General features: G+C 68.6%; 388 protein-coding genes, 3 tRNA genes, 3 pseudogenes and 4 riboswitches (2 of these 398 cut by a window edge). Of the genes and pseudogenes, 216 read left to right on the forward strand and 178 right to left on the reverse strand.

Annotated features, from left to right (window positions below; all coding sequences use genetic code 11):
- The 19 genes from QE399_RS14905 to QE399_RS14995 all read left to right on the forward strand — a co-directional run.
- On the forward strand, positions 1 to 895 hold the 3' portion of the coding sequence (locus QE399_RS14905) for a sulfate ABC transporter substrate-binding protein (protein WP_309829769.1). It extends 125 nt beyond the left edge of the window; the window shows 895 of its 1,020 coding nt (coding positions 126–1,020); the start codon falls outside the window, past its left edge; the stop codon is at positions 893 to 895.
- Between the two features lie 72 nt (positions 896 to 967).
- Positions 968 to 1,567, forward strand: a complete 600-nt coding sequence (gene ssuE / locus QE399_RS14910) for an NADPH-dependent FMN reductase (RefSeq protein WP_309829771.1) — start codon at positions 968 to 970, stop codon at positions 1,565 to 1,567.
- Between the two features lie 123 nt (positions 1,568 to 1,690).
- Entirely contained in the window at positions 1,691 to 1,873 is a 183-nt protein-coding gene (locus tag QE399_RS14915) for a hypothetical protein (protein WP_309829777.1), read from the forward strand.
- Positions 1,874 to 1,935: 62 nt separating this feature from the next.
- On the forward strand, positions 1,936 to 2,943 hold the full coding sequence (locus QE399_RS14920; RefSeq protein ID WP_309829778.1) for a sulfonate ABC transporter substrate-binding protein: 1,008 nt from the start codon (positions 1,936 to 1,938) through the stop codon (positions 2,941 to 2,943).
- 11 nt (positions 2,944 to 2,954) lie between these two features.
- Positions 2,955 to 3,152, forward strand: coding sequence for a hypothetical protein (locus QE399_RS14925; protein WP_309829782.1), 198 nt, complete (start codon positions 2,955 to 2,957; stop codon positions 3,150 to 3,152).
- 28 nt (positions 3,153 to 3,180) lie between these two features.
- Positions 3,181 to 4,428 (forward strand): FMNH2-dependent alkanesulfonate monooxygenase, encoded by a 1,248-nt coding sequence (locus tag QE399_RS14930; protein ID WP_309829783.1) that lies wholly within the window; start codon positions 3,181 to 3,183, stop codon positions 4,426 to 4,428.
- Between the two features lie 40 nt (positions 4,429 to 4,468).
- Entirely contained in the window at positions 4,469 to 4,846 is a 378-nt protein-coding gene (locus QE399_RS14935; RefSeq protein ID WP_309829785.1) for a VOC family protein, read from the forward strand.
- On the forward strand, positions 4,843 to 5,715 hold the full coding sequence (gene ssuC / locus QE399_RS14940) for an aliphatic sulfonate ABC transporter permease SsuC (RefSeq protein ID WP_309829787.1): 873 nt from the start codon (positions 4,843 to 4,845) through the stop codon (positions 5,713 to 5,715). Before QE399_RS14935 ends, ssuC begins: the two co-directional genes overlap by 4 nt.
- A gap of 162 nt (positions 5,716 to 5,877) precedes the next feature.
- A complete protein-coding gene (locus tag QE399_RS14945; protein WP_309829789.1) occupies positions 5,878 to 6,834 on the forward strand; it encodes an aliphatic sulfonate ABC transporter substrate-binding protein in 957 nt (318 codons plus the stop codon).
- 4 nt (positions 6,835 to 6,838) lie between these two features.
- Positions 6,839 to 7,654 carry an ATP-binding cassette domain-containing protein gene (locus tag QE399_RS14950; protein WP_309829791.1) on the forward strand — a complete coding sequence of 272 codons (816 nt, stop codon included), beginning with the start codon at positions 6,839 to 6,841 and terminating at the stop codon, positions 7,652 to 7,654.
- Between the two features lie 82 nt (positions 7,655 to 7,736).
- Positions 7,737 to 7,952 carry a TOBE domain-containing protein gene (locus QE399_RS14955; protein ID WP_309829792.1) on the forward strand — a complete coding sequence of 72 codons (216 nt, stop codon included), beginning with the start codon at positions 7,737 to 7,739 and terminating at the stop codon, positions 7,950 to 7,952.
- A gap of 142 nt (positions 7,953 to 8,094) precedes the next feature.
- A riboswitch (cobalamin riboswitch) is annotated at positions 8,095 to 8,344 on the forward strand.
- A 78-nt stretch (positions 8,345 to 8,422) separates the two neighbouring features.
- Positions 8,423 to 10,633: a TonB-dependent receptor gene (locus QE399_RS14960; protein ID WP_309829794.1), complete on the forward strand. Its 2,211-nt coding sequence runs from the start codon at positions 8,423 to 8,425 to the stop codon at positions 10,631 to 10,633.
- Between the two features lie 5 nt (positions 10,634 to 10,638).
- Positions 10,639 to 11,481 (forward strand): ABC transporter ATP-binding protein, encoded by an 843-nt coding sequence (locus tag QE399_RS14965; RefSeq protein ID WP_309829796.1) that lies wholly within the window; start codon positions 10,639 to 10,641, stop codon positions 11,479 to 11,481.
- Positions 11,478 to 12,467: an ABC transporter substrate-binding protein gene (locus QE399_RS14970; protein WP_309829797.1), complete on the forward strand. Its 990-nt coding sequence runs from the start codon at positions 11,478 to 11,480 to the stop codon at positions 12,465 to 12,467. The genes QE399_RS14965 and QE399_RS14970 overlap by 4 nt, the downstream gene beginning before the upstream one ends.
- Entirely contained in the window at positions 12,464 to 13,474 is a 1,011-nt protein-coding gene (locus QE399_RS14975) for a FecCD family ABC transporter permease (RefSeq protein WP_309829799.1), read from the forward strand. The genes QE399_RS14970 and QE399_RS14975 overlap by 4 nt, the downstream gene beginning before the upstream one ends.
- A 176-nt stretch (positions 13,475 to 13,650) precedes the next feature.
- Complete coding sequence (locus tag QE399_RS14980) at positions 13,651 to 14,598, forward strand: CysB family HTH-type transcriptional regulator (protein WP_309829801.1); 948 nt, start codon at positions 13,651 to 13,653, stop codon at positions 14,596 to 14,598.
- Between the two features lie 65 nt (positions 14,599 to 14,663).
- On the forward strand, positions 14,664 to 15,116 hold the full coding sequence (nikR, locus tag QE399_RS14985; protein WP_309829803.1) for a nickel-responsive transcriptional regulator NikR: 453 nt from the start codon (positions 14,664 to 14,666) through the stop codon (positions 15,114 to 15,116).
- A 302-nt stretch (positions 15,117 to 15,418) separates the two neighbouring features.
- Complete coding sequence (locus tag QE399_RS14990) at positions 15,419 to 17,347, forward strand: TonB-dependent receptor (protein ID WP_309829805.1); 1,929 nt, start codon at positions 15,419 to 15,421, stop codon at positions 17,345 to 17,347.
- Between the two features lie 38 nt (positions 17,348 to 17,385).
- A complete protein-coding gene (locus QE399_RS14995) occupies positions 17,386 to 18,129 on the forward strand; it encodes a DUF4198 domain-containing protein (protein WP_309829807.1) in 744 nt (247 codons plus the stop codon).
- A 202-nt stretch (positions 18,130 to 18,331) separates the two neighbouring features.
- On the opposite strand, the gene QE399_RS15000 is transcribed toward QE399_RS14995, so the two are convergent.
- Entirely contained in the window at positions 18,332 to 19,117 is a 786-nt protein-coding gene (locus QE399_RS15000) for a GNAT family N-acetyltransferase (protein ID WP_309829809.1), read from the reverse strand.
- Positions 19,118 to 19,337: 220 nt separating this feature from the next.
- On the opposite strand from QE399_RS15000, the gene QE399_RS15005 reads away from it, so the two are divergent.
- Genes QE399_RS15005 through QE399_RS15020 form a run of 4 tightly spaced genes read left to right on the forward strand, consistent with a single transcriptional unit; the run spans position 19,338 to position 24,872 of the window.
- Positions 19,338 to 20,075 carry a DUF3348 family protein gene (locus QE399_RS15005; RefSeq protein ID WP_309829811.1) on the forward strand — a complete coding sequence of 246 codons (738 nt, stop codon included), beginning with the start codon at positions 19,338 to 19,340 and terminating at the stop codon, positions 20,073 to 20,075.
- A complete protein-coding gene (locus QE399_RS15010) occupies positions 20,072 to 23,242 on the forward strand; it encodes a DUF802 domain-containing protein (RefSeq protein ID WP_309829813.1) in 3,171 nt (1,056 codons plus the stop codon). Before QE399_RS15005 ends, QE399_RS15010 begins: the two co-directional genes overlap by 4 nt.
- The gene (locus tag QE399_RS15015; RefSeq protein ID WP_309829816.1) at positions 23,239 to 23,922 is read left to right on the forward strand and encodes an OmpA family protein; all 684 of its coding nucleotides are present in this window, start codon (positions 23,239 to 23,241) and stop codon (positions 23,920 to 23,922) included. Before QE399_RS15010 ends, QE399_RS15015 begins: the two co-directional genes overlap by 4 nt.
- A 23-nt stretch (positions 23,923 to 23,945) precedes the next feature.
- The gene (locus QE399_RS15020) at positions 23,946 to 24,872 is read left to right on the forward strand and encodes a DUF2894 domain-containing protein (protein WP_309829818.1); all 927 of its coding nucleotides are present in this window, start codon (positions 23,946 to 23,948) and stop codon (positions 24,870 to 24,872) included.
- A 72-nt stretch (positions 24,873 to 24,944) separates the two neighbouring features.
- On the opposite strand, the gene QE399_RS15025 is transcribed toward QE399_RS15020, so the two are convergent.
- From QE399_RS15025 to QE399_RS15035, 3 genes are all read right to left on the reverse strand, one after another.
- Positions 24,945 to 25,346 (reverse strand): DUF1090 family protein, encoded by a 402-nt coding sequence (locus QE399_RS15025; protein ID WP_309829819.1) that lies wholly within the window; start codon positions 25,344 to 25,346, stop codon positions 24,945 to 24,947.
- Between the two features lie 124 nt (positions 25,347 to 25,470).
- Entirely contained in the window at positions 25,471 to 27,078 is a 1,608-nt protein-coding gene (locus tag QE399_RS15030; protein WP_309829821.1) for a rhodanese homology domain-containing protein, read from the reverse strand.
- 168 nt (positions 27,079 to 27,246) lie between these two features.
- The gene (locus QE399_RS15035) at positions 27,247 to 27,975 is read right to left on the reverse strand and encodes a cysteine dioxygenase family protein (RefSeq protein ID WP_309829823.1); all 729 of its coding nucleotides are present in this window, start codon (positions 27,973 to 27,975) and stop codon (positions 27,247 to 27,249) included.
- Between the two features lie 176 nt (positions 27,976 to 28,151).
- Here QE399_RS15035 and QE399_RS15040 point away from each other — a divergent pair, with 176 nt between their 5' ends.
- Positions 28,152 to 28,358 (forward strand): hypothetical protein, encoded by a 207-nt coding sequence (locus tag QE399_RS15040; RefSeq protein WP_309829824.1) that lies wholly within the window; start codon positions 28,152 to 28,154, stop codon positions 28,356 to 28,358.
- A 125-nt stretch (positions 28,359 to 28,483) separates the two neighbouring features.
- On the opposite strand, the gene QE399_RS15045 is transcribed toward QE399_RS15040, so the two are convergent.
- Positions 28,484 to 29,470: a LysR family transcriptional regulator gene (locus tag QE399_RS15045; RefSeq protein WP_309829826.1), complete on the reverse strand. Its 987-nt coding sequence runs from the start codon at positions 29,468 to 29,470 to the stop codon at positions 28,484 to 28,486.
- A 101-nt stretch (positions 29,471 to 29,571) separates the two neighbouring features.
- On the opposite strand from QE399_RS15045, the gene QE399_RS15050 reads away from it, so the two are divergent.
- Positions 29,572 to 30,804: an MFS transporter gene (locus QE399_RS15050; protein ID WP_309829828.1), complete on the forward strand. Its 1,233-nt coding sequence runs from the start codon at positions 29,572 to 29,574 to the stop codon at positions 30,802 to 30,804.
- 135 nt (positions 30,805 to 30,939) lie between these two features.
- On the opposite strand, the gene QE399_RS15055 is transcribed toward QE399_RS15050, so the two are convergent.
- Both QE399_RS15055 and QE399_RS15060 read right to left on the reverse strand, forming a co-directional pair.
- Complete coding sequence (locus QE399_RS15055) at positions 30,940 to 31,194, reverse strand: helix-turn-helix domain-containing protein (RefSeq protein WP_309829830.1); 255 nt, start codon at positions 31,192 to 31,194, stop codon at positions 30,940 to 30,942.
- A gap of 48 nt (positions 31,195 to 31,242) precedes the next feature.
- On the reverse strand, positions 31,243 to 31,605 hold the full coding sequence (locus QE399_RS15060) for a hypothetical protein (protein ID WP_309829832.1): 363 nt from the start codon (positions 31,603 to 31,605) through the stop codon (positions 31,243 to 31,245).
- Positions 31,606 to 31,948: 343 nt separating this feature from the next.
- Here QE399_RS15060 and QE399_RS15065 point away from each other — a divergent pair, with 343 nt between their 5' ends.
- The 13 genes from QE399_RS15065 (at position 31,949) to QE399_RS15125 (ending at position 46,020) form a co-directional block, all read left to right on the forward strand.
- The gene (locus QE399_RS15065; protein ID WP_309829834.1) at positions 31,949 to 34,000 is read left to right on the forward strand and encodes a hybrid sensor histidine kinase/response regulator; all 2,052 of its coding nucleotides are present in this window, start codon (positions 31,949 to 31,951) and stop codon (positions 33,998 to 34,000) included.
- Between the two features lie 345 nt (positions 34,001 to 34,345).
- Complete coding sequence (locus QE399_RS15070) at positions 34,346 to 35,392, forward strand: methionine ABC transporter ATP-binding protein (protein ID WP_309829836.1); 1,047 nt, start codon at positions 34,346 to 34,348, stop codon at positions 35,390 to 35,392.
- Between the two features lie 4 nt (positions 35,393 to 35,396).
- Positions 35,397 to 36,062, forward strand: a complete 666-nt coding sequence (locus tag QE399_RS15075; RefSeq protein WP_309829838.1) for a methionine ABC transporter permease — start codon at positions 35,397 to 35,399, stop codon at positions 36,060 to 36,062.
- A gap of 139 nt (positions 36,063 to 36,201) precedes the next feature.
- Positions 36,202 to 37,785 (forward strand): methyl-accepting chemotaxis protein, encoded by a 1,584-nt coding sequence (locus QE399_RS15080; protein WP_309829839.1) that lies wholly within the window; start codon positions 36,202 to 36,204, stop codon positions 37,783 to 37,785.
- Positions 37,786 to 37,878: 93 nt separating this feature from the next.
- On the forward strand, positions 37,879 to 38,676 hold the full coding sequence (locus QE399_RS15085) for a MetQ/NlpA family ABC transporter substrate-binding protein (RefSeq protein WP_309829841.1): 798 nt from the start codon (positions 37,879 to 37,881) through the stop codon (positions 38,674 to 38,676).
- A gap of 302 nt (positions 38,677 to 38,978) precedes the next feature.
- Complete coding sequence (locus QE399_RS15090) at positions 38,979 to 39,458, forward strand: rhodanese-like domain-containing protein (protein WP_309829843.1); 480 nt, start codon at positions 38,979 to 38,981, stop codon at positions 39,456 to 39,458.
- Positions 39,459 to 39,626: 168 nt separating this feature from the next.
- Positions 39,627 to 40,553: a serine O-acetyltransferase EpsC gene (epsC, locus tag QE399_RS15095; protein ID WP_309829845.1), complete on the forward strand. Its 927-nt coding sequence runs from the start codon at positions 39,627 to 39,629 to the stop codon at positions 40,551 to 40,553.
- Between the two features lie 29 nt (positions 40,554 to 40,582).
- The gene (locus QE399_RS15100; protein WP_309829847.1) at positions 40,583 to 40,852 is read left to right on the forward strand and encodes a helix-turn-helix domain-containing protein; all 270 of its coding nucleotides are present in this window, start codon (positions 40,583 to 40,585) and stop codon (positions 40,850 to 40,852) included.
- A 75-nt stretch (positions 40,853 to 40,927) separates the two neighbouring features.
- Positions 40,928 to 41,860, forward strand: coding sequence for a family 2A encapsulin nanocompartment shell protein (locus QE399_RS15105; RefSeq protein ID WP_309829849.1), 933 nt, complete (start codon positions 40,928 to 40,930; stop codon positions 41,858 to 41,860).
- A gap of 16 nt (positions 41,861 to 41,876) precedes the next feature.
- Positions 41,877 to 43,910, forward strand: coding sequence for a family 2A encapsulin nanocompartment cargo protein cysteine desulfurase (locus QE399_RS15110; protein WP_309829850.1), 2,034 nt, complete (start codon positions 41,877 to 41,879; stop codon positions 43,908 to 43,910).
- Positions 43,911 to 44,136: 226 nt separating this feature from the next.
- Complete coding sequence (locus tag QE399_RS15115) at positions 44,137 to 44,493, forward strand: CidA/LrgA family protein (RefSeq protein WP_309829852.1); 357 nt, start codon at positions 44,137 to 44,139, stop codon at positions 44,491 to 44,493.
- Between the two features lie 11 nt (positions 44,494 to 44,504).
- Complete coding sequence (locus QE399_RS15120) at positions 44,505 to 45,212, forward strand: LrgB family protein (RefSeq protein WP_309829854.1); 708 nt, start codon at positions 44,505 to 44,507, stop codon at positions 45,210 to 45,212.
- A 250-nt stretch (positions 45,213 to 45,462) separates the two neighbouring features.
- The gene (locus QE399_RS15125) at positions 45,463 to 46,020 is read left to right on the forward strand and encodes an NADPH-dependent FMN reductase (RefSeq protein WP_309829856.1); all 558 of its coding nucleotides are present in this window, start codon (positions 45,463 to 45,465) and stop codon (positions 46,018 to 46,020) included.
- A 69-nt stretch (positions 46,021 to 46,089) separates the two neighbouring features.
- On the opposite strand, the pseudogene QE399_RS15130 reads toward QE399_RS15125, so the two are convergent.
- From QE399_RS15130 to lptF, 5 genes and pseudogenes are all read right to left on the reverse strand, one after another.
- Positions 46,090 to 47,272, reverse strand: a pseudogene (locus tag QE399_RS15130) (pyridoxal phosphate-dependent aminotransferase).
- A 96-nt stretch (positions 47,273 to 47,368) separates the two neighbouring features.
- Positions 47,369 to 48,310, reverse strand: a complete 942-nt coding sequence (locus QE399_RS15135) for a CysB family HTH-type transcriptional regulator (RefSeq protein WP_309829858.1) — start codon at positions 48,308 to 48,310, stop codon at positions 47,369 to 47,371.
- A 62-nt stretch (positions 48,311 to 48,372) separates the two neighbouring features.
- The gene (locus QE399_RS15140) at positions 48,373 to 48,792 is read right to left on the reverse strand and encodes a sirohydrochlorin chelatase (protein ID WP_309829861.1); all 420 of its coding nucleotides are present in this window, start codon (positions 48,790 to 48,792) and stop codon (positions 48,373 to 48,375) included.
- Entirely contained in the window at positions 48,789 to 49,892 is a 1,104-nt protein-coding gene (gene lptG / locus QE399_RS15145) for an LPS export ABC transporter permease LptG (RefSeq protein ID WP_309829862.1), read from the reverse strand. Before lptG ends, QE399_RS15140 begins: the two co-directional genes overlap by 4 nt.
- The gene (lptF, locus tag QE399_RS15150) at positions 49,889 to 50,983 is read right to left on the reverse strand and encodes an LPS export ABC transporter permease LptF (RefSeq protein WP_309829864.1); all 1,095 of its coding nucleotides are present in this window, start codon (positions 50,981 to 50,983) and stop codon (positions 49,889 to 49,891) included. Before lptF ends, lptG begins: the two co-directional genes overlap by 4 nt.
- A 23-nt stretch (positions 50,984 to 51,006) precedes the next feature.
- On the opposite strand from lptF, the gene QE399_RS15155 reads away from it, so the two are divergent.
- From QE399_RS15155 to QE399_RS15170, 4 genes are all read left to right on the forward strand, one after another.
- Positions 51,007 to 52,521 carry a leucyl aminopeptidase gene (locus tag QE399_RS15155; RefSeq protein ID WP_309829866.1) on the forward strand — a complete coding sequence of 505 codons (1,515 nt, stop codon included), beginning with the start codon at positions 51,007 to 51,009 and terminating at the stop codon, positions 52,519 to 52,521.
- 16 nt (positions 52,522 to 52,537) lie between these two features.
- Complete coding sequence (locus tag QE399_RS15160) at positions 52,538 to 52,972, forward strand: DNA polymerase III subunit chi (RefSeq protein WP_309829869.1); 435 nt, start codon at positions 52,538 to 52,540, stop codon at positions 52,970 to 52,972.
- A 254-nt stretch (positions 52,973 to 53,226) separates the two neighbouring features.
- The gene (locus QE399_RS15165) at positions 53,227 to 53,520 is read left to right on the forward strand and encodes a hypothetical protein (protein ID WP_309829872.1); all 294 of its coding nucleotides are present in this window, start codon (positions 53,227 to 53,229) and stop codon (positions 53,518 to 53,520) included.
- A 139-nt stretch (positions 53,521 to 53,659) separates the two neighbouring features.
- A complete protein-coding gene (locus QE399_RS15170) occupies positions 53,660 to 54,787 on the forward strand; it encodes a branched-chain amino acid ABC transporter substrate-binding protein (protein ID WP_309829873.1) in 1,128 nt (375 codons plus the stop codon).
- A 123-nt stretch (positions 54,788 to 54,910) separates the two neighbouring features.
- Here the strand turns inward: QE399_RS15170 and QE399_RS15175 are convergent, their stop codons facing one another.
- On the reverse strand, positions 54,911 to 55,918 hold the full coding sequence (locus QE399_RS15175; protein ID WP_309829875.1) for a D-2-hydroxyacid dehydrogenase family protein: 1,008 nt from the start codon (positions 55,916 to 55,918) through the stop codon (positions 54,911 to 54,913).
- A gap of 197 nt (positions 55,919 to 56,115) precedes the next feature.
- Entirely contained in the window at positions 56,116 to 57,603 is a 1,488-nt protein-coding gene (locus QE399_RS15180; protein ID WP_309829877.1) for a GGDEF domain-containing protein, read from the reverse strand.
- A gap of 389 nt (positions 57,604 to 57,992) precedes the next feature.
- Between QE399_RS15180 and QE399_RS15185 the strand changes: the two genes are divergently transcribed.
- The gene (locus tag QE399_RS15185; protein ID WP_309829879.1) at positions 57,993 to 59,687 is read left to right on the forward strand and encodes a long-chain fatty acid--CoA ligase; all 1,695 of its coding nucleotides are present in this window, start codon (positions 57,993 to 57,995) and stop codon (positions 59,685 to 59,687) included.
- 35 nt (positions 59,688 to 59,722) lie between these two features.
- Here the strand turns inward: QE399_RS15185 and QE399_RS15190 are convergent, their stop codons facing one another.
- Positions 59,723 to 60,112: a PilZ domain-containing protein gene (locus QE399_RS15190; RefSeq protein WP_309829881.1), complete on the reverse strand. Its 390-nt coding sequence runs from the start codon at positions 60,110 to 60,112 to the stop codon at positions 59,723 to 59,725.
- A gap of 114 nt (positions 60,113 to 60,226) precedes the next feature.
- Between QE399_RS15190 and QE399_RS15195 the strand changes: the two genes are divergently transcribed.
- Together QE399_RS15195 and QE399_RS15200 are read left to right on the forward strand one after the other, a co-directional pair.
- Complete coding sequence (locus QE399_RS15195; protein WP_309829883.1) at positions 60,227 to 60,985, forward strand: 2OG-Fe dioxygenase family protein; 759 nt, start codon at positions 60,227 to 60,229, stop codon at positions 60,983 to 60,985.
- Positions 60,986 to 61,085: 100 nt separating this feature from the next.
- Positions 61,086 to 61,523 (forward strand): universal stress protein, encoded by a 438-nt coding sequence (locus QE399_RS15200; RefSeq protein WP_309829884.1) that lies wholly within the window; start codon positions 61,086 to 61,088, stop codon positions 61,521 to 61,523.
- A gap of 82 nt (positions 61,524 to 61,605) precedes the next feature.
- Here the strand turns inward: QE399_RS15200 and QE399_RS15205 are convergent, their stop codons facing one another.
- Both QE399_RS15205 and QE399_RS15210 read right to left on the reverse strand, forming a co-directional pair.
- Positions 61,606 to 62,583 (reverse strand): tripartite tricarboxylate transporter substrate binding protein, encoded by a 978-nt coding sequence (locus QE399_RS15205; RefSeq protein WP_309829886.1) that lies wholly within the window; start codon positions 62,581 to 62,583, stop codon positions 61,606 to 61,608.
- 273 nt (positions 62,584 to 62,856) lie between these two features.
- Positions 62,857 to 63,630, reverse strand: a complete 774-nt coding sequence (locus QE399_RS15210) for an SDR family NAD(P)-dependent oxidoreductase (RefSeq protein ID WP_309829889.1) — start codon at positions 63,628 to 63,630, stop codon at positions 62,857 to 62,859.
- 92 nt (positions 63,631 to 63,722) lie between these two features.
- Here QE399_RS15210 and QE399_RS15215 point away from each other — a divergent pair, with 92 nt between their 5' ends.
- The 3 genes from QE399_RS15215 to QE399_RS15225 all read left to right on the forward strand — a co-directional run bounded on the left by QE399_RS15215 (position 63,723) and on the right by QE399_RS15225 (position 67,025).
- Entirely contained in the window at positions 63,723 to 64,820 is a 1,098-nt protein-coding gene (locus QE399_RS15215; RefSeq protein WP_309829892.1) for a LacI family DNA-binding transcriptional regulator, read from the forward strand.
- A gap of 118 nt (positions 64,821 to 64,938) precedes the next feature.
- Positions 64,939 to 65,916 carry a Bug family tripartite tricarboxylate transporter substrate binding protein gene (locus QE399_RS15220; protein WP_309829894.1) on the forward strand — a complete coding sequence of 326 codons (978 nt, stop codon included), beginning with the start codon at positions 64,939 to 64,941 and terminating at the stop codon, positions 65,914 to 65,916.
- Positions 65,917 to 65,966: 50 nt separating this feature from the next.
- Complete coding sequence (locus tag QE399_RS15225; protein WP_309829896.1) at positions 65,967 to 67,025, forward strand: alpha/beta fold hydrolase; 1,059 nt, start codon at positions 65,967 to 65,969, stop codon at positions 67,023 to 67,025.
- Here QE399_RS15225 and QE399_RS15230 read toward each other — a convergent pair whose 3' ends face one another.
- The 3 genes from QE399_RS15230 to QE399_RS15240 form a co-directional block, all read right to left on the reverse strand.
- Positions 67,026 to 67,718: an RluA family pseudouridine synthase gene (locus tag QE399_RS15230; RefSeq protein ID WP_309829898.1), complete on the reverse strand. Its 693-nt coding sequence runs from the start codon at positions 67,716 to 67,718 to the stop codon at positions 67,026 to 67,028.
- Complete coding sequence (locus QE399_RS15235) at positions 67,705 to 69,975, reverse strand: PAS domain-containing hybrid sensor histidine kinase/response regulator (RefSeq protein WP_309829900.1); 2,271 nt, start codon at positions 69,973 to 69,975, stop codon at positions 67,705 to 67,707. The genes QE399_RS15230 and QE399_RS15235 overlap by 14 nt, the downstream gene beginning before the upstream one ends.
- Positions 69,976 to 70,263: 288 nt before the next feature.
- On the reverse strand, positions 70,264 to 70,674 hold the full coding sequence (locus tag QE399_RS15240) for an FKBP-type peptidyl-prolyl cis-trans isomerase (protein WP_309829902.1): 411 nt from the start codon (positions 70,672 to 70,674) through the stop codon (positions 70,264 to 70,266).
- Between the two features lie 583 nt (positions 70,675 to 71,257).
- Here QE399_RS15240 and QE399_RS15245 point away from each other — a divergent pair.
- The gene (locus QE399_RS15245) at positions 71,258 to 72,643 is read left to right on the forward strand and encodes an alpha/beta hydrolase (protein WP_309832132.1); all 1,386 of its coding nucleotides are present in this window, start codon (positions 71,258 to 71,260) and stop codon (positions 72,641 to 72,643) included.
- 378 nt (positions 72,644 to 73,021) lie between these two features.
- Here the strand turns inward: QE399_RS15245 and QE399_RS15250 are convergent, their stop codons facing one another.
- The 5 genes from QE399_RS15250 to gcvT form a co-directional block, all read right to left on the reverse strand.
- Entirely contained in the window at positions 73,022 to 73,417 is a 396-nt protein-coding gene (locus tag QE399_RS15250) for a hypothetical protein (RefSeq protein WP_309829904.1), read from the reverse strand.
- Between the two features lie 205 nt (positions 73,418 to 73,622).
- On the reverse strand, positions 73,623 to 74,096 hold the full coding sequence (locus QE399_RS15255) for a hypothetical protein (protein WP_309829906.1): 474 nt from the start codon (positions 74,094 to 74,096) through the stop codon (positions 73,623 to 73,625).
- 437 nt (positions 74,097 to 74,533) lie between these two features.
- Positions 74,534 to 77,455, reverse strand: a complete 2,922-nt coding sequence (gene gcvP, locus QE399_RS15260) for an aminomethyl-transferring glycine dehydrogenase (protein WP_309829908.1) — start codon at positions 77,453 to 77,455, stop codon at positions 74,534 to 74,536.
- Between the two features lie 71 nt (positions 77,456 to 77,526).
- Positions 77,527 to 77,901 (reverse strand): glycine cleavage system protein GcvH, encoded by a 375-nt coding sequence (gcvH, locus tag QE399_RS15265; RefSeq protein ID WP_309829910.1) that lies wholly within the window; start codon positions 77,899 to 77,901, stop codon positions 77,527 to 77,529.
- Positions 77,902 to 78,019: 118 nt separating this feature from the next.
- The gene (gene gcvT / locus QE399_RS15270) at positions 78,020 to 79,171 is read right to left on the reverse strand and encodes a glycine cleavage system aminomethyltransferase GcvT (RefSeq protein WP_309829912.1); all 1,152 of its coding nucleotides are present in this window, start codon (positions 79,169 to 79,171) and stop codon (positions 78,020 to 78,022) included.
- Between the two features lie 55 nt (positions 79,172 to 79,226).
- Positions 79,227 to 79,364, reverse strand: a riboswitch (glycine riboswitch).
- A gap of 16 nt (positions 79,365 to 79,380) precedes the next feature.
- A riboswitch (glycine riboswitch) is annotated at positions 79,381 to 79,477 on the reverse strand.
- A 155-nt stretch (positions 79,478 to 79,632) separates the two neighbouring features.
- On the opposite strand from gcvT, the gene QE399_RS15275 reads away from it, so the two are divergent.
- The 4 genes from QE399_RS15275 (at position 79,633) to QE399_RS15290 (ending at position 82,212) form a co-directional block, all read left to right on the forward strand.
- A complete protein-coding gene (locus QE399_RS15275; RefSeq protein WP_309829914.1) occupies positions 79,633 to 80,091 on the forward strand; it encodes an Lrp/AsnC family transcriptional regulator in 459 nt (152 codons plus the stop codon).
- A gap of 113 nt (positions 80,092 to 80,204) precedes the next feature.
- On the forward strand, positions 80,205 to 80,783 hold the full coding sequence (locus QE399_RS15280; RefSeq protein ID WP_309829916.1) for a DUF3455 domain-containing protein: 579 nt from the start codon (positions 80,205 to 80,207) through the stop codon (positions 80,781 to 80,783).
- Positions 80,784 to 80,866: 83 nt separating this feature from the next.
- Positions 80,867 to 81,472 carry a sigma-70 family RNA polymerase sigma factor gene (locus QE399_RS15285; protein ID WP_309829917.1) on the forward strand — a complete coding sequence of 202 codons (606 nt, stop codon included), beginning with the start codon at positions 80,867 to 80,869 and terminating at the stop codon, positions 81,470 to 81,472.
- Complete coding sequence (locus QE399_RS15290) at positions 81,469 to 82,212, forward strand: anti-sigma factor (protein WP_309829919.1); 744 nt, start codon at positions 81,469 to 81,471, stop codon at positions 82,210 to 82,212. Before QE399_RS15285 ends, QE399_RS15290 begins: the two co-directional genes overlap by 4 nt.
- 157 nt (positions 82,213 to 82,369) lie before the next feature.
- Here the strand turns inward: QE399_RS15290 and QE399_RS15295 are convergent.
- From QE399_RS15295 to QE399_RS15315, 5 genes and pseudogenes are all read right to left on the reverse strand, one after another.
- A pseudogene (locus QE399_RS15295) lies at positions 82,370 to 83,165 on the reverse strand (ABC transporter ATP-binding protein).
- 13 nt (positions 83,166 to 83,178) lie between these two features.
- The gene (locus tag QE399_RS15300) at positions 83,179 to 84,066 is read right to left on the reverse strand and encodes an ABC transporter permease (RefSeq protein ID WP_309829921.1); all 888 of its coding nucleotides are present in this window, start codon (positions 84,064 to 84,066) and stop codon (positions 83,179 to 83,181) included.
- 87 nt (positions 84,067 to 84,153) lie between these two features.
- Positions 84,154 to 85,122 carry an ABC transporter substrate-binding protein gene (locus QE399_RS15305; protein WP_309829923.1) on the reverse strand — a complete coding sequence of 323 codons (969 nt, stop codon included), beginning with the start codon at positions 85,120 to 85,122 and terminating at the stop codon, positions 84,154 to 84,156.
- A gap of 393 nt (positions 85,123 to 85,515) precedes the next feature.
- On the reverse strand, positions 85,516 to 86,115 hold the full coding sequence (locus QE399_RS15310; protein WP_309829925.1) for a lipocalin family protein: 600 nt from the start codon (positions 86,113 to 86,115) through the stop codon (positions 85,516 to 85,518).
- Positions 86,116 to 86,292: 177 nt separating this feature from the next.
- On the reverse strand, positions 86,293 to 87,999 hold the full coding sequence (locus QE399_RS15315) for an electron transfer flavoprotein-ubiquinone oxidoreductase (RefSeq protein WP_309829929.1): 1,707 nt from the start codon (positions 87,997 to 87,999) through the stop codon (positions 86,293 to 86,295).
- 135 nt (positions 88,000 to 88,134) lie between these two features.
- On the opposite strand from QE399_RS15315, the gene QE399_RS15320 reads away from it, so the two are divergent.
- Both QE399_RS15320 and QE399_RS15325 read left to right on the forward strand, forming a co-directional pair.
- Complete coding sequence (locus QE399_RS15320) at positions 88,135 to 88,917, forward strand: SDR family oxidoreductase (protein WP_309829931.1); 783 nt, start codon at positions 88,135 to 88,137, stop codon at positions 88,915 to 88,917.
- 51 nt (positions 88,918 to 88,968) lie between these two features.
- On the forward strand, positions 88,969 to 89,886 hold the full coding sequence (locus tag QE399_RS15325; RefSeq protein WP_309829933.1) for a DMT family transporter: 918 nt from the start codon (positions 88,969 to 88,971) through the stop codon (positions 89,884 to 89,886).
- 54 nt (positions 89,887 to 89,940) lie between these two features.
- Here the strand turns inward: QE399_RS15325 and QE399_RS15330 are convergent, their stop codons facing one another.
- Together QE399_RS15330 and QE399_RS15335 are read right to left on the reverse strand one after the other, a co-directional pair.
- Positions 89,941 to 90,426, reverse strand: coding sequence for a hypothetical protein (locus tag QE399_RS15330; RefSeq protein ID WP_309829935.1), 486 nt, complete (start codon positions 90,424 to 90,426; stop codon positions 89,941 to 89,943).
- Positions 90,427 to 90,542: 116 nt separating this feature from the next.
- Positions 90,543 to 91,439: a metal-dependent hydrolase gene (locus QE399_RS15335; protein ID WP_309829937.1), complete on the reverse strand. Its 897-nt coding sequence runs from the start codon at positions 91,437 to 91,439 to the stop codon at positions 90,543 to 90,545.
- A gap of 106 nt (positions 91,440 to 91,545) precedes the next feature.
- On the opposite strand from QE399_RS15335, the gene QE399_RS15340 reads away from it, so the two are divergent.
- Entirely contained in the window at positions 91,546 to 92,217 is a 672-nt protein-coding gene (locus tag QE399_RS15340) for a TetR/AcrR family transcriptional regulator (RefSeq protein WP_309829939.1), read from the forward strand.
- Positions 92,218 to 92,392: 175 nt separating this feature from the next.
- Here QE399_RS15340 and QE399_RS15345 read toward each other — a convergent pair whose 3' ends face one another.
- Together QE399_RS15345 and QE399_RS15350 are read right to left on the reverse strand one after the other, a co-directional pair.
- Positions 92,393 to 93,745 (reverse strand): sensor histidine kinase, encoded by a 1,353-nt coding sequence (locus tag QE399_RS15345; RefSeq protein ID WP_309829941.1) that lies wholly within the window; start codon positions 93,743 to 93,745, stop codon positions 92,393 to 92,395.
- Positions 93,742 to 94,416, reverse strand: a complete 675-nt coding sequence (locus tag QE399_RS15350) for a response regulator transcription factor (protein WP_309829942.1) — start codon at positions 94,414 to 94,416, stop codon at positions 93,742 to 93,744. The genes QE399_RS15345 and QE399_RS15350 overlap by 4 nt, the downstream gene beginning before the upstream one ends.
- A gap of 189 nt (positions 94,417 to 94,605) precedes the next feature.
- Here QE399_RS15350 and QE399_RS15355 point away from each other — a divergent pair, with 189 nt between their 5' ends.
- Entirely contained in the window at positions 94,606 to 95,322 is a 717-nt protein-coding gene (locus tag QE399_RS15355; protein ID WP_309829943.1) for a phosphatase PAP2 family protein, read from the forward strand.
- Between the two features lie 46 nt (positions 95,323 to 95,368).
- Positions 95,369 to 97,180 (forward strand): phosphoethanolamine transferase, encoded by a 1,812-nt coding sequence (locus tag QE399_RS15360; RefSeq protein WP_309829945.1) that lies wholly within the window; start codon positions 95,369 to 95,371, stop codon positions 97,178 to 97,180.
- A gap of 28 nt (positions 97,181 to 97,208) precedes the next feature.
- Here the strand turns inward: QE399_RS15360 and garD are convergent, their stop codons facing one another.
- From garD to QE399_RS15380, 4 genes are all read right to left on the reverse strand, one after another.
- Positions 97,209 to 98,786: a galactarate dehydratase gene (garD, locus tag QE399_RS15365; protein WP_309829947.1), complete on the reverse strand. Its 1,578-nt coding sequence runs from the start codon at positions 98,784 to 98,786 to the stop codon at positions 97,209 to 97,211.
- Between the two features lie 22 nt (positions 98,787 to 98,808).
- Positions 98,809 to 100,182, reverse strand: coding sequence for an MFS transporter (locus QE399_RS15370; RefSeq protein WP_309829949.1), 1,374 nt, complete (start codon positions 100,180 to 100,182; stop codon positions 98,809 to 98,811).
- A 70-nt stretch (positions 100,183 to 100,252) separates the two neighbouring features.
- On the reverse strand, positions 100,253 to 101,416 hold the full coding sequence (locus QE399_RS15375) for an L-talarate/galactarate dehydratase (RefSeq protein ID WP_309829951.1): 1,164 nt from the start codon (positions 101,414 to 101,416) through the stop codon (positions 100,253 to 100,255).
- Positions 101,417 to 101,551: 135 nt separating this feature from the next.
- The gene (locus tag QE399_RS15380) at positions 101,552 to 102,511 is read right to left on the reverse strand and encodes a Bug family tripartite tricarboxylate transporter substrate binding protein (RefSeq protein ID WP_309829954.1); all 960 of its coding nucleotides are present in this window, start codon (positions 102,509 to 102,511) and stop codon (positions 101,552 to 101,554) included.
- 275 nt (positions 102,512 to 102,786) lie between these two features.
- On the opposite strand from QE399_RS15380, the gene QE399_RS15385 reads away from it, so the two are divergent.
- Positions 102,787 to 103,791: a LacI family DNA-binding transcriptional regulator gene (locus QE399_RS15385; protein ID WP_309829956.1), complete on the forward strand. Its 1,005-nt coding sequence runs from the start codon at positions 102,787 to 102,789 to the stop codon at positions 103,789 to 103,791.
- A gap of 113 nt (positions 103,792 to 103,904) precedes the next feature.
- Here the strand turns inward: QE399_RS15385 and QE399_RS15390 are convergent, their stop codons facing one another.
- The gene (locus QE399_RS15390) at positions 103,905 to 104,489 is read right to left on the reverse strand and encodes a peroxidase-related enzyme (RefSeq protein WP_309829958.1); all 585 of its coding nucleotides are present in this window, start codon (positions 104,487 to 104,489) and stop codon (positions 103,905 to 103,907) included.
- Between the two features lie 43 nt (positions 104,490 to 104,532).
- Complete coding sequence (locus tag QE399_RS15395) at positions 104,533 to 105,357, reverse strand: IclR family transcriptional regulator (protein ID WP_309829960.1); 825 nt, start codon at positions 105,355 to 105,357, stop codon at positions 104,533 to 104,535.
- A 115-nt stretch (positions 105,358 to 105,472) separates the two neighbouring features.
- Between QE399_RS15395 and QE399_RS15400 the strand changes: the two genes are divergently transcribed.
- The 12 genes from QE399_RS15400 to QE399_RS15455 all read left to right on the forward strand — a co-directional run bounded on the left by QE399_RS15400 (position 105,473) and on the right by QE399_RS15455 (position 119,140).
- Positions 105,473 to 106,495, forward strand: a complete 1,023-nt coding sequence (locus tag QE399_RS15400) for a tripartite tricarboxylate transporter substrate binding protein (RefSeq protein ID WP_309829963.1) — start codon at positions 105,473 to 105,475, stop codon at positions 106,493 to 106,495.
- 46 nt (positions 106,496 to 106,541) lie between these two features.
- Positions 106,542 to 107,465 (forward strand): amidohydrolase family protein, encoded by a 924-nt coding sequence (locus QE399_RS15405; RefSeq protein WP_309832134.1) that lies wholly within the window; start codon positions 106,542 to 106,544, stop codon positions 107,463 to 107,465.
- A gap of 33 nt (positions 107,466 to 107,498) precedes the next feature.
- Positions 107,499 to 108,530: a Bug family tripartite tricarboxylate transporter substrate binding protein gene (locus tag QE399_RS15410; RefSeq protein WP_309829965.1), complete on the forward strand. Its 1,032-nt coding sequence runs from the start codon at positions 107,499 to 107,501 to the stop codon at positions 108,528 to 108,530.
- 87 nt (positions 108,531 to 108,617) lie between these two features.
- Complete coding sequence (locus tag QE399_RS15415; protein WP_309829967.1) at positions 108,618 to 109,304, forward strand: RraA family protein; 687 nt, start codon at positions 108,618 to 108,620, stop codon at positions 109,302 to 109,304.
- A complete protein-coding gene (locus QE399_RS15420; protein WP_309829970.1) occupies positions 109,301 to 110,239 on the forward strand; it encodes an NAD(P)-dependent oxidoreductase in 939 nt (312 codons plus the stop codon). The genes QE399_RS15415 and QE399_RS15420 overlap by 4 nt, the downstream gene beginning before the upstream one ends.
- Before the next feature lie 137 nt (positions 110,240 to 110,376).
- Positions 110,377 to 111,381, forward strand: a complete 1,005-nt coding sequence (locus tag QE399_RS15425; protein ID WP_309829972.1) for a tripartite tricarboxylate transporter substrate binding protein — start codon at positions 110,377 to 110,379, stop codon at positions 111,379 to 111,381.
- A gap of 13 nt (positions 111,382 to 111,394) precedes the next feature.
- Entirely contained in the window at positions 111,395 to 112,387 is a 993-nt protein-coding gene (locus tag QE399_RS15430) for a Bug family tripartite tricarboxylate transporter substrate binding protein (protein WP_309829974.1), read from the forward strand.
- Positions 112,388 to 112,439: 52 nt separating this feature from the next.
- Positions 112,440 to 113,435 carry a Bug family tripartite tricarboxylate transporter substrate binding protein gene (locus QE399_RS15435; RefSeq protein WP_309829976.1) on the forward strand — a complete coding sequence of 332 codons (996 nt, stop codon included), beginning with the start codon at positions 112,440 to 112,442 and terminating at the stop codon, positions 113,433 to 113,435.
- An 8-nt stretch (positions 113,436 to 113,443) separates the two neighbouring features.
- Positions 113,444 to 114,355: an amidohydrolase family protein gene (locus QE399_RS15440; protein ID WP_309829978.1), complete on the forward strand. Its 912-nt coding sequence runs from the start codon at positions 113,444 to 113,446 to the stop codon at positions 114,353 to 114,355.
- Positions 114,356 to 114,380: 25 nt separating this feature from the next.
- Positions 114,381 to 115,304, forward strand: a complete 924-nt coding sequence (locus tag QE399_RS15445) for an SMP-30/gluconolactonase/LRE family protein (protein WP_309829980.1) — start codon at positions 114,381 to 114,383, stop codon at positions 115,302 to 115,304.
- A 155-nt stretch (positions 115,305 to 115,459) separates the two neighbouring features.
- A complete protein-coding gene (gene katG, locus QE399_RS15450; protein ID WP_309829982.1) occupies positions 115,460 to 117,694 on the forward strand; it encodes a catalase/peroxidase HPI in 2,235 nt (744 codons plus the stop codon).
- A gap of 165 nt (positions 117,695 to 117,859) precedes the next feature.
- Positions 117,860 to 119,140, forward strand: coding sequence for an NAD(P)/FAD-dependent oxidoreductase (locus tag QE399_RS15455; RefSeq protein ID WP_309829985.1), 1,281 nt, complete (start codon positions 117,860 to 117,862; stop codon positions 119,138 to 119,140).
- Between the two features lie 40 nt (positions 119,141 to 119,180).
- On the opposite strand, the gene QE399_RS15460 is transcribed toward QE399_RS15455, so the two are convergent.
- From QE399_RS15460 to QE399_RS15470, 3 genes are all read right to left on the reverse strand, one after another.
- Positions 119,181 to 119,567, reverse strand: a complete 387-nt coding sequence (locus tag QE399_RS15460; protein WP_309829987.1) for a nuclear transport factor 2 family protein — start codon at positions 119,565 to 119,567, stop codon at positions 119,181 to 119,183.
- 8 nt (positions 119,568 to 119,575) lie between these two features.
- Positions 119,576 to 120,265 (reverse strand): HD domain-containing protein, encoded by a 690-nt coding sequence (locus QE399_RS15465; protein ID WP_309829989.1) that lies wholly within the window; start codon positions 120,263 to 120,265, stop codon positions 119,576 to 119,578.
- Positions 120,266 to 120,417: 152 nt separating this feature from the next.
- A complete protein-coding gene (locus QE399_RS15470) occupies positions 120,418 to 120,963 on the reverse strand; it encodes a LuxR C-terminal-related transcriptional regulator (RefSeq protein ID WP_309829991.1) in 546 nt (181 codons plus the stop codon).
- A gap of 79 nt (positions 120,964 to 121,042) precedes the next feature.
- Between QE399_RS15470 and QE399_RS15475 the strand changes: the two genes are divergently transcribed.
- Together QE399_RS15475 and QE399_RS15480 are read left to right on the forward strand one after the other, a co-directional pair.
- Positions 121,043 to 121,855: a CoA transferase subunit A gene (locus tag QE399_RS15475; protein WP_309829992.1), complete on the forward strand. Its 813-nt coding sequence runs from the start codon at positions 121,043 to 121,045 to the stop codon at positions 121,853 to 121,855.
- Position 121,856: 1 nt separating this feature from the next.
- Complete coding sequence (locus QE399_RS15480) at positions 121,857 to 122,495, forward strand: 3-oxoacid CoA-transferase subunit B (RefSeq protein ID WP_309829994.1); 639 nt, start codon at positions 121,857 to 121,859, stop codon at positions 122,493 to 122,495.
- Between the two features lie 69 nt (positions 122,496 to 122,564).
- Here QE399_RS15480 and QE399_RS15485 read toward each other — a convergent pair whose 3' ends face one another.
- On the reverse strand, positions 122,565 to 124,169 hold the full coding sequence (locus QE399_RS15485; protein ID WP_309829996.1) for a glucan biosynthesis protein G: 1,605 nt from the start codon (positions 124,167 to 124,169) through the stop codon (positions 122,565 to 122,567).
- Positions 124,170 to 124,526: 357 nt separating this feature from the next.
- Here QE399_RS15485 and bglX point away from each other — a divergent pair, with 357 nt between their 5' ends.
- From bglX to QE399_RS15515, 6 genes are all read left to right on the forward strand, one after another.
- Positions 124,527 to 126,827, forward strand: coding sequence for a beta-glucosidase BglX (bglX, locus tag QE399_RS15490; RefSeq protein WP_309829998.1), 2,301 nt, complete (start codon positions 124,527 to 124,529; stop codon positions 126,825 to 126,827).
- Between the two features lie 17 nt (positions 126,828 to 126,844).
- Positions 126,845 to 128,227, forward strand: coding sequence for a CoA transferase (locus tag QE399_RS15495; protein ID WP_309830000.1), 1,383 nt, complete (start codon positions 126,845 to 126,847; stop codon positions 128,225 to 128,227).
- Positions 128,228 to 128,596: 369 nt separating this feature from the next.
- The gene (locus QE399_RS15500) at positions 128,597 to 129,922 is read left to right on the forward strand and encodes an HD-GYP domain-containing protein (RefSeq protein ID WP_309830002.1); all 1,326 of its coding nucleotides are present in this window, start codon (positions 128,597 to 128,599) and stop codon (positions 129,920 to 129,922) included.
- An 89-nt stretch (positions 129,923 to 130,011) separates the two neighbouring features.
- Positions 130,012 to 130,869 carry a translesion DNA synthesis-associated protein ImuA gene (gene imuA / locus QE399_RS15505; protein ID WP_309830004.1) on the forward strand — a complete coding sequence of 286 codons (858 nt, stop codon included), beginning with the start codon at positions 130,012 to 130,014 and terminating at the stop codon, positions 130,867 to 130,869.
- Positions 130,835 to 132,196 carry a DNA polymerase Y family protein gene (locus tag QE399_RS15510; protein ID WP_309830006.1) on the forward strand — a complete coding sequence of 454 codons (1,362 nt, stop codon included), beginning with the start codon at positions 130,835 to 130,837 and terminating at the stop codon, positions 132,194 to 132,196. The genes imuA and QE399_RS15510 overlap by 35 nt, the downstream gene beginning before the upstream one ends.
- A gap of 57 nt (positions 132,197 to 132,253) precedes the next feature.
- Entirely contained in the window at positions 132,254 to 135,586 is a 3,333-nt protein-coding gene (locus QE399_RS15515; protein WP_309830007.1) for an error-prone DNA polymerase, read from the forward strand.
- A 272-nt stretch (positions 135,587 to 135,858) separates the two neighbouring features.
- Here the strand turns inward: QE399_RS15515 and QE399_RS15520 are convergent, their stop codons facing one another.
- From QE399_RS15520 to QE399_RS15545, 6 genes are all read right to left on the reverse strand, one after another.
- Entirely contained in the window at positions 135,859 to 136,305 is a 447-nt protein-coding gene (locus QE399_RS15520; RefSeq protein ID WP_309830009.1) for a lysozyme inhibitor LprI family protein, read from the reverse strand.
- Between the two features lie 115 nt (positions 136,306 to 136,420).
- A complete protein-coding gene (locus QE399_RS15525; protein WP_309830010.1) occupies positions 136,421 to 136,633 on the reverse strand; it encodes a hypothetical protein in 213 nt (70 codons plus the stop codon).
- A gap of 313 nt (positions 136,634 to 136,946) precedes the next feature.
- A complete protein-coding gene (locus tag QE399_RS15530; protein WP_309830012.1) occupies positions 136,947 to 138,245 on the reverse strand; it encodes an SEL1-like repeat protein in 1,299 nt (432 codons plus the stop codon).
- A gap of 38 nt (positions 138,246 to 138,283) precedes the next feature.
- Positions 138,284 to 140,035 carry a DUF4384 domain-containing protein gene (locus tag QE399_RS15535; protein WP_405043756.1) on the reverse strand — a complete coding sequence of 584 codons (1,752 nt, stop codon included), beginning with the start codon at positions 140,033 to 140,035 and terminating at the stop codon, positions 138,284 to 138,286.
- Between the two features lie 73 nt (positions 140,036 to 140,108).
- Positions 140,109 to 140,549 (reverse strand): hypothetical protein, encoded by a 441-nt coding sequence (locus tag QE399_RS15540; RefSeq protein ID WP_309830014.1) that lies wholly within the window; start codon positions 140,547 to 140,549, stop codon positions 140,109 to 140,111.
- Positions 140,550 to 140,643: 94 nt separating this feature from the next.
- Positions 140,644 to 141,129: a hypothetical protein gene (locus QE399_RS15545; RefSeq protein WP_309830015.1), complete on the reverse strand. Its 486-nt coding sequence runs from the start codon at positions 141,127 to 141,129 to the stop codon at positions 140,644 to 140,646.
- A gap of 683 nt (positions 141,130 to 141,812) precedes the next feature.
- On the opposite strand from QE399_RS15545, the gene QE399_RS15550 reads away from it, so the two are divergent.
- Positions 141,813 to 142,529: a response regulator transcription factor gene (locus tag QE399_RS15550; protein WP_309832137.1), complete on the forward strand. Its 717-nt coding sequence runs from the start codon at positions 141,813 to 141,815 to the stop codon at positions 142,527 to 142,529.
- Positions 142,530 to 142,585: 56 nt separating this feature from the next.
- Complete coding sequence (locus QE399_RS15555; RefSeq protein WP_309830017.1) at positions 142,586 to 143,404, forward strand: sensor histidine kinase; 819 nt, start codon at positions 142,586 to 142,588, stop codon at positions 143,402 to 143,404.
- A gap of 32 nt (positions 143,405 to 143,436) precedes the next feature.
- Here QE399_RS15555 and QE399_RS15560 read toward each other — a convergent pair whose 3' ends face one another.
- Positions 143,437 to 145,836, reverse strand: coding sequence for an AsmA family protein (locus tag QE399_RS15560; protein WP_309830019.1), 2,400 nt, complete (start codon positions 145,834 to 145,836; stop codon positions 143,437 to 143,439).
- 230 nt (positions 145,837 to 146,066) lie between these two features.
- Between QE399_RS15560 and QE399_RS15565 the strand changes: the two genes are divergently transcribed.
- The 5 genes from QE399_RS15565 (at position 146,067) to QE399_RS15585 (ending at position 151,161) form a co-directional block, all read left to right on the forward strand.
- On the forward strand, positions 146,067 to 147,026 hold the full coding sequence (locus tag QE399_RS15565) for an RluA family pseudouridine synthase (RefSeq protein ID WP_309830021.1): 960 nt from the start codon (positions 146,067 to 146,069) through the stop codon (positions 147,024 to 147,026).
- Between the two features lie 150 nt (positions 147,027 to 147,176).
- A tRNA-Gly gene (locus QE399_RS15570) sits at positions 147,177 to 147,250 on the forward strand.
- Between the two features lie 202 nt (positions 147,251 to 147,452).
- Positions 147,453 to 148,451, forward strand: a complete 999-nt coding sequence (locus QE399_RS15575; RefSeq protein ID WP_309830023.1) for a sulfurtransferase — start codon at positions 147,453 to 147,455, stop codon at positions 148,449 to 148,451.
- A gap of 156 nt (positions 148,452 to 148,607) precedes the next feature.
- Entirely contained in the window at positions 148,608 to 149,837 is a 1,230-nt protein-coding gene (locus QE399_RS15580) for a YeeE/YedE family protein (protein WP_309830025.1), read from the forward strand.
- A gap of 190 nt (positions 149,838 to 150,027) precedes the next feature.
- Complete coding sequence (locus QE399_RS15585; protein WP_309830028.1) at positions 150,028 to 151,161, forward strand: ROK family protein; 1,134 nt, start codon at positions 150,028 to 150,030, stop codon at positions 151,159 to 151,161.
- 191 nt (positions 151,162 to 151,352) lie between these two features.
- On the opposite strand, the gene QE399_RS15590 is transcribed toward QE399_RS15585, so the two are convergent.
- Both QE399_RS15590 and QE399_RS15595 read right to left on the reverse strand, forming a co-directional pair.
- Positions 151,353 to 152,714 (reverse strand): CitMHS family transporter, encoded by a 1,362-nt coding sequence (locus QE399_RS15590; RefSeq protein ID WP_309830030.1) that lies wholly within the window; start codon positions 152,712 to 152,714, stop codon positions 151,353 to 151,355.
- Positions 152,715 to 153,158: 444 nt separating this feature from the next.
- A complete protein-coding gene (locus QE399_RS15595; RefSeq protein WP_309830032.1) occupies positions 153,159 to 153,770 on the reverse strand; it encodes a TetR/AcrR family transcriptional regulator in 612 nt (203 codons plus the stop codon).
- Between the two features lie 160 nt (positions 153,771 to 153,930).
- Between QE399_RS15595 and QE399_RS15600 the strand changes: the two genes are divergently transcribed.
- The gene (locus tag QE399_RS15600; protein WP_309830034.1) at positions 153,931 to 154,758 is read left to right on the forward strand and encodes an SDR family NAD(P)-dependent oxidoreductase; all 828 of its coding nucleotides are present in this window, start codon (positions 153,931 to 153,933) and stop codon (positions 154,756 to 154,758) included.
- 175 nt (positions 154,759 to 154,933) lie between these two features.
- On the opposite strand, the gene QE399_RS15605 is transcribed toward QE399_RS15600, so the two are convergent.
- Positions 154,934 to 155,578: a hypothetical protein gene (locus tag QE399_RS15605; RefSeq protein WP_309830036.1), complete on the reverse strand. Its 645-nt coding sequence runs from the start codon at positions 155,576 to 155,578 to the stop codon at positions 154,934 to 154,936.
- Positions 155,579 to 155,744: 166 nt separating this feature from the next.
- Between QE399_RS15605 and QE399_RS15610 the strand changes: the two genes are divergently transcribed.
- Complete coding sequence (locus QE399_RS15610) at positions 155,745 to 156,488, forward strand: hypothetical protein (protein ID WP_309830038.1); 744 nt, start codon at positions 155,745 to 155,747, stop codon at positions 156,486 to 156,488.
- A 113-nt stretch (positions 156,489 to 156,601) separates the two neighbouring features.
- Here the strand turns inward: QE399_RS15610 and QE399_RS15615 are convergent, their stop codons facing one another.
- The 5 genes from QE399_RS15615 to QE399_RS15635 all read right to left on the reverse strand — a co-directional run bounded on the left by QE399_RS15615 (position 156,602) and on the right by QE399_RS15635 (position 161,949).
- A complete protein-coding gene (locus tag QE399_RS15615; RefSeq protein WP_309830040.1) occupies positions 156,602 to 157,876 on the reverse strand; it encodes an acyl-CoA dehydrogenase family protein in 1,275 nt (424 codons plus the stop codon).
- 66 nt (positions 157,877 to 157,942) lie between these two features.
- Positions 157,943 to 159,028 (reverse strand): phosphotransferase, encoded by a 1,086-nt coding sequence (locus tag QE399_RS15620; protein WP_309830042.1) that lies wholly within the window; start codon positions 159,026 to 159,028, stop codon positions 157,943 to 157,945.
- 17 nt (positions 159,029 to 159,045) lie between these two features.
- Positions 159,046 to 159,765 (reverse strand): Crp/Fnr family transcriptional regulator, encoded by a 720-nt coding sequence (locus tag QE399_RS15625; RefSeq protein ID WP_309830043.1) that lies wholly within the window; start codon positions 159,763 to 159,765, stop codon positions 159,046 to 159,048.
- A gap of 218 nt (positions 159,766 to 159,983) precedes the next feature.
- The gene (locus QE399_RS15630; RefSeq protein WP_309830045.1) at positions 159,984 to 160,844 is read right to left on the reverse strand and encodes a universal stress protein; all 861 of its coding nucleotides are present in this window, start codon (positions 160,842 to 160,844) and stop codon (positions 159,984 to 159,986) included.
- Positions 160,845 to 161,019: 175 nt separating this feature from the next.
- A complete protein-coding gene (locus QE399_RS15635; RefSeq protein WP_309830047.1) occupies positions 161,020 to 161,949 on the reverse strand; it encodes a LysR family transcriptional regulator in 930 nt (309 codons plus the stop codon).
- A 98-nt stretch (positions 161,950 to 162,047) separates the two neighbouring features.
- Between QE399_RS15635 and QE399_RS15640 the strand changes: the two genes are divergently transcribed.
- The 5 genes from QE399_RS15640 to QE399_RS15660 all read left to right on the forward strand — a co-directional run bounded on the left by QE399_RS15640 (position 162,048) and on the right by QE399_RS15660 (position 168,990).
- Positions 162,048 to 163,412 carry an acyclic terpene utilization AtuA family protein gene (locus QE399_RS15640; RefSeq protein ID WP_309830049.1) on the forward strand — a complete coding sequence of 455 codons (1,365 nt, stop codon included), beginning with the start codon at positions 162,048 to 162,050 and terminating at the stop codon, positions 163,410 to 163,412.
- Positions 163,413 to 163,431: 19 nt separating this feature from the next.
- Positions 163,432 to 163,842, forward strand: a complete 411-nt coding sequence (locus QE399_RS15645) for an AtuA-related protein (protein ID WP_309830051.1) — start codon at positions 163,432 to 163,434, stop codon at positions 163,840 to 163,842.
- 62 nt (positions 163,843 to 163,904) lie between these two features.
- Positions 163,905 to 164,903, forward strand: coding sequence for a Bug family tripartite tricarboxylate transporter substrate binding protein (locus QE399_RS15650; RefSeq protein WP_309830052.1), 999 nt, complete (start codon positions 163,905 to 163,907; stop codon positions 164,901 to 164,903).
- Positions 164,904 to 165,070: 167 nt separating this feature from the next.
- Positions 165,071 to 167,245, forward strand: a complete 2,175-nt coding sequence (locus QE399_RS15655; RefSeq protein WP_309830056.1) for an alpha/beta hydrolase domain-containing protein — start codon at positions 165,071 to 165,073, stop codon at positions 167,243 to 167,245.
- 158 nt (positions 167,246 to 167,403) lie between these two features.
- The gene (locus QE399_RS15660; protein ID WP_309830058.1) at positions 167,404 to 168,990 is read left to right on the forward strand and encodes a sensor domain-containing diguanylate cyclase; all 1,587 of its coding nucleotides are present in this window, start codon (positions 167,404 to 167,406) and stop codon (positions 168,988 to 168,990) included.
- A gap of 316 nt (positions 168,991 to 169,306) precedes the next feature.
- On the opposite strand, the gene QE399_RS15665 is transcribed toward QE399_RS15660, so the two are convergent.
- The 4 genes from QE399_RS15665 to QE399_RS15680 form a co-directional block, all read right to left on the reverse strand.
- Complete coding sequence (locus QE399_RS15665) at positions 169,307 to 171,232, reverse strand: ATP-binding protein (protein ID WP_309830060.1); 1,926 nt, start codon at positions 171,230 to 171,232, stop codon at positions 169,307 to 169,309.
- Positions 171,229 to 173,505, reverse strand: coding sequence for a GGDEF/EAL domain-containing response regulator (locus QE399_RS15670; RefSeq protein ID WP_309830062.1), 2,277 nt, complete (start codon positions 173,503 to 173,505; stop codon positions 171,229 to 171,231). Before QE399_RS15670 ends, QE399_RS15665 begins: the two co-directional genes overlap by 4 nt.
- Before the next feature lie 421 nt (positions 173,506 to 173,926).
- Positions 173,927 to 176,224 carry a bifunctional diguanylate cyclase/phosphodiesterase gene (locus QE399_RS15675; RefSeq protein ID WP_309830064.1) on the reverse strand — a complete coding sequence of 766 codons (2,298 nt, stop codon included), beginning with the start codon at positions 176,222 to 176,224 and terminating at the stop codon, positions 173,927 to 173,929.
- A 105-nt stretch (positions 176,225 to 176,329) separates the two neighbouring features.
- Positions 176,330 to 177,400, reverse strand: a complete 1,071-nt coding sequence (locus tag QE399_RS15680; RefSeq protein WP_309830066.1) for an AI-2E family transporter — start codon at positions 177,398 to 177,400, stop codon at positions 176,330 to 176,332.
- 215 nt (positions 177,401 to 177,615) lie between these two features.
- Between QE399_RS15680 and QE399_RS15685 the strand changes: the two genes are divergently transcribed.
- The 5 genes from QE399_RS15685 to QE399_RS15705 all read left to right on the forward strand — a co-directional run bounded on the left by QE399_RS15685 (position 177,616) and on the right by QE399_RS15705 (position 185,488).
- Entirely contained in the window at positions 177,616 to 180,495 is a 2,880-nt protein-coding gene (locus QE399_RS15685; protein WP_309830067.1) for a 2-oxoglutarate dehydrogenase E1 component, read from the forward strand.
- A 54-nt stretch (positions 180,496 to 180,549) separates the two neighbouring features.
- Positions 180,550 to 181,821, forward strand: coding sequence for a 2-oxoglutarate dehydrogenase complex dihydrolipoyllysine-residue succinyltransferase (gene odhB, locus QE399_RS15690; RefSeq protein WP_309830069.1), 1,272 nt, complete (start codon positions 180,550 to 180,552; stop codon positions 181,819 to 181,821).
- Between the two features lie 280 nt (positions 181,822 to 182,101).
- Entirely contained in the window at positions 182,102 to 183,529 is a 1,428-nt protein-coding gene (lpdA, locus tag QE399_RS15695) for a dihydrolipoyl dehydrogenase (protein ID WP_309830071.1), read from the forward strand.
- A 127-nt stretch (positions 183,530 to 183,656) separates the two neighbouring features.
- Positions 183,657 to 184,754 (forward strand): cell division protein ZapE, encoded by a 1,098-nt coding sequence (zapE, locus tag QE399_RS15700; protein WP_309830073.1) that lies wholly within the window; start codon positions 183,657 to 183,659, stop codon positions 184,752 to 184,754.
- Positions 184,754 to 185,488 carry a hypothetical protein gene (locus QE399_RS15705; protein WP_309830075.1) on the forward strand — a complete coding sequence of 245 codons (735 nt, stop codon included), beginning with the start codon at positions 184,754 to 184,756 and terminating at the stop codon, positions 185,486 to 185,488. The genes zapE and QE399_RS15705 overlap by 1 nt, the downstream gene beginning before the upstream one ends.
- 138 nt (positions 185,489 to 185,626) lie before the next feature.
- Here the strand turns inward: QE399_RS15705 and QE399_RS15710 are convergent, their stop codons facing one another.
- On the reverse strand, positions 185,627 to 186,418 hold the full coding sequence (locus tag QE399_RS15710) for a PP2C family protein-serine/threonine phosphatase (protein WP_309830077.1): 792 nt from the start codon (positions 186,416 to 186,418) through the stop codon (positions 185,627 to 185,629).
- A 195-nt stretch (positions 186,419 to 186,613) separates the two neighbouring features.
- On the opposite strand from QE399_RS15710, the gene QE399_RS15715 reads away from it, so the two are divergent.
- Positions 186,614 to 188,665 carry a DNA repair helicase YoaA gene (locus tag QE399_RS15715; protein WP_309830078.1) on the forward strand — a complete coding sequence of 684 codons (2,052 nt, stop codon included), beginning with the start codon at positions 186,614 to 186,616 and terminating at the stop codon, positions 188,663 to 188,665.
- A 16-nt stretch (positions 188,666 to 188,681) separates the two neighbouring features.
- Here the strand turns inward: QE399_RS15715 and QE399_RS15720 are convergent, their stop codons facing one another.
- A complete protein-coding gene (locus QE399_RS15720) occupies positions 188,682 to 189,479 on the reverse strand; it encodes an outer membrane protein assembly factor BamD (protein ID WP_309830080.1) in 798 nt (265 codons plus the stop codon).
- 199 nt (positions 189,480 to 189,678) lie between these two features.
- Here QE399_RS15720 and dnaE point away from each other — a divergent pair, with 199 nt between their 5' ends.
- The 4 genes from dnaE to QE399_RS15740 all read left to right on the forward strand — a co-directional run bounded on the left by dnaE (position 189,679) and on the right by QE399_RS15740 (position 196,564).
- The gene (gene dnaE, locus QE399_RS15725; RefSeq protein WP_309830082.1) at positions 189,679 to 193,221 is read left to right on the forward strand and encodes a DNA polymerase III subunit alpha; all 3,543 of its coding nucleotides are present in this window, start codon (positions 189,679 to 189,681) and stop codon (positions 193,219 to 193,221) included.
- Positions 193,222 to 193,321: 100 nt separating this feature from the next.
- Positions 193,322 to 193,681 (forward strand): ATP-dependent Clp protease adapter ClpS, encoded by a 360-nt coding sequence (gene clpS / locus QE399_RS15730; RefSeq protein WP_309830084.1) that lies wholly within the window; start codon positions 193,322 to 193,324, stop codon positions 193,679 to 193,681.
- Positions 193,682 to 193,739: 58 nt separating this feature from the next.
- A complete protein-coding gene (gene clpA / locus QE399_RS15735) occupies positions 193,740 to 196,088 on the forward strand; it encodes an ATP-dependent Clp protease ATP-binding subunit ClpA (protein ID WP_309830087.1) in 2,349 nt (782 codons plus the stop codon).
- A 239-nt stretch (positions 196,089 to 196,327) separates the two neighbouring features.
- Positions 196,328 to 196,564, forward strand: coding sequence for a DUF2789 family protein (locus QE399_RS15740; RefSeq protein WP_309830089.1), 237 nt, complete (start codon positions 196,328 to 196,330; stop codon positions 196,562 to 196,564).
- 77 nt (positions 196,565 to 196,641) lie between these two features.
- On the opposite strand, the gene QE399_RS15745 is transcribed toward QE399_RS15740, so the two are convergent.
- A complete protein-coding gene (locus QE399_RS15745) occupies positions 196,642 to 198,057 on the reverse strand; it encodes a lytic murein transglycosylase (RefSeq protein WP_309830091.1) in 1,416 nt (471 codons plus the stop codon).
- A 61-nt stretch (positions 198,058 to 198,118) separates the two neighbouring features.
- Here QE399_RS15745 and sbcB point away from each other — a divergent pair, with 61 nt between their 5' ends.
- The 3 genes from sbcB (at position 198,119) to QE399_RS15760 (ending at position 202,743) form a co-directional block, all read left to right on the forward strand.
- Positions 198,119 to 199,558, forward strand: coding sequence for an exodeoxyribonuclease I (gene sbcB, locus QE399_RS15750; RefSeq protein ID WP_309830093.1), 1,440 nt, complete (start codon positions 198,119 to 198,121; stop codon positions 199,556 to 199,558).
- 13 nt (positions 199,559 to 199,571) lie between these two features.
- Entirely contained in the window at positions 199,572 to 200,489 is a 918-nt protein-coding gene (locus QE399_RS15755) for an NAD-dependent protein deacetylase (RefSeq protein ID WP_309830095.1), read from the forward strand.
- A 193-nt stretch (positions 200,490 to 200,682) separates the two neighbouring features.
- On the forward strand, positions 200,683 to 202,743 hold the full coding sequence (locus QE399_RS15760) for a sigma-54-dependent Fis family transcriptional regulator (RefSeq protein WP_309830098.1): 2,061 nt from the start codon (positions 200,683 to 200,685) through the stop codon (positions 202,741 to 202,743).
- A gap of 65 nt (positions 202,744 to 202,808) precedes the next feature.
- On the opposite strand, the gene QE399_RS15765 is transcribed toward QE399_RS15760, so the two are convergent.
- The 3 genes from QE399_RS15765 to adh all read right to left on the reverse strand — a co-directional run bounded on the left by QE399_RS15765 (position 202,809) and on the right by adh (position 205,957).
- Positions 202,809 to 203,249, reverse strand: coding sequence for a DUF779 domain-containing protein (locus QE399_RS15765; protein WP_309830100.1), 441 nt, complete (start codon positions 203,247 to 203,249; stop codon positions 202,809 to 202,811).
- 35 nt (positions 203,250 to 203,284) lie between these two features.
- Positions 203,285 to 204,316: an alcohol dehydrogenase AdhP gene (gene adhP, locus QE399_RS15770; protein WP_309830101.1), complete on the reverse strand. Its 1,032-nt coding sequence runs from the start codon at positions 204,314 to 204,316 to the stop codon at positions 203,285 to 203,287.
- Positions 204,317 to 204,436: 120 nt separating this feature from the next.
- Complete coding sequence (gene adh, locus QE399_RS15775) at positions 204,437 to 205,957, reverse strand: aldehyde dehydrogenase (protein ID WP_309830103.1); 1,521 nt, start codon at positions 205,955 to 205,957, stop codon at positions 204,437 to 204,439.
- A gap of 575 nt (positions 205,958 to 206,532) precedes the next feature.
- On the opposite strand from adh, the gene QE399_RS15780 reads away from it, so the two are divergent.
- From QE399_RS15780 to QE399_RS15790, 3 genes are all read left to right on the forward strand, one after another.
- On the forward strand, positions 206,533 to 207,252 hold the full coding sequence (locus QE399_RS15780; RefSeq protein WP_309830104.1) for a YebC/PmpR family DNA-binding transcriptional regulator: 720 nt from the start codon (positions 206,533 to 206,535) through the stop codon (positions 207,250 to 207,252).
- A 787-nt stretch (positions 207,253 to 208,039) separates the two neighbouring features.
- Complete coding sequence (locus QE399_RS15785; RefSeq protein ID WP_309830106.1) at positions 208,040 to 208,627, forward strand: TetR/AcrR family transcriptional regulator; 588 nt, start codon at positions 208,040 to 208,042, stop codon at positions 208,625 to 208,627.
- A 264-nt stretch (positions 208,628 to 208,891) separates the two neighbouring features.
- A complete protein-coding gene (locus tag QE399_RS15790; protein ID WP_309830108.1) occupies positions 208,892 to 210,655 on the forward strand; it encodes an EAL domain-containing protein in 1,764 nt (587 codons plus the stop codon).
- 40 nt (positions 210,656 to 210,695) lie between these two features.
- Here the strand turns inward: QE399_RS15790 and QE399_RS15795 are convergent, their stop codons facing one another.
- From QE399_RS15795 to QE399_RS15805, 3 genes are all read right to left on the reverse strand, one after another.
- Positions 210,696 to 211,115 carry a hypothetical protein gene (locus tag QE399_RS15795; protein WP_309830110.1) on the reverse strand — a complete coding sequence of 140 codons (420 nt, stop codon included), beginning with the start codon at positions 211,113 to 211,115 and terminating at the stop codon, positions 210,696 to 210,698.
- A gap of 258 nt (positions 211,116 to 211,373) precedes the next feature.
- On the reverse strand, positions 211,374 to 212,657 hold the full coding sequence (locus QE399_RS15800) for an amidohydrolase family protein (protein ID WP_309830112.1): 1,284 nt from the start codon (positions 212,655 to 212,657) through the stop codon (positions 211,374 to 211,376).
- 152 nt (positions 212,658 to 212,809) lie between these two features.
- On the reverse strand, positions 212,810 to 213,376 hold the full coding sequence (locus QE399_RS15805; protein WP_309830114.1) for a GNAT family N-acetyltransferase: 567 nt from the start codon (positions 213,374 to 213,376) through the stop codon (positions 212,810 to 212,812).
- On the opposite strand from QE399_RS15805, the gene QE399_RS15810 reads away from it, so the two are divergent.
- Entirely contained in the window at positions 213,360 to 213,842 is a 483-nt protein-coding gene (locus tag QE399_RS15810) for a VOC family protein (RefSeq protein WP_309830116.1), read from the forward strand. The two genes, QE399_RS15805 and QE399_RS15810, sit on opposite strands and share 17 nt — an antisense overlap.
- Before the next feature lie 20 nt (positions 213,843 to 213,862).
- Here the strand turns inward: QE399_RS15810 and QE399_RS15815 are convergent, their stop codons facing one another.
- From QE399_RS15815 to QE399_RS15865, 11 genes are all read right to left on the reverse strand, one after another.
- Positions 213,863 to 214,516 (reverse strand): GNAT family N-acetyltransferase, encoded by a 654-nt coding sequence (locus tag QE399_RS15815; protein ID WP_309830118.1) that lies wholly within the window; start codon positions 214,514 to 214,516, stop codon positions 213,863 to 213,865.
- A 57-nt stretch (positions 214,517 to 214,573) separates the two neighbouring features.
- Positions 214,574 to 215,497, reverse strand: coding sequence for an ABC transporter permease (locus QE399_RS15820; protein WP_309830120.1), 924 nt, complete (start codon positions 215,495 to 215,497; stop codon positions 214,574 to 214,576).
- 190 nt (positions 215,498 to 215,687) lie between these two features.
- Complete coding sequence (locus QE399_RS15825; protein WP_309830122.1) at positions 215,688 to 216,746, reverse strand: ABC transporter permease; 1,059 nt, start codon at positions 216,744 to 216,746, stop codon at positions 215,688 to 215,690.
- Complete coding sequence (locus tag QE399_RS15830; protein WP_309830123.1) at positions 216,743 to 218,368, reverse strand: ABC transporter ATP-binding protein; 1,626 nt, start codon at positions 218,366 to 218,368, stop codon at positions 216,743 to 216,745. Before QE399_RS15830 ends, QE399_RS15825 begins: the two co-directional genes overlap by 4 nt.
- Positions 218,365 to 219,084 carry an alpha/beta fold hydrolase gene (locus QE399_RS15835; protein WP_309830125.1) on the reverse strand — a complete coding sequence of 240 codons (720 nt, stop codon included), beginning with the start codon at positions 219,082 to 219,084 and terminating at the stop codon, positions 218,365 to 218,367. Before QE399_RS15835 ends, QE399_RS15830 begins: the two co-directional genes overlap by 4 nt.
- A gap of 1 nt (position 219,085) precedes the next feature.
- Positions 219,086 to 220,096 (reverse strand): BMP family protein, encoded by a 1,011-nt coding sequence (locus tag QE399_RS15840; protein ID WP_309830127.1) that lies wholly within the window; start codon positions 220,094 to 220,096, stop codon positions 219,086 to 219,088.
- Between the two features lie 203 nt (positions 220,097 to 220,299).
- Positions 220,300 to 220,929: a uracil phosphoribosyltransferase gene (upp, locus tag QE399_RS15845; protein ID WP_309830128.1), complete on the reverse strand. Its 630-nt coding sequence runs from the start codon at positions 220,927 to 220,929 to the stop codon at positions 220,300 to 220,302.
- Between the two features lie 86 nt (positions 220,930 to 221,015).
- Positions 221,016 to 221,990, reverse strand: coding sequence for a threo-3-hydroxy-L-aspartate ammonia-lyase (locus QE399_RS15850; RefSeq protein WP_309830129.1), 975 nt, complete (start codon positions 221,988 to 221,990; stop codon positions 221,016 to 221,018).
- Positions 221,991 to 222,193: 203 nt separating this feature from the next.
- On the reverse strand, positions 222,194 to 223,048 hold the full coding sequence (locus QE399_RS15855) for an enoyl-CoA hydratase-related protein (protein ID WP_309830131.1): 855 nt from the start codon (positions 223,046 to 223,048) through the stop codon (positions 222,194 to 222,196).
- A 73-nt stretch (positions 223,049 to 223,121) separates the two neighbouring features.
- Positions 223,122 to 223,823, reverse strand: a complete 702-nt coding sequence (locus tag QE399_RS15860; RefSeq protein ID WP_309830133.1) for a glutathione binding-like protein — start codon at positions 223,821 to 223,823, stop codon at positions 223,122 to 223,124.
- Positions 223,824 to 223,995: 172 nt separating this feature from the next.
- Positions 223,996 to 225,609, reverse strand: coding sequence for a helicase HerA-like domain-containing protein (locus tag QE399_RS15865; protein WP_309830135.1), 1,614 nt, complete (start codon positions 225,607 to 225,609; stop codon positions 223,996 to 223,998).
- Positions 225,610 to 225,697: 88 nt separating this feature from the next.
- Between QE399_RS15865 and QE399_RS15870 the strand changes: the two genes are divergently transcribed.
- The 11 genes from QE399_RS15870 to ribB all read left to right on the forward strand — a co-directional run bounded on the left by QE399_RS15870 (position 225,698) and on the right by ribB (position 236,117).
- Positions 225,698 to 226,417 (forward strand): YebC/PmpR family DNA-binding transcriptional regulator, encoded by a 720-nt coding sequence (locus QE399_RS15870; protein WP_309830137.1) that lies wholly within the window; start codon positions 225,698 to 225,700, stop codon positions 226,415 to 226,417.
- On the forward strand, positions 226,414 to 227,691 hold the full coding sequence (gene purD / locus QE399_RS15875) for a phosphoribosylamine--glycine ligase (RefSeq protein ID WP_309830139.1): 1,278 nt from the start codon (positions 226,414 to 226,416) through the stop codon (positions 227,689 to 227,691). The genes QE399_RS15870 and purD overlap by 4 nt, the downstream gene beginning before the upstream one ends.
- Before the next feature lie 145 nt (positions 227,692 to 227,836).
- A complete protein-coding gene (gene hemF / locus QE399_RS15880; protein WP_309830140.1) occupies positions 227,837 to 228,787 on the forward strand; it encodes an oxygen-dependent coproporphyrinogen oxidase in 951 nt (316 codons plus the stop codon).
- A gap of 183 nt (positions 228,788 to 228,970) precedes the next feature.
- Positions 228,971 to 229,762, forward strand: a complete 792-nt coding sequence (gene rsfS, locus QE399_RS15885; protein WP_309830142.1) for a ribosome silencing factor — start codon at positions 228,971 to 228,973, stop codon at positions 229,760 to 229,762.
- Positions 229,763 to 229,811: 49 nt separating this feature from the next.
- Positions 229,812 to 230,279: a 23S rRNA (pseudouridine(1915)-N(3))-methyltransferase RlmH gene (gene rlmH / locus QE399_RS15890; RefSeq protein ID WP_309830144.1), complete on the forward strand. Its 468-nt coding sequence runs from the start codon at positions 229,812 to 229,814 to the stop codon at positions 230,277 to 230,279.
- 157 nt (positions 230,280 to 230,436) lie between these two features.
- Positions 230,437 to 231,051 carry a Maf family protein gene (locus tag QE399_RS15895; protein WP_309830146.1) on the forward strand — a complete coding sequence of 205 codons (615 nt, stop codon included), beginning with the start codon at positions 230,437 to 230,439 and terminating at the stop codon, positions 231,049 to 231,051.
- Positions 231,052 to 231,204: 153 nt separating this feature from the next.
- On the forward strand, positions 231,205 to 232,692 hold the full coding sequence (rng, locus tag QE399_RS15900; RefSeq protein ID WP_309830148.1) for a ribonuclease G: 1,488 nt from the start codon (positions 231,205 to 231,207) through the stop codon (positions 232,690 to 232,692).
- Between the two features lie 22 nt (positions 232,693 to 232,714).
- Complete coding sequence (locus tag QE399_RS15905) at positions 232,715 to 233,338, forward strand: NUDIX domain-containing protein (protein WP_309830150.1); 624 nt, start codon at positions 232,715 to 232,717, stop codon at positions 233,336 to 233,338.
- Positions 233,339 to 233,491: 153 nt separating this feature from the next.
- Positions 233,492 to 234,241, forward strand: coding sequence for a 23S rRNA (guanosine(2251)-2'-O)-methyltransferase RlmB (gene rlmB, locus QE399_RS15910; protein ID WP_309830152.1), 750 nt, complete (start codon positions 233,492 to 233,494; stop codon positions 234,239 to 234,241).
- Positions 234,242 to 234,253: 12 nt separating this feature from the next.
- A complete protein-coding gene (locus QE399_RS15915) occupies positions 234,254 to 235,000 on the forward strand; it encodes an SIR2 family NAD-dependent protein deacylase (RefSeq protein ID WP_309830154.1) in 747 nt (248 codons plus the stop codon).
- Between the two features lie 81 nt (positions 235,001 to 235,081).
- A riboswitch (FMN riboswitch) is annotated at positions 235,082 to 235,276 on the forward strand.
- Between the two features lie 145 nt (positions 235,277 to 235,421).
- Positions 235,422 to 236,117 (forward strand): 3,4-dihydroxy-2-butanone-4-phosphate synthase, encoded by a 696-nt coding sequence (gene ribB, locus QE399_RS15920; RefSeq protein ID WP_309830156.1) that lies wholly within the window; start codon positions 235,422 to 235,424, stop codon positions 236,115 to 236,117.
- A gap of 13 nt (positions 236,118 to 236,130) precedes the next feature.
- Here the strand turns inward: ribB and QE399_RS15925 are convergent, their stop codons facing one another.
- The 3 genes from QE399_RS15925 to QE399_RS15935 all read right to left on the reverse strand — a co-directional run bounded on the left by QE399_RS15925 (position 236,131) and on the right by QE399_RS15935 (position 238,750).
- Entirely contained in the window at positions 236,131 to 237,102 is a 972-nt protein-coding gene (locus QE399_RS15925) for an aldo/keto reductase (RefSeq protein ID WP_309830158.1), read from the reverse strand.
- A gap of 166 nt (positions 237,103 to 237,268) precedes the next feature.
- Entirely contained in the window at positions 237,269 to 237,862 is a 594-nt protein-coding gene (locus QE399_RS15930) for a chromate transporter (RefSeq protein ID WP_309832139.1), read from the reverse strand.
- Positions 237,863 to 238,159: 297 nt separating this feature from the next.
- A complete protein-coding gene (locus tag QE399_RS15935) occupies positions 238,160 to 238,750 on the reverse strand; it encodes a chromate transporter (protein WP_309830160.1) in 591 nt (196 codons plus the stop codon).
- A gap of 277 nt (positions 238,751 to 239,027) precedes the next feature.
- On the opposite strand from QE399_RS15935, the gene QE399_RS15940 reads away from it, so the two are divergent.
- Together QE399_RS15940 and QE399_RS15945 are read left to right on the forward strand one after the other, a co-directional pair.
- Positions 239,028 to 239,777, forward strand: a complete 750-nt coding sequence (locus QE399_RS15940) for a hypothetical protein (RefSeq protein WP_309830162.1) — start codon at positions 239,028 to 239,030, stop codon at positions 239,775 to 239,777.
- A gap of 147 nt (positions 239,778 to 239,924) precedes the next feature.
- Positions 239,925 to 240,770, forward strand: a complete 846-nt coding sequence (locus tag QE399_RS15945) for a fumarylacetoacetate hydrolase family protein (RefSeq protein WP_309830163.1) — start codon at positions 239,925 to 239,927, stop codon at positions 240,768 to 240,770.
- 84 nt (positions 240,771 to 240,854) lie between these two features.
- On the opposite strand, the gene QE399_RS15950 is transcribed toward QE399_RS15945, so the two are convergent.
- Positions 240,855 to 241,247 (reverse strand): ribbon-helix-helix domain-containing protein, encoded by a 393-nt coding sequence (locus QE399_RS15950; protein WP_309830165.1) that lies wholly within the window; start codon positions 241,245 to 241,247, stop codon positions 240,855 to 240,857.
- 163 nt (positions 241,248 to 241,410) lie between these two features.
- Complete coding sequence (locus tag QE399_RS15955) at positions 241,411 to 241,992, reverse strand: DJ-1/PfpI family protein (protein ID WP_309830167.1); 582 nt, start codon at positions 241,990 to 241,992, stop codon at positions 241,411 to 241,413.
- A gap of 180 nt (positions 241,993 to 242,172) precedes the next feature.
- Here QE399_RS15955 and QE399_RS15960 point away from each other — a divergent pair, with 180 nt between their 5' ends.
- Positions 242,173 to 243,576: a PQQ-dependent sugar dehydrogenase gene (locus QE399_RS15960; RefSeq protein WP_309830169.1), complete on the forward strand. Its 1,404-nt coding sequence runs from the start codon at positions 242,173 to 242,175 to the stop codon at positions 243,574 to 243,576.
- A gap of 22 nt (positions 243,577 to 243,598) precedes the next feature.
- Here QE399_RS15960 and QE399_RS15965 read toward each other — a convergent pair whose 3' ends face one another.
- From QE399_RS15965 to QE399_RS15975, 3 genes are read right to left on the reverse strand one after another with little or no spacing between them, the layout of a single operon-like run.
- Positions 243,599 to 244,921, reverse strand: coding sequence for a type II toxin-antitoxin system HipA family toxin (locus QE399_RS15965; RefSeq protein ID WP_309830171.1), 1,323 nt, complete (start codon positions 244,919 to 244,921; stop codon positions 243,599 to 243,601).
- Between the two features lie 30 nt (positions 244,922 to 244,951).
- Positions 244,952 to 245,248: a helix-turn-helix transcriptional regulator gene (locus tag QE399_RS15970; protein ID WP_405044129.1), complete on the reverse strand. Its 297-nt coding sequence runs from the start codon at positions 245,246 to 245,248 to the stop codon at positions 244,952 to 244,954.
- Positions 245,249 to 245,296: 48 nt separating this feature from the next.
- A complete protein-coding gene (locus tag QE399_RS15975; RefSeq protein ID WP_309830176.1) occupies positions 245,297 to 246,247 on the reverse strand; it encodes a LysR family transcriptional regulator in 951 nt (316 codons plus the stop codon).
- A gap of 110 nt (positions 246,248 to 246,357) precedes the next feature.
- Here QE399_RS15975 and QE399_RS15980 point away from each other — a divergent pair, with 110 nt between their 5' ends.
- The 4 genes from QE399_RS15980 to QE399_RS15995 all read left to right on the forward strand — a co-directional run bounded on the left by QE399_RS15980 (position 246,358) and on the right by QE399_RS15995 (position 251,770).
- Positions 246,358 to 247,719: a D-serine ammonia-lyase gene (locus tag QE399_RS15980; protein ID WP_309830179.1), complete on the forward strand. Its 1,362-nt coding sequence runs from the start codon at positions 246,358 to 246,360 to the stop codon at positions 247,717 to 247,719.
- A 60-nt stretch (positions 247,720 to 247,779) separates the two neighbouring features.
- Positions 247,780 to 248,757 (forward strand): Bug family tripartite tricarboxylate transporter substrate binding protein, encoded by a 978-nt coding sequence (locus tag QE399_RS15985; RefSeq protein WP_309830181.1) that lies wholly within the window; start codon positions 247,780 to 247,782, stop codon positions 248,755 to 248,757.
- Between the two features lie 299 nt (positions 248,758 to 249,056).
- Positions 249,057 to 250,607 carry an amidase gene (locus tag QE399_RS15990; protein WP_309830183.1) on the forward strand — a complete coding sequence of 517 codons (1,551 nt, stop codon included), beginning with the start codon at positions 249,057 to 249,059 and terminating at the stop codon, positions 250,605 to 250,607.
- A gap of 35 nt (positions 250,608 to 250,642) precedes the next feature.
- Positions 250,643 to 251,770 carry an NAD(P)/FAD-dependent oxidoreductase gene (locus QE399_RS15995; RefSeq protein WP_309830186.1) on the forward strand — a complete coding sequence of 376 codons (1,128 nt, stop codon included), beginning with the start codon at positions 250,643 to 250,645 and terminating at the stop codon, positions 251,768 to 251,770.
- A 286-nt stretch (positions 251,771 to 252,056) separates the two neighbouring features.
- On the opposite strand, the gene QE399_RS16000 is transcribed toward QE399_RS15995, so the two are convergent.
- The 3 genes from QE399_RS16000 to QE399_RS16010 all read right to left on the reverse strand — a co-directional run bounded on the left by QE399_RS16000 (position 252,057) and on the right by QE399_RS16010 (position 254,695).
- Complete coding sequence (locus tag QE399_RS16000) at positions 252,057 to 252,260, reverse strand: YjfB family protein (protein WP_309830188.1); 204 nt, start codon at positions 252,258 to 252,260, stop codon at positions 252,057 to 252,059.
- Between the two features lie 162 nt (positions 252,261 to 252,422).
- Complete coding sequence (locus QE399_RS16005; protein ID WP_309830190.1) at positions 252,423 to 253,835, reverse strand: dihydrolipoyl dehydrogenase; 1,413 nt, start codon at positions 253,833 to 253,835, stop codon at positions 252,423 to 252,425.
- Positions 253,836 to 254,089: 254 nt separating this feature from the next.
- Complete coding sequence (locus tag QE399_RS16010; protein ID WP_309830192.1) at positions 254,090 to 254,695, reverse strand: IMPACT family protein; 606 nt, start codon at positions 254,693 to 254,695, stop codon at positions 254,090 to 254,092.
- Positions 254,696 to 254,898: 203 nt separating this feature from the next.
- Here QE399_RS16010 and azu point away from each other — a divergent pair, with 203 nt between their 5' ends.
- Complete coding sequence (gene azu, locus QE399_RS16015) at positions 254,899 to 255,354, forward strand: azurin (RefSeq protein ID WP_309830194.1); 456 nt, start codon at positions 254,899 to 254,901, stop codon at positions 255,352 to 255,354.
- Between the two features lie 216 nt (positions 255,355 to 255,570).
- Complete coding sequence (locus QE399_RS16020; RefSeq protein ID WP_309830196.1) at positions 255,571 to 255,771, forward strand: hypothetical protein; 201 nt, start codon at positions 255,571 to 255,573, stop codon at positions 255,769 to 255,771.
- 48 nt (positions 255,772 to 255,819) lie between these two features.
- Here QE399_RS16020 and QE399_RS16025 read toward each other — a convergent pair whose 3' ends face one another.
- On the reverse strand, positions 255,820 to 257,418 hold the full coding sequence (locus tag QE399_RS16025) for a methyl-accepting chemotaxis protein (RefSeq protein ID WP_309830198.1): 1,599 nt from the start codon (positions 257,416 to 257,418) through the stop codon (positions 255,820 to 255,822).
- Positions 257,419 to 257,738: 320 nt separating this feature from the next.
- Here QE399_RS16025 and QE399_RS16030 point away from each other — a divergent pair, with 320 nt between their 5' ends.
- Positions 257,739 to 260,186 (forward strand): YgiQ family radical SAM protein, encoded by a 2,448-nt coding sequence (locus QE399_RS16030; RefSeq protein WP_309830200.1) that lies wholly within the window; start codon positions 257,739 to 257,741, stop codon positions 260,184 to 260,186.
- A gap of 58 nt (positions 260,187 to 260,244) precedes the next feature.
- On the opposite strand, the gene QE399_RS16035 is transcribed toward QE399_RS16030, so the two are convergent.
- From QE399_RS16035 to QE399_RS16050, 4 genes are all read right to left on the reverse strand, one after another.
- Positions 260,245 to 260,658: a hypothetical protein gene (locus QE399_RS16035; protein ID WP_309830203.1), complete on the reverse strand. Its 414-nt coding sequence runs from the start codon at positions 260,656 to 260,658 to the stop codon at positions 260,245 to 260,247.
- 177 nt (positions 260,659 to 260,835) lie between these two features.
- Positions 260,836 to 261,531, reverse strand: a complete 696-nt coding sequence (locus QE399_RS16040; protein WP_309830205.1) for a DUF1294 domain-containing protein — start codon at positions 261,529 to 261,531, stop codon at positions 260,836 to 260,838.
- Positions 261,524 to 262,414 carry a CoA transferase gene (locus QE399_RS16045; RefSeq protein WP_309830207.1) on the reverse strand — a complete coding sequence of 297 codons (891 nt, stop codon included), beginning with the start codon at positions 262,412 to 262,414 and terminating at the stop codon, positions 261,524 to 261,526. Before QE399_RS16045 ends, QE399_RS16040 begins: the two co-directional genes overlap by 8 nt.
- Positions 262,415 to 262,559: 145 nt before the next feature.
- A complete protein-coding gene (locus QE399_RS16050; RefSeq protein WP_309830209.1) occupies positions 262,560 to 263,756 on the reverse strand; it encodes an amino acid aminotransferase in 1,197 nt (398 codons plus the stop codon).
- A 107-nt stretch (positions 263,757 to 263,863) separates the two neighbouring features.
- Between QE399_RS16050 and uvrB the strand changes: the two genes are divergently transcribed.
- From uvrB to QE399_RS16130, 16 genes are all read left to right on the forward strand, one after another.
- Positions 263,864 to 265,945 (forward strand): excinuclease ABC subunit UvrB, encoded by a 2,082-nt coding sequence (gene uvrB, locus QE399_RS16055; RefSeq protein WP_309830211.1) that lies wholly within the window; start codon positions 263,864 to 263,866, stop codon positions 265,943 to 265,945.
- Between the two features lie 238 nt (positions 265,946 to 266,183).
- Positions 266,184 to 266,720, forward strand: coding sequence for a Fe-S cluster assembly transcriptional regulator IscR (gene iscR / locus QE399_RS16060; RefSeq protein WP_309830212.1), 537 nt, complete (start codon positions 266,184 to 266,186; stop codon positions 266,718 to 266,720).
- 54 nt (positions 266,721 to 266,774) lie between these two features.
- On the forward strand, positions 266,775 to 267,995 hold the full coding sequence (locus tag QE399_RS16065) for an IscS subfamily cysteine desulfurase (RefSeq protein WP_309830214.1): 1,221 nt from the start codon (positions 266,775 to 266,777) through the stop codon (positions 267,993 to 267,995).
- A gap of 18 nt (positions 267,996 to 268,013) precedes the next feature.
- Entirely contained in the window at positions 268,014 to 268,412 is a 399-nt protein-coding gene (gene iscU, locus QE399_RS16070; protein ID WP_309830216.1) for a Fe-S cluster assembly scaffold IscU, read from the forward strand.
- A gap of 3 nt (positions 268,413 to 268,415) precedes the next feature.
- A complete protein-coding gene (gene iscA / locus QE399_RS16075) occupies positions 268,416 to 268,739 on the forward strand; it encodes an iron-sulfur cluster assembly protein IscA (RefSeq protein ID WP_309830218.1) in 324 nt (107 codons plus the stop codon).
- 69 nt (positions 268,740 to 268,808) lie between these two features.
- Entirely contained in the window at positions 268,809 to 269,327 is a 519-nt protein-coding gene (gene hscB / locus QE399_RS16080; RefSeq protein ID WP_309830220.1) for a Fe-S protein assembly co-chaperone HscB, read from the forward strand.
- 57 nt (positions 269,328 to 269,384) lie between these two features.
- Positions 269,385 to 271,268 carry a Fe-S protein assembly chaperone HscA gene (gene hscA, locus QE399_RS16085; protein ID WP_309830222.1) on the forward strand — a complete coding sequence of 628 codons (1,884 nt, stop codon included), beginning with the start codon at positions 269,385 to 269,387 and terminating at the stop codon, positions 271,266 to 271,268.
- Positions 271,269 to 271,310: 42 nt separating this feature from the next.
- The gene (gene fdx, locus QE399_RS16090) at positions 271,311 to 271,649 is read left to right on the forward strand and encodes an ISC system 2Fe-2S type ferredoxin (protein ID WP_309830224.1); all 339 of its coding nucleotides are present in this window, start codon (positions 271,311 to 271,313) and stop codon (positions 271,647 to 271,649) included.
- The gene (dnaQ, locus tag QE399_RS16095; RefSeq protein WP_309830226.1) at positions 271,649 to 272,362 is read left to right on the forward strand and encodes a DNA polymerase III subunit epsilon; all 714 of its coding nucleotides are present in this window, start codon (positions 271,649 to 271,651) and stop codon (positions 272,360 to 272,362) included. The genes fdx and dnaQ overlap by 1 nt, the downstream gene beginning before the upstream one ends.
- A gap of 41 nt (positions 272,363 to 272,403) precedes the next feature.
- Positions 272,404 to 272,478, forward strand: a tRNA-Val gene (locus QE399_RS16100).
- 41 nt (positions 272,479 to 272,519) lie between these two features.
- Positions 272,520 to 272,594 (forward strand) — tRNA-Val (locus tag QE399_RS16105).
- Between the two features lie 264 nt (positions 272,595 to 272,858).
- Positions 272,859 to 273,896 (forward strand): histone deacetylase family protein, encoded by a 1,038-nt coding sequence (locus QE399_RS16110; protein ID WP_309830227.1) that lies wholly within the window; start codon positions 272,859 to 272,861, stop codon positions 273,894 to 273,896.
- A gap of 42 nt (positions 273,897 to 273,938) precedes the next feature.
- Positions 273,939 to 275,045 (forward strand): NAD(P)/FAD-dependent oxidoreductase, encoded by a 1,107-nt coding sequence (locus QE399_RS16115; RefSeq protein ID WP_309830228.1) that lies wholly within the window; start codon positions 273,939 to 273,941, stop codon positions 275,043 to 275,045.
- 139 nt (positions 275,046 to 275,184) lie between these two features.
- Positions 275,185 to 275,493: a DUF883 family protein gene (locus QE399_RS16120; protein WP_309830230.1), complete on the forward strand. Its 309-nt coding sequence runs from the start codon at positions 275,185 to 275,187 to the stop codon at positions 275,491 to 275,493.
- 50 nt (positions 275,494 to 275,543) lie between these two features.
- Positions 275,544 to 275,939: a phage holin family protein gene (locus tag QE399_RS16125; RefSeq protein WP_309830232.1), complete on the forward strand. Its 396-nt coding sequence runs from the start codon at positions 275,544 to 275,546 to the stop codon at positions 275,937 to 275,939.
- Between the two features lie 5 nt (positions 275,940 to 275,944).
- Positions 275,945 to 276,259 (forward strand): hypothetical protein, encoded by a 315-nt coding sequence (locus QE399_RS16130; protein WP_309832141.1) that lies wholly within the window; start codon positions 275,945 to 275,947, stop codon positions 276,257 to 276,259.
- Between the two features lie 67 nt (positions 276,260 to 276,326).
- Here the strand turns inward: QE399_RS16130 and QE399_RS16135 are convergent, their stop codons facing one another.
- A complete protein-coding gene (locus QE399_RS16135; protein ID WP_309830234.1) occupies positions 276,327 to 277,397 on the reverse strand; it encodes a quinone-dependent dihydroorotate dehydrogenase in 1,071 nt (356 codons plus the stop codon).
- Positions 277,398 to 277,431: 34 nt separating this feature from the next.
- Between QE399_RS16135 and rpiA the strand changes: the two genes are divergently transcribed.
- On the forward strand, positions 277,432 to 278,127 hold the full coding sequence (gene rpiA, locus QE399_RS16140; protein WP_309830236.1) for a ribose-5-phosphate isomerase RpiA: 696 nt from the start codon (positions 277,432 to 277,434) through the stop codon (positions 278,125 to 278,127).
- A gap of 43 nt (positions 278,128 to 278,170) precedes the next feature.
- Here the strand turns inward: rpiA and QE399_RS16145 are convergent, their stop codons facing one another.
- The 5 genes from QE399_RS16145 to QE399_RS16165 form a co-directional block, all read right to left on the reverse strand.
- The gene (locus QE399_RS16145) at positions 278,171 to 278,809 is read right to left on the reverse strand and encodes a glutaredoxin family protein (protein ID WP_309830237.1); all 639 of its coding nucleotides are present in this window, start codon (positions 278,807 to 278,809) and stop codon (positions 278,171 to 278,173) included.
- Positions 278,810 to 278,859: 50 nt separating this feature from the next.
- Positions 278,860 to 280,896 carry a M3 family metallopeptidase gene (locus tag QE399_RS16150; RefSeq protein WP_309830239.1) on the reverse strand — a complete coding sequence of 679 codons (2,037 nt, stop codon included), beginning with the start codon at positions 280,894 to 280,896 and terminating at the stop codon, positions 278,860 to 278,862.
- 89 nt (positions 280,897 to 280,985) lie between these two features.
- Entirely contained in the window at positions 280,986 to 281,837 is an 852-nt protein-coding gene (gene folD, locus QE399_RS16155) for a bifunctional methylenetetrahydrofolate dehydrogenase/methenyltetrahydrofolate cyclohydrolase FolD (RefSeq protein ID WP_309830241.1), read from the reverse strand.
- Positions 281,838 to 281,918: 81 nt separating this feature from the next.
- On the reverse strand, positions 281,919 to 282,545 hold the full coding sequence (locus QE399_RS16160; RefSeq protein ID WP_309830242.1) for a response regulator transcription factor: 627 nt from the start codon (positions 282,543 to 282,545) through the stop codon (positions 281,919 to 281,921).
- Complete coding sequence (locus tag QE399_RS16165) at positions 282,542 to 285,091, reverse strand: PAS domain S-box protein (RefSeq protein WP_309830244.1); 2,550 nt, start codon at positions 285,089 to 285,091, stop codon at positions 282,542 to 282,544. The genes QE399_RS16160 and QE399_RS16165 overlap by 4 nt, the downstream gene beginning before the upstream one ends.
- 169 nt (positions 285,092 to 285,260) lie before the next feature.
- Here QE399_RS16165 and aceE point away from each other — a divergent pair, with 169 nt between their 5' ends.
- The 5 genes from aceE (at position 285,261) to QE399_RS16190 (ending at position 295,364) form a co-directional block, all read left to right on the forward strand.
- On the forward strand, positions 285,261 to 287,984 hold the full coding sequence (gene aceE / locus QE399_RS16170; RefSeq protein WP_309830245.1) for a pyruvate dehydrogenase (acetyl-transferring), homodimeric type: 2,724 nt from the start codon (positions 285,261 to 285,263) through the stop codon (positions 287,982 to 287,984).
- An 18-nt stretch (positions 287,985 to 288,002) separates the two neighbouring features.
- On the forward strand, positions 288,003 to 289,703 hold the full coding sequence (gene aceF, locus QE399_RS16175) for a dihydrolipoyllysine-residue acetyltransferase (protein WP_309830248.1): 1,701 nt from the start codon (positions 288,003 to 288,005) through the stop codon (positions 289,701 to 289,703).
- Between the two features lie 13 nt (positions 289,704 to 289,716).
- On the forward strand, positions 289,717 to 291,588 hold the full coding sequence (gene lpdA / locus QE399_RS16180) for a dihydrolipoyl dehydrogenase (protein WP_309830249.1): 1,872 nt from the start codon (positions 289,717 to 289,719) through the stop codon (positions 291,586 to 291,588).
- 295 nt (positions 291,589 to 291,883) lie between these two features.
- Positions 291,884 to 293,041: a Fic family protein gene (locus QE399_RS16185; RefSeq protein WP_309830251.1), complete on the forward strand. Its 1,158-nt coding sequence runs from the start codon at positions 291,884 to 291,886 to the stop codon at positions 293,039 to 293,041.
- Positions 293,042 to 293,225: 184 nt separating this feature from the next.
- Positions 293,226 to 295,364 carry an acyl-CoA dehydrogenase gene (locus tag QE399_RS16190; protein ID WP_309830253.1) on the forward strand — a complete coding sequence of 713 codons (2,139 nt, stop codon included), beginning with the start codon at positions 293,226 to 293,228 and terminating at the stop codon, positions 295,362 to 295,364.
- Between the two features lie 7 nt (positions 295,365 to 295,371).
- On the opposite strand, the gene QE399_RS16195 is transcribed toward QE399_RS16190, so the two are convergent.
- The 8 genes from QE399_RS16195 to QE399_RS16230 form a co-directional block, all read right to left on the reverse strand.
- On the reverse strand, positions 295,372 to 296,688 hold the full coding sequence (locus QE399_RS16195; RefSeq protein ID WP_309830255.1) for a four-carbon acid sugar kinase family protein: 1,317 nt from the start codon (positions 296,686 to 296,688) through the stop codon (positions 295,372 to 295,374).
- Positions 296,688 to 297,968, reverse strand: a complete 1,281-nt coding sequence (locus QE399_RS16200) for a ribulose-bisphosphate carboxylase large subunit family protein (protein WP_309830256.1) — start codon at positions 297,966 to 297,968, stop codon at positions 296,688 to 296,690. The genes QE399_RS16195 and QE399_RS16200 overlap by 1 nt, the downstream gene beginning before the upstream one ends.
- 84 nt (positions 297,969 to 298,052) lie before the next feature.
- A complete protein-coding gene (locus QE399_RS16205) occupies positions 298,053 to 298,595 on the reverse strand; it encodes a VOC family protein (protein ID WP_309830258.1) in 543 nt (180 codons plus the stop codon).
- A gap of 49 nt (positions 298,596 to 298,644) precedes the next feature.
- Entirely contained in the window at positions 298,645 to 299,439 is a 795-nt protein-coding gene (locus tag QE399_RS16210) for a transporter substrate-binding domain-containing protein (RefSeq protein ID WP_309830260.1), read from the reverse strand.
- Positions 299,440 to 299,489: 50 nt separating this feature from the next.
- A complete protein-coding gene (locus QE399_RS16215) occupies positions 299,490 to 300,278 on the reverse strand; it encodes an amino acid ABC transporter ATP-binding protein (RefSeq protein ID WP_309832143.1) in 789 nt (262 codons plus the stop codon).
- Positions 300,279 to 300,292: 14 nt separating this feature from the next.
- Positions 300,293 to 301,012: an amino acid ABC transporter permease gene (locus QE399_RS16220; protein ID WP_309830262.1), complete on the reverse strand. Its 720-nt coding sequence runs from the start codon at positions 301,010 to 301,012 to the stop codon at positions 300,293 to 300,295.
- Between the two features lie 43 nt (positions 301,013 to 301,055).
- The gene (locus QE399_RS16225) at positions 301,056 to 301,748 is read right to left on the reverse strand and encodes an amino acid ABC transporter permease (protein WP_309830264.1); all 693 of its coding nucleotides are present in this window, start codon (positions 301,746 to 301,748) and stop codon (positions 301,056 to 301,058) included.
- An 18-nt stretch (positions 301,749 to 301,766) separates the two neighbouring features.
- The gene (locus tag QE399_RS16230) at positions 301,767 to 302,006 is read right to left on the reverse strand and encodes a hypothetical protein (RefSeq protein ID WP_309830266.1); all 240 of its coding nucleotides are present in this window, start codon (positions 302,004 to 302,006) and stop codon (positions 301,767 to 301,769) included.
- On the opposite strand from QE399_RS16230, the gene QE399_RS16235 reads away from it, so the two are divergent.
- On the forward strand, positions 302,005 to 303,054 hold the full coding sequence (locus QE399_RS16235; protein WP_309830268.1) for a LacI family DNA-binding transcriptional regulator: 1,050 nt from the start codon (positions 302,005 to 302,007) through the stop codon (positions 303,052 to 303,054). The genes QE399_RS16230 and QE399_RS16235 overlap by 2 nt on opposite strands.
- A 257-nt stretch (positions 303,055 to 303,311) precedes the next feature.
- Positions 303,312 to 304,271, forward strand: coding sequence for a class I SAM-dependent methyltransferase (locus QE399_RS16240; RefSeq protein ID WP_309830270.1), 960 nt, complete (start codon positions 303,312 to 303,314; stop codon positions 304,269 to 304,271).
- A 942-nt stretch (positions 304,272 to 305,213) separates the two neighbouring features.
- Here the strand turns inward: QE399_RS16240 and QE399_RS16245 are convergent.
- The 4 genes from QE399_RS16245 to QE399_RS16260 form a co-directional block, all read right to left on the reverse strand.
- Positions 305,214 to 305,720, reverse strand: a complete 507-nt coding sequence (locus QE399_RS16245; RefSeq protein WP_309830272.1) for an EVE domain-containing protein — start codon at positions 305,718 to 305,720, stop codon at positions 305,214 to 305,216.
- A gap of 210 nt (positions 305,721 to 305,930) precedes the next feature.
- Positions 305,931 to 308,708 carry a DEAD/DEAH box helicase gene (locus tag QE399_RS16250; protein ID WP_309830274.1) on the reverse strand — a complete coding sequence of 926 codons (2,778 nt, stop codon included), beginning with the start codon at positions 308,706 to 308,708 and terminating at the stop codon, positions 305,931 to 305,933.
- Between the two features lie 86 nt (positions 308,709 to 308,794).
- Positions 308,795 to 309,310: a hypothetical protein gene (locus QE399_RS16255; RefSeq protein ID WP_309830277.1), complete on the reverse strand. Its 516-nt coding sequence runs from the start codon at positions 309,308 to 309,310 to the stop codon at positions 308,795 to 308,797.
- Between the two features lie 35 nt (positions 309,311 to 309,345).
- Entirely contained in the window at positions 309,346 to 309,597 is a 252-nt protein-coding gene (locus tag QE399_RS16260; RefSeq protein ID WP_309830279.1) for a GlsB/YeaQ/YmgE family stress response membrane protein, read from the reverse strand.
- Positions 309,598 to 309,880: 283 nt separating this feature from the next.
- On the opposite strand from QE399_RS16260, the gene QE399_RS16265 reads away from it, so the two are divergent.
- Entirely contained in the window at positions 309,881 to 310,258 is a 378-nt protein-coding gene (locus QE399_RS16265; protein WP_309830281.1) for a hypothetical protein, read from the forward strand.
- Positions 310,259 to 310,277: 19 nt separating this feature from the next.
- Here QE399_RS16265 and QE399_RS16270 read toward each other — a convergent pair whose 3' ends face one another.
- Positions 310,278 to 310,835 carry a C40 family peptidase gene (locus QE399_RS16270; RefSeq protein WP_309832145.1) on the reverse strand — a complete coding sequence of 186 codons (558 nt, stop codon included), beginning with the start codon at positions 310,833 to 310,835 and terminating at the stop codon, positions 310,278 to 310,280.
- 481 nt (positions 310,836 to 311,316) lie between these two features.
- On the opposite strand from QE399_RS16270, the gene QE399_RS16275 reads away from it, so the two are divergent.
- Positions 311,317 to 311,925, forward strand: a complete 609-nt coding sequence (locus QE399_RS16275; protein WP_309830283.1) for an isochorismatase family protein — start codon at positions 311,317 to 311,319, stop codon at positions 311,923 to 311,925.
- Positions 311,926 to 312,114: 189 nt separating this feature from the next.
- Entirely contained in the window at positions 312,115 to 314,025 is a 1,911-nt protein-coding gene (locus QE399_RS16280) for a propionate--CoA ligase (RefSeq protein WP_309830285.1), read from the forward strand.
- Positions 314,026 to 314,457: 432 nt separating this feature from the next.
- Here the strand turns inward: QE399_RS16280 and QE399_RS16285 are convergent, their stop codons facing one another.
- The 6 genes from QE399_RS16285 to QE399_RS16310 all read right to left on the reverse strand — a co-directional run bounded on the left by QE399_RS16285 (position 314,458) and on the right by QE399_RS16310 (position 324,674).
- Complete coding sequence (locus QE399_RS16285) at positions 314,458 to 318,291, reverse strand: sensor domain-containing protein (protein WP_309830287.1); 3,834 nt, start codon at positions 318,289 to 318,291, stop codon at positions 314,458 to 314,460.
- Positions 318,292 to 318,480: 189 nt separating this feature from the next.
- A complete protein-coding gene (locus QE399_RS16290; RefSeq protein ID WP_309830289.1) occupies positions 318,481 to 319,407 on the reverse strand; it encodes a DMT family transporter in 927 nt (308 codons plus the stop codon).
- On the reverse strand, positions 319,404 to 320,003 hold the full coding sequence (locus QE399_RS16295) for a methylated-DNA--[protein]-cysteine S-methyltransferase (protein ID WP_309830291.1): 600 nt from the start codon (positions 320,001 to 320,003) through the stop codon (positions 319,404 to 319,406). Before QE399_RS16295 ends, QE399_RS16290 begins: the two co-directional genes overlap by 4 nt.
- 62 nt (positions 320,004 to 320,065) lie before the next feature.
- Positions 320,066 to 321,610: a DNA-3-methyladenine glycosylase 2 family protein gene (locus tag QE399_RS16300; protein WP_309830293.1), complete on the reverse strand. Its 1,545-nt coding sequence runs from the start codon at positions 321,608 to 321,610 to the stop codon at positions 320,066 to 320,068.
- A 76-nt stretch (positions 321,611 to 321,686) separates the two neighbouring features.
- The gene (locus QE399_RS16305; RefSeq protein ID WP_309830295.1) at positions 321,687 to 323,825 is read right to left on the reverse strand and encodes a sensor domain-containing diguanylate cyclase; all 2,139 of its coding nucleotides are present in this window, start codon (positions 323,823 to 323,825) and stop codon (positions 321,687 to 321,689) included.
- A gap of 210 nt (positions 323,826 to 324,035) precedes the next feature.
- Positions 324,036 to 324,674, reverse strand: coding sequence for a GntR family transcriptional regulator (locus QE399_RS16310; RefSeq protein WP_309830298.1), 639 nt, complete (start codon positions 324,672 to 324,674; stop codon positions 324,036 to 324,038).
- Positions 324,675 to 324,820: 146 nt separating this feature from the next.
- Between QE399_RS16310 and scpA the strand changes: the two genes are divergently transcribed.
- The 9 genes from scpA to bioB all read left to right on the forward strand — a co-directional run bounded on the left by scpA (position 324,821) and on the right by bioB (position 335,851).
- Entirely contained in the window at positions 324,821 to 326,983 is a 2,163-nt protein-coding gene (gene scpA / locus QE399_RS16315) for a methylmalonyl-CoA mutase (protein WP_309830302.1), read from the forward strand.
- Positions 326,980 to 328,005: a methylmalonyl Co-A mutase-associated GTPase MeaB gene (gene meaB, locus QE399_RS16320; RefSeq protein WP_309830305.1), complete on the forward strand. Its 1,026-nt coding sequence runs from the start codon at positions 326,980 to 326,982 to the stop codon at positions 328,003 to 328,005. Before scpA ends, meaB begins: the two co-directional genes overlap by 4 nt.
- Positions 328,006 to 328,034: 29 nt before the next feature.
- Complete coding sequence (locus QE399_RS16325) at positions 328,035 to 329,567, forward strand: acyl-CoA carboxylase subunit beta (protein WP_309830307.1); 1,533 nt, start codon at positions 328,035 to 328,037, stop codon at positions 329,565 to 329,567.
- A gap of 32 nt (positions 329,568 to 329,599) precedes the next feature.
- On the forward strand, positions 329,600 to 330,166 hold the full coding sequence (locus QE399_RS16330; protein ID WP_309830309.1) for an NYN domain-containing protein: 567 nt from the start codon (positions 329,600 to 329,602) through the stop codon (positions 330,164 to 330,166).
- Positions 330,167 to 330,206: 40 nt separating this feature from the next.
- Positions 330,207 to 330,896, forward strand: coding sequence for a YwqG family protein (locus tag QE399_RS16335; protein WP_309830311.1), 690 nt, complete (start codon positions 330,207 to 330,209; stop codon positions 330,894 to 330,896).
- 62 nt (positions 330,897 to 330,958) lie between these two features.
- Complete coding sequence (locus tag QE399_RS16340; RefSeq protein WP_309830313.1) at positions 330,959 to 333,007, forward strand: acetyl-CoA carboxylase biotin carboxylase subunit; 2,049 nt, start codon at positions 330,959 to 330,961, stop codon at positions 333,005 to 333,007.
- Complete coding sequence (locus tag QE399_RS16345) at positions 333,004 to 333,825, forward strand: YdcF family protein (protein WP_309830315.1); 822 nt, start codon at positions 333,004 to 333,006, stop codon at positions 333,823 to 333,825. Before QE399_RS16340 ends, QE399_RS16345 begins: the two co-directional genes overlap by 4 nt.
- Positions 333,826 to 333,901: 76 nt before the next feature.
- Positions 333,902 to 334,372 carry a VOC family protein gene (locus QE399_RS16350; protein WP_309830316.1) on the forward strand — a complete coding sequence of 157 codons (471 nt, stop codon included), beginning with the start codon at positions 333,902 to 333,904 and terminating at the stop codon, positions 334,370 to 334,372.
- A gap of 426 nt (positions 334,373 to 334,798) precedes the next feature.
- Positions 334,799 to 335,851: a biotin synthase BioB gene (gene bioB, locus QE399_RS16355; RefSeq protein ID WP_309830318.1), complete on the forward strand. Its 1,053-nt coding sequence runs from the start codon at positions 334,799 to 334,801 to the stop codon at positions 335,849 to 335,851.
- Between the two features lie 91 nt (positions 335,852 to 335,942).
- Here the strand turns inward: bioB and QE399_RS16360 are convergent, their stop codons facing one another.
- Complete coding sequence (locus tag QE399_RS16360; RefSeq protein ID WP_309830320.1) at positions 335,943 to 336,968, reverse strand: Bug family tripartite tricarboxylate transporter substrate binding protein; 1,026 nt, start codon at positions 336,966 to 336,968, stop codon at positions 335,943 to 335,945.
- A 172-nt stretch (positions 336,969 to 337,140) separates the two neighbouring features.
- Positions 337,141 to 337,356, reverse strand: a complete 216-nt coding sequence (locus QE399_RS16365; protein ID WP_309830322.1) for a hypothetical protein — start codon at positions 337,354 to 337,356, stop codon at positions 337,141 to 337,143.
- 304 nt (positions 337,357 to 337,660) lie between these two features.
- Here QE399_RS16365 and QE399_RS16370 point away from each other — a divergent pair, with 304 nt between their 5' ends.
- Positions 337,661 to 337,900 carry a hypothetical protein gene (locus tag QE399_RS16370; RefSeq protein WP_309830323.1) on the forward strand — a complete coding sequence of 80 codons (240 nt, stop codon included), beginning with the start codon at positions 337,661 to 337,663 and terminating at the stop codon, positions 337,898 to 337,900.
- 48 nt (positions 337,901 to 337,948) lie between these two features.
- Here QE399_RS16370 and QE399_RS16375 read toward each other — a convergent pair whose 3' ends face one another.
- Entirely contained in the window at positions 337,949 to 338,491 is a 543-nt protein-coding gene (locus tag QE399_RS16375; RefSeq protein ID WP_309830326.1) for a type 1 glutamine amidotransferase domain-containing protein, read from the reverse strand.
- A 577-nt stretch (positions 338,492 to 339,068) separates the two neighbouring features.
- On the opposite strand from QE399_RS16375, the gene QE399_RS16380 reads away from it, so the two are divergent.
- Together QE399_RS16380 and QE399_RS16385 are read left to right on the forward strand one after the other, a co-directional pair.
- Positions 339,069 to 340,130 (forward strand): ligase-associated DNA damage response exonuclease, encoded by a 1,062-nt coding sequence (locus QE399_RS16380; protein ID WP_309830328.1) that lies wholly within the window; start codon positions 339,069 to 339,071, stop codon positions 340,128 to 340,130.
- A complete protein-coding gene (locus tag QE399_RS16385) occupies positions 340,127 to 341,827 on the forward strand; it encodes an ATP-dependent DNA ligase (protein ID WP_309830329.1) in 1,701 nt (566 codons plus the stop codon). The genes QE399_RS16380 and QE399_RS16385 overlap by 4 nt, the downstream gene beginning before the upstream one ends.
- A gap of 115 nt (positions 341,828 to 341,942) precedes the next feature.
- Here QE399_RS16385 and QE399_RS16390 read toward each other — a convergent pair whose 3' ends face one another.
- Genes QE399_RS16390 through QE399_RS16410 form a run of 5 tightly spaced genes read right to left on the reverse strand, consistent with a single transcriptional unit; the run spans position 341,943 to position 346,479 of the window.
- On the reverse strand, positions 341,943 to 342,746 hold the full coding sequence (locus QE399_RS16390; protein WP_309830330.1) for a GntR family transcriptional regulator: 804 nt from the start codon (positions 342,744 to 342,746) through the stop codon (positions 341,943 to 341,945).
- Between the two features lie 52 nt (positions 342,747 to 342,798).
- Positions 342,799 to 343,662, reverse strand: a complete 864-nt coding sequence (locus QE399_RS16395) for an isocitrate lyase/PEP mutase family protein (RefSeq protein ID WP_309830332.1) — start codon at positions 343,660 to 343,662, stop codon at positions 342,799 to 342,801.
- Complete coding sequence (locus QE399_RS16400) at positions 343,659 to 344,192, reverse strand: LeuD/DmdB family oxidoreductase small subunit (RefSeq protein ID WP_309830334.1); 534 nt, start codon at positions 344,190 to 344,192, stop codon at positions 343,659 to 343,661. Before QE399_RS16400 ends, QE399_RS16395 begins: the two co-directional genes overlap by 4 nt.
- Entirely contained in the window at positions 344,189 to 345,481 is a 1,293-nt protein-coding gene (locus tag QE399_RS16405; protein WP_309830335.1) for a 3-isopropylmalate dehydratase large subunit, read from the reverse strand. The genes QE399_RS16400 and QE399_RS16405 overlap by 4 nt, the downstream gene beginning before the upstream one ends.
- Positions 345,478 to 346,479, reverse strand: a complete 1,002-nt coding sequence (locus QE399_RS16410) for a Bug family tripartite tricarboxylate transporter substrate binding protein (protein WP_309830337.1) — start codon at positions 346,477 to 346,479, stop codon at positions 345,478 to 345,480. The genes QE399_RS16405 and QE399_RS16410 overlap by 4 nt, the downstream gene beginning before the upstream one ends.
- Before the next feature lie 160 nt (positions 346,480 to 346,639).
- Between QE399_RS16410 and QE399_RS16415 the strand changes: the two genes are divergently transcribed.
- From QE399_RS16415 to QE399_RS16445, 7 genes are all read left to right on the forward strand, one after another.
- Positions 346,640 to 349,621 carry a ligase-associated DNA damage response DEXH box helicase gene (locus QE399_RS16415; RefSeq protein WP_309830339.1) on the forward strand — a complete coding sequence of 994 codons (2,982 nt, stop codon included), beginning with the start codon at positions 346,640 to 346,642 and terminating at the stop codon, positions 349,619 to 349,621.
- 40 nt (positions 349,622 to 349,661) lie between these two features.
- Positions 349,662 to 350,351, forward strand: a complete 690-nt coding sequence (pdeM, locus tag QE399_RS16420; protein WP_309830340.1) for a ligase-associated DNA damage response endonuclease PdeM — start codon at positions 349,662 to 349,664, stop codon at positions 350,349 to 350,351.
- Positions 350,352 to 350,450: 99 nt separating this feature from the next.
- Positions 350,451 to 351,509, forward strand: a complete 1,059-nt coding sequence (gene ku / locus QE399_RS16425; RefSeq protein WP_309830342.1) for a non-homologous end joining protein Ku — start codon at positions 350,451 to 350,453, stop codon at positions 351,507 to 351,509.
- A gap of 33 nt (positions 351,510 to 351,542) precedes the next feature.
- Complete coding sequence (gene ligD / locus QE399_RS16430; RefSeq protein ID WP_309830344.1) at positions 351,543 to 354,074, forward strand: DNA ligase D; 2,532 nt, start codon at positions 351,543 to 351,545, stop codon at positions 354,072 to 354,074.
- Positions 354,075 to 354,260: 186 nt separating this feature from the next.
- A complete protein-coding gene (locus QE399_RS16435; protein WP_309830346.1) occupies positions 354,261 to 356,660 on the forward strand; it encodes a catalase in 2,400 nt (799 codons plus the stop codon).
- A gap of 274 nt (positions 356,661 to 356,934) precedes the next feature.
- Positions 356,935 to 357,588: a guanitoxin biosynthesis heme-dependent pre-guanitoxin N-hydroxylase GntA gene (gntA, locus tag QE399_RS16440; RefSeq protein ID WP_309830348.1), complete on the forward strand. Its 654-nt coding sequence runs from the start codon at positions 356,935 to 356,937 to the stop codon at positions 357,586 to 357,588.
- Positions 357,581 to 358,198, forward strand: a complete 618-nt coding sequence (locus tag QE399_RS16445) for a DUF1989 domain-containing protein (protein ID WP_309830350.1) — start codon at positions 357,581 to 357,583, stop codon at positions 358,196 to 358,198. The genes gntA and QE399_RS16445 overlap by 8 nt, the downstream gene beginning before the upstream one ends.
- Before the next feature lie 42 nt (positions 358,199 to 358,240).
- On the opposite strand, the gene QE399_RS16450 is transcribed toward QE399_RS16445, so the two are convergent.
- On the reverse strand, positions 358,241 to 358,582 hold the full coding sequence (locus QE399_RS16450) for a hypothetical protein (protein ID WP_309830352.1): 342 nt from the start codon (positions 358,580 to 358,582) through the stop codon (positions 358,241 to 358,243).
- A gap of 75 nt (positions 358,583 to 358,657) precedes the next feature.
- The gene (locus QE399_RS16455; RefSeq protein ID WP_309830354.1) at positions 358,658 to 359,107 is read right to left on the reverse strand and encodes a response regulator; all 450 of its coding nucleotides are present in this window, start codon (positions 359,105 to 359,107) and stop codon (positions 358,658 to 358,660) included.
- 202 nt (positions 359,108 to 359,309) lie between these two features.
- Between QE399_RS16455 and QE399_RS16460 the strand changes: the two genes are divergently transcribed.
- A complete protein-coding gene (locus tag QE399_RS16460; RefSeq protein WP_309830356.1) occupies positions 359,310 to 359,537 on the forward strand; it encodes a hypothetical protein in 228 nt (75 codons plus the stop codon).
- Positions 359,538 to 359,566: 29 nt separating this feature from the next.
- On the opposite strand, the gene QE399_RS16465 is transcribed toward QE399_RS16460, so the two are convergent.
- Positions 359,567 to 360,445, reverse strand: coding sequence for a glucose 1-dehydrogenase (locus QE399_RS16465; RefSeq protein WP_309830357.1), 879 nt, complete (start codon positions 360,443 to 360,445; stop codon positions 359,567 to 359,569).
- A 269-nt stretch (positions 360,446 to 360,714) separates the two neighbouring features.
- On the opposite strand from QE399_RS16465, the gene QE399_RS16470 reads away from it, so the two are divergent.
- A complete protein-coding gene (locus tag QE399_RS16470; RefSeq protein ID WP_309830359.1) occupies positions 360,715 to 361,497 on the forward strand; it encodes an OBAP family protein in 783 nt (260 codons plus the stop codon).
- Between the two features lie 270 nt (positions 361,498 to 361,767).
- On the opposite strand, the gene glgA is transcribed toward QE399_RS16470, so the two are convergent.
- The 6 genes from glgA to glgB are packed head-to-tail and all read right to left on the reverse strand — an operon-like array spanning position 361,768 to position 375,441.
- On the reverse strand, positions 361,768 to 363,228 hold the full coding sequence (glgA, locus tag QE399_RS16475; RefSeq protein ID WP_309830360.1) for a glycogen synthase GlgA: 1,461 nt from the start codon (positions 363,226 to 363,228) through the stop codon (positions 361,768 to 361,770).
- On the reverse strand, positions 363,225 to 368,186 hold the full coding sequence (treY, locus tag QE399_RS16480) for a malto-oligosyltrehalose synthase (RefSeq protein WP_309830362.1): 4,962 nt from the start codon (positions 368,184 to 368,186) through the stop codon (positions 363,225 to 363,227). The genes glgA and treY overlap by 4 nt, the downstream gene beginning before the upstream one ends.
- Before the next feature lie 19 nt (positions 368,187 to 368,205).
- Positions 368,206 to 370,035, reverse strand: a complete 1,830-nt coding sequence (treZ, locus tag QE399_RS16485) for a malto-oligosyltrehalose trehalohydrolase (RefSeq protein WP_309830363.1) — start codon at positions 370,033 to 370,035, stop codon at positions 368,206 to 368,208.
- Complete coding sequence (gene glgX / locus QE399_RS16490) at positions 370,032 to 372,221, reverse strand: glycogen debranching protein GlgX (RefSeq protein WP_309830365.1); 2,190 nt, start codon at positions 372,219 to 372,221, stop codon at positions 370,032 to 370,034. Before glgX ends, treZ begins: the two co-directional genes overlap by 4 nt.
- Entirely contained in the window at positions 372,218 to 373,534 is a 1,317-nt protein-coding gene (locus QE399_RS16495) for a glucose-1-phosphate adenylyltransferase (protein ID WP_309830367.1), read from the reverse strand. The genes glgX and QE399_RS16495 overlap by 4 nt, the downstream gene beginning before the upstream one ends.
- Before the next feature lie 20 nt (positions 373,535 to 373,554).
- On the reverse strand, positions 373,555 to 375,441 hold the full coding sequence (gene glgB / locus QE399_RS16500) for a 1,4-alpha-glucan branching protein GlgB (RefSeq protein ID WP_309830369.1): 1,887 nt from the start codon (positions 375,439 to 375,441) through the stop codon (positions 373,555 to 373,557).
- Between the two features lie 306 nt (positions 375,442 to 375,747).
- Between glgB and QE399_RS16505 the strand changes: the two genes are divergently transcribed.
- From QE399_RS16505 to QE399_RS16560, 12 genes are all read left to right on the forward strand, one after another.
- Positions 375,748 to 376,584, forward strand: a complete 837-nt coding sequence (locus tag QE399_RS16505; RefSeq protein ID WP_309830370.1) for an STAS domain-containing protein — start codon at positions 375,748 to 375,750, stop codon at positions 376,582 to 376,584.
- Positions 376,585 to 376,594: 10 nt separating this feature from the next.
- Entirely contained in the window at positions 376,595 to 376,969 is a 375-nt protein-coding gene (locus QE399_RS16510) for an STAS domain-containing protein (RefSeq protein WP_309830372.1), read from the forward strand.
- Positions 376,970 to 376,982: 13 nt separating this feature from the next.
- The gene (locus QE399_RS16515; protein ID WP_405044132.1) at positions 376,983 to 377,363 is read left to right on the forward strand and encodes an anti-sigma regulatory factor; all 381 of its coding nucleotides are present in this window, start codon (positions 376,983 to 376,985) and stop codon (positions 377,361 to 377,363) included.
- The gene (locus QE399_RS16520; protein WP_309830376.1) at positions 377,354 to 378,364 is read left to right on the forward strand and encodes an ATP-binding protein; all 1,011 of its coding nucleotides are present in this window, start codon (positions 377,354 to 377,356) and stop codon (positions 378,362 to 378,364) included. The genes QE399_RS16515 and QE399_RS16520 overlap by 10 nt, the downstream gene beginning before the upstream one ends.
- Positions 378,361 to 379,212 carry a sensor histidine kinase gene (locus QE399_RS16525; protein ID WP_309830377.1) on the forward strand — a complete coding sequence of 284 codons (852 nt, stop codon included), beginning with the start codon at positions 378,361 to 378,363 and terminating at the stop codon, positions 379,210 to 379,212. Before QE399_RS16520 ends, QE399_RS16525 begins: the two co-directional genes overlap by 4 nt.
- Before the next feature lie 33 nt (positions 379,213 to 379,245).
- Positions 379,246 to 381,198, forward strand: coding sequence for a hybrid sensor histidine kinase/response regulator (locus tag QE399_RS16530; protein ID WP_309830380.1), 1,953 nt, complete (start codon positions 379,246 to 379,248; stop codon positions 381,196 to 381,198).
- 264 nt (positions 381,199 to 381,462) lie between these two features.
- Positions 381,463 to 382,095: a response regulator transcription factor gene (locus QE399_RS16535; RefSeq protein WP_309830382.1), complete on the forward strand. Its 633-nt coding sequence runs from the start codon at positions 381,463 to 381,465 to the stop codon at positions 382,093 to 382,095.
- Positions 382,096 to 382,258: 163 nt separating this feature from the next.
- Entirely contained in the window at positions 382,259 to 382,546 is a 288-nt protein-coding gene (locus QE399_RS16540; protein WP_309830384.1) for a DUF2249 domain-containing protein, read from the forward strand.
- A 43-nt stretch (positions 382,547 to 382,589) separates the two neighbouring features.
- On the forward strand, positions 382,590 to 382,940 hold the full coding sequence (locus QE399_RS16545; protein ID WP_309830386.1) for a metal-sulfur cluster assembly factor: 351 nt from the start codon (positions 382,590 to 382,592) through the stop codon (positions 382,938 to 382,940).
- Positions 382,934 to 384,100, forward strand: coding sequence for a hypothetical protein (locus tag QE399_RS16550; protein ID WP_309830387.1), 1,167 nt, complete (start codon positions 382,934 to 382,936; stop codon positions 384,098 to 384,100). The genes QE399_RS16545 and QE399_RS16550 overlap by 7 nt, the downstream gene beginning before the upstream one ends.
- Complete coding sequence (locus tag QE399_RS16555; RefSeq protein WP_309830389.1) at positions 384,078 to 385,268, forward strand: NnrS family protein; 1,191 nt, start codon at positions 384,078 to 384,080, stop codon at positions 385,266 to 385,268. Before QE399_RS16550 ends, QE399_RS16555 begins: the two co-directional genes overlap by 23 nt.
- 193 nt (positions 385,269 to 385,461) lie before the next feature.
- Positions 385,462 to 385,824: a response regulator gene (locus QE399_RS16560; protein ID WP_309830391.1), complete on the forward strand. Its 363-nt coding sequence runs from the start codon at positions 385,462 to 385,464 to the stop codon at positions 385,822 to 385,824.
- 112 nt (positions 385,825 to 385,936) lie between these two features.
- Here the strand turns inward: QE399_RS16560 and QE399_RS16565 are convergent, their stop codons facing one another.
- The 3 genes from QE399_RS16565 to QE399_RS16575 are packed head-to-tail and all read right to left on the reverse strand — an operon-like array spanning position 385,937 to position 389,182.
- Positions 385,937 to 387,355, reverse strand: a complete 1,419-nt coding sequence (locus tag QE399_RS16565; protein ID WP_309830392.1) for an MATE family efflux transporter — start codon at positions 387,353 to 387,355, stop codon at positions 385,937 to 385,939.
- 29 nt (positions 387,356 to 387,384) lie between these two features.
- On the reverse strand, positions 387,385 to 388,683 hold the full coding sequence (locus QE399_RS16570; protein ID WP_309830394.1) for an MFS transporter: 1,299 nt from the start codon (positions 388,681 to 388,683) through the stop codon (positions 387,385 to 387,387).
- A 49-nt stretch (positions 388,684 to 388,732) separates the two neighbouring features.
- The gene (locus QE399_RS16575; protein ID WP_309830395.1) at positions 388,733 to 389,182 is read right to left on the reverse strand and encodes a MarR family winged helix-turn-helix transcriptional regulator; all 450 of its coding nucleotides are present in this window, start codon (positions 389,180 to 389,182) and stop codon (positions 388,733 to 388,735) included.
- A gap of 64 nt (positions 389,183 to 389,246) precedes the next feature.
- Between QE399_RS16575 and QE399_RS16580 the strand changes: the two genes are divergently transcribed.
- Together QE399_RS16580 and gloA are read left to right on the forward strand one after the other, a co-directional pair.
- Positions 389,247 to 389,798: a PaaI family thioesterase gene (locus QE399_RS16580; protein WP_309830397.1), complete on the forward strand. Its 552-nt coding sequence runs from the start codon at positions 389,247 to 389,249 to the stop codon at positions 389,796 to 389,798.
- Positions 389,795 to 390,211 carry a lactoylglutathione lyase gene (gene gloA / locus QE399_RS16585; protein ID WP_309830399.1) on the forward strand — a complete coding sequence of 139 codons (417 nt, stop codon included), beginning with the start codon at positions 389,795 to 389,797 and terminating at the stop codon, positions 390,209 to 390,211. Before QE399_RS16580 ends, gloA begins: the two co-directional genes overlap by 4 nt.
- Positions 390,212 to 390,284: 73 nt before the next feature.
- Here gloA and eda read toward each other — a convergent pair whose 3' ends face one another.
- The 6 genes from eda to QE399_RS16615 all read right to left on the reverse strand — a co-directional run bounded on the left by eda (position 390,285) and on the right by QE399_RS16615 (position 396,381).
- Positions 390,285 to 390,941, reverse strand: coding sequence for a bifunctional 4-hydroxy-2-oxoglutarate aldolase/2-dehydro-3-deoxy-phosphogluconate aldolase (gene eda / locus QE399_RS16590; RefSeq protein ID WP_309830400.1), 657 nt, complete (start codon positions 390,939 to 390,941; stop codon positions 390,285 to 390,287).
- Positions 390,932 to 392,752, reverse strand: a complete 1,821-nt coding sequence (edd, locus tag QE399_RS16595) for a phosphogluconate dehydratase (protein ID WP_309830402.1) — start codon at positions 392,750 to 392,752, stop codon at positions 390,932 to 390,934. The genes eda and edd overlap by 10 nt, the downstream gene beginning before the upstream one ends.
- 145 nt (positions 392,753 to 392,897) lie before the next feature.
- Positions 392,898 to 393,908: a TRAP transporter substrate-binding protein gene (locus QE399_RS16600; protein ID WP_309830404.1), complete on the reverse strand. Its 1,011-nt coding sequence runs from the start codon at positions 393,906 to 393,908 to the stop codon at positions 392,898 to 392,900.
- A gap of 67 nt (positions 393,909 to 393,975) precedes the next feature.
- Complete coding sequence (locus QE399_RS16605) at positions 393,976 to 395,256, reverse strand: TRAP transporter large permease (RefSeq protein WP_309830406.1); 1,281 nt, start codon at positions 395,254 to 395,256, stop codon at positions 393,976 to 393,978.
- A gap of 25 nt (positions 395,257 to 395,281) precedes the next feature.
- Positions 395,282 to 395,800: a TRAP transporter small permease gene (locus QE399_RS16610; RefSeq protein WP_309830409.1), complete on the reverse strand. Its 519-nt coding sequence runs from the start codon at positions 395,798 to 395,800 to the stop codon at positions 395,282 to 395,284.
- On the reverse strand, positions 395,797 to 396,381 hold the full coding sequence (locus QE399_RS16615) for a gluconokinase (protein ID WP_405043810.1): 585 nt from the start codon (positions 396,379 to 396,381) through the stop codon (positions 395,797 to 395,799). The genes QE399_RS16610 and QE399_RS16615 overlap by 4 nt, the downstream gene beginning before the upstream one ends.
- A gap of 185 nt (positions 396,382 to 396,566) precedes the next feature.
- Between QE399_RS16615 and gntR the strand changes: the two genes are divergently transcribed.
- Positions 396,567 to 397,604: an HTH-type transcriptional regulator GntR gene (gene gntR / locus QE399_RS16620; protein ID WP_309830413.1), complete on the forward strand. Its 1,038-nt coding sequence runs from the start codon at positions 396,567 to 396,569 to the stop codon at positions 397,602 to 397,604.
- Between the two features lie 141 nt (positions 397,605 to 397,745).
- Here the strand turns inward: gntR and QE399_RS16625 are convergent, their stop codons facing one another.
- Entirely contained in the window at positions 397,746 to 398,276 is a 531-nt protein-coding gene (locus QE399_RS16625) for an OmpA family protein (RefSeq protein ID WP_309830415.1), read from the reverse strand.
- A gap of 55 nt (positions 398,277 to 398,331) precedes the next feature.
- On the opposite strand from QE399_RS16625, the gene QE399_RS16630 reads away from it, so the two are divergent.
- The 3 genes from QE399_RS16630 (at position 398,332) to pdxH (ending at position 400,325) form a co-directional block, all read left to right on the forward strand.
- The gene (locus QE399_RS16630; RefSeq protein WP_309830417.1) at positions 398,332 to 398,937 is read left to right on the forward strand and encodes a gamma-glutamylcyclotransferase; all 606 of its coding nucleotides are present in this window, start codon (positions 398,332 to 398,334) and stop codon (positions 398,935 to 398,937) included.
- Between the two features lie 125 nt (positions 398,938 to 399,062).
- Positions 399,063 to 399,596 (forward strand): superoxide dismutase family protein, encoded by a 534-nt coding sequence (locus QE399_RS16635; protein ID WP_309830419.1) that lies wholly within the window; start codon positions 399,063 to 399,065, stop codon positions 399,594 to 399,596.
- Between the two features lie 39 nt (positions 399,597 to 399,635).
- Positions 399,636 to 400,325: a pyridoxamine 5'-phosphate oxidase gene (gene pdxH / locus QE399_RS16640; RefSeq protein ID WP_309830421.1), complete on the forward strand. Its 690-nt coding sequence runs from the start codon at positions 399,636 to 399,638 to the stop codon at positions 400,323 to 400,325.
- A gap of 146 nt (positions 400,326 to 400,471) precedes the next feature.
- Here the strand turns inward: pdxH and QE399_RS16645 are convergent, their stop codons facing one another.
- The 10 genes from QE399_RS16645 to msrA all read right to left on the reverse strand — a co-directional run bounded on the left by QE399_RS16645 (position 400,472) and on the right by msrA (position 409,259).
- Entirely contained in the window at positions 400,472 to 401,422 is a 951-nt protein-coding gene (locus tag QE399_RS16645; RefSeq protein ID WP_309830423.1) for an AEC family transporter, read from the reverse strand.
- Between the two features lie 245 nt (positions 401,423 to 401,667).
- Positions 401,668 to 402,180 (reverse strand): GAF domain-containing protein, encoded by a 513-nt coding sequence (locus QE399_RS16650; protein ID WP_309830425.1) that lies wholly within the window; start codon positions 402,178 to 402,180, stop codon positions 401,668 to 401,670.
- Positions 402,181 to 402,365: 185 nt separating this feature from the next.
- The gene (locus QE399_RS16655) at positions 402,366 to 404,522 is read right to left on the reverse strand and encodes a TonB-dependent receptor (protein ID WP_309830427.1); all 2,157 of its coding nucleotides are present in this window, start codon (positions 404,520 to 404,522) and stop codon (positions 402,366 to 402,368) included.
- A gap of 214 nt (positions 404,523 to 404,736) precedes the next feature.
- Positions 404,737 to 405,165 carry a hypothetical protein gene (locus QE399_RS16660; RefSeq protein ID WP_309830429.1) on the reverse strand — a complete coding sequence of 143 codons (429 nt, stop codon included), beginning with the start codon at positions 405,163 to 405,165 and terminating at the stop codon, positions 404,737 to 404,739.
- A 62-nt stretch (positions 405,166 to 405,227) separates the two neighbouring features.
- Positions 405,228 to 405,785: a DUF3299 domain-containing protein gene (locus QE399_RS16665; RefSeq protein WP_405044134.1), complete on the reverse strand. Its 558-nt coding sequence runs from the start codon at positions 405,783 to 405,785 to the stop codon at positions 405,228 to 405,230.
- A gap of 70 nt (positions 405,786 to 405,855) precedes the next feature.
- Positions 405,856 to 406,113: a hypothetical protein gene (locus QE399_RS16670; protein ID WP_309830433.1), complete on the reverse strand. Its 258-nt coding sequence runs from the start codon at positions 406,111 to 406,113 to the stop codon at positions 405,856 to 405,858.
- 60 nt (positions 406,114 to 406,173) lie between these two features.
- Positions 406,174 to 407,418: an FtsX-like permease family protein gene (locus QE399_RS16675; RefSeq protein ID WP_309830435.1), complete on the reverse strand. Its 1,245-nt coding sequence runs from the start codon at positions 407,416 to 407,418 to the stop codon at positions 406,174 to 406,176.
- Positions 407,419 to 407,420: 2 nt separating this feature from the next.
- Positions 407,421 to 408,116: an ABC transporter ATP-binding protein gene (locus tag QE399_RS16680; protein ID WP_309830437.1), complete on the reverse strand. Its 696-nt coding sequence runs from the start codon at positions 408,114 to 408,116 to the stop codon at positions 407,421 to 407,423.
- Complete coding sequence (locus tag QE399_RS16685; RefSeq protein WP_309832147.1) at positions 408,113 to 408,535, reverse strand: transcriptional repressor; 423 nt, start codon at positions 408,533 to 408,535, stop codon at positions 408,113 to 408,115. Before QE399_RS16685 ends, QE399_RS16680 begins: the two co-directional genes overlap by 4 nt.
- Before the next feature lie 181 nt (positions 408,536 to 408,716).
- Positions 408,717 to 409,259 (reverse strand): peptide-methionine (S)-S-oxide reductase MsrA, encoded by a 543-nt coding sequence (gene msrA / locus QE399_RS16690; protein ID WP_309830438.1) that lies wholly within the window; start codon positions 409,257 to 409,259, stop codon positions 408,717 to 408,719.
- Positions 409,260 to 409,365: 106 nt separating this feature from the next.
- On the opposite strand from msrA, the gene QE399_RS16695 reads away from it, so the two are divergent.
- The 4 genes from QE399_RS16695 to QE399_RS16710 all read left to right on the forward strand — a co-directional run bounded on the left by QE399_RS16695 (position 409,366) and on the right by QE399_RS16710 (position 412,619).
- Positions 409,366 to 410,034, forward strand: a complete 669-nt coding sequence (locus tag QE399_RS16695) for a TetR/AcrR family transcriptional regulator (protein ID WP_309830439.1) — start codon at positions 409,366 to 409,368, stop codon at positions 410,032 to 410,034.
- A gap of 45 nt (positions 410,035 to 410,079) precedes the next feature.
- A complete protein-coding gene (locus tag QE399_RS16700) occupies positions 410,080 to 410,790 on the forward strand; it encodes a protein-L-isoaspartate O-methyltransferase family protein (RefSeq protein WP_309830441.1) in 711 nt (236 codons plus the stop codon).
- 24 nt (positions 410,791 to 410,814) lie between these two features.
- Positions 410,815 to 411,156: a rhodanese-like domain-containing protein gene (locus QE399_RS16705; protein WP_309830443.1), complete on the forward strand. Its 342-nt coding sequence runs from the start codon at positions 410,815 to 410,817 to the stop codon at positions 411,154 to 411,156.
- 188 nt (positions 411,157 to 411,344) lie between these two features.
- Complete coding sequence (locus tag QE399_RS16710; protein ID WP_309832148.1) at positions 411,345 to 412,619, forward strand: TolC family outer membrane protein; 1,275 nt, start codon at positions 411,345 to 411,347, stop codon at positions 412,617 to 412,619.
- Positions 412,620 to 412,841: 222 nt separating this feature from the next.
- Here the strand turns inward: QE399_RS16710 and QE399_RS16715 are convergent, their stop codons facing one another.
- The 3 genes from QE399_RS16715 to QE399_RS16725 form a co-directional block, all read right to left on the reverse strand.
- The gene (locus QE399_RS16715; RefSeq protein WP_309830445.1) at positions 412,842 to 415,541 is read right to left on the reverse strand and encodes a bifunctional acetate--CoA ligase family protein/GNAT family N-acetyltransferase; all 2,700 of its coding nucleotides are present in this window, start codon (positions 415,539 to 415,541) and stop codon (positions 412,842 to 412,844) included.
- Positions 415,542 to 415,665: 124 nt separating this feature from the next.
- Entirely contained in the window at positions 415,666 to 417,030 is a 1,365-nt protein-coding gene (locus tag QE399_RS16720) for a 3-deoxy-D-manno-octulosonic acid transferase (RefSeq protein ID WP_309830447.1), read from the reverse strand.
- Positions 417,031 to 417,097: 67 nt separating this feature from the next.
- Positions 417,098 to 418,486: a phosphomannomutase/phosphoglucomutase gene (locus QE399_RS16725; RefSeq protein ID WP_309830449.1), complete on the reverse strand. Its 1,389-nt coding sequence runs from the start codon at positions 418,484 to 418,486 to the stop codon at positions 417,098 to 417,100.
- 719 nt (positions 418,487 to 419,205) lie between these two features.
- Between QE399_RS16725 and QE399_RS16730 the strand changes: the two genes are divergently transcribed.
- Positions 419,206 to 419,430 carry a hypothetical protein gene (locus tag QE399_RS16730; RefSeq protein ID WP_309830451.1) on the forward strand — a complete coding sequence of 75 codons (225 nt, stop codon included), beginning with the start codon at positions 419,206 to 419,208 and terminating at the stop codon, positions 419,428 to 419,430.
- Positions 419,431 to 419,714: 284 nt separating this feature from the next.
- The gene (gene dusA / locus QE399_RS16735) at positions 419,715 to 420,755 is read left to right on the forward strand and encodes a tRNA dihydrouridine(20/20a) synthase DusA (RefSeq protein WP_309830453.1); all 1,041 of its coding nucleotides are present in this window, start codon (positions 419,715 to 419,717) and stop codon (positions 420,753 to 420,755) included.
- Here the strand turns inward: dusA and QE399_RS16740 are convergent.
- The gene (locus QE399_RS16740) at positions 420,739 to 423,480 is read right to left on the reverse strand and encodes a bifunctional diguanylate cyclase/phosphodiesterase (RefSeq protein ID WP_309830455.1); all 2,742 of its coding nucleotides are present in this window, start codon (positions 423,478 to 423,480) and stop codon (positions 420,739 to 420,741) included. The genes dusA and QE399_RS16740 overlap by 17 nt on opposite strands.
- A gap of 172 nt (positions 423,481 to 423,652) precedes the next feature.
- On the opposite strand from QE399_RS16740, the gene QE399_RS16745 reads away from it, so the two are divergent.
- From QE399_RS16745 to rsxB, 3 genes are all read left to right on the forward strand, one after another.
- Positions 423,653 to 424,726, forward strand: a complete 1,074-nt coding sequence (locus QE399_RS16745) for a GTP pyrophosphokinase (protein ID WP_309832151.1) — start codon at positions 423,653 to 423,655, stop codon at positions 424,724 to 424,726.
- A 197-nt stretch (positions 424,727 to 424,923) separates the two neighbouring features.
- A complete protein-coding gene (locus QE399_RS16750; protein WP_309830457.1) occupies positions 424,924 to 426,315 on the forward strand; it encodes a polyhydroxyalkanoate depolymerase in 1,392 nt (463 codons plus the stop codon).
- Positions 426,316 to 426,323: 8 nt separating this feature from the next.
- Positions 426,324 to 427,022 (forward strand): electron transport complex subunit RsxB, encoded by a 699-nt coding sequence (rsxB, locus tag QE399_RS16755; RefSeq protein ID WP_309830458.1) that lies wholly within the window; start codon positions 426,324 to 426,326, stop codon positions 427,020 to 427,022.
- A 205-nt stretch (positions 427,023 to 427,227) separates the two neighbouring features.
- Here rsxB and QE399_RS16760 read toward each other — a convergent pair whose 3' ends face one another.
- Positions 427,228 to 428,730 carry a methyl-accepting chemotaxis protein gene (locus tag QE399_RS16760; protein WP_309830460.1) on the reverse strand — a complete coding sequence of 501 codons (1,503 nt, stop codon included), beginning with the start codon at positions 428,728 to 428,730 and terminating at the stop codon, positions 427,228 to 427,230.
- Between the two features lie 338 nt (positions 428,731 to 429,068).
- On the opposite strand from QE399_RS16760, the gene dapC reads away from it, so the two are divergent.
- From dapC to QE399_RS16790, 6 genes are all read left to right on the forward strand, one after another.
- Entirely contained in the window at positions 429,069 to 430,271 is a 1,203-nt protein-coding gene (gene dapC / locus QE399_RS16765; RefSeq protein ID WP_309830462.1) for a succinyldiaminopimelate transaminase, read from the forward strand.
- A gap of 7 nt (positions 430,272 to 430,278) precedes the next feature.
- Positions 430,279 to 431,112 carry a 2,3,4,5-tetrahydropyridine-2,6-dicarboxylate N-succinyltransferase gene (gene dapD, locus QE399_RS16770; RefSeq protein WP_309830464.1) on the forward strand — a complete coding sequence of 278 codons (834 nt, stop codon included), beginning with the start codon at positions 430,279 to 430,281 and terminating at the stop codon, positions 431,110 to 431,112.
- A 93-nt stretch (positions 431,113 to 431,205) separates the two neighbouring features.
- A complete protein-coding gene (locus tag QE399_RS16775; RefSeq protein ID WP_309830466.1) occupies positions 431,206 to 432,366 on the forward strand; it encodes a PilT/PilU family type 4a pilus ATPase in 1,161 nt (386 codons plus the stop codon).
- Positions 432,367 to 432,407: 41 nt separating this feature from the next.
- Positions 432,408 to 433,583 carry a succinyl-diaminopimelate desuccinylase gene (gene dapE / locus QE399_RS16780; RefSeq protein WP_309830468.1) on the forward strand — a complete coding sequence of 392 codons (1,176 nt, stop codon included), beginning with the start codon at positions 432,408 to 432,410 and terminating at the stop codon, positions 433,581 to 433,583.
- A complete protein-coding gene (gene prmB, locus QE399_RS16785) occupies positions 433,580 to 434,506 on the forward strand; it encodes a 50S ribosomal protein L3 N(5)-glutamine methyltransferase (RefSeq protein ID WP_309830470.1) in 927 nt (308 codons plus the stop codon). The genes dapE and prmB overlap by 4 nt, the downstream gene beginning before the upstream one ends.
- 198 nt (positions 434,507 to 434,704) lie before the next feature.
- The gene (locus tag QE399_RS16790; RefSeq protein ID WP_309830472.1) at positions 434,705 to 436,765 is read left to right on the forward strand and encodes an ABC-F family ATP-binding cassette domain-containing protein; all 2,061 of its coding nucleotides are present in this window, start codon (positions 434,705 to 434,707) and stop codon (positions 436,763 to 436,765) included.
- Between the two features lie 405 nt (positions 436,766 to 437,170).
- Here the strand turns inward: QE399_RS16790 and phbB are convergent, their stop codons facing one another.
- From phbB to QE399_RS16805, 3 genes are all read right to left on the reverse strand, one after another.
- On the reverse strand, positions 437,171 to 437,908 hold the full coding sequence (gene phbB, locus QE399_RS16795) for an acetoacetyl-CoA reductase (protein WP_309830474.1): 738 nt from the start codon (positions 437,906 to 437,908) through the stop codon (positions 437,171 to 437,173).
- A 208-nt stretch (positions 437,909 to 438,116) separates the two neighbouring features.
- Positions 438,117 to 439,295: an acetyl-CoA C-acetyltransferase gene (locus QE399_RS16800; protein WP_309830476.1), complete on the reverse strand. Its 1,179-nt coding sequence runs from the start codon at positions 439,293 to 439,295 to the stop codon at positions 438,117 to 438,119.
- A 146-nt stretch (positions 439,296 to 439,441) separates the two neighbouring features.
- Entirely contained in the window at positions 439,442 to 441,151 is a 1,710-nt protein-coding gene (locus QE399_RS16805) for a PHA/PHB synthase family protein (RefSeq protein WP_309830477.1), read from the reverse strand.
- Positions 441,152 to 441,292: 141 nt separating this feature from the next.
- Between QE399_RS16805 and QE399_RS16810 the strand changes: the two genes are divergently transcribed.
- Positions 441,293 to 441,616: a hypothetical protein gene (locus tag QE399_RS16810; protein ID WP_309830479.1), complete on the forward strand. Its 324-nt coding sequence runs from the start codon at positions 441,293 to 441,295 to the stop codon at positions 441,614 to 441,616.
- Here QE399_RS16810 and QE399_RS16815 read toward each other — a convergent pair.
- Entirely contained in the window at positions 441,527 to 442,402 is an 876-nt protein-coding gene (locus tag QE399_RS16815; RefSeq protein ID WP_309830481.1) for a purine nucleoside phosphorylase YfiH/LACC1 family protein, read from the reverse strand. The genes QE399_RS16810 and QE399_RS16815 overlap by 90 nt on opposite strands.
- 4 nt (positions 442,403 to 442,406) lie before the next feature.
- The gene (gene maiA, locus QE399_RS16820) at positions 442,407 to 443,075 is read right to left on the reverse strand and encodes a maleylacetoacetate isomerase (protein ID WP_309830483.1); all 669 of its coding nucleotides are present in this window, start codon (positions 443,073 to 443,075) and stop codon (positions 442,407 to 442,409) included.
- Positions 443,076 to 443,205: 130 nt separating this feature from the next.
- Between maiA and QE399_RS16825 the strand changes: the two genes are divergently transcribed.
- The 3 genes from QE399_RS16825 to QE399_RS16835 all read left to right on the forward strand — a co-directional run bounded on the left by QE399_RS16825 (position 443,206) and on the right by QE399_RS16835 (position 445,964).
- Positions 443,206 to 443,901: a fumarylacetoacetate hydrolase family protein gene (locus QE399_RS16825; protein WP_309830485.1), complete on the forward strand. Its 696-nt coding sequence runs from the start codon at positions 443,206 to 443,208 to the stop codon at positions 443,899 to 443,901.
- 118 nt (positions 443,902 to 444,019) lie between these two features.
- A complete protein-coding gene (locus tag QE399_RS16830) occupies positions 444,020 to 444,568 on the forward strand; it encodes an NUDIX hydrolase (RefSeq protein ID WP_309830487.1) in 549 nt (182 codons plus the stop codon).
- Between the two features lie 64 nt (positions 444,569 to 444,632).
- Positions 444,633 to 445,964: a leucine-rich repeat-containing protein kinase family protein gene (locus tag QE399_RS16835; protein WP_309830489.1), complete on the forward strand. Its 1,332-nt coding sequence runs from the start codon at positions 444,633 to 444,635 to the stop codon at positions 445,962 to 445,964.
- A gap of 31 nt (positions 445,965 to 445,995) precedes the next feature.
- Here the strand turns inward: QE399_RS16835 and QE399_RS16840 are convergent, their stop codons facing one another.
- From QE399_RS16840 to ligA, 7 genes and pseudogenes are all read right to left on the reverse strand, one after another.
- Positions 445,996 to 446,778 (reverse strand): transporter substrate-binding domain-containing protein, encoded by a 783-nt coding sequence (locus QE399_RS16840; RefSeq protein WP_309830491.1) that lies wholly within the window; start codon positions 446,776 to 446,778, stop codon positions 445,996 to 445,998.
- Between the two features lie 503 nt (positions 446,779 to 447,281).
- A pseudogene (locus QE399_RS16845) lies at positions 447,282 to 449,905 on the reverse strand (penicillin-binding protein 1A).
- A 230-nt stretch (positions 449,906 to 450,135) separates the two neighbouring features.
- The gene (locus QE399_RS16850) at positions 450,136 to 450,849 is read right to left on the reverse strand and encodes an SDR family NAD(P)-dependent oxidoreductase (protein WP_405043819.1); all 714 of its coding nucleotides are present in this window, start codon (positions 450,847 to 450,849) and stop codon (positions 450,136 to 450,138) included.
- A gap of 8 nt (positions 450,850 to 450,857) precedes the next feature.
- A complete protein-coding gene (locus tag QE399_RS16855) occupies positions 450,858 to 452,414 on the reverse strand; it encodes a cryptochrome/photolyase family protein (RefSeq protein ID WP_309830495.1) in 1,557 nt (518 codons plus the stop codon).
- Positions 452,411 to 453,745 carry a DASH family cryptochrome gene (locus tag QE399_RS16860; protein ID WP_309830498.1) on the reverse strand — a complete coding sequence of 445 codons (1,335 nt, stop codon included), beginning with the start codon at positions 453,743 to 453,745 and terminating at the stop codon, positions 452,411 to 452,413. The genes QE399_RS16855 and QE399_RS16860 overlap by 4 nt, the downstream gene beginning before the upstream one ends.
- 233 nt (positions 453,746 to 453,978) lie before the next feature.
- Positions 453,979 to 454,944, reverse strand: a complete 966-nt coding sequence (locus tag QE399_RS16865; protein WP_309830500.1) for a patatin-like phospholipase family protein — start codon at positions 454,942 to 454,944, stop codon at positions 453,979 to 453,981.
- On the reverse strand, positions 454,944 to 455,447 hold the 3' end of the coding sequence (gene ligA, locus QE399_RS16870) for an NAD-dependent DNA ligase LigA (protein ID WP_309830502.1). It continues 1,707 nt past the right edge of the window; only the last 504 of its 2,211 coding nucleotides appear in the window; the start codon falls outside the window, past its right edge; the stop codon is at positions 454,944 to 454,946. The genes QE399_RS16865 and ligA overlap by 1 nt, the downstream gene beginning before the upstream one ends.

Raw genomic sequence — 455,447 nt, forward strand, 5'->3', positions numbered from 1 at the left:
GCGCGAGCTGTACGTGGAATACAACCAGGCGTTCGGCAAGCACTGGAAGGCCAAGACGGGGCAGGACGTGCAGTTCAAGCAGTCGCACGGCGGCTCGGGCAAGCAGGCCCGCTCGATCATCGACGGCATCGACGCCGATGTGGCCACGCTGGCCCTGGGCGGCGACATCGATGCGCTGGCCAAGCATGGTCTGCTGGCAGCCGACTGGCAAAAGCGCCTGCCGCACAACTCGGCGCCCTACAGCTCGACCATCGTCTTCCTGGTGAAGAAGGGCAACCCCAAGGGCCTGAAGGACTGGGACGACCTGATCAAGCCCGGCGTGCAGGTGATCACCCCCAACCCCAAAACCTCGGGCGGCGCCCGCTGGAACTACCTGGCCGCCTGGGAATTCGCCAAGCGCAAGTACGGCGGTGACGCCAAGGCCAAGGAATTCGTCGGCAACCTGTACAAGAACGTGCCGGTGCTGGACACGGGCGCGCGCGGCTCCACGATCACCTTCGTGCAGCGCGGCGTGGGCGACGTGCTGCTGGCCTGGGAAAACGAAGCCTTCCTGGCGCTGAAGGAATTCGGCCCCGAGAAGTTCGAGATCGTCGTGCCGTCGCTGTCCATCCTGGCCGAGCCCAGCGTGGCGGTGGTGGACAAGGTGGTGGACAAGAAGGGCTCCCGCGCCCTGGCCGAGGAATACCTGAAGTACCTGTATTCGGACGAAGGCCAGGACATTGCCGGCAAGAACTTCTACCGCCCGACCAGTGAGAAGGCCAAGGCCAAGTACGACAAGCAGTTCCCCAAGCTCACGCTGGTGACCATCGACCAGGCCTTTGGCGGCTGGACGAAGGCCGACAAGGACCATTTCGCCGATGGTGGCAGCTTCGACCAGATCTACACCAATAAGTAATGAAAATAGGCTGTAGCGCTTATTGGATAAGCGCATGCAGCTATCATTAACGTAGCAAAAGCAAGGCCCCGCATGTCCGTCCTCCTGATCGCTGGCAGTCCCTCGGAGCGCTCCCGGTCCGCCGCGCTGCTGGACGCCGTGGCCCGGCGGCTGGCGCTGCGCGGGGCGCGCACCGAGCGGCTGGACGTGCGCAGCCTGCCGCCCCAGGCCTTGCTGTGGGCCGATGCCAGCCACCCGGACCTGGCCCGCGCGCAGCACCAGGTGGCGAGCGCCGACGTGGTGGTGGTCGCCACGCCGGTCTACAAGGCGGCCTACAGCGGGGTGCTCAAGGTGTTTCTCGACCTGCTGCCCCAGGCGGCCCTCAAGGGCAAGACGGTGCTGCCGCTGGCCACCGGCGGCAGCCCGCACCACATGCTGGCGCTCGACTATGCGCTGCGGCCCGTGCTGCAGTCGCTGGGCGCCAAGCACATTCTGCCCGGCATCTACGCCACCGATGCCCAGGTGGTGCTGACGCCGGAAGGCGCCAGCCAGGTGGGGGCGGAGGTGGCCCAGCGCATCGACGAAGCCGTACATCTTTTGGCCACCGAAACCCTGCGCGCCCCGGAGCCGGCCCCTGCGGCGGCGGGGCGGTTCTCGCCGGTGCACTTCTCGCAGGTGCGATGTAGCGTCTGATGCCGCGCGGCGCCCACCGGCGCGCGCGCTTTCCGCCTGACGTCTCCGTTCATTTTTTGATCGTCCGTGTTCGCACGGGCAGGGCGCAGCTTTGTCTGGCCCCCTCCACCGGAAGGATTCCCGATGCCGCACAGCCCCTCGACCTTCGCGCAGTTGCCCGACTCTGGCTCCGGCGAGGCCGCCGCCCCCGCGCCGGCCGGCAGCCCCTGGCTGCGTGCGCTGCGCGCCGTGGGCGTGGCGGCGCTGGTGATCGCTGCGCTGTTCGTCATCGCGGCCTTCCTTCTGCTGCCGGTCGTTCCCGCCTGAGCGGACACGCCGGTTCACCGCCCTTCCTCGCTCTTCTTGCCTTTGCGGAAAGACACCACACCATGACTTCGCCCTTCCTGCACTCCCTGGCCTCCGCCCCGCGGGGCGACGCCGTCCCCGTGTCCCGCCGCCGTGTGCTGGCCTCCGCTGCCGGCGCCGCTGCGGTGCTGGCCGCCGGCGGAGCCGCCTGGGCCCAGCCGAAGGGCGAGCGCGTGCTGCGCGTCGGCCACCAGAAGGGCTGGCTGTCGCTGCTCAAGGGACGCGGCACGCTGGAGAAGAGCCTGGCGCCGCTGGGCGTGAAGGTGACCTGGACGGAGTTCAATGCCGGCCCGGTGCAGCTGGAGGCACTGAACGTCGGCTCCATCGACTTCGGCGACGTGGGCGAGGCCCCGCCGATCTTTGCCCAGGCCGCGGGTGCGCCCCTGGTCTATGCGGGCGCCACCGTGCCGCGCCCGCAGCTGGAAGCGGTGATCGTGCCCAAGGGCTCGCCCATCCGCAGCGTGGCCGACCTGAAGGGCAAGCGCGTGGCCTACAACAAGGGCTCCAACGTGCAGTACTTCCTGGTCAAGCTGCTGGAGAAGCACGGACTCAAGTACGCGGACGTGCAGTCCGTCTTCCTGGCGCCGCCCGATGCCCGGGCGGCTTTCGAGCGCGGTGCGGTGGACGCCTGGGTGATCTGGGACCCGTTCCTCGCTGCCGCGCAGAAGACGCTGGAGGCGCGCCTGCTGGCCGACGCCACGGGCGTGGTCAACAACCGTGCGTACTACTTCAGCTCGCGCGACTTCGCCACCAAGAACCCCGACGTGCTGCGCATCGCCGTCAAGGAGATCGATGCGGTGGACCAGTGGGTGTCGAAGAACAAGGGGGAGGCCGCGGCCGAGCTGTCTGCCGTGCTGGGGCTGGACCGGTCCATCACCGAGCTGTTCGTCGGCCGCGCAGGCTATGGCACGTCGGTGGTCACGCGCGAGATCCTGGCCGAGCAGCAGGCGATCGCCGACACCTTCTTCGCGCTCAAGCTCATTCCGAAGCAGCTCAACCTGCTGCATGCGGCCCCGGTCGACCTGCTGTGAGAACGCACGCCATGACCGCGCTCCTTCCCGGCTCTCTGCACCCACGCTTCGATCGCGTGCTGGCCGTGACCGCGGCCGCCTGGGGCCTTTCGTTGCCCTCGCCGCTGCCGGCGCACCGCGTTGCGCGTGCGCTGGGGGCGCGTCCTCCCGTGGCCCGCGTGCGCACCACCGCTGCCGCCCCCTTCAGCGGCTTCGCCATTTCCTACTGACCCGACGCACAGCGTCAGGAGACCGTCTATGCAAGTGTTCTGGTTCATTCCTACCCACGGCGATAGCCGCTACCTGGGCACCGCCGAAGGTGGCCGGGCACTGTCGCACGACTATGTCAAGCAGGTCGCCGTGGCGGCCGACAGCCTGGGCTACGAGGGCGTGCTCATTCCCACGGGCCGCTCCTGCGAGGACCCGTGGGTGATCGCCTCCAGCCTCATCGGCGAAACCAAGCGCCTGAAGTTCCTGGTGGCCGTGCGCCCGGGGCTGCACCAGCCCAGCCTGGCCGCGCGCATGGCGGCCAGCTTCGACCGCCTCAGCGGCGGGCGCCTGCTCATCAACCTGGTGACCGGCGGCGACCAGACCGAGCTGGAAGGCGACGGGGTGTTCCTGGACCACGCCGCGCGCTACGAGCAATCGGCCGAGTTCATCCGCATATGGCGCGAGATCCTGGCGCGCAGCCATGACGGCGGCACCTTCGATTACGAAGGCAAGCATCTCAGCGTGAAGGGCGCCAAGCAGCTGTTTCCGCCGCTGCAGAAGCCCTATCCCCCTGTGTACTTCGGTGGCTCGTCGGCCGCCGCGCACGATCTGGCGGCCGAGCAGGTCGATGCCTATCTGACCTGGGGCGAGCCCCCCGCCGAAGTGGCCAAGAAAGTCGCCGACGTGCGCGAGAAGGCGGCCCGCCATGGCCGCACGGTGAAGTTCGGCATCCGCCTGCATGTCATCGTGCGCGAGACCGATGCGGCAGCCTGGGCCGCCGCCGAAGACTTGATCAGCCGCGTGAAGGACGAGACGGTCGTGCAGGCGCAGGCCGTCTTCGCACGCATGGACTCCGAAGGCCAGCGCCGCATGGCCGCGCTGCACGCAAGGGCGAGAAACAAGGCTCCCACGCTCGACGCTGGCGCGTCTTCGCTGCCCCCCGAGGGGGCTCAATCGCCTAGGGGCGGCCCGTCGGCGATTGGACGCTCCCGCGCCGATCTGGAAATCAGCCCCAACCTGTGGGCCGGCGTGGGCCTGGTGCGCGGCGGCGCGGGCACGGCCCTGGTGGGCGATCCGCAGACGGTGGCGGCACGCATCGAGGAGTACGCGGCCCTGGGCATCGACACCTTCGTGCTTTCGGGTTACCCGCACCTGGAAGAGGCGTACCGCTTCGCCGAGCTGGTGTTCCCCCTGCTGCCGCTGCGCGTGCAGGAACGGCTCACCGGCGGCCACGCCCTCGGGCCCTTCGGCGAGACCGTGGGCAACCAGTACGTGCCGCGCGCGGCCCAGAGCTGAACGGCGGCAACGCCTCAACGAACAAGGAAAGAACGCACCCATGGCCATCCACTCCATCAACCATGTGCAACTGGCTTTCCCGGCCGGCGCGGAAGGGCAGATCCGCACCTTCTACGCCCAGCTGCTGGGCCTGACCGAACTGCGCCATGCGGCGACGGGACCGGCGCTGCACTTCGCGGCCGGCCCGCAGCGCATCGAACTGGTGCCCACGGAGCGCTGGGCGCCCGCGCCCGCGGCCTCGCACCTGGCTTTCGAGGTGGACAACCTGCCCGAGCTGCGCGGCCGCCTGTTGCAGGCCGAACTGCCGCTGGTGGAAAACCGCGCGCTGCCCGGCTACCTGCGCTTCTACGTCAAGGATCCGGCGGGCAACCAGCTGGAGTTCCTCGAGGCCGATACCGAGCAGGAGCTGCCCGTATGACCGCCAGCACTTCCGCGGGGACCGTGCGCGAGTTGCAGGTTTCCCCCGTGCCCGAGTCGCCGGACGGCCCTGCCAGCGGCGCGCTCGGCGTTGCCGCGTGGCAGGGGCTGGCCGCCGTGGGGCGTCGCCTGCTGCCCTGGCTGGTGCCGGTGGCGCTGATCGCCCTGTGGCAGGTGGCTTCGTCGCTGGGCTGGCTGTCCACGCGCGTGCTGCCCGCGCCGCTGGACGTGGTGAAGGCCGCCTGGACGCTGACGGAATCCGGCGAGCTGTGGACCCATGTGAAGGTGAGCGCCGGCCGCGCGCTGGCGGGGCTGGCCATCGGGGGCGGGCTGGGCCTGGTGCTGGGGCTGCTGACCGGATCGCTGCGCATCGCCGAGACGCTGCTCGACTCCACCATCCAGATGGTGCGCAACATCCCGGCGCTGGCGCTGATTCCGCTGGTCATCCTGTGGTTCGGCATCGACGAGTCGGCCAAGCTGTTCCTCATCAGCGTGTCGGTGTTCTTTCCCATCTACCTGAACACCTTCCACGGCATCCGCAACGTCGACCCGCAGCTGATCGAGATGGGGCGCACCTATGGTCTGGGCCGCTGGCAGCTGTACCGGGACATCATCCTGCCCGGCGCGCTGTCGTCCATTCTGGTGGGGCTGCGTTTCTCGCTGGGCCTGATGTGGGTGATCCTGATCGTGGCCGAGACCATTTCGGCGCAATCGGGCATCGGCTACCTGACCATGAACGCGCGGGAATTTTTGCAGACCGACATCGTGCTCGTCGGGATCCTGCTGTATGCGCTGCTGGGCAAGCTGGCCGACGTGTTCGCCCGGGCGCTCGAACACTGGTGGCTGCGGTGGCATCCCGGATACCAGTGAGCTACCCCCTGAGGCGCTGCGCGCCTTCCCCCTTCTCTCGACTCGCTGCGCGAGTCGGGAAGGGGGACGACGCCGGTGGCCTGGCGAAGCCAGTTCCACGGCGTCCGCTGGCATTGGGCCGCGCCGGTTTTTGAACGCATTGACCTGAATACAGGACCTGATATGACCTTGCATTTGAATCGTCGTACCGCGCTGGCCGCCATTGGCATGGCTGCGACAGGCATCGCTGCCGCACAGCCTGCTGCTTCCACCGTTCGCATCGGCTACCAGAAGTCGTCCACGCTGATCGCGGTGCTCAAGATCCAGGGCACGCTGGAAAAGCAGCTGGCACCGCTGGGCGTCAAACCCACTTGGCATGAGTTCACCAGCGGGCTGCCGCTACTGGAGGCGCTCAACCTCGACAACCTGGACTTCAGCGCCGACGTGGCCGACACCGTGCCGGTGTTCGCGCAGGCCGCCGGCGCGCAGCTCACCTTCGTGGCGCAGGAGGCGCCGTCGCCCACGGCCCAGGCCATTCTGGTGAAGGCGGATTCGCCGCTCAGGAGCGTGTCCGATCTGAAGGGCAAGAAGGTCGGGTTTGCCAAGGCGGCCGGCGCGCATTACCTGCTCATCGCTGCGCTGGAGAAGGCCGGGCTGTCGCTGGCCGATGTGCAATCGGCCTACCTCACGCCCGCCGATGGCCGCGCGGCGTTCGAGAAGGGCGCCATCGACGCCTGGGTGGTGTGGGATCCGTTCCTCTCGGCCGCGCAGCGCCAGTCGGGTGCCCGCGTGCTGGCGGACGGCACGGGCCTGGCGTCGTACCAGCGCTATTACCTGGCCAGCAGCAAGTTCGCCAACGCGCGGGCCGACGTGCTGCGGGTGGTCTACGCCGAGCTGGAAAAGACCGGCAAGTGGGTCAAGCAGCACCCCAAGGACGCGGCAGCGCTCCTGGCTCCCGTGTGGGGCCTGGACGCTGCCACCATCGAGCAGGCCAATGGCCGCCGCAGCTATGCCGTGCGTCCGGTGCTGCAGGACAACCTGGGCGAGCAGCAGAAGATCGCCGATGCCTTCCTGGCTGAGAAGCTGCTGCCGCGCAAGGTGAACGCCGTGGATGTGCCCTTGTTCAAAACGGGGGCATGACGCCATGGGTACCACCACTGCCCCTGAAGCCGGCGGCGTGCGCCTGGAAGCGCGCGGCCTGCACAAGCGCTACGGCGCGCGCGACGTGCTGCGCAACACGCAGCTCACCGTGGAGCACGGCGAGTTCATCGCCATCGTCGGCCGCAGCGGCTGCGGCAAGAGCACCTTGCTGCGCCTGGTCGCCGGCCTGGAAGAGGCGAGCAGCGGCGCGCTCTACACCGACGGCCAGGCCGTCCACGGTTTGCACGGCGACACGCGCATCATGTTCCAGGAGGCGCGCCTGCTGCCCTGGCGCCGCGTGCTCGACAACGTGACGCTGGGCCTGCCCAAGGCGCAGCGCGAACGCGGCCGCGAGGTGCTGGCCCAGGTCGGCCTGGCCGACCGCGAGAACGAGTGGCCGGCGCGCCTGTCCGGCGGCCAGCGCCAGCGCGTGGCCCTGGCGCGCGCCCTGGTGCACCAGCCGCGCCTGCTGCTGCTGGACGAGCCCCTGGGCGCGCTCGACGCGCTCACCCGCATCGAGATGCACCGCCTGATCGAAGGCCTGTGGCAGCGCCACCGCTTCACGGCCTTGCTCGTCACCCACGACGTGCAGGAGGCGGTGGCCTTGGCCGACCGCGTGATCCTCATCGAGGACGGCCGCATCGCACTGGACGAACGCATCGCGCTGGCCCGCCCGCGCTCGCAGGGCGATGCCGCATTTGCCGCCATCGAAAAACGCATCCTCGACCGCGTGCTGCAAAAGCCCTCGGCCGATGCCGCGCCGCCACCCGGCGCCGGCTGGCCCGGCGTGCCCGCGCACGGACTGCGCTGGGCGGTCTGAGCCGTCCTTGTTTGTTGAACGACCCGCTCCATCCCTTCCCGTTTCTGCCATCCCATCCACGGACTTCCAAAGGAGTTAAACCATGTCCATCCAAGCCATCAACGTGCGCAACCAGTTCAAGGGCAAGGTGCGCGAGATCGTCCGCGGCGACGTCGTGTCCGAAGTGGACGTCGAGACGCCCTGGGGCATCGTCACGTCCGTCATCACCACCCGGTCGGTGGACGAACTGGGCCTGGACGTCGGCTCCGACGTCGTGGCGCTGGTGAAGTCCACCGAGGTGTCGATCGCCAAGCTCTGAGCGGTGGTTTCAGATCAAAAAGGCCTGTAGCGCTTTTGGATAAAGCGCATGTAGCTATAAAAAATGTAGTAATCGACCAAAGGCGGCCCGCGGGCCGCCTTTTTTTATTCCGCTAGTTATCGCAAGTGCGTTGCGTTAATGCGCATAGAATGGCAGCGTTGGTGCTCGCGGCGGCATTCGTCCCGCCGCAGTTCAACGGGAAGCAGGAAGGCCCTCGGACGCGCACGCGTTCGCAAGGCCCAGCCTGCGCTGCCCCCGCAACGGTCAGCGGACGGGTCGCCCTGGTGCGGCCCACCTCCATCCACACGCCACTGGGCGCCTGCCAAGGTGCCTGGGAAGGCTTTGGAGGGCGTTCCGTCAGCCCGGATACCGGCCAACGAGGTGGCGCCAGCGCACACAGCGCGGGCGTCGTGTGCCCATACGCCGGCGGGGAGGCCGGTGCGGGCGACTTTCGTGATTGAGTGGATCCGATGATTCCATCCTGCTTTCCGCCGCTGCGCGTGCCTGCCTGGCCCGCGCCCCTTGCGTTCGCCCTGGCCGCCGCCTTTCCTGCCGCTGCGCAAACCCTGCCCACGGTCGTCGTGACCGGGGCGGCTCCGCCGGCGCCCACCACGCCGCTCGACCAGTCGGCCGACAGCGCATCGCGCCTGGGCCTCACGGTGCGCGAGACGCCCGCGTCCATCGACGTGGTGCCGGCCGAGGTGCTGGCCGAACGCGGCCTGCGCACGGTGACCGAGGCTGCGCAGGCCGCCGTCGGCGTGACGGCGGGGGACTTTCCGGCCGAGCCCAGCGCCTTCTCGATGCGCGGCTTTGCCAACAGCCAGATCAACACGCTGTACAACGGCATCAAGATCGGCCCGCCCAACATGACCTCGCGCGTGATGGACACGGCCAATCTGGAGCGCGTGGAATTCCTCAAGGGCGCGGCCTCGCTCATGTCGGGCGAGGGCGCCACCGGCGGCGCGGTCAACTTCGTCACCAAGGCGCCGCACCGCGGGCCGGTGCGCACCGAAGTGAACACGGCCGTGGGCTCGTTCGGCGAGCGGCGCCTGTCGGTCGGCTCGGGCGGCACCACCGCCTGGCAAGATCTGGATTACCGCATCGACGCGAGCGCGTCCAACAGCGACGGCTTCGTGGACGACACCTGGCAGCGCAACCGGCACGTGTCGGGCGGGCTGGACTGGCGCGCGGCGCCGGGCGTCAAGCTCTTCATCGCGGGCGAGGCCAAGCGCGACGACGGCAGCAGCTACTGGGGCACGCCCCTGGTGTCGGCCAACGCGCCGGGCGTGCAGCCGCGGGGCGGCATCGTCTCAGGCACCTACACCTCCGGCTTCAACGGCAGCGCCCTGGGGCCGGTCGCCATCGATGGCCGCACCCTGCGCACCAACTACAACGTGCAGGACAACCGCAACGAGGCGCGCGAGACCTGGCTGCGCGCCGGCGGCGAATGGCAGGCCAGCGATGCCGTCGTGCTGCGCACCCAGTTCTGGCGCTACACGGCCGACCGGACGTGGCTCAACAACGAGATCACCGCCTTCAACGCCGGCACGGGCCTGGTGGACCGCGAGCGCTTCTACGTCGCGCAGGACCAGACCAGCTGGGGCAACAAGACCGAATGGCAATGGGACGCGCGCGTGGCAGGCCTGGACAACCGCCTGGTGGCCGCCTTCGAGTACAGCGACCTCGACCTGGACCGGCCCGGCGCGGCCAACTTCCCGGGCGACAGCGTGAGCCTGGCGGACCCGCAGCGCGGCCGCTACGGCCTGCTGACCACGCAGCTGCAGACCACGCGCATCCGCAACACCGTGCTGGCGCTGGAAGACCGCCTGCGCCTCACGCCCACGGTGGCGCTGATCGGCGGGCTGCGCCAGGAGCGCATCGCGCTGGAGCGGTCGTCCGCCAACGCGGCGGGCGTGCAGCGCACGGGCTTCCCGTACGAGAAGACCTGGAATCCCACCACCGGCCGTGTGGGCCTGACCTGGGAAGCCGCACCCGGCACCACGCTGTACGGCCAGTACGGCACGGCGGCCGATGTGGCGGCCAACAACATCTTTTTGTTGGGCGCCACGCAGCCGCTGGACCTGACGCGCACCCGCAACGCCGAGGTGGGCGTCAAGCAGGCCTTCTGGCAGCAGCGCGGCGAATGGACGCTGGCCTTCTACGACACCGAGCGGCGCAACGTCTACGCCGCGCAGGGCGGTCAGCAGCTCGCGCAGGCGGGGGCGCTGAAATCCCGCGGGGCCGAGGCATCCGTGGCCCTGCGGCCGGATGCGCAGTGGAGCCTGTGGGGCAACCTGGCGCTCAACCGCGCGAGGTATGAGGGCTACAACCTGGGCAACGGCACCTCGCTGTCCGGCAACCGTCCGCCCAACGCGCCGCGCCTGGTCGCCAATGCCGGGGTGGGCTACCGCTTCATGGCGGGCGTGCCCATGCAGGTGTCGGCCTCGGTGCGCCACGTGGGCGAGCGCTTCCACAGCGATGCCAACACCGTGCGCCTGAACGGCTACACCGTCTTCGACGCCGCGCTGGCCGTGGACGTGGCGCGCGATGTGCAGCTCACCCTGCGCGGCCGCAACCTGGGCAACCGCACCTATGCGGCCTGGGCCGATCCGTTCTACCCCGACCAGATCCTGCTGGGCGCGCCGCGCAGCTACGAACTGGCGCTGCGCTGGACACTCTGACCGACATGCCCTTGGCCACCACCACTGCCACCGCTGCTGCAGCCCTGCGGGAAGGCCGCGCGGTACCCGCGCTGGGCGCTGTGCTGCAGCTGCAGGGCGCGGCCTTCGAGGTGGCGGGCGGCCGCACGCTGCTGGCGCCCACCGACGTGAGCGTTCAGCCCGGCGAATGCGTGGCGCTGGTGGGGCCCAACGGTGCGGGCAAGAGCACGCTGCTGCGGTTGCTGGCCGCGCGGCTGGCGCCGACGCGGGGCGCTGTGCGCGTGCTGGGCCAGAACCTGGCGGACTGGCCCGCCGCCGAGCGCGCGCGCCATGTCGCGCTGCTGGGACAGGGCGATGCGGTGGAGCCCGGCCTGCGGGTGCAGGACTATGTGGCGTTCGGCCGCCTGCCGCACCAGCAGCGCGCCAGCCGGGCGCAGCACGCGCAGGCCGTGGCGCACGCATTGCACACCTGCAGCGCCACTGCGCTGGCCGCCCGCACGCTGGGCAGCCTGTCGGGCGGCGAGCGCCAGCGCGTGCACCTGGCGCGGGCCCTGGCGCAGGAGCCCGCGCTGCTGCTGCTGGACGAGCCCACCAACCACCTCGACCTGGCGGCACGCGCCGATCTGCTGGCGCTGGTGCGCGGCCTGGGAATCACCGTCATCGCGGCCCTGCACGAGCTGGGCCTGGTGCCGGGCTTCGCCACCCGCGCCTGGGTGCTGCACCAGGGGCAACTGGTGGCCGATGGCCCGCCGGCCCAGGCGCTGAGTACCGAGCGCGTGGCGGCCGTCTTCGGCATGGAGTTGGTGCATGCGCACCATCCACGGCACGGCGGCACGCTGTGGGCCTTCGAGCGGGCGGCGTCGGCATGAGGTTCCGTCTGCCTTCTTTCTACCGGCCTGCGGCCTGGCTGGTCGCAAGCCTGGTGGCGGCCGCAGCGGCCGCCAACGCCGCAACGGCCACGCCAGGCTTTCCCGTCAAGGTGAGCAATTGCGGCGAGCCGCTGCGCTTCGATGCGCCCCCGCGCCGCCTGGTGGTCCACGACCTCAACATGGCCGAGATGGTGATGGCGCTGGGCCTGCAGCCCAAGCTGGTGGGCGTCACCGGCATCACCGGCTGGTACAAGTCCAGCGCAGACTTCTGGAAGGCGCTGGGGCCTGTGCCCGAGCTGGCGCCCAAGTACCCCACACTGGAAAACCTGCTGGCGGTGCAGCCCGATCTGTTCTTCGCCGGCTGGTATTACGGCATGCAGCCGGGCGGCGGCGTCACCCCGGCCACGCTGGCGCGGCACGGCGTGGCCACACTGGTGCTGACCGAGAGCTGCGTGCACACCCGGGCCGACAAGCCCGAGGCCACGCTCGACCTGCTCTACGGCGACGTGCTGCGCCTAGGCGCCGTCTTCGGCCGGCGCGAACAGGCCGAGCAGCTGGTGGCCGGCTGGCGGGAGCGCGTGCGCGCCGCGGCGCAGCCGGCGCTGCCACGCCCACCGCGCGTGTTCGTCTACGACTCGGGCGAGGACAAGCCGTTCACGGCAGGCCGCGCCGCCATGCCGCATGCTCTCATCGCGGCCGCGGGCGGCGTGAACGCGCTGGGCGATCTGGCCATGGGCTGGGGCACCGCCTCGTGGGAGGCCGTGGCCGAGCGCGATCCGCAGTACGTCGTGCTGCTGGACTACCAGAACGGGCAGGGGCCCGAGCACCTGCGCCGCGTGCTGGAGGCGCATCCGGCGATGCGGCTCACGCAGGCCGTGCGCGAGCGTCGCTACATCGTGCTGCGCTATGCCGAGCTGACGCCCGGGCCTGCCAACATCGAAGCGATCGAGAAGATCGCCCGCGCGCTCAGGGGCACGGCGCCATGAGGGCGCGTACCGTGGCGGCCGCCCTGGGCGGCGTGGCGCTGCTGGGCCTGCTGGCCGTGGCCTCGCTCAGCGTGGGGAGCAGCTCGGTGGGCTGGCGCGACGCGCTGGCCGGGCTGGCCGGCCCCTGGGCGGGCGCGCTGGGCCTGCCTGCCCCGGGTGAGATGGCCCAGGCCATCGTGCGCGAGCTGCGCCTGCCGCGCCTGCTGCTGGCATTGCTGGTGGGCGCGGCCCTGGCGGTGGTGGGCGGGCTGCTGCAGACCAGCACGCGCAACGACCTGGCGGACCCGTTTCTCTTCGGCCTGTCGTCCGGCGCGGCTGCCGCGGCGGTGGCCGTGCTGGGCTGGGCGGGCGAGGCACTGGGTCCCTGGACGCTGCCGGCGGCCACCTTCGCCGGGGCGCTGCTGGCCGCCGGCGCGGTGTTGCTGCTGGTGCACCGCGTGGGCACGCAGGGGCCGGCGCACATGGTGCTGGGCGGCCTGGCCATTTCCTTCCTGCTGGGCGCGGTGACGCACGTGCTGGTCTTCGCCGGGGACCAGCGTGCGGCGCATGCCGTGGTGTTCTGGTCGCTGGGTGGCCTGGGGCTGGCGCGGTGGGACAACCTCTGGCTGCCGCTGGCCGGCCTGCTGGTGGCCGCCGCCTTCGTGGCCCGCCGGCACCGGGCGCTCGACACGCTGCTGGCCGGCGACGACACCGCCCACAGCCTGGGCGTGGCGCCGCAGCGCCTGCGGCGCCACGTGTTCGTGGTGGCGGCCATCGCGACCGCCTGCTGCGTGGCGCTGAGCGGCGTCATCGGCTTCGTCGGGCTCATGGTGCCGCACCTGGCGCGCCGGCTGGCCGGGCCGCTGCACGCGCGCTTCGTGCCGCTGGCGGCCCTGCTGGGGGCGGCGCTGCTGGCAGGCAGCGATGTGGTGGCCCGCACGCTGCTGGGCGCGCAGGAGCTCCCGGTGGGCATCGTCACGGCGGGGCTGGGCGCCGTGTTCGTGATGCTGCTGCTGCGTCGGCACTGAGGCGCTGCTTTTCGCCCGCCGCGGCCGTCCAAAGATCTTTTTGGATGGAAGACATGGAAATTGATTCTTTGTCGTTTTGAAGCGCGGCTTCTAGGATCGCTGCAACTTATGCAGAAACCGATGCCTCCGCTGATCCCACGCTCCCCGGTTCGCCGTTCCAGCCGCCAGGTGACGCCATGAACTTCCAGCAACTGCGCTCCGTGCGCGAGGCCGTGCGCTGCGGCTTCAACCTGACCGAAGTGGCGGCCATGCTCTACACCTCGCAGCCTGGCGTGAGCAGGCAGATCCGCGAGCTGGAAGAGGAACTGGGCGTGGAGATCTTCGTGCGCGCCGGCAAGCGCCTCACGGGGCTTACGCCGCCGGGCGAGACGCTGCTGCCCATCGTCGAGCGCCTGCTGCTGGAGGCCGACAATCTGCGGCGTGCGGGGCACGACTTCAGTGCGGCGGAGCAAGGGCGGCTGCTGGTGGCGGCCACGCACTCGCAGGCGCGCTATGCGCTGCCGCACGTGGTGCGCGACTTCCGCAGCCTGTACCCGCAGGTCGCACTGCACCTGCACCAGGGATCGCCCCGGCAGGTGGCCGAGATGCTGCTCAAGGGCGAGGCCGACATCGGCGTGGCGACCGAGGCGCTGTCCGGCTACGACGGCCTGGTGACGCTGCCGTGCTACCGCTGGTCGCACAGCATCGTGGTGCCGCCGGAGCATCCGCTGCTCGACCTGCCGGAGCCCGTCACGCTGGAGCAGCTGGCGCGCTTTCCCATCATCACGTACGAGCTGGGCTACACCGGCCGGGCGCACATCGACGAAGCCTTCGCGCGCGAAGGGCTGGCGCCCGAGGTGGTGCTCACGGCCATGGATGCCGACGTGATCAAGACCTATGTGGAACTGGGCATGGGCGTGGGCATCGTCGCGTCCATCGCCGTGGATGCGGAGCGCGACCGGCACCTGCGCATGCTGGATGCGCGGCACCTGTTCGAGGTGAACCTCACACGCCTCGCGCTACGCCGCGGCAGCTGGCTGCGCGGCTATGCCTACCGCTTCATCGAAAGCTTCGTGCCCACGCTCACGCGCGAGGTGGTCGAGAAGGCCATGGCTTCGCCGTCCACGCCGCTGGACGGCGGCTGAGCGATCGCAGCTTTCCGCGTCTTGCACCGGTGCTGGGTGCCGGTTCTGCGGCCACAATGCGCCGCATGGAACGCTTCACCATTTCGCTGGACGACGATCTGGCGCACGAGTTCGACCACCTGATCGCCGAGCGCGGCTATGGCAACCGCTCGGAGGCCGTGCGCGACGTGCTGCGCGTGCACCTGGCCCGCCTGCGCGAGGGCCGCGACGCCGAAGGCCCCTGCGTGGCCAATCTCTCGTACGTCTACAACCACCACGAGCGCGAGCTGTCCGACCGGCTGGCGCGCCTGCAGCACGACCACCACGCGCTCACGCTGGCCACCACGCACGTGCACCTGGACTACGATCAATGCATCGAGACCGTGCTGCTCAAGGGCCCGGCCAGCGAGGTGCGCCGCTTCGCCGACCGCCTCATGGCCGAGCGCGGCGTGCACCACGGGCAGCTCAATGTGGTGATGGTGAGCGCCACGGCCCATGGCGCCCCGGCCGGGCACGGCCATTCCCATACCCACGGCTGACGCTCACGCTCCGCGGTTGACGTTCGCGATTGCGGCGGCGCGCACCACAGGCGGCCGCCGCATACGCCATTGGGCGTAGGCCGCGGTGCCTGTCTTGGTATGCAGTTTGCTTTTTTTTTCATACGCAAAAAAGCCGCTGCATGTTCACTCTTTCTCTTCTATCTCCCTTCTCGGCCCGTCTTCTCCGCACCCGCCTGGGGCGCGGCCTGTCTGTGCGGCCCCTGGCGCTTGCCAGTGCGCTGTGCGTTTGTATGGGCCATGTGGGTGCGCAAGGCGCCAGTGTGGAGCTGCCGGTGCCCAGCATGGGTGCAGTCGAGGTGAAGGGCCAGACGGTGCGCGGCGCGGCCGCGTCGTATTCGACCAGCACCTTCGAACAGCAGGAGATCCAGGATCAGCACATCAGCAAGCCCGAAGAGCTGCTGCGCAAGGTCCCCGGCATGAACGTGCAGGACTACCAGCTCTCCGGCGTGGGCAATGCCATCGTCATGCGCGGCTTCGGCGGCGGCGGCCACGGCGGCGATGTGGGCGTGGTGCTGGACGGCATTCCGCTGAACGAGGCGATGTCGCACGCCGACGGCTATGTGGACTTCAACGTCATCGTGCCGCTGGAAATCGACCGCTTCACGGTGTTCAAGGGCCCGGTGTCTGCGCTCTACGGCAACTTCAACCGCGCCGGCCTGATCGCGGTGGAGACGCGCAAGCATGGCGCCTACAAGGACGTGGATGTGAGCGTGGGATCCCACCGCACGCTGGACGCGCAGGCCGCGCTGGGGTTCGAGCTGGGCGAGGGCGAATCGCTGAACTTGGCGGCCCAGCATGCGCGCACCGAAGGGTTCCGCCCGCAGTCCGATGCCCGCCGGTCCACGCTGGCCGGGCGCTGGAGCAAGCAGGTCACGCCCGGGCTGGAAGTCGCCCTGTCCGGCCGGCTGCACGAGGCGGACGGCGACTCGCCCAGCTACATCACGGCCAGCCAGTTCGCGGCCGATCCCTACGGCAAGGACCCGCGCGCCATGAACGACGGCGCCAGCAAGCACTTCGCCACGCTGCGCGCCGATGTGCAGTACGCGCTGGCGCCCGAGGTGAAATGGCTCAGCTTCGCCTACACCACGCGGCAGGACTTCACCCGCTGGTTCAGCCGGCCCGTGGGCGGCGGTGCCTGGCGCCAGCGCGAGGAAACCTACGACCGCACGGTGTACGGCGCCGGCACCAGCCTGAACGGGCGCAGCACCACGGCGCTCACGCCGCTGAACTGGGTGGCGGGCGTGGAAACCTTCCGCGAATCCACCGACTACGGGTTCTATGACGGCCTTGCCAACCGCGTGCGCACCGCGCCCGCCGGCAATGACCGTAATCCCCGGCTCAACAGCCTGTCGGCCTTCGCCGAGGTGGATGCGCCCGTGCACCCGCTGTTCCAGCCGTCGGCCGGCCTGCGCTGGGACCGCTTCACGGGCGACTGCCGCCTGAACGGCCCCGAGACCGGTACCGACCCCTGCGGCCCCCTGGCAAAGGCCCAGCACACCAGCCCCAAGCTGGGCGTGCGCTCCCAGGTGCTGCCGGGCCTGCTGCTGCGTGCAAGCTGGTCGGAGGGCTTTGCGCTGCCCAGCACCTTCGCCAAGTACGCGCTGGGCGCGGACCGGCTCGACCCCAATATCTTCCGCCAGACCGAGATCGGGGCGCAGATCCGGCCGGCGCAGGGCGTGGTGCTGGACATCGCCGCCTACCGCCTGACCTCCACGGACGAGATCCGCACCGTCGCGCCCGGCGTGTACGAAAACTACGGTTCCACCCGCCGCACCGGCGTGGAGGCAAGTGCGCTGTGGTCCGTGGCGCGCAGCGTGGACCTGTCGCTCACCTACGGCGGCGCCCATTCCCGCGTGACCGAGAACGGCAGCGCCGCGCTCGTCGGCAAGCAGGTGGCCGGCGTGCCGCGCTACACCGCCACGGTGGGCGCCGCGTGGCGGCCGGTGGCCGACTGGGAGGGCACGGTGACCTGGCGCCGCGTGGGCCGCTACGCCGTCAATGCCGACAACAGCGTGAATGACGGCGGCTACGCCACCTGGGACGTGGGCGTGAACTACACGCCGCCCGCCACACGCTATCGCGTCTACGCCACGGTCGCCAACCTCTCCGGCAAGGCATATGCCACGTCGGCCTCCGTCATCGGCGGCACGCAGCTGTTCGCGCCGGGCGCGCCGCGCACCGTCAAGCTGGGCGTGCAGGCGCAGTTCTGACGGTCCTCGTTTCTTTCACCCATCCGTCCCATTCGCACATGTCCTTTTCTCTTTTGAACCGCTGGGCGTGTACCGCCCGCAGCACCTCCCTGGCGGCGCTCGCCGTCGCTGCCGCCGCCTTGCACGCACCCGCCGCGCTGGCCCACAACGTCTGGCTGGAAGCCGATGCCGGCGGCGGCTACACCGTGCAGTTCGGTGGGCACGAAGGCCAGCTGGAAGCCTTCGATGCCGCCAAGCTGACAAGTGTGGAGGCCTTCGACCGGCGCGGCCGCCCGATCCCCGTCACGCTGACGCCGCAGAACGGCGGCGTGCGCGTGCTGCCCGCCCAGCAGGCCGCGATGCTGGCCGCGCACTTCGACAACGGCTTCTTCAGCAAGGTGGGAGAGGGCGGCGCCATGGTGAACAAGCCGATGACCGAGAACCCCGGCGCCACCTATGGCGTGCATGCGGTCAAGTACCACAAGACCATCATCCAGTGGGGCGTGATCGCCAAGAAGCCGCTGGGCCAGCCGTTCGAGATCGTGCCGCTGGTGCACGAGACGCCACACGCAGGGCAGCCGCTGCGGGTGCAGGTGCTGTTCGATGGCAAGCCCATCGAAGGCATCCGCCTGTCGCTGGGGGAAAAGGGCGCGCCCGTCACCACCGCCGCCGACGGCACCGCCACGGTCATCCCCGTTGCGGGCGCCAACCAGCTGCTGGCCATCCGCCGCATGCCGGTCACGGGCGACCCGCGCACCACCAGCTTGAGCTACGAGTACCTGCTGGCGTTTCCGGCGCACTGATGGGGCACTGTGGTCGGATGTGGATGGCGAGTCCGCCGGTGCGCAGGGCCGTTTCGCTCGGGCCGTCCGGCCGGCGCCACAGCCTTTGCGGGCGAAATGCGCTATCGATAGGTGAGCTGGATGCGCTGTTACCCATTGGGTTTCAATGGGAAATGGCTTTGAAACCGGCTTGGTTAAAGCGCATGCCGCTATGGTTTTTGAACTATGGCACCCGGTAGTGGTAGCGGTACAGCAGCTTGAAGCCCAGCCCCTCGTACAGCGCCAGTGCGGCCGGGTTCTGCGCGCGCACCTGCAGATAGGCCCAGCGGGCGCCCGCGTCGCGGCTCCAGTGCAACAGGCTGCGCACCAGCGCCGCACCGTGGCCCTGGCGGCGGTGGGCCGGGTCGATCACGATGTCGAACAGGCCGGCGGCGCCATCCTCCACCACGGCCAGCCCGAAGCCGATGGCCGCGCCGTCCCGCCGCAGCGTGGCGAAGCCGGCCGGCGCGGCGATGGCGCGCACCATCGCGTGGTGCACGGCCTGGTGCTGCGCGGGCACGCCGTTGGCGGCCGCGAAGCCGTCCAGCCAGGCGGGCGAGGGCTGTGGTGCGATGTCCACCGCTGCGGCATCTGGCGCGGGCGGGCCCGTGTCCAGCGCACAGGTCAGCACGTGCGACGGATCGAAGCACCGGTAGCCCGCGGCCTGCAGTTGCGCGTCGGCCTCGGGCGGGGCCAGCGGCGTGAGCCGGAAGACGACCGGCAGTCCGTGGCGGGCGTAGAACGCCTCTGCCGCTGCCTGTACGCCCTCGAACGGCGCCTGCAGAGCCGCCGCGTTGGCCGAGTTGGCGCGCTTGGTGAAGCCGGCGGCCCGGCGCAGCAGCCAGCCGCCATGGCGCACGTCCTCCAGCGCCGGCCAGGCGTGGAAGGCGCGGGTTTCGATGGCGAGGATGCGCGCCTTCAGCGACGGGTCGGACGGCGGCGCATCCGGCGGGAGCGGGCAGGGCTTCATGGCGATCGGCGGCAGCGGTTTTGTAAAGGCTTGTAGCCATTGGAGCATGGCCCGGGCGGTCTGCGGGCGCGCTCCGGGGCCTGCCCGGCGCGGCAAAGCAGCGGGGAGGGCGGCCGGGTGAGTGGCCGGGCGGGCGGCCATCTGTAACCGCACCCACCCGGAAGGCGCCGGCCGGCCGTGTAGACTGCGCGGTTTTTTCCGAACCGGCCACGCACGCTCCATGGCAACGCGACCTGAGCGCACTTCCCATCTGACCGGCTCCACACTCGTCCGCCTGCTGGCGGGGCTCATCGACCCGCAACAGCGGGGGCGGGATACCCGCATGTCCTTTGCCGATGCCCTGAACCAGTGGACGGGCTGGACCGAGTCCATCGCACTGTCCAAGGCGCTCGACCGCCCGCTGACCGTGGGCGCAGCCGCGCCCGGCCCGGCCGGGGCGTGCGGCCGCCATGCCGAGGAACAGGCGGAGCTGGAGCGCGTGCGCGCCCAGCAGGCCCAGGCCATCGCCCGCGAGGTGGCGGCCGCAGGCCGCGGGCCGCTGGAGTCGGGCATGGGCTTCACGCCGTTCCGGCATTGCCACCAGGCGCGGCAGCAGGCCATAGAGAGCGCCGTCGGCCCGCTGCGCGAACGCGTGCGGCTGGCGGTGGCGCAATGTCCGGGCGAGGCCGCGCGGCTGGCCGCCATCGACGCCGTGATGGCCGAGGTGCTGGCGCTGCAGGAGCGCCGCCTGCTGGCCACCGTGCCCGCGATGCTGGGGCGCCACTTCGCCCGCCTGTGCGAGGCCGGGCAGGCGCCCGACGCCGCGGGCGCGCCCGACGATGCCGATGCCGAGGCGCGCCGCGACCTCTTCCGCCACGACCTGCAGGCCGTTCTGCTGGCCGAGCTGGAACTTCGATTGCAACCGGTGCAGGGGCTGCTGTCTGCCCTGCGCCCACACCAACCCCTGGGTGGTTCATGAGCACAAAGATCTTTTCGACGGCTGCCCCCGCGGCGGCCACGGCAGCGGCGTTTGCGGCCGGGCTGGCCACGGTGGCCTGGGTGGGCGCGGGCTACCGCAGCGGCCATGCGCTGGCCCTGTCCATCACGGTGCTGATCGCCGCCTTCTATCTGCTGGGCGCGGTCGAGCTGTGGCGCTACCGCCGCGACACGCGGGCCTTGGCACAGGCGCTGCAGAGCCTGCCGCCCACCCTGGAGCGCATCGACGGCTGGCTGGCGCCGCTGCCTGACGGCCTGCGCGATGCCGTGCGCCAGCGCATCGAAGGCACGCGCGCCGGGCTGCCGGCGCCGGTGCTGGCCTCGTACCTGACCGGTCTGCTCGTGCTGCTGGGCATGGTGGGCACCTTCCTGGGCATGGTGGTTACGCTGGACGGCACGGGCGCCGCGTTGTCCGGAGCCGACGGCCTGGGCGCCATCCGCGATGCGCTGTCCGCCCCCGTGCGCGGGCTGGGCCTGGCCTTCGGCACCTCGGTGGCCGGCGTGGCTGCCTCGGCCATGCTGGGCCTGATGGCGGCGCTGTGCCGGCGCGAGCGGCTGCTGGTCGCCCAGCGGCTGGACGGCGCGTTGGCCACCGCCCTGCGCCCCTTCACCCCCGTGCACCAGCGCGAAAGCTCGCTGCGCCTGCTGGAGCAGCAGGCCGGCCTCATGCCGCAGCTGGTGGACCGCATCACCGCCAGCATGGCCGCGCTGAAACGCCAGCAGGCCGACCTGGCCGAGCGCTTGCAGGCCGACCAGGCCCGCTTCTACCGCGAGACCGAAGCCGCCTACACGGGCCTGGCCGCCGCGGTGGAACGCACGCTGACGCAGAGCGCGACGGAGAGCGCCCGCCTGGCCGGCGCTGCGCTGCAGCCCGCCGTGGAGGCCACGCTGGCCGGCCTGGGACGCGAGAGCGCGCAGCTGCAGACCGCCTTGGCCGACCAGGTACGCCGTCAGCTCGATGGCATCGCCGAACAGTTCGGTACCGCCACGGCCGCTGTCAGCGCGCAGTGGACGGGTGCCCTGGCCGAACACGAGCGCACCAGCGAGCAATCCACCCAGGCCCTGCGCCATGCGCTGGGCGAATTCACGCAGACCTTCGACGCGCGCAGCACGGCGCTGGCGGAAGGCCTGGCCGACCGCCTGGCCCGCCAGTCCGAGGCGCTTTCCGCGCGCTGGGGCGAGGCCCTGGCGCAGCAGGCCCAGGCCGGCACCGCACTGGCCGAGCGCAACGAACAGGCCCTGACCACCGCTGCCGAGCGGCTTGCGGGCCAGGCCGGTGCGCTCCAAGTCACGGTGCAGGAGGCGCACACCCGCCTGCACTCTGAACTGGCCGCGCAGGACGCCGCCCGCCAGGCGGCGTGGACGCAGTCGCTGCAGCAGGTGGCCGATACCCTGCAGCAAGGATGGCAGGACGCCCAGACGCGGTCGGCTGCGCAGTGGACGCAGGCCGGCGCGGCCCTGGACCGCACCGCCGCCGACGTGGCGGCCCGCAGCGCCGAGCAGGCCGAGCGGCTGCTGCAATCCATCGAACAGCGCGCGGCCCAGGATGAAGCCCGCCAGGCCGCCTGGACCCAGTCGCTGCAGGCCGTGGCCGCCACGCTGCGCGAGGAGTGGCAGGCGGCGCAGGCCACGTCCACGGGCCAATGGCACCAGCTGGGCGAGGTCCTGGGCGCTACGGCGCAGGACATCACGGCCCGCTCGGCCGAACAGGCCACGCGCCTGCTGGCCCAGATCGACGAGCGCGCGGTGCAGGACGAGGCGCGCCAGACCGCCTGGACGCAGTCCCTGCAGCAAGTCGCCGTGGCCCTGCGCGAGGAGTGGCAGGCGGCGCAGGCCACGTCCACCGGCCAATGGCACCAGCTGGGCGAGGTCCTGGGCGCTACGGCGCAGGACATCACGGCGCGCACGGCAGAACAGGCCACGCGCCTGCTGGCGCAGATCGACGAGCGCGCGGCGCAGGACGAGGCGCGCCAGACCGCCTGGACGCAGTCCCTGCAGCAGGTGGCCGTGGCCCTGCGCGAAGAATGGCAGGCCGCGCAAGCCACCTCCACCGGCCAGTGGCACCAGCTGGGCGAGCTGCTGGGCACCACGGCCGGCGAGATCACGACCCGCACGGCCGAGCAGGCCGCGCAGTTGCTCGACCGCATCGACCAGCGGGTTGCGCAGGACGAAGCGCGGCAGGCCGCCTGGACGGCCTCGCTGCAAGGCCTGGACCAGTCGCTGCAGCAGGGCTGGCAGACCGCGCAGGAGCAGGCTGCCGGCCATTGGCAGCAGGTGGGCGCCGCCCTGGAACGCACCACGGCCGACCTCGCTACCCGCAACGGCGAACAGGCCGCGCAGTGGCTGGCCCGGCTGGAGGAGCGCAGCACGCAGGACGCAGCCCGCCAGGCCGCGTGGACGCAGTCGCTGCAGACCCTGCAGGCCGCGCTGCGCGATGAATGGCAGCAGGCCGGTGCGCAAACCGGCGCGCAGTGGCAGGCCGCCAGCGCGGCGCTGGCAGAGGCCACCGCCGGCATCACGCAGGCGCTGGACACGCACGCCCAGCGCACGCTGGGCGAGATCGGCACGCTGGTGCAGGCGGCCTCCGAGGCGCCACGCGCCGCGGCCGAGGTCATCGGCGAGCTGCGCCAGAAGCTGGCCGACAGCATGGCGCGCGACAACGCCATGCTGGAGGAGCGCAGCCGCATCCTGGAGACGCTGTCCACCCTGCTGGACGCGGTGAACCATGCATCGGCCGAGCAGCGCGGCGCCATCGACGCCCTGGTGTCCACCACCTCCGATCTGATGGAGCGCGCTAGCGGCCGCTTTGCCGAGACGCTGCAGGCCCAGACCGAGCGCATGGACGGCGTGGCCGCCCAGCTCACCGGCGGCGCGGTCGAGGTCGCCAGCCTGGGCGAGGCCTTCGGCGCGGCGGTACAGCACTTCGGCCAATCCAACGAGCAGCTGGTGGCGCAGCTGCAGCGCATCGAGGCCGCGCTGGCCAAGTCGATGTCGCGCAGCGACGAACAGCTCGACTACTACGTGGCCCAGGCGCGCGAGGTGATCGAGCTGAGCGTGGGCGCGCAAAAGCAGGTCATGGACGGGCTGCAGAGCGTGGCCGCCGGCCAGCGCGCGGCCACGGCCTCTGCCGTACCGGCTGACGCAGCATGAGCACGACGACGGACGGCGCCGCCCTGGGGCACGACGAACTGGACGGCGGGCTGGAGGCGGGCGTGCCCGTGTGGGCGGTCTTCGGCGACCTGATGGCCAGCGTGCTGGGCGCGTTCGCGCTGCTGCTGGTGGCCGCGCTGGGCATGCAGATGGACCTGGCGGACCGGCTCAAGACCGAACAGCAGCAGCGCGCGGCGCAGGCCCAGCGCTTGCAAAGCCTGGAGCAGGCCCTGGCCGGCCCGCTCGCGGGCGGGCGTGTCACGCTGACGGACGGGCGCATCGGCATCAGCGGCAGCGTGCTGTTCGCCGTCAACTCCAACGAGCTGCAGCCCGAAGGCCGTCAGCTGCTGCGCAGCCTGGCGCAGCCCCTGGCGCGCTACCTGCAGTCGCGCGGCGAGATCCTGATGGTGAGCGGCTTCACCGACGACCAGCAAATGCGCGAGGGCAACCGCTTCGCGGACAACTGGGAGCTGTCGGCCCAGCGCTCGCTGACCGTGACCCGCGCGTTGATCGAGGAAGGCGTGGCCGCCTCCGACGTGTTCGCAGCGGCCTTCGGCTCCGGGCAGGCCGTGGCCTCCAATGCCGACGCGGCCGGCCGCGCGCGCAACCGCCGCGTGGAAATGGCGCCCATGCCGCGACCGGCCCGCACCGACGCCGCTGCGGCCGGCCCCAAGCCCTGACCCGACCGAACGAGCTGCGGCGCATGCAAGCCCCTGAAACGCCCGACACGGACGAGACGCACCCGGCGCACCCGGCGCTGGGCATTGGCGAGCCGTCCGGTTACCCCGCCACCGCGGCGGCCGAGGAGGGCGGCGTGCCGGCCCGCGTGCAGACTACGCTGGCGGGCTGGCATGTGCAGGGCGCGCAGCGGACCGACCCCGTGCGGTTCGCCCTGATCGAATCGATGGCGCGTCGCGCGCTGCGCCACCACGGGCCGGCGCGCGCGCTGCTGGATGCGCGGCTGGCCGAACTGGTGGACGGCTACGAAGCGCTGCTGCGCGCCCGGGGCATTCCGCCGCTGACGGCCCCCGCCGGTGACGGCGTCGCTCCACTGCCGGCGCCAGCGGCTGCCGAGCGTGGCCCGTTGGGTTGGCTGGTGGCGGAGATTGCCGGACAGGTACCCGCCCCGGTACCGCGCGGCAAGAGTTCTGCGGCCGAGCGGGCTGGAAACTCGGCGGCAGCGCCAGGCGCGCGCTCACGCGCGGGTGGCGGCCGGGCTTCTGCCAAGGGCACGCCGGCCCGTGCCGAGCCGGCAGCGCTGCCGGAGATCGACCTGGAGACCGTGGCGCTGCACAGTGCGGCCGCACCGGCCGCTTCGCTGGAGCTGGCATCGGTGCGGCGCTTTCGCGGCACCTGGTCGCGCCTGTCGGCGCAAGAGCGGCTGCGCCAGACCTTCGCGCAGGTGCCGCCGCAGGCCGGCCCGCTGAATGCGCTGCACCTGCTGCACCGTGCGCTGGTGCAGATGCAGGAGCTCTCGCCGGACTATCTGCAGCATTTCGTGGCGCATGTGGATGCGCTGCTGTGGCTGGAGCAGGTGCACCAGGCGGCACAGGCGCCATCGGCCGCACGCAGCAGCCGGTCCGCCCGCGCCATCGCGTCTCGGCGCAAGACACCCGGCGCCAAGCGCTGAGTCCGCCAGCGCCGCAGCGGGCCGGGGCCGACGGCGCAGATGCACGCGGCGCGGTGATGCGTGCAGGGGTTCTTACTTGCTCTTCTTGGCCGCCGCCAGGGCGTCCTGGGCCTTCTTGAGTTCCGCCTGGCGCTTGGCGATGGTGTCGGCCTTGCCGTCGCGCTGGGCATCTTCGAGTGCGAGGCGGCGACGGGTTACGTCCTTTTCGGCCTGGCTGATGCGGCGCTCGCGCTTGACCTTTTCGCCGGGCTCGGTGCAGCTCACTTCGAATTCGGCCAAGGTGCGCTCCAGCGTGCGCACCTTGTCGTCCTGCCCGGCGGCGCGGGCCTGCTCGACTTCGGCGGTCACGCCGGCACGCTTTTGCTGGCAGTCGTCCGGGTCGGCGGGCTGGGCTGCGGCGGTGCCGGCAAAGGCCAGGGTGGCGGCGGTGGCGATCAGCAGACGGGTGATCAGGGGCGTGGCGGTGTGCTTCATGGCGGTTTCCCTCGGGTTCGTTCGTTCAGTGCATCGAATGCGACCGGGCGAGCTTCCCATGGGACCGGCAGCAGGGCCGTCGGACGACGGCGCGTTCCCGCGCGGGCAGGCCGGCCAGACCGGCTCAGATCACGCGGAAGCCGTGCGTGCCATCGCGCGCCAGCTGCGCCACCAGTCCGTATTCCCAGTCCAGATAGGCCTGCATCGCCTCGCGTGGGGCGCTGGTGCCTTCGTACGGGCGGCGGTAGCGGTCGATGCGGGGCGAGGCGAGTCGCGCTTCGCCCGCGTCCACGGGCAGGCCGGCGGCGATCCATGCCTGGGTGCCGCCCTGCAGCACGGCCACTTCGCGGCCGGTGAGGCGGGCCAGTTCCGCCGCCGCGTAGCGGGCCAGAAAGCTGGTGCCACAGGTCAGCACATAGCGCCGCGCGGGCGGCAACGCGGCCACGGCCTGTGCCAGTTGCGAGCGCAGCGACCAGTAGGCGCCAGGGATGTGGCGCTGCACATAGGCCACGCTGCGGGTGAGGTCCAGCACCACGGTGTCGCCCTCCGGCGCCTCCTGCAGCCAGGCGTGCAGAGTGCTCGGCTCCACCCAGGTGATGGGGCCTTGCGGCTCGGGCGCCGGGGTGGGGGGCTGGCCCGTCTCGGTGAAGGCTGCGGCGTCCGTGCCGTCCAGCACCCACACGTCCCAGCCCATCTGTGCCAGCCACGATGCGCTCATGTTGGCGCGCACGCCATCGTCGTCCGCCAGCACGATGCGGGCGCCGCGCACGGGCGCCGCGTGGTCGGTCTCCTGCACCAGCTGGCCGCCCGGGGCGCTGGCGAAGCCGGGGAGGTGGCCGGCCGCGTATTCCTCGGGCGTGCGCACGTCGAAGCGGTAGGTCGTGCGTGTGGTTTCTTTCGCGAAACGGTGCAGGTCGGCCGGCGTGGCGCGCTGCACGCCGGCGCGGTCCGCCACGGTGCGTGCCTGGGCGGCTCCGGCGGTGCGGCGTTCTTCGGGCACGGGGCCGAAGCGGCGGCTGGCGCCATGGTCCAGCCGCTGGCCGGCCAGCAGCCAGCCGATGGTGCCGTTGCGCAGCGCGGCCACGGGGTTGGGCAGGCCGGCGTTCACCAGCGACTGCGTGCCGATGATGCTGCGCGTGCGGCCCGCGCAGTTGACGATGATCTGCGTGGCCGGGCTGGGGGCCAGCGTCTGCGCGCGCAACACCAGCTCGGCCCCCGGCACGCTCACGCCGCCGGGAATGCTCATGGTCTGGTATTCGTCGAAGCGGCGCGCGTCCAGCACCACCACGTCGGCCTGGTCGTCCAGCAGCGCCTGCACCTGTTCGGCGGTGAGCGATGGCGTGTGCCGCTCGGCCTCGACCAGTTCGCCGAACGACTTGCTGGGCACATTCACGTCGATGAACACCTCGCCTCCGGCATCCTTCCAGCCCTGCAGACCGCCTGCCAGCAGCGACACCTGGGTGTAGCCCAGGGCCTGCAGGGTGCGTGCCGCGGGTTCGGCCAGGCCTTCGCCATCGTCGTAGACGACCACGGGTGTGTCGCGGCGCGGGATGCGTGCCCAGGCCTCAATCTCTACGCGCCCGGCGGGCAGGTTGGCCGCGAAGAGCGGGTGGCCGGTGGCAAAGGGCGACTCTTCTCGCACGTCGAGCAGGGCGATCTCGCGGCGGTCGATCAGGGCCTGGCGGACCTGTGCGGTGCTAGTGAGGGGCAGGGGGGCGGTGTCGTGGGGCATGGGTGCGTGACTAGCGTGGGGTGTCAGGGGTTTAAAGCGGTGGGCGTGGCGGACTGCTCGGCCGGAAAGCGCGAGTGCGCGTGCAGGGTTTGCCTCGGCGCATCCGAAGGTGCTGCTTGCCGGCGGGCGCGGCCTTTCTCCAGGGGCGGCCAGAAGGCGCCTCGCGCCTCAGCACGGCGCGGCGTCCCGCCTCCAGATATTGGGCAGGACGGCGTTGCTGTAGCCGGAGACGAAGGGTTTGCGGGTGCCGTCCTCGCGGTACACGCTGCGGTGCACGGCGCCGATGTCGGCGCCATAGACGTGGATGCTGATCGAGGTGCGGTCGGTGAATGCGTTGCTCACCCGGTGCACGTCGCCTATGGTGGGCGAGACGGCCTCGACCTGCCCGGGCGCGAGCCGCACGGCGGCACCGTCGGGCAGCCACCGGCCATCGCCCGCCTGGGCGTAGTTCTGGGCCACCTCGGCGCCTCGCAGCATGCCGATCAGCCCCCACACCGTGTGGTCGTGGATGGGCGTGGCCTGGCCCGGTCCCCAGACGAAGCTCACCACCGAGAAACGGCCCAGCGCATCCGCATGCAGCAGATGCTGCTGGTAGTAATCGGGGTGGGGCTGGGCATAGGCGTCGGACAGCCAGTCGTCGTGCGCGACCAGGTCGCCCAGCAGGGCTCCGCCCCGGGCGCGTACCTCGGCCTCGGTCGGCCGGCCTTCGATCAGTTGCGCGAACTGCTGCACAAAGTGGCGCAGCCGGGCCGGATCGCGTGCCGGGGCCGGCGTGGCAGGGGGCAGTGCGCTTGCGCCCGGCGACTGGGCCGCGGGGGGCGCTGCGGGAAGGGGATCACGGGTCACGCCCTGCATTGCATCCGCAGAGGCGCCGGCCGTGTGAGAAGGTGTTGGCATATCGATCCCCGCTTTTCTTCGTTGTGCCTGCGCGGGTGCGCGCCGCGGCCCGGACCATTGTGCGGGTTCAGGCGGTTGAGAGGCGCGAGGGGCCGTCGCCAGGGTGTCAGCGCATGCACCAACCTGGGGCGTTTTGCCCCATTGCCGCAGCGGCACCCCGCGTCCACACTCACCGCATGACCTCACAAGAAGTGCTCAGGCGCATGACGGAGCCGTCGGCGCCCACCCCTGCGATGCGGGATCTGGTCGCCGTCTACGCCATGCTGGTTGCAGCCGCTTCCGACCGGCTGGACCCTGGCGAGATCGACTCCTTCGTGGCCCTCGGCGTCGCCATCCACCGGCGCGACGAAAAGCCCGTGACCTTCCTGTCCACGGTGCCCTGAAGCGGCTGGAAGGCTGCTGGCGCTGCAAAGCCGCTTCTCACTGGCCCGGCTGGCTGACTGCGCTCTGTTATTCATAGCTGTATGCGCTGCATGGGCGGGCGCTGCAGCCTGTTTTTATCCTTGATTCAGCGCCCGCCGGCCCCGTCTGCCAGCCGACGCTCCCCTGCGCCCGCCGCGGCCCGCATGCCGGCCAGATGGGGCATGGCGCCCCGCATGGCCTCCAGGAACACGCGCAGCCGCGCCGGATAGAAGCGCGCGGGCGGGTAGACCAGGTACACCGGCAGCGGCGCGGCCTGCCAGGTGGGCACCAGGTGCAGCAGGTCTCCGCGGCGCAGGTCCGCGTCCACGATCCAGGCCGAGGCGATGCAGGCGCCCAGGCCCGCCAGCGCCGCGCTGCGCAGCGCGTACAGGCTGTCGGTGGCCAGGCGCGGGCTGATGGGAAAGGTGCACGCGCTGCTGCCGTCGCCGTCTTGGGGGGTGAGCGTCACCTCGCGCTGGTAGAAGGTGCTGAGCGCCAGCCAGGGCAGCGGCTGCAGATCCTGCGCGTGGACGGGCAGCGCGCGGCCCTCCATCAGCGCGGGTGCGGCCAGCACGATGCGGGGTACCTCGGCCAGGCGGATGGCGACCACCGACGGATCGTCCACCGCGCCGACCTGGATGGCGCAGTCGATCCCCTCGGCGATGAAATCGGGCCGGCGGTCGTGCAGCATCCATTCCACATCCACGTCGGGGTAGCGGCGCAGGTAGTCCATGAGCGGCGCGATGAGCTGGTCCTGTCCGAAGGCGTGCGGCGCCACCACCCGCAGCGTGCCGCGCGGCGCGTGAGCCGTGCCGCGCAGGTCGTCCTCCAGCGTGTGCCAGCCATCCAGCAGCGCCTTGGCGTGGGCGAAGCAGCGCTCGCCGTCTTCCGTGAGCTTCATGACATGGGTGCTGCGCTGGAGCAGCTTGATGCCCAGGGTGCGTTCCAGCGCCTGCAGCCGGCGGCTGACCGTGGGCTGGCTCGTGCCCATCTGCTGCGCCGCGGCCGACAGGTTGCCCGCCTCGACGATGCGGATGAAGGTCTGCAGCAGCTCGATCCGGTCGGCCCCGACGGGCAAAATCGGTGTGGTCATACGTTGAGCGTATAGTAAATCTGCAGAGCAGCCCACTACCCACGCCGCCCGCTGCCGAAGACACTGCAGGCATTCTTCTTCTGCTGACCAGGTGATTTTCGATGTCTTCCATTCAAAACGTGCATGCAAGCGCCGCGGCCCCGGCGCCGGGCCAGGCCGAGGGCGGGGTGAGCGCACCGCTGCTGCTTCTGCTGGCCACCACGGCCGGCCTGAGCGTGGCGTCGCTGTACTACAGCCAGCCGATGCTGGGCGTGCTGGGCCCCTATCTGCAGGCCGACAGCCGCGTCGTCGGCCTGGTGCCCACGCTCACGCAGCTGGGCTATGCGCTCGGCATCCTGCTGCTGGCCCCTTTGGGCGACCGCTTCGACCGGCGCCGCATCATCGTGGCCAAGTCCGTCGCCCTTCTGCTGGCGCTGCTGATGAGCGGGTTGGCCCCGGGCATCGGCGCACTGCTGGTCGCCAGCCTGGCCGTGGGCCTGGCCGCCACGGTGGCACAGGACGTGGTGCCCGCCGCCGCCACGCTGGCGCCGGCCGCGCAGCGCGGGCGCATCGTGGGCACGGTGATGACCGGCCTGCTGCTGGGCATTCTGCTGTCGCGGGTGGTCAGCGGCTTCGTTGCCCAGCAATGGGGCTGGCGGGCGGTGTATGTGGCGGCCTCGGTGGCGATCGCGCTGCTGACGGTGGCCGCCTGGCGCGGGCTGCCGCGCTTCGTGCCCACCACCCGGCTGAGCTACCGCGCGCTCATCGGCTCCATGGTCGCGTTGTGGCGCCAGTATCCCGCGCTGCGCCGCGCCACCTGGGCGCAGGGTCTGCTGGCCGTGGGCTTCAGCGCCTTCTGGTCCACGCTGGCGGTGATGCTGCACAGCCAGTTCCACCTGGGCACGGCCGCTGCAGGGGCCTTCGGACTGGCGGGCGCCGCCGGCGCGCTGGCGGCGCCGCTGGCCGGCCGGCTGGCCGACCGCCGCGGCCCCGAGGTGGTGACGCGCTACGGCGCAGCGCTGGCCGCGGCCTCGTTCGCCGCCCTGGGGCTGGCCCCGGCGCTGCCCGATTCGGCGCAATTGGCCCTGATCGTGGCCAGTGCCGTGGGCTTCGACTTCGGCGTGCAGGCCACGCTGGTGGCGCACCAGACCATCGTCTACGGGCTGGAGCCCGCCGCCCGCAGCCGCCTGAACGCGCTGCTCTTCACGGGCATGTTCGTGGGCATGTCGGCCGGTGCCGCCCTGGGCAGTCTGGCGCTGGCACAGTGGGGCTGGTTCGGCGTGGCTGCGCTGGCCACCGTCGCATCGCTGGGCGCGCTGGCGGTGCGCTTGGCCGGCCGCTCAGTTAGTGGGTGAAATATGCCTCTAGCCCTTGCTGGATAAGCGCAAGCAGCTATGCATCCAGGAGCGGCCCACGGGGCCGCTTTTTGCTGGGCGAAGAGTGCGGAGGGTGGCACGCGCAGCGGGGCGATCGGTGTCGGGGTGGGGCCATCACCCCTGTGGCGCCGTGCAGTGCACCGCCACGCCGTACAGCGCCAGCAGCCCCAGCACATGGCCGACGGCCACGCCGGGTTCACCGGCTTCGATGCGGCCGATGGTCTGCACGTGCACGCCCAGCCGGACAGCCGCTGCGGCCTGGCCTTCGCCAGCGGCCGTGCGGGCCTGGCGGGCGGCGGCGCCCAGCGCCTTGATGGCCGCGAGCGCGTCGTCGGCGATGTCCACGGAAATGCGTTTGCCTTGTGCCATGGCGGCATTGTGCCCGGGCCCGCCCGCTGCCCGAGCGTGCGGCGGCGTTCAGCGCGGGTCGTAGTAGTAGCCGGGCGGCGGGCCCCAGCGCCGCCAGTGGCCGGGCGGCGGCGGGGGTGGGTAGTACGCCGGCGGGGGCGCGATGTAGCCCGGCGCCGGGTAGGCCAAGGCCGGCGGCGGCACGACCACGTAGCCGGGGTGCGGCCCGTAGTACACCGGGCGGGGGGGCGGCACATAGACCGGCGGCGGCGCCACGTAGACCGGTGCGCTCGGATAGACCAGGGGGAAGCCGAGGCCGATCGACAGGTCGACCCGGGCCGATGCGGCGGTGGACAGCGACAGGCCGGCCAGTGCGACGAGGGAGGCCGCCGTCCAGTGGGCGAGCCGGCGGCTGCGGTGAGGGTGTCTCATGGTGTCCGTTCGATGGGCGGCGGCACGGGCCGCCTGCTGCCGTAACGGCTGCCGGCACGCGGGCGCTGACGGGCGGGTGGTAACAGTTTCCATCGCGGGCCGCGGCCGGGTGCCGTGCCGGCTGATGACAGCGCCTGGGGCGGGCCGCCGGGTCTCGCTCTCCCGTTGCCGCGCTACGCAAGTCCCTGCGGCGGCCCCGGCAGCGGACCCGGCCTGCCAATCGCCGGTAGACTTGCCCGCTGAAAGGCGGTGCGGCCGTCTTTCTTCTGCCAGCCCCAGGCGCCCGCGCCCGGCTTCCATCCCCGCCAGGCCGATCCTGTCCATCGACCCTCCGATCCCGTCCATGTCCGAGCCGACGCCTCCATCGCCGCTGTTCCCCCGGGCCCCGGGCCCGATGAGCGAGCGTATCCGCCGGTTCGATTGGGCCCGCCACCCGCTGGGGCCGCTGGCGCAGTGGCCCGTGGCGCTGCGGCTGTCGGTCGAGTCGATGCTGTCCACGCACATCGGCGCCTGCCTGGTGTGGGGGCCCGGCAGGCACACGCTCTACAACGACGCGTTCGCCCCCATCCTGGGCCACAAGCCCGATGCGCTGGGGCGGTCCTTCGAAGAGATCTGGAGCGAGGCGTGGCCCACGCTCGGTCCGATCGTGGACAAGGCCTTCGCCGGCGAAGCGACCTTCATCGAAGACTTCCCGCTCGACATCAACCGCTACGGCCGACCGGAGCGGGCGTACTTCACCTTCTGCTACAGCCCGGTGCGCGACGAACAGGGTGCCGTCGTCGGCATGCTGGACACCGTGATCGAGACCACCGGAAAGATCCTGGCCGAGGATCGGGCGCGCGACGCCACCGCCTCGCTGGAGCAGCAGGTGGCCGACCGCACCGCCGACCGCAACCGGCTGTGGATGCGGTCCGACGCGCTGCTCATGGTGGCCCGCTTCGACGGCAGCATCGCCGCCGTCAACCCCGCCTGGACTGCCGTGCTCGGCTGGAGCGAGGGCGAAACCCTCGGGCGCAACGTGCTGGGCTTCGTGCACCCCGAGGACGTGCCGGCCATGTCCGACGAGCTGCGGGCGCTGGAGCAGGGCGCCGTGCGGCGCTACGGCACGCTGCGCTACCGCCGGCGCGACGGCGCGGTCCGCTGGATCACCTGGACGGCCGTGCCGGACGAGGGATTTATCCAGGCCGTCGGCCGCGACGTGACCGAGGAGCGCGTTCAGGCCGACGCGCTGCGCGAAGCCGAGGAGCAGCTGCGCCACAGCCAGAAGATGGAGGCCCTGGGCCAGCTGACCGGCGGCATCGCCCACGACCTGAACAACATGCTGCAGGGCATCGTGCTGCCGCTGCAGCTCATCCGCCAGCGCGTGGCCCAGCAGCGCTACGACGAAGTGGGCCGGTATGTGGAGGCGGGACTGGCCTCGTCGCGCCGCGCTGCCGCGCTCACGCAGCGGCTGTTGGCGTTTTCGCGGCGCCAGCCGCTCGACTCCCGCGCGCTCGACGTGCAGTCGGCCTTCGACGGGCTGGAGTCGCTCCTGCGCAGCACCTGCGGCGAGAACATCGTGCTGGAGCTGCAGCTGCCGCCGGGGCTGTGGAACATCTTCACCGACGCGCACCAGTTCGACAACGCCATCCTCAACCTGGCCGTCAACGCCCGTGACGCCATGCCCGGCGGCGGGCGCCTGCTGATCCAGGCCTGCAATCTGGTGGTGGACGGGCCCTTGTCCGTCCACGGCCTGGAGCCGGGGGAGTACGTGCGCCTGAGCGTGGCCGATACCGGCACCGGCATGCCACAGGCGGTGGCCCAGCGTGCCTTCGACCCCTTCTTCACCACCAAGCCCATCGGGCAGGGCACGGGCCTGGGGCTGTCGATGATCTACGGCTACATGCGCCAGACCGGCGGCACGGCGGTGATCGAGAGCCAGGAGGGGCAGGGCACCGCGGTGCAGCTGTACTTCCGCCGCTCGGTCGCGGCACCGGATGCGCCCGAGCCCGAGCCGCTGTCCGAGACGCCGGGCGCCAAGCGGCGCGACTCCGTCCTGCTGGTGGAGGACGACCCCACGGTGCGCACGCTGGCGGTGGAACTGCTCAAGGACATGGGCTTCCAGGTCATGCAGGCGTCCACCGGGACGGAGGCCATGGCGCTGCTGTCGGGGGCGCTGCAGTTCGATCTGCTGGTCTCCGACGTGGGGCTGCCCGGCCCCAACGGCCGCCAGGTGGCGGACTTCGCCCGCGAGCAGTTGCCGGCCATCCGCGTGATCCTGATGACCGGCTACGCCGAGCAGGCCGCCATGAACCCCGGCTTCCTGGCGCCGGGCATGGAGCTGCTGGTCAAGCCGTTCGATGCGCAGGCCCTGGTGGCCAAGGTACACGCCATCATGGGCAGTGGCGACGCCTGAGGCATCTGCTGAATTTTTGAGCCAAATCGGCCTGTAGCGCTTTATTGATAAGCGCTTGCAGCTATATTTTGCATAGCAAAGCCCGGTGGGCAGGTTCTTCTCATAACCGCCCGCTCTTATTACCCAATTTTTCGATAGTTGCTGGTGATATGCCGGGGCGCGTACATTTACGCCTTCGGTTTTTCCATACGCGCCGCTGCTGGTCCGTGCCGCGAAAGACTGCTCCCCCCTCGTTCCGGGCTGTGCCGCATGGCGGCTGGCCGGCCGCGTGCGCCCGCACCGGCGCCGGCGCGCGGCCGCGGCGAGCAGGCGCTGCGGCGGGCCCGGGCGGCGCCTGACGTCTTCATGATCGACTTACGGGGCATCTCCCTTACCTACCAAGCCGCCCACGGGCCGGTGGAAGCGCTGCGGGGCATCGACCTGCACATCACGCCGGGCGAAGTGTTCGGCATCATCGGCCGCAGCGGCGCCGGCAAGAGCTCGCTGGTGCGCGTCATCAACCTGCTGAACCGGCCCACCACGGGCCAGGTGAACGTGGCCGGGCGCGACCTGACGCAGCTGAGCGACGCGCAACTGCGCGAGGCCCGCCGCGACATCGGCATGGTGTTCCAGCACTTCAACCTGCTGTCGTCGCGCACGGTGTTCGACAATGCCGCGCTGCCGCTGGAGCTTGCGGGCATGGACAAGGCCGCCATCCGCGAGCGCGTGAACCCGCTGCTCGAGCTGGTGGGCCTGTCGGCCCTGGCCAACCGCTACCCGGCGCAGATCAGCGGCGGGCAGAAGCAGCGCGTGGGCATCGCCCGCGCGCTGGCGAGCCGGCCCAAGGTGCTGCTCTCCGACGAGGCCACCTCGGCGCTGGACCCGGAAACCACCCGCTCCATCCTCGCGCTGCTGCGCCAGGTGAACGAGGAGCTGGGCCTGACGGTGGTGCTCATCACCCACCAGATGCAGGTCATCAAGCAGGTGGCCGACCGCGTGGCCGTCATCGACGCCGGCCGCATCGTGGAGCAGGGCCCCGTGCTGGACGTGTTCACACGCCCGCAGCAGGCCATCACCAAGAGCCTGATCGACGAGATCGTGCCGCAGGAACTGCCCGCCAGCGTGCTGGACCACGTGCGCCACCTGGCCGCGCTGCTGCCGGCCGGCGAGACGGGCGAGCTGCTGCGCCTGTCGTACTCGGGTGAGCGCGCCTACCAGCCCATCCTGTCGCGCCTGATCCGCGAGCACGGGCTGGACCTGTCCATCCTGCACGGCCAGATCGACGAGATCCAGCGCCAGACCTTCGGCTCGCTGGCCGTGTACGCCAGCGGCGAGGGTCCGCGCCTGGCGACCGCCGTGGCGCAGCTGCGCGCCGAAGGCGTGGTGGTGGATGAAGTGAAGGTGGGAGGCTGAGGCGATGTTCGAGAACTTTTCTGAAATGATGCTGGAGCTGTTCGCCACCTCGCTGTGGGAGACGCTCATCATGGTGGGCATCTCCGGCCTGGTGGGCGCGCTCATCGGCATTCCGCTGGGCGTGTTCCTGCGCCTGACCGACCGCGGCGGCGTGCTGGAGAACGGCCCGGCGAACAAGATCGTGGGCTGGATCGTGAACGCCGTGCGCTCCACGCCTTTCATCATCCTGCTGGTGGCCATCATCCCGCTCACGCGCTTCATCACCGGCTCGTCCATCGGCACGGCCGCGGCCGTGGTGCCGCTGACCATTGCCGCCGCGCCCTTCGTGGCGCGCCTGGTGGAGGCCTCGCTGCGCGAGGTGGACAACGGTCTGATCGAAGCCGCCCAGGCCATGGGCGCCACCACCGGCCAGATCGTCTGGAAGGTGCTGCTGCCCGAGGCGCTGCCCGGCATCGTCGCCGGCCTGACCATCACCTTCGTCAGCCTGACGGGCTACTCCGCCATGGCCGGTGCCATCGGCGGCGGCGGCCTGGGCGACCTGGGTATCCGCTACGGCTACCAGCGCTTCCTGCCGGACATCATGCTGGCCGTGGTCATCGTGCTGATCCTCTTCGTGCAGGCGGTGCAGAGCCTGGGCGACTGGGCCGTGCGGCGATTGAGCCACCGCTGAACAGGGCGGGCGACGCGCGGCGCCCGCGGGCCTCGGACGCGAAGGAAGGCCCAATCCGCGCGATAGAAAGAAATGGGAGATCCGAGCCCATGGGCCGCGTACGATCCTGTCACATTCACTGACACAGGACGCGTCTCCCATGGGCTTTTCTCGTATGACGGTAGCGGGCCGGCTCGCCGCCGCTTTTGGCCTGGTGCTGGGCTTGCTCGTGGTGGTCACGGCCATTGCGCTCTACAAGGTGCTGGTCATCAAGCAGGCGCTGGAGGCCAACAGCGCCGAGCATGTGCCCATCCAGCGCTATGCCATCAACTTCCGTGGCTCGGCCCACGACCGGTCCATCGCCGTGCGCGATGTGGTGCTGGCCGCCACGCCGCAGGAGCGTGACCGCGAGGTGGCTGTGATCGCCTCGCTGGCCGCGTTCTACGCCCAATCCGCAGGCCCGCTGGAGAAGATTCTGGCCCTGCCCGGCACGGAGGCGGAACTGGGCCGCCTGTACGCCGACATCCGCGAGCGCGAAGCCGCAGCGGTGGCCACCGCGCAGCGCATCGTGGCGCTGGCCGGCGCGGGCGATGCCGAGGCGCGCAACCGGCTGTGGAGCGAGGCCAAGCCCCAGTACGTGCAGTGGCTGGCCGCCATCAACCGGCTGATCGATTTCGAGGAGGCGCGCATCCAGTCGGCCAACAGCGTCGCGCTGCGCGAGGCCGGCGGCTTTCTGGCCGTGATGTTGACGGCACTGGTGCTGGCGTTGGCCGCCAGCGCCGCCGTGGCTTGGGCCGTCTCGCGCAGCCTGCGGGGGCAACTGGGGGCCGAGCCCCTGGAGCTGGCGCAGACGGCCGGGCGCGTGGCTTCCGGCGATCTGAGCCCGGTGGCCGGGGCTGCCAGTGCCAGCCCGGGCAGCGTGCTGGCCTCCCTGGGGGGCATGCAGCAGAACCTGGCCGCGCTGGTGGCCCAGGTGGGGGCCGCATCGCGCTCGGTGAGCAGCGGCTCGGTGGAGATCGCCCAGGGCAACACGGGCCTGCTGCAGCGCACGGAGGAGCAGGCCCAGCACCTGCAGCACACGACGGCCTCGATGGAACGCATGACCGATTCGGTCAACGGCAACGCCGAGTCGGCGCGCCAGGCGGCCGAACTGGCGCGATCGGCCAGCGCTGCGGCCGGCAAGGGCGGCACCGTGGTGGGCGAGGTGGTGGCCACCATGGATGCGATCACCTCCAGCTCCAGCCAGATCGCCGACATCATCGGCGTGATCGATGGCATCGCGTTCCAGACCAACATCCTGGCGCTGAACGCGGCCGTGGAAGCGGCCCGCGCCGGCGAGCAGGGCAAGGGCTTCGCCGTGGTGGCCAGCGAGGTGCGCAGCCTGGCCCAGCGCAGCGCGCAGGCGGCCAAGGAGATCAAGTCGCTCATCGACCAGAGCGTGGCCCGGGTGGGCGAGGGCGCCCGCCAGGTGGCGCAGGCGGGCTCGACCATGGCCGACATCGTGCAGCAGGTGGAGCGCGTGACCCAGCTCATTGCCGAGATCCATGCCTCTACCACGCAGCAGACCCGGGGCATCGCCACCGTCGGCCAGGCGGTGACGCAACTCGACGAGTCCACGCAGCAGAACGCGGCGATGGTGGAGCAGAGCGCGGCAGCGGCGCAGGCGCTGCAGCAGCAGGCGGCGCACCTGGCGCAGGTGGTGAGCGTGTTCAAGCTGGACGCGCGGCCGGCGCTGGCGGCATAAGCCTTTCGAAGCTGAGAACATGCCTATCCGTTCTTTGACGCGGCAAACCCGGCGCGCTTACCATCGCCGCGTTATCCCATCAAAGGTTTTTTTGTGAACAAGCGTTTTCTCCTCCGGTCCGTGCTGGCCGTTTCCGCAGCCTCCCTGCTGGCGCAAGGCGCCCTGGCGCAGGACAAGCCCCTGAAGATCGGCGTGACGGCCGGCCCGCACGCCCAGATCATGGAGCAGGTGAAGAAGGTGGCCGAGAAGGACGGCCTGAAGATCCAGATCGTCGAGTTCAGCGACTACGTGCAGCCCAATGCCGCGCTGTCTTCCGGCGACCTGGATGCCAACAGCTACCAGCACAAGCCCTACCTGGATGCACAGGTGAAGGACCGCGGCTACAAGATCGTGCAGGTGGCCTACACGGTCAACTTCCCCATCGGCCTGTATTCCAAGAAGGTCAAGAAACTGGAAGACCTCAAGGAAGGCGCCCGCTTCGGCATTCCGAACGACCCGACCAACGGCGGCCGCGTGCTGCTGGTGCTGCAGGACAAGGGCCTCATCAAGCTCAAGGACGGCGCCGGCCTGAAGGCCACGCCCCTGGACGTGACCAGCAACCCCAAGAAGCTGAAGTTCGTCGAGCTGGACGCCGCCCAGCTCGCCCGCTCGCTGGACGATCTGGACGCCGCCGCCATCAACACCAACTTCGCGCTGTCGGCCGGCCTGAACCCGGCCAAGGACGCCATCGCCCAGGAAAGCGCCAAGAGCCCGTACGTCAACATCCTGGCCGTGCGTGAAGCCGACAAGGACAAGCCCTGGGTGCCCAAGCTGGTCAAGGCCTACCAGTCGGAAGAGATCCGCACCTTCATCCAGACCGAGTTCAAGGGTTCGGTGCTGGCCGGTTGGTAAGACGAGCCGCCGGGCTCTCGACGCCTTGCGCCAAGGGGTGCAGCCTGAAGGGGCTGCACCCCTTTTTTACGGGCCTGCATGCCTGCGGATTGCAGATGAAAAGCCCGGTAGCGCTTATGAATAAATCGCATTCAGCTATTTTATTGATAGCAATATGCCTCCGCGGCTCTATAGATGATTTGGTTGCAAGAAACAAGAAATTCATTCGTTGCAGCCGCAGTGACCGGGTTCTACAGTGGCCGCATGGGTGGCTGAAGCCTGCAAGCCGGATGGGCAGAGCCACCGTTCCAAGGACCTATTCCATGTCAACTGTCTTGCAAGAAATCGAGCTTCCCGAAGCCCTGCAGCGCGCGCGCGAGCAGGCCCAGGAAACGGGTCTGCCGTACGCCGGCGGTGTGGCGCCCGTGCAGGCCTGGGCGCTGGTATCGGAGGGGAGCGCGCTGCTGGTCGATGTGCGCTCTGGCGAGGAGCGCAAGTTTGTCGGCCACGTGCCGCAGAGCCTGCACGTGGCGTGGGCCACCGGCACGTCGCTCAACCGCAACCCGCGCTTCGTGCGCGAGCTGGAGGCCGCCATCGCCAAGGCCGCCGGCCGCGACGCCCCGGTGCTGCTCCTGTGCCGCAGCGGCAAGCGGTCCGCGCTGGCGGCAGAGGCCGCGGCCAAGGCGGGGCTGGAGAACGTCTTCAACGTCTTCGAAGGCTTCGAGGGTGACCTGGATGGGCTGGGCCAGCGCGGCCATGCTAACGGCTGGCGGTTCCACGGCCTGCCTTGGGTCCAGGACTGACATGCCCACGGAGGCCACGGCCCTCGGCGTCTCGCCCGCATCCCGTACGGGCGGCTCAGGGCATGGGCGGGGCGGCTGCCGCGGACGGGCGCGACGGGTGACAGGCTGACACCGCCGGTATGCCGGCCAATGAACAATAGAGAAGCAGAAGGTACAAGGGAGTGGTCCATGGCCGTCTTTGAGATCGATCAGCTGGTGCAGTCGCTGCACGCCGTGCGCCGCGAGTGGCGTGAATCGCAGAAACGCTCGCAGGAGCCGGGCGGGCGCGAGTTCCCGTCGCGCGATGCGCTGGCGCAGGTGGTGGAGCAGCTCAAGGGCGCGCTCTTTCCGATGCGGCTGGGGCCGCATGACCTGCGCCAGGAGAGCGAGGATCTGTACGTCGGCCATACGCTGGACCTGGCGCTGCACACGCTGCTCGGCCAGATCCGGCTGGAGCTGCACTACAGCGCGCGGCACCAGGGCGTAGCCGACGCGCAGGCCATCGACCGGCAGACGCAGGAGGCCGCCCAGGCCTTTGCGCATTCGCTGCCGGAGATCCGCCGGCTGCTCGACAGCGACGTGCTGGCCGCCTACCAGGGCGACCCGGCCGCGCGCAGCGTGGACGAAGTGCTGCTGTGCTACCCCGGTGTGCTGGCCATGATCCACCACCGCATCGCGCACCGGCTCTACGGCCTGGGGCTGCCGCTGCTGGCCCGCATCGTGGCCGAACTGGCCCACGGCCAGACGGGCATCGACATCCACCCGGGGGCACAGATCGGCGCGGGCTTCTTCATCGACCACGGCACGGGCGTGGTGATCGGCGAGACGGCCGTGATCGGCGAGCGGGTGCGGCTGTACCAGGCCGTCACGCTGGGCGCCAAGCGCTTCCCTACCGATGCCGAAGGCCATCTGCAGAAGGGCCTGCCGCGCCACCCGGTGGTGGAGGACGATGTGGTCATCTATGCGGGCGCCACGATCCTGGGCCGCGTCACCCTGGGCCGCGGTGCCGTGATCGGGGGCAACGTCTGGCTGACGCACGACGTGCCTGCGGGAGGGCATGTGACGCAGGCCGTCTCGCGCGAAGCGGGCGCTCCGGCGTCCGGCGCCGCGCAGTGAGGCAGGCGACATCCAAGGGGGAGAACGCCATGTCCACACTCATTCGCAATTTCGGGGTCGCCGTGCGCCAGTCGCGTGAGGCCCAGGGCTGGTCGCAGGAACGGCTGGCCGAGCACTCCGACCTCAATCGCTCCTATGTGGGCGAGATCGAGCGCGGTGCGGCCATCGCCTCGCTGCTGACCGTGGAGAAGCTCGCCGGCGCGCTGGGCGTGCGGCCGTCGGCGCTGGTGACCCGCGGCGAGGCCATCGGGCAGGCCAACCTGGTGCGCGGCCTGCAATTGACGGCTATAGCCTGTTGAAGACCCTGGTTGAAGCTTTGAAACTGCACGGGCTTTCCCGCTTGCTTTTTCTTCAATTCACACAGGGAGTTTTCCATGTCTGCAACCGTAGGCGGCACGACCGCATTGGGTGACAACGCCGCACGGCAACTAGCCAACGCCACCAAGACCGCGCCCCAGCTGGACACCATCAGCCCGCGCTGGCTCACGCACCTGCTGCAGTGGGTGCCGGTGGAGGCGGGCATCTACCGCCTCAACAAGGTGAAGAATCCCGAGGCGATTAAGGTCACCTGTACCGCCAAGGAAGAAGAGAACCAGCTGCCGCGCACCTACGTCGACTATGAGGAGCACCCGCGCGAGTACTTCCTCAACGCGGTCTCCACGGTGCTGGACGTGCACACCCGCGTCTCCGACCTGTACAGCAGCCCGCACGACCAGATCAAGGAACAGCTGCGCCTGACGATCGAGACGATCAAGGAGAACCAGGAGAGCGAGCTCATCAACAACCCGGACTACGGACTGCTGGCCCAGGTCACGGACGAGCAGCGCATCTTCCCGCTCACCGGCGCGCCCACGCCCGACGATCTGGATGAACTGCTGACCAAGGTGTGGAAGGAGCCGGCCTTCTTCCTGACCCACCCGCTGGCCATCGCCGCGTTCGGCCGCGAAGCCACGCGCCGCGGCACGCCGCCGCCCACGGTGAGCCTGTTCGGCTCGCAGTTCATCACCTGGCGCGGCATCCCGCTGATCCCGTCCGACAAGGTGCCGGTGGCCGACGGCAAGAGCAAGATCCTGCTGCTGCGCGTGGGCGACAAGCGCCAGGGCGTCGTCGGCCTGTTCCAACCGGGTCTGCCGGGCGAGCAGGGGCCGGGGCTGTCGGTGCGCTTCATGGGCATCAACAACCACGCCATCGCCTCCTACCTGATCTCGCAGTACTGCTCGCTGGCCGTGCTGACCCACGATGCGCTGGCCGTGCTGGACGATGTCGAGGTCAATAAGTACCACGACTACCCGGACACCTACAAGTGAAGCGCAAGGAGCGGCCATGACCCTCGCTTCCTTTTCACCGGGCGCCAGCGCGCCCGGGGCACCCATCGATCCCGCCGTGCTCGCGCGCATGGCCAATGCCCTGTTCCAGGCCCTGCCCGGTGACAGCGCGGGCCCCACGGCGGCGTATACGGCCGGCGGGTTCCCGTCCGCAGCGGCGGCTGCGCCGTCCGTGCCCGCGCTGGGCAGCGGCGTGGCCCCTGGCGTGCAGGCGCCCGGCAACATCGCGCCGCCGGGCTCGCCGCTGGCCAGCCCCGCCGGCTTCGGGCCCGGCGTGCCGGGCACGCCGATTCCGCAGGGGCAGATCCCGGGCGCCAACCTCCTGCCTGCATCGCCCACGCAGATGCTGTCGCTCGGCAACCGTGCGCCGGCCTTGCTGCCGCACGCGCATGCGGGCAATGGCGTTCCGGACACGGTGCTGAGCGCGCTGCCCGCCTACGAGCCCCGCATCGGCAGCGCCGTGCAGGGCGTGCCGGGGCCCGCGGGCGCCGCGCCCGCGGCGGTGCAGCCTGCCGCGGCGGCGGCATCGCCGTACTACTTCGTCGGCGAGCGCCAGGCACCTGCGGCGGCCGCACCGGTGCGGTCGGGCGATCCACTGGACGCCCTGGCGGGCCTGCCGTTCGCACAGCCGCAGGTACCTGCGGTGCCGCAAGGCACGCAGCAGGCTGCGCCGGCCGTGCGGGGCGCGCCATCGGCGGAACCGACGTACTACTTCGTCGACTCGGTGGTGCTGCCCAGCGGCTACGTCACGCCGGCCATGCCAGGGGCGCGTGACACGCCGCCGCTGGCGGGGCAGGGCCGGCACCCGCCGTTCGACGTGCAGGCCATCCGCCGCGACTTTCCCGTGCTTTCGGAGCGCGTGAACGGCCGGCAGCTGGTGTGGTTCGACAACGCGGCCACCACGCACAAGCCGAAAGCGGTGATCGACCGCATCAGCTACTTCTACGCGCACGAGAACTCGAACATCCACCGCGCCGCGCATGCGCTGGCCGCACGCGCCACCGATGCGTACGAGGGTGCCCGCCAGCGCGTGAAGACCTTCATCAACGCGCCGGACGTGAACGAGGTGATCTTCGTGCGCGGCACCACCGAAGCCATCAACCTGGTGGCCAAGAGCTGGGGCGCCCAGCATGTGGGCGAGGGCGACGAGATCATCGTCAGCCACCTGGAACACCACGCCAACATCGTGCCCTGGCAGCAGCTGGCGGCCGCCAAGGGGGCGAAGCTGCGCGTGATTCCGGTGGACGATTCGGGCCAGGTGCTGCTCGATGAGTACCAGCAGCTGCTGAACGACCGCACGAAGATCGTCGCCGTCACGCAGGTCTCCAATGCGCTCGGCACCGTGGTGCCGGTGAAGCAGATCGTGGCGCTGGCCCAGCGGGCGGGCGCCAAGGCGCTGGTGGACGGCGCGCAGTCGGTGTCGCACATGCGGGTGGACGTGCAGGACCTGGGGACGGACTTCTTCGTGTTTTCGGGCCACAAGGTCTTCGGGCCCACGGGTATCGGCGTGGTCTGGGGCAAGCGCGAGGTGCTCGAAGACATGCCGCCTTGGCAGGGCGGCGGCAACATGATTGCCGACGTCACCTTCGAGAAGACGGTGTTCCAGCCGATCCCGAACAAGTTCGAGGCCGGTACGGGCAACATCGCCGATGCGGTGGGCCTGGGTGCGGCGATCGACTACGTGAACCGCGTGGGCATCGAGAACATCGCGCGCTACGAGCACGAGCTGCTGGTGTACGGCATGCAGCAGCTGCGCACCATTCCCGGTGTGCGGCTGATCGGCACCGCAGCGGACAAGGCCAGCGTGATGTCGTTCGTGCTGGCAGGCTACTCAACGGAAGAGGTGGGCAAGGCCTTGAACGAAGAGGGCATCGCCGTGCGCACGGGCCACCATTGCGCGCAGCCCATCCTGCGCCGCTTCGGCGTGGAGACCACGGTGCGGCCGTCGCTGGCGTTCTACAACACCTTCGACGAGATCGACCGGCTGGTCGACGTGGTGCGCCGCTTGGCCGGCCAGCGCCGCACCGGGTAGGCGCAGCAAGTACCGCCAGGCCCAGAGGCCGGCACAGGGCCTGCGACCCGCGCCGGCCTCTGCCGTTGGCTGGCCTCTGGGCCGGGGCGCCATGCGGAGCGACGTCTGCAGGTACGATGCACGCCTTCTGTCTCCGTACCCCGCCCGTCGGTGCACGTCCGGCGGGGCAGCTGGTGTTTGGGGCCGCTGCTGCCCTGTCCGACTGTCCGTTCTTCCTCGTCCGTTCATGATTCCTGCATTGGCGGCCCTGCTGGGCTTTCAACTCCTGGGCGAACTGCTGGTTCGCGCCCTGGGCTTGCCTGTGCCCGGCGCGCTGCTGGGCCTGGTGTTTCTTGTGGCTTATCTGATGTGGCGGGGCGAGACGCCGCAAAGCCTGGCCGACACGTCCAACGCGCTGCTGCGCAACATGATGCTGCTGCTGGTGCCGTCGGTCGTGGGCCTGATCGACAACGTGGAGCGCGTGCGGCGCGAGTGGCTGCCCTTCGTGGTGGCCTGCGTGGTGGGCGCCGTCATCACATTGGCCGTCACCGCCGTGGTGCTGGAGTGGCTGCTCAAGCGCCAGCCGCCCGAGGAGGGCGTGTGATGGTTTCTTCCATGCCTTGGGCTACCCCGGCCTTCATGGGCTCCGCGCTGGTGTGGATCACCGTGACGGTGGTCCTCTACGCCGGCGCGCTGTGGCTGTACGGGCGCACCCGGGGCAACCCGTGCTTTGTGCCGGTGGCGACCACGGCCCTTGGCGTCATGGCCCTGCTGTGGCTCACGCGCACGCCCTACCGCATCTATGCCGATGCGGCCTTGCCGCTGTCGTTCCTGGTGGGGCCGGCTACCGTGGCGCTGGCCGTGCCGCTGTATGGACAGCGGGAGCGGCTGCGCCGCATCTGGCGGCCGCTGCTGGTCGCTCTGTTCGTGGGCTGCAGTGTGGCCCTGCTGGTGTCGCTGGGTGTGGCCTGGGCGCTGGGCGGCAGTTGGGAGACGCTGGTGTCGGTCGCTCCGAAGTCCGCCACCATGCCGATCGCCATGCCCATGGCCGAACGCCTGGGCGGCCTGCCCGCGCTGGCGGCGGTGGCGGTGGTGATCACCGGTGTGGTCGGGACGGTCGTTTCGCACCCGCTGCTGCGCTGGCTGCGCGTGCGGGATCCGGCCGCCCGCGGTTTCGCCATCGGCCTCACGGCCCACGCCATCGGCATGGCGCGCGAGCTGCAGGTGCACCCCGCCTCGGGGGGCTTTGCGGCGCTGGCCATGGGCCTCAACGGCATCCTGACGGCGGTGCTGATGCCGCTGGCGCTGATGCTGTTCCGTTAGCGGTGCGGGGCGTAGGACAAGCGCGCGATCGGGCTGCCAGGGGGAGGATCCATGGCGGCAAGGATTCAAGCGAAAAGTGCCCCAAGCGCTTATGGAATAAGCGCTGCAAGCTATATATTTGATAGTGAAGGGTGCGCGCCCTTCCCAGGCGCGGCGATGGCGGCCCGGGCGGCACTCACTATCATCGAAGATTGCCCAAGCGCCGCCTTCCGTGCGGCTTCGAGACCCGTTCTTTCACGAAAGGAATCGCATGAACAACCAGTACCAGATCGCTGTCGTGGTCGGCAGCCTGCGCCAGGACTCGCTCAACCGCAAGCTCGCCACCGCACTGGCACGCCTTGCGCCGGCCGACTTCACGTTCGTGCAGGTGCGCATCGACGACCTGCCCCTGTACAACCAGGACGACGACAGCCACCAGGCCGCTTCCGTGATGCGCCTGAAGTCCGAAGTCTCCGCATCGCAAGGCCTGCTGTTCGTCACGCCGGAATACAACCGCTCCGTGCCCGGCGTGCTGAAGAACGCGCTGGACCACGGCTCGCGTCCGTATGGCCAGAGCGTGTGGGGCAACAAGCCGGCAGGGGTGCTGGGCGTGTCCATCGGCACCATCGGCACGGCCGTGGCGCAGCAGCACCTGCGCACCATCCTGGCTTATTTGGACGTGCCCACCCTCGGCCAACCCGAAGCGTTCATCCAGGCCAAGGACAGCCTGTTCGACGACCAAGGCAACATCGGCGAGGCGAGCCGCCAGTTTTTGCAGACCTGGATGGACAAATACGTCGCCTGGATCAAGCAGCACGCCAAGGTCTGAGGCCCGACCGCGGGGCGCGAGGCCGACGGCCTTGCGCGCCCACCGGCGGAGCACTCTCCGGCCCGCCGCTCAGAGCCGGCGCAGACGCTCCAGCGCCGCGCGCAGCGTGGCGTCCTGCTTGGCGAAGCAAAAACGCACCACCCGCTGGTCGAAGCCGTCGCCATAGAAGGCCGACAGGGGAATGGCCGCTACGCCGATCTCGCGCGTGAGCCATTGGCAGAAATCGGCCTCGTTCAGGTCGCTCACCGCCGAGATGTCGACGCACTGGAAGTAGCTGCCCGTGCTGGGCAGCAGCTTCAGGCGCGAGCCTTCGAGGCCCTGGCGGAACAGGTCGCGCTTGGCCTGGTAGAAGGCGGGCAGATCGAGGTAGGGCCGCGGGTTGGCCAGGTACTGGGCCAGCCCGTGCTGTACCGGCGTGTTCACGGTGAACACGTTGAACTGGTGCACCTTGCGGAATTCCGCGGTCAGCGCCGCGGGCGCGGCCACGGTGCCCACCTTCCAGCCCGTGACATGGAAGGTCTTGCCGAAGCTGGACACGATGAAGGCGCGGGCGGCCAGGCCCGGAAAGCGCGCAGCGCTCTGGTGCTCGGCGCCATCGAACACCATGTGCTCATACACCTCGTCGCTGACCAGCAGTACATCGGTCGGGGCGAGCAGTTCTTCCAGCGCGCGCATGTCCTCGGCCGTCCAGACGGTGGCGCTGGGGTTGTGCGGCGTGTTGATGATCAGCAGCCGCGTGCGGGGCGTGAGGGCCGCTGCGATCTTGCCGAAGTCCGGACGGAACGTGCCCGGCGTGAGCGGGGACGCGCACTACGGTGCCGCCCGCCAGTTCGATGTTGGGCACGTAGCTGTCGTAGCAAGGCTCCAGCACCACCACCTCGTCGCCCGGCTGCACCGTGGCGAGGATGGCTGTCAGGATGGCCTGGGTCGCGCCAGCGGTGATGGTGATCTCGGTGTTGGCGTCGTACGCGCGGCCGTGCAGCGCCTCGATCTTGCCGGCCACGGCCTGGCGCAGGGCGGGCACGCCGGCCATGGGCGGGTACTGGTTGTGGCCCGCCTGCATGGCCTGGGTCACGGCGTCCACCAGGGCCGGGTCGCATTGGAAGTCCGGAAAGCCCTGGCCCAGGTTGACCGCGCCGTGTTCGGCCGCCAGCTGCGACATGACGGTGAAGATGGTCGTGCCCACCTGGGGCAGCTTGCTGGGGAACGCGGGCGTGCGGGCGGGCGGCAGGGAGGCGGTAGCGGAAGTCATGGCGCGGTGAAGAGGAAAGGCGGGCTCTGGCGAGTCAAGGCACGGGGTCGCATCCTGCGTGGCTGGCGGGCCTCACCGAACGCATTCCGTCCGTGCTCAGAGTTCGTAGTCGTTGACGTGGCCGGTCATGGCCCGGCCGATGAGTTCGCGGTTGAGGCGGTCGCTCAGCAGCTCGGCAAAGCGGTAGACGAAGTTGCGCAGATAGGCGCCGCGCTTGAAGGCCACGCGGGCGACGCTCTGGCCGAAGAGGTGGCCGACGGGGCGCACCGCCAGGTCACCGACCGGGTCGTCGCGCATGGCCATCTCCGCCACGATGCCCACGCCGAGGCCCAGGCGCACATAGGTCTTGATGACGTCGGAGTCGATGGCCTCCAGCACGATGCGCGGCTGCAGCTTGCGCGTGGCAAAAGCCTGGTCGATCTTGCCGCGGCCGGTGAAGGAGGGGTGGTAGGTGATGAGCGACTCGTGCGCGATGTCGTCCAGGCCGATGCGCTCCTTCTGGGCCAGCGGATGGGCGTGGGGCATCACCAGCACGTGCTGCCACTCGTAGCAGGGCAGGGTGACCAGATCGGGGTAATCGGCCAGCGATTCGGTGGCCATGCCGATCTCGGCCACCTCGTCGATGACCATGCGCGCCACCTCGTGTGGCGTGGCTTGGTGCAGGCTCACGTTCACCTTGGGGTAGGCCTCGCGCAGCTTGGCCACCGGCACCGGCAGCACGTAGCGGGCCTGGGTGTGGGTGGTGGCGATGCTGAGCGTGCCGCTGTCCTGGGCGCTGAACTGCTCGCCGATGCGCTTGAGGTTGCCCACCTCGCGCATGATGAGTTCGATGCTCTTGAGCACATGCTGTCCCGGCTCGGTGATGCGCTTGAGGCGCTTGCCGTGCCGCGCGAAGATGTCCACGCCCAGTTCGTCTTCCAGCTCGATGATGGCCTTGGATACGCCGGGCTGCGACGTGTGCAGCGCCTTTGCGGCCTCGGTCAGATTCAGATTGCGGCGCGCGGCCTCCTGGACGAAGCGGAATTGGTGCAGATTCATATCTGATGGCGGCTAAAAAGTCGCATCATTATGCTGCATTCATCTAAGCGAGAGGCAATCTTTCAGAGGTTGGAAGAAGGTTCCGCGGCGATCTGCGCCATCAGCGCGGTCATGCGCGGATCCTCTCCGATCGCCTGCTGCACATGGAACAGCACGCACCCGCCATGGACTTGTCGCAGCTCTTCAACCAGCACTGGCAGATCTTCCCGGGCATGGCGTCCCGTGCCCAGGAACATGGGCACGATGGTGATCTGGCGAACGCCTTGCAGCACCAACTGCTCCACGGCCGTGCCCAGGTCGGGTTTCGTGAGCTCCAGATACGCGCAGCACACCTGCAGCCCGGGCTGGTCGGCATGCAGGCGCGCCTGTACCGCCTCGATGGGCTGGCGCCACAGCGGGTCGCGCGAGCCGTGCGAGAACAGCACCACGCCACGGCGCTGTGGCTCGGCGGGCGTGGTGGGGGAAGCGGTTTCGGCACTCATCGCCTGAGCACCAGCCAGCCGAAAGCGCCGAGCGACAGCAGCGAATAGATCAGCCCCGGTGCCGCGGCGGTGAGCATGGGCGACCAGTTCTGCAGGTTGCCTGCGTACCCGAACACGTTGTTGAGCAGGAAGAAGCTGATGCCCGCCATCACGCCGCCGAACACATAGCCGGCAATGCCGCCCGAGCGAAAGTGCAGGTAGGCGAAGGGCAGGGACAGCACCACCATGACCAGGCAGCTGAGCGGGTAGAACACCTTGCGCCAGAACTCGATCTCGTATTTCTGCGCCGCCTGGCCATTGGATTCGAGATGGCGGATGTACTGGAACAGGCCGATGGTGGACATCTGGTCCGGCTTGAGCAGCGAGGCGGCCACCATGTCCGTGGTGATATGGGTGGACCAGCGCAGTTCGGCATCCTGCCGGCGCTCGACGCGGGACTCTCCGCCGGTGCCGCGGTGGAAGATGCTGCGTTGCACCTGCTGGAGGTCCCAGCCCGTGCCGTCGGTACCGAACTGGCCGGTTGCGGCCTGCAGGGTGGAGGACACGCGGCCCTCGGCATCGAATTCGAACACCCGCACGCCGCGCATGTTGCCCTGGGGGTCGAGCGCCCGCACGTTCACGGCCACCGAGCGCTCGCCCTGCCGTTCCTTCAGCCAGGCGCCCGTGGCGCCCGTGGTGATCTGCCCCATGCGGTTGGCCTTGACGAGTTGGGCCGCCCGGTCGCTCAGAGGCGAGAGGTAGTCGCCCACGGCGAAGGTCAGCACGACGAATCCGCAGCCCAGCACCAGCAGCGTGCGCAGGGCGCGCCACGGGCCCAGCCCGCTGGTGCGCATGATGGTGAACTCGGAGCTTTGCGCCAGCCGCGCCATCACGAAGATGGTTCCGATCAGCACCGTGATGGGCAGCAGCTCGTACAGATGGGCGGGCAGGCTGAGCGCCACGTACATCAGCGCATGGCTCATCTGGTAGCCCTCCACGCGGCCCACCCAGCGCAGCTCGTCCACCATGTCGAAGAAGAAGAACAGCGCGAGGAAGCCGAACGTGACGAAACTCACGCCCGACAGGGTTTCGCGGTAGATCAGGCGGCGGATGGTCTTCATGCCGTCTTCTTTCCGGCCCACAGCGAGCGCAGGGACCAATTGTTGTGCCGCGCGGCGAGCAGCGCCAGACCCAGCACCAGGGTGCCCCCATGCAGTGCCAGCATGAAGGCGGTGACGCCCAGGCGGCCCGCTGCGACCCAGCTCTGCCCCACCGTCATCAGGTTGTAGTACATGACGAAGGCGAAGAGTGCAAAGGCCAGGCTGCCGCTGCGGCCTGCCCGTGGGTTGACGATGGAAATCGCCAGGCCGAGCACCACGAAATTCAGCGCCGCCAGGGCCAGGCCCAGCCGCCAGCCCAGCTCGGCCCTGTAGGCGGGCTGGCTGTCCTGCAGCAGGTCGAGCGTGCCGCGGCTCTTGATGGACAGGTCTTCCTTCGATGCAGCGGAGGTCGAGCCGATCCGCGTGCCGTATTCCACGAACTCACTGACCTTCAGGCCCGGCTTGTCCAAGGTGGTCTCCAGCCGCTGGCCTTCGTTGAGCAGCACCAGGCGCTCGCCGTCGCGCACTTCCATGCGCGCGCTGCGGGCCGAGGTCACGGTTTCGCGGTTGGGCTCGCTCGAAGCGATGAAGACGTTGTTGGCCTCGCCTTCCTTGGACGCGTCGCGGTCGATGAAGAACACGCGTGTGCCGTTGGCGGACTCCTGGAATTCGCCCGGGGCGATGCGGTCGAGGTCACTGCGTTGTTCGTACTGGACCTTGAGTTCCTGGATCTGCCGGTTCGCCCACGGCCAGATCGCCAGCGCCAGCGTGGCGATGACCAGCATCACCGGCCAGGAGAAACGCAGCAGGGGCGTGAGCAGGCTGATGAGACCGCGGCCGCTGGCGAACCAGATGACCATCTCGCTGTCGCGGTACATGCGCGACAGCGTGGAGACCGTGGCCACGAAGAGGCTGAGCGTCAGGATGGTCGGCAGCTGCCCCAGCACGGTGAAGCCCATGACCAGCATGACGTCCGACGGGCTCACGCTGCCGCGGGCCGCCTGGCCCAGCGTGCGTATCAGCATCATGGTCATGACCACGGTGATCAGGACCACCAGGGTGGCGCCGAAGCTCCGGGCCAGCTCTTTGCGAATGGATGAATCGAATAACATTGGCTGGAAGGAAAACACCGATTATGAACTTCGATCTGAAGACGCTTGCGCTATCCGCTGCCACCGCCGACAGGAGCGATCTGCTGATCGTGCTCGTGCCCGAGGGCTTCCGTCCCGGCAGCGACGCGCTGTCCGCCCTGGCCGCCCACGCCCTCAAGAGCGGCGACTGGGAGACCAAGGCCGGCAAGAGTCTCGCTTTGTACCAGTTGCCGTCCGTGGCTGCCCGCCGGGTGGTGCTGGTCGGCGCGGGGAACGGCTCGGCCCGCTCCGTGCGGCAAGCGCTGCTGGGCTGTGCCGGTGCCCTCAAGGCGCCCCAGATCAAGAAGGCGGCCATCGTGTTCGCCGGTGCGGCCCAGCCCGATGCCGTGGCCGCGGCGGTGCAGGCCATTGCCGAGGCCAGCTATGTGTACACCGCCACCAAGTCCAAGCCCGAGCCGCGTGCTTTGGCTCGGGTGACCATCGGCGTGCCCGACGCGGCAGCGGCCAAGGCCGCATTCGCCCGCGGCGTGGCCTTGGTGGCGGGCGTGGAGTTCGCCCGCGAATGGGCCAACCGGCCCGCCAACCATGCCACGCCCACGCTCCTGGCGAGCGCCGCCAAGTCGCTGGGCAAGCTGCCCGGCATCCAGTGCAAGGTGCACGGGCCGGCCGACGTCGCCAAGCTGGGCATGGGGTCCTTCCTGGCCGTGGCGCGCGGCTCCGAAGAGCCTCTGCGCTTCATCGAACTGCACTACACCGGAGCGCCCAAGTCGCAGGCGCCCGTCGTCCTAGTGGGCAAGGGCATCACGTTCGACACGGGCGGCATCTCCATCAAGCCGGCGGCCGAGATGGACGAGATGAAATTCGACATGGGCGGAGCGGCCAGCGTGCTCGGCGTGTTCCGTGCGCTGGCCGAACTGCGCCCGGCCATCAATGTGGTGGGCCTGATCCCGGCCTGCGAGAACATGCCCGATGGGCGTGCGGTCAAACCGGGCGATGTGGTCACAAGCATGAGCGGCCAGACCATCGAGGTGCTGAACACCGACGCCGAAGGCCGGCTGGTGCTGTGCGATGCACTGACGTACGCCGCGCGCTTCAAGCCCCGCGCCATGGTGGACGTGGCCACGCTGACCGGCGCTTGCGTGATCGCCCTGGGCGGATTGCGCAGCGGGCTGTTTGCTTCCGACGACACGCTGGCCGACAGCCTGCTGGCGGCCGGTGATGCCGCCCTCGACCCATGCTGGCGCATGCCCCTGGACGACGAATACGCCGAAGGCCTCAAGAGCAACTTTGCCGATATGGGCAATGTCGCCGGCCGCGCGGGCGGCTCCATCACGGCCGCGAAGTTCCTGCAGCGCTTCGTGGGCGACATTCCATGGGCGCACCTGGATATCGCGGGAACGGCCTGGAAGGGCGGGGCCGCCAAGGGCGCCACGGGCCGGCCGGTCGGCCTGCTGGTGCACTACCTCCTGAACGAGGTGGGCCAGGCACCCGCCCAGAGCAAGGCCACTGGCCGTGCCGCTGCGGCGCCCTCGCGCCCCCGGCCTGCCCGCGTCGCCTGACCCCTCGAAGGCGCGCATGACCGAGGTTGCCTTCCACTTCAACGCGCCGGACAAGCTGGCCTACGCGTGCCGCTTCGCGCGCAAGGTGCTGCGCAGCGAGATGCGCCTGGTGATCGCCGGCCCCGAGGAGTCCCTCGACCGGCTGGACCGCATGCTCTGGGCCTTGGGCCCGTCCGACTTCGTGGCCCATGCGCGCAGCGGGGGCGACGAGGACATGGTGGCCGCCTCGCCCGTGTTGCTGACGGCGGACCCGCGCGAATCCTCCCACCAGGACGTGCTGCTGAATCTGGGCCACAACGTGCCGGAAGGTTTTGCCCGGTTTCAGAAGCTGGTCGAGGTGGTGAGTGCCCATGACGATGCCGACCGGCAGGCAGCCCGTGAACGCTGGCGCCATTACGCCGGTCGCGGCTATGAGATCGTGCGCCACGATCTGGTCCTGAAAGGCGGCTAATGGCCACCCTACCGCCCAAGGCACCTCCCAGATTTGTGCCGACCCTCACCGATGTGGTGCATGTGGCCCCGGGAGACCTGGCACCCATACCGCTCTCCGCGCCGCTGCTGGAGCCACAGGACAAGGGGGAAGGACCTTCCGCGCAGCGTGCCGCGGAGCCGCCTCCCCCCATCGCGGCACCCCCTTGGTCTCCACAGGCCCGGTGGCCGGAAAACACACCCCTGTCGGCCATCGTCGGGATGCCGGCGCCAGCGGTGCAAGCGGCTACCACCCCTGCGTCTGCGGCCGAAGAGCAGGGGCCCACCGTTGGCCCGGCGCTCGGGCCTGCCCTGCCGGACGGCTTCGAAGAGGACCTGGTGCACCGCGTGATGCAGCGGGTCGATGTCGTGCTGGACCAGCGTCTTCGGGAGGCCATTGCCACCGTTGTGCAGGAGCAGACCCGCTCCATCGTCCCGCGGCTGAGGGAAGAGGTGGAGTCCGTGGTGCGGCAGGCGGTCTACGAAGCCGTCGCGGACGAGCTTTCCGGCGAGCGGCCCTCGCGGATGTGACGGCGGCAGGGTTTCTCCCTGTGGTTTCCTCGGCCTGCCCATCGTGTTCCCTGATGATCTGGCCCGCAAATTGCGATATGTTCGCCTGCGTTGGGACACAACAATATTTCTCAGCGTTTACCCTTTATTGGAGATTCATATGCAATTGAAGTTGAAACTGACCGTTGCCGCTGCTATCGCTGCGGTCGCTGGCATGGCCACCGCTCAAGAAGTGGTGAAGATTGGCCACGTGGGCCCGGTTTCTGGCGCTCAGGCTCACTACGGTAAGGACAACGAGAACGGTGCCCGCATGGCCGTGGAAGAACTGAACGCGCAGGGCGTGACCATCGGCGGCAAGAAGGTCAAGTTCGAATTGCAGGCAGAGGACGATGCAGCCGATCCCAAGCAGGGCACCGCTGCCGCACAAAAGCTGTGCGATGCCAAGGTGGCAGGCGTGGTGGGCCACCTGAACTCGGGCACCACCATCCCCGCTTCCAAGGTGTACAACGACTGCGGCATCCCGCACGTCACCGGCGCTGCGACCAACCCCAACCTGACCAAGCCCGGCTACAAGACCACCTTCCGCATCATCGCCAACGACAACGCGCTGGGCGCTGGCCTGGCTGCTTACGCTGCCGATACGCTGAAGCTGAAGACCGTCGCCATCGTGGACGACCGCACGGCATACGGCCAGGGCGTTGCCACCGTGTTCAAGAAGATCGCCTCTGAAAAGGGCATCAAGGTGGTGGACGAACAGTTCACGACCGATAAGGCCACCGACTTCATGGCCATCCTCACGGCCGTCAAGTCCAAGAACCCCGATGCCGTGTTCTTCGGCGGCATGGATCCCCAGGCCGGCCCCATGCTGCGCCAGATGGAACAGCTGGGCATGGGCAACGTCAAGTACTTCGGCGGCGACGGCATCTGCACGAGCGAGATCGCCAAGCTGGCTGCAGGCGCCAAGACCCTGGCCAACGTGATCTGCGCCGAAGGTGGTGCATCGCTGGCCAAGATGCCTGGCGGCACCGCCTGGAAGGCCAAGTACGACGCCAAGTACCCCAACCAGTTCCAGGTCTACAGCCCCTACACCTACGACGCCACCATGCTGCTGGTCGACGCCATGAAGCGTGCTGGTTCCTGGGATCCCAAGGTCTACATCCCCGAACTGGCCAAGTCGAACTTCAAGGGCGTGACCGCCAACATCGCCTTCGAGTCCAACGGCGAAATGAAGAACCCTGCCATCACCCTGTACACGTACAAGGACGGCAAGAAGACCCCGCTGAACTGATCGGCGATGGCATCTGCCGGTCCTCGAGGCCGGCGTCAGCCACACACAAAAGGCCTCCCGTCGGGAGGCCTTTTTTTTCCACGCAGAGCGAGGCTGGGCGTGCCGGTGGCGGGGCGAACCGTCTCAGCGCCGAACCTGCAGCGCTCCCGGATTGACGATGTTGGTCGGCGTGCCCTTGATGTAATTGACCACGTTGTCGAAGGCTGCACCGAAGTAGAGCTCGTAGCTGTCCTGCTCCACGTAGCCGATGTGCGGGGTGCAGATGCAGTTCTCCAGGCGCAGCAGCGCGTGGCCCTGCAGGATGGGTTCGCTTTCGAACACATCGACCGCTGCCATGCCGGGACGCCCCCGGTTCAATGCTGCAATCAGCGCATCCGGCTCGATCAGTTCCGCACGTGAGGTGTTCACCAGCAGTGCGGTCGGCTTCATGGAGGACAGGTCGTCCAGCTTGATGAGGTTGCGGGTTTCTTCGTTCAGACGCAGGTGCAGCGAGATCACATCGCACTGCGAGAAGAATTCCTCGCGGGTGGTCGCCACCTGCAGACCGTCGTTCAGGGCCTGGACGCGCGACGCCTCCCGGCCCCACACGCGCACGTTCATGCCGAAGGCGCGGCCATAGCCCGCCACCAGCTGGCCGATCCGGCCATACCCCCAGATGCCCAGCGTCTTGCCGCGCAACACGGTGCCGACGCCGAAGTTGGTGGGCATGGACGCCGACCGCAGGCCGGACTGCTGCCAGGCGCCGTGCTTGAGGTTGGCGATGTACTGCGGCAAGCGCCGCATGGCGGCCATGATCAGGGCCCAGGTCAGTTCCGCAGGCGCCACCGGCGAGCCCACGCCCTCGGCAACGGCCACGCCGCGTTCGGTGCAGGCCTGCACGTCGATGTGGCTGCCGATCTTTCCGGTCTGGGCAATGAGCTTCAGGCGCGGGAGCTTTTCGATCAGCTGGCGCGAGATGGGGGTGCGTTCGCGGATGAGGACGATGATGTCTGCGTCCTTCAGGCGTACCGACAGCTGGCCGAGGCCTTTGACGGTGTTGGTGTAGACCTTGGCGGAATAGGGGTCCAGACGTGCGGCGCAGTGGAGCTTGCGCACTGCATCCTGGTAGTCGTCGAGGATAACGATGTTCATACTTCCCATCTGGTAGTGCAAGTCGGTGTCGAAGGCGGCATCGGGCGCAGCCGGGAAGGCGGGGCGCCATGCGGCGCAGGGCCTGCGCCGCGGCCCCCCGAGTGGGGACGCTGCGCCCGGTAACTGCGCATTGTCGTTGATGGTCCGTGGCGCATTCCGCAGAAACGGGCCGAAATCCCCGGTATGGGGACACACCGTTACAAAGTGCGGGGCATGGCGCCCTCTGGTGGAGCAGGGGCCGCAGGAAGTTCGGCGATGAGAAAGCCGCCTCCTTGCTTCTTCGCCGCATACATGGCGATGTCCGCATGGTGCATGACCTCCGAGCCGAGGCTGGAGTGTGCCGGGGAGAAGGCGATCCCGATGCTGGTGCCCACCTCCACCCATTCGCCATTCGGTAGCTGGAGGGGCTGGCGGACCGCCTCGACGATGGCTTCTGCCAGCGCCGTGGCTTTGTCCTTGTCGGTCGTGCGCATCAACACCGCGAACTCGTCGCCGCCCAACCGGGCCAGCGTGTCCGATGCGCGCATGAGTTTTTTCACGCGGGCGGCAAAGGTTTGCAACACCGTGTCCCCCGCCTCGTGCCCAAAGGTGTCGTTGACCTGCTTGAACTTGTTCAGGTCCAGCAACATGAGCGTGAACCCGTCGTTCAGGGCTTTCAGATTCTGCTCGGCGTTGGCGATATTGATCTCGAACAGCCGGCGGTTGGCCAGCCCCGTGAGGGCGTCCCGCTGTGCCACCTTCTCCAGCGGCGTCACGACGCGGCTGGTGATCATCTTGGCCGCGAGGATGGACACGACGGAGCTGAAGACGATGCTGGCGGCGAAAAGCAACTCCAGCTTGATGAAGGGAGAGAAGACCGGGGCGAACGGCTTCGCCACGACGGCGTGCACCCGGTAGCCCGGCAGGCCGCCCAATTCGAGCACCTTCAGGCGGTACTGCCCCTCGTCGGTGGTGACGGAGAAGCTTTCGCCCAGGGTCTTGTACTGCGCCACCTCCTGGGTCATCGCGGCGGCTGGCAAGGTGGAGGCATGCACCACCGGCGCGCTCTCTGCATCCAATCGCTCGGACACGAAGGCCATCTGCAGCTGCGTCATTTTGGTGTATTGCTGCACCGACGTGTCCGAGATGCGGTAGGCCAGATAGAGCTGCGCCACAGGCACCGGTGCGCGGATGACCACCTTGACCCAGTTGTGCAGTGCCGGCTTGTCTTCTCCGACGCTCAGGGGGCGCATGTTGCGCTCCTGCTCGGCCACGTGCGACACCAGGGAGGCCAGTTCCTGGTCCAGGTCGGGATCGGGCAGGGCCATGAGAGGCAGCGTCGTCGCACGGGCGATCAGCCGGCCTTGCAGGTCGGTGAGCACGATCAGCTCGGCACCGGTACGCCCCAGTTGGTTGTGCAAGGCCGACTCCACGGTCTCGCGGCTTTCATTGGCGATGGTGTTGACCAGGCCGTAATCCTTGGTGACCAGTTCGGAGGTCAGCCTGCGGTACTCGCGCCGGGTGGCGGCCGTGTAGGTGAAGGTCTGGGCGCCCGCCTCCAGGGCGGCGTCGACGCTGTCCAGCGCGATCTGCCGGTTGGCAAAGTGCAGAAAGATGAAGGCTGCGATCTGCACCACCACGAGGGCCGGCACCAGAAACATCAACAGCTTCTGGGTCGAGGTACTCGGTGCGGAAGGCTTCTTCATCGTGGTACGTCGTATCGGCAAGGTGCAGCCTGTCCCGCCCGCCGCCTGCCGGAGGGCTACTCCGGAGGCCGATCTTTTCCGCCGTGGCTGACAGGCTGCTGACCTCGGCGTTTTCATCGGCGCAGGCTGCCAGCGCAGCGTGACCGACGGGCTGCGCCCAGGTTCTTCCCGGTGCATCCGCATTCCGCTGGGCGGGACATGCAATACGCTGGTTGTGCCGTAAACCGGGAGCCCGCGCAAGAGGACGTTTGCGCAGGGTGTGGGCCGCCTGTGCCAAAGCCTGCGACCGCTTCCCGTCACCTGAGTGACGGTTCGCGGATGGCATCCCCGATACAAGTGGAGCGGCGGCCTGCATCCGGGCCAAGTCCCCCTCCAAGGAACCAAGATCCATGCGACCTCACTACCGATTCTGGCCCCGGCGCCTGCCGCACTCCCTGACCGTTCCCGCCACCTCGCTGTGGGACAACCTGGCCACGAGTGCGCGGCGGTATCCGGACAAGCCGGCCTTGGTGTTCTTCGGCACCCGCGTGTCGTACAGGTCCCTGGCGCAGGGCGCCGAGCGCTTGGCCGCATTCCTGCACGCCCGGGGCGTGCGCAAGGGCGACCGCGTGCTGCTGTGCATGCAGAACTGCCCGCAGCTCGTGATCGCGCACTTCGCCATCCTGCGCGCGAACGCGGTGGTCGTGCCAGTCAACCCCATGAACCGCGCAGAAGAGCTCAAGCACTACATCACCGACCCCGATGCGAAGGTGGCCCTCACGACGGCGGACCTGGCTGCAGAACTGGCACAGGCCAGCGATGCGCTCCCGCCGGGTGCAGGTCTGCGCGATCTGGTGGTAACCCAGTTCACCGACACGTTCGATCCCCACGCCGCTGGCGCCGACACGGTGCCTTCGGCTTGGCAGGACTGGCTGTGCACGGAGCGCGCCCTGCCTGCGCTGCAAGGGGGGGTGGTCCACCGCTGGACCGATGCCGTGGCCTCCGAGGAGCCCGCGCCCGCGCTGGAAGTGGCGTCCGCTGACCTGGCGGTGCTGCCTTACACCAGCGGCACCACCGGCCTGCCCAAGGGATGCATGCACCCGCACCGCAGCATCATGCACAACGCGGTGTCGGGCAGCCTCTGGGGCACGGCCACGCCCGAGAGCGTGGTGCTGGCCGTGGTGCCCATGTTCCACATCACCGGCATGGTGAGCGTGATGCACACCGCCATCTACAGCAGTGCCACGCTGGTCGTGATGCCGCGCTGGGACCGCGACCTGGCCGGGCGGCTGATCTCGCGGTACCGTGTGACGAGCTGGACCAATATTCCGACCATGATCATCGACCTGCTGGCCAGCCCGCACTTCGCGCAGTACGACCTGTCCAGCCTGACCTACATCGGTGGTGGGGGAGCGGCCATGCCCCAGGCCGTGGCGCAGCGCCTGCTGGAGCAGTATGGTCTGCGCTACGCCGAAGGCTACGGTCTGACCGAGACGGCTGCGCCGTCGCATTCCAATCCGCCGGAGCATCCCAAGCAGCAGTGCCTGGGCATTCCCTTCATGAGCACCGATGCACGGGTGGTGGACCCGGACACGCTGCAGGAAGTGCCCGTGGGCGAGCAGGGTGAGATCGTGATGCACGGCCCCGAGGTCTTCGACGGCTACTGGAAGCGGCCGGACGCCACGGCCGCCGCGTTCTTCGAGCTGGAGGGCAAGCGCTTCTTCCGGTCCGGTGACCTGGGGCGCATGGATGAGGAGGGCTACTTCTTCCTGACTGACCGCCTCAAGCGCATGATCAATGCCAGTGGCTTCAAGGTCTGGCCCGCGGAGGTGGAAGCGCTGATGTTCCGCCACCCCGCCATCCAGGAGGCCTGCGTCATCTCGGCCAAGGACAGCTACCGGGGCGAAACGGTCAAGGCCGTGGTGGTGCTGCGGCAGGAGCACCGGGGCCAGGTGACGGAGGAAGACATCATCGCCTGGTGCCGCGACAACATGGCGGTCTACAAGGTGCCGCGCATCGTGCAGCTCGCCGATGCCCTGCCCAAGAGCGGAAGCGGCAAGGTGATGTGGCGGGCCTTGCAGGAGGCCGAGCACGCGCAGCGCTGAGCGGGGTACCAGCGCGCTGCGGCGCGCCGCCCGGTTTACGGGGTGGCGCCCGCCGTGTGGCCGGCCATCAGCTCGGCCAGGTCGCGCTCCAGCAGGGCGGCGTCGCCCAGTTGCAGCTCGATGATGCGCCGCAGGTGCGTGACGCTGTCCAGGTCGATGGTGCTGCATTGCAGGCCTGCGAGGTCGCCGTCCAGATGGGCAATATGGGCGGCCATGGACAGTTGCTCCTGCGCGGGCAGCAGCGGCACCACCAGCTGGCAGGACACGCCGGGGCCGGCCAGGGCGTGTGCCTGGGGCGGCAGCCGCAGCAGCGCACCCTTGAGCGACAGGTCCAGGACCTGCGCGTCGAAGGTTTCCGGGCCGATCGTGACCTGGGCGGGGGCGTCGAAACCGACGCGGACGAAGTGGCGGCGCTCGTGGACCATGCAGATGTCTCCAGGGTGGGGCGATAGGGATGCTAGCGCATGCACTCCCCGGTGGCCGGCCGGGGCGGTGCCGTACCCGCGCGGCCGGCGCGCTGCGGGTTAAGCTCGGCAGCCATGGCGCACGTCACCTTCGCCCCTCCTTTCACCGATCCAGGGCAGATCGCATCCCATTTGCGCAGCCAGGGCTACGCCGTCGTCCGGCCTGCCGATGTGGCCGCCTGGGCCGGCTGTACCCTGGAGGCCCTGCAGGCGCTGTCGCCCGACTGGCAGGATCTGCCGCCGGATGAATTCCTGAAGGACGGCGGACGCTATCGCCGGCGGCGCCATTCCTGCTTCGTGGCCGATGGCGGCCAATTGCAGCAAGTGCCTCACCGTGCCCACTGGCAGCCCGTGGAGTACAACGCCCTGCATGGCGGCATGCAGCGCTGGTTCGCTCCCATGGACGACGCGACCGTGTCCCAACCCGTGTGGGCTCAACTGATGCTGGCGCTGTCCGGAGTGGCCCAGGCCGCGCTGGCCACGCAGCCGCAACGCTGGTTCATCGAGGCGCACCAGTTCCGCATCGACACCTCGGACGGCATCGGCCGGCCCACGCCCGAGGGCGCGCACCGCGACGGCGTGGACCTGGTGGCCGTGTTCCTGGTGGCCCGCAACGGCGTCAAGGGCGGCGAGACGCGCATCTTCGAAGCCAACGGGCCCAGCGGCCAGCGCTTCACGCTGAACGAGCCGTGGTCGCTGCTGCTGCTGGACGACGCCCGCATGATCCATGAGACCACGCCCATCCAGCCCTTGGTGGAGGGAGGATGGCGCGATACGCTGGTGGTCACCTGCCGCCGCGGAGGCTTCCAGGACGCCGTCGGCAATCCCTCATGATTTGACGGGAATCAAGGCTGCGCGGGCTTTCCGGCGCCACACTGGTTTCGTCTCGACCGGTCCTCGGACCGTCTTCCATCAACCCAAGGAGAAAACACCCATGTTCAAGCACATTCTGATTCCCGTGGATGGTTCGCCCACCTCGATGCTGGCGGTGGGCAAGGCCGCTGCCCTGGCCAAGACCTTCGGCTCCTCGGTGACCGCGCTCTACGTGGTGGACCCGTATCCCTTCACCGGCGTCGGGGCGGACTTCGCCTACGGCCAGGCGCAGTACCTGAGCGCCGCCACGGCCGAAGCCAACGCCGCGCTGGACGCCGCCAAGAAGGCCATCGAGGACGCCGGCGTGCCCGTGACCACCGTGGTGGGCGAAGGCCATGCCGTGCACGACGGCATCGTGCGTGCGGTCGAATCCACCGGCGCCGACCTGATCGTGATGGGCTCGCACGGCCGCCGCGGACTGGAAAAGCTGGTGCTGGGCAGCGTCACGCAGCGCGTGCTGGGCGTGGCCCACGTGCCGGTGCTGGTGGTGCGCGACTGACGCGGTTCTACCGCCCAAAGAAAAAAGGCTCCCTCGGGAGCCTTTTTTCTTTGGAGCGGCGCTGCACCGGCGCCGCGTGAGATCACTCGATCCGGGCGCCCGAGGCTTCGACGATGCCCTTCCACTTCGCATAGTCGTTCTTGAACATGGTGCCGAACTGGGCTGTGCCCATGGCTTCGGGCTCGGCGCCCTGGCCCAGGATGGCGGCCTGTACGTCGGGCTGGGCGAGCAGCTTGTTCACCTCGGCGTGGATCGCGTCCACCACCGGCTTGGGCGTGCCGGCCGGCGCGAACAGGCCGTACCAGGTGCTCACGTCGAAGCCCTTGTAGCCCGAGTCGGCCACGGTCGGCACATCGGGCAGGGACGAACTGCGCTTGGCCGAGGTGACGGCCAGCGGGCGCAGCTTGCCGGCCTTGATCTGGCCCATCGCGGAGGGCAGGGAGGACACCAGCAGGTCCACGTTGCCGGCCAGCGCGTCCATGAGCGCGGGGTTGGAGCCCTTGTACGGTACGTGCACCAGTTTCACGCCGGCGGCCTTCTCGAACAGGTCGCCCGCGAGGTGGATGGAGGTGCCATTGCCGGGCGAGCCGTAGGTGATGGTGCCGGGCGCGGCCTTGGCGGCGGCGACCACATCGGCCAGGCTCTTGAACTTGGAGTTGGCGCTGGTGGCGATCACCACCGGCGTGTAGGCCACGTGGGCGATGGGCGTCAGGTCCTTGGTCGGGTCCCAGGGCAGGTTCTTGTACAGCCAGGGGCCGATGACCAGGTTGTCCTTCTGACCCATCACGATGTCGTAGCCGGTGGGCGCCATCTTGGTCGCCTCGGTGATGCCCAGCGTGCCGCCGGCGCCGGGCTTGTTGTCGGCCACCACCGTCCACTTGGCGGATTCGCCCAGCTTGGTGGCCACCAGGCGGGCCAGGATGTCGGTGCCGCCGCCGGGCGGGAACGGAACGATCATGCGCACCGGCTTGTTCGGATAGGCGGGCGCTGCCGTCTGGGCATGCGCTGCGGCGCCCAGGCCCAGGGCCAGCGCGGTACAGGAAATCAGGGTGCGGATCATGGGAACGTGTCTCCGTGGTTTTCAGCGAAATGGTTCGGGAGCGAGTGTGCCGTGCCCCATGGCGCGGCGCTATTGGGGCCTGTGCCGATGGGGCGGATGCATCGGCCTGCCTGCGGGGCACCGGGCCTTCTCACTTGGCGATGGCCGGCATCGTCAGCGCTGTGCGGCGAGGGGCTGCGGCAGGGTGCTTTCCTTAGCGCTTCAAGTGTTTCAAGTAAAAATGGCCGCAAACGCTTATGGAATAAGCGCAAGCAGCTATCAAATTAGTAGTAATCAGGCTTCCCGCACATCGGCCACAGGGTTCGTGCCGAAGTCCGCGCGCTCCAGCCAGGCGAGGACGCGGGCGGCCGCGTCGGCGGGAGAAGTGAGCATGCCACCCGTCTTGAGGTTGGCGAAGTTCTGCACATCCGGGAAGCGGGCCGGGTCGGCGCCGCGCAGCTGGACCTGCATGTCGGTGTCGATCACACCGGGAGCCAGCGAGCATACCTTGGCGCCGTGCGGCTTGGCCGCTTCGTCCAGCGCCACGCAGCGGGTGAAATGGTCCATGCCGGCCTTGGCGGCGCAATAGGCAGCCTGCGAGGCCATCGCCCGGCGGCCCAGGCCGGACGAGATGTTGAGCACCTTGCGCGGCACGGCGTGCCAGCCCTCCGTGGCGCCCAGGAAGGCGCCCGTGAGCTGCATGGGGGCCTCCAGCCCCACGCGCAGCGCGCGGCCCAGGTCGGCCGGATCGCTGTCCGACAGCGGTGCGATCGGGGGGATGACGCCGGCGTTGTTGATCAGCGTGGCGCTGGCGACGCCGCCGGCGGGCAGCGCCGCCAGCCATACCCGCAGCCGTTCCGCGGCCGCCACGCCGTCGGCCAGATCCTGTTGCCACTGCTCCAGCGCGGCGCCACGCTCGGCCGCCAGGGCGTCCAGCGTGTCGGCGGTGCTGCGGGAGATGGCCAGCAGGCGATGCCCGGGCTGGAGCAGTTGCCGGGCCATGGCCAGGCCCATGCCGCGCGAGGCGCCGGTGAGGATGAAGAGGTGCTGTGGGGTGGATGCGGTCATGCGGCAATGGTAGCGGCGGGCCGGGGAGGGCCGGGGAGATCTGCGACGGGCGGCTGCCCGGAGGCGATGGCTCGGGCTTTCTAGAATCGGGCATGGCTTCTTCCGTGAACAGCGACGACGACCCGACGACCCCGCAGGGTGTGCCTCCGCCCGCACCGGTGCCGGCTGCCGCGCCGCCGCGCCGCCGCGGCAGCGGCCACGTGACGATCCGCGACGTGGCCCAACTGGCAGGCGTGGCGCCGATGACCGTCTCGCGGGCATTGAGCAACCCGCAGCAGGTCTCCGAAGCCGTGCGCGAGCGCGTGCGCGCGGCCGTCGCCAGCAGCGGCTACGTGCCCAACCTGATCGCCGGCGCACTGTCTTCTGGACACAGCCGCCTCGTCGCGGCACTGGTGCCCACCATTTCCACGCTCACGCTGCATCCCTTGTTGGAGGCGCTGGGCCGCACCCTGGAGCCCAGCGGCTGCCAGCTGCTGCTGGGCCAGACTGGCTACGACAACGCGCGGCTGGACGGCATCCTGGAGACGGTGCTGGGCCGGAGGCCTGCCGGCATCGTCATCACCGGCACGCTGGAGTCCGCCACCTGGCGCCAGCGGCTGCGGGCCAGCGGCGTGCCGGTGGTGGAAACCTGGGACCTGGTGGACGACCCCATCGACATGCTGGTGGGCTTCTCCCACGCCGACATGGCGGGTGCCGTGGTGCGGTTTCTGCACGCGGGCGGACGCCGCCGGCTGGCGTTCTTCGGCGCGGACGATGCGCGCTCCCGCGCCCGGGCCCACGCGTTCCAGGGGGCTGCGCTGGCCCTCGGCATGCCGGCGCCGCTGCTGCATGCGGCGCCCGCGCCGGCCACGCTGCGCAGCGGCCGTGACGCGCTGTCGCAACTGATGGCGGGTGCCAGCGACGGGCCGCCGGTGGACGGGGTGTTCTGCAACTCCGACCTGATGGCCATGGGCGTGCTGATCGAGGCCCAGCAGCGCGGCGTGGCCGTGCCAGGACAGCTGGCGGTGGTGGGATGCGGCGATCTGCCGTTCTCTGCCGACTTTGAACCCGCGCTGACCACGGTGCACCTGGACGGCGCGGCGATCGGCACCCGGGCGGGCGAGTTGCTGCTGGAGCGCCTGCAGGGCGGCGCGGCCCCGGCGGGCGCGACCGACCTGGGTTTCTCGATCCGGCAGCGGGCGACGGCCTGAGCTGCGGAACGGGCGCGTTCCTTTCCGCGCGTCTTCTGGAAAACCAGTACGTCGGCCCCCTTGTGTTGGCAAATGATACCGGTACCATTTGCGCACAACGACACTCCAGGAGACAGACATGGCCGTAGCCTTTTCCCGCCGCAAGGTGCTGCAGGCGCTGGGCGCCGCAGCGGTGCTTCCCGCCGCGGCGTACGCGCAGGACTGGCCCCAGCGGCCCCTAAAGATCGTGGTGCCGGTGGCCGCCGGCGGCGCGAGCGACCGTTTGGCGCGCCTGCTGGCAACCGGCCTGGCCCGGGAACTGGGCCAGCCGGTGGTGGTGGAAAACCGCGGCGGCGCGGGCGGCACGCTGGGCGCGGCAGCCGTGGCCAAGGCCCCGGCGGATGGCTACACGCTGCTCTTCACGGGGGCCTTCAATACGATCAACCCGTACCTGTACGCCAAGCTGCCGTACGACTACGTGAACGACTTCGTGCACGTGGCGCCCATGACGCAGGGCCCGAACGTGCTGGTGGTGCGCCCGGATTTTCCGGCCACTACGCTGGCGGAATTCGTCGCCCAGGCGAAGGCGCAGCCGGGCCGGGTGGACTTCGCCAGCGGCGGCAACGGCACCTCGGGCCACCTGGCGATGGAGGTCTTTCAGCGCGCGGCCGGCATCCAGCTCAACCACATCGCCTACAAGGGCGCAGCGCCCGCGCTGCAGGACGTGCTGGGCGGCACCGTGCGCGTGATGGCCCTCAACCAGGACACGGCGCTGCCGCACCTGAAGGGCGGGCGGCTGCGGGCGCTCGCCGTCAGCAGCGCGCAGCGCAACCCGGCGCTGCCCGAGGTGCCGACCTTCGCCGAGGCCGGCTACCCCGACATGGTGATCACTTCCTGGGCCGGGCTGGATGCGCCGAAGGGCACGCCCCAGGCCGTCATCGACCGCCTGGCTGCGGCCTCGGCGAAAGTGGCGCGCAGCCCCGAAGTGCGCCAGCCGCTGGCCGCCGACGGCTGGATGCCCTTCGACGACACGCCGGCCGCGTTCGATGCCTTCGTGCGCCAGGAGGCGCAGCGCTGGGGCCGCGTCATCCAGGCGGCGCAGATCCGCATCGAGTGAGCCGCGCGCTGCCGTCCTTCCTCTTCCTTCCGACTTCATTCCCCCCTTGCATGTCCGCTGCTGCTTCTTCGCCTGAACACCGTCTGCGCCTGGGCGCACTGCGCCTCACCTCGGGCGCCGAACTGGCCGACGCCGAGGTGGCCTATGCCACCTATGGCCGGCTTGCGCCCGACGGCGGCAACGCCATCCTGGTCACCCACGGCTACACCGCCAGCCACCAGATGTTGGCGCACGGCGCCGGCGTGGCCGAGGGATCGTGGGCGTCGTTGATCGGACCGGGGCGGGTGCTGGACACGCAGCGCTACTTCATCGTGTGCAGCAACATGCTGGGCTCTTGCTATGGCACCACCGGTCCGGCCAGCACCGATCCCCGCACCGGACGGCCCTACGGCGCGGCGTTTCCGGACATCACGCTGCAGGACATCGTGGCGGTGCAGCACCGGCTGCTCGCGCACCTGGGCGTGCGGCGGCTGCGGGCCATCGTCGGGCCGTCCTACGGAGGCTTCCAGGCGCTGCAGTGGGCGCTGGACCATCCGGAGATGGTGGAGTCGGTCGCTGCGGTCGTCTCGGCCCCGTACCTGCCGGCCAGCCCGCACATGCACCTGCCCACGCTGATGGCTGCGCTGGCTGCCGACCCGGGCTGGAACGGCGGCGACTACTACGCCGTACCGGGTGGGGTGCAGGCCACGCTGCGGCGGCTGCGCTGGGACACGCTGCGCGCCTATGGCATGGACGAAGTGCTGCGCGCCCAGGGCCTGGACGCCACCGTGCGCGACCGCCGCATGGCCGCGATGGCCGACGCCTGGGCGGCCGAGTTCGACGCGCATGCGCTCATCGTGCTGCTCAAGGCTGCGCTGGCCTTCGACGTGCGGTCGCAGCTGCCGCGCCTGCGTTGCCCGGTGCTGCATGTGACGGCCAGCACGGACCTGCTGTTTCCTCCCGCCGAAGTGCGGGACAGCCTGGCCGGCGTGGGCGGCGCGGGCGCGGTCCAGTATCTGGAGATGCCGACGCTGTTCGGCCACCAGGCCTCGGGCCCGGCGCATGCGCTGTGGGCCCCGGCGCTGCAGACCCTGCTGGCCGGCGGCCTCACGACCGCACCTGCGGCGTGATCAGAACGGCGCTGGTGCGCTGAACTGCAGTGCCTCGCCCGTGCGGGGATGGTCGAACGCCAGCCGCGTGGCATGCAGCAGCAGGCGCGGCGCGCGGGCCTGCACGGCCGCGTCGGCATAGAGCGCATCGCCCAGGATCGGATGGCCGAGCGCCGCCAGGTGCACGCGCAGCTGGTGCGTGCGGCCCGTGACGGGTTGCAGCTCCACGCGCGTGGTGGGGCTGCCACTGCCATCGGTTCCAACGGCCAGCACCCGCCACTCCGTCACGCTGGGCTTGCCGTGTTCGGCATCGATGATGCGCAGCGGCCGGCGCTCCCAGTCGGCGGCGATCGGCAGGTCGATCACGCCCCAGCCGCCTGTGCCCACACCGTCGGCGGGCGGCGCCAGGGTGCCCGCCACCACGGCCTGGTAGCGCTTGTGCACCTGGCGCTGGGCGAAGGCGTGGCCCAGGCTGCGCTGCACGGCCGGCGAGCGGGCCATGAGCACCAGGCCCGAGGTGGCCTGGTCCAGCCGGTGCACGATGAGGGCATCGGGCCACTGCTGCTGCGCCCGGGCGCTCAGGCAATCCTGCTTGTCGGGGCCGCGGCCGGGCACGCACAGCAGGCCCGAGGGCTTGTCGAGCACGAGCAGGTCGTCGTCGGCATAGACGCACGCCAGGCCCGGCGGCACGGCCGCGGCGTCAGGCAGTGCCATCGGCCGGTGTGGCGGGCGGGGCCGGCGCGTGGGCCAGCCGGTCCACCGTGGCGCACAGCTCCTCCACATCGTTGGGCTTGTGGATCAGCGCGCTTGCGCCCTCCGCGAGGGCGGCGCGCTCGATCTCCGTGGTCACGTAGCCGGAGGCCAGCGCCACGGGCAGGTCCGGACGGATCTGCTTGGCTTCGCGCACCAAGTCCACGCCGCAGTAGCCGGGCATGTTGTAGTCGGTGACGACCAGGTCGTAGGCCGCCGGCGCCTCGCGCAGGGCCGCGGCGGCGGCATGCGGGTCGGTGAAGGTGCTGACCCGGTAGCCGCGGCGCTTGAGCAGGCGCTGCACCAGGAAGACCAGAGCTTCGTCGTCGTCCACGTACATCACGTGGCGCTGGCGTTGCGGCTGCATGGCCGCGGTCAGCACGGCAGCCTCTGTGGCCGGGGCTTCCGCCACGGGCGAAGGCCCGGGGGCGGCCGGCTCTGGCGCAGCGGCCGGCTCCAGGGCCGGCGGATGCGCAGGCTCGGCAGGGAAGTACAGGGTGAACCGGCTGCCCTGGCCGGGCGCGCTGTCCACGTCCACCGCGCCACCGTGGGTGCGCATCACCCCGTGCACCACCGCCAGGCCCAGGCCGGTGCCCTGGCCCACGGGCTTGGTGGTGAAGAAGGGCTCGAAGATGCGCAGCTGCGTGGCCGCGTCGATGCCGGGGCCGTTGTCGGTCACGCTCAGCGCGACGTAGGTGCCGTGCGCCAGGCCCAGGCGGTCGCCCAGGCGGTGGTCCGGCACGAGGCAGGACGCGCCCACCAGCACCGTGCCGCGCGACTCGCCCAGCGCGTGCACGGCATTCGTGCACAGGTTGAGCAGCGCCTGCTCCACCTGCGTGGCATCGGCCAGCATCGCGGGCAGGTGCGGGTCCAGCTCCACCCGCAGCTCGACGGCGGGCGGCAGCGTCACGCGCACCAGCTGGGCGGTGTCGCGCACCACCTCGTCCACCGCCACGGCCGTGCGCTTGGGCGGCTCGTTGCGGCTGAAGGTGAGGATCTGGCGCACCAGGTCGCGCGCGCGGCGGCCGGCTTTTTCGATCTCCAGCAGGCTCTCCAGCACGGGCGAGCCGGGGCCGCAGTCGGCCTTGGCCAGGTCCACGTTGCCCAGGATGGCGCCCAGGATGTTGTTGAAGTCGTGCGCGATGCCGCCGGCCATGGTGCCCACGGCCTGCATCTTCTGCGACTCGCGCAGCTGCGCCTCCAGCTCATTGCGGTGCTGCTCGGCCTTCTTGCGGCCGGTGAGGTCGCGGGCGAAGACGGTGGTGGTCTCGCCCTCGGCATGGCGCTCGAACGACAGGCTCACCTCTACGGCCAGTTCACGGCCCGTGGCGGTGCGGGCGGTGATCTCGCCCAGCACGGCCTGCGTAGTCAGCTGCGCGAGCGCGAAGGCCTGCTCGGCGTCCGGCAGGAAGCGCTCCAGCGGGCTGCCGATGGCGTCTTCGCGCGTGCACAGGAAGAGGGCGGCAGCGGTGGGGTTGAATACGGTGATGCGGCGGTCCTGGTCCACGCAGATGATGGCGTCCAGGGCGGAATTGATGACGGCCTCCAGCCGCCGCTCGCTGGCGTGCAACTGGCCATTGCGCTCCTTGAGCGCATGGGCGCTCTGCTGCAGCGCACGGCGCTCGGCCAGCAGCGGACCCTGGTCGATCACGGCGCAGAGGAACTGCAGCAGGGGCGGGGCACCGTCCTGCGGCGTCTCGATGCGGGCGATGTGCAGGTCGCCGGTGATGCGCCCATAGGTGCCGATGCGAAAGACCACCTCGGTGGCCTCGGCCTGGCCCTCGGCCAGCGCGTTGGCGAAAGCGGCGCGCACGCGGGGCACGTGGTCGGCGGCCACGAAGGGCATCAGCGAGGTCAGCGCCCGGTCGGCCTCGGTCGGTTGAAAGGAGCGGTGGGCCATGGAGTTCGCCTGCACGACCATGTCGTGCTCGTCGAGCACCATCAGCGCCAGCGGCACGCTGGCGAACAGCGTCTCGAACCGTTCGGACGCGCTCTCGGCCGCGGCCTGGCTGTAGCGCAGCACCTTGTTCTGCGTCTCCAGCTCGGCCTGCGAGGCGCGCAGCTCGGCGATCAGCGCCTCGACCGCCTCGTTCTTGCGCGGGGCCTGCCGGCGCTCGACCACGGTGGGCGGCTTCTCCGACGGCGGCCCGCCCGCGCCGGTGCCGGCAGCCGCGTCATCGTTCGGGCTGCGCAGGAGGAAAGACAGGTCGGGAAGGGTCATGGTGGCGCTGCGCAGGCCAGGGTGCCCGCGACCGTCCGCCAGTGTACGCGGGCGGTCTGCGGGGCGCGCTGGCGCACGGGCTGGGGTACTTGGCCGAAGGTGCCGTGGTGCGCCCCGGCAGCGCCGGGCGCGGCGCCGTGGACGCTGATGCAGGGCACAACGATGCTATTAAAAGAGAAGCTAAATGCGCTGGTTCAATCAGCAATTCAATCCCATTTGACCTTGAATATCAGGCAAATCAAGCGCAAGCAGCTATCTTTTAAGTAGCGCATGGGTGCCGGCACGCGCTCAGCGCGAGACCGACAGCAGCTCGATCTCGAAATGCAGCGTGGCGTTGGGCGGAATCACACCGCCGGCGCCCCGGCTGCCATAGGCGATGCCGGGCGGGCAGATCAGCTTGGCCTTGCCACCGGGCTTCATGCGCTGCACGCCCTCCGTCCAGCAGCGGATCACGCCGTTGAGCGGAAACTCGGTCGGCTCGCCGCGCTTGTAGGAACTGTCGAACTCCTTGCCGTCTGGGAAAGTGCCGCGGTAGTGCACCTTGACCGTGTCGGTCGCCTTGGGGGACTCACCGGTGCCTTCCTTGAGCGACTGGTAGATCAGGCCGGAGGCCGTGGTGACGGGGGCTGCCGCAGGAGTCTGGGCGATGGCGAGCGGGGCGAGGGTGGCGAAGGCCAGGGCGGCGATGAGGGGGCGCATTGAGGAAAGCTCCAGAAATGAGGCAAGGGGCCAATGGTAGAGAAATCGACGGCCCGGCGGTGATTGCACCTGAACGCCAACGCGGGGGCGGGCGGAAAAGCCGTTCGCTGCAGCCATCGCGCGAGGCGTCCTGGGCGGTCTTGCTGCGCGTATGCCCGCGTCTTGTTCATGCTGCCTGACACCGGTGGGCTGCGTTGGCTGTCGCATGCAGCCGGTCATGCCGGCCACGGTCAGGAGTGCGACCTACCGCGACGGATTCTCTTCACTAGGAGGCAGCGTCATGCCTCTGGCGCGCTCCCGCGCTTCCGGCGCCGTCCGCGGGGCTCCGATCTACGAAGGTGGAGGCGCTGCAGAACCCGGGGCGATCCAGCAGCCCGGCACCGTGGCTGCCCAGCCGCTGCGGCCACTGCCGTCGCCGTCGCCCTGGCGACAAAGCGCTCGGGAAAGCCCGCGCAGAGGCCGTAGCGGTCGTCCCTAGACTGGCCGCTCGCAGCCGTTCTTTCAACTGATCCAAAGGCCTCCCATGCAGCCCACCCGTTCTCCCTTCTTCCCCCGTACGGCCGCCGTCTGCGCGGTGAGCGCGATGCTGCTCGGCGCTTGTGGGGGTGGTGGCGGCTCGGGCGGAACTGGGCCGGAGGAAACGCGCGCGCAGGACAGCCGCAACAGCTTTGCCGTGGCGACCGCCAGCCTGCCGTTCGCCGCCATGGACGGCGCCACGGTCGAGACCGACCGCTGGACGGGTATCAACGCCGGTGCGGGCTACCGCATCGAGGTGCCGAAGAACTGGAACGGCATGTTGGTCATGTACGCCCACGGCTATGCCGGCGAAGGCAACGCGCTGACGGTGTCCAACCCGGCCTTCCGGCGGTACTTGATCGAGAACGGCTACGCCTGGGCCGCGTCCAGCTACACCAAGAATTTCTACGACGTGCGCGTGGGCGTGGAAGACACCAACGCACTGGCCAACGCGTTCGTCGGCATCGCCGCCGCCAACGGCCGCGCGCTGCCCGAGCCCACCCGCACCTACCTGACGGGTGTGTCCATGGGCGGCCACATCACCGCCGCCGCCATCGAGGACGAGGCGCAGCGCACCGCCATCCACAAGCGCACCTACCAGGGCGCTTTGCCCATGTGCGCCGTGCTGGGAGACCTGTCGCTGTACAACTACTTCGGCGCTTACCAACTGGCCGCGCAAAAGCTCGCCGGCCTGCCCGCCGCCAGCGCACCTACGACCGACTGGGCCACGATCGCCCCGCAGGTGCGCAATGCCTTGTTCGGCAACCAGACATCGTTCTCGTCGGTCACGCCGCAAGGGCAGAAGCTCAAGGACATCGTGATGAACCTGACCGGCGGGCCGCGGCCGATCTTCGACCAGGGCTTTGCCAACGCGCCGCTGCAGAACACCGTGTGGGGCACCTTCGGGCGCGACGGCACCATCAACGGCATCCTGAACAAGCAGGGCATCGACACCACCGCCACCGTCTACCGCTTCAATGCCAGCGACGCCGAGGTGGCCAACTTCAACGCCACCATCGCCAAGTGGGTGCCCGCGCCGGATGCCAACCGCCTGCGCAGCGACGGACTGCGTTGGGTGCCGCAGGTCAACGGCCAGTTCCGCATCCCCGTGGTGACGCTGCACACGCTGGGCGACATGTACGTGCCCTTCCACATGGAACAGGTCTACCGCGACCGCGCCGAGGCCAACGGCAGCGGCCAGTGGCTGGTGCAGCGCGCCGTGCGCGCGCCGAGCCACTGTGACTTCACCGTGGCCGAGCAGTCCGAAGCGTTCAAGGCCCTGGCCGACTGGGTCGAGAAAGGCGTCAAACCGGCCGGCGACGACGTGAAGACGCCTGCCACCCTGGCCGATGCGCGTTATGGCTGTACCTACACCCGCAACGCTGGGGGGCGGGATGACAGCGCCACCACCGTGGCTACCCGCGCGGCCATGCCGGGGTGTGGTGGGAGCTGATCTTTTGTCAGCCCGCGCTTGTCGCTTCCCAGTGTGGGTTTCAGAGAGACGGAGCTGCGCTGAACCCATCCCTCGCGCGGCGTGTCATTCCGATGGGGCTGCCTGCAGCGTGGCCCATCCTCGCTGTGGAGGTGCTTAAGCGTTCAGCGGGCTCGGGGCCCTCCGCCGCAAGAGGCAGCGCGGCGCCACTACCAGCCGATCTTCTGGTTGGAGCCTCCTGTCCCACTGGAGCACGCTGACGTGCCCCTGGCGCAGGGCGTAACGTTTCGACAAATGGGCGCCGCACGCTGCAGCCTGTTCGGCAGTGGCCGCAAATTTCCTGTGTACTACCACCAGAGCCAAGCCGAGCCACGAAGCAGCGCCGGCTTGAATGATCGGTCAGGCCGCGTCCCCGAATTCGCGGACATGCGGCGCATACGCTGAAATAACGGAAACACACAGGCACTCTGAGACCACGAGCCACTCTTGCATGGCGTCGAGCGACGCGGTCACGTGCAGGAACTGCCCCGCAGCGCGTTCCCGCCAGCCGCCAGAAGTGACCTTGTAAAGAGCATGACCCGTGGTGAGAGGCGTTTGCCAATACCCCAGCATGTCCCCCTCATCCATCACCTGGAATGCCCGGGCGAAGACGAAGTGGATCTCAAGATAGCGGTCGACGCCTTCCGGGGCGGCTACAACAATACGCAAGCCGGAATTCGTGCTGTGGATTTCGGCGATGTCCGAGCCCCTATGCCACTCGAGTTCGGAGCCAACGGGTTCTAGGAGTGTCCGCATAAGGCCTCATGTTTGGCGTAAGGGGGCCGGTTGGGGGCCTGTTCGGGCGGAGGAAGGGGGGATTCTGAACGTGCCATTCCAGTCTTCGTTGTCCACCTTGACGCCTGACGAGAAAGTGAGGGGCGGCCCGAGCGCGTGGGGCGCAGAGAACCGACAAGCGTCGCTTGTGAGCTGCCCGTCTCGACTGCGGGGACAGATTGCGCGTTCACGGAAAGCGAATTTCCACTTCTGCCACTGCTTCTACGAGGGCGCTTTGCCATCCTTGAAATGCACGGGGCCAGCCTTGTGCGACTTTGAAAACCCCGCTTGCCAACAACTCCTGGGCCTCTGCGGGGGAGGCTTGCGAAGCACGGCGAAGAATGGCAAAGACCTGTGGGGCATTTGGCCCCACATCAGTAACCCAAAGTTCGGGGTCACGATAAGGCTTGGATTCATAAGGCGGAAAAACACCATATCTGCCACGCAGTTTGGACAGTGCTTCGCCGGTTGTATGAGCGGCCAGGGCTTGAGCTGCTTGCACATGCTCGTTGCAGAACCACTCCAGGCCTTGGGGATGTCCGGCCCGGCCCTTGAGCAGCGGTTCGAAGTCCGCAAACTGAACCATGCTTCCTCCCGTTCGGAAGTGGAAATACTCTGAGCCAAAGTCCTTGTTGCAGAGGAAGCAGATGGGTGCTTTCATGCCGAAGCAGTCTAGCGCTTGACGTGGGGCCGTGGGAGCCGCTGGCACAGGCGCAGGCAGCCCGAAGCGCGGCTTCTGGCTGCCGAAGCCAGCGGTCAACAAGGCTTGAAACTGACGAAACGGATGCTGGCGAAATCCAGCAGAGCGCCAAAACTCTAGAGCAGAAACCTTGAGAAGGGCGAAGCGCTGGCGTTAATGGCGGCCCGCTTAAAGCGGAGCATGAAAGGCCTAACGCCCGCGGTAAGCTCGCGAATGAATACCGTTTGTTGCATGCGCTGGCGGTGAAGTACCCGCATGCCGACCGCAGTGGGGCTGGTGCCTCCCACCCGGCCGGCCGTCATGAAACCTGGAGCTTGCGTACGCAACTCCAAAACGCACAAAGGCCTGTCGCCAGGCCTTTGTGAAGAGAGTGCCCAGCGATGAGGGCCTTGGCTCGGTCAGGCGAAGTCGCTCACGGGCAGGCAGCTGCAGAACAGGTTCCGGTCGCCATACACGTTATCCACGCGCCCCACGGGCGACCAGTACTTGGCTTGGCGCAGCGCTGCAACGGGGTAGGCGGCGGCTTCGCGGCTGTAGCCGCGCGGCCAATCCGCGGCCAGCAGGCTTTCGGCCGTGTGCGGCGCGTTCTTCAGCGGGTTGTCGTCACGCGGCCAGGCGCCGCTTTCGATCTGCCGGATCTCTTCGCGGATGGCGATCATCGCGTCGATGAAGCGGTCGATCTCGAACAGCGTCTCGCTCTCCGTGGGCTCCACCATCAGCGTGTTGGGCACCGGGAAGGACAGCGTGGGCGCGTGGAAGCCGTAGTCGATCAGGCGCTTGGCCACGTCCTCGGCCATCACGCCGCTGGTGTCCTTCAGGCCCCGCAGATCCAGGATGCACTCGTGCGCCACATGGCCGTTGGCCGATGCGTACAGGGTGGGGTAGTGGTCCTTCAGGCGCGCGCTGATGTAGTTGGCGCTGAGGATGGCGGTTTCCGTCGCGGCCTGCAAGCCATCGGGGCCCATCATGCGGATGTACATCCAGCTGATGGGCAGCACCGCGGCATTGCCCAGCGGCGCCGCGCTGACGGCGCCCACGCCACCGGCCACACTGGCCGAGGTATGGCCCGGCAGGTAGGGCACCAGGTCTTCGACCACGCAGACGGGGCCCACGCCGGGGCCGCCGCCGCCGTGGGGAATGCAGAAGGTCTTGTGCAGGTTGAGATGGCTCACGTCGCCGCCGAACTCGCCAGGGGCCGCAACGCCGACGAGCGCGTTCATGTTGGCGCCGTCCACGTACACGCGGCCGCCGTGCTGGTGCACCAGCTGGCAGAGTTCCTTGACCTGCGTCTCGAACACGCCGTGCGTGCTGGGGTAGGTGATCATCACGCAGGCCAGTTTGTCGGCGTGCTGTTCGCACTTGGCCTTGAGGTCGGCCATGTCCACGTTGCCATTGGCGTCACAGGCCGTCACTACCACCTGCATGCCCACCATCTGCGCGCTGGCGGGGTTGGTTCCGTGGGCGCTGCTGGGGATCAGGCAGATGTTGCGGTGGCCCTGGCCCTGCGCGCGGTGGTAGGCGCGGATCGCCAGCAGGCCCGCATATTCGCCCTGGCTGCCGGCGTTGGGCTGCAGGCTGATGCCGGCGTAGCCCGTGGCCTGGCACAGCCAGGCGCGCAGTTGCGCGTCCAGCTCGGCATAGCCCTGCAGCTGGTCGGCAGGAGCGAAGGGGTGCACCTGCGCGAACTCGGGCCAAGTGATCGGAATCATCTCGCTGGTCGCGTTGAGCTTCATGGTGCACGAGCCCAGCGGGATCATGCTTCGGTCCAGCGCCAGATCTTTATCGGACAGCTGGCGGATGTAGCGCAGCATGGCGGTTTCGCTGCGGTGGGTGTTGAACACCGGGTGCGTGAGGAAGGCGCTGGTGCGGCGCAAGGCGGCGGGGATCAGCGGCTCGATGCCGGCCTCGAAGTCTTCCACGCGCGGCAGCGCCTGGCCTTCGCCCGCGAAGATCGACCACAGCAGGGCGATGTCGGCGCGGGTGGTGGTCTCGTCCAGCGAGATGCACAGGTATTCGTCCCAGGCCTTGCGCAGGTTCACGCGCTGCGCGGCGGCACGGGCCAGCAGCTCGTCGGTGCGCGCACCGCTCTTGAGGCTCAGCGTGTCGAAGGCCGAGTCGTGGTGCGTGGCGGTGTAGCCCAGTTGCGCCAGGCCCTTGGACAGGATCGCGGTGTAGCTGGCCACGCGCTGCGCGATGCGCGTGAGGCCTTCGGGGCCGTGGTAGACGGCGTACATGCTGGCGATGACGGCCGGCAGCACCTGCGCCGTGCAGATGTTGGAAGTGGCCTTCTCGCGGCGGATGTGCTGTTCGCGCGTCTGCAGCGCCAGCCGGTAGGCGGGCTTGCCGTGCACGTCCACGCTCACTCCCACCAGGCGGCCGGGCAGGGAGCGCTTGAATGCATCGCGGCAGGCCATGTAGGCCGCGTGCGGGCCGCCCGCGCCCATGGGCATGCCGAAACGCTGCGTGGTGCCCACCACGATGTCGGCGCCGCCGGATTGGGCGGGGCCGCCGTCCCATTCGCCGGGCGGCTTGAGCAGGCACAGGGCCAGCACGTCCGCCGCCACGATGTAGGCGGCGCCCTTGGCATGCACCCTGACGGTGTCGCCGTCGTCCACGCCCAGGCGGCCGCTGGTGGAGGGGTACTGGTCGAGCACGGCGAAGTAGTCGTCGCCCGCCAGCAGCGTGTTCCACTGCTCGGCGCTGTCGGCCAGCACCACCTCGATGCCCAGCGGCTCGGCGCGCGTGCGGATCACCTCGATGGTTTGGGGGTGGGCGTCGCCCGCCACGATGAAGCGCTGGCCCTTGGCCTTGACCGAGCGGCGGGCCAGCGTCATGGCCTCGGCGGCGGCGGTGGCTTCGTCGAGCATGGACGCGTTGGCGATGTCCATGCCGGTCAGGTCCGTCACCATGGTCTGGAAGTTGACCAGGGCCTCCATGCGGCCCTGGCTGATCTCGGCCTGGTAGGGCGTGTAGGCCGTGTACCAAGCGGGGTTCTCCAGGATGTTGCGCAGGATCACGCCCGGCGTGTGCGTGCCGTAGTAGCCCTGACCGATGAAGCTCTTGAACACCTGGTTCTTCGCCGCAATCGCCTTCAGCTCGGCCAGCGCGCCGGCCTCGGTGCTGGCGGGCGGCAGATCCATGGGCTGGCTGCGCGCGATGGAGCGCGGCACGATGCCGTCGATCAGCGCGCGGCGCGAGGCCTCGCCGATCACCGACAGCATGTGGGCTTCGTCCGCCGCATCGATGCCGATGTGGCGGGGCTGGAACTCGGCGGCGTTCTCAAGCGCGGCGAGCGAGGGGAAGGGGGCAGAGGTGGTCATCGGCGGCGGCAGCAGGACGGGCGGCAAAAAGGAAAAGCGCCGCGGCCCGGCAAGGCCGCCGGCGCGTCGGATCAGGCGTTCTTGGTGAACTCGGCGTAGGCCGGTTCGTCCATGAGCGCGTCGAACTGCGACAGGTCGCTCACGCGGACCTTGAAGAACCAGCCGGCGCCCAGCGGATCGCTGTTGGCCAGGGAGGGATCGGCGCGCAGGGCCTCGTTGACCTCGACGATCTCGCCGGAGATGGGCATGTACACATCGGCGGCGGCCTTCACGGACTCGACCACGCCGGCCACTTCGCCCTGGGCGAACGATGCGCCCACGGCGGGCAGGTCCACGAAGACCACGTCGCCCAGCGCGTCCTGCGCATGCAGCGTGATGCCCACGGTGGCGGCCTGGTGGTCAGCGATGTCGATCCACTCGTGGTCCTTGGAAAACTTGGCGGTCATGGGGGCTCCAGAAAATGAAAGGTCAATCAGAGGAAAAAAGAGAACTGCCGTTGCCAGCTGCGACTGTAGCCGGGCGGGGACGGTCTTCCAACGGCTGAGGCGGTGCGGCGCGGCGCGATCAGCCGCGGTGGTAGCGCGGCGGGGTGAACGGCATGGGCGCCACCTCCATCGGCACGGGCTTGCCGCGCACGATGGCGTTCACACGCGTGCCAGGGGCCGCGTGGTCTGCAGACACGTAGGCCATGGCGATGGGCTGGTCTACCGTGGGGCCGAGCAGGCCGCTGGTCACCTCGCCGATGCGCTGGCCCTGCAGATCCTGCAGCTCGGTGTGCTCACGCACGGGCACGCGCTCCAGGGCCACCAGTCCCACGCGTTTGCGGGTAAGGCGGGCGGGCTGGTCGATCTGCGCCAGCACCTTGTCGGCACCCGGGAAGCCGCCGGCGCGGGCGCCGCCGGTGCGGCGCACCTTCTGGATGGCCCAGTTCAGCGCGGCCTCGGGCGGCGTCGTGGTGGTGTCGATGTCGTTGCCGTACAGGCACAGGCCGGCCTCCAGGCGCAGCGAATTGCGGGCGCCCAGGCCGACGGGCTTCACCTCGGGCTGGGCGAGCAGGGCGCGGGCCAGGGCCTCCGCCTGGGCGGCAGGCACGGAGATCTCGAAACCGTCCTCGCCGGTGTAGCCGCTGCGCGTCACGAAGCAGTCGCAGCCGGCGATGGTGAAGTCGCCACCAGTCATGAAGACCAGCTGCTGCACCCCGGGCGCCAGCCGCGCCAGCGCGGTGGCGGCCTGCGGGCCCTGCAGCGCGAGCAGGGCCTGGTCGGGCAGCGGCACGACCTGGCAGCGCTGGCCGATGCGGGCCTGGATGTGAGCGATGTCACCCGCCTTGCAGGCGCCGTTCACGATCACGAACAGCGTGGGTTCGCCATCGACCGTGCCCTGGTTGAAGAACATCAGGTCGTCGATGATGCCGCCTTCGTCGTTCAGCAGCAGGCCGTAGCGCTGCTTGCCCACGGGCAGGTCGATCACGTCCACGGGGATCAGCGTCTCGAACGCGGCGGCGGCATCCGCGCCTACCAGCTTGAGCTGGCCCATGTGCGAGACGTCGAACAGGCCGGCGGCGGTGCGTGTGTGGTGGTGCTCCGCCATCAGGCCGCTGGGGTACTGCACGGGCATGGAATAGCCGGCGAACGGCACCATGCGGGCGCCCAGCGCGATGTGCAGGGCGTTCAGGGGCGTGGTGAGCAGCGGGGCGGCGGAAGCGGACGAGGACATGGCGGAATCTCCGAGGGCAGGCATGGAAGCGGCCCATCCGGAGATGCGCCGCGGCATGTGCCCTGCTGTCCGCTTTACCTGAGAGATTCACCGCGCAGCCGGCGCCGGTGGCGCGTGTGCGGGGTTTGCTCCTTCGGTGGGTGGCGCCCGTGTCTCGTTGACGGTGCGCCGACCTCTCTCCAGCCAGGGAAACGCCCGCATCCCTGCGGGCGTTCCTGTCAGTCCTTTTGCCTGAGCGTTCGGGCGGTGGCCCTGCGCCTTCGGCGGCCCGCACAGGGTGCGCGGACTCTCTCCTGACAAGTGCGCGCAGTATACCGGCGTAGGCAGCGGCGGTTGGGCGGACGATGGCACGCCTGGGGCCAAGGACGGTGGCGGCGCGCGGCCCTGCTGCCGTTCACCGTAATCCCTCGGGTGCGGTAAATCGTTCTGCGGCTGCGCCGATGCCGTGAATAATGAACGCCATGGACCGCCTCGACCGAAAAATCCTTGCCGTGCTGCAAGGCAACTCCCGCGCCAGCCTGCAAGAGATCGGTCAGGCCGTGGGCCTGAGCCCGTCGCCCTGTTGGGGGCGCATCAAGAAGATGGAAGAGTCCGGCGTCATTCAGGGCTACACCGTGCGGCTGAACCCGCAGGCGCTGGACCTGGCGGACACCGTGCTGGTGCAGGTCACGCTCGACAGCCACTCCGACAACACGCTGGAGAAGTTCGGGGAGACGCTGGCCAGCATTCCGGAGGTGATCGAAGCGCATCTGGTCTCGGGCGACTACGACTACCTGCTGCGCGTGGTGGTCAAGGACACGCGCGATTACGAGCGGCTGCTGCGCGAGAAGCTCTACAAGATCAAGGGCATCCGCCACAGCCGTTCCAGCTTCGTGCTGCGCACGCTGAAGAAGGCCGATCTGCCGCTGTTCGTGGACTGATCGGAAAAATCTTCAGAATTTTTGCGCTGCGCTGCATCCAAAGGCGCGTCTCGTGTGTAGAGCCTGGTGCAGACCCTGTCGGGACTGTTCCATTCAACTACCAGGAGAACCTCATGCGCTCAATCCGTCTGACCCGTATCGCCACCGTCGCCGCGGGCGTGTCCGCTGCCGCCTTGCTGGCCGCCTGCGGCTCGATGTCCACGTCCGGTGCGCACAGCCCGCCTTTCTCGCAAGCCAGCCTGCCCGCGTCCATCCAGGTCCCGGCCGGCAACAAGGTGGCGTGGGAGACGGTGGGCAAGGGTGACATCACCTACGAGTGCAAGGACAAGGCTGGCATGCCCGGTCAGGTCGAATGGACCTTTGCCGGCCCCGACGCCAAGCTGATGGACCGCAGCGGCAAGCAGGTCGGCAAGTACTACGGCCCGCCCGCCACCTGGGAAGCCAACGACGGCTCCAAGCTGACCGCCACGCAACTGGCCGTCGCCCCGTCTACCGCCGGCGCACTGCCGTACCAGCTGGTGAAGGCCAACCCGGCCATGGGCAGCGGCGCGCTCACCGGCGTGACCTACATCCAGCGCGTGAACCTGAGCGGTGGCGTGGCACCCGCGAACATGGCCTGCACGGCTGCGAACAAGGGCCAGAAGACCACCGTGCCCTACCAGGCCGACTACATCTTCTACAAGGCGGCCTGATCGGCGCAAGGGCCCGCGGTGGAAGGGCAGGGTGCGCCGGATGAGGGCGCGGCGCAGGGGCATGGCGGCGCCGTGCCCGGCGCATGCACTACGATGCCGCATCCTTCCCACCGTGGGCACTTTCCTTGAACGCAGCCGACACCTTCGACTACGACGCAGCCCTGGCCGCCTGTGCCCGCGGTGACGCCCAGGCGCTGCAGCGCATCTACCGCCATGCGGGCCGGTATCTGCTGGGCGTGGCCTTGCGCATCGTGCGCGAGCGGGCCCAGGCCGAGGACGTGCTGCACGACGCCTTCATCAGCATCTGGCAGCGGGCCGGCAGCTTCGACGCCGGGCGCGGCGCGGCGCGCGGATGGATCTACAGCGTGGTACGCCACGCGGCGCTCAACGTGGCGCGCGGCAACGCGCGCGACGTGCGCATCGATGACGAGGCCCTGGAGGCCATCGACGATCAGGCGGCGCTGCACAGCTACCGCAGCCGGATCGACCCCTATGAACTGGGCGCCGACCTGGGCAAGCTCGACGCCTGCCTGGGCCGGCTGGAGCCCGCGCGGCGCGACTGCATCCTGCTGGCCTATGTGGAGGGATGCTCGCACGGCGAAATTGCGGAACGGACGCACACGCCGCTGGGCACCGTGAAGGCATGGATCCAGCGGGGCCTGCGGGCGCTGCGGGAGTGCATGGCATGACGACGTTCTCTGATTCACCAACACCCGACGACATCGACGCGCTGGCCAGCGGCTACGTGTTGGGCACGCTGCCCATCGCGCAGCGCCGCGCCGTCGAAGACCGCCTGCCCCACGACGCCGCGCTGCGCGATGCCGTCCAGGGCTGGGAAGAGCGCCTGCACCCGCTCACGGCACTCGTGCCGCCCGTCGAGCCTTCGCCTTCCCTGTGGGGCCGCATCGAGGACAGCCTGGGCTGGGGCCGTGCCCAGCAGGCCGTGGCGGCGGCTACGGCGGACAGCGGCCTCACGGCCTGGTGGAACAGCGTGCGGCTGTGGCGCGGTCTGGCCGGCGGCGGCTTTGCCGCAGCCGCCGTGCTGGCGGCGGTGCTGGTCACGCGCGTGGGCGCCCCTCCCGCCGCGCCGCAGTACATGGTGGTGCTGGTAGCCCCGGGAGACACCCAGCCCGGCTGGGTAGTACAGGCGGGCGCCTCGTCGCGCGACCTGAACCTGGTGCCCCTGCGCGAAACCGCCGTGCCGCAAGGCAAGTCGCTGCAGTTCTGGACCAAGGCGGACCAGTGGACCGGGCCGAAGTCGCTGGGCCTGGTGCAGCCGGGCGCCGCCATCACCGTACCGATCGACCGCCTGCCGCCGCTGGAGGCCAACCAGCTCTTTGAGCTGACGCTGGAGCCCGAGGCCGGTTCGCCCATCGACCGGCCGACGGGGCCGATCGTCTTCATCGGGCGTGCGGTCAAAATGCTATAGGGCGTTTGCTATTGTTTATATAGCTGATTGCGCTTGATGCATAAGCGCTAGAGGCCTTTTTGACCCCGATTCCTCAGCCAGGGCTGCGCGCCTTCGCATGGGCCACGCCTTGCCGGTGCGCGGGGCAGGCCCTCTGCCCCGCGACCGGTGGACCTCCTCAGCCCAGCAGCAGCGCGTCGTCCGCCAGCTGCTCGCCGCGCACCTTCTCGAACATCTGCAGCAGGTCGGGCACGCCCAGGCGGCTGCGCTCGTCGCCGGCCACATCCAGCACCACCTGGCCCTGGTGCAGCATGACGGTGCGCTGGCCCACGTCCAGCGCCTGGCGCATGCTGTGCGTGACCATCATGGTGGTGAGCTGGTTCTCGGCCACGATGCGGGCGGTGAGCTGCAGCACGAAGTCCGCCGTGCGCGGGTCGAGCGCGGCGGTGTGCTCGTCCAGCAGCAGGATGCGCGAGGGCTGCAGCGCTGCCATCAGCAGGCTCACGGCCTGGCGCTGGCCGCCCGAGAGCAGGCCGATGCGGTCGCTCAGCCGGTTCTCCAGGCCCAGTCCCAGCGTGGCCAGGCGCGCGCGGAAGGTCTCGCGCTGCGCGCTCTTCACGGCGCCGCGCAGGGCCGCGCAGCGTGCCCCGCTGCTGGGCCAGGGCCATGTTCTCCTCGATGGTCAGGTCCTCGCAGGTGCCGGCCATCGGGTCCTGGAACACGCGCGCCACGCGCTGGGCGCGCGCCCAGACGGGCTGGCGGGTGACGTCCTGCCCGTCGATGGCGATGCGGCCCGTGTCCACCGACAGGTCGCCCGAGATGGCGTTCAGGAAGGTGGATTTGCCGGCCCCGTTGGAGCCGATGACGGTGACGAACTGCCCGGCCGGAATGTCCAGCGACATGCCGCGCAGCGCGCGCGTCTCGATGGGCGTGCCGGGGTTGAAGGTGATGTGCAGGTCTTGTGCGCTCAGCATGGTGCGGTCCCTTTCAACGCTGCTTCGAGGCCAGCTTGCGCTTGATCTGCGGAATCACGAGCGCCACGGTCACCAGCACGGCCGTCACCAGGTTCAGATCCTGCGCCTTCAGGCCGATGAAGTCGCTGTTCAGCGCCAGCGCGATGAAGAAGCGGTACACGATGGCGCCGATGATCACGGCCAGGGTGGCCAGGATCAGCTTGCGCGAGGGCAGGATGCTCTCGCCCACGATCACGGCGGCCAGGCCGATGACGATGGTGCCGATGCCCATGGAGATGTCGGAGCCGCCCTGCGTCTGCGCGAACAGGGCGCCGGCCAGCGCGACCAGCGCGTTCGACACGGCCATGCCCAGCAGCACCATGGCGCCGGTGTTCACGCCCTGGGCGCGCGCCATGCGCGCGTTGGAGCCAGTGGCGCGGATCGCCAGGCCCCGCTCGGTGGCGAAGAACCAGTCCATGGCCAGCTTGGCGGCGATGACGATCACCAGCAGCAGGGCGGGGCGGGCGATGTAGTCCTCCAGCCCCTCGGGCTGCAGCAGCGTGAACAGGGTCGGGTCGTTGATCAGCGGCACGTTGGGGCCGCCCATGATGCGCAGGTTGATCGAATACAGCGCGATCATCATCAGGATGCTGGCCAGCAGGTCCATGATCTTGAGCTTGACGTTCAGCCAGCCGGTGACGAGGCCGGCCGCTGCGCCCGCCGCCGTGGCCGCGAGCGTGGCCACGTACGGATTGGTGCCTGTGGAAATCAGCACGGCGCACACCGCGCCGCCCAGCGGGAAGCTGCCGTCCACCGTCAGGTCGGGAAAGCGCAGCAGGCGGAACGAGATGAAGACGCCCAGCGCGACCAGGCTGAAGATCAGCCCGATCTCGACGGCGCCGAGCAGGGAGAAGAGGGACATGGCGGGTGGGGCTTCCGGAAAAACGAAACAGGAGCCGAAGCTCCTGCGGTCGGGGTGGCGTTCCCGGCACGGGGCCGGGAGCCGCACTTACTTCACGATGTGGGCAGCGGACTTCACGAACGCGTCGGAGAGCTTCACGCCCTGCTTCTCGGCCGCGGCCGGGTTCACCGTCAGCTCCAGCTTGGTGCTGATCTCGGGCTTGATGTCGCCGGGCTTCTCGCCCTTGAGCACCCGCACCACCATGCGGCCGGTCTGCTCGCCCAGGTCGCGGTAGTTGATGCCGAACGAGGCGATGGCGCCGCGCTTGACGCTGTCGGCATCGGCCGCCACCAGGGGCAGCTTGGCTTCCTGGCCGACCTTCACCAGTGCTTCGTAGGCCGACACCACGTTGTTGTCGGTGCTGGTGTAGATCACGTCGGCCTTGCCGATCAGGCTGCGCGCGGCGCTGCCCACATCGACGGAGCGGGGCGCGGCGGCCTCGACCAGCGTCATGCCCATCTTGGGCAGCAGGGCCTTGAGTTCCTTGACCACCACGGCGGAGTTGGCCTCGCCGGGGTTGTAGACCACGCCGACGCGCTTGGCGTTCGGCACGACCTGCTTGACCAGCTCCATCTGCTTGTCGAGCGCCAGCAGGTCGGACACGCCCGTCACATTGCTCTTGCTGGGTTCCCAGTCCTTGACCAGCTTGGCCGCGACCGGATCGGTCACGGCGGAGAAGACCACCGGCACCGACTTGGTGGCAGCCACCACGGCCTGGGCCGAGGGCGTGGCGATAGCAACGATGGCATCCGGCTGGTCGCCCACGAACTTGCGCGCGATCTGCGCGGCCGTGCCGGTATTGCCCTGGGCGCTCTGGTACTGCCACTTGAGCGTCTTGCCTTCTTCGTAGCCGGCGGCCTGCAGGCTGGCCTTCACGCCGTCGCGGATGGCATCGAGTGCGGGATGTTCGACGATGGCCGTCACGGCCACGGATTTCTGCTGGGCGTGCGCCACCGGTGCGACGGCGGCCACGGCCAGGGCGATGGCACCCAGGGGCGCCCACGACAACTGCTTCATGCTTTCGATCTCCAGCTTCCTGTTTGTTGTACCAGGCCGCGCGGGAAGGGTGCGGGCGGCCTTGGGGCGCAAGTCTACAGGGTGCACCAGAGAAGGGCAGCGGCGCACGGCCCATCGCGCAGGGGCCGATGCACGCTCCTGGGCGCTCCTTCACCGAGGCCGCGGGCTGGAGGAATGGGCCGCACGGATCGCGCAGGCGGCGCTGTCGCGCTGCAGATTCAGATGGCTGCGCCCAAGACTGGACCCAGGTGGAGGGCAGGGCGCTCTGTCACGCCGGTATCCGCGTCGCAGAGGCTGCCGCCTGTACACCGCGGCGGCTCCTTCTGGTGGCCGAAACGCCGGGTGGCAGAGACGGAGACAGGAGGGCGAAGCGCGCCGCACGGCGGCGTTGGGTCAAGAACGCAGGTCCGGTGCGGGCTGGCCCTGCGGCACCCACAGCACCTTGTCGGTGTCCACGCCCAGGGCGCGCGCCTTGTCGAGCAGCTGCTCACGCACCCCCTCGGGCAGGGTGGGCGTGCGTGACAGGATCCAGAGGTAGTCGAGGTCCGAGCCGATGACCAGGGACCAGCGGTAGTCCTCGTCCAGCGCGACCACGTGGTAGCCGCCGTAGAACGGTCCGAAGAACGAGACCTTCAGCGAGGCGGTGCCCGGGTCTTCGACGAAGCGGGCCCGGCCCTCGGCCTCGCGCCAGCGGCCGCGCTCCGGGTCGTAGCCGCGGTTGACGACCTTGACGCTGCCATCTTCGTTGCGGCTGTAGTGGGCGCTGGTGTTCACCAGCCCCTTTTCGAAGCGGTGGTCGATGCGCGCCACCTCGTACCAGTGGCCGGCATAGCGATCAACGTTGAACCTGCCTACCGGCTGGACGCCAGCGGGTGCGCGCACCGAGGAGCAGGCCGTCACGGTCAGCAGCGCGCCGAGGGCAGCGGCGCCGATGGCCAGGGGCCAGATCGGCCGGCGGTGGGTGCGGTAGCGGATGGGCGGTTGGCGGACCATGCGAAATCTCCTGGGTGCGCAATGCGGCGGCAGCACCGGAGTCTCGCGTGCGCACCCAGGCGGCGCCGTAGGTGTGGGTGCGCGCCGCCTGTCGGACGGGGCGCACGCCGGGGTTCCAAGAAAAAAGGGCCTGCAGTGCAGGCCCTTCAAGCGCAAATAGCTATATTATTTATAGCGTCACATGCCCGAGTAGTTGGGCCCGCCGCCGCCTTCCGGCGTGACCCAGACGATGTTCTGCGTCGGGTCCTTGATGTCGCAGGTCTTGCAGTGCACGCAGTTCTGCGCGTTGATCTGCAGACGCTGCGCATTGCCGCCCTGGGCCTCGTCGGGAACGAACTCGTACACGCCCGCGGGGCAGTAGCGCGCCTCCGGGCCCGCGTACTTCGCCAGGTTGATGTTGACCGGCACGCTCGCGTCCTTGAGCGTCAGGTGCGAGGGCTGGTCTTCGGCGTGGTTGGTGTTGCTGATGAACACGCTGGAGAGCCGGTCGAAAGTCAGCTTGCCATCGGGCTTGGGATAGGCGATGGGCTTGCACTGGGCCGCGGGCTTGAGGTAGGCGTGGTCCGGCTTGTCGCGGTGCAGTGTCCAGGGAATGTGGCCCTGGAGCACGAACTGCTCGATGCCGTTCATCACCGTGGCGGTGAACAGGCCCTTCTTGAACCAGGCCTTGAAGTTGCGCGCCTTGTTCAGCTCGGCATGCAGCCAGCTGTTCTCGAAGGCCGTCGGGTAGGCGGCCAGTTCGTCGTGCTGGCGGCCGCCCACGATGGCCTCGTAGGCCGCCTCGGCGGCCAGCATGCCGGTCTTGATGGCGGCGTGGCTGCCCTTGATGCGGCTCACGTTCAAGAAGCCTGCATCGCAGCCCACCAGTGCGCCGCCGGGGAAGACGAACTTCGGCAGCGACATCAGCCCGCCGGCCGTAATGGCGCGGGCGCCGTAGCCGATGCGCTTGGCCGGCTTGATGCCCTTGGCCTCGTCGCCTTCCAGGTAGTAGCGGATGTTGGGATGGGTCTTCCAGCGCTGGAACTCCTCGAAGGGGCTCAGGTAGGGGTTGGAATAGTCCAGGCCGGTGATGAAGCCCAGGGTGACCTTGTTGTCCTCCGCGTGGTAGAGGAAGGCCCCGCCGTAGGTGTCGGCGTTCATGGGCCAGCCGGCGGTGTGCATCACGAAGCCGGGCTGGTGCACCTTGGGATCGACTTCCCACAGCTCCTTCACACCGATGCCATAGGTCTGCGGGTCACGGCCCTCGTCGAGCTTGTAGCGGGCGATGAGCTGCTTGCCCAGGTGGCCGCGTGCGCCCTCGGCAAAGATGGTGTACTTGGCGTGCAGTTCCATCCCCAGCTGGAATTCGCCGGTGGGCTCGCCATCCTTGCCCACGCCCATGTTGCCGGTGGCCACGCCTTTGACGGAGCCGTCCTCGTTGTAGAGCACTTCGGCGGCGGGGAAGCCGGGGAAGATCTCCACGCCCAGCTCTTCGGCCTGCTGCGCCAGCCAGCGCACCACGTTGCCCAGGCTGACGATGTAGTTGCCGTGGTTCTGGAAGCACTCGGGCAGCACGAAGTTGGGGGTGCGCCAGGACGATTTCTCGCCCAGGAAGATCATGGCGTCGTCGGTCACGGGCTGGTTGAGCGGCGCGCCCTTGGCCTTCCAGTCGGGGATCAGTTCGGTCAGCGCCTTCGGGTCCATGATGGCACCCGACAGGATGTGCGCGCCGGGCTCGGAACCCTTTTCCAGCACCACGACCGACACGTCCTGGCCGTTCTCGGCCGCCATCTGCTTGAGCCGGATGGCGGTAGCCAGCCCGCCGGGGCCGCCACCGACGACAACCACGTCGTATTCCATGGCTTCGCGCGGGCCGTACTGGGCGAGGATTTGGTCTTTCGTCATGGGGTGGTCTCTCGTCATTTGATAATGGTGATTGTGGCCGGGCCGCTCACTGTGCGGCTGTCCGGCCCGCGACCGATTGTATGCATGGAATCGCAACAATCGAACGATCGTTCTATTTTGTGGAGAGACTTCGCCATGGCCTACACCATCGACTTGTCCGGCCGCGTAGCTTTGGTCACGGGCGCGTCCAGCGGCCTGGGCGCGCAGTTCGCGCGCACGCTGGCCCGCGCAGGCGCCGGCGTGGTTCTGGCGAGCCGTCGCCTGGAGCGGCTGAAGGAGCTGCGGGCCCGCATCGAAGGCGAGGGCGGCGACGCCCACGTGGTGGAGCTGGACGTCACCGACCACGACTCCATCAAGGCGGCCGTGGCCCATGCCGAGACCAAGATGGGCTCCATCGACATCCTGGTCAACAACTCCGGTGTGTCCACCACCCAGCGCATCCAGGACGTGACGCCCGAGGACTACGATTACATCTTCGACACCAACGTGCGCGGCGCCTTCTTCGTGGCGCAGGAGGTGGGCAAGCGCATGCTCGCGCGGTCCCGCGGGGCGGCGCCGGGGAGCTTCACCGGCGGGCGCATCATCAACATCGCGTCCATGGCCGGGCTGAAGGTGCTGCCGCAGATCGGGGCCTACTGCATGAGCAAGGCCGCCGTGGTGCAGATGACCCGCGCCATGGCGCTGGAATGGGGGCGCTTCGGCATCAACGTGAACGCCATCTGCCCCGGCTACATCGACACCGAGATCAACCACCACCACTGGCAGACCGAACAGGGCCGCAAGCTGGTGGACATGCTGCCGCGCAAGCGCGTGGGCCAGCCGCAGGACGTGGACGCGCTCCTCGTCATGCTGGCCAGCGACCAGAGCCATTTCGTGAACGGCGCGGTGATCGCCGCGGACGACGGCTTTGGCGTGTGAGCGGCGCCGTAGCCTCCGTGGCGCGCCCGGCGGCATGAACGGCGCGGGCGCATGCTGACCGGCATTCTGGCCGGGCTGGCGGCAGGCGCACTCTGGGGGCTGGTGTTCGTGGCGCCGCACGTGGCGCATGGCTTCGCCTCGTCCGACCTGACGGCCGGGCGCTTCATCGCCTATGGCGCCATGGCCGTGGGCATGATGGCCTGGGGCCTGCGCGGCACCCCGCGCTGGCCCACCTGGCGACAGGCGGGCGCGGCGGCGGGGTTGTCCATCCTCGGCTTCACGGGCTACTACCTGCTGCTGGTGCTGGCCATCCGGGACGCCGGCGCCGAACTGCCGGCGCTCATCATCGGCACCATTCCGCTGTGGGTCGTCCTGCTGGGCAAGCCGCAAGGCGTGCGCTGGGCGGCGCTGTTGCCCGGCCTGGTGCTGACTATGGCCGGGCTGGTGCTCATGGCGGACGTGCCGCACGGCGCCAGCGAGGCGGCCGCAGGTGCCGGCGGCGCGGCCCGTGCTGCCGTCTACTGGCGCGGGATCGGCATCGCGCTGGTGGCCTTGGTGTTCTGGACGGCGTTTGCCCTGCTCAACTCGGCCTGGCTCAAGCGCCATCCGGAGGTGCGGGCCACGGACTGGGCCAACTGGCTGGGCATCGCCACCGGTCTGGGCGGGTTGGTGCTGTGGCTGGCGGCGGGCTCGGGCGTGGCCTCGCTGGCGGCGCAGCCCGGCGTGGGCCGCTTCGTGCTCGTGTGCCTGGCGATCGGTGTGGGATCGAGCTGGGTGGCGACGATCCTGTGGAACGTGGCGAGCCAGCGCCTGTCCGCCAGCCTGTGCGGCCAGCTGATCGTGAGCGAGACGCTGTTCGCGCTGCTCTACACCTTCGCCTGGGACGGCCGCTGGCCCACGCCGGCGCAGTGGGCGGCGTGCGTGCTGTTCACTCTGGGCATCCTCGCCTCCATCAAGGCCCACCGCTGAACGACGCGCCCGCGCTGCGGCCCGGCACCCGCGGCCGGCCCACCGGCGCGGGCATCAGGAGGACTTCTTCCAGCTGCGGCCGTCCTTGGAGCGGTAGGTGCCGCCCGTGGCGCAGCAACCTCCCGCACCGAAGGCCATGCGCCCCAGCTCGACGATGAGTGTGCCCTTCTCAACGGCGATGGACTGGCGCACGCAGCTCGTCCAGAGCGGGTAGGGCTCGGGCGCCAGGATGCGCTGCCACTGCACGCCGCCGCCGGCCTGGCGCTCGAACTGGTAGAGCGTGCAGTCGTGGACCAGCAGCGCCACGCGCGACCCGCCGAGTTCTCCTTCGAAGACACGTGCCGCCGGGGCGTCCCGCAGCGCGACGGCCGCTTCGCTCTGGGCCGGATCGGGCGGAGCCGGCGCCGGGTCGTCGCAGCCCGCCAGCGCCGCGGCGCACAGCGCGGCCGTCAGTCCCCGCGCCAGGGCCGTGGTGCGCGGGTGCGCGGAGTGCCTGGCCTGGATGGAGCAGGGGGCAGAGGTGTCGCCAGGGCGTGCCATGCGGTGGGTTCCTCCCGTGCGGATGCAGGGTGGAGAGATTATGGGATCGCGCACCCGGCGCGATGCCGGCCGCCGTTCTGCGCGCGTGCCGGCCGGCCTTCGCGGCACAGCTCCCGTCAGCGCACGACCCGGAACTGCCCGGCGTTCGCCGCCAGCCAGTCGGCGGCCAGAGCGGTGGCGTCCGGCGTCTGCACGTGCCGCTCGGGATGGAAGTCGCTGCGCAGGTAGCGCAGCGCGGCCGGCACACAGCGCCACACCAGGCCGTCCGGCCCCCAGAACAGGCGCAGCCCGTTCCACCAGGTCGAGGGGCGCCACAGGGTGCCGTCACGCCACAGGTTGAGCACGGTCTGGCGCAGGGCGTCCCGGATGAACACCAGGCTGATGTAGACGAACCAGCGCTTGCGCCAGCGCTCGTCGCCGCCGATGGCGCGGTACAGGTCGAAGGCCACGCTGCGGTGCTCCGTCTCTTCGGCGGCGTGCCAGCGCCAGACCGTCTGCATCACCGGATCGGCGCCGTCCAGCCAGCGCGGGTAGCGCAGCGTGCCATCGGCCAGCAGGGCGGTGTAGTGCTCGTAGGCGGCGGTGATGGCAAGGGCGTGGCGCGGGTCCGGCGCCCTGCGCTGCAGCAGCGCGATGCGCGCGCGGGCCCAGTGCTGCCAACGGTTGTCCAGGCCCTGCTGCTCCAGGTGGGCGTTGTACTGCGCATGGATGTGGCGATGCGTGGCCTCCTGGCCGATGAAGCCGCGCAGCGCCTCGTCCAGCGCCGCGCGCAGGGGGGCGTGCTCGGGGCCCTGCGGCAGCAGCGGCACCGCCTGGCGCACCGCGTCCATGAAGAACTGCTCGCCCACGGGAAAGCTCATCGACAGCGCATTGAAGAACTGGGTGCGGAAGGCGTCGCCGCCGTGCCAGTGGCGTGCAAAGCCCTGGCGCAGGTCCACCCCGAGCTTGCGTATCGGCAGCGGGCGCGTGGCGGCCGGTGGCAGGGTCGGGCGGGATGGGGCGGATGCGGTCATGGGCGGTCTCCTGGCGGCGGCTTGCGGTGCCGCCTGTTTCTGAGCATTATTCAGATTTGGCCGCAGGGCGCTACTCGCCTCGTGCTCAGATTTTTCCGCCATGCCCATGAAGAGATCAGCCACCGCTCCAGCCCGCGCCAGCGCTCGACGCCAGCCCACGCAGGAGCGTGCGGTGCAGACCGTCGAGGCCATTTTCACGGCCACGGCTCAGATTGTGGACAAGGATGGCGAGACCGCCGTCACCACCAACCGCATTGCGCAGGTGGCGGGCTTTTCCATCGGTACGCTCTACCAGTACTTTCCGTCCAAGGAGTCCATCCTGCTGGCCATGGTGGAGCGCGAACGCGAACGCGTGCAGGGCCAGATCCAGCAGCTGCTGGACGAAGCCGTGGCCGCGCGGCGGGACGTGCGCGAGGTGCTGCGCGACATGGTGCGGCTCTTGGTGGGCGCGTTCGGCACCGGGGGCCGCTCGCGCGTGGGCAAGGCGATGGTGCGGCTGGGCTGGCGCATCGACCACCACGACCGCATCACCGCCGCGCTGCGCGAGGGGGCCGAACGCAATGCGCTGGCGCTTAGCCGGCTGGTGGACGAGGGCGACGCCACGGTGCGCGCGCCCACGCCGGCGATGATGTTCGTGGCGACGCGGGCGGTGATGGGCGCCATCCGCAGCGCCTCGCTGGAGGGCTCGCCGCTGCTGGGCACGCCGGTCTTCGAGGACGAACTGGTGCGCATGCTGTGGGGCCTGCTGCGCAGCGACAGCGCGCCCGCGGGCTTGTGAGGACGCAGGGGCTGGACTGGGACGAAGGCCGGTCCTCCTGGGGGATATAGAAGAAAATGGGCTCTAGCCCTTATTTGATAAGCGCATCCAGCTATCAATTAAGGAGTGGTTGGTTACTCAGGCTCTGGCCGCCTGCGTCTTTCCCGTAGCGCAAGGCCCCCGTCGCGCCCGCCCGTCAGGGCGCAGCCTGCAGCGTGAGGCAGGCTTCAAAGCCCTGCGCCTGCCCGGCCGGCGGCGATGCCAGCACCAGCGCCGCGCCGTGCTTTTGCGCGATGGTCGACACGATGGACAGGCCCAGCCCGTAGCCGACGCGCTGCGTGCTGTGGCGCACATGGCGCTGCTGCAGCGTCTGCAGGTCCTGCGCCGGTACGCCGGGGCCGTGGTCGCGCACGGCGATGCGGCAGCCGGGCCCCACGATGAGTTCCACCGGGCCTTCGGGCGCATAGCGCAGGGCGTTCTCGACCAGGTTGCGCACGGCGATGGCGAGGGCGTCGAAGTCGCCCAGCGCCACGGGGCTGCTGTCGCCCACGTCGTCGGGCCCGACCAGGTCGAGCCGGTCCACCGCGCGCTCTTCCTGCCAGAACTCCTGCGCCACCGTGGTGGCCAGCAGCACCAGGTCCACCCGGTCGCGCGTGAAGGGCATGCTGGACTCGGCACGCGAGAGCTGCAGGAGCTTTTCGGTGCGCTGCCCCAGCAGTTGCAGGGCCGACAGCGCCGCTTCGACCTCGCCGCGCGGCAGGCCATGGTCGAGTGCGGTCTGCAGGCGCACCCGGGCGGCGGCCAGGGGCGTGCGCAGTTCGTGCGCGGCGTTGGCCGCCAGCGCACGTTCCACGTCCAGGGCCTGCGCCAGGCGCTCGAGCAGGCGGTTGACGTGGTCGCTCACGGACTGCAGTTCGCGCGGCAGGTCGGGCATGCGGATGGGGTGCAGCAGCTGGCCGTCGCGCAGACCGATCTCCTGCGACAGGGCGTCCAGCACGCGCAGTTCGCTGCGCGCGATGCGCAGCAGCATGAAGGCGATCAGCGGCAGCAGGGCGGTGAGCGGCACGATCAGGCCGAGCAGCGTGCGGTTGACCGCGTCGCTGCGCTCTTCCAGCGGATCGGCCACCTGCAGGTACAGGCCGCGCGTGGGATGCTGCACGGTGTAGATGCGCCAGGCCTGCGTTTCGGCGAAACCGGCGGACACCGGCACGTCGAAGATGCCGGGCGGCGTGTCCGTGGCGCGGGCCAGTACCTTGCCCCGGGGCGACACGATCTGGAAGGGCACGAAGGCGTCGTCGAAGGTGCTGGGCGCGGGGATCAGCACCGGCTCGGCAGCCGCACCCTGCGCCTGCACGGCGTCCATCTGGCCGAGCGCGATGTCGAAGAGCCGGTGCGACACCTCGACCAGCTCGTTGTCGAAGTTGTAGTCGATCTCGCGCCCCATGTACCAGCCCACGGCCAGGATGCCAGCGATCCAGATCCCGCCCACCCACAGGATGAGCGTGCGGGCCAGGTGCCCGGCCAGCGTCTGGCTGCGCAGGGCGCTCATTCCTCGGCCCCGGCGCCGTCAGCCAGGCGGTAGCCCAGGCCGCGTAGCGTCTGGATGTGGTTGCGGCCCAGCTTGCGGCGCAGGCGGCTGATGAACACCTCCAGCGTGTTGCTGTCGGCTTCGTCGTCGAAGCCGTAGAGCGCGTCCTGCAGGCTTTCGCGTGTGTGGATGCGGTCGGGCCGCGTGGCCATCACGCGCAGCAGCGCCCATTCCTTCTGGGTGAGGGCGATGGGCGCGCCGCTGCGGCGCACCAGCTCGCGGGACAGGTCGATCTGCAGATCGCCCAGTTCCACCAGCGGCACATGGGTGGCGCTGCGCCGGCGCTCCACGGCGCGCAGCCGCGCCAGCAGTTCGCCGGGGTCGTAGGGCTTGACCAGGTAGTCGTCGGCGCCGGCGTCCAGGCCGCGGATGCGGTCGCTGACCTGGTCGCGCGCGGTGAGCACGATGACGATGGGACGCTCCTTGAGCTGGCGCACCTGCGGCAGCAGGGCCAGGCCGTCGCCGTCGCTCAGGTGCAGGTCGAGCAGCACGGCGGCGTACTGCGCCGCGTGCAGCGCCGCGCCCGCGCGTGCCACGCTGTCGGCCGTGTCCACCACGAAGGCCTTGGCGCGCAGATAGCTGCAGACCGCATCGGCCAATGCCACATCGTCTTCCACCAGCAGGATCCGCATGCCACTCCCTTCGTCGATGGCGCGAAGTGTAGGGCAGGCGGTGCGGTCTTCGGGCCCTGGAAAGCGCGATCCGGCCCTGGCCGGGCGTTCATGCCGTGTTCAGGCTGCACCGCTAGTCTGCCGGTCTGCGCAGTCCTGCGCACCTGCCCGCCTTCTTCCGCGGTCGGCCGACCGACCGCCTCTACTGCCATGCCTGTCCGTTCTCTCTGGCGCCTGTGCGCCGTCACCGTGTGCCTCTTTCTCGCCGCAGCCCTGTGGGATGCCACGGCGCTCGACCTGCCGCTGGCCCGCCTGTCGGGCGATGGCGCGGGCTTCGCCTGGCGCAGCCATCCCGCGGTGGTGCGCTGGCTGCACGAAGTGCCGCGCCACCTCAGCACGCTGGGTGTGCTGGCGCTGATCGCCGGCGTGTGGTGGCCGTGGGGGTTCCTGCGCTCCATGGCCCGCGCGGACCGGCTGCAACTGGTCGGCTCGATCCTGGCGGCGATGGGGGCCGTGATTGTGGCCAAGCGGCTCAGCGCGACCAGCTGCCCATGGGACCTGGCCGAATTCGGCGGCATGGCGCGCTACGTGTCCCACTGGTCCTGGGGCACCTATGACGGCGGCCCGGGCCACTGCTTTCCGGGCGGCCATGCTTCTGCGGCATTTGCCTACCTGGCGGGCTGGTGCGTGGTGCGGCGCACGCAGCCCGGGCTCTCGGGGCGCTGGCTGGCCGGCGCGCTGGCGGCCGGCCTGGTGCTGGGCGTGGCGCAGCAGGTGCGCGGCGCCCACTATATGAGCCACACCTTCTGGAGCGCCTGGATCTGCTGGACCACGGGCCTGGCTGTGGAGGCTGCCGTGACCGCGTGGCGCAGGGGCCGGGCCGGCGGCGGGGCCCTGCTGCGCGATACGAAGCTGAACGAAGCCTGAGCGAGCCGTTCAGGGAGGTTTCAGATGGCCTGCAGATCATCGTGCCATGACCTCCACGTCCCTCCCGTCCCCGGCGCAGTCCGCGCCTTCCCTTGATCTGCCCTCTGCGGGGCGCACGGCGCTGCAGCGCGTGGCCGCCTGGCGTCCGCCGGTGCTGTCCGCCCGTCAGGTGGTGCTGGCGTTGACGGCCTACCTGGTCGCCGTGGCGAACTGGCCGCTGTGGATGGCGCTGGCCCACATGGGCGAGCCGCCCAGCATGTATTTGCGCAGCGCGGCGCTGCTCGCCCTGCTGATGGCCTGCGGCACGGTGGCGCTGCTGTCGCTGACGGCCTGGACGCGGTTCATGAAGCCGCTGTGGCTGGCCGTGGTGGTGGTGGCGGCCCTGGCGCAGTACTACATGCTCACCTACCACGTGGTGATGGACCCGGGCATGGCGGCCAACGTGCTGCAGACCGATGTGCACGAGGTCTCCGACCTGCTGGGATGGCGCATGGTGTTCGGCGTGGTGGCCGTGGTGGCGCTGCCGGCCTGGTGGCTGGCGCGGATGCGCATCCCGGCCATGCCGGTGCGCCGGCAGGTCGGCCGCAACCTGCTGCTGCTGGCGGCGGCGCTGGTGGGCGCGGCCGCGCTGATCGCCGGCTTCTCGCGCGATCTGGCGCCGCTGATGCGCAACCATCCCACGCTGCGCTACATGATGAATCCACTGGCACCGCTGTATTCGGGCAGCGTGGCTGCCCTGCGGCCGCTGCGCAATGTCCAGCACGCGCTGGTGCCCATGGGGCAGGGCGCTGCCCTGGGCGCAACGCACACGGCCGGGGCCAAGCCCGTGCTGTACGTGGTGGTGGTGGGCGAGACGGCGCGCTCCGACCATTTCGCGCTCAACGGCTATGACCGCGACACAACGCCCGAACTGGCGCGCCGCGGCGTGGTGAGCTGGTCGGACGTGCATTCCTGCGGTACCAGCACGGCGGCGTCGGTGCCGTGCATGTTCTCGCCGCTGGGCAAGAAGGGCTACGAGGCGCGCAAGGGCGAGACAGAGAACCTGCTGGACGTGGTTCAGGCCGCCGGCCTGGGCGTGCTGTGGATCGACAACCAGGCAGGCTGCAAGGGCGTGTGCGAGCGCGTTCCGCACATGAACGCGGGCGACGGCCTGCCGCCGGAACAGCGCGCCGCCCTGTGCCCCGGTGGCGAATGCCGCGACGAAGCCATGCTGTATGCGCTGGAGCAGCGCCTGCAGGCGGTGCCGGCCGATCGCCGCCAGCGCGGGGTGCTGCTGGTGCTGCACCAGATGGGCAGCCACGGCCCGGCGTACTTCAAGCGCTCGTCTGCAGGCGCCAAGCGCTTCCAGCCCGAATGCCGCACCGAAGTGCTGGCCGATTGCGGCCACGGCGAGCTGATGAACGCCTACGACAACTCCATCGTGGAAACCGACGCCTTCCTGGCCCACACCATCGACTGGCTCCAAGCGCAGTCCGCGCACTACGACACCGGCATGGTCTACATGAGCGACCACGGCGAGTCGCTGGGCGAATACGGGCTGTTCCTGCATGGCATGCCGTATTCGCTGGCGCCCGATGTGCAGAAGCACGTGCCCATGGTGGGCTGGTGGAGCCTGGGCATGCTGCAGCGCGCCCAGCTCGCCACAGCCTGTCTGCGCGGCGGTTCGGACGTTGCGCTGACGCACGACAACCTGTACCACACGGTGCTCGGCATGCTGGATGTGCAGTCGCCGACCTACCAGGGCGGGCTGGATGCGTTTGCCGGCTGCAAGGCCGACCTGGCTGCATCGCGCAAGCCCGCAGCGGGCGGCAGACCGGTAGCCGCCACGGCGACGCCACGGGCCGCCCAAGCCGGATGACCCCGCCACCGGGCGGGTGAGGCCCCTCTCAGGTCACCGGCGCGGGATTGAACAGCACCAGCGCATTGGCCAGCTTCCAGTGCTCCGCCCAGGTCTTCTTGCGGCCGCTGGCGACATCGAGCATGAGCTGGAACATCTCGCGGCCCACGTCCTCGATGGTGGCCTCGCCGTCGGCGATGCGGCCGGCGTTCACGTCCATCAGGTCGTGCCAGCGGCGGGCCAGATCGGTGCGCGTGGCGACCTTGATCACCGGCACCTCGGCCAGGCCGTAGGGCGTGCCGCGGCCGGTGGTGAACACGTGCAGGTTCATGCCCGCGGCGACCTGCAGCGTGCCGCAGATGAAGTCGCTGGCCGGGGTGGCGGCGTAGGTCAGGCCCTTCTGCGTGAGCTTGTCGCCGGGCGAGAGCACGCCGGTGATGGGCGAGCTGCCGCTCTTGACGATGGAGCCCATGGCCTTCTCGACGATGTTCGACAGGCCGCCCTTCTTGTTGCCGGGCGTGGTGTTGGCGCTGCGGTCCACGCGGCCCTTGTTCAGGTAGGCGTCGTACCAGGCCATCTCGCGGATCATGGCCTCGGCCACTTCCGGGGTGGACGCGCGTGAGGTGAGCTGGTCGATGCCGTCGCGCACCTCGGTCACTTCACTGAACATCACCGTGGCGCCGGCGCGCACCAGCAGGTCGGTGCAGTAGCCCACGGCCGGGTTGGCGGTGACGCCGCTGAAGGCATCGCTGCCGCCGCACTGCACGCCCACGACCAGTTCGCTGGCGGGCACGGTCTCGCGGCGGCGCGCGTTCAGGCGTTTGAGGTGCTGCTCGGCCTGGCGCATCACCGAGTCGACCATGGACATGAAACCCACGTGGGCTTCGTCCTGCAGGCAGACCACATCGAGCGGGGCCTCCTGCAGCGTGCGCTGGTCCACCAGCGGAATGGAGCCGGGCGGCAGCAGGCGCTCGGGCTGCAGCTTCTCGCAGCCCAGGCTCACCACCATCACCTCGCCGCCGAAGTTGGGGTTCAGGCTGATGTTGCGCAGCGTGCGGATGGGGATCACCGCGTCGGGTGCGTCGATCGCCACGCCGCAGCCGTAGGTATGGGCCAGGGCCACCACGTCGTCCACGTTCGGGTACTTCGGCAGCAGTTCGGCCTTGATGCGCTGCACGGCGAATTCGGTCACGCCGGCCACGCACTGCACGGTCTCGGTGATGGCGAGGATGTTGCGCGTGCCGACCGAGCCGTCCGCATTGCGGTAGCCCTCGAAGGTGTAGCCCTCCAGCGGCGGCTGGGCTGCGGGCTTGACGGTGGCGATCGGCAGGCCCTCCAGCGAGCGGGCCTCGGGCATGTTCAGCAGTTTCTCGTGCACCCAGCTGCCGGCCGGAATGGCCTTGATGGCATAGCCGATGGGCACGTTGTAGCGCCGCACCACGCCGCCTTCGGGGATGTCCTCCAGCGCCACCTTGTGGGCTTGGGGGACATGGTCCAGCAGCGTGAGCCCGGACGGGAATGTGGTGCCGGCCGGCAGGCCGCCGTCGTTGGCCACGATGGCGACGTTGTCGGCTTCGTGCATCTTGATGTGCAGCGGGGGGCGCACGGGGGTGGTTCTGGCGTTCATGGTGGGGGCTCCAAGGGCACGCTCAGGCGTGCTTCAGTTCGATGCGCTGGATGTCCTTGACGATCACGAGATAGGCGAAGACCGTGACCAGGGCGTTCAGCCCGACGAAGACCAGTGCTCCGCCGAAGGAATGGGTGGCTGCGAGGATATAGCCGATCACGATGGGCGTGACGATGCCGGCGATGGCGCCGAAGGTGTTGAAGATGCTGCCGGCCAGGCCGATGACTTCCTTGGGAGCCACGTCGGCCATCACGGCCCAGCCGAAGGCGCCGAAGCCCTTGCCGAAGAACGCCAGCGCCATCAAGCCCACGATCATCCAGTCCGCGCTCACGTAGTTGCACAGGATCATGCTGGCCGACATCAGCATGCCGATCACGATGGGTGTCTTGCGCGCCACCGTGAGCGACACGCCCCGGCGCAGCATCCAGTCGGACACCACACCGCCCAGCACGCCGCCGAGGAAGCCGCAGATGGCCGGCAGCGACACCATAAAGCCCGCCTTGAGGATGGACATGCCGCGCTCCTGCACCAGGTACACCGGGAACCAGGTGAGGAAGAAGTAGGTCAGCACGTTGATGGAGAACTGGCCGATGTAGATGCCCACCAGCATGCGGTTGGTCAGCAGCTGCTTGACGTAGAACGCGGTCTGCCCCTTGGGCTTGTCGTGTGCCTGGGCTGCTGCGTCTTCGCCCATGTGGATGAGTCCGCCGCCGGCCGCGATGTGGTCCAGCTCCGGCCGGTTCACGCCGGGGTGGGTGGCCGGGCTGCGGATGAAGAACCACCACACGATGGCCAGCGCGATGCCCGTGGCGCCCATCGAGATGTAGACCCAATGCCAGCCCACCCACTGCGTGAGAGCCGCCATCAGCGGCGTGAAGACCACGGCCGCGAAGTACTGCGCCGAGTTGAAGATGGCTGACGCCGTGCCGCGTTCCTGCGTGGGGAACCAGCCGGCCACCACCTTGGCGTTGGCCGGGAACGCCGGCGCCTCGGCCATGCCGACCAGGAAGCGCATCACGAACAGCGTGGCCACGGCCGTGGCGGCCGAGGTGAAGATGCCGACCGTGGACTGCAGCAGCGTGAAGACGGACCAGAAGAAGATGCTGGCCGCGTACACCCGGCGTGCGCCGAAGCGGTCCAGGAGCCAGCCGCCGGGCAGTTGCGACAGCACGTAGGCCCAGCTGAAGGCCGAGAAGATGTAGCCCATCTGGATGGTGTCGAACCCGAACTCCTTCTGCATCGTCGGTCCCGTGATCGACAACGTGGCCCGGTCGGCGTAGTTGAAGGTGGTGACGAGGAAGATCATCGCCAGCACCCAGTAGCGCACGTGGGTGCGCTGCTGCGTGGCCGCTGTGGCCGGGGTGGGCAGAGAGGTGGAATCCAGTACGTGGCTCATGCTGTCTCGGGCAGGTGGGCTGCCCGCGCTCGGGGGGACAAAGGGGGCAGGCGTCTTCGCGCCCTTGGGTTCAGGCGCGCTGGCCGATCTCGGCGGTTGCGCGCGTCCAGGTGCGGGCCTGCTCGCTCAGAGACAGGCCCAGGCCGGGGCGCGTGGGAACGAGCATGCGGCCGTCCTTGAGCTCCAGGCGCTCGTTGAACAGCGGCTCCAGCCAGTCGAAATGCTCGACCCAGGGCTCGCTCGGGTAGACGGCACCCAGGTGCACATGCAACTCCATCGCGAAGTGCGGCGCCAGCATCACGTTGGCCGCCTCGGCCTGCGCCGCCACTTTCAGGAACGGCGTGATGCCGCCCAGGCGGGGGCCGTCGGGCATGATGAAGTCGACGCTGCGGTGGCGGATCAATTCGGCATGTTCTGCGGCGCTGGTCAGCATCTCGCCGGTGGCGATGGGCGTGTCGAACTGCGCGGCCAGCGCGGCATGGCCTTCGTAGTCGTAGGCGTCCAGCGGTTCCTCGATCCAGATCAGGTTGTACTGCTCGAAGATGCGGCACATGCGCTGCGCGGTGGGGCGGTCCCACTGCTGGTTGGCGTCCACCATGATGGGTGTGGCATCGCCCAGGTGCTTGCGCATGGCTTCCACGCGCTGGATGTCGAGTGCGCAGTCGGGCTGGCCCACCTTGAGCTTGCTGCCGCCGATGCCGCGGTCCAGCGACGCGCGGGCGTTGACCTTGAGCTGGTCCAGCGGCGTGTGCAGGAAGCCGCCCGAGGTGTTGTAGCAGCGGACCGAATCGCGCTGCGAGCCGAGCAGCTTGGACAGCGACAGGTTCGCGCGGCGGGCCTTCAAATCCCACAGCGCCACGTCGAAGGCGCCGATGGCCTGCACCGCCATGCCGCTGCGGCCCACCGAGGCGCCGGCCCAGCACAGCTTGGTCCACAGGCGTGCGATGTCGCTGGGGTCTTCGCCGATCAGCGCCGGCGCGATCTCCTGGGCGTGGGCGAACTGGCCGGGGCCGCCGGCGCGCTTGGAATAGCTCAGGCCCAGGCCGCGGTGGCCGTCCCGGGTCTCGATTTCCGCGAACAGCATCGCGATCTCCGTCATCGGCTTCTGCCGGCCCGTCAGCACCTTGGCGTCGCTGATCGGGTTGGCAAGCGGCAGATAGCACGAGGACAGACGGATCCAGGCAATGCGGTCCTGGCTGGCGATGGCGTCGGAGGAAATCGGTGCGGAAGTCATGGCGGAGTCAGCGGCATCGTGGCCGTCGTTGTTGGATGCAGATAGGGGGACTGGCTGGACAGGGCCGGTAGGCCTGGGAGCCCGCAAGGCCCGCCCACCGGCAGGGGCCGGCGGGCAGGGCGGCGGGTGGGGAGATCAGTCGATCGAGATCTTTCCGGTCTGGATCACGGTCTTCCAGCGGTCGTATTCCTTGCGCTGGAAGGCGGCGAATTCCTCAGGCGTGTTGGTCACCATCTCGAAGCCGATCGAGACGAACTGGTCCTTCACCTTCGGGTCGTTGAGCGCCTCGACAAATGCGGCATGGGCCTTCTGGCGCACGGCAGGCGGCAGGCCCTTGGGCGCGACGATGGCCTGCCAGGAGGCGACTTCGACGTTCTTCACGCCGGCTTCGGCGAGCGTGGGCACGTCGGGCAGCACAGGCGAGCGCTTCGGGCTGGTGATCGCCAGGGGGCGCATCTTGCCGGCCTTGATGTACTGGATGACCGAGTTGACGTTCTGGAACGACGCGTCCACCTGGTTGCCGATGAGGTCGGTATGGGCCGGTGCGCCGCCCTTGTAGGGGATGTGCACGCCCTGGGTGCCCGTCTGCTGCCAGAACAGTTCCGCCGTCAGATGGTCGCTGGAGCCGTTGCCGGCCGAGGCGAAGCTCATCTTGTTGGGGTGCGCCTTCAGGTGCGCGACGACGTCGGCCACGCTCTTGTGCGGGGAACTGGCGGGGACGACCAGCACGTTGGGCGACTGCACGGCCACGGTGATGAAGTCGAAGTCCTTCGTCGGGTCGTAGGGCAGGCTCTTGAGCAGGTGCGGCACGATGACCAGCGGGCCCAGCGAGGTCACCAGGAAGGTGTAGCCGTCGGCCGGTGCGCGCTGCACGAAGGTGGCGCCGATGGTGCCGGTGGCGCCGGGCTTGTTGTCCACCAGGAAGGATTGCTTGAACTTCTCGGTCAGGCGCGGGCCGATGGCGCGGGCGACCTGGTCGGTCGAGCCGCCGGGTGGGAACGGCACCACCAGGGTGACGGGCTTTTCGGGCCAGTTCTGGGCAGAGGCGCCCAATGCGGCCAGCGTGAGCGCTGCGGTCAGCAAAACTTTCTTCATGGTGTCTCCTCGGTCATCCCGGCAAGGGTGACATCGTTGTCATTTGCACAAAAGGTGGTGTGGCGGGGCTCTCTTTGTGGGCTGTTATGTGTGTAGGAAAACACCGCTGTGCAAATGATATCGTTGTCATTTGGCGTGAAAATCAGGGTTTCCCCGCACATGCGCCAGCCTGCTACCGGAGGGGCGGTGCCGATCTGATAACGTCCCGCCCGGGCGGTGCCGGCTGTTGGCTATCGACTCTTCGACGTATCTGACCGGGCCGCTGGGGCGCATCCATGACCGCATTTCTTCCTACCAAGCCCGCCACGCTGCATGACGTGGCCAAGGCCGCCGGCGTCTCGCTGATCACGGCCTCGCGCGCGCTGGGCAATCCGGGCATCGTGTCCGAGAAGACGCGCGTCCGCGTCGAGCAGGCGGTGGAGGCGACGGGCTACATCCCCAATCTGCTGGCGGGCGGGCTCAAGTCCAAGCGCAGCCGCATGGTGGCGGGCATCGTGCCCGCGCTGTCGGTCTCCCAGTTCCTGCCGACCGTGCAGACCTTGACCGCAGCCCTGCACGAAGAGGGCTACCAGCTGCTGCTGGGCCAGACCTTCTACGACGCCGAGCGCGAGGAAGAGGTGCTGGCGGCCATGGTCAGCCGCCAGCCCGACGGCATCGTGATGATGGGCTTGGTGCAGTCCGAGCGGGCGCGCGAGCGCCTGCGCCGCCTGCGCGTGCCCGTGGTCGAAACCTGGGACATGAGCGACCGGCCGGTGGACATGGTCATCGGCTTCTCGCACCTGAAGGTGGGCAGCGCGCTGGCGGGCTACTTCCTGGCCCAGGGCTACGAGCGCATCGGCATCGCCACCGGCAGCGACCACCGGGCCATGCAGCGCCGCGAAGGCTTCCTGGCCGCCTGGGGGCGCGACGTGCCGACGGCCGTGGTGCCGGCACCCAGCACGTTGGAGCGGGGGCGTCTGGCGCTGGGCGAACTGATGGAGCGGCAGCCCGGGCTGCAGGCCGTGATGTGCAGCTCCGACATGCTGGCCCACGGCATCCTGGTGGAGGCGCGGGCCCGCGGCCTGCGCGTGCCGCAGGACCTGGCGGTGACGGGCTTCGGCAATGCCGAGTTCGGCGCGCACATGGTGCCTTCCATCACCACGGTGCATGTGGACGGGCCCGAGATCGGCCGGCTCGCGGCGCACCTGATCATGGACCGTTGCCGGGGTGTAGCGTCGGCACAGACCCGCCACGACCTCGGGTTCCACCTCATCGAACGCGGTTCGACGGCGCAGCCGTGAAGCACGGCTCCCGGAGGGGCGCGTTGTGACCGCCCTGCGCGCTGGCGGAAATAAGGGTTAAAAGTGCCTCTAGCCCTTTCTGGGCAAGCGCAGACAGCTATGGTTTCGGGAGTTCAAGGCTGCTTCTTCTTCTCGCGCGGCACACGGCCCAGCAGGAAGAACTCGGGGTTGGGCTGCATGTCGGCAAAGCTGGCCATGCGGTTGGACAGGCCGAAGAAGGCCGTGATGGCGGCAATGTCCCAGATGTCCTCGTCGTCGAAGCCCTGGGCATGCAGGGGCGCGAAGTCGCTGTCGTCGATCTCGTGCGCCTGCTCGCACACCTTCATGGCGAAAGCGAGCATCGCGCGCTGGCGCGGCGTGATGTCGGCCTTGCGCCAGTTCACGGCCACCTGGTCGGCCACCAGCGGTTTCTTCTCGTAGATGCGCAGCAGCGCACCGTGCGCCACCACGCAGTACAGGCACTGGTTGGCGGCGCTGGTCGCGGTGATGATCATCTCGCGCTCGCCCTGGGTGAGCGAGCCTTCTTCCTTGAGCATCAGGGCGTCGTGGTACGCGAAGAAAGCCCGCCATTCGGCCGGGCGGCGGGCGAAGGCCAGGAACACGTTGGGAATGAATCCGGCCTTTTCCTGCACCTCCAGGATGCGGGCGCGGATGTCGTCGGGCAGGGCGTTCAGGTCGGGCAGTGGATAGCGGCTCAAGGGTTGTCTCCGTGGTGGTGAATGCTGCTGGCCGGCCAAGGTATCACGGGTGCCACTGCGTGGCGCGTACGCCGGACGGCGTGGGCGCGGCCGTATTGCCGGCCAGTGCATACGACAGGCGAGTGGCGGCGGCGGTCACGGTCTGGGCCAGCGCCTCCAGGCGTTCCGGCGGCAGGCGCGACGCGGGGCCGGAGATGCACACCGAGCCCATGAGCCGCCAGTGCATGCCGAACACCGGCGCGGACACGGTGGCCACGCCCTGTTCGCGCTCGCTGATCGACCAGTGAAAGCCCCGCTGGCGGATGTCCTCGTATGCCTTGCCGGGCTCGCCCGAGAACGCCAGGATCACGCGGCCGGGCGAGCCCTTGTCCAGCGGCAGCCCTTCGCCCATGCGCGCATGGTGGCGCAGGGGCTGGGGCCCTTCCACGCGCACGAGGCAGGTGCGCACGTTGCCTTCGCGCACATAGAAGGCCGCGCTCTCGCCTGTCGCCTGCGAAAGTTCGCGCAGCGCGGGCTCCATCACGTTCTGCACGTCGAACCCTGCCTGGTAGCGCGCGCCCAGCCAGCCCGCGGCGGGGCCCAGGCGCCAATCGCCATCCTCGCGCTGCACCAGATAGCCGGATTGGGCCAGCGTGCGCGCCAGCCGCAGCACGGTGGTCTTGTGCAGCCCGCAGCGGCGGCTCAGTTCGGCCAGAGCCAAGTGGGATTCGCCCAGCGCGAAAGCTTCCAGCAGCTGCAGGGCGCGCGTGACGGCGATGACGCCGCCGACTGCCGATTCGGGCGCAGCGGCGGGGCGTGGCGCAGGCTTGATGGCCGGGGACGGAGCAGGAGCGGCCGGAACGGGAACAGAACGGGAGGGGTTGCTCATCGTGCAATTCGTTGCGTTGTGCGAAACGGCATTGTATGGGCTGAAACGATTTCGTAGAGTCGCTGCCAATGCCTGGAACAAGGCTGGGCAGGTCCAACACAACGGAGACAACACCATGCAACAAGCTCTTTCGCTCACCCGCCGCGCGCTGCGCGTGCCCGTGTCCCGCGTTCTGCGCGTCGCCCTGCTGGGCCTGGCCGCAGGCGCGTTCGCCGCTGGCGCGGTGCACGCCCAGGCCGCGTACCCGAACAAGCCCATCCGACTCATCGTGCCGTTCCCGCCCGGCGGCGGCACCGACATGATCGCCCGCAATGTGGCGCAGAAGCTCACCGACCAGCACAAGTGGAACGTGGTGGTGGACAACCGCCCCGGCGCTGGCGGCAACCTGGGCGTGGACGCGGCCGCCAAGTCCGCCCCTGACGGCTACACGCTGGTGATGGGCCAGACCAGCAACCTGGCCATCAACCCGTCGCTGTACGCCAAGCTGCCGTATGACCCGCTCAAGGACCTGGTGCCGGTGGCGCTGGTGTCGTCGGCCCCCATCGTGATGGCTGCGCCCGCCAACTCGCCGTACAAGACCTTTGCCGATGTGGTGGCCGCCGCCAAGGCCAAGCCCGACGGCCTCACGCTGGGCTACTCGGGCAACGGCACCGTGGCCCACCTGGCTGGAGAATTGGCCGAGAACGCCGCGGGCATCAAGCTGCGCCACGTGCCGTACAAGGGCGCCTCGCAGGCCATGACCGACCTGGTGGGCGGGCAGATCGACCTGTACATGTCCGCCGTGCCCACGCTGCTGGGCCAGGTGCGCAACGGCAAGCTGCGCGCGATCATGATCACGTCCCTGAAGCGCTCGGCCCAACTGCCCGACACGCCTACGCTGAACGAGTCCGGCTACAAGGACTTCGAAGCGGCCTCGTGGTACGGCGTGCTCGCCCCGGCCGGTACGCCCGCACCCATCGTGCAGACGCTGAACAAGGCCATCAACCAGGCGCTGGCACAGCCGGACGTGGCCGAGAAGCTCAAGTCCGAGGGCGGCGACGTGCTGGGCGGCACGCCGGAGAAGTTCAGCGCGCTGCTCAAGGCCGAGGTGCCCCGCTGGGCCAAGATCGTCAAGGACTCCGGCGCCAGCCTGGACTGATCCCCGTCCGTCCTCCGATGCCTCTCGACGCATGACGACGCTCGCCATGGCCCGCGACGACCGGTCCGCCACGCCTGAGCACGGCTCTGTGCCTTTCTCGGCCGGCACCGCCTCGCCGCGCACCGCACTGCCGGCAGGCGCCTGCGACTGCCATGTGCATCTGTATGACAGCCGCTTCCCGGCCGAACCCGCGGCCCGCCTGCGGCCGCCTGACGCGGGCATGGATGACCTGCGCGCCCTGCAGCGGCGCATCGGCACCCAGCGCGCGGTGCTGGTCACGCCGTCCACCTACGGCACCGACAACCGCTGCATGCTGGAAGGCCTGGCGGCGCTGGGCGACAACGCGCGTGGCGTGGCGGTGATCGGCGGGCAGGAAAGCGATGCCGAGCTGCAGCGCCTGCACGAGGCGGGCGTGCGCGGTGTGCGACTCAACCTGTCGCTGGGCGTGTCCGGCACGGTGGACTCGCTGCTGCCGCTGGCCCAGCGCATCGCGCCGCTCGGCTGGCATCTGCAGCTGCTGATGGCGCCGGAACTGCTGGCGCAGCAGGCGAGCGTGCTGCGGCAGCTGCCCGTGCCGCTGGTGTTCGACCATTTCGGCCGCATCGCGCCCGCGCTGGCCGGGCGCCATGCGGCCCATACGCTGCTGCTGGAGCTGCTGAAGGACGGGCGTGCCTGGGTCAAGCTTTCCGGCGGCTACATCGTGAGCGAACGCCACGCGGTGGACGACCCGGCGCTGGATGCGCTGGCCGCCAGCTATCTGCGCGCGGCGCCGGAGCGCGTGGTCTGGGGCAGCGACTGGCCCCACGCCACGGCCAGCGCCGGCGTGCAGCCGCTGCCCGACGACGCGCTGCAGGTGGACCGCCTGGTGGACTGGGCGCAGCAGACGGACGGCGCCGCCACGCTGCACCGCGTGCTAGTCGACAACCCGGCCGCGCTCTACGGCTTCCCGCCCGTGCCGGCTGCGCCCTGACTGCCTTTCAAAACAACCACACCGAGACAAACCATGACCGACTTCCTTTCTCCGCCGATGCGCCACCCTGGCGCCGCCGGCATCGGCCGCCGCAACCTGGTCGCCTCCGCGGGCGCGCTGCTGCTGCATTCACTGGGCTTGGCGCCGGCGCTGGCGCAATCCGACTGGCCCGCCGGAAAGATCATCACCTGGGTCGTGCCGTACCCGCCGGGCGGCAGCACCGACGTGCTGGGCCGCAACGTGGCGCAGCGCGTGGGCACGGCCCTGGGCACTAACGTGATCGTGGACAACAAGGCGGGTGCCACCGGCACCATCGGCGCCGCATACGTCGCCAAGGCCGCGCCGGACGGCACCACGCTGCTCGGCACCTCCATCGGCCCTCAAGCCATCGCGCCGCACCTGATGGGCAAGCTGCCCTACGACCCCATCGCCGGCTTCGAGCCGGTGGTGACCATCGGCACCATTCCGCACATCCTGGTGGTAGGCGCCGACCAGCCCTTCAAGACCGTGGCCGATCTCGTGGCCGCCGCCAAGGCCCAGCCCGGCCAGCTGGCGTTCGCCTCCGGCGGCAACGGCACCATCCTGCAGATGCAGGGCGAACTGCTGCAGCAGCAGACGGGCGCGCGCTTCATCCACGTGCCCTACAAGGGCGATACGCCGGCCCTGCAGGACACGCTGGCGGGCCAGGTGCAATTCCTATTCGCCCCGGTGGCCGCCGCGCTGCCGCACGTGCAGGCCGGCAAGCTGCGCGCGCTGGCCGTCACTTCGGGCCAGCGGCTCAAGGCGCTGCCCGCCGTGCCCACCATGGGCGAGGTTGGCATGAAGGACTTCGTGGTCGAGCAATGGCAGGCCGTGTTCGCGCCCGCCAAGACGCCAGCTGCCGTGGTGCAGCGCCTGAACCACGAAATCAACAGCGCCTTGAAGGACCCGGCCGTCGTGTCCCTGGCCGACAAGCTCGGCGTCACGCTGGTGGGCGGCACGCCCAAACAGCTGGGCGACCTGCAGAAGGCCGACTCCGCCAAGTGGGCCAAGGTCATCAAGGACGGAAACATCAAAGCCGAATGAGGGCCGCGGGCTGCCGCTACCGAACTGCGGCGGCCGTGGGGCCAGCTATCTCCCATTTTTCTTTCATCTCACCCAACGAGCATCACCATGAGCCAACTTCCCGAAATGATCCGTGACATCGAGCGCGTGGGCGCCGACGTCGTTGCCAAGGCCGCGACCTTCCAGGCCGCCATCCTGGCCGACGTGGCCGGCCGCCGCGGCACCATGCACGCCCGCGTCGCCCCCGTGCACCAGAGCATGAAGGTGGCGGGCCCGGCCTTCACCGTCGAGGTGCGCCCCGGCGACAACCTCATGATCCACGCCGCCATCGCGCTGGCGAAACCCGGCGATGTGCTGGTGATCGACGGCAAGGGCGACCAGACCGCCGCACTGATGGGCACGCTGATGCTCAGCGCCTGCAAGAAGATCGGCCTCGCCGGCGTGATCGTGGATGGCGCCATCCGCGACAAGCTGGAGATCCTGGAACTCGACTTCCCCGTGTTCAGCGCAGGCTTCAACCCTGCGGGCCCGACCAAGTTCGTGCCCGGCCGCATCAACCACTCCATCTCGGCCGGCGGCACCGTCGTGAACCCGGGCGACCTGGTGGTGGGCGACGCCGACGGCGTGGTCGTGATCGAGCGCGCCAAGGCCCCCGCCATGATGGCCCTGGCCGACAAGAAGGTGGCCGACGAGGCCGCCCGCATCGAGGCGATCGCCCGGGGCGACACGGCGTCGAAGTGGCTGCCCGCCGCACTGCGCGCCGCCGGCATGCTGAAGGAAGGGGAATCGCTGTGAGCGCCGGCACCATCCTCATCACGGGCGCCGACCTGGCTCAGCAAGCGCTGGATCTGCTGCAGGGCTTCGACATCGTCTACGCGGGCAAGACGCCGACGGAGGACGATCTGGTCGCGTTGGCCAAGCAGCATGACCCGGTGGCCATGATCGTGCGCTACGGCAAGGTGGGCGCGTCCGTGATGGACGCGGCGCCTTCGCTGAAAGTCATCTCCAAGCACGGCAGCGGCACCGACACCATCGACAAGGTCGCGGCGAAGGCGCGCGGCATCGAGGTGGTGGCCGCCGTGGGCGCCAACGCCGCGGCGGTGGCCGAGCAAGCGCTGGCGCTGCTGCTGGCCTGCGCCAAATCGGTGGTGGCACTGGACGCGCGCATGCACGCCGGCCACTGGGATAAGGCCACGCATAAGAGCCTGGAGCTGGGCGGCCGCACCGTGGGCCTGGTGGGCTTGGGCGCCATCGGCCTGCGCTTCGCCAAGATGGCCGATGCGCTGGGCATGCGCGTGATCGGCTTCGACCCGTTCGCCAAGAACCTGCCCGACTACGTGCAGAGCGTGCCGCTCGACGCCATCTGGCGCGAGTCGGATGCGATTTCGCTGCACTGCCCGCTGACCGACGAGAACCGCGGCATGCTGAACGCCGCCACGCTGGCGCAGTGCAAGCGCGGCGTGATCGTGGTGAATACCGCGCGCGGCGGCCTGATCGACGAGGCCGCGCTGCTGGAGGCCGTGCGGTCGCGCCAGGTCATGGCGGCCGGGCTGGACAGCTTCGCCGTGGAGCCGATGACCGCCGGCCACCCGTTCCAGGGCGAGCAGCACTTCATCCTCTCGCCGCACATCGGCGGCGTGACCAGCGACGCCTACGTGAACATGGGCGTGGGCGCGGCCAAGAACCTGCTGCAGGTGCTGGGCCGCACCCCCGCCGTCGTGCCGGCGTGAGCCTGCGCGTGCGCAGGGAGTGAAGGGCAGGGCACGCCAGCGTTGCGTGCCTGCCCCTGGGGTGCCCGGCCTGGAGCCGGCCGCCTGATTGCACAAAGAAGCGGCGCGCAGCGTCGCCCGAGACCGGAGACAACACCATGAGAAAATTCGAGCCAAAACGGCCTGCAGCGCTTATCCATCAAGCGCTGGAAGCTATCACTTTTGCATGTCTGGCTGTGGCCGCGCTGCCCGTGCAGGCGCAGGGCGCCTGGCCGGACAAGCCTATTAAGCTCGTCGTGCCGTACCCGGCAGGCGGCAATGCCGACAACACAGCACGCCTGCTAGCCACGCAGCTGTCGGGCCGGCTCGGGCAGCAGGTGGTGGTGGACAACCGCCCGGGCGGCAGCGGGACGATCGGCGCAGCCGCCGTGGCCAAGGCCGCGCCGGACGGCTACACGCTGCTGCTCGACGCCACGGCCTTCACCGTCAACCCGAGCCTGTTCGCCAAGCTGCCGTACGACGCGGCGAAGGACTTCGCGCCCATCTCGCTCGTGCTGCAGGTGCCGCTGCTGATGGTGGTGCCGGCATCGTCGCCGCTGCAGTCGGTGGCCGACCTGGCCACGGCGGCGCGCGCCCAGCCGGGGCGGATCACCTATGCATCGGCCGGCAACGGCGGTGCGCAGCACCTGGCAGGCGAGCTGTACAAGCAGGGCGCCAAGGTTTCGATGACGCACATCCCCTACCGGGGCGGCGCCCCGGCGCTCACCGATCTGATCGGCGGGCAGGTGGATGTGATGTTCAGCGCCACCACGGCCAGCGGCCCCTTCGTCAAGAGCGGCAAGCTGCGCGCGTTGGCCATCACCTCGGCGCGGCGCACCGAGGGGTGGGAGCAGGTGCCCACGTTGGCCGAATCCGGCGTGCCCGGCTTCCAGGTGAACGAGTGGAACGGCCTGTTCGCGCCCGCAGGCACGCCCCAGCCCGTGCTGCAGCGGCTGGAGGCCGAGACCCGCGCCATCGTCGCCAGCCCGGAGGTGAAGAGGCGATTTGCCGAACTGGGCGTGCAGGGCGTGGGCTCCAGTGCGCAGGAGTTCGCGGCGTTCGTGCAGGCAGAAGCCGCCCAGTGGGCCCGCGTGATCCGCACCAGCGGCATCCGCATGGATTGAAGGAGACGACGAAATGATGAAGAACAAATGGCTCGTGGCGCTTATTCCCAAAGCGCTGGTAGCTACCGTATCGATAGCATCCGCCGCCTGCTTCGCGCAGGCGGGCGGCTACCCTGCTAAGCCGGTGAAGCTGGTGGTGGGCTTTGCGGCCGGCGGCCCCACCGATGTGGTCGCCCGCGCTTTCGCCGACCACGCCAGCCGCGCGCTGGGCCAGCCCTTCATCATCGACAACAAGCCCGGCGCCAACACCATCCTGGCCGCGCAGGCCGTGGCCAGCGCGCCGGCCGATGGCTACACGCTGCTGTTCGGCGCCACCAACCACACGATGATTCCGGGGCTCTACAGCGGCCGGGTGAAGTTCGACGCGGTCAAGTCGTTCAAGCCGCTGTGCACCGTGGCCACCAGCCCGACGGTGCTGGTGGTGGGGCAGGGCCTGCCGGTGAAGACGCTGGCCGACTACATGGCCCGTGCCCGGCAGGAGCCGGGGCGCGTCACCGCCGGTACGGCCGGCGTGGGCAGCTCGGGCCACTTCGCCACCGAGATGTTCGCCCGCGCCAACGGCCTGAAGCTCAACCACGTGCCCTACAAAGGCGCGGCACCCGTGGTCACCGACCTGATGGGCGGCCAGCTCGACAGCTCGTTCGCCACCCTGGGCTCCGTGCTGCCGCAGCTCCAGAGCGGCAAGCTGGCGGCGCTGGCCGTGGCCTCGCCCAAGCGCTCGTCGCTGCTGCCTCAGGTACCCACCTTCGCCGAGTCCGGCGGCGGCAACTATTCGGCCGACGCCTGGTACGGCGTGCTGGCGCCTGCCGGCCTGCCCGAACCCATCGCCCGGCAGCTGGAGACGGCGGCCCGCGATTTCGCCCAAAGCAAAGACGCCGCCGCCAAGCTGCGCGGCCTGGGACTGGACGCCGATTCCACCTGCGGCCAGACCTTCGCCGCGCAGGTGGAGCGCGAAGTCGCCACCTACACGCAGATCGCCAAGGATCTGGATCTGAAGGCCGAGTGACGGCGGCAGCACCACCCTTTGCACATTTCTTCATCAACAGGAGACTTCCACAATGTCCTTCTCCTCCGCACCGTCTTCCCGTCGCACCGTCGTCGCCGCCTTGCTTGCAACGTTTGCCGTGTCCCTGAGCGGCGTGGCCGCCGCGCAGACCGAGTGGCCGGCCCGGCCTGTAAAGATCGTTGTTCCCTATGCAGCCGGTGGTGCCGTCGACGTGGTGACGCGCAAGATCGCCCAGAAGCTGGGTGAACAAACCGGGCAGAGCTTCATTGTCGAGAACAAGCCGGGAGCCAGCAGCACCATCGGCAGCACGCAAGTGGCGCGCTCGGAAGCCGATGGCTACACGCTGCTCGCCAATGACACCAGCTATGCACTGCTGCCGCACATCTTCAAGAGGCTGCCTTTCGACTACAACGCCGATCTGGTGCCGGTGAGCGCCTTTGTCTTCGCACCCATGTCCATGGTCGTCAGCGCCAGCTCTCCCTACAAGACATTGCCCGAACTGCTGGCATTCGCCAAGGCCAACCCGGGGCGTGTGACCTACGGCAGCGGCGGCGCAGGCACGCTGCCGCACTTTGCGGCCGAGGCGCTGGGCTTGGCAACCAACGTCAAGCTGCTGCACGTGCCCTTCAAGGGTGCCGCAGAGGCTACGCAGGCCGTACTGGGCAACACCATCGACATGCAGTTCGCCTCGCCGTCCGGCGTGGTCAGCAATGTGCAGGGCGGCAAGCTGCGCATGCTGGGTATCAGCGGTGACCAGCGTATTGCTCTGCTGCCCCAGGTGCCCACGTTTGCCGAATCCGGCGTGAAGGATTTCGGCGTGATCAACTGGACGGGCCTGTGGGCGCCCAAGGGCACGCCATCGGCGGTGCTGCAGCGTCTGCAAAAAGAGATTGCCACGGCCATGGCATCGCCCGACATGAAGGCGTTTTCCGCTAGCGTTGCGGCGCAGCCGCGCCATGTGGATGCCGCCGCTTTCTCTGCGCTGCTCTCGGAGAGCTCGGCGCTCTGGGGCCAGGTGGCGGCGCGTTCGGGTTTCGACAAACAGTGAGGGCGGCAATGCCCGGCACGCAGGACATCAGCGTTCACGCACGGGTTCCCCACTCTGTGGGCACCAACCGGCCGTCGCGCGTGCTGCCGGTGCTGGCCTGCGACAGCCACATGCACATCTTCGATGCGCGTTTTGCGCCGTCGCCGCACTGGGCGCGCACGCCGCCTCATGCGCCGGTGGCGGCCTACCAGCAGCTGCAGCAGCGTCTGGGCACGGCGCGCACGGTGGTGGTCACGCCATCGACCTACGGCACCGACAACGCCTGCACGCTGGATGCGCTGGACCAGTTCGGCGACAGCGCACGCGGCGTGGCGGTGGTGGACGCTGCCGTGAGCGACGACGCGCTGGCCCAGTTGGCCGCGCGCAGGGTGCGCGGGCTGCGGGTGAACTTCGTCTCGCCGCAGTCCTGGGGCACGACCACGCCGGAGATGCTGGCCACGCTCGCAAGCAAGGTCGCGCGCCATGCCGACTGCGGCGGCTGGCATATCCAGGTGTTCGCCCAGCCGGAGCAGATCGTGGCGCTCGCGCCCCGGCTGAAGGCCCTGCCGGTGCCTTTGGTCATCGATCACATGGGGCGCATCGACCCGGCCGAGGGCCCGGGCGGCGGCGCCTACCGCGTGCTGCGGGAGCTGCTGGACGCGGGCGACACCTGGGTCAAGCTCTCGGGCGCCTACATGCGCTCCACGGCGCACGGCCCGGGCTACGCCGACACGCTGCCGCTGGGCCACGCCCTGGTGCAGGCCGCGCCCGATCGGCTGGTGTGGGGCAGCGACTGGCCGCACACCACCGAGGCGCCCGGCACGGTGAACGACGCCGACCTGGTGGATCTGCTGCAGGCCTGGGCGGGCTCCCCTGCGGTCATGGACCGCATCCTGGTGGACAACCCGGCGCGGCTGTACGGCTTTGCCCCAGCCCCTTGAAGACAGAAGAAGGAAGATCGCTGTCATGTATTTGCTGCAAGCCCCGCTGGTCCGTGAACTGGACGTCTTTTCCACCATGCCCGATGCGCTGCGCCGCCCCCAGCGCAGCGACTGGGCCGACGCTAACCGCGGCGGCACGGTCACCGACTCGTTCCTCGAAGGCCCGGTGTTCGACGGCGCCGGCAACCTCTATGTGAGCGACATCCCCTGGGGCCGCATCTTCCGCATCGACTCGCAGGGCGCCTGGAGCCTCGTGGCCGAATACGACGGCGAGCCCAACGGCATGAAGTTCCTGGACGCCGGCACGCTGCTCATCACCGACTACAAGAACGGGCTGATGCGGCTCGACGTGGCCACCGGCCAGGTCTCGCCCTACCTGCAGCGCCGCAACAGCGAACGCTTCAAGGGCGTGAACGACCTGGTCTTCGATGCCGAAGGCAATCTTTACTTCACCGACCAGGGGCAGAGCGGCCTGCACGACCCGTCCGGGCGCCTGTACCGCCTGCGCCCTAACGGCCAGCTCGACCTGCTGCTGCACAACGTGCCCAGCCCCAACGGCGTGGCGCTGTCGCCCGATGGCCGCGTGCTGTACCTGGCCGTCACGCGCGGCAACTGCGTGTGGCGCGTGCCGCTGCTGCCCGACGGCAGCGTGGCCAAGGTGAGCCAGTTCTTCACCTCGTACGGCCCCAGCGGCCCGGACGGCCTGGCGGTGGATGCGCAGGGCCGGGTGCTGGTCGCCAACCCCGGCCTGGGCGTGGTCTGGGTCCTCAACGGCCGGGCCGAGCCGGAACGGGTGCTGCGCGGCATGCCCGGCAGCTCCACGACCAATCTAGCCTTCGGCGGTGCCGACCGGCGCACGCTCCATGTGACGGACTCCACGCATGGCCGCGTGCTGCGCACGGTGCTGGAGACGCCGGGCCTGCCTCTGCACCAGGGCGCGGCCGGCTGATGGCCCGGATGCGGCGCCTCCGCAGGGGGCGCCGCCGTGCCCTGCGGGCCGCCTGCTTTTAGAAAATAACTATTCCCGGCATCTAATGAATTGGCTTTGCGGCCGGTGGCGCAATCTCTACGATGCGGGCATCCCAACAGCCAGAGGAGTGCCCCATGACGCAAGAAGCAGCTAGCAAGTGCCCGTTCCACGCCGCCGCCGCCACCGGCGGCACCATCAACAAGGACTGGTGGCCCAACCAGCTGCGCCTGGACCTGCTGAACCAGCACTCGGCCAAGTCCGATCCGCTGGGCGGCAGCTTCAACTACGCCGAGGAATTCAAGAAGCTCGACTACGAGGCGCTCAAGAAGGATCTGCGCGCGCTGATGACCGATTCGCAGGACTGGTGGCCGGCCGACTTCGGCCACTACGGCCCGCAGTTCGTGCGCATGGCCTGGCATGCCGCCGGCACCTACCGCACGGGTGACGGCCGAGGCGGCGCAGGCCGCGGACAGCAGCGCTTCGCCCCGCTCAACAGCTGGCCCGACAACGTCAACATCGACAAATCCCGCCGCCTGCTCTGGCCGATCAAGCAGAAGTACGGCCAGAAAATCTCCTGGGCCGACCTGCTGGTGCTGACCGGCAATGTGGCGCTGGAAACCATGGGCTTCCGCACCTTCGGCTTCGCCGGTGGCCGCGAGGACACCTGGGAACCTGACCAGGACGTGTACTGGGGCAGCGAAAAGACCTGGCTGGGCGGCGATGCGCGCTACGGAAAGGGCACGCCCGGCGACGGCACCCTGGTGGCCGAGCCCGCCATGCACGGGCACGAGAAGGAGCGCGTGCTCGAGAATCCGCTGGCCGCCGTGCAGATGGGCCTGATCTACGTGAACCCCGAAGGCCCCGAGGGCAACCCCGACCCGGTGGCCGCTGCGCACGACATCCGCGAAACCTTCGCCCGCATGGCCATGGACGACGAGGAAACCGTCGCGCTGATCGCCGGCGGCCACACCTTCGGCAAGACCCACGGCGCCGGTGCGGCCGACCATGTCGGCCCCGAACCCGAGGCCGCAGGCCTGGAGCACCAGGGCCTGGGCTGGGCCAGCAGCTTCGGCTCCGGCAAGGCCGGCGACGCCATCACCAGCGGCCTGGAAGTGACCTGGACGAGCACGCCCGCCCAGTGGGGCAACGAGTTCTTCGAGAACCTGTTCAAGTTCGAATGGGAGCTGACCAAGAGCCCGGCCGGCGCCCACCAGTGGCAGGCCAAGAACGCGCCGGCCACCATCCCGGATGCGCATGACGCGTCCAAGAAGCGCGTGCCGACCATGCTCACGACCGACCTGTCGCTGCGCTTCGATCCGGCCTACGAGAAGATCTCGCGCCGCTTCCTGGACAACCCGCAGGCCTTCGCCGAAGCCTTCGCCCGCGCCTGGTTCAAGCTCACCCACCGTGACATGGGCCCGCGTGCCCGCTACCTGGGCCCCGAAGTGCCGAAGGAAGAGCTGCTCTGGCAGGACCCGATCCCGGCCGTCACCCACGACCTGGTCGAGGCCGCCGACGTGGCCGCGCTGAAAGAACGCGTGCTGGCTTCCGGCCTCACGGTGCAGGAGCTGGTCGGCACGGCCTGGGCCTCGGCATCGACCTTCCGCGGCTCCGACAAGCGCGGTGGCGCCAACGGTGCGCGCATCCGGCTGGCTCCGCAGAAGGACTGGGCCGTGAACCAGCCCGAGCAGCAGGCCCGCGTGCTGCCGGTGCTGGAAGGCATCCAGCGCGACTTCAACAAGGGTGCCGACGGTGACAAGCGCATCTCGCTGGCCGACCTGATCGTGCTGGCGGGCGCCGCCGGGGTGGAGCAGGCTGCCAGGGCGGCGGGCGTGGAGGTGACCGTTCCGTTCACCCCCGGCCGCGCCGATGCCCGCCAGGACCAGACCGATGTGGAATCCTTCGCCGTGCTGGAACCGGTGGCCGATGGCTTCCGCAACTACACCAAGGCCCGTTACAGCGTGCCGGCCGAGGTGCTGCTGCTGGACAAGGCCCAGCTGCTGACCCTGACGGCGCCCGAGATGACCGTGCTGGTGGGCGGCCTGCGCGCCATCAACATCAACGTGGGCGGTAGCGCGCACGGCGTGCTCACCGCCACGCCCGGCGCCCTGACGAATGACTTCTTCGCCAACCTGCTGGACATGTCCACCGAATGGAAGGCCACGGGCGACGGGTTCGAGGGCCGCGACCGCAAGACCGGCGAGAAGAAGTGGACCGGCACGCGCGTCGATCTGGTCTTCGGCTCCAACGCCGTGCTGCGCGCGGTGGCCGAGGTGTACGCCAGCGCCGATGCCAAGGCGAAGTTCGTGCAGGACTTCGTGGCGGCGTGGACCAAGGTCATGGAGCTGGATCGCTTCGACCTGCGCTGATCGTCGACACGTTCTAAGGCCCGCAGCCCTTTGGCTGCGGGCCTTTTCTCTTTGAAAGAGGGCTTTTGTAGGAAGACGGCGTCTTCTTTGGGGCAAATTGCTGCAGGCGCACTGTCAAGGGGGTGCGCGCAATAAACTGGCCCATTGCCCTAGGAGAACCAATTCATGCATTCGGACATCGTGATCGTGGGCGGCGGCGCCGGCGGCCTGGAGCTGGCCGCCCGTCTGGGCCGCAGCCTGGGCGCCCGGCAGGGCCGCGAGCGCGTACTGCTGGTGGACCGCTCTCCCTTCCACATCTGGAAGCCCACGCTGCACGAAGTGGCCGCCGGCACGCTGGATGCCCACCAGGAAGGCCTGTCCTACCCCGTGCTGGCGCGGCGCAACCATTTCGGCTTTGCCATCGGCGACTTGATCGGGCTGGACGCCGCCCGCAAGACCATCGAGCTGGGCGAGATCCGCAATGCCGAGGGCGACCTGCTCGTGCCGCGCCGCACGGTGAGCTTCACCCGGCTGGTGCTGGCCATCGGCAGCGGCTCCAACGCGTTCGGCACGCCGGGCATCGAGCACGCCTATCTGCTGGAGAACGTGCGCGATGCGCAGCGTTTCCATGCGGACTGGCTGGGCGCCTGCGCCCGTGCTTCGTTTGCCGACAACCGCGCGCTGTCGATCGCCATCGTCGGCGCGGGTGCCACGGGCGTGGAGCTGTCGGCCGAATTGCTGGAGGCCCACGCCGAGCTGCTGGAGAGCCTGGGCAGCAGCCAGCGGTTCCGCCTGGACATCACCCTGGTCGAGGGCGGCAGCCGCATCCTGGGCGGGCTGCCCGAGAAAATTTCGGGCCAGGCCGAAGTGGCCCTGCGCCGCAAGCAGGTGAACGTGCTGACGGGCACCCGCGTGACCGAGATCCGCCCCGGCGCCCTGGTGACGGCCGGCGGGGAGATTCCGGCCGACCTGGTCGTCTGGGCGGCCGGCATCAAGGCGGCGGATGCCAATGCGGCCATGGGACTGGAGGTGAACCGCCTCAACCAGTTCATCGTGGACGACCGCCTGCGCACCTCGGCCCCGGACATCCTGGCGTTCGGCGACTGCGCCGCCTGCCCGTGGGTGGACGGCAAGACCGTGCCGGCCCGCGCGCAGGCCGCGCACCAGCAGGCCGACTACCTGGCCCGCGTGCTGGGTGCCTTGCTGCGCGAGCAGGAAGTGACGGAGCCCTTCGTCTACAAGGACTTCGGCTCGCTGGTCTCGCTGGGCGACAACAAGGGCGTGGGCAACCTCATGGGCGGCCTGGGCGGGCGCAACTTCTTCGTCGAAGGCCTGATCGCCAAGTGGATGTACATGTCCCTGCACCTGAACCACCACCGCGCCATCCTGGGCGTGGGCAAGACGGTGGTGCTGGCGCTGGCGCGGCTGCTGCAGCAGCGGGTGTCCGGCCGGCTCAAGCTGCACTGAGCGGCGCCGCTTCGACGCCGCGGCCCCGTCGTCGTCGCGCTCAGGTGGCGGCGGCGGGCAGGTAGTGCAGGTGCAGCGCGCGCCAGCCGGCGCCGGTGCGGTGCCACCGCTCGGTGAACTGCACGGCGGGCAGCGCGCCGCGCGGGGTGACGATGCGGCCGGTGCCGCGCACCTCCACCACGCCGTCGCTGACCGGGTGCAGGGCCCGCTCCAGATCTTCCGTGCGGCTTCCGGCCGGGAACCAGCGCCGCTCGCGGACGGCCGCCGCAATGCCGCCGAGCTGCTGCGCGCGGGTTTCGGTGCCCGCCTCGCTCACGACGAAGAAGGCCGGGTCCTGCAACTGCGCGAGGACGTCCGTGTCGCCGCGCACATAGGCCGCGTACCACGCGGCGCGGGTGGCTTGCAGATCATTCCAGTCCTGGGTCATGGTCGTGTCTATCCTGCCGTGATTTCGTCCAGAAAGCCGTCGTAGAAGTCGCGCAGCCGCTGTTGCCGGACGGCGGCCAGCCGGGCGCCCTCGGCGGTCTGGAAGCCCGTGGCCAGGTGGAACAGCTTGGTCTGGAAGTGGTCCAGCGTGAAGCGGCCGTCGTCCAGCGGGCGCCGCTCGGCGCGGGCGTCCACCGGGTCGTAGAGCGCACGGCCCATGCGCCCGCCCACGTAGAAGCAGCGCGCCGCGCCCACCAGGCCGATGGCGTCCAGCCGGTCCGCGTCCTGCAGGATGCGCGCCTCCAGGCTTTGCGGCGCGATGCCGGCGCTGAAGCTGTGCGCGGCGATGGCGTGGCCCACGGCCGCAGTGCGTGCTTCCGTCCAGCCCAGCGCAGCCAGCACGCCGGCGGCCTTGTCGGCCGACAGGCGCGAGGCCTGGGCGCGGTGGGGCGCGTTCTTCTCCACATGCACGCAGTCGTGCAGCAGCGTGGCGGCCAGCAGCACGTCGGTATCGCCGCCTTCCGCGGCGGCGATGCGCTGCACGTTGCGCCACACGCGCTGCAGGTGGGCCAGGTCGTGCGCGCCGTCGCCGGCGGTGGCGGCGTCCAGCGCATGGGGCAGCAGCGCGCGGGCCAGCGCGGCGTGGGGCGCGAAGGCGAGGGCGGGGTCCGTGTCGGCGGGGGCAGGGAGAGTCGTCATGGGGGCAGGCAGGGGGGCGGATCGGCCGGCCGCCATGCGCCGGGTGCTTGTCAAATTTGATAGCTGCTTGCGCTTATCCATCAACGGATTCAGATATGAATCTATCTGAATCGCTTGTCTGGCAAGCGCAAGCTGCTCACTTTTTATGCGGTTCAACCGGCCAGCAGCTTCTGCACCAGATCGCCCGCCGTGGAGGCGCCGTACTTGCGCATCAGCCGCGCGCGGTAGATCTCGACCGTGCGGTGGCTGATGTCGAGCGCGCGGCCGATCTCCTTGGAGGTCATGCCGTCCAGCAGCCGTGCGGCCACCTCGCGCTCGCGGCCGGTGAGTTCGGCCTTCACCGGGCGCTGCGAGCTCAGGTCTTCGAAGCTCCAGATGCCCGATTCATGCGGCGCCTCGCGGTTGAGCGCGCGGCCGGAGACGTGGCACCAGAAGACCTCGCCGCTGGCGCGCTTCATGATGCGGTTGTCGGCGTAGTGGCCCTTGGCGTTGAGGATGGGCTCCATGCGCTTGCCCAGGCGCTCGTACTCGTCGGCGGATGGGTAGAGGATGCGGAACGACTGGCCGATCAGCAGCTCGCGCGAGGCGCCGAACATCTCGCAGACGTGCCGGTTGCAGTCCACCATGGTGCGGTTGCGCGAGATGACCAGCCCGACGGGCGCCATGTCGAAAGCCAGGCGGTAGTCGGCAACGTCCATGGTGGTGAAAATATTTAGGGGGAACTACTTAAGATGGTACGTAGTATCGTAGCGCATCCATCTTGATGAGGAGACTCCAGTGAACAAGGTTTTCCCTTCCGCGGACGAGGCGCTCCAGGGCGTCGTGGCCGATGGCCAGCTGCTGGCCGTGGGCGGCTTCGGGCTGTGCGGCATCCCCGAGGCGCTGATCGATGCGCTGCGTGATTCCGGCGCCAAGCAGCTCACCGTCATTTCCAACAATGCGGGCGTGGACGGCTTCGGCCTGGGCAAGCTGCTGGAGACGCGCCAGATCAAGAAGATGATCTCGTCCTATGTGGGCGAGAACAAGGAGTTCGAGCGCCAGTACCTGGCCGGCGAGCTGGAGCTGGAGTTCACGCCCCAGGGCACGCTGGCCGAGAAGCTGCGCGCCGGCGGCGCGGGCATTCCGGCCTTCTTCACCAAGACCGGCGTGGGCACCATCGTCGCCGAGGGCAAGGAACTGCGCGAGTTCGACGGCGAAACCTACGTGATGGAGCGCGCGCTGGTGCCCGACGTGGCGCTGGTCAAGGCACACCGCGCCGACAAGTCCGGCAACCTGCAGTTCCGCCTCACGGCCCGCAACTTCAACCCCGCGGCCGCCACGGCCGGCAAGGTCTGCATCGTCGAGGTCGAGGAGATCGTCGAGACCGGCCAGATCGCGCCCGACGATGTGCACCTGCCCGGCATCTACGTGCACCGCATCGTGCACAACCCGAACCCCGAAAAGCGCATCGAGAAACGCACCGTGAGCGCCGCTGCGCCCGTCGATCCCGTGGCCGCCAAGGTGGAAGCCCAGGCTGTGATCGCCCAGGCCGCCGCCGGCAGCGAACTGCCCGTGCCGACCGTGCCCGCCAACAAGAAAGAAGGAGCCTGACATGCCCTGGACCCAAGACCAGATGGCCGCACGCGCGGCGCAGGAGCTGGAAGACGGCTTCTACGTGAATCTCGGCATCGGCATTCCCACGCTGGTGGCCAACCACACGGGCACCAAGGAAGTGTGGCTGCAGTCCGAGAATGGCATGCTCGGCATCGGCGCCTTCCCGACCGAGGACGCGGTGGACGCCGACCTCATCAACGCCGGCAAGCAGACCGTGACGACCATTCCCGGCTCGTCCATCTTCGGTAGCGACCAGTCGTTCGCCATGATCCGCGGCGGCAAGATCAACCTCTCCATCCTCGGCGCCATGCAGGTGAGCGCCAAGGGCGATCTCGCCAACTGGATGATCCCCGGCAAGATGGTCAAGGGCATGGGCGGAGCCATGGACTTGGTGGCCGGCGTGAAGCGCGTGATCGTGCTGATGGAGCACGTCGCCAAGAAGAAGGACGGCACCGAAGACCTGAAGATCCTGCCCGAGTGCACGCTGCCCCTGACGGGCGTGGGCGTGGTGGATCGCATCATTACCGACCTGGCCGTGCTGGACGTGACGCCCGAGGGCCTGAAGGTGGTGGAACTGGCGCCCGAAGTGAGCTTCGACGCGCTGCAGGCCAAGACCGGCGTGACGCTGATCCGCTGACCCTTCGTTCTCGCTTTGCCAAGAAAAAGGCCCGGTTCTGCCGGGCCTTTTTTTGTTGCTGTCCGCCGCTCAGGGCTTGGCGGCCGGGGCGGCCGGCGGCTGCGCCGGCGGGTTCGGTGGGATCTGGTAGCTCCAGGTCTCGCTGATGGCCTTGTCGCCCTGCATCAGCGCGGCGCGCATTTCCACCGGCTGGGCCGGGTTCTTCACCTTCACGCGCACCGTCAGACGCCAGCCCTGGATGGCCGGGTTGCGCTGGATGTTCACGCCCAGCAGTTCGGCGTTGTTGTCCACGCTGACCTGCGGGTTGATGGCCGCCCCGCTGGGCAGTTGCGCGACCGCCGGGCCCTCGAAGTCGATCATGAAGGCGCTGGCGCCGTCCAGCTTGCGGATCAGGTTGGCCTGCAGTTCCTCGCTTTCGGTGTGCAGGGTCTGCTTCACCCAGGCGTTGTCGGCGCCGTGCAGCGCGGGCTCGTCGGTCGTCCAGTGCATGCGGTAGGCAAATTCCAGCATCTCGCCCTTGCGGTTGGTGCCCTCGGGCGTCCAGAAGGCCACGATGTTGTCGTTGGTCTCGTCCGGCGTGGGGATCTCCATCAGCGTGACATGGCCCTTGCCCCAGTTGCCCTGCGGCTCGATCCAGGCGCTGGGGCGCAGGTCGTAGCGGTCCTTGAGGTCTTCGTAGCGGCCGAACTCGCGCCCGCGCTGCAGCAGGCCGAAGCCCTTGGGGTTCTCGACCGCGAAGGAGCTGATGGCCAGTTGGCGCGGGTTGTTCAGCGGGCGCCACAGCCATTCGTCCTTGCCTGTGTGGATCGCCAGGCCGTTGGAGTCGTGGATGGCCGGGCGGAAGTTGCCGTTCTTGAGGGCCGACTGCTGGTTGGGTCCGAACAGGAACATGCTCGTCAGCGGCGCGATGCCCAGGGTCTTGATGTCGCCGCGCACGAAGATGCGCGACTGCACATCGACCACCGCGTCCTTGCCGCCCGGGGTCACGATGAACTGGTAGGCGCCGGTGGCGCGCGGCGAGTCGAGCAGCGCATAGATCACGACCTGCTTGTCGTTGGCGGCGGGGCGCTGGATCCAGAACTCGCGGAAGTTGGGAAACTCCTCGCCGCCCGGTGGCGCCGTGTCGATGGCCAGCCCGCGGCTGGACAGCCCATAGACCTGGCCCTTGCCGATCACGCGGAAGTAGCTGGCGCCCAGGAAGCTCACGATCTCATCGAGCTTGTCCGGCTGGTTGATGGGATAGAGCACCCGAAAGCCGGCGTAGCCGAGCTGGCTGGTGGCGCCCTTGTCGAAGTTGAGGTTGCCGAAGTCGAAGCGCTCCGGGTCGTACTTGATCTCTTGTACTCCCTGGTCGGTGATCTCGTTGATACGCACCGGGGCATTGAAGTGCATGCCCTGGTGGTAGAAGTTCAGCCGGAAGGGCGTGGGCTGGTCGCGCCACTCGAAGCGGTCAGTCCGGGGCTGCATCTTCTGGTAATCGGCGAACTGCATGCCGCTGAACACGGGCGGCAGGTTGCTGACCGGGGCCGCATAGGGCTTGTCCACCAGGGCGCGCGCCTGCTGGGTCACGTCGTCGAGCGAGAACGCGCTGGCTCCGGCCGACCAGAGCATGGACGCGGTGCAGGCCAGGGTCAGAAAGGTGGAGCGAACGCGCGGGGCGGAGCGGACGGACATCGGCATGATGGTCGGTGGAAGAGAGGATGAGGCAAGGCAAGCAAGCCGGGTGCCTGCGGCGGCGGCCCCGCGATGTGGCTGGAGGGTGGGGCGGGAAAAAAGAGCCGGGAGAGCCGGTGGCGCCTGTAGCCCAGGGGCAGGCGACGCAGTCACCGTGGAGGGCGAACCCCGCAGAGAGCGGGGCGGTTGTGCGCGATGGGGCTGGGCAAGATGCATTCCGAAACGAAGCGCACCCCTCAGGTGCGGCGAACGAACATGGGCTTAGCTTAGCATCCGTGCCTTGGCGATCCCGTCTGAGATGCAGGGGATTCGTGCAGAAATCGGCGCACGTTGCAGTCCATTTATGAAAGTTACGGAATGAAGAAATCGTGGGTGTTCGTCCTGGTGGCCGGCTGGGGCGCTTTGGCGGCCTCTGCCCAGCAGGCTCCGGCAACGAATCTGTTGAGCGACAAGAAGGCTTTCGTGGCGGACCTGGTAGGCCGCATGACCTTGCAGGAAAAAATCGGCCAGTTGCGCCTGATCAGCATCGGCCCCGAGATGCCGATCGCCCAGTTGGCGGATGAGATCACGGCCGGCCGCGTGGGCGGCACCTTCAATTCGGTGAACCGTCCGGACAACCGCCGGCTGCAGGACGCGGCCATGAAGGGGCGTTTGAAGATTCCCATGTTCTTCGCCTACGACGTCATCCATGGCCACCGCACGACCTTCCCCATCGGGCTGGGCCTGGCGTCGAGCTGGGACATGGCCGCGGTCGAAACCATGGCCCGCACCGCCGCGCGTGAGGCGGCGGCCGACTCCATCGATATGACCTTCGCCCCCATGGTGGACATTGCGCGCGACCCGCGCTGGGGTCGTACCTCGGAAGGATTCGGCGAAGACCCGCACCTGGTGTCCCAGATCGCCAGGGCCACCGTAAAGGGCTTCCAGGGCACGCTGCCGGTGCCGGCCGACCGCATCATGGCCAGCGTGAAGCACTTCGCCATGTACGGTGCCGTGGAAGGCGGGCGCGACTACAACACCGTGGACATGAGCCCGATGCGCATGTACCAGGACTACCTGCCGCCCTACAAGGCCGCGATCGACGCCGGCGCGGGCGGCGTGATGGTGGCGCTGAACTCCATCAACGGCGTGCCGGCCACGTCCAACACCTGGCTGATGCAGGACCTGCTGCGCAAGGACTGGGGCTTCAAGGGCGTGACGGTGAGCGACCACGGCGCCATCGTCGAACTCACGCGCCACGGCGTGGCCCATGACGAGCGCGAGGCCGCCAAGCTGGCCATCCAGACCGGCATCGACATGAGCATGGCTGACTCGGTCTACCTGAAGGAGCTGCCTGGCCTGGTGCAGTCCGGCGAGGTGCGCATGCAGGAGATCGACAACGCCGTGACCGAAGTGCTGGGCGCCAAGTACGACATGGGGCTGTTCCACAACCCTTATCTCCGCATCGGCGAGGCCAAGGACGATCCGGTGGACCTCAAGGCCGACAGCCGCCTCGACCGCCCCGCAGCGCGCGACGTGGCGCGCAAGTCCATCGTGCTGCTGGAGAACCGCAACCGCACGCTGCCGCTGGCCAAGAACGCCTCCATCGCGCTGGTCGGACCGCTGGCCGATGCGCCCATCGACATGCTGGGCAGCTGGTCCGCGGCCGGCTACGACAAGCTGGCCGTGACCCTGCGGACCGGGCTGAACGCGGCCGTCGGCCAGAGCGGCGGGCGCGTGGCCTATGCCCGCGGGGCCAACATCACCAACGACGAGAAGATCGTCGAGTACCTGAACTTCCTAAACTGGGATGCGCCCGAGGTCACGCAGGACAAGCGCACGCCGGCCGAGATGATCCAGGAAGCCGTCAAGGTGGCGCAGCGGTCCGACGTGATCGTGGCCGCCGTGGGCGAGGCGCGCGGCATGTCGCACGAGTCGTCGAGCCGCACCAGCCTGGACCTGCCGCAGAGCCAGCGCGACCTGATCGCCGCGCTCAAGGCCACGGGCAAGCCGCTGGTGCTGGTGCTGATGAACGGCCGCCCGCTGGCGCTGCAGCGTGAGCAGAAGGAGGCCGACGCCATCCTGGAGACCTGGTACACGGGCACCGAAGGCGGCAACGCGATCAGCGATGTGCTGTTTGGCGACTACAACCCTTCGGGCAAGCTGCCGATCTCGTTCCCGCGCTCGGTCGGGCAAATCCCCACTTATTACAACCACGCCCGCCTGGGCCGGCCCTTCACCGAAGGCAAGCCGGGCAACTACACGTCGCAGTATTTCGAGGAAGTCACCGGTCCGCTGTACCCGTTCGGCTATGGCCTGAGCTATACCGATTTCGCGCTGTCCGAGGTGGTGCTGTCCAGCCGCACCATGGCGCGCGGCGGCCAGATCGAGGCGGCGGTGACGGTGAAGAACACCGGCCAGCGCGCGGGCGAGACCGTGGTGCAGCTCTACATCCAGGATGTGGCCGCTTCGGTGGTGCGCCCGGTCAAGGAACTCAAGGACTTCCGCAAGGTGATGCTGCAGCCCGGCGAAGAGCGCGTGCTGCGCTTCCCGGTCACGGAGGAGCAGCTCAAGTTCTTCAATGCCCGCCTGCAGCATGTGGCCGAGCCTGGCCGCTTCAACGTGCAGATCGGCCTGGACTCGCAGACCGTGCGCGAGCAGGGCTTCGAGCTGCAATAAAAGAAGGGGTGTGCTCGATGGCCGTTGCTTCGGAGGTGCTGCGCGACTTGTGGACTCAGGCGGCCTTGCCGCCTGAGGCGCTGGCTTGCGCGACGTTGACGGGCGCAGACCCCGTGCTGCCGTCGTCGTTCGCCGTGGGCACGGCGGCGCAGGCCAGCATCGCAGCCGCCGCCCTGGCGGCTTGCGAACTGGGCCACCAGCGCGGGGCACCGCGCCAGCGGGTGGGCGTGGACATGGCGCATGCCAGCACCGAATGCACGGGCTGGTTCAGCCTGGATGGCGAAGTGCCCGATCTGTGGGATGCGTTCTCGGGCCTGTACCGCTGCGCGGACGGGCACGTGCGCATCCATGCCAACTTTGCGCACCACCGCGACGGCGCGCTGCGGCTGCTGGGGCTGGACCCGGCGCAGGCCACGCGTGCCGATGCCGAGGCGGCGCTGATGGCGTGGAAGGCGCTGGATTTCGAATCCGCCGCAGCGGCGGCCGGCCTGGTGGCCACCGCGCTGCGCAGCTTTGCGCAGTGGGACGCCACACCCCAGGGCCAGGCCGTGGCGGCACAGCCGCTGTTCACCATCGAGCGCATCGGCGATGCACCGCCGCGGGCCTTGCCGCCCTTGTCGGCCGGGCAGCGGCCTCTGGAGGGCGTGCGCGTGCTGGACCTGACGCGCATCCTGGCCGGCCCGGTGGGCGGCAAGGCGCTGGCGGCCTACGGGGCGGATGTGATGCTGGTGAATGCGCCGCACCTGCCCAACATCGCCGCCATCGCGGAAACCAGCCGGGGCAAGCGCTCCGTGCATGTCGACCTGCGGAGCGCTGGCGGCCGGGCCGCCATGCAGCGGCTGCTGGCCGAGGCGCATGTCTGGATACAGGGCTACCGGCCCGGCGGCCTGCAGGCGCTGGGTTACGGGCCCGATACCGTGGCGCAGCAGCGCCCGGGCATCGTCTATGTGTCGCTCACGGCGTATGGCACGCAGGGGCCGTGGGCCACGCGGCGCGGCTTCGATTCGCTGGTGCAGACGGCCATGGGCTTCAACCAGGCCGAGGGGGAGGCGATGGGCGACGGCCGGCCCAAGCCCTTGCCGCTGCAGATCCTGGACGAGGCCACGGGCTACCTCATCGCCTTCGGTGCGGCCGCAGCCCTGCGCCGCCAGCAGCGCGAAGGTGGCAGCTGGCATGTGCAGGTCTCGCTGGCGCAGACCGGCCATTGGCTGCGCACCTTGGGGCGCGTGCCCCACGGCCTGCGTGCACAGGCACCAGACCGCACGCCCTGGCTGGAGACCTCGGCTTCGGGCTTCGGCGTGCTGCGGTCGGTGCGCCACAGTGCCGTGCTGGAGCGCACGCCCGCGGGTTGGACGCGGCCTGCGGTCCCGCCGCGCACGGATGCGCCGGCGTGGACGTGACCGGTACGCCACCCTGAGAACGTGTTGACGATCTCCCAGGGGTCGCGCAGCGGTGTGGGCGGGATGGGATGCAAGGCGCGGTGCGCAGTGGATAGCCTTTGCTATCCACCAGCGCCGCAACGCCGCAGACCGCCCGCCCACACCGCTGCCCTTCGGGTTGGAGCGAAATCGGGCGATTGAACGCCCCGGTTGCTTGCATGGGCACGAGCCCATGCGGCGCACCCGCAGCCTCCACTCATCCCGATTGCGCTCCAACGCGACCCCTGCGAGATCGTCAACACGTTCTCAGTCCGGCCTCGGATTCGGGGTCCTGAAAGCGGCTTATATTCTTGGCAGCAGCGGCTTGCCGAAGCCGCCTTTCTTGCCTGCATGAACGCATCCCTCCCGCCCGCCGATCGCCTGACTGCCGAGGGCGAGGTCGACGACTCCCACTACCTGCGCGCCGTGACCGACATGGCCGAACGCTGCCATGTGGTGGCGCAGGATGCCATCTACACCGACAGCGGCATCAAGCTGCTGGACAAGGGCGCCCGCGTGGACAGCCGGCTCTACGAGCGGCTGGTGCAGCACAAGCTGCGCGGCTCCATCGACCAGCAACTGAGCGTTCAAGAGGCGATCACCCTGCCGGATCTGGTGGAGATGGCGCAGGCGCAATGCCACAGCGATCCGCTCGTCCGCATGCTGCTGCCCGCCGTGGGCGGGGCAGGGCGGCTGCTGGCGCCGGTGCGTGCCATGCCGTTGCCCCGGCCCATGGCCTTCAAGCTGACGGTGATGCGGGAGCAGCGGGGCGACCTGCTCGCGCACAGCGTGCGCATGATGCTGGTGGCGCTGTTCCTGGGGGTGCAGAGCGGCTGGAGCGAGCGCGATTGCACGCCGCTGGCCGCCGCGGCCCTGCTGCACGACATCGGCGTGCTGCACATGGACCCGGTCTGGCGCAATCCGGAGCACAAGATCACGGGCGTAGGCCGCAAGCACCTGGTGGCGCACCCGGTGACGGCCATGGTCGTCATCCGCGCGCTGGCGGCCTACCCGAAGTCGGTGGAAACCGCGGTGCTGGAGCACCATGAGCGCATGGATGGCACGGGTTATCCGCGCAGCCTGCCGGGCGCGCAGATCTCGCCCATGGGGCAGATCCTGCTCCTGGCGGAAGTGGTGTCCGCCTTCTTCGAGAAATACAGCGATGCGCCCGCCCAGCGCCTGTCGCTGTCGCTGCGGCTCAACCACCGCAAGTTTCCCGCTGCGCTGACGGCGCTGCTGCTGCCGCTGCTGCAGCAAGGCTCCACGGATGCCGATCCGGCGGCCGTTCGCCAGGACGTGGATCGGTGCATCGACGTGCTGTCGGCCGCTTTCCGCACGTGGGAGGGCTTGCGCGGCGGGTTGTCCGGCGACGGGCTGGCGCTGTCGTCCGGCAAGGCCAGCGCCTTCATCGACATGCGGCTCGTGGCGCTGCAGAAGGCGCTGTACGAGGCCGGATCGCACCCGCGCCAGCAGGCCGAGATGCTCCCGCACCTGGAGGGCGACGCCCAGGGCATGGCCGAACTGGCCCTGCTGGGCCGCGAGGCGCTGTGGCAGCTGCAGAGCATCCTCAACGCCAGCCACAGCCGCTGGCCGCATCTGGCCCAGCGCGCGGACGAGGGCGATGCCGCCGTGGCCGACTGGCGCGACGCCTGCGCACAGGGGCTGGCCACCCTCTGACCGGCGGGCGCATGCGGCAGAGGCAGGGTTGTTGAGGACCCCGTCAGCCATCGAATACTGTATATTTGAACAGTATTCGATGGCTGACCATGTCTGCGCTGCCCCACTTTTCCCTCACCACTGCGACCCCGGCCGGGGCGCAGCGGAGGGCGTGCGAGGTGCCCGGCGTCTGGCAGGGCAGCGACTGGGCCGCGGCGGGCCTGCAGCGCACGCGGCCAACGGGCCATGCCGCGCTCGACGCCCAGCTGCCGGGCGGTGGCTGGCCCCTGGGCGCCATGGCCGAGGTGCTGCAGCCCCCGCAGGCGGTGCGCGAATGGCCGCTGGTGCTGCCGGGCCTGGCGCAGGCCATCGCCGAGGGCGCGGCAGGCCGGGTGGTGCTGGTCGCGCCGCCCCACGAACCCTTTGCGCCCGCATTGCAGGCGGGCGGCCTGCTCGCGCAGCGCCTGTGCCGGGTGCTGGCGGGCGCCCACCAGGCCACGGAAGCCGCCTGGGCCAGCGAGCAAGCGCTGCGCTGCCGCGACGTGCTGGCCGTGCTGGCCTGGCTGCCCCAGGCGCGGCCGGAGACCCTGCGCCGCCTGCAGCTGGCGGCCGCCCAGCAGGGGCGCTGGCTGTGGGTGTTCCGCCCCGACACGCAGCGCGGGCAGTCGTCGCCGGCGCCCTTGCGCCTGTGGGTGCTGGGGCGCGATACGCAGTTGCACGTGCACCTGGTCAAGCGGCGCGGCCCGCCCTTGCTGGAGCCCGTGGTGCTGCCGCTGCGCAATGCCGCGCTGGCGGCGGTGCTCGATGCCCAGGCGCGGCGCAAGCGGCTGGCGCAGCAGGACGCCGGCCACGGATGGGGCGCGCCGCTGCGCCCGTCCGCCGATCCCATGCCCGGCCCGGCCCTGCGCCGGCCCGATGTGCCCGGAGTGCCCCATGCACTGGATCGCACTGCCCCGCGCCGTGGATGAAGAGGCCGCGCCGTCCGGCGTGCCGCCGGAGGCCGACGCGTGGTGGTCGCTGCGGTGGTCGCCGCGCGTGGCCTTGATCGACGAGGCGCTGCTAATCGAGCTGTCCACCACCGCGCGCCTGTGGGGCGGGCTGCCGACGCTGCTCGAACAGCTGCGCCCCCATGCCGGCGATGCCGGTCTGCAGGCGCAGGCGCCGACCGCGCTGCAGGCCCTGGCCCGGCTGCGCATGGTGCAGGCCGGACGGCCGCTGCCGCGCCGCCTGCCGCACGATCTGCCGCTGCACACCCTGACCGACGCGCGCCCGCATGCCCGCGCGCTGGAGCACATGGGCTGCCGCACCTGGGGCGCGCTGCGGGCGCTGCCGCGGGCCGGCGTGGCGCGGCGCTTCGGTGCCGGGCTGCTGCGTGCGCTCGACCAGGCCTGGGGCGACGCACCGCACCAGCCGCGCTGGGTCGCGTTGCCCGAGACCTTCGCGCTGGAGGCCGAGTTGCCCGCCCTGGTCGAATCGGCCGGCGCCCTGGTGTGGTCGGCCGCCCGGCTGCTGCAGGCCCTGCAGCGGTGGTTGCAGGGGCGCCACCAGGGCGTGCTGGTGCTGCGGCTGGAGTGGCACCACCACCTGCGCCGGCTCGACGGCGTGCAGTTGCCGCCGTGGGACGGCATGGATCTGCGCACGGCCGAACCCGCCCAGGAGATGGCACACCTGCAGCGTCTGCTGACGGAACGGCTGGCGCACTGCCGGCTGGCAGCGCCGGTGGACCGCATCGCCCTGCGCGCCGTGCAGACGGGGCCGGTGCAGTCCGGCAGCGCCAGCCTCTTGCCGCCGGGGCCCGAAGAGGCCGCCGGCGACCCCTGGCACCAGCTGCAGGAGCGCTGGGCCGCCCGCCTGGGCGCGGACCGCATCCAGGCCGTGCAGCTACATGCGGACCACCGCCCCGAGCGCATGCAGCGCTGGCACCCCATGGCCGATGTCCATGCCCGCACGCCTGCCGCCGCCCCGCGGCCTGCGCTGACCCGCGCCACCGATCCGCGCGCCGCGCTCTGGCCGGCCTGGCTGAGCCAGCCGCCCCAGCCCTTGCGGGTGCAGCGGCACCGCCCCAGCCTGCAGGGACCGCTGAACCTGCTGGTCGGGCCCCAGCGCTTCGAGGCCGGCTGGTGGGAGCAGGCCGCGCCGGCAGGGGCCTGCGCGCCCGGGGAGTGCGCCACCGGCCTGGCGCGGCGCGAATACTTCGTGGCGCACAACGCCGCCGTCGGCGGGGTGTGGATCTACAGAGACCTGCTCCAGGCGCAGGAGCAGTCCGCCTGGTTTCTGCACGGGTTCTATGCGTAGCTATCAAAAATATAGCTGCTTGCGCTTGATGGATAAGCGCTGGAGGCCAAAAACACCATGAATCCGCCTGTGTTGCCCGATTACGCCGAGCTGCATTGCCTGAGCAACTTCAGCTTCCAGCGCGGCGCCTCCCATCCCTGGGAGCTGGTGGAGCGCGCCGTCGAGCGGGGCTATGCCGCGCTGGCGCTGACCGACGAATGCTCGGTGGCCGGCGTGGTGCGGGCGCACATGCAGGCCAAAGCGAAAGGACTGCGCCTCATCGTGGGCAGCGAGTTCCTGTGGGGGCCGCTGCGCATCGTGGCGCTGGCGCGCGACGTGCAGGGCTGGGGCGACCTGTGCGAGTTCATCACGGCCGCACGCAAAGACGCGCCCAAAGGCAGCTACCGGGTAGATGACGCCTCGCCCTTCGCGCTGCTGCGGGGCTGCGAGCTGCTGCTGGCCCCGCGCCGTGACGCGCCCGCCGCCGATGGCGTCCCCCGGGATCCGGTCTCCGCCGCGCGCCAGTGCCCGGCGAACGTGGCCCATGCGGTGTCGCTGCTCGCGCCAAAAGGGCAGCGCTCCCACCTGTGGCTGGCGGTGGAGCTGCACCAGGAGCCGGACGACGGCCTGTGGCTCGACACCCTGCAGCGCATCGGCACGCAGCAGGGCCTGCCGCTGGTGGCTGCGGGCGACGTGCACATGCATCGGCCCACCCGCAAGCCGCTGCAGGATGTGATCACGGCCATCCGCACCGGCCAGCCCGTGGCCGAATGCGGCTGGGCCCTGCAGCCCAACAGCGAACGGCACCTGCGCCACCGCCTCCGGCTGGCCGGGCTGTACCCGCCGCACCTGCTGGCGGCCACGCTGCAGGTGGCGCAGCGCTGCACCTTCCAGCTCGACGAGATCTGCTACCGCTACCCGCTGGAGACGGTGCTGCCCGGCATGACCGCGCAGCAGACGCTGGCCTGGCTCACCTGGGAAGGCGTGCGCAGCCGCTATCCGAACGATGCCGATCTGCCTCCGGCGCTGCGCCACCAGGTGCAGAAGGAACTGGACCTGATCGCCGACCTGGGCTACGAGATGTACTTTCTCACGGTGCACGACATCGTGCGCTTTGCGCGCAGCCGGGGCATCCTGTGCCAGGGGCGCGGCTCGGCCGCCAACTCGGCGGTGTGCTACTTCCTGGGCATCACGGCCGTCGACCCCGAGAAGACGGAGCTGCTGTTCGAGCGCTTCATCAGCAAGGTGCGCAAGGAGCCGCCGGACATCGACGTGGACTTCGAGCACGACCGGCGCGAAGAGGTCATCCAGTACATCTACGGCAAGTACGGCACCGAGCGCGCCGCCATCGCCGCCGTGGTCATCAGCTACCGCACGCGCAGCGCCCTGCGCGACGTGGGCAAGGCCCTGGGCGTGGCGCCCGCACTGGTGGACGCCTTCGCCAAGGACCACCACTGGTTCGACGAGACCATCGCCGAAGACCGGCTGCAGGCGCTGGCCGCCGACGTGGGCGTGCCGCTCGGCGCGCACACGGCCGCCCTGTGGCTGGAGCTGGCGCGCGGTCTCAAGGGCTTTCCGCGCCACCTGAGCCAGCACGTGGGCGGCTTCGTGCTCACCGAGGGCAAGCTCACGCGGCTGGTGCCGGTGGAGCCCGCCAGCATGGACCAGCGCTTCATCATCCAGTGGGACAAGGACGACCTGGACGAGATGAAGCTGCTGAAGGTGGACGTGCTCGCGCTCGGCATGCTGAGCGCGCTGCGCCGCGGCCTGGACGCCTACGCGGCCCTGCGCGGCGAGCGCTGGGGCCTGGCCGAGATCCCGCGCGAAGACCCCGCCACCTACGACATGATCTGCCGCGCCGACACCGTGGGCGTGTTCCAGATCGAGAGCCGCGCGCAGATGAGCATGCTGCCGCGCCTGCGCCCGCGCAAGCTGTACGACCTGGTGGTGGAGGTGGCCATCGTGCGGCCGGGACCCATCCAGGGCGGCATGGTCCACCCCTATCTGCAGGCGCGGGAGCGGGCCCGGCGCGGCGAGCCGCTGGTGCTGGAAAAGGAAGACCTGCGCCCTGCGCTCAAGCGCACCCTGGGCGTGCCCATCTTCCAGGAGCAGGTCATGCAGATCGCCATGATCGCCGCCGGCTTCGACGCCGGCGAGGCCGACGAGCTGCGCCGCTCCATGGCCGCCTGGCGGCGCCATGGCAGCGTGCACAAGTTCGAGGGACGGCTCAAGCAGGGCATGGCCGACCGCGGCTATCCGCCGGACTTCGCCGAGCGCATCTTCCAGCAGATGCTGGGCTTCGGCGAATATGGCTTTCCGGAAAGCCATGCCTACAGCTTCGCCCAGCTGGCGTACTTCAGCAGCTGGCTCAAATGCCACGAGCCGGCCTGCTTTCTGGCTGCGCTGCTCAACTCGCAGCCCATGGGTTTCTATTCGCCGTCGCAGCTGGTGCAGGACGCGCGCCGCCACGGTGTGCGCGTGCTGCCCATCGACGCCACCGTCAGCGGGTGGGACTGCACGATCGAAGGCGCGCTGCAGCCCGTGCCCGGCGTGGAGCAACCCCAGCCGGCCGTGCGCCTGGGCCTGCGGCTGGTGGTCGGTCTAGGCCGCCCGGCCGTGCTGCGCCTGCTGCAGGCGCGCGGCGTGGCAGGGCTGCCGGCGTCTTCGGAGGTGAACGCGCTCGATACCCTGGCCGTCTGGAGCGATGCGGGCACGCGCCCTTTCGCCAGCACCGAAGACCTGGCCCTGCGCGCCCGGCTGGAGCCGGCAGACCTGCAGGCGCTGGCCGCCGCCGATGCGCTGCGGGCCCTGTCGGGCCACCGCCGCCAGCAGGTCTGGGACGCCGCCGCGCAGCTGCGCGCACCGCCGCTGCTGCGCGAAGCCCCGGTGGACGAGCCCGCGCTGGCCCTGCCTGAGGCACCCGAGGGCGAAGAGATCCTGTTCGACTACGCCAGCACCGGCTTCACCCTGCGGCGCCATCCACTGGCCCTGCTGCGCCCGCGCCTGGAGCGCTGGAAGCTGTTGTCCGCCTTGCAGTTGCAGGCCACGCCGCACGGGCGCCGCGTGCGCGCCTGCGGCATCGTCACGGTGCGCCAGCGGCCGGGCAGCGCCAACGGCACGATGTTCGTCTCGCTGGAGGACGAGACCGGCCCGGTCAACGTGATCGTTTGGCCCGCCCTGGTGGATACCTGGCGCGTGCCACTGCTGCGCTCCCGGCTGCTGGCGGTGGAAGGCATCTGGCAGTGCAACGTGCCGCCGCGCAGCAGTGGCGGCGGCGAGGGAGGCGATGGAGGCGGCGAGGAGGGCGCACCCACGGCCGTGCGCCACCTGATCGCCCAGCGCTTCAAGGACCTGACGCCGTGGCTCGGCCGACTGGGTGGCGCGCTGGACGGCAGCCGCGATTTCCACTGAGGTACGGGCAGGCAGGCATGCCCATCATGCGAGGCTGCTGCGGAACTTCACAGAGGCTTCGTGAGCGCCGCAACTACGCCGTGGATGGATCAGAGAACCAGGAACGGGGGTTATAAGACTCCGACTGATGCGTCAGATCTCTGGCTTTTTCCGAATCTGCGTTATTGGATTTTCGTCCGTGTCCGCTGCCGCAAGCCGTTCCAACGACTGCGTGGCGCCCAGAGCAACCTCTGACTTGGCCATGGACTGCTCCAGTGAATGCCAGATTGCGGCTACCGATCGGCTTCGATCGTTAAATATTCTTCCAAAACATTGGCACGTTCGCAGAGACGAAAAATTTCTTTCTGCATGACTTGAAAGCTGCTCACCGTTTCGCTGCCATAGAGTGATGACTCAAAGGTTTTACTGGTGTTGTGGAAATCGAGCCAGGCGCGCTCTGCGCGAATCAGGCTGTCCTTGGCCGTGCCAAGCTGCTTGCTGAGCAGCGATTTATAAGCAGTGTTCAATCGCGCGTCTTGTCGTGTCTTCTCCGCAGCTTGGCAAGCAGCGAGCGCGATGTTGTCTGATTCCGCTTTTTCAACACATCCATAGAACGCATTGCTGATGCCTGGAGGCGCCTGACGTTTGATGACCAGAGCGGTGCTTTCATACGCCAGTGCGCCAGAGCCATGCACCAAGACGGCGAAGCTGAGAATGAACATCCTGGTTGCTGTTTTCATTTGATGCCGACTCGATAAGCCAAAGGGTTGGGGGAAAAGTGTTTGCTAAGGCGCACGAACAGCGTAACCCGAGCAGTCCTTCAGGCTTAGGCTCCGCGAGAATGTCGTCAGTTATCTAGAATTTCGCTTCCTTGCTAGCAGGTCGCAGCACCTGCTGACCCAGATCATTGCCGATGCTGAGAGAGCCGATCCCGCCCGAAAGCCCTTGTGCTCGCGTGGCCTGCGGTGGCACGACCGAAGAATAGTCCGCAAAGAGATCGGGTATGCGCCATTGCGCGGAAATCGACTCGCGGCTGCCGCCCAGACCGTTGTTAGGGCTGTCATCCAAGCTGAATCATGATCGAGGCGGAAGTTTATTCCCCGTTGCTGCTCGCCGCTGCGCTCGGCAGCCGGCGCGTGGCTGAGCAGATGGGATCAATGGATGGCCTCCCTCTTCTACCAGAGTGGCAGAGATGCACGCGTCTGATGAGGCATATGCATCCTTTTGCAAGAACAGCTCTCCGCAGCTGATTCCACGCGTACCCAGTGGCCAAGGACAAAACTTGGTCGGCGGGAGCCTTGCGTGGAAAAACCAAAGATCAGCGACGTTCCGTAGGTGCTTGGTTCCGCGTTCCTCCGGCGCCCTCCAATGCAGCCAGGCGTCAGCGCATCGGCCCGGAGCCGGGCCCCAGGTCGCGCCAGGCCGGTGGAACCAGGTCGTACAGGGGCGTGGGATCGCGCGAGAACGGCTGCGGGCCGGGCGCGGGCAGGGCGGGCCGCAGGCTGCCGGGGCGGGTCACGTCGAACTGCGCGAGCTGCTGCATCCAGCCGATGTCCACCGTGCCATCGGGCGCGGGACGTGAATAGATCAGCTCCAGCATGCGCCGGGCGGGTGCGCTGCCGCTGGCCGCCGCCACCTGGTACAGGCGGATGGCTTCCGCATAGTTGGAGGGCACGCCTTCGCCCCGGTGATAGCGCAGCGCCTGGGCGAAGAACTGTTCGGCCGAGGTTCGCCCCGTGGCGGAGGCGCCGGCATTCGGCCGCACCGGGTCCTCGCCCTGCAGCTGGCTGGCCAGCCGCCGTGCATTGCCGGCAGCCGCGGGTGACCTTTCGGCCGCTGCGCGAAAGCGTTCCAGCGCCGGTTGCAACTGGCCCTGGGCCACGTTCTCCAGGCCCAGCTCGGTCAATGCCCCAGCGCTGCCGGCCTGCGCGGCGCGCAGGAGCAGGGCATGGTAGGGCTGCGCGCCCGTCGCCGCATCGCGCCCAGGCCCCGGTCCGGGTCCGGGAAGCGAGTGGGGCTCGGAGCGCGGCAGCGGTGCCAGCCGCGTCGCCACCCACCATTCCAGGTACAGGGCACGCGCCGGGTCGGCGGCGCGCAGCTGCGCAATCCAGGGCCGGGCCGCTGCCGGGTTGGGGGCGGTCGTGCAGCCGTCGATGGCGCACCAGGCCAGGCCCGCGGGCGCCAGGGGGTGCCCTGCCTGGCGGGCCTTGTGGAACCATTGCTGCGCCTGGGCAGGATCAGCCGGCATGGCGATGCCGTGCAGGGCCAGCAGACCCAGCAGCCAGGCCGCGTCGCGGGCGGAGGTGTCCGCGGCGCCGGCGCGCGGTGGGCGCATGGCGTGACGCGGCTGTGGGCGGGTGGCGGCACCAGCGTCAGTGGGCGCACTGGGTAACGCCTGGCCGCCGCTGCTGCCGCCGCCGGCCTGCGCACGCAGGCGCTGCAGCGCTTGCTCGGTCGCGCTCATCGGCTCCATGGCCGGCGCCTGTATGCCGGCATGCGGCAGGTTGATGGGGGCAGGGCGGGTCTGGTCGCCCAGGATCGGCCCCGTCTGTGCGTGGGCCTGTGACCAGGCCAGGGCGGCACCCGGCGCGCACAGGCCCAGGCACAGCAACAGCCCGGCCAGGCCGGCCCAATCGGCGCGGGGCCGGCCGGCGGCTCGGTATGGCGGGAGGCGGTTCATGGCGGCTCCGGTCAGTCAGTGGGCGCGGTGGATCCGGCCTACTTGCGACCGCCGGCATTGCCGCTACCGGTATTGCCCGGGTTGCCGGCGGGGGCCGGAGCCGGGGCCGGCGGTGGCGCCCGGCGCGGCACCACGTTCCAGTACATCGCGTTGCCGGTGTATTGGTCTGCGCCCAGTGCCTGGGCTATCGCCACATTCACGCTCTCCAGTGTGGGGTAGCCCGCCACGGGCTTGAAGGCCGGTCCGCGCAATGCTTCGGGCAGGCGGGCCACGGCGTCTTCGTCGGTGGCGAAGCAGGCCACGCCTTCGGTGCCCGGGCTGCCAGCGTCCATCACGAAGCCGGGGTTGGGGCTCATCCAGTCGGGAATGCGCACGGCCTGGCGGGCGGACACCCAGCCCGAGCTGTTGGTGGCGTTGGGCAGCAGGCGGATCACCGTGCCATTGGCGCTGCCCATGTAGCAGGACAGGTAGGAGGCCCGAGACACCGTGGCCGACAGGAAGATCTGCTCACCCACCTCGAAGGCCTTGCGGTCGATCAGGATGTTCTCGATCTGCAGATCGATGGTGCGCGGTTCGGGCGGCGCGCCGTAGGCCACCGTGGCGCCTGTCTGCGCGGCGGTGGCTGCCGTGGCGGCCGGCTGGGCAGACTGGGGCTCCCAGCCCACGCGCACCAGCTTGCCGTCCGGCCCCAGGCCGACGAAGCTGCGCAGCGCGCGCTCGTAGGTGGCGAAGTCCACCACACCGGTGACGACCATGCCCTGGTCGGCCTGGTAGCGGGCGATGGCTTCGCGCGTCTGCGCGGCGTTGCGGTCCCAGTCCTGTTCGCTGGCGACGCGGTAGCCCTGCGTGGCGAGCGAACTGCGCACCAGGCGGCGCTGCACCGTGGCATCGCCCTCGTCATACCAGTCGCGCAGCTGGCGCTGGAAGTCCGGATGGTTCTGCTCCAGCGTGAGGCACTGCCAGTAGGGCAGGCGGGCCCACTTGCCCACCAGCTCGATCATGGCCAGTTCCACCAGCGTGCGCACGGCGGGGCCGGAGCCCTGGGCATAGTCGCGGCCCACGGTGAACTGCACGCCGTAGCTGCCGATGCGGCCGGCCAGGTCCAGCCCCTGGCCCCCGTTGCCGATGACGATCTCGTTGGCCGAGTCCAGCCCCGGGATGATGGTGCGGCTGCGGAAGTCGCCCAGGTGCATCTCCAGCCCGATCACGGTGGCGTTGCGCGTGCGGCTGTAGCCTGTTTCCAGCCGCGAGGCGGAGGTGCCGATGTCCATGTTGTTGCGGATGACGTTCTGGTCCACGAACGCCACGGCGCCCGACACGTACAGGGCCGGACGCTGCAGCTGGATCTGGTTGTTGTTGAGCAGGATGGTGGTGAGGTTCTGCACCGTGTCCTGGCGGGCGATGTCCACCTCGTAGTCCACATAGCGGAAGGCGTTGGACAGGCGGGACATCTGCGACAGCGCGGTGATCACCATGTCCTTGGTCGCCACGGCCACGCGGCCGGAGAAGTCAGGGATCTGCTTGCTGGTGATGAGGGTGGTGGGCAACTGTGCCTCGCGGAACAGGTGGTCCATGCACATCAGCGAATCCGAGAAGCTCGAGAACGAGCGCACCGGCCGCACGGTGGGCCGGTCCGCCGCATAGCCGTGGCTGTGGAAGGCCGCGTCCTCGCGGGCGTTCATGGGGGTTGCGCAGCCCGCCAGCAAGGTGGCGAGGGCCGTCAGGCCGGCGCCAAGGCGCAGGCGGCGGCCCCAGCCGGCCACGCGGCCGGCCACAGGTTCGGTGCTCATGGTCATCCCCCTCGGAAACCGGCGGGCAATCCTCGCCCCAGCGCCGTGGCGCCGGCTGGCGGGCCCGTCCGGTTCAGTTGCAGACGTTGATCAGATCGCCGCGCAGCACCACCACCTGCTGCTGCGGGCTCGGTCCATAGCGGTTGAAGGCCCCGGCGGCGCCGGTGGCCGGCGTGGTGCTGCCCACTTCCTGCACGCAGGTCTTGCGCTGGCCCTGGGCATTGGCGCGGGTCACCACATCGCTGTCCGTGGCGATGCCGGCGGCCTGGTCGGAGAAGGCCTTGGCCTCGAACCGCGCCACCTTGGCCTTGATATAGGACGGCATGTCGTCCTGGGTTTCCAGTCCCTGGGACCGGGCGGCATTGTTCAGCGGCAGCGACAGGTGCTGTACCGGCTGGTTCAGGATCACCGGATCTTCGCCGGGCGCGGCCAGCAGGGCCGGGGCGGTGAAGACCGTCAGCAGGCAGACGCCTGCCTTGAGGAGAAAAAACTGCTTCACGGAGATTGATGCCATGGTGGACCTCCATCCCGCCAGGCAGGCCCGCGGCCGGCCCCCGTCTCGGGGCCTGCGCGCGGTCTTGCTGGCAGGCAGTGCTGTAGGGCTGCGATCAGTTGCAGGCCTGGCAGCCGTTGTTGGTGGAGATGTTCTGCACGGCGCTGGAGCTGCCGTTGGCGTAGTTGCCGATGTAGGAGTTGCGTGCAGCCACCAGCTGCAGTTGCTCGCCGCCGACGTTCACGTGGCCGATGTTGGAGGCCAGGCTCTGCGTGGCCACGGCCTGCGAGCCGCTGGCCTTGTTGGCGATTGTCGTGTACTTGGCGGACACCATCTGCACGGAGGTGTCGTCCACGGTCACGTAGCCGGTGTTGCTGGCCAGGTTCTGGCGGGCCGCGCCGCCGAACTCGGCGTCGTTCTTCACCGAGCTGTGCGACAGCGAGGTCAGTTGCAGGCTGGTGGCGTTGATGTTGATCTCGGGGGTGCTGCTGCCGCCGCCGTTGTTGCCCCCATTGCCACCGCCATTGTTTCCACCACCGCTGCCCCAGGCAAAGGCGCTGGCGGCGAACAGGCTGAGGGAGAGAATTGCAAGCTTCTTCATGATCACACTCCTTGGTTGCTTCTGACACATGCCGGGAACCGGCCCATTCCGGTCCCGGCAGCGGGTCGACAACATCAGCGATATGGCGCTGTGCTGTTGTCTGGCTGCAGTGTGTGATGCGGGGGCACCGCCGAACATCTCCGGATCGGGGTAGCCGGCTTGTGGCGCGTGAACACCCTTGCACAGGAGGCTAGGCCCCCTTGTTTTCAGCCACTCCAGAGAGGTCTCAATCGATTTCTGGACGTGCCATTGCCGGTAGTGTCCAAATGAAACAAAAGTAATGGCAAGCGAGGCATGTGTTTAACGACAGGAGGCTTGCGCAAGATTGAATGACCGGAATATGACGCGGATAAGTACCGATGGCTTCCAGCCTTTTCCTCTCTGTGGAATATGCGTTTTGCACTTCTCTCGAGTAGTAGGGTTGTTTCTGGTTATCCGTGATGTCCCGGCCGCGTTTATCTAATGGTTAGTATCTAATTGTGTCTAAAGTAACCTCTGTATAAACGACAGCCCGCATGTAGATATTTGTTCTTTAATTCATCCCGGTGTGCTTTTCGTAATCAAAAGTCGCACCGGAATACAAGAGAGGAGCACCTATGACAAGTGTTGGAGTGACAGTGGGCGAATGCGATGGCGCCGTGGCGGTACTCGAACGGGGCGCTTTGTCGGGAGGGCAGTTCGCCATGCACCGCAACCCGCCATCCGTGTGGCCGGACTTTCTGGCCGGCCAGGTCGAAAAGCCGGTGCGGGTGCTGCTCATCGATGACGACGCGCACATGCGCCGCGTGATCGGCCAGGAACTCATGGCCGACCCGCGCACGCTGCTGGTGGGCCAGGCGACCAATGTGCGGGAGGGACGCCGTGCTATCAAGCAGCATGAATTCGATGTGATGCTGGTCGACCTGCACCTGGGCGATGGCGAGGGCTTCACGCTCATCGACTGCATGAAGTCCGCACGGCCCTCGGCCGAGGCGGTGATGATCTCCATCATGGACGCGGACGAACAAGTGCTGCGGGCCTTCGAACTGGGCGCCACCGGCTACCTGGTGAAGAACTCCTGGTTCGGCAACTACCCCCAGGCCGTCCTGCAAGTGGCCAACGGTGGTGCTTCCATCACGCCGAATCTGGCCCGGCGGCTCCTCCAGCGTTTCGACCAGGGTACCTCCGCCAGCGCATCGCCTGCGCGGCGGCAGGACGCCCCGGACACCGAGCGCCTGTCCGTACGCGAGAAGGAAGTGCTGCGCATGGTGGCCAGCGGCTACACCAGCGCGGAAATCGGCGCCCGCCTGCTCATTAGTGCCATGACCGTGAACACGCACATCAAGAACATCTACCGCAAGCTGCAGGTGCGCACGCGGGCCCAGGCGGTACGCTTCGCCTCGCTCAGAGGCCTGTTCTGATCCGGAAGCGATCTGCTGCCTGACGCCCTGGGGTCGTGCCTGACGGCTGATGCACCGTGTTCCTCTCCCGTCCTCCCGTGTTCGCCTTGGCCTGTGTGGGGCTCTGGGCCGCCCAACTGGCGGTGCATGTCGGGGTGCTGCTCTGGCTGCATGCGCCCCTGGCGCAGAGCGGCTGGCTGGGCTGGTACCTGGCCAGCCTGGCGTGCAATCTGGGCATGGGCGCGCTGCTGCTGCCGCAGTTGCCGCGCGTGCTGCGGTGGCGCCCGCGCCGCCACCTGCGGCCCAGTCCCGAACTGCGGGACGAGCGCCGCCGTATCGCACGCGATCTGCATGACCAGATCGGCTCGCAACTGGTCAGCGCCATGGCGCTGCTGGACGCCGATGCCCCTGCGCAGGCCCGGCAGGCGCTGGAGCAGTGCATGCTCGATGCGCGCCTGCTGGTGGACTCCATGGATGGCCACGACGATGCGCTGACGGACAGTCTGGCGCGCCTGCGGCACCGTCTGCAGCCGGTGCTGGAGGGCCGCCACATCCGGCTCGTCTGGTCCGTGGAGTGGGCCCAGGGCGTGCCTGCGGGCACGCGCGCCCGGGAGCTGACCTGCGTGGTGCGTGAAGCTGTCAGCAACGTGCTGCAGCATGCGCAGGCCACAGAGGTGTCGGTCTCCCTGGTCCTGCAGGAAACGCCTTTAGGCCGTGCATGGCACCTGACCGTCTCGGACAACGGCCGGGGCTTGCCACCCGGCGGCCTGGTCCACACCGGCCTGGGCATGGCGAGCATGCGGGAGCGCGTGGCGCGGGCTGGCGGCACCTTGCAAGTGCTGAACGGCGCCCAGGGCGGCGTGGTGGTACAGGTGACCGTACCCGCAGACCGTTGACGGGGGGCGCCGCCGCTGCGCGCGAGGAGGGCTCAGCGCGCGGGCGAAGCGGCGGATGCCGGAGCGCGGGCCGGCCGTGCGGCGCCGGGCTTGCCGGTCTTGACCGCGTCGTTGGCCCGCGCCAGCAGGGCGGCGCAGTTCTCGTCGTCGTCTGCCGCGGGCACGGTGATGGGCACCAGGGCCAGTGCCACGGGCGCCACGGCGACTGCAGCCACCGCCGCCCCGGCACGCAGCAGCAGCGGGCCGGCTTCCACGCCCACCTTCGGATCAGCGAAGGTACCCCGCACATACAGCGGCGTGCGCAGGGACAGGAATTTCCATTGCAGCGATTCCGGCTTGATGCGCAGATCCATCCGCTCGTTGCCCAGATCCACGGTTCCAGTGGCCTGCACCACGGCTTCGTCGGTGCTGAGCTTGACCGAGCGTGTCTGCGCCACACCGTTGTTCACGGCGAAGTCGGCCACGGCGCAGCGCAGCTTCACTTCCTCGTTCTCGCCGAACAGCTTGGCCACCACCACGCTGCCCACATTGAGCGCGGCCAGGTCCAGCATCTGCTTGCTGAAGGTGCCATCGCGGATGTACAGGCGGGCCTCGCCCGAGCTGCTGCCCAGCATGCGGGCGACCGAGTTGCCATTGGCCGCCAGGGCGACCGCGCCATCCAGCCGCCCGAAGCTCTTCTTCATCAGGTCTACCTCAGGGAAGAGGGCAGAGAGGCGCAACCCTTCCACCGTACCGCGCAGCTGCGTCTTGAGCGGGCCCGAGCGGCTGTCGAGCACCACCTGCGAGTCGATCTTGCCCTGCGCCACGCCGAAGCGCAGCGGCGACAGCGTCAGCTGCGCATTGTCGAGCACGGCGTGCACGTTCAGGTTCTCGATCGGCAGGCTGCCGGGGCGCACGATGCGCTCGCCGGTGAACGTCAGGTCCACGTCCATGGCGTTCCAGCGGTCCGTGGCGAAGGCGGAGTCGGGCAGCACCTTGCCGGGCCGCTTTGAAGTGCCCGTCTGCGCCTTGCCTTCCTCGCTGGGCGTGCCGATGACGGGGCCCAGGTCGGCCAGCCGCAGCTGCTTGGAGGTCATCGTGCCCTGCAGCTTGGGCCGGGGCTGACCGGAGGTGTACTTCAGGCCGCCGTGCAGGTCGCTTTCACCCACGGTGCCATGGAACTCCCGGTACTCCCACGTGGCCTGATCGGGGCGCAGATTGCCCACCAGGTGCCCACGCGTCTGGAAGGGCGGCGTGTTGGGCAGGACGAGCCCGGTCAGGGCATAGAGGTCTGCCATGCTGCTGGCCTTGAGCATCACCTGCAGGTCCATGCCGTCCAGCGCCGCGGGGTTGGCGAGGATGCCCTCGACCTCGGTCTGCACGCTGCCGGCGCGGGCCTTGAACTGCAGCGGATAGTTCACCACCTTGTCGCGCAGCGAGAGGATGGAGCCGCCCTGGCCCTCGCCCTGCACGCGCGCCTTGCCGTAGCGCCCCTCCAGTCCGACGCGCACGCCGTACTTGCCCGGAGCCTGCCCGGCGGGCGTGTCGATGGTGTCGATGCGGGCACGCAGCGCCAGGTCCTTGCTGCCGTCGGAATAACCCAGCCAGCCGCCGCGGATGATGAGCTGGCCTACGCTCAGATCCCAGGGGTTGTCCTTCGGTTCGGTTTCGCCGCTGTCCTCGCGCCGCTGGAAGGTCCAGTTGTTGGTGCCATCCGACTTGCGGCCGAGCACGATGTCCGGTGCCGTGAGCACCACGGTGTCGAGCACCACGGTGCGTGCAAGCAACGGCAGCAGCTGCAGCGTGGCGCTGGCACTGCCGATGGTGCCCATGGTCTCGGGCGGGCGTGGTGGCGCATCGGCTTCGGGGTCGCCGTTCTCCCGGGCCAGGGCGCTGGAGACGGCGGTTGGTGCAGGCTGCGTCTGCGCCGCCGAGGCCTGCACGGCCGGGGTGGAAGCGGCTCCGTTCGCGGCGGACGCAGCCGAGGCGGCCAACGCCGCTGACGACGCTGCCGCAGCCGGTGCATCCGCGCTGGCTGCCGCCGTCACCCGCCGGGGCGCGGGCTTGCGCGGCACGGCGGGCAGGGTCTTGTCCCCGGCCGCGGGCTCTTCTGCGATCGCGAACTGCGGTGGGTTGTCCATCACCAGCTGCCGGGCCTGCACTGTCACGCCGGGCACCCAGCGGCGCCAGCCGGTTTCCAGCGGCTGGGGCCAGTGCCAATCGGCCGACAGATCCCCTTCGATGGCGAAGCGGCGGCCGGTGGCCTCGCTCACCTTCTCGTTGATCCACGGCTTGTGGCGGTTCCAGTCCCAATGGGTGATCAGGATGGCCGCCACCACCAGCAGGGCCACCAGTGCGGCCAACGTACCCAGCAGCCACCGAATCACCCAGTGCGTCTTTCGGGACGGGCGGGTAGCGGCGGCGGAGGGCGAGGCGGGTGAATCAGCGGTCATGTCGATGGCGGGTTCCTGCGGCGCTGCGGCGGGGCAGGGCCGGATGGGCACGTACGGCGTGCGGAACCTCGCCTGCTGCTGCACCGGCGGAACACCGGTAGGAGTCTTTGGCCCGAATGCTAGTGCGGCGGGCTGCCGTTGCACCGTATCGCGAACCGTTTGCCGCTCTTGTCCTACAGCACCGCTGGCGTCATCAACAAGGCGGTCGGTGCTGCCTACAATCGCCCGCCATGTACAACAGCCACGATCCTCGTGTCCTGCCCGTGCGGGACGGCGTGAGTCCCAGTTGCGTGGTCCAACCTGCCGCAGCGCAGGGCCTGGTGCTGGACTTCCTGGCCCACCACCTGCCGGCCGTGAGCCGCGACGACTGGCTGCGTCGCATGGCACTGGGCGAGGTGGTGGACGAATTCGGCGTCCCGGCCACGCCGCAGCAGCCGGTGCGGCCGGGTGTCCGGTTGTACTACTACCGCGAGCTGCCAGAGGAGCGCGAGATTCCCTTCGCGGAATCCATCCTCTACCAGGACGAGCATTTGCTGGTGGCCGACAAGCCGCACTTCCTGCCCGTCGTGCCCTCCGGCCGTTACCTGCAGCAGACGCTGCTGGTGCGCCTCAAGCGCCGGCTGCAGCTGCGCGAGCTGTCCCCCGTGCACCGCATCGACCGCGACACCGCCGGCCTGGTGCTGTTCTCGGTGCAGCGCAGCACGCGGGGGCGCTACCAGGCACTGTTCCGCGACCGCACCGTGCACAAGACCTACGAGGCGATCGCCCCCTGGCGTGAAGACCTGCCGTTTCCGCGCACGCACACCAGCCGGATGGAGGAAAGCGCGCAGTTCTTTCGCATGCACGAAGTCGCCGGCGAGCCGAACACCTGCACCCACATGGAGGTGATCGAGCGCCTGGGCAGTTGGGCACGCTACCGGCTGTCGCCCGTCACCGGCAAGCGCCACCAGCTGCGAGTGCACATGTCTGCGCTGGGCCTGCCCCTCTGCGGCGATGCCTTCTACCCCGAAGTGAACGATCCGCCCGAAGGCGATTACTCGAACCCCCTGCAGTTGCTGGCGCGGTCCTTGGCATTCACCGATCCGCTGACGGGGGAGCCGCGCAGGTTCGACAGCCTTCTGCGGCTGCACGCCTTGGCGGACCTGTCGCCGATCGCGCCCCGTACGGGCACCGCGGGGCCGATGGCTTAACGCCCGCCTTGGAAGCCGCGGTGCTATGGCGCCGCCGCCCGCGCCTTGGGTGCATCGGATGCCTGGGCCTGTCTGCCGGCAGCGCGGGGCCTCTATAATCCTTCGTTCAGCCTGGCAAGGCCCCATGCCAACCCAGCGCTGCAGCACCATGCGGGTGTAGTTCAATGGTAGAACGGCAGCTTCCCAAGCTTCATACGAGGGTTCGATTCCCTTCACCCGCTCCAGATTCCTTCCCGCCAAGCCCGCCGTCCTGCCCGACGCGGGCTTTTTGCTTTTGAGGCCGGCTGCCTGCCGCAAGCACTCCGCTCAATGCTTTGCGCATAAGCAAGCACGTTTTGCTTGGTTGGCCGGCGCCTTCGCGGCCCTTAGATTCCGTTGCAACGGCACCAGCAAGGCTGCCGATCTGCAACGAAAGGACCGAGGGACATGACGCATACGTTGGCACAGCACCAGACATCGACGGCCACCCGCCATGGGGTGCGCCACCGCCTGCGCCGCTGGGCCTGGGTGGGCACCTGGCTCGTCGGCGCGGCCTGGGCGCCCCTGGCCGCCGCGAATACGGGCGGCGCCACCGCCGCGGGCCCGCTGGTGACCACCGAATGGCTGGCCCAGAACCTGGACAACGCCAAGGTGCGCGTGATCGAGGTGAGCGTGAACCCCGGCCTGTACGAGCGCAGCCATGTGCCCGGTGCCGTGAACTTCTCCTGGCATAACGACCTGAACGACAAGGTGCGCCGCGACATCGTCGGCAAGGAGGCCTTCGAGGCGCTGCTGTCCAAGGCCGGCGTGGCGCCCGACACCACCGTGGTGCTCTACGGCGACACCAACAACTGGTTCGCTGCCTGGGGCGCCTGGGTGTTCGACATCTACGGCGTGAAGAACGTCAAGCTGCTCGATGGTGGCCGCAAGAAGTGGGAGGCCGAGAGCCGGCCCCTCAACAACCGCGTGCCCGAATACGCCGCCACCACCTACCGCGTGGCGGCCGTGAACACGAACCTGCGGGCCCGCCTGTCGGATGCGCTGGCTGCGGCCGAGGGCAAGAGCGAGGCCAAGCTGGTGGACATCCGTTCGGCCGATGAGTACAGCGGCAAGGTCTTCGCCCCGGCGGGCGTGCCCGAGCTGTCGATCCGCGCGGGCCACATTCCCGGCGCCGCCAATGTGCCCTGGGGTCAGGCGGTGCGCGAAGACGGCACGTTCAAGTCCGCAGACGATCTGCGCAAGCTCTACGCCGCCGTGGGCATCGACGGCAGCAAGCCCATCATCACGTACTGCCGCATCGGCGAGCGTTCCAGCCACACCTGGTTCGCGCTGAACAAGATCCTGGGGTATTCGGTGAAGAACTACGACGGCTCTTGGACTGAGTACGGCAACGCGGTGGGCGTGCCCATCACCAATCCGTCCGGCACCGTGTGGGCCGCCAAGTAAAGGATTGCCAGCCGGGCCGCGCTACAGCCGGTTGACGCGGCACCGCCCCGGCACCGCCTGACCCGCGGTTCATGTTTTGTCAGTAGGGGGTCTCCTTCACAGCCCGCTTCGTGCGGGCTTTTTTTTGGCGTGAGCAGTTGGGGAAGGGACGGGACGATGCCTTTGTCGATCCATGCGCTGGCAGCCGCGGCGCTGCTGGTGGGGGTGCTGGGAGTGGCGCAAGGCCTGCCGCAATGGGCGGCCAGCGGCGGGCGCACGCTGGCCTTCGCGTGGCTGGTGGGTGCGGCGCTGGGCCTGGTGCTGCAGCGCGCACGGTTCTGCTTCTACTGCCATGCCCGCGACTGGTTCGAGGGCCGCGACCCGCGGGGGCTGCTGTCCATCGTGCTGGCCCTGGGCATCGGCGTGGTGGCGACCACGGCGGTGCTGGGTGCCTGGGTGCCGGACCCGCGTGCGGGTTCCCTGCCGCCAGACATGCACATCGGGCCGGTGAGCGGCGTGCTGGTGTTGGCCGGGCTGGCGTTCGGCCTGGGCATGGTGGTGTCGGGCTCGTGCATCAGCGCGCACTGGTACCGGCTGGCCGAAGGCTCGGCCGTCGCGCCCTTCGCACTGCTGGGCACGGCGCTGGGTTTCATCCTGGGCTTCAAGAGCTGGAACGCGCTCTACAGCTGGAGCGTGGCGGATGCGCCCGTCGTGTGGCTGCCGGCCCATCTGGGCTATGGCGGCGCACTGCTGCTGCAGGGCAGCGTGCTGCTGGCCGTGGCCGCGTGGCTGTGGCGGGGTTTTGCCCGCCAGGGCGGCCAGATGCCTGCAGAGCCGGCCGCCTCGGCGGTCTCGGCCCGCGTGGATTCGCCGGGCGCGGGCGTGCCGCCACTGGGCGCGGCCTGGGCCCGGCTGTGGCAGGGGCGGTGGCCGTATTGGCTGGGCGGGCTGGCGGTGGGTGTAATCGGTGCGCTGGTGATCGTGCGCATGCGGCCCCTGGGCGTGACGGCCACGCTGGGTAGTGCGGCGCGTTCGTGGGCGCAGGGGCTGGGTTGGATTCCGGACCGCCTGAATGGCCTGGACGGCTTTGCCGGCTGCGCCACCGCGCCGACGGCCCATTGGCTCACGCCCAACGCGGCGCTGATCGGCGGGCTGGTGGCGGGCGCCTTCGTCGCCGCGCTGGCGAGCCGGCAGTTTGCGCCGCGCTGGCCCACGTGGCGGGATGCATCGCGCGGCGTGGCCGGCGGTGTGCTGCTGGGCTGGGGCGCGATGACGGGCCTGGGCTGCACCATCGGCACCTTGCTGTCGGGCAGCATGGCGGGGGCCCTGTCGGGGTGGGTTTTCGGCGCAGCGGTCTTTGCCGCCGTGGGGCTGGGGCTCGCCGCGAAGCGCCGGCTGCTGCGGTGATCGATTCAAGCCATAGCGGCCTGCGGCCCAATGGATACGGGTGCATGCAGCTATCGAAAACGTAGTGAAAAGCCCGGCGGGCGGGGCATGGCGGGCGCCATGTTGGGATGTTTGCTGACGCGCCGCAGGGGACTGGCAAGTCACCATCTGCCGCTACGGCCCGCGCGGTGCGGGCTGCATGAGGGATGCAATGGCGTCTAAGGACAAGAAGAAAGAGGGCGGTTCCCCGCGCAAGGCGGGCGAGCGCCTGAGCGAGAAGGAATTGAAGGCCCAGCGCGATCTGTGCGTGCTGGGCCCCCACGGCGAGCTGGAGCTGCCGTCGGTCGTCATCGACGGCTACAGCCTGGAGCTGCGCGAGGGCGATGAGTTCATTGGCGACAACGCCAGCCGCACCGCTTTCCGGCACATGCTGGACGCCTGGCGCAAGCTGTTCACCGAGATGGCCGGCAAGGACCCGCTGGGCTCCAAGCCGACGCAGGAGATCGGCAAGCAGAAGCTCGACGAACTGCTCGAGCGCGACGGCCCGGCCGCCGCGGCCATCCGCGCGGCGCAGGAGGACTACGCGATCCAGCTGTCCCATGTGACGCAACGCTTTCTCAAACACAAGACCTGGAAGGGCGTGGAGCGCGTGATCGTGGGCGGCGGCTTCCACCAGAGCGAGGTGGGCCAGCAGGCCATCGAGGCGGCGGCCAAGCTGCTTACCAAGGACAAGGTGCCGGTGGAGTTGCGCACGCTGCGCCACCACGCCGACGACGGCGGCCTGGTGGGCTGGGTGCATCTGGCGCCGACCGCGCTGCTGCAGAGCTACGACGCCATTCTGGCGGTGGACATCGGCGGCACCAACGTGCGCTGCGGCGTGGTGGTGACGCACCTGCACAAGGCGCCGGACATGTCCCGCGCCGAGGTCGTGCGCCGCGAGAAATGGGGCCACGCGGCCGAGGACCCGAAGCGCGACGAACTGGTGGAAGGCATCGCCGGCATGCTGGAAAAGCTGCTGGAGTACGCCGAGAAGCACGACATCCGCGTGGCGCCCTTCATCGGCGTGGCGTGCCCGGGGCTGATCTGCGAGGACGGCTCGCTGGCCGGCGGCACGCAGAACCTGCCGGGCAACTGGGAGAGCATGCGCTTTCACCTGCCGCGTGACCTGTGCGACCGGCTGCCTTCGATTGGCGATGGCCGCACGCAGGTCTGCCTGCACAACGATGCGGTGGTGCAGGGCCTGTCCGAACTGCCGTTCACCCAGGACGTGAAGCGCTGGGCGGTGTTGACGGTGGGCACGGGCCTGGGCAACGCCAGCTATACCAACCGGCCCCCGACGGTGTGACGCGCGGCCCCAGGCAATCCTGGGTGCGGCGGGGTGCTTGCTATATTTAAGTGAGCTGCTTGCGCCGAAAGATTAAGGACTTCCAATAGAAAAGAGCAGGGATCGCTTGATTGACAAGCGCTACCTGCTCTTTTTTATGTAGCGGCGGGCGCCGCGTCCGGGCGGCCGATCCGGCCGCCGCTGCTCGGCGTTCAGCCGCCGCCGGCGAAGACCTGGCCCATCAGCGGGAACAGGCCCATCATCAGCGCCGCGCCCATCAGCGCCAGGCAGACCAGCACCGCCCACTTGAGCGTGAAGCGCTGGTGGTCGCCGAAGTCGACGCCGGCCAGGCCCACCAGCAGGTAGGTGGAGGGCACCAGCGGACTCAGCAGGTGCACGGGCTGGCCGATGAGCGAGGCGCGCGCCATTTCCACGGCGCTGATGCCGTAGTGCTGCGCGGCCTCGTTCAGGATGGGCAGCACGCCGAAGTAGAACGCGTCGTTGGACATGAAGAATGTCAGCGGCATACTCAGCAGCGCAGTGATGGTGGGCATGTACGGGCCCATGCTGTCGGGAATGGCCGCCAGCAGGCCGCGCGACATCGCCTCGACCATGCCGGTGCCGGACAGGATGCCGGTGAACACCCCGGCCGCAAAGATCAGCGACACCACGGCCAGCGCATTGCCGGCGTATTCGGCCACCAGCGCGCGCTGCTGGTCCACGTTGGGGTAGTTGATGACGATGGCCACGGCAAAGCCGATCATGAACAGCACCGGCAGCGGCAGCAGGCCCATCACCAGCGCCACCATCAGCGCCGACGTGAGCGCCAGGTTCACCCACAGCAGGCGCGGGCGGCGCATGTCGGGCGCATCCTGCTGCGTGGGCGGCAGGTGCTCGCCCGAGGTCTCGCCGTCGGCCTCGACGAACTCGGCCACGGGGTAGGGCGGCAGCGCCACCGTGCCCAGGCGCCGGCGCTCGCGCAGGCCGAGGTAGAACGCCACGCCCAGCAGCGCCACGATGGCAAGGCCGATGGAGGGAATCATGGGCACGAACACCTCGCCCGGGTCCACATGCAGCGCACTCGCCGCACGCGCCGTGGGGCCGCCCCAGGGCGTGAGGTTCATCAGCCCGCTGGCCAGGATGGCCACGCAGGTGAGGTTGAGCGGGTTCATCTTGAGCCGCTTGTACAGCGGCAGCATCGACGCGATGGTGATCATGTACGTGGTCGAGCCGTCGCCGTCCAGCGAGATCAGCAGCGCCAGCATGGTCGAGCCGATCACGATGCGCAGCGGATCGCCCTTGACCAGCTTGAGGATGATGCGCACCACCGGGTCGAACATGCCCGCATGGATCATCACGCCGAAGTACAGGATGGCGAACATCAGCATCACGCCCGTGGGCGCGATCTTGCGGATGCCGTCCAGCATCATCGCGCCCATGGTCGGCGCGAAGCCACCGATGAGCGCGAACACGATGGGAATGCTGATCAGCGCGACCAGGGGCGAGAGCCGCTTGGTCATGATCAGGGTCATGAAGGTCAGCACCATGCCGAATCCGAGCAGGGTCAGCAGCATGGGCAAAGGTCTTTCTGTGCGTGGGTCATGGTGTCTCCGGGCAGAACGCGCTGGTCCAGGGCGGGCGCGCCGAGCGGGCGGGCGCAGCGCCTGGGCCGCCGCCTCGCGGGGCGGTCTGGCGGGGGTGAACCTTAGGTTTGCACCCTGTCGTGCGCCTGTCGTGGCGCTGCTCTACGGGTATCTGCTGATGGGGTAAACCCTGTGTGCCGCGCTTGGTTGCGGCACGCTTGTGCTGGCGCAAGGAGGCACTGGGCTGCGGCTGCTAGGCGGCAGCCGAGGGAATGGCGGGCTGGAAAGGGCGTAGCCGGCCCGGCCCTGCTACGGGCGCGTGCCGATGTGTACGGCTCTGAGAGACCCACGGGGAGGCATACGGCGGCGTGCGACGGCGGTCACCGCCGGCTTCGGACGTTGAAAGGGTGGAGCGACCGTCTGCGCCGGCGCGCGTCAGGCCGCGGCGCGAGCCGCGCCGGCAGGCGCCGTCGGGGCTGACGGCAGGCGCAGCGCGGCAGCGGTGGCGTGCAGGATTTCGTCGGACAGGGCGGCGTCGTCCACGGCGCGCGCCAGCACCACGGCGCCGACCAGGCTTGCGTAGTCGGCCAGCGCCTTTTGTCGCCGCGCGGCCTTGCTGCGGCCCGGCATGGCGGCCGTGAGCACGTCGAGCACCTTCACCAGTCCTTCCGTGAGGGCGCGCCGCACGCGGGGCCCCTGGCGCGCAGCGTCTGCGCCCAGCGCAGCCATCGGGCAGCCCTGGCCTGGCGCATCCCGGTGGCGCGGCGCAAGGTAGGCCTGCTCCAGGACGGCCCGCGGATCGCCCGGCGCCTGTTCCAGCAGCCCGCTCCAGAAGGTGCAGATCTGCTCGACCGCGCGGGTGCTGGCCTGCGCCATCAGGTCTTCCTTGGAGGCAAAGTGACCATAGAAGCCGCCGTGCGTCAGCCCGGCGCTCTTCATCAGATCGGCGACGCCGATGCCGTCGAAGCCGCGTTCGCGGAACAGCTGCGCCGCTGTCGCGAGGATGCGCTCGCGGTTCTCTTCCATCTGTTCCTTGCTGACTCTCATGGGGGCTCCTGATGAAGGGCTGCCGACCGGAATGGACGGCAGCTGTGCCGGGGCGATCACGCCGCATGAAAGCCCGAGGGTTGACATTTTAAATGATGGTCGTCATATAATTCAAACATGATGATCGTCATCTAAATCGTTCTTTTCAACGGAGTCATCCATGAGCGCTTCTTCCTCTGCAGCTTTCGCTTCTCCCCGCGGCACCGCCCTCGTGACCGGGGCCTCTTCCGGCATCGGCGCCACCTATGCCGACCGTCTGGCGCGGCGCGGCTACGACCTGATCCTGGTGGCGCGCGACGCCGAGCGGCTGGCCGCCGTGGCTGGCAGCCTGCAACGCGCCTACGGCGTGCACGCCGAAGTACTGCAGGCCGACCTGACCGACCGCGCAGCCCTGGCCCGTGTGGAAGAACGCCTGCGCACGGACACGCGCATCGCCCTGCTGGTCAACAACGCCGGCATGTCGGTCAACGGCACGCTGGCCGAGGCGGACATCGACGCCGTGGAGCGGATGATCCAGCTCAACGTGACGGCACCCACCCGGCTGGCGGCCGCAGCGGCGAAGGCCTTCGCGGCGCGCAAGGCGGGCACCCTCATCAACATCGCCTCGGTGCTGGCGCTGGCACCCGAGCTGTTCAGCGGCAGCTACAGCGGCACCAAGGCCTATGTGCTCAACCTGAGCCACTCGCTGGCGCGCGAGATGCAGCCGCACGGCGTGCGCGTACAGGCGGTGCTGCCGGGCGCCACGCGCACCGAGATCTGGGAGCGCAGCGGCGCCTCCGCCGACGGCCTGCCGCCCGAGATGGTCATGGACGTGGACCCGATGGTGGACGCCGCGCTGGCCGGCCTGGACCTGGGCGAGGCCGTCACCATTCCGCCGCTGGAAGCCCTCGACGGTTTCCTGGCCCTGGAGCAGGCCCGCCAGCAACTGGCGCCGCACCTGTCGCGCAATCGTCCGGCGACGCGCTACGCCGCCGGCGCAACCGCGTGACCTTGCCCGCTGCCGGCTGCTGGGGCAGGGCTGCGATGGCTCCGTTTCTGGCAGCGGCACCTGGCGGGTGAACCACACGCCGAACCACGCTGTGCCCAGGTGTTCGCGCCGCAGTGTGCGCACCGGGACGAAGCGCTGCAGCGGGATGAGAGTGAAAAGTGACTCTAGCGCTTATCTAATAAGCGCTGGCAGCTATGAATAGTGAAGCAAAAGGCGCGGAGTCGGGCAGCACATAGACCACGCCCGGCATGCGCCCCAGCGTCGGTGCGATGGCGCGGTCGTAGAAGGCGTGGGCCACGTTGACGCAGCCGTTGGAGATGCGGCGGTCGGCCGGGCGGTCGCTTGCCAGGCGCTGGTGGCGCCGCTCGCCCAGGTGCACGCTGCGCACGCGGTGCAGCGACACGGCCGTGTCGTAGTCGATCCAGACCAGGTCGTCGCCGCGCGTATTGCGGCCGGGCTCGCTGGCGAAGCGGCCGGCGGGCGTGGTGCGCTCCTCGGGGCGGATGGCTGCCAGCGGCCGCTCGCCGATGCCGGGCACCGACATGTCGCCGTAGGCCGAACCGAGCAGTACCGGCGCGCTGCCCAGCCAATCGCCGGAGGCAGCGAAGACATGGATGCGGGCGGCCGGCTTGTCCACCACGGCGAACGGCCGCCGGGCCATGTCCTGGCTGGCGAGCGCCCAGCGCACCAGACGCTGCGTGTCGACGGAAGCCGCTGCACTCTCGGGCCAGGCGGCTCGGGCCGCTGAGGACGTGGCGGGTGCTGCCGGCTGCCCGTGCGCGGCCAGGGCCAGCGGCGCGACCGCCAACGCGGCTGCCACCTTGCACAGCGCGGCCCGGCGCTGCCTGTCGCACGCTGCGATGTCATTGCAGCCGGGACGGGGGAGAGGGGCAGAAGGAAGCGGTCGGACCATGGCAGCCGGATGGTAGCGGCTTGTGCCGTGTCAGAAAAAACCGGACAGCAAGCGCGGCAGGGCAGTGGCAATAATGGACCATTCCCTCCGTTCGCTACCGATCCGCCCATGTTCGCCAGCCTTCGCAAAGCCCTGTCGCTCGGCATCCCCGCCAGAGGAAACGCACCACCCCGCCACGCTGGAGGAGGTCGCCCACTGGGCCGCGGCCCGAGGCCTGTGGCTGGAGCCGGACGAGGTGCCGGGCGGCTATGCCCTCAGCGGCCAGCAGGGCGGTGTGGCGTGGCGGATCGAATGCGGTACGCCCACGCGCAGCTACATCCAGGGCATGGAACTGCGCGGTGGCGCTGATTCGGGGGCGCCGCAGGGCGTGGCCGTGATGGTGCTCGGCCGGGCACTGCAGGAGTCGCTGGAAGGCGCAGCCTGCGGCGAAGGCACCGACCTGGGCACGCTGGACAGCGGCGAGCCGGTGCCCGGGGAGGTGCGCTGGTTGGCTGCGGGCGAAGAGGTGGCGTGGAAAGACCTGCCGGCGGCCTTCCTGCGGCACTACGCCGTGTTGGCCGACCGGATCGAGCCCGCACAGCGCTGGCTGCGCCCCGAATTGGTCAGCCTGTTGATGGCCGGCCTGCCTGCCACCAGCGCGCATGACGAAGCCGGGGCCGCTCCGGCCGACCGGCCCTTCGTGCTGATGCTGTCGCAAGGCCATGTCTACCTGCGCATGGCGCATGCGAGCCAGTCGCTGCAGTCGCTGGCGCAGGGGATCGACATCCTCGTCGCCGCAGCGCGGTCCGCCGCGAAAGGGCTGGCGCGGCTGCGTTGAGCGGGCGCCGTGCTACCGGTCCGGCCCTTTGACCGGGCCCTGGGCTCTGGCCCTTGCGCGGCCGAGGCCCGCAGGGCGCCTTGCGCAACGGCCCGGCAGGCGGACCGGCCGCTTCAGGCCCCGCGGGTGATGGGCACCGAGGCGTCGCGGCCGTAGGTGCCCCACTTGCCCAGCTCCCACTTGGCGATGGCGTTGCGGTGCACCTCGTCCGGGCCGTCGGCAAAGCGCAGCGTGCGGGCGTTGGCGTAGCCGTAGGCCAGCGGGAAGTCGTCGCTCATGCCGCCGCCGCCATGCACCTGCATGGCCCAGTCGATCACCTGGCAGGCCATGCTGGGCGCCACCACCTTGATCATGGCGATCTCGGTGCGGGCGGCCTTGTTGCCGGCCACGTCCATCATCCAGGCCGCCTTGAGCGTGAGCAGGCGCGCCATGTCGATCTTGCAGCGCGCCTCGGCGATGCGCTCCTGCGTCACCGTCTGCTGCGCCACCGTCTTGCCGAACGCCACGCGGGACGATGCGCGCTTGCACATGAACTCAAGGGCGCGCTCGGCCTGGCCGATGAGCCGCATGCAGTGGTGGATGCGCCCGGGGCCAAGGCGGCCCTGGGCGATCTCGAAGCCGCGGCCTTCGCCCAGCAGGATGTTGGAGGCCGGCACGCGCACGTTCTCGAACGACATCTCCATGTGCCCGTGGGGCGCGTCGTCATAGCCCATCACCGTGAGCGGGCGAATGATCTTGATGCCGGGGGTGTCCGCGGGCACCAGGATCATGCTTTGCTGCGAATGCTTGGGCGCCTCGGGATCGCTCTTGCCCATGGTGATGTAGATGGCGCAGCGCGGGTCGCCCGCGCCGGAGATCCACCACTTCAGGCCGTTGATGACGTACTCGTCGCCCTGGCGCTCGATGCGCGTCTCGATGTTGGTGGCGTCGCTGGAGGCCACACGCGGCTCGGTCATGGCGAAGGCCGAGCGGATCTTGCCGGCCAGCAGCGGCTGCAGCCAGCGCTGGCGGTGCTCGTCGCTGCCGTAGCGGGCGATGGTCTCCATGTTGCCGGTGTCGGGGGCCGAGCAGTTGAAGACCTCGCTGGCCCAGACCACGCGGCCCATGATCTCGGCCAGCGGTGCGTATTCCTGGTTGGTGAGGCCGCCGCCTTCCACGCCGGCCACGGCGGCGCTGTCCACCGGCAGGAACAGGTTCCAAAGGCCCGCGTCCTGGGCCTTCGCCTTCAGCTTCTCGATGGTGTCCAGCGGGGTCCAGCGCTGGCCGGCCGCGGTATGGGCCTCCAGCTCGGCCTTGTAGGCCGGCTCGGCCGGGTAGATGTGGTCCTCCATGAACTGCTGCAGCCGCTGCTGCAGCGCCTTGGTCTTGGGCGAGTAATCAAAATCCATGGGGATCCTCCATCTAGTGAAACGGTTCGCGCAGCAAGCGCGGAAATCGGGGGCGCTCGGCTCGGCTCAGGCCCGCTGTGCCAAGCTCCAGGCCATCTCGGCCAGCGGGCGCGCGCCGGCGCCGGAGGCCCGGGCCTGGGCACTGGAGGCGGTGCCGTCCTCCACGCGCTTGGCGATCCCTTGCAGGATCGACGCGAGGCGGAACAGGTTGTAGGCGAGGTAGAAGTTCCAGTCGGCGCGCAGCGCCTCGGGCGTGGCCAGGCCGGTGCGCTCGCAGTAGCGGCGGATGTATTCGTCTTCCGACGGAATGCCGAGGCCGGCCAGATCGAGCCCGCCGATGCCGCGGAACGCGCCCGGCGGGATGTGCCAGGCCATGCAGTGGTAGCTGAAATCGGCCAGCGGGTGGCCCAGCGTGGACAGCTCCCAGTCCAGCACGGCGATGACGCGTGGCTCGGTGGGGTGGAACATCAGGTTGTCCAGCCGGTAGTCGCCATGCACGATGGACACGCGGCTCTCATCGCGCGCGCTGGCCGGCATGTGCGCGGGCAGCCATTCCATGAGCCGGTCCATGGCCTCGATCGGCTGGGTGATGGAGGCGACGTACTGCTTGCTCCAGCGCCCGATCTGGCGGTCGAAGTAATTGCCCGGCTTGCCATAGGTGGCCAGCCCACGCTCGGCGAACGGTACCGTGTGCAGCGCGGCGATGACGCGGTTCATTTCGTCGTAGATCGCTGCGCGCTCGGCAGGCTGCATGCCGGGCAGGGACTGGTCCCACAGCACGCGGCCCTGCATGCACTCCATCACGTAGAAGGCGCGCCCGATGACGGATTCATCCTCGCACAGCACATGCATCTGCGGCACGGGCACATCGGTGCCGGCCAGCCCGCGCATCACGGCGAACTCGCGCTCGATGGCGTGCGCGGACGGCAGCAGCTTGGCCACCGGGCCGGGCTTGGCGCGCATCACGTACTGCTGGCGCGGCGTGATGAGCTTGTAGGTGGGGTTGGACTGCCCGCCCTTGAACATCTCCACCGTCAGCGGTCCCTCGAACCCCTCCAGGTGCTGCGCCAGCCAGGCGCTCAGCGCGCCGGTGTCGAAGGCATGCTGGTCGGAAACAGGGCGCGTGCCGATGAAATGGTCGAAGTTGCTCATGGGGAAGGGCAGGGCTTTCAGTTGTCGGTTTCGGCGATGCGCATCAGCGCGTCACGGTCGCGCACCACCAGGCCGCCCGGCTCGATGCGGATGGCGTCCTCGCGCTCCATGGACTTGAGCTCCTGGTTCACGCGCTGGCGCGATGCGCCCAAGAGCTGCGCCAGCTCTTCCTGCGCCAGCTGCAGGCCGATGCGGATCTCGTCGCCCTGCGACAGGCTGGGGATGCCGTAGCTGCGCACCAGGTGCAGCAGCTGCTTGGCCAGGCGCGCGCGCAGCGGCAGCGTGTTGAGGTCTTCCACCAGGCCGTAGAGCTGGCGGATGCGCCGCGCATGCAGGCGCAGCATGGCTTCGTAGAACTCGACGTGCGCGGCCAGGATCTTGCGGAAGTCGGCCTTGGCCACGCAGAGGATGGTGGTGTCGCCGTGTGCGTAGGCATCGTGCGTGCGACGGTCCCCATCGAAGATCGCCACGTCGCCGAACCAGATGCCTGGCTCCACATACGTCAGCGTGATCTGCTTGCCCGAGATGGACGTGGAGCTGACGCGCACGGCACCCTTGGCACACGCAATCCACTCCTCGGGCGGATCGCCGCGTGCGGCGATGAGTCCACCATCCTTGAAGCGTTTGACGTAGGCGCATCGGAGTATGTCGTGCCGTAGCGAAGGGGAAAGGGATGAAAACCAGCGACCTGAGTTGATCGCTTCACGTTCTTCGATGTTAAGAATCGGGTCGTCCATGGTCTGTCGTTTGCGTGACTGGGTACGCCTTCATTGTCGCGTCAGGGACCGGCCTGGATGGCAAGGGTTGTCACTTGCGTGTCTGCACGTATGAGCGACCGGGCATTGCGCCATGGGAAGCCATCACGGCGCGGCCTGCGCACGGCCGCAGGCGCCTTGCGCCACCGCTCTCAGGACGTGTGATCGGCGCAGCCGCGCGCGGGATCCGGGGTGCCGCGTCAGCGCAGCACCAGCACCGGCGCCGTGCACAGCCGCAGCAGCGTGGTCGTGGTGCTGCCGACGATGAACTGCCGGATGCGCGAGTGCCCGTAGGCGCCCAGCACCAGCAGCGGCTGTCCGCGCGCCTGCAGCAACGCGGGCAGGGCCTCTTCGGGCTCGCCGGGAACCACCTGGGTGCCCACCGAGAAGCCGGCGGCCGCGAGCAGCGCGCGGGCCTCTTCCAGCGCCAGCATCGCGGCGTCGGTCGGCTGGCCGGCGGTGACCAGCAGGCCGGGCATGCCGCGCAGCAGCGGGCTGCGGGCCACGGCCTCCACCGCGCGGCGGGCGGTGGGGCTGCCGTCATAGGCCACGACGAATTCGGTGGGCGCGTTGAACTGGTCGGTGGTGACCACCAGCACCGGCCGCTGCATGGTGCGGATCACGCTCTCGACCCGGTGGTCCAGGTGCAGCTTGCGCGGGCCTGCGGCGCGGTGGTGCTCGCCCATCGTGACCAGCCGCGCGGTGCCCTCCAGCTCCAGCAGGGTGTCGAGCAGTTCGCCCTGGCGCAGCAGCAGTTGCAGCGACGGCACGCTGTCCGGGGCGACGCGCCGCTGGGCGTTCTCCAGCATGTGGCGGGCCGCCTGCACCGCGACCTGCTGGCGCTCTTCGTCCAGGTCGCTCAGCTGTTGCAGCAGCATGTCCTGCGCACCCATTCCGATGATGCCGCCGTAGTCGCCCACGGCCGGCATGGGGGCAGGCCGCTCCAGCGCATGCAGCAGGGCCAGCGGGGCGGTGAGCTGCCGCGCGGCCCAGGCCGCGGCGTCTACCACGGCGGGCGTGGCGGCGAGTCCGTCGATGCAGGCGTAGACCGTGTGATTCATGGCGCGCTCCTGGGGTGTGGGACCGGTAGGGCGCATTTCACCGCAGGGCCGCATGTCCGCCAAGGGTCTGTGCGGCATTGGCACCGCCTCGGCATGCAACAGTTTGAATCAAACAAGGCTCTGGCGCTTATTCAGCAAGCGCAATAAGCTATTAAAAATATAGCAAAAAGGCCGTTCACTCGGTCGGCCGCTGTTGCATCACCAGGCTGTACAGCGCCTGGGCCGCGGCGGACAGGCTGCGCTCGCGCCGCCGCACCAGGTAGATCTGCCGCGTGAGGCCGGGCAGGGCCAGCGGCCTCGTCACCAGGCCGGGCTGGTCGAAGTGGAACAGCGTGAGCGTGGGCACCACGCTGATGCCCAGGCCGGCGCGCACCATGCCCATGACGGTGGCGAGCTGCTCCACCTCCATCAGGGTATTCATGGCCTGGGGATGGAAGGCCGCCTCCAGGTACTGCCGCACGCTGCTGGTACGGGCCAGGTGCACGAAGGGCCAGGCGGCCAGGTCCTGCAGGGCGATGGCGCCCGTAGTGCCTTTGCCGGTCTTGGCGCGGCTGCGAACGGCCGGCCGCTGGGCCAGCGGATGGTCGGCGCGGCACACCAGGTGAAAGCCGTCACGGCAGAAGGGCTCGGCGCGCAGCTCGGGCGTATCGGCACGGATGGCGGCCAGGGCGAAGTCCGCCGAGCCGGCGGCCACGCGCTCGATGCAGGGCTCGGACAGCACATCCGCGATGTCCAGTTCGATGCCCGGATGCTGCGCCCGGTACTGCGCCAGCACGCCCGGCAGCCAGCCCGCGGCCAGCGAGGGCAGCAGCGCGATGGCCACGCGCCCGCGCCGCAGCGTGGCGGCATCGCGCAGGCTGTCCCGGGCGTTGTCCATCTCGGCGCGGATACGGCGTGCGGACTCCAGAAAATTCTCGCCCTCGCTGGTCAGTGCCACATGGCGGGTGCTGCGGTCGAACAGGCGCACGCCCACGTCGTCCTCCAGCGCGCGGATGAGGGCGCTGAAAGCCGGCTGCGACAGGTGGCACTGCGCCGCGGCCCGCGTGAAGCTGCACTGCGCGGCCAGGGCCAGGAAGGCGTCGATCTGGCGGGTGGAGATATTCATTCGTGATGCAGATGAATTCATCTTGACAATCTATTTCACAGAATAACCCACGCCCCCTACAGTGGCCGCAGGAGACAACAAGACACCTAAGGAACGCGATGGCGAACCAACCCCCTTTGCTGATCGGCTGCGCGGCCGGTTTCTCGGGCGACCGCACCGATGCCGCAGCGCCCGTCGTGCAGGCGCTGATCGACAGCGGGCAGCCCGGCGTGCTGATCTTCGAGACCCTGGCCGAGCGCACGCTGGCGCTGGCCCAGCTCGCCCGCCGCACCCATCCCGATGCCGGCTACGAGCCGCTGCTGGACGACCTGCTGCGCCCCGTGCTGGCGCAGTGCCTGGCGCACGGCATCCGCATCGTCAGCAACTTCGGCGCGGCCAACCCGCACGGCGCTGCACGCCGCATCCAGCAGCTGGCGGCCGAGGTGGGCGCGCGCCGCCCCCGCGTGGCCGTGGTGCAGGGCGACGACCTCAGCGGCCCCGGGCCGCGCGCGCTGCTGGAGCGGGCCCTGGGCGAGCGCATGCCGGCCGAGCCGGTGGTCAGCGCCAATGCCTACATCGGCGCCCAGCCCATCGCCGAGGCGCTGCGCGCCGGCGCCGACATCGTGGTCTGCGGCCGCGTGGCCGACCCGTCGCTGGTGCTGGGCCCGGCGCTGGCGCACTTCGGCTGGGCGCTGGACGACTGGGACCGCCTGGCCCGCGCGACCATGGCCGGCCATCTGCTGGAATGCGGCGCACAAGTCACGGGCGGCTACTTTGCCGACCCGGGCTACAAGGACGTGCCGGGCCTGGCCCGGCTGGGCTACCCCATCGCCGAGATCGATGCCGACGGCCACTGCACCCTCACCAAGCCGCCGGGAACGGGCGGGCGCATCGACGAGCGCACGGTCAAGGAACAGCTGCTCTACGAACTGCACGACCCCGCCGCCTACCTCACGCCCGATGTGGTGGCCGATATCACGCAGGCCCGCGTGCTGCAGACCGGCCCGGACCGCGTGCGGCTGGAAGGCGTGCGCGGCCATGCTCGGCCGCCGTCGCTGAAGGTGAACGTCTGCTTCGAGTCCGGCTGGTTCGCCGAAGGCGAGATTTCCTATGCCGGCCCGCGCGCCGAGGCCCGCGCGCGGCTGGCCGGAGCCACGTTGCGCGAGCGCCTTGCGGGCATCGCCCCGATGCGCACCGACCTGATCGGCGTCACCAGCGTGTTCGGCGACGACGCGAGCGGCTGGCTGGACGCTGCGGCCGACGGCGATGAACCCTCCGCCGCGCGGGACGTGCGCCTGCGCGTGGCGTGGCAGCACCGGGACCACGCCACCGCCCAGCGCCTGGTGCGCGAGGTGACGGCGCTGTACTGCTGCGGCCCGGCGGGCGGCGGCGGCGTGCGCACGGCGATGCGCCCGCGCCTGGGCACCGTCTCGTGCCTGGTGCCGCGCGAGGCCGTACCCACCACGCACGTGATGCTCGATTGACCGCAGGAGCCACCCCCCCATGACGACCGCGATTTCCACCCCCGCCACGGCTGCCGCCAGCGCGAGCCCGGGCGCCGGCACCGTGCGCGTGCCGCTGTACCGCCTGGCGCACAGCCGCACGGGCGACAAGGGCAACCGCTCCAACATCAGCGTGATTGCCTGGCATCCGGCGCTGTGGGACACGCTGGTGGCTCAGGTCACCGAGGAGGCCGTGGCTGCGCATTTCGCGCTGCGCCGGCCGAGCCGCGTGGCCCGCTACCTGCTGCCGCAGCTGCAGGGCATGAACTTCGTCATCGACGACATGCTTGACGGCGGCGTGAACGACGCACTCAACCTCGACAGCCACGGCAAGGCGCTGTCGTACCTGCTGCTGGAGCTGCCCGTGGAGGTGCCCAGCGCGCTGGCGGCGCACCTGGCCGGGCCGCCCTGATCCGCGCCGCCTGCCCGCCTTCGCTTTTTTTCCACCATAGCAATACCACAAGGAGACAAGAGATGAACCGATTCCAACCCCGAACCCCGCGCCGCCGCATGCTGGCCGGCACCGCTGCCGCGCTCGCGCTGCTGGGCCTGGGCGCCAGCGGCGGTGCTTTCGCACAGGCCTATCCGGCCAAGCCCATCACCTTCGTCGTGCCGTTCGCTGCCGGCAGCGCCACCGACCAGCTGGCGCGGGCCGTGGGGCAGTCGGCCACCAACGACACCAAGCAGCCGGTGGTGGTGGACAACAAGGGCGGCGCCAGCGGCATGATCGCCGCGCAGTTCGTGGCGAAGGCCCCGGCCGACGGTTACACGGTGCTCATCACCACCAACACCACGCACGCCGCCAACGAGCATCTGTACAAGAAGCTGCCCTACGACCCGGTGAAGGACTTCGTTCCGGTGACCGGCCTGGGCAAGGGCGGCCAGGTGATGGTGGTCAACGCCAACGCCCCGTACAAGAACGTGGGCGAGCTGCTGGCCGCGGCGAAGAAGACGCCGGGCAAACTGACCTTCGGCAGCGGCAGCTCGTCGAGCCGCATGGCAGGCGAGATGCTCAAGCAGTTGGCGGGCGTGGACATCCTGCATGTGCCCTATAAGAGCAACCCGCTGGCCATCACCGACCTGCTGGGCGGGCAGATCGACATGATGATCACGGACACGTCCACGGGCGTGCCGCAGGTCAAGTCGGGCAAGCTGCGCGCGCTGGGCTACTCCACGCAGAAGCGCAGCACGCAGCTGCCCGATGTGCCCACCATCGAAGAGGCCGGCGTCAAGGGCTATGACATGGGCTACTGGTTCGCCGCCTACGTGCCGGCCGGCACGCCGGCGCCGGTGGTGGCCAAGCTCAACGAGCTGCTGGTGAATGCGACCAAGAGCGCCGCGGCCAAGTCGTTCTACGACATCGCGGGCTCCGAGCCCTGGACCACCACCTCGCAGGAGCTGGCGCAGTTCCAGGCGGCCGAGACCCAGAAGTGGGGCAAGGTCATCAAGGCCGCCGGGATCGAACCCGAGTAAGCCGGCACCACAAGGCAGCCCGCGGGCTGCCTTTTTCATGGGCTGTGCCCTGCCGCAAAGCAGGGCAGGGCGCAGCCTTGCCCACCGGTCCGCGCCTGCCGCGGCGCCGCGTACGGGCACCCAGGCCGCCAGGGGTGGCCGTTCCCATAACGACAGGAGACAAGACCATGCAAACCCTTTCATTCCTTCGCGGGCGGCTGGCCCGCGGCGTCCCTGCCCGGCGGCCGGCCCGGGCCACCCTGGCGGCCCTGGCCGCAGCGGCTGCGCTCGCGGCGTGCGGCGGCAGTGGCGGCGGCGGAGATACCCCCGCGGCCGGCACGCCGCAGATGCGCATGACCATCGCCGCCACCGAGGATTTCGCCGGCAGCTTCGGCAGCGTGGGCGCGTACGAGAAAGTGAGCGGCACGCTGCACGGCGAGGTGGATCCCAAGGACCCGAAGAACGCGGTCATCCAGGATCTGCAGCTGGCGCCGGTGAATGCGCGCGGCATGGTCGAGTACAGCACCGACTTCGTGCTGCTCAAGCCCAAGGACATGTCCAAGGCCAGCGGCGTGCTGCGCTATGACGCGCCCAACCGCGGCAACATCCTCACGATGCCCAACCCCACGGCCACGCCGGGCGATGCGGTGTACTTCGAGCGGGGCTACGTGATGCTGTACTCGGCCTGGCAGGGCGACGTGCCCAAGAGCAACCCGGCGCGTTTGACGGCGACCGTGCCCGTCGCCAAAAACCCCGACGGCAGCAGCATCACAGGCCCTTACCGCACGGAACTGGTGCCCACCGCCGCGTCAGCCGCCATGCCGCTGCCCGGCGGGGTGTTCAACGGGACGATGATTCCGTACGCGCCCGCCAGCCTGGACAACACCCAGCCCGGCTATTCGCTCACACGCCGCAGGAACGAGACCGACCCGCGCGAGGCGATTCCCGCGGCGCAGTGGACGTTCGCCACCTGCGACAGCGCGGCCAACCCCTTCCCCGGCACGCCGAATGCCGCCAGCGTGTGCCTGCAGGGCGGCTTCGATCCGCAGTACCTGTACGAGCTGGTCTACGTGGCCAAGGACCCCAAGGTCATGGGCGTGGGCCTGGCCGCACTGCGGGACACAGTGAGCTTCTTCCGCGGCCAGGCGCAGGACGCCGACGGCCGGGCCAACCCGCTGGCCGGGCGCATCCAGTACACGCTGGGGCAGGGCACGTCGCAGTCGGGCAATGCCATGAAGACCTTCCTGCACCTGGGCTTCAACCAGCGGCTCGACGGCGGCAAGGTGTTCGACGGCATGTTCGCCCACGTCGCCGCGCGGCAGACGAACATCAACACCCGCTTTGCCGTGCCCGGCGGCGGCGGCGGTCTGCGGACGGACCACACGGCCTTCGGCCAGACCGCACCGCGTGGGCTGGACAAGGACTACGTGGACGAGGTGAGCGGCCGCCAGGGCGGCGTGATGAAGCGCTGCGAGGCCAGCAGCACCTGCCCGCGCTTCTTCCTCGGGCTGTCGGGCACCGAGTTCTGGCAGCTTCAGGGCTCGCCAGTGCTGACCGATGCCCTGGGCACGCGGGACATCGCCCAGCCGGCCAACGCCCGCATCTACTACTACGCCAGCACCCAGCACGGCGGCACGGGTGGCACGGAAAGCATCAGCTTTGCGCCCGCGCGCAACGTATATCCCGCGGGCACGGTCGTCCACTTCACCGACACCTTCCGCGCGCTGTTCATCGCGCTGGAAGACTGGGTGGTGCGCGGCACGGAGCCGCCGGCCAGCCAGGTGCCGCGCCTGGCGGACGGCACGCTCGCGCGTCCGGCCGACCTGGTGTTCCCGACGATGAAGGGCCTGACCTGGAACGTCGCCGGCGTGGCCACGCCCATTCCCACGTTCGACTACCTGGCGCGCTACAACGGCTTCAGCCTGCTCGACTACGGCCCGCAGTACGTGCCGCAGGACGAGGCCGGCATTGCCACGCTGCAGCCGCCGCGCGCCGTGGGCAAGGACTACGCCATCCTGGTGCCGCAGGTGGACCCGGCCACCGGCCTGACGCGCGCCGGCATCCGCGGCGTGGAGGCGCGTGCGCCGCTGGGCACCAGCATCGAGTTCAACTACGTGGCCATCCCGGGCATCGTCGATCTGTCCAACCTCGCCGGCAGCTTCATTCCGTTCCACAAGACCCGTGCGGCGCGGCTGGCGGCGGGCGACACCCGCATGTCGCTGGAAGAGCGGTACACCGACCAGGCGGGCTATGTGGCGGCGGTCACGCAGGCGGCGCGTGATTTGGTGGCCGAGCGCCTGCTGCTGCAGCGGGATGCGGACGCGCTGGTCGCCAAGGCGCGGGCCACCCCGGTGCTGCCCTGACGGCCGGGCGCAGCGGCGGCGGCGGCGGGCGCGCGGCGGGGAGCGCTGCCATGCCCGCCCCCGCCCCTCGGGAGGGTGTGCACGGCCGCGCTGTAGACGGTGCAGGCGAGGCCTTTTCTGGCACGGGGCCGCCGGCATTGGACTTAAGATCGTCCGCAGTGCCGCCCCAGCCTCCCACCTCCCCGCCAGCAACCGCATCCCTGTCCGACCGCTCCGCCGAGACGGACGGCACCGTAGGGCTGGTCGTTGCATTCATCGTCCTCACCGTGCTCACGCTGGTGGCCAGCAACGTCTGGCTGGCCTGGCGCAGCTATGGCAAGGAGATCGCGCTGGCGCAGGAGTCCACGCGCAACATCGCCCATGCCGTATCGCAGCAGTTCGACAGCCTGTTCTCGGACGTGGACCGGGCGCTGGAAACCATCACGTTCCAGATCGAGCGGGGCGACCTGTCGCGCACGTCCATCGAGGAACTCCAGCCCATGCTGGTCAACATCCTCAGCCGCAGCGACCACCTGCATTCGCTGTTCGTGTTCGACCGCGAGGGCCTGTCGGTCATCAACACCCAGCCCACGCGCCCGTCCACGCTGCGCAACAACGATCGGCCGTATTTCGTCGCACACCTGGCCAGCCCCAGCACGCAGACGCTGATCGGCGCGCCGCTGGCGGGGCGGTCCACCGGGACGCATGTCATTCCGGTGTCGCGCCGCATCAACGACTTCGACGGCCAGTTCGCGGGGGTGGTCCTGGCCAGCGTGCGGATCGACTACGTGCTCGGCATGCTGCAAGGCTTCGAGGTGGGCGACGAGGGCGCAATCGCCCTGACGCTGAACAACGGTGCGATCCTGACGCGGCGCCCGTTCTCCGCAGCGGACCTGCACCGCAGCCTGGCCGACAGCCCCATCTTCACCGTGCAGCGCACGGCGCGGGCGGGCACCTTGCGCATGAATTCGCCCATCGACGGCGTGCGCCGGCTGGTGGGCTTCGAGCACACCAAGAACCACCCGCTGGTGGTCGCCGTGGCGCGGGCGGAGCGCGAGATCTTCGAAAGCTGGTGGCATGCCCTGGCGGTGCAGACGGCCACCGTGGTGCTGATGGCGGTGCTCATCGGCCTGTCGGGCCGGTACCTCGTGGTGGTGATACGCCAGCGCCGCGACGCCCAGGGCGAGCTGCGTGCGGCCCACCAGGACCTGCTTGCCGCGAACGAGCGCCTGTGGCATCTGGCCGAGCACGATGGGCTGACCGGTGTGCTCAACCGCCGGGCTTTCGACGCCCGCGGGGCGTCCATCGCCGCGCACTGCGCGCGCTACCGGCGCGGGGTGTCGCTGGTGCTGTTCGACGTGGACCACTTCAAGGCCTACAACGACCATTTCGGCCACCAGAGCGGCGACGACTGCCTGCGGGCCGTGGCCCGCGCGCTGGCCGGGGCTGCCCGCCGCCCGGGTGACGTGGTGGCCCGCTACGGCGGCGAGGAGTTCGTCGTCGTGCTGCCCGAAACCGATGAGGCCGGCGCGGCCGCCATGGCCGAGAACGCGCTGCAGGCCGTGCGCGCCTTGCGCATCTCGCACCCGCAGAGCCCGCTGGAGATCGTGACGGTGAGCGCAGGGGGCGCCACCGTCGTCTGCGGACCGGAGACTTCGGCCGCGATCGACGTGCTGCTGCAGCAGGCGGACCGGGCGCTCTATACCGCCAAGCACGACGGGCGCAACGCCTACCGCGCGTTCACAGACCCCACGTTCCCGGTCTGAGGCCCGGCGATTGCCGTTCCATGCCGCGCCGACCCGTGCGTTCGGCAGGCGCGATGCCGGCGCGCCGGGGCTGGGCGGCATCCCGAAATGCTATGTAAAAGATAGCTCGCTGCGCTTGCTGTGCAATGAATTCAATGTCATATGGTCTTGAAATGCTTTGCTGGAGAGCGCAAGACGCTCTCTTTTTTGATGCGCCGTGCGGCCGCCTCCGCATGCTGCAACCTGCTTGTGGACCAGCCGCACGCCGCCAACCGCCTGGCATCCATGGGCGCATTGGCGCCCCCGTGGCCTTCCGCACGCCGCCCGCCTGGCGGGCCTAGGCAGGCCGCTGGGGCGCCTCGCGCGGCACGCGGACCACGAAGGTCGCGCCGCTGCCCATGCCGCCGGACGGCCCCTCCAGCGTGATGCGGCCGCCCAGCATCTCCGTGACGAGCTGGTGCGTGATGTGCAGCCCCAGTCCGGTGCCTCCCCCGCGGCGGTGGGTGGTGAAGAACGGGTCGAAGATGCGGGCCCGGTTCTCGGCCGGGATGCCCGTGCCGTCGTCCGAAACGCGGATCACCACATGCTCGGGCCCGTCGGCAGTGGCCTGGATGGCGATCTGCCCGTGGCCCCGGCCTTCGAAGGCATGGGTCAGCGCGTTGCCCAGCAGGTTGGACACGACCTGCTCCAGCGGACCGGGGTAGCTGTTCATCGCCAGACCGGGCTGCAGGTCCAGGTGCAGCGCGATCGGGTGGTGGGCCGGCCATTTCCGCAGCCGCGGATCGGCGTCGCGCAGCGTCTCGGCCAGATCGAAGCTGCGCCGCTCCAGGGTCGTGCGGTCGACGGCCACCTGCTTGAAGCGCTGCACGATGCCGGCCGCGCGCCGGATGGATGCGTCCGACAGCTCCAGCGCGGCCCGCGCCTGGACGAGGAAGCGCTCCAGATCGGATTTGCGCAGCCCGACGTCCAACTGTTCCTGCAGCTGCCGCAGCTGTTGCTGCACGGTGCTGAGCGACAGGCCGGCGCTGCCCAGCGGTGTGTTGAGCTCGTGGGCCACGCCGGCCACCATCAGCCCCAGCGAGGACAGCCGCTCGGCCCGGGCCAGATCGGCCTGCACGGTGCGCAGGTTCTCGTTGGCTTCCTGCAGCGCGGCGTTGGTGCGCCGCAGTTCGTCGGACTGGCGCTCTTCCTCGATCAGCGTGCGGGCGCCGTGCCAGGTCAGCCGCAGGCCGAAGTAGAGCACGCAGGCCAGCACGGCCAGCAGCACTATGCGCGCACGCCAGCCGGCTTCCAGGGCCGCCTCGGCCGGTATCTGCACCGCCACGCGCAGGTCCAGGTCGCTGACCAGCCGGGTGCGCTCCTCGCTGGCGGAGGCGCCGGCCTGGCTGATCTGCAGCCGCGCGAAGAGCCAGTCGCCCGTGGCGTCGCTGAACTGGCCGCGCGGCTCCACGGCCATGGCCTGCCACAGCGCCGGGTGGCTGTAGGCGACCGTGCGCTCGGGCCGGCCGAGCTGCCAGGCCCAGCTGTCCTGCGCACGGGGTGCCTGCAGCCAGTAGCCGGCACTGTTGGCCAGATAGACGTTGAGCTGGTGCCGCTTGCCCAGCTGCGTGAGCCGGTCCAGCAGCCGCGCCGCGCGGTAGTTGATGGCCACCAGGCCCTGCACGGTGCCATCGCGGTGCACGGGCGTGACCATCCGGAGCGTGGGTTCATGCGGCCGTTCCACCACGCCGTTCTCGACGTTCAGGTCCAGCGGAGACAGGTAGAGGGTGTCCGCCGGCAGCTCGATGCCCAGGCGGAAGTAGGGCCGGTCGGCCTTGTTCTGCAGCTCCGCCTGCGGCACCAGCCGCGGGGCGGCGCCCCGCGTGTTCACGCGCACGCGCTCCTGGCCCTGGGTGTCGATCCAGCGCACCTGGTCGTAGGCGCCGGCGCTGCGCGCAAAGGTCAGGAACAGCTGCGACGCGGCATCGGACTCGGGCCGCAGCGGCGCGGCCAGGTCCGCCAGCAGGACGACGTCCTGGCGCACGCTGCCCAGGGTGCGCTGCAGGATGTCCAGCGTCTCGAAGAGGATGCTGTCGCGGGTCCGCAGCAGGGGCGCGCGGGCCGTCTGGTCGAGCTCGTTCCACAGCCACGGGAAGCCCACCAGCACCGCGGCGACCCAGGGCGCGAGCAGCAGGAGGAAGCGCCGGCGCACGGCGGGCGGCAGGGCCCGGAACTGGGCCAGCACCTGGGCCGCCGGCAGCGCCGGACGCGGAATGCGGCTCATGCGCCGGCGCGCACGCCGCGCATCCGTGACCGGAACCGCTCCAGCGGCTCGGGCCGGGCGAAGAGGTAGCCCTGCGCCATATGGCAGCCGCGCGCGCGCAGCCAATCGGCCTGCGCCTGGGTCTCCACGCCTTCGGCCAGCACCCGCATGTGGAAGCGCCGGCCCAGGTCGACGATCATGTCGGCCACCATGAGGTCGCCGGGCACCACGCCGATCTCGTGCGTGAAGCAGCGGTCGAGCTTGAGCGTCTGCGCGGGCATCGAGCGCAGGTGCGCGAGCGACGAGTAGCCGGTGCCGAAGTCGTCGATGGCGATGGAGATGCCGGCGTCGCGCAGCACCCGCAGGGCCCGGCCGTTGGACTCGTAGTCGCGGATGGCCGCCGTTTCGGTGATCTCGACTTCCAGCCGCTCGGGCGCCACGCCGTGGTCCCGCACGATGGCGATGAACTCCTGCACGAAGTCGCGGTGGGCCATCTGCAGGGGGGACACGTTGACGGCGATGGACAGGTCTTCGATGCCGTCGCCCTGCAGCTGCACCAGCGCCTGGCAGGCCAGGTGCAGCACCTGCCGTCCCATCGGCACGATCAGGCCATTGGCCTCGGCCATGGGGATGAAGTCGGTCGGCGGGATGCGCGTGCCGTCCGGCCGCGTCCAGCGGGCCAGCGCCTCGGCGCTGACGATGCGGCCGGTGTTCAGCTCGATCTGCGGCTGCAGCTCGATGCTGATCTCGTTGCCGTGCAGCGCGTGGTACAGCTCCCGGGAGCGCGTGAAGCGCTGGTCCGTCTCACGCTCCAGGCCGGGGGTGTATTCGATCATCTCCTGCGTGCCCTGCGACTGCGCGCGCCGCAGCAGCAGCGTGCCCATGGCCATGGCGCTGCGGGCCGAGCCCTGGAAGCAGTCCAGGTCGATGCGCGCCGCCCGCACGCTGATGAACGCGGGGTGCACCGAAGCGTCCGGGTCCAGCGTCTCCAGGTCGTCGATCCGCTCCTGCAGCAGCAGGCTGCTGTGGCCCAGGATGGCGAAGGTGTCGTCGTACAGGCGCGCGACCACCGTCGGGGCCGGGAAGACGGCGCTCAGCCTTCGCGCCATCTTCTGCAGCATCAGGTCGCCCTGTTCGATGCCCAGGGACAGGCAGCTGGCCGAGTACTGGTCCAGCTCGACGAAAAGCAGGGCGCGGTCGCGGGGCGCCGGCACCTCGAGCACCTGTTCCAGCGTGCGCAGCAGCGCATTGCCGTTGGGCATGGCCAGCAGCGGGTCTTCATAGGCGGTGCGGTCTAGCCGGCTGGTGAGCGCGACGTTGATGAGGCCCGAGTTGATGTTGGTGGCGAAGACGTGCAGGAGTTCGCGCTCGGTGGAGTCGAGCGGGCGGCCCGTGGCGAGGTAGGTCGCCGCATGCGGCCCGTGCTCCGCGCCGCCGAAGAACAGCACCTGCCGGGTGCCGGTTTCCACGTTACGGCGCTGGGTGAGGGCGCTGACCAGCAGGTTCCGCACTGCCTCGTCGGGCAGCAGCGCCAGCGGCTGGTTCACTGCGAAACCGAGGCGGCCCGATGCGCCCACGATGCGTGCGGCCTCCGGCAGCGGGTTGAGCCCGTCTTCCTGCACGCAGACCAGCCCTTCGGAGTCCAGTTGCAGCAGCCGCGCCAGCTCCTGCATCATGCGCTGGGAGAACTCCTTGAGATTGCCCGCGCGGCTCAGGCTGTTGCTGGCCTCCACGATGCACTGCAGCCCGCGCCGGGCCTGTCCCAGCGCGCGGATCTGGGACCAGGTCCGCAGGTTGCTGTTGAGCACCCCCTGCAGGCGGTCGAGCTTCAGGTCGGTCTTGAGCCAGTAGTCGCTGATGTCGAGCGCGCTGAGCGTGTGCTCCATCGGCGCCATGCCGGGCTGGCCGGTGACGAGCACGATGCGCACCTCGGCGTTGCCCAGCACTTCGCGCACGCTGCGCACCAGGCGCAGGCCGGCGTCGTCGGTTTCCATCACCACGTCCAGCAGCACCACGGCCACGTCGGGCGTGGTGCTCAGCACCCGGGCCGCATCCATGGCCGAACACGCGGTGAGGATCTGCACCCGCGCCCCCTGGAACCGGAAGCTCTCCAGGGCCAGGATGAGGGAGTTCTGGAAGGCGGGGTCGTCGTCGACCGTCAGCACCTTGAGGGCCGGGGGGCGGTAGACGTCGTGGCCGGGTGGCTCCTCCTTGGGGGAAGGGCCGACTTCGGGCGCGAACAGGAAAGCCTCCTCCTGGGGGTCGGTCCCGCGGTGCGGGGCGCTTGACACCATGCTGCATCCTCCACTGCTGGCCGGGCGGTCGCTGCGGGCGGCCTGGAATCCGGCGTTGTTGTGCTCCGTTTCTGCGGGGGCCGCCCACCGCCCGGAGTCAGCCAACGGCGCGAAGTGCACGTGGATTCCTCCCGGCAGGGCCAGACTGCGGCGTCTACATGCCCGCCGAAGCGGTGGCGCGAGGGGAGGAAAGGGGAACGGTAGGACCCGTGGGGCCGTCCCGATGCTGTTGATTCGCCTCCCAGCGTCGCTGCTCCGCGTCATGGCACGTAGCGCTTTGTTGTTCTTGTATAGGGGCAGCCTATCCTTTGCCCCATGTCGATGTCAATGCCCTGTAGGCGCCTGGGAGACTGGCAGGGCGCGCGCCACCTCAGTCAGGGATAAAAAGAGGCTCCATCCCTTGCGGGATCAGCGCTTCCAGCTATGGAGTTTGATTGTCGGGCGCGCCCGATGGACGGGCCTCGGACGGCAGGTCGATGGGTTCTGCCTCGGCACTCGGGCCGCGGGACAGGCGGAAATGGCCGCGCCCGGCGCGTTTGGCGGCATACATGGCGGCGTCGGCGCCGCGCGCCAGTTCCTCGAAGTCCCGGCCGTCCTGCGGGTACAGGGCGATGCCGCCGCTCAGGCTGATGGCGCGGTGGTGGCCCTGCAGATCGAAAGGCTGGGCCATGGCGGCCATCAGCTTGCGTGCGACCACGCAGGCCTGCTCGGCATGGTCTAGCGCCGGCAGCAGCACCACGAATTCATCGCCGCCCTGGCGGCAGACGGTGTCGGATTGCCGCACCGCGGCGGTGAAGCGCTGCGCGACCTGCTGCAGCAGCACGTCGCCCGCATCGTGGCCCAGCGTGTCGTTGACCTGCTTGAAACCGTCGAGGTCGATGTACATCAGCGCCAGGCTGCGCCGGTCGCGCACCGCGTGCGCGATGGCCTGCTGCGCGCGGTCCTGCAGCAGCAGGCGGTTGGGCAGGTCGGTCAGGCTGTCGTACTGGGCGAGGTGCTCCATGCGCCGTGTGAGCGCCATGGATTCGGTAACGTCCCGCAGCACCATGACCGCCCCGGTGACGAGACCGTTGCGGTCGGTGATGGGGCTGGCGGACTCCTCGATCTCGATGTGGCGGCCGTCCCGCCGGCGCAGGACCACGCCGCGCTGCGCCGCATGACCCGCGCCTTCCGTCAGCGCGCGCTGGATGGGGCTGGGGTTCTGGGCCTGGGCGGCGGGCCACTGCAACGGGGCGATCAGATCCACATGCTGCCCCGACGCGTGGAACGCCTGCCATCCCGTCATAGCTTCGGCGACCGGATTGATGTAGGTGATATGGCCCTGGGCGTCGGTGCAGATCACGGCGTCGCCGATGGACTGCAGGGTCAGGCGCACGAGTTCCTTCTCTTCGAACAGCAGATCCTCCATGCGCTTGCGTTCCGTCAGGTCGTCGACCTGCACGAAGAAGCCCTGCACGCGGGAGCCGTCGAAGTCCGGCACGTAGGAGACCAGCACGTGGATTTCCTTGCCGGACGGCAGCCGGACCGAGCGTTCGAAGACCTGTTTCTGGCCTTGCAGCGCCTGTTCCACATGGACGCGGACCTGGGCGTATTGCCGGTCACCCATCACGTCGGGCAGGCGGCGCGTGCGCAGATCCGCCGCGGAGGCGCCCAGCCACTGCAGATAGGCCTCGTTGGCGAAGCGATTGTGAAGATCGCTGTCCCAGTAGGCCACGAACGACGGGAGGTTGTTGAGGATGGTCAGCAGGTCGCGTTCGGCCTGGCGCAGCTGGGCGCTGACGGCCTGGCGCCGGTTCAGTTCGCGGACAAAAAGCAGCGTCAGCCCGATCGAGGACGCCATCAGCAGCACGGTGAAGCCGCCGAGGATCAGCGCGCTGCGCCGCCAGGGTGCCAGGATGGTGTCGACGGACTGGGCCACGCTCACGACCAGCGGGTACCCCTGCACACGCCGGAAGGCGTGCATGCGGCGCGTGCCGTCCACCGTGTCGGCGCTCGTGAAGGAGCCGCTCTCCGCAGCGAACACCCGCTCCAGATGGGCCTTGTCCACCGTGACGGTGCCCAGGATGGCTTCGTTGCGTGGTGCGGTGGCGATGGTCACGCCATCGGCACGCCAGAGGTCCACGCGGCTCGTCGCACCGATGTCGACGGAGGCGAACAGCTCGTCGAAGTATTTGACGCGGATGGAACCCACCACGACGCCCGCGAAGCGCCCTGCATCGTCGAAGTAGGCGCGGCTCAACGGCAACGAAAGCACATTGCCCGCCAGCCGGGCCCGGATCGGCGCGCCGATGTAGAGCCCCTGGACGCGGCCTTCCTGGTGGACCTTGAAGTACTCCCGGTCCCGCACGTTCCCCTTGCGCGGCACCTCGGTGGCGGAATCCATGATGATGTCGCCCTGTGCGTTCACCACCACCACGGAGCCCAGGCCCCGCGTGCGCAGCGAGCTGTCGAACAGCAGCGTGCGCAGCACGGGCGGGGGGAGGGAACGCAAGTCCGCCCGCCCCAGGCCGTTGACGATGCCATCCAGGGAGTGCCCGAACCCGTCGACCGTCCGCCCGATGTTCTGCTCGATCGTGTGCGCCAGCGTCTTGTTGGTCTGCAGCGCGTAGGTCCACTGGCTGTCCCGCAGCGTCAGGATGGTCTTGGCGAACAGCCCGCCAATGCCCGCGGACAGCACCAGTGCCAGCAGGATGTATTGGCGGGAAGACAGGTTGCGCATCGAAACGAAAAAGGCAGGGTGCCGGAATGTTCGACCCCACGGAAGCGCCGCCCAACACAACGCGGGATCCGCGTGCGCGAGGAGAGGAGTCGAGCGGATGGCGGCTTACTTGGGCGTCGAAGTCTGGACGGGTGGGCGCGGAGGGGCGAACAGGTCCCAGGTGGCGATGAAGAGGGCCGCGATCACCGGTCCGATCACGAAGCCCGTCAGCCCGAACAGTGCCATGCCGCCCAGGGTGGAGATCAGCACGATGTAGTCGGGCATCTTCGTGTCCTTGCCCACCAGCACCGGGCGCAGCACGTTGTCGACCAGCCCGATCACGAACACGCCGAAAGCCGCCAGGACGGCGCCTTGCCAGAGGGCGCCCGTGGCGAAGAAATAGATGGCCACAGGGCCCCAGATGAGCCCTGCGCCCACGGCGGGCAGCAGGGACAGAAACGCCATGAGCACCCCCCAGAGCACGGGACCCTGGATGCCCAGGATCCAGAAGATCAGCCCACCCAGCGCCCCTTGCGAGGCCGCCACGACGATGTTGCCCTTGACGGTGGCGCGGATCACGGTGGTGAACTTGCTGCTCAGCTGGCGCTTGTGCCCGTCGTCCAGCGGAACGGCCTCGCGGATGCGCGTGCCCAGCTCGGCGCCATCGCGCAGCAGGAAGAACAGCAGGTACAGCATGATGCCGAAGCTCACGACGAACTGCAGCGTGTTCTGGCCCAGGTCCAGCGCCTTGGTGGCCAGCACCTGGCTGGCCTGCACGCCCACGGAGGACAGCCGCGCCTCCAGCTCGGCGGCCGAGGTGAGGTTGAACCGGTCGAGCAGCGACACGACCCAGGCGGGCAGGGCGGAGATCACCTGCTGGAAGTAGGCGCCGAAGCTCATCTGGCCCGAGCGCAAACGCTCGTACACCAGCCCCGCCTCCTGCACGAGCGAGATGCCGATCAACGTCGTCGGCAGGATCACGATCACCAGGCAGACGACCAGGGTGGTGAGGGCCGCCAGGTTCCTGCGCCGCGGCATCTTGCGCAGCAGGCGGCGGTGCAGGGGGGCGAACAGGATCGCGAGGACGATGCCCCAGAAAACCGCACCGTGGAAGGGCCACAGAATCGCCAGAAAGGCCAGCGTCACGGCGATGAGAAGAAGCAGGAGCGTACGGCTCTGGAGGGTCGGGGTGTTCATGGCCTGGAAACGGTGGCGATACCGGCAAATGTAAGCGAGGCGGGACCGCCTGTAACCTGCGCGGGCCGCACGCGGCGGTGTTCAGTGGCACAATATCCACCGCAACCCCCGGCCCTTCCACAGCCACAGTCGCATCCGCCAACCGGTTCAGCCGTGACGCGGGAGGTTTACCAACCAACTAAAACTCCCCCAAGGGGAGTGAAGGTCAGCGGAACATGAGCGAACAGACATCCGTCTACCAAGCCTACCAGGGCAATACGTATCTTTTCGGCGGCAATGCGCCCTATGTCGAAGAGATGTACGAGAACTATCTGGCCAATCCCGGCAGCGTGCCGGACACGTGGCGCGAGTACTTCGACGCGCTGCAGCACGTGCCAGCGGTGGACGGCAGCAACGCCAAGGACGTCCCCCATCTCCCGGTCATCAACGCATTCGCCGAACGCGCCAAGCAGGGCGGCACCAAGGTCGTCGTGGCCTCGGGCGCTGACTCCGAACTCGGCCGCAAGCGCACCGCCGTTCAGCAGCTGATCGCTGCCTACCGCAACGTGGGCCAGCGCTGGGCGGACCTCGATCCCCTCAAGCGCACCGAGCGCCCCGCGATTCCGGAACTGGAGCCGTCCTTCTACGGCTTCACCGATGCCGACCAGGAAACCGTGTTCAACACCAGCAACACGTTCTTCGGCAAGGAGTCCATGACCCTGCGCGAGCTGATGAACGCGCTGCGTGAAACCTACTGCGGCACCCTCGGCGTGGAGTTCATGTATGCGTCCGAGCAGAACCAGAAGCGCTGGTGGCAGGAAAAACTGGAAACCATCCGCAGCAAGCCCAGCTTCGGTGCCGAGAAGAAGAAACAGATCCTCGATCGCCTGACGGCCGCCGAAGGCCTGGAGCGCTTCCTCCACACCAAGTACGTCGGCCAGAAGCGTTTCTCGCTGGAAGGTGGCGAGAGCTTCATCGCCGCGATGGACGAACTGATCCAGTCCGCCGGCTCCAAGGGCGTGCAGGAAATCGTGATCGGCATGGCCCACCGCGGCCGCCTGAACGTGCTGGTCAACACCCTGGGCAAGATGCCCAAGGACCTGTTCGCCGAGTTCGACCACACCGCCCCTGAAGATCTGCCTTCGGGCGACGTGAAGTACCACCAGGGTTTCAGCTCCGACGTCTCCACGCCTGGCGGCCCGGTGCACCTGTCGCTGGCCTTCAACCCGTCCCACCTGGAAATCGTGAACCCCGTCGTGGAAGGCTCCGTGCGCGCTCGCATGGACCGCCGCGCCGACCCGCACGGCAAGCAGGTGCTGCCCGTGCTGGTGCACGGCGATGCGGCCTTCGCCGGCCAGGGCGTGAACCAGGAAACCCTGGCGCTCGCACAAACCCGTGGCTATTCCACGGGCGGCACGGTGCACATCATCATCAACAACCAGATCGGCTTCACCACGTCCGACCCCCGCGATGCGCGCTCCACGCTGTATTGCACGGACATCGTGAAGATGGTCGAGTCGCCCGTGCTCCACGTGAACGGCGACGATCCCGAAGCCGTGGTGCTGGCCACCCAGCTCGCCCTCGAATTCCGCATGGAATTCCAGAAGGACGTCGTGGTCGACATCATCTGCTTCCGCAAGCTGGGCCACAACGAGCAGGACACCCCCGCGCTCACCCAGCCGCTGATGTACAAGAAGATCGGCGCCCACCCCGGCACGCGCAAGCTGTACGCCGACAAGCTGGCCACGCAAGGCCTGGGCGAATCGCTGGGCGACGACATGGCCAAGGCCTACCGCGCCGCCATGGACGCGGGCAAGCACACGGTCGACCCGGTGCTGACCAACTTCAAGAGCAAGTACGCGGTGGACTGGAGCCCCTTCCTGGGCAAGAAGTGGACCGATGCCGGTGACACGGCCATTCCGCTGGCCGAGTGGAAGCGCCTGTCCGAGAAGATCACCACCATCCCCGAAGGCGTGACGCCGCACCAACTGGTCAAGAAGGTGTACGACGACCGCGCCGCCATGGGCCGTGGCGACATTCCTGTGGACTGGGGCATGGGCGAGCACATGGCCTTCGCCTCGCTGGTGGCCAGCGGCTTCCCGGTGCGCCTGTCGGGCGAGGACTGCGGCCGTGGCACGTTCACGCACCGCCACTCGGTCATCCATGACCAGAAGCGCGAGAAGTGGGACATCGGCACCTATGTGCCTTTGCAGAACGTGAGCGAGAACCAGGCTCCGTTTGTCGTGATCGACTCCATCCTGTCCGAAGAGGCGGTGCTGGGCTTCGAATACGGCTACGCCTCCAACGATCCCAACACCCTGGTGATCTGGGAAGCCCAGTTCGGCGACTTCGCCAACGGTGCCCAAGTCGTGATCGACCAGTTCATCGCCTCGGGCGAAGTGAAGTGGGGCCGCGTCAACGGCATCACGCTGATGCTGCCGCACGGCTACGAAGGCCAAGGCCCTGAGCACAGCTCGGCGCGCCTGGAGCGCTTCATGCAACTGGCCGCCGACGCCAACATGCAGATCGTTCAGCCCACCACGGCCAGCCAGATCTTCCACGTGCTGCGTCGCCAGATGGTCCGCCACCTGCGCAAGCCGCTGGTCATCATGACGCCGAAGTCGCTGCTGCGTAACAAGGATGCGACTTCGCCGCTGTCCGAGTTCACGAAGGGCGCCTTCCAGACAGTGATCCCCGAGCAAAACGCCGCCATCGACAAGAAGGCCGACAAGGTCAAGCGCGTGATCGCCTGCTCCGGCAAGGTGTACTACGACCTGGTCAAGAAGCGCGAAGAGAAGGAAGCCGACGACGTGGCGATCATCCGCGTCGAGCAGCTCTACCCCTTCCCGCACAAGGCTTTTGGCGCCGAGCTGAAGAAGTACCCCAACGCCACGGACATCGTGTGGTGCCAGGACGAGCCGCAGAACCAGGGCGCCTGGTTCTTCGTGCAGCACTACATCCACGAGAACATGCTCGATGGCCAAAAGCTCGGTTATGCCGGTCGCGCAGCTTCGGCTTCGCCGGCCGTGGGTTATGCCCACCTGCACCAGGAGCAGCAAAAGGCCCTGGTCGAGGCGGCATTTGCCAAGCTCAAGGGCTTCGTGCTGAACAAGTAAGTCGTACCGTCCCCGGTATCACGCAGAACACACATCTGACCGAAAGAAATCCAAATGGCTATCGTAGAAGTCAAAGTCCCCCAACTGTCCGAGTCCGTGGCCGAAGCCACCATGCTGCAGTGGAAGAAGAAGCCCGGCGAAGCCGTGGCCATCGATGAGATCCTGATCGAGATCGAAACCGACAAGGTCGTGCTGGAGGTGCCCGCACCTTCCGCCGGCGTGCTGGCCGAGATCGTGGTGGCAGACGGCGGCACGGTCGTGTCCGACCAGCTCATCGCCAAGATCGACAGCGAAGGCAAGGCCGGCGCCGCCGCGCCCGCTCCTGCAGCCGCCGCAGCGCCTGCCCCCTCGGCAGCGCCGGCAGCCGCTGCTGCACCGGCTGCCGCCGGCGGCTCCAAGGGCGACGTCGCCATGCCTGCTGCCGCCAAGCTGCTGGCCGACAACAACATGGCCGTGTCGGACGTGTCCGGTTCGGGCAAGGACGGCCGCGTGACCAAGGGTGACGTGCTGGCCGCCGTGGCCGGTGGCGCCAAGCCGTCGGCAGCACCCAGCACCATTCCCACGGGCGTGCCCACCAAGGCTCTGCCGCAAGTGGCGGCGCCAGCTGGCAAGGAAGACCTGAGCGGCCGCCCCGAGCAGCGCGTGCCCATGAGCCGCCTGCGTGCCCGCGTGGCCGAGCGTCTGCTGCAATCGCAGTCGACCAACGCCATCCTGACCACGTTCAACGAAGTGAACATGGCCCCGGTGATGGATCTGCGCAAGAAGTTCCAGGACTCCTTCACCAAGGAACACGGCACCAAGCTGGGCTTCATGTCCTTCTTCGTGAAGGCCGCCGTGCACGCACTCAAGAAATACCCCGTGCTGAACGCCTCGGTGGACGGCAACGACATCGTCTACCACGGCTACTTCGACATCGGTATCGCCGTGGGTTCGCCGCGCGGTCTGGTGGTGCCCATCCTGCGCAACGCAGACCAGATGAGCTTCGCCGACATCGAGAAGAAGATTGCCGAGTTCGGCAAGAAGGCTGCCGAAGGCAAGCTGGGCATCGAAGAGATGACCGGCGGCACCTTCTCCATCTCCAATGGCGGTACGTTCGGCTCGATGATGTCCACCCCCATCATCAACCCGCCGCAGTCGGCCATCCTGGGCGTGCACGCCACCAAGGACCGTGCCGTGGTCGAAAACGGCCAGGTCGTGGTGCGTCCGATGAACTACCTGGCCATGTCCTATGACCACCGCATCATCGACGGCCGCGAAGCCGTGCTGGGCCTGGTGGCCATGAAGGACGCGCTGGAAGATCCGTCGCGCCTGCTGTTCGACATCTGATGGAACAACCCCCTGAGGCGCTTTGCGCCTTCCCCCCTTCTCTCGAATGGCTGCGCCATTCGGGAAGAGGGACACCGCCAGCGCTCGCAAGTGAAACGCCGCTGCGCAGCTTGAGCGTCCCTTGCGCGGCGGTCGCTGGCCTGGGCCGCGAGTGCTTCAAGGGCAGGGGGCGGCGTCTGACGCCACGAAGACCAAGACACCCTGACGGACCCACATGTGTGGCTGGCTCATCAGCCGGCCCCGCAGTGGGTCTTTCTTCAACTGACAGAGTGAGATTCACATGAGCAAACAATTCGACGTGATCGTCATCGGCGGTGGCCCTGGCGGCTATGTGGCTGCCATCCGCGCCGCCCAACTGGGCTTCAACGTGGCCTGTATCGACGAGTGGAAGAACGACAAGGGCGGCCCGGCACTGGGCGGCACCTGCACGAACGTGGGCTGCATTCCCTCCAAGGCGCTGCTGCAGTCGTCCGAACATTTCGACCACGCCAACCACCACTTCGCCGACCATGGCATCGAAGTGAAGGGTGTGAGCATGGACGTGGGCAAGATGATCGCCCGCAAGAACACCGTCGTGAAGCAGAACAACGACGGCATCCAGTACCTGTTCAAGAAGAACAAGATCACCTTCTTCCACGGCCGTGGTTCCTTCGTGAAGGCCGCCGAAGGCGGCTACGAGATCCAGGTGGCCGGCAAGGACACCGAAACCCTCACGGGCAAGCAGATCATCGTCGCCACGGGCTCCAACGCCCGCGCGCTGCCGGGCGTGCCGTTCGACGAGGAGAACGTGCTGTCCAACGACGGCGCGCTGCGCATCGGTGCCGTGCCCAAGAAGCTGGCCCTGATCGGCTCCGGCGTGATCGGCCTGGAAATGGGTTCCGTGTGGCGCCGCCTGGGCGCGGACGTGACCGTGCTGGAAGGCCTGCCCACGTTCCTGGGCGCGGTGGACGAGCAGATCGCCAAGGAAGCGAAGAAGGCCTTCGACAAGCAGGGCCTGAAGATCGAACTCGGTGTGAAGGTCGGCGAGATCAAGGCCGGCAAGAAGGGCGTGAACGTCGCCTACACCAATGCCAAAGGCGAGGCCGTGTCGCTGGACGCTGACAAGCTCATCGTCTCCATCGGCCGTGTGCCCAACACCATCGGCTTGAACCCCGAAGCGGTGGGCCTGCAGCTGGACGAGCGCGGCGCCATCGTGGTGGACGCCGACTGCAAGACCAACCTGCCTGGCGTGTGGGCCGTGGGCGACGTGGTGCGTGGTCCGATGCTGGCGCACAAGGCTGAGGAAGAGGGCGTTGCCGTTGCCGAGCGCATCGCAGGCCAGCACGGCCACGTGAACTTCAACACCATTCCCTGGGTGATCTACACCAACCCCGAGATCGCATGGGTGGGCCGCACGGAGCAGCAGCTCAAGGCCGACGGCGTGAAGTACAAGGCCGGCACGTTCCCGTTCCTGGCCAACGGCCGCGCACGCGCGCTGGGTGACACGACCGGCATGGTGAAGATGCTGGCCGATGCCACCACGGACGAGATCCTGGGCGTGCACATTGTCGGCCCGATGGCCAGCGAACTGATCGCCGAGTGCGTCGTGGCGATGGAATTCAAGGCCAGCGCGGAAGACATCGCGCGCATCTGCCATGCCCATCCCTCGCTCTCGGAAGCGACCAAGGAAGCCGCTCTGGCGGTGGACAAGCGCACGCTCAACTTCTGAGCGGGGCCGCTGGCCGCGGGCCTTGCCGCTTCGGCGGCGGGCTCGCAGCTTTTGAGGTCAAATTGGCTGCTAGCGCTTACCCATCAAGCGCTAGCAGCTATTGTTTTTATAGTTCTGGAGTGCGTGCGTGAACGTCAAGCAGGCATACGAGGCCGAGCTGGCCGCCAAAGGGTTCAAGAGCGATCCGGCACAGATGCGTGCCGTGGAGGCCCTGCAGCGCTGTGCCGATGACTGGGCGTCATACAAGGAGCGCCGCTCCAACGCGCTGAAGAAGCTCATCAACCGCCCCGAGGTGCCGCGCGGCGTGTACATGTACGGCGGCGTGGGCCGGGGCAAGAGCTTCCTCATGGACTGCTTCTTCAATGCCGTGCCCATTCGGCGCAAGGTGCGGCTGCATTTCCACGAGTTCATGCGCGAAGTGCACCGCGAACTGCACGCGCTGCAGGGCACGCAGAACCCCTTGGACGTGCTCGGCGCCAACATCGCCAAGCGCTACAAGCTGATCTGCTTCGACGAGTTCCACGTGGCCGACATCACGGACGCCATGATCCTGCACCGGTTGCTGGTGGCACTGTTCGAGAACGGCGTGGGCTTCGTGACCACCTCCAACTTCAAGCCGGACGGGCTGTACCCCGACGGGCTGCACCGTGACCGCATCCTGCCTGCCATTGCGCTGCTGAACGAGCGCATGGAGGTGATCAACGTCGACAACGGCACCGACTACCGCCGCCGCACGCTGGAACACGTCCAGCTGTACCACACGCCGCTCGGCCCGCAGGCCGATGCGGAAATGGCCAAGGCCTTCGGCCAGCTGGCCGAAGTACGCGACGAAGACCCCGTCCTGCACATCGAAGCGCGCGAGATCCGTGCGCGCCGCAAGGCCGGTGGCGTGGTGTGGTTCGACTTCGACGTGCTGTGCGGCGGCCCGCGCTCGCAGAACGACTACCTGGAGATCGCCTCTCAGTTCCACACCGTGCTGCTCTCCAACGTGCCGTACATGCCGGTATCGATGGCATCACCCGCCCGCCGCTTCACCTGGCTGATCGATGTGCTCTACGATCGGCGCGTGAAGCTGATCCTCTCTGCTGCCGTGCCGCCCGAATCGCTGTACACCGAAGGGCCACTGGCGCACGAGTTCCCCCGGACGGTGTCTCGCCTCAACGAGATGCAGTCCCAGGAGTTCCTGGCCCTGGAGCGCCGGGTGGTCGACACGGGGCTGACCTGATGATGAAACCGATGTTTTCCATGACGCTGGCCGCGACGCTGCTGATGGGTACGGCTGCCGCCTCCCATGCTTCCGGGCCCGCAGGCGTGGCCGCAGCCTCGGCCCCCACGGGGGATGCGCAGAGCCGCGAGGCCGAGCGCCAGTCCATCCGCAGTGCGCGGCAGGCGCTGGAGCAACGCCGTCTGCAGGAGGAGTCCGCGTGCTACCAGAAGTTCGTGGTGGAAAGCTGCCTGCGCGAGGTGCGCGCCCGCACCCGCATTGAGGACGCCGCGTTCCGTGAGCGCGAGGTGGCGCTGAACGATGCCGACCGCCGTGAGAAGGCCGCGGGCCGGCTGCGTTCCATCGAGGAGAAGAAGCAGGAACAGCAGGCGCAGCAAGCCGCAGGCGAGCGCCCGGCCGGCATGACGGGCTCACCCCGCGACACGGCCGCCAACAGGGCGAAGGAGCAGGCCACGCGGGCCGATGAGGCCCGCCAGCGGGCCGCCCGACAGCAGCAGCGCCAGGCCGCGCACGATGCCAACCAGGCGGCGCGCGCGGCGGAGGAACCGTCGAGAGTCCAGCAGTCCCGCGAGCGTTTCGAAGCCAAGCAGCAGGCGGCAGAAGAACGGCGCGCCCGGCGCGAGAAGGCGAACGCCGAGGCTGCAGCGTCCGGGCGTACGCCGCCCCGCCCGCTACCGGCGCCTGGCAATGCACCAGCGCCGGCGCCTGCTGCCGCACCTGCCAGCGCACCCTGATCGCACCACCTTTCGGCCGCCCTAGGGAGCGGTGCACTGACCGGTGTTCAAAGGCAGAGCCTCGGTGGCCTGCCAACCGCCAAGTCGGCCGCTTCTGCAGACAGTTAGCTGCCGGCCGGGGCCTGTTCAGGCCCTAGATCAGTGCCCGCCCGGCGTCCTGGGCTTTGCGGTTTCCGTGAGTGCCTCGATCTTCACGACCGCCAGCGACAGGTTGTCGCCTCCGCCCCGGGCGCGTGAGCGGGCCTTGTCGATGAGGAATTCGGTCGCCTCGCGGGGGGTGAGCTGGTCCAGCACCGCCCCCAGCTCCGCAGGCGAGAAGTAGTGCCAGATGCCATCGCTGCAGGCCAGCAAGGTGTCACCGGGCTGCAGCCTCGGAATCAGGTGCATGGTCACCGGCGGGTCGCTTTCGGTACCCAGGCATCCCACCAGGATGTTGGATTGCGGATGGGTATTGGCCTCCGCCTCGGTGATCTCGCCGCGGTCTACCAACGCCTGAACGTAGGAATGGTCGTTGGTGCGGAATACCAGCCGCGCACCCTGGAAATGGTAGATCCGCGAATCGCCCGCATGGGCCCAGTGGCAGTCGCCGCCCGGGTTGATCAGGAACGCCGCCATGGTGCTGTGCGGCTCCTGCTCGGCCGAGATGGCGGTGAGGCGAATCACGACATGTGCTTCCTCGACCATGTGTTTCAGTACAGCGGCCGGGTCGTCCGTTTCGGGTGCGTAGCGCTCAAACAGCTGCCTGGCCGTCAGCATGACCTGGTCTGATGCCTTGCGGCCCCCGCTGCGTCCCCCCATGCCGTCCGCCACCACCCCGAGCACACAGCCGTTCACCCGCGGATGGGCGAAAAGAGCCACCTGGTCCTGTTGGTATTCCCGGTCACCTTTGTGTATTCCGGTGGAGGCGATGAGGCGAAACGCTTTCGTCATGTATCGAATTGTGCGTGGCGCCCGGGCCCGGTGGCGGTGCGGCGGGGGCGCAGTCCGTATTATTCGGTTGGGTGCGTGGTTTTTTTGCCATGCTTTGCGCTACCTTCCCGGCCTTTTGCCGCCCTTCGATTTGTTGCTCCATCCCCTTGTCCTCGTGTTTGCCGGCCCTACCGCGGGCCTTGCGGGAGCCGGTCCATGCCGCTGAGAGAGGCCGTATCCGCGGTCTTCGCCCCGGATGGGCCTTTGTCTCGGGCGCACGCCCAGTTTCGCTCTCGGCCGGGCCAGACGGAGATGGCGTGCGCAATTGCCGACACCATCGAAGAAGGCGGCGCATTGGTGGTGGAGGCGGGAACGGGCGTGGGAAAGACTTTTGCCTATCTGGTGCCCGCCTTGTTGAGTGGGGAACGCGTGGTGGTCTCCACCGCCACGAAGGCTTTGCAGGACCAGCTCTTTTCCCGCGACCTGCCGCGGGTGATCCAGGCGCTCGGGGTGACGGCCCGAACGGCCCTGCTCAAAGGCCGCTCGAGCTACCTCTGTCTGCACCGGCTGGAGCAAGCACGTCCGGGTCTGGGCGGACGGGCCGATGCGCTCGCCGCGGCCCTCGCCAGCGTCGAGCACTGGGCCCAGGCCACTCAGTCCGGCGATCTGGCGGAACTGCCGGGGCTGGATGAGCGTTCCCCCGTCATCCCGCTGGTCACGTCCACCCGGGAGAACTGCCTCGGCTCGGCGTGTCCCCGGTTTGCGCAATGCCATGTGAACCTGGCCCGGCGAGAGGCGCTGGCCGCAGACGTGGTGGTCATCAACCACCACTTGTTCTTCGCCGACGTGGCGGTGCGCGAGTCCGGCATGGCGGAACTGCTGCCGTCGGTGCGGGTGGTACTCTTCGACGAGGCCCACCAGCTGAATGAAACGGGCGTGCAGTTCCTGGGTGTCCAACTCGGGACCGGACAGTTGCTCGACTACGCGCGCGACCTTCTCACGGCGGGTTTGGACGGTGCGCAGGGATTTCGCGACTGGCCTGCACTGGCTGCCGACATCGACCACGCCGCCCGCGATCTGCGCATAGCCGCCGGGCCGGTGGAGGGCGCTGCCCGCCGGGCCTGGCAGGAGGCTGTTCCCGAGCGCACCGAACCTGTCGCCTGGACGCGCGCCCTGCAGGATCTGGTCGCTGCACTGCGGGCTGCCCTGGCAGCGTTGGACGCCGTCGCCGGCACGGCGCCGGATTTCACCCGGCTGCATGAGCGGACCGTGGTGCTGCTGGAGCGTCTGGTGGCCTTTGCGCAGGATTGCGGGACGCAATCGGTCCGCTGGCTGGACGTGGGAACGCAACTGCGGCTGGTCGAGTCGCCGCTGGACATTGGCTTGGCCCTGCAGGGCCTGTGGGCACCGGCGGCGCCAGAGCCGTCCGCCTGGGACGAGGGCGGCGGGCCTTCGGACGCTTCAACGGGCCCGCGGGGCCGCAGCTGGATCTTCACGTCCGCCACGCTGGGCGATGACCCGGCCCTGCGGTGGTTCACCGAGCCGTGCGGTCTGCAGCATGCCAGGACGCTGCAGGTGCCGAGCCCGTTCGACTACGCGCGGCAGTCTGCCCTGTACATTCCGCTGGACTTGCCCCGGCCTGCTGATCCGGCCCACTCGGTGCGGCTGGCCGATTGGGCGGGCGACGCCATCGCCCGCCTGGGTGGCCGGACCCTGCTGCTGACCACGACATTGCGCTCCCTGCACGTGATCGGGACGGCCCTGCGGCAGCGCTTTCCCATGGGCTCCGGCATCGACGTGCTGGTGCAGGGTGAGGCCGGCAAGCGCCAGATCATGGAACGCTTCCGCCAGGCGGAAGATGCTGTAGAGGGGGGCATGGGCTTAGCGCAGGGCTGTGTGCTGGTGGCGTCCGCTTCGTTCTGGGAAGGGCTCGACGTGCCCGGCGATGCGCTGCAGCTGCTGATCGTCGACAAGCTGCCGTTCCCGCCGCCCGGAGATCCGTTGGTGGATGCCCGCACGCGCCAGCTCGAGCAGGAAGGGCGCAGTGCGTTCAAGGACTTCGCCCTGCCCGAAGCGGCCGTGGCCCTCAAGCAAGGGGCGGGGCGGCTCATACGCACCGAGACCGATAGCGGGGTCCTCGTGGTGGCAGACACCCGGCTTGCAACGATGGGATACGGCAAACGGCTGCTCAGGGCGCTTCCACCCATGCAGCGCTTGCAGACCCAGGAGGCGTTTGACGCCGCGCTGGACGCCCTGCGCCAGGGCTAGCCGGCGCCTTGGGCCATTACCAGAGCTTCCACCAGGGATCGTCCTTCGATCTGAAGCCATCACGCATGTACTGGCTGTTGGGATAGGACGCCGTCATCACCCGGCGTGCGTCGTCCCGCAACTGCGTCATGCCCAGTGCATCGTACGACTGGATCAGGATGTAGAGCGCCTCTTCCAGCGCTGGCACGTCCTTGTAGTCGGCCAGTGCGATCTGGGCCCGGTTGATGGCGGCCACGTAGGCGCCACGTTGGTAGTAATACCGTGCCACGTGCACTTCGTACTGCGCGAGCGAGTTGACGATGTACGTCATGCGCTGTTGCGAATCCTTGGCGTAGCGGGAATCCGGGAAGCGCGTCACCAGTTCGCGGAAGGATTCGAAGGAGTCCTTGGCGGCCTTCTGGTCACGTTCCGAAAGATCCTGCCGGGACACCCAGGCGAACAGCCCCAGGTTGTCGTTGAAATTAACCAGGCCCTTGAGGTACAGGGCGTAATCGTAGGCCGGGCTGGCGGGGTGCAGCTTCATGAAGCGGTCCAGAGTGGCCACAGCCTGTACCTTTTCGCCTGCCTTGTACTGGGCATAGGCCTTGTCCAGCTGCGCCTGCTGGGCGAGGGCGGTGCCGGCAGCGCGTCCCTCAAGCTTTTCGAACAGCGGCACGGCCTTGTCGAAGGCGCCGCTGTTGAGTTCGTCCCGCGCTTCGGAATAGATCTTGTCGGGGCTCCAGCCGGCCGTCTTGTCCTCCGGGGTGCTGGAGCAACCTGCCACGAGGCCGGCGGCCAACAGGACGGACAACAAGGGCAGGGGGGAGCGCACCATGGCAGCAGCTTTCTGGCAGTTAAGAGGCATCGTCATTGCAGCGGTTTTGGCCGATGGCGGCCGGTTCTGCAGCCCACCGGGCGCCGACCGACCGCCAAGGGCGGCTGGACGGTCATTGTAGCGGCGGCCCCGACGCTTCTGCCGTGGTGGCAAGGACCCGCGCCCGCACCGGGCCGGCGCAGCTTTCTACAATGACGGGATGTTTGTTCACCTGCGCCTGCACACCGAATTCTCCGTCGTCGACGGGACCACGCGTATCGACGAGGTCGCCAAGGCGGCGGCCAAGGATGGCCAGCCTGCGCTGGCGATCACCGACCTCAACAACCTCTTCGGCGCCATCAAGTTCTACAAGGAAGCACGCGGTAAGGGGGTCAAACCCGTTCTGGGTGCCGAGGTGAATGTGGCCATGCCGGACGCCGCGCCGGCCCGCATGCTGCTGCTGGTCCAGAACAAGCAGGGCTATCTCAACCTTTGCGAATTGCTGGCACGCGCCTGGACGCGCAACGTCGTCAAGAATGTCCCGGTCTGCACCCGCGAGTGGTTGGGTGAGCTGCACGAAGGCCTGATCGCGCTGGCGGGCGCGCAGGCGGGGCCGGTGGGGCAGTTGCTGATGCGGGGTGACGATACCGGTGCCGCCGCGGCTGCGCTGGAGTTCGCCGGCATCTTTCCCCACCGCTTCTATCTCGAAATCCAGCGGGCCGGTCGTGCCGACGACGAGGCGCATGTGGTGGCCGCGGTGCAACTGGCGGCCCGCCTGCAATTGCCAGTGGTGGCCACGCATCCCATTCAGTTCGCCACGCCTGACGACTACGAGGCGCACGAAGCCCGCATCTGCATTGCTGAGGGCGAGATCCTGGGCAACCAGCGGCGGGTGCGTAAATTCACCCGCGAGCAGTACTTCAAGAACAGCGCCCAGATGGAGGCGCTGTTCGCCGATGTGCCGTCGGCCATCGCCAACACGCTGGAGATCGCCAAGCGCTGCAACCTGACCCTGGTGCTCGGCAAACCCCGGTTGCCGGAATTTCCCACGCCCAACGGCATGGCTCCGGAAGAGTACTTCCGCTATGCGTCTTTCGAGGGGCTGGAAGAGCGGCTCAAGCACCTGTTCCCCAACGAAGCCCAGCGTGACAAGGAGCGCCCCCGGTACGTGGAGCGGCTGGAGTTCGAACTGGGCACCATCCTCAAGATGGGCTTTCCGGGCTACTTCCTGATCGTGGGCGACTTCATTCGGTGGGCAAAAGAGAACGGCTGCCCTGTCGGGCCGGGCCGGGGTTCCGGTGCCGGCTCGCTGGTGGCCTATGCGCTCAAGATCACCGACCTGGACCCGCTGCAGTACAACCTACTGTTCGAACGCTTCCTGAATCCCGAGCGGGTGTCCATGCCCGACTTCGACATCGACTTTTGCCAGTCCAACCGCGACCGGGTGATCGATTATGTGAAGGACAAGTACGGCAAGAACGCCGTGAGCCAGATCGCCACCTTCGGAACCATGGCCGCCAAGGCCGCGATCCGCGACGTGGGCCGTGTCATGGACATGAGCTACACGTTCTGCGATGGCATCTCGAAGCTCGTGCCCGGCAAGCCCGGCATGTCCTACACGCTCGCGTACCCGCCGGAGGTGAAGAAGGAGGGCGACAAGAACAACTACGCGCTGGAGCTGGAGCCTATGCTCTACGAGCGGGTGCGCAAGGAAGAGGACGTCAAGACCGTCATCGAGATGGCGCAGAAACTCGAAGGCATGACACGCAACATCGGCATGCACGCCGGTGGCGTGCTGATCGCTCCGGGCAAGCTCACCGATTTCTGCCCGCTCTACCAGCAGCCAGGCAGCGAATCGGCGGTGAGCCAATACGACAAGGACGATGTGGAAGCCATCGGCCTGGTGAAGTTCGACTTCTTGGGCCTGGCCACGCTGACGATCCTGGAGATCGCCCGCGAGTTCATCATGAAGCGCCACAAGGGCCAGGAGAACTTCGCTTTCGAGAACATCCCGCTGGATGACGCGCGCACCTACCAGTTGTTCTCCGACGGCAAGACGGAAGCCGTGTTCCAGTTTGAAAGCCGCGGCATGCAGGGCATGCTGAAGGAAGCGCGTCCGAGCCGCCTCGAAGACCTGATCGCCCTGAACGCGCTCTACCGCCCGGGCCCGATGGACCTGATCCCCACGTTCGTGAACCGCAAGCACGGCAAGGAACCGGTGGAGTACCCGCACCCCCTGGTGGAGCCGGTGCTGGCCGAAACCTACGGGATCATGGTGTACCAGGAGCAGGTGATGCAGACCGCTCAGGTGCTGGGCGGCTACAGCCTCGGCGGTGCCGACATGCTGCGCCGGGCCATGGGCAAGAAGAAGGCCGAGGAGATGGCCGAGCACCGCGAGATCTTCCGCAAGGGAGCGGCCGAGAAAGGCATCGACCAGGACAAGGCCGACGAAGTGTTCGACCTGATGGAGAAGTTCGCGGGCTACGGCTTCAACAAGTCGCACGCCGCTGCGTACTCCCTGTTGGCCTACCACACGGGCTGGCTGAAGGTGCATTACACGGCCGAGTTCTATTGCGCGAACATGACCGTGGAAATGGACGACACCGACAAGCTCAAGGTGCTCTACGAAGATGCGGTCAAGCACTTCGGCATGACCTTCGAGCCGCCGGACGTCAACCGCGGCGTTTACCGGTTCGAACCGGTGACCGACAAGGTCATCCGCTACGGCCTGGGCGCCGTCAAGGGCACAGGACAGCAGGCCATCGAGGCCATGATCGCCGCCCGCGAAGGCCGGGGCGAGGGCCCGCAGGGCGGCACCGTGGGGCCGTTCAAGAGCCTGTTCGACTTCTGCGTGCGGGTGGACAAGCAGCGCATGAACAAGCGCACGGTGGAGGCCCTCATCAAGGCGGGAGCGTTCGACGCCATCCACATGAACCGCGCCGCGCTGGTCGCTTCCATCGACCGGGCCTTCGAGTTCGCGGCTGCGACGCTGGCGAACGCCAACCAGGGCGGGCTGTTCGACATGATGGGCGAGGATGCCCACGGATCGAGCACGCAGGAGCCGGATCTGGTCGAGGTGGCGCCGTGGGGCATCAAGGAGCGCCTGACGCAGGAGAAGACGGCCGTAGGCTTCTATCTGTCGGGTCACCTGTTCGACGAGGTGGAGAAAGAGGTGCGCCGCTTCGTGCGCACCCCTATCGAGGAACTGGCCGACAGCCGAGAGCCCCAGGTCATGGCGGGCATCGTCAGCGACTTCCGCGTCATCAATGGCCAGCGGGGGCGGCTAGCGCTGTTCAAGCTGGACGACAAGACCCGCACGATCGAGGCCTCTGCAGACGAGGCGGTGCTGAACGCGAACCGCGACGTGCTCAAGGACGACGAGTTCGTCGTCCTCAACGGGCGCCTGCAGCTGGACCACTTCAGCGGTGGCCTCCGCGTCAAGGTGCTGCAAGCCTGGGGTCTGGCAGGGGCCCGGGCGAAATATGGACGGTATCTGCAGGTGCTGGTCGGCGACGCCGTGCCCGATGTCACCCGTCTGGTGAAGGAGTTTCCTCCCTTGCGCGAAGACACCGAGCATGGGGAGACGCTGGTCTACGGCCTGCGCGTGCGCATGGGCGTCAAATGCAAGGCAGAGCACGGGGCTGCAGTGGCCGAGTTGCAACTGGGGGAAGCGAGTCGGTTCTTCCCGTCAGATGCGGCCCTGGCGGCGTGGGGCGCACAGGCCGGGAGCGGTGCGGTCAGCGTCATCTACGACGCCGGCTGAGCCGCGTTGCGCGCGATCGTCACCCCGGCTTGAAAAATGGGCGTGCAACACCAGATTCATCAAGCCACACCGATCGGCTGCGCTCGCTAGAATGAAATTCATGGCAACCAAACCACCGTCCCCTCCCCCGACGCCTCCCTCCCGTGCGCCTGCGCGGGACGACGGCGATTCGGTCGTGATGGAGCGGCGTCCGCAGAAAACGCAGCCGCCGCAGATGTACCAGGTGGTGATGCTGAACGACGACTACACCCCGATGGAGTTCGTGATCGTCGTGCTGCAGGAGTTTTTCAGCAAGGACCGCGAAGCGGCCACGCAGATCATGCTCAAGATCCACCTGGACGGCAAAGGCGTCTGCGGGGTGTATACCCGCGACGTGGCCGCTACCAAGGTCGAACAGGTCCTGGATGCCGCCCTCAAGGCCGGCCACCCGCTGCAATGCGTGAGTGAGCCTGTTGAATAAGTGGCTATCGGCCTCGATCTACAGTCAATCAATTCCCAGCAAGCACAAAGGAGTTCACATGATTGCTCAGGAACTGGAAGTCAGCTTGCACATGGCCTTCGTAGAGGCCCGTCAGCAGCGCCACGAATTCATCACCGTGGAACACCTCCTGCTGGCTCTGCTGGACAACCCCAGCGCAGCCGAAGTGCTGCGCGCATGCTCGGCCAATGTCGATGACCTGCGTTCGTCCCTGACGAATTTCATCAAGGACAACACCCCCCAGGTCGCCGGCAACGACGAGGTGGATACGCAACCCACGCTGGGTTTCCAGCGGGTGATCCAGCGCGCCATCATGCACGTGCAGTCCACCGGCAACGGCAAGAAGGAGGTCACCGGCGCCAATGTGCTGGTTGCGATCTTCGGTGAGAAGGACTCGCACGCCGTGTACTACCTCCACCAGCAGGGTGTGACCCGGCTCGATGTGGTGAACTTCATTGCCCACGGCATCAAGAAGGGCGAACCGCCGGAGCCTGCCAAGGCAGAAGGCCAGGCGGATGGCGAAGAAGGCGGTGGTGGCGAGCGCAATGAAAAGGCGTCGCCGCTGGAGCAGTACACGCAGAACCTCAACCAGGCAGCCAAGGATGGAAAGATCGATCCGCTGATCGGCCGCCACTACGAGGTCGAGCGCACGATCCAGATCCTGTGCCGTCGCCGCAAGAACAACCCGCTGCTGGTGGGCGAAGCTGGCGTGGGCAAGACCGCGATCGCGGAAGGCCTCGCCTGGCGCATCACCCAAGGCGATGTCCCCGAAATCCTTTCTGAAGCCACGGTGTATTCGCTGGACATGGGCGCGCTGCTGGCCGGCACCAAGTACCGCGGTGACTTCGAGCAGCGCCTGAAGGGGGTGCTCAAGTCGCTCAAGGACAAGCCCCATGCGGTGCTCTTCATCGACGAGATCCACACGCTGATCGGTGCCGGTGCGGCATCGGGCGGCACGCTGGACGCCTCCAATCTGCTCAAGCCCGCGCTTTCCAGCGGACAGCTGAAGTGCATCGGCGCTACGACCTTCACGGAGTACCGCGGCATCTTCGAGAAGGACGCGGCCCTGTCGCGGCGCTTCCAGAAGGTGGACGTGGTGGAGCCCACGGTGGCGGAGACGGTGGACATCCTCAAGGGGCTCAAGAGCCGCTTCGAGGAGCACCACAGCGTGAAGTACGCCACTGCGGCCCTGCAGGCGGCGGCGGAACTGTCCGCCAAGTACATCAACGACCGGCACCTGCCCGACAAGGCGATCGACGTGATCGACGAGGCCGGCGCAGCCCAGCGCATCCTGGTGGCCAGCAAGCGCAAGAAGACCATCGGCAAGGCCGAGATCGAGGAAATTGTCGCGAAGATCGCCCGCATTCCGCCTGCGAACGTCTCCAACGATGACCGCAGCAAGCTGCAGACCATCGAGCGCGACCTCAAGAGCGTGGTGTTCGGACAGGACAAGGCGCTCGAAGTACTGGCGTCCGCCGTCAAGATGGCGCGCTCGGGCCTGGGCAAGGGCGACAAGCCGATCGGCTCGTTCCTCTTCAGTGGCCCGACCGGCGTCGGCAAGACGGAAGCGGCCAAGCAGCTGGCCTATATCCTGGGCATCGAACTGATCCGCTTCGACATGTCGGAGTACATGGAGCGCCACGCCGTCAGCCGCCTGATCGGGGCTCCCCCCGGCTATGTGGGGTTCGACCAGGGCGGGCTGCTGACCGAGGCCGTCACCAAGAAGCCGCACGCGGTACTGCTGCTCGACGAAATCGAGAAGGCGCATCCGGACATCTTCAACGTGCTGCTGCAGGTGATGGACCACGGCACGCTGACGGACAACAACGGACGCAAGGCTGACTTCCGCAACGTCATCATCGTCATGACGACCAACGCGGGTGCCGAGACCATGAACAAGGCCACCATCGGTTTCACGAACCCGCGGCAGGCCGGCGACGAGATGGCCGACATCAAGCGCCTGTTCACGCCTGAGTTCCGTAACCGCCTGGACGCCATCGTCAACTTCAAGCCGCTGGACGAGCAGATCATCCTGCGGGTGGTCGACAAGTTCCTGTTGCAGCTGGAGACCCAGCTGGCCGAGAAGAAGGTCGAAGTCACGTTCACCGATGCGCTGCGCAAGCACCTGGCGAAGAAGGGCTTCGATCCTCTGATGGGCGCCCGTCCGATGCAGCGCCTGATCCAGGACATGATCCGGCGTGCATTGGCCGACGAACTGTTGTTCGGTCGCCTCACCGAAGGGGGGCGCCTGACGGTCGACATCGAGACGAAGAAGGACGACAAGGGCGTGGAAACCAGCGACGTGCAACTGGACATCCAGCCTTTGCCGAAGAAGGAGCGCTCGCCGAAGTCAGAGCCCGCAGAGCCGGAGGAAGCCACCGCGGACTGACGTAAAGCAGAGCCTGCACAGGCGCGAGGCCAGCCATTTTTGCAATGGCTGGCTTTTTTCTTTGCGCGCCGCCAGTGCGTGTCCTACAGGACGTGATCTCAGTGAATGGTGCAATCAGGGCCAGCCGATAGCCGTGGCAAGTGTCCCTGCTATCCCATCACCCTTGGGGCCTGCCGAGCAGGTGCCTGGACAGTCCCCACCCACCGAGGAGCGCCAGATGATCACCACCGACCCCCACCATGACCAACCTGTTCCTCCAGTTGGGCCTGGAGGAGGGCGACCAATCCATCGCCGACTTCATCCGTACCCACCAACTCCCGACCGACGTGTCCTTGGGAGATGCGCCATTCTGGAGCGATGCCCAGCGACAGTTTCTTGTCGAACAGCTCAAGGCGGACGCGCCGTGGGCCCTCGTGGTGGACCAATTGAGCGAGGCACTCCACGCAGACGCGGTAGAGCGCGCTACCGCGTCCTGACCCGATGAGCGCGCTGATGGAGAAGGTGGCAGTCTCCGCGATCGAGAAGCGACCGTTTCCCCTGCACCGCATTCACGTCAGCGACTAGGCGGTTCACTGGAAGCCTGCTCAGGCGTGGCAGGGCCTGTGGCAGGGGCGTCAGCAGCAGATCCGCTCAGGCGGTCCAAAAGGTCTTTGGTCGGGTAGCCGTCGGCGATCCACCCTTGGCTCTGCTGGTAACGCCGCAATCCGGTCCGGGTGGCAGGGCCCATGACGCCATCCGGCGTGCCTGCATCGAAGCCCTGTGCGTTCAATAGCGTCTGGAGGCTCCTCACCTGGTCGCGCGACAGCGGCTGAAGCTCGCGTGGCCACGGGGCCTGGACGCCAGGCCCGCCGTCGATCTGTTGCGCAAGCAAGGCGACGCCGAGTGCGTAGTTCACCGCATTGTTGTAGCGCAGTAGTGTGCGGAAGTTGTGGCCTACCAGAAAGGCAGGGCCTCTTGCGCCCGCCGGGGTGATCACGGCGGCACTGTCCAATACCGGCAGGGCCTGGCCGCTCGCGGCGGTGACCCCCTCGGCTGCCCATTGGGCCGTGGTTTGCCGTTGGGTGAGCTCCGCGCGCGCGTAGTCGAATCCGGCCGGCAGGCGGACCTCTGTGCCCCAGGGCTCTCCGGCGCGCCAGCCTTCACCTGCGAGGAAGGCCGCCGTGGACGCCGTCACGTCGGGAATGCTGCCCCAGATGTCACGGTGGCCATCTCCGTCAGCGTCGACCGCATGTGCCAGAAAAACCGACGGGAGGAACTGGGTGTGGCCCATGGCACCGGCCCAGGAGCCAATCATGCGGTCGGGTGCGATGTCGCCTGCCTGAAGGATGCGCAGCGCCGCCATCAGCTCGCTACGCGCCCACGCGCTGCGGCGGCCCTCGAAGCCGAGCGTGGCGAGGGCATCCACCGCCCGGAAGGTGCCGAAGTTGCTGCCGTAGTTGCTTTCCATGCCCCAGATAGCGGTGATGACGCTGGCCGGTACCCCGTAGCGCGAGGAGGCCGCGGCCAGCGTAGCGCGCTCGTCCGAGAGCTTGCGTCTGCCGGCGGCGATGCGCTGCGCGGAGATGGCCGAGTCCAGATACGCCCAGGGGGGACGGGTGAACTCCGGCTGGGCGCGGTCCAGTTCGATTACGCGGGGCTGAAGGCGGGCGTTGCTCAGCGCAGATCGCACGACCTCGGGGGCGATGCCCTGCGCTTCCGCGTCCTTGGCGAACGCGGCCAGCCACGCGGCAAAGCCTGCCTGCTCTGCCTCGGCCTTCCCGTTCTCCGCGGCGACAGGGCTGCTGCGGGTGCCTGGGGCGGTGTCTTGCGCAGAAGCCGTGGGGACGGGCACCGGCGAGGGGGCGACGCTGGCGCTGGGTGGCGGGGCCGACGCGCAGGCCGCCAGCAGGGCTGCGGCGAGTGTGCTGCCCGCCCAACGGGTCAGAGGAGAAAACCGCGGCTTATGGGAGTGGTTCGTGGTCAAAGGCATGCCCCATTGTCCTGCCTGCCGGCATACTTGCGGCTTCTGTGTTTCCGGCTGTAGCGATTCCATGCACACCTTCCTCTGGCACGACTACGAGACTTTCGGCGCCAACACCCGACGTGACCGTCCTGCCCAGTTCGCGGGAATTCGTACCGACGCTGAGCTCAACGAGATTGGTGAGCCACTGATGATCTATTGCCAGCCGGCGCCGGACTATCTGCCCGACCCGCAGTCCTGCCTGATCACGGGTATCACGCCGCAGCTGTGCCTGGAGCGCGGGCTTCCCGAGCATGCCTTCGCGGCCCGCATCGAGGCGGAGTTCGCGCAGCCCGCCACCATTGGTGTGGGCTACAACACCATCCGGTTCGATGACGAGATCACGCGCTTCATGTTCTGGCGCAACCTGATGGACCCCTACGCCCGTGAGTGGCAGAACCAGTGTGGTCGCTGGGACCTCCTGGACGTCGTCCGCATGACTTATGCATTGCGACCGGAGGGCATCGAGTGGCCCCGCAAGGAAGATGGATCGCCCAGCTTCCGGCTGGAAGACCTGAGCCGGGCCAACTGCCTGGCGCACGACGCCGCGCACGATGCGCTGTCGGATGTCCGTGCCACGATCGCGCTCGCGCGGCTGATCCGCCAGTGTCAGCCGCGGCTGTTCGAGTTCGCTCTCGGACTGCACAAGAAGGACCGCGTCGCGGCGGAACTGCGGCTACCCACGACCCAGGAGGCCGCCCGGCCGTTCCTGCATGTGTCGGGCATGTTCCCTGCCGAACGTGGCTGCCTGGGGATCATGTGGCCCCTGGCCAGCCATCCGACCAACAAGAACGAACTCATTGCGTGGGATCTGGCCCACGACCCGTCCGAATTGGCCCTGCTGGATGCGGAAACGGCCCGCCTGCGCATGTTCACGCGGTCAAGCGACCTGCCCGACGGCGTGACCCGGCTGCCCATTAAGACGGTGCATCTGAACAAGTCGCCGATGGTGGTTGGCAACGTCAACACGCTCACGGCGCAGACATCGCAACGGTGGGGCATCGATCTGGAGGCCGCCGCGGCGCATGCCGAGTCCGCACGGGCGCTGCCGGATCTGAGCGAACTCTGGAAGGCCGTGTTCTCACGACCGCAGGAGGGTGAAGCGACCGACGTGGACCAGGATCTCTACGGCGGGTTTGTCGGCAACGAGGATCGGCGCCGGCTGAACCGGCTGCGTGCGCTGCCGCCCGAGGAGCTGGCCCAGGAGCGCACGGGCTTCGACGATGAGCGCCTTGCCGAACTGGTCTGGCGCTACCGCGCCCGCAACTTTCCGCACACACTCGACGAGGCTGATCAGGAGCGCTGGGAGCAGCACCGCGTGGCGTGCCTGATGGAGGGGCAAGGCGGGGCGCTCACCTTCGACGAACTGTTCGCCCGGCTGGATGAACTCGGCGCAGAGGCCGATGAGCGCGCCGAGGGCATCCTGGGCGCACTCTACGATTACGCCGAAAGCATCGCTCCCGCGATGTGACTAGGGGTCGAGCATGCCGTTGTCTGTGCCATCGCCTGTACCGCATCGCTTCACCGTGCCGGCGAGCCCCGAGGGCGACGATCCGGTGGGCCTGGAAGCGCTGGTGTCTTTTGTGCTGCAGTACCCACGGTTGTTCGTCCTCACGGGGGCTGGGGTGAGCACGGCCTCCGGTATCCCGGACTACCGAGATGGCAACGGCGATTGGAAGCGTCCTCAGCCGGTCACCTACCAAGCCTTCATGGGAGATGTTTCCACGCGGCAGCGCTATTGGGCCCGCAGCCTCGTCGGCTGGCGGGTCATGGGCCAGGCGCAGCCGGGCCCCGCGCACCATGCGCTCGCGGCATTGGAGCGCGCGGGCCGGGTGGAGATGCTGCTCACCCAGAATGTCGATGGGTTGCACGACGCCGCCGGGAGCCGCCGGACGGTAGATCTTCACGGCCGGATCGACACCGTGAGGTGCATGCACTGCGAAGTGCGTTTTCCCCGCGCAGACCTGCAGGCGATGCTGCTGGAACGGAATCCCGCCTGGGGCGAGTTGCAGGCTGTGACGGCCCCGGATGGCGACGCCGATCTGGACGGGCTGGACTTTGCAGGCTTCGATGTACCGCCGTGTCCGTTCTGTGGCACGGGGCTGCTTAAGCCGGATGTCGTCTTCTTCGGGGAGAGTGTGCCCCGCGAGCGGGTGCAGTCTGCGCGGGATGCCGTGCAGCGGGCAGATGCGGTTTTGGTGGCCGGTTCGTCCTTGATGGTGTATTCCGGTTTCCGGTTCGTCCAGGCGGCAGCGGAAGCTGGCACACCAGTGGTCGCGGTGAACCAGGGCAAGACCCGCGCTGACGATCTGCTGGCGTTCAAGCTGCACGGCGAAGTGGGTGCCGTGCTTTCTGCGCTGGTGGCGGCTTTGCCGCCCCCGCAGGTTTCGGGTGTGCGCTGACGCCCGGCATCGGCTGTGACCGCCGGGGCGCCCCTGGCATCACTAGTGGGGGCTTGATCACGGAAGCCGCACACCCGGTTGCGGAATGCTGCGTACCGCGCAGGCGTTTGGTGCTAAGGTCCGCCTTGCTCCTGCGCAGCGTCGCCGCCATGCATGCCGCGCAGGCCGTCACAAGATATCGCAAGGAGACGCCATGCAGGACAACGCATCCTTTGGCGCGTCCGCTGCGGGGCCGGGGCCCGTGTCCGCAGCGGCGCAATTGATCCAGCGTGCACACGAGCGGTCCGCAGCCTTCGGGCTGCAGCGCCATGAAACGGCCGACCTGGAGCCGGTGCGGGCCGACGCGCTGGCCTGGACCGTGGCCCGCAACGAAGCCCTGTGTGCCCATGCCTTGCCCGTGATGGAAACGCTGTCGGCCCAGATCGCCGGTACCCAGAGCATGGTCCTGCTCACCGATGCGCAGGGCGTGATCCTGCATGCGCTGGGCGACGACGAATTCCTCGGCCGTGCCAGCCGCGTCGCTCTGCGCCCGGGCGCCACATGGGCGGAAAGCAGCAAGGGGACCAACGCCATCGGTACGGCACTGGCCATGGGCGAGGCGCTTCAGATCAATGGCAATGAGCACTTTCTCAAAGCGAACGACTTCCTGACCTGTTCCTGCGCTCCGATCCTTGACCCCCAGGGCCTGGTGATCGGTGCGCTGGACGTGAGTGGTGACCACCGCAGCCGCAGCCCCCATACGATGGCGCTGGTGCGCATGTCCGCCAAGATGGTGGAGAACCACCTGTTCGGCAAGGTGTACGAAGACGCCGTACGGCTGCGGTTCCATGCCCGGCCGGAGTTTCTCGGCACCCTCGTCGAAGGCCTTGCCGCCTTCACGGCGGAGGGCCGGTTCCTCGCCGCCAACCGCAGCGGCCAGTTCCAATTGGGCCTGTCTTCCAAAGCGCTGCAGGCGCATACCTTCCCATCGCTTTTCGGGATGCCGATGAGCACCCTGCTGGCGCACGCGCGCCAAGGCAATCCGCAACTGCTCACCCTGCGTTTGCCCGGGGGCGTGACCGTGCATGCCGAGGTGGAGCACCGGGCTCGCCCTGGGGCGTTGCTGGCAGCGCTACCCGCAGAGCCTGCGGCCGGTGCCAGCGACGCGGCTAGGCCGCACCAGGGTGCTCATGGTGCTTCGGCTGCGACCCAGGCTGGCATCGCGCCGGGACTGTCGAGCCTCAGGTACCTGAATACCGGCGACGCCCACCTGGCCCAGGTGATCGAAAGGGTCACGCGGCTTCTGGGGCGCGACGTACCCACCATGATCCTCGGCGAGACCGGCACAGGCAAGGAACTGCTGGCGCGGGCCATCCACCATGATGGGCCGCGGGGGCGCAAGCCTTTCGTGGCCGTCAACTGCGCGTCGATACCCGAAACGCTCATCGAGGCGGAGCTCTTCGGCTATGAAGAGGGGGCCTTCACCGGCGCACGGCGCAAGGGCAGCACGGGCAAGATCGTCCAGGCGCACGGCGGAACGCTCTTCTTGGACGAGATCGGGGACATGCCGCTGTCGATGCAGGCGCGCCTGCTGCGCGTGCTGCAGGAGCGCAGCGTGGCGCCGTTGGGGGCCACGCGCGAGATCCAGGTGGATGTCAACGTCGTGTGCGCCACCCACCGCAACCTGCGGGAGATGATGGCGCAAGGGCAATTCCGGGAGGATCTGTACTACCGCTTGAACGGATTGGTGGTGCGCCTGCCCGCTTTGCGGGAGCGTTCCGACCTGTCCGTCATCGTGCAGCGGTTGCTGCAGGCCCAACGCGACGGTGGCGCAGCCCATGCACCCATGATTCGGGTGTCGCCCGAGGTCATGGACCTGTTTGCCGCCCACGCCTGGCCCGGCAACCTGCGCCAGTTGGCCAACGTGTTGCGCACGGCTGCGCTGATGGCGGAGGGCGATGGCGACGGCAGCACCGTGCGCAAACAACACCTGCCGGACGATTTCCTGGGCGAATGCGAGGGTGCTCTGCCGTCGCCAGAGTACCTTCGGCACGCCGTCGACATCCTCCAGCAAGGTCCCAGGCCCGCCGCAGTGAACGCTGCGGTACGTGGGGGTGTGCGTTCCCTGGGCGACGTGACCGCCGTTGCCTTGCAGGAGGCTCTGCGTGCGCATGCGGGCAATGTCTCGGCCGCCGCGCGTGCGTTGGGCGTTTCCCGCAACACCGTGTACCGGCATCTGCGCGCGGCGTCCGTCCGGGCAGCCCCTCCGGGCTGAACATCGGCCACCTTGGCCAGCGGGCGTGCGTCCCGTCCCCGTCGTGCAGGGGCCGGGGGGACTTTTTAAGCCGCTCCGCTGGGCGGAGGACCCATCGCCTGGATGGATGCCCACTCCGCATCGCTGTACAGCCGTGAGCGTGTCAGAAAGCGCAGGCCCGTGGGACGTTCCAGCGAGAACATGCCGCCGTTTCCGGGGACTGCATCGATGATGATGTGGGTGTGTTCCCAGTAGGCGAACTGCGAGCGGCTCATGTAGAACGGCGTGCCGGCGATGTGGCCCAGAAGCACGTCGGAATCCCCGACCAGGAACTCCCCCCGGGCAAAGCACATCGGAGCGCTGCCGTCGCAGCATCCGCCCGACTGGTGGAACATGAGCGGGCCGTGTTGTGCGGCCAGCCGGGCGATGAGGTCGGTGGCGGCAGGGGTGGCCGACACGCGGGTGACTTGGGCGGCCACCGCGTCGGCCGAGCCGCCCTCACTGCTAGGGAATGCCGTGGTTTCCATGGGTCAGTCTCCTGCAGAGGCCGCCGCCCCGCGTTTCAGGCGGCCATGTCCAGCACGATGCGGCCCTGGATCTGGCCTTTGTGCATGCGCGCGAACACGTCGTTGATATTTTCCAGCTTCTCGGTGGCCACCGTCGCTTTCACCTGGCCGCGGGCGGCGAAGTCCAGCGACTCCTGCAGGTCCAGGCGCGTACCCACGATGGAGCCACGGACCGTCACGCCGCGCAGCACCATGTCGAAGATGGGCAGCGGGAAGTTGCCGGGCGGCAGGCCGTTGAGCGACACCGTGCCGCCGCGACGCACCATCCCCAGCGCCTGTTCGAAGGCCTTGGGCGAGACGGCCGTAACCAGGGCACCATGCGCACCGCCGATCTCCTTTTGCAGGTAGGCGGCCGGATCGGTGGTCTTGGCGTTGACCGTGACGCTCGCGCCGAGTTTCTTGGCCAGTTCCAGCTTGTCGTCCTCGACGTCCACGGCCGCAACGTTCAGACCCATGGCCTTGGCGTATTGCACGGCCATGTGGCCGAGGCCGCCGATGCCCGAGATGACCACCCAGTCACCGGGCCGAGTGTCCGTCACCTTCAGGCCCTTGTAGACCGTGACGCCCGCGCACAGCACGGGTGCGATGTCCACGAAGCTGATGTCCTTGGGCAGGTGGCCGACGAAGTTGGGGTCCGCCAGGGCGTAGTCGGCAAATCCGCCGTTCACGGAATAGCCGGTGTTGCTCTGCGATTCGCACAGCGTCTCCCAGCCGCCCAGGCAGTGGGTGCAGCAACCACAGGCCGAATGCAGCCAGGGTACGCCGACCCGGTCGCCTTCCTTGATGTGCTTGACGTTCTTGCCGATGGCCGCCACGAAGCCAACCCCTTCATGACCAGGAATGAACGGCGGGTTGGGCTTGACCGGCCAGTCGCCCTCGGCGGCATGCAGGTCGGTGTGGCAGACGCCGGACGCTTCGATCTTCACGAGGATCTGGTCGTCTGCAGGCACGGGAACGGGCACTTCCTCGATGGTCAGCGGTTTGCCGAATTCACGGACGACAGCGGCTTTCATGGTTTTTGCGGACATGGGCACGGACTCCTTGCGGTTGCGAACGGATGAAGAGAGAGGGCGGGGCGAACGCTTCCAGAATAGGTACGCCCCGCGCTGCGCCGGTTAATGCAGATCAACCGGGTGCCGATCGGCCGCTCAGAAGAAGCCCAGCTTGTCCGGGCTGTAGCTCACCAGCAGGTTCTTGGTCTGCTGGTAGTGGTCGAGCATCATCTTGTGGTTCTCACGGCCGATGCCGGACTGCTTGTAGCCGCCGAAGGCCGCATGGGCGGGGTAGGCGTGGTAGCAGTTGGTCCACACACGGCCGGCCTGGATACCGCGGCCCATGCGGAAGGCCCGTGCGCCGTCGCGGCTCCACACACCGGCGCCCAGGCCGTACAGCGTGTCGTTGGCGATTTCCAGTGCTTCCTCTTCGGTCTTGAACGTCGTCACGGACACGACGGGGCCGAAGATTTCCTCCTGGAAGATCCGCATCTTGTTGTGGCCCTTGAATACCGTCGGCTTGACGTAATAGCCGCCGGCCAGGTCCCCGGCCAGCTGGTTGCGTTCGCCGCCGATCAGGCACTCGGCGCCCTCCTGCTTGCCCAGGTCGAGGTACGAGAGGATCTTCTCGAGCTGTTCCTGAGAGGCCTGCGCGCCCACCATCGTCCCCTTGTCCAGAGGGTGTCCGGTCTGGATGGCGGCCACGCGCTTGAGCGCCCGTTCCATGAACTGCTCGTAGATCGACTCCTGGATGAGCGCGCGGCTGGGGCAGGTGCAGACCTCGCCCTGGTTGAGCGCGAACATGGTGAAGCCTTCGAGCGCCTTGTCGAAGAAGGCGTCGTCGGCGCTCATCACGTCCTCGAAGAAGATGTTGGGGCTCTTGCCGCCCAGCTCCAGGGTGACGGGAATGAGGTTCTGGCTGGCGTACTGCATGATCAGCCGGCCGGTGGTGGTCTCGCCGGTGAAGGCGATCTTGGCGATGCGGTTGCTGGATGCCAGCGGCTTGCCGGCCTCCAGCCCGAAGCCGTTGACCACGTTGAGCACGCCTGCGGGCAGCAGGTCGCCGATCATCTCCAGCAGCACCAGGATGGAGGCGGGCGTCTGTTCCGCGGGCTTGAGCACCACGCAATTGCCGGCCGCCAGGGCCGGCGCGAGCTTCCATACCGCCATCAGGATCGGGAAGTTCCAGGGAATGATCTGGCCCACCACACCCAGCGGCTCGTGGAAGTGGTACGCGACGGTGTTGTGGTCGATCTCGCTGATGCCGCCTTCCTGCGCCCGTACGGCGCCGGCAAAGTACCGGAAGTGGTCTATGGCCAGAGGAATGTCGGCCGCCAGTGTCTCGCGCAGCGGCTTGCCGTTGTCGATGGTTTCCGCCACGGCCAGGGTGAGCAGGTTGGCCTCCATGCGGTCGGCGATCTTGAGCAGGATGTTGGCCCGGTCGGTGGTCGACGTCTTGCCCCAGGCGCCCTTGGCTTTGTGCGCGGCGTCCAGCGCGGCCGTCACGTCCTTGTCGTTGGAGCGTGGGATCTCGGCGAATACCTGGCCGTTGATCGGGGAACTGTTCTCAAAGTACTGCCCGTCGACCGGCGGCACCCATTGGCCGCCGATGTAGTTGCCGTACTGCTTCTTGTAGGGGTTGGCGATGCCGAGGCTGGCGATTTCTGCCATGTTCATGGTGCTGTCTCCTGGTTGGAATGGGAAGAGGTCGCTCGTCGCGCTGCGGCGCCGTGCATCCTCTGAAGGGCAAGTCGCGTGCCAGAGCCAGGCAGAGGCATTCGTGCCGACCGGCTGGTGGCTGCCGCCTCGGCTTGGCGGGGCTCGGGGGGCACGGTCGTGCCTTGGTCGCCTGGCCCTGCGCTGCTTCAGGGTGTGCCGCGTGTTCCATTGCGTGACGCTTCACTGTTCCGTTTCGGAACAATGGAGCAGGTGTGCGCGGGTCAACGACCGGAAGATGCCGCCTGGGGAGCGGGCCGCGCCAGGACAGAAGAGGTGCGGATCCACGGCAGGGTGGTGGAGCACCGTGCACAGCCCGGCCTCGATGGGGACGGCGCAGTCATCAGGGCGGCTTCGCGGCGGGGCCTGCGCCGTCACGGCTGCTCTGGCTGCCTTTGCCGGCCAGTCGTCATGCTATTGATTGTGTAGCGATATGCCGCCGTAGAATATGCGCTTGCGGCCATTTTGGCTTGCAACCGCGGTGCGGTACGCCCAAGGCGTGCCCGCGGCCTATCCCCTCATTCGCAGGAGGCGCCATGGGTGCGCAATGGAAAGCAAAAGGCAAGGCCCAGGTGGCCGACGCCAAGGGCAAGCTGTTTGGCAAGCTGGTCAAGGAAATCATCGTGGCCGCGCGCGGCGGCGCCGACCCGGCTGGCAACTCCCGCCTGCGGCTGGCCGTGGAGCAGGCACGCAAGGCGTCCATGCCCAAGGACACGCTGGACCGTGCCATCAAGAAGGGCTCGGGCACCGGCACCGATGCCGTGGACTACCAGCGCGTGATCTATGAAGGCTTCGGGCCCCACCAGGTGCCGGTGATGGTCGAATGCCTGACCGACAACGTCAACCGCACGGCGCCGGAGATGCGCGTGCTGTTCCGCAAGGGCCAGCTGGGCACGTCCGGCTCGGTGTCGTGGGACTTCAACCACGTGGGGCTGATCGAGGCGGAACCCACGCCTGGCCATGCCGGTGCAGATGCCGAGGTGGCCGCCATCGAGGCAGGCGCGCAGGACTTCGGCCCGGGCGAGGAAGGGGGCGCGACGCTGTTCGTGACCGACCCTGCCGATCTCGACCTGGTCAGCCGCGCGCTGCCTGCGCAAGGGTTCACCGTGCTGTCGGCCAAGCTGGGCTACCAGCCCAAGAATCCGGTGGATCCGGCCAACCTCAGCCCCGAGGCGCTGGAAGAAGTGGAGAGCTTCCTGGCAGCGATCGACGCGCACGACGACGTCCAGGAGATGTTCGTCGGCCTCAAGGGCTGACGCTGCGGTCTGGCGCCCCGGCGCGCGGTGGCGCCGCCGCCTCTGTTCCCGTCAGTCGCAAGCCGCGACGCTTTCGAATGGGGATGCCATGAGCGACCAGTTGGCCGCCACCGGGAGGGCGGCGGGTTGCGGCCGCGATGGCATCGGAACCCGCGTCCAGCGGTGCAGAGCGTAGTCGCCCCCGCTGGCGGCGGACGAGAGGTCGTGAGCAGACGATCCTCCCTAGGGTGCCTAGACCAGCGCCGTGCGTTCAGGGGCGTCCACTTCAACGTCCCGGTCGCGGTATCCCAATCGCCCCCGCGTTCCCGGGCAGGTGCTGATGTGCAAGGTGCAGTGTTGGCTACACCGCTGCTTCGGGCACGGACGGGCGCGCTCGGCCCCGCCTTCGTCCTGCCCAGGCCGGGCAAGGGGATTGCACACCGACCTTCTCTTCAAGATCAACCTTCGTGACTCGGACCGCCCTGATGGCCGAGCATGCGGTAGCGGGCGGGTGGTACGCCTGCGGAGCGCCGCGGCCATTCTGCGGCCGTGGCTTGCGGATGGCGGCCCTTTGGCCGCGAATTCGGCGCATGCTGCCTGACGGAATGACGTGGCCCGTGGAGCCTGTAACCTCGAATGCATACCGGTTGGGCCCTCCCTCGCGGCCACTGTGGCTTGCTGTGCCCATCCGATATCCATAAGATAACGTTCTGATTAATCCGATAGATATCCACTAATGCCCACGCGAAACAAGGCCGGCGAGAGCAGTGCGGTTGTATCGCGCAAGCCCCAGCAGGAACGCAGCCTGGTGCGCTACAACCTGTTGCTGGATGCAGCGAACGAATTGCTGCTCACCCAGGACATCGCAGAGATCGGGCTGTACCAGGTCGCGGACCGCGCGGGGGTGCCCGCTGCGTCGGCATACCACTTCTTTCCTTCGCCGGGGGCTGTCTTCACTGCGCTGGCAGAGCGATACCAGATCGAACTCGCCTCCGTGATGGAAAGCGCGAGGCCGCCGGCCGACGGCCGCTGGCAGACCCTGCTGAGCGAGATGGCTGCCGTGTTCGTGCGGTGCTACAACCAGAATCTGCCGATGAGCAAGGTGATTCTGGGCGGTGCTGCGCGCCAGGACCTGGCGCTTTTCGATGAGCGGTTCATCGAAGCGCTGTCGATGCGCTTGGTCGTTCTTTGCGATGCGCTGTACCACATGCCGATGATCCGTGATCTGCAGCACCGGCTGCATGTCATGCTCACCATCGTCAACGGCATCTGGTCCCTGTCGTTTTCCCGGCATGGCCAGATCACGAAGGAATTCGAGGCTGAAGCCGCGGTCGCAGCCATCGCGTACTGCCGGACCTTCCTGCCCGAGTTCATGGAGCCGAAGACCTTTCCCTGAGCTGCTGAGGGTTGTTGCCCGGCGCTCCGACGATCTCGCATGATGCCGTTTGACGGGTGTCGCGCCTGCCTCTTCGCTCGTAACAAAAGGTGTGCAAAAATAGATAAATATCTGCTTTAGCCACACGCCCATGCCTAGCTGCTGCCCCTTGTCGAGCCGTGAACCCGCCGTCGCCTGCGAGACGGGAATCTGCTGCGGATGCCAGCGGGCGCGGCCGGGGAGCCCGGTGCGTGCTGCGCATGGCAGGTGCCCCGGAGCTTCCGCGTGAATCCGGACGCCGTGCTTTCCACGCTGGCGACGCTTCGTGGCGGCCTGGGCCCCTGGGCGATGGATCCCGCGAGCTTGCCCGTCTGGCAGGCCCTGGCGTTCTGGATCGCGGCGTCCCTGGTGCTGTACGGCACCAACCGCCTGGCGGTCTATGTGTCCCTGTCCGTGGACGACGCCAGCCGCCGCGTCTCCGAATCCCTGGCCTCCGTCGGGATCGGCGCGCTGTCCTGGGGCCTGGACATGGCCGCCTGTTTCCTGCGGTCCGACGTCGACCCCCAGGAGTGGAGCCTGCTGCCGGCCCTGTCTTCCCTGATCGTGATGGTGGTCACGTGCCGCATCGCCGTGCCCGTACTGCTCACCCGGGACAACCGCTGGTGCCTGGGCGGCGCCAGCATCGGCATGGCTTTCGGGGTGGCGTTCGCCCACACGATCCTGATGACCGGCCATTTCTTCCAGCCGGCGATCATCCAGGCCGTGCCTTTCGTGCTGGCCTGCCTGGTGGTGGCGGCACTGGTCTTCCGTGTGGCCCGCCGCTACCAGCGTGCACGCGTGCGCAGCCGCAGCTCGGCCCCCTGGCGCTTCTGGGGGGGCTGCGGGGCCGTGGTCGTCTTGATCGAATGGCTGTTTTTCCAGGCCTTTGCCCACCCTCCGCCCTCTGGCGAGCGCAGCCAGGCCGGACTGCAAGGGGCCGAGGTCATGCTGGTCGTCGGCCTCTTCAGCGGCCTGATGTTCATCGAGCAGATGGTCAACATGCGCTCGGACCGGGGTCGCCAGCATCTCTTCCACCGCGGTCTCTCGCTCATCCGGTCCGGGGCCGAAACGGGAGGCGCGCAGTCGGACGCACGGCTGTCGCTGATCGCGGACCACCTGCGCGAACTGGTGGTGCCGGAGCGGCTGGAACTGCACTTCCAGCCCATCGCCAACCTCCGTGTGCAAAGCGTTCACCTGGAGGCCCTGCTGCGGCTGGAGCACCCCTTGCTGGGCCGCATCAACCCCGAACAATTCTTCCTGGCGTGCGAGCTGCGGGGCTGGACCCCCCAGGCCGACCGCCTGATCCTGCGCAACGCCCTCGATCTGCTGCGGACCTGGCGCGCCCAGTGTCTGGACGTGCCGGTGAACGTGAACGTGGCGCCCGAGACCTTGATGGTTCCGGGTTTTGCCGAATGGCTGGGCCAGGAGATCGCAAGCCGCGGCCTGGTGCCCGAGGACGTGCGGCTGGAGCTGACCGAGCACGCCATCACCGCCTGCGGTGGGCCGCTGCGGCGCAGCGTGGACGAATTGCACGCGGCGGGCGTGCAAGTGGTGATGGACGACTTCGGCGTCGGCTACTCGTCGCTGGGCGTGCTCGCCGACCTGAAGCTGGCCGGACTGAAATGCGACCGTCTGCTGCTGCGCGATGTGGCCCTGGACCCAAGGCGCCAGGCGTTGCTGCGCAATGTCGCGGCCATGGGGCGCGATCTCGGCCTGCCGGTGACCGTGGAGGGCATTGAAACCGCGGCCGAACTGCGCTGTGCCGTGCAATGTGGCATCGACAGCATCCAGGGCTATCTGTTCGCGCGGCCGGTGCCCGCGGCCGATGTGATGCGCTGGCTGCATGAAAGCCGCGCAGAGCGGATGCGGGCGCTGGTGCGCCTATTGGCCGCAGCGGACGGGACCGAAGAGCCTGCGGCGTGGGGCCCGCAGAAAAGCGTCGGCGCAACGCCGGTGCTCATCGAGGGCGACGACCCGTCCCGGGGCTGGAGCGCCAAGCCGGCGGCTTGAGCGCCAGGCATTTGCCGGACCTGCCGCACGGTGAGGGTGCTTAATTGCGGCCGCGGTGGCGATCGTCGTCGCGCTCACCGATCAGTTCGGCCCCCTGGCGCGAGGACAGCGGTGTGTCCTTGTGCCGCTCGCCGCCGTAGTCCAGGCCCAGCGCACGGGCGGAGCCGGAAGCATCCACGGCGCTGATTGGTCCGGAGACCTGGCTGACCGGGCGTTGCCCGTCATCCGCGGGCGGCACGTTGGCGTACGAGGACAGGTCGCCCCCCGATCCGAATTGGCGCGGCCCTTCGCCCGTGCCAGGGTTCTCGCCATCGATCTGGTTCTGGCCCCGCGGGTCATCGCGCATGCCGTACTGGTTGAAGTGGCCGCGGTCCTGCATCCGCTCCTGCAGGTCCGGCTGGTCCGGGGCGTCGGCGGGGTGCTGTGCGGCGTGGGCGGGGCTTGGGGTGGGACGTGACATAGGTTCTCCTGGTGACGCCCCCATGCTGCGAAGCGGGCCGCGAAGAGGGTGTAGGACGGCGTCCGCGTCCCCTATCGTGCGATCGCCCAGGGAGCCCGTGCCAAGGTTCCTTAGCCCGCGTCCAAGGGCGCGCCAGGGCTCCTGAATCTGCGGCCCGTCACGCGTGCAGATTTGCTATGAAATTAGTAGCTTTCTGCGCAATGAGGACGGGCGCAAAGGGCCATTTTGATGAGATACGCCGATGGCGCGGCGGCCCGATCAGACCGGCCGCTGACGCAGCAGGTTGACGGCGCCGGGCCGTCCAGGCACCGACAGCTGCGCCACGGGCGCGGGGCTGGCGGCCACCTGCCGGCCTCGGCGCCAGACGGCCAGCCGCGTGGCGCGCAGGCGGATCGCCTCCACCGGGTCTTGCGCATGCAGCAGCACCAGATCGGCGTGGCAGCCGGGCGCGATGCCGTAGCCTTCCAGGCCCAGCAGCTTTGCCGGGTGGACCGTGACGGCCTCGAAGCACTGGCGCATGGCGCTTTGGCTGGTCATCTGCGCCACGTGCAGGCCCATGTGGGCCGACTCCAGCATGTCCGCGCTGCCGCCGCCGTACCAGGGGTCCATCACGCAGTCATGCCCGAAAGCGACCGTGATGCCGGCCCCGAGCAGCTCGGGAACGCGCGTCATGCCGCGGCGCTTGGGGTAGGTGTCGTGCCGGCCCTGCAATGTGATGTTGATCAGCGGATTGGCCACCACGCCCAACTGCGCCTCGGCCATCAAGGGGATCAGCTTGCTCACGTAGTAATTGTCCATGCTGTGCATGGAGGTGAGGTGCGAGCCCACCACCCGGCCGTGCAGGCCCAGCCGCTGCGTCTCGAAGGCCAGCGTTTCCACGTGGCGCGAATGCGGGTCGTCGCTCTCGTCGCAGTGCATGTCCACCCGCTTGCCGCGCTCGGCCGCCAGTTCGCACAGGATGCGCACGCTCTCCGCGCCCTGGGCCATCGTGCGTTCGAAGTGGGGAATGCCGCCGACCACGTCCACGCCCAAGTCCAGCGCGCGGGTCAGGTTGGCGAGGCCGCCCGGGCTGCGCAGCACGCCGTCCTGCGGAAAGGCGACGAGCTGCAGGTCGAGGTAGGGCGCCACGCGCCGTTTCACCTCCATCAGGGCGTGCACGGGCAGCAGGCTGGGATCGCTGGTGTCCACGTGGCTGCGGATGGCGAGCAGCCCGCGCGCCACGGCCCAGTCGCAGTAGGCCAGTGCCCGCTCGACGATGGCGCCGTGCTGCAGCGTGGGCTTGAGTTCGCCCCACAGCGCGATGCCTTCCAGCAGCGTGCCGCTCTCGTTCACCCGCGGCTGGCCGTAGCTGAGGGTGGAGTCCATGTGGAAGTGCGCATCCACGAACGGCGGGCTCAGCAGCAGGCCACCTGCATCCACCGTTTCGTGCGCGGGCGCGTGCAGCCCTTCGGTCACCTCGGCGATGCGGCCGTCCTGCACTGCCACCGACATGGAGGTGCGGCCGTCGGGGAGGGTGGCGTTGTGGATCAGCAGATCGAGCATGGGGTCACCGGAGTTCGTGTAGGGGGCAATTTGGGGCAGGCGTTAGGCAGTACGTACCCGACCGCATATTCTGGGCCAGGCAACGTACGTGGCCGTTCACCGCCGGTACAACGCCCCACTTCAGGCCGGGAACGACTGCAGCGGCTGCAGAATCACCTCGGTGCTCGCTGGCGTTTTACTCGCAGTGGCTTAAACCGGGCGCATGACCTTTTCGAACAGGAACGCATCATTGTTGTCCCCCGGCAGATCGTCCTGCTCGGGCTGGCCAGGGTCCGGATGGTGCGGGTTGAAGACTCGATGATGCTGAAGCCGCACTTGTTCACGTAGAAGTGGATGTTGCGCTTCTCAAAGTAGGGGGTGTGCGTCCGCCAGGTGAGGGTTTCGGGGTACTTCTGCTCGATGGCTCGCCAGGCTTGGCCGCCGATGCCGCGGCCTTCTTCGCCCACTTTCAGAAAGAAGAGATCGAGCGTGTTGTTGTGGGTGGGGTGGATGCTGAGCACGGCACCGCCGACCTTCCGGCCGTTGCGGAGTATGCGCAGCGCCACGGCGTTCGGGGCATGCATCGCGCTGTCGAGGGAATGGTCGGATGGGATCGGCCCGTCCGGCTGCGCTCCGAAGGCGTCGGCCACCGCAACGGCGAAAGCGCTCTGCAGTTCTGCTTTGAAATTGGCCACGTCAGCGGGTTGCACGACCGCCAGGGTGATGGAATCTCCGGTCATGGCGGCGTGTATATCACCAACGGAACGCCACGCGGCGCTTGCTCCTGCTCCACCCGGCAGTCTCGCGATAATTCCCCCCAAGCAATTCGCCTACACCATCCTCTACGTCCAGGACGTCGCCCGGTCCATCGCTTTCTACGAAGCCGCCTTCGGCCTGCAGCGCCGCTTTGTGCATGACGGTGGCGACTATGGCGAGCTGGAAACGGGAGCCACCACCCTGGCGTTTTCGTCCCACCAGCTCATGGCGCAGCTGGGCAAGAACCCGCGGCGCGCCAGCGCCGATGCGCCCAGTTTCGAGATCGCGCTGACGACGGACGACGTGCCTGCCGCGCTGGCGCGCGCCGTGGCCGCCGGCGCCCGGCAGGTGCGTGCGCCGGAGAAGATGCCCTGGGGCCAGACCATTGCCTATGTGGAAGATGGCGACGGAGTGCTGGTGGAGTTGTGCACGCCGGTGCGGCCGGCCTGAGATCGCTCGCGCAGGGTGGCTCAGGCAGCTGCGGTTGGCCCTGCCCAGTCAGTGCGCGCCAGGCGGTAGAGGACATGCGGCCGCACCGCATGGCCCTCGGGCACGGACGGGTGCTCGAACGCCTCCGTGGGTGATTCGATCATGCCCAGGCGTTCCATCACCGCGCGCGAGCGGTGGTTGCGCTGCGCGGTGAAGGCCACGATGTCATGAAAGCCCAGTGCATCGAAGCCCGCCCGCAGCGCCAGCCGCGCTCCCTCGGTAGCCAGCCCTTGGCCCCAGAACGGCCGCGCGAGCCGCCAGCCGATCTCCACGCAGGGTGCGAACGGCAATGGTGCCGTGGGCCGGTTCAATCCGACGAAGCCCATGAAGGCTCCTTTGGCGATGCCTTCGCTGTCCGTGCGTTCCACGAACTCGGCCGCCCAGAAACCCCAGCCTTGCCGGTCGATCAGCGCTTCGATGCGGTCGGCCAGGGCATCGCTTTCGGCGCGGTCCAGCGGTGCCGGAAAGTGCTCCATGACCTCGGGGTCGGCATTCAGCGCAGCGAACGGCGCGCGGTCCGCGGGCATCCATTGGCGCAGGCGCACGCGGGGCGAGCGCAGCAGGGCGGGATCGATGGAGGCGGGATTTGCTGGAATGGGGGCCGGGGCGGCAGGGTCTTGTCGTGCGGTCGGCATCTGCCGATAGTAGTGCGCCGCGTTGCCGTAGGGGGAAGGCTAGCCGTACGCCGGCTCTTACCGCTCGCCCTTGCGGTAGGGCTTCATCAGCGCCTGCGGATAAGCAGCCTTGCGGGCCACCAGCACCAGCGCCAGGATGGAGAGCAGGTAGGGCAGCATCAAATACACCTGGTAGGGCAGCCAGGCGCCGCCCGCCTGCTGCAGGCGCAGCTGCAGTGCATCGAAGAACGCGAAGAGCAGCGCACCCAGCAGGGCCTTGCCCGGCCGCCAGGAGGCGAACACGACCAGGGCCACGCAGATCCAGCCGCGGCCGTTCACCATGTTGAAGAAGAAGGCGTTGAACGCCGACAGCGTGAGAAAGCTGCCGGCCACGCCCATCAGGGCCGAGCCGGCGACGATGGCGCCCGTGCGCGTGGCCGCGACCGAGATGCCCTGGCCTTCGGCCGCCTGCGGGTTCTCTCCCACCATGCGCACGGCCAGCCCCAGCGGCGTGCGGTACAGGGCCCAGGCCAGCAGCGGCACCAGCGCCAGCGCCAGCAGCGTGAGCGGCGTCTGCGCCGAGAGCAGCGGCACGGGCAGCCAGTCCATGGGCGCGAAGGGCGTGATCGTGGGCGGCGTGTTCACCTTAGGGAAGCCCACGCGGTAGCCGTAGTAGCTCAGTGCCGTGGCCAGCAGCGTGATGCCCAGCCCCGAGACGTGCTGCGACAGTGCCAGCCCCACGGTGAGCCAGGCATGGAGCAGACCGAAGACGCCGCCGGTGAGGGCCGCTACCAGCACGCCCGCCCACAGGCCGTAGCCGGCATATACCGTGAGCCAGCCGGCAAAAGCGCCCGCGACCATGATCCCTTCGATGCCCAGGTTGAGCACCCCGGCGCGCTCGCACAGCAGCACGCCCAGCGTGCCCAGGATGAGGGGCGTCGCCACGCGCAGCGTGGCGATCCAGAACGCGCTGTTGCTGAGAATGTCGAGCAGTTCGGTCATCAGGTCACTATGAATTCAGTAGCTGCTTGCGCTTTGTGGATAAGCGCTGGAGGCCCATTGGGCTTGAAGTGTGCGACGGCGACGGCGTGTGCCGCGCTCTTGTCGAAGCGTTGGGACGGCGTTGCCAGGCCGCTGTGGCGTCCCTCTCCCGCAGGCGAGGGGCAAGACGCGAAGCCGCTCAGGGAGTGATTCATTTCCTGATGCGGTACTGCGTCAGCAGTCCGGCCACCAGCACGGCGATCAGCGAGGCGGCGACGATCACGTCCGCGATATACGTCGGCACGCCGATGGCGCGGCTCATGCTGTCCGCGCCCACCAGTACGCCCGCCACGAAGATGCCCGCCGCCACCACGCCCAGCGGATGCAGCCCGGCCAGCATGGCGATCACGATGCCGCTGTAGCCATAGCCGGGCGACATGTCCAGCGTGACGTAGCCGGTGCGGCCCGCCACTTCGATGGCGCCCGCCAGCCCCGCCAGCCCGCCCGAGAGCAGGGCTACCAGCACCACGGTGCGTGTGACCGGCACGCCGGCGAAGGCCGCGGCGCGTGGATTGGCACCGGCCGCGCGGATGTCGAAGCCCGGCACCGTGCGCGCCAGCAGCGCCCACAGCAGCACGGCCAGTCCCACGGCAAACAGCAGCCCGGTGTGCAGGCGCGAGCCCGGGACCAGCCGCCACAGTTCCAGGTCACCCTGCAACGCCACGCTCTGCGGCCAGCCCAGTGCCAGCGGGTCCTTCATGGGCCCGTCCAGCAGGGCCGACACCAGCAGCAGCATCACGAAGTTGAGCAGCAGCGTGGTCACCACTTCGTCCACGCCCAGGCGCGCCTTCATCAGCGCCGGGCCCAGCAGCAATGCGGCGCCTGCCAGCGCGGCAGCCAGCAGCATCAGCGGGAACAGCACCCAGGGCGACCATTCCAGGCCGGTGCCGCCGTGCAGGCCACCCACGGCCACGGCGGCGATGGCGCCCGCATACAGCTGCCCTTCGGCGCCGATGTTGAACAGCCGCGCCCGGAAGGCCACGGCCGCGGCCAGCCCGGTCAGGATGAGCGGCGTCGCCCGCGTCAGCGTCTCGGTCAGCGCGAAGACCGAGCCGAACGCACCCTGGGCCAGCAGCGCATACGTCTGGCCGACCGGTGCGCCGGCCCACAGCACCAGCAGGCTGCTGACCAGCAGCGTGAAGACGATGGCACCCAGCGGGGCCGCCACATAGGCGGCGGCCGAGGGGCGGTTGCGTTTTTCGAGTCTCATGCGCAGGCCTTCGCCACAGGGGTTGCGGCCGGTTCGATGGGAGATGCCGCGGCGCCGGCCATGGCCAGCCCGATGGCCTCGCGGGTCCACTGCGCGGCGGGCAGGGCTGCAGTCAGGTGCCCGCCGTGCATCACCGCCACCCGGTCGCCCAGGGCCAGCACTTCGTCCAGGTCGTCGGAGATCAGGAGGACGGCCGCCCCGGCGTCGCGCGCCGCAATAAGCTGTTGCTGCACGAAGGTGACGGCGCCGATGTCCAGGCCCCAGGTGGGCTGGTGGGCGACGATGAGGTCCGGAGCCGCAGCACCCCCCGCCGCGGAGCCGGTCCCGGGCGGCATCAGCGCGCGGCCCAGGATCAGCTTCTGCATGTTGCCGCCGGACAGCGACCGCGCCGGGCTGTCCAGCCCGCCGCCGCGCACATCGAAGGTTTCCGCGATGTGCCGCGCATGGGCACGGGCTGCGCCGCGCTTGATCCAGAAGCCGGAAAACCAGGGGTGCGAAAACCAGCGGCTCGACAGGCGCTCGGACACCGCGTTCTCCCACACGGGCAGGTCGCCCACCACCCCTACGGCATGCCGGTCTTCGGGAATGCGCGCCACGCCCCGGGCCACCAGGGCCTGGGGGCGGGCGATGAGCGGCTGGCCGCGCAATGTGGCCCGGCCCGAGGACGGCGTGCGAACGCCGCAGAGCACGTCGGCCAGCGCCACCTGGCCGTTGCCAGAGACACCGGCGATCGCCACGATCTCGCCAGCGTGCAAGGCCAGGTCCACGCCGTGCAAGGCGTCGCGGGCGTTGCCGCCGCCAGCGCCGCGCGCGGTTGCGGGCGGCTGGGTGCTCACGCGCTCCAGCACGCAGACGGGCGCACCAACGGCGCCTGCAGGGCGGCGCTGCGCGGCCTCGACGGCATGGCCCACCATCCACTGCGCCAGCTGCGCCTGGGTGGTGCCCGCGGCCGGCGCCTCGGCCACGAGCCGGCCCTGGCGCAGCACGGCCACGCGATGCGACACGCGCAGCACCTCGCCCAGCTTGTGGCTGATGAAGATGATCGACAGGCCCTCGGCCACCATGTGCGAGAGCGTGGCGAAGAGGGCTTCGCTCTCCTGCGGCGTAAGCACGGCCGTGGGTTCGTCCAGGATGAGGATGCGGGCGCCGCGGTACAGCGCCTTGAGGATCTCCACGCGCTGGCGCTCGCCCACGGAAAGATCGCCGACGCGCGCCTCCGGCGCCACCGGCAGGCCAAAGCGCTGAGACACGGCCAGCAGCCGGTCGCGTGCCGCGCCGCGGCGCGAGAACGGCTGCCACAGCGGTTCGCTGCCCAGCAGCACGTTGTCGAGCACGCTCAGGTTGTCCGCCAGCGTGAAGTGCTGGTGCACCATGCCGATGCCCGCCGCCAGCGCCGCGCGGGGCTGGCCCGGCGGCAGCGGCTGGCCGAACGCCTCGATGTGGCCCGCGTCCGCCACGTAGTGGCCGAAGAGGATGGACATCAGCGTGGACTTGCCCGCGCCGTTCTCGCCCAGCAAGGCCAGCACCTCGCCGCGTGCCAGCGTGAGCGATATGCCGTCGTTGGCCACCAGCGCGCCGAAGCGTTTGGTGATGCCTTCCAGGCGGAGGACGGGCTCGTTCATGCGGTGGCGGCGGAGTTCAGGGAGCGGCAGAACTGCGCGATGGCCTGCGCGCAGCGCTCGGGTGCGGCCTGCAGCAGGCCGTGGGGGCCGGGCAGGTCGAGGGTCTGCAGTCCCGGCTGGGCCCGCGCCATGGCCTGCGCGGCCGAGCGGGGAACCAGCCGGTCGTCCCGCGCCGTCAAGGCCAGCATGGGCAGTTGGACGGCGCTCAACTGGTCCATCACGTCGACCCGCGCGACGGCCCGCATCCGCTGCGCCAGCACCTGCGGTGCGACCTGGCGCAAGGCCTGGTCCAGCCGTTGCCGCAGCGGCCGGGTGGCATAGGCGCCGAGCAGGGCCGTGCCGAGGAGGCCGGCGGCCCAGGAGCGCGTGGCGAGCCAGGCCATGGCAGGGGCCGCAGGCGCGTGCAATGCCGTCAGCAGGGCGCTGGGACTGCGCGCGAACGTGCAGCACAGGATCAAGCCTTGCAGCTGCGGCGGGGGATCGACCGCTATGGCAATCGTCAGGGGGCCGGAGAACGATTCGCCGAGCAGGACGAACGGCTCCTGGGGCAGGCGAGGGCGGAGCCAGCGTTCGAGCTGCGCGTAATCGAGAGGCTCGTCCACTGGATAGCGCATGCGGTGCACGGTAACGGCCTGGCCCAGCGCATGCTCCAGGGGAGCGAACAACTCGCCCGTTCCATCCATCCCCGGAAGCAGCACCAGATGCAAGGCCGTCACATCACTTGGCCGTGGACTTGGGCTGGCTGTCGTCCACCTTCACGGTGAACTGGCCGGACAGGATTGCGGCCTCCTTGGCCTTGACCTTGGCGACGATGCCGGCCGGCACCTTCTTCTCGAACGTGCCCAGGGCGCTGAGGGACGAGCCCTTGTGTTTCATCATCGAGTACGGGCCGTAGTCCTCGGCCGCGAACTTGCCCGCCTTCACGAGCCCGATGGCGCGGTCCACGCTGGGTTCCATATGCCACAGGGCCGAGGCGATCACGGTGTCGGGGTACTGGGGCTGGGTGTCGATCACGTTGCCGATGGCCAGCTTGCCCTTTTCCTTGGCCGCGTCGCTCACGCCGAAGCGCTCGGCATACAGCACGTCCGCGCCCTTGTCGATCATGGCGAAGGTGGCTTCCTTGGCCTTGGGCGGGTCGAACCAGCTGTTGATGAAGGTGATGGTGAACTCCACCTTAGGGTTCACTTCCTTGGCGCCCGCCATGAAGGCGTGCATCAGGCGGTTCACTTCGGGGATGGGAAAGCCGCCGACCATGCCGATCTTGTTCGTCTTGGTCATGCCGCCGGCGATCATGCCGGTCAGGTAGGCGGGCTCCTGGATGTAGTTGTCGAAGACGCTGAAGTTGGGGGCCTGTGGCTTGCCCGAGGAACCCATGACGAAGGCGGTCTTGGGGAAGTCCTTGGCCACCTTGCGGGCGGCCGACTCCACGCCGAACACCTCGCCGAAGATGAGCTGGTTACCGCCGTTGGCGTACTCGCGCATCACGCGCTCGTAGTCGGCGTTGGCCACGTTCTCGCTGCTCTTGTACTCGATGTCACCCCGCGCTTCCGCAGCCTTGAGCGCCTTGTGGATGCGGCTCACCCACTGCTGCTCGTAGGGCACCGTGTAGATGCCGGCCACCTTCAGCTTGGCCTGCGCCCGGGCGAGCGTGGGCGCCAGGCCCAGCGTGGCGGAGATGGCGAGCGAGGTGCAGAGCAGGCGGCCGGTGAAGATGCGGCGAGAGGTCATGGACGGTCCTTGGCGGCAGGGTGGAGAAATCAGGTCCAGGCCTTGCATGCAAGATGCGCGCCAGTGGCCTGCTCGGAGAAGGGTGGGCGCGAGCCCTGCGAAACCACCCGGGCGGGGCAGCGCATCGACGGCAGCGCGGAGGGTGCGTGACGATGTGCCATGCGCGCCAGGCCGTGTCCGTGGTGCCGCCTTTTTCTTTCCTCTTACTTGGTGCCGAAGATGCGGTCGCCCGCGTCGCCCAGGCCCGGCAGGATGTAGCCGTGGTCGTTCAGCTCGCGGTCGATGGCCGCGGTGTAGATCGGCACGTCGGGGTGGGCCTTCTGCAGCGTGGCCACGCCTTCGGGGGCCGCCAGCAGGCACACGAACTTGATCGAGCGCGGCTTGAGCTGCTTGAGCCGTGCCACGGCGGCGGCGGCGGAGTTGCCGGTGGCCAGCATCGGATCGACCACGATGATGTCGCGCTCTTCCATCTCGGACGGCATCTTGAAGTAGTACTCGACGGGCTGCAGCGTCTCGGGGTCGCGGTACAGGCCGATATGGCCGATGCGGGCGCCCGGGATCACGTTCAGCATGCCGTCCAGGAAGCCGTTGCCGGCGCGCAGGATGGACACCAGCACCTGCTTCTTGCCGTCGATGACCTTGCCGGTCATGGTTTCCAGCGGGGTTTCGACCTCGATGTCCTGCAGCGGCATGTCGCGCGTGATCTCATAGGCCATCAGGGTGCTCAGCTCGCCCAGCAGGCGGCGGAAGCTGTTGGTGCTGGCGTCCTTGCGGCGCATCAGGGTCAGCTTGTGCTGCACCAGGGGATGGTCGATGACGTGGACGTTGCTCATGGGCGAAGGCCTCTTCTTGGGAAATGAATGGGAAAGGGGAAATCCGGACCCCCGATTTTGCCCGCAGCGCGGGGCGCGGTGCCCCGCTATTCGCCCAGGAAGCGGGCGTAGCGCGCCAGATCGACGTTGCCGCCGCTGATGACGATGCCCACGCGCTTGCCGTGCAGCTCCGCGCCGCCGTGCTGCGCACCGGCAAAGGCCAGAGCTCCGGTCGGCTCCACCACGATCTTCATGCGCTCGGCAAAGAAGCGCAGCGCGTCCACCAGCTGTTCGTCGGTCACGGTGAGGATGTCGGCCACGTCGCGCTGGATGATGGGAAAGGTGAGCTCCCCCAGCGAGGGCGTCTGCGCGCCATCGGCGATGGTGCGCGGCGTCTCGATGCGCACGATGTGCCCGGCCCGCAGGGACTGCTGCGCGTCGTTGCCGGCCTGCGGCTCCACGCCGATCACCTGGCAGCCGGGCGCCAGCGCCTTGGCGGCCAGCAGGCAGCCCGACAGCAGGCCGCCGCCGCCCAGGCAGACGAAGAGGTAGTCGAGGTCAGGCACCTCCTCAAACAGTTCCTTCGCCACCGTGCCCTGGCCGGCGATGACGTGCGGGTGGTCGAACGGCGGCACCAGCGTCATGCCGCGCTCGGTCGCCAGGCGGCGGCTGATGGCCTCGCGGTCTTCGGTGAAGCGGTTGTAGGTCACCACCTGGGCGCCGTACTCGCGCGTGGCGGCCATCTTGGCGGCCGGCGCGTCCTCGGGCATGACGATCACGGCCGGCATGTCCAGCAGCCGGGCCGACAGGGCGATGGCCTGGGCGTGGTTGCCGGAGGAGAAGGCGAGCACGCCGCGCTCGCGCTGCGCATCCGAGAACTGCGACAGCGCGTTGTAGGCGCCGCGGAACTTGAAGGCGCCCATGCGCTGCAGGTTCTCGCACTTGAAGAACAGCTGCGCGCCCACCCGGGCATCCGCCGTGCTGGAACGCAGCACCGGCGTGCGGTGCGCCACGCCGTCGAGACGCCGGGCCGCTGCGGCGACGTCGTCGTAGGTGGGAAGGGCCGGGGTGTGCGTGTCCATGGCGTCATCCTCGCGTAGGTGGTCCAAGGACCGGGGTGCCGCATCATAGACCGCCCGCTGCGGTCTGAGGGCGAAAAGTGCCTCCAGCGCGCTTGTAGCAAGCGCAGGCAGCTATCGAAATTGATAGCCGGAGCGCACGGCCCCCTCAAGGCCAGCAAGGCCCGCGAGGGGCGCGGGCGGTGGCCGGCCGCAACCTGCGGGGCTCAGCCCTGCTCGCTGAAGCGCTGCACGGGCGCCAGGTCGGGGAAGCCGCCCGCACGGCGCTCGCGCATCGCGCCCACGGCCTCGCCCACGTGGCGATTGCTCCAGATGGCGCCCTGCAGCCAGCCCATCTGGCGCAGGCTGTCGTCCACGGAATGGTCGCGTGCGTAATGCACGGCCTGCTTGGTGCCCCAGATGGCTACCGGCGGCTTGGCGGCGATCTCGCGCGCGCAGGCCAGAGCGGCGTCCACCATCGCCGCCTGCGTGTCGAAGACCTCGTTCACCAGCCCGCAGGCCAGGGCGCGCTGCGCGGGCAGGCGCCGGCCGGTGTAGGCGAGTTCCTTGACGATGCCCAGCGGGATCAGCTTGGGCAGGCGCTGCAGCGTGCCCACGTCGGCCACCATGCCGATGTTGATCTCCTGGATGCAGAAGAAGGCGTCCGCGGTGGCGTAGCGGATGCAGGCCGCCGTCACCATGTCCACCGCGCCGCCGATGCAGCCGCCGTGGATGGCGGCGATCACCGGGATGCGCAGCGATTCGATGCGCGTGAAGGTAGCCTGCATGTCGGTCAGCAGGTCGAAGATGGCGGCCCGGCCCTCGGGGGTCTGGTCGTCCATGGCGACGGCGCCGCCGAAGGTTTCCAGCGCCATGCCGGCCGAAAAGTGCTTGCCCGTGCTGCTGATGACCAGCGCCCGCGCCTCGCCCGAGCGGTGCAGCCGCGCGAGCACAGCGTCCAGCTCGCGCCAGAAGGTCGGGTGCATGGTGTTGAGGGCATCCGGGCGGTCGAGCACGAGGTGCGCGACCTGGTCCGTGACGGTCAGGCGAAAGCAGGTGAGGGCGGCGGTATCGGGGTTCATGCGGCGCACTCTAGGCCGCCCGGCGCACGCCGCGCCGTCACCTGCGCGACGGATCGCGCGGCGGCCGCCGCCTTCAGCGCCGCACGGTGCTGGCGTCCTGCCCGAACAGCACCTTCTTCGCGTCCTCGTCCACCGTCGGTGCGGTGTTCACGGTCTTCACCAGGTCGTAGGCGCGCACCGTGGCCGGGCGGGCCTGGATGCGGGCGAACCACTGCGCCAGGTGCGGAAAGTCCTTCAGGTCCTGGCGCTGCTTCTCGTGCGGCACGATCCACGGGTAGCTGGCCATGTCGGCGATGGAGTAGCTGCCGGCGATGTACTCGCGGCCATCGGACAGGTGCTTGTCGAGTACGCCGTAGAGGCGGGCCGTCTCCTTCACGTAGCGGTCGATGGCGTAGGGCACGGGCTCGGGCGCGTACTGCGTGAAGTGGTGGTTCTGCCCGGCCATGGGCCCCAGGCCGCCCATCTGCCAGAACAGCCACTGCAGCGCCTCGGTGCGGCCGCGCAGGTCCTGGGGGATGAACTGGCCGGTCTTGTCGGCCAGGTACAGCAGGATGGCGCCGGACTCGAACACGGACACCGGCTCGCCGCCGCCGGCCGGGGCGTGGTCGACGATGGCGGGGATGCGGTTGTTGGGGGCGATGCGCAGAAAGTCGGGCTGGAACTGCTCGCCGCGGCCGATGTTCACCGGCAGCAGGCGGTAGGGCAGGCCGGCCTCCTCCAGGAACAGGGTGATCTTGTGGCCGTTGGGCGTGGTCCAGTAATGCAGGTCGATCATGCGGGGCTCCGGATGTTTGCTATCAACAAAATAGCTGCTTGCGCTTGCTGTGCGGACCCCTTTAGGTCTTTTGGCATGGAACTCAAGGCGCAACAAGCGCGAGCAGCTCCTGGAACCATAGCGCGCCTGCGGAGACCGTGCAGCGGCGGGGCCGCATGCCCCCAGGCGCCGGTCAGCGCTTCTTCTTGGCGCCGCCGAACACGCTGCCCAGCACGCCGCGCAGGATCTCGCGCCCCAGCGACGTGCCCATGGTGCGCACCGCCGACTTGGCCATGGTCTGCACCAGGCCGTCGCGCTTGCCACCGCGCGGGCCGGTGGTGCCGAACAGCACGTCGTTGAGCCCGCCCATCAGGCCACCGCCGCTGTCGTCGCTGGCCGGAGAGGCTGCCGTGCCCCGGCCGGGCTGGGCGGCCGCGGCTTGGTCCGCTGCCTCGGCCGTGCGGCCCTTGAGCTTTTCGTAGGCCGACTCGCGGTCCACCACCTTCTCGTACACGCCGGCCACCAGCGATTGGGCCAGCAGGGCCTGGCGCTGCTGCGGCGTGATGGGGCCGATCTGGCTCCCCGGCGGCAGCACGAAGACCCGCTCGGTGATGCTGGGGCGGCCTTTCGCATCCAGAAAGCTCACCAGCGCCTCGCCCACGGCCAGTTCGGTGATCGCGGCCTCGATGTCCAGGCCCGGCTTGGGCCGCATCGTGGTCGCCGTGGCCTTCACGGCCTTCTGGTCGCGCGGCGTGAAGGCGCGCAGCGCGTGCTGCACGCGGTTGCCCAGCTGGGCCAGCACGCTGTCGGGAATGTCCAGCGGGTTCTGGGTGACGAAGTACACGCCCACGCCCTTGGAGCGCACCAGGCGCACCACCAGCTCGATGCGCTCGACCAGCACCTTGGGCGCCTCGTTGAACAGCAGGTGGGCCTCGTCGAAGAAGAACACCAGCTTAGGCTTTTCGGGGTCGCCGATCTCGGGCAGGGTCTCGAACAGCTCGGACAGCATCCACAGCAGGAAGGTGGCGTACAGGCGCGGCGAATTCATGAGCTTGTCGGCCGCCAGGATGTTGATGACGCCCATCTGCCGCGACGAGCCGCCTCTAGCGGCAGATGCTCCCCCTTGGGGGGACGACGCCGAAGGCGTCTCGGGGGCGACATTCACGTCGACGGTCTGCATGAAGTCGTTGATGTCGAGCATCGGCTCGCCGAAGAACCGGTCGCCGCCCTGGGTCTCGATCTGCAGCAGCCCGCGCTGGATGGCTCCCACGCTAGCGGCGCTGATGTTGCCGTACTCGGTGGTGAACTCCTTTGCGTTGTCGCCCACGTAGGTGAGCATGGCGCGCAGGTCCTTCAGGTCGAGCAGCAGCAGGCCGTTGTCGTCGGCGATCTTGAACACCAGGTTCAGCACGCCCAGCTGCGTCTCGTTGAGGTTGAGCATGCGGCCCAGCAGCAGCGGGCCCATGTCGGACACGGTGGCCCGCACCGGGTGGCCCTGCTCGCCGAACACGTCCCACAGCGTGGTCGGGCAGCGGCCGGGCGTGGGCAGGGCCAGGCCGCGCTCCTGCAGCGTGGCTGCCAGCTTGGGCGCGATGCTGCCGGTCTGGCTGATGCCCGTGAGGTCGCCCTTCACGTCGGCCATGAACACCGGCACGCCGATGCGCGAGAACTGCTCGGCCAGGGTCTGCAGCGTGACGGTCTTGCCGGTGCCCGTGGCCCCGGTGATCAGGCCGTGGCGGTTGGCCAGGCCCGGCAGCAGTTGGCATTCGGTGGCGCCCGACTGGGCAATCAGCAGAGGTTCGGCCATGGCGGTGTGAGAAAGGTGAGGGAAGGGCGGGAACGTAAAATCCCGGGCAGTGGATTATTAAATCAATACCCGTACCGAAGGACTCTCTGTGGCAGGACACAGTAAATGGGCGAACATCCAGCACCGCAAGGGGCGGCAGGATGAGAAGCGCGGCAAGATCTGGACCCGGATCATTCGTGAAATCACCGTGGCGGCCCGCGCCGGTGGCGGTGACGTGTCGGCCAACCCCCGCCTGCGCCTGGCGATCGACAAGGCCAAGGCCGCCAACATGCCGGCGGACCGCATCAAGTACAACATCGACAAGGCCACCGGCAATGCCGAAGGCCTGACCTACGAGGAAATCCGCTACGAGGGCTACGGCATCGGCGGCGCGGCGATCATCGTGGACACCATGACCGACAACCGCGTGCGCACCGTGGCCGAAGTGCGCCATGCGTTCAGCAAGCACGGCGGCAACATGGGCACCGAGGGCTCGGTGGCCTTCCAGTTCAAGCACGTGGGCCAGCTGATCTTCGCCCCGGGCACGAACGAGGACAAGGTCATGGAAGTAGCGCTGGAAGCCGGCGCCGAGGACGTGGTCACCGGCGACGACGGCGCCATCGAGGTGCTGACGGCCCCGGCCGACTTCGAGGCCGTGAAGAACGCCCTGGAAGCCGCGGGCCTGGCGCCCGACGTGGCCGATGTCACCATGCGTCCCGACGTCACCATCGAGCTGGCCGGCGAGGACGCCGAGCGCATGCAGAAACTGCTGGACATCATCGAAGACCTGGACGACGTGCAAGAGGTCTACCACAACGCTGCCTTATGAAAATTCTTGTGATTGGTGGCGGCGGCCGAGAACACGCGATGGCCTGGAAGATCAGCCAGTCTCCCAAGGCCACGAAGGTCTACGTGGCGCCGGGCAACGGCGGCACCGCCCTGAACCCCAAGCTGGAGAACATCGAGATCACCGACGTGCAGGCCCTGCGGGTCTGGGCGCAGGAAAACAAGATCGGCCTCACGGTGGTCGGCCCCGAGGCCCCCCTGGCCGCCGGCGTGGTGGACGAGTTCCGTGCGCACGGCCTGCGCATCTTCGGCCCGACCAAGGCCGCCGCGCAGCTCGAAAGCTCCAAGGCTTTCTCCAAAGCCTTCATGCGCCGCCACGGCATTCCCACGGCCGACTACGACACCTTCACCGAGCCCGCCGCGGCCCATGCCTTCGTGGACCGCCTGGGCGCGCCCATCGTCATCAAGGCCGACGGCCTGGCGGCCGGCAAGGGCGTGGTGGTGGCCATGACGCTGCAGGAGGCGCATGACGCGGTCGACTTCATGCTGGTGGACAACAAGTACGGCGTGGCCCACAACGACGGCGGCGCCCGCGTGGTGATCGAGGAGTTCCTCGAAGGCGAGGAAGCCTCCTTCATCGTGCTGTGCGACGGCAAGAACGTCACGGCCCTGGCCACCAGTCAGGACCACAAGCGCCTGAAGGATGGCGACGAGGGCCCGAACACCGGCGGCATGGGCGCGTACTCGCCCGCCCCCGTGGTCACGGCCGACGTGCACGCCCGCGCCATGCGCGAGATCATCCTGCCGACCATCCGCGGCATGGAAAAGGACGGCATTCCGTACACCGGCTTCCTGTACGCGGGCCTGATGATCGACGCCAGCGGCCACCCCAAGACGCTGGAGTTCAACTGCCGCATGGGCGACCCCGAGACCCAGCCCATCCTGATGCGCCTGAAGAGCGACATGGTGGACCTGCTGGGCGCGGCCGTGGACGGCAAACTCGACCAGGTGGACCTGCAATGGGACCGCCGCCCCGCGCTGGGCGTGGTCATGGCCGCCCACGGCTACCCCGAGAACCCGCGCAAGGGCGACGCCATCACCGGCCTGCCGGCCGATGCCGACGATGCCGTGGTCTTCCATGCCGGCACGGCCCTGAAGGATGGCGTGCCGCACACGACGGGCGGCCGCGTGCTGTGCGTGACGGCGCTGGCCGACAGCGTGAAGCTCGCGCAGCAGAAGGTGTACGACGTGGCGCGCGGCGTGCATTTCGACGGCGCGCAGTACCGGCGCGACATCGGCTACCGGGCGGTGAAGTGACGACAACCCCCTGAGGCGCTGTGCGCCTTCCCCCTTCTCTCGACCCGCGCAGCGAGTCGGGAAGGGGGACGACGCCAGTGGCCGGGCAAAGCCCGTTCCACGGCGTCTGCTGAGATGGGCCGCAGTGGCCTGGAGGCCCCTCCCAATGACGACATCTGATTCTGAAACTTCCCAGCCGGCCTTGGTTCGCGAATACCTGGCGGGGCTGCAGTCGCGCATCATCGATGCGATCGAGGCCGTCGAGGGGCCGGTGGAGCAGGGCGGGGCGCGCTGCGTGACGGATGCCTGGGCCAAGGCGCCGGGCGAGCCGCTGCAGGGCGACGGCGTCACGCGCATCATGGAAGGCGGGCGGGTGTTCGAGCGTGCCGGCTGCGGGTTCTCGCACGTGCGCGGCGCGCAACTGCCGCCCTCGGCCACCCAGCACCGGCCGGGACTGGCCGGCGCGCCGTTCGAGGCCATGGGCGTGTCGCTGGTGTTCCACCCGCGCAACCCGTACGCCCCGACGGTGCACATGAACGTGCGCATGATCGCGGCCGGCCATCCGGGTGAGGCGCCCGTGTGCTGGTTCGGCGGCGGCATGGACCTGACGCCCTACTACGCCTTCGAAGAGGACGCCGTGCATTTCCACCGCGCCTGCCGCGACGCGCTGGCGCCGTTCGGGGACGACAAGTACCCCCGCTTCAAGCGCTGGTGCGACGAGTATTTCTTCCTCAAGCACCGCAGCGAGCAGCGGGGCATCGGGGGCATCTTCTTCGACGACTTCTCCGAGCTGGGTTTCGGCCCGGGTTTCGCCATGACGCAGGCCGTGGGCGACGCCTTCCTGGGCGCCTACCTGCCCATCCTGGAGAGCCGCCAGCACACGCCCTATGGCGAGCGTGAGCGCACCTTCCAGCTCTACCGCCGCGGGCGCTACGTAGAGTTCAACCTGGTGTGGGACCGGGGCACGCACTTCGGCCTGCAGTCGGGCGGCCGCACGGAGTCCATCCTGCTGTCGATGCCGCCGCTGGCGAGCTGGGCCTACCGTGCCGAGCCGGCGCCGGGCACGCCAGAGGCCGAGCTGACGGAGCGCTTCCTCCAGCGCCGCGAATGGCTCTGAAAGCGCCTTGGCACCGCTGAACTATAATTTTGATAGCTGCCGGCGCTCGCCAATCCGGCGCAGGCCGCCCGAAAGGCCTGTCCCTCCAGCGCCGCGAAGCGCGGGGCCGCTGCGGAACTGTCCTACTGGCTCCCGCGCGGCTTGCACGCTATATTGATCCGAACCTTCTCTGAATACCGCCTGATGACCACTTCCACGCAATCGGAAACCGCCGCCAAAAAAGACGTGACCAAGCTCCAGCGCGCCATCGTCGATGGCCTGGAGGACGTCAAGGCGCAAGACATCCAGGTCTTCAACACCGAGCACCTCTCGCCCCTGTTCGAGCGCGTGATCGTGGCATCGGGCACCTCCAACCGCCAGACCAAGGCGCTCGCCTCCAGCGTGCGCGATGCCGTGCGCGAAGCCGGGTTTTCCAAGCCCCGCACCGAGGGCGAGGACAACGGCGAGTGGATCATCGTGGACTGCGGCGCGGCCGTGGTGCACGTCATGCAGCCGGCCATCCGCCAGTACTACCGCCTCGAAGAGATCTGGGGCGACAAGCCCGTGCGCCTGAAGATCGGTGCGCCCAAGCCGGCGGCTGCGGCCGGCACGGCATCCTCCGGCGCCAAGAAGAAGACGACGGCGGCCGCCAAGAAGGGTGCCCAGGCCGAACCGGCGGCCGTGCCTGCCAAGCGGGTGATCGCCAAGGCCACGGCCAAGACGTCGGCGGCTGGCGCTGCCGCCAAGAAGGCCGCTGCCAAGACGCCCGCACCCGCCAAGAAAGCGGCGGTGAAGACGGCGGCCAAGGCGGCACCGAAGGCCGCCGCGAAGACCTCCGCCAAGGCGCCGGCCAAGAAGGCGCCGGTGAAAACCGTGGTGGTGAAGCCGGCCGCCAAGAAGGCGTCCGGCAAAGCCACGGCGCCGCGAGCCGCCGCGAAGAAGGCCGCTACCGCGCGCAAGCCTGCGGCCAAGAAGGCCCCGGCACGCAAGGCCTGAGGCAGCGTCCGCCCGTCCGTTTCAGTCCGTTCTGTTGCACGCCTGACCGATGAAGCTGCTCATCGTGGCCGTGGGCCAGCGCGTGCCCGACTGGGCGCAGACGGCCTATGACGACTACGCCAAGCGCTTTCCGCCCGAGCTGAAGGTCGAACTCAAGGCCGTCAAGACCGAGCCGCGCGGCTCCAAGACGCTCGAGACGCTCTACGCCGCCGAGCGCGAGCGCATCGAAGCCGCCATTCCGCGCGGCACGCGCGTGGTGGTGCTGGACGAGCGCGGCACCAACCTCACCACCAAGGCCTTGGCACAGCGCCTGAAGGATTGGCAGATGGGCGGGGACGACGTGGCGCTGGTGATCGGCGGTCCCGATGGACTGGAGCCGGCCTTCCGCCAGGCGGCGCACGAGCGCATCCGCCTCTCCGACCTGACCTTGCCGCACGCCATGGTGCGCGTGCTGCTCATCGAACAGCTCTACCGCGCCTGGTCGGTGAACGCGGGGCACCCCTACCACCGCGAGTGAGGCGGGGCCGGCGACGGGCCGGGCACTCCGACGGGCCGGTCGGGCGGGATGCGCGAACGCTGCGGGGCAGGCACTGCCGCGGCGTTTCAGGTACTATGGTTTTCATAGCTGCATGCGCAGGTGTTTGCTGCGCTGACGGCACTTTTCACTCCAAGCCATGCCCGACTTCATCTACCTCGCTTCCCAGAGCCCGCGCCGCCGTCAACTGCTGGAACAGCTCGGCATCCGCCACGAACTGCTGCTGCCCAATGCGGAGGGTGACGAGCCCGAGGATGCCGAGGCCATCGAAGTGGTGCTGCCCGCCGAGGCGCCCACCGCCTACGTGGAGCGCGTCACCGGCCTCAAGCTCGATGCCGCCGTGGCCCGCCGGGCGCGGCGCGGCCTGCCGGAGGCGCCCATCCTGTGTTCCGACACCACGGTTGCCCTGGGCCGCACGATCTACGGCAAGCCCGAAGACGCCCGCGACGCCGCGCGCATGCTGGCCGAACTGTCCGGGCAGGAACACCGCGTGCTGACCGCCGTGGCCCTGCAGGTGGGCGCCCAACGGCTGGCGGCGCTGTCGGTGTCACGCGTGCGTTTCGCGCCCATGACGGCCTCGCAGATCGACGCCTACGTGGCCACCGGCGAGCCGCTGGGCAAGGCCGGCGCCTATGGCATCCAGGGCCGCGCGGCGGCCTACGTGGAGCAACTCGCGGGCAGCTATTCAGGCATCATGGGCCTTCCGATGTACGAGACGGCGCAACTGCTGCGGGCAGCGGGGTTCGCGGTGTGACCTTCTCCTGAGTCGCCTGCGGCGCCTTGCCCCAGGGGGGACCCCGCCAGGGGCCTGGCAAAGCCGGTTCCCCGGCGGCCCGGGTCTGGCGCCTCGGTGATTCCAAAGTCCAAAGGCGGAACAAGCGCGACCGATTCCAGAAAAGAAGAAGCCATGCAACAAGACATCCTCATCAACTGGTCCCCCCAGGAAACCCGCGTGGCCGTGGTCGAGCATGGCGCCGTGCAGGAGCTGCACGTGGAACGCACGCTGGAGCGCGGCCTGGTGGGCAACGTCTATCTGGGCAAGGTCTCGCGCGTGCTCCCGGGCATGCAGTCGGCCTTCATCGACATCGGCCTGGAGCGCGCGGCCTTTCTGCACGTGGCGGACGTGTGGCAGCGCCAGGAGGGCGGCGAGGCCCCCATGTTCAGCCGCAAGGGCGAGCCGCCCGTGCCCATCGAGAAGCAGGTGTTCGAAGGCCAGTCGCTGATGGTGCAGGTCATCAAGGACCCCATCGGCACCAAGGGCGCGCGGCTGTCCACGCAGATCAGCATCGCCGGGCGGCTGCTGGTCTTTCTGCCGCAGGACGACCATGTGGGCGTGTCGCAGAAGATTCCGGCCAACGATCGCGACGCCCTGCGCGCGCGGCTGCAGGCGCTGGTGGGCGACAAGTCCACGGGTGGTGGCGGCGGCTTCATCCTGCGCACGAACGGCGAAGACTCGACCGATGCCGAGCTGACCGAAGACATCGCCTACCTGCGCAAGACCTGGGCGCGCATCAAGGAAGCCGCGCTGCGCCAGCCGCCGGCTTCGCTGCTGCACCAGGACCTGAGCCTGCTGCAGCGCGTGCTGCGCGATCTGGTGGGCGAGGAGACCACCAGCATCCGCTTGGATTCGCGCGAGCAGTTCGCCACGCTGCAGGCCTTCGGCCGCGAGTTCATGCCGGCGGCGGTCCCCAAGCTGCAGCTGTACAAGGGCGAGCGGCCCATCTTCGACCTGTATTCCATCGACGAGGACGTGGCGCGTGCGCTGGGCCGGCGCGTGGATCTGAAGTCCGGCGGCTACCTCATCGTGGACCAGACCGAGGCGCTGACCACCATCGACGTGAACACCGGCGGCTACGTCGGCGCGCGCAATTTCGACGACACCATCTTCAAGACCAACCTGGAGGCGGCCGGCGCCATCGCCCGGCAACTGCGGCTGCGCAACCTGGGCGGCATCATCATCGCGGACTTCATCGACATGGCGCGCGAAGACCACCAGCAGGCCGTGCTGGCCGAGTTCCGCAAGCAGTTGGCGCGCGACCGCGTGAAGACCATGGCGGGCGGCTTCTCGCAGCTGGGCCTGGTGGAGATGACGCGCAAGCGCACGCGCGAATCACTGGCCCACATGCTGTGCGAGCCCTGCGCCGTCTGCCAGGGCAAGGGCAGCGTGAAGACCGCGCGCAGCGTGTGCTACGACATCCTGCGCGAGATCCTGCGCGAGGCGCGGCAGTTCAATCCGCGCGAGTTCCGCGTGGTGGCCTCGCCCAAGGTGGTGGAGCTGTTTCTGGACGAGGAAAGCCAGCACCTGGCCGGGCTGTCCGACTTCATCGGCAAGCCCATCTCGCTGCAGGCCGAAAGCGCCATGGGGCAGGAGCAGTACGACATCGTGCTGCTCTGACCGGACACGCCAATTGATAACTATGCAAGCCGATCCTTCCACTTCTTCTACTTCTTCCAACGACGAGCACCACCTGGTCGAGCACCTGGTACGCAGCGACCGGGTGCTGGATGGCAGCTTTCTGCAGGTGCGGCGCGACACCGTGCGCCTGCCGCATGGCGGCGAGGCCACGCGGGAATACGTCGTGCACCCCGGCGCCGTGGTCGTCGTGCCCCTGCTGGACGATGGCCGCGTGCTGATGGAACGGCAGTACCGCTACCCGGTGGGCCGGGTGATGACGGAGTTTCCCGCCGGCAAGCTCGACGCGGGCGAGGCGCCGCTGCGCTGCGGCCAGCGCGAGCTGCTGGAAGAGACCGGCTACACCGCCCGCGAATGGGCGTACGCCGGCGCCATGCACCTGGCGATCGCCTATTCCACCGAGGTCATCCACGTGTACTTCGCGCGCGGTCTGCAGGCAGGGGCGCAGCAGCTGGATGTGGACGAGTTCCTGGATGTCTGTGCGCTGGCCCCGGCGGACCTGCTGGAGGGCTGCTGCAGCGGCGCCGTGACCGATGCCAAGACGCTGACCTGCTGCCTGTGGCTGCAGAACGTGCTGAGCGGCGCGTGGACGCTGGACTGGAAGCCTGCCGCGGACTCCGCCGACTGAGCCTGGACGTGCCGCACGGGCCGTCACAGGGATTGGGGTCCAATCGGCTTCCAGCGCTTTACCTATAAGCGCATTCAGCTATTGAAAATATAGCGGTACCGGAGTTTGCGCAATCCGCGTTGGCGCGCCTGCGCCGGCGCGGATAATCCTGGCATGTCCAGCCCCAAAGTCCTCTTCGGCTTCCACGCCGTCGGCGTGCGCCTGAAGACCGCGCCCCAGTCCATCATCGAGATCTACTACGAGGCCACGCGCCGCGATGCGCGCATGCGCCAGTTCCTGGACCGTGCCCGCGAAGCCGGTGCCCGGCTCATCGAGGCCGACAGCGAGCGCATCGCCAAGCTGGCCGGCAGCCACGGCCACCAGGGCGTGGCGGCGCGGGTGGAGGCGCTCAAGCAGGTCACCTCGCTCGACGAACTGCTGGAAGACCTGGAGGCCGCTGGCATCGAGCAGCCCCTGCTGCTGGTGCTGGATGGGGTGACCGATCCGCACAACCTGGGCGCCTGCCTGCGCGTGGCCGACGGCGCCGGCGCCCATGCCGTCATCGCCCCCAAGGACCATGCCGTGGGGCTGAACGCCACCGTGGCCAAGGTGGCCAGCGGCGCCGCCGACACGGTGCCGTACTTCATGGTGACGAACCTGGCGCGCACGCTGGGCGAGCTCAAGGAACGCAACATCTGGTGCATCGGCACCAGCGGCGATGCCGACAAGAGCATCTACCAGGTGGACCTGAAAGGCCCCGTGGCGCTGGTGCTGGGCGCCGAGGGCGACGGCATGCGCCAGCTCACGCGCAAGACCTGCGACGAACTGGTCTCCATCCCCATGAAGGGCGGGGTGGAAAGCCTGAACGTGTCGGTGGCCAGCGGCGTGTGCCTGTACGAGGCGCTGCGCCAGCGCGGCGGCTGAGGCGGCCGGCCGATGGCGACCGTGCCCGGCTGCTCCATGGACGATGTGGCCGGCTGGGTCGCGCAGGCCGACCGCATCGCGGTGCTGACCGGCGCCGGCGTCAGCGCCGAATCGGGCGTGCCGACCTTCCGCGATGCCCAGACCGGCTACTGGGCGGAGTTCCGCCCCGAGGACATGGCCAGCGAGGCGGGCTTTCGCGCCCATCCGCAGCGCGTGTGGGACTGGTACCAGCACCGCCGCGACGGGTTGCGTGCCGTCGATCCGAATGCCGGGCACCGGGCGCTGGCGGACTTCGGCCGCCGCCATCCCGGGCGGCTCACGCTGATCACCCAGAACGTGGACGGCCTGCACCAGCGCGCCGGGAGTGAAGAGGTGCTGTGCCTGCACGGCGACCTGTTCGCCGACCGCTGGCTGGAGCCGCCCCGCGAATGCTGCCGCCGGGATACGCCGGAGCCCGGCCGGCCGCCACGCTGTTGCCAGTGCGGCAATCTGGTGCGCCCTGGCGTGGTGTGGTTCGGCGAGGCCCTGCCGACGGACGTGTGGGCTGCGGCCCAGGCCGCTGCGCAGCACTGTGCGCTGATGCTGGTGGTGGGCACGGCAGGCGCCGTCTACCCGGCAGCGGGCCTGGCGCATGCAGCCCGCGACGCGGGCGCCCACGTGGTGGTGCTCAACCCGGCCGAGAGTGCGCTGGATGCCGGCGCCCACGCCGTGCTGCGCGGCACGGCTGCGCAGGCGCTGCCGCGCATTCTCGCGGCCTGAATTCCGCGACGGCGCCTGGCGCGCGGGTGACAGCGGCGCCGGTCCCGGACGAAACAAGGTTTTAGTACGGGCCGATAATCGGCGGGTCTTCAGGGCGGGGTGAAACTCCCCACCGGCGGTAGGCGGCACGCCTGGGTTTCCAGGCAGGCCGCGAGCCCGCGAGCGCCCTGGCGGGGTTTTCCGATCCTGCCAGGGGTCAGCAGATCCAGTGCGATGCGGCGCCAGCCGCGTCCAGTCTGGAGCCGACGGTCACAGTCCGGATGAAAGAAGATGTGCGGTGCAAGGCCGGCCAGCAAGGCAGGCTTTGCACAGCCGTGTGTCCGTGCGCGTCCGCTGGCGTCTGCCAGCAGGGTTGCGCGTGGATGCTTCTTGCATGCACAGCCTTGGGGCGTTTCTTTCAATCTTTTTTGAGGAGCGTTCTATGCCTTCCCCCGTGTCTTTTCCTTCCGCGCTGGCTTGCGACGCCGGCGTGCCGCTGGCGCCTCTGCCGGAGGTGATCGCGGCCATCGCCGCGGGCCAGCCGGTGCTGGTGCTCGACGATGCCGACCGCGAGAACGAGGCCGACCTGGTCTGCGCCGCCGCGAACATGAGCGAGGCCACCATGGCGCTCATGATCCGCGAGGGCAGCGGGATCGTCTGCCTGTGCCTGCGGCCCGACCATGCGCGGGCCCTGGGCCTGAGGCCCATGGTCGAGGTCAACCGTTCCGCCTTTTCCACGGCGTTCACCCAGTCCATCGAGGCGGCGCACGGCGTGTCCACCGGCGTATCGGCGGCCGACCGGCTGCAGACGGTGCGCTGCGCGCTGCGCATTCCCGCGCCGGGCCAGGCGCCCGAGGTGGTGAGCCCGGGCCACATGTTTCCGCTGGTGGCCCGCGCTGGCGGCGTGCTGGAGCGCCAGGGCCATACCGAATCGGCGGTGGATCTGGCCGTGCTGGCCGGGCTGCCGCCCGCCGGTGTGCTGTGCGAGCTGATGAACCCCGACGGCAGCATGGCCCGCGGCGCGCAGGTGGCGGAGTTCGCCGCGCGCCACGGCCTGCTGTGCACGACGGTGCAGGCGCTGGTGGCTTATCGCCAAGCGCTGGCGCAGGACGCTGCGGCCGCGCTGGAACCGGCCTGAGGCAGCCCGCCGCTCAGGCGGCGGTTTCCGCGCTGGCCTGGCTCAGCGACTCCAGCGCATCCGCGTCCAGTTGCAGTTGGGCGGCCTTCACCAGGCCCTCCAGCTGCTCCAGCGAGGTGGCGCTGGCGATCGGCGCCGTGATGCCGGGCTGCACTAGCTGCCAGGCGATGGCCACCTGGGCGGGCGTGGCCTCGTAGCGCTCGGCCACCTCGTCCAGCTCGGCCAGGATGCGCAGGCCGCGCTCGTTGAGGTACAGGCCCACGGTCTTGGGGCCGCGGGCGCTCTTGCCGACGTCCGCCTCGGTGCGGTACTTGCCGGTGAGAAAACCGGCCGCCAGCGCATAGAAGTTGATGACGCCGACGCCGTGCTCCAGGCACAGCGGACGCAGCGCGTCCTCGAACACGGCGCGGTCGTACAGGTTGTACAGCGGCTGCAGGCTCTCGTAGCGCGGCAGGCCGTGCCGGGCGCTCACCTGCAGTGCCTCGGCCAGGCGCGGCGCGGTGTAGTTGGAGGCGCCGATGGCGCGCACCTTGCCCGCCTGGATCAGGTCGGCATAGGCGCCCAGCGTGTCCTCCAGCGGCGTGCCGGTGTCGTCGTCGTGCGACTGGTACAGATCGATCACATCCGTCTGCAGGCGGCGCAGGGAGTCTTCCACCGCCTGGCGGATGTAGGCCGGCTTCAGGCCCACCTTGCCGTCGCCCATGTCCTTGCCCACCTTGGTGGCCAGCACCACGCGGTCCCGCTTGCCGCTGGCCTTGAGCCACTTGCCGATCACCGTCTCGGACTCGCCGCCGGCGTGTCCGGGCACCCAGCGGGAGTACACGTCGGCCGTGTCGATGAAGTTGAAGCCGGCGTCCACCCAGGCGTCCAGCAGCGAGAACGACGTGGCCTCGTCCACCGTCCAGCCGAACACATTGCCGCCGAAGCACAGCGGGGAAACCTGCAGGCCGGAACGGCCGAGCGCACGAAAAGCCGGAGTCGTCATGGAATTCCTCTGGATGGGTGGCACAGGTAGGTGCCGGGCGCCGCGGCCGGGAGGTCCGGTACGGCAGATAGGTAGGTACCAACGCATTCTTGCGCCGGTGCGATGGCCCCGTGGCGGGGTGCGGCATTGCGGCCGGTGGGGGCCGGGCGGGCAGGGCACAGAGGGCTCAGACCCAGCCCAGTGCGCCCAGCAACGCTCCTGCGCCCAGCAGCCACAGCAGGTGGATGCGCGTGCGCCAGACCAGCACGGTGGCGACGGCGGTCACCGTCCACAGCGGCCAGTCGGTGAGCGGGTTGCCATGGGCGCTGCCCAGCACCCAGGCCGTGGCCAGCAGCAGCCCGATGACCAGCGGCGCCATGCCCTGCTTGAAGGCGCGCACCGAACGGCGGTCGCGGTTGCGGTGCGCCCAGCGTGTGGCGAACCAGGTGAGCAGGCTGCTGGGCAGCATCACGCCCACCATGCACAGCGCCACCCCGAGGGCGCCCAGCGCCCAGCCTGCGGGCCCGTGGCCGCCGGCATTGAGCCCGACGTTCCAGCCCAGCAGGGCAATGAACAGCACGTTGGGCCCGGGCGCCGACTGGGCGATGGCGACGGAGGCGCTGAACTGGGCGTCGGTGAGCCAGCCCTGGCGGTCCACCAGAAAACGGTGCATGTCGGGCGCCGTGGCGATGGCGCCGCCCACCGCCAGCAGCGACAACGAGGCGTAGTACAGGAACAGGTGCAGCCAATCGAGCGGCTGCAGGCTCAGCACCAAAGGCATGGCCGGCATGTCAGGACTCCCCAGGCGCTGCGCGCCCCTTGCGGGCCGCGCGATCGGCGCGATGCAGATCAGAGCCTCCGAACGGCGGCCGGCGCGCAGCGCAGAGGAGTATCGACTCTAGCGCAGGGGTGACGTTCGGGCGGTCAAACATCGTATGAGGCCTTGGGAAGGCGCGCGGTCCAACCCAGCGGCAGCCAAGCAAGGGCCGCCCCGCAGCGAGGGCTGCGTCCCCCTGCCCGCGGGGCGAAGCCCTGCGAGAGCGGGGGGAAGGCCCAAAGGGCCTCAGGGGGGTGTTCTTCATGCCTTCAGCTTTCGCCACGTCAGCACGCAGGCGGTGCCGCCCACCACCGGCAGGATCCACATCAGCGGCCAGCGCAACACCACCATCGCCACGAAGGTGACGGTGGCCACGGCCGCGCAGACCAGCGGCCCGAGCGGATGGCGCGCCAGCGAGGCCGCCAGCTTGCAGCCCACGCCGGCCACCAGTCCCGCCGCCACGGCGCCCATGCCGCGCAGCGCCCCCGCTACCGCCGGGGTGTCGGAAAAGCGGGCATAGGCCACGGCCAGCGCCAGCACCAGCAGCATGGGCAGCAGCAGCATGCCCGCCACGGCCACCACCGCCCCGCGGAAGCCGAAATACCGGTCGCCGATCATGATGGCCAGGTTGACCACGTTGGGACCCGGCATGATCTGCGCCACGGCCCAGTCCTCGACGAACTCGTCGTTGTCCATCCAGCGCTTCTTTTCCACCAGTTCCCGCTGCACCACGGCCAGCACGCCGCCGAAGCCTTGCAGGGCCAGCCAGGTGAAGGCCCAGAAGAGTTCGGCCAGCGATTCGGGCCGGGGACGGGGCGTATCGGACGGGCCGGTGGCGGGGGGCGGTGTCATGGGAGGAAGGCGGTGGCCGCGCAGGGCGCGCGGAGGGAGTGCGGCGATCGTACGGCAAGGGGCTTGCCGTGGCGGCCCGCACCGGCCATCTGCAACCGCGATAGGCGCATCGGCGCGCGCGATGGCTCGGCAGCGCGCCGGGGTTCCGCTGGGTAGAATGGCTCTCGTTCTTCTTCGTGTTCCCCGTCGTTTTCCCCTTCAGGCGACAGCGCACCGCCCTGGCCCCACGGCCACTGCGCGGCGCCGCCCCCACCGGGCCGCCTCACACACACATTGCATGCCTGATTCCTGGCGCTCGGCCGCTACGCCGGCCGATCCTTCTCTCTCCCTTCCCCCCTTCATGAGCCACCCCGACGGCGCCGCGCGCTGGATGCGCTGGCTGGCCATCGCGATGCTGCTGGCCACGTACCCGGCGCAGGCCTGGCTGCCCTCCATGGCGGCGTGGGAGAACCATTGGGTCGAGAACACCCAGGTCGTGGTGCTGGGCGGCGGGCTGCTGCTGGCGCTGGTGTGGTGCCACGCCAGCGCGGACGCCCGGGTTCGCGCGTTGTGCCGGGCGGCGGCGGTCCTGTGGGCCATCCTGATGGCGCGGGAGTTGAGCTGGGGCGGGGCCTTCCTGCCGCCGGTCGGGTTTTCGTCGGAAGGACCGTTCTATTCGTCGCGGGCGCTCTGGTACAAGCCGTACGTCTATCCGGTGCTGGCCCTGCTGCTGGCCTATAGCGGGTATTGCATCGTGCGCTGGCGGCTGGACCGCATCGTGGTGCGCTGCGTGCCCACAGTGGGGTTCGAGGCGCTGCTCATCGCCGCAGGTATCGCCCTCAGCACCTGCGCCGAAGGCCACGGGCCCGACTTTTTGACGGCGTGGATGGGCAGCAACCCGCTGGTGGTGGAGGAGTGGGCCGAACTGGCGGCCTATGCCGCCTTGGTCTCAGCGCAGTGGCGCGTGCTGGTGCGGTGGCATGCGCTCAGCCGGGCGGCTGCAGCGCCGGGTACGCCCCCCGCCCATTCCACACGCTCCCCGCACTGACCACCAGGCCTCGGCGGCTTCGCGGCACCGTGGCCGCGCCTGCGGTTCCCCCACGCGCCTTGAACCTGTTTACGATCGGGCGGCGCGCAGGTGCGCCGCGGGTGCGCTGGTGATGGCGGCACCCGCGCTTCCAGGGAGACACCGACCATGAAACTCGTCCGCTATGGACAGCCGGGCGCCGAGCGCGCCGGCCTGCTGGATGCGCAGGGCACGCTGCGCGATGTGTCCATGCTGTTGCCCGACATCGGCCCGGAGCAGCTCGCCCCGCGCACGCTGGAAGGCTTGGCCGCGCTGGACCCCACCCGGCTGCCGGCCGTGGAGGGCGCCGTTCGTCTGGGCTGCCCCATCGCGCGCATCGGCAAGATCGTGTGCGTGGGCCTGAACTACGCCGACCACGCTGCCGAGGCCGGCCTGACCGCGCCCGCGGAGCCGGTGCTGTTCATGAAAGCCACCAGCGCGCTGAGCGGGCCCACCGACCCCGTGCGCCTGCCGCCGGGCGCGCAGAAGGTGGACTGGGAGGTGGAGCTGGGCGTGGTGATCGGCACGCGGGCGCGCGGCGTGTCCGAACAGGCCGCCCTGCAGCACGTGGCCGGCTACGTACTGGCCAACGATGTCTCCGAGCGCAGCTACCAGATGGAGCGCGGCGGCCAGTGGGACAAGGGCAAGGGCTGCGACACCTTCGCGCCGCTGGGCCCGTGGCTGGTGACGGCGGGCGAGGTGCCCGACCCGCACGCCATCGATCTGTGGCTGGAGGTCAACGGCCAGCGCATGCAGAGCGGCAGCACGCGCGACTTCATCTTCGGCGTGCCCCAGGTGGTGTCGTACATCAGCGCCTTCATGACGCTGGAGCCGGGCGACGTGATCCTGACCGGAACGCCGGCGGGCGTGGGCCTGGGGCGCAAGCCGCAGCCGGTCTTTCTGCAGCCGGGCGATGTGATGCGCCTGGGGGCGACCGGCCTGGGTGAGCAGCGGCTGACCTGCGTGGGCGGCTGAGCGCTCATTTCGCACCACAAGTTTTGAGTAAAACGGGCTGTGGCTCTCGCAGATACTGCGCAGGCAGCTATTGAAATAGTAGCGCTACGCCGCATGCCGGCGGCCGCTGGCGCAGGGCCCCACGGCGGGCGTGTGCACCGTCTGCTCGCTGGCCAGCACCCGCTGTGCGTTCAGGCTGCCGATGGGAATGGACACGTCCTGCGGAATGCCGCCCGACAGCTGCAGGGCCACGTAACGGCCGCAGCACACGCGCAGGAACGAGGCGAAGTTCTCCACGCTGCCGCGCTGCCCGGCCAGTTCGTCATGCAGCCGGGCGCACAGCTGCGGCACGCTGAGGCCGTCCCGCTCGGCGATCTCGGCCAGCACCTGCCAGAAGAAGTTCTCCAGCCGGATGCTGGTGGCCACGCCATGCAGCCGCACGGAGCGCGCCCGGCTGTCGTAGAGCGCCGGGTCGGCGCTGATGAATACCTCGCACATCGGGGCTCTCCTGCGTGATGGCGCGGCCGGGGGCCGCCTGGCCGTGCATTGTGCTCCGGCCAGCGGCCAGCGGCCAGCGGCCAGCGGCGAGCGCTGCGGCAGGCCGATCCGGCCGCGCTGGCGGTGCGGTCTGAGCCAGGCCGCGGCGAGAAGGCGGAGCGCCTCAGTGCGCGACGCGCGTGCCCAGCACCGACAGGAACTGCGCAAGCCACGCCGGGTGGGCGGGCCAGGCGGGCGCGGTGACCAGGTTGCCATCGGTATGGGCCTGATCCACGGCGATGTCGGCGTAGCGGCCGCCGGCCAGCTCCACCTCGGCGCGGCAGGCGGGGTAGGCCGAGCAGGTGCGGCCCTGCAGCACGCCCGCCGCGGCCAGCAGCTGCGCGCCGTGGCAGACGGCGGCCACGGGCTTGCCCGTGTCGAAGAAATGGCGCACGGCGGCGATCACGGCCGGGTCATTGCGCAGATACTCGGGGCCGCGGCCGCCGGGGATGACGAGCGCGTCGTAGTCGGCCGCCTGCAGGCCGGCGAAGCTGGCGTTCAGCGTGAAGCGGTGGCCAGGCTTCTCGCTATAGGTCTGCGCACCCTCGAAGTCGTGGATGGCCGTGTGGATGTACTCGCCCGCGGCCTTGCCGGGGCAGGCAGCGTGCACCTGGTGGCCCACAGCCTGCAGCGCCTGGAAGGGCACCATGGTTTCGTAGTCCTCGCAGTAGTCGCCGCAGATCATCAGAATCTTCTTCGCTGCCATGGGTGTCTCCTGGTTGTGTGGTTTGCAAAGGCCAGGGCCATTCTTGCCAGCGGTGGCGCAGCGCGGGTGTTAGCGGGCTACTACAGAACGGCAGGCGGCTTTCGGGCCTCCCGCTGACAGCCGGCCTGGCCGCGGGTCTGCACACTCGGCGGCATCTTTGCTCCACCGCAGGCCGCCACCATGCCGCAGACCCCTCTTTGCTTTTTTGCTGCTTCGCCGTTGTTCCATCGGCGCCCTTGGCGGCTCGCCTCAGGCGTGGGCGCCGCCGCGTTGCTGCTGGGCTTGGCGGGCTGCGGCGACACCGCGCGCCTGCCGGCCGAGGCCGGCGTGGGCCCCTCGCCTGAACTGCCCGAGCCGCGCAAGGGGCTGATTCCCACGGTACACATCGCGCCGGCCAAGGGCTGGCCCGAGGGCGGGCAGCCGCAGCCCATGCAGGGGATGCAGGTGACGCCGTTCGCCAAGGGGCTGGACCATCCGCGCTGGGTCTATGTGCTGCCCAACGGCGATGTGCTGGTGGCCGAGAGCGACAAGCCCGCCAAGCCGCAGGCCGAGCAGGAGAGCCAGGGCCTGGCTAAGAAGGTGCGCAACTGGGTGATGGGCAAGGTCATGGCCCGCGCGGGCTCGGGCGTGCCGTCGGCCAACCGCATCACGCTGCTGCGCGACGCGGACGGCGACGGCGTGGCCGAGACGCGCAGCGTGTTCCTGCAGGGCCTGCACTCGCCCTTCGGCATGGCGCTGGTGGGCAGCGATTTCTACGTGGCCAACACCGATGCGGTGGTGCGCTTTCCGTACGCGGCGGGCCAGACGCAGATCACCGCGGCGCCCACGCGGGTGACCGATCTGCCCGCCCTGCCGATCAACCACCACTGGACCAAGAACCTCATCGCCAGCCCGGATGGCAGCAAGCTCTACGTGACCGTGGGCTCCAACAGCAACGTGGCCGAGAACGGCATGGCCGCCGAGGAGGGCCGCGCCGCCATCTGGGAGCTGGACCGCGCCAGCGGCGCCAAGCGGCTTTTCGCCACGGGCCTGCGCAACCCCAACGGCATGGGCTGGGCGCCCGGCACCAACGTGCTGTGGACGGTGGTGAACGAGCGCGACGAGATCGGCAGCGATCTGGTGCCCGACTACCTGACTTCGGTGCGGGACGGCGGCTTCTACGGCTGGCCCTACAGCTACTTCGGCCAGCGTGTGGACGCGCGTGTGCAGCCGCCGCAGCCCGATCTGGTGGCCAAGGCCATCGTGCCCGAGTACGCGCTGGGCAACCACGTCGCCCCGCTGGGCCTGGCGTTTGCCGGCCCGCAGAGCGCCAACGGCCTGCCGCCGCAGCTGGCGCAGGGCGCGTTCATCGGTCTGCACGGCTCATGGAACCGCAAGCCACGCAGCGGCTACAAGGTGATCTTCGTGCCGTTCCAAGCGGGCCAGCCCCAGGGCATGCCGCTGGACGTGCTCACCGGTTTCGTCAGCCCGGAGGGCGATGCCTGGGGCCGGCCGGTGGGCGTGGCGCTGGACGGCAAGGGCGGCGTGCTGGTGGCGGACGATGTGGGCAACACGCTCTGGCGGGTGAGCGCCGCGCGGCCCTGACGTGCAAGCGGCCGGCTGCGTTTCAGCGTGCGGGCCTCGCCAGGGCCACGCCGCCCTGCAGCCGCGCCAGCACCACGGCGTGCATGGACGGCGGCGCATGCTGCTCCAGCAGCGCGGGCCACTGCTGCTGCGCCTGCGCGGCCGCCTCGCGCGCCCACGCCAGGTAGCGCGGCACGCGCATCAGCCCGGCGGACTGCAGCAGCGCCTCCAGCTCGGTCCAGTCGAAGGCGCGCAGTGTGGTGTCGATGGCGCGGTTGACGGCGTACTGCCAGGGCGGCGTGCCGTCGAAGAAGGCCGCCACGCACACCGGGTCGTACAGCGGGGCCAGCCGGGGCGTGCGGCCGTCGGGGTAGACCAAGGCCCAGTTCTTCAGATGCGCGTCCGTGTTGCCCATGAGGATGAACGCCACCATGCGGCCGATGAACTCGCGCACGTCGGCCACGGGCTGGTCGCTCAGGCGGTCCAGCACGCGCAGCATGGTCGCCCAGTCCTTGGCGATGGACTGGCCGTACTTCTGGCGCGGCGCATAGCTCAGCGCCTGGTTGAACTCTTCCATGTGCACGCGCGATCCGTCGGGCAGGTGGTCGAAGCGCTGCACGGCCAGGATGTCGTCGAAGGGCACGGACTCGGGCAGCTCGGCCTGGGCGCGGTGGATGACGGTGGCCTGGGCGCAGTGCAGGCCCAGCGCCAGGCTGAGCTGGTAGCAGGCGTATTCGTTGGCGACCAGATCCGGGTGCGCCGTGGTGGGCAACTTGAGGATCACGCTGCCGGCCGCGCCGCGGCGCTTGACGATGTAGCGGCGCCCGTCCTGTACGGCGCTGAACTTGGTCACCACGCCGGGCAGCGAAGCCGCGTCCTCCACCGGAAACTCCACGAAGCCCGGCTCCAGCACGTCCAGCCCCTGCGTGGTGTGCCAGTGGCGCACCACGTCGGGCACGCCCTCGCGGGCGGGCACGGGCTCGACCTCCAGCGCGCCCATCAGGTCATGGCCGGCGGCGGCCAGCAGCTCGAACTCGTCGTCGGGGCCGCAGCCACGTTCGCGCGCCAGGCGGTCGCGGTTGTGGCCTTCGGGCAGTAGGTTCTGGAAGTAGGGCGGCCAGCGGCCGTCGGTGCGCACCAGGCGGGCATCGCGGGCGGACTGCAGGATCTGGCGCGTGGCGGCCTCGGTCTCGCCGCGGTAGCTCAGCGACAGCGTGGGCCGCTGCGGGTCGTTGACATAGGCCTCGTCGAAGGACACGCGCAGGATGTCCCCGTACTGCGAGAGATAGCCGATCGCCCGGCGCCCGCCACCCTGCGCGGCCGGCAGGTGCATGTATAGGCGCAGGTAGCGGATGGCGGTGGACATGGTGCGGGCGCAGGAAGGTTTGCGCTGGTCTCAGCGCAGCTGGTCGACCACCGACGGCGGCGCATCCGCGCCCACCGGCTGGCCCAGGAATTTGCCGCCGGCCTGGATGAAGGCCTCCAGCTCCGGCCGCAGCGCGGCGGGGACGGCGATCAGCTCCATGCCCAGCACGCGCGCCATCTCGGCGAGGGTGGAAAAGCGCGGATCCACGTCGCCCGTTTCCGTGCGCTGCACCGCCATGCGGGACAGGCCGGCCCGGTCTGCCAGGTCGGCCTGGGTCATCTTTTGCGCCTTGCGGCTGGCTGCCAAGGTAGTGATCAGATCATGCATGCTCATGTTTATACGCTTTTTATTTGAAAAGCGCATTAAATGCTGCATTTATGGTGGGTTGGGCAGCACGGTCTGGCGCAGCGCCATGAAGCGCCGGGCTTCATCGGCCAGCCACTCCTGAACCCGCAGCATGGCCGGACTGGGCTGCGGCGTGGTGACGAAGGAATAGCTCGCGCGGGAGCGCACGCTGCCGAACAAAGGCACCAGCCGGCCGGCCGCCACGTCGTCCAGCACCAAGGCCGCGCGGCCCATGGCCACCCCCTGGCCGGCGAGCGCGGCCCCCAGCGCCAGCTGCGACAGATTGAACTGCTGGCCTTGCGCCCATGCAAGGCTGTCCATGCCGTTCTGCGCGGCCCAGTGCTGCCATTCCTCGAAGGCGCCGGCGCCTTCCCAGGGGCTGCTGTCGTGCAGCAGCCATTCGGGCTGCAGTTGCCGGGGCGAATCCAGGGCAGGCTGCGCTGCCAGGAAAGCCGGGCTCGCGACCGGCATCAGCCACTCGTCCAAAAAAGCGGTGGCACGCAGGTCGTCGTAGCCGCCCAGATCGAAGCGCACGGCGGCCTCGATCCCATCACGCACCATGCGGGTGCGATCCAGCCGGTGGAATTCGCCGAACACGCGCAGACCCAGATCGGGGTACTGGCGGAAGAAATCGCCCATGCGCGGCGTCAGCCACTGCATGGCGAAGGAGGGCGAACAGCTCAGCGTGGCCGGGGGCGCTTCGCCGGCCAGGCGCATCTGCGCCAGCGTGCCCTCGATGGCCTCGAAGCTCTCGCGCAGCACCACCGACAGCCATTTGCCCTCCGGCGTGGGCACCAGCGTGCGCGGCGTGCGCAGGAACACCGGGCGGCCCAGCCACTGCTCCAACTGCTTCACCTGCTGGCTGACGGCGCCCTGGGTGATGCACAGCTCGGCAGCGGCACGTGTGAAGCTGCCATGCCGGGCCGCTGCATCAAAACAGCGCAGCCAGGCGAGCAGGGACGGGGAAAGGCGGATATCCATTACTGAGACTAATGTTGGCGTCAATATAAATGAGTTGTGCGGACGGCGTCACGCTCGAAGAATGCAGCTTATCGATCGATCACCACCGCATGCCGGACTGCACCGAATCCATGACTTCTGCCGCCACCCACCTTGAAGAAAGCCCGACGCTCGCCGCCCTGCGCGGCGCCGAGCCCTGCCTGTGGCTCAACCCCCGTCGCCAGGCAGAGCCGGCCGCACAGCAGCGGGCGCTAGGGGAAACCATTAGTCTCGATGATACGAAAGCCGCGGCGGCCCGCTTTGAACGTTTTGCTCCGCTGCTCGCCCAGCTCTTTCCGGAACTCGCCGAGACCCAGGGCGTGATCGAGTCGCCCCTGGTGCCCGCCGCTGCGCTGCAGCCGGACGTGGGCTTGCCGGCAGGGCGGGGTGCGTTGTGGATCAAGGCCGATCACAGCCTGCCGGTGGCAGGTTCCATCAAGGCCCGCGGCGGCATCCATGAAGTGCTGGAGTTCGCCGAGCGGCTGGCGCTGGAGCAGGGACTGCTCACGCCCGCCTCCGGCCCGGAGGAGTACCGGCAGCTGGCCTCGCCCGCCGCGCGGGCCGTGTTCGGCCGCTACCAGGTGGCCGTGGGTTCCACCGGCAACCTGGGCCTGAGCATCGGCGTGGCCGCGTCCGCTCTGGGCTTTCGCGCCGCGGTGCACATGTCGGCCGATGCCAAGGAATGGAAGAAGGAGCGCCTGCGCCGCCGCGGCGTCGAGGTGGTCGAGCACGCCGGCGACTACGAAAAAGCCGTGGCCGCCGGCCGCACCCAGGCCGAGGCCGACCCGTTCTGCCACTTCGTGGACGATGAGCGCTCCCTGTCGCTGCTGTTGGGCTACAGCGCTGCCGCGCTGCACCTGCGCACGCAGCTGGCCGACGCGGGCATCGCCATCGATGCCGAGCACCCGCTGTTCGTCTACCTGCCCTGCGGCGTGGGCGGCGCGCCGGCCGGCATCGCCTTCGGGCTGCGCCAGCTGCTGGGCCCGCATGTGCATTGCCTGTTTGCCGAGCCGGTCCAGTCGCCCTGTTTCCTGGTGCAGATGCTGGCCGGGGAGGGCGCCCACCCCTCGGTCTACGACCTGGGCCTGAACAACCGCACGGAGGCCGATGGCCTGGCCGTGCCCCGGGCGTCCCTGCTGGCGGCCGCGCTCATGCAGCCGCTGCTGTCCGGCTCTTTCACGGTGCGTGACGAGACCTTGTTCGAGCAGCTGGTGCAGGTGCTGGACGCCACCGGCGCGCGCATCGAACCTTCGGCGGCCGCGGGCTGCGGCGGACCGGCGATGCTGACCGGCTCCCCGGCCGGCCAGGCCTGGCTGCAGGCGCAGGGCCTGGCGCCGCATCTGGCGCAGGCCACGCACGTCGTCTGGACCACCGGCGGCCTGTTCGTGCCGCCCGAAGAGTACGAGCGCTTCGTCGCCCGCGGGCGCGCGCTGCTGCAGGCGCAGGGCCGCTGACCCCGTCGCGCTGCACTTTCCTTTTGTTTTTCACCCCCCGCTAGCTCCCTGGAGATCGCCATGAACCGCAAGATGATGTTGTCCGCACTGCTGTGCGCCATGGGCGCTGCCGCCTTCGCCCCGGCCTTCGCGCAGGACAAGTTTCCGAGCAAGCCCATCACGCTGGTGATCCCTTTCCCGCCCGGTGGCGCCACCGACGTGCTGGGCCGCCTCATCGGCAAGAAGCTGGGCGACAAGCTGGGCCAGAGCGTGGTGATCGACAACCGCGCCGGTGCAGGCACCGTGATCGGCGCCACCTACGTGGCCAAGGCGGCGCCGGACGGCTACACGCTGCTGCTCAGTTCGGGCACGACCTTCACGGTCAACCCGGCCGTGCGCCCCAAGCTGCCGTACGACCCGGTCAAGAGCTTCGAGCCCATCGGCATCGCCGGCCGCACGGGCCTGATCCTGCTGGCCAACAAGAACGTGCCGGTCAATGACGTGAAGCAGTTCGTGAGCACGGTGAAGGCCGCACCGGAGAAGTATTCGTACGGCTCCTTCGGCGCGGGCACCACCTCGCAGTTCGCGGCCGAGCTGTTCTTCCACGCCGCCGGCGTGAAGGTGCAGCACGTGCCGTACAAGGGCAGCGCGCCCGCGATGGTCGACCTGATGGGCGGGCAGATCCCGTTCACGGTGGACACCGTTTCCGCCGCCGTGCCCCAGCTCAAGGACGGCAAGATCAAGGCCATCGCCGTCACCTCGGCCAAGCGCTCGCCCCTGCTGCCGACGGTGCCCACGCTGGCCGAAAGCGGCTTTCCCGGCGTGGAGATGGACACCTGGCTGGCGATGATGGCGCCCGCCGGCCTGCCGCCCGCCGTCAAGTCCCACCTCGAACTGGCCCTGGCCCAGGTCGTGTCGGACCCGGAGATGCGTGACAAGATGCTCGCCAACGGTTTCGAGCCGGCCTATGCGTCCTCCAAGGCCGTGAGCGCGCTGATCGAAAAGGAGCTGCCGCTGATGCGCGCCGTCGCCCAACGGGCCGGCATCACGGCGGACTGAGCGGTGCAGCGCCGTCCTCCGCGTCACGCAGCGTTGATGGCTGCGGTGCCAGACTGTGGCATCCACTATCGAAACAATAGCTGGCTGCGCTTGCCCTGATTGCGATGCAGCCAGTTTTGTGCTTGAACATGAGGAAAGACCAGCGCCACCCGCTATGCTTTTCATAGAGAACCCCTCGCGCCGCGCCGGCCCGTCCGGCCGCGCGGCCAGACCCGCCCGCCCCACCGGCGCAGCCACCGCTGTGCCGAGCGGCGGGCCTTGCGCCTTTTTTCGCCCAACCCCTTGCCGACCCACTTGCCATGACCACTGACACCCGCCTGGTGGAGCTGTCCGCCAACGAACTGCGCCACCGCATCGGCACGCGCGAGATCTCGCCCGTCGAACTGCTGGAGGCGTGCATCGATCGCATCGAGGCCGTGAACCCGTACGTGAACGCCGTCACCGCCACCTGCTTCGACCGCGCCCGCGCGGAGGCCAAGGCGGCCGAGAAGGCCGTGCTGGCCGGCGAACCGCTGGGCCTGCTGCACGGTCTGCCGATGGGCGTGAAGGACCTCGAAGCCACGGCCGGCCTGCTGACCACCTACGGCTCGCAGATCTACCGCGAGAACGTGCCCACGCAGGACAACGTGCTGGTCGCGCGCCTGCGTGCGGCCGGCGCCATCGTCACCGGCAAGACCAATATTCCCGACATGGGCGCGGGTGCCAATTCGCGCAACACGGTGTGGGGCGCCACGGGCAACCCGTTCAATCCCAACCTGAACGCGGGTGGCTCGTCCGGCGGCGCCGCGGCGGCGCTGGCCTGCGACATGCTGCCTGTGTGCACGGGCTCCGATACCGGCGGCTCGCTGCGCATCCCGGCCGCCAAGTGCGGCGTGGTGGGCTTCCGGCCTTCGCCCGGCGTGGTGCCCAGCTCGCGCAAGCTGCTGGGCTGGACGCCGATCTCCGTCGTCGGCCCCATGGGCCGCACGGTGGCCGAGGCCTGCCTGCAGCTGGCCGCGTCCGCAGGCATGTCGGCCGGCGACCCGCTGACCTATCCGCTCGACCCGCTGAGCTTTCTGAACCCCGAAGCGGTCGATCTCGGCAGCCTGCGCGTGGGCTTCACCGAAGACTTCGGCGCCTGCGATGTGGACGACGGCATCCGCAGCGTGTTCCGTCGCAAGATCGCCTCCATGCGCCATCTGTTCAAGAGCTGCGACGAGATCCGCTTCGACCTGGGCGACGTGCACCGCTGCTTCGACGTGCTGCGGGCGGAGGCCTTCGTGGCCAGCACGCGCGACGCCTATGCGCGCGACCCGGCGAGCCTGGGCCCCAACACCCGCGCCAACTACGAGATGGGCGCCGCCATGTCGCTGCTGGACAGCGCCTGGGCGCAGGCCGAGCAGACGCGCATCCTGGCGCGCTTCCAGCAGGCGTTCGAGGAATTCGACATCATCCTCGCGCCCACCACGCCCGTGTCGCCTTTCCCCTGGACGGAGCTGTACGCCAGCCACATCAACGGCCAGCCGCAGGCCAACTACTACCGCTGGCTGGCACTGACCTACGTGACCACGCTGACCACGCACCCCTCGCTGTCCCTGCCGTGCGGCCGCGACACCGCAGGCATGCCCTTCGGCCTGCAGGTGGTGGGGCGCTTCCGCGACGATCACCGCACGCTGGGCGTCGGGCACGCGCTGGAGCAGGCCTTCGCCGCCATTCCCGAGCTGCAGCGGCCCCGCCCCGCGCTGGACCAACTGGTGCATGCGCAGCCCTCGCTCAAGTCCATCGTGACCGAAGCGCCGCACATCGACGATGCCCGGGGCATTCCCCGCGCCGGCCGCTCGGCCTCGGCGGGTGAAGCCTCCGCCGTCTGATCGTCTGACTCGCCTTCCTGGAACCGCCTTCGCCCATGCAAACCACCGACTTCGCCATCATCGGTGCCGGCATCGCCGGCGCCTCCATCGGCTGGCAGCTCGCCAGCGCCGGCAGCGTGCTGCTGCTGGAGCGTGAATCCCAGCCCGGATACCACACCACCGGCCGCTCGGCCGCGCTGTTCATGGAGACCTACGGCACGCCCAATATCCAGGCGCTCACGCGCGCCAGCCGGGCCTTCTACGACGCGCCGCCGGCCGAGTTCGGGGGTGACCCGCTGCTGTCGCCGCGCGGCGTGGTCTACGTGGCCGGGCCCGACCAGCTCGACCTGCTGGACGCGCATGTCGCCGATGCCTTGGCGCGCTCGCCCAACGTGCAGCGCGTGGACAAAGAGCCGCTGCTGCAGATGCTGCCTTGCCTGCGCGAAGAAGCCGTGGCCGCCGGCATGAGCGAGCCCGACGCCGCCGACATCGACGTGCACGCCCTGCACCAGGGCTACCTGCGCGGCCTGCGCCAGCGCGGCGGGCAGGTACGCACGGGGGCCGAGGTGACGGGCCTCGCGCGGGAGGGCGGCGCCTGGCGCATCACGCTCGCCGACGGCAGCACGGTGCACGCGCGCACCGTGGTGAACGCGGCTGGCGCCTGGGCCGACGTGATTGCCGGGCTGGCCGGCGTGCCGCCGATCGGGCTGGAGCCGCGCCGGCGCACGGCCTTCACCTTTCCGGTGCCGGACGGCATGGATGCGCACGGCTGGCCGGCCGTGGTGGCGATCGACGAATCGTTCTATTTCAAGCCCGACGCGGGGCAGCTGCTGGGATCGCCCGCCAATGCCGATCCCACCCACCCGCACGACGTGGTGCCCGAAGAGCTGGACGTGGCCACCGGCATCTACCACATCGAGCAGATGACGACCTTCCAGATCCGCCGCCCTTCGCACACCTGGGCGGGGCTGCGCTCCTTCGTGCCCGACGGCGATCTGGTGATCGGCTGGGACAACCATGTGCCCGGCTTCTTCTGGCTGGCCGCGCAGGGTGGCTACGGTATCCAGAGCGCGGCGGGCGCCTCGCTGCTGGCGCGGCAGCTGGTACTGGGCGAGCCGCTGGATGCGGCGCTGGTGCAGGAAGGGGTGGACGTGCCGGGCCTGTCGCCCGCACGGCTGCGCTAGGGAGTCAGGGCGCTGGGACGCAAATGGGGGGGCGCGGCCCGAGCGGCCGCGCCGCGTGCTTGCGCAGGCACGGGCCGTTGGGGCCCTGGCCCACGTGGGCAACTGCGGCGGCAACCGCTGCGCTGGGAGGGCCTGCAGTTCCTGCAGGGCGGCAGCGCTGGCTTGCCGCACGGTCCGCGCAGCCCGCTGCAGGCTGCCGGCGGCTTATGAGTGAAATCAGCCTCTGGCGCTTATGCAGAAAGCGCCGGTAGCTATGAAAATTATAGTGTCCGGGTGGCCGCGCCGTTCAGGCGAACGTGTTCACCTGGGTGCCCAGGCTGCCCGAGGTGGCCAGCTGCGGCTGGGGCAGGGCGCTGATCAGGGTGGCGGCGGTGCTGGCCTGGATGTCCAGCGCCTTCTTCAGCACGGCGGTGTTGACGGCGTCGGACGTCTCCTGCTGGGTCTGTGCGACAGCGGTGTTGACGATGGCATTGGTGAGCGAAACGTCCATGGCGATCTCCTGCGGTAATCCCTGGTTATCGGCCACCGGCGCCGCAGGTTGAGGGTTTTCTGCGCCGCGGCGGGCAGGGTGGTGCTGCAGCGGGCCCTGCCGTCACCGTGTTTCCAGGATCGCGCCTGATCGCCGGGGGCCGGCGCGGGCGCCCGCCGTCGCTCAGTCCAGCGCGCTGGCGCCGAAGGCGCCGCAGGCGGCGAGGTCGGAGTCGCTGATGCGCGGCAGATGGGATGCCGCGTCGCGCAGCGCCGTCCGCAGGCCTTCCTCCAGCACCGGGTGGTAGAACGGCATGCCCAGCATTTCCTGCACGGTCAGTTCCTGGCCGATCGCCAGCGCCAGCAGGTGCGCCATGTGTTCGCCGGCCGGGGCGCACAGCTCGGCGCCCAGCAGCTTGCCCGTGCTGCGCTCGGCATACACATGCAGCCGGCCGGCGGCGCTCTGCGCCACGCGGGCCCGGCCCTGGCGGGCGAAATCCACCCGGCCCGTCACCACATCCTCGTCCTTCAGCGCGGCGTGGCGCCGCCCCACCACGGCGGCCTGCGGCTGGCAGAAGGTGATGGCCAGGCGCGTGCGGCGGCGAAAGCCCCGCGGCTCGGACGACACGGCGTTCAGCCCGGCGATATGGCCTTCGTCCGCCGCCTCGTGCAGCAGCGAGCGGTCGCCGTCCGCATCGCCCGCCACAAACACCGGCAGGTCGCCGATCTGCAGCGAGCGCGGATCGATGGGCGGCAGGCCCTTGTCGTCCAGCTCCACGCCCAGGGTGTCCAGGCCCAGGTGCTCCAGGTTGGGGCGGCGGCCCATGGCGGCCAGCACCTGGTCCACCACCACGGTGGCCGAGCCGTTGCGCACCTCGATGCCGCCGGCCACCTCGCGCAGCTCGACGTCGTCGCCGATGGAGACGGTGAACTCGGCCTGCAGCAGCTTGAGCATCGTGTCGTTGAGTTCCGGATCCGTCAGGCCGGCCACGGCCTTCTGCGTGCCGAACGCGGTCACCTCGACGCCGAGGCGCTTCAGCGCCTGCGCCATCTCCACACCCAGCGGGCCCAGTCCGATCACCGCCATGCGCGGGCCCAGCGTGGGCTGCTCGAACAGGGTGTCGGTCGTCAGGATGCGGTCACCGAAGGCCAGCCAGGGTTCCGGCACGGTCGGCCGCGAGCCCGTGGCGATGACGATGCTGCGGGTGGCATGCACCTGGCCGTTGACCTCCACGCGGTGCGCATCCAGCAGCCGCCCCCGGCCGGATATCACGCGCTCATCGTCGTTGGTGGATTTCATCGTGCCGGACACGAAGTCGTCACGCAGTTCGCGCACGCGCGCCAGCACCGCAGGCATGTCCACGCGCAGCCCGTCGCCGCCGCGGATGCCGAAGGTGTCCAGCTTGCGCCGGGCCTCGAAGGCATTGGCCGCCTCTATGAGCATCTTGGACGGCATGCAGCCCACCCGGGCGCAGGTGGTGCCCCAGGGTCCGTCGTTCACCAGCAGGTAGCGGTCCGTGCGCTTGCGCACCTCGCGCAGGGCCGCCAGCCCCGCGGTTCCCCCGCCGATGATCACCGCGTCCAGCATCTCGCTCATGGCACACCCCGTTTGTTTTTGGCAAGGCTCCGAGTGTCGTGGGCGCCGTGCCGAGGCCGTGTAGGTGTGCAGGCCTAGCGGCTGCGCGCCGTCAGGGCAACGCTGGACAAGTCCCCGCGATGGAGGCCGTTCTGCTGGGTGTGGCCCGCAAAGAGCAAACCACGGCCATAGCCGCTGAGGTGGCGAGGATGTGCAACGCGTCGAACCGCTCCCAGCGCAGGTGCGCAGCGCGTGAGAGGCTGGTTCAGCATGTCTTACGGGTTCATTCCGTCTGCGCCATCGGCCCACGCAACCCGGCCCTGGCCAGCCTCGCTGGCTTCGACCATGAACGCCTGCGCCTGGGATTGCGGCAGCCGCATCTGCAGTCGTACCAGCGTGCCATGCTCGACCTGCAGCAGTTCGGCTCCGGCCGCTTCGATGCGGCGGCGCAGCATGCCTTCCAGGGCGTAGGGCACCTCGCACGCCAGCAGCGCCATCCGCTGCAGCGGCACCTTGTCGGCCGTCAACAAGGCCTGCGCGATGGTGTCGGTATAGGCGCGTACCAGGCCGCCCGCGCCCAGCTTCACGCCGCCGAAGTAGCGCACCACGGTGGCCAGAACGCCCTCCAGATCCTGGTGGCGCAGCACGTCCAGCATCGGCCGTCCGGCCGTGCCCCCGGGCTCGCCGTCGTCCACAGCGGCAGACTGGCCGCCGGCCAGCAGCGCCCAGCACACGTGCGCTGCGCCCGGGTGTTGCTTCCACAGCGTGTCCACGATGGCCTGCGCCGCCGCGCGGTCCGCCACCGGCTGGACGCAGCCGATGAAGCGGCTTTTCTTGATGATGAGTTCGCTGTGGAAGGGCGCGGCGAGGGTGTGAGGCATGTCGGTGGAAGTGTAGGTGCCGCGGTGGGCCCTTAGCGATGCATCGCCGTCCCCCCGGACCCGATCCCTCTTGATCTCTGCCAACTTGATGCACATCAAATCGCCGGCCAGACCGCCTGCCTAAGATGGCTCCACGAAGCACGCAAGACCGGCGCTAGCGGGTCTGGAACCGGGCTTCGACTCTTTCTGAAAGGTGAGAACAAATGGCAAGAATCTGGAAACCCCTGGCAGTGGTCGCTCTGTGTGTGGGCGCCGCCCCGGTTTGGGCCGCCGATTGCGCGGTCGAGATCGAGGGCAATGACGCAATGCAGTTCAACAAGCCCACGATCTCCGTGCCGGCCAGTTGCAAGGAATTCACCGTCAAGCTCAAGCACGTGGGCAAACTGCCCAAGACCGCCATGGGCCACAACTGGGTGCTGACCAAGACGGCAGACGTGCAGCCCGTCGCCAACGACGGCATTCCCGCCGGCGCGGCCAAGGACTATGTGAAAGACGGCGACGCCCGCGTGATCGCCCACACCAAGCTGATCGGCGGCGGCGAGTCCGACTCCGTCAAGTTCGCCGTGAGCAAGCTGAAAGCCGGTGATTCGTACACCTATTTCTGCTCGTTCCCCGGCCACTCGGCCATCATGAAGGGCACGTTGACGCTGGCCAAGTAAGCACGGGTGCCAAGCACCCCACAAAAAAGCAGCCCGATGGGCTGCTTTTTTTATGGACGGGGGCCGGCGCACGAGATGCTTCCATGCGACGTGGTCTGAACGCGACGACTGCATTCCACAGAGGGCCTTTGCGGCGCAGACCTACAGGGCTGCGCCAGGGCGGCCGCTTAGGCTTCAGGCACACGTTGTTACGCCATCCGCCGTCAGGAGCCCGCCATGTTCTCGATCCCGCTGCCCGTCACGCTGAACCAGATGTTCTCGGCTTCCTTCGTGGCCCGCTCGCGCGGGGCTGAAGCCAACGCCGGCGCGCCGGCCCGGGTGGCCCCCCGTGCCCCGGTGCCGACGCCCCTGATGTCCGCCTACGAGGATCCGCTGCCCGATCTGGACCAGCGCGTGCGCAGTCTGGGCGAGTGGTAGCCGCTGGATCCTCGGCAGGCCGGCCCCTGGCGGGGCGGGCCTGCGACGTCAGGTCGCCGCGAGTTGCAGGCTGTGGTGGTGCAGCTTGAAGAGCGACACGGCCTGAACCAGATCCTTCGCCTGCTGCTGCAGGCTCTGCGCCGCCACGGCGCTTTCTTCCACCAGCGAGGCGTTCTGCTGGGTGGTCTGATCCATCTGGGCCACGGCCTGGCCCACCTGTTCCACGCCGGAGCTTTGTTCGCGGCTGGCCGTGCTGATCTCCGCCATGATTTCCGTCACACGCTGGATGGCGGTCACCACCTCCTGCATGGTGGTGCCGGCCTGGTCCACCAGTGACGTACCCGCCTGCACCTGGGACACGCTGTCCGAGATCAGCGTCTTGATCTCCCGGGCCGCCTGGGCGCTGCGCTGGGCCAGGTTGCGCACTTCCGACGCCACCACGGCAAACCCCCGGCCCTGGTCGCCCGCGCGGGCGGCTTCGACTGCGGCGTTGAGCGCGAGGATGTTGGTCTGGAAGGCAATGGAATCGATCACACCGATGATGTCCTCGATGCGCTTGGAGCTGTCGTTGATGGCGCGCATCGTGGACACCACCTGGCCGACCACATCGCCGCCCCTGGCTGCGACCTGCGAGGCGCCCTGTGCCAGTTCGTTGGCGCGTCCTGCGTTCTCGGCGTTGTGACGCACCGTGTTGCTGAGTTCGTCCATGGTCGCAGCGGTTTCCTGCAGCGCGCTGGCCTGCACCTCGGTGCGCTGGCTCAGGTCCGCACTGCCGGCGGCGATCTCCGTGGAACCCGTGGCGATGGAATCGGACGCGCCCCGTACCTGCACCACGATGCCCGCCAGGCTGCGCTGCATCACGGCCAGGGACGACAGCACGCTGCCTTGCGGCGCGCGGTGCTCTTCGTCCAGAGGCCGCAGGTCGCCATCGGCGACGCGCTGCGCGGCCTGGCCCAGTTCTGCGGGCTCGGCACCTAGGGCGCGGGTGAGGCCGCGGGTGATCACGAACCCGGCGACGGCGGCCAGCGCCAGCGCCAGCATGCAGGCAATCATCAGGACCATGCGCTGTACGGCAAAGCGCTCGTTGGCCTGGGTCTTCAGTTCATCGGCGTGCTCGGTGGCGTACTGCGCAAACTCCGACACCTTGGCCAGCAGTTGGGCCAGCAGCGGGCGGCACTCGTTGTTCATCTTCGTGATGGCGCGCTCGTGATCGCCGTCCACGGCCAGCCGCACGATGTCGCGCGCCACGGGCCCATACAGGCTTTCGATCCGTTCGAGCTCCACGATCATCTGCCGCGCGGCAGGCGGGGCCTGCGTGTCCACTGCGAACAGCTTCTTGAGGCCGTCGAGCTGTTGCATGACGTCCTCATCCGCCTTGAGCACCAGCGCTTTTTCCTTCGCCAGGTCGGCAGCGTCCCGTACCAGGACCAGGTTGCGCGCGGCCACGGCGCGGCGGTTCACTGCATTGCGCATGCCTTCCGCAAAATTGACCTGCGCATTGATGCCACTGACGTACTGGGAAAACGCCGAGTCGGCATCTCCGAGCGACTTGAGTGAGAGCCCGGAAACGATGAGAACCATGATGGCGAGCGCGCTGAAGGCGGCGGCGAGCTTGGTTCCTACTTTCATGGTGGAGGTGGTGTTCATGGCGCGGTGGTCGTAGGTCAGGGGAGGCTGGGCAGCGTTTTGGCGCAGACTGCGCACCGGCGATCAATCAGGTTAGAAACTATCGCTTTCTAATTGTCTCAATACGTAAACGATTGAGCATTGGATCAGGTTCACACAATGTGCGCCAGTCCTCGGAAAAAGGTCGAAATGGGCTGGTTTCGCCTGACGATTGGCAACGATTGACCGTATCAACGACATTCCGCTGGCAGTAACGAGGCTACGGCCGCCGTTTAAGACCCCGCGGCGGCACGGATAGACAGAACCTTCTAAAATTTGCGGCCCTCCCCCAAAGCCCCCCGATGAACGCCCCTGTCGACGTTTCCTTTTTCGCGCGCGCCGCCAAGCCGCTGACCAGCTATCGCCCGTACTGGGCGAAGCGGTTCGGCACGGCCCCGTTCCTGCCCATGAGCCGCGAGGAGATGCAGCAGCTCGGCTGGGACAGCTGCGATATCGTCCTGGTGACCGGGGATGCGTACGTGGACCACCCGAGCTTCGGCATGGCAGTGATCGGCCGCACGCTGGAGGCCCAGGGCTTCCGGGTGGGCATCATCGCCCAGCCCGATTGGCAGAGCGCCGAGCCCTTCAAGGCGCTGGGCAAGCCCAATCTGTTCTGGGGCGTCACGGCGGGCAACATGGATTCGATGATCAACCGGTACACGGCCGACCGGAAGATCCGCAGCGACGACGCCTATACCCCCGGCGACGTGGGCGGCAAGCGCCCCGACCGCGCCGCCATCGTCTACAGCCAGCGCTGCCGCGAGGCATACAAGGACGTGCCCATCGTGCTGGGCGGCATCGAAGGCAGCCTGCGGCGCATCGCCCACTACGACTACTGGAGCGACAAGGTGCGCCGTTCGATCGTGGTGGACGCCAAGTGCGATCTGCTGCTGTACGGCAACGCCGAGCGCGCCCTGGTCGAGGTGGCGCACCGGCTCGCCGCCCGGGAGCCCGTGGAGCAGATCACCGACGTGCGTGGCACGGCCTTCGTGCGCCGGCCCGACGACGAGAGCGGCAAGGGCTGGTTCGAGATCGACTCCACCACGGTGGACGAGCCCGGCCGGGTGGAGGCGCACGTCAATCCCTACCTGACCACCAGCGAGCAGGCGGCCTCCCAGGGCAGCAGCTGCAGCAAGGAGGAGGGTGCTACTGAATCAGGAGCTGCATGCGCAAGTGGGGCGGGCGCTGCAGGCCAAAATGATGCCCAGCTGCCGGCTGCAGAGCAGGCGATCCAGCCGATCCAGTTCGTGGCCAATCCGGCGCTCAAGGCCAAGCTCAAGGTGCCGCCGCGCGACAGGAGCGTGATCCGCCTGCCCAGCTACGAACAGGTGAAAAGTGACGCCGTGCTGTATGCCCACGCCAACCGCGTGCTGCACCTGGAGACCAACCCCGGCAACGCCCGCGCGCTGGTGCAGGCGCACGGCGAGGGGGTGACGGCGCGCGATGTGTGGATCAACCCGCCGCCCATTCCGCTCACCACGGCCGAAATGGACTATGTCTTCGGCCTGCCGTACGCCCGGGCCCCCCATCCGGCCTACGCCGACGAGAACGGCAGCCACGACGGCGCCACCAAGATCCCTGCGTGGGAGATGATCCGCTTCTCGATCAACATCATGCGCGGCTGCTTCGGCGGCTGCACCTTCTGCTCGATCACCGAGCACGAGGGCCGCATCATCCAGAGCCGCTCCGAGGATTCGATCATCCAGGAGATCGAGGACATCCGCGACAAGGTCAAAGGCTTCACCGGCACCATCAGCGACCTCGGTGGTCCCACGGCCAACATGTACCGGCTCGGCTGCAAGAGCCCCGAGATCGAGGCGGCCTGCCGGAAGCCCAGCTGCGTCTACCCCGGCATCTGCCAGAACCTCACCACCGACCACGGCCCGCTCATCAAGATCTACCGGCGGGGCCGCGCCCTCAAGGGCATCAAGAAGATCCTTATCGGCTCGGGCCTGCGCTACGACCTGGCCGTGAAGTCGCCCGAGTACGTGAAGGAGCTGGTGCAGCACCACGTGGGCGGCTACCTGAAGATCGCGCCCGAGCACACCGAGCAGGGCCCGCTCACCAAAATGATGAAGCCGGGCATCGGCAGCTACGACCGCTTCAAGCAGATGTTCGAGCAGTACACGGAAGAGGCCGGCAAGAAGCAGTTCCTCATTCCGTACTTCATCGCGGCCCACCCGGGCACCAGCGACGAGGACATGATGAACCTGGCGGTCTGGCTCAAGAAGAACGGTTTCCGGGCCGACCAGGTGCAGACCTTCTACCCCAGCCCCATGGCCACGGCCACGGCCATGTACCACTCGGGGAAGAACCCGCTGCGCAAGATCGGCCGCGACAGCGAGGCGGTGGACATCGTGCGCGGCGAAAAGCGCCGCCGCCTGCACAAGGCCTTCCTGCGCTACCACGATCCCAACAACTGGCCGCTGCTGCGCGACGCGCTCAAGAGCATGGGCCGGGCCGATCTGATCGGCAATGGCAAGCACCACCTGATCCCGACCTTCCAGCCGATGACGGATGGCAGCTACCAGAGCGCGCGCCGCAAGAACAGCACGGCCACGCCCGTGCAGGCGCGCACTGGCGCGCCGGTCAAGAACGGTGGCAACGCCGGCAAGGGCAGCCAGGTGCCTGTGCGCGGCCGTTTGCTGACACAGCATACGGGCCTGCCGCCACGTGCCGGCACCGGCGCGGGCAAGCCATCGGGTGCCAAGCCGGTCGCCGGTAAGCCGGTGCGCAACAAGCCACGCTGATCCGGCTGGGTTCAGCCGGCCTTGACTCGGATCGGGGCGCGCGCCGGCGCCGCAGGTGTCAGCGCACGGGCAGGGGGATCAGGTCTTCTATGATCAGCTTGCGGTAGTAGAACGCGGCCTCGGCACCGAGCGGCTCCAGAGCCGCCTGCAGGCTTTCGGGGCTGTCTTCGTCCCGCGCCGCGAAGAACAGCGCGTGCCGGCCCGCGGCGGCCAGATCCGCAATGCGGCGCACGATCACGCCCTCGGCGCCTACGGAGGGCAGGGGTTCGTCCGCGTTGCCCAGGGTGCGCACCACGTGCTGCAGGATGGTTTCCGGCGCCGCATGGGCGATGTCGGTATGCCCTTGGTCCGTCAGGGCTTGCCCGGCACGGCGCGCGGCGTTTTCATCGGGGAACAGTGCGAAGACGTGGCCGGTGGGATAGAAGGTGCCAGCGGCAGAGGTCATCTCCGGTTGCAGGGCGAAGGGCTTCATGGCAGGTCTTTCTATAGCGGTGCAATCGATCCGACCATTGGGCCGAGCGCTTGCGTGGCGCGCTGTAGGGCGCTGCAGCGCCCTGGTGTGGGACGCTGTGCCAAGCTCCTCTGATTTGAAAGAAATCCGGCTCCAGCGCTTATCGGATAAGCGCATGCAGCTATCGATTGAATAGCATCAGGCTTTCAGCCGGTAGACGGCCAGCGCAAGGGCGGCGCAGTGCACGACGACGGTGGCCCAGTACACCGTGCGAAAGGATGGCTTGCTCGACTTGTGGCGCAGCCACTGCTGGGCGACCCATGCGCCGGGCCAGCCACCGGCCAGCGCGAGCAGGTGCAGGCGCTGTTCGCTCGTGCGCCAGCCGCCGGTGCGCGCGGCCTGCTTGTCCAGCGCGTAGGCGGCGAGGGTGACGACGTTGATCGCGGCAGCGGCCGCCAGCGTCCATCCCGGCAGGTACCGGGCATATACCAGCCAGAGCAGGGCCGCCGCCCACACCGCCATCAAGCCGTACGCCAGCGTGCTGCCGGCCGCAGCCGGGCGCCCGGTAGACCGTGGTGGTCTCCGGTCTGCAGACGCGCGAGGCGTGCGGTCCGGCCGGGACGGTGCCGACCGTGCGGCACGCGGTCGCGCCGGACCGGACCGGCTGGAAGCCGGCGTCGACGGAGGGGCGGCCAGCGGCCGGACCGCCATGGCCCGCGGCCCCTTGCCGCCGACGTGGATTTCCTCGAACACCACCGGCATGCCTTCCGCCGGCGGCGCGGTGCCGGCGAAGTCGCGGACGTGGAAGAACACCTCGGCGAGCGTGTCGGCGCTGCGGATGAAGCCGAAGCCGCGCGGGCCGTTCCAGCGGCTGATATGGCCCTGTTTACGCATCGCCGAGCAGGTGCAGGGGAATGTCGCGGTTGCGCGCGAGCGCCTGCAGGGCAGCGGACGGCTGCGTGCGCAGGAACGCGGCGATGGCGGTGTGGGTCTCCGCAGCGCGTGGGTCGGTGCCAGGCGGCAGCCCGGCCGCTTCGCACAGCCGCGCCATGAAATGGGGTTCGAGCGCGGCCACAGCCACCCGGCCGTCGGCGCAGGCATACACCTGGTAGCCGGCATGGGCCCCGCCCACATCGCCGCCGGGCGCCGTCAGGCCCCAGTCACGCGGTCGGGCCAGCCAGGCGGCGGCTTCGGACAGGGCCACCTCGATGCAGGCGCCGGTGCCGGAGGCGGCCCGGGCGAGCAGCACCTGCAGGACCGCTTCGCTGGCCAGCACGGCGCCACCCATGTCGGCGTAGAGGGTGGGCGGAACGGCATCGCCTGTGACCAAGCCCGCTTCGGCCAGATAGGTGAGGTCGTGGCCGGGCTCCTCGGCGCGGGCCCCCGGCGCGCCGACGATGCGTACCAGCGACAACCGCGGGTAGCGTGCCTGCAGATCGGGCCAGTCCAGGCCAAGGCGGGCGAGGGCGGACGGGCGGAAGGAGGTGATCAGCACGTCCGTGCGGGCGAGCTCCGCGTGCAGCATGGCCTGGCCCGCCTCGGTCTTGAGGTGGCCGTGGACGGTGCGGATGCCTTGGTGCAGCGCCGCGTAGGCCGGCGGGCAGTACAGCGCCATCGGATCGGCGCTGGCCTCGCCAGAGGCGGGTGGCGGCTCCAGCTTGGTGCAATCGGCGCCCATCGCGCGGCAGCGCAGCAGGGCGGCCGGCCCCGGCAGGTTCAGGGCCAGACTCAGGATGTGCGTGCCGCGCAGCGGCTGCAGGGACGAAGCATCGGGCATGGGCAAGGCGTTGGAAGCGGATCGGAGCGAGGAGACTGCCGGATGCAGTCTTGGTGGTACCCGCAGTATCCCGCAGCGGGACCGGCCGGAGCGTTGACATGAAAAAAGCCGCCCGGAGGCGGCTTTCGGCTGCGAGCGCGGGCGCTCAAACCACCTTGGCGATGGCCTGGCAGACGTAGTCGATGTTCTTGCTGTTGAGCGCTGCCACGCACATGCGGCCGGTGTCCGTACCGTACACGCCGAACTCGTTGCGCAGGCGCACCATCTGGTCCTTGGACAGGCCCGAGTAGCTGAACATCCCGATCTGCTGGGTGATGAAGGACATGTCCTGCTGCACGCCGGCGGCCTTCAGGCCATCGACCAGCTTCTGGCGCATGGCCTTGATGCGCACGCGCATCTCGCCCAGTTCCTTTTCCCACAGCGCGCGCAGCTCGGGGTTGCCCAGGACGGCGGCCACCACGGCACCGCCGTGCGTGGGTGGGTTGGAGTAGTTGGTGCGGATGACGATCTTGAGCTGACTCAGCACGCGACCGGCTTCTTCCTTGTCGGCGCACAGCACCGACAGGCCGCCCACGCGCTCGCCGTACAGGCTGAAGCTCTTGGAGAAGGAGGTGGACACGAAGAAGCTCAGGCCCGCGGCCACGAACTTGTTGATGACGGCACCGTCTTCGGCAATGCCGTGGCCGAAGCCCTGGTAGGCCATGTCGAGGAAAGCCGTCAGGCCCTGGGCCTTGACCACGGCGATGACCTGGTCCCATTGCTCGGGCGTGATGTCATAGCCGGTGGGGTTGTGGCAGCAGGCATGCAGCACGACGATGGTGCCGGCAGCGGCGGCCTTCAGGCTGGCCAGCATGCCTTCGAAGTTCACGCCACGCTTGGCCGCGTCGTAGTAGGCGTAGGTGTCGACCGTGAAGCCGGCGTTGGTGAACAGCGCGCGGTGGTTTTCCCAGCTCGGGTCGGAGATCAGCACCGTGGCGTTGGGGCTGAGCTTCTTCAGGAAGTCGGCGCCGATCTTCAGGCCGCCGGTACCGCCCACGGCCTGCACCGTGGCCACGCGGCCGGAGGTAACGGGCTCGCTGTCGGCACCGAACACCAGCGCCTTGACGGCATTGTCGTACGCCACGATGCCGTCGATGGGCAGGTAGCCGCGTGCCGTGGGCTTTTCCATCATGGCCTTTTCAGCGGCCTGCACGCACTGCAGCAGGGGCAGCTTGCCGTTGTCGTCGAAATACACACCCACGCCGAGGTTGACCTTGTTGGGGTTGGTGTCCGCGTTGTATTGCTCATTCAGACCCAGGATCGGGTCGCGGGGGGCCATTTCGACGGCGGTGAACAGAGACATTGAAAAGTCCTTGAGGGTGGAAATCGGGCAAGTTGACCTCAGCTACGGTAGGCTTTCAGGTCAACCCGAGATTTTAACGGCGGCCCCCACCGGTTCGCTGACCCACCATGCACGAAGTTACCTCAGAACCGCTCACCGGCCAGTTCGTCACCTTCCCGGGCTCGCCTTTCGAGCTGTACCAGCCGTACCCGCCGGCGGGCGATCAGCCCGGGGCGATCGACAAGCTGGTGGAGGGCGTGAACGACGGCGAAGTGTTCCAGACGCTGTTGGGCGTGACAGGTTCCGGCAAGACCTTCACCATGGCCAACGTCATCGCCCGGCTGGGCCGTCCGGCGATCGTCTTCGCGCCCAACAAGACCCTGGCCGCCCAGCTCTACAGCGAGTTCCGTGAGTTCTTTCCCAAGAACGCGGTCGAGTACTTCGTCAGCTACTACGACTACTACCAACCCGAGGCCTATGTGCCGCAGCGCGACCTGTTCATCGAGAAGGACAGTGCCATCAACGAGCACATCGAGCAGATGCGGCTGTCGTGCACCAAGAGCCTGATGGAGCGCCGCGATGTCGTGATCGTGGCCACCGTGTCTGCCATCTACGGCATCGGCGAGCCGGAGAGCTACCACCGCATGGTGATGACCCTCCGCGTCGGAGACAAGCTGGGCCAGCGCGACGTGATCGCCCAGCTCATCCGCATGCAGTACCAGCGCAATGAGCAGGACTTCAGCCGGGGCAAGTTCCGGGTGCGGGGCGACACCATCGACGTCTTCCCTGCAGAGCATTCCGAACTGGCGATCCGCATCGAACTGTTCGACGACGAAATCGAAAGCCTGCAGCTGTTCGACCCGCTGACAGGGCGCGTTCGCCAGAAGATCCCGCGATTCACGGTGTATCCGAGCAGCCACTATGTGACGCCCCGCGACAAGGTGCTGGCCGCTGTCGAGACCATCAAGCTGGAGTTGGCCGAGCGGCTGCAGCAGTTCGTCGCCGACGGCAAGCTGGTGGAGGCGCAGCGCCTGGAGCAGCGCACCCGCTTCGACCTGGAGATGCTCAGTGAGGTCGGACACTGCAAGGGCATCGAAAACTACACGCGCCACCTGTCCGGATCATCGCCAGGCGACCCGCCCAGCACGCTGACCGACTATTTGCCGCCTGATGCGCTCATGTTCCTGGACGAGAGCCACCAGATGATCGGCCAGCTCAGTGCCATGTACAACGGCGACCGCTCCCGCAAGACGACGTTGGTCGAATACGGGTTCCGTTTGCCGTCCGCGCTGGACAACCGTCCGCTCAAATTCGAGGAGTTCGAGAAACGCATGCGACAGGTCGTCTTCGTTTCGGCCACGCCGGCTGACTACGAAAAGACGCACGCTGGCCAGGTGGTGGACCAGGTGGTGCGGCCGACGGGCCTGGTCGACCCCATCGTGGAAGTGCGTCCGGCCACGCATCAGGTCGACGATGTGCTACAAGAAATACGCATTCGATCTGAAAAGAATCAGCGCGTACTCATTACGACGCTGACCAAGCGCATGGCAGAGCAGCTCACCGACTACTTGACGGACAACGGCGTCAAGGTGCGGTATCTGCATTCCGACATCGATACCGTAGAGCGGGTGGAAATCATCCGCGATCTGCGCCTGGGGGCCTTCGACGTGTTGGTGGGGATCAACCTGCTGCGCGAGGGGCTGGATATACCCGAGGTGTCGCTCGTCGCCATCCTGGACGCGGACAAGGAAGGCTTCCTACGCGCGGAGCGCAGCCTGATCCAGACCATCGGCCGCGCAGCGCGGAACCTCAATGGCCAGGCGATCCTGTACGCGGACCGGATCACGGATTCGATGAAGAAGGCCATCGACGAGACGGAACGCCGCCGTGCCAAGCAGATCGCATACAACGAAGCACACGGCATCACTCCCCGCAGCATCGTCAAGCAGGTGCGTGACCTGATTGACGGCGTCTACAGCGAGAAGGCTGGGAAGGACGCCGAGCGGCTGGAGCAGGAAGCCATGCGGCGCGCCCAGGTCGAGGACATGTCGGAGAAAGACGTGGCCCGTGAGATCAAGCGGCTGGAAAAACAGATGCTGGAACACGCGCGCAATCTGGAGTTCGAACAGGCGGCGCGGACGCGGGATCAGTTGTCGAAGCTGAAGGCGCAAGCGTTCGGCGCCCCGGGAGAAGACCACGTGGCCGTTTGACCGTCCAGTGCAACCCGTCAGGTGGAAATGCGACTGATCAGTTTTGTTACCCGACAAAAACAATAGGGATTTGTGCTATACTTGCCTTAAATAGTCAAGAACACAAAGCCCACGAAGAAACAGGGCTCTTTGCACGGCCTCTGATGCGTGCGGGAGTAAGGGGCGGAGACGGTGCCCGGGTCGGTTCACGGCCTTCGGCGTTTCTGTAACGGACAAGCCTGAAGACAAGGAGCTTGCGATGCGTCTCACTACCAAAGGCCGTTTTGCGGTCACCGCCATGATCGATCTGGCCCTGCGCCAGAACAACGGTCCTGTCACCCTCGCCGCGATCAGCCAGCGCCAGCAGATCTCGCTGTCCTATCTGGAACAGTTGTTCGGCAAGCTGCGCCGCCATGAGCTGGTCGAGTCCACGCGTGGTCCCGGCGGCGGCTACACGCTGGCCCGCAAGGCCGGTGATATCACCGTGGCGGACATCATCGTCTCCGTCGACGAGCCGATCGACGCGACTCAGTGCGGCGGCAAGGAGAACTGCCTCGGCGAGGCTGGCCGCTGCATGACCCATGAGCTGTGGGCTTCGTTAAACCAGCGCATGGTCGAATTCCTGGACTCCGTCACGCTGCAGAAGCTGGTGGATGACCAGTTGGCCAAGGGCGTGCAGATCGAGGACAAGCCAGTGGTGCGCCGCGCCATCTCGACCACTCCGGTGGTGAAGCCCATTCGCGTGAACGCACCCAATTCGGTGTTCGCCCTCGGCAACGCGTTTGCCAAGTCCTGATGTACGCATTGGAACTCTGACGTTCGCCAGCCAGACACTTTTACTGAGCCAGCCATGGATATGACCCCGCATTTCCCGATCTACCTTGACTACGGCGCGACCACCCCCGTGGATCCCCGCGTTGTGGACGCCATGATTCCCTGGCTGCGCGAGCACTTCGGCAATCCGGCATCGCGCAGTCATGCGTGGGGTTGGGAGGCGGAGGAGGCGGTCGAGAAGGCCCGCGGCGACGTTGCGGCGTTGATCGGTGCAGACCCGCGTGAAATCGTCTGGACCAGTGGGGCGACCGAATCCAACAACCTCGCGTTGAAGGGCGCAGCCCAGTTCTACAAAGGCAAGGGCAAGCACCTGATCACGGTCAAGACCGAGCACAAGGCCGTGCTGGACACCATGCGCGAGCTGGAGCGCCAGGGCTTCGAGGTGACCTATCTGGACGTTCAGGAGAACGGCCTGCTCGACTTCGAAGTGCTCAAGGCGGCCATCCGCCCGGACACGATTCTGCTGAGCGTGATGTTCGTGAACAACGAGATCGGCGTGATCCAGGACATTCCCGCCATCGGCGCCCTGTGCCGCGAGAAAGGCATCATCTTCCACGTGGACGCTGCGCAGGCCACCGGCAAGATCGAGATCGACATGGCGCAGTTGCCGGTTGACCTGCTGAGCCTGGCCTCGCACAAGACGTACGGCCCCAAGGGTATCGGCGCGCTGTATGTGCGCCGCAAGCCGCGGGTGCGCCTGGAAGCGCAGATGCACGGCGGCGGCCACGAGCGCGGCATGCGTTCCGGCACCTTGCCCACGCACCAGATCGTGGGCATGGGCGAGGCCTTCCGCATTGCGCGCGAAGAAATGGCCCAGGATGTTGCCAAGGCCAAGGCGCTGCAGCAACGCTTGCTGGACGGTCTCAAGGACATCGAGCAGGTGTTCGTGAACGGCGACATGGAGCGCCGCGTCCCGCACAACCTCAACATCAGCTTCAACTACGTCGAAGGCGAGTCGCTGATCATGGGGATCAAGGGCTTGGCCGTGTCGTCCGGCTCGGCGTGCACGTCCGCCAGCCTGGAGCCCAGCTACGTGTTGCGTGCCCTGGGCCGCAGCGACGAGTTGGCCCACAGCAGCCTGCGCATGACTATTGGCCGCTTCACCACCGAAGAAGAGATCGACTACGCCGTCTCCACGATCCGACACAACGTGGCCAAGCTGCGCGAACTGAGCCCGCTGTGGGACATGTACAAGGACGGCATCGACATCAGCACCATCCAATGGGCTGCGCATTGAATTGAAGAGGTAAAGACCATGGCTTACTCAGACAAAGTGATCGACCATTACGAGAATCCCCGCAATGTGGGCTCGTTCGACAAGGGTGACGAAACGGTGGGCACCGGGATGGTGGGCGCTCCAGCCTGCGGCGATGTGATGAAGCTGCAGATCAAGGTCAACCCCGCCACCGGCGTCATCGAAGACGCGCGCTTCAAGACCTATGGCTGTGGCTCTGCCATTGCCTCGTCGTCTCTGGTGACGGAATGGGTCAAGGGCAAGACGCTCGACGAGGCGGCGGCGCTGAAGAACAGCGAGATCGCACAGGAACTGGCGCTGCCTCCGGTGAAGGTGCACTGCTCCATCTTGGCAGAAGACGCCATCAAGGCGGCCGTGCTGGACTACAAGACCAAGCACGCGGCGGTGGCGGCAGCCTGAGCCATGGCTATTACCCTGACCGAAGCGGCCGCCCGGCACGTGACGCGCTATCTGTCGCGGCGGGGCAAGGGCGTGGGCGTCCGATTGGGCGTGAAGACCACCGGTTGCTCCGGCTTGGCCTACAAGCTGGAGTACGTGGACGATCAGGCGCCTGAAGACGTCGTGTTCGAGAACCACGGCGTGAAGGTGCTGATCGATCCCAAGAGCCTGGCCTACATCGACGGCACCGAACTCGACTTTGTGCGCGAGGGGCTCAACGAAGGCTTTCGCTTCAACAACCCGAACGAGCGTGATCGCTGTGGTTGCGGGGAGAGCTTCCGCGTGTGACGGTGTCCTGCTCGCGCGCCTTGCTGTGACCGCCATCGTGCACCACGCTGGCGGTTTTTTCTTGCCATCATGAACCTTCAATCTGACGACTTCGAGCTCTTCGACCTTCCGCGACGCTTTGCGCAAGACCGCAGCGCCGTGGATGCGCGCTGGAAGGAACTGCAGCGCGAAGCGCATCCCGATCGCTTCGCTGCGCAGGGTGCGGCCGCACAGCGGCTCGCCATGCAATGGTCGGTGCGCATCAACGAGGCGTACCAGCGGCTGAAAGATCCGTTGCGACGCGCGGCCTACCTGTGCGAACTGCACGGCGCTCCCATCCAGGCGGAAGACAACACGGCCATGCCCGCGGCCTTCTTGATGCAGCAGATGGAATGGCGCGAGGCGCTGGAGGAGGCGCGTGGCGAGGCCGATCTGGACCGGCTCGACGACGAGGTGCAGGAATCGCGCCGATCGGCCATTGCCCGCTGCACCGAACTGATCGACCAGCAATCTGACTATGCCGGTGCCGCGCGGGAGGTCAGAGCCCTCATGTTCATTGCGCGTTTTGCGCAGGACATCGAGACCCGCAGGGATCAACTGGGACAATAGAGCCCACACGGCGGGGCCTCGGCGCCCGCCGCATTCTTTCCAGGATCACACTACGCCATGGCGCTTCTGCAGATTTCCGAACCCGGCCAATCCCCTGATCCCCATCAGCGACGCATTGCCGTGGGGATCGACCTGGGCACGACCCACTCCCTGGTGGCGGCGGTGCGCAACGGGGTGGCCGAGTGCCTGCCGGATGACCAGGGACGGATTCTGCTGCCTTCCGTGGTGCGTTATCTGCCCGGCGGCGGTCGCCAGATCGGCCATGACGCCGCGGCGCAGCAGGTCAGCGATCCCGTCAACACCATTGCTTCCGTCAAGCGCTTCATGGGCAGGGGCCTGCAGGATGTGGCGCGGCGCGACGCGCTGCCGTATGCCTTCGTCGCCGCTGACGAGGGCCGTGAGCCGGGCGCTGCGGGCATGGTGTCCTTGGAGACGGCTGGCGGCGTGAAGTCGCCGGTGGAGGTGAGTGCGGAGATTCTTGCCACGCTGCGCTACCGGGCGGAAGACAGCTTCAACGACGATCTCTATGGTGCCGTCATCACCGTGCCGGCCTATTTCGACGATGCGCAGCGCCAGGCAACCAAGGACGCTGCGCGGCTGGCGGGCCTGAACCTGCTGCGTTTGATCAACGAGCCCACGGCGGCCGCGATTGCTTACGGACTGGATAACGCCTCCGAAGGCATCTACGCCGTCTATGACCTGGGCGGTGGGACGTTCGACATCTCTATCCTGCGGCTCACGCAGGGCGTCTTCGAGGTGATTTCGACCGGGGGCGATTCCGCGCTGGGTGGGGATGACTACGACGCGGCGCTGGCCGATTGGGTGCTTCAGCAGGCGGGTGTCCGGGCGGTCACTCCGGAGGACAAAGCCGCCGTGCGTGCGGCCGCTAGGCGCTGCAAAGAAGCGTTGACTGCTACTGAAAGTGTAGCGTTCTGCGCTGATGTTGCGGGCGCAGAGGTCCGATTTGACGTCCATCGTGCAGATTTCGATGCGGCCACGGCTGCGCTGACGGCGCGCTCGCTGGCCGCCGTTCGGCGTGCTCTGCGCGACGCGCAGCTCTCGCGCGAAGAGGTGCAAGGCGTTGTGCTCGTGGGCGGTTCCACGCGGATGCCCCAGATCCGTCAGGCGGTGGCCGACTACTTCGGTCGGGAGCCGCTGACCAATCTGAACCCCGACGAGGTCGTGGCTCTCGGCGCAGCCATCCAGGCCAACCAGCTGGCGGGCAACAACACGGCCGGAGACCTGCTGTTGCTGGACGTGATCCCGCTGTCGCTGGGCATCGAAACCATGGGTGGCCTCGTCGAGCGCATCGTGGCGCGCAATGAGACCATTCCCACCGCCAAAGCGCAGGACTTCACCACCTACAAGGATGGCCAAACGGCGTTGGCCGTTCACGTCGTTCAGGGGGAGCGTGATTTGGTCGCCGACTGCCGCAGCCTGGCCCGCTTCGAGCTGCGCGGCATTCCGCCCATGGCAGCCGGTGCCGCTCGCATACGCGTCACCTTCACCGTCGATGCCGACGGCCTGCTGAACGTCAGCGCCAAGGAACTGAGCAGCGGGGTGGAGGCACGCATCGACGTGAAGCCGTCCTACGGCCTGTCGGATGACCAGATCGCGCGCATGCTGCAGGAAGGCTTTGCCACGGCGCAGGACGACATGCGCGCCCGTGCACTGGTGGAGGCTCGCGTCGATGCCGACCGCATGCTGCTGGCCACGCAGAGCGCACTGGATGCCGATGGCGACGTCCTCTCCTCTGATGAGCGGGCTGCCATCGAGACGCTGATGCAGTCGCTGCGAGAAACGCGTGATGCGTCCGATGACGCGGCCGCAGTAGAGGCTGCCACGCAGGCCTTGGCCAAGGGTACCGAGGCCTTCGCGGCGCAGCGTATGAACCGGGGCATCCGCGAGGCGCTGGCGGGCAAGAACGTCCAGGCCCTCTGACAAGAACCAAGAATATCCACGAAGCACCCGAACCGGACGCCCATGCCCGTCATCAAAATCCTTCCCCATCCCGAGTACTGCCCCGAAGGCACCCAGATTTCCGCTCCGGCAGGCACGTCGATCTGCGAAGCCTTGCTGGACAACGACATCAAGATTGAGCATGCCTGCGACATGAGCTGTGCCTGCACGACCTGCCACGTGATCGTCCGCGAGGGCCTGGAGTCTCTCAACGAGGCGGAAGAAGAGGAAGAGGACCTGCTGGACCGTGCCTGGGGCCTGGAGCCGCAATCCCGCCTGTCCTGCCAAGCCATCCTGGCGCAGGCGGATGTGACGGTCGAGATTCCCAAGTACACGATCAACCACGCCAAGGAAAACCACTGATGTCCCGCCAGATTGTCCTGGACACGGAAACCACCGGCTTGTCGGCCGAGGGCGGGGACCGCATCATCGAACTGGGCTGCGTCGAATTGCTGAATCGCAAGCTCACAGGCAACAACCTGCACCTGTACTTCAACCCAGGACGCGACAGCCACGAGGATGCGCTGAAGGTGCACGGGATCAGCAACGAGTTCCTGAAGGACAAGCCGAAGTTCGCGGACATGGCCGATGAGATCCTGCAGTACCTGCAGGGCGCGGAAATCATCATTCACAACGCGGCCTTCGACGTCGGCTTCCTGAACAAGGAACTGGAACTCACCGGCCGCTCTCCCTTCAAGAACTACGTGGCGAGCGTGACCGACACGCTGGCCATGGCGAAGGAGCTGTATCCCGGCAAGCGCAACTCGCTGGATGCGCTGTGCGACCGCCTGGGGGTCGACAACTCGGGCCGGACCTTGCATGGCGCCTTGCTCGACGCGGAATTGCTGGCCGATGTGTACATCAACCTGACCCGGGGCCAGGACGCGCTGCTCATCGCAGACGACAGCCCGTCGGGCGAGGACGGTGTTCAGGTAGCGGCCATCGACCTGAGCGCCATCGTGTTGCAGGTGCTGCCTGCCAGCGCGCAGGAACTGGCGGAACACGAGGACACGCTCACGCAGATCGACAAGGCCAGCGGCGGCAAAACAATTTGGCGATCAGCTCAGGCGGTCTGAAATTCTGTGCAATAATCGCAGGCTTGTCGCTAAGACAGCACGGGTGATTAGCTCAGCGGTAGAGCACTGCCTTCACACGGCAGGGGTCACATGTTCGATCCATGTATCACCCACCAGTGTTTTGTTTGAATTCGCGCTCGCTGAGTGCGTGTTCAGCGGGTGATTAGCTCAGCGGTAGAGCACTGCCTTCACACGGCAGGGGTCACATGTTCGATCCATGTATCACCCACCAATCAAACCCTTGCAGGGACTCCTGCAAGGGTTTTTTTATGGGTTCTCGGGATGCGCTGGCGTCGAGGTGGCGGTTCGCGCCCTTAAAAAGTGCGGTGTAGAAGACGAGAACGCGCGAGTCGGACATTTCCCGGCAGGCCTCCTGCTTTTGCCGGTTTACGCATGTCATGATCCTGGGCCGATCGCCCCTGGATGGCTGGGCTGGCGACGGCGCCATGTTGCCTTCCCCTGCTTTCACGCAGCGTAGGGCTTGCCTGACCCGACCATGATCACTTTTCACAACGCTTTGCACCAAGGGCACGCGCCCGTCCACGAGTTCTTCCGCGGCGAACGGGTGCCGTGCTTCGAAAAGCCGGCGCGCGCCGATTTCGTGGAGGCCCGCCTGCGTGAGAGGGGGCATGAGCTGCGCGAAGCGACAGAGGACTGCAGCGAAGCGCTGAACCAGGTGCATTCGGCGCGTTACCTGCGCTTCCTGCAAACCGCGTGGCAGCAGTGGCTGGCACTGCACCAGGCCAACGGGGGCGTGCAACCCTTTCCGTCGGTCTGGCCGGTGCGCACGCTGCGCTCCGACATCGAGCCAGACAACTTCGTTGCCCGCCTGGGGTTGTATTCCATGGACAACGGCACGCCGATGGCCGAGGGGACCTGGGCTGCCGCCAAGGCGGGCGCGGATGCCGCCGCCAGCGCCGCGGCATTCGTGGCGGGTGGTGCCCGTGTCGCCTTTTGCAATACACGTCCACCGGGCCACCATGCCGGTCCGGATTTCATGGGCGGCTACTGCTTTCTCAACAATGCAGCAGTGGCCGCACAGACGCTGAGACTGCGCGGCTTTGGCAAAGTGGCGGTGCTGGACGTGGACTACCACCACGGCAACGGCACGCAGAGCATTTTCTATGGCCGCTCCGACGTGTTCTTCGTCAGTATCCACGGTGACCCGCGGACAGAATATCCGTTCTACCTTGGCCACGCCGACGAGACGGGGGAGGGGGCTGGCACCGGCTTCAATTTGAACCTTCCACTTCCGGCGGGCACCACTGCGCGTGAGTGGTTCGCCACGCTGGAGCAGGCATGCGCGCGCATCGGAGACTTTGGAGCCGAAGGGCTGGTGGTCTCCCTAGGCCTCGATACGTTTGCAGGAGATCCCATTTCGCGCTTCAAGCTGGCTTCTGCGGATTTCGTGACATTGGGCCAGCGATTATCACAGATGGGTCTGCCCACGGTCTTCGTGCTGGAGGGCGGCTATGCGGCGTCGGAACTGGGCTTGAATGCGGTGAACGTGCTGGAAGGCTTCGAGCAGGCGTGAGCCAATGGACGGCCCGTGCATGCAGCACCAGGGAGGATGAAGATGGAGCGGATCGATTGCGTGGTCATCGGCGCAGGTGTCGTGGGCTTGGCCGTGGCACGTGCCTTGGCCCTGAGCGGGCGAGAGGTATGGGTGCTTGAAGCCGAGGGGGCCATTGGCACCGGCACGAGTTCGCGCAACAGTGAAGTGATCCATGCCGGCATTTATTACCCTGCAGGTTCGCTGAAGGCCCGGCTGTGCGTGCAGGGCAAGGCATTGCTGTATGCCTACTGCGCAGACAGAGGCGTGCCGCACCGCCGTTGCGGCAAACTCATCGTGGCGACCGCGCCGCAGCAGGTGGAGACGCTCCAAGGCATCCGGGCGAAAGCCCGGGCCAATGGCGTGGATGACCTCCAGTGGCTCACGAGGGATCAGGCGCATGCGCTGGAACCTGCGCTTGCGTGCCATGCTGCGCTGCTGTCTCCAAGCACGGGCATCGTGGACAGCCACGCGTTGATGCTGGCCCTGCAGGGCGACCTGGAGCACGCCGGCGGACTGGTGGCCTTCCATTCCCCGGTGGCGCGGGCCCGTGTGGCCGACGATCGGATTCACCTGCAGACCGAGGACGGCACGGGCATCGCGGCCCGCACCGTCGTCAATGCGGCAGGGCTCCACGCGCCGGATCTCGCCGGTCGCTTCGAAGGGCTCGATTCGCGTCATGTGCCGCGCGCGCATTACGCCAAGGGCAGCTACTTCACGCTGGCAGGTCGGGCGCCTTTTACACGTTTGGTCTATCCGGTGCCGGAGCCCGCCGGCCTGGGTGTCCATCTCACGCTTGACCTGGGCGGCCAGGCCAAATTCGGCCCGGACGTCGAGTGGGTTTCTAACGCGCAGGATCTGGTGGTCGACCCCCGACGGGGTGAGGCCTTTTATGCCGAGGTGCGCAAGTACTGGCCGGCGCTGCGAGACGGTGCGCTGACGCCCGGCTATGCCGGCATCCGTCCCAAGATCCACGGCCCCGCAGAACCGGCAGGCGATTTCCTGATCCAGGGTCCCGATCACCATGGCGCGCCTGGACTGGTCAACCTGTTCGGTATCGAGTCGCCGGGGCTGACCAGCTCTCTTGCCATCGCCGAGCATGTCGCCAAGATGGTGTCTTCGCTTTCTTGAAACCGACCCGCCGCCATGAAGCCCCTGATTGCTGTACGGCAGCCATCCGTACGGGTGCATTGGCTAAGATGAGGCGTCCGCCTACACCCCCCTGGGACATGGCGGATTACCGTTGTTTCCTGCTATGAAAGGCTTGTGTATGACTACTGCTTCCGACACCGTTTCCAACGCACAACACGAACTCGAAAAGCTCGTTTCCGATCTTCGGAGCCTGATTTCCAGCAAGGACCTGGACAGCGTTCCCGAAATCAAGCGCCTGCGTCAGCGCCTCGACGACGGCATCCATACCGTGCGTGAATCCGCAGCACGTGCAGCGCAAGAGGCCGCCTACCAAGCCAAGGAGGCAGCACGTGCTGCCGACCGGTATGCCCACGATGAGCCCTGGCGAGTGGCTGGCGCAGCCCTCGCAGCAGGTGCGCTGGTGGGTTTCCTGCTTGCCCGCCGTTGATCGATGAAGGTCGCGGGGAGGACGATCACAATGCATAACGAAAGCGCCGCATGAACTGGTTTGCCCTTTTGGGCCTGGAAGGCTGGGTCGCGCGCTGGCGTGCCAACATCATTGAAGGCGCAATTGCGGCGGAAGATCGTCTGGAGCTTGCCAGGCTGGAGTGGTCGGAGCAAAAGCGGCGCCTGGGGCGCTTGGTGGTCCTTGCCGTTGCACTCGGTGGTCTCACCGTGGTCACCCTGACGCTGCTGTCCGTGGCGCTTCTGGTGCAGTTCTGGGACACACCGCATCGCATCTTGGTGGCTTGGCTGGTCGCCGGTGGATGGCTGCTCATCTGGGCCGCCGTGCTCGGCACGCTGATTTCCACCGTGCGCCAGGCCGGCAACGCCTTTGCCCTCACGCGCCGCGAGTTGGCCCATGACTGGCGAGAAATCAAGGAGCGACTGTGAGTAGCATGCGACCTCCGCTGGAGCGCGACTCCGGCCTCCCCACACCTACGGAACCCCAGCAGAAGGTGCTGGACCGGATTGCCTTGCAGCGCGAACGTCTGCGGGCCCGCCGCGCGGCGCACCGCCAAGCGGTGGCGCTGCAGGCGGAAGACGCCGGAATCGACCCCCAGGCGCCGCTGGTGGCCCGGGTCTTGGCTTTCGCCCGGTTGCATCCAGCCGTGGTGGCGGTGGCCGCGCTGGGCGCCTTGGCTGCAGGTCCGAGCCGACTGATCCGCTGGTCCAGCGTGCTCATGCCTTTGCTGGCGCGCATGCGGCGGTGACCTTCGCTGCTCTTGCCATGTAAAAAAAGGCCCCTGGGGCCTTTTTTTGTTGGAGGCGTTTGAAGATTCAGCGCAACGCTTTGATGGCCCGGGCTGCCCGATTGACGAGGGTGGGACCTTCGTAGATCAAGCCCGTATAGATCTGCACCACGTCGGCACCCGCTTCGATCTTGCTCACGGCGTCGGCAGCGCTCAGGATGCCGCCGACGCCGATGATGGGGAAACCCGGGCCCAGTGCAGCGCGCAGTTGACGGATCACACGGTTGCTGGCCTGGAGGACGGGGGCGCCGCTGAGGCCGCCGGCTTCTGCCGCGTGGCTCAGGCCTTGCACGGCATCCCGCTGGATGGTCGTGTTGGTGGCGATGACGCCGTCCATGCGATGGCGCTGCAGCGTGGCGGCGATGACGGCCACCTGCGCTTCGTCCAGGTCGGGTGCGATCTTCACGAAGATCGGAACGCGTCGCTCTTTGCCATGGGCAGCGAGGTGTTGGCTTGCCAGCGTGGCGCGCCGCTCGGCGATGGCGCTCAGCAATTGGTCCAGCGCCTCGTCGGTCTGCAGCGCGCGGAGGTTCTGCGTGTTGGGTGAGCTGATGTTGACGGTGACATAGTCTGCATGCGGGAAGACGCCCTCCAGGCAGGTCAGATAGTCGCCGGTGGCCTGTTCGATGGGCGTGCTGGCGTTCTTGCCGATGTTCAGGCCCAGCAGCATGGGATGCTTCCGAGGCTGCTGGCGGAAGCGCGCTTGCTGCACGTTGTGCAGGAAGGCGTCCAGCCCCTCGTTATTGAAGCCCAGCCGGTTGATCAGGGCCCGGGCTTGCGGCAGACGGAACATGCGCGGCTTGGGATTGCCGGGCTGTGCCTTGGGCGTGACCGTCCCAACCTCCACGAAGCCAAAGCCCATCGCCCCCAGGGCGTCGATGCACCGGGCATTCTTGTCCAGGCCTGCGGCCATGCCGACACGGTTGGGGAACGTCAGGCCGGCGAGTTCAATAGGATCGTCCACGGTTTCGCTGCTCCACGCCCACTGCAGCGGCGTGCGCTGGCCTCGCGCGAGCATGTCCATGGTGAGATCGTGGGCGGCTTCGGCGTCCAGGCCGAAGAGAAAGGGGCGGGCGAGGGAGTAGGGGATGAGCGACATGGGGATAATTCCGGGATCACTCCGATTTTCTCCCATGACGACCACTCCCTCTTCCTCCTTGACCCAAGACGAACTCAAGGCCCTCGTCGGCCAGGCGGCGCTGCAGTACGTAGTGCCGGGCGAGATCGTCGGCGTCGGTACCGGCTCCACGGTCAACAAGTTTATCGAAGCTCTCGCCAGCATGAAGGACCGCATCCGCGGCGCCGTCTCCAGTTCAGTGGCCAGCACCGAGCGGCTGAAGGCGCTGGGGATTCCGGTATTCGATGCGAATGAAGTCGAATCGCTCGCGGTGTACATCGATGGGGCCGATGAGATCGATGCGCAGGGCCATATGGTCAAGGGCGGTGGAGCGGCGCTCACGCGGGAGAAGATCGTCGCGGCGCTGGCGCAGCGGTTCGTCTGCATTGCGGACGAGTCCAAGCTGGTCGATGTGCTCGGCAGCTTTCCCCTGCCGGTAGAGGTCATTCCCATGGCCACCGAACATGTCCGGCGGCGGTTCCAAGCGCTGGGCGGTTCGGCCACCGTCCGGCTCCGGGACGGACAACCACTGGTCACCGACAACGGGCAGCACATCGTGGATGTGCTGGGCCTGCGCATCCGGGATCCGCTGATGTTCGAGTCGGAGGTGAATCAGTGGCCTGGCGTGCTGACCGTGGGCGTATTCGCACACCAAAAGGCCAGTGTGTGCCTCCTGGGTACCGCCCAAGGCGTGAAAACGCTGACCTTCTGAATGCGATGAATGGCCTGCGCTGCAGGTCCGCGGGTTCAGTACATCAGAACGTGATGCCCGCCGGATTGGAGGGGGTCGGGCCAGAGGGAGCGGCAGATGGTTGGGCCGGTCGTACGGCCGACGCTGCAGCGGCGGGTGCCGGGGCCGGCCTGGCGACCGAGGCGACCAGCGGCGTGGCCGCCGCGCGGCGGTAGCCGGTCGGCAACTGCGACTGCTTGGGGTAGCCGGCAGCGTCCAGGTACTGCGTCCACTCCGTGTCGGAAAATCCCTGCAGCTGCTGGCCACCCACGGTGCCGAAGGGCAGGCTCGTACCGCCGCTCAGCCGCTGCAAGGCTTCGATGTCTTCATTGGTGTTGACCGTGCGTTCCGTGAACGGTACGCCCCGCGCGAGCAACAGATTGCGCGCGCTGACGCACGGCGCGCAGTCGTTACCGGTGTAGAGCGTGACGGGAAACCGGGCTGCGACCTGGCGCAGCTCGTAGGGCAACGCGGGGCCGCCAGCGCCCTGAGCACGCTCCGTGGGCACCGGTGCGGCCTGGGCCGCAGGGTCGGGGGCTCGGTCTGAAAAGGTGACCTTGCCGTCCGGCCCGACGATGCGATAGACCTGCTGGGCTTGCACGGCGGTGGCCAGCAGTACCAGCACGGTGGCCCCCGCCAAGGAGAGTGCGTAACGTGGATTCATGTGCGGCTCCTGTCTTGTTGTGCTGGTGGTCTGGTCTGGCCCGGCCTCGCTCAGGTGGCGGCCATGCCCTGATGGCGCAACAGCGCATCCAGCGACGGCTCGCGGCCACGGAAGGCCTTGAACGACTCCATGGCAGGGCGGCTGCCTCCGGCTTCCAGGATGGCTTCGCGGTAGCGGCGGCCGGTTTCGGCGTCGGGCTGGCCATCCGCTCCGGCAGATTCCTCGAAGGCGGCATAGGCATCGGCGCTCAGCACTTCCGCCCACTTGTAGCTGTAGTAACCGGCGGCGTAGCCGCCCGCAAAAATGTGGCTGAAGGTGTGGGCCGAGCGGCTGAAAGCCGGAGGCTGCAGCACGGCAACCTCTGCGCGCACCTGGTCTAGCAGGGGCATGAAGTCGCTGGCGGGGTCGTGCTCCGTGTGCAGCAGCATGTCGAACAGCGCGAACTCGATCTGGCGCAGCGTGGCCATGCCGCTCTGGAAATTCTTGGCGGCAATCATCTTGTCGAACAGGGCGCGCGGCAGAGGCTCGCCCGTATCTACGTGCGAGGTCATGTGCTTGAGCACATCCCATTCCCAGCAGAAGTTCTCCATGAACTGGCTCGGCAGTTCGACGGCGTCCCACTCCACGCCGCTGATCCCCGACACGTCGCGCTCGTTCACTTGCGTGAGCATGTGGTGCAAGCCATGGCCGAACTCGTGGAACAAGGTGATGACATCGTCGTGCGTGAGCAGCGGCGGCTTGCCGTCAACGCCCTCGGCGAAGTTGCAGACGAGATGCGCCACGGGCGTCTGCAGGGTACCTGTGTCCGGACGGAGCCAACGGGCACGCACATCGTCCATCCAGGCACCGCCACGCTTGCCGACGCGGGCCGGCTGGTCCAGATAGAACTGGCCGATGAGCTGGCCATTGCGTTCGATGCGGTAGAACTCCACAGCGGGGTTCCACACGGGTGCCTTGTCCTTGCGGATGGCGACCTCGAACAGCGTTTCGATGATCTTGAACAGGCCGCCCAGCACCTTGGGCGCCGTGAAGTACTGCTTCACCTCCTGCTCGCTGAAGGAATACCGTTGTTCCTTGAGCTTTTCGGAGATGTAGGGCCAGTCCCAGGATTGCGGGTCGGCGATGCCGAGTTGCTCGGCCGCAAAGGTGCGCAGGTCGGCCACATCCTGCTCGGCGTAGGGCCGCGCGCGGCGAGCCAGGTCGCGCAGGAAGTCGACGACCTGTGCGGGCGACTCCGCCATCTTGGGCACCAGCGATACTTCGCCGAAGTTGGCGTAGCCCAGCAGCTGTGCCTCTTCCTTGCGCAGCGCCAGGATTTCCTTGACCAGTTCGGTGTTGTCGAAGCGGCGGGCGTCGCCCTCGGCCTGGTCTGAGGCGCGCGTCACATAGGCGCGGTAGAGCGTCTCGCGCAAGGCGCTGCTGCGGGCGAACTGCATGACCGGCAGGTAGCAGGGCATCTTCAGCGTGAGCTTGTAGCCGGGCTTGCCCTCGGCCTGGGCAGCGGCCCGTGCGGATTGCTGCACATCGGCCGGCACACCGTCGACCTCTTCGGCCTGCGCGTAGTAGGCGAACGCGTCGGTCGCGTCGAGCGCGTTCTCGCTGAACTTCTGGCTCAGTTCGGCCTGGCGTTCCTGGATCTGGGCAAAACGTTCACGGGCCGGGCCTTGCAGTTCGGCGCCGGAAAGCACGAAGTTGCGCACCGCGTTGCGCAGCGCCTGCTGTTGCTCGGGACTGAGGGTGGACGGATCGATGGCCTTGTACTTGGCATACAGCCGCTCGTCGGCGCCCAGACGCGTCCAGAACTCGGTCACGCGGGGCAGGGCGGCGTTGTATGCAGCGCGCAGCTCCGGCGTGTCCGCCACGCTGTTGAGATGGCTCACAGCACCCCAGGCGCGGCCCAACTCCTCGGTGGCGACGTCGAGCACTTTGGCAATGGCATCCCACCGGGCCGGGAAGTCCGGCGCCGTCACCGTTTCGAGAGCCGTATTGGCGCGCTCGAGCAGCGTGTCGATGGCCTGCGGCACATCTTCAGGGCGGATGCGGCCGAATTGCGGGAGGTGGGAGAAGTCGAGGAGAGGATTGCTCATGCGAAGCATTGTGCGGGCAAGCGCGCCGGTTTCAATGACGAAGTGGATTGATCGTCGCTATGCCGACGATGGGCCGGGCGCCTCGGCGCTCAGCCGGCGGCGCGCTCGGCGGCCTCCAGCGTGTTGACCAGCAGCATGGTGATGGTCATGGGGCCGACACCGCCCGGCACGGGGGTGATCCAGCCGGCGACTTCCTTCACCCCGGCGAAATCCACGTCGCCGCAGAGCTTGCCCTCGTCGTTACGGTTCATGCCCACGTCGATGACCACGGCGCCTGGCTTGACCATGTCGGCCGTCAGCACGTCGCGCTTGCCCACCGCGGCGACGATCACGTCGGCCTGCAGCGTCTGCGCCTTGAGGTCGGCCGTGCGGGAGTGGCAGACGGTGACGGTGGCATCCTGGGCCAGCAGCATCAGCGCCATAGGCTTGCCCACGATGTTGCTGCGGCCGATGACCACGGCGTGCTTGCCGCGCAGGTCGTAGCCGATGTGCTCCAGCATCTTCATGCAGCCGTAGGGGGTGCAGGGCCAGAAGCCGGGCATGCCGGCCATCAGCGCACCGGCGCTGGCGATGTGGAAGCCGTCCACGTCCTTGGCGGGCGAGATGGCCTCGATGACCTTCTGGGCGTCGATGTGGGCGGGCAGCGGAAGTTGCACCAGGATGCCGTGGATGGCCGGGTCATTGTTGAGCGCCTCCACGCGTGCGAGCAAGTCGGCTTCGGTCATCGCAGCGTCGTACTTCTCCAGTACCGAGTGCAGGCCGCTGTCCTCGCAGGCCTTGACCTTGTTGCGCACGTAGACCTGGCTGGCCGGGTTGTCGCCCACCAGCACCACCGCCAGGCCAGGCGTCACGCCGCGGGCCTTCAGGGCGCTGGCGCGTTCGGCGACCTGGGTGCGCAGTTGGCGGGAGAGGGCGTTGCCGTCGATCAGTTGGGCTGTCATCTTTGAATTACCGGGAGTACAAGTAAAAAAGCTGTCTGGCGCCCGTCAATAGTGCGCAGACAGCTATCGAAAAAGGAGCGATCAGGCCTTGGGCGCAGTCTGCCCCAGGGCGATCTTGAGCAGGTCGGCCACGGTGTTGGCGCTGAGCTTTTCCATGATGTTGGCGCGGTGCGCCTCCACCGTCTTGATGCTGATGCCGAGGTCATCGGCGATCTGCTTGTTCAGGCGGCCGGCGACGATGCGTTCGAGCACCTGCGCCTCGCGGCCGGTCAGTTTGGACAGCAGGGCGTCGCGGCTGGCGGCCTGCTGGTGGCCGGCGAAGGCTTCGCGGGCATGTTCGAGCATGCGTTCGACCAGGGCCAGCAGCTCTTCTTCGTTGAACGGCTTCTGGATGAAGTCCAGCGCGCCCTTCTTCATGGTGTTCACGGCCATGGGCACATCGCCGTGGCCGGTGATGAAGACGATGGGCAGGGGCGACTTGCGCTCGAGCAAGCGGTCCTGCAGTTCCAGGCCCGTCATGCCGCCCATGCGGATGTCCACGATGAGGCAGGCCACCTCGCGAGGGTCGTAGCGCGACAGGAATGTCTCGGCCGAATCGAAGCACCTTACCCGGTAATCCTTGCCTTCCAGAAGCCACTGCAGGGAATCTCTGACGGCTTCATCGTCATCCACAACGTAAACGGTGCCCTTTTTCGGAATCAAGCTCATGCAACAGTCCTTGGATTTGGCGTGATCGCTACTGAATTCATAGTGGCATCCGCAGGTTGTGCCAGCGGTAGCCAGAAGGAGAACCGGCATCCGGTGACCTCCGATCCATTGTAGAGGTTCTCCGCGTGCATCCGTCCCTGGTGCGACTCGACGATGCTGCGGCACAGGTTGAGGCCCATGCCCATGCCTTCCTGCTTGGTGGAGAAGAAGGCTTCGAACAGGTGTTCCAGCACTTCGGGCGCCAGGCCCTTGCCCGTGTCATGCACCGAGAACTCGATGACATCGCGCCCTTCCACATTGCGCGGCACCACCCGCAACTCGACACTGCGGCGCGCTGGCGGGCGCTGGGCCTGGGCGATGGACTCGGCGCCGTTCTTCATCAGATTCACCAGCACCTGCTCGATGAGGATGGTGTCGGCCATCACCTGCGGAAGGCGTGCCGCGACATAGTGCGACAGCCGCACGTTGTGGCGGCGCAATTCGATGTCGGCGAGCTCCACGGCCTCGCTGACCATGTCGTGCACATCGGCCAGGGCCCGGTTGGGTTCGCTCTTCTTCACGAAGGCGCGGATACGCTGGATGATCTGCCCGGCCCGCTGCGCCTGGTGGGCCGTCTTCTGCAGAGCGGAGAGCAGGGCCTCCTCGGTGATCTGCCCGCCCTGGATGCGCGAGATCATGCCGCTGCAGTAGTTGCTGATGGCGGTCAGCGGCTGGTTCAGCTCGTGCGCCACGCTGGAGGCCATCTCGCCCATGGTGATGAGGCGGCTGACCGACTGCGCGCGCTCGGCTTGGCGCGATGCCTGTTCTTCCGCCTGCCGGCGCGGCGTGATGTCGGTGGCGATCACCATCTGCGCGAGGCGGCCGTCCACCCAGTTCAGATAGCGCGAACGCACCTCCAGCCACTTGCCCAGGTCGGGCAGGTAGACCTCGGCGTTCTCGGAGCGGGCACTGGTCAGCGGGTCGGTGGGCAGGCCCATCAGACCGTCCTCGTCGTCCATGCCGCCGGAGGTCGAATCGGCCGGCAGCACGCCGGCCTGCGCGACCAGCTGCAAGTGGCCGTGGGTCTGCGAGCCGAACCACTGGCGGTACAGCTTGTTGGCGAACAGCAGCTCCTCGCTGCCCAGGGGAGCCACCGAGACGGAAGCGTCCAGGGACTCGAGCACGATGGTGAAGCGCTCGTGCGACGCGCTGAGCTGTTCGCGCACGCGGTTGGGCTCGGTGATGTCGGTCATCGACGTCATCCAGCCGGTCTGCTGGCCATGGGCGTCGATGAGCGGGGAAACATACAGCCGGGCGTCGAACAAGGTGCCGCTTTTGCGCTTCACACGCACCTGGAAGCCCCCGGCGAACGACTTGCCCGACATCTCGTCGCGCAGCTTGGCGTGCAGCGCTTCGTGGTCCGACTCGGGCCAATAGGAATACGGCGGTACCTGGCCGACCAGTTCGGCCTCGGACCAGCCGGTCATCTGGCAGAAAGCGGCGTTCACATAGGTGATACGGCCATTCATGTCCAGCGCGCGCATGCCGGTCAGGATGGAGTTTTCCATCGCGCGGCGAAAGTTGGTTTCGGCCACCACGGCCTGCTGCGCCTGCATGCGGCGGCGGGTGTGCCGCCAGGTGGCGATCAGCAGCCAGGCGGTCATGGCGCTCAGGGTGCCCACCAGCCAGAAGAGACCGCTGCCGACCACGCCCAGCGAGGTGCGGTAGGCCTGGGCCCGCAGCACCAGTCCGTTGCCCACGGGCGAGACGGGCACCTCGTATTCGTTGGGCGGTGCCGACCACGGCAGCAAGCCTACGGCGCGCGGCTGCAGCGGCGTGCCGGCCAGGACCTGGCTGTTGCCGTCCAGCAGGGTGACGGCATAGCGTGCCAAGACTTCGGTGGGCGTGCCGTAGCGCAGCAGGCTGTCGATCGAATATTCGCTCAGTACCACGCCGCTGAACCGCCCCTGCGCGGACAGCGGCACCTGCAGTTGCAGCAGCGGTGCGGGCTCGCCGTTGGCCCCCACCGGCTGGGAGTACACCGGCTGCTGCAGGTCGCGCGCCAGAGTGAAGGTATCGGCCGTGTCGCCGTTCTTGAGCACCTCCCCGGCGACACGCAGCTGGCTGCTGCTCACCGTGGGTGCCGCGTGGCTGGCACGGATTCGGCGTTTCTCGTCGATCCAGGTGATGGTCTGCAGCTCGGGGTACTGGCTGATGAGCGCTTCGGCCCGGTTCACGAAGTCGGTGCGTTCCAGGTCCTGGTTGGAGAGATCTCGCGCGATGCGCATGATCTGCTCCTGGCGCTCCAGAAGCCGCAAACGCACCCTTTGCTGGGCATATTCCACGTCGCGCTTGAGGGCTTCCTTCTCGCGCTCTCCTTCTTCCATGCGCAAATACCAGAACGCCGCCACGATGGCTGCCAGGAACATGAGCACGGCTGCCAGCGGTGCCAGCGCGGCAAAGCGATCCTGCCGCGTGGGCGAAAGGCTGCGCCACCACTTGCGCCACGCGCGGGCGGGCGTCTTGATGGCGGGGGAATCGGAGGGCACGCGCTCGATGGAGTCCATGGGCGGAGTGTAGGGGAGCGCGCGCTCCGTTTCATAGAGAGAAAAAATGTGCGTTTGCAGCAATTTATCGCAATATGAAAACAATAGGCACCATTTGAAATGGCAATGAAGTGTGAGACACTTCCGCCAAATTGACGCCCTTTCACAGCTAGTTCCAAGGAGACATGGCATGTCCGAACAGACCGACCCCCAGGCCAGAAAATCCGCCTCGACCCCCCTCGACACCGACCAGCAGGAAACCCGTGAGTGGATGGATGCACTGACGGCGGTCATCGACAAGGAAGGTGCGGAACGTGCCCATTTCCTGATCGAGCAGCTGTTGGAACATGCCCGCCAGAGCAGCATCGACACGCCGTTCTCCGCCAACACCGGCTACGTGAACACGCTGGAAGCCAGCCAGGAAGCACGCTGCCCCGGCAACCTCGAAATCGAAGCGCGCCTGCGCGCCTACATGCGCTGGAACGCCATGGCGATGGTGGTCAAGGCCAATCGCCACCACCCACCTGAAGGCGGCGACCTGGGCGGCCACATCGGCTCGTTCGCCTCGCTGGCCAACATGTTCGGCGCAGGCTTCAACCACTTCTGGCACGCCGAGAGCGAGAACCACGGCGGCGACCTGCTGTACATCCAGGGCCATGTGTCGCCCGGCATCTACGCCCGCGCGTACCTCGAAGGCCGCCTCTCCGAAGAGCAACTGCTGAACTTCCGCCAGGAAGTGGATGGCAAGGGCCTGTCGAGCTACCCGCATCCCAAGCTGATGCCCGAGTTCTGGCAGTTCCCCACGGTGTCGATGGGCCTGGGCCCGTTGATGGCCATTTATCAAGCTCGTTTTCTCAAGTACCTGCACGCCCGTGGCATCGCCAACACCGAGAACCGCAAGGTCTGGGTGTTCTGCGGCGACGGCGAGATGGACGAAGTCGAATCGCTGGGCGCCATCGGCCTGGCCGCGCGTGAGAACCTGGACAACCTGATCTTCGTCATCAACTGCAATCTGCAGCGCCTGGACGGCCCGGTGCGCGGCAACGGCAAGATCATCCAGGAGCTGGAAGGCGAATTCCGCGGCTCTGGCTGGAACGTCATCAAGCTGCTGTGGGGCAAGGGCTGGGACGACCTGCTGGCGCGCGACAAGGACGGCGCTCTGCGCAAGATCATGATGGAGTGCAACGACGGGGACTACCAGTCGTTCAAGGCCAACGATGGCGCCTACGTGCGCAAGAACTTCTTCGGCCGCGATCCGCGCACGCTGAAGATGGTCGAGCACATGAGCGACGACGAGATCTGGAACCTGCGCCGTGGTGGCCACGATGCGCAGAAGGTCTACGCCGCGTTCTCCGCCGCCAACGAGCACAAGGGCCAGCCCACCGTGCTGCTGGTGAAGACCGTCAAGGGCTTCGGCATGGGCAAGATCGGTGAAGGCAAGAACACCGTCCACCAGACCAAGAAGCTCGGCGACGAAGACATCAAGGCCTTCCGCGACCGCTTCAACATTCCGATCCCGGACAGTCAGATCGCCGACCTGCCTTTCTACAAGCCGGCCGACGACACGCCCGAGATGAAGTACCTGCACGAGCGCCGCAAGGCCCTCGGCGGTTACCTGCCCAAGCGCCGCGTGAAGGCCGACGAGAGCTTCACCGTGCCGTCGCTGGACACGTTCAAGGCCATCCTGGACGCCACGCCCGAAGGCCGCGAGATCTCGACCACGCAAGCCTATGTCCGCTTCCTCACGCAGCTGCTGCGTGACCAGGCCCTGGGCCCGCGCGTGGTGCCCATCCTGGTGGATGAGGCGCGCACCTTCGGCATGGAAGGCCTGTTCCGCCAGATCGGCATCTACAACCCGCACGGTCAGCAGTACACCCCGGTCGACAAGGATCAGGTCATGTACTACAAGGAAGACAAGGCCGGCCAGATCTTGCAGGAAGGCATCAACGAAGCCGGCGGCATGAGCAGCTGGATCGCCGCCGCCACGTCGTACAGCACGAACAACCGCATCATGGTGCCGTTCTACGTGTACTACTCGATGTTCGGCTTCCAGCGCATCGGCGACCTGGCTTGGGCGGCTGGCGACATGCAGGCCCGCGGCTTCCTGCTGGGCGGCACCTCGGGCCGGACCACGCTGAACGGCGAAGGCCTGCAGCACGAGGACGGCCACAGCCACATCCTGGCCAACACCATCCCCAACTGCATCAGCTACGACCCGACCTTCGCGCACGAAGTCGCGGTCATCATGCATGACGGCCTCAAGCGCATGGTCGAGCGCCAGGAAAACGTCTTCTACTACCTGACGCTGCTCAACGAGAACTACCCCATGCCCGGCCTGCAGCCCGGCACGGAAGAGCAGATCATCAAGGGCATGTACCTGTGCAAGCAGGCGCCCGCGTTGGCCAAGGAAGCGCCCACGGTGCAACTGCTGGGCTCGGGCACCATCCTGCGCGAGTCGTTCTTCGCCCAGGAGCTGCTGGAGAAGGATTGGGGCGTGGCCGCTTCGGTGTGGAGCTGCCCGAGCTTCAACGAGCTGACCCGCGACGGCCAGGAAGCCGAGCGCTGGAACCTGCTGCACCCGACCGACGCACCCCGCGTGTCGTTCGTCGAGGAGCAATTGGGCAAGACCACCGGCCCGGTGGTCGCCTCCACCGACTACATGAAGGCCTACGCGGAGCAGATCCGTCCGTTCGTGCCCAAGGGCCGCACGTACAAGGTGCTGGGCACTGACGGCTTCGGCCGCAGCGACTTCCGCAGCAAGCTGCGTGAGCACTTCGAGATCAACCGCCACTACATCGTCGTGGCCGCGCTCAAGGGCCTGGCCGAAGACGGCGTGCTGCCGGCGTCGAAGGTGGCCGAGGCCATCCAGAAGTACGGCATCAACACCGACAAGATCAACCCGCTGCACGCTTAAAACCCACGGGAGACACACATGGCATTGGTAGACATCCAGGTCCCGGACATCGGGGACTTCGACGAAGTGGGCGTGATCGAGGTGCTGGTCAAGCCCGGCGACACGGTCAAGGCCGAGCAGTCGCTCATCACGGTGGAATCGGACAAGGCATCGATGGAAATCCCGTCGAGTCACGCCGGCACCGTCAAGGAGATCAAGGTCGCCATTGGCGACAAGGTCAAGCAGGGCTCCGTCATCGTGGTGGTGGAATCGGCCGACGCTGGTGCATCCGAGCAAAAATCGGCTCCAGCGCCCGCTGCACAAGCGCCAGATGCTATCAAATCGGAAGCGACTGCCGCGCCGGCACCCTCGGCGCCTGCACCGGCACCCGCCGCTGCCGCCGGCCCGATCGAGGTACGCATTCCCGATATCGGCGACTTCAAGGACGTGGCTGTCATCGAAGTGCTGGTGAAGGTGGGCGACACGGTGAAGGAAGAGCAGTCGCTCTTCACCGTGGAATCCGACAAGGCTTCGATGGAGATCCCGTCGCCCGCCGCTGGCGTGGTGAAGGAACTCAAGATCAAGATCGGCGACACGGTCAACATCGGCGACTTCGTGGCGGTGCTGGAAGGCACGGCCCCGGCGGCTGCCGCACCGGCGCCCCAGCCCGCGGCGGCTCCTGCACCCCAGGCCCCGGCTGAATCGCAGGCACCAGCGGCCGCACCGGCCGCGGCTGCGGCGTCGGCGCCTGCAACCGCACCCGCTGCAGCACCCGCGCCGCACGCTCCCGGCGCTGCGCCGGTCGGCCTGCCGCACGCATCGCCCTCCGTGCGCAAGTTCGCGCGCGAGCTCGGCGTGCCGCTCGATGAACTGAAGGGCACGGGCCCCAAGGGCCGCATCACGCAGGAAGACATCCAGGCCTTCACCAAGTCGGTGATGGCCGGCGGCGTGCAGACCAAAGCCCAGGCGGCCAAGGCCCCTGCCGGCGGCGGCGGATCGGGCGTGGGTCTGGACGTGCTGCCATGGCCGAAGGTCGACTTCGCCAAGTTCGGCGCCGTGGATCGCAAGGACCTCTCGCGCATCAAGAAGATCAGCGGCGCCAACCTGCACCGCAACTGGGTGATGATCCCCCACGTCACCAACAACGACGAGGCCGACATCACCGAACTGGAAGCCTTCCGCGTCTCCACCAACAAGGAGAACGAGAAGTCCGGCGTGAAGGTGACCATGCTCGCCTTCGTGATCAAGGCCGTGGTGGCTGCGCTCAAGAAGTTCCCTGAGTTCAACACCAGCCTGGACGGCGACACGCTGGTCTACAAGCAGTACTTCAACATCGGCTTTGCGGCGGACACGCCCAATGGCCTGGTGGTGCCGGTGCTCAAGGATGCCGATAAGAAGGGCATCATCCAGATCAGCCAGGAAATGGGCGATCTGGCCAAGAAGGCCCGCGACGGCAAGCTCGGCGCGGCCGATATGCAGGGCGGCTGCTTCTCGATCTCGTCGCTGGGCGGTATCGGCGGCACGCACTTCACCCCCATCATCAACGCGCCCGAAGTGGCCATCCTCGGCCTCTCGAAGGGTCAGATGAAGCCGGTGTGGGACGGCAAGCAGTTCGTGCCGCGCCTGGTGCTGCCACTGTCGCTGTCGTACGACCACCGCGTGATCGACGGCGCCAGCGCCGCACGCTTCAACGCGTACCTGGGCCAGGTGCTGGCGGACTACCGCCGCATCCTGCTGTAAAGGAGATTCCGATATGGCAGTAATTGACATCAAGGTTCCGGACATCGGCGACTTCGCCGAAGTGGGCGTGATCGAAGTGCTGGTGAAGGCGGGCGACACCGTGAAGGTGGAGCAGAGCCTGATCACCGTCGAGTCCGACAAGGCATCGATGGAGATTCCCTCCAGCCACGCCGGTGTGGTCAAAGAGGTGAAGGTGAAGATCGGCGACAAGATCGCCGAAGGCGGCGTGGTGCTGACGCTGGAAGCGGCCGATGCCGCCGCAGCGCCTGCACCGGCTGCTCCTGAAAAGGCAGCGGCCAGCGCTGCTCCTGCGGCTTCTTCAGGTGCAAAAGCATCTGAAAGTGCCGCCAATCAAGCGCCAGCAGCTCCCAAAATCGAAGCGGCCAGCTTTGGTGGCAGCGCCGACATCGAGTGCGACGTGGTCGTGCTCGGCGGCGGCCCCGGCGGCTATTCGGCTGCGTTCCGCGCGGCCGATCTGGGCCTGAAGGTCGTCATCGTCGAGCGCTATGCCACGCTGGGTGGCGTCTGCCTGAACGTGGGCTGCATCCCCTCGAAGGCGCTGCTGCACGTGGCTGCCGTGATCGACGAAGTGAGCCACCTGAAGGCCGCCGGTATCGAGTTCGGCGCGCCGCAGGTCAACATCGACACGCTGCGTGGCCACAAGGAAAAGGTCATCGGCAAGCTGACCGGCGGCCTGGCCGCCATGGCCAAGATGCGCAAGGTGACCACCGTGCGCGGCGTGGGCCAGTTCGTGGGTGCGAACCACCTCGAAGTGGAGGAAACCACCGGTGCCAAGGGCCAGGAGAAGACGGGCTCTAAGCGCGTCATCGCCTTCAAGAACGCCATCATCGCCGCCGGCTCGCAGGCCGTGCACCTGCCGTTCATGCCCAAGGACCCGCGCGTGGTCGACTCGACTGGCGCGCTGGAGCTGAAGGAAGTCCCCAAGCGCATGCTGATCCTGGGCGGCGGCATCATCGGCCTGGAAATGGGCACGGTGTACTCCACGCTGGGCGCGCGCCTCGATGTGGTCGAGATGATGGACGGCCTGATGCAGGGCGCCGACCGCGACCTCGTCAAGATCTGGCAGAAGATGAACGCGCCGCGCTTCGACAACATCATGTTGAAGACCAAGACGGTGGGCGCCGAAGCCACGCCCGAAGGCATCAAGGTGAGGTTCGCCGCGGCGGAAGAGGGCGGCACCGCCCCCGCACCGCAGACGTACGACCTGGTGCTGCAGGCCGTGGGCCGCACGCCCAATGGCAAGAAGATCGCCGCCGAGAAGGCCGGCGTGGCCGTCACGGACCGCGGCTTCATCAACGTCGACATCCAGATGCGCACCAACGTGCCGCACATCTTCGCCATCGGCGACATCGTGGGCCAGCCCATGCTGGCGCACAAAGCGGTCCATGAGGCGCACGTGGCGGCAGAGGTGATCGCTGGTGAATTGCAGGGCAACAAGGAGCTGGCCTCGGCCGCCTTCAACGCCCGCGTGATCCCGAGCGTGGCCTACACCGACCCCGAAGTGGCGTGGGTGGGCCTGACGGAAGACCAGGCCAAGGCGCAAGGCATCAAGGTCAAGAAGGGCCTGTTCCCGTGGACTGCCTCCGGCCGCGCCATCGCCAACGGCCGCGACGAGGGCGTGACCAAGCTGCTGTTCGACGATTCGCCCGAGGCCCACGGCCACGGCAAGATCCTGGGCGGCGGCATCGTCGGCACGCACGCCGGCGACATGATCGGCGAGATCGCCCTGGCGATCGAAATGGGCGCCGACGCCGTGGACATCGGCAAGACGATCCACCCGCACCCCACGCTGGGCGAAAGCATCGGCATGGCCGCGGAAATCGCCCACGGCTCCTGCACGGACGTTCCGCCGCAGAAGAAGTAAGCCGCATTGGCGATCTACTTCACAAAGGCAGCTTCGGCTGCCTTTTTCATGCCATGCCGAGTTTCTTGTTTTGATAGCGCAAGGCGCCGGATGGGTCTGGATTGCGGAGCGGTTTGGGCTCGAAAGAATTGCGCCGTTCGTGTTCCCGGTTGGTGCTTGGCAGAACTTGGCAAATGACTTGGCAAATTTCTTTGAAAATTGTTGAATTTTTTCAATAAAAACAAATAGATGGAGTCGATGTAAACTTGGCGGAATGAGCGCGCTCTATACCTCACCGTCCCAGTTCGAGCCTTTGATGCCGTCAGAAGCACGTATCGAGCCCTTGCTATCCAAGGCAGGGGATCTGGCGCGTGACGCGACCTTGCTGGCGGGCAAGCGGGTGCCGCCGGAACTGCGCGTGCTGTTGCGCAGCATGAACTCGTATTACACGAATCGCATCGAAGGGCAGCACACCCGTCCGCACGAGATCGAGCAGGCCCTGCGGCAGGACTTCTCGGCCAACAAGGAACTGGCTGCGCGCCAGCGCCTGGCCGTGGCCCATATCGAGGCAGAGGCAGTGCTGGAGCGGCGTTATGCCGGTGACGGCGGCGTGCGTGCGCTGTACAGCGTGGCGGCAGTGCAGGACGTGCACCGGGAACTGTTTGCCCGCCTGCCGCCCGGCGATCTGGAAGTTCCACAGGGGCAGACGGTCGCGCCGGGAGCGTGGCGGGATCAAGAAGTCCGGGTGGGCCAGCACATCGCTCCTGCTGCGGCCAGCGTGCCGCAGTTCATCGACTGCTGGGCCCAGCGCTATGGCGCAGTGCGCCGGGGCGAAGCGGCGCTGGTCGCCATGGCCTGCGCCCACCAGCGGCTGGGCTGGATCCACCCGTTCATGGATGGCAATGGCCGCGCCATGCGGTTGCACTCCCATGTGATCTTGAATGCGCAGGGCTACACCAATGGCCTCTGGTCGCCCTTGCGTGGCTTCGCGCGGGGACAAGATCGCTACTACGCCTTGCTGGCCGATGCCGACAGCCTCCGACGCGGTGATCTGGATGGCCGGGGCAATCTGAGCGAACAGGCGCTGATCGCCTGGGCCGATTACGTGCTGGATGTGTGCCGGGACCAAGTGCAGTTCATGGCGCGTATGCTGGATTTCGATCTGATCAAGGACCGGATCGAGGCGGCGCTGGTGTTCGAGTCGGCGGTGTTGAAGTCGGGGGTACGCAAAGAGGCGCTGCGGCCCTTGCATTACCTCTTCCTGAGCGGCGAGGAAATGGCGCGGGGCGAATTCAAGACGATGCTGGGACTGAGCGACCGCCTGGCTACCGATGCGCTGGGCGCGCTGGTCAAGCGCGGCCTGCTCAAAAGCGATAGTCCCCAGGGCAAGGTGCGGTTTGGACTGCCGCAGCATGCGCTGCGGTTTCTGTTTCCCAGGCTGTGGCCAGAAGCCGAGGCGGACGTGCAGCCTTGAGCGTTCCGGTGGGCGCGGCGCAGCCGTTCCCCGCGTGAGCAGGTTTGCCTGGCCGCAGACCCACTGAAACAAGGCCATGGATGACAAGCATTTCAGCAGATGGGAGTGCTGCGCTGGGGGCCACCCGTTGAAACTGACCTGTGTACATCTGCGCAAAAGATGGGGTTAGCTTCAGGAGGTGGTCATGGGCATTGCATCACTCGTCGGTCGATTCGCCATGGCGCCGTTTGCCAAGGCCTTGCCGGTCATGGGCGACACCGAGCGCGCGGCGCTGGAGGCGGGCACGGTGGGCTTCGAGGGGCGCTTGTTCGCAGGCCAGCCCGAATTCAATGCGCTGATCGCCACGGGGCCGAACCAGCTGACGGCCGAGGAGCAGGCGTTTCTCGACAACGAGGTGCGCACGCTGTGCGGCATGCTGGACGACTTCTCCATCGACTCGGCGCGGGATCTGCCGCCCGAGGTGTGGCAGTACCTGCGGGAGAAGCGCTTCTTCGGCATGATCATTCCCAAGGAGTGGGGTGGCCTGGGCTTCGGCCACTTCGCCCACGCGACCGTGGTGACCCGGCTGGCCTCGGTCAACGTATCGGCCGCGGTCACGGCCATGGTGCCGAACTCGCTGGGGCCTGCCGAGCTGCTGCTGCACTACGGCACCGATGCGCAGAAGCAGCATTACCTGCCTCGGCTGGCCGATGGCCGCGATCTGCCGTGCTTTGGCCTGACGTCTCCGTATGCCGGCTCCGATGCCGCCTCCATTCCCGACCGCGGCATTCTGACCACCCGCGAGATCGACGGCCGGCCCGTGCGCGGCTTCAGCGTCACGTTTTCCAAGCGCTACATCACCCTGGCGCCGGTGGCGACCGTGGTGGGCCTGGCCTTCAACGCCCGCGATGACAGCCGGCCGGAGGGCGAGCGCGACCTGGGCATCACCTGCGCGCTGATTCCCGTGCCCACGCCCGGCATGCAGATCGGCCGCCGCCATCGGCCCATGGACAGTGCCTTCATGAACGGGCCGATCGTGGGCGAGGACGTGTTCGTGCCCATGGACTGGATCATCGGCGGGGAAGCACAGGTTGGCCAGGGCTGGCGCATGCTGATGGAGTGCCTGGCGGCTGGCCGTGCCATCTCGCTGCCGGCCCTGGGCGCGGCCACGCAGCAAAGCTCGGTCTTCATCGCGAACGGCTACGGCAAGGTGCGCGAACAGTTCGGCATGCCCATCGGCAAGTTCGATGCCATCGCCGGCATCATCGCCGGCATGGCCGCCGAGCTGTATGCGACCGACGCGGCGCGGCGCTTCACGGCGGCCGCGCTGGACCAGGGCGCACAGCCCAGCGTGGCCAGCGCCATCCTGAAGGTGCATTTGACGGAGGCCGGCCGCACATCGATCAACCACGCGATGGACATTCTGGGTGGCAAGGGCATCATCAACGGGCCGTCCAACCTGCTGTCGGTGGCGTACCGGCACATGCCTGTGGCGATCACGGTGGAGGGGGCCAACATCCTCACCCGGTCGCTCATCATCTTTGGGCAAGGGGCGGTGCGCTGCCACCCGTATGTGATGGCCGAGATGCAGGCCGTGGAGCATAAGGACGAAGAGGCGCTGGGCCAGGCACTGCTGGGGCATGGCGGGCATGTGGCCCGCAACCTCTGGCGCAGCCTGTTCGGGGCACCTGTGGTCGGATCACCGCCCCAGGAGCTGGCCAAGGAGGCCGCACTGCTGGCCCGCCTGAGCGCCAAGTATGCGTTGACCTGCGATGTGGCCATGGGCTTGCTGGGCGGCCGGCTCAAGCGCATGGAGCTGCTGTCGTCGCGTCTGGGCGATTGCCTGGCGCACCTCTACATGGCCAGTGCCTGCATCTGGCGCTACACCGCGGAAGGCGATGCGCAGATGCTGCCCCTGGCGCAGGCCGGTTTGCGCATGCAGCTGGATGCGGCCGAGGAAGTGCTGAAAGACTTGTATGCCAATCTGCCTACGCCGGGGCGGCGTCTGCTGGGCCGCATGGTGTTGAGCCGCACATCCCACCTGGCGCCATTGCGTGACGTTCAGATGCTGGCCCTGGCCAAGCTGCTGCGCGAGAATGCGGCCGTGGTGCAGCGGCTGTGCCCCGATGTGAGCCTGCCCAAGGGCGGCGGGCTGGTCGATCTGATCCAGGCGCTGGACCTGGCGGCGCAACTGGGAGATGAGGCGACCCAGCAATTGAACAAGCTGGTGCGGCGCACGGGGTCGTTCGAGGAGGCTGCCGCCGGCATGCCCAACCCGGCGCTGGCACTGGCCTATCTGCAAGCGGCGGACAAGGTGATCCAGGTGGATGACTTCGAGGCTTGAACGTTGCCTACCCGCTCAGCAGCCTCTCGAACAAATCCACCCCGCCCATCTGCCCCCCCTTCAGCATCAGCTCCATGCCATGGCGGCCCCGGTCCGGGCTGTGGGCGACGCTGATGGTGACGCCGGGGCACAGCGTCGTCCCGTACGACAGCCCCCACAACTGCAGCGCCTGCACGGCGTGGCTGGACGTGTCTCCACCCGCAATCCCTACGCGGCGCAGCGGGGTGCCGTGGTCGGCCTGGGCCTGCACCACGCGGGCCACCAGGGCGGCGCTGGCCTGCGCGACGGGAGCGGCCGAAGCGACGGGAGCCGTGCTGCCCTCCGTGGGGCCGGTGTAGGCCAGCACATGCTGGCCGTTACGCAGCAAGGTGCAGATCGTGTCTTGCAAGGACTGCGCGTAGGTGGGGTCGCTGCCCAGCTGCGCGCCGTTCACGGCGATGCGCTGGTAGGCGGTGGCGGCCTGCACCTGGGCGGCGGTCAGGGGCGAAAGGCTGCCAGCCCAGGCGAACACGGGGCCATCGGAATTTCTCAGTGGTGGCGTGCTCTTTGCCGCCGGCCGGGCCCAGTGCGCTACCAGGGCCTGGGCCACGGCGCTGGAGCCCACGGCCAGCAGGCGGCCGTGGCGTTGCGACTGCTCCCAGAGCAGGCGGCCCACCGGGGCCAGTTGGTCGGAATGCGTCAGGTCCAGCAACGTGGGCACGCAGGTGGTGTCGCCCTCCAGCAGGCGCTTCAGCGCAGCGTCCAGTAACGCGGGCGATTCGGCGTACTGCGGATAGTGCAGCGCGGTGATGCCCTCCAGGCCCTGGCGCGCCAGGTGCAGCCGCAGGTCGGACTCGTCCATGGGCGTTACCGGGTGCTGGCGCATGGTGGGGTGGCGGTCGATGCGATGCACGGCGCCGCCGCTGCCTGCCGCGGCGAACAGGTGGCTGAACGCGCAGTAGCGCCCCAGGCTGGGTTGCCCGCCCACGATGGGCACCCAACGGTGGGCCACGCGGGGGTGCAGCGTCTGGATCGCACAGGCGATGTTGCCCACGTGGGGGGCACTGTCGAAGGTGGAGCACACCTTGTAGTGCAGGACCGTCGGTGCCGCCTGCTCGAAGAAGCGGCCCACGGGGGCCAGTTCGGCGCGCATGGCCTCGGGGGGCATGGCGCGCGCGGCGCCGGCGATGCCGACGGCGTCCAGCGGCCCGGCGGCGGCCAGGGCCTCGGCGCTGGGCACGCCCATGAACAGCATGGCGCGCAGGCCGGCCTGGGCCAGCACGGCCAGCGTATCGGTGGCGCCCGTGAAGTCGTCGCCGTACCAGCCGAACAGGGGCGCGGCCATTACTTCTTCTTGCCGAAGAAGTCGACGGCGCGGCGCAGTTCCGGTGCGCGTGCCGCCCGCTCTGCCAGGGTCTCGCCGCGCTGCACGGCATCCCAGGCCTGCTGGATGCTGGCCACGCCGGCCGCGGGGCCGTCGGGGTGGGCCAGGATGCCGCCGCCCGACATGAAGAGCAGGTCATTGCTGCGCACGCTGTCCCAGGTGATGGGCACGGTGCCGGCCCATTGCCCGTTGGAGAACGCGGGCAGCACGCGGTCGTCCAGGCCCTCGCACAGCGGCGCCAGGGTGTCGTGCGCGGATTCGATCACTTCCTCGTCGGTCTGCGAGAACTTGCCCTGCAGGCCGTGCACATGCATGTGGTCCACGCCCGCCAGCCGCCACAGGGTCTGCCAGGCGTTGAACGAAAACCCCAGCAGCGGGTGGCGCGACAGGGCGCCGTAGCCGTTGCGGTGGCCGTGCAGGGCCAGAGGCGTGTGGCGGCGCAGGGTCTGCACGGCGGAGTAGCCGCACCAGTTCAGGCTGACCATCACGCAGCTGCCGCCCTCGGCCGCGATCAGATCGGCATGGCGGCGCATGGCGTCGGTTTCGTCGGTGATGTTGAAGGCCACCATGACCTGCTTGCCGGTCTTGTCCTGGTGCGCGCGCACCCGCCGCATGACGGAGCGCACGCGGTCGGCCAGCGGCGCATGGACCGGGTTGGCACAGACCTCGTCGTCCTTGATGAAATCGATGCCCGCTGCGCACAGGCGCCCGGCCAGTTCGCCAGTCTCCTCGGCCGACAGGCCCACATTGGGCTTGATGATGGTGCCGATCAGCGGGCGGCCCTGCACGCCCGTCAGTGCGCGCGTGCCGGTGATGCCTTGGCGGGGCAGGTCGAACTGCTGGCGGTAGGCGCGTGGCAGGCGCATCGATTCGAGCCGCAGGCCCGTGACCTCGCCCAGGTCGAACAGGTTGCCCGATGCGGTGGCTGCCAGCGTGGGCAGGTTGGGCCCGATGTTGTCGCAGGGAAAGCTCACGCGCAGGCGGGCACGCTGCCAGGTCTGCGGCGTGTCGAACAGGCCGCGCCGCTGCATCCAGCCGTTGGACAGCGCCGGCGCGGGGGCCGCGTCCAGCAGTTCGATCGATTCGACCGTGGCGCGGGCGCGTTCGCGCAGGGCGTCGGTCTCGCCCTCTACGCGCGTGAAGGTGCCGCACGATTGCTCTCCCGCCAGCACCTCGGCCACGTGGGCGGGGTCCAACGGGGTTTCGATCAGGTAGGTCGCTTCGAAGCGGTCTGGGGACATGGTGAATGAACTATTGTTTTCATAGCTGCCAGCGCTTATCCAGTAAGCGCTAGAGGCCAATTTGGCTTGAAGTTTCGAAGTTCTTCAGATCTTCGACAGATCGGGGAACGGCCGTACCGGATCGGTCTTGCCGTCCCAGCTTTCGGACTCCGCGCGGATCAGGTCGAACATGCGGCCCTTGGGGCCGGCGACTTCCGACAGTTCGATCACCGTGCCCGGGTGGTACTCGGTGTCGAAGTAGACGAAACGCCCGCGCTCGCCGACCTCGCCGCTCATCACCGACTGGAAGCCCTCGGCCGTGAGGCGCGCCAGATCCGCGTCGTAGTCGCTGGTCCAATAGGCCACGTGCTGCAGCCCGGTGCGCCCGGCCTGCAGGAAGTCGCGGTACATCGAGGGCACGTCGTTGCGTGTCTGGATCAGCTCGACCTGCACGTAGCCCGAGTTGGCCAGCGCCACCGAGTTGTGCGGCTCGTGCGATTCGCCGCGGTACTGGTAGTTCTGGATCGGCACCTTGGGGTTGTAGAACCAGGGGCCCACGCCCAGCGTGCGGCTCCAGTAGTCCATGGCGGCTTCGATGTCGTGGACCACATAGCCCAGCTGGCGGATCGCGCCGAAATGACGGCTCATGGGAGGGTTTCCTTCAAGGGTGGGGCAGGGAGGCGGTGGGTGGGGCGGCTCACTTGGCGCCGCCGACGATGTCCTGGGGAATCGGCACGCCGGCGTACTTCAGGTGGATGTCGTTGAGCTTGCCGTTGGCCAGGTTGGTCTTGATCCAGCCGTTGACGGCGGCCATCAGCTCCGGCTGGCCCTTGCGCATGGCCATGCCCAGCTGGTACGACTGCAGGATGAACTTGGTCTCGAACTCGCGTGCCGGGTTCTTCTTGGCAATGGCCGCAATGATGGGCGGCGTGATGGCCACGATGTCGGCCTGGCCCGTGGCCGCCGCCGTGATGGAGGCCGCCTCGTCATCGAAACGCACCACCTTGGCCTGCGGCGCGCGCTCGGTCACGATCTTGTCCTGCGGGCCACCACGGGTCACGGCCACGGTCTTGCCGGCCAGGTCGTCGATGCCGGTGAGCTTCAGGCTCTTGGGCGCGCCCACGGCGGCCTGGATGGCGCCGTAGGGGATGGAGAAGTCCACGGCCTTCTGGCGCTCGGGCGTGATCGAGAGCGACGAGATGATCAGGTCCACCTTGTTGGACAGCAGGTTGGGGATGCGCGCGGAGTTGGTGGTGTTCACGATCTCGAGTGGCAGGCCCAGGTCCTTGGCCAGCAGTTCGGCGGCCTCCACGTCGGAACCCACGGGCTTGAGCTTGTCGTCCACATAGCCGTAGAACGGCGCGCCGAAGTCGATGCCCACGCGCAGCTTGCCGACGGACTTGATCTGCGCCAGATCGGCCATGGCGGGCAGGCACAGGGCGGCGGCGCTGACCGCCAGCAGCGTGCGGCGGAGGATGCGGGAAGTGCTCATGGCGGATGTCTCCTGGTGGTTTTTGTGGGAAAGAAAGCCGAAGGGGCGGGTCAGAGCCCGTGGGAGAGGAAGTCGCGCAGCTCAGCCGTCTGCGGGTGTTTCAGCATGTCGCCGGAGCCGGTCTCCCAGACCTTGCCCTCGTGCATGTAGATGATGGTGTCGGCCACGCGGGCGGCGAACTCCATCTCGTGCGTGACCAGCACCATGGTCATGCCGCCCTGGGCCAGCGACTCGATCACACGCAGTACCTCGCCGGTGAGCTGCGGATCGAGCGCAGAGGTCACCTCGTCGAACAGCATCACCTGCGGCTCCATCGCCAATGAGCGTGCAATCGCCACGCGCTGCTGTTGCCCGCCCGAGAGCTGCTCCGGATAGGCCTGCGCTTTGTCCGCCAGGCCCACCTGCTGCAGGGTGCGCGCGGCGATGGCACGCGCCTGGGCGGCGGGCAGGTTCTTCACGGCTTTGGGGGCTAGCGTGATGTTCTGCTCCACCGTCAGGTGCGGGAAGAGGTTGTAGCTCTGGAAGACGATGCCCACGTCCTGGCGCAGCCGGCGCAGGTCGATGGCCGGGTCGTGCACGGCATGACTGCAGACCTGGATGCTGCCGCTGTCGATGATCTCCAGCCGGTCGATGCAGCGCAGCGCCGTGCTCTTGCCCGAACCGCTCTTGCCGATGATGGCCACGACCTGGCCCTTGGGAATGGCGAAGGACACGCCCTTGAGCACCTGGTTGCTGCCAAAGCACTTGTGCACGTCTTTCAGCTCGACGACCGGGGCGGCTGCCGGGGCGGTGGCGGAGGGCGCGGCCGAACGGCCGGCGGAAGTCGCTGCGGGGGTCATCAGGTCGTCTCGCTTCATGTGGCGTTGGCGGGTGGGGTGGCGGGGGCCGCAGGGCTGGCTGCGGCAGGGGCGGCAGCGGCGCGGTGGCCGAACTGCAGGCGCTGTTCCAGCCGGCGGCTCCAGACCGACAGCGGAAAGCACAGCGCAAAGTAGATGACCGCGATCAGCAGGTAGACCAGGAAGGGCTGGAAGATGGAGTTGTTGATGAGCTGGCCCGCCCGCACCAGCTCGATGAACCCCACGATCGAGGCCAGCGAGGTGTTTTTCACGATCTGCACCATGAAGCCCACCGTGGGCGGCGTGGCGATGCGCACGGCCTGCGGCAGCACCACCAGGCGCATGCGCTGGGTGCGCGACAGGGCCAGGCACGCGGCCGCTTCCCACTGGGTGCGCGGCACCGACTGGATGCAGCCGCGCCAGATCTCGCCCAGATAGGCGCTGACGTAGACCACCATGGCGATGCTGGCGGCCACGATGGCCGGCAGCTCGAAGCCGAGGATGCTCAGCCCGAAGTAGCACAGGAACAGCACCACGAGCAGCGGCGTGCCCTGGATCAGCTGGATCCAGGCGATCGTGGCCCAGCGCACGGCCTTGATGGGGCTGATGCGGCACAGGGCGATCACGCCGCCGGCCAGACCGCCGCCCACGAAGGAGATCAGCGACAGGCCGACCGTCCACAGCGCGCCGAACAGCAGGTACTGCAGGTGATGGGCGTTGAGTCCACCGTCGATCACGGGCGCACCTCGCTAAGTGAAGGAGGAGGGAACGGGTGGGATGTCATCGCATGCCTCCGGAGGCGCCCAGCTTGCGCTGGCGCGTGAACACGATCTGGCCGAACAGCCACAGGCCCAGCCGCATGAGCAGCGACAGGGCGAGGTAGGCGACGGCCACCAGGATGTAGGCCTCGAACGGGCGGAAGGTCTCGGACTGCACGCGGGCCGCGATGGCGGTGAGTTCTTCCACCGAGATCTGCGAGGTGATGGACGAGGCCAGCATCAGCAGCACAAATTGGCTGGTGAGCGCGGGGTAGACCTTCTCCATCGCAGGGCGCAGCACCACATGCCAGTACACCTGCCGGCGCGTGAGCCCCAGGCACTCGGCCGCCTCGATCTGGCCCTTGTGGATGGAGTCCATGCCGGCACGCATGATTTCGCAGGAATAGGCGGCCACGTTCATCACCAGCGTGAGCAGTGCCGCCGCAAAGGCCGGCACTTTCCAGCCCAGGCTGGCCAGGCCGAAGAACACCAGGAACACCTGCACCAGCAGGGGCGTGTTGCGCAGAACTTCCACATAGGCACCGCAGACCCGGGCCAGGCCGCGCCGCTCGCTGCGGCGGCCGATGGCGAGCAAGGTGCCGCCGACGAAGCCGATCACGGTGGCGGGGAAGGACAGCAGGATGGTCATCCAGGCGCCCTCGGCGAACTGGGGCCATTGGGCCAGCACGCTGGCGAAGTCGAACTCGTAGGTCATGGGCAGGGCGCTGGTGCGTCAGCAACCGGCGGCGGCCTGGGCAGACTGCGGCATGCCCTGCGGGCACCGCCATTTCGAGATGGGGAGGGGGAAAAGGGCCATGGCTTGTCTCCTGCCGCGATCGGTGCCTGCCGTCGCGACCCAGGGTTTGTATTGATTTGATTTGATGCTGTAGCGCATCGGTTTGAGAGTGATAGTATCCGCAGAATCCATCAAATGCCAACTTCGGAATTGATGGTTTTTGATGGATTCATCCATGGCCTCCCATCCCCGCAGCCCTCGTATTCCTGACATCGCGCAGCTGTCGGGCGTCTCCACGGCCACGGTCGACCGGGTGCTGAACCAGCGCCCCGGCGTGCGCAGCGCGACGGTGCAGCGCGTGCTGCAGGCGGCGGCCACACTGGGCTATCTGCCACAGGCCGAGCTGCATGCCGCGCTGCAGCCGCAGCCACTGCGCCTGATGGTGCTGATCCCCGAGGGCAGCAACCGCTTTCTGCAGATGCTGGGCGACGTGATCGGCTACGCGCAGGACCACTGGGCGCCGTTCAACGTGCGCTGCCAGGCGGCCTACATCGAGAGCTTCAACCCCGAGGCGCTGGCGCGGGCGCTGCTGCACTACGGCAAGCGCTGCGACGGCATCGCCTTCATGGCGCTGGAGCACCCCGTGGTGCGCGAAGCCGTGGCGCAACTTGCCCAGCAGGGCGTGCCCACGGTGACGCTGATCTCGGACCTGTCCAACTCACGCCGCGTGGCCTATGTGGGGCTGGACAACCGCGCTGCGGGCCGCACCGCGGCCTACCTGATCGCGCGCTTCATGGGCCCGCTGGCCCAGAGCCGCCAGGCCCGCGTGGCCATGATCGTGGGCTCCTTGCGCTACCGCGCCCACGAGGAGCGCGAGGCCGGGTTCCTGCACCTGTTCGAGGAACAGTTTCCGCTCGTGCATGTAGTGGGCGTGCGCGAAGGCCAGGACGACGCCGAGCGCAACTACCGCCAGGCCCGCGCCCTGCTGGAGCAGCACAGCGATCTGGCCGGCATCTACAACATCGGCGGCGGGGCCGAAGGCATCGGCCGCGCGCTCAAGGAAGCGGGGCCGGAGCGCAAGGTCGTCTTCATCGGCCACGGGCTGACGCCCGATACCCGCGGGCTGCTCATCGACGGCACCATGGACGCCGTCATCACGCAGAACCCGCAGGGCGCGGTGATGAACTGCGTGCGCATCTTCGCCAACCTGCGCGACGGCCGCGAGCCGACGCAAGGGGTCGAAACCCCGCGCAGCCAGGTCATCTTTCGCGAAAACCTGCCCTGAGGCGCAGGGACTGAAGGCGCGGGCGCCGTAGCTGGCGTGCGCGCCGGGCGGCGCACCTTAGGCGCCCCCGTCCGCCGCACCGATAATCCGCGCTCCTACGTGCTTTTCTGCTGGCCTGCCACGGCCCTCGCCGCCGCCCACGCCATCAGCCTGCCGGCGCGGGTGCCGCACGCTGCAGCCCCTTCGCCGTACTATAGAAATAGTAGCTGCCTGCGCTTGATGCATAAGCGCTGCAGGCCAAAAACACCTGAAATTCCATGCAAGCCTTGCTAGACGCCATCGCGGCCATGCCCCTGCCCACCGAGGCCTGCCGCATCTTCCACGGCCGGGGCGGCATGCACCCCGGCAGCGAACCCTGGACGCTGGACGCGTATCCGCCGGTGTTCGTCGCCACCAGCTTCGCGCCGGCCACGGACGAGCAGCTGGCCGCCGTCGGCGCGGCGCTGCAGGCCCGCTGGGCGCTGGTCGCCCCGGCGGGCGAGCCGCTGAACTGGGTCTTCCAGCACCGGGGCGAGGCGCTGCGCATCGAGGGCCGTACCGACACCCGCCTGATGGCCGGCAGCGTGCCAGACCCGCACATCGTCACCGAGCAGAGCGCGCAGTTCCGCGTGCACGTGCTCCGCGGCCAGAACCACGGCCTGTTCCTGGACATGGGCGAGGGCCGGCGCTGGGTGCGCGAGCGCATCGCCGCGCACAAGGCCCTGGAGCCGCGCGCATCGCGGGGCATGAAGGTGCTGAACCTGTTTGCCTACACCTGCGCGTTCTCGGTCGCGGCGCTGCGGGGCGGCGCCCGCCACGTGGTCAACGTGGACATGGCCCGCGGCGCCATGGCCGTCGGCCAGCAGAACCACCAGCTCAATGGCCTGACCGCCGGCGCCAGCTTCCTGGCCCACGATGTCTTCAGCACCTGGGGCAAGATCACCCGCAGCGGCCCCTACGATCTGGTGATCGCCGACCCGCCCAGCTACCAGAAGGGCAGCTTTGTCGCTACCAAGGACTACGCCCGCCTGATCCGCCGCCTGCCCGACCTGCTGGCCCCTGGCGGCCATGCGCTGCTGTGCCTGAACGCGCCGGAGCTGGGCGCCGCCTTTCTGCAGGACCAGGTGCGCGAGCTGGCACCCGAGCTGCAGTTCGTGGAGCGCGTGGCCAACCCGGCCGTGTTCGCGGACGTGGACGAAGAGCGGTCGCTTAAGGTGCTGGTGTTCCGCGGCGTTTGAAGGGTAGTGCAGGGCAGTGCACTGCCGCCGCCCGAGCTGCGCTACGCCCCACCGATTCCGACCGTCACCACGCCCAGTCCCTCGCAGTGGCGGCACACCGTGCCGCCGCGCTGCCCGGAGCCGCCGCATTCGGGACAGGGCGCTTCGCCGGTGCCCGGCGTCCCTTCGGGCGCCTCGTCGCCTGGCGCCATGGGAGCGACGGGCCCGTCTTGCGGGCCGGCCGGCTGGTCGCTGGCGCCAGGGGCCTTGGCTGGAAGGCGAGAACTGGAAGGATGAGGGTGCCGGGTGTCTGGCATGCGAAGGTCCTGGACGAAGGGGTAGATGGGCCGCTGCAAGCGCTGTCCCCAGGGAGCCGGCGGTCTTGCAGAGGAAGAAAGTCACAGCGGCCCGCGCGAGCAGACTGTCGCCGAAGCCGGCCGGCAGCCATTGCGCGTGCAGGCTGGCAGATGTGCTCGCAGGTGCGTCCGGCTCTACCGCGTACTCGCTGTCGCCATGAACCGGGTCATGGCCAGCAAGGCCCGGCCGTCGGGCGTCAGGCAGTAAAGGACTGCGCACGGTCGTCCATGTCCGTCGCCCCGTACGGTTCCCGCAACGAGGCCTTTGCTGCGCATGTCCTCGAAGGCGCGGACTTCGTCGGGCCGGTGGAGAAACAGCGGCTGCCTGGCGGCAGCGGCTTGCAGAAGAGGAAAGTCCATGCTGGGCCCTTGTGAGCTGCCCTCCAGGGGCAGCGGAAGCACACAGCCGGGCGTCGTTACCCAGCGCTGACGACGAGCAGCCACCTTACCCGTTCGTCAGGGCATCGCAAGCCTTCTTACATTTGCTGTCCCCACTGTCGAGCAGGGGCGAGGAGGCTTGCGCGGGGCAGCGCCACCCCGCGTGGGCGTTGGGCGAAGGCCTGGGGCAACCCGGCCTACGCCGCGCGCAACGGCGCGTCCGCTCGGGTCATCCCATCTGTTCGATCAACTGCCATTCGGCCGCTTCCACGGGCGTGATCGACAGCCGACTGCCTTTCTGCAGAATGCGCAACCCTGCCAGCGCCGGCCTGGCGCGCAGCTCGGCCAGGGGAATGAGCCGTGTCTTGCGCAGGGCCTGCACGTCGAGCAGCAGCCAGCGGGGGGCGTCGGGTGCGGACTTGGGGTCGTAATAGGGCGATGCGGGGTCGAACTGCGTGGGATCGGGACGGGTGGCGGACGCCACGCGGGCGATGCCGGCAATGCCGGGCTGGGGGCAACTGGAGTGGTAGAACAGCACGCCGTCGCCCACCTGCATCTCGTCGCGCATGAAGTTGCGCGCCTGGTAGTTGCGCACGCCGGTCCAGGGCACGGTCGCATCGGGCGCGGCCAGGGCGTCGTCGATGGAGCATTCGTCGGGCTCGGATTTCATGAGCCAGTGGCGGACGGGGCGCAGGGGGGATGCAGCGGCGGGCGAAGACGGGTCGGCGTGGGGCATGGCGCCATTCTGGCAAAGGATGGGGAGGTGAAACCGCAGCAGGATGCGCGGACGGTGGGTGCGTAGTACCCGGCAGGCAACCCAAGTGCCGCGCGATTGCATTGCTATATGTTTTGTAGCTGTATGCGCTGATGAATAAAGCGCTGCAGGCCAAAAAGGCTTTAAGGCTTGAATAGAGAGAGGGCGGCACCCGTAGCCGCCGTGCCTACGCTAACCACCTCCACCATGCAGCGGGGCACGCGGCCGGCGCTGGCCGGTGCTGCCCCAGCGCGTATCGCCCTCGCCGGGCATCGCGAGGGGGTTGTCGCGTGGCTCGGCCAGCGGGGCGAGCAGGGCATTCAGGTCGTCTTCGCTGAACTTGGCGGCGCCGTCAGCGTCGTGGCCCAGCACGCCGCTGGCCAGGGCCTGCTTGCGGGCCTGCAGTTCCAGCATGCGTTCCTCGATGCTGCCCTCCACCACCAGGGTGTAGACGAACACGGGCAGGTCCTGCCCGATGCGGTGGGCGCGTGCCGTGGCCTGCTCCTGCACGGCCGGGTTCCACCAGGGGTCGAGGTGGATCACGGTGTCGGCGGCGGTGAGGTTCAGGCCCGTGCCGCCGGCCTTCAGACTGATGAGCAGCACGGGCGCACCGTCGTCGCCCCGGGCCTGGAAGCGCCGCACCACGGCGCCGCGCTGGCCCGGCGGTGTCTGGCCGGTGAGCATCAAGTGGGGCCGCCCCTGCGCGTCCATCTGCTCGGCCACCAGCGCCAGCAGTTCGGTGAACTGCGAGAACACCAGCACGCGGCGGCCTTCGGCGAGCAGGGCGGGCAGCAGGTCGGCCAGCAGCTCCAGCTTGGCGCGTTCGGTCTGGGGATGGACTGGGGCGCCCTTGACCAGGCGCGGGTCGCAGCAGACCTGGCGCAGCTTGAGCAGCGCGTCCAGCACGGCGATCTGCGCGCCGTCGAACGCCTGGCGCTCCAGCACGCGGCGCACCTGCTGGTCCACGCTGGTGCGCACGGCCTCGTACAGCGCGCGCTGGCGGCCCTGCAGCTGCACGCGTTGCAGCACCTCGGTGCGCGGCGGCAGTTCGGTGGCCACGTCCTGCTTGCGACGGCGCAGGATGAATGGGCGCACGCGCTGCGCCAGCAGCTGGGCGCGCAGGGTTTCGCCGTTCTCTTCGATGGGCTTGCGCCAGCGCTGGGCAAAGCTGCGCGCATCGCCCAGAAAGCCGGGCATCAGGAAGTCGAACTGCGCCCACAGCTCGCCCAGATGGTTCTCCAGCGGGGTACCTGTCAGGCACAGCGGGTGGCTGGCCTGCAGCCGGCGCAGCGCGCGGGCGCTGCGGCTGCCGGCGTTCTTGACCATCTGGGCCTCGTCCAGGACCAGCAGATGGAAGCGCTCTTCGGCCAGGGCTTCCACGTCGCGCCACAGCAGGGGGTAGGTGGTCAGCACCAGGTCGTGCTGGGCGATCTGCGCGTACCGCGCCGCGCGCGCAGGGCCGTGCAGCGTGAGCACGCGCAGGCCGGGCGCCATGCGTGCCGCCTCGGCCTGCCAGTTGAACAGCAGCGAGGTGGGCACCACGACCAGGGCCGGCGCGCGCAGGCGGCCAGCTTCCTTTTCCACCAGCACATGCGCCAGGGCCTGCGCGGTCTTGCCCAGGCCCATGTCGTCGGCCAGGATGCCGCCCAGGCGCTGGGCCCGCAGGTACTGCAGCCAGGCCAGGCCTTCCAACTGGTAGGGGCGCAGGGTGACCGACAGGCCCTGGGGTTGCGCCACGGGCTGCGGGCCGCCCAGGGCCTGCAGGCGCCGGGCCAGGGCGGCCAGGCCGGCCTCGCCCTGCAATTGCCAGGCGTTGTGGGCGTCCACCCGGTGCGCCTGCAAGAGGCCGGCGCGCAGCGCCTCGATGCGGCGGGCTTCCCAGGCGCCCAGCCGCAGCGGATCGCCGTCACGGCGCTGGCGGCGCAGCGGATCGGTGAGTAGGTCCACCATGGCGCCGACGATGGCCTTGAGCGGTGCCGCTGGCGCGTCGATGCGGCGCCCGCCGGGAGCGCGCAGGCGGATCGAGGCGTCATCGCTGATGGCGGCCATTTCGCGGGCATCGAGCCAGCGTGGATCGCGCTGCAGCAGATCGGCCAACAGAGGAGCCAGGTCGAGGCTCTCGCCGTCGATTTCCACGCCCAGCGTCAACAGCCAGGCGCCTTCGCGCTCGGGCAGGCGCAGCTTCTGCACGGGACGATCCGGGGGGGCCAGGTCGCCTGCCACCTCGCGGCCGACGACCTCGCCAGTGTCCGCAGCGAGCAGCAGCTTCCAGCGCTGCACCGGCACGCTCAGGTGCGCAAAGCCGGGGCGTACGACCACGGCCCAACCCTCCGCGCGCAATCGCGGGATCTGTTCGGCCCAGAAGTCGCCGAAGTGCGCCTCCTGCGGTAGCGTCCATACCGGGCCCAGGGTCGCACCCATCTCGCGATGGCGCCATTGCAGATGGGACGGGTCCACGGGCGCCAAGCCCAGCGCCCAGAGGCGGTCGAGGGCATCGCTCTCGGCGGCCAGGTCGCGCAGCAGGCGGACCACGGGCCCGCCCGTGTCGAACAGCTCTTGCACCGGCGCGGGTCGGCTGTTGAGCACGGTGGTGGGGGCGGGCGCTTCCCAGGTGTGGCCGGCGTCGGTGCGGTAGGTCCAGTCAACGGAGGCCAGCGTGACGGCATCGGCCCGCGGTCCGATGCGGCCGTGGGCTCGCACGCCCAGCAGCCCATCGCCGCGGGTCAGGGTCATCAAGGTGAGGCGGGGGCGGAACCGGCCGGGCACCGCGCCATCGCCGGCATCCGCTCCCGAAGGCGCAGGCGTTTGCGCCGACACCTCGCCCGTGTCGCCTGCGCGCAGAACTGCCATGGCCCGGGCCGCTTCGGCCTCGGTCAGCGGGGGCAGCTGTTGCAGCTCGGCGGCGTTGGCCTGCCGGCGCAGCGCCTCCACCCACGCGGCGACGGCGGCGGCGCGCTCAGGGGAGTCCATGGGGGCAGGCGATACAGGCGAGCGCATGGCCGCGATTGTGCCGCTGCGCCGGGCGTCGGCCGCGGTCCGGCATCGCGCAACGCCGGTCAGGCGCGGGGTGCCGGCAGAGTCAGTTGTGCGGCCTTGGCGACCTGAACGCAGTCGCGCAGGTGCTGCTCGCCCAGGTAGCGCAAGGTGGCGTAGCCCAGCGCCGCCGAAACGGCTTGGCCGGCGATAGGCACGTACTTGGCAGCTTGCTTGGCGGTCAGCCGCACGCCGACGGCCTGGGTGGCCCGCAGGATCAACTCCCGGGTGATGAACTTGCCGATCAGGACCGAGCCCACCATCGACACCGCCTTCTGCACCTGTTCGCGCTTGTGCGGCGTGAGCCGGTCGATCTGCGCGGGCGTCAGGCCGAACTCGGTATTGATCTGGGGAATCAGGCGCGAAAGCAGGGCGGCATCCACCGCCCAGTCCAGCCCAGGCACCGGCACGGCACTGGCGACGGACGCGATCAGCGCCCGCCGGTGCAGTAGCCGGCGGCTGCGGTCAATGGCGGCTTCCAGCGCCGCATCGCCCTCTGCGAGGACGTGCGACGGGATGGGGCGGGCGCGCAGGGCCATGGCGGCCGGGGTCTTTGCTGAAGCGGATCAGCCGGTCAGGACTTGCGCCGAAGCATGCCGTACAGCACCAGCAGCACGATGGCACCGACGATGGACGCGATCCAGCCTGCGGGCTCGCCCTGCTGGTACCAGCCCACCGCCACGCCCACGTAGGTCGCCAGAAGCGAACCTGCCACGCCGAGCAGGATGGTCATGATCCATCCCATCTTGTCATCACCGGGCTTGATCGCACGGGCCAGCAAGCCCACCACCAAACCGACAAGCAGCACACCCAGAAAAGACATCATGGTCTAGCTTTCACAAAAGGAGGACAGGAAGGACAGGCCTTCGGTGGCGGGACTGTAGACCGGGCAACGGCGGGGCTCTGTCGGACAAGGGCGAACGACGGACCGCCGGAGCGCAACCGGCCGGCTTTGCACACGCCGTCATGGCGATGCCTTGTGGGAGATGTCTCACAGTCGGGAGCGGATTGGGCCGATGCCCGAGGGAAGGGGCGCTCCTTAATCTTTGCACCAATGCCCGTCCGGCCTTCTATTTTGGACGGCGCCCCTCACACCGGAGTGAAGCCACATGACCGTTCTGTCTGCCCAAGCCCGTTCTACCTGTGCTGCCGCGCTGGCCGCCTTGGCGCTGGCGGGCTTGCCCGGAATGGCCGTCGCACAGAACGACGCCGTGTCGCTGGACCGAGGCAGCAAGGCGGACGTCACGCCGGAGCAGCGCTACCAATCCGCCATCCGCGAAGCCGGTGGCGGCCTCAAGATCGCTCTGGCGGAATGCAAGCAGTCGGCGAGCGCAGAACGCAAGGGCTGCGAAGCCGAGGCGCGGCAGCGCTACAAGGAAGACATGGAGCAGGCCCGCGCCATGCGCAAGAACCCGGCAGCCCGGCCGGTCGATGTGCAGGGGGATCCGATCCGAAGCACCGAGACCACGACCATCTTGAGGCCGTGAGCCATGGCGCCTGGCTCGATCAGCGTTTGGATGCGGCGGACAGGCTGTCGGCCTCGTCGGCCTGGACGCGGCGGGCGCCATTGAAGCGGCGCTGCCAGTAGGCGACGCTCATGTCTTCCACACGCACTTCGGCGCCGCTGCGCGGGGCATGGATGAACTTGCCATCGCCGACGTAGATGCCGACGTGGCTGAAGGCGCGCCGCATGGTGTTGAAGAACACCAGATCGCCCGGTTGGAGGTCCTTCTTGTCGATCACCTCGGTCGCAGCAGCCTGTTCGTTGGCGCGGCGGGGCAGCACCATGCCCTTGGCCTGTTCGAAGATCGCGCGTACGAAGCCGCTGCAGTCGAACCCGGTTTCGGCACTGTTGCCGCCGCGGCGGTACGGAACCCCCAGGAAGCCCATGGCGGTGGAGACGAGTTCGGTGGTGCGGTCGGCAACGTCATGTCGAACATCCTGGAGGTGGGCCAGGAGGCCGCGCTCGGCCAGAATCCGATCCACTTCATCCGAAGTGGCGGTGCTGGGCGCAGCGTAAGCATTCGCACAAACAAGTAACAAAAGGCAGAACCAACGAGACATGGGGCGCGAGGGTAACACGCTTGTCCAAAAATCCATTCGTAAGAAATGTTGCAAGTCATTGATTTCATGAGAATTCAGGGTCGATAGTTTTTGCCTTATTTGCGGAATTGCCACCTTTTTCAGGGGCAGGAAACCCTTAAACGACCTGTCCAACGGGCGATTGGCGGTCCCCTCGCTTGCCCGCTCCCAAATTTGCAACAAAACGCACACTTAGCCCATATGGGGCGTAAGGCAGCTGCTATGGTTGCAATAGCGCACCGCTTCCGGTTACATCGCTCACGTCCGGACCGCTCCGAGCCCGACTGCGCGACGCGCGATGGTGGCACCGCGTGCATTTCAGGAAGCCACCGCGCCTGGCAGCCCGGAGGGCCGATGCTTAAAGGGACCATGGCTTTGCGCGGACACGCCGATCCCGGCCTGCGACAATCGCCCGCTGATCGCTGACTGACCTTTCTCTGCCGGCTTCCCTCCGGCCATGCCCATGCTGCTTGACGCCCTTGAATCCCAACTCGTGCTGGTGGACTACCAGGAACGCCTGATGCCGGCCATCTTCGAAGGCCCGGCCGTGCTGGCCAACGCCGTGCGGCTGGCCCAGATCGCGCAAATGCTGGACGTGCCTGTGTGGGGTACCGAGCAGAACCCCTCCCGCCTGGGGTCGAACGATCCCGCCTTGCGCGCGCTGTGCCGCAAGACCCTCGCCAAGATGCATTTCAGTGCGGCGGAAGAGGGCCTTGGCGAATGGCTGCGCCCCCCGGCCCGCCCGCAGCAGGGCGGCAATGCCCGCAGCCTGCCGCGCCATCTGCAAAAGCCTGCCCAGGCGCCGGCCGATGAGCGCGCCACCATCGTCCTGGCCGGTTGCGAAGCCCATGTCTGCCTGCTGCAGACAGCGCTGGATCTGCTGGAGGACGAGTTCGAGGTGTGGGTGGTGACGGATGCCTGCAGCTCGCGCACCGAGCGCAACCGCGACGCCGCGTTCGACCGCTTGGCCGGGGCCGGCGCCGAACTGGTCACCACCGAGATGGTGGCTTTCGAATGGCTGCGCAGCTGCGAGAACCCGGTGTTCAAGGATGTGCTGGCGCTGGTGAAGTAAGGCCTTTGGCGGCGGGGGAGGCGCGCCTGCAAGGGGCGTGCGGCGGGAGTGCGGCCAAGCCGCGCGGTGTGGCGCGCACAGGGTTTTCCGCAGGGCGCGGAGTCAGCCTGGCGCAAGAGCGCGCCCAATAATGGAATCTCCAGAACAAGGGCCGCGCGCACCCGCGCAGACGGCCCGCAAGGAGACACCATGGGCCGCTACGCCGATTTCTACCGGCGCTCCATCGACGAGCGTGACGCTTTCTGGGCCGAGCAGGCCCGCCTGATCGACTGGCAGACACCGCCCGCGCACGTCTGCGACTACGCCCACCCTCCCTTCGCGCGCTGGTTCGTGGGCGGCACCACCAACCTGTGCCACAACGCGGTGGACCGGCACCTGGCCCACCGGGCCGCCCAACCCGCGCTGGTGGCGATCTCGACGGAGACAGGCTCCGAGCGGACCTATTCGTTTGCGGAGCTGCACGCCGAGGTGCAGCGCATGGCGGCTGTTTTGCAGACGCTGGGGGTTCGGCAGGGCGACCGGGTGCTGATCTACATGCCCATGGTTGCCGAGGCCGCGTTCGCCATGCTGGCCTGTGCACGCATCGGGGCGCTGCACTGCGTCGTCTTCGGTGGCTTCGCGGCGGGCGCGCTGGCATCGCGCATCGACGATGCGGAGCCGGTGGCCATCATCAGCGCCGATGCGGGCTCGCGCGGCGGCAAGGTCGTACCGTACAAGCCGCTGCTGGACGAGGCGCTGCGTCTGGCGCGGCACCAGCCGCAAGCGGTGCTCATGGTCAACCGCGGTCTGGCCCCCATGCCGCTGCACGCCGGGCGCGACCACGACTGGGCATCGATGCGTGCGCGGCACCTGCAAGCGCAGGTGCCCTGCGCCTGGGTGGAGGCTACGCACCCGAGCTACACCCTCTACACCAGCGGCACCACCGGCAAGCCCAAGGGCGTGCAGCGCGACACCGGCGGCTATGCCGTGGCGCTGGCGGCCAGCATGCGGCACATCTTCGGGGTGGAGCCCGCGGTGGGCGGGACGTCGCCGGGCGTGTTCTTCGCCACCAGCGACATCGGCTGGGTGGTGGGCCACAGCTACATCGTCTACGGGCCGCTGCTGGCCGGCATGACCACCGTGTTCTACGAGGGGCTGCCGACGCGGCCGGATGCCGGCGTGTGGTGGAGCATCGTCGAGAAGTACGGCGTGACGCACATGTTCTCCGCGCCCACGGCGGTGCGCGTGCTCAAGAAGCAGGACCCGGCCCATCTGCAAGGGCACGACCTGTCCACCCTGCGCGCGCTGTGGCTGGCCGGCGAGCCGCTGGACGAGCCCACGGCGCAGTGGATCAGCCAGGCACTGCAGGTGCCCATCATCGACAACTACTGGCAGACCGAGACGGGCTGGCCCATCCTCACGCTGAGCAATGGCGTGGAGCCGCAGGCTTCGCGCTTCGGCAGCCCCGGCCGAGCGGTGTACGGCTACGACGTGAAGCTGATCGACGAGCATACGGGCGAGGAGCTGACCGAACCGAACCAGAAGGGCGTGGTCGCCATCGAGGGACCGTTGCCGCCCGGCTGCATGCAGACCGTGTGGCGCGATGACGACCGTTTCGTGAACACCTATTGGAAGAGCGTGCCGGGCCGGCTGGTCTACAGCACCTTCGACTGGGGCATCCGCGACGCGGACGGCTACTACTTCATCCTGGGCCGCACGGACGACGTCATCAACGTGGCCGGCCACCGGCTGGGCACGCGCGAGATCGAGGAATGCATCGCCGCACACCCGGCGATCGCCGAGGTGGCCGTGGTCGGTGTAGCGGATGCCCTCAAGGGCCAGGTGGCCATGGCGTTCGCCGTGGTGCGCGACGCGGCCGCGACGGGGGACGACGCCGCGCGCTTGCGCCTGGAAGGCGAGGTGATGAAGCTGGTGGACGGCCGCCTGGGCGCCGTGGCCCGGCCGTCCCGCGTGCACGTCGTCACGGCGCTGCCCAAGACGCGCAGCGGCAAGCTGCTGCGGCGCGCCCTGCAGGCGGTGGCCGAACACCGCGACCCGGGCGACCTGACCACGATGGAAGACCCGGCAGCACTGCAGCAGGTGAAGGCGCTGGTGGGCTGAGCGGCTGGCGCCTCTTTCTGACGAGGCAGGGCCGCTGCCGGCGGACCGGCTGGATTGCTATTGCGCAAGGCTTGCGCCCCGGTGCTCAGGCGCCCTGGTACGATTGCTATTAATATTATAGCTGCATGCGCTTGATGGGCGGGCGCAGAGGGACGATTGGGCTCAGAACGTGTTTACGATCTCGCAGGGGCCGCGTTGAAGCGCAATCGGGAGGAGTGGATGCTTCGGATGCGCCGCATGGGCTTGTGCCCATGCAAGCATTCAAGGCGTTCAATCGCCCGATTTCGCTCCAACCCTTCGGGCAGTGGTCTTTGCGGGCGGTCTGCGGCGTTGCGGCGCTGGTGGATAGCCGAGCTATCCACTGCGCACCGCGCCTTGCATCCCCTCCCGCAAACGCCACTGCGCGGCCCCAGGGAGATCGTAAACACGTTCTCAAAGCGGCCGACCCCGCTGCCAGGCTGGTGGCGCAGTCCACCCGGCGGCCCAGGCGGCGAATTCGGCCGCCGGCATGGGCCGGGCGATGCAGTAACCCTGGGCGTGGGTGCAGCCCATCTGCAGCAGCATCTGGCCCTGCTCGACGGTTTCCACGCCTTCCGCCACGATGCGGTAGCCGAAGGAGCGCGCCAGGCCGATCACGCCCTGCACGATGGCCAGGTCGCCCGGGTCGGTCATCATCCCGTGCACGAAGCTCTGGTCGAGCTTGAGGTGGTCCATGGGCAGGCGGCGCAAATAGGTCAGCGACGAATAGCCGGTGCCGAAGTCGTCCAGCGAGACGGTGACGCCCAAGGCGCGCAGCTGCGCCAGTTCGGCCGCCACATGGTCGATGTCGTAGAGGGCGGCGCTCTCGGTGATCTCCAGGTCCAGCAGGCGCGCCGGTACGCCGGGGTGGCGTGTCAGGCAGGCGGCCATCCAGGTTGCGAACCCCTGCTGCTGCAAGTGCGGTGCGGCCACGTTCACGCTGACCGGCAGATCCAGTCCCTGCGCCTGCAGCTGGGCGGCGAGGGCGAGCGCGCTGTCGATCACCCATTCGCCGAAGGGCACTTCCATGGCGCCGTGGTGGATCAGCGGCAGGAACGCCGCCGGCGCCAGCACGCCGCGGTCGGGGTGTGCCCAGCGGGCCAGCGCCTCCGCTCCGACCACCACGCCCCGGCGCATGTCCACCTTGGGCTGCAGGTACAGCACGAACTGGCCCTGCGCCAGGGCCTGGGCCAGCTGCGCACTCTGTTCGCGCTGGGTCTGCAGGGCGCGCTCCTGCGCGGCGTCGAAGGCATGGAAGCGGTTGCGGCCCGCCTGCTTGGCGGCGTACATGGCCTGGTCGGCGTGGCGCAGCAGCGTGTCGGCATCGGCACCGTCCTCCGGATACAGCGTGTAGCCGATGCTGGCCGTGACGATGACCCGCTCCGCCCCCAGCGCATAGGGCGCGGCGATGCGCTGCATCAGCGACTGCAGCAGGGCTTCGCACTGCGTGCGCGAATCCAGGTCGGGCAGCAGGACCACGAACTCGTCGCCGCCCAGCCGGGCCACGCAGTCCGTGGACCGCAGGGCCTGCTGCAGGCGCTGCGCCACACTGACCAGCAGCCGGTCGCCCGCGCCGTGGCCCAGGCGGTCGTTGACGGGCTTGAAGCCGTCCAGATCGAGATAGGCCACGGCCAGCTGGTGGGACGCGTGCTGCGCCTGCGCCATGGCGTCCAGGAGTTGGTCCGCCAGCAGCACGCGGTTGGGCAGGCCGGTGAGGGCGTCGTAGTGCGCCAGCTTCTGCAGCAGCTCCTGCTGGTTGTGCTGGTGGGTCACGTCGATGCAAACCCCCACCATGCGCTGCGGCTCGCCGCCCGCACCGTATTCCACGATCTTGCCCACGCTGCGCACCCAGCGTCCGCCGCCCTGCGGCCGCTGGATGTGCCAGGTGGCGTCGAAGGGCGTGGCCGGATGGGCGCGGTGCCGGGCCAGCTCCGCACGCACGTCCTGCAGGGCGGTGGGCGTCATACCGGACTGCCACAGCGGGCTTTCGCTGGAAATGTCGCCCTGCGCAGGCAGGCCGAGCGTTTCGCGCCAGCGCGCGTCGCCGCTGAGCATGCGCGTCTGCATGTTCCAGTCCCACAGCCCCAGTGCTGCGGCGGAGATGGTGAGGGACAGCTGCTCCTCGCGTTCGCGCACGCGCTGCTCGGCCCGCACGCGGTCGGTGATGTCCAGGATGGCGAACAGCCAGCAGGCCTCTCCGTGGATGTCGATCGGCCGCATGGACTGCAGTATGGTGCGCCGCTCGCCGCTGCGCGTGGTCATCACCAGCTCGCGGTTGACCAGCTGTCCGTCACGGTTGGCGACTTCCACGAGCTGCTCCCGTGCCTCGGGCGTGAAGATGCCCAGCCCGACGACGGTGTTCTCCACGGCCTGCGCCCGCGTGTAGCCCAGCGCCTTTTCCCAGGCGGGGTTCACATCCACATAGCGGCCGTCGCTGCGGCGCGACAGGCCGATGGGGTAGGGCAGCAGCTGGAACATGGCGCCAAACCGTTCCTCGGAGCGGCGCAGGCGCTCGTCGGCCCGCTGGCGTTCGTCGATGTCCTGCATCACGCCGCGCACGCGGGCGATCACGCCGTTCTCCACGATCGATTCGCCGTGCACGCGCACCCACACCTGCCGGCCGTCGGCGCGGATGATCTCGATGTCGATGCTCCAGGAGGAGGGGTGCGCCAGGGCGTAGCGCATCTGCTCGACCACCTTGGCGCGCCAGGCGGGCGCCACGAATGCGGTCAGATAGTCGCGCGGCAGCGGCGCATGCTGCGGCAGGCCGTGGATGTCGAAGCACACGTCCGACCAGTACACCAGGCCGGCGCGGGCGTCGTGCTCCCACACGCCCAGCCGTGCCAGCCACCCGGCCTGCTGCAGCAGCCGGTGGGCCGCCACCAGCTCTTCGCGCACACGCTGCTCCTGCGTCATGTCGCGGAACACGAACACCACACACTCGTGCGCGGCTATGCGGGCCGTGCGGGCCGACAGCAGGCCAGGCACCGCCGCGCTGCCGCTGTGTGCGGTCAGCGGCAGGTTGCTCACTTCGCCGTGCAGGCGCAGGCCGTCCATCAGCGCCGCGCGTTCGGCCGCGGACGGCCAAAGATCCAGCTCCAGCAGCTTCTTGCCGACCACGTCCGTGCGCTCGCAGCCGATGAGCCGGGTGAACGCGGGGTTCACGTCCACGAAGCAGCCGTCGGACACGCGCACGATACCTGCGGGATCGGGCAGGGTTTCATAGACCGTCGTGTACTTGGCTTCCGAGGCCTGCAGCGCCTCTTGCAGCTCGTGGTGTTCGGTGATGTCCAGGTCCATCCCCGCGAGCCGCAGCGGCAGGCCGGCGGCGTCGCGCTCGATGACCTGTCCGCGCGAGATGAGCCATCGCCAGCGGCCTTGGTCGTCGCGCATGCGGAACTCGGCGTAGTAGCTGTCCTGCAGTCCGTTCATCGCCCGGTGCAGCTGCTCGCCGATGCGGGCCAGGTCGTCGGGGTGGCGGCGCGCGTTCCAGCGTTGCCAGTCTGTCGTGCCCGTGGCACCGTCGCCCCGCAGCCCGAAGGCGCGGTAGAAGCTGCCATGGCAGGAAAAGCGCTGGGTGCGCACGTTCCACTCCCAGCGCCCGCCACCGGATGCGTCGATGGCCGCCTGCAATTCGTTCTCGCGGCGGCGCAGTTCGCACAGCGACGCGGCGCGGCTGCGGACCAGCGCGATGCCGCCGCCCAGCAGCAGCCCGCCCAGCGCATAGCGCCAGGGAATGCCCTGCCACTGCGGCCACGCGGTTGCCGCGAAAGGCTGCGGTAGCGAGAGCAGGGCCGGCAGGTGCGCCCACAGCGCAATCAGCACCGGCGGCGTGAAGGCCATGCCGGCCAGGCCCAGCCAGGGGTGGAGGCGCCGGCGCTGGCTGGCCTGATGCCACCCGCTTCCGGCCGCCCACAGCAACAGCGCCTGCAAGGCCACCGTGCCGAGAGGGGCCGGGCCATGCACGGCCAGCAGCAGGGCCGCCGCCGCGCCCGCGGCCACGCCCCCGGCCATCGGCCCGAAGAAAAAGCCGCAGGCCACGACCACCGTGGGATGCAGGTAGATGCCGGACTGCACCTCGGGCAGGGGCATCAGTGCGGTGACGGCGGCCGTGATGCAGCCGCTGACGGCGCCGGCCAGGCAGCGGGCGCTGCGCGAAGGCTGCATCAGCCTGCCGGCCGGCACGCAGGCCAGCAGGGCGATCACGGCCAGGTACAACAGGCCGAGGACGACCAGGTTACTGGCCATGGCCCGCTCCGCAAAGGGCTCCGCCGCGGCCGGACGCGCAGCCGGTCGGCGAGGACGGCAGGGAGAAAACCATAGCGCCGAGTGTAGGTGGAATGCCGCCCGCCCAAGCCTGCCGCGGCCGCTCCGCACTGCTGGTTTCCACGGGGCGGGTTGCCGGCCGGCCGCCCGTCCGATGCCCGCCCGCCAGGGCTATCGCGGGCCGGGCGCCGGCTGTCGCCGCGGCCCGATGAGCCCGGTCGACAGCATGGTGCCGCACACGATCACCAAGCCGCAGCCCACCATCCAAGGGGTAACGGCTTCGTGCAGGAACAGAGTGCCGTAGGCCACCGCGAACACGGGCGCGAGGAAGGTGACGGCCAGCGCGCGGCTGGGGCCGGCATGGGCGATGAGGCGGAAGTACAGGATGTAGGCCACGCCGGTGCACAGCACGGCGATGGCGGCGATGGCCAGCCAGGCGCGCAGGCCGGGCATCTGCGCCGGCCACAGCCAGACGGTGGGCAGCGCCAGGCCCAGCGCGGCCCCGATCTGGCTGCCGGTAGCGGTCGCCAGCGGCGGGATGCCCGTGAGGTAGCGCCGGGCGAAGCTGGCGGCCAGCGCGTAGCAGGTCGACGCCGCGAGGCAGGCCGCCATGGCCCAGCCGGCGTGGGGGCCGGCCGCCGCCGTGCCCGCGGGGGCGCGCCAGGCCAGCAGCGCCACGCCGACGAAGCCCAGCGCCAGGCCCAGCCAGCGCACGCGGGCGATGCGGTCGCCCAGCCACACCCAGGCCACCAGCGCGCCGAACAGCGGCACCGTGGCGTTGAGGATGGAGGTGAGCCCGGTGGCGAGGTGCATCACCGCCCAGGCGAAGAGCGCGAACGGAATGGCCGAGTTGATGAGGCCCGCCAGCAGGATGGGACGCCAGTGGGCGCGCAGTGCGGGCCACTGGCCCTGCCGCAGCAGGATGGGCAGCAGGAACGCCGCCGCCAGCCCGACCCGCAATCCCGCCGTGGGCAGGGGACCGAACTGCGACGCCCCCAGCCGCATGAACAGGAACGACGCGCCCCACAGGGCGGAGAGCAGGACGAATTCGCCCAGCCAGGCCGGGCCGGCCGTGGCCGTCGACGGCGCGCCGCTCATGCGCGCAGGCCCTGCGGGCGTGCTGCCGGCGTGCCCGCATGCGGCGGCGCAGGCTCTGGACCGGCGGCGGCGGGGTCGGCAAACGCCACGGCCACGCCCTCGCGCCGCAGCAGCGCCACCTTGCGCGGCAGGCCGCCGGCGTAGCCCGTCAGCGCGCCGCCCGATCCCAGCACGCGGTGGCAGGGCACGACCACGCTGACCGGGTTGCGGCCGACGGCCGCGCCCACGGCACGTACGGCCAGGGGCCGGTCCAGCATCCGGGCGAGGGCGGCATAGCTGCGCGTTTGACCGGCGTCGATTCGCAGCAGCGCCTGCCACACCGCCTGCTGGAAGGGTGTGCCGCCCGACAGGTCCAGCGGCAGGTCGAACCGGGCGCGTTCGCCACTGAAGTACTGCTGCAGCTGCGTGGCGGCGTTGCGCAGCACCGGGTGGGCGGTGTCCTCGGGCCAGGCGGTGGGGCCGTCCAGCCACGGGGCCGGCTGGTGCCGCTGCCCGTCGAACCACAGGCCGCACAGGCCGGCGGGGGAGGCGGCCAGGCGCACATCGCCGAGCGGTGTGGCGATGCGGGTCTGGACGGTGTGGGGGTGGAAGTGCATGGGGTTGCCTCCGGGTTAAGGGTGTTTTTGGCCTTTGGCGCTTGCTGGATAAGCGCAGTCAGCTATGTTTTTGATAGTGCATGGCTGGCCGAGCCCTGGGCCCAGGCACGCACCACCGCGTAGCTGCGCCAGGGGCGCCAGGCCTGCGACGCTGCCGCCGCCGCTACGGCCGGCCGCGGCGCCCCCTGCACGCCCAGCGCCTTGTGCAGCGCCACGTCGCCGGCGGGGAAGGCGTCGGGCCAGCGCAGCGCGCGCATGGCGATGTACTGCGCCGTCCAGTCGCCGATGCCGGGCAGGGCGCACAGCGCGGCCGTGGTGGTGGGCACGTCGGCGGAAGGGGCCAGCGACAGCGCACCGTTGTCCACGGCCTGCGCCAGGGCCACGATGGCGGCCTGGCGCTGGCGCACGATGCCCAGCTGTCCGAGCGCATCGCCCTCGGCGGCAGCCAGTGCGGCGGGGGTGGGAAAGAGCCGGCGCAGCGTGGGCCAGGGCGTCTCCAGCGGTTCGCCGAAACGCTCCACCAGGCGCTGCGCCAGGGTGCGGGCCGCGGCCACGGTGATCTGCTGGCCCAGCACCGCGCGCACGGCCAGCTCGAAGCCGTCGAACGCGCCCGGCACGCGCAGACCGTCGCCGTGGGGGAAGTCGGTGTGCAGCACGGCGTTGATGGCCGCGGGGTCGGCATCCAGGTCGAGCAGGGCCCGCACGCGGGCGATCACCTGGGGCAGCACCGGCAGCAGGCTGTCGCTGGTGCGCAGCAGCACCAGCGGGCGCACCGGATCGAACTCGGCGCTCACCCAGCCGCGCACGGCCTGCGGACCGTGCCCCAGCTGCACGGTGCGGCGCAACCCCAGCGGGCCGGCCGGGTCCGCGCCCACATCCTCCAGCCCCGTGATCTGCCGCTGCGCAAAGAAGCGCAGCAAGGCCGCCGCGTCGAGCGGCGGGCGGTAGGCCAGGCGCACGGTGGCGCCGCCGTTGCCACTGGTTCCGGTCGCGCCGGTACGCCGCAGCTGCGTCGGGTTGAGCCGGTAGTGCTGCGCAAAGGCCGCGTTGAAACGGCGCACGCTGCCGAACCCGCTGGCCAGGGCGACCTGCGTGACGGGCAGGTCGGTATCGGTGAGCAATTGCTTGGCGGTGAGCAGGCGCCGCGTTTGAACATATTGCAGCGGTGATACGCCCAGCGCCGCCTCGAAGATGCGCCGCAGGTGCCGGTCCGTCACGCCCAGCCGGGCCGCCACGGCCGCCATGCCCGGAGCGGCAGACTCCGCGCTGGCCTGGGCCAGACCTTGCGCGTCGAGCAGGCGCAGCGCCTCGCGCACGAGGATGTCCGACGCGTCCTGCGTGGACCAGAGCAGCGCGCGCGGCGCCAGCTCCGGCCGGCAGCGCAGGCAGGGGCGGAAGCCCGCCTTCTCCGCCTGCGCGGCCAGGGTGAAGAAGCGGCAGTTCTCGCGCCGGGGCGTACGCACGGCGCAGACGGGCCGGCAGTAGATGCCGGTGCTGGTCACTCCGGTGAAGAAGCGGCCGTCGAAGCGTGCGTCCCGCGCGGCCAGCGCCAGGTAGCGCGCATCTTCGAGCGGTTCGTCCTGCGGTGGCGGAAGGGCGGCGGGCATGGGCGCATCATAGGTGCGCACCCGCCGGGCGCTGGCCGTTTCCGGACCTGTGCCTGCCGGGGACCGGCCCCCCCCTTTATCGTTCAATGGCGCTGCTGCCCGTGCCGCCAGGGCAGGGCGGCGCTGCCTGTACACCGGCCGCCGGTGCTGCTGCGGAGCCGCGGCTGCGGGTATAGCGGTTCTTGCCGCTCTGCTTGGACGCGTACATGGCCTGGTCGGCCAGCCGCATGAGCTGCTCGGGCGTGTCGGCATCCAGCGGGTACACCGCATAGCCGATGCTGGCCGAGACGAAGCCCTGGCCATCGGGCAGGGTGACGGGTTGGTTCACCACGTCCAGCACGCGCTGCAGCACGGGGACGCAGTCCTCGGGCTGGCGCAGCTGTCCCAGCAGCAGCACCATCTCGTCGCCGCCCAGGCGGGCCAGCGTCTCCTCGCTGCGCAGCAGGCGCTGAATGCGGCGCCCTACCTCGATCAGCAGCACATCGCCGGCCTCGTGGCCATGCTGGTCGTTGACCTGCTTGAAGCCATCCAGGTCCAGGTAGCAGACGGCCATCAGCGACTGGTGGCGCTGCGCCTGCGACAGCGTCTGCCGCAGGCGGTCGTTGAGCAGGCGGCGGTTGGGCAGGCCGGTCAGGCTGTCATAGAGCGCGAACTGCTCCAGCTCCTGCTCGTAGGCCTTGATGTCGCTGATGTCGCTGATCACCACGATGTAGTGGTGCGGCGCGCCGTCCTCGGCCGTGACGGCGGCGATGGACACGCGCTGCATCAGGCCGCCGCTCGGCCCCCGGCCCATCAGCTCGCCCTGCCAGTGCCCTTGGGCGTGCACCGTGTCCCAGATGGTGGTGAAGTCCTGCAGTTCGCCCCAGCCGTCCTCCTGGGCCACGTCCTCGTACAGCTCGTGCACGAAGCGGCCCAGGCCCTGCGAGCGGGGCACGCCCGTCATGCGCTCGAAGGCGGGGTTCACATCCACGATGGTGCGGTCGGCGGCGAGGATGAGGACCGCCTCGTAGCTGTACTCGAACACGCTCGCGGCAATGCTCAGCTGCGTCTCGGCCTCCTTGGCCGCGCTCAGGTCGGTCATGAAGCCCACGAACAGCGGCCCGTTGGGCGTATCTGCGCGCCCGATCCCCAGCCGCAGCGGCACCTGGCTGCCGTCCTTGCGCACGCCCTGCACCTCGCGGCCGGTCCCGATGATGTGGGCCTCGCCCGTCTGCAGGTAGCGGCGCAGGTAGCTGTTGTGCGCCGCGCGGTGCGGCTGCGGCATCAGCATGCGCACGTTGCGGCCCAGCACCTCGGCCGGCGTCCAGCCGAAGATGCGCTGGGCGGAATGGTTGAAGCTCTGCACGATGCCATGCTGGTCGATGGTGATGATGCCGTCCACGGCGGTATCCACCAGCGCCCGCAGCCGGGATTCGCTGCGGTCCACCTTGCGGTACAGGTCGCGGTAGCGCAGCAGGCCGTTGATGACGCCCACGAAGGTGGCCACGCCCAGCGTCACGAAGGCCACCGTCAGCGCCAGGGTGGTGACCCATTCCGGATTGCCGGCGGGCACGGCGTCGCCCGGGCCGACGAAGCGCGCCGCAGCCATGGCGGTGTAGTGCATGCCCGAGATGGCCGTGCCCATCACGCAGCCGGCGATCAGGTTGGCCACCCAGGGCGACATGCCGCTGTGCTGCTGCAGCGGAAACCGCACCCACAGCGCCAGCATGGCCAGCAGCACCGCGACGGCAATGGACGCGGCGAACCAGGCGGGGTCGTAGCGCAGATGCGGCGTCATCTGCATGGCCGCCATGCCCCCGTAGTGCATGGCGCCGATGCCGGCGCCCACGAGCGCGCCGCCGGCCAGCAGCTGCCAGCGGTTGACCTTGCGCCGCGCCAGCAGGCCCAGGGCGACCCAGCTGGCCGCCAGCGCCGGCAGCATCGACGCCAGGGTGGTGGGCACGTCGTAGTGCACGCTGGTGCAGAGGGTGAAGGCGAGCATGCCGATGAAATGCATGGCCCAGATGCCGACGCCGAGGGCGATCCCGCCCGACACCAAGGCCATGGTGCGGTGCAGCGCCTCGTGGGCCGCCGCAGCCTGGGCGGCCAGCTGGAGGGCGAGGCCGGAGGTCAGCACCGCCACGCCGATGGACAGCGCCACCAGAAGCGGGTCGTAGACCCCGGTCAGCAAGAGGCCGGGGGGCACCGCTTCCTGCAGGAAGAATTGATCCAGCATCCGTTTTCGTCCTCCCGATCGATTCCGGTTGGGCCACCGGTTGTTACACAAATCATGGAGGCAACCGGCGCGCGCGGCAAGCGCGGCGATGCGAAAACCCCGCGGCACGCCGGACACGGAGGGGGGAAATGTCGCGCAGGTGACGGCTCCGGACGGGCCGACCAGATGGGGAACAAGCAGGGCAGCAGCGCCGCTCGCGTGTCGGTGTGGTCAGGCCGCGGCTTCAAGCCCGGCGGCGAAATGTGCGCGCGTGGCCTGCTCGGCGGCCGCAGCGTCTCCGGCAGCGATCGCTTGCAGGATGGCCGCGTGCTCGTGCAGCGAGTCCTCGATGCGCCCGTGCTTGAGCAGGGAGTTGTGGCGGTTGAGCTTCATCACCTTGCGCAGGTCGGCCACCATCTGGTTGCGCCAGCGGTTGCTGGCCAGTTCCAGCAAGCGCATGTGGAAGCGCTCGTTCAGCGCGAAGAAGCGGTCCCGGTCGCCGGTGGCGGCTGCCAGCTCGGCGTGCAGGGCTTGCAATTCACCGACCTGCGCAGGAGTAGCGCGGGCGGCCACCACGCCGGCGGCGTCGCTCTCCAGCAGGGCCAGCAGGTGGTAGACCTCCTGCAGATCCTGATCGGACACCTCGGTGACGTAAGCGCCGCGGCGCAGCTTCATGGTTACCAGGCCTTCGGCCGCCAGCACCTTCAGGGCCTCGCGCAGGGGCGTGCGGCTGATGCCGAATTCTTCTGCGATCTTCAGTTCGTCGATCCAGCTGCCGGGCTCCAGCTCGCGCCGGAAGATACGCTGGCGCAACTGCTCCGCCACCTCTTCGTAGAGGGCGCGCGGAGTGAGGGTGACGGCTGCGGACATGGCGAAAATGTACTTCAAAAACTATAAATTAATAATTACGGCGGCGTAGAATGCAATTGACGCGCACGTAAACGTAAACTGGTTGCCTGCTCCGCAAGCCCGCCCAGGGGGCCACCGGCGACCTCTTTCTTGGATATACGAGACACATGAGCCGCAGCACACCCGATCCGCTCTTCCAGCAGGCCAACCTGGCCGCCTGGACCCAGGCCGCCGCCAAGTCCGCTCCCGGCGGTGATGTGAATGCGCTCAACTGGGTCACCCCGGACGGCATCACGGTGAAGCCGCTCTACACCGCAGAGGACACGGCCGGCCTGCCTTATGCGAACACGCTGCCCGGCTTCGAGCCCTACCTGCGCGGCCCGCAAGCCACCATGTACGCGGTGCGGCCCTGGACGATTCGCCAGTACGCGGGCTTCTCCACCGCCGAGGAATCCAACGCCTTCTACCGCAAGGCGCTCGCCGCGGGCGGGCAGGGGGTGAGCGTGGCGTTCGACCTGGCCACCCACCGCGGCTACGACTCCGACCACCCCCGCGTGACCGGCGACGTGGGCAAGGCCGGCGTGGCCATCGATTCGGTCGAGGACATGAAGATCCTCTTCGACCAGATTCCGCTGGACAAGGTGAGCGTGTCCATGACCATGAACGGCGCCGTGCTGCCAGTGCTGGCCGGCTACGTGGTGGCGGCGGAAGAGCAGGGCGTGCGCCAGGACCAGTTGAGCGGGACCATCCAGAACGACATCCTCAAGGAGTTCATGGTCCGCAACACCTACATCTACCCGCCCAAGCCCTCGATGCGGATCATCGGCGACATCATTGGCTACACGGCCAAGCACATGCCGAAGTTCAATTCCATATCGATCAGCGGCTACCACATGCAGGAAGCCGGTGCCAACCAGGCGCTGGAGCTGGCCTTCACGCTGGCCGACGGCAAGGAGTACGTGAAGACCGCCATCGCCTCGGGCCTGGACGTGGATGCCTTTGCCGGGCGCCTGTCGTTCTTCTGGGCCGTGGGCATGAACTTCTACCTGGAGATCGCCAAGATGCGTGCCGCGCGCCTGCTGTGGTGCCGCATCATGAAGGAGACGGGCGCCAAGAACCCCAAGAGCCTGATGCTGCGCACCCACAGCCAGACCAGCGGCTGGAGCCTGACCGAGCAGGACCCGTACAACAACGTGGTGCGCACCACCATCGAGGCCATGGCGGCGGTCTTCGGCGGCACTCAGAGCCTGCACACCAACGCGCTGGACGAAGCCATCGCCCTGCCCACCGAGTTCAGCGCCCGCATCGCGCGCAACACGCAGCTCATCATCCAGGAAGAGACGCACATCACCAACGTGGTCGACCCCTGGGCCGGCAGCTACATGATGGAGTCGCTGACCCAGGAGATGGCAGACGCCGCCTGGAAGATCATCGAGGAGGTCGAAGCCATGGGCGGGATGACCGCCGCCGTGGACTCGGGCTGGGCCAAGCTCAAGATCGAAGCCGCTGCCGCCGAGAAGCAGGCGCGCATCGACTCTGGCAAGGACGTGATCGTCGGCGTCAACAAATACAAGCTGGCCAAGGAAGACCCGGTCGACATCCTGCAGATCGACAACGTGAAGGTGCGCGACAGCCAGATCGCGCGCTTGAAGGATATCAAGGCAAAACGCGATGCAGCCCAGGTGCAGCAAGCGCTGGATGCTCTCACTTCTGCAGCAGAAAGCGGCGAGGGCAACCTGCTGGACCTGGCCATCAAGGCGGTGCGCCTGCGCGCCACGGTGGGCGAGGTGAGCGACGCGCTCGAAAAAGTCTATGGGCGCCACCGCGCCGACACGCAAAAGGTGACCGGTGTGTACGCTGCTGCCTACGATTCGGCCGAAGGCTGGGACAAGCTCAAGACCGAGATCGACGCCTTCGCCGAAACCGAAGGCCGCCGCCCCCGCGTGATGATCGCCAAGCTGGGCCAGGACGGCCACGACCGCGGCGCCAAGGTGGTCGCCACGGCGTTTGCCGATCTGGGCTTCGACGTGGACATGGGCCCGCTCTTCCAGACGCCCGAGGAATGCGCCCGCCAGGCCATCGAGAACGACGTGCACGCCGTGGGCGTGAGCACGCTGGCCGCGGGGCACAAGACGCTGGTGCCGGCCATCATCCAGTCGCTCAAGGACCAGGGCGCCCATGACATCATCGTCTTCGTGGGCGGTGTGATTCCCGCGCAGGACTACGACTTTCTGTATGAAGCGGGCGTCAAGGGCATCTACGGCCCCGGCACCCCGATTCCTGCCAGCGCCAAGGACGTGCTGGAGCAGATCCGCAAGGCCGCCGCGTGACCCCTGAGGCGCTCCTGGACGGGGTGCTCCACGGCGAGCCGGTGGCACAGCGCCGCGCCATCGCCAAGGCCATCACCTTGCTCGAATCCACCCGCACCGACCACCGGGCGCAGGGCGATGCGCTGCTGACGGCGTTGCTGCCGCACACCGGGCAGTCGTTCCGCCTGGGGATCAGCGGCGTGCCGGGCGTGGGCAAGTCCACCTTCATCGAAGCGCTGGGCCTGTTCCTCATCCAGCAGGGCCACCGCGTGGCGGTGCTCACCGTGGATCCGTCCTCCACCGTCTCCGGCGGCTCCATCCTGGGCGACAAGACGCGCATGGAGCACCTGTCGGTACACCCGCAGGCCTACATCCGCCCCAGCCCGTCGAGCGGCACGCTGGGCGGCGTGGCCGAGAAGACGCGCGAGGCGATGCTGGTCTGCGAAGCGGCGGGCTACGACATCGTCATCGTCGAGACCGTCGGCGTAGGCCAGAGCGAGACCGCGGTGGCCGGCATGACCGACATGTTCGTGCTGATGCAGCTGCCCAACGCGGGCGACGACCTGCAGGCCATCAAGAAGGGCGTGATGGAGATCGCCGACCTGGTGGCCATCAACAAAGCCGACATCGACAAGAACGCCGCCACACGGGCCGAGGCGCAGATCACCTCGTCGCTGCGGCTGCTGGGCATGCACGGCAACCCCGACCACGCCGCCCACGGCGCACTGTGGCAGCCGCGCGTGCTTCAGATCAGCGCGCTGCTGGGGCAGGGCGTCGACGGCTTCTGGGACGCCGTCACGCTGTACCGCAGCATGCAGACCGGCAACGGCCGGCTGGCACTGCGGCGCGAGCAACAGGCCCTGGCGTGGATGTGGGAGCGCATCGACGCCGGCCTCAAGTCCGCCTTCCGCCAGCATCCGCGGGTGCGGGAGCTGTTGCCCGCGCTGCGCGCCGATGTGGCGGCCGGCCGCATCGCGGCCTCTACTGCGGCAAGAAATCTGCTCGCAGCGCAATCGGGACAAGCGCTGCCAGCTATCGATTAAGTAGCATTTCCACTGAAAGAGCGACGACCATGCAAGACATCCTGGAAGAGCTGGAGAAAAAGCGCGAACTGGCGCGCGTCGGCGGCGGGCAGAAGCGCATCGACGCGCAGCACAAGAAGGGCAAGCTCACGGCGCGCGAGCGCATCGAACTGCTGCTGGACGACGGCACGTTCGAGGAATGGGACATGTTCGTCGAGCACCGCTGCACCGACTTCGGCATGCAGGACAACAAGATTCCGGGCGACGGCGTGGTGACCGGCTACGGCATGATCAACGGCCGCCTGGTGTTCGTCTTCAGCCAGGACTTCACCGTCTTCGGCGGCGCCCTGAGCGAAACGCACGCCGAGAAGATCTGCAAGATCATGGACCAGGCCATGAAGGTCGGCGCGCCCGTGATCGGCCTGAACGACTCCGGCGGAGCGCGTATCCAGGAGGGCGTGGCCAGCCTGGGCGGCTATGCGGACGTGTTCCAGAAGAACGTGCTCGCCAGCGGCGTGATCCCGCAGATCAGCATGATCATGGGCCCCTGCGCCGGCGGCGCCGTGTACTCGCCCGCCATGACGGACTTCATCTTCATGGTGAAGGACTCGAGCTACATGTTCGTCACCGGGCCCGAGGTGGTGAAGACCGTGACGCACGAGGATGTGACGGCCGAGGAACTGGGCGGCGCCAGCACGCACACCACCCGCAGCGGCGTGGCCGACATGGCCTTCGAGAACGATGTCGAGGCGCTGATGATGCTGCGCCGCCTCTACAACTACCTGCCGCTCAACAACCGCGAGAAGCCGCCGGTGCGCAAGAGCACCGATCCGGCCGACCGCAAGGACCTGAGCCTGGACACGCTGGTGCCGGACAACCCCAACAAGCCGTACGACATGAAGGAACTCATCGTCAAGACGGTGGACGACGGCGACTTCTTCGAGCTGCAGCCCGACTACGCCAAGAACATCGTCATCGGTCTGGCGCGCATGGAGGGCAATGTGGTGGGCATCGTCGCCAACCAGCCTCTGGTGCTGGCCGGCTGCCTGGACATCAAGAGCTCCATCAAGGCCGCGCGCTTCGTGCGCTTCTGCGATGCGTTCAACATTCCCGTGGTCACCTTCGTCGACGTGCCCGGCTTCATGCCCGGCACCAGCCAGGAGTACGGCGGCATCATCAAGCACGGCGCCAAGCTGCTGTATGCGTATGCCGAGGCCACCGTGCCCAAGATCACCGTCATCACGCGCAAGGCCTACGGCGGCGCGTACGACGTGATGGCCTCCAAGCACCTGCGCGGCGACGTCAACCTGGCCTGGCCCAACGCCGAGATCGCCGTGATGGGCGCCAAGGGCGCGGTGGAGATCATCTTCCGCGAGGACAAGAACGACCCGGCCAAGCTGGCAGCGCGCGAGGCCGAATACAAGAAGCGCTTCGCCAACCCCTTCGTGGCCAGCGCGCGCGGTTTCATCGATGACGTGATCCTGCCGCACGAAACGCGCAAGCGCATCTGCCGCAGCCTGGTCATGCTCCAGAACAAGAAGCTCGAGAACCCGTGGCGCAAGCACGGCAACATCCCCCTGTGAACCGCACCTATACCCGACCTGCCGCACCCCCGATGGACCTCCGCGAAGCGCAACCCCCCAAGAAGACGGTGTGGATCGTCGATGGCGCTTATCTGTTCAGCTACGGCAAGAGCCGGCCCTTCGACTACCTGAAGCTGAAGAACGAGATGACGCGCCTGAACGGCGGGCCGATCTACGAGAGCTATTACCTGAACTCCGCGACCGAGCCCGCCACCGATGCGCAGAACTCGTTCCACGCCTGGATCAAGACGGCGCCGCCCCTGGGGCCGAAGTTCCGCGTGCAGCTGTACAAGCTCAAGAAGATGCACGTCAACTGCACCAACTGCAGCCACACCTTCGACCGCACGGTGCAGAAGGGCGTGGACGTGGGCATCGCCACGCTGATGATCAAGCTGGCGGCGCAGAACGTCTACGACCGGCTGATCCTGTCCGCGGGCGACGGCGACTTCGAGGACGCCATTTCGTACGTCAAGTCCGAGCTGCACAAGGAGGTGTGGGTGTCGGGCTCGATGTCCACCCTCTCGCCCGACCTGCAGTCGTATGCCGACAACGTGCTGTGGATGGAGGACATGAGTCCCACCATCGACCGGCACGTGTGAGCGGTCTGCAGAACCACGCCATGGAACAAGCGATCTTCCCATGCTGAGCCACTATCCCCGCATCCGCCGCGGCGCTGGGCCGGGCCTCGTGCCCCAATTCGGCGGTCTGCCCTGGGGCCTGCCCGCGCGCCTGTGGCCGGTCTGCCGGGAATGCGGCCAGCCCATGAGCCATCTGGCGCAGCTGCCGGCCGACCCCGTGGTGCTGCCCGGCGTGGCCGCCGACGAGGTGCTCTTCGTCTTCAAGTGCGAGGGCGACGACATCTGCAGCTTCTGGGAGCCCGAAGGCGGTGCGAATGCCGTCTTCACCGTGCCGCGCTCCGAGCTGGGCGATGGCCCGGCCGCAGCGCCCGTGCAGGACGGCCAGGAGCCGCCGCGGCTGCTGCCCGAGCTGGGCATCGCCGGCTGGCGTGCCGATGACGACGGCGCGCCGCCGGAGCTGGAGGCCGCGTTCTACGACTACGGCGCCCACAGCGATCTGCCCGAAGACATCGCCCACCCGCACGACTGGGCGGGCCAGTGGCGCACCAAGGCGGGCGGCGTGCCGTACTGGACGGCCAACGGTGCCCAGCAGGTGCCGCCCGGAAGGCTGCTGCTGCAGATCGACAACTGGCTTCACCTCGAAGACGGCAGCGGCACGGAGCTGGCCAACTTCTGCTCCGACGGCACGGCCTTCGTGTTCGTGGACCGCAGCCAGACGCCGCCCGTGTATTCCCTGCTCATCAACCGCTGAGCCGCCTGCCCTGCAGACGCCCAGAACACCCCCAAGACAACGACGACAACGGAGCCCTTGTGATGTTCACCAAGATTTTGATCGCCAACCGCGGTGAGATTGCCTGCCGCGTCATCGCCACCGCCCGCAAGATGGGCATCGCCACCGTGGCCGTCTATTCCGACGCGGACAAGGAGGCGCGCCATGTCAAGCTGGCCGACGAGGCCGTGCACATCGGCGCGGCGCCCTCGCGCGAGTCGTACCTGCTGGCCGACAAGATCATTGCCGCAGCGAAGCAAACCGGCGCGCAGGCCATCCATCCCGGCTACGGTTTCCTGTCAGAGAACGAAGCCTTCGCCCAGCGCTGCGAGGACGAGGGCATCGCCTTCATCGGCCCCAGGGCGCATTCCATCGCGGCCATGGGCGACAAGATCGCCTCCAAGAAGCTGGCCAACGAAGCGAAGGTCAACACCATCCCCGGCTACAACGATGCCATCAGCGGCCCGGAGCAGGCGGTGGAGATCGCCAAGGGCATCGGCTACCCGGTGATGATCAAGGCGTCGGCCGGCGGCGGCGGCAAGGGCCTGCGCGTAGCATTCAACGACAAGGAGGCCTTCGAGGGCTTCGCCAGCTGCCAGAACGAGGCGCGCAACAGCTTCGGCGACGACCGCATCTTCATCGAGAAGTTCGTGCAGGAGCCGCGCCACATCGAGATCCAGGTGCTGGGCGACAGCCACGGCAACGTCATCTACCTGAACGAGCGCGAGTGCTCCATCCAGCGCCGCCACCAGAAGGTGATCGAAGAGGCGCCGTCGCCCTTCATCAGCGACGCCACGCGCAAGGCCATGGGCGAGCAGGCCGTGCAACTGGCTAAGGCGGTCAAGTACCAGTCGGCCGGCACGGTGGAGTTCGTGGTCGGCAAGGACCAGGACTTCTACTTCTTGGAGATGAACACGCGCCTGCAGGTGGAGCACCCGGTGACGGAATGCATCACCGGGCTCGACCTGGTGGAGCTGATGATCCGCGTGGCTGCGGGCGAAAAGCTGCCGCTCACGCAGGCCGATGTGAAGCGCGACGGCTGGGCCATCGAGTGCCGCATCAACGCCGAAGACCCGTTCCGCAACTTCCTGCCATCCACCGGCCGGCTGGTGCGCTTCCAGCCACCGGAGGAAACCATGTTCCAGGGCGACACGGCCAGGAAGCTGGGCGTGCGCGTGGACACGGGCGTGTACGAGGGCGGCGAGATCCCGATGTTCTACGACTCGATGATCGCCAAGCTCATCGTGCACGGCACGGACCGCGACGACGCCATCCACAAGATGCGCGCCGCGCTCAACGGCTTCGTGATTCGCGGCATCAGCAGCAACATCCCGTTCCAGGCGGCGCTGCTGGCGCACCCGAAGTTCGTCTCGGGCGACTTCAACACCGGCTTCATCGCCGAGAACTACGGCAAGGGTTTCGCGGCAGAAGACGTGCCGCACGACGACCCGCTGTTCCTGGTGGCCTTGGCGGCCTACATGAACCGGCGCTACCGCGCACGGGCGTCTGGCATCAGTGGCCAACTGGCCGGCCATGAGGTGAAGGTGGGCGAGCAGTTCGTCGTGGTGGTGATGGGACATGAAGGCCAGAACGCGCACCACGCGGTGTCGGTGACGGACTTCAAGGACCCGTCAGGCTCCAGCATCGTCACGGTGGGGGGCAAGAGCTACCAGATCAGCAGCGCCGCCACCCTGGGCCAGATCCGCGTCCAAGGGCAGTGCAATGGAGCTGGGTTCACGGCGCAGGTCGAGCGCGGCACGCCCAAGAACCCGCTGGCGCTGCGCATCGCACACAACGGCACGCAGATCGACGCCATGGTGCTCTCGCCCCGGGGGGCGCAACTGCACCAGCTGATGCCCTACAAGGCGCCGCCGGATCTCTCCAAGTTCCTGCTGTCACCCATGCCCGGCCTGTTGGTGCAGGTCGCGGTGCAGCCGGGCCAGACGGTGCAGGCCGGCGAGAAGCTCGCCGTGATCGAGGCGATGAAGATGGAGAACGCCCTCTTTGCCGCACAGGACGGCGTGGTCGGCAAGATCGTGGCCTCGCAGGGCGCCTCGCTGGCGGTGGACGAAGTCATCATCGAATTCCAATGAACCCCGTCCCGCTGGGACCGGCCCACCAAGCACCGGGCGGTAGCACCCTGGTGCGCACGGTGATGGCTGCGGCGGGGGCCGTGCTGCTGCTCGATGCCCTGGTGCTGATGGCGCTGCTGCACTTCAACGTCGGCGTCATCGTGCCGGCCATGATGGGCGCCGGGCTGCTCGCCCTGTCGGCGCGTTGGCCGCAGCTGGCGCGCTGGCGCCAGGGCCATGCCGGGCGCACCTGGCTGTGGCGGCTGGCGTGGACGGCGTTCGCGCTGTGGGTGGTTTCGGTGCTGTGGTTCTGGGAGGTGCTGCGCGGTGTCGGCATGGACCCGGCCGACGCGCCGCCGGTGCAGGCGATCGTCGTGCTGGGCAGCAGCACGCGGGACGGTCAGCCGCGCCCTCCGCTGGCGGCCCGGCTGGACACCGCCGCCGAACTGGCCCGCCTGCAGCCTGGGGCATGGGTGGTCGTCAGCGGCGGCGTCGACTTCGGAGAGACCGAGAGCGAAGGCGAGGTCATGGCCCGCTACCTGCGCGAGCGGCATGGGTTGCCGGCCGAGCGCCTTCTGGTCGAAAGGGAGAGCACCAGCACCGACCAGAACTTTTCCCTCAGCCGGCCGCTGCTGCAGGCGCGCGGAGTAGGGCCGGCGGCTCCCACGGCCGTCGTGACGAGCGACTTCCACCTGCGGCGGTCCATGGGCATTGCCCGGGCCCAGGGGCTCACCGCCGCCGTACCCGTCCGCGCGCCTACGCCGCTCGCCACGCGCTACAACGCATGGCTGCGCGAATACTTCGCCACGCTGAGCAGCTGGGCGCTGCGGGAAGTGTGAGCCGCCCCGCGTCCACCGCACCACGTGGCCCCCGCCCATTCACGGGTTCCCCCTTCATCCTCAGGAGACACACGACATGACCATCACCGCACGCCCCTTCCGGGTGCTGGGCATCCAGCAGGTCGCCATCGGCGGCACCGACAAACAGCGCATGAAGACCCTGTGGGTGGACATGCTGGGCCTGGAGCAAACGGGTACCTTCCAGAGCGAGCGCGAGAACGTGGACGAGGACATCCTGGCCATGGGGCAGGGCGCCTTCAAGGTGGAGGTGGACCTGATGCAGCCGCTCGATATCGACAGGAAGCCGGCCGTGCACACGACACCGCTCAACCACATCGGCCTGTGGATCGACGACCTGCCGAAGGCGGTGGAATGGCTCACGGGCCAGGGCGTGCGCTTTGCGCCGGGCGGTATCCGCAAGGGCGCTGCGGGTTACGACATCACCTTTCTGCATCCCAAGAGCAACGACGAATTTCCCATCGCAGGCGAGGGCGTGCTCATCGAGCTGGTCCAGGCGCCCGAGGACGTGATCGCCGCTCTGGGCTGACGGGGCCTGCCGGGGCAGGCGTGAACGAGCATCCCTCATGCCTGCGAGCCGATGAAAGCCTGCCGCAGCGGTTCGGCAGGCTTTTTTTGTGGGCGTGACGCAAGGCTGGCGCCATAACGTCGGTCATTTTCAGACCCCTACCATTCACCCCTCACGCCAATAGAAAGCGTTTTGGCTGCAGATAAGGTGTCGTTACGACAACCGCTTGAATTCACTTGGCGAAAGAACACGAACCGTTGTCTGTATGCCGCCAACTGCCGCCAAAGTGTGCGGCGCGATCGATGCAGATGCGCGCGCAGAAATGGGGAGCACTTTCTGCGCCTGTCCTCTGGATTCGGCGTTCAAAGCGCCGCAGAATGCGCCCCGTTTGATGTCTGGCAGCCGAGCCCACGCAAGAGCTGCCCCTAGCTTCGAAAAGGAAAACCCATGTCCACTGCCATTGCCAGCTTCCAGCCCGTACAGCTCCACCGCCGGCCCACCGCCGCCGCGCCCTCGGGCCCGTGGACGGTCGAGGCCATCCAGAAGCTGCTGGACCTGCCGTTCATGGATCTGCTCTTCCAGGCCCAGACGGTCCACCGCGCGCACTGGCCGGCGGGCGATGTCGAACTGGCCACGCTGCTGTCGGTGAAAACGGGCGGCTGCCCCGAGAACTGCGGCTACTGCCCCCAGTCGGCCGAGTTCGACACCGGCGTGAAGGCCGAGAAGCTCATGGGTGTCGACGAGGTGCTTGCCGCCGCGCAGGCCGCCAAGGACGCCGGCGCCACCCGCTTTTGCATGGGCGCCGCCTGGCGTGCCCCCAAGGACCGCGACATCGAGAAGATGGGCGAACTCATCGGCGCTGTGAAGGGCCTGGGCCTGCAGACCTGCGCCACGCTCGGCATGCTTGAATCCCACCAGGCCGTGGCGCTGAAAGACGCCGGCCTGGACTACTACAACCACAACCTGGACACGGCCCCCGAGTACTACACCGACGTGGTCAGCACCCGCCAGTACCAGGACCGGCTGGACACCCTGGACCACGTGCGTTCGGCAGGCATCAGCGTGTGCTGCGGCGGCATCATCGGCATGGGCGAGGCGCCCGTGCACCGGGCCGGGCTGATCGCCCAACTGGCCAACCTCGACCCATACCCCGAATCGGTGCCCATCAACAGCCTGGTGCGCGTACCGGGTACGCCGCTGGCGGACAGTGATCCGGTGGACCCGTTCGACTTCGTGCGCGTGATCGCCGTCGCCCGCATCACCATGCCGCGGGCGCGCGTGCGGCTGTCGGCCGGGCGCCTGCAGATGGGCGACGCCGTGCAGGCCCTGTGCTTCCTGGCCGGAGCCAATTCGATCTTCTACGGCGACAAGCTGCTCGTCACCGGCAATCCGGACGCAGATGCCGATGCGCAGCTGCTGGCGCGGCTGGGGTTGCCAGGGCACCGGACGGCGGCTTCCGCCGAGGCGTCGCCCGCACAGCGCGCGTCCGGCTGTTGCTGATGAAATGCTATTAAAATAATAGCTTAATGCGCAATCAAGACGGGCGTTACAGGCCATTTTGACCTGAAGCACCCGCTGCCTGGCGCTGCCTTCAGCCCGCGCCTTCGGGCTTGATCTGGGCGCGCTCGATCACCGGCTTCCAGCGGGCCTGCTCGGACTTGATGAAGGCGTCGAATTCGGCGCTGGTGTTGCCTACGGCCAGGGCGGTTTCCTGGGCCAGCTTTTCCTTCACCAAGGTGCTGCGCGCGGCCTTTATGGCCTCGGCTTCCAGCTTGGCGAGGTGCGCCTTGGGCCACTTGCTGGGCGCCATCAGCCCGTACCACTGCGTCATCTCGAAGCCCTTGAAGCCCTGTTCGGCCACGGTGGGCACGTCGGGCAGGGCCGGCAGCCGCTGCGCCGTGCCGGTGGCAATGCAGCGCAGCTTGCCGGCCTTGATGAACGGCAGCAGCGCCGGCGCGCCGACCGAGGCAGCCTGCAGGCGGCCCGCCATCAGGTCGGTGAGCATGGGGCCGGTGCCGCGGTAGGGCACGTGCAGCATGAAGGTGTTGGAGACCATCTTCAGGTACTCGAACGCGAGGTGGCCCGCGCTGCCGTTGCCGGCAGATCCGTAGTTGAGCTGCCCCGGCCGGGCCTTGGCGTAGGCGATGAAGTCGGCGAGCGTCTTGATGGGCAGGTCGGGGTGCACCACGTACAGGCTCGGCACCTTGGACACGAGCGTGATGGGCGCGAAGTCGCGGTTCGCGTCGTACGGCAGCCGGGCGAAGATGTAGGGGTTGACGGCCAGCGTGCCGATGTGCCCCAGGATGAGCGTGTGCTCGTCGGTGCTCACGGCCACTTCCTGCATGGCGATGTTGCCCGCGGCACCCGGCTTGTTGTCCACGAACACGTTCTGCCCGATGGTTTTGGCCATCTCGGCCGCCACCGCGCGGGCGACGATCTCCGAGCTGCCGCCCGGTGCGAACGGCACCACCAGCCGCAGCGGTTTGGTCGGCCAGGCGGCCTGTGCATGCGCGCGGGGCAGCGCCGCCAGCGCGGAGGCCGCGGCGGCACCGGTCAGCAGGGTACGGCGGCGCACCAATGCCGGAGGCAGGGATGCGGAAAGGGTAGGGGATGGCATGGCGGTCTCCTCGGCATGTAGTGTGGTTCTGTCCGCCGCCATCGTAGGGGGGCCGGCGTGGCATGCCATCCGCATTTGCGAGGGGGCGCCGTGGTCTGCACGGCCGCCAGATGCTCTGGCGAGGGCCTTGAGTCCGCGTCGCCTGAGACCGCCACAGGCCCGCGCTACCTCGTCATCGGGACCACTTGCGCTCCGGCCGGGACTGCACCTGGATGTCCACCGCCTTGCGCACTTCTGGCCGGCCGGTGCGCTCGTTGACGTCGACCACGTCTTCCAGGGCGATCTTCTTCACCTCCGACCCCGTGGCGTCTTCGAGGTCGTCGAGCACGCCGGCCACCGCCTTTTCGGCAGATTCGACGGCTTTTTTCTCGGGGGAATTCTGTGGCATGGCATGTCCTTCTTTTCGGGGAATGCACCGGATGATCGGGCGGGCAGGCGCGTTGCGGCACTGCGTGGCAGCGCGTTTCGCTGTCATCCAAAACCGCCGCAGCCTTGACGCCCGGACGTCATCGCTCAATCAGGCCCGGTCTTATCCCCCGTTTGGGGGAGATACAGACAGATAGGCTGCGGTTAGCATGTCGATCCGGACGATAGGGTCCGCCTACCAAGATCCATGCAGGAGTCCGCCGCCATGTGCCACCGTTCCGCCATCCGCACCCCGACTGCGGTGCCATCGATCCTGGCCCGTTGCCATGTGGAAGTACAAGCTTGAACTGAGCCCGGACGAGACGCTGCGCTTCGAGGAACGGGAGCGCCATGGCTGCGGCCACGTCGTCCAGCGCTATTCCATCATCGGCCCGCAGGGCGAGGTGACCGGCAGCGTACAGCTGACGGAGACCGCGCTGCCCGCGTCGGCCGAACAACGCCAGCTGCACCTGCTGCAGCGCAATGCATGGAACGACACCGTGGTGGATCTGCGCTGGACTGCCTAGCGCAGGCAAGGCCGGGCTGCTGCAATCCGGCCGCGCCGACGCTCCGCCTCAGCCCTGCAGCTGCTGCAGCAGCGCCTTCTGGAAGGCGGGCAGGTCGTCCGGTTTGCGGCTGCTGACCCAGCGGCCCTGGACCTGTACCTCCTGGTCGACCCACTCCGCACCGGCGTTGCGCAGGTCGGTCGCCAGGCTGGGCCAGCTCGTCAGCGTCTTGCCTTTCACCAGGCCGGCATCGATCAGCAGCCAGGCACCGTGGCAGATCACCGCGACCGGCTTGCCGGCCCGGTCGATGGCCTGCACGAAGGCCTGGGCGTCGGCATCGGTCCGCAGCGCATCGGAATTGATCACGCCGCCAGGCAGCAGCACCGCGTCGAAGTCGTCGGGACGGGCGTCCTTGAGGGTCAGGTCGACCGGGAGGGCATCGCCCTTGGCGTCGTGGCGGAAGCCCTGCACCTGGCCCGCTTTCGGCGCGACGATGCGGGTGGTGATGCCGGCGGCTTTCAACGCGTCGCGCGGGCCGGTGAGCTCGACCTGCTCGAAGCCGTCGGTGACGAGGATGGCGACGCCGCGCGAGGATGGTGTGGACGTGGACATGGAAAAACTCCTGTAAGCGAAAGAGAACGGGAAAGGGGAGAGCGCCCGGTAGGGCGCGCCCGGCCGTGGGCGGCCAAACGGCTCTTCAGCCCCGTCCAGCCTCCGAAGCGCCGGCCTTGGGCACCGGCGCACTGGGCGGCGGCGGGTCGAAGGTCGGCACATCCGGCCCCCCGCGGCTGCAACCGCCCAGGGCGGCGCAGATCACGCACGCGCCGACCCACCGCGGCAAGGCCCGGTGGCGCAGCGAGGACGGCCCGGCAATGCGCCGGGCAACGGTGGGGGAGGTAGGGCGAAGAGGGTGGGGCATGGCAGTGTCCGGTGGCTGAAGAGGCCTGCTCCTCAAGACAAGGTAGGCAAGGCCACGCATTCATCGTGTGCTGGCGGCCGGAGGGCCCGAGGTAGGAACAGGCCCCGTGTGCCTGTGCCCCATCGCCGGTAGGCGGGCGCTGACACGGCGCCGCGGCGTCCGGCAGCGCAGGGTGCGCTACTGCCGGGCTAGCATCCCGGCATGCCCTTCCGAACCCGCTCCGCAGCCACTGCCCGGTCCATCGATCCGGGGCCGTGCGGGGCCTGACCCATGGCAGCCGACGACCTCGTCATCGCGCGGCCGGAAGGCCTGTACTGCACGGCGGGCGATTTCTACATCGACCCCTGGCGGCCCGTGGACCGTGCCGTCATCACCCACGGCCACTCCGACCACGCCCGCGTGGGCCACACCCACTACCTGGCCCACACCGACAGCGAAGGCGTGCTGCGCGCCCGGCTCGGCGCCGACATCACCCTGCAAACGCTGCCCTATGGCGAGGCGATCGAGCACCACGGCGTGCGCGTCTCCCTGCACCCCGCCGGCCACGTGCTGGGCTCGGCCCAGGTGCGGCTGGAGCATGGCGGGCGGGTGTGGGTGGCCTCCGGCGACTACAAGACCGAACCCGATGGCACGTGCGCTCCGTTCGAGCCGGTGCGCTGCGACACCTTCATCACCGAATCCACTTTCGGCCTGCCCATCTACCGCTGGCCCACCCAGCCTGAACTGTTCGCAGGCATCGATGCGTGGTGGCGCGCCAATGCGGCCCAGGGTCGGCCGTCGGTGCTGCTGTGCTACGCCTTCGGCAAGGCGCAGCGCATCCTGCACGGCGTGGACCGCAGCATCGGGCCCATCGTCGTCCATGGCGCGGTGGAGCCGCTCAACGCCGTCTACCGTGCCGCCGGCGTCGATCTGCCGCCCACCCTGCGCGTGACCGATCCGGGCGTGGACGCACAGCTGCTCAAGACCGCGCTGGTGCTGGCGCCGCCCTCGGCCCAGGGCACGCCCTGGATGCGCCGCTTTGCCGGCCATGCGGACGCGTTCGCCAGCGGCTGGATGCAGCTGCGCGGCACACGCCGCCGGCGCGGGGTGGACCGCGGCTTCGTCATGTCCGACCACGCCGACTGGCCGGGCCTGCAGTACGCCATCGGCGCGACCGGTGCCGAGCGCGTCTTCGTCACCCACGGCAGCGTGGCCGTGCTGGTGCGCTGGCTGCGGGAGCGGGGCCTGGACGCCCAGGGCTTCAAGACCGAGTACGGCGACGAGGACGAGCAGGCGGCGCCATCCCCCGCCGAACCTGCAGCGGAAAGCCCGCCGGAGGCGCCTGCGCCATGAAGGACTTTGCCGCCCTGTACCACGCCCTGGACGCCAGCACCGCCAGCCGCGCCAAACAGGCCGCCCTGCAGGCCTACCTGCGCGCCGCCGCGCCGCAGGACGCGGCCTGGGCCGTGTACTTCCTGGCCGGCGGCAAGCCGCGGCAGCTGGTGCCCACCAAGGTGCTGCGCGCATTGGCACGCGAGGCGGCCGGCCTGCCCGAATGGCTGTTCGATGAAAGCTACGAGGCCGTGGGCGATCTGGCCGAGACCATCGCGCTCTTGCTGCCCGCGCCGGGCGACACGCATGACCTGGGCCTGGCCCAGTGGGTGGAGCAGCATCTGCTGCCCCTGCGCGGCATGGCGCCCGAGGCGCTGGCCGCCACGCTGCGCGCGCAGTGGACCCGGCTGGCGGCCGGCGAGCGGCTGGTGTACTTCAAGCTCATCACCGGTTCCTTCCGCGTGGGCGTCTCGCGCCTGCAGGTCACCCAGGCGCTGGCGGCAGTGAGCGGCGTGGACCCCAAGCGCGTCGCCCAGCGGCTGATGGGGTACACCCACATCGGCGCCCGGCCCGGCCCCACCGACTACCTGCGCCTGGTGGCTGCCGAGGGCGAGGGCGATGACGCCCACGGCCAGGCGGGCGAGGTGCGCGGCCATCCGTACCCGTTCTTCCTGGCGCATCCGCTGCAGCTGCCGGTGGCGCAGTTCGATGCCGTGCTGGGCCCGCCATCCGACTGGGTCGTGGAGTGGAAGTGGGACGGCATCCGCGCGCAGATCGTGCGGCGCGGGGGCGCCGACGCGGTCGGCGGCACCTGGATCTGGTCGCGCGGCGAGGAACTCGTCAGCGACCGCTTTCCCGAGCTGCAGGCTTTGGGCGACGCGCTGCCCGAAGGCACGGTGGTGGACGGCGAGATCGTCGTCTGGGCCGCGCAGCAGGGCGGCGTGCCCGCGCATGTGCGCCCCTTCGCCGACCTGCAAAAGCGCATCGGCCGCAAAACCCTGTCTCCCAAACTGCTGCGCGATCTGCCGGTGGTGCTGCTGGCTTACGACCTGCTGGAAGAGGGGGGCCAGGACCTGCGCGGGCTGCCGCAGCACGAGCGCCGCGCGCGGCTGGATGCGCTGGTGCAGCGGGTGGGCCACCCCGCCCTGATCGCCAGCCCGGTGCTGGCCGGCGACAGCTGGCAGGCCCTGGCCACGCAGCGCGCGCAGGCCCGCGCCCTGGGCGTGGAGGGCATGATGCTCAAGGCGCGTTCCAGCGCCTATGGCGTGGGCCGCACCAAGGACAGCGGCGTGTGGTGGAAGTGGAAGGTCGACCCGCTGAGCGTGGACGCCGTGCTCATCTACGCCCAGCGCGGCCATGGGCGCCGCGCCAGCCTGTACAGCGACTACACCTTCGCCGTGTGGAACGCGCCGCCGGGCACCGAAGGCCGCGCCCTGGTGCCTTTCGCCAAAGCCTATTCCGGCCTGACCGATGCCGAGATGGCGCGCGTGGATGCCGTCATCCGCAAGACCACCGTGGAGAGCTTCGGCCCGGTACGCAGCGTGCGGCCCACGCTGGTGTTCGAGCTGGGGTTCGAGGGCATCGCCCGCAGCACGCGGCACAAGAGCGGCATCGCCGTGCGCTTTCCGCGCATGCTGCGCTGGCGCGAGGACAAGCCGGTGGAAGAGGCCGACTCGCTCGACACGCTGGCGATGCTGCTGCCGGATGCCGGCGGCTGACGCAGCGACCCAATGCTATTAATATAATAGCTGCTTGCGCTTGATGGATAAGCGCTACAGGCCGATTTGACCTCAAGCCCTGCCGTATTCTTGGCGCAGGTAACCCGAAACGGCCTCAACCCGCGGCTTCCGGCGGCCGGTCGTTCTCGATCCACACCTTGGTCGCGTCGCCCACGCGGGACAGCTGCATGTGGTACTCGTAGCGCTCCGGGTGGTAGAGCCCGGTCAGGAACTGCACGGGCCGGCCGTTGGCGTCCACCGCCACCCGCGAGACGCGCAGCAGCGGCACGCCGGGCGCCACGCGCAGGGCGGCAGCCACATGCAGATCGGCCAGCGCGGCGCCCAGGGTCTGCTCGGCCGACACCACCTGCACGCCGGATTGCTCCAGCGCCACCAGCATGGGCACGTCCTGCAGCGTGGGCTTCTCGACCGCGGCCGCCAGATCGGGCGGCAGGAAGACCTCGGTGTACGCGATCGGCTGGCCCTTGAACTTTCGCACCCGCACCACCTTCAGCACCGGGCTGCCCGGCGCCAGCTGCAGGGCCTGGGCGGCCTGCGAAGGAGCGGGCAGCAGGCGGTGCTCCAGCACCGTCACGCGCGTGCGCCGGCCCATGTTGACGATGTTGTCCAGCAGGCCGCCGCGCAGCCGCAGGTGGCTGGGCAGCTCGTCCTGCGCCGCCGGCAGCGTGCCCTTGCCGCGCAACCGCGCCACCAGGCCTTCTTCTTCCAGGCGGGCCAGGGCCGATCGGATGGTGACGCGCGCCACGCCAAACTCCTCGGCCAGCTGCCGTTCGCCGGGCAGCGGCAACCCGCGTTCGTACCGGCCGGACTTCAGCCGCTCGCGCAGGATCAGCCGCACCTGGTGAAAGCGCGGCAGGGCGGGCAGGGGCGGCGTGTCGGAGGGCTCGTTCAAGGGCATGGCCGCCACTGTAGAAGCGCCGCCCGGCCGCGGCAAGGCGCGTGGTGCGCGTTCACTCGTAGCGCTTGCCCTGCGCCAGCAGCTGCGGCGTGCCCAGCAACTGGTTGAGCCCGTCGAACTGCAGCATCTGCGGCCAGCAGGGCTCGGTCGTGCCGTGCCGGTGCAGGCTGGCCAGGTAGCCTTGCAGCGCATGGCTGAGGGCGCGCACGGTGCCGCCCGGAAAGATGGCCACGCGGTAGCCCAGGGCCTGCAGCTCGGCCACGGGCAGGATGGGCGTCTTGCCGCCTTCGACCATGTTGGCGAGCATCGGCGCACGCGGCGACAGCCGGGCCAGCGCGGTCGCCATGTCCTCCCGCGTGCGCAAGGCCTCCACGAAGAGCACGTCCGCGCCGGCATCGGCACAGAGGTCCATGCGGTCGAGCGCCGCGTCCAGCCCTTCCACGGCCACCGCATCGGTGCGGGCAACGATGAGCGTGCCGCTGTCGCGCCGCGCATCGCAGGCCGCGCGGATCTTGCCGGCCATTTCCGCAGCGCCGATCAGCGTCTTGCCGTCCAGGTGGCCGCAGCGCTTCGGGCTGGTCTGGTCCTCCAGCTGGATGGCCGAGGCGCCGGCGCGTTCCAGCAGGCGCACGGTGCGCTGCACGTTGAGCGCGTTGCCGAAGCCGGTGTCGGCATCCACGATGAGGTGCAGCGCCTCGTTGCGCTCGCGGATGGCGGTGGTCACCTGCGCGACGTCGTCCAGCGAGAGCAGCCCGATGTCGGGCCGGCCCAGCCGCGTGTAGGCGATGCTGGCGCCGGACAGGTAGGCCGCGTCGAAGCCGGCCTGCGCAACCAGCAGGGCGGAGAGGGCGTCGTATACGCCCGGCGCGGTGACGATGGCCGGCGATTGCAGGCGGGTTTTGAGGTCGGTGGTCATGGCGTAGGTAAGTTCGCTGCGCGCTGGGCTGCCAGGCGCTTTTCCAAGTGGGGCAGCAGCCCGCCGTCGCGGATCATGGCGACGAGGTGGGCGGGGATGGGCTCGCAGGCGAGCACCCGATGGGTGGAGAGATCGTGCACGCAGGCCCGGTCGAGGTCGCAGGCCACGGGCGCACCGGGCGCCACCGTGGCGGCCTCGGGGCACACCAGCAGCGGCAGGCCCAGGTTGAAGCCGTTGCGGTAGTAGATGCCGGAGAACGACCGTGCCACGACGCAGGCGACGCCCAGGTGCCGCAGCACCTCGGCCGCCTGCTCGCGCGACGAGCCCGCGCCGAAGTTGCGCCCCGCGAAGACGATGTCGCCCGGCCGCACTTCGGCGGCAAAGCGCGGGTCCACCGACTCCAGGCAGTGGCGGGCGATCTCCGCGATGCCGAACTTCATGTAGGCGCCGGGGGCCAGCAGGTCGGTGTTGAGGTCGTCGCCGAACACCCAGGCGCGACCGGTGGCGGCGGTGGTGCGCGCGGCGGTCATGGCAGCATCTCCCGCGGATCGGCCACGCGGCCGGCCACGGCCGAGGCGGCCACCGTCCAGGGCGAGCCCAGGTAGATCTGCGCCTGGGCCGAGCCCATGCGGCCCTGGAAGTTGCGCGCCGTGGTGCTGATCGCCACCACGTCGGGCCCGAAGGTGTGCGCGCCGTAGCCGGCGCAGGCCCCGCAGCTGGTGGGCAGCAGTTCGGCACCGGCCTCCTGCAGCGCGGCGAGCACGCCTTCGTCCTGCGCGCGCTCCTGGTCCTGCAGGCTGGCCGGGGCCACCAGCAGGCGCACGCCGCGGGCCACCTTGCGGCCGCGCAGCACCTGGGCCGCCATGCGCAGATCGTCCAGCTTGGCGCCCGTGCAGGCGCCCACGTAAGCCAGGTTGACGGCCACACCGCGCAGGTCGGCCGCATCGCGCCCATAGGCCGGGCTGTGCGGTTCGGCCACCTGGGGGGCGAGGGCGGCGGCATCGAAGACATGGTCGGCCATCAGGGGCGCGGCGTCGTCGGTGTGCCAGGGGGCCGTGTCCACCTCGCCGGCACCGGCGTCTGCCAGCCACGCGCGGGTGATCTCGTCCGGCGCCACCAGGCCGGCCTGGCCGCCCAGCTCCGCCGTCATGTTGGAGAGCGTCATGCGCTCCTGCATCGACAGCGCCTGCACGGCCGGGCCGGCATATTCCACCGCCTGGTACTGCCCGCCGTCCATGCCGAAGCGGGTGCACAGGAACAGCATCATGTCCTTGGCGGACACGCCCGGCGCCAGCCGGCCGTTCCAGGTCATGCGCAGCGTGTGCGGCACCTTGAGCCAGATCTCGCCGGTGACGAGCACGCCCAGCATCTCGGTGGCGCCCACGCCGAACATGTAGGCACCGAAGGCGCCGCCCGTGGGGGAATGGCTGTCGCCCCCCACCGCGAACATGCCGGGGCGCAGATAGCCCTTCTGCGGCACCACCACGTGGCAGATGCCTTCGCTGTCGTGAAAGCGCTTCACGCCGGCGCTCTTCACCCAGTCGCGGGCGATCTGCACGATGGCGCGGCTGTCGTCGTCATAGGCGGGGACGTAGTGGTCGGTGACCACCACGACCTTGTCCGGGTCCCAGACCGTGGCGCCCAGACGGTCGAGCATAGGCTTCACGCGGCGCGGCCCGCCCGAGTCGTGCATCATGGCCAGGTCCACCTGGCAGGTGACGATCTCGCCCGGCACCACGTGGCTGCGCCCTGCGGCGCGGGCCACCAGCTTCTGTGCCAGCGTCTGGGCGGGCGTGGCAGGGGTGTGGATAGCGGTCATTCGACGGTCGCGCCCGAGGCCTTGATGATCTTCGCCCAGTCCTGCACGTCCTGGGCCACGAACTTGGCGAAGGCCGCAGGCGGCATGTCGACCGTGGTGGCTGCTTCGGTGCGCATGCGCTCCTGGTAGTCGGGCGACTCGATGGCCTTCTTCACCGCCGCGTAAAGCTTCTGCGTCACGTCCGCCGGCATCTGCGCCGGGCCGAAGAGGCCGAACCAGGCCATCGACTCGAAGCCTTTCACGGTCTGCGCGATCGGCGGCACGCCGGCGAACTGTGGCAGCGGCTCGCGGCTGCTCACGCCCAGCAGCTTGATCGTGCCGTTCTTCATGTGCGGCAGCACGTTCACCGTGCTGGCGAACATCAGGTCCACCGTGCCCGCCAGCACGTCGGACAGCGCCGGGCCGGTGCCCTTGTACGGCACATTGACGATGTCGGTGCCGGTCAGCATCTTGAACTGCTCGCTGGCCAGGTGCAGCGACGAACCCTGCGCGCCGATGGCGAAGTTCAGCTTTCCAGGGTTCGCTTTGGCGTAAGCGATGGCGCCAGCCGTGTCGGAAAACGGCGCGGCCTTGCGGGCGATCAGCACGCTGGGGACCTTGGCCACCATGGTGATGGGCGTGAAGTCCTTGACCGGGTCGAAGCCCAGGTTCTTGTACAGCGTCGCGTTGATGGTGTGGCCGGTGAAGCTCATGAGCAGCGTGGAGCCGTCCGCAGGCGCCTTGGCCACGTAGGCCGCGGCGATGTTGCCGCCGGCGCCGGCGCGGTTCTCCACCACCACGGGACGGCCGAGCGTGTCGCCCACCATGCGGCCGATGACGCGGGCCAGGGTGTCGGTGGTGCCGCCGGACGGGCTGCCGACGACGATGGTGAGAGGCTTGCCGCTGTCTTGCGCCAGGGCGAACTGGGGCGCCAGCGCGGCGGGCAGGGCGCAGAGAGCGGTCAGCGCGCAGCGCCGGGTCAAGGCGAGCGGGCGGGCGAGGGCAGGGGCGGTGTTCATCGTGTCTCCGTGGGTCTTGTTATCGAATGGCCCATCCTAGGCACGCGGCCCGCCGCTTTCAATGGAACCTGCTGGTCCCATCGGGCGGACCAGAAGCCGGCACGGCTTCGGGGCGTTTGGCCTACGCGGCACGGCAGCGCGGCGCGTTGTAATCCCTGCCATGCAAGCCAGGGATGCCGATAGCCCACGCCGCCGCCCGCGCCGGGGCGCCGTACCGCAGGCCGTGGCCGCGTGGCTGGCCGGGCGCGGCTGGAAGCCGTTCGCCTTCCAGCGCGAGGTGTGGGAGGCCATGGGCCGCGGCGCCTCCGGCCTGTTGCATGCCACCACGGGCGCGGGCAAGACCTACGCCGTCTGGCTGGGCGCGCTGCAGGCGCTGGTGCCGGAATCCAAGCCAAAACGGGCTGCAGCGCCTGTGGATCAAGCGCAAGCAGCTACCAATAAGAGAGCAAAAAAGCCTGCGGCTGCACCGCTGACGGTGCTATGGATCACGCCCATGCGGGCGCTGGCGGCCGACACGCTCAAGGCGCTGGAGACGCCGCTCCTCGCGCTGGCGCCGCACGTGCCCGCGCTGGCCGGCTGGACGGTGGGCGCGCGCACCGGCGACACCAGCAGCACCGAGCGCAGCGCGCAGTCGCGCCGCCTGCCCACGGTGCTGGTCACCACGCCGGAGAGCCTGTCCCTGCTGCTGGCCCGGGCCGATGCGCAGGAACTGCTGGGCAGCGTGCGCCTGGTGGTGGCCGACGAATGGCATGAGCTGCTGGGCAACAAGCGCGGCGTGCAGCTGCAGCTGGCGCTGGCGCGGCTGCAGGGCTGGAACCCGCCCCTGTGCGTGTGGGGCATGTCGGCCACGCTGGGCAACCTGCAGGAGGCGCAGCAGACGCTGCTGGGCCTGGACGATGCCGGCCAGCCACGGCCCGGCGTGCTCGTGCAGGGCCAGGTCGACAAGCGCCTGGTCGTGGACACTTTGCTGCCCGACCGGCCCGAGCGCTTTTCCTGGGCCGGCCATCTGGGCCTGGCCATGCTGCCGGCGGTGGTGCGCGAGCTCGAATCCACGGCCGGCTCCACGCTGGTCTTCGTCAACGTGCGCTCGCAGGCCGAGCTTTGGTACAAGGCGCTGCTCGACGCCCGGCCCGACTGGGCGGGGGAGTTGGCCATCCACCACGGATCGCTGGACCGCAGCGTGCGCGAATGGGTCGAGGCGGGCCTGAAGGCCGGCACGCTGCGCGCGGTGGTCTGCACCAGCAGCCTGGACCTGGGCGTGGACTTTCTGCCGGTGGAGCGCGTGCTGCAGATTGGCTCGGCCAAGGGCATCGCCCGGCTGCTGCAGCGCGCGGGGCGATCCGGCCATGCGCCCGGGCGCCCTTCGCGCATCACGCTGGTGCCCACGCACAGCCTGGAGCTGGTGGAGGCCGCCGCGGCCCGCACGGCCGTGCAGGCCGGCGAGGTGGAAAAGCGCGCCAGCCCGCGCCAGCCGGTGGACGTGCTGGTGCAGCACCTGGCCACCGTGGCGCTGGGCGGCGGCTTCGCGCCCGACGCGTTGTATGCCGAGGTGCGCCGCACGGTGGCCTATGCGGGGTTGCCGCCCGCCGTGTGGCAGTGGTGCCTGGACTTCGTGCACCGCGGCGGGCCGTCGCTGGCCGCCTACCCGGACTACCAGCGCGTGCGGCCCGACGAGGCCGGCATCTGGCGCATGCCCGACGTGCGCCTGGCGCGGCGCCACCGCGCCAACATCGGCACCATCGTGAGCGACGCAAGCATGACGGTGCAGATCCTGCATGGTGCGCGGCTGGGCAGCATGGAAGAGAGCTTTCTCTCGCGCCTGTCGCCCGGCGACGCCTTCGTCTTCGCCGGCCAGGTGCTGGAGATGGTGCGTATCGAGCAGATGACGGCCTATGTGCGCCGCGCCGCGCGCGGGCGCCCCACGGTGCCGCGCTGGATGGGCGCGCGCATGCCGCTGTCCACCGTGCTGGCCGACTTCGTGGTGCAGCAGCTGGCCCAGGCGGCCGCTGGCGACTACGACTCGCCCGAGCTGCGCAGCGTGCGCCCGCTGCTGGAGGTGCAGCAGCGCTGGTCGGCCCTGCCCACGCCATCCACGCTGCTGGCCGAGACACTGCGCACGCGCGAGGGCTGGCACCTGTTCTTGTACCCCTTCGCCGGCCGGCATGCCCACACCGGACTGGCCAGCCTGATGGCCTGGCGCGCTGCGCAGGGCGAGACGGGCACCTTTTCCATCGCGGTGAACGACTACGGCCTGGAGTTGCTCAGCGCCACCGAGCGCGACTGGGCGGCCCTGTTGCCTGAGCTGCTGCGGGCCGACCCGGCCCCGCCCGCCGCCGCGGCGGTAGAAGGCCGTGTCGCCCCGCACGAAGCGGAAGGCATCCGCAACACCGCCAATGCCCGCGGCCCCAGCGGCGAGGTCGGAGACGCCGGGCAGGGCGGCGGCGCGGACGCGGCCCGCCATGCGCTGCTGCACGAGGTGCTCGCCAGCCTCAACGCGACGGAGATGGCGCGCCGGCGCTTCCGCGAAATCGCCCGCGTGTCGGGCCTCATCTTCCAGAGCCATCCGGGCGAGCGGCGCAGCGCCCGCCAGCTGCAGGCGTCCTCGCAATTGTTCTTCGAGGTGTTCCGCAAGTACGACCAGGCCAACCTGCTGCTGCGCCAGGCCGACGAAGAGGTGCTGAGCCAGGAGCTGGACGTGGCCCAGTTGCTGGCCGCCCTGCGGCGCATGCAGTCCCAGCGCACGGTGGTGAGCGCGCTGCAGCGCCCCAGCCCGTTCGCCTTTCCGCTGATGGTGGAGCGCTTCCGCGAGAAGCTGACCAACGAGCACCTGGCAGACCGCATCGCCCGCATGCTCGCCCAGCTGGACGCGGCGGCCGACGCCGGCAGCGCGGCCCCCCAGCCGCGCGTGCAGGACGTGGTGCCGCCCGACCCGCCGCTGCGGCCCCGCGCCAAGCGGGCTTCTGCCGCGGCTGCAGCGCCCGCTGCCGCGGACGGCGACAATCGCCCGCTGGACACCGCCACGGCGGCCGTGCGGCGCACGCTGGACTTCTCGCTCTCCCACCCGGACGGGCCGGAAGCCGGCGGGGCCAATGCCCGCCCGCGCCGTGTCCGCCGGCCGTCGCGGCCGCTGCCGCCGCTGTGAGATGCGGCCTTCCTGAAAGACCACGCGCCTGTTGCCCACCTTGCCTGCTCCCACCGCCGACGCCCTCGCTGGCAGCCACTGCATCACCCTGGCCGGCGAAGCCGTCCATCTGCTGCCGCAACATGCCCTGTGGTGGCCCGCGCAGGGTGCGCTCTTCATCGCCGACCTGCACCTGGGCAAGGCTGCCACCTTCCGCGCGCGCGGCATTCCCGTGCCGGCCGGCACGACCCAGGGCAACCTGGCGCAGCTGACCGCCTTGCTGGACGGTCTGGCAGCGCACCGGCTGGTGGTGCTGGGCGATTTTCTGCACGCTGCCGAGGCCCAGACCCCGGCCGTGCTGGCGGCGCTGGCGGCGTGGCGGGACCGCCATGCCGGTGTGGCCATGACGCTGGTGCGCGGCAACCACGATAGCCATGCGGGCGACCCGCCGTCCGCCCTGGGCATCGAGGTGGTGGACGAGCCCTGGCGGCTGGGTCCGTTCTCGGGCTGCCATCACCCGCAGGGCGATGCGCCGCAGCATGTACTCGCCGGGCACGTGCATCCGTCGGTGGTGCTGCGCGGCCCGGCGCGCGACGCGCTGCGGCTGCCGTGCTTCGCCGTCCATTCCGGCTTCACGCTGCTGCCGGCGTTCGGGCTGTTCACCGGCACGGCCAGCCTGTCGCCCGAGCCGGGCTGCCAGGTCTATGCCGTGGGCGGCGGCCGGGTGTGGCCGGTGCCGGCGCGCGGCTGACTGAAGCTGCGCCGTCCTACACCTGCCCACGCGGGCGTGGGGCAACCTCGACGCAGCATTGCGGCCCGGCGCCGGGCCGCACTTCTCAGGAGCACACGCATGGCAGACGACGGCAAGGCCCCCACCTCCACCCGCACCCTCTGGAAGGGGGCGATCAGCTTCGGGCTGGTGCACGTTCCGGTGGGCCTGTATGCGGCCACCATGAACTCGGGCATCGACTTCGACTGGCTGGACAAGCGGTCGATGGAACCCGTGGGCTACAAGCGCGTGAACAAGGTGACGGGCAAGGAGATTTCCAGCGCCAACATCGTCAAGGGCGTCGAGTACGAGGACGGGCGCTACGTGGTGCTGTCGCCGGAGGAGATTTCCGCGGCCTTCCCCAAGACCACGCAGACCATCGAGATCGAAGCCTTCCTGGACGCAGACGAGATTCCCTTCGTCTACCTGGAGCGGCCCTACTACACGGCCCCGCTCAAGCGCGGCGAGAAGGTCTATGCGCTGCTGCGGGAAGCCTTGCGCAAGAGCAACAAGGTGGGCGTCGCCAAGGTGGTCATCCAGACCAAGCAGCACCTGGCGGTGCTGATTCCCTGCGGCCGGGCGCTGGTGCTCAACCTGCTGCGCTGGGGCGGCGAGATCCGCTCATTCGAGCAGCTCAACCTGCCGCCGCTGGGCACCAAGGCCGCGGGCATCCGGGATGCCGAAATGGACATGGCCACCCAGCTGATCGACGACATGACCCAGACCTGGGACGCGGACAGCTTCCGCAATTCGTTCGCGGAAGAGATCCACAAGCTGGTGCAGGTGAAGGCCGAGGCCGGCGACATCGCGGATGTGATGAAGGTCGAGCCGGAGGAGCGTGCCCCGGCCGGCGCCGATGTGCTGGACCTGACGGCGCTGCTCAAGCGCAGCCTGGAAGGCGGCAAGGGCGGCAAGCCCGCCAAAGGCAAGGACAAGGACGGGACCGGAACGGTGACGTCCCTGCCTGCGGGGCGCAAGAAGCCGGCAGGCAAGGCCGCCACCAAGACCCCCGCCAAGAAGGCAGCCAGCACCTCGGCTGCGGGCAAGAAGGCGCCGGCGGGCAAGGGCGGTGCCGCGGCGCGGTCCAAGACCTCCGCGAAACCGGCCGCCAAGAAGGCCGCTGCCCGCAAGGCCGCCTGATCGCCTGCCTGCCCCGGCACACGGAGACGCCCCATGGCAGACGACGCACTCGCCCTGTACCGCAAGAAGCGCAACTTTGCGGTCACGCCCGAGCCCGCGGAAGGCGGCACGCCGGGCGCCCAGGCCCTGCAGTACGTGATCCAGAAACACTGGGCCAGCCGGCTGCACTACGACCTGCGCCTGGAGCTGGAAGGCACCATGAAGAGCTGGGCCGTGCCCAAGGGGCCGAGCTTCGATCCAGCGGACAAGCGCATGGCCGTGCAGGTGGAAGACCATCCCATCGCCTACAACACCTTCGAGGGCCGCATCCCGGCCAAACAATACGGCGCGGGGCAGGTCATCGTCTGGGACCGCGGCTACTGGGTGCCTGAGGGGGATCCGGTTCGCGGCTATGCCGAAGGCAAGCTCAAGTTCACCGTGCACGGCCACAAGCTGAAGGGCCGCTGGACGCTGGTGCGCATGCGCGGCCGTGGCAAGGACAGCGAACGCCAGCCGCCCTGGCTGCTCATCAAGGAGCACGATGGTCTGGAGCGTCCGGCTGCCGAATTCAGCGTGGTGGACGAGATGCCGGACAGCGTTTCGGCGCTGCCGCCCGTCCTGCCTCCGGCAGGCGGCCCGGTCGCGCGCGCCCATCCGCGACGCACCGCAAAAGACCTGGACGCCGCCCCTGCCAAGGCGCTGCCCGACACCCTGGCCCCGCAACTGGCCACGCTGGTGGACGGCCCGCCCGCGGAGGTTGCCGACTGGCTGTGGGAGCTGAAGTTCGACGGCTACCGCATGCTGGCGCGGCTGGAGCGCGGCCAGGTGCGGCTGGTGACGCGCAACGGCCATGACTGGACAGCTCGCATGCCCCAGCTGGCGAAGGCGCTGCGCAAGCTGCCGCTGCGTGCCGGCTGGATCGACGGCGAGGTGCTGGTCATGGACGAGCACGGCGTGCCCGACTTCCAGGCCCTGCAGAACGCCTTCGATGCCAGTGCCACCGCGGAGCTGGTGTACTACGTGTTCGACATGCCCTACGCGGACGGGCGCGATCTGCGCAGCATGCCGCTGGTGGAGCGGCGCGAGTTGCTGCGCACCGTGGTGCAGCAGGGCGGGCTGCAGAACGTGCGCTTCAGCGAGGCGTTCGAGGCGCGCCCCGGTGATCTGGTGGCCTCCGCCTGCCAGCTCGGCTTCGAGGGCGTGATCGGCAAGCGCAAGGATGCGCCCTATGCCACCGCGCGCCGCAATGCCGACTGGATCAAGCTCAAGTGCAGCCACCGGCAGGAATTCGTGATCCTGGGCTTTACCGACCCCAAGGGCAGCCGCAAGGGCATCGGTGCGCTGCTGCTCGGCGTGCATGGGCCGGATGGCGAACTGCGGTACGCCGGCAACGTGGGCACGGGGTTCAGCGAGCGCACGCTCGCCGACCTGCGCGAGCGGCTTGAAACCCTGCGCACCCGCAGCGCCCCGTGGCGCGGGGAGCCCCCCGCCGGCACCCGCGGCGCGCACTGGGTCAAGCCGCAGCTGCTGGCCGAGGTGTCGTTCGCCGAATGGACGCGGCAGAACCGCATCCGCCACGCCGTGTTCCACGGGCTGCGCGACGACAAGCCCGCCAAGGCCATCGTGCGCGAGAAGCCCGCGGCCCTGGAACAGCGCCGGTCCGCCGACGATGCCGCGGAGACGCTGCCTTCGTCGCTGCGCGTATCGCATCCGGAGCGGGTGATCGATCCTTCCACCGGCATCACCAAGATCGACCTGGTGCGCTACTACGCCACCGTGGCCGAGTTGATGATGCCGCACCTCAAGGACCGCCCCGTGGCGCTGGTGCGGGCCCCCGATGGGGTCAAGGGCTCGCTGTTCTTCCAGAAGCACATGGAAAAGGCCGCGCTGGAAGGCGTGGCCCAGCTGGACCCGGTGCTCGACCCCGGCCACGCGGCACTCATGGCGGTGGCCCAGCCCGTGGGCCTGCTGTCCGCCGCCCAGATGAATGTCGTCGAGTTCCATACCTGGAACGGCCGCAAGGACCGCATCGAGCGGCCCGACCGCATGACCTTTGACCTGGACCCCGGAGAAGGCGTGGCGTGGGAGCGGGTGCAGGAAGCCGCGCAGCTGGTGCGGACGCTGTTGACCGAGTTGGGCCTGCCGGCCTATCTCAAGACCAGCGGCGGCAAGGGCCTGCACGTGGTGGTACCCATCAAGCGGCTGCACGGCTGGGACGCCGTCAAGGGCTTCTCGCAGGCGGTGGTCCAGCACCTGGCCCGCACCATTCCGCAGCGCTTCGTGGCCAAGAGCGGCCCGCGCAACCGCGTGGGCAAGATCTTCGTGGACTATCTGCGCAACGGCCGCGGCGCCACCACGGTCAGCGCCTGGTCGGCCCGTTCGCGGCCGGGCATGGGCATTTCGGTACCCGTGGCATGGTCGGAGCTGGGCCAGCTCACCAGCGGGGCGCATTGGACCGTGCAGTCCGCGGGGGACCGTTTGCGCCAGGGCAATGCGCCGTGGGACGGCTATGCGGAGGCGGCGGTCTCCTTGACGCCTGCGATGAAGGCGCTGGACTATCCGTCCGCCAAAACCGGCCGCCGCTAATTGCCCTGGGCGCTCCCGTGATCCGCTGACCCCGGGTCCGTGATTAATGCGGTAGGCACCCGACCGGCGCCGCCGTCACAAGGCGCGGCGATGCGAACGCGCCCGTCCCATTGCGGGGCAACTTCCTACACAGCGCCATCCGCGCGGCCTGCAGCGTGGCGGCTCCACGACCCAGGAGTACATCGCATGAACAAGAAGACCAACGCGCACGACGCCGTCGCCGCGCAGGCCGCGGCCCGCAATACCGACAGCGGCCCCGGTCAGCCGGCCCCTGTGGAGGTCGATGACCTCGCCGCCACCAAGATGTCGGAAACACAGGAGCTGGCAGCCGCCATGCCCTACAACAGCACCAAGGCGCTGGAGCACGGCACCGAGAACGGCTTGGCGACCAACCCCGGCATCACGGCAACGCCCGCATCGCGCCTGCCCACGGCCAGCACCCTCAGCGAGGCCGAGGCCAACAGCAAGACCGGCGGCCCCGCGCTGGAAGGAGTGAACAACACCATCGACGCGCTGGAACGGGTGCGGGTGGATTCGTCGGGCCGCGTGCTGACGACCAACCAGGGGGTGCCGATTGCCGACAACCAGAATTCGCTCAAGGCCGGCCCGCGCGGCCCGGTGCTGTTGGAAGACTTCATCCTGCGCGAAAAGATCACGCACTTCGACCACGAGCGCATTCCCGAACGCATCGTGCATGCCCGCGGCTCCGGTGCGCATGGCATCTTCGAATGCACCGACTCGCTGGCCGACCTGACCCGAGCGGCGCCGTTGCAGCAGGTGGGCAAGGTCACCCCGGTATTCGTGCGGTTCTCCACCGTGCAGGGCGAACGCGGCTCCAAGGACACGGCCCGTGACGTCCGCGGCTTCGCCGTGAAGTTCTACACCGACGAAGGCAACTGGGATCTGGTGGGCAACAACATGCCCGTGTTCTTCATCCAGGACGCGATGAAGTTCCCCGACCTGGTCCACGCCGTAAAGCCGGAGCCGCACCACCAGATGCCCCAGGCCGCCAGCGCGCATGACACCTTCTGGGACTTCGTGTCGCTCATGCCCGAATCCACGCACATGCTGATGTGGGTGATGTCGGACCGTGCCATCCCGCGCAGCTACGCCACCATGCAGGGTTTCGGGGTGCACACCTTCCGGCTGGTGAATGCGGCCGGCGAGTCGCACTTCGTCAAGTTCCACTGGCTGCCCGTGGCCGGCACGCATTCGCTGGTGTGGGACGAAGCCGTGAAGATTTCGGGCGCCGATCCGGACTTCCACCGCCGCGACCTCTGGGAGCGCATCGAGGCTGGCGCCTTCCCGCAGTACGACCTGGCGGTGCAGGTGTTCACCGAGGAGCAGGCCGAGTCCTTCAGCTTCGACATTCTGGATGCCACCAAGATCGTTCCCGAAGAAATGGTGCCGCTGCGCGTGGTAGGGCGGATGACCCTCAACCGCAACCCGGACAACTTCTTCGCCGAGACCGAGCAGGTGGCCTTCTGTGCCGCCCATGTGATTCCCGGCATCGACTTCACCAACGACCCCTTGCTGGCCGGCCGCATCCATTCCTACGTGGATACGCAGATATCGCGCCTGGGCGGGCCCAACTTCCACGAGATCCCGATCAACTCGCCGGTTGCGCCGGTGCACAACAACCAACGCGACGGCATGCACCGCCAGGCCATCCACCGTGGACGCGTCTCGTACGAGCCCAACTCGCTGGCAGGCGGCTGCCCGTTCCAGGCCGGGGCCGCGCAAGGCTTCATGTCGGTCGCCTCGCGCCAGGATGCCAAGGATCTGCAGCCCAAGGTGCGCGCCAAGCCCGAGAAGTTTGCCGACCACTACACCCAGGCCAAGCTGTTCTTCGACAGCCAGACCCCGGCCGAGCAGGCGCACATCATTGCGGCCTACCGCTTCGAGCTGAGCAAGGTCACCGTACCCGCGATCCGCGAGCGCATGGTGTCATCGCTGCGCAATGTGTCGGACACGCTGGCGCAGGCCGTGGCGGGCGATCTGGGCATGGACGTGCTGCCGCCGGCCATGCCGCTGGCCGCCAGCGAGGTGGCAGCGCCCGAGGTGACGCGCTCGGAGGCGCTGTCCCTGCTGGCTCGCCCGGGTGATGGCTCCATCGCCGGGCGCAAGGTCGCCATCCTCGTGGCCCCGGGCAGCGACGGAAAAGCGGCACGCAGCGTGCAGAAGGCCTTGCTGGAGCGGGGCGCCGTGGGCCGCCTGGTGGCCAGCCGCATCGGGCCGGTGGTACTGGCCGACGGCACGGCGGCGGATGCCGATGCCTCCACCGAGAACTCGCCCGGCTTCCTGTTCGATGGGCTCGTGGTGACCGGTGGCGACGGCGTGGCTGCGCTGCAGCGCGACGACCATGTGGGTGATTTCATCCGTGACCAGTACCGCCACTGCAAGCCCATCCTGGCCGTGGGCGCCGCGACGCAACTGCTGGACGCTGCGCTGCCACCGACGGCGCCAGGCGGCCCCGTGGCGGACCCGGCCCTGATCCGCAGCGAAGCAGGTGCCCCAGCCGATATCGACGCGTTCCTGATGGCGCTCAGCGCCCCGCGCGACTTCTCTCGCGAGGCGCGGCTGTAGCGCTTGGGCGGTGTCCGGCTCCGCCGGGCACCCAGCGCGTCATCCAACGGCCCTGCGGGGCCGTTTTTCGTGGGGGCCGCATCCGCGGATTTTTTGCCGAGGTTTGTAGTCCTGCGGCTTGCACAAGGCAGCGGGCCGCCTACAGGGCCTGCGCTCGCGCTCCCACGCAGACGCCGGCCAATAGGCCTAGGGCAAGGCCTCGCACAACCCTTAGCTTTGGTGCATGCACTGCACATCCATCCCCCTGTCCCATCCGCCCCTTGCGGCCCCCGACGTGGCGCAGCAACTGCGCGACTACATTGCCGACCGGGCGTTTCCCTGCGTGGGCGCCAAGTCCGCCCTGAACAAGGGCCGTCTGGACGTACGCCAGTTCGGCGCGCTGGGCGATGCCGCGCATACACAGGCTTTGCATGACGCGGTCGTTGCGTACGGCCGCCAGTATCCCGAGCCGGGCGCCGTCCCCGTGACCTTCATCGCTGCGTTCGACAACGAACGGATGGACGAACGCACCTTCGAGCAACGCCTGTGGCAGCAACTGCAGCAACTGCATGACATCGACACCGCGCGGGGGACTGCATGGGCCACCGATGTGAGCGAGGACCCGACCCGCAGTGACTTTTCCTTCAGCGTGGGGGGGCGTGCGTACTTCATCGTCGGCCTGCATCCGGGGGCTTCGCGGATGGCCCGTCAGGCACCCGTGCCATGCCTGGTCTTCAACTTCCACGAGCAATTCGAGTTGCTCAAGCAGACCGGCAAGTACGCCACGATGCAGGACGCCATCCGCGCCCGCGACGTGGCCTTGCAGGGATCGATCAACCCGGTGCTGGCCCGGTTCGGAGAAGCATCGGAGGCCCGGCAGTACTCGGGGCGCGCTGTCGGAGCCGATTGGAAATGCCCGTTTCATTCGAAAGCCAAACAAGATGCATGACGTCAGCTGCGGCACCTGCCGCATTCCGCCGCAATCGGGAGTCGCCTTCCGCCTGAGGGCTAGCGAGGTGCTCCGGATCTACGATCCGCTGGGCGAGCAGGTGGCAGATCTCTTCGCCTTCAAGGACGGGGAGCATGCGTGCAGCCTGTCGTCGGGCCGAACCATCGACTACGCCTCCAAGATCTACCTGAGCAAGGGCGATGTGCTGTACTCGAACGACAGCCGGCCGATGTTCACCATCGTCGAAGACCTGGTAGGGCGGCACGATTTTCTGCTGACGCCCTGCAGCCAGGAGATGTTCGAAATCCTCTACCAGCACAAAGGGCACCACCCCAGCTGCTTCGAAAACCTCTACACGAACCTCGCAGAGTTCGGCATCCGCCCCGAGCAGATCGGCACCACGTTCAACGTCTTCATGAATGTGGAAGTGGGGCCGGACGGCGCTGTCGCGGTGAAGGCGCCGCGCTCACGGGCAGGCGACTACATCGAGCTGCGGGCCGAGATGAATCTGGTGTGCGGGCTTACCTCTTGCTCGGCAGAGAACTCCAACAACGGCAGCTTCAAACCGATCGACTACGAGATCATCACCCGCCCCTGCAGCGACCGTTAGAAAGCGGCACAAGGCGGTGGGCGGCAAAACGCCGCCTTGCTGTCAACCTTCAAGAGCGGCGGGCGGGGGCGCATACAAGCCGTGCACGTGTTCGGTCAGCACCTGGATCGCATTCAGGTACTGCTCCGCCGCATGCTGGTGGTTGCGCTGCCATTCGGCACATTCCTGGATGCGGTAGCCCAACGCCAGCGCCTTGGAAGGCAGGGCTGCGTCCGCGGCCTCGCCAGGGACATGGCGCCCGATGGCGGCCTGCAGCCGCTCCAGGTGCGCGCGCAAGGCCTCGTCATGTTGTTTCTGAGACCGCTCCATCTTGCCCAGCAGGTGGTCGAGGGTCAGCAGCGTCTCTTCCACGCTGGGAGCGTCACTGGGCGGGTAGGGCGTCATCGAAGTTCCTTGGAGCCGAGGCGGCGCAGAGGTTGGATGGACAGAGTGGCTTGAAGGTGCGGCGCAGCAGATGAATCACCTGCCCAGCACCACAGGCGGCCGGTGCGGTGCGTGCGCAGCGGCGACGCGTCCTGTCGGGGCCTGAACGGCATGGTGACCCGCAGCGCTGATGTCCATGCAGCGCTCGAAGAACGCATCCAGTTCGGTCGACTTGTCGAACACGGCGTCTGCGCCGAGTGCCACGCAGCGCTGGCGAATATCCGCCGTGGCGTAGTTGGTCAGGACAAAGATACGGCGGCCTTCCGGTTGTGGAGGGACCGCTGCCAACACATCAAGGCCTGAACCGTGGCGCAGGAACAGATCCAGCACGACCAAGTCCCAGTCGAAGCGGTCAAGGGCTGCCAAAGCCTCGTCGACATCTTCGGCGGTTGCGACCACGTCCATGCCGGCAAGCTCCTGGATGGCGGGTATGAGGTTCTGGCGGATGGTGGAGTTGTCCTCCACCAGGATGGCGATGGCTTTCATGGCAGGCAAGCGGCGCGGAAACCGCGTATTCGGGGATACACCGAGAGTGGGGGCGCTACCCACCGCACTTTGTAGGTAGCCATGCCGCCCCCTCGCCGGGGTGCATGCCGCAGACCCTTGCAACACGGGCCTGCCGTTCTATCATCCAAGACCCCGCACCTCTGCGGCTTCAGCCTTCTTCACTCTTTCGCACTGTCCGAGCATGCCGCTGGAATACCTGTCCGAACTGTCGTCACAGAAACTGCCGCTGAGGGTGCACGAACCCGCCGCCATCGACAAGTTGCGCGTGCTGCGCGCGGCCCATTTGGTGGTGGTGCGCATGCCGGAGGATGGGGCAGAGGAAGGCGCGGACGCCGAGGTGCTTGCCATCACGCCTGAGGGGCGTGCCGAACTTCGGCGGGCAGGCGGGCGCAGGGCTCCGCTGCTCTAGGGCGCCCCGCCGCACCGCCTGGAACGTTCTCAGATCAAGGGCACACCGCCGGTCACGGCGACGGTGGCGCCAGAGATGTAGCTGCCCCGGTCCGACGCGAGCAACACGAAGGCGGGCGCGACCTCACAGGGCTGGCCAGGCCGCTTCAGAGGAACCTGTTTGCCGAAACTGCGCGCGCTGTCGATATCGAGCGTCGAAGGAATCAGCGGCGTCCAGATGGGGCCCGGAGCGACGCAATTCACCCGGATGCCCTTGTCGGCGAGCAGCTGGGCCATGCCGCCGGTGAGGTTCTGTAGCGCCCCCTTGGTGGCAGCGTAAGCCACCAAGGTCTGGTTGGGCTTGTCGGCATTGATGGACACGGTGTTGATGATCGAGCCGCCCGGGGGCATCTGGCGCGCGGCGGCCTTGCTCAGGAAGAAGGTGGCGTACACATTGGTGCGGAAGGTGCGGTCGAATTCCTCGCCGCTGATCTCTTCCAGGCTGGCGTGAGACATCTGGTAGGCCGCGTTGTTGACCAGGATGTCGATCCCGCCCAGCTCCTGTACTGCGCGTTCGACGAGCGTCTCGCAATGGTGCTCCTCGCGGATGTCACCCGGCACGCCGATGGCTTTGCGACCCTCCGCTTTCACCAGATCCATGGTTTCCTGCGCATCCCGGGATTCTTCCTCCAAGTAGGAGATGAGCACGTCCGCACCTTCCCGGGCAAACGCGAGGGCGACCGCACGGCCGATGCCGCTGTCGCCGCCGGTGATGAGCGCCTTGCGGCCTTGCAACTGGCCGCTGCCCTGGTAGGACGTTTCGCCGTGGTCGGGCCGGGGGTCCATGTCGCCGGTATGGCCCGGCGGAGTCAGCGGTTGCTGGTGGCTGAAGGGGGGGCGCGGTCCTGCGCTGCGCGGATCGATGGGCATGGGAGAACTCCTCAAGTCAGTGGTCAAAAAAGGACAGGGCGGCTCGGTGGATCGGCCGGGCCGTTGCATCCCTTCCTGCAGGCTCGGGCTTCCACCTGGCCCCGTCGCGTAGGACTCGGTCCCACCTTGCAGGGAGGCCGGCAAGTCAGCCCCTGCAGCGGAGGTCGGGCACCGCAGGCCAACGCACGTCCCACGGCGCGGCGGGGCGCTGTCTGGCACCCCACCGCGCCCATGCGCGCGAGATTGAAGCTTCTTTTGTGGAGCTCTCCATGCGCATCACGATGGTCCCGGTACTGGTTGCAGCGGCATTGGCGGCAGGTTGCGGCGGGGACGACTCCGCTTCCCCCGTGGCATCGCCCGGGGCGCCCAAGGCCAAAGACACGCGGTTGCTGGAAGGCGGTGCCGCCGCGCTGCAGGACAAGCCGCCCGTGGAAGCGCTCAATGCCTACCTGAACGGGTTTCACTTCTACAGCGGTCAGATGCAAGGGCAGATGGAGGCCCATCACTACTGCGCGTTGCTCAACGAGGAAGTGATCCAGTGCGCCATCTACGACGGCAACGTCCACAACGCCAAGCTGATGGGGGTGGAATACATCATCAGCGCGCGCCTATTCAACAGCTTGCCTGCCGCAGAGAAGCCGCTGTGGCACAGCCATGTGCACGAGGTCAAGTCCGGCCAGCTCGTGGCTCCGGGCATTCCCCAGTTCGCCGAACAGGAGTTGATGAAGAAGCTCGTGGGCACGTACGGGAAGACCTGGCACACCTGGCACACCGACCAACATAAGGAGCTGCCGCTCGGCGTGCCCCAACTCATGATGGGCTTCACTGCCGATGGGCAAGCGGACCCGGCCATGGTGGCTGACAGAGACCGGCGCCTGGGCGTCGACAGCCAGGAAAGGCGAAAGAACCGCGAGACCATCGATGCACCGGCCGTCGCACCGGGGGCGGATGCGTGGCAGAAGGGCCGCGCCGTTCAGATCACCGACCCGACAGGGCAGCAGCATGTGTATGCCCACGGCGCGCGCCCGGCCGTGCCACCTGCCAGCCGTTGAAGCAGGGCATGGCGACCCGGAACCCTCTTTTGGAAAGGATGACCCCATGACCGAGCCTCTGACCTCAACGGATCCCGACGATACAACCCGTGCGGTTCCAGCATCTGGCAAACATGCGAAAGAGGGCGCGTCGAACCGCGAACCTGTGAAGGAGGCGACACTCGACTCGGTGGCGGGGGAAGAGGATCCCGGGGCCTCGCTCGACTTGGTCATGCCTCCTCCCCCGGGCTCAGCCGGCAGCCCAGGGAAGAAGGGTGGCTGAACGCGGCCTCAGGCCGACGCGGGCGCAGGCTGGCCGGACAGCGATGCGTACAGCGCGGCATAGGGGGATGCAGCGCGCTCCCAGCTGAAGTCCTGCTGCATGCACCGGCGCTGGAGGGCCTTCCAGAGCGAGGGTTGGCGCCACGCCGCCAGCACGCGGTCTGCCGTGGCATCGAAGGCCGCCTGCGAGGCGCTCCGCATCACGAAGCCGGTACCGGTCGCCAAGCGCGCATCCACATCCTGCACGGTGTCGGCGAGACCACCGGTGGCCGTCACCAGGGGCGGTGTGCCGTAGGCCTGGCTGTACATCTGGTTCAAGCCGCAAGGCTCGAAGCGTGACGGCATGAGGAAGCAATCGGCCCCTGCCTCAATGCGGTGGGCCATGGATTCGTCGAAGCGCAGCGACACATGCACCTGGCCGGGATGGCGGGCGGCAAGATCCACCAGGGCCTGTTCCAGCGCCGCATCACCGCGTCCCAGCACTGCCAGTTGAGCACCCTGTGCCAGCAACCGCCGCGCGCCCCCAAGTACCAAGTCCACACCCTTTTGCGAAGTCAGCCGACCCACGAGGCCAAACAGAGGGCCGGTGCTGGCCGACAGGCCACAGTCCTCGCGCAGCGCGGCGGTGTTGCGCGCCTTGGCATCGAGGTGGTCCGCGCCATACGGCGCAGCGAGGAAGGGGTCGGCAGCCGGGTTCCACACGGCCGTGTCGATGCCGTTGATGAAGCCGTGCAAATGTGCTGCCCGCGCGCGCAGCACGCCATCGAGCCCGAAGCCCAGGGCCGGCTGCTGGATCTCGCGGGCATAGGTCGGGCTGACGGTGGTGATCGCATCAGCGAACTGCAATCCGGCTTTGAGCATGGACAGTTCGCCCCAGAACTCGGCCCCTTCGATTCCGCGGTGCTCGGCCTGCACCTCCAGCCCATCGGCCGTGGCCATCGGGAACACCCCCTGGAACGCCAGGTTGTGGATGGTCATCACGCTGCGGGCCACCGTGGCGTCACCGGCCACGCGGCGCTGCCGCAAATACAGCGGTGCCAATCCACACGGCCAATCGTTGGCATGGACGATGTCGGCCTGCCAGCCGCACGGGCTGTCGGCCGAGCCGATGAGCGCCGCCGTGCGCGCCAGGAGAGCAAAGCGCAGCGCCTGCGCGTAGAGATCGCCTGCAGGATCGCCGTAAGGACTCTGCGCGCTGCCATACAGCGCGGGGCACGACAGCAGGAGCAGGTCCGGCGTCTGCGGGCGCTCGATGCGCAGCAGTTGGGCGGCGGGCCACGGGCCATGCGCAGGCAGAGCGACGATGTGCGACAAGGCACCGCCCAACGCCATGTCACCGTAGGCAGGCATCAGGATGGACACGTCACATCCCTTTGCCGCCAGGGCCTGGGGCAGTGCGGCACTGACATCGCCGAGGCCGCCGGTCTTCACCATGGGCGCGCATTCAGAGGTGACGAACAGGATTTTCATGCGGGATTCTCGGCAGGCGTCAGGACGGCGAACGGCAGGCGGCTGCCACCGGGCCCGATATCGCCAAGCACCGTGGCGAGTGTGATCGTGTCAGCGTTGGCGAGCGTTTGGCCGGTGCAGGCATCCTCCCACCGACCCGGCTTGCCCAGCGCAGGGTGCGCACTGGCTACCACGACCCGCGTGTCGCGCCATTGTCCTTCCTGCGCGGAGTTCCAGAGGGCCAGGAGCCGGCTGCACACCACCACCACCGCCGTACCGTCCAGGATGCGGGCGAAGGCAATCGCGTGGGCGGACGCGGGGCCTTCCACCACCAGGGGCAGATAGATGGCTTCTCGGAACAGGCTGGCGTAGCGGGCGCGCGTCTGCAGCAGCCGCCAGGTCGTGAGCTGCTTGGCGGCATCGGGCATGGCGGCGCTGCCGCCCAGCACACTGCGCCAGCGGGCTTCGTCCGGATAGCGGCCGCCGGCATACCAGGACTGCAGTTCCTGCAACCGGCCGGAAAGCGCGGCAAAGTCGACGGGGCGGCGGTTGTCGGGGTCCACGAGGGAGAAGTTCCACTGTTCACACCCTTGGTACACATCCGGCACGCCCGGCGCCATGAGCTTGAGTGCCACCTGGCACAGGCTGTTGCGAAAGCCGTAGGGAGCGATGCGGCGCACCCAGTCCTGCAGGATGCCGACGAACCGGTCCGTGGCCAAGGTCTTCTCGATGTACTGCGCCACTGCGGCCTCGTAGGCCTCGTGCGGAAAGAGCCAGTTGCTCTGGAGCTTGGCCTCGCGCATGGCCTTGACCATGTAGCGCTGGATGCGTCCACGCAGGTCCGGCAGGCTGGCCGCATCGGCGCCGTCCGCGGGCCAGATGCCCACCAGCGCCTGGAACAGAGCCCAGCGGTCCCGCGCGCTGGGGGCGGGGGCCTCGTCCACCACGCTCTCAAAGCGCTCGCCCGCTGCCTGCAGCGCCTGCACCGTCGCCTGCCACTCGCGCGGCATCTCGGACAGTACGTTCAGGCGGGCCCGCACGTCTTCCGAGCGCTTGCTGTCGTGGGTCGATGTGGCTAACAGACCATGGGGCGTGTAGCGCGAACGCTGCTGGTTCGCCTGGTGGAAGGCGGGCACCGACAGGCCGAAGCGCCGCGGCTCCGCGCCCACGTCATTGAGGGAGACGAGGCGAACGTAGCGGTAGAAGAGGGTGTCTTCCACCGCTTTGGCCATGACGGGCGCGGTGAACTGCTGCCAACGCCGCACGAAGCCGGAGCGAAGCGCCGGCTCCGGTCCGTCCTCCCCGAGGAGAACACCCTGCAGGTAGGCCAAAACACCTCCTTCGGACGTTCCCAGCTGCCTGCGGGCCGCGGCAATGGCCCATGCGATGTGCTGGCGATCCGTGTCGCTGGCCTCCGCCTGCCCGGGCAGCACATAGGTGCGGTAGACCGGGAACCGGGTGGCGACTTCGACCAACGCCACCCGCAGCTGGTTGCGCGTGAAGTCGCAGACCCGGCGGTCCGCGCGCGTGATCTTGGACAGCGTTTCCACCAACCAGTTGAGGTCGCTGTACAGGGCCGTCTCGATGATCAGCCGCTTGCAGGCACAGGCAGACTCTTCGAAATCGCTGCGGTCGCCGGTAAATCCTTCGTACACGGCATCAAAGGCCGCTTGGGCGTCGGTGTCGACGAACACGCCGTTGACCAGGGTGGCGAACCGGTAGCCCGTGCCGCCATGCACCCGCCAGTCGGGCGGCAGCGGTTCGTGCTCCGCCATGATCTTTTCAACGACCACGTAGAGCGCCTGGTCAGGCTGCCCCTGGGTCTGGCGCAGCCAGTGGTAGCGCTGCTGCAGGCGCTCGAAGTAGCGGGCCGGGTCTGCCAGGCCGTCCGGGTGGTCGATGCGCAGGCCCTGCACCTTGCCTTCCGCCAGCCACCGGAGGATCTGGGTATGCGCGGCATCGAACACGGCCGGCTCCTCCATGCGGATGGCGGCCAGGGCGTTCACATCGAAGAAACGCCGGTAGTTGATATCGTCGCCGGCCACCCGCCAATCGGCCAGCCGATAGGCTTGGCGCTGGAGAATGCGGTCCAGCAGGTCGAAGCTCGGGCCGTCGCCCGGGGTGCCGTTGATGTGTGCCAGGGCCGTGGCGATGCCATCGCGCACCCAGGGCAAGGCCGCAGCCAGGTCCCTCAGACGCTGCCGGAGCAGAGGCGCATCGCGCAGGCGCGCGGCGCGTGCCGTGGGGTCGTGGGCATCATGGGAGGGCAATTGGGCGAACGCGTCGACCAGCGAGTGCAATGCCGCTGCATCGTGGGCCTCGACGCCCGGCCCAGACACGGGCCACGGGGCGGCGGCCAACACATCGGCGTAGCAACGCGGGTCGAGAGGCAGTGCACGCTCCCAGTAGGTCAGCTGGAAGCGGCCGGTCTCGCCGTCGAAGCGAACCTGCAACTCGCCCGCCTCCAGCACCTTGCCATAGTGGTCTCCCAGCACAGGCAGCAGCACGCGGCCGCGGGTCTGCGGGTTGGAAGGCCACCACTCGATGTCGAAGGTGCTGGCGTGTGCCGATGCCTGGCCGTGCTCCAGAACATCCTGCCACCAGAGGTTTCCGGGGTCTTCCACCCCCATATGGTTGGGCACCGTGTCCAGCACATGTCCCATCCCCCTGGCGGCCAGTGCCGCGCACAGGGCCGCATGGTCCGCATCGGTGCCGATCTCGGGATTCACCTGCGACGGGTCGGTCACGTCGTAGCCGTGCGTACTGCCCTTGGAAGCCTTCAGATAGGGCGAGGTGTAGAGGTGGCTGATGCCGAGCGCTTCGAGGTAGGGGACCGTTTCCTGCGCCTGTGCAAAGGTGAAGCCCGCGTGCAACTGAACACGGTAGGTGGCACGCGGCACATCGGCAGTGCCGAGAGCAGGCAATGCCGACTCGGTCTGCGGCAGCCCGCCGCGCTCGGCACGCACCGCCGCAGTGATGGCGGCGAAGAACGGCTGGGAAGCCAGCGCCTCTAGCGGAACACCCATGCGGCGGCGCCAGTTGGGATGGCGCTCCTCGGTGGTGCCCGGCACGTTGGGCTGCTCGCGTTGCCCCGTCAGATCCTCCAGCTGGACGCCCACCAGCAGGCAGGGCGTGCGGGCCAGCAGTGCATGCACGGCAGCGGCCAGCGACGGGGTCATCTCGGGAGCGGATTGCGCATCCAGCGTCACGCCGTCGGGCAGCAGATCTTCGGCCTGCAAAGCTGCCAGCAGGCGGGTACGGTCCTGGGCGCGGGCCAGCTGAGCGTTGACCTGGGCGTCCGTGTCGAGCCAGCCGAGCGCCTGCTGCACGGCGACGTCGTCTGCCGCCCAGAAGCCCGCCAGCGTGGGCAGGTCATGGGTGCTGACGACGGCGAGGGCCTGGGCAGGCCACTGCGAGGGAGGGCGGAAACCGCCCTGGTCGAGCCGTTCGAAGATCAGCGGCTTGTACGACAGCAGCGCGTGGCTCGCCATGGCTTCGCGCATGCGCGGGACCACGTTACCCAGGTCTTCACCGATGACCATGCACCGGTGGCGATGGCTTTCGATTGCCAGCACGGCGAGCAACGCATCCATCGGGTAGCTGACGTAGGTGCCGCCGTCCGGGCTGGTCCAGAACAGGCGCATGAGCGCCATGACATGGTCCATTCGCAACGCACCGGCAGGCCGCATCGTGGCCTCCAGCAGCTGACGGAAGGGCCGGAAGCCGGCATCCGCAAGCGCCACAGGGTTGACCGGCGGCAGGCCCCAGTCCTGCCCCTGCGCACTCAGCGGATCCGGCGGGGCGCCGACATTCATGCCGCGCGCATACAGATCAGGATGCGACCAGGTGTCGGTACCGCCATCGGCCGCACCCACAGCCAGGTCGCAGTACAAGCCGATGGGCATGAGTGCGCGGGCGCGGGCACTCACGCGCTGCAGCTGTTCGTGGGCGACCCACTGCAGCCAGAAACGGTAGGCTACGGCGTCTGCATGTTCCCGCGCGAAGGCTTCGACTGCGCTGGAGCGGACGTCCCGCAGCGCCTCGGGCCAGGCAGGCCAGCCCCAGATGGCCGGATCGCCCGCCTGCAGCACGGCCTGGATGGCCTCGTAGCGAGCGTGCAGGCCCAGGGTGGCAGCATGGGTGGTGCAGAAGGCGTCGAAAGCACGTCCGCGTTCGCCATCGCCCGTCCAAGCGGTGTCGCGAAAGGTCTGCCACAGCTGTGCCAGCGCCGCTTGTTTCAGGGCAGCCACGGCAGGGTAATCGACCGTGGCGCTCTGCCGCACGGCGTCCAGTCGTGCCAGAAAGTCGGCCGACTGGCACAGCGACTGGGTGCGGACGCACTGCAGGTATTCCGGCAAGGCTGTCACGTCGATGTGCAGCACATTCAGCGCCAGGCGGCTGGCAGGGCTGTAGGGGCTGGCGGCGTCGGGCCGGTCTGCGCGCAATGCATGCAGCGGACTCACGCCTACGAAAGCCGCACCCTGGGCAGCGGCCAGACGCACGCACTGCAGCAGGTCCGAAAAGTCCCCGATGCCCCAGCTGCGTTCCGAACGCAGCGCATACATCTGCGCGGCGATGCCCCACCACCGTTCCCCCTGCTGCAGGCCCTCGGGAAGCCAGCATTGCTCTGGCGCGGCGAGAACCCAGAGGGCATCGTCCCCGCAGTGCAGCCGGTAGTAGCCTGCGGGAATATCCGCGGTCCAGAGGGCGGAATCCCCCTGGCCTTGCGCGACAGCGGGCGCGTCCGGGCGGTCCGCATCCCGTAGCTGCCACGCTCCAGCGGCGGGCAGTTGGATGGATTGCGCTTCACCCGCCCGCACCACGGCGAACGAACATTGCGCCGCATCGTCGTGCGGCCCCATGGCGTCCAAGGCACGCTGCAACACAGCGGTAGGTACCTGGACGGGGTGTCCCCAGAAGCCCGTGTATTCGGTCGCGATGCCCGCGCGCGCGGCGCGCTGCAGCAGTTCTTGCGTCATCTCTTGTGTCCGTTCGGAATCAATGCGCTGCCGGCGTGCAGATCCAGCGTGCAGACCAGGGGCCCCAGGCGGCAGAGCCGCTTTCACCATCATCAAGCCACCTGTGCTGGAACAGCAGTTCACCTGCGGGGCGGGGCGGTACATCTTCCACGGGATCCGGTCCGAGGTTGGCTTCCAGCCAGCACGCGCTCCCGTCGGCATAGGCCCATTGCACTCTCAGGCCGCGCTCGCCGATGCGTTCGCTGGTGTGACGGCCGGTGGCCAGCAGGCCGCTGCGAGGCACGAACCACTGCCGCCGGGCCTCCAGCGCCTGGCGCACCAGGTCGCTGCGCTGCCGGGCGGGCACCAGTTCGGACTGCACCCAGTCCAGCCGGCTGGCCTCCACGGTGTCCGCGTTGCAGGGATCGGGCAGCGTTCTTCCTTCCGGGACGGCATGGCTGAACTCACGCATACGGCCGGCACGCACGGCCTCGCGCAATTCGCCCTCCCAGTCGGCAAAGTACAGAAAGGGGGTGGTGGCACCGAACTCGTCCCCCATGAACACCATGGGTGTCGCCGGCGTCAGCAGGGACAGCAGCAGGGCGAGCTCGACGGCCTCGGTCGGTGCCAGCGCCGCCAGGCGATCGCCGAAGGCTCGGTTGCCGATCTGGTCGTGGTTTCCGATGAACTGCAGCAGCGCCGGCAGCGGTACCGCCGGGACGGCGCCGGACGGGGTGACCCCTTCGGGAAACGCAAAGCCCTCCGTCAGCACGCGGGCCAGCAGATCCATGGGGTGGCTGGCAAACCGCCCGTAATAGGTGTGCGACTCCCCGGTCAGCAGCACGTGCACTGCATGGTGAAAGTCATCGTTCCACTGTCCGTCGTAGCGTCCTGCCACCGCGGTGCCCTGCAGCCAGCTCGCCTGGTTTTTCTCGTTCTCCAGCACCAGGTGGACCTCTCTGCCCTCGGACTGCGCAAGCGCGCGCACCCGTTGGCTGATGTCCTGCAGGATGTGCGCAGGGCCGTCGTCAAGGATGGCATGCACGGCGTCCAGACGCAGGCCGTCCACCCGAAACTCCTCGATCCAGTACAGCGCGTTGTGGATGAAGAACTCGCGCACGACCTCACTACCGTCTTGGTCGAAGTTGATCGCACGCCCCCACGGGCTTTCATGGGTGGATGAGAAGAATTGCGGGGCGTAGAGCGGCAGGTAGTTGCCGTCCGGGCCGAAGTGGTTGTAGACCACGTCCACGAACACGCACAGGCCCAGCGCGTGCGCGGCGTCCACGAAATACTTGAGGTCGTCGGGTGTCCCGTAGGAAGGATGCGGGGCGAAGGGCAGCACGCCGTCGTATCCCCAGCCCCAATCCCCACTAAAGGTCGCCAGGGGCATGAGTTCGACGGCCGTGAAGCCCAGAGCCGCCAGCCGGGGAAGATGCACCTGGGCCGCCGCGAAGGTGCCCTCCGGGGTGAAGGTGCCGACATGCAATTCGTAGAACACCAGGTCCTGCCATGGGTGTCCCTTCCAGCCCGCAGTGCGCCACGAATAGGCGAGCGGGTCGGTGAGAACGCACCATTGGTGGGGGCCTTGCGGGGCGTGCCGTGCGGCCGGATCGGGAACGACCTGGCCGCCGTCGATCTGCCACCGGTAACGGGTAGAGGCGTCGGCGCCCGGCACATGGGCATGCCACCAGCCGCCGTCGCCTCTTGTGGCCGGCTGTGGCGGCACTTCAGCCGCCCCGGTCTGGCACTGGAGTGCCACATCTTTCGCAGCAGGGGCCCACAGGCGGAAGTCGGCACCTCCGTCGGGATGCAGGCGCGCACCGAAAGGCATCTCGTGCGCGCCGCGCTCCCCGTTTCGGTCGGTCATGCCTCGGCCTGATCGGAAGGACGCGCAGGTGCCGTGAAGACCGCCAGGGAGTGGGGCAGGAGGCTGTACTGCTCGCCTTCCTGTACCGACGGCCCATCGCCCGCGTCCATCACCTGTTCATCGCGGGTGTCGACGCGCAGCGCCCAGCGGCGTCCCGAGTCGTCCGCGGGCAGGGTGAACGTGGCTTCTTCGCCCGAAGCGTTGAAAAGCATCAGCACCGAATCCTGCGATGCCATGCGGCTCTCCATGACCGCCGCAATGCAGCGCACCGACGGGTCATCCCATTCGGCGGGCGTCATCCCCAGCCCCCAGACGCTGTGCCATTCGACCGTCACGCAAGGCGGTGTTCCCGCTGCGTGGTGCGGCCACTCCCTCAGCCGCACGACCGGCAACTGCCGCCGCAGTGCGATCAGCGCGCTGGTGAAGGCCTGGAGGCCGCTGTACTGCTGGGCACGATCCCAATCGAACCAGGACAGAGGGCCATCCTGGCAATAGCCGTTGTTGTTGCCCTGCTGGGTCCGACCGAGTTCGTCGCCCCCGAGCAGGAGCGGCGTGCCGTGCGAAAGAAACAGAGTGGTCAGCAGGTTGCGCTGCTGACGGCCGCGCAGAGCCAATACCTCCGCATCGTCAGTCTCGCCTTCGGCGCCGCAATTCCACGAACGGTTGTGGCTCTCGCCGTCGCGGCTGTCTTCTCCGTTGGCCTCGTTGTGCTTCTCGTTGTAGCTGACCAGGTCCGCCAGGGTGAAGCCGTCATGGACCGTCACCAGGTTCACACTCGCGGTGGGTCGGCGGCGGCGCGCCTCGAACAGGTCCGCGGAGCCGCACAGGCTGGCCGCAAAGCCGGGCAAAGAGCCGTCGGCATTGGCCCAGTAGTCGCGTACGGCATCGCGGTAGCGGCCGTTCCACTCCATCCAGCCCGTGGGAAAGCCGCCGAGCTGGTAGCCGTAGGGCCCGAGATCCCAGGGCTCCGCGATGAGTTTCACCCGCGACAATACCGGGTCCTGCCCGATGGCGGTGAAGAAGGGAGCACGCCAAGTGTAGTCGCCGGCGGCGTCGCGGCCGAGGGCGCTGGCGAGGTCAAACCGGAAGCCGTCCACGTGCATTTCCTCGACCCAGTAACGCAGGCTGTCGAGCACCAGGCGCAGGGCCGGTGGGCTGCTGCTGTCCACCGTATTCCCGGTGCCCGTGAAGTCCACGCAGAAACGACCGTCCTCGGCCTGCCGGTAGTAGGCGGAATGATCGATCCCCTTGAGACTGAGCGTGGGGCCCAGGTGGTTGCCTTCGCCCGTGTGGTTGTAGACCACGTCCAGAATCACCTCCAGACCGGCAGCGTGCAGGGCCTTGACCATGGCCTTGAATTCGTCCACGCCGCCGTCCAGCGCGCGCGCGGTGTCGGTGGCATAGCGCGGCTCGGGCGCGAAGAACGCGATGGTGTTGTAGCCCCAGTAGTTGGACAGGCCCAGCTCCACCAGGCGTTGGTCGTCGATGAAGGCCTGGACGGGCAGCAGTTCGATGCTCGTCACGCCCAGTTGCTTGAGGTGGGCGATCGCCGCAGGGTGGGCCAGCCCGGCGTAGGTGCCGCGCAAAGGGACGGGCACCTCCTGCAGCGTCTGGGTGAAGCCCTTCAGATGCACTTCGTAGAACACCGTGTCCTCATCGGCAATGCGCGGCGGGCGGTCGTCACCCCAGTCGAAACGCGAGCGGATCACCCGGCCCTTGGGTGCCGTGGAGCCGTTGTCCTCGGTGCTGGGCAGCAGGTCCTCCTCGGGCTGACCCAGCACGTAGCCGAATTGGTCTGCCGCACCCTGCACGCGGCCGGCCAGGGCCTTGCAGTACGGGTCCATCAGCAGGAGCGCCGGATTGCAGCGATGGCCTTGCTCGGGCTCGTAAGGCCCGTGGACCCGCAGCCCGTAGCGCTGGCCCGGCTTCAGACTATGGACGAATCCGTGCCAGACATCGTCGGTCAGGCCAGGCAATTCGATACGCTCCGTCTCGCGGCCATCTTCGGCGAAGAGGCAGACTTCGACCTTGTCGGCGATACGGGAGTAGATGGCGAAGTTCACGCCATGCCGGCTGGCGGACGCACCGAGCGGTGCAGGCTCGCCCCGCTCGACCCGGTGACGCGTGGCGCGCGACCGCTTGACCGTAGCCGTCAGGGTGCCGGCAGCAGGCGTCACGGGCCTCATGCTGCAGCCTTGAAGTTGCCGCTCACCGGCGCCTGGTAGCCGGCAGCGCCTGCGGGACGCAGACGGCCCACGTTCCCACGGCCCTCATCGCTGGCCTGGCGTGCCGGGAAGAACTGGCGCGGCACGACGACGATGCCGCTGGGGGTCACGTGAAAGCGCTTGCGGTCAGCCTCCAGATCGAACCCGATGCGTTCGTGGGCCGGAATGTCGTTGTCCTGGTCGATGATGGCCCGGCGCACCTGGGCCCCGGTGCCGATGCGGGAGCGCTCCATCACGATGCAATGATTGAGGTACGCATCGCGCTCCACTAGCACCGAGCGCCGCAGCATGGCGTGGTCGAGCGTGGCGCCGTCGACGATGCTGCCGGAGCCCACTACCGAACGGTGCAGCACGCCGTTTTCGATCTGGGCAGACTCCGCCTGGTCCGGGCTGGCGTAGATGGGCCACTGGCGGTTGGTCATGCGAAAGCGCGGGGTGGCGCCCAGGGTGTCGAAGTGCGCATCGAAGTACGCATCGATCGTGCCGACGTCGCGCCAGTAGGCGTGTTCCTCATACGCCTCGGTACCGGGGATGTGGTTGGTGTTGAAGTCGTAGGCCATGAGGCGGTGGGACTGCAGCATGGTCGGCAGGATGTCACGCCCGAAGTCGGAGTGGCCGGTGGCATGCGCCTTCTTGAGCGCGTCCAGCAGCACATCGGCATTGAAGAGGTAGTTGCCCATCGAGGCCAGGGCGTGCGTGCTGCTGCCGGGCATGGGCGACGTGGTGGCAGGCTTCTCGACGAACTGGGCGATGCGGTGCTGAGCGTCCACCTCGACGATGCCGAACTGGTTGCACTGCGACAGCGGAACGGGCAGGGTGGCGACGCTGACATGCGCGTTGCTGGCCGTGTGGAAGTCGATCATCTGGCGCACATCCATGCGGTAGATGTGGTCGGCCCCGAACACGGCCACGATGTCCGGCTGGAAGTTCTCGATGAGGTGGATGTTCTGGTACACCGAGTCCGCCGTTCCCTGGAACCATTCGGGGCCATTGCGCATTTGCGGCGGAACCACAGTGACGAAGTGCTGCGGGATGAAGCGTGTCATCGTCCACGACTGGCGGATGTGCTCGATGAGCGACTGCGATTTGTACTGCACCAGCAGGTAGATGGAGTAGATCTCCGAGTTGACCAGATTGGACAGGACGAAGTCGACGATGCGGTGCTTGCCGTTGAAGGGGACGGCGGGCTTGCAGCGTTCTGCGGTCAGGGGATGCAGGCGTGACCCTTCACCGCCAGCCATAACGATAGCCAGGACATTGCGTGTGCGTGACATGGGGAGCTCCAGGAAAAGGGTCATGCCCCCAGGGGGCGGGTTGAGAAATAGAGGCTGGACAAAGGGGGCACGGTGATCTGCAGGCTGGCCGGCTGGCCTCCGAATGCATCGGGCGTCGCCTCTCCGCCGCCGCAGTTGCCTACGCCACTGCCGCCGTAGGGCTGCGCATCGCTGTTCAGTACTTCGTGCCAGAAGCCGGAGTGCGGGACGCCGATGCGCACGCCCGCATGCGGGGTGGGCGTCATGTTGTGAACGGCCAGCACCGACTCTCCGTCCGGCGCACGGCGCAGCAGGGCAATCACCGTGCTGTGGTGCGGCTCGACCACGGCCCAGGAAAAGCTGGCGGGATCGAAGTCGCTGGCGTGGAGTGCGGGCAAGGCCCGGTATGCGCGGTTGAGGTCAGCCACCCATCGCGCCAGGCCGCTGTGGCGGGCGTGGGCCCACAGGTGCCAATCCAGCGTGCGCTCGTGGTGCCACTCTTCGATCTGGCCGAACTCGCCGCCCATGAAGAGCAGCTTCTTCCCCGGGTGCGACCACATGTAGCCATAGAGCGTGCGAAGTCCCGCAAAACGCTGCCAGTCATCGCCCGGCTGGCGCATCAGCAAGCTGTGCTTGCCGTAGACCACCTCGTCGTGGGACAGCGCGAGCACGAAGTTCTCGTCGAACGCGTAAACACCGGAGAAGCGGATATCGCCCTCATGCCAGTGGCGGTGCACAGGGGCACGCTGCGTGTACCGCAGGGTGTCGTTCATCCAACCCATGTTCCACTTCATGCCGAAGCCCAGACCGCCGGCATAGGTCGGGCGCGAGACACCCTCCCAGGCGGTGGACTCTTCCGCGATCATGTGGACGTCCGGGAACGCGCCATAGACGGCGCTGTTGAGGTCCTGCAGGAACTGCACGGCCTCCCAGTTCTGATGCCCGCCCTGCGCATTGGGGACCCACTCACCGGGGTTGCGCGCGAAATCGAGGTACAGCATCGACGACACGGCATCCACGCGAAGGCCATCGAAGTGGTACTTCTCCAGCCAGAACAGCGCGCTGCTGATCAGGAAATCGCGGACCTCATAGCGACCGTAGTTGAAGATCAGGCTGTTCCACTGGGGATGAAAGCCTTTGCGCGGATCCTCGTGCTCATACAGCGCCGTGCCATCGAAGCGGGCGAGGGCGTGGGCATCCGCTGGAAAGTGCGAGCCCACCCAGTCCAGGATCACGCCGATGCCGTGCTGGTGCAACGTGTCGACAAGCGCCATGAGATCCTGGGGGTTCCCGTAGCGCGCGGTAGGTGCGAAATAGCCGGTGGTCTGGTAACCCCACGATCCGTAGAACGGATGCTCGGAAATGGGCATCAGTTCCACATGGGTGAACCCCATGGCCTGGCAATGCGCGGCAAGCCGGTGCGCGATGTCGCGGTAGTTCAGGTAACGGCCGTCCTCCTGGCGTTGCCACGATCCCAGGTGCACCTCGTAGACCGACATGGGCGCGTCCATGGCCTGGCGCTGCGCGCGGGAGGCCATCCACTCGCGGTCACCCCATTCATGGTCCAGACGCCAGATCTGGGACGCGGTTCCCGGCAAGGCCTCCGCCCGAAATGCGTAGGGGTCGGCCTTGTCCTGCGATTGACCTTGCGCGTCCTGTACCCGGAACTTGTACAGATCGCCCGCGCGAGCAGCATCGCTCACACCGCGCCAAATGCCGGTTCCATCCGGATCGATGTGAAGCGGCTCAGGTGTCCAGCCATTGAAGCTGCCGATAAGCGACACGCTTCGGGCATTCGGGGCCCAGACACCGAAATGCACGCCGTCCTGACGGACATGGGCACCCAGGTTGTCGTACTGACGGTGGTGCCACGTAATGGACTGCGCCCGCAAAGCAGGGGCACTGGTGGACGTAATCGGGGTGGGCATGGAACGGGCTTCTTTAAAGAAGCCATGCTCTGTTGCACTGCAACAAGGCATTGCAGGAAATGCGTCTGACGCCGCGTAGGCGGGGGCCTACGGTATCCACCGCCCTGGCTCGTTGGGGCGCAAGAGAGCCAAAAACGTCAGAGAGGGACTGCTAAGCCGCGTAAGACTATTCCCACGCCGAAACTCGTCCAGACCGGGCAGAATTTACATGTGTAAATATTCTTTAACGAGTTGTCCTTCCGTTTGCCGACCAGCTTGGTTGGCACCGCAGTCCGCGGGGAGGAGACCTCATTCACCATCACATTTATGAGCAGCCTCATTCATCAGGCCTTGCAGCAAGAAGCAGACGGTCTGATCCAGGCCTGGATGGAGCAGGCCCGCATCGCGAGCCCCAACTTGGCCAAATCCGCCTCTAGGGAGGCAGGCGAACTGCTCGACGGCGTGCGGCAGGCCTTGGCTGCAGGGGCGGACCCCACGCAGTTTTCCTCCCAGGCCTGGGCGTCGCCCCGGCAGATGCTGGAGGAACTGTCGCGGTCCCGCGCTGCACAGGGCCACAGCGCAGGCGATACCAGCAATTTCATCCTGTCGCTCAAACGACCCCTGTTCGCACATGTCCAGAGCAAGCCGGCAGCGGACACCTCTGCCACCATCGATGCGATCTGGGCCGCGACCTTGCTGGTGGATAGCATGGCCCAGCATACCGTCACGACCTTCCAGCGGGCACGGGAGGAAATCATCGTCCGCCAGCAGGAAGAGCTCCTGGAACTGTCTACGCCTGTCGTCAAGTTGTGGGACGGCATCCTGGCCGTTCCCATGATCGGCACGCTCGATAGCAACCGAACTCAGGTGGTGATGGAAACCCTGCTGCAAAAGATCGTTGAAACCGAGTCCGAACTCGCGATCATCGACATCACGGGCGTGCCGACGGTGGACACCCTGGTTGCGCAGCATCTGTTGAAGACGGTGACGGCCATCCGCCTCATGGGAGCAGACTGCATCATCAGCGGCATCCGGCCGCAGATCGCTCAAACGATCGTGCATCTGGGCATCGATCTGAAGGACATCAGCACTAAGGCCACCTTGGCCGACGCCCTCGCACTGGCACTGCAGAAAACCGGCTGGGGCGTCAGCCTGCGCGTTTGAGGTACCAACGATGGAACGTGTACCAATCTTGCGCATGGGCAAGGTCTTGTTGGTGTCCATCCAGATCGACATGCAGGACCAGACAGCCGTGGCCCTGCAGAACGACTTGGCGGAACGGATCTCACAGACCGGCGCCACGGGCGTGCTGATCGATATCTCCGCGCTGGAGATCGTGGATTCTTTCGTGGGGCGCATGCTGGTGAGCATCTCCGGCATCGCCCGTGTCCTTTCGGCCACGGCGGTGGTGGTGGGCATGCAGCCCGCCGTCGCCATCACGCTGGTGGAGCTAGGGCTGTCGCTGGAGGGCGTGCGAACCGCGCTCTCCGTCGAGCGCGGCATGGCGCTGCTGCAGCGTGCCACACCGGGGACCGATCTTGAGCAATGAACGCAGCGGCGAGATGCCCCTGGGATCCGAGCAGCACATCGTCGTGAGCCGGCAGACTGTGCGCAGCTTGTGCCAGGCGCTCAAGTTCTCGCTGGTCGACCAGACGAAGATGGTGACGGCGGCCAGTGAACTGTCCCGCAACACGCTGATCCACGGCGGCGGCGGCCGCATGCGCTGGGAAGTTCTTGACCGCGCCGGGCGCGCAGGACTTCAGCTCATCTTCGAGGATGAGGGGCCCGGCATTGCGGACATGCGGCTGGCCATGTCGGACGGCTACACCACGGGCTCGGGCATGGGTCTGGGCTTGCCAGGCAGCAAGCGGCTGGTGAACGACTTCGAGATCCAATCCGCGCCCGGCCAAGGCACCCGAGTGAGCATCACCAAGTGGAAGTGATTCGCGGATGGGGCCACAAGGCCTTTCCCATCGGAGACGCAAGCAGGGTAGGGGAGGTTCGCCGGCACGTCGCCCAGTTGGCGGCGGCGCAGGGCTGGACCGATACCGACGCAGGGCGCTTGGCCATCGTCGCGACCGAGCTGGCAACCAACCTGCTGCGCCACGCCAGGGAGGGCCAAATGTGGGTCGCTCTCCGTGCTCCCTTCGATGAGATCGAGGTCATCGCCGTCGACCGCGGTCCGGGTATCGAGAATGTGACCGAGGCCATGCGGGATGGTGCGTCGACGCGCCAGGATTCGGCCGGTACCGGCCTGGGCGCGCTGGCGCGGCTGGCTGACGACTTCGATCTGCTGAGCTCGCCCGCGGGCACGATTGGCGTCGCCCGGGTGAGACCGGTCGGCGCTGCCCGCACCGTGCTGTCGCGCAAACTGGGGGCGGTCTGCCTCGCTGTCCCGCCTGAGCCGGTCAGCGGGGACGCATGGGCGTTGAGCGAAGACGGTGGCCAGTCCACGGTAATAGTGGCCGACGGACTGGGACACGGAGTGCTGGCGGCGGAGGCGGCTCAGGCTGCCTTGGGCGCGTTCGCAGAAGTGCCGTCCGAGCCATTGGACCGGGTGCTGCATCGGTGCCATGGAGCGCTCCAGGGGACACGGGGCGCGGCCGTGCTCGCCGTCCGCACCCTGGCGGATGCGCTGCAGTCCTGCGGAGCAGGCAATGTGGCGGCACGGGTCTTCACAGGCCTTGGCGAGCGTTCGCTCATGGGCCAGCATGGCACGGTCGGTCTGCAGATCCCGACGCTATTGGTGTCCTCGCAGGAGAGGCCCCAGCACAGCGCCCTGGTCATGTACACCGACGGCATCACGACGCGCTGGCAAACCAAGGACTATGCTGGGCTGCTGGCGCGGGACGCCACGCTGCTCGCCGCGGCCATACTCTGGCACAACACACGGAGCCGGGACGACGCGACGGTGATCGTCTTGCAAGCCGAGGAGGCGCTATGAGCAATGACGACCTGAAAGCCCGATTGGCGTCCACGCAGGCAGAGGTCGACGCACTGAGGGAGGAGCTCGAAGAGACCAATCGGGGTGTCGTGGCGCTCTATGCGGAGCTCGACGAACAGGCCGACCAGTTGCGCAAGGCCACCGAGCTCAAGAGCCGGTTCCTTTCGTACATGAGCCACGAGTTCCGCACGCCCATCGGCGCGATCCGCAGCAACACCCGCCTTCTGCTGGACCATGTCGACGGCCCGCTGACCGAGGAGCAGACCCGGCAGGTCCGGTTCATTCAGGATACCGCGGCGGAGTTTGCAGAGATGGTGGACGATCTGCTGGACCTGGCCAAGATAGAGGCTGGCAGGCTCGACATCTCACCCGCGTGGTTCGAGATGATGGACCTGTTCTCCGCCTTGCGCGGCATGTTCAGGCCGGTGCTGCACAACGGAGCCCTCAGCCTTGTTTTCGAGGAGCCGGGCAACCTACCTCGGCTATTCACGGACGACCGCAAGCTGTCGCACATTCTGCGCAACTTCATTTCGAACGCCCTGAAATTCACGCCGCAGGGCGAGGTGCGCATTTCGGCCCGGCTGGTCGAGGGCGACCGCGTTCGCTTTTCCGTTTCAGACACCGGAATCGGCATTGCTCCGGAGTTTCTGGGGGCGCTCTTCAACGATTTCTCCCAGGTGGACTCCCCGGTCCAGAAACGGTTGCGCGGTACGGGCCTGGGGCTGGCGCTGTCGCGCCGCCTCGCCCAATTGCTCGGTGGAGATGTCGACGTGGAAAGTACGCCGGGAGTAGGGTCCACCTTCTCGGTGGTGGTTCCAGTGCAGCTACCGCATGCGGAGGCCGGATGACCCGAGCGCATCGGCAAGAAGGGAAGGGCCATCATGGCTAGAAACACGTCCGGGCTGATCGCGCCCACCTTCGACCGCAGCCGTCACACTATCTTGGTGGTAGACGACAACCCGGCCACCCGGTATTCGACCGAACGCGTCATCCGCGCTGCGGGCTTCCAGACGGTGGAGGCAGAGACGGGCGCAACAGCGATTACGTTAGCGCAAACCAACGTTTCCGCAGTGGTTCTGGATGTGCATCTGCCGGACATGTCCGGATTCGACGTCTGCCGGGCACTGCGGGGTCACCGGGACACCAGCCGGATCCCGGTCGTCCATCTGTCTGCCGCCTATGTCGAAAGCGCCCACCAAGTCGCGGGGCTCAATGCAGGCGCCGACGCCTACATGGTGCACCCGGTCGAGCCGCAACTGCTGGTCGCCACCTTGCAGGCGCTGATCCGCGCCCGGCTGGCGGAAGACAGTCTGCGACGCAGTGAATCGAGGTTTCGCGCCATCTACGACCGCGCACCAGCGGCGATGCTGCTGGTGAACGGAGCAGGGCATATCGCAGACGCCAATGCCCAGGCGCTGGCTCTGTTGCAAAGGACGCGCCAGGACATCCTCGGCCAGGCGCTCGTCCATTTCGTGCCGCCACCTTGGGCTGACAGTGCGGCCCTGCACCTGGCCGCCTCTGCCGGGCAGTCGTGGCAAGGCGAGTTTCCGCTCATCACTGCAGACGACACGGAGCGGATGATCGAGTGGAATTTCTCGGAACCCGTCGAAGCCGACATCCGTCTCGCGATCGCCCAGGATCTGACGGAGTCGCTGGAGCTGCAGCGGCAGCGCGAGGAGTTGCTGGAGCGTGAGCAGGCCGCCCGCGTGCTTGCCGAGCGCCACAGCCGCACCAAGGACGATTTCGTCGCCGTGCTTTCGCATGAACTACGTACTCCATTGACGCTGCTCAGCGGTTGGGCGCACATGCTCAAGCGGCCGAACCTCAGCGAAGACATGCTCAGCCGGGGCATTGATGCCATAGAGAAAGGGGTCAAGGCCCAAAGTCGCATCATCTCCGACATCCTGGACATCTCCCGTCTCAGTGCTGGGAAGCTGCACCTGCACCGCGAGGCGGCCGATGTAGATGCGCTCACACAACAGAGCCTGGATGCACTGCGGGACCCTGCCAACGCGAAAGAAGTCTCGGTCCGTTTCCAGCCCAGCGGCAGCCAATGTGCGGCTTGGCTCGACATCACGCGCTTTCAGCAAATTGTGTGGAACCTGGTCACCAATTCCATCAAGTTCTCGGAGCGGGGCGGTACGGTGCATGTCACCCTGCAAAGAGAAGGTGATGTCTTGCAGCTGCAGGTGCGCGACCAGGGCGCAGGCATCTCTCCGGAGTTTTTGCCCCACATCTTCGAGCGATTTTCCCAGGACAGCGCACCGGACGTGCGGGGACACGGTGGTCTGGGCCTTGGCCTGTCGATCGTTAAGCATCTGGCCGAACTCCACGGTGGCTCGGTAACCGCCCACAGCGCGGGCCGGAACGAGGGCGCAACCATGACCGTTGTGCTGCAGGTGGGCGAAGGCGATCTCGCTAACCCTTCGGAACCAGCTGACCAGACAGCACCGACAGGCAACCTTCGCGGCAAGGATGTGCTGGTGGTGGAAGACAACCAGGACACAAGCGAGATGCTGCGACTGGTGCTGACCGACCAAGGCGCGAGCGTCCGCATCGCAGAGGACTTCGATGCCGGCATGTCGCAGCTACATGCACAGTGGCCGGACTTGCTTATCAGCGATATTGGGCTGCCAGGCAAGGACGGGTACCAACTGATCCAGGCGGTCCGCTCAGCCGAACTTGAGCATGCAGGTACCACGCGGCTCCGGGCTGTCGCGCTCAGCGCCTTCGCTAGGGAACAGGACAAGTCAAAGGCGCTGGCGGCAGGGTTCGACGTCCATTTGTCCAAGCCGTTGCAGCCGCATCTGCTGGTTCGGGCGCTGTGCGCATAGCGTTTCAGAGAAAGGGTGTGGAGGTCGTGCGACGCGCCACACCATCCTCCACCTCAAGTTTATATATTTAACATAATATACATCGTATCTAGTAATGTAGCGTTTGCGGTAGTTATCGCCGCTGGTTACTCGTGGTCGTCTCCTACATCCTGCCGGCAGGCTTGGCGGCACACTCCCCGTCCATCGGACCCACGTTGCCAACAGACGATCAATCGATCAGCGCGGGCCAGAAGTGAACCATCAGTACCTGGAAGGGAAACATCTGTGATCAAAATCGGCCTTGTTGACGACCACGCCATCGTTCGCTCGGGACTGCGCCAGTATTTGTCCGAGCACGTGGACATGCGGGTTGTGGGAGAGGCTTCGAATGGCCGGGAGGCTATCGACCTGATCAGGGCACACGACATCGACGTGCTGATCATGGACCTGTCCATGCCGGGACAAGGCGGTCTGGACGCTATCCCCATGCTGCGGGCCAAGGCGCCGGACATGGGCATCCTGATTCTGACCGGCCACCCCGAAGAGCACTACGCCATCAACCTGATCCGTCAGGGCGCCAGCGGCTTTCTGAACAAGGAATGCGATCCCAAAGAGATCCTGGAAGCCATCCGGACCATCGCGCTGGGCCGCCGCTACCTGACGCCAGCCGTGGCCGACCTCCTCGCCCAACAGCTCAACCGCAAGGACGATGTGCCGCCACACGAGCAACTGTCGGAGCGGGAATTCCAGGTGTTCCTCAAGCTGGCCAAGGGCGAAACCGCGGGGGCCATCGCCAACGCGCTGTCGCTCAGCGTGAAGACCGTCAGCACCTACCGTACGCGCCTGATGGAAAAAATGGCGCTGTCTTCCAACAGCGATCTGACGTACTACGCGCTCAAGAACCAGTTGATCGACTGAGCGGCACGTCCAGGGGCGGATGATCTCCTCTGGTTCGACAAGAATTTGGGGGCGTGGCCGCAGCGGCACACGCCCCTTTTCCTTTTTTGATTGACTGAAATCAAATCTGAAGACGGGCGTATGATCACAATAGATTCATATTTAATGAATCTTAAAGGTCGCCATGTCTTCTGTCGTCTCTCACCCCGTAGTCGATGTCCGCGCTATCGCTCCTCAGGACAGGCACTCGCTGATCTTCTCGACCTTCCAGTCGCTGGCTGCAGGTGGCGCCATGGAACTGGTGAACGATCACGACCCCCTGCCCCTTCACGCCCAGTTCCAGGCCCGGCAGCCGGGGCGGTTTGACTGGGAGTATCTGCAGAATGGGCCGGACCTTTGGCGCGTTCGTATCAGCAAGCGTGCCTCCGGACATGCGAGCGGTCAGTGCTGCGGCTCCTGCGGCGGAGCTTGAGGCGTTCCTCAAGCGCTCCTGCCCCATCCCCCGGGAACACCCCATGGACAATCACAGTCACCCTGCACCGGCGCCCTTCGCTTACGACGGCCCCGTCCCGTTGCAGGCCCCCATCCTCACGGCGCTGCGGCGGGTCGTCGACCCGGAGGTGGCACTGAACATCGTAGATGTGGGCCTGGTCTATGCCGTCACCGCCCGCCCCGGCGAGGTCCACGTGCGCATGACCATGACCTCGGCGGCTTGCCCGGTAGCGGACGTCATCATGGAAGACGTTCAATGGGAATTGTCCCAGGTCTTGCCGGAAGGAACGCGGATCGATCTGGAACTGGTGTGGGAACCGCCCTGGTCGCCCGATCGCATGAGTGAGCGCGCCAAGGGTTTCATGGGATGGTGAACACCTCGGCCCCTTCACTGCGCGGGGCAGGACCCGTGTCCAGGATCGCTCTGCGCCTCGTGTTTGCGCTGGTGGTCGGTATGGGGCTGCTGGCCGGCATCGCCGGCGGTCTGCTGCGGGTCGGCATCGCATGGGGGGATGAGCGTGCGATCGCCGTGCTGCAACGCGCCGCCGTGGACCACGCCTTCCTGATGGTGTGTGCCTTCATGGGCACGGTGATCGGCATCGAGCGCGCGATAGCGCTCCGGCGTGGCTGGGCCTTTCTTGCGCCGGCGTGTACGGCGGCGGGCGGCGCAGCCCTGTTGTGCGGCGCACGGCCTGCGGCACTGTGGCTGGCGGTGGCCGGCTCGGTCGTGTTCGTGGGGGTCAATGGGGCCGTGGTGGCCCGGCAGCGGGCTGACCACACCATGCTGCTGCTCGTGGCGGCAGTGGCCTGGGTGATGGCCAACCTGGCACATGCGCTTGCGCTGCAGCCGGGGGCGGTGGTTCCGCTGTGGCTCAGCCTGCTGGTGCTCACCATCGCGGCCGAACGCCTCGAAATGGCGCGACTGATGCGCCGCCGCCCCGGCGCGACAGCGTGGCTTTATGGAATCGTTGCGGTTCTGCTGGCGGGCGCAGTCGCGTCGGGTTTCCGCCCGACAGCCGGCGGCGTCGCCTACGGCGGCGGCCTGCTGGCCCTGGCGTGCTGGCTGGCGGTCTTCGACATCGCCCGGCGCACCGTGCGAGCGCAGGGCCTCAGCCGCTACATGGCCGTCTGCCTGCTGTCGGGTTACGGGTGGCTGGCTGTGGCCGGCGCGGCTTGGATCGCCATGGCACTGGGCCAGGGCATCCGCGACACGGCCCTGCACGCGCTCGCCCTGGGCTTCGTCTTCAGCATGGTGATGGGCCATGCACCCGTCATTCTTCCCGCCGTGGCCCGCGTCAAGCTGGCTTATGGATGGGCGTTCTATCTTCCGCTGCTAGCCTTGCACCTGACGCTGATCTGGCGTCTGGGGGCCGGGCATTTCGACGGCCAGGCCCAGGCGCTCGGCGCCCTGGGCAATGCCGTGGCGATCGCGCTGTTCGCCGCCACCGTCTTGGCGGCCGCCTTGCTGTGGCGTTGGCGCGCGTCGCGGCTTTCTCATCCCTCGTCCCGCCATGGCACACCTCATGTCCATTGAAGAACCCTCCCCTGCGCTCCGATCTGGACGCGCACTTTGGGCCCTCGGCTTCCGGCCGTTCTACCTGCTCGCCAGCGTATTTGCGGCACTCTCAATTCCGCTGTGGGCATTGCAGTTCTCGGGGTACCTGCCCCACGCGTATCTGGCAGGACCGCTGTGGCATGCCCATGAAATGCTGTTCGGCTTTGCGCTGGCCGTGATCGTCGGCTTCTTGTTCACCGCCGGACGCAACTGGACGGGACGCCCCACGCCCACAGGCCCTCTGCTGATGGCGCTGGCGGCCCTCTGGCTGATCGCGCGGGTGCTGGTTCTAACCCCTTACGCCACGGCGGCCGCCGTCGCCAACGTCGGCTTTCCGGCCGCGGCCGCGGTGGCTTTAGGGGTGCCTTTCGTGCAGGCACGCAACCGCCGCAATTACTTCTTCGTCGCCTTGCTGGGCTTGATGGCGGTGGCTGCGCTGTGCTTTCACCTCGCCCACCTGGGCAAAGCCGCCCTGCCCGCCTGGCAAGGCATTCGCGTCGCACTCGACGTGGTGCTGTTCATCCTCGTGGTCATGGGGGGCCGCGTGATCCCGATGTTCACCAACAACGGCGTTCCCGGGGCGCAGGCCGCCAAGAAGCCCTGGCTCGAGAAGACCGCGCTGGGCTGCGTTCTGGCCGTGCTGGCATTGGATGCCATGGGCGTGCAAGGCTCTGTCCTGGCCCTCGTCACCCTCCTGGCCTGCGTAGCCCACGCCAGCCGCTGGACGCTTTGGCAACCCTGGAAGACGCTGGGGGTCCCGCTGGTGTGGGTGCTGCACCTGGCCTATCTGTGGATTCCGGTGCATCTGCTGCTGCGTGCGTTGGGAGAATGGGGTTGGGTCGCCCCCACCTTGGCGACGCATGCGCTCACGGTCGGCGCGATCGGTGGATTGGTCATCGGCATGATGACCCGCACGGCCCGGGGCCACACGGGGCGGCCGTTGCGCGCCGATCGCTATGAGACGGCCTGCTACGGTTTCATTCTTTTGGCGGCTGCCGTGCGGGTGTTTCTGCCGTGGCTGGCGCCGACGCAGACCGTCCATGCCATGCTCGTGTCGGCCTGTCTGTGGTCGGCGGGGTTCGGGATCTATGCCATCCGGTATTGGCCCATCCTGTCGCGGCCACGGGTAGACGGCCGGCCGGGCTAGCGACCCCTTCAGGCACCTGAGCGACGCCGACGACTTTGCTACGTCGCAGTGGGAGGGTGCCGCTGGGTTTGCAGTTAATGATGCGTGTGGCCGTGACGCAGGCCCCAGGTCCTCTGCCCATACGGCCTTCCCGCCTACAGGAATGGCGCCATGCGGCCATTACCCTCGATCTGTTTTGATTTGTTACACACGCATGACCAGCCACGCCATCCTGGTAGAAGACAGCGCCACCATCCGCGACACGTTGATTCCTGCCATGCACGAGTTGGCGGATATCGATGTGGTCGCCACCGCCGAGACCGTGCTGGAAGCCCTGGCCGCCAGCGACCATTGTGACTGGGGCCTGATGGTGCTGGACCTGTTTCTCAAGGAAGGCTCCGGCCTGACCGTGCTTGAGCGGCTGCGCCACCGTCCGCGGCACCAGCGCATCGTGGTGCTGACCAACTACGCCACGCCCGACATCCGCGAGCGTTGCGCTCGCCTGGGTGCCAATGCGGTCTTCGACAAGTCGACCGAACTGGACGCGTTCTTCGAAGACTGCGTGCAAGTCCACTGATCTCGGTACGAATGCCGCATCCGCGGTCAGCCCGCAATCGTGCACATCGGTATGCGCTATTGTATTTATAGCTGCATGCGCTTATCAATCAAGCGCTAGAGGCTGATTTTATCTAAATCCGCTGCTGCAGTGCCGCCAGGCTCCGGATCGAGCGCGGCCGGCCCACGGGCCCGAACCAGGCCCCGCCAGCGATGACTGCCGCATTGATCGTGCTGTAGGCCACCAGCGCCACGGCCTGCGCCGCGAACACCATGGGCAGGCCCCCGCCGGCCTGCAACGCCCACCAGCCGCCCAGGCCGGCCACCGCCAAACGCACCACGTTGCCGATCACCGGCCAGCCGAGCCGCCCCGCGCCCTGGGACGCGAAATACAACGCGAGGCCCAACCCGAAGAATCCATAGGCCGGGCCGACGATACGCAGGTACTGCGTGCCGGCAGCCAGCATGGCCGGGTCATGGCCGAACAGGCTGAGCCAAGCCACCGGAAACAGCGCGGCAGCCAGGCCGATCGCCTCGGTGAGGCCGAAGGCCAGCGCCGCCCCGATCCACGTCGCCCGCAGCGCGCGCTCCGTTCGGCCCGCGCCCATGCAGGTCCCCACGATGGTGACCAGCGGTGCGCCCAGGCCGAACACCAGCGGCACCAGCAGATATTCCAGGCGCGATGCCGTGCCGTAGCCCGCGATGGCGGCGGGGCCGAAGTGACCCGCCAGCGCGGTCGCGATGCCGATGGCGAGGTTGGTCGCTACCGTGGAGACAGCGCCCAGCAGTCCGACGCGCAGGATGTTCCAGAACAAGGCGCCGCGGCATTGCAGACCGGCGCGCGTCAGCCGAAGCAGGCTGCCGCTCGAGCGCAGGTACACGCACAGGGCCACTGTGCCGCCCAGGTAGTACAGCAGCAGGGCCAGCGCCCCACCCGCGATGCCCATGGCCGGCACGGGCCCCCAGCCGAAGATCAGCACGGGCGACACGGGAATCAGCAGCACCGTGCCCACGGAAACCACTTTGGCCGGAAGCGCCATGTTGCCGGTGCCGCGCACCACCGCGGCCAGCGAGTTGAAGACCCAGATCAGCACCGCGCCGGCGAACACGATGTGCGAATAGGTGAGCGCGGCCTCCAGCGAGGCGCCCTCCCCGCCCATGGCGCGGTAGAGCGCCTCACCGCCCCACCACAGTGCCACTGTGAAGAACAGGCCGAAGCCCACGCCGATCACCACGCCCGCCCAGGCAAGCGACTCCGCCTGCGCCCGGTCGCGCTGCCCCAGCGCCCGGGCAATGGCCGAGGCGATGCCGCCGCCCATCGCGCCGCCGGAAGTCATCTGCATCAGCATGACGATGGGAAACACCAGCGCCATGCCGGCCAACGCATCGGTGCCGAGCCGGCCGATGAACCAGGTCTCGATGAGGCCCGCCGAGGCCTGCGCCACCATGATGAGCACATTGGGCAGGGCCAGGCGCAACAGCAGCGGCGTCAGCGGCGCCTCCAGAAGGCGGCGCGTGCGGGGATCGATGTCGGGGGAGGTGGGAGAGGACATGGGCGTCAGCAGTGGAGGGACCGGGCCGGTCACGCGGGCCGAGGGGCCACGGGAACCCCGGATGGCGGGGAGCGGCGGATGAGCAGAACCAGACCCGCCGCGACAAGGCAGGCGGCGCCAGCTGCGTAGAGAGCCGGGCTATAGGTGAGCAGCAGCGTGCGGGTGAGGCCCGCGCCCCAGGCGGCGGCCGCAGCGCCCAGCTGATGCGCCGCGAAGATCCAGCCGAACACCAGCCCGACCTTCTGCGCGCCGAAGGTCGCGCCCGCGAGCTTGACCGTCGGCGGCACGGTGGCGATCCAGTCCAGCCCGTAGAACATGGCGAACAGGCCGAGTCCGTAGAAAGTGAACTCCGAATGCGGCAGCCAGAACAGCGACAGGCCCCGCAGGCCGTAATACCAGAACAGCAGCTTGCGGTTGTCGTACCGGTCCGAGAGCCAGCCCGACAGGATGGTGCCCACGAAGTCGAACGCGCCCATCATCGCCAGTACGGAGGCGGCCGGCACGGCGCCCATGCCGTTGTCGCCGCACAGCGAAATGAAATGCGTCTGCACCAGCCCGTTCGTGGACAAACCGCAGATGAAGAAGGTGGCGAACAGAATCCAGAACGTGCCGCTGCGCGATGCCTCGGCCAGGGCCTTGAACGGCGTTGCGAAGTTCATCGCCATGGTGGGCGGCGGCGCAGCGCCAGCCGGCACCGTATCGCCATAGGCCGCCAGGCCGACGTCGGCGGGCCGGTTGCGCACGAAAGCCAGGGCCATTGCGCCCACCACCGCGCAGGCGATGAAGATGGGCGCAATGGCCGAGCGCCATCCCCAGTGCTCGATCATCCAGGCGGCAAAGGGCAGAAAAGCCAGTTGCCCGGTCGCGGCGCTGGCTGTGAGGATTCCCACCACCAGCCCGCGCCGGGCCACGAACCAGCGGTTGGCCACCACGGCACCCAGCACCAGCGCCGTCAGACCGGTGCCCAGACCCAGCAGCAGGCTCCACAGCACAAAGAGCTGCCACAGCTGGCTGGCCAGCGTGACCAGCGCCATGCCGGTACCCACCAGTGCCAGTCCTGTGCACATCACCGCGCGCAGGCCCCAGCGCTCCATGAGCACCGCGGCGAACGGGCCCATCAGCCCGAACAGCGCGAAGCGCAGCGCCAGCGCGGTGGAAATCTGGTCTGTCGTCCAGCCGAACTCCTTGGACAGTGGCTGCAGCATGGCCCCTGGCAGACCCAAAGCGGCCGACATGGTCAGCATGGTCAGAAAGGTGATGCCGGCGACCAGCCAGCCGTAATGGATGCCATGGCGCTGCAGAAAACGCGCGGCGGTTTGCGACAGCATGAGCGGCCTTTGCGGGAAGGGTGCGGCGTGGACGTGGGCGACGCTGGGCTCAAGGCCGAGCGGCAGGCTCGGTATCGAGCAAGGCGATGGTTTCGTCCAGCAGCGCATGCAGCGCCATGACGCGGTCCGCGCCCAGGCGCTCGTTCAATCCATCCTGGGCCACGCGCCAATGGCGCTGCGCCTCCTGGCGCTTGGCCCGGCCGGCGTCGGTGATCTGCACGCTGCGGCTGCGTGCATCCCCCCCCGCCGCCACTTCGACCCAGCCGGCATCCTGCAGGGGGCGCAGGTTGCGCGTGAGCGTCGACGCGTCCATGCGCAGGGCGCGGGCCAGGTCACCCGGCCGCACCGGGCCCAGGCTGATGACATGGGACAGCAGCGAATACTGGGTGATCTTCAGCCCGGTCTTGCTGATTTCGTTGTCGTAATGCTGCGTGACCAGCCGTGTCGCCTGCCGCAGCTTGAGATTGGTGCAGCCGCGAGGCTGGGGAAGAGCGTCCATGGCCTATGATTGTATCTACAACATTTGCAGATGCAATCTACAGCCTTTCAGACAGGAGCAGCGCATGACGATGGAAGAGACATTGGCCCGGTGGTTGGCCGAGGAAAAGACCGTGATGGCGCGGATGGAGGCCGGGGCTGGCGCGGGCGTGGCAACCCCGGCGCAGATTGCCGGCAAGACCGGGCTGGAGACGATGCAGGCCATGCTGGCCGGCAACCTGCCCTACCCGCCCATGGCGCGCACGCTCGACTTCATGCTGGTGGAGGTGGGCGACGGTAGCGCCGTCTTCCAGGGCAGCCCTGGCGCGGCGCACCTCAACCCTATGGGCACGGTCCACGGTGGCTGGTTCGCCACCCTGCTGGACTCCGCCGTGGGATGTGCGGTGCACACCCGCATGCCGGCCGGGCGGGCCTACACGACGGCCGAGCTGAGCGTGAACATCGTCAAGGCGCTCACGCCCAAGGTGGCCCGCGTGCGCGCCGAGGGGCGCATCATCCACAGCGGGCGCCAGCTCGCCACCGCCGAGGGCCGGCTGGTGGGCCCGGACGGCACGCTGTACGCCCACGCCACGACCACCTGCCTGGTCTTTGAAGTGCCGGCACAATCGAGGGCATGAGATTCCTCCACACGATGCTGCGCGTTGGCAACCTTCAACGCTCGATTGATTTCTATACCCATGTGCTGGGCATGCAGCTGCTGCGCCAGTCCGAGAACCCCGAGTACAAGTACTCGTTGGCGTTCCTGGGCTTCGACGGTGGCAACCCCGGCCAGGCCGAGATCGAGCTCACCTACAACTGGGGCACCGAGAGCTACGACATGGGCACCGCCTACGGCCATATCGCCCTGGGCGTGCCAGACGCCTACGCGGCCGTGGAGAAGATCAAGGCCGCCGGCGGCAACGTGACGCGCGAGGCGGGGCCGGTCAAGGGCGGCACGACGGTCATCGCGTTCGTGACGGATCCGGACGGGTACAAAATTGAGTTAATAGAGCGCAAGGACAACGGGGGTGCCGGAACGGGCCTGCGCTGAGCCCGGACTGCATTTACTCTGCTTTTAATAGCTACCAGCGCTTGCTGCATAAGCGCTGGAGGCTGATTTGGCTTTAACTCTTGGCGAGCAGCGCCGCGGCGCCTTTCGCCAGTTCGGTGATCCGTGACCAGTCGCCCTGGGCCACTGCGTCACCGGGCACCAGCCACGATCCGCCCACGCAGGCCACATTGCCCAGCGCCAGAAACTCCGCCGCGTTGCCCGGCTGGATCCCGCCCGTGGGGCAGAACACCACGTCGCCGAACGGTCCCTGCCAGGCTTTCAGCATGGCCAGGCCACCGGCCTGCAGCGCGGGGAAGAACTTCAGGGCGTGAAAGCCCTCTTCCTGCGCCATCATGATCTCGCTGCCCGTGGCCACGCCGGGCAGCAGCGGCAGGCCCAGATCGCGGCAGGCGCGACCCACCGCAGGGGTGAAGCCCGGGCTCACGGCAAAGCGGGCGCCGGCGTTGGCCGCGGCCTGCGCATCGGCCGCGCTGCGCACGGTGCCAGCGCCGACGACGGCTTCCGGCACATCGCGGGCGATGGCTTCCATGCAGGCCAGGGCCTGCGGGGTGCGCAGCGTCACCTCCAGCATGCGGATGCCGCCCGCCACCAGCGCGCGGGCCATGGGCACGGCGTGGGCCACATCGTTGAGCACGATGACCGGGATCACCGGTGCGTCGCGCATCACATCCTGCGCGGTCAGCGCGCCTTGTTGTCCGTTCACAGCCACGAGCAGGCCCCCTCTTCCGCGCTGAGCGCGTTGCGCCGGAATCCGGCAAACAGTTCACGGCCCCAGCCGTGGGCGTTGTCCAGGCCTTGCGCGGGCGGCAGCGTGGCCGGGGTGCGCGCCTCGAACACGGCGGCGTCGACCAGCACGTCGAGCGTACCGGCCACGGCATCGAGCCGCACCACGTCGCCGTCGAGCACGCGGGCCAGCGCGCCGCCGGCCTTGGCTTCGGGCGAGACGTGGATGGCGGCCGGCACCTTGCCGGACGCGCCGCTCATGCGGCCATCCGTCACCAGTGCCACCTTGAAGCCCTTGCCCTGCAGCACGGCCAGCGGCGGCGTGAGCTTGTGCAGCTCGGGCATGCCGTTGGCCTGGGGACCCTGCCAGCGCACCACGCAGACCACGTCGCGGTCGAGTTCGCCGGCCTGGAAGGCGGCCTGCAGCTCGGCCTGCGAGCCGAACACGCGCGCCGGCGCTTCGATGATGTGGCGGTCTTCCGGCACGGCGGACACCTTGATCACGCTACGGCCCAGATTGCCTTGCAAGAGCTTCAGGCCGCCCGTGCTGCTGAAGGGCGCGCTGGCGGGCCGCAGCACGCCGTCGTCCTTGCTGGCGCCGGGGTCCTGCCAGGACAGACGGTGCTCCGCATCGCCAGTAGGGATGCGCGTGTACTCGCGGATACCACCGGGCCGTACGGTGAGCACGTCCCCGTGCATGAGGCCGGCATCGAGCAGTTCCCGCAGCACGTAGCCCGGGCCGCCGGCAGCCTGGAACTGGTTCACATCGGCACTACCGTTGGGGTACACGCGCGCCAGCAGCGGCACGACCGCCGAGAGCGCTGCGAAATCGTCCCAGTCGATCACGATGCCCGCCGCCCGGGCCACGGCCACCCAGTGGATGAGGTGGTTGGTGGAGCCGCCGGTGGCCAGCAGGGCCACCATGGCATTGACGATGGCGCGCTCGTCGATCACCTTGCCGATGGGTGCGCAGGCCTTGTCCAGCACGGTGCGTGCGGCTTCACGGGTGAGCTCCTTGCGCAGCGCCTCGCCGGGGTTGACGAAGGCGGTGCCGGGCACGTGCAGGCCCATGGCTTCCAGCAGCATCTGGTTGCTGTTGGCGGTGCCGTAGAAGGTACAGGTGCCTTCGGAGTGGTAGGCGGCCGATTCGGCGGCCAGCAGTTCGTCGCGGCCCACCAGGCCTTGGGCCGCCTGTTCGCGCACCTTGGCCTTGGCATTGTTCGACAGGCCCGAGGTCATGGGCCCGGCGGGCACGAAGACGGTGGGCAGGTGGCCGAACTGCAGCGCGCCGATCAGCAGGCCGGGCACGATCTTGTCGCACACACCCAGCATCAGCGCGGCGTCGAACACATCGTGGCTCAGCGACACGGCCGTGGCCATGGCGATCACATCGCGGCTGAACAGCGAAAGCTCCATGCCGGGCGTGCCCTGGGTGACGCCGTCGCACATGGCCGGCACGCCGCCCGCCACCTGCGCGGTGGCGCCGTTCTTGCGCGCCTCGTCCTTGATCAGGTCGGGGTAGTGCTGCAGCGGCGCGTGGGCCGACAGCATGTCGTTGTATGCATTGACGATGCCGATGTTGCGGGCCTTCTCCGCCACCACGCGCAGCTTGTCGTTCTTGGGCATGCCGGCGAAAGCGTGGGCCACGTTGGCGCAGCCCATGCGGTCGGCGCCGCGGTCCATGCGGGCGTGGGCGTCGATCTGTGCGAGATAGGCGGAGCGCGTGGGCGCGCTGCGCTCGATGATGCGCCGCGTCACGGATTGGACGGTGGCGTGGACGGTGTCGTGGAGTGGCATGCTGGGCTGTGGGATGCGCCGGCTGGCTGAAGGTCTTGATGGTAAACCCGCCCCACCCGGCACGATGTAGGTGAAAGGCACGCCGGCGGCGTGCCTTTTCAGGGGCAGGCGCGCCGCTGGCGCGCCCGTGCCATGCGCGCGGTGCTTACTTGCCGCGCGCCTGCTGGACGGCGGCGTTCACCTCGTCCCAGGTCTGCTGGCCCACGGCCTTGGCGATGCCGGTGTTCACGCTCGTGAGCTTCTCGCGCATGCGGTTGGCTTCCGCAGCGGACAGTTCGTTCACCTGCATGCCCTTGGTCTTCAGGTCGGCCAGGGCCTTGGTGGCCTCTTCACGCGTGTCCTTGCGCTCGAAGTCGCGGCTCTTGATGGCGGCGTCCTGCAGCACCTTCTTCTCTGCGGGGCTCAGCGTGTCCCACCACTTCTTGCTCACGGTGACGATCCACGGGCTGTAGACGTGGTTGGTCACCGTCAAGTACTTCTGCACTTCGTAGAACTTGCTGGAGACCACGGTGTTGAACGGGTTCTCCTGGCCGTCGACCGCACGGGTTTCCAGCGCCGTGAACAGCTCCGAGAACGGCAGCGGCACGGCATTGGCGCCCAGGGCCTTGAAGCTGTCGAGGAACACGTTGTTCTGCATCACACGCAGCTTGATGTCGCCCAGGTCTTCCAGCTTGTTGACGGGACGCTTGCTGTTGGTGAGGTTGCGGAAGCCGTTCTCCCAGTACACCAGGCCGACCATGCCCTTGGGCTCCAGCTTGGCCTTGACCTTCTCGCCCACGGGGCCGTCCAGCACCGTGTCGGCTTCCTTCACGTTGTTGAACAGGAAGGGGGTATCCCACACGGCCATCTCGGGCACGATGCCGACCAGGGTGGCCGTGGAGCCGACCATCATCTCCTGCGCGCCGCCGATCAGCGCCTGCTGCATCTGCGTGTCCGAGCCCAGCGATGCATTGCCGATGGCGCGCACCTTCATCTTGCCGCCGGTGGCCTGCTCGACCTCCTTGGCGAACAGGCGCACGGCACGGCCCTGGTTGGAATCGTCCACCAGGCCGAAGCCGAAGCGCACGATGCGTGGCTTGAAGTCCTGGGCCTGGACGGCTCCGGTGGTGGCGACGAGCGCGGCCACGAGGCCGGCGAGAGCGAAACGGATGCGCATGGTGGTCTCCTGTGTGTTGGTAAGGGTGACGGGAAAAAGGAAAGCGGAAAGCGGTGAAGGGCCGGGCTCAGTGCAGCCAGCGCATGGGCGTGATGACCAGCGACGGGAAGATGGTGAACAGCACCAACAGCAGCACGTACATCAACAGGAACGGCGTGGTGCCCTTGATGACGGTCTCCATGCGCAGGCGCCCCACCCCGGCCACCACGTTCTGCACCGTGCCCACGGGCGGCGTGATCAGGCCGATCGAGCCCACGTAGATGAACATGAAGCCGAAGTACACCGGGTCGATGCCGGCCTTGACCGCCAGCGGCGCGCACACGGGGCCGAAGATCAGGATGGTGGGCGTGAGGTCCATCGCGGTGCCCACGACCAGCAGGAAGACCATCATCAGCGCCATGAACATGACGGGGTTGCCCATCACGCCGGCGAAGCTGTCGGCCAGCATGTTGGGCAGGTCGGCCAGGGTGATCATGTAGGCCGTCACGGTGGCGGCCCCGCACAGGAACATCACCACGGCCGTGGTCTTGCCGGCGTTCAGGAACACGTCGTACAGCTGGGCCCAGGTGAGCTCGCGGTAAACGAACATCGACACGAACAGCGCGTACACGGCGGCCACCACGGCGGCCTCGGTCGGCGTGAAGATGCCGCCCTTCAGCCCGCCCAGGATGATGACCGGCATCATCATGGCCCAGAAGCTGTGCAGCAGCGCCTTCAGGCGGGCGCCCCAGCCCACGCGCTCCATGGCGGGCAGCTGGTTGTTCTTGGCGATCCACCACCAGGCAGCGATCAGGAACAGGCCCATCATCAGGCCGGGGAACACGCCCGAGAGGAACAGCTTGCTGATCGACGTATTGGTGGTCACGCCATAGATCACGAAGGGCATCGACGGCGGAATGATGGGCGCGATGATGCCGCCCGACGCCAGCAGGCCCGCGCTGTAGCTGGGCGGGTAGTTCTGCTGGCGCATCATGGGCAGCAGGATGGTGGCGAGCGCCGCCGTATCCGCGATGGCCGAGCCGCTCATCGAGGCCAGCAGTACGGCCGCGCCGATGGCCACGAAGCCCAGGCCGCCGCGGATGTGCCCGCAGAACGCGCGCGCCAGGTCGATGATGCGGCGCGACAGGCCGCCCGCGTTCATCAGCTCGCCGGCCAGGATGAAGAACGGCACCGCCAGCAGCGGAAAGTTGTCGAAGCCCGCCTGCAGGTTCTGCGCCAGCAGCTGGGAGTCGAAGAAGTCCAGGTGCCACATCAGGGCAACGCCCGTGAGCACCAGGGCATGGGCGATCGGCATGCCGATCACCATGCCGCCGATCAGGACGGCAAGGAAGATGAAGGTAACGATCATGGCGCGCGGTCTCGTCTCTGGTCTCTTATTCGATGGTCTCGGCGTCGCCGTGCTGCGGCGGCTCGCCGCGCACCAGGTCGAACACCAGCGCAGCCAACAGGCCCGCAGCCAGCACGAGCGTGGCCGCGGCGCCCAGGGCCAGCGGGTAGCCCAGCACCGTGCTGAAGCTGCTCATGCCGGCCACCACCTGCTCCCAGGAGCCCTTGAGCAGCAGCACCATGCACAGCGCCACCAGCGCCTGGCTGGCCCAGAACAGGCCCTTGCGGGTGCCGCCCTTCACGCGCGAGGTCAGCATGTCGAAGCCCAGGTGCTTGCCCTCGAAAGCCGCGACGATGGCGCCGATGGCCACCAGCCAGACGAACAGCAGGCGCGCGATCTCCTCGTACGACACGATGCTGGTGTGGAACACGTAGCGCAGCACCACGTTCAGGAACACGGCCACCACCATGCCGGCCAGGGCCAGCACCATGAACAGTTCGGCCAGCCGCTGCAGGGCCGGTTTGCGCCGCTGCGGCGCTTGCGGATCGGGGGAATGGCTGCTCATGCCAGGTCTCCAGTGGGGGAATTCGAAAGGTCTGCCGCGGCTCCGGCAACGGCGGCCTCATCCGGCCGTGCCCAGGCCACCACAGCAGCGGCCAGCGCGGCAATCGGCTGCGTCGCGTCCAGCGGCAGCACACCCGCCTCGCCCACGGGCGACTCGAGCGTGGCGAACTGGTTGGCCACCAGCGCGGGCGAGAAGAAGTGGCCGGGCCGGGCCTGTACGCGCGCCAGGGCGGCGTCGTAGTCCAGCGCCAGGAAGGCGAAGCCAAGGTGGGGGTGGGCGGCGCGCAGCCGGTCGCGGTATTTGCGGCGTAGCGCCGAGCACGTCAGCACCACGCCCTGCTCCGGCCCGGCTTGCGCCAGCAGATCTGCCAGGCGTTCGAGCCAGCCCGCACGGTCGTCGTCGGTCAGGGCGACCCCGTCGCGCATCTTGGCCACGCTCTCAGGCGAGTGGTAGGCGTCGCCCTCGTGCAGCCGCCAGCCCAGGGCATGGGCCGCAGCGGCTGCCACGCTGGACTTTCCGCAGCCGGAAACGCCCATGACCACGATAGCATGGGGTGGCGTCGATGAGATAGCGCTATCCATTGATGATCAAAAAATGCGGCAGCGCTTTTGCAAGCACCACCGCCGATGAAGACGGAGCAGGAAGCCGCAGCGGCGCGCCTTGGACGGTGATCCAACGGCTCGCCACGGCAGACATCCTTGTTTACCCTGTGAGGGACAGCGCTATCTTAGGAAACAATGCTGCCAACCCTTCTCCGGATTTACCCTTGAACGCCGTTCCCCCTGGTTCTCGCCGCTCCCGCCGCTCCAGCGGCCGCATCACCCTGGATGACGTCGCTCGCGCCGCGGGCGTCAGCCCGATCACCGTCTCGCGCGCCTTGCGCGGCGAGCGCAGCGTGGACGCCGCCCTCGCCCAGCGCGTGCGCGAAGCGGCGGACCAGCTGGGCTATGTGCCCGATCCGGCCGCCCGCGCGCTCGCCTCCCAGCGCAGCACGCAGGTGCTGGTGCTGGTGCCGCTCCTGTCCAACACCTTGTTCGTCGACCTGCTGGAGGCCGTGCACCGCACGCTGTTCCCCGAGGGATTCCAGCCCTTGATTGGGGTCACGCACTACGACGCTGCAGAAGAGGAACTGCTGCTGCGCACCTACCTGCCCCACCGCCCTGCCGGCCTGCTGGTCACCGGGTTCGACCGCAGCGAGGCATCGCGCCAGCTCATCGCGCGCAGCGGCGTGCCCTGCGTGCACCTGATGGAAACCAGCACGGCGCCGGGCGTGGCCTGCGTGGGCTTTTCGCAGGTGGATGCGGGCGCTGCCATCACCCGCCACCTGCTGGAGCGGGGGCGCCGGCGCATTGCCTTCTGCGGCGCCCAGCTCGACCCTCGGGTGATGCAGCGCGCCGAAGGCTACCGCCGCGCCCTGCGCGAGGCCGGCCTGTACGACCCGCGGCTGGAAACGCTCAGCCCCGAGCGCTCGTCCGTCGCTCTGGGCGCGCGGCTGTTCGAGGAGATGCTGCAGCGCACGCCCGATATCGACGCGATCTTCTTCTGCAACGACGACATCGCCCAGGGCGGACTGCTGGCAGCCAACCGGCTGCAGATCGCGGTGCCGCAACGCATCGCCATCGCCGGATTCAACGACCTGGCCGGCAGCGACCAGATGGTGCCGCCGCTGACCACGGTGCGCACACCGCGCAGCGAGGTCGGCCGCGCCGGCGCCACAATGCTGCTGGGCATGATGCGCGGGACCGTGCCCCAGCCCGGCTGCATTGCGCTGGACTACGAGCTGGTCCCCCGCGGCAGCACCTGACTGCCCGAATCACCGCGCCGCTCGCATCGGCGGACTCGGGCAGGCTGCGGCTTCTGCACCGCCGATGCCCATGAAAAAAGCCCGGCGGACCGGGCTTCTTTTTGCGTTGACTGGACAGGCCGGTGCGGCCGTCCGGCACGTTCACTGGGATGCGAGAGTGACTTCGACGCGGCGGGCCTCGGCGTTGTTGCCACCGGCCTGCGTGACTTCGGGCTTGCGCAGTTCGATCTTGTCGTCGGGCACGCCGGCCGCCTTGAGCGCATCGCGCACGGCCAGGGCACGGTTCTTGGCGAGTTCGGCATTGGCCACGGCGTCGCCGGTGGCGTCATGGAAGCCCGACACCACGACCGAGCGGCCCTCGGCCACGGCGCGGGCCAGGTCGGCCAGGGCGGGCTCGGCACCGGGCGCCAGATCGGCACGGCCGGTGGCGAAGTAGAAGCGCACCACGCCGCCGTCGACCACGATGCGGGCGACTTCGTCCTCGGCCACCACCAGCGTGCCGGCCGGGGCCACCACCACGGCCGCGGGCTCGACCACGGGGGCGCGCGCGGCAGCCCGCTGCTTGTAGACCGTCACGCCCACCACCGTGGACACCACCAGCGCGATCAACGCGAAAAGGAACCCGAGGGCGAAACGCTGCTGGCTGTCGTCGTCGGAACTGCTGAAGGACATGGTGACTCCGTAAATAATGGACGTTGGGACAAAACCGCAAATTGTAAATCTCGCCATGCCGACGATCGCCGCCCCCATCCGCGACCCCGCACCGATGCTGGAGCGCACCCTGGCCGAATGGGGCGGACAGAGCGACGTGTGGATCTTCGGCTACGGCTCGCTGATCTGGCGGCCGGACTTCGACTTTGCCGAGCGGCGTGCCGCCAAGGTGCACGGCTGGCACCGCGCGCTCAAGATGTGGAGCCGCCTCAACCGCGGCACGCCGGATTGCCCAGGGCTGGTGTTCGGCATGCTCTCGGGCGGCAGCTGCCGCGGCATGGTCTTTCGCGTGCCGGCGGCGCAGGCGCGGCAGGTGCTCATCAATCTGTGGCAGCGCGAGATGGCGCTGGGCGTGTACGACCCGCGCTGGCTGGTCTGCCAGACCGGCGCCGGCCCGGTCCGCGCGCTGGCCTTCACCCTCTCGCGCCGCAGCCCCAGCCATGCAGGCGTGCTGCCGGACGACGAGTACCGGCGCATCTTTGCCGAAGCCAGCGGCATCTACGGCACCACGCGCGACTACGCCCAGGCCACCTACGACGAGCTGCGCCGCCTGGGCATCGACGATCGCGCCCTGGGCCGCCTGCTGGCCCTGGCCGCCGACCACCGGCGCGCGCAGCCCTGACCGGGCCCTGCCCGCCGCTCGCTTGCAGCGGACCGAGGCGCGGCGCCGTCCGACGCGCAGTGCCGATGCGCGCAGGCAGACTGCGCGCACTCTTCCCGATCGCCACCCGTTACAGGAGCACCGCCATGCGCCATCCCGCCCGCCTTCTCTCCCTGATCCTGGCTACCGCCGCAGCCGCGGCCGCCACCGGCTGCGCCCATACCGGCTCGGGCTCCGCTGCCACCGCCCGGCTGGAGCCCACCCGTGGCAACACCGTGACCGGGGATGTCCGCTTCGTGCAGCAGGCCGATGCCGTGCGCGTGAGCGGCGAGGTGCGCGGCTTGGCGCCGAACACGGAGCACGGCTTCCACATCCATGAAAAGGGCGACTGTTCCAGCGGCGACGGCAACAGCGCGGGCGGCCACTTCAACCCGCTGGCCAAGCCCCACGGCCAGCACGACCATGGCGATCACCACGCGGGCGATCTGCCCAGCCTGGTGGCGGACGCCAACGGCGTGGCGCGCTTCAGCTTCGAATCGCGCACCATCAGCGTCGGCAGCAGTTCCACCGACATCGTGGGCCGTGGCCTGATCGTCCACGCCCAGGCCGACGACTACGTGACGCAGCCGACAGGCAATGCCGGCGCGCGCCTGGCGTGCGCGGTGATCCAGGCGCGCTGATGCCCACAGGGGCGATGTCGCCGGGGCACAATGGCCGACATGAGCCCACCGCCCTCTTCTTCACCCTCCTCGTCCTCCGCATCGTCCCTGTCTTCCTCGATCGCCGATCTGCGCAAGAGCTACGAACGCGCGGAACTGGGCGAGGATGCCTCGCATGCTGATCCGCTGCGCCAGTTCGACCAGTGGCTGAACGAGGCCCTGGCGGCGCAGGTGCCCGAGCCCAATGCCATGACGCTGGCCACCGTGGGCGCCGATCTGCGGCCCAGCACGCGCATCGTGCTCATCAAGGGCTATGACGCGCGCGGCATCGTCTGGTACACCAACTACGACAGCCGCAAGGGCCGCCAGCTGGCGGGCAATCCGTTCGCAGCGCTACAGTTTCATTGGGTGGAGCTGGAGCGCGTGGTGCGCATCGAGGGCACGGTCGAGAAGGTCAGCGACGAGGAAAGCGACGCCTACTTCGCCAGCCGGCCGCTGGACTCGCGCATCGGCGCCTGGGCCAGCCCGCAGAGCCAGGTCATCTCCGGCCGGGGCGTGCTGGTGGCCAATGCCGCCAGGTACGGCGCGCAGTTCCTGCTGCAGCCGCCGCGGCCGCCGCACTGGGGAGGCTTCCGCCTGAAACCCGAGCAGTGGGAGTTCTGGCAGGGCCGCAAGAGCCGCCTGCACGACCGGCTGCGCTACCGCCAGGACGGCGGCAGCGCCTGGGTGCGCGAGCGACTGGCGCCCTGAGCGGGCGGCGGTCGGGCCCCGCTGCGGGCCCTGTTTCGCTATGAAAGCAGGAGCTGCTTGCGCTTTCTGCGCGCGGGATTCAGGATCTTATATATCCAGAGTTGGCGCCCAACAAGCGCAACCAGCTATATTTTTCATAGCTTTCCCTAAAGCAGCCGCTGCCCCAGCAGCAGCATCAGCGGCAGCGTGATCATGGCCAGCGCGGTGGAGATGGCGATGCTGGAAGACACCTCCTCCTGCATCACGCCATAGCGCTGCGTGAAGAGGAACACGTTGGCGCCCACCGGCAGCGTGGCCGCCGCGAACATCACCGCCACCGCCAGGCCCGACAGGCCCATCGCCCAGGCCAGCGCGAACAGCAGCAGGGGGTGCACCAGGTTCTTGACCAGGGCGATGCCCAGTGCATCGCGCCAGTGGTGGCCGATCTTGCTGTACGCCAGGGTGATGCCCACCAGCAGCAGCGCGATGGGACCCAGCGCGGCGCCCAGCACCTGCAGTGGCTTGTCCACCACCTCGGGCAGATGCAGCCCGGTCTGCGCCAGCAGCAGTCCGGCCAGGATCGGCAGCGGCACCGGGTGCACGATGCCGTTGCGCACCGCCTGCAGCACCGTGCGCAGCATGGAGCGTGGCACGTCCAGCCCGGCGCGCTGGCGCTCACGCGCCTCGGCCAGCTCGAAGACGACGGTGGCCGAGGTCAGCAGAATGAGCGCGTGCAGCGACACCAGCGTGAACAGCGTGACGAGGCCCTGCTCGCCGTACACCAGGCCGATCAGCGGCACACCGATCATCAGGGTGTTGCTGAACATCTGCGCCAGGCCACGTGCGGCGGAGCGGGTCGAGAACCCGCACAACGCCATCGTGCCCACGAACACCAGGCCGCTGGCCAGGAAGTACAGGCCGACCGGCTGGAAGTCAAGATCCTGCACGCGCACGCCGGCCATCGTGCGAAACAGCAGCGCCGGCGTCAGCACCAGGAAGACGATGTTGGAAAGGTCCTTGATGGCCGAGGCGCGGACCCACCCGATGCGGGCGGCGCCGAAGCCGATGCCGATGCTCAGCAGCACCGGAATGAGCGAGGAGAAGACGGGGGAATTCACAAAAAGGGAACGGACTCGGGGGACGGCCGGCTGCGCAACGCGGCGGGATGGAAACAGCAGCCGACAGGCGCTGCACGCAAAGCGCCGATTATCCGCCGGTGCGCACTCCCACAGCCCTGCCCCATCGCGCCATGCTTTCGGCCGATCGCGCAACTTCACGCGACTACACCCGCAGACGGCGCACTGCGGTCACCGCCACCGCCACCATCCCCACCACCCGCTGGCGTGGCGACCGGGCGGAAGCACTACCGCTCGCCGGCGCCCGGCACCAGCTTGGCGGCCAGCAGGTTGGCCACGTAGCGCAGGCGGCCGATGTCTGCCTCCGCCTGCGGAGTGCGGCTGAAGCAGCACAGCGTACCGTAGACCCCACCGCCTTCCAGCCGCACGGGCGTGCTCAGGTGGGTGCCGATGGGAATGCCCGGGTCGGGCGCCTTGCCTGCAGCGACATATTCGCGCGCATCCCGCATGACCTCGGGCAGGCGGCCTTCCACCACGTACTGGCACCAGCTCTCTTCCACCGGGTCGGACATGCCGGCCTGCAGCGGCGCGAAGTCGGGCGCGCTGTCCACGGCCTGGATGGTGCGCCGGCCGTCCGCGATCTGCGAGACGAACGCCACATCCATGCCCAGGCGCGTACGCAGCGCCTGCAGCACCTGCGTCACCGCGGCGGGCAGCTCAGGGTCTGCGGAGTCGCTCGTGGCCACGAGCATTTCCGAGATCTTCACATCGATGTCGTCAGGGTCGTAATCGAGGAACATGCCTGCGAGTCTAGTGCGCCGAGGCCCGCCGAGGTGCAAGCAATGGCATCGGCGACCAGCCCGTTTCCGCGCTGCGGGACGCCTCTGCCATGCGGGTGCCGATGCGGCTGCCCGGGCGGCACCGAGGACATGCGATGCCGCCCGGGCCACCCCGCCGGGCGCACGGGCTTGCGCTCATGTTCCCGTCAGAAGTCCACCTTGACACCCACCTTCAGGCTGCGGCCCGGCAGCGGTGCCTTGGGGAACGCGGTGGTCGTCAGGATCGACGTGGCGCTGTAGGCCAGCTTGTCGGTGATGTTGTCCAGGCGCGCATACCACAGCACGTCGATGCGCTGCGCGCCGAACTGCCACTGCGTGCGGTAGCCCAGCGAGGCGTTCCACAGCGTGTAGGCGCCCGTGGCGCGGGTGCCGTCGGCGGGCACGCGGCTCTGGGCGGCCAGGTAGTCGAAGCCCAGGCCGGCGCGCCACGGGCCGCGGGACCACAGCAGGGTGCTGCCCAGGCGCAGCGGCGCGATGCGCGGCAGCGGCTCGCCGGTGTCGCGGTTGGTGGCGCGCACGATGTCGCCGCGCAGCTGCAGGTCCAGCGTGGACGCGTCGCCCAGCACCGAAGACGCCGGAGCCATCAATCCGCTCTCGCCCACCAGGCGCACCGTGCCGCTGGCTTCGAGCCCGTAGAAGCGCGCACGCACGCCCTGGTAGACGAATTCGGGCAGCGCGCCGTCGGTGCCGGCGGCCACCACCTCGCCCTCTTCCGAGCGCAGCTGGCCCGAAGGCGTGAGGCCGATGTAGTTGGAGAACTGGCTCACGAACGCGGTGGCAGCGAAGCGGTGCGGGCCGCTCTTCCACGCGGCGCCAACGTCGAGGCTGGTGGACTTCTCCAGGCCCAGCCCGGCGTCGCCCGTCTCCCATGCGCCAGTGGCCACGTGCGGGCCATTGGCGAAGAGTTCGTAGTCCTTGGGCGCCCGCTGCGTGTACGAGAGGTTGGAGGTCAGCTGCCACGCCGGCGTCAGATTCACCAGTGCGCCCACGGCCGCGCTGTGCGGATGGAAGTCGCGCTTGCCGACGGTGAACCGGTCGATGTCCGGGCTGCCGAACGATTCGACGCTGACGCGCTCGGTACGGGCGCCGAACGTCAGCTTGCCCCAGTCGGTGCCCAGTTCCTCATGCACGAACAGCGCCGTGGTGCGGCTGCGGCTGCGCGGCGCGAAGGCCTCTTCGCCGATGGCCGAAAAGCGCGCCGCCTCGGCCTGGATGCCGATCACGCCCTGCAGCCGTCCGATGGGGGCATGCCGCGCCTCCACCCGCAGGTCGTTGCCGGCATTGCGGAAGGTGGTGCCGGGCTCGCCGCCCTCGTACTCGGTGTGCTGGTAGTCGGTGTGGCTGGCCTGCACGCGCACGCTTTGCAGCGGGCCCGCATCGATGCGCCACAGGCCGTCCAGCGCATAGCGGTTGGAGCGCATGCCGATGGTCACATCGTCCTCGGCCACCGTGCCGTAGTCGCTGCGGTAGGTGCTGGCCGACAGGCCCAGGTAGCCGCGGTCGAAGAACGCCGTGCCGCCCACCGCGCCACCGCGCGTGTGGCTGGCCGAGTTGCAGATGCGCTGCGCGAGGCTGGGCGAGCCGGGTTTCTCACAGGCCAGTTCGGTGGGCACGCGCACGTCGTCGGTGCGGCGGTCGAACACGTCGGCATGCAACGCAAAGCGGTCGTTGCCGCCTTCCACCATGGCCGCGCCCGCGCGCTCGCGGCTGCCCGTGGCGGCCGAGGCCTCGGCCTTGCCGTCCACACCGTTCAAGGGTTCGCGCGGGATGCGGTTGTCGATCACGTTGACCACACCGCCCACGGCACTGCCGCCATAGAGCAGCGCCGCCGGGCCGCGCAGCACCTCGATGCGCTCGGTGGTCAGCGCCTCGGTGGGCACGGCATGGTCGAAGCTCAGGGCCGAGGCGTCCAGCGTGGCGCCGCTGTTCTGCAGCACGCGGATGCGGTCGCCGTCCAACCCGCGGATGATGGGCCGGCTGGCGTTGGGGCCGAAGTAGGTGCTGCTCACGCCGGGCAGACCGTCGAGCGTCTGGCCGAGCGTGGATTGCGTGCGCAGCGTCAGGCCGTCGCCCGAGAGCTGAGCGGCCGGCGTGACGACCGCATCGGCACCCAGCGGGTTGCCGGTCACGGTGACCTCGGACAGGCGTGCGCGGGGGGCCTCCGCGGCGTCGTCAGCAGCAGTTGCTGCTGCGGTCTGCGCGTGCGCACCGGACGAGGCCAGCAGCACGAGCACCGCGCAGGCCAGCGGGTGCAGGGCGATACGGCGCGAGCGCGGCGCTTGGGGAAAGAAGGAAGGGTTCATGGCAAGGCAAAAAAATGGAGGAAGGGCTACTCACGGCTCGGACCCTTGCCACACGGGGACGCGGCCACGCGGTGGCGCGGGATCGATCCATCGATGAATCGATCGCCAGCCACGGCATGGCCCATGCGCGCAGGCACAGGCATTCCAAGGAAAAACAGGAAGGGAAGAAAAAGGCCGCCCGGCGACGCGCCCGCACCCGCGGACGCAGGCGCGCTCAGGCGCGGCCGGAGCCTGGCGGCGCGCGGGCCAGGAAGGCGCGCTGCGGCCGCGCGCCGATGCCCGTGGCGGGCGGGGTGTGGGGGGCCGGCTCGGCGCCCGGCAGCACGGCCAACACCGGCACGGGCAGCAGCGCCATGCCGAAGAGCAGCTGGTCGAGCAGATTGCAGTCGCTGCCGGCGTGGCCGTGGAACAGCGCCTCCAGCATGCTGCTGCCGTGGGCATGGCCGGGGTTCGCCGCCTGCGCCGTGGCGCCGTGGGCCTGCGCCGCTGTGGGCACGGCCGCACCCAAGGGGCCGCCGTGCACGACCTGGTGCACGCGGCCCAGTGCCGGGCTGAGCACCAGGCATAGCGCCAGCAGCCATGACGCCAGGCGCGCCGCCCACGGGCGTGGCGTCATGACCGGTGCGGACCGCGGGCGGGACATGTCAGATCGGATGAGAAGGTGGCGGAAAGGAACCGGTCAGGGGCACAGCGCAGCGGCGGCGGTCATTCCACCTGGCGCGCGTCCACCATGCGGTAGAACAGCCCGTACTGGTCGTCCAGCAGCGTGAAGAACTTGCCCTCCACGACGACCGGCTCCAGCGAATAACGCACGGGCGAACGGGCCTTCACCTCGATCATGCTCTCGGGCCCGCCGGGAATGCAGAACGCGCAGGTCAGCGGCACCGAGGTCAGCAGGAAATGCTTCTGCCCCGGCTTGGTATCCATGGGCACCATGAAGCCCTGCACGCGCTGCACGGTCTTGTCGAGCGCCTTCTGCTCGGCATTGAAGACGGGCTCGATGCGCGTCTTCAGGGTTTTCTTGTCGAGGTTGGTGAGCGTGGACCAGGCCACCACGTCGGCCCGCTGGGGCAGCGGCTTGATCGGGCTCTGGGGGCTGTGGTAACCCGCGCCCTGCCCGGCCGGCAACCCGCCGGCCACCGGAGGCGACAGCACGGGCGCGCCCGGCGCCTGGGCCGCTGCCGGCTGGCTGCCGGCTTCTGCCGCCAGGACGGCAAGCAGGGCGACGACGGCCAGGGGGCGGCGAGGGAGGGACAAGGTCATCATGGACGGGCTCCGAAAAACGAGGAATGCGCTGGCGCAAGCACGCACGCCAGGGCACGCCTCAGGGGTTTCAGTGGACGTGGCGCATGCCGCAGTACTTGCCAATGGCGAGATTCTTGCAGGCGGCCTGCAGTTCCTTCTGGCACTGGTCGTGGCCCTTGCCCGACTCCAGGCACTTGACGGCGGCCTCGTGCGCGGCGGCCATGGCGCGGTGGCGTTCGATGTCAGCCTGGGTTTCCTTGTCGCTGTGGCCTTGCGCGTGGGCGGCAGAGGTCAGGGCGAGCAGCGGTGCCAGCACCAGGGCGGAGAGCAAGGATTTCTGGATCATGGAAAACGTCCTTTCAATGGGAGGGATGGAAACGGTAGGGCGCGCAGTGCCACGCATCCACTAGGGCTGCGACAGCAGCTGCGCCACATCGACGCGGTAGGCCTGCACGGCGGGCACCAGGGCGGCCACGGCGGCCACGCCCGCAGCCAGCGCCGGCACGGCCCATTCCTGCGGCAGCCACACGGCGCCGGACACGGGCATGGCGTTCTGCGCCTGCAGCAGCTGCCCCACCAGGGCCGTGAGCGCATGGCCGCCGGCCAGGCCCAGCAGGCTGGCCAGCAGCGCCAGCCACAGCGCTTCGCACAGCAGCAGGCTGCCGACGCGCGCCGGCGGGGCGCCGAGCATGCGCAGCATGGCCAGATCGGCCCGGCGCTCGCGCACCGCATTCCACAGGGCGATGAAAACGCTCAGCGCCGCCACGCCCAGCAGCACGCCGCCCAGGGCGCGCAGCACGTCGGCGCCCACGCCCAACAGCCGCACCAGGCGGGTGATCTCAATGGCCGGGGCGGCGGCCTGCATGGGGGTGTTGGCGTTGATAGTGCGCGGCAGGGTCACCGCCGCCAGTGGCGTGCGGTAGCGCACCAGGGCCAGGGTCACTTCGCGCTCTTCGCGCAGCACGGCCAGGTCTTCGGGGTCGTCGGCCTGCGCCGTTTCATGCACCTGCCAGACCGACTCGGTGGACGTGAGCACCAGGCGGTCGATGACACAGCCGCAGGGGGCGAGCACGCCAGAGACGGTGTAGGGATGGTCCCCGTGGGCGTGGCCGCCGCCCGCCAGCCCGTGGCTGCCCACGAACTGCCGTCCCACCAGCGGCCCGCCGGGCGCCGCGCTGGGTGAGCCTTGTGCCATGGCGCGCGCCACGGTGGCGCCGAGCACGGCCTGCATCGGCGCCTGCCACATCGCGCCCTCCGCCATCGTGGCCTGGTAATGGGCGGGGTATTCGGGCGTGGTGCCGACGATCCGGTAGCCGGCAAAGCTGTCGCCCAGGCTGAGCGGAATCGCCTGCGCCACCTGGGGGTTGCTGCGCAGCGCCTCGAAATCCGCCAAGGCGATATTGCCCGGCGGCACATCGATGTGGAACACGCCCGCGAGGATGAGCTGCAGCGGGCTGCCCTTGGCTCCGACGACCAGGTCGATGCCCTGCACGTCGCGCTCGAAAGCCTGGTCGATCTGCGTGCTGACCTGCAGCACCAGCGTGATGGCGGCCAGGCCCAGCGTCAGCAGCAGCAGGTTGAGCGCTGCGGCGAGCGGCCGGGACCACAGATAGCGCCAGGACAGCGCGGCGATGGAAACTATGCTTTTCATAGCTACTCGCGCTTGTCAGACAAGGGCTCCAGGCCATTTTGGCTTGCAACCGCATCCAGCGACAGGGTCTGCGTGCCCGCCTGGCGCTGCAGCCACCGCGCAGCGCGCTGATCGTGGGTGGCAACGACCAGGGTGGCGCCGCAGGCCGCAGCGCTCTCCTGCAGCAGGGCCAGGGCCGCCGCGGCGGAGGCGTCGTCCAAACTGGCCGTCGGCTCGTCGGCCAGGAGCACCCGGGGTTGCAGCAGCACGGCCCGCGCCAGCGCCACGCGCTGCGCCTGCCCGCCCGACAACTCGTGCGGGCGCCGGCCGGACAGCGCGGCCAGATCCAGACGCTGCAGCGCGGCCCGGATGGCGGCGTCATCCACCACCCGCCCTGCGGCGAAGAAAGGCAGCGACAGGTTGCCGGCCACCGTCAAGGCGGCGCTCAGGTGCAGCCGCTGCGGCAGGAAACCGACGCTCGCGGCCCGCCAGACATCGCGCCGCGCCGCGGGCAAGGCCGCCAGATCCTGGCCTGCCACCTCCAGCGTGCCCTGCGCAGGCGTGCGCAGCCCGGCCACCAGCGCCAGCCAGGTCGACTTGCCGGCGCCGGAACGGCCTTGCAGCAGCAGCCGGCCGCCTTGCGGCACGTCCACATCGGGAAACCGCAGCGTCTGCGGCGTGCCGCGGTAGGCGAAGGAGAGCGCGTGGGTACGGATCATGCGGCCGCACCGTCCGGATGGGCGCAGCCCGCGCACCGGCCGCGCACGGCGATATCCACCGCCAGATCCTGGTGGCCCGCGGAGGCCAGTGCCTTGAGCATCTGGCGCATGGCGCCCTGCATGCGCTCGGAGCCTTCGGCCAGGGCGAACTGCCGGTGGCAGTCGTCACATTCGAAATGGGGCGTAGGCCCTTCGGCATCCGCTGCGGCCAACGCGAAGCGGGCCACCCGCTGGCTGTCCACCTGGCGGCGCAGCAGGCCGGCGGATGCCAGCCGGTCCAGCAGCCGGTAGACGGTGACACGGTTGACCGCCACGCCGTCGTGCACCAGTGCCGCCTCGACCTCGGACTCCGACCAGGACACGCCCGGCTGCGACTGCAGCAGGGCCAGTACTGCGCGCGTGGCCCGCGTGGAACGCAGGCCGGGCGGCAGAGTCAAGGACGGGGGGAGAGGATGGGACCGGGGCATCGGGCGCAGAGATAACGCAATCGGGTTGCATTATCGCCGCATATGGCCGGTGTCTCGCTGCTCCCGGCGTATCGGGATGCGTATCGCGAGGCCACAACGGTGCCCGCCCTGCCCCGCGGCACCGCCGTGTGCGTCAGGCGTCCGGCTTCAGGTGGTGGGCGAAGGTCTTGCGAAACTTCTCCACCTTAGGTCCCACCACGAAGGCGCAGTAGCCCTGGTTCGGGTGGTTGGCAAAGTAATCCTGGTGGTAGGCCTCTGCCGGCCAGTAGCTGCGCAGCGGTTCCAGTTCGGTCACCACCGGGGCGCCGAAGAGCTGGTCTTGGCCAATCTGGCGCAGCAGCTCTTCGGCGACCTGCCTGTGGGCCGGATCGCTGTAGTAGATGCCGCTGCGGTACTGCGTGCCGACGTCGTTGCCCTGGCGGTTGAGCGTGGTCGGGTCGTGGGTGGCGAAGAAGATCTCCAGGATCTCGCGCACGCCGATCACCGCGGGGGCGAACGTGAGCTTCACCACCTCGGCGTGGCCCGTGGTGCCGGTGCAGATCTGTTCATAGGTCGGGGCTGGCAGGTCGCCGTTGGCGTAGCCGCTTTCTACGTCGGTGATGCCGCGCACCCGGTCGAACACCGCCTCGGTGCACCAGAAACACCCACCGCCCAGGGTGATCGTCTGCTCGCTCATGGTCCGTTTCCTGCAAAGTCGTGTGATGCGGCCATTATGAAAGCGGCCCGCAATTGACGCTCCCGGACGGGATTGCTACATTACTAACCAGTCAGTCATTAACGAGATGCCATCCAGTTCCCCCTCCTCCGCACCGGCGACGGAAGCCGCCCCGAAGCGAGGCCGCCGCAAGGAGGCCCGCCCCGGCGAGCTGCTGAGTGCGGCGCTGGACCTGTTCGTCGAGAAGGGGTTCGCCGCCACCAAGGTCGAAGAAGTCGCCGCGCGGGCGGGCGTCTCCAAGGGCACGCTGTTTCTCTACTTTCCCAGCAAGGAAGAGCTGTTCAAGGAGGTGGTGCGCCGCAACATCGCCGACCGCTTCGTGGAGTGGGATCTGGAGCTGGAAGCCTACGAGGACAACACCTCCGAACTGCTGCGCTACTGCTTTGCCACCTGGTGGGAGCACGTGGGCGCCACCAAGGCCGGCGCGCTCGACAAGCTGATGCTCAGCGAAGCCAACAATTTCCCCGAACTGGCCCGGTTCTACCGCCAGGAAGTGGTGGAGCCGGCCCGTGATCTGGTCCGCCGCATCCTGCAGCGCGGCATGGAGCGCGGCGAGTTCCGGCGCATGGATCTCGAGTACGCCGTCTACCTGGTCGAGGCCCCTCTCGCCTTCCTGATGATGTGGCAGCACTCCTTCGGGCTGTGCATGCCCGACGCCGACCGGTTTTCTCCCCAGGAGTACATCCGTGTCCAGGTGGACAACATCCTGCTGGGCCTGGCCACCCGGCCAGCCTAAAATCAGCGGTTTGTCTGAACAGCGATACGACCTCCGGAGTACCCCATGAACATGCCTCTGAACACGTCCGCCGATATTGGCGACCCCGTCGCGCAAGCCCGATACAACATGATCGAGCAGCAGATCCGCCCGTGGAACGTGCTCGATCCGCTGGTGCTGGAGCTGCTGTCCATCGTGCGCCGCGAGGACTTCGTGCCGCCGGCCTACCGCGGCATGGCCTTCATGGACACCGAAATCCCCCTCAACGGCTCCACCGAAGAGGCCGTGCGCCTGGGCCAGGTCATGCTGGCACCGCGCGTCGAGGCGCGCCTGCTGCAGGACCTGCAGGTCAAGCCCACCGACCGCGTGCTCGAAATCGGCGCCGGCTCGGGCTACATGGCCGCGCTGCTGGCATACCGCGCCGAGCGCGTGGTGACGCTGGAGATCGTTCCCGATCTGGTGGAGTTCGCCCGTGAGAACCTGCGCAGCGCTGGCGTGCACAACGTCGACGTACGCCAGGCCGACGGTGCCCTGGAGCAGACCGCGGACGGTCCGTTCGACGTGATCGTGCTCAGCGGCTCCGTGGCCGAAGTGCCGCAGCAGCTGCTGTCCCAGCTGCGCGATGGCGGCCGGCTGGCGGCCGTCGTGGGCAGCGAGCCGATGATGCGCGCCACCTTCGTGCGCCGTACCGGCGACCGCTTCGAGACGACCACGCCCTGGGACACCATCGCTCCGCGCCTGCAGAGCTTCCCCGAGCCGTCCCGCTTCACCTTCTGACCCCGTCCTTCTGGAAGCACCCGCATGATCGACCACGTTCGCCCCGCCCAGCTCGCCGACTGGCTGGCCGCCACCCCTGAAGGCAGCCGCCCGGTGGTGCTGGATGTGCGCGAACCGTGGGAACTGCAGACCGCCAGCGTGTCTCCCGAAGGCTTCGAGCTTGCCGCCATTCCCATGGGCCAGTTGCCCGAGCGGCTGGCCGAGCTCGATCCAGCCCGCCCCATCGCCTGCCTGTGCCACCACGGCATGCGCAGCCTGCGGGTCGCACAGTTTCTGGAACACCACGGTTACGAGCAGATCGCCAACATCACCGGTGGCATCGACGCCTGGTCGCACGAGCGCGACCCGGCCGTCCCGCGCTACTGAGGGATGGGCTGGCGCCCGATCACGCAGACCTTCCGAAGGACTTCATGACCCACCGCAAGCGGCTCTCTGTCGCGCTGCCAGCGCGCGCGCTTCACGGCCTCCGGCCCCCGCACAGCCTCGCCAAACGCCGGTCCGCCCTCGGGCGGCTGGACTGGGCGGCGGCGCTGGCTTTCCTCCTGCTGGGCAGCATGCCGGTCCAGGCGCAGAGCCTGTCGCAGCTGGTCGAATGGGCGCGAGCCTACGACGCGCCGTGGCAGGCCGCCCGGTCGCAATACGACGCCACCGTCAGCCGCGCCGAGCAGGCCCGTGCCGGGCTGCTGCCCAGCGTCGGGCTCACCGGCAGCGCCTCGTACGCCCATACGGATGTCAACCGGCCGCCGCTGGACCTGAGCGCGCCGTCCCAGTCGGCCGGCCTGCAGGCCTCGCAGCCGCTGTACCGCCCGGCCAACCGCATCACTTTCGAGCAGGGCCAGCGCAGTATCGAGCTGGCCCAGGCCCAGCTGGACGCTGCCAGCCAGGACCTGCTGGTGCGCGTCAGCCAGGCCTACTTCGACGTGCTGTCCGCACAGGACACGCTGGGCGTATTGCAGGTACAGAAAGCCGCCGTGTCGGAACAGCGGGCGTCCGCGCAGCGCAATTTCGAACTGGGCAACGCCACCATCACCGACACGCACGAGGCCCAGGCCCGCTACGACCTGGTCACTGCGCAGGAAATCGCCGCCACCAACGAATTGCAGGTCCGCCGCCTGGCGCTGGACCAGATCGTGGGCCGCCCCGCCGTCGCCCCCCTGCCCCTCGCGCAGCCCGTGCGCCTGCCGCCGGTGTTGCCGGCGGACGTGAACGCGTGGGTGCGCCGCGCCGAGGAACAGCAGCCCCAGGTGCGGCAGGCCACCGTGGCCCTGGACGTGGCACGGCTGGAGACCCGCAAGGCCGAGACCGGTCACCTGCCAACGGTGGACCTGCAGGCCGGCTACGCCGTCCAGCGCAACCCCAACGGTACGCCCACGATCCCCAACGTGAACTCCCGCGTGAAGAACGCGACGGTGGGCGTCTCCTTGAACCTGCCTCTGTTCGCCGGCTTTGCCGTACAGAACCGCATCAAGGAGACCCTGTCGCTGGAAGACAAGGCCGTGGCCGATCTGGACAACGCGCGCCGCAGCGTGGCCCAGGCCGCCCGATCGGCGTACTTCGGCGTGCAGTCCGGCACCAGCCAGGTCGCCGCGCTGGAGGCGGCCGAGGCTTCCAGCCGCAGCGCGCTGGAGGCCAACCAGCTCGGCTACCAGGTGGGCGTGCGCGTCAACATCGACGTGCTGAATGCACAGAGCCAGCTCTACCAGACGCAGCGCGACCTGGCCCAGGCGCGCTACAACGTGTTGCTGGTGTCGCTCAAGCTGCGCCAGGCGGCAGGCACGCTCACCGACGAGGATGTGCGCGCGCTGGACAGCCTGCTCGCCCGGCCGTAGTGGCAGGGCCGGCCGGCGCGGGGCCGGGGCGCCTTAAAAGGCCGCGCCGCCCCGCGCTCGTCAAAACTCCTGTTTTTATAGCGCGCTGCGCTTGCCAGGCAAGGGCGACAAGCCCATTCGGCATGGAGTGGCGAACAGCGGCTTTCTAAGTGACCGCCACCGCCGCAAGCAAGCCGCTGGGACCGGTCATGCCATACCGATCCACGGCCCCGCTCCGCCCTCTCACAGCTGGTGCGTCACCCACTTGAAGTCCGGATCCTCCGGATAGGCCTTCACTTCGAAGCCCAGCCGCCGCATCAGCTTGAGCATGCTGGGGTTGGCGGCCAGCACCAGGCCGTCGATCTCGGTCAGGCCGCGGTCGCGGGCCACGTCCATGATGCTCATCATCAGGCGCGAGCCCATGCCGCGGCCGTTGAAGTCGTCCGCCACCACCAGGGCGAACTCGCAGCTGGTCTGGTCCGGGTTGGTCACGTAGCGCGACACGCCGACGATGCGGTCCGTCTCCCGCGTTTCGCCGTCCGGCCCCACGGTGCGCTCGCGGTGCACGGCCACCAGGGCCATTTCGCGGTCGTAGTCGATGAGCGTGAAGCGCGCCAGCATGCTGGCCGGCAGCTCGGCGATCTGCGAGATGAAGCGGAAGTAGCGGCTCTCGGGCGACAGTTCGCGCACCAGCCGCTGCAGCATGTGGGCATCGTCCGGACGCACCGGGCGCACCAGGTATTCGCCGCCGCCGCGCATGGGCCACAGCTGCTCGTAGCGCGCCGGGTACGGCAGGATGGACAGGTGGCTGTACGAATGGCTGTCGCCCCGCCCGCCCGTGGCCTGCGCGGTGTTGCTGATGACGATGCGCGCGTCCACGGCCACGGCGCCCAACTCGTCGGCGATCAGCGGGTTGATGTCCATCTCGCGCAGCTGCGGCAACGCGCACACCATCTCGGACACGCGCAGCAGCACGTGCTCCAGCGCCTCCTGGTCCACGGCGGCCGCGCCGCGCCATTCGCCCAGCGTCTCGGCCACGCGGGAGCGTTCGATGAGCCGGCGCGCCAGGAACTGGTTGAGCGGCGGCAGTTCCATGGCCCGGTCGTCGATCAGCTCGATCATGGTGCCGCCGGCGCCGAAGGTGATGACCGGGCCGAAGGGGTCGTCCGTCACCAGGCCGATGCAGATCTCGCGGCCCCGCCGGGCGCGCGCCATGTTCTGCACCGTCACGCCGTTGATGCGCGCGTCGGGCCGCAGCCGGGCCACGCGCTGCACCATGTCGGTATAGGCGTCGCGCGCTGCCGGGCCGGTGTGCAGGTTCAGCACCACGCCGCCCACGTCGGACTTGTGGCTGATGTCGGGCGAGTCGATCTTGAGCGCCACCGGAAAGCCCAGCTGCGTGGCGATCATCATCGCCTCGTGCGCGGACCGCGCCAGGATGGTCTTGGTGACGGGAATGTGGAACGACGCCAGCAGCGTCTTGGATTCCATCTCGGTCAGCACATTGCGGCGCTCGGCCAGAACGCTTTCGATGACCAGCCGCGCACCCTCGATATCGGGCTTGGCCAGGGCGGACAGCGGCGGCGGTGTCTGCTGCAGCAGCTGCTGGTTCTGGTAGAACGACGCGATGTTGCCGAAGGCGCCCACGGCGGCCTCGGGCGTGCGGAAGTTGGGGATCTGCGCCGCGCGCAGGATCTCGCGCGCCGGCACCACGGACGTATCCCCCATCCAGCAGCACAGCAGCGGCTTGGCGCGCAGTCGGTTCACCTCCGCCAGCACGGTCGCCACCGCGGCCGCGTCGGTACCGGCCTTGGGCGAGAAGATGGCCAGCACGCCGTCGATCTGCCGGTCCTTGTTGGCGGCCTCGATGGCCAGGCGGTAGTGCTCGGGGCCGGCCTCTTCCGAGAGGTCGATCAGGTCCGCCAGCGAGGCCAGCGGCGGCAATTGGGGCGCCAGGGCCGCTGCTGCATCGGGCGAGAGCCGGCCGAGGTCCAGCAGGATCTCGTTCACCCAGTCGGCGGCCAGCACGCCCGGGCCGCCGCCGTTGGTGACGATGGCCAGGCGCCGGCCCACCGGGCGGTAGCGCGAGGCCAGGCACTTGGCGGCCGAGAACAACTCGACGAAGGAGCGCACCCGCACCGCACCGGCGCGCCGCAGGGCCGCGTCGAAGACATCGTCGCTGCCGACGATGGTGCCGCTGTGCGTCTGCGCCGCCTCGTTGCCAGCCGGCTTGCGTCCGGCCTTGAGCACCACCACCGGCTTGGCGTTGGCCGCCGAGCGCAAGGCGCTCATGAAGCGGCGCGCGTTCACGATGCCCTCCATGTAGACCACGATGCTCTGCGTGCGGCCGTCGTTGGCCAGGAAGTCCAGCACCTGCGACAGATCCACATCAGTGTTCGGGCCCAGAGACACCACGGTCGAGAAGCCCACCGCATTGTTGTTGGCCCAGTCGAGGATGGACGAGGTGAGCGCGCCGGACTGGCACACCAGGGCCAGCGAGCCGTCGCGCGCCAGCGGCCCCGCCGCGCTGGCGTTGAGCTGCAGGTGCGGCCGCTGCAGGCCCAGCGAATTAGGCCCCAGCAGGTGCACGCCCTCGCGCCGGGCGATCTTCTTGAGCCGGGCGGCATGCTCGGCATCCAGGCCGTTGGACAGCACCAGGGCCGCGCGGCAGTTGATGCGGCCGGCCACTTCCAGCGCGGCGATGGTGTCCTCGGGCGGGAGCGCGATCACGGCCAGATCGGCGCGGGTCTGCGCCAGATCGGCCAGCGTGCCCGTGGTATGGATGTCCAGGAACTGCAGCGAGCCCTGGAACGGCTGGGCGCCCAGCGCATCGTGCAGGGCCCGGGCGCAGGACGTGAGGGCAGCGGGTTCGTCCGGCCGGCCTGCCAGGACCACGACGGAGCGTGGCGCGAACAAGGGCGTGAGGTAGTGCTTGTCCATCATGCGAAGGCGGTCCAGGGGGAGCGGTCAGTGGGCATGCTGCCGATTCTCCGGCATAGCCCGGCCGCTGGCGAGGCCGGTGGCCGCGCCGCGCTTGCTCTGCGTCAGCGCACGGGGCCGTGCCAGTTTACGGCACCAGGGGATGGACGGTGGAGCGCAGGGTCTGCACCACGGCCAGCGCGGTGGCCAGCGCCGCCCCCCGGTGGCGCTGGGTGAAGGCCACGGCCTGCTGCTGCAGTGCCGCTTGGCGCGGCGCGTCCAGCACCAGGGCCGTGGCGGCGGCGATGCCTTCGTCCATGCCGGGAACGCGCTGCGCAACGCCCTCGTCCTCGGCCAGGCGGGCCGCCTCGGCGAAGTTGAAGGTGTGCGGGCCCATCACCACCGGACAGCCGCAGGCCGCGGCTTCGATCAGGTTCTGGCCGCCCAGCGGCTCGAAGCTGCCGCCCAGCAGGGCCGCATGGGCCATGCCGTAGTACAGCGCCATCTCGCCCAAAGAGTCGCCTAGCCACACGTCCGCCTCCGGGGGCGCGTCCGTCCAGGTGGAGCGGCGCGCCACGCGCAGCCCGGCTTCTTCCAGCAGACGCTGCACCTCATCGAAGCGCTGCGGGTGCCGGGGCACGATGAGCCATTGGACGGGACTGGCGGAGCCATTCACTCCTTTATTAATAGCGCCCTGCGCTTGATCCACGGGCGCTAGAGGCCATTTTTGCTTGAAACTCTCGATCCAGAGCGCTTCCTCGCCCTCCCGGCTGCTGGCGAACAGCACCACCGGGCGGCGGCTGGCCTCGCGCCAGGCGCGGCCCTGCGCCAGCGCGGCGGCATCGGGCACCACGTCGAACTTGAGGTTGCCGAACACGCCGCGCACCGGCGCACCCACGGCGCGCAGCCCTTCGGCGTCCGCGTCGGTCTGCGCCCACACCGAGGCCAGCCCCGCGTAGGCCGGCCGCGACAGCCAGGACAGCCGCAGCGCGCCGTCGCGCGACTTGGCGTTCAGCCGGGCATTGGCCAGTACCAGCGGAATGCCGCGGTCGCCGCAGCCTGCCACCAGGTTGGGCCAGATCTCGGTTTCCATCAGCACGCCGATCACGGGATGGAAGCGGTCCAGGAACCGCTCCACCGCACCGGGCGTATCCCAGGGCTGCCAGACCTGCACATCGCCCGGCTGCAGCAGCTTGGCGCCCTCGGCCCGGCCGGTGGCCGTGCCGTGCGTGAGCAGCAGCCGCATGGCGGGCAGCAGCGCCCGCAGTTCCTTCAGCAAGATGGCGGCCGCGCGGGTCTCTCCCAGCGAAACCGCGTGGATCCACACGAAGCCGCCCGCGTCCTCATCGGGCGGCGCCACGCTGTCCAGCGCGGCGGCGTAGTGCCCGAAGCGCTCGGGCACGGCATGGGCGTAGCCCGGCTCGGTGCGCGCGCGGCGCGCCAGCTTGCGCCGCAGCAGCGGCTGGGCAGCCCAGAGCGCCGCCGAATAGGCGGCCAGCGCCAGTCGTTCCATGGTGGTGGGGTGTTCTTCCATGGGCAGGCCGGTTGCCCGCCCGGTCGTGTCGCTGGGCGGTGGCGCCTCAGTGGGCCGCACTGCCCACCTTGGCGCCCGGCTTCACCCGCTCCAGCAGCGCCAGCATGGCGGCTTCGATGCGGTGCAGGGCTTCAGCCGTGTGCCCTTCGAAGCGCAGCACCAGCACCGGCGTGGTGTTGCTGGCGCGGATCAGCCCGAAGCCGTCCGGCCAGTCCACGCGCAGGCCATCGATGGTGCTGATCTGGGCCGGCGCGGCAAAGGACTCGCCCGCCAGCGCCTGCAACTCGGCGGTCAGGCGGTGGGGTTCGCCCTCTTCGCAGGTCACGTTCAGCTCGGGGGTCGAGTGGCTGGTCGGCAGCGCGTTCAGCACGGCGCCCGGGTCGCTTTCGCGGCTCAGGATCTCCAGCAGGCGGCAGCCGGCGTAGGTGCCGTCGTCGAAACCGAACCAGCGCTCCTTGAAGAAGATGTGGCCGCTCATCTCGCCGCCCAGGGGCGAGTCGAGCTCCTTCATGCGCGCCTTGATGAGCGAATGGCCCGTCTTGAACATCACCGGGGTGCCGCCGGCCTCGGCGATGGCAGGGGCAAGGCGCTGCGTGCACTTCACGTCGAACAGGATGGAGCCGCCCGGCACGCGGGAGAGCACGTCCTTGGCGAACAGCATCATCTGGCGGTCGGGGAAGATGTTCTGGCCGTCCTTGGTGACGATGCCCAGACGGTCGCCGTCGCCGTCGAAGGCCAGGCCCAGTTCGGCGTCGCTCGACTGCAGCGTGGCGATCAGGTCGCGCAGGTTCTCGGGCTTGCTGGGGTCGGGATGGTGGTTTGGGAAGTTGCCGTCCACCTCGGAGAACAGCTCAATCACCTCGCAGCCCAGCGCGCGGAAGATGCCGGGGGCCGAGGCGCCGGCGATGCCGTTGCCGCTGTCCACCACGACCTTCATCGGGCGCTCCAGCTTCACGTCGCCGACGATGCGGGCCACGTAATCCTGCAGCACATCGGCTTGGCGGACCTTGCCGCCGGGCACCAGTTGCCAGCTTTCCTCTTCCATCGTGCGGCGCAAGGCCTGGATTTCGTCGCCGTAGATGGCGCGGCCGGCCAGCACCATCTTGAAGCCGTTGTAATCCTTGGGGTTGTGGCTGCCCGTCACCTGGATGCCGCTCTGGCACAGCGTGTGGGCCGCGAAGTACAGCATGGGCGTGGTCACGGCACCGATGTCGATCACTTCGATGCCGGCGTCGACCAGGCCTTCGATCAGCGCGGCGGACAACGAAGGTCCCGAAAGACGTCCATCGCGGCCTACCGCCACCACGGACTGGCCTTCAGCCCGCGCCGCGGTACCAAACGCCCGTCCGAGGCCACGGGCCACGTCTTCATTCAGAGTGCTCGGCACGATGCCGCGGATGTCGTAGGCCTTGAAGATCGCAGGAGTCGGTTGCACGAGAAATCCTTCTGGTTGGGAGAGCGGCAGCACAGCCGGTCAGTGAAGAGGTGCCGCATCGTCCGTGGCAATAGCGGGTATACCCGAAGAGGCATGAGGCTGCGGCATTGTAGGAGACGCCCACAGGCGGCGCCGTTCGGCAGCGTAGGCCAATGCCGCATTCGGCAGCCCCCCGCAGCGGCTCTGGCATCACAAGCGGCTTGCACACGCGGCGCTCCGCACTTCGGCGCTATTTCCGCCGATTCCGCACGCCGGCACCCATGCCCCGCGGGGAGGGATACGATGGCTCCCGTCGGTACCTCGTGCCGACACCCTCCCTTTGCTCGACGAGCAAATTTGGCCCGCCCCGTGCGGGCCTTTCTTTTTAGGGCGCTTGTCCTACAGGTGGCGCCAGGGCGGGCGGCGCATTTTCAGCACGCCGACGTGTCGGCACTCCCTCTCTTGCGGCTGTGTCCGCAGGTTCGGCCCGCGCCTGTCGCGGGCCTTCTTTTGGGATCGGCTCCTACGGCCAGCCCGCTCGCCCCATCGCACACTGGAGCTGCCGATGTCCATCGGTGACCCTCGTGACCATCGCGAGTTCAGCCCGCCGTGAAGGTGGGCTTTTTTTGCGCTGTGCGCGCACCTACCCGTTCCCAGCGCGGCGTCCCACGGCTTGGAGGGTGCAGAGGGGGCCGAATGGGTTATCCACAATCCCCTCTTTTCTTACAAGGATCGCCCCCATGGCCACCGACCCCAAAGACCATCCCGTCCACGCCGTTCCCGACGAGCTCCCCCGCCCGCCGGGAGATCTGCCGCCATCGAGCGAGCCGCCCGGCCAACCGGTTCCGCCGGCTCCAGCACCCGCACCGCAGCCCGGTCTGGCATCGCCCGCCGGCCCGAACCCCTACTCCGGCGAGGTCGAGAACGAAGCCGCAGACCCGGTAGGCGCGCCGCCTCGGCTGTGAGGGTCCCCGCCGGCTGATCGCCAGGCGCTCAACGTCCAGACCGCAGTCCAACGCTCCGAGCGCGTCCGTACGTTCTCTCGGAAAGCAGGACACCTCGCTCCAGGCTGCCGGGCAATGTCCCTCGCCGGGAGGCGTAGAGCGCTGCCTGAGATAATCGGGGCCTTCGCCGCTGCTGACAGGCTGCCTTCTGGCGCCTGCCCACCCACCACCGACCGCCATGGCCCTCGCCTCCTGCGATGGGCATGGCACCGGGGCAGCGCCCCGACCCGGACCCGAGATTGACCATGGCGCCGAACCCCGCGCAACCCCAGGCCTATGCCGACCCGCACAGCCCCTGGCGCATGTCTGTTGCGCCCATGATGGACTGGACTGACCGGCACTGCCGTTATCTGCACCGGCTGCTCACGCAGCGCACCTTGCTCTATACCGAGATGGTGACGACTGGCGCGCTCATCCATGGTGATGTGGAGCGGCATCTGCGCTTTTCCGTGGACGAGCACCCCGTGGCGCTGCAGCTCGGGGGCAGCGAGCCGTCCGATCTGGCGCAGGCCGCCCGGCTCGGCGCGCAATGGGGCTACGACGAGATCAACCTCAATTGCGGCTGCCCTAGCGAGCGGGTGCAGCGCGGCGCGTTCGGCGCTTGCCTGATGAACGAGCCGCAGCTGGTCGCCGACGGCGTGAAGGCCATGGTGGATGTGGTCGACGTGCCAGTCACGGTCAAGCACCGCATCGGCATCGACAAGAACGAGGACTATGGGTTCGTCCGCGACTTCATCGGCACGGTGGCCGAAGCGGGTTGCCAGGTCTTCATCGTGCATGCACGCAATGCCTGGCTCAAGGGCCTCTCTCCCAAGGAGAACCGCGAGATTCCACCGTTGCGCTACGGCACCGTGGGCCAGCTCAAGCAGGACTTTCCGCACCTGACCATTGCCATCAACGGAGGCATTGCCACGGACGAGGTGGTGCTCGAACAGCTGGCACAGGTGGACGGCGTGATGGTGGGGCGCGAGGCCTACCACAACCCCTGGTGGCTGGCCCGGTGGGACCGCCTGTTCTACGGCGCTCCGGACAACGCCCTCACCCGGGACGAGGTCGAGGCGCGCATGGTGGATTACATGGAGCGGGAGGCGGCCCAGCACGGCACCCACTGGTATGCCATCGCCCGGCACATGCTGGGGCTGCGCCATGGGCTGCCCGGCGCCCGGCGCTGGCGTCAGGTGTGGAGCGACCACCGCCTCAAGCACCTGCCCGCGCGCGAGGTGGCCGCCCACGCGCGTGGCGCGCTGGCGCCGCAGCGCCCCGAACCGCTCACCGCAGACGCTTGACCAGCCACCTGGACAGCGGCTCCGGCCGCCCATACAGATAACCCTGCAGCCCCTCGCAGGCGTTGGCGCGCAGAAAGGCCGCCTGCTCCGGCGTCTCCACGCCTTCGGCCACCACGTGCAGCCGCAGGTGGCGCGCCATCGACAGGATGGCCTGAACGATGGCGGCGTCGTTCGCGTCCGTTGGCGCATCCTGAACGAAGCTCTTGTCGATCTTGAGCCCGAACAGCGGCAGCTTCTTCAGGTAGGCCAGGCTGGAATAGCCGGTGCCGAAATCGTCAATCGAAAAGCGCACGCCGATGGCCACCAGTTCCGTCATGCGGCGCACGGCGTCCTCCCAGTCGTCGACCAGCAGGCTCTCGGTCACCTCCAGGATCAACAGCGAAGGCGGCGCGCCGGACGCCTCCAGCGCATCGCGCACCAGTGGCACGAAATCGTCCTGGCGGAACTGCCGGGGGCTCACGTTCACCGAGATGCTGAGCCCTTGGCCCGCCGCATGCAGCATGGCCAAGGCCTCGCACGCCTTGTGCAGCACGCGCGCTCCCATGCGCAGGATCAGGCCGGATTCCTCCGCCACCGGAATGAAGCGGGCCGGCGGCACGTGGCCGCGCACCGGGTGGTGCCAGCGCAGCAGCAGTTCCCCGCCCGTCACCACGCCCTGCGCATCCACCTGCGGCTGCAGGTAGACCTGCAGAGCGTCCTCGGACACGGCCTGCTTGAGATCCTGCTCCAGCGCCAGCTGCTCCTGCGCATCGGCGTGCATGCCGGGCTCGAAAAAGCACACCCGGTTGCGGCCCAGGGCCTTGGCGCGGTACATGGCCGTGTCGGCCTCGCGCAGCAGATCTTCCACGCCTGCGCTGCCGCGCGGAAACAGCGTCACGCCGATGCTGCCGGTGATGCTGTAGAGAGCGCCCGCCACGCTGCAGGGCACGTCCAGGCTCTCCCGCAGTTGAGCGGCCAGGGCCTGCGCGGCCTGCTGCGCCCCCTGCAGGCTGGGCGCCAGCCGCGGGACCAGCACGACGAACTCATCTCCCCCCAGCCGCGCAGCCGATCCCCCGGCACGGGCAATCCGCGCCAGGCGTTCGGCCACCTGCAGCAGCAGGGCGTCACCGATCGTGTGGCCCCTGGCGTCGTTGATCTGCTTGAAGTTGTCCAGGTCCACGTAGAACAGGGCGCCAGCGAAGCCTCCGGCGTGCGCTGCGTCCAGCGCGGATCGCAGCTCGTCCATCAGCCGGCGGCGGTTGGGCAGCCCGGTGAGCGCATCGAAGTAGGCCAGCTGGTGCATGGCGGCCTCGGCCTGGCGCCGGCCGGTGATGTCACGCGACAGCACGATGAAGCGCGGTGAAGGTGACCCTCCGTGCGCGACCGGCTCCATGCTGGCCCCGCCGCCAGCCCGCGCCTGCTCCTTGCGTGCGACCGACAGTTCGAACCAGAGATAGCTACCGCGCACCTCCAGCCCGTACTGGCGTCCGAACGAATAGCCAGAAGCGTGGGCCTCGTGGAGCGCAAGCAGACATTCCTGCGCGGCCGGGCCGGGCAGGATATCGCCCACCCGGCGTCCGATCAGCGCCGCCGGCTCTGCCACCAGCAGATCGGACCGGCCGGAGCGGTAGTGGTGGATGCGGCCCGCCAGGTCCATCTCGAACAACAGGTCCGGCACGGCGTTCAGTGTGCTTTCCAGATCGTCTTTGGTGCGTTGCAGCTCACGGGTCATGTCGCGCGCCAGCGCCATCGCCCGGACGTGGCCCGAGGCCTGCAGCGTCAGGAACCACCCGGCCAGCAAACTGAACACCACCCCGATGAAGGCGATCGCATCGTGGCGCACGCGTTCGGCATGCCGCTCGAAGGCCGGTAGCGGATGCATCTCCAGCGTCCAGCGCCGCCCCCCGGTATCGAGGGTGCGCACGGCCTCCATCTCCTCCCCTCGTGAGGCCCTGGATTCGGCACGTGGCGCGCCGTACAACGGCATGCCTGGCACGCCCGGGGCGCCGTCGAAGATGGCCAGGGCGATGTCGCCATCGAGCTCGCGCGCCAGCCCGTCAACCACGTCCCCCATGCGGAACAGCGCCGCCACCCATCCCACGAGGTGCTCGCGCCGCTCGGCAGGGGCCAGGGGCCGTTCACCTTTGCGGTACAGCGGCAGGTAGAGGGCCAGGAAGGCCGACCCGTCGTCCGCGCGCTCCACGGGTGCACTCAGCACGGGCTGGCCGGTGTCGCGGGTGCGCTCCAACGCATCCCGCAGCAGGGGCTGCGCCGCCGCGTCCTGGCCCAGCCAACGCAGGTTCTCTTCGGTCCGCGGTTCGATGTGGGTGATGGCAGCCTCGGCCATGGCCTGCGCGTTGCCAGCCGGCGGCTGCCCCAGGATCGCAACGCCCTGCAGGCCGGGGCGCTTGAGGGGCAATTGGAGGGCGTCGACATAAGCGCGAAATTCCTCGTCGCTGACGCTGTCGGATCCGTCCAGAAAACCTTTCAGCCCGTGCAGGACGATTTCATAGGCGGCCATGCGCTCGGCGAGGCGGGAGGTGATCCGGTCCGCCGCCTGATCGAAGGTCTGGCGCTGCTGCTCCTGCGCCACGCCCTCCTCGTGCGCCCAGTACAGGTAAGTGAAGGACAGCAGCGTGGCGGTGAGCAGCGGCGCAAAGAACAGCCGCACGTGGGCCAGACCGGTCTGAGCAGCCGGGGAAGAGGGAGCAACGGGGCCGGACATCATGTCCTGCAAGAGTGGCATGCGGCCTGCCACAAGACAAGAGGGGCGCACCGCATGGCCCCCTGGGGCGGTTGCGGCGCCGTCCTACCGGGCACCGCAGGCCCGCCTTCGCCAGCTGGACTACCATCATGCCCTGGAGGGCCCCGGCTGGGCGCCTGCCGCCCACCTGGTTTCCTTGCCCCCGCTCATCGCCATGTCGTCGCTCGATCTTTCCCGGGAAGAATCCGCCTTCCACAGCTTCTATGCGCAGGAGTTGCCGGCGATGGAGCATGCCTGCGCGTTCTATGTCGCGCTGCTGCAGTCCATCCTCTCGCGGGCCCGGCATATCGACATCGCGAAGGTGGAGGGGCGCGTCAAGGACCGTGACGAGTGCATCCGCAAGTTCTCGCGCAAGTACCGGGCCTCGCTCGAAGAGAACAACACACCGTACGAGATCCGCCACTACATCACCGACCTGGTGGGCGTGCGGGTGGTGTGCCTGTACGAGGACGAGCTGGCCAAGGTGGCGGACATCGTGCGCTCGCACTTCGACGTGATCGACGTGACCGACAAGGTCACCGCGGTGGAGAGCACCGAGGCCTCGTTCGGCTACAAGGGCCTGCACCTGGATTTGCGACTCAATGCCGCCCAGGCCGCCCTGCCCGAGCATGCCGCCTACGCCGGCCGGCCGTTCGAACTGCAGGTGCGCACGATCATCCAGGACTCCTGGAGCGTGCTGGACCACAAGATCAAGTACAAGAAGTCGATCCCGGGCGAACTCAAGCGGCGCATCAACGTGCTGTCCGCGCTGTTCGAACTGGCCGACCGGGAATTCCGCCAGATCCGCGACGCCACCGAGGCCGAACTGCGCCAGGCCCCGGATGAGACCGACGAGGCCAGCGAGCCCGACGCCAGCGGCGGTGCCACACAGGCCGAGCGCCAACCGGCGCAGGGCAGCGAACTCAACGCCTTCACGTTCCTGAAGATCGCCAACCATTTCTTCAAGGACTGCGAATTCGACCCGCACAAGGTCGATCTCTTCGTGGACGACATCCGTGCCTGGTCGCCGGGCATCACCCGCGCGCGGTTCAATGCGGTCATGCGCGCCACGATCGGCATCGTCAAGCGCTACAAACAGCATTTCGAAGAGCTGAACCCGCAGGGAAGCTTCAACCCGTACACGGTCATCCGGCACTGCCTGTACCTGGGCGACAAGGTGGCGTTCTACCGCGCGCTGCGCAATACCTCGCGCGAGGCGTTCGAGGCATGGCTGCAGGAAAACGCCTGATCGAATCGGGCCAAAAAGTGCCACCACGCCAATAAATACCAGCGCATTTAGCTATTATTTCAATAGCAATTCTGCGCTACGGAAACCCGCGAATTTTGTCGCCTTGGCGACCGGATGTCAGTAGTTTCACGCCAGACGCGCTTCGCCATCTGCTGATATATTGCACTGCAACATAACGAGCCCTGGCGCCCCTCCCCATGCTGTACAACCTCTATGAAACCCAGCGTTCGCTGATGGAGCCCTTTGCAGAAATGGCGCAGACCGCGGCCAAGTTCTACAGCAATCCGCTCTCCCCCTTCAGCCAGACCGTGTTCGCCCAGCGCATGTCGGCCGGCTACGAATTGCTGCACCGCCTGGGCAAAGACTACGAGAAGCCCGAGTTCGGCATCCACACCGTCGAGGTGGACGGCGTTCCGGTCGCGGTGATGGAACAGACCGAGATCGACAAGCCGTTTTGCCAGCTGCGCCGGTTCAAGCGCTTCTCGGACGATCTGGCCACCCTGAACAAGACCAAGCAGCAGCCGGTGGTACTCGTCGTGGCGCCCTTGTCGGGCCACTACGCCACCCTGTTGCGCGACACGGTGCGCACGCTGCTGCAGGGCCACAAGGTCTTCGTCACCGATTGGAAGAACGCCCGCCTCGTCCCCCTGCAAGACGGCTCTTTCCATCTGGACGACTACGTCAACTACGTGCAGGAATTCATCCGCCACATCCAGGCCACGCACGGCAACTGCCATGTGATGAGCGTGTGCCAGCCGACGGTGCCGGTGCTGGCGGCCGTCTCGCTGATGGCCGGCCGGGGCGAGCAGACGCCGCTGTCCATGGTCATGATGGGCGGTCCCATCGATGCCCGACGTTCGCCCACCGCCGTGAACAACCTGGCCACGCAGCGCAGCTTCGAGTGGTTCGAGAACAACGTCATCTACCGCGTGCCCGACAACTTCCCTGGCGCCGGCCGGCGTGTGTACCCGGGCTTCCTGCAGCACACGGGCTTCGTGGCCATGAACCCCGACCGCCACGCCAAAAGCCACTGGGACTACTTCAAGGACCTGATGAAGGGCGACGACGCCAGCGCCGAAGCCCACCGCAAGTTCTACGACGAGTACAACGCAGTCCTCGACATGGATGCTGACTACTATCTGGAAACCATCAGGACCGTGTTCCAGGACTACAGCCTGGTGCACGGCACCTGGGACGTGCGCAACCCAGAGGGCCAAGTCGAGCGCGTCCAGCCCCAGACCATCCGCGACACCGCCCTGCTGACCATCGAAGGCGAACTGGACGACATCTCCGGCTCGGGCCAGACGCGCGCCGCGCACGACCTGTGCACCGGCATCGCGGCCAAGGACCGGCAGCATTACGAGGTCAAGGGCGCGGGCCATTACGGCATCTTCAGCGGCCGCCGGTGGCGCGAACTGGTGTACCCGCAGGTGCGCAGCTTCATCCTGGCCCACCAGCCGGCGCCCGCGGCCAAGGGCCGCACCGGCGCGGCGGCATCGGCCCAGGCCCTGAGCGATGCGGCCAGTGCCCTGCCGGTCGTCACCGCCAACGCCGCGCCGCGTGCCAAGCGCACGCCACGCGAGGCTTGACCCCCGCCATGCCCGACAGCGCCGCTGCAAGGGCACCGGCGCTGTCCGGGCTGGCCGCCCGCATCGACGCGGCGCTGCCGCAGACCCAGTGCACGCGCTGCGGCTATCCCGACTGCGCCGCCTATGCCCAGGCCATCGCTGACAACGAGGCCGAGATCAACCAGTGCCCCCCGGGCGGAGCGGAGGGCATCGCGCGCCTGGCCGCCATCACGGAGCGCCCGCCGCGGCCTTTGAGTGCGGAACACGGTCTGGAGGCGCCGCGTGCGCTGGCCGTCATCGACGAGAACTGGTGCATCGGCTGCACCTTGTGCATCAAGGCCTGCCCGACCGACGCCATCCTGGGCGCCAACAAGCGCATGCACACGGTGCTGCCGGACCATTGCACGGGCTGCGAGCTCTGCATTCCCGTGTGCCCCGTGGACTGCATCCGCCTGGACAACGCCAGCGGCGCGGCCACCGGCTGGTCGGCCTGGTCCGAGGCGCAGGCCGACCATGCGCGCCAGCGCTATGACGCCCACCAGCAGCGGCTGCGCAGAGACGAAGCCCGCGCGGCGGTCCCTCTTCCAACCGAAGTGCCACCAGTCCCGTCCAACGCTGCGGCCAGCGTCCACACGGTCGCATCGGAGCCGCCCGCCGACCCGCGCCAGGCCGCGATTGCCGCCGCGATGGCCCGTGCCCGGGAGCGCCGTCTGCAGTCGGGACGCTAGGAAACCTCTTCACGATCACCGTGCCGCGTGCCCCTGCGGAATCGGCCAGCCTGCGGCGTTGCCAACCTCACGATAGCCGCGCTGTAGCTGCGCTATGGCTGCGGTTCGCGCCTTGCAGCCTCGCCCGGTCCGCAGCACACAGGTCCCGCTCGATCCGTGCAGAGATTCCCTGCGCGCCCGGCTTCACGCAACGCCGCGCCGCCGTTCAGGCGCGCGCCGCCAGCGACTTGTAGACGCCGCAGCCCAGATACAGATCGTCCACGCGCTGCACGAAGGACATCTTGGTCTGCACGCGGCCCGTGGCCGGGTTGGTGATGTCGTACTCGACCCAGCCGGGGCCACGCTCCGCCTGGCCCACGATGTCGCGCACCAGCTGGTCACCAGCGATGCCCGGAATGTCCTGCACCCGCGTTCCCACCTTCTGCGGGTTGCCGCCGAAGGCCTGGTAGGCGCCCTGGGCGTCCAGGGCGAATACGTACATGTCGCGGTCGTGGAACGGCTGGCCCGGGTCGGTGATGGTGCGCAGCAATTGGTCGCGCGACAGTGTGCGGCGCAGGGCCGCGGCGCGCTCCACCAGCGCCACGGCTTCCTCGGCCGTGCCCTGCTGCAGCTGGAACGACAGCACGGCGCGGGACAGGGTGGCCGCCCGGCTTTCCAGTGCCTCGGCCTGCGCCACGGCCTGGCCCACCATCTGCGCGTTGCGCTGGGTGATTTCGTCCAGTTGCTGCACGGCCTGGGTGATCTCCTGCAACCCTGCGCTCTGCTCGGCGCCCGAATGGGCGATCTCCTGCACATGGCCCGCCACGGAGCGGATGCCGTCGGCCATCGCCGCGATCCCCTCCCCGGCCGCACGAATCAGGGTGGCACTGCCCTCCACCTGCCGCACGGAGGCCCCGATCAATTCCCGTATCTCGCGAGCGGCGGTGCCCGAGCGCTGGGCCAGCGTGCGCACTTCGGTCGCCACGACGGCGAAGCCGCGCCCCTGCTCGCCGGCCCGCGCCGCCTCCACGGCGGCGTTCAGCGCCAGGATGTTGGTCTGGAACGCGATGCCATCGATCACCCCGATGATCTCGTTCATCTGCCGCGCGCTCTGCTGGATGGCCTCGACCGAATCCACCGCCTGCGCCATGGACCGCGCGCCCGCATCGGCCGCCTCGCGCACCTGCACCGCCTGCTGGCTCGCGCCGCCCGCGGTCTGGGCGTTCTGCTGCACCGCGGAGGACAGCTGCTCGACGCTGGCGGCCGTCTGCTCCAGGTTCGCGGCCTGCTGCTCGGTGCGGTCGGCCAGATCACGGTTGTCCGAGGACAGGCTTTTGCCCGCATGCGCCACCAGGGCGGCATTGCTGCGGATGTCGGCCACCATGGACGACAGCGTCAGCACCATGCCTTCCATGGCGCGCGACATGCGGGCCCATTCGTCCCGACCGCGGCGCGGCGCCGGCGTGCGCAGATCCCCTTGCGCGGCGCGCTCCATGACCTCCAGCAGGCGCTTCAGGTCCTGCGCCACGCTGGCGTACAGCGCCAGGGCCGCGTAGGCCACCACCCCTGCAGCCAGTGCCGCTGCAGCCCAGCGCCCTGCACCGGAGGGCCACGCCGCCAACAGCAGCAACCCCGCCAGTGCGGCCCCGCCCAGCACGCCCACCTTGGCCGCCCAGGGCAGACCACGCATCAGCCCTACGCCGGGGCGCAGGAATAGGGAACCGGCCATGCAGTGCCTCCAATCACGTTGTTATGCAGATCCTCGCCTCGTCGCCGCCCCTCGCCCTTACGAGGGGCGGCTCACCGTCCAGGCCCAGCGCAGTGCCGCGCGCCTTACGTTCCCGGCGACACGCGTCCGTCGGAGCGCAGCATGCTATTGGCCGGGTTTTACGGTCCCCTGACAAGACCGGGTAAACAAGGAGCCCGCCCGGCCTGCGGAATGTCCACCGGGGGCCACCGGGCGCGGCAGCAGGCGGACGGCGCGCCGCGCAAGGGAGAACACAGCGCTGTTGCGCCGGCGCCGCGCCGCACGGAGGCGGCCCCGCCCATCCACCATAATTGCGCCCCATGAATCCCCTGCTCTCGCACCTGCAGCCCTATCCCTTCGAGCGGCTGCGCCAACTCTTCGCAGGGGTGACGCCCCCCGCCGGCTACAGCGCCATCAGCCTGGGCATGGGAGAGCCCCGCCATCCCACGCCGGCTTTCATCAAGGAAGCCCTGACCGAGAACCTCGGCGGCCTGGCCAGCTACCCTGCCACGGCCGGCGAACCGCGCCTGCGCGAGGCCTGCGCCGCCTGGCTGCAGCGCCGCTACGGCATTGCCGCCGACAGCGCCACGCAGGTGCTGCCCATCAACGGCTCGCGCGAGGCCTTGTTCGCCTTCGCGCAGACGGTGATCGATCCCACGCGCGCCGGCGCTACCGTGGTCTGTCCCAATCCGTTCTACCAAATCTACGAAGGCGCCGCCCTGCTCTCCGGCGCCACGCCGTACTACGCACCCAGCGATCCCGGGCGCAATTTCGCCGTGGACTGGGACAGCGTGCCGCATGAGGTCTGGCAGCGTACGCAGCTCCTGTTCGTCTGCTCGCCCGGCAACCCCACGGGCGCCGTGATGCCGCTGGACGAGTGGAAGAAGCTGTTTGCGCTGAGCGATCGCTACGGCTTCGTCATCGCCTCGGACGAGTGCTACAGCGAGATCTACTTCCAGGGCGAGCCGCCGCTGGGTGGCCTGGAAGCCGCAGCCAAGCTGGGCCGCAGCGATTACCGCAATCTGATCGCCTTCACCAGCCTGTCCAAGCGCAGCAACGTGCCAGGCCTGCGCAGCGGCTTCGTGGCGGGCGATGCAGCGCTGATCAAGGCCTTCCTCCTCTACCGCACCTACCATGGCAGCGCCATGGGCCCGGCCGTGCAGGGCGCCAGCGTCGCCGCCTGGAACGACGAGCAGCACGTGACCGAGAACCGCGCGCTCTACCGCAAGAAGTTCGCCCAGGTGACCCCGCTGCTGGCGGGCGTGATGGAAGTCGCTTTGCCGGACGCCGGCTTCTACCTCTGGGCCAAGGTGCCTGACGCCCTGGGCATGACGGACGCCGAGTTCGCCCGGGAGCTGCTGGCTCAATACAATGTCACCGTGCTGCCCGGCAGCTACCTGGCCCGCGAGGCCGGCGGCTTCAATCCCGGTGCCCAGCGCGTGCGCATGGCCCTCGTTGCGCAAGCCGAGGAATGCGCCGAAGCCGCGCTGCGCATCGTCCAGTTCATCCAATCCCGTACTTGAGCAACCCATGACCCAACAACTGCAGACCCTGATCGACAACGCCTGGGACAACCGCACCAGCCTCTCGCCCGCCTCCGCTCCCAAGGAAGTGGTGGACGCCGTCGAGCATGTGATCGCCGAACTGGATGGCGGCAGCCTGCGCGTGGCGACCCGCGAGGGCGTGGGCCAGTGGACGGTGCACCAGTGGATCAAGAAGGCCGTGCTGCTGTCGTTCCGTCTGAAGGACAACGTGCTGATGCAATCCGGCGACCTGTCGTTCTTCGACAAGGTGCCCACCAAGTTCGGCGGCCTGTCGGAAGACGCCATCCGCGCCACGGGCGTGCGCGTGGTGCCCCCGGCCGTGGCCCGCCGCGGCAGCTTCATCGCCAAGAACGCCATCCTCATGCCCAGCTACGTGAACATCGGCGCCTACGTGGACGAAGGCACCATGGTCGACACCTGGGCCACCGTGGGTTCCTGCGCGCAAGTGGGCAAGAACGTGCACCTTTCCGGCGGCGTGGGCCTGGGCGGCGTGCTGGAGCCGCTGCAAGCCAACCCCACCATCATCGAAGACAACTGCTTCATCGGCGCGCGCTCCGAAGTGGTCGAAGGCGTGATCGTCGAAGAGAACTCCGTGCTGGGCATGGGCGTGTACATCGGCCAGAGCACCCCCATCTTCAACCGCGACACTGGCGAGATCAGCTATGGCCGCGTGCCTTCGGGCTCCGTGGTCATCAGCGGCAGCCTGCCCAAGAAGACCAAGACCGGGCAGGACTACGCGACCTACGCCGCCGTCATCGTCAAGACCGTGGACGCGCAGACGCGCTCCAAGACCAGCCTGAACGACCTGCTGCGCGACTGACGGCTGCCAGGGCCCGCCGGCCTGGTCGGCGGCCCTGCGCCCTGCATCTCAGCGACCTGCACACAGACAGATAGATCACACGAGGGAACACCCATGAGCACGATGGAACGGATTCTCCGGCTGATGGCCGAGAAGCGTGCCTCCGACGTCTATCTGTCGGCCAACGCGCCTGCGCTGATCAAGATCAACGGCGAATGCGTGCCGATCAACACGCAGGTGCTGCCGCCGGATGCGCCCAAGAACCTCCTGTCCGAGATCGTCCCGCCCGACCGCATCGAGGAGCTGGAGGAGACGGGCGAGCTCAACATGGGCGTGCCGCTCACCGGCGTGGGCCGCTTCCGCGTGAGCGCCATGCGCCAGCGCGGCAGCTACGCCGTGGTGGTGCGCTTCATCGCGCAGCACATTCCCGAGTTGTCTTCGTTGAATCTGCCACCCGTTCTGGGCGACCTGATCCTGGAAAAGCGCGGGCTGCTTTTGGTGGTGGGCGCCACGGGTTCGGGCAAGAGCACCACGCTCGCGTCCATGATCGACAGCCGCAACACGCAGGTCACCGGGCACATCCTGACGGTGGAAGACCCGGTCGAATACCAATTCCGCAACAAGAAATCGATCGTCAACCAGCGCGAGATCGGCTCGGACACGCAGTCCCTGCAGACGGCGCTGAAGAACGCGCTGCGCCAGGCGCCGGACGTCATCCTGATCGGCGAGATCCGCGACCGCGAGACCATGTCCGCCGCCATCGCCTACGCCCAATCCGGCCACCTGTGCCTGGCCACGCTGCACGGCAACAACAGCTACCACGCGCTCAACCGGATCCTGTCCTTCTACCCGGTCGAGGTGCGCTCCACCATGCTGGGCGACCTCTCCTCTGCCCTCAAGGCCGTTGTGTCCCAGCGCCTGGTGCGCACGGTGACCGGCGAGCGCGTGCCGGCCGTCGAGGTGCTGCTGAACACCAAACTGGTGGCCGAGCTGATCGAGAAGGGCGACTTCTCGGGCGTGCGCGACTCCATGGAAAAGTCCATGGCCGAAGGCTCGCAGACCTTCGAGGAAGACCTGGCCCGCCTGATCGTGGAAGGCCGGATCGACCGCAAGGAAGGCATGGCCTATGCCGACTCGCCCACCAACCTGATGTGGCGGCTGCAGAACGACTTCGCCCTGGCCTCCAAAGCCGCACAGGCGAACCAGGAGGCCAGCCAGGCGCAGGAAGACATCCCCTCGTTCACCGAGATCGTGCTCGACGTCAAGCCCGGCTGAGTCCCCGCCTGCCCGCCCCTCTTTCCCGTATTGCCCACCCGATGTCCCGCACCCTGTACCTGGCCGAGCAGCTGATCTCCCGCCCCTCCGTGACCCCCGAAGACGCCGGGTGCCTCGATCTTCTGGCCGAGCGCCTGGCGCCGCTGGGCTTCGCCTGCGAGCGCATCGACAGCGGCCCGGACAGCTTCCGCGTCAGCAACTTGTGGGCAAAACGGCCTGCAGCGCCCGCCCATAGTGCGCATGCTGCTATAAAAACCATAGTATTCGCCGGCCACACCGATGTGGTGCCCACCGGGCCGCTGGAACAGTGGAGCAGCGATCCGTTCACGCCCACCCACCGGGACGGCCGGCTCTACGGCCGCGGCGCGAGCGACATGAAGACCTCCATCGCCGCCTTCGTCGTGGCGGTCGAGGAGTTTCTGGCTGCCACGCCCGAGCCTGCCCTGTCCATCGCCTTCCTGCTGACCAGCGACGAGGAAGGCCCGTCGGTGGACGGCACCAAGGTGGTGGTCGAGACGCTGCGCACCCGCGGCGAGCCGCTGGATTACTGCATCGTGGGCGAGCCCACCTCGGTGAAGCAGACCGGCGACATGATCAAGAACGGCCGCCGCGGCACGCTCAGCGGCCGGCTCACCGTGCGCGGCATCCAGGGCCACATCGCCTACCCGCAGCTGGCGCGCAATCCCATCCACCAGGCCATGCCCGCGCTGGCCGAGCTGGCCTCCACGGTCTGGGACGAAGGCAACGACTTCTTCCCGCCCACCAGCTGGCAGGTGAGCAACATCCACGGCGGCACCGGGGCGACCAACATCATTCCGGGCCATGTGGTCGTCGATTTCAACTTCCGCTTCAGCACCGAATCCACCGCCGAAGGCCTCAAGGGCCGGGTGGACGCATTGCTCGACCGCCACGGCCTGGAATACGATTTGGTCTGGACGCTGGGCGGCCAGCCCTTCCTGACCACGCCCGGCGAACTCGTCAGCGCCGTGCAGCAGGCGATCACCGCCGAAGCCGGGCTGGCGACCGAGCTGTCGACCACCGGCGGCACCAGCGACGGGCGCTTCATCGCCCAGGTCTGCCCGCAGGTCATCGAACTGGGCCCGCCCAACGCCACCATCCACAAGATCGACGAGCACATCGTGGTCGCGGACATCGAGCCGCTGAAGAACATCTACCGCCGCACGCTGGAAAACCTGCACGCGCAGGCCTTGGCATGAGCACAGCCGCGCGCACACCCGGGTCGGTGCACGGCGATACGCTGGGCGCGCTGGTGGCCAGCGGGGCGCAGGCTTTGGAGCAGGCCGGCGTGGCGTTCGGCCACGGCACGACCAACGCCTACGACGAAGCCGCCTGGCTGGTGCTGTGGCGCCTGGGCCTGCCGCTCGACACGCCGCTGGACGACAGCCCGAATTCAGAAGCAAATCGGCCTGTAGCCCAAGCACAGAAAGCGCAGGTAGCTACACTTTTTGAAGAACGTATCGCCACCCGAAAACCCGCCGCCTACCTGACGCAAGAGGCCTGGCTGCAGGGCGTGCCGTTCTATGTGGACGAGCGCGCCATCGTGCCGCGCAGCTTCATCGCCGAACTGCTGGCCGACGGGAGCATCGACGACTTCCTGGGTGAGCACACCCGCCGCGTGCTCGACCTGTGCACCGGCAACGGCAGCTTGGCCGTGCTCGCTGCCCTGACCTACCCCGAGGTGGCCGTTACCGGCGCAGACATCTCTCCGGATGCGCTGGCCGTCGCCCGCATCAACGTGGATCGCCACGGCCTGCAGGACCGGGTCGTGCTGGAGCTATCCGACGGCCTGGCCGCCCTGCCCGGCCCGTGGGACCTGATCCTGTGCAACCCGCCCTACGTCAACGCCCAGAGCATGGCCCGGTTGCCAGCCGAATACCGCGCGGAACCCGAACTGGCCCTGGCCGGCGGCACCGACGGCATGGACTTCATCCGCCGGCTGCTGGCCGACGCCCCAGCCCGCATGAGCGAACACGCCGTGCTGGTGCTGGAGATCGGCAACGAACGCGCGTATTTCGAAGCCGCCTTCCCGCACCTGCCGGTGTTCTGGCTGGACACCAGCGCCGGCGAAAACCAGGTGCTGCTCATCACCCGCGAGGCGCTCGTGGCGTCACCGACCTGAGCACGGCGATGTCCCTCCATCCCGTCCGTTGGGCGCCCCTGCCGCGCGACGAGTGGTGCCGGCTGCTCGCCATGGCGTAGCCGCAGGCCTGCCACCCGCGCTCTCCGGGCCGACGCGCCCCGCGTGCCGCCCGTGCACGCCTCCTTTTGAAATCGAGGCACCTTGCTGAAGAACGAGGTGCCCGCTCTCGGTATTGCCATGATCACTCTCAGAAACGTCACCTTGCGCCGCAGCGCCAAGGTTTTGCTCGACAACGTCAGCGCCACCATCAATCCCGGCGAGAAGGTCGGCCTGGTCGGCCGCAACGGCGCGGGCAAGTCCACGCTGTTCGCCCTGCTCAACCGCACGCTGCACGAAGACGGCGGCGACTTCTTCATTCCTGCCCAGTGGCGCATGGCCCAGGTGGCGCAGAACATGCCCGAAACGTCGGAGACCGCCACCGAATTCGTGCTGGCCGGCGACACGCGGCTGACCGAGCTGCGTGCCCAGCTCGCCGCGGCCGAGGCGGCCGACGACGGCATGGCCATCGCCCACGCCTACACCGACCTGGCCGATGCCGGCGACTATGACGCCACCGCGCGCGCGCAGGCGTTGATCCTCGGCCTGGGCTTCAAGGTGGGCGAGCTGGACAGCCCGGTGGACAGCTTCTCGGGCGGCTGGCGCATGCGCCTGCAGCTCGCCCGCGCACTGATGTGCCCCAGCGATCTGCTGCTGCTGGACGAGCCGACCAACCACTTGGACCTGGACGCGCTCGTCTGGCTCGAAGCCTGGCTCAAGACTTATGCCGGCACCATGATCGTCATCAGCCACGACCGCGAGTTCCTGGACGCGGTCACCGGCGTCACGCTGCACATCGAGAACGCCAAGCTGGTCCGCTACGGCGGCAACTACAGCAAGTTCGAGGAAATGCGCGCGCTGCAGATGGAGCAACAGCAGGCCGCCTTCGCCAGGCAGCAGGACAAGATCGCCCACCTGCAGAAGTTCATCGACCGCTTCAAGGCCAAGGCCAGCAAGGCCAAGCAGGCGCAGAGCCGGGTCAAGGCGCTGGAGCGCATGGAGAAGGTGGCGCCGCTGCTGGCCGAGGCCGAATTCACGTTCGAGTTCAAGGAGCCGGGCCACATCCCCAACCCGATGATGTCGATCGACAACGCCTCGTTCGGCTATGTGGCCGAAGACGAGGCCGCGCCGCCCAAGATCATCCTCACCGGCGTCAGCAAGTCGGTGATGGCCGGCCAGCGCATCGGCATCCTGGGCGCCAACGGCCAGGGCAAGTCCACCTTCGTGAAGACCGTTGCGCACGACATGAAGCCGCTGGCGGGCCAGATCATCGAAGGCAAAGGCCTGCGCATCGGCTACTTCGCCCAGCAGGAGCTGGACGTGCTGCGCCCGCAGGATACGCCGCTGGAGCACATGATCCGCCTCGCCAGGGAAATAGGCGCCGACGCCAAGCAGCCCTCGCGTGAGCAGGACCTGCGCAGCTACCTGGGCACCTTCAACTTCACCGGCGACATGGTCAAGCAGGCCGTGGGCACCATGAGCGGCGGCGAAAAGGCGCGGCTGGTGCTGGCCATGATGGTCTGGCAGCGCCCCAACCTGCTGCTGCTGGACGAACCCACCAACCACCTGGACCTCGCCACGCGCGAGGCCCTGGCCATGGCGCTCAACGAGTTCGAAGGCACGCTGATGCTGGTCAGCCACGACCGGGCGCTGCTGCGCTCGGTGTGCGACGAGTTCTGGCTGGTCGGCCGCGGCGTGGTCGGCCCGTTCGACGGCGACCTGGACGATTACCAGCGCTACCTGCTGGACGAAGCCAAACGCCTGCGTGAAGAGGCCAAGGCGGCAGACGCGCAGGCCCTGCTGGCTCAGCAGCAGGCGGCCGCCGTCCCCACGGCCAAGCCGGCACCGTCGTCACCTGCGCCCGCCCCTGTGGCGCGGCCTGCCACGCCCAGCCCGGCCGTCGAATCCCAGCGCGACGCCCGCGAGCAGCGCAAGCAGGATGCGCAAGCCCGCCAGCAGCTGGCCGAGAAAAGCCGTCCTCTGAAGCGCGAGCTGGAGAAGATCGACCAGCGGCTGGCGGCGCTCGGCCAGGAAAAGGCCGCGCTGGAAGACCGCCTGACCCAGGCCCTGCCGCCCCCGGAGATCGCGGAGGCCGGCCGGCGCCTGAAAGCGTGCAACGATGAAATCGACCAGCTGGAAGAAAAGTGGCTGGATGTATCCGGCTCGCTGGAGGAGCTCAACTCGGCCGCCGCTGGAGGGTGAAGAACACTTGAGGTCTTTTTGACCTCAAGCGCTTATTCAGCAAGGGCAAACAGCTCCTCTTTCGATAGCATACAAAGGGTGCGCCCAAAGGAGTGCATTTTCTTGCATGGATCTGTCAACGCAGCCCCGCCAAGGTGCGTTGTGGATACATCCAAGGAGTTTTTCGCCATGAACACTACCGCAATCCTGTCCGCCTGGCCCGAAGACGAACGCGACCGCAAGCGCGCACCGGCCCGCCTGTGAACGGCTGGCGCACCAAGATGGAGCATTTCACTGCAAACAAGTTCCATCCCGCGCCACCGCTCCGGTGATTCACGACCTCCATGAAAAAACCCCGCATCGCGGGGTTTTTGTCCTTCTTGGCCCCACCAGGGCCCGACCCCGGAAACCCGGGGCACCGGCGCGTCAGCCCATGTGCAGGCCGCCGTTGACCGAGAAATCGGCGCCGGTGGCATAGCCGCCCTCTTCCGAGGCCAGCCAGGCGATGATGGACGCGATCTCGCTGGGTTCACCCAGGCGCTTCACCGGCACGGTGGCGACGATCTTTTCCAGCACGTCGGGGCGGATGGCCTTGACCATGTCGGTGCCGATGTAGCCCGGGCTCACGGTATTCACCGTCACGCCCTTGGTGGCCAGTTCCTGCGCCAGCGCCATCGAGAAGCCGTGCATGCCGGCTTTGGCCGCGGAGTAGTTGGTCTGGCCGGCCTGGCCCTTCTCGCCGTTCACGCTGCTGATGTTGATGATGCGGCCCCAGCCCTTTTCCACCATGTCGCCCACGACCTGCTTGGTCACGTTGAACATGGAGTTGAGGTTGGTCTCGATCACCGCGTCCCAGTCCTCGCGGGACATCTTCAGGAACATGCGGTCCCGCGTGATGCCGGCGTTGTTCACCAGCACGTCGATGCTGCCGTGCTCGGCCTTCGAGGCCGTGAACGCGGCCACGGTGGAATCCCAGTCACCCACGTTGCCTACGGAGGCATGGAAGGTATAGCCCAGGGCCTTCTGCTCGGCCAGCCACTTGGCATGGTCGCGCGTGGGGCCGCAGCCCGCGATCACCTTGAACCCGTCCTTGTGCAGACGCTGACAGATGGCCGTTCCGATGCCGCCCATCCCCCCGGTCACGTACGCCACTTTCTGACCCATTGCGTTCTCCTTTTTTGCGTGATGTCGTTATCTCACGCGCCACTCTACCCAAGAAACCCCACCGGTCCGCTCAGGAAAACACCGATCGGCACAAATTTCGCGCAACAGGCCATGCCCTGGACGCATGTCTGCTGCATGCCTGCGTCATGCAGTGCCCGCCAGACGAAAGAAAGCCGCGCAGCGCGCGGCTCATGGCGTGGGGCGATGCTCAGCGCTCCACGGTCAGCGACACGCCCATGCCGCCGCCGATGCACAGCGCCGCCAAGCCCTTCTTGGCGTCGCGGCGCTGCATCTCGTGCAGCAGGGTGACCAGGATGCGGCAGCCGGATGCACCGATGGGATGGCCGATGGCGATGGCACCGCCGTTCACATTCACCTTCGCGGGGTCGATGCCCAGTTCCTGGTTGACCGCGCAGGCCTGTGCGGCAAAGGCCTCGTTCAGCTCGAACAGGTCCACGTCCTTGGCGTCCCAGCCAGCGCGCTTAAGCGCCTTGCGCGACGCCGAGACAGGGCCCATGCCCATGGCGGCAGGGTCCAGGCCGGTGGTGCCGAAGGCCGCGATGCGCGCCAGCGGCTTCAGGCCCAGTTCCGCCGCCTTCTTGGCGCTCATCAGCACCACGGCGGCGGCGCCGTCGTTCAGGCCCGAGGCATTGCCGGCGGTGACGGAGCCCGCCTTGTCGAACGCCGGGCGCAGGCCCGCCAGCGCATCGGTGTTGGTCTTGCGGTTCAGGTACTCGTCGTCGGCGAAGACGATGGGCTCACCCTTCTTCTGCGGCAGCGTCACCGGGACGATTTCGTCCTTGAACTTGCCGGCGTCCTGCGCGGCCGCGGCCTTCTGCTGGCTGCCCAGGGCCAGCGCGTCCTGCTGCTCGCGGGTGACGCCGTGCTGCTTGGCCACGTTCTCGGCCGTGATGCCCATGTGGTACTGGTTGTACACGTCCCATAGGCCGTCCACGATCATGGTGTCGGTGAGCTTCCAGTCGCCCATGCGCTGGCCATCGCGGGAGCCGTTCAGCACGTGGGGCGCCAGGCTCATGTTCTCCTGCCCGCCGGCCACCACGATCTCGGCGTCGCCGGTGGCGATGGCCTGAGCGCCCAGCATCACGGCCTTCAGACCGGAGCCGCAGACGGCATTGATGGTGAGCGCCGGCGTTTCCTTGGCCACACCGGCCTTCATCATGGCCTGGCGCGCCGGGTTCTGGCCCACGCCAGCCGTCAGCACCTGGCCCATGATGACTTCGCTCACCTGGTCCAGCGGGACCTTGGCGCGCGCAAGCGCTTCCTTGATGACCAGGGCCCCCAGTTCGGTGGCCGGGGTCTTGGCGAGGGCGCCGCCGAACTTGCCCACGGGCGTGCGAACGGCGGAAACGATGACGATGTCTTCCATTGCGATCCTTTCGTTGCGAATCTGTTTGGGACGGGGCGGCCCACCGGTGGCGGGCCGGGTATGTCTCCCGGCCATTGTCGCTCCGGCGTGTGTCCGTGCGATTGCTTACCGACAAAGGCCGTGCACTCGCCCTCTGCCGGTGTGGCTCACGCCTTCTGCTGGACGTAGCGGCCGGGCGCCGCCTCGATGGCCTGGTACTTCGCGCCCTTGCCGTAGCCCTTGGGCGCGGCGACCTGTTTGCCGGCGTGGCTGGCCAGCCAGGCGGACCAGTCGGTCCACCAACTGCCTGCGTGTTCGGTGGCGCCCGCCTGCCACTGCTCCAGCGTGGCGGGCAGCTTGCCGTCGCTGCGGATCCAGTGGCTGCGCTTCTTCTTGGCCGGCGGATTGATCACGCCGGCGATGTGGCCCGACGCCCCCAACACGAAGCGCTTCTTGCCGGGCAGGAGTTGCGTGGAGGCATAGGCGGCCCGGATGGGCACGATGTGGTCCTCGCGCGAGCCGTAGATGTAGACCGGCAGATCGACCCGGCCCAGGTCCAGCGATTCGCCGCACACGGTGAGCCGGTCCGGCTGCACGAGGTTGTTCTCCAGGTAGAAGTTGCGCAGGTACCAGGCGTAGTACGGCCCGGGCAGGTTGGTGGCATCGCTGTTCCAGTACAGCAGGTCGAACGGCGGCGGCGTCTCGCCCTTGAGGTAGTTGCCCACCACGTAGTTCCAGACCAGGTCGTTGGGCCGCAGGAAGCTGAAGGTGGATGCCAGGTCCTGCCCCTTCATCAGGCCACCGTGCCCCATCTGCATCTCGCGCAGCCGCACGAAGGCCTCGTCGATGAAGACGTCGAGGATGCCGGTGTCGGAAAAGTCGATCAGCGTGGTGAGGAAAGTGGCGCTGGCCACCGGCTTCTCGCCGCGCGCGGCCAGCACCGCCAGTGCCGTCGCCAGCATGGTGCCGCCCACGCAGAAGCCCAGTGCGTTGATCTGCGGGGCACCTGAGATCTGCTGCACCGTGTCGATGGCCTGGAGCACGGCCTTGTCGATGTAGTCGTCCCAGGTGGCCTGGGCCAGGGACGCATCCGGATTGCGCCAGCTGACCACGAAGGTGCGGTGTCCTTCGCTCACGGCATGGCGGATTAGCGAGTTCTCGGGCTGCAGGTCGAGGATGTAGTACTTGTTGATGCAGGGCGGCACCATCAGGAAGGGCCGCTCGTACACCTTGGCCGTCAGCGGCTTGTACTCGATGAGCTGGAACAGCTCGTTCTCGAACACCACGGCGCCCTCGGTCGTGGCCACGTTGCGCCCCACTTCGAACAGGCTCTCGTCCGTCATGGACACATGGCCCTGCCGCAGGTCGTGCAGCAGGTTGGCCACGCCTTTCGCGATGCTCTCGCCCTGGGTCTCGATGGCCTTCTTCTGCGCCTCGGCGTTGAAGGCCAGGAAGTTGCTGGGCGCCATGGCGGCGATCCACTGCTCCACGCCGAAGCGGATGCGGGCGCGGGTCTTGTCGTCGCCCTGCGCCGCATCGGCCAGCCCCATCAGCGTGCGGGCGTTGAGCAGGTAGGCGGCGGCGGAGAAGGCGGCCATCGGGTTCTGCGTCCAGCCCTCACCCGAGAACCGCCGGTCGCTGACCGCAGGCGGGTTCTGCAGGCCTTCGGCCCACAAGGCCCGCATCTCCTCCACATACTGCTTCTGCAAAGCGGCGAGCTGCTCGGCGTCGAACTGCACGGGAGCGTGCGGCTGCGTGGCGGCGGACAGTGCGCCCAGGTCCACCGGCTGCAGCGACTGCAGGGCCTTGGCCCAGCTGTCTCCGAAAATCTGCTGGAATTGCCGGGCGCCCTCGGCCCAGCGTGCGTCAGAATCCATGCTGTCTCCTTGAAGCGGCGTCACTGCGGCCCATTGTTGCCGACGCGCAGCGCCCCTGGCAACGCCGCTTTCCTTTTTTCACGCCGGGCACGGCGCCCTGTGGGCGCGCACCTGCCGCCCTTGCGCCACCGCACCCCTCCCATGTACCTCGTTCTCATCGCCTGGCTGTATGTGACCCTGATGATGGCCGTGGCCGAAGCCACGGCGCCCAACGGTACGGTGCTGGGCGCCATCGTCACCTTCGTGCTCTACGGGCTGCTGCCCATGGGCATCGTGGGCTACATCCTCGGCACGCCGGGGCGCAAGCGCGCGCGCCGCGCCCGGGAAGAGGCCGAGCGGCAGGCGCATCTGGCGGCGCAGTCCGCCGCGCCGGCGTCAGCCCCGGTCCCCAAGCCAGATGCAGGCGGCGAAGCGGCCGCTGCCGCCCAGGGCGGCGGTGTCGCGCCGGTGCGAAAAGAACCGTGACGGCTGGCCGACGGTGCACCATGCGGCACTGCTGTCGTTGCCGTACACGGCAGTGACGCCCAGGGCACGCAGGCGGTGGCGCGCCAGCCCGGCCAGATCGGCCAGGAACTTGCCCGCGCCCTGCGGCGCGAAGAAGGCGTCGGCCGCGGGGTCGTGCCCGCAGAAAGCGGCGTGCACCTCGGGGCCGACCTCGAAAGCGTTCGGGCCGATGCAGGGGCCCAGCCAGGCCATCAGGCCGAGGGTGCCCGCATGCGCGGCGCCTACCGCTTCATTATTGATAGCATGCTGCGCTTGATCCATGGGCGCCAGGGGCTCAAATGACTCCAAAACCGCCTCCAGCACGCCGCGCCCGCCGGTGCCGGCCAGGCCCCGCCAGCCGGCATGGGCCGCGGCCACGCGCGTCCCCTGCCGGTCGGTGAACAGCACCGGCAGGCAGTCCGCCACCATGATGGTGCAGGCCACGCCGGGAGCCGTGGCGGTACAGGCATCGGCGGCCGTGCCGTCGGGCATGTCGGATTGCAGCGGCACGACGTCGCAGCCGTGCACCTGGCGCAGGAAGACCGGCCGGGCCAGCGCCGTGCCCGGTGCCGCCAGAGCGCGCGCCAGCACGGCACGGTTGGCGGCCACGGCCTGTGGATCGTCGTGCACATGGTCGCCCAGGTTCAGCGCGTCGTAGGGGGGCGCGCTGACACCGCCCGCACGCGTGGTGCACAGCGCGTGCACACGGGCCGGCGCGGGCCAGTCGGGCCGCAGCCAGTCGGCGGGCGCTGCAGCGTATTCCGGCACCGGGTCAGGCCTCGGCATCGGGGCAGGCCGACGGATGGGCGCGCTGGAAAGCCGGCAATGCAGCGGCCGCAGCCCCTGCCGCCATCGTGAGCGGCAGGCCGTCCAGCGGCACCTTGAAGCGCTGGGCATTGAAGATCTGCGGTACCAGGCAGCAGTCGGCCAGCGTGGGCATGTCGCCCCAGCACAGGCGCGATGGCGCCAGGCCGGCCGCGGCCCGCTCGGCAGCCAGCAGCTGCAGCTGGCGCTCGAAAGCCTCCAGCCCGCTGCGCGTCCAGTGCTGGTACCACGCGTTCTTGGCGTCTTCGCTCAGCTGCAGGGTCTGCGTGAGGTGCTTGAGCACGCGCAGGTTGTTGATGGGGTGGATCTCACACGCGACCATCTGCGCCAGTGCGCGCACATGGGCGCGGCCCAGGGCATCGGAGGGCAGCAGTGGCGGCTGGGGATGGGTCTCGTCCAGGTATTCGATGATGGCCATGGACTGCACCAGCGTCGGTCCACCGTCCAGGTCCAGGGCGGGCAGCAGGGCATCGCCGGCCTTGCACGCGAAGGCCGGCTGCCGGTGCTCGGCACGCACCAGGTGCACCGGGATGTAGTCGTAGGCCAGGCCCTTGATCTCCAGCGCGATGCGCACCCGGTACGAGGCGGACGAACGAAAGTAGTTGAACAGCTTCATGGTGGGCCGAGCATAACGGCGCAGGCTGGTGGCACACTGCGGTACGCCGTCCCTGGAACGTGTCGATGCGAATCCGCACGCGCGCACAGGGGTACCCATACACCGAGATGAAAGCAAGAGAAAGGCAGACATGAGCTTCGTGATTCCTCCCGCCCCCGTCGCCAGCGTGCCCGTCGTGGGCAGCACCGACCGCTTCCCCGTGCACCGCATCTACTGCGTGGGCCGCAATTACGAAGAGCACGCCAAGGAAATGGGCTTCACCGGCCGTGAGCCGCCGTTCTTCTTCATGAAGCCCGCCGACGCCGTCCTGCCCGTCGCCGCCGGCGAAACCGGCCAGATGCCCTACCCCAGCCTCACCGCCAACCTGCACCACGAGATCGAACTCGTCGTGGCCATCGGCAAGGGCGGCAAAGACATCAAGGCCGCCGATGCGCTGCAGCACATCTGGGGCTACGCCGTGGGCCTGGACATGACCCGCCGCGACCTGCAGAACGACATGAAGAAGCAGGGCCGCCCGTGGTCCATCGGCAAGGGTTTCGACCACAGCGCTCCCATCGGCCCCATCACGCCCGCAGCCCAGGCCGGCGACGTGGCAAAGGCCGGCATCTGGCTGCAGGTCAACGGCGCCGACCGCCAGCGCAGCACCGTGGCGCAACTCATCTGGAACATCGCCGAGACCATCGAGCACCTGTCCGCCGCGTGGGAGCTGCAGCCCGGCGACCTGATCTTCACCGGCACGCCCGAAGGCGTGGCCGCGGTGGTGCGCGGCGACACGCTGGAAGGCGGCGTGGACGGCCTGGGCACGCTGCGGGTCAGCCTGGTCTGACCGCGGCCGGGCCAGGCTCGCTGCCCGCGCGCTGGGCCCGGCCCATTGCTACATCTTCAATAGCAGCTTGCGCCCGATCCACGGGCGCAAGAGGCCGATTTGACGGATACTCCACCGCATGACCTTCCGCAGCCCCATCAAGCACTGCCGCGAATGCGGTGCGCCCGTGGCCTACCGCCTGCCCGACGACGGGGACACCAAGCCGCGCGCCATCTGCACGGTCTGCCACACCGTGCATTACGAGAACCCGCTGAACGTCGTCGGCACGATCCCCGTGCTCGGCGACCGCGTGCTGCTGTGCCTGCGCAACATCGAGCCACGCAAGGGCAAGTGGACGCTGCCGGCCGGCTTCATGGAACTGAACGAAACCACGGCCCAGGGCGCCGCCCGCGAGACCGACGAAGAAGCCGGCGCGCAGATCCAGATGGGGCCGCTGTTCTCCGTCGTCAACGTGCCCCATGTCGGGCAGGTGCACCTCTTCTACCTGGCCACGCTGCTGAGCGACCGGTTCGACCCCGGCTTCGAGACCATCGAGGCGCGGCTCTTCGCCGAAGACGAGATTCCCTGGGACGAGATCGCTTTCCGCACCGTCAAGGTCACGCTGGAGAAGTTCTTCGCGGACCGCCGCGCCGGTGCGTTCGGCACGCACTGCGTCGACATCGTCTGAGCTGCCCTGCCAGCGCGCGTGCCCGCACGAGGCACCGCACCCGCTCCGCCTTCCACCGATCTGCATGACCGACACCCTGCAACAGCTGCGCGCCGGCACCCTGGCGGGCGCGCGCGTGCTGCGCCTCCGCGCCGACCTGGAGGTCTTCCCGCGCGAGGTCTTCGACCTGGCCGACACGCTGGAGGTGCTCGACCTGTCCGGCAACCGCCTGAGTGCCCTGCCCCCCGATCTGCACCGCCTGCACCGGCTGAAGGTGTTCTTCGCTTCGGACAACCGCTTCACCGAGCTGCCCGCTGCCCTCGGAGCCTGCCCGCAGCTGGAGATGGTGGGCTTCAAGGCCAACCGCATCACGCAGGTGCCGGCCGAGGCGTTGCCGCCACGCCTGCGCTGGCTCATCCTGACGGACAACGCCGTCGCCGAACTGCCCGCCGCGCTGGGCGAGCGCCCGCGGCTGCAAAAGCTCATGCTGGCCGGCAACCGGCTGCAGTCCCTGCCGGGCACGCTGCAGCAATGCCAGTCCCTGGAACTGCTGCGCATCGCCGCCAACCGGCTGGAGGCCCTGCCCGGCTGGCTGGCCGATCTGCCGCGGCTGGCGTGGCTGGCCATCGGCGGCAATGCGTTCAACGAGGCGGTGGAGGCCCAGGCCCGCACGGCGCAGGCCACGGGCAGCATTGCCTGGGAGCGGCTGGCGTGCGGCGCGCTGTTGGGTGAAGGCGCGTCCGGCCGCATCCATGCCGGCGTGCTCGACCCCGGGCCGGCGGCGCGGGACGTGGCCGTCAAGCTGTTCAAAGGCCAGGTGACCAGCGACGGCTGGCCGCTGACCGAGATGGCGGCCAGCCTGGCGACCGGACCGCATCCGCGGCTGATTCCCGTGCTGGGCCGGCTGGACGGCCACCCGGACGGCACCCAGGGCCTGGTGATGGAGCGCATCGCGGCGGACTACCGCACGCTGGCCGGCCCGCCCAGCTTCGAGACCTGTACGCGCGACGTCTATCCGGACGGGCTGCGGCTCGCCGCCGGAGTGGCCCTGCGCATCGCAGCGGACGCGGCCTCCGCGCTCGCCCACCTGCACGGACGCGGCCTGGTGCATGGCGACCTGTACGCCCACAACCTGCTGTGGCGGCCGGACGCAGCGCCCGGCGCTGCCAGCGGCCTGCTGGGCGACTTCGGTGCTGCCGCCTTCGCGCCGCCCGGCGCCCTGGGCGACGCGCTGCGCCGCATGGATGCGCGGGCCTATGGGGTGCTGCTGGAAGAGCTGTGCGCCCGCGCCGACGGCCCCGTGCCGAATGCCGAAGCGACGGCCTTGGTACAGGCCTGCCAGCAGGCCGACGCGGCGGCGCGCCCCTCCGCCGCACAACTGGCGGCGCGGACGGCCGCCTGGGCTGCCGCGGTTTAGCCCGTACCCGGCTGGCGGCGTGCCCGCTGGCTTACTTCAGCCACTTGTCCGCGGCCTGCTTCACGCCGCCGCGGCTGTCCACCAGGCTCCAGACGAACTCCATCACGCGCGAGTAGTCGGCGTCGTCCTTGGGCAGCATGAAGCCCAGGGTGTTGGGCGGGGTGAGCGGCTGGGCGATGAAGGCGGCATACAGGCGCGGGTCGGCCTTGGCGTAGTGCAGCGCCTCGTAGGTCTCGGTGATCATCGCGTCGCCCTTGCCCTCGGCGATGAGGGCCGGGATCTCGGCGTTCTTCTCGTGCGTGCTCACCTGGGCGGCCTTGAGGTTTTCCAGCACGAAGGTTTCGTTGGTGCCGCCGGGGTTCTTGATGACGCGCACGCCGGACTGGTTCAGGTCGGCCAGGGCGCGGAACTTGTCCTTGTCCGCCGCACGCACCAGCGCCACCTTGCCGAAGGGCGCGTAGCCCGGGAGCATCTCGATCTGGCGGATGCGCGCCACGTTGCGCGTGATGCCGCCCACGGCCACATCGAACCGGTCGGCCTGGATGTCCTTCATCAGATTCGGCCAGGTGGTGGGCACGTACTCGACCTTCACGCCCAGTTCCTTGGCCATGGCCTCGATCACGTCGATGTCGTGGCCGGAATAGCCGGCATCGGTCTTGATGGCGAAGGGCCGGTAGTCGCCGGGCGTGCCGACGCGCAGCACCTTGGTGTCCATGATCCTGTCGAGCCGCGGACCGGCGTGGGCGGGGGATACGAGGGCGGAGGCGCCCAGAACGGCGGCGGTGACGAGCGACAGGGTGGTTTTGCGCAGCATGGCGGGGAGTCCTTCAGGAAATGGCTGTGACAGCGCCGCACGGCATCGCCCGGGGCGTCCGCGCGTGCGCCCACGGAACATAGCAAGGGACATGCCCCCGTGCACGGCCCTTGGCGGCATTCGCACACGCGTTTTCCCGGGTGGCGCGCCGTGGCGGTGGCGCGGCAGCACGCTGACCGCAGCGCATGGCGCACCTCGCAAAGGCCTCGGTCAGGTGGATGGAACCTGCGGGCTTAGAACGTGTTTACGATCTCCCAGGGGCCGCGCAGCGGCGTTTGCGGGAGGGGATGCAAGGCGCGGTGCGTAGTGGATAGCTCGGCTATCCACAAGCGCCGCAACGCCGCAGACCGCCCGCAAACGCCACTGTCCGAAGGGTTGGAGCGAAATCGGGCGATGGTGCGCCCCGGCTGCTTGCATGGGCAAGAGCCCATGCGGCGCATCCGAAGGGTCCACTCATTCCGATTGCGCTTCAACGCGACCCCTGCGAGATCGTAAAAACGTTCTTAGGGCGGCGTTTCGACGAAGAACGGCGTGCCCGTGCCCTGCCCGGCCGTACCGTTGCTGCCCCGCGGCACGACCACGCCGCGCTGCACGGGTGCGGTGGTCACGCCGCCATCACCCTGCTGGGCGGGCGGGGGAGCTGCCCCACCCAGCGGGGACGGCACCACCACCCCGGGCACCGGCTGCGCTGGCGCAGGCGCCGGCGATGGCTGCGCCGGTGCGGGCAGCGGGGCCGGTGGCTGCGTTGCGGGCGGTGTGTCCGGAAGTTCGTCGTAGGTGACGGGCGGCAGCGGCTGCACGCGCGGCGTGACGTTCTCCAGCGGCACCAGGGGGGCCTCGGTGATTTCGGGCCGTTCCGCGCTGGCCGGGGCCGACGCGGCGGGCGTGGCCACCGGTGCGCGGCTGCCCGCGCTCGCGCCGGCATCGGCATCGGCGGTCTCGCCAGTACGGCGGCCGAACAGGTCGTAGACCCAATTGCGCACGCCGCTCACGGCGCTGCCGACCCAGCTGCGCTCTTCCTCGTCCACGAAGCGCTCGCGGGCGTCGATGGCCTTGGCGCGCAGGGCCTGCTGGAAGAATTCGCCCACCATGGGTAAGGCGCTGTGCGCACCCTGGCCCCAGTAGTCGCTGCGCAGGGTGATGCGCCCGTCGTTGAAGCCCGCCCACGCGCCCGCCACCAGCTGGGGATGCATGAGGATGAACCAGCCGTCGGTGTTGTCCTGCGTGGTGCCGGTCTTGCCCGCCACATCCGCGTTGATGCCGTAGCGGCTGCGGATGGCCACGCCCGTGCCTTTGTCGATCACGCCGCGCATGGCGTCGCGCAGCGTCTGCGCCGGTCCCACGTCCATCACGCGCTCCGGCGCGGCCGGGGCGAAGTCTTCCAGCACCTTGCCGTTCTTGTCCTCGATGCGGGTGATGACGATGGGCGCCCGGTAGTTGCCGGCACCAGCGATGGTTCCGTAGGAGGCCACCATTTCCTTGAGCGTGACCGGGCTGGTGCCCAGGGCCAGCGAGGGCACCACGTCCAGCTTGGACTCGCGCACACGCCCATGGCCCGCGCCAGCTGCGCCACCCGCCCCGGGCCCACCTGCATCATCACCTGGGCGGTGATGGTGTTCTTGGAATACGCCAGCCCGTCGCGCAGCGTCATCGGTTCATCGCTCGGCGGCGTGTTGACGTCCGTGGGGCGCCAGACCTGTTTGCCGCCCAGCGGGATCTCGACCGCCTGGTCGATCAGGGTGTCGGTGGGCTGCATGCCGGCGGCAAACGCCGCGCCGTACACGAAGGGCTTGAAGGTGGAGCCCGGCTGGCGGCGCGCGGCCTGCACATGGTCGAAGGGGTCCTGCGCGAAGTCGCGGCTGCCCACCCAGGCGCGCACCTCGCCCGTGCGCGGATCGATGGCCAGGAAGCCGGCCTGCACGCGCGTCTTCTGCTCGCGCAGCTCGCGCAGGAAGGCGGCGTCGGCCAGCAGCTCCTTGGCGACCTCGTCCGGCGCGCCCCCCTTGGCCACGGCGGCCTCGTAGCGGGCGGATTCACGCACCATCTGCTGCACCAGCGGGCTCTTGGCGCTCCAGGCGTTGCGCGAGGCCCAGGCCGTGTCGGCCACGCCCTGCAGTGCCTTGCCCTGCCGTGCCACGGCCTGGTTGGCGAGCGTCTGCAGGCGGTGGTCGATGGTGGTACGGATCACCAGGCCATCGGCATACAGGCTGTAGCCGTTGCGGTCGGCCCAGTCGATGAGCTGCTTGCGCAGCTGCTGCGCCAGGTGCGGCGCGGGGCCGGCGGTTTCCACCTGGCGCTCGAAGCGGATGCGCAGCGGCCGCTTGCTGAGCTGCTCGTACTCGGCAGCTTCCAGCTTGCCGCGCTTCTTCATCTGCGACAGCACGGTGTTGCGGCGCGCCTGCGCCCGCTCGGGGTTCAGCACCGGGTTGTAGTAGGCCGTGCCCTTGAGCATGCCGATCAGCGTGGCGCTCTCCAGCACGGTGAGCTTGTCGGCCGACTTGTCGAAGTACGTGCGCGCGGCCATCTCGATGCCGTAGGCGTTGTAGAGAAACGGCACGGTGTTCAGGTAGGTCTCCAGGATCTCGTCCTTGGAGTACAGCGCCTCGATCTTCAGCGCGGTGATGGCCTCCTTGAGCTTGCGCGTGAGCGTGGGCGCGCGGCCGATCTCTTCGGGGTAGAGGTTGCGCGCCAGCTGCTGCGTGATGGTCGAGCCGCCCTGCTTGTCGCCTCCCAGCGTGCGCACCACGGCCGACAGGGTGCGCCGCCAGTCCATGCCCCAGTGCTCGTAGAAGCGGTGGTCCTCGGTGGCGATGAGCGCATCCACCACGGGCTTGGCGATCTCGTCGAGCGGCACCCACTCGCGGTTGACCCAGCGGTACTCCGCCAGCAGCCGCCCGTCGGCCGACACCAGCTGCGCAGGCTGCTCCATCTTGGCCTTGCGGATGTCGCTGATGCCCGGCGTGAACGGCACCAGCGCCAGGATGTACAGCAGCAGGGCCAGGGCCAGCCCGGCCATCAGCCACAGCAGGCTGTGCAGGGACCACAGGCGCTCCGGGCGGCGCAGCAGGCGCGCCAGCGTGGACCGCAGCGCAACCCCACGGGCCCGCAAGACATCATTCAAGGGCATGAAAATACAAGCAAAAAGTGCCGCAAGCGCTTTTACATAAAGCGCATGCAGCTATCAATTCAGGAGTGATCGGCGACCGACCCCAAGGTGGGCCTCGCCGCAGCGCGCCGCCACGATCAACCTGCGGCACCGCGCGGCGGCGGCGGCGGCGGCGGCGCTGTTACCTACGGGGTGCGCAGTTATACCGCCAATCTCGCCCGGAGCCGGACAGCGCGCTGGCTTGCCGGCCGTTACCAGGGGAGCCGGTCGCCCCGGTAGGAATGGAAGCTGCCCGATGCCTCGGCCGGCAGGCCGTCCAGCACGCGCAGCAGGTCCGCCGCTGCCTCCGCCGGCGGACGGCCGATGTCCGCGCCGCCGAAGGGCCTGGACAGCGCCGAGTCCACCGTGCCCGGGTGCAGCGCCACCAGCACCGTCTGCGGGTGCGTGCGGGCCACTTCGATGGCCGCCGTCTTGAGCAGCATGTTCAGCGCCGCCTTCGACGCCCGATAGCTGTACCAGCCGCCCAGCCGGTTGTCGCCGATGCTGCCGACCTTGGCCGAGAGCACGGCCAGCAGCGCACGCTCCTTGCGCGGCAACAGCGGCGCGAAATGCGCCAGTACCAGGGCCGGACCGAAGGTATTGGTGCGGAAGGTGTCCTCCAACTGCGCGTAGTGCAGTTGGTTCAGGCGCTTCTCCGGCCTGCCGAACGGCCCATGCAGCACACCGGCGGCGTGGACGATGCAGTGCCAGGGCCCCTGCCCCGCCAGCTGCTGCGCCGCGCGGGCGATGGACGCTTCATCGTCCAGGTCCACCGCCGGATCGGTGCTGCGGCCCAGGCCCAGCGCCCGCCCGCAGCGCGGGTCGGCCTGCAGATGGGCCAGCAGCGCGCCCCCGATGGCGCCCGAAGCGCCGATGACCAGGGCGCGGTAGCCGTGTGGAAGGGATGGCAAGCCCGGTGCGTCCATGTCCTGCCTCACAGCTGGTCGAGCCGGGAGCGCACGACTGCAGCCTGCGCGCGCAGGGCATCGCGTTGCGCGTCCGGCATCTTGTGCAACTGGCGGTAGACCATGCCCAGCCGCGTGTTGCCGCCGAGGGTGCCCTCATGCCGGGCGAAGAAATCCCAGTACAGGGCGTTGTAGGGGCAGGCGCGCTCCCCCACCTTGCCCTTCTTGTCATAGTGGCAGCCGCTGCAGTAGTCGCTCATGCGGTCGATGTAGGCCGCGCTGCTCACATAGGGCTTGGTGGCCAGCAGGCCCCCGTCGGCGAACTGGCTCATGCCCACGGTGTTGGGCACCTCCACCCATTCGAAGGCGTCGATGTAGACGCCCAGGTACCAGCGGTGCACGGCCGCGGGATCGAGCCCGGCCAGCAGCGCGAAGTTGCCGATGACCATCAGCCGCTGGATGTGGTGGGCGTGGGCATGCTCCAGCGACTGCCCCACGGCATGCTGCATGCAGTGCATGCGGGTGTCGCCCGACCAGAACCATGGCGGCAGGGGCGCCGTGTGGCCCAGGGCATTGCGCTCTTCGTAGCCGGGCATGTACGCCCAGTAGATGCCGCGCACGTATTCGCGCCAGCCCAGGATCTGGCGGATGAAGCCCTCCACCGCTGCCAGCGGGGCCCGGCCTGCGTGGTAGGCCGCCTGGGCATGCTGCACCAGCTCGTGCGGGCGCAGCATCTTGGTGTTGAGCGCGAACGACAGCAGCGAGTGGAAGAGCCGCTCGCTGCGGGTGCTCATCGCGTCCTCGGACGCGCCGAAGTGCGGCAGCGTGGTGGCGATGAAATGGCTGAGCCAGGCCAGCGCTTCGGCGCGGTTCAAAGGCCAGCGCAGTTGCGCGGCCTGCGGGTTGCCGAAGCTCTGGACGCCGGCGGCCTCGATCGTGGCCCACAGGGCGCTGTGATCGTGGCTGGGCCGGGCATCCGGCGGCAGATCCGGCGTGCCGGGCCAGGGCTTGCGGTTGTCGTGGTCGTAGTTCCACTGCCCGCCTTCCGGATCGCCCGCCGCATCGATCAGCACCCGGTGGCGCTGGCGCATGCCGCGGTAGAAGTGCTCCATCAGCCACTGCTTGCGGCCCTGGAACGCGTCGGCCACCTCGGTGCGGATAGTGTAGAAATGTTCGCTGTCCACGGCCTGCACGTCGAAGGGCTGGTGGGCGGCCCAGGTGCGCAGCTGCTCGTCCAGGCGCCATTCGTCCGGGTGCTGGTACTGCAGGGTCTGCGCACCGTAGCGCGCCATCAGCGCAGCCAGATTGGCGGGGATGGATTGCCGGTTGCTCGCATCGTCGATGGCGATGTAGCGCACCCGGTGCCCGGCCGCCTTGAGCTGCCGCGCCAGGTCGCGCATGGCGGCGAAGATCGCCAGGATCTTCTGCGCATGGTGCAGCACGTAATCGGTCTCCTGCCGCACCTCCATCAGCACGTAGACGGTACCTCCGTCCTGCGTGTCGAACCAGGAATGGACGGGGTTGAGCTGGTCACCCAGCAGCAGGCGCAGCGTGTGGGCACGGCGGGGCTTGGGCGGCCGGTTCATGCGGCCGCCCACATCCGGCGGTAGCTGCCGTCGGGATCGTGCCGCTGGGCCTGCCACACGGGGTCGAAGCGCCGGCCACCGCGCGGGTCCGTGCCGCGCCCGGCGATGTAGAGCCAGTTGCCCTGGTTGCTGTAAGGGTCGTAGTCCACCAGCTGCGAAGCGAACCAGGCCGCGCCGGCACGCCAGTCGCCCCGGAGGTCATGCACCAGATAGCCCGCCGCCACCTGCCGCAGGCGGTTACTGAGGTAGCCCGTGCCGGCCAGTTCGCGCATCGCGGCATCCACCAGCGGCTCGCCCGTGCAGCCCAGGCGCCAGCGCTCGAAGGCCTGCGCATCGTGCGGCGCCAGAGGTGCCCCGCTGAGGCCGCGGGCGCGGTACAGCATGACGCCGTGCTGCAGATGGAGCAGACGGAAGTAGTCGCGCCACAGCAGCTCGAAGCCCAGCCAATACGAGCCCTCGCTGGCGCCGTGTTCCTGCTCGAACGCTTTCAGGTCAGCCCAGACCCGCCGCGGCGACAGCGCGCCCGTGGCGAGCCAGGGCGACAGCTTGGATGAGAAATCGCGCCCAGTCAGCCCATCGCGTGTGGTCTTGTAATGGTGGGGCAATCCGCGCGCCAGGTACTGCGCCAGATGCGCCAGGGCAGCGGTCTCGCCGCCACGGCAGGCAGGCGTGGCGTAGGGGAAGGACGAGCGCGGCTCCTGCCCGGCGCTGACGGACGCAGCGCCCACCACATCCGCCTCTGCATCCCGGCCGCTGCCCCGCCCCGCTCCCACGGCCTGCAGCACCGCGGCCGGCAACGGGGGCGGCGCAGGCAGCCGCGCAGGTGCAGGCAATGGTGCTGCCGGGGCGATGCCCGCGCGCTCCACGGCTTGCCGAAAGGGGGTGAACACGCCGGGCAGCCCGGCCACCGGCCAGGGCAGCGCCACCGGGTCGAGCAGGCTGCTGTGCCAGACGGCCTGCACCCGCAGGCCGGCAGCCTGGAGCGCGGCCACCTGCGCCGCCTCGTCCGGCGTGGCGACCTCCTCGCACACGACGGTGTCCGCCCCAATCGCGCGGGCCAGTGCCGGCAGGGCCTGGGCCGGTGCGGCCCGGCAGACGATCAGTGGATGGCCCAGCGCGGCCAGCTTCGCCGACAGGTCCTGCAGCGTGGCCGCCAAAAATGCCCGGCGGTGGGGCCCCACCCGCTCGAATCCCCAGGCAGTCGCCTCTGCGGCGGGCGGCAGGCAGACCACGGGCAGCAGATAGGTCGGGCCGCCGGCCAGCGCGGCCTGCAGGGCCGGCTGGTCGTGCAGGCGCAGGTCTTGGCGGAACCAGAACAGCACTGTGCTCATGCGCAGCGCCCCGGCTGCGCCGCCGATTGGCGCCCGTCAGGATGCAACGCGCAGGGGGTTGGGAAAGGTGTCTCGCTCATGCGGGGTTCGACGGCCTCGGCCGCGTTCAGGGTTGGCGCAGGACCGAACGCCCTGCCTGCCCTTCGTACGCACCCGAGGCCCGCATGGTTCACCCGCAGTGCCAAGGGCCTGCCCCTGCAGCTCAGGACCGGCGCTGGACGCGGGCGCCCGCCTCAACCCGCCATGAAGCGCTGCAGCTGCGGCAACGCCGCCTCGGCCGCGCGGCGGCCCTCGGCGATCGCGTCCTTGGCCCGGTGGAAGTCCAGCACGCCCAGGTGCGACAGACGCGGCGCCACCACGATCTCCGGCGGGTCGCCGGCCATGCGGCTGCGCGTGATGCGCACCTGCATGATGGTCACGCTGTTCATCACCACGTCCAGCACGGAGGGTATCCGGGGCGGGGGCGGATCCATCGGCGCGGGGCTGGAGCGCCAGGGTGTGAGCCGCTGCAGCCAGCCATTGCCCGTGGCGGGGGCCGGCAGTTCGGGCGGTGCCGGCTCCGGCTCGGCGCCGGGTTCCGACACGGGCTGGGCCAGGGGCGGCACCACGGCCAGCGGCCGCATGTGGCGGTGCAGGATGTCGGCGTTCAGGTCCACGCCGATGACGATGTCCGCGCCCATCGCGCGGGCCAGCGAGGTGGGCACGGGGTTGACGATGCCGCCGTCCACCAGCAGCCGCCCGTCCGTGCGCACCACGGGCGTGAACAGGCCGGGCAGCGCGATGGAGGCGCGCACCGCGTCGGCGATGGAGCCCTCCCGCAGCCAGACCTCGGCACCCGAATGCAGGTCGGTCGCCACGGCGCCGAACGGCAGGGGCGAGGCCTCGATGTCGAAGTCGGCGAAGTTGCGGCGCCAGAAGGCGATGAGCTTCTCGCCCTTGAGCATGCCGCCCGAGAGATTGAAGTCCATGAAGCCGAACACGCTGCGCATGCCCAGGGTCTGCACCCAGTCCGAGAAGCGGTCCAGTTCTCCGGCCGCATAGGCCGCGCCCACCAGCGCGCCGATGGACGAGCCGCAGACGATGTCCGGCTTGGCGCCGGCCTCATGCAGCGCCTGCAGCACGCCGATGTGGGCCCAGCCCCGCGCGGAGCCGCTGCCCAGCGCCAGGCCCAGCTTGGGAGCACGCCGCGCCAGCGCCATCAGCCGGCCTCCTTCGCGGGGCCATCGGCCAGTAGCGCACGCAGGCCGTCTTCATCGAGCACCGTGATGCCCAGCTCCTGCGCCTTGGTGAGCTTGCTGCCGGCCTCGGCGCCTGCCACCACGTAATGGGTCTTCTTGCTGACCGAGCCGGCCACCTTGGCGCCGGCCGCCTCCAGCAGATCCTTGGCCTCGTCGCGGCTCAGGGTGGGCAGCGTACCGGTGATGACCACGGTGAGGCCGGCCAGCGGCAGCGTGGCGCGCTCCGCCGGAGCGCCCTCTTCCCAGGTCACGCCGCAGGCGCGCAGCTGCTCGACCACCTCGCGGTTGTGCGGCTGGGCGAAGAAGGTGTGGATCGCCTCGGCCACGATGGGGCCGACGTCGTTCACTTCCAGCAGCTGCTCCACGCTCGCGCCCATGATGGCGTCCAGGCTGCCGAAGTGGCGAGCCAGGTCCTTGGCCGTGGCCTCGCCCACGTGCCGGATGCCCAGACCGAACAGAAAGCG

The organism is Paracidovorax wautersii, from assembly GCF_031453675.1.
In the GTDB taxonomy this organism is placed as follows: domain Bacteria; phylum Pseudomonadota; class Gammaproteobacteria; order Burkholderiales; family Burkholderiaceae_C; genus Paracidovorax.

Coding starts and splice junctions, on each gene's coding strand:
- gcvP (WP_309829908.1), bottom strand. CDS start 77,455: ATGACCACCTCTGCCCCCTTCCCCTCGCTCGCCGCGCTTGAGAACGCC.
- QE399_RS15230 (WP_309829898.1), bottom strand. CDS start 67,718: ATGGCACTGCCTGACGCCGCGGCCGTGCCGCCGGGCCTGGCGTGCGTC.
- QE399_RS15815 (WP_309830118.1), bottom strand. CDS start 214,516: ATGCCGACCGCACGACAAGACCCTGCCGCCCCGGCCCCCATTCCAGCA.
- QE399_RS15625 (WP_309830043.1), bottom strand. CDS start 159,765: ATGGACGACCCGATTCTTAACATCGAAGAACGTGAAGCGATCAACTCA.
- QE399_RS16275 (WP_309830283.1), top strand. CDS start 311,317: ATGCTGCTTGACGCCCTTGAATCCCAACTCGTGCTGGTGGACTACCAG.
- QE399_RS15950 (WP_309830165.1), bottom strand. CDS start 241,247: ATGTGCGAGGTATTCATCAGCGCCGACCCGGCGCTCTACGACAGCCGG.
- QE399_RS15220 (WP_309829894.1), top strand. CDS start 64,939: ATGGCCGTAGCCTTTTCCCGCCGCAAGGTGCTGCAGGCGCTGGGCGCC.
- QE399_RS15860 (WP_309830133.1), bottom strand. CDS start 223,823: ATGATCGACCTGCATTACTGGACCACGCCCAACGGCCACAAGATCACC.
- QE399_RS16280 (WP_309830285.1), top strand. CDS start 312,115: ATGGGCCGCTACGCCGATTTCTACCGGCGCTCCATCGACGAGCGTGAC.
- QE399_RS15380 (WP_309829954.1), bottom strand. CDS start 102,511: ATGAAGAAAGTTTTGCTGACCGCAGCGCTCACGCTGGCCGCATTGGGC.
- QE399_RS14945 (WP_309829789.1), top strand. CDS start 5,878: ATGACCTTGCATTTGAATCGTCGTACCGCGCTGGCCGCCATTGGCATG.
- bioB (WP_309830318.1), top strand. CDS start 334,799: ATGTCCACTGCCATTGCCAGCTTCCAGCCCGTACAGCTCCACCGCCGG.
- QE399_RS16365 (WP_309830322.1), bottom strand. CDS start 337,356: ATGCCACAGAATTCCCCCGAGAAAAAAGCCGTCGAATCTGCCGAAAAG.
- QE399_RS14975 (WP_309829799.1), top strand. CDS start 12,464: ATGAGGGCGCGTACCGTGGCGGCCGCCCTGGGCGGCGTGGCGCTGCTG.
- fdx (WP_309830224.1), top strand. CDS start 271,311: ATGCCCGTCATCAAAATCCTTCCCCATCCCGAGTACTGCCCCGAAGGC.
- rsfS (WP_309830142.1), top strand. CDS start 228,971: ATGACCACTTCCACGCAATCGGAAACCGCCGCCAAAAAAGACGTGACC.
- QE399_RS15415 (WP_309829967.1), top strand. CDS start 108,618: ATGAGCCAACTTCCCGAAATGATCCGTGACATCGAGCGCGTGGGCGCC.
- QE399_RS15710 (WP_309830077.1), bottom strand. CDS start 186,418: ATGACGAAAGCGTTTCGCCTCATCGCCTCCACCGGAATACACAAAGGT.
- QE399_RS15495 (WP_309830000.1), top strand. CDS start 126,845: ATGGCCGTTGCTTCGGAGGTGCTGCGCGACTTGTGGACTCAGGCGGCC.
- QE399_RS16545 (WP_309830386.1), top strand. CDS start 382,590: ATGGACAATCACAGTCACCCTGCACCGGCGCCCTTCGCTTACGACGGC.
- glgB (WP_309830369.1), bottom strand. CDS start 375,441: ATGCCCACCCCGATTACGTCCACCAGTGCCCCTGCTTTGCGGGCGCAG.
- QE399_RS16670 (WP_309830433.1), bottom strand. CDS start 406,113: ATGATCCAGAAATCCTTGCTCTCCGCCCTGGTGCTGGCACCGCTGCTC.
- aceE (WP_309830245.1), top strand. CDS start 285,261: ATGTCCGAACAGACCGACCCCCAGGCCAGAAAATCCGCCTCGACCCCC.
- upp (WP_309830128.1), bottom strand. CDS start 220,929: ATGAGCAACGTCCACGTCATCGACCATCCCCTGGTGCAGCACAAGCTG.
- QE399_RS16860 (WP_309830498.1), bottom strand. CDS start 453,745: ATGAGCACAGTGCTGTTCTGGTTCCGCCAAGACCTGCGCCTGCACGAC.
- QE399_RS16680 (WP_309830437.1), bottom strand. CDS start 408,116: ATGATCCGTACCCACGCGCTCTCCTTCGCCTACCGCGGCACGCCGCAG.
- QE399_RS15825 (WP_309830122.1), bottom strand. CDS start 216,746: ATGAGACTCGAAAAACGCAACCGCCCCTCGGCCGCCGCCTATGTGGCG.
- QE399_RS15110 (WP_309829850.1), top strand. CDS start 41,877: ATGACCCTCGCTTCCTTTTCACCGGGCGCCAGCGCGCCCGGGGCACCC.
- QE399_RS16705 (WP_309830443.1), top strand. CDS start 410,815: ATGATCGACCACGTTCGCCCCGCCCAGCTCGCCGACTGGCTGGCCGCC.
- QE399_RS16515 (WP_405044132.1), top strand. CDS start 376,983: ATGCCCCTGGGATCCGAGCAGCACATCGTCGTGAGCCGGCAGACTGTG.
- iscU (WP_309830216.1), top strand. CDS start 268,014: ATGGCTTACTCAGACAAAGTGATCGACCATTACGAGAATCCCCGCAAT.
- QE399_RS16190 (WP_309830253.1), top strand. CDS start 293,226: ATGGGCATTGCATCACTCGTCGGTCGATTCGCCATGGCGCCGTTTGCC.
- QE399_RS15805 (WP_309830114.1), bottom strand. CDS start 213,376: ATGACCGGAGATTCCATCACCCTGGCGGTCGTGCAACCCGCTGACGTG.
- QE399_RS15200 (WP_309829884.1), top strand. CDS start 61,086: ATGTTCAAGCACATTCTGATTCCCGTGGATGGTTCGCCCACCTCGATG.
- QE399_RS15780 (WP_309830104.1), top strand. CDS start 206,533: ATGGGTGCGCAATGGAAAGCAAAAGGCAAGGCCCAGGTGGCCGACGCC.
- QE399_RS16305 (WP_309830295.1), bottom strand. CDS start 323,825: ATGCTGGATCAATTCTTCCTGCAGGAAGCGGTGCCCCCCGGCCTCTTG.
- QE399_RS16260 (WP_309830279.1), bottom strand. CDS start 309,597: ATGATGTCTTTTCTGGGTGTGCTGCTTGTCGGTTTGGTGGTGGGCTTG.
- QE399_RS15595 (WP_309830032.1), bottom strand. CDS start 153,770: ATGAGAGTCAGCAAGGAACAGATGGAAGAGAACCGCGAGCGCATCCTC.
- QE399_RS16450 (WP_309830352.1), bottom strand. CDS start 358,582: ATGACGCCCTACCCGCCCAGTGACGCTCCCAGCGTGGAAGAGACGCTG.
- QE399_RS15370 (WP_309829949.1), bottom strand. CDS start 100,182: ATGAGCCACGTACTGGATTCCACCTCTCTGCCCACCCCGGCCACAGCG.
- QE399_RS16415 (WP_309830339.1), top strand. CDS start 346,640: ATGCAAGCCAGGGATGCCGATAGCCCACGCCGCCGCCCGCGCCGGGGC.
- QE399_RS16235 (WP_309830268.1), top strand. CDS start 302,005: ATGGCCTCCCATCCCCGCAGCCCTCGTATTCCTGACATCGCGCAGCTG.
- QE399_RS15125 (WP_309829856.1), top strand. CDS start 45,463: ATGAACAACCAGTACCAGATCGCTGTCGTGGTCGGCAGCCTGCGCCAG.
- QE399_RS16250 (WP_309830274.1), bottom strand. CDS start 308,708: ATGGACTCCCCTGAGCGCGCCGCCGCCGTCGCCGCGTGGGTGGAGGCG.
- QE399_RS15955 (WP_309830167.1), bottom strand. CDS start 241,992: ATGGCAGCGAAGAAGATTCTGATGATCTGCGGCGACTACTGCGAGGAC.
- QE399_RS15015 (WP_309829816.1), top strand. CDS start 23,239: ATGAGCACGACGACGGACGGCGCCGCCCTGGGGCACGACGAACTGGAC.
- QE399_RS16270 (WP_309832145.1), bottom strand. CDS start 310,835: ATGTCTCGTTGGTTCTGCCTTTTGTTACTTGTTTGTGCGAATGCTTAC.
- QE399_RS16630 (WP_309830417.1), top strand. CDS start 398,332: ATGCCGACGATCGCCGCCCCCATCCGCGACCCCGCACCGATGCTGGAG.
- QE399_RS15935 (WP_309830160.1), bottom strand. CDS start 238,750: ATGACACCGCCCCCCGCCACCGGCCCGTCCGATACGCCCCGTCCCCGG.
- gloA (WP_309830399.1), top strand. CDS start 389,795: ATGAGATTCCTCCACACGATGCTGCGCGTTGGCAACCTTCAACGCTCG.
- QE399_RS16455 (WP_309830354.1), bottom strand. CDS start 359,107: ATGAAAGCCATCGCCATCCTGGTGGAGGACAACTCCACCATCCGCCAG.
- QE399_RS16760 (WP_309830460.1), bottom strand. CDS start 428,730: ATGGCCGGTTCCCTATTCCTGCGCCCCGGCGTAGGGCTGATGCGTGGT.
- QE399_RS16510 (WP_309830372.1), top strand. CDS start 376,595: ATGGAACGTGTACCAATCTTGCGCATGGGCAAGGTCTTGTTGGTGTCC.
- QE399_RS16805 (WP_309830477.1), bottom strand. CDS start 441,151: ATGGATTCTGACGCACGCTGGGCCGAGGGCGCCCGGCAATTCCAGCAG.
- QE399_RS16745 (WP_309832151.1), top strand. CDS start 423,653: ATGTCGTCGCTCGATCTTTCCCGGGAAGAATCCGCCTTCCACAGCTTC.
- QE399_RS16700 (WP_309830441.1), top strand. CDS start 410,080: ATGAACATGCCTCTGAACACGTCCGCCGATATTGGCGACCCCGTCGCG.
- QE399_RS15070 (WP_309829836.1), top strand. CDS start 34,346: ATGATCGACTTACGGGGCATCTCCCTTACCTACCAAGCCGCCCACGGG.
- purD (WP_309830139.1), top strand. CDS start 226,414: ATGAAAATTCTTGTGATTGGTGGCGGCGGCCGAGAACACGCGATGGCC.
- lpdA (WP_309830249.1), top strand. CDS start 289,717: ATGGCAGTAATTGACATCAAGGTTCCGGACATCGGCGACTTCGCCGAA.
- azu (WP_309830194.1), top strand. CDS start 254,899: ATGGCAAGAATCTGGAAACCCCTGGCAGTGGTCGCTCTGTGTGTGGGC.
- QE399_RS15500 (WP_309830002.1), top strand. CDS start 128,597: ATGAACGCATCCCTCCCGCCCGCCGATCGCCTGACTGCCGAGGGCGAG.
- QE399_RS15580 (WP_309830025.1), top strand. CDS start 148,608: ATGCCTTTGTCGATCCATGCGCTGGCAGCCGCGGCGCTGCTGGTGGGG.
- QE399_RS15210 (WP_309829889.1), bottom strand. CDS start 63,630: ATGACCGCATCCACCCCACAGCACCTCTTCATCCTCACCGGCGCCTCG.
- QE399_RS16050 (WP_309830209.1), bottom strand. CDS start 263,756: ATGTCTCTGTTCACCGCCGTCGAAATGGCCCCCCGCGACCCGATCCTG.
- QE399_RS16525 (WP_309830377.1), top strand. CDS start 378,361: ATGAGCAATGACGACCTGAAAGCCCGATTGGCGTCCACGCAGGCAGAG.
- dapD (WP_309830464.1), top strand. CDS start 430,279: ATGACCCAACAACTGCAGACCCTGATCGACAACGCCTGGGACAACCGC.
- QE399_RS15225 (WP_309829896.1), top strand. CDS start 65,967: ATGTCCGCTGCTGCTTCTTCGCCTGAACACCGTCTGCGCCTGGGCGCA.
- QE399_RS16255 (WP_309830277.1), bottom strand. CDS start 309,310: ATGGCCCTGCGCGCCCGCCCCATCCCGTCGCACGTCCTCGCAGAGGGC.
- QE399_RS16650 (WP_309830425.1), bottom strand. CDS start 402,180: ATGTTCCTCGATTACGACCCTGACGACATCGATGTGAAGATCTCGGAA.
- QE399_RS16740 (WP_309830455.1), bottom strand. CDS start 423,480: ATGCCACTCTTGCAGGACATGATGTCCGGCCCCGTTGCTCCCTCTTCC.
- QE399_RS16000 (WP_309830188.1), bottom strand. CDS start 252,260: ATGGACGTTTCGCTCACCAATGCCATCGTCAACACCGCTGTCGCACAG.
- QE399_RS15410 (WP_309829965.1), top strand. CDS start 107,499: ATGACCGACTTCCTTTCTCCGCCGATGCGCCACCCTGGCGCCGCCGGC.
- QE399_RS16205 (WP_309830258.1), bottom strand. CDS start 298,595: ATGAGCCGTCATTTCGGCGCGATCCGCCAGCTGGGCTATGTGGTCCAC.
- msrA (WP_309830438.1), bottom strand. CDS start 409,259: ATGAGCGAGCAGACGATCACCCTGGGCGGTGGGTGTTTCTGGTGCACC.
- treZ (WP_309830363.1), bottom strand. CDS start 370,035: ATGACCGACCGAAACGGGGAGCGCGGCGCGCACGAGATGCCTTTCGGT.
- QE399_RS15080 (WP_309829839.1), top strand. CDS start 36,202: ATGGGCTTTTCTCGTATGACGGTAGCGGGCCGGCTCGCCGCCGCTTTT.
- QE399_RS15560 (WP_309830019.1), bottom strand. CDS start 145,836: ATGACCGCTGATTCACCCGCCTCGCCCTCCGCCGCCGCTACCCGCCCG.
- QE399_RS16435 (WP_309830346.1), top strand. CDS start 354,261: ATGAACAAGAAGACCAACGCGCACGACGCCGTCGCCGCGCAGGCCGCG.
- odhB (WP_309830069.1), top strand. CDS start 180,550: ATGGCTATCGTAGAAGTCAAAGTCCCCCAACTGTCCGAGTCCGTGGCC.
- QE399_RS15855 (WP_309830131.1), bottom strand. CDS start 223,048: ATGAACCCCGATACCGCCGCCCTCACCTGCTTTCGCCTGACCGTCACG.
- QE399_RS15745 (WP_309830091.1), bottom strand. CDS start 198,057: ATGCCTTTGACCACGAACCACTCCCATAAGCCGCGGTTTTCTCCTCTG.
- QE399_RS15510 (WP_309830006.1), top strand. CDS start 130,835: ATGCACTGGATCGCACTGCCCCGCGCCGTGGATGAAGAGGCCGCGCCG.
- QE399_RS15665 (WP_309830060.1), bottom strand. CDS start 171,232: ATGAGCCGCATTCCGCGTCCGGCGCTGCCGGCGGCCCAGGTGCTGGCC.
- QE399_RS16380 (WP_309830328.1), top strand. CDS start 339,069: ATGGCAGCCGACGACCTCGTCATCGCGCGGCCGGAAGGCCTGTACTGC.
- QE399_RS16465 (WP_309830357.1), bottom strand. CDS start 360,445: ATGCCCATCGATCCGCGCAGCGCAGGACCGCGCCCCCCCTTCAGCCAC.
- QE399_RS15430 (WP_309829974.1), top strand. CDS start 111,395: ATGATGAAGAACAAATGGCTCGTGGCGCTTATTCCCAAAGCGCTGGTA.
- QE399_RS16165 (WP_309830244.1), bottom strand. CDS start 285,091: ATGGACTCCATCGAGCGCGTGCCCTCCGATTCCCCCGCCATCAAGACG.
- dapE (WP_309830468.1), top strand. CDS start 432,408: ATGTCCCGCACCCTGTACCTGGCCGAGCAGCTGATCTCCCGCCCCTCC.
- QE399_RS16045 (WP_309830207.1), bottom strand. CDS start 262,414: ATGCCCGATGCTTCGTCCCTGCAGCCGCTGCGCGGCACGCACATCCTG.
- QE399_RS15300 (WP_309829921.1), bottom strand. CDS start 84,066: ATGTCCCTCTTCTCCCTGCTCGGCGCCGTCGAGATCGGGCTGATCTTC.
- QE399_RS15980 (WP_309830179.1), top strand. CDS start 246,358: ATGACTTCTGCCGCCACCCACCTTGAAGAAAGCCCGACGCTCGCCGCC.
- QE399_RS15440 (WP_309829978.1), top strand. CDS start 113,444: ATGCCCGGCACGCAGGACATCAGCGTTCACGCACGGGTTCCCCACTCT.
- QE399_RS15135 (WP_309829858.1), bottom strand. CDS start 48,310: ATGAATCTGCACCAATTCCGCTTCGTCCAGGAGGCCGCGCGCCGCAAT.
- edd (WP_309830402.1), bottom strand. CDS start 392,752: ATGCCACTCCACGACACCGTCCACGCCACCGTCCAATCCGTGACGCGG.
- QE399_RS15550 (WP_309832137.1), top strand. CDS start 141,813: ATGCACCGCAACCCGCCATCCGTGTGGCCGGACTTTCTGGCCGGCCAG.
- QE399_RS15640 (WP_309830049.1), top strand. CDS start 162,048: ATGGCGAACCAACCCCCTTTGCTGATCGGCTGCGCGGCCGGTTTCTCG.
- QE399_RS16390 (WP_309830330.1), bottom strand. CDS start 342,746: ATGCCCTTGAACGAGCCCTCCGACACGCCGCCCCTGCCCGCCCTGCCG.
- QE399_RS15160 (WP_309829869.1), top strand. CDS start 52,538: ATGACCGAGGTTGCCTTCCACTTCAACGCGCCGGACAAGCTGGCCTAC.
- maiA (WP_309830483.1), bottom strand. CDS start 443,075: ATGAAGCTGTTCAACTACTTTCGTTCGTCCGCCTCGTACCGGGTGCGC.
- QE399_RS15305 (WP_309829923.1), bottom strand. CDS start 85,122: ATGAAGCAGTTGTCGTGGGCGCCCCTGGGTGCCATCGCCCTGGCCGTG.
- ssuC (WP_309829787.1), top strand. CDS start 4,843: ATGACCGCCAGCACTTCCGCGGGGACCGTGCGCGAGTTGCAGGTTTCC.
- QE399_RS16185 (WP_309830251.1), top strand. CDS start 291,884: ATGCCGTCAGAAGCACGTATCGAGCCCTTGCTATCCAAGGCAGGGGAT.
- QE399_RS15480 (WP_309829994.1), top strand. CDS start 121,857: ATGCCCTGGACCCAAGACCAGATGGCCGCACGCGCGGCGCAGGAGCTG.
- QE399_RS15355 (WP_309829943.1), top strand. CDS start 94,606: ATGCCTGTCCGTTCTCTCTGGCGCCTGTGCGCCGTCACCGTGTGCCTC.
- QE399_RS15985 (WP_309830181.1), top strand. CDS start 247,780: ATGAACCGCAAGATGATGTTGTCCGCACTGCTGTGCGCCATGGGCGCT.
- QE399_RS16345 (WP_309830315.1), top strand. CDS start 333,004: ATGAACCCCGTCCCGCTGGGACCGGCCCACCAAGCACCGGGCGGTAGC.
- QE399_RS15290 (WP_309829919.1), top strand. CDS start 81,469: ATGACGACGTTCTCTGATTCACCAACACCCGACGACATCGACGCGCTG.
- QE399_RS15445 (WP_309829980.1), top strand. CDS start 114,381: ATGTATTTGCTGCAAGCCCCGCTGGTCCGTGAACTGGACGTCTTTTCC.
- gcvH (WP_309829910.1), bottom strand. CDS start 77,901: ATGACCGCCAAGTTTTCCAAGGACCACGAGTGGATCGACATCGCTGAC.
- aceF (WP_309830248.1), top strand. CDS start 288,003: ATGGCATTGGTAGACATCCAGGTCCCGGACATCGGGGACTTCGACGAA.
- QE399_RS15905 (WP_309830150.1), top strand. CDS start 232,715: ATGCAAGCCGATCCTTCCACTTCTTCTACTTCTTCCAACGACGAGCAC.
- QE399_RS16210 (WP_309830260.1), bottom strand. CDS start 299,439: ATGAGCACTTCCCGCATCCTCCGCCGCACGCTGCTGGCGGTCAGCGCC.
- QE399_RS15990 (WP_309830183.1), top strand. CDS start 249,057: ATGACCACTGACACCCGCCTGGTGGAGCTGTCCGCCAACGAACTGCGC.
- QE399_RS15915 (WP_309830154.1), top strand. CDS start 234,254: ATGGCGACCGTGCCCGGCTGCTCCATGGACGATGTGGCCGGCTGGGTC.
- QE399_RS16790 (WP_309830472.1), top strand. CDS start 434,705: ATGATCACTCTCAGAAACGTCACCTTGCGCCGCAGCGCCAAGGTTTTG.
- QE399_RS16575 (WP_309830395.1), bottom strand. CDS start 389,182: ATGGACGCTCTTCCCCAGCCTCGCGGCTGCACCAATCTCAAGCTGCGG.
- QE399_RS16335 (WP_309830311.1), top strand. CDS start 330,207: ATGCTGAGCCACTATCCCCGCATCCGCCGCGGCGCTGGGCCGGGCCTC.
- QE399_RS15255 (WP_309829906.1), bottom strand. CDS start 74,096: ATGAAAGCACCCATCTGCTTCCTCTGCAACAAGGACTTTGGCTCAGAG.
- QE399_RS15800 (WP_309830112.1), bottom strand. CDS start 212,657: ATGCTCGATCTGCTGATCCACAACGCCACCCTCCCCGACGGCCGCACC.
- QE399_RS16460 (WP_309830356.1), top strand. CDS start 359,310: ATGCCGCTGGAATACCTGTCCGAACTGTCGTCACAGAAACTGCCGCTG.
- dnaQ (WP_309830226.1), top strand. CDS start 271,649: ATGTCCCGCCAGATTGTCCTGGACACGGAAACCACCGGCTTGTCGGCC.
- QE399_RS16330 (WP_309830309.1), top strand. CDS start 329,600: ATGGACCTCCGCGAAGCGCAACCCCCCAAGAAGACGGTGTGGATCGTC.
- QE399_RS15940 (WP_309830162.1), top strand. CDS start 239,028: ATGCCTGATTCCTGGCGCTCGGCCGCTACGCCGGCCGATCCTTCTCTC.
- glgX (WP_309830365.1), bottom strand. CDS start 372,221: ATGAGGCCCGTGACGCCTGCTGCCGGCACCCTGACGGCTACGGTCAAG.
- QE399_RS15005 (WP_309829811.1), top strand. CDS start 19,338: ATGGCAACGCGACCTGAGCGCACTTCCCATCTGACCGGCTCCACACTC.
- adh (WP_309830103.1), bottom strand. CDS start 205,957: ATGAACATGGCAGAAATCGCCAGCCTCGGCATCGCCAACCCCTACAAG.
- QE399_RS15680 (WP_309830066.1), bottom strand. CDS start 177,400: ATGAACACCCCGACCCTCCAGAGCCGTACGCTCCTGCTTCTTCTCATC.
- QE399_RS15190 (WP_309829881.1), bottom strand. CDS start 60,112: ATGGTCCACGAGCGCCGCCACTTCGTCCGCGTCGGTTTCGACGCCCCC.
- QE399_RS16600 (WP_309830404.1), bottom strand. CDS start 393,908: ATGCGCATCCGTTTCGCTCTCGCCGGCCTCGTGGCCGCGCTCGTCGCC.
- QE399_RS15350 (WP_309829942.1), bottom strand. CDS start 94,416: ATGCGGATCCTGCTGGTGGAAGACGATGTGGCATTGGCCGATGCGGTC.
- QE399_RS15755 (WP_309830095.1), top strand. CDS start 199,572: ATGCCGTTGTCTGTGCCATCGCCTGTACCGCATCGCTTCACCGTGCCG.
- QE399_RS15575 (WP_309830023.1), top strand. CDS start 147,453: ATGACGCATACGTTGGCACAGCACCAGACATCGACGGCCACCCGCCAT.
- QE399_RS15435 (WP_309829976.1), top strand. CDS start 112,440: ATGTCCTTCTCCTCCGCACCGTCTTCCCGTCGCACCGTCGTCGCCGCC.
- QE399_RS16550 (WP_309830387.1), top strand. CDS start 382,934: ATGGTGAACACCTCGGCCCCTTCACTGCGCGGGGCAGGACCCGTGTCC.
- iscR (WP_309830212.1), top strand. CDS start 266,184: ATGCGTCTCACTACCAAAGGCCGTTTTGCGGTCACCGCCATGATCGAT.
- QE399_RS16020 (WP_309830196.1), top strand. CDS start 255,571: ATGTTCTCGATCCCGCTGCCCGTCACGCTGAACCAGATGTTCTCGGCT.
- QE399_RS16385 (WP_309830329.1), top strand. CDS start 340,127: ATGAAGGACTTTGCCGCCCTGTACCACGCCCTGGACGCCAGCACCGCC.
- QE399_RS16605 (WP_309830406.1), bottom strand. CDS start 395,256: ATGATCGTTACCTTCATCTTCCTTGCCGTCCTGATCGGCGGCATGGTG.
- QE399_RS14930 (WP_309829783.1), top strand. CDS start 3,181: ATGCAAGTGTTCTGGTTCATTCCTACCCACGGCGATAGCCGCTACCTG.
- QE399_RS15760 (WP_309830098.1), top strand. CDS start 200,683: ATGCAGGACAACGCATCCTTTGGCGCGTCCGCTGCGGGGCCGGGGCCC.
- QE399_RS15515 (WP_309830007.1), top strand. CDS start 132,254: ATGAATCCGCCTGTGTTGCCCGATTACGCCGAGCTGCATTGCCTGAGC.
- QE399_RS16665 (WP_405044134.1), bottom strand. CDS start 405,785: ATGACCTTGTCCCTCCCTCGCCGCCCCCTGGCCGTCGTCGCCCTGCTT.
- QE399_RS16810 (WP_309830479.1), top strand. CDS start 441,293: ATGTACCTCGTTCTCATCGCCTGGCTGTATGTGACCCTGATGATGGCC.
- QE399_RS16395 (WP_309830332.1), bottom strand. CDS start 343,662: ATGACCACCGACCTCAAAACCCGCCTGCAATCGCCGGCCATCGTCACC.
- QE399_RS16750 (WP_309830457.1), top strand. CDS start 424,924: ATGCTGTACAACCTCTATGAAACCCAGCGTTCGCTGATGGAGCCCTTT.
- QE399_RS15185 (WP_309829879.1), top strand. CDS start 57,993: ATGCGACCTCACTACCGATTCTGGCCCCGGCGCCTGCCGCACTCCCTG.
- QE399_RS16300 (WP_309830293.1), bottom strand. CDS start 321,610: ATGCCCGCCGCCCTTCCGCCACCGCAGGACGAACCGCTCGAAGATGCG.
- QE399_RS15740 (WP_309830089.1), top strand. CDS start 196,328: ATGACCAACCTGTTCCTCCAGTTGGGCCTGGAGGAGGGCGACCAATCC.
- QE399_RS16125 (WP_309830232.1), top strand. CDS start 275,544: ATGAACTGGTTTGCCCTTTTGGGCCTGGAAGGCTGGGTCGCGCGCTGG.
- QE399_RS16865 (WP_309830500.1), bottom strand. CDS start 454,944: ATGGCGCTGGCGCGGCGTGCTCCCAAGCTGGGCCTGGCGCTGGGCAGC.
- QE399_RS15470 (WP_309829991.1), bottom strand. CDS start 120,963: ATGGACGTTGCCGACTACCGCCTGGCTTTCGACATGGCGCCCGTCGGG.
- QE399_RS15065 (WP_309829834.1), top strand. CDS start 31,949: ATGTCCGAGCCGACGCCTCCATCGCCGCTGTTCCCCCGGGCCCCGGGC.
- QE399_RS15945 (WP_309830163.1), top strand. CDS start 239,925: ATGAAACTCGTCCGCTATGGACAGCCGGGCGCCGAGCGCGCCGGCCTG.
- pdxH (WP_309830421.1), top strand. CDS start 399,636: ATGAGCCCACCGCCCTCTTCTTCACCCTCCTCGTCCTCCGCATCGTCC.
- QE399_RS16840 (WP_309830491.1), bottom strand. CDS start 446,778: ATGCTGCGCAAAACCACCCTGTCGCTCGTCACCGCCGCCGTTCTGGGC.
- QE399_RS16555 (WP_309830389.1), top strand. CDS start 384,078: ATGGCACACCTCATGTCCATTGAAGAACCCTCCCCTGCGCTCCGATCT.
- QE399_RS15250 (WP_309829904.1), bottom strand. CDS start 73,417: ATGCGGACACTCCTAGAACCCGTTGGCTCCGAACTCGAGTGGCATAGG.
- clpS (WP_309830084.1), top strand. CDS start 193,322: ATGGCAACCAAACCACCGTCCCCTCCCCCGACGCCTCCCTCCCGTGCG.
- QE399_RS16775 (WP_309830466.1), top strand. CDS start 431,206: ATGAGCACGATGGAACGGATTCTCCGGCTGATGGCCGAGAAGCGTGCC.
- QE399_RS16350 (WP_309830316.1), top strand. CDS start 333,902: ATGACCATCACCGCACGCCCCTTCCGGGTGCTGGGCATCCAGCAGGTC.
- QE399_RS16215 (WP_309832143.1), bottom strand. CDS start 300,278: ATGACCCCCGCAGCGACTTCCGCCGGCCGTTCGGCCGCGCCCTCCGCC.
- QE399_RS16400 (WP_309830334.1), bottom strand. CDS start 344,192: ATGACCGCCGCGCGCACCACCGCCGCCACCGGTCGCGCCTGGGTGTTC.
- phbB (WP_309830474.1), bottom strand. CDS start 437,908: ATGGGTCAGAAAGTGGCGTACGTGACCGGGGGGATGGGCGGCATCGGA.
- QE399_RS16730 (WP_309830451.1), top strand. CDS start 419,206: ATGGCCACCGACCCCAAAGACCATCCCGTCCACGCCGTTCCCGACGAG.
- prmB (WP_309830470.1), top strand. CDS start 433,580: ATGAGCACAGCCGCGCGCACACCCGGGTCGGTGCACGGCGATACGCTG.
- QE399_RS15765 (WP_309830100.1), bottom strand. CDS start 203,249: ATGGAAACCACGGCATTCCCTAGCAGTGAGGGCGGCTCGGCCGACGCG.
- QE399_RS14980 (WP_309829801.1), top strand. CDS start 13,651: ATGAACTTCCAGCAACTGCGCTCCGTGCGCGAGGCCGTGCGCTGCGGC.
- QE399_RS16120 (WP_309830230.1), top strand. CDS start 275,185: ATGACTACTGCTTCCGACACCGTTTCCAACGCACAACACGAACTCGAA.
- scpA (WP_309830302.1), top strand. CDS start 324,821: ATGAGCCGCAGCACACCCGATCCGCTCTTCCAGCAGGCCAACCTGGCC.
- QE399_RS15520 (WP_309830009.1), bottom strand. CDS start 136,305: ATGAAAACAGCAACCAGGATGTTCATTCTCAGCTTCGCCGTCTTGGTG.
- epsC (WP_309829845.1), top strand. CDS start 39,627: ATGGCCGTCTTTGAGATCGATCAGCTGGTGCAGTCGCTGCACGCCGTG.
- QE399_RS16065 (WP_309830214.1), top strand. CDS start 266,775: ATGGATATGACCCCGCATTTCCCGATCTACCTTGACTACGGCGCGACC.
- QE399_RS15140 (WP_309829861.1), bottom strand. CDS start 48,792: ATGAGTGCCGAAACCGCTTCCCCCACCACGCCCGCCGAGCCACAGCGC.
- QE399_RS15930 (WP_309832139.1), bottom strand. CDS start 237,862: ATGCCTTTGGTGCTGAGCCTGCAGCCGCTCGATTGGCTGCACCTGTTC.
- QE399_RS15245 (WP_309832132.1), top strand. CDS start 71,258: ATGCTGCTCGGCGCTTGTGGGGGTGGTGGCGGCTCGGGCGGAACTGGG.
- QE399_RS16850 (WP_405043819.1), bottom strand. CDS start 450,849: ATGGACGCACCGGGCTTGCCATCCCTTCCACACGGCTACCGCGCCCTG.
- QE399_RS16130 (WP_309832141.1), top strand. CDS start 275,945: ATGCGACCTCCGCTGGAGCGCGACTCCGGCCTCCCCACACCTACGGAA.
- QE399_RS15535 (WP_405043756.1), bottom strand. CDS start 140,035: ATGAGCACCGAACCTGTGGCCGGCCGCGTGGCCGGCTGGGGCCGCCGC.
- QE399_RS15035 (WP_309829823.1), bottom strand. CDS start 27,975: ATGCCAACACCTTCTCACACGGCCGGCGCCTCTGCGGATGCAATGCAG.
- QE399_RS15340 (WP_309829939.1), top strand. CDS start 91,546: ATGAAGAGATCAGCCACCGCTCCAGCCCGCGCCAGCGCTCGACGCCAG.
- dapC (WP_309830462.1), top strand. CDS start 429,069: ATGAATCCCCTGCTCTCGCACCTGCAGCCCTATCCCTTCGAGCGGCTG.
- QE399_RS16835 (WP_309830489.1), top strand. CDS start 444,633: ATGACCGACACCCTGCAACAGCTGCGCGCCGGCACCCTGGCGGGCGCG.
- iscA (WP_309830218.1), top strand. CDS start 268,416: ATGGCTATTACCCTGACCGAAGCGGCCGCCCGGCACGTGACGCGCTAT.
- QE399_RS16715 (WP_309830445.1), bottom strand. CDS start 415,541: ATGATGGACAAGCACTACCTCACGCCCTTGTTCGCGCCACGCTCCGTC.
- QE399_RS15155 (WP_309829866.1), top strand. CDS start 51,007: ATGAACTTCGATCTGAAGACGCTTGCGCTATCCGCTGCCACCGCCGAC.
- QE399_RS15530 (WP_309830012.1), bottom strand. CDS start 138,245: ATGAACCGCCTCCCGCCATACCGAGCCGCCGGCCGGCCCCGCGCCGAT.
- QE399_RS15565 (WP_309830021.1), top strand. CDS start 146,067: ATGTACAACAGCCACGATCCTCGTGTCCTGCCCGTGCGGGACGGCGTG.
- QE399_RS16635 (WP_309830419.1), top strand. CDS start 399,063: ATGCGCCATCCCGCCCGCCTTCTCTCCCTGATCCTGGCTACCGCCGCA.
- QE399_RS15000 (WP_309829809.1), bottom strand. CDS start 19,117: ATGAAGCCCTGCCCGCTCCCGCCGGATGCGCCGCCGTCCGACCCGTCG.
- QE399_RS15285 (WP_309829917.1), top strand. CDS start 80,867: ATGCACTACGATGCCGCATCCTTCCCACCGTGGGCACTTTCCTTGAAC.
- QE399_RS15240 (WP_309829902.1), bottom strand. CDS start 70,674: ATGCGCCCCCTCATCGCCGCCCTGGCCTTCGCCACCCTCGCCCCGCTC.
- QE399_RS16470 (WP_309830359.1), top strand. CDS start 360,715: ATGCGCATCACGATGGTCCCGGTACTGGTTGCAGCGGCATTGGCGGCA.
- clpA (WP_309830087.1), top strand. CDS start 193,740: ATGATTGCTCAGGAACTGGAAGTCAGCTTGCACATGGCCTTCGTAGAG.
- QE399_RS15465 (WP_309829989.1), bottom strand. CDS start 120,265: ATGACGACTCTCCCTGCCCCCGCCGACACGGACCCCGCCCTCGCCTTC.
- QE399_RS15830 (WP_309830123.1), bottom strand. CDS start 218,368: ATGAACGAGCCCGTCCTCCGCCTGGAAGGCATCACCAAACGCTTCGGC.
- QE399_RS15675 (WP_309830064.1), bottom strand. CDS start 176,224: ATGCGCAACCTGTCTTCCCGCCAATACATCCTGCTGGCACTGGTGCTG.
- QE399_RS15630 (WP_309830045.1), bottom strand. CDS start 160,844: ATGAATCACACGGTCTACGCCTGCATCGACGGACTCGCCGCCACGCCC.
- QE399_RS16160 (WP_309830242.1), bottom strand. CDS start 282,545: ATGAGCTTGATTCCGAAAAAGGGCACCGTTTACGTTGTGGATGACGAT.
- QE399_RS16530 (WP_309830380.1), top strand. CDS start 379,246: ATGGCTAGAAACACGTCCGGGCTGATCGCGCCCACCTTCGACCGCAGC.
- QE399_RS15360 (WP_309829945.1), top strand. CDS start 95,369: ATGACCTCCACGTCCCTCCCGTCCCCGGCGCAGTCCGCGCCTTCCCTT.
- QE399_RS16150 (WP_309830239.1), bottom strand. CDS start 280,896: ATGAGCAATCCTCTCCTCGACTTCTCCCACCTCCCGCAATTCGGCCGC.
- QE399_RS16830 (WP_309830487.1), top strand. CDS start 444,020: ATGACCTTCCGCAGCCCCATCAAGCACTGCCGCGAATGCGGTGCGCCC.
- QE399_RS16245 (WP_309830272.1), bottom strand. CDS start 305,720: ATGCCCCACGCCGACCCGTCTTCGCCCGCCGCTGCATCCCCCCTGCGC.
- QE399_RS16135 (WP_309830234.1), bottom strand. CDS start 277,397: ATGTCGCTCATCCCCTACTCCCTCGCCCGCCCCTTTCTCTTCGGCCTG.
- QE399_RS16710 (WP_309832148.1), top strand. CDS start 411,345: ATGCCGGTCCAGGCGCAGAGCCTGTCGCAGCTGGTCGAATGGGCGCGA.
- rpiA (WP_309830236.1), top strand. CDS start 277,432: ATGACGACCACTCCCTCTTCCTCCTTGACCCAAGACGAACTCAAGGCC.
- garD (WP_309829947.1), bottom strand. CDS start 98,786: ATGAACGCCAGAACCACCCCCGTGCGCCCCCCGCTGCACATCAAGATG.
- QE399_RS16115 (WP_309830228.1), top strand. CDS start 273,939: ATGGAGCGGATCGATTGCGTGGTCATCGGCGCAGGTGTCGTGGGCTTG.
- QE399_RS15650 (WP_309830052.1), top strand. CDS start 163,905: ATGAACCGATTCCAACCCCGAACCCCGCGCCGCCGCATGCTGGCCGGC.
- ligD (WP_309830344.1), top strand. CDS start 351,543: ATGGCAGACGACGCACTCGCCCTGTACCGCAAGAAGCGCAACTTTGCG.
- QE399_RS15545 (WP_309830015.1), bottom strand. CDS start 141,129: ATGAAGAAGCTTGCAATTCTCTCCCTCAGCCTGTTCGCCGCCAGCGCC.
- QE399_RS16230 (WP_309830266.1), bottom strand. CDS start 302,006: ATGGATGAATCCATCAAAAACCATCAATTCCGAAGTTGGCATTTGATG.
- QE399_RS14970 (WP_309829797.1), top strand. CDS start 11,478: ATGAGGTTCCGTCTGCCTTCTTTCTACCGGCCTGCGGCCTGGCTGGTC.
- rlmH (WP_309830144.1), top strand. CDS start 229,812: ATGAAGCTGCTCATCGTGGCCGTGGGCCAGCGCGTGCCCGACTGGGCG.
- treY (WP_309830362.1), bottom strand. CDS start 368,186: ATGACGCAAGAACTGCTGCAGCGCGCCGCGCGCGCGGGCATCGCGACC.
- QE399_RS16625 (WP_309830415.1), bottom strand. CDS start 398,276: ATGTCCTTCAGCAGTTCCGACGACGACAGCCAGCAGCGTTTCGCCCTC.
- QE399_RS15585 (WP_309830028.1), top strand. CDS start 150,028: ATGGCGTCTAAGGACAAGAAGAAAGAGGGCGGTTCCCCGCGCAAGGCG.
- dnaE (WP_309830082.1), top strand. CDS start 189,679: ATGTTTGTTCACCTGCGCCTGCACACCGAATTCTCCGTCGTCGACGGG.
- QE399_RS15215 (WP_309829892.1), top strand. CDS start 63,723: ATGGCTTCTTCCGTGAACAGCGACGACGACCCGACGACCCCGCAGGGT.
- QE399_RS15970 (WP_405044129.1), bottom strand. CDS start 245,248: ATGCATGATCTGATCACTACCTTGGCAGCCAGCCGCAAGGCGCAAAAG.
- glgA (WP_309830360.1), bottom strand. CDS start 363,228: ATGAAAATCCTGTTCGTCACCTCTGAATGCGCGCCCATGGTGAAGACC.
- ku (WP_309830342.1), top strand. CDS start 350,451: ATGGCAGACGACGGCAAGGCCCCCACCTCCACCCGCACCCTCTGGAAG.
- QE399_RS15975 (WP_309830176.1), bottom strand. CDS start 246,247: ATGGATATCCGCCTTTCCCCGTCCCTGCTCGCCTGGCTGCGCTGTTTT.
- rsxB (WP_309830458.1), top strand. CDS start 426,324: ATGCCCGACAGCGCCGCTGCAAGGGCACCGGCGCTGTCCGGGCTGGCC.
- QE399_RS15275 (WP_309829914.1), top strand. CDS start 79,633: ATGGACCGCCTCGACCGAAAAATCCTTGCCGTGCTGCAAGGCAACTCC.
- QE399_RS16240 (WP_309830270.1), top strand. CDS start 303,312: ATGCAAGCCTTGCTAGACGCCATCGCGGCCATGCCCCTGCCCACCGAG.
- QE399_RS16030 (WP_309830200.1), top strand. CDS start 257,739: ATGAACGCCCCTGTCGACGTTTCCTTTTTCGCGCGCGCCGCCAAGCCG.
- QE399_RS16410 (WP_309830337.1), bottom strand. CDS start 346,479: ATGAACACCGCCCCTGCCCTCGCCCGCCCGCTCGCCTTGACCCGGCGC.
- QE399_RS15280 (WP_309829916.1), top strand. CDS start 80,205: ATGCGCTCAATCCGTCTGACCCGTATCGCCACCGTCGCCGCGGGCGTG.
- rng (WP_309830148.1), top strand. CDS start 231,205: ATGCAACAAGACATCCTCATCAACTGGTCCCCCCAGGAAACCCGCGTG.
- QE399_RS16615 (WP_405043810.1), bottom strand. CDS start 396,381: ATGGATAGCGCTATCTCATCGACGCCACCCCATGCTATCGTGGTCATG.
- QE399_RS16695 (WP_309830439.1), top strand. CDS start 409,366: ATGCCATCCAGTTCCCCCTCCTCCGCACCGGCGACGGAAGCCGCCCCG.
- QE399_RS14995 (WP_309829807.1), top strand. CDS start 17,386: ATGTCCTTTTCTCTTTTGAACCGCTGGGCGTGTACCGCCCGCAGCACC.
- QE399_RS15175 (WP_309829875.1), bottom strand. CDS start 55,918: ATGAACATCGTTATCCTCGACGACTACCAGGATGCAGTGCGCAAGCTC.
- QE399_RS15105 (WP_309829849.1), top strand. CDS start 40,928: ATGTCTGCAACCGTAGGCGGCACGACCGCATTGGGTGACAACGCCGCA.
- adhP (WP_309830101.1), bottom strand. CDS start 204,316: ATGTCCGCAAAAACCATGAAAGCCGCTGTCGTCCGTGAATTCGGCAAA.
- ribB (WP_309830156.1), top strand. CDS start 235,422: ATGCCTTCCCCCGTGTCTTTTCCTTCCGCGCTGGCTTGCGACGCCGGC.
- QE399_RS16340 (WP_309830313.1), top strand. CDS start 330,959: ATGTTCACCAAGATTTTGATCGCCAACCGCGGTGAGATTGCCTGCCGC.
- QE399_RS15025 (WP_309829819.1), bottom strand. CDS start 25,346: ATGAAGCACACCGCCACGCCCCTGATCACCCGTCTGCTGATCGCCACC.
- QE399_RS15170 (WP_309829873.1), top strand. CDS start 53,660: ATGCAATTGAAGTTGAAACTGACCGTTGCCGCTGCTATCGCTGCGGTC.
- QE399_RS16200 (WP_309830256.1), bottom strand. CDS start 297,968: ATGTCCCCAGACCGCTTCGAAGCGACCTACCTGATCGAAACCCCGTTG.
- hemF (WP_309830140.1), top strand. CDS start 227,837: ATGACGACATCTGATTCTGAAACTTCCCAGCCGGCCTTGGTTCGCGAA.
- QE399_RS15345 (WP_309829941.1), bottom strand. CDS start 93,745: ATGAGCGCCCTGCGCAGCCAGACGCTGGCCGGGCACCTGGCCCGCACG.
- QE399_RS14990 (WP_309829805.1), top strand. CDS start 15,419: ATGGGTGCAGTCGAGGTGAAGGGCCAGACGGTGCGCGGCGCGGCCGCG.
- QE399_RS15895 (WP_309830146.1), top strand. CDS start 230,437: ATGCCCGACTTCATCTACCTCGCTTCCCAGAGCCCGCGCCGCCGTCAA.
- QE399_RS15045 (WP_309829826.1), bottom strand. CDS start 29,470: ATGACCACACCGATTTTGCCCGTCGGGGCCGACCGGATCGAGCTGCTG.
- QE399_RS14920 (WP_309829778.1), top strand. CDS start 1,936: ATGACTTCGCCCTTCCTGCACTCCCTGGCCTCCGCCCCGCGGGGCGAC.
- QE399_RS15645 (WP_309830051.1), top strand. CDS start 163,432: ATGACGACCGCGATTTCCACCCCCGCCACGGCTGCCGCCAGCGCGAGC.
- QE399_RS16825 (WP_309830485.1), top strand. CDS start 443,206: ATGAGCTTCGTGATTCCTCCCGCCCCCGTCGCCAGCGTGCCCGTCGTG.
- QE399_RS15405 (WP_309832134.1), top strand. CDS start 106,542: ATGGCCCGCGACGACCGGTCCGCCACGCCTGAGCACGGCTCTGTGCCT.
- QE399_RS15100 (WP_309829847.1), top strand. CDS start 40,583: ATGTCCACACTCATTCGCAATTTCGGGGTCGCCGTGCGCCAGTCGCGT.
- QE399_RS16025 (WP_309830198.1), bottom strand. CDS start 257,418: ATGAACACCACCTCCACCATGAAAGTAGGAACCAAGCTCGCCGCCGCC.
- QE399_RS15960 (WP_309830169.1), top strand. CDS start 242,173: ATGCCGCAGACCCCTCTTTGCTTTTTTGCTGCTTCGCCGTTGTTCCAT.
- lptF (WP_309829864.1), bottom strand. CDS start 50,983: ATGTTATTCGATTCATCCATTCGCAAAGAGCTGGCCCGGAGCTTCGGC.
- QE399_RS14935 (WP_309829785.1), top strand. CDS start 4,469: ATGGCCATCCACTCCATCAACCATGTGCAACTGGCTTTCCCGGCCGGC.
- QE399_RS16310 (WP_309830298.1), bottom strand. CDS start 324,674: ATGTCCGCAGCCGTCACCCTCACTCCGCGCGCCCTCTACGAAGAGGTG.
- QE399_RS15315 (WP_309829929.1), bottom strand. CDS start 87,999: ATGACGAAAGACCAAATCCTCGCCCAGTACGGCCCGCGCGAAGCCATG.
- QE399_RS16010 (WP_309830192.1), bottom strand. CDS start 254,695: ATGCCTCACACCCTCGCCGCGCCCTTCCACAGCGAACTCATCATCAAG.
- QE399_RS16005 (WP_309830190.1), bottom strand. CDS start 253,835: ATGAGCGAGATGCTGGACGCGGTGATCATCGGCGGGGGAACCGCGGGG.
- QE399_RS15795 (WP_309830110.1), bottom strand. CDS start 211,115: ATGTCACGTCCCACCCCAAGCCCCGCCCACGCCGCACAGCACCCCGCC.
- QE399_RS16660 (WP_309830429.1), bottom strand. CDS start 405,165: ATGTCCCGCCCGCGGTCCGCACCGGTCATGACGCCACGCCCGTGGGCG.
- QE399_RS15320 (WP_309829931.1), top strand. CDS start 88,135: ATGGCCTACACCATCGACTTGTCCGGCCGCGTAGCTTTGGTCACGGGC.
- QE399_RS14965 (WP_309829796.1), top strand. CDS start 10,639: ATGCCCTTGGCCACCACCACTGCCACCGCTGCTGCAGCCCTGCGGGAA.
- QE399_RS15705 (WP_309830075.1), top strand. CDS start 184,754: ATGATGAAACCGATGTTTTCCATGACGCTGGCCGCGACGCTGCTGATG.
- QE399_RS15385 (WP_309829956.1), top strand. CDS start 102,787: ATGACCGCATTTCTTCCTACCAAGCCCGCCACGCTGCATGACGTGGCC.
- QE399_RS15060 (WP_309829832.1), bottom strand. CDS start 31,605: ATGAGACACCCTCACCGCAGCCGCCGGCTCGCCCACTGGACGGCGGCC.
- hscA (WP_309830222.1), top strand. CDS start 269,385: ATGGCGCTTCTGCAGATTTCCGAACCCGGCCAATCCCCTGATCCCCAT.
- QE399_RS15090 (WP_309829843.1), top strand. CDS start 38,979: ATGTCAACTGTCTTGCAAGAAATCGAGCTTCCCGAAGCCCTGCAGCGC.
- QE399_RS15850 (WP_309830129.1), bottom strand. CDS start 221,990: ATGGACACGCACACCCCGGCCCTTCCCACCTACGACGACGTCGCCGCA.
- lptG (WP_309829862.1), bottom strand. CDS start 49,892: ATGAAGACCATCCGCCGCCTGATCTACCGCGAAACCCTGTCGGGCGTG.
- katG (WP_309829982.1), top strand. CDS start 115,460: ATGACGCAAGAAGCAGCTAGCAAGTGCCCGTTCCACGCCGCCGCCGCC.
- ssuE (WP_309829771.1), top strand. CDS start 968: ATGTCCGTCCTCCTGATCGCTGGCAGTCCCTCGGAGCGCTCCCGGTCC.
- QE399_RS16540 (WP_309830384.1), top strand. CDS start 382,259: ATGTCTTCTGTCGTCTCTCACCCCGTAGTCGATGTCCGCGCTATCGCT.
- QE399_RS15075 (WP_309829838.1), top strand. CDS start 35,397: ATGTTCGAGAACTTTTCTGAAATGATGCTGGAGCTGTTCGCCACCTCG.
- QE399_RS15840 (WP_309830127.1), bottom strand. CDS start 220,096: ATGACCTCTCGCCGCATCTTCACCGGCCGCCTGCTCTGCACCTCGCTC.
- QE399_RS16565 (WP_309830392.1), bottom strand. CDS start 387,355: ATGTCCTCTCCCACCTCCCCCGACATCGATCCCCGCACGCGCCGCCTT.
- QE399_RS16225 (WP_309830264.1), bottom strand. CDS start 301,748: ATGACCTACGAGTTCGACTTCGCCAGCGTGCTGGCCCAATGGCCCCAG.
- QE399_RS15485 (WP_309829996.1), bottom strand. CDS start 124,169: ATGTCCGTCCGCTCCGCCCCGCGCGTTCGCTCCACCTTTCTGACCCTG.
- gcvT (WP_309829912.1), bottom strand. CDS start 79,171: ATGTCCTCGTCCGCTTCCGCCGCCCCGCTGCTCACCACGCCCCTGAAC.
- QE399_RS15050 (WP_309829828.1), top strand. CDS start 29,572: ATGTCTTCCATTCAAAACGTGCATGCAAGCGCCGCGGCCCCGGCGCCG.
- QE399_RS16375 (WP_309830326.1), bottom strand. CDS start 338,491: ATGTCCACGTCCACACCATCCTCGCGCGGCGTCGCCATCCTCGTCACC.
- QE399_RS15610 (WP_309830038.1), top strand. CDS start 155,745: ATGGACCATTCCCTCCGTTCGCTACCGATCCGCCCATGTTCGCCAGCC.
- QE399_RS14955 (WP_309829792.1), top strand. CDS start 7,737: ATGTCCATCCAAGCCATCAACGTGCGCAACCAGTTCAAGGGCAAGGTG.
- rlmB (WP_309830152.1), top strand. CDS start 233,492: ATGTCCAGCCCCAAAGTCCTCTTCGGCTTCCACGCCGTCGGCGTGCGC.
- QE399_RS15635 (WP_309830047.1), bottom strand. CDS start 161,949: ATGAATATCTCCACCCGCCAGATCGACGCCTTCCTGGCCCTGGCCGCG.
- QE399_RS15325 (WP_309829933.1), top strand. CDS start 88,969: ATGCTGACCGGCATTCTGGCCGGGCTGGCGGCAGGCGCACTCTGGGGG.
- QE399_RS15310 (WP_309829925.1), bottom strand. CDS start 86,115: ATGGTCCGCCAACCGCCCATCCGCTACCGCACCCACCGCCGGCCGATC.
- QE399_RS15235 (WP_309829900.1), bottom strand. CDS start 69,975: ATGACCCTTCCCGACCTGTCTTTCCTCCTGCGCAGCCCGAACGATGAC.
- QE399_RS14950 (WP_309829791.1), top strand. CDS start 6,839: ATGGGTACCACCACTGCCCCTGAAGCCGGCGGCGTGCGCCTGGAAGCG.
- QE399_RS15995 (WP_309830186.1), top strand. CDS start 250,643: ATGCAAACCACCGACTTCGCCATCATCGGTGCCGGCATCGCCGGCGCC.
- QE399_RS16720 (WP_309830447.1), bottom strand. CDS start 417,030: ATGGAACGACTGGCGCTGGCCGCCTATTCGGCGGCGCTCTGGGCTGCC.
- QE399_RS14915 (WP_309829777.1), top strand. CDS start 1,691: ATGCCGCACAGCCCCTCGACCTTCGCGCAGTTGCCCGACTCTGGCTCC.
- QE399_RS15925 (WP_309830158.1), bottom strand. CDS start 237,102: ATGACGACTCCGGCTTTTCGTGCGCTCGGCCGTTCCGGCCTGCAGGTT.
- uvrB (WP_309830211.1), top strand. CDS start 263,864: ATGCACGAAGTTACCTCAGAACCGCTCACCGGCCAGTTCGTCACCTTC.
- QE399_RS16405 (WP_309830335.1), bottom strand. CDS start 345,481: ATGACCGCTATCCACACCCCTGCCACGCCCGCCCAGACGCTGGCACAG.
- QE399_RS15120 (WP_309829854.1), top strand. CDS start 44,505: ATGCCTTGGGCTACCCCGGCCTTCATGGGCTCCGCGCTGGTGTGGATC.
- QE399_RS16110 (WP_309830227.1), top strand. CDS start 272,859: ATGATCACTTTTCACAACGCTTTGCACCAAGGGCACGCGCCCGTCCAC.
- QE399_RS16325 (WP_309830307.1), top strand. CDS start 328,035: ATGCAAGACATCCTGGAAGAGCTGGAGAAAAAGCGCGAACTGGCGCGC.
- QE399_RS15330 (WP_309829935.1), bottom strand. CDS start 90,426: ATGGCACGCCCTGGCGACACCTCTGCCCCCTGCTCCATCCAGGCCAGG.
- QE399_RS15810 (WP_309830116.1), top strand. CDS start 213,360: ATGGAATCTCCGGTCATGGCGGCGTGTATATCACCAACGGAACGCCAC.
- QE399_RS16195 (WP_309830255.1), bottom strand. CDS start 296,688: ATGGCCGCGCCCCTGTTCGGCTGGTACGGCGACGACTTCACGGGCGCC.
- QE399_RS16370 (WP_309830323.1), top strand. CDS start 337,661: ATGTGGAAGTACAAGCTTGAACTGAGCCCGGACGAGACGCTGCGCTTC.
- QE399_RS15425 (WP_309829972.1), top strand. CDS start 110,377: ATGAGAAAATTCGAGCCAAAACGGCCTGCAGCGCTTATCCATCAAGCG.
- QE399_RS15395 (WP_309829960.1), bottom strand. CDS start 105,357: ATGAGCAACCCCTCCCGTTCTGTTCCCGTTCCGGCCGCTCCTGCTCCG.
- QE399_RS15195 (WP_309829883.1), top strand. CDS start 60,227: ATGGCGCACGTCACCTTCGCCCCTCCTTTCACCGATCCAGGGCAGATC.
- QE399_RS15715 (WP_309830078.1), top strand. CDS start 186,614: ATGCCGCTGAGAGAGGCCGTATCCGCGGTCTTCGCCCCGGATGGGCCT.
- QE399_RS15820 (WP_309830120.1), bottom strand. CDS start 215,497: ATGACCGAACTGCTCGACATTCTCAGCAACAGCGCGTTCTGGATCGCC.
- sbcB (WP_309830093.1), top strand. CDS start 198,119: ATGCACACCTTCCTCTGGCACGACTACGAGACTTTCGGCGCCAACACC.
- QE399_RS15965 (WP_309830171.1), bottom strand. CDS start 244,921: ATGTCCACCGCCATCCGCTACCTGCGCCTATACATGCACCTGCCGGCC.
- folD (WP_309830241.1), bottom strand. CDS start 281,837: ATGACAGCCCAACTGATCGACGGCAACGCCCTCTCCCGCCAACTGCGC.
- QE399_RS15055 (WP_309829830.1), bottom strand. CDS start 31,194: ATGGCACAAGGCAAACGCATTTCCGTGGACATCGCCGACGACGCGCTC.
- QE399_RS16145 (WP_309830237.1), bottom strand. CDS start 278,809: ATGAATCCACGTTACGCACTCTCCTTGGCGGGGGCCACCGTGCTGGTA.
- QE399_RS15670 (WP_309830062.1), bottom strand. CDS start 173,505: ATGGTGTCAAGCGCCCCGCACCGCGGGACCGACCCCCAGGAGGAGGCT.
- QE399_RS16505 (WP_309830370.1), top strand. CDS start 375,748: ATGAGCAGCCTCATTCATCAGGCCTTGCAGCAAGAAGCAGACGGTCTG.
- QE399_RS16800 (WP_309830476.1), bottom strand. CDS start 439,295: ATGGAAGACATCGTCATCGTTTCCGCCGTTCGCACGCCCGTGGGCAAG.
- QE399_RS15685 (WP_309830067.1), top strand. CDS start 177,616: ATGAGCGAACAGACATCCGTCTACCAAGCCTACCAGGGCAATACGTAT.
- QE399_RS15010 (WP_309829813.1), top strand. CDS start 20,072: ATGAGCACAAAGATCTTTTCGACGGCTGCCCCCGCGGCGGCCACGGCA.
- QE399_RS16570 (WP_309830394.1), bottom strand. CDS start 388,683: ATGCTGTCGCAAACCGCCGCGCGTTTTCTGCAGCGCCATGGCATCCAT.
- QE399_RS15865 (WP_309830135.1), bottom strand. CDS start 225,609: ATGGCCGAACCTCTGCTGATTGCCCAGTCGGGCGCCACCGAATGCCAA.
- QE399_RS15375 (WP_309829951.1), bottom strand. CDS start 101,416: ATGACTTCCGCACCGATTTCCTCCGACGCCATCGCCAGCCAGGACCGC.
- dusA (WP_309830453.1), top strand. CDS start 419,715: ATGGCGCCGAACCCCGCGCAACCCCAGGCCTATGCCGACCCGCACAGC.
- QE399_RS16360 (WP_309830320.1), bottom strand. CDS start 336,968: ATGCCATCCCCTACCCTTTCCGCATCCCTGCCTCCGGCATTGGTGCGC.
- QE399_RS16495 (WP_309830367.1), bottom strand. CDS start 373,534: ATGTCACGCACACGCAATGTCCTGGCTATCGTTATGGCTGGCGGTGAA.
- QE399_RS16580 (WP_309830397.1), top strand. CDS start 389,247: ATGACGATGGAAGAGACATTGGCCCGGTGGTTGGCCGAGGAAAAGACC.
- QE399_RS15040 (WP_309829824.1), top strand. CDS start 28,152: ATGACCTCACAAGAAGTGCTCAGGCGCATGACGGAGCCGTCGGCGCCC.
- lpdA (WP_309830071.1), top strand. CDS start 182,102: ATGAGCAAACAATTCGACGTGATCGTCATCGGCGGTGGCCCTGGCGGC.
- QE399_RS16035 (WP_309830203.1), bottom strand. CDS start 260,658: ATGAAGCCCTTCGCCCTGCAACCGGAGATGACCTCTGCCGCTGGCACC.
- QE399_RS15720 (WP_309830080.1), bottom strand. CDS start 189,479: ATGGTGCGCTCCCCCCTGCCCTTGTTGTCCGTCCTGTTGGCCGCCGGC.
- QE399_RS15205 (WP_309829886.1), bottom strand. CDS start 62,583: ATGATCCGCACCCTGATTTCCTGTACCGCGCTGGCCCTGGGCCTGGGC.
- QE399_RS15115 (WP_309829852.1), top strand. CDS start 44,137: ATGATTCCTGCATTGGCGGCCCTGCTGGGCTTTCAACTCCTGGGCGAA.
- QE399_RS16040 (WP_309830205.1), bottom strand. CDS start 261,531: ATGCGTAAACAGGGCCATATCAGCCGCTGGAACGGCCCGCGCGGCTTC.
- QE399_RS15180 (WP_309829877.1), bottom strand. CDS start 57,603: ATGAAGAAGCCTTCCGCACCGAGTACCTCGACCCAGAAGCTGTTGATG.
- QE399_RS16445 (WP_309830350.1), top strand. CDS start 357,581: ATGCATGACGTCAGCTGCGGCACCTGCCGCATTCCGCCGCAATCGGGA.
- QE399_RS16655 (WP_309830427.1), bottom strand. CDS start 404,522: ATGAACCCTTCCTTCTTTCCCCAAGCGCCGCGCTCGCGCCGTATCGCC.
- QE399_RS15335 (WP_309829937.1), bottom strand. CDS start 91,439: ATGACCGCATCCGCCCCATCCCGCCCGACCCTGCCACCGGCCGCCACG.
- QE399_RS15030 (WP_309829821.1), bottom strand. CDS start 27,078: ATGCCCCACGACACCGCCCCCCTGCCCCTCACTAGCACCGCACAGGTC.
- imuA (WP_309830004.1), top strand. CDS start 130,012: ATGTCTGCGCTGCCCCACTTTTCCCTCACCACTGCGACCCCGGCCGGG.
- QE399_RS16265 (WP_309830281.1), top strand. CDS start 309,881: ATGACCGTTCTGTCTGCCCAAGCCCGTTCTACCTGTGCTGCCGCGCTG.
- hscB (WP_309830220.1), top strand. CDS start 268,809: ATGAACCTTCAATCTGACGACTTCGAGCTCTTCGACCTTCCGCGACGC.
- bglX (WP_309829998.1), top strand. CDS start 124,527: ATGAAGAAATCGTGGGTGTTCGTCCTGGTGGCCGGCTGGGGCGCTTTG.
- QE399_RS16855 (WP_309830495.1), bottom strand. CDS start 452,414: ATGAACCGGCCGCCCAAGCCCCGCCGTGCCCACACGCTGCGCCTGCTG.
- QE399_RS16610 (WP_309830409.1), bottom strand. CDS start 395,800: ATGAGCAGCCATTCCCCCGATCCGCAAGCGCCGCAGCGGCGCAAACCG.
- QE399_RS15655 (WP_309830056.1), top strand. CDS start 165,071: ATGCAAACCCTTTCATTCCTTCGCGGGCGGCTGGCCCGCGGCGTCCCT.
- QE399_RS15590 (WP_309830030.1), bottom strand. CDS start 152,714: ATGCTGCTGACCCTGCTCGGATTCGGCATGGTGCTGACCTTCATGACC.
- QE399_RS14925 (WP_309829782.1), top strand. CDS start 2,955: ATGACCGCGCTCCTTCCCGGCTCTCTGCACCCACGCTTCGATCGCGTG.
- QE399_RS16285 (WP_309830287.1), bottom strand. CDS start 318,291: ATGGCCAGTAACCTGGTCGTCCTCGGCCTGTTGTACCTGGCCGTGATC.
- QE399_RS16295 (WP_309830291.1), bottom strand. CDS start 320,003: ATGCACTTCCACCCCCACACCGTCCAGACCCGCATCGCCACACCGCTC.
- QE399_RS15020 (WP_309829818.1), top strand. CDS start 23,946: ATGCAAGCCCCTGAAACGCCCGACACGGACGAGACGCACCCGGCGCAC.
- QE399_RS16560 (WP_309830391.1), top strand. CDS start 385,462: ATGACCAGCCACGCCATCCTGGTAGAAGACAGCGCCACCATCCGCGAC.
- QE399_RS15600 (WP_309830034.1), top strand. CDS start 153,931: ATGAGCGCTTCTTCCTCTGCAGCTTTCGCTTCTCCCCGCGGCACCGCC.
- QE399_RS16290 (WP_309830289.1), bottom strand. CDS start 319,407: ATGAGCGGCGCGCCGTCGACGGCCACGGCCGGCCCGGCCTGGCTGGGC.
- nikR (WP_309829803.1), top strand. CDS start 14,664: ATGGAACGCTTCACCATTTCGCTGGACGACGATCTGGCGCACGAGTTC.
- QE399_RS15400 (WP_309829963.1), top strand. CDS start 105,473: ATGCAACAAGCTCTTTCGCTCACCCGCCGCGCGCTGCGCGTGCCCGTG.
- QE399_RS15540 (WP_309830014.1), bottom strand. CDS start 140,549: ATGGCATCAATCTCCGTGAAGCAGTTTTTTCTCCTCAAGGCAGGCGTC.
- QE399_RS16675 (WP_309830435.1), bottom strand. CDS start 407,418: ATGAAAAGCATAGTTTCCATCGCCGCGCTGTCCTGGCGCTATCTGTGG.
- QE399_RS15455 (WP_309829985.1), top strand. CDS start 117,860: ATGCATTCGGACATCGTGATCGTGGGCGGCGGCGCCGGCGGCCTGGAG.
- QE399_RS15615 (WP_309830040.1), bottom strand. CDS start 157,876: ATGGATTTTGATTACTCGCCCAAGACCAAGGCGCTGCAGCAGCGGCTG.
- QE399_RS15460 (WP_309829987.1), bottom strand. CDS start 119,567: ATGACCCAGGACTGGAATGATCTGCAAGCCACCCGCGCCGCGTGGTAC.
- QE399_RS15620 (WP_309830042.1), bottom strand. CDS start 159,028: ATGAGCAACTTCGACCATTTCATCGGCACGCGCCCTGTTTCCGACCAG.
- QE399_RS14960 (WP_309829794.1), top strand. CDS start 8,423: ATGATTCCATCCTGCTTTCCGCCGCTGCGCGTGCCTGCCTGGCCCGCG.